This is a genomic window from Halobacillus ihumii (genome assembly GCF_902726645.1).
Taxonomy (GTDB): Bacteria; Bacillota; Bacilli; order Bacillales; family Halobacillaceae; genus Halobacillus_A; species Halobacillus_A ihumii.
Genome location: NZ_CACVAO010000001.1, coordinates 1,554,719 through 2,016,091 on the forward strand (window position 1 = coordinate 1,554,719; position 461,373 = coordinate 2,016,091).

Annotated in this window: 426 protein-coding genes, 1 tRNA gene, 3 pseudogenes and 7 riboswitches (2 of these 437 only partly in view); of the genes and pseudogenes, 164 read left to right on the forward strand and 266 right to left on the reverse strand. The window is 41.4% G+C overall.

Annotated features, from left to right (window positions below; translation table 11 throughout):
- Positions 1-13, forward strand: partial view of an ectoine synthase gene (locus tag G6R08_RS07880; RefSeq protein WP_079528374.1) — the end only. It extends 386 nt beyond the left edge of the window; 13 of the gene's 399 nt are visible here — the last part of the coding sequence; its start codon lies beyond the left edge, outside the window; it ends in the stop codon at positions 11-13.
- 44 nt (positions 14-57) lie between these two features.
- Here the strand turns inward: G6R08_RS07880 and G6R08_RS07885 are convergent, their stop codons facing one another.
- The gene (locus G6R08_RS07885; protein WP_163527478.1) at positions 58-1,482 is read right to left on the reverse strand and encodes an aldehyde dehydrogenase family protein; all 1,425 of its coding nucleotides are present in this window, start codon (positions 1,480-1,482) and stop codon (positions 58-60) included.
- 418 nt (positions 1,483-1,900) lie between these two features.
- Here G6R08_RS07885 and tatA point away from each other — a divergent pair, with 418 nt between their 5' ends.
- Entirely contained in the window at positions 1,901-2,116 is a 216-nt protein-coding gene (gene tatA, locus G6R08_RS07890) for a twin-arginine translocase TatA/TatE family subunit (protein ID WP_079528379.1), read from the forward strand.
- A gap of 69 nt (positions 2,117-2,185) precedes the next feature.
- On the forward strand, positions 2,186-2,908 hold the full coding sequence (gene tatC, locus G6R08_RS07895; protein ID WP_163527479.1) for a twin-arginine translocase subunit TatC: 723 nt from the start codon (positions 2,186-2,188) through the stop codon (positions 2,906-2,908).
- A 252-nt stretch (positions 2,909-3,160) separates the two neighbouring features.
- Here the strand turns inward: tatC and G6R08_RS07900 are convergent, their stop codons facing one another.
- Both G6R08_RS07900 and G6R08_RS07905 read right to left on the reverse strand, forming a co-directional pair.
- Positions 3,161-3,508, reverse strand: coding sequence for a VOC family protein (locus G6R08_RS07900; RefSeq protein ID WP_163527480.1), 348 nt, complete (start codon positions 3,506-3,508; stop codon positions 3,161-3,163).
- A gap of 186 nt (positions 3,509-3,694) precedes the next feature.
- The gene (locus G6R08_RS07905; protein ID WP_163527481.1) at positions 3,695-4,672 is read right to left on the reverse strand and encodes a ring-cleaving dioxygenase; all 978 of its coding nucleotides are present in this window, start codon (positions 4,670-4,672) and stop codon (positions 3,695-3,697) included.
- Positions 4,673-4,900: 228 nt separating this feature from the next.
- Between G6R08_RS07905 and G6R08_RS07910 the strand changes: the two genes are divergently transcribed.
- The gene (locus tag G6R08_RS07910; protein WP_163527482.1) at positions 4,901-5,653 is read left to right on the forward strand and encodes a PRC-barrel domain-containing protein; all 753 of its coding nucleotides are present in this window, start codon (positions 4,901-4,903) and stop codon (positions 5,651-5,653) included.
- 110 nt (positions 5,654-5,763) lie between these two features.
- On the opposite strand, the gene G6R08_RS07915 is transcribed toward G6R08_RS07910, so the two are convergent.
- The 9 genes from G6R08_RS07915 to G6R08_RS07955 form a co-directional block, all read right to left on the reverse strand.
- A complete protein-coding gene (locus G6R08_RS07915) occupies positions 5,764-6,327 on the reverse strand; it encodes a GNAT family N-acetyltransferase (protein WP_163527483.1) in 564 nt (187 codons plus the stop codon).
- A 44-nt stretch (positions 6,328-6,371) separates the two neighbouring features.
- The gene (locus G6R08_RS07920; protein WP_205439405.1) at positions 6,372-7,391 is read right to left on the reverse strand and encodes a serine hydrolase domain-containing protein; all 1,020 of its coding nucleotides are present in this window, start codon (positions 7,389-7,391) and stop codon (positions 6,372-6,374) included.
- Between the two features lie 19 nt (positions 7,392-7,410).
- The gene (locus G6R08_RS07925) at positions 7,411-7,848 is read right to left on the reverse strand and encodes a GNAT family N-acetyltransferase (protein WP_163527484.1); all 438 of its coding nucleotides are present in this window, start codon (positions 7,846-7,848) and stop codon (positions 7,411-7,413) included.
- A 92-nt stretch (positions 7,849-7,940) separates the two neighbouring features.
- Complete coding sequence (locus G6R08_RS07930; protein WP_163527485.1) at positions 7,941-9,929, reverse strand: ABC transporter permease subunit; 1,989 nt, start codon at positions 9,927-9,929, stop codon at positions 7,941-7,943.
- Between the two features lie 122 nt (positions 9,930-10,051).
- Complete coding sequence (locus tag G6R08_RS07935) at positions 10,052-10,552, reverse strand: YwgA family protein (RefSeq protein ID WP_163527486.1); 501 nt, start codon at positions 10,550-10,552, stop codon at positions 10,052-10,054.
- A gap of 14 nt (positions 10,553-10,566) precedes the next feature.
- Positions 10,567-11,862 (reverse strand): HD domain-containing protein, encoded by a 1,296-nt coding sequence (locus G6R08_RS07940; protein ID WP_163527487.1) that lies wholly within the window; start codon positions 11,860-11,862, stop codon positions 10,567-10,569.
- A gap of 169 nt (positions 11,863-12,031) precedes the next feature.
- Entirely contained in the window at positions 12,032-12,874 is an 843-nt protein-coding gene (locus tag G6R08_RS07945; RefSeq protein WP_163527488.1) for a glycerophosphodiester phosphodiesterase, read from the reverse strand.
- Positions 12,875-13,019: 145 nt separating this feature from the next.
- Entirely contained in the window at positions 13,020-14,531 is a 1,512-nt protein-coding gene (locus tag G6R08_RS07950; RefSeq protein ID WP_163527489.1) for an acetyl-CoA hydrolase/transferase family protein, read from the reverse strand.
- A 125-nt stretch (positions 14,532-14,656) separates the two neighbouring features.
- Positions 14,657-15,301 carry a LytTR family DNA-binding domain-containing protein gene (locus tag G6R08_RS07955; RefSeq protein WP_163527490.1) on the reverse strand — a complete coding sequence of 215 codons (645 nt, stop codon included), beginning with the start codon at positions 15,299-15,301 and terminating at the stop codon, positions 14,657-14,659.
- A 137-nt stretch (positions 15,302-15,438) separates the two neighbouring features.
- Here G6R08_RS07955 and G6R08_RS07960 point away from each other — a divergent pair, with 137 nt between their 5' ends.
- Positions 15,439-16,281, forward strand: a complete 843-nt coding sequence (locus G6R08_RS07960; protein ID WP_163527491.1) for a lipoate--protein ligase family protein — start codon at positions 15,439-15,441, stop codon at positions 16,279-16,281.
- Between the two features lie 171 nt (positions 16,282-16,452).
- Here G6R08_RS07960 and pta read toward each other — a convergent pair whose 3' ends face one another.
- The gene (gene pta / locus G6R08_RS07965) at positions 16,453-17,424 is read right to left on the reverse strand and encodes a phosphate acetyltransferase (protein WP_163527492.1); all 972 of its coding nucleotides are present in this window, start codon (positions 17,422-17,424) and stop codon (positions 16,453-16,455) included.
- Positions 17,425-17,651: 227 nt separating this feature from the next.
- Here pta and hemQ point away from each other — a divergent pair, with 227 nt between their 5' ends.
- On the forward strand, positions 17,652-18,389 hold the full coding sequence (hemQ, locus tag G6R08_RS07970) for a hydrogen peroxide-dependent heme synthase (protein WP_163527493.1): 738 nt from the start codon (positions 17,652-17,654) through the stop codon (positions 18,387-18,389).
- Between the two features lie 152 nt (positions 18,390-18,541).
- On the opposite strand, the gene G6R08_RS07975 is transcribed toward hemQ, so the two are convergent.
- From G6R08_RS07975 to G6R08_RS07985, 3 genes are read right to left on the reverse strand one after another with little or no spacing between them, the layout of a single operon-like run.
- Positions 18,542-19,261: an ABC transporter permease gene (locus G6R08_RS07975; protein WP_163527494.1), complete on the reverse strand. Its 720-nt coding sequence runs from the start codon at positions 19,259-19,261 to the stop codon at positions 18,542-18,544.
- Positions 19,261-19,965 (reverse strand): ABC transporter permease, encoded by a 705-nt coding sequence (locus tag G6R08_RS07980; RefSeq protein ID WP_163527495.1) that lies wholly within the window; start codon positions 19,963-19,965, stop codon positions 19,261-19,263. Before G6R08_RS07980 ends, G6R08_RS07975 begins: the two co-directional genes overlap by 1 nt.
- The gene (locus tag G6R08_RS07985; RefSeq protein WP_163527496.1) at positions 19,943-20,878 is read right to left on the reverse strand and encodes an ABC transporter ATP-binding protein; all 936 of its coding nucleotides are present in this window, start codon (positions 20,876-20,878) and stop codon (positions 19,943-19,945) included. The genes G6R08_RS07980 and G6R08_RS07985 overlap by 23 nt, the downstream gene beginning before the upstream one ends.
- A 129-nt stretch (positions 20,879-21,007) precedes the next feature.
- On the opposite strand from G6R08_RS07985, the gene G6R08_RS07990 reads away from it, so the two are divergent.
- Positions 21,008-21,505 (forward strand): DUF1648 domain-containing protein, encoded by a 498-nt coding sequence (locus G6R08_RS07990; RefSeq protein WP_163527497.1) that lies wholly within the window; start codon positions 21,008-21,010, stop codon positions 21,503-21,505.
- Positions 21,506-21,516: 11 nt separating this feature from the next.
- On the opposite strand, the gene G6R08_RS07995 is transcribed toward G6R08_RS07990, so the two are convergent.
- Positions 21,517-22,872 (reverse strand): HAMP domain-containing sensor histidine kinase, encoded by a 1,356-nt coding sequence (locus G6R08_RS07995; RefSeq protein WP_163527498.1) that lies wholly within the window; start codon positions 22,870-22,872, stop codon positions 21,517-21,519.
- Positions 22,869-23,537, reverse strand: a complete 669-nt coding sequence (locus G6R08_RS08000; RefSeq protein WP_163527499.1) for a response regulator transcription factor — start codon at positions 23,535-23,537, stop codon at positions 22,869-22,871. The genes G6R08_RS07995 and G6R08_RS08000 overlap by 4 nt, the downstream gene beginning before the upstream one ends.
- Before the next feature lie 147 nt (positions 23,538-23,684).
- On the opposite strand from G6R08_RS08000, the gene G6R08_RS08005 reads away from it, so the two are divergent.
- The 3 genes from G6R08_RS08005 (at position 23,685) to G6R08_RS08015 (ending at position 25,102) form a co-directional block, all read left to right on the forward strand.
- On the forward strand, positions 23,685-24,107 hold the full coding sequence (locus tag G6R08_RS08005) for a cell wall hydrolase (protein WP_163527500.1): 423 nt from the start codon (positions 23,685-23,687) through the stop codon (positions 24,105-24,107).
- Between the two features lie 19 nt (positions 24,108-24,126).
- Positions 24,127-24,759 carry a spore coat protein GerQ gene (gerQ, locus tag G6R08_RS22440; protein ID WP_420810384.1) on the forward strand — a complete coding sequence of 211 codons (633 nt, stop codon included), beginning with the start codon at positions 24,127-24,129 and terminating at the stop codon, positions 24,757-24,759.
- A gap of 94 nt (positions 24,760-24,853) precedes the next feature.
- Entirely contained in the window at positions 24,854-25,102 is a 249-nt protein-coding gene (locus G6R08_RS08015; RefSeq protein ID WP_079528427.1) for a hypothetical protein, read from the forward strand.
- Here G6R08_RS08015 and G6R08_RS08020 read toward each other — a convergent pair.
- From G6R08_RS08020 to G6R08_RS08030, 3 genes are all read right to left on the reverse strand, one after another.
- Complete coding sequence (locus G6R08_RS08020; protein WP_163527501.1) at positions 25,099-25,467, reverse strand: DUF423 domain-containing protein; 369 nt, start codon at positions 25,465-25,467, stop codon at positions 25,099-25,101. The two genes, G6R08_RS08015 and G6R08_RS08020, sit on opposite strands and share 4 nt — an antisense overlap.
- Positions 25,468-25,479: 12 nt before the next feature.
- On the reverse strand, positions 25,480-25,776 hold the full coding sequence (locus G6R08_RS08025) for a YwdI family protein (protein ID WP_163527502.1): 297 nt from the start codon (positions 25,774-25,776) through the stop codon (positions 25,480-25,482).
- A 128-nt stretch (positions 25,777-25,904) separates the two neighbouring features.
- Positions 25,905-27,242 (reverse strand): sodium-dependent transporter, encoded by a 1,338-nt coding sequence (locus G6R08_RS08030; protein ID WP_163527503.1) that lies wholly within the window; start codon positions 27,240-27,242, stop codon positions 25,905-25,907.
- A gap of 386 nt (positions 27,243-27,628) precedes the next feature.
- Between G6R08_RS08030 and G6R08_RS08035 the strand changes: the two genes are divergently transcribed.
- Both G6R08_RS08035 and G6R08_RS08040 read left to right on the forward strand, forming a co-directional pair.
- Complete coding sequence (locus G6R08_RS08035) at positions 27,629-28,357, forward strand: YwaF family protein (protein ID WP_163527504.1); 729 nt, start codon at positions 27,629-27,631, stop codon at positions 28,355-28,357.
- A 189-nt stretch (positions 28,358-28,546) separates the two neighbouring features.
- Positions 28,547-29,782 carry a GNAT family N-acetyltransferase gene (locus G6R08_RS08040; RefSeq protein WP_163527505.1) on the forward strand — a complete coding sequence of 412 codons (1,236 nt, stop codon included), beginning with the start codon at positions 28,547-28,549 and terminating at the stop codon, positions 29,780-29,782.
- 78 nt (positions 29,783-29,860) lie between these two features.
- Here G6R08_RS08040 and G6R08_RS08045 read toward each other — a convergent pair whose 3' ends face one another.
- From G6R08_RS08045 to G6R08_RS08065, 5 genes are all read right to left on the reverse strand, one after another.
- Entirely contained in the window at positions 29,861-30,439 is a 579-nt protein-coding gene (locus G6R08_RS08045; RefSeq protein ID WP_163527506.1) for a cytochrome c oxidase subunit 3, read from the reverse strand.
- On the reverse strand, positions 30,439-32,346 hold the full coding sequence (gene ctaD, locus G6R08_RS08050; protein WP_163527507.1) for a cytochrome c oxidase subunit I: 1,908 nt from the start codon (positions 32,344-32,346) through the stop codon (positions 30,439-30,441). The genes G6R08_RS08045 and ctaD overlap by 1 nt, the downstream gene beginning before the upstream one ends.
- A gap of 32 nt (positions 32,347-32,378) precedes the next feature.
- Complete coding sequence (coxB, locus tag G6R08_RS08055; protein ID WP_163527508.1) at positions 32,379-33,074, reverse strand: cytochrome c oxidase subunit II; 696 nt, start codon at positions 33,072-33,074, stop codon at positions 32,379-32,381.
- A gap of 244 nt (positions 33,075-33,318) precedes the next feature.
- Complete coding sequence (locus G6R08_RS08060) at positions 33,319-33,606, reverse strand: phasin family protein (RefSeq protein ID WP_163527509.1); 288 nt, start codon at positions 33,604-33,606, stop codon at positions 33,319-33,321.
- Between the two features lie 16 nt (positions 33,607-33,622).
- Positions 33,623-35,269 (reverse strand): ABC1 kinase family protein, encoded by a 1,647-nt coding sequence (locus G6R08_RS08065; protein WP_163527510.1) that lies wholly within the window; start codon positions 35,267-35,269, stop codon positions 33,623-33,625.
- A 256-nt stretch (positions 35,270-35,525) separates the two neighbouring features.
- Here G6R08_RS08065 and G6R08_RS08070 point away from each other — a divergent pair, with 256 nt between their 5' ends.
- Both G6R08_RS08070 and G6R08_RS08075 read left to right on the forward strand, forming a co-directional pair.
- Positions 35,526-37,646, forward strand: a complete 2,121-nt coding sequence (locus G6R08_RS08070) for a M6 family metallopeptidase (protein WP_163527511.1) — start codon at positions 35,526-35,528, stop codon at positions 37,644-37,646.
- Between the two features lie 94 nt (positions 37,647-37,740).
- Positions 37,741-38,634: a GNAT family N-acetyltransferase gene (locus G6R08_RS08075; protein WP_163527512.1), complete on the forward strand. Its 894-nt coding sequence runs from the start codon at positions 37,741-37,743 to the stop codon at positions 38,632-38,634.
- Positions 38,635-38,687: 53 nt separating this feature from the next.
- On the opposite strand, the gene G6R08_RS08080 is transcribed toward G6R08_RS08075, so the two are convergent.
- From G6R08_RS08080 to G6R08_RS08095, 4 genes are all read right to left on the reverse strand, one after another.
- Positions 38,688-40,985, reverse strand: a complete 2,298-nt coding sequence (locus tag G6R08_RS08080; protein ID WP_163527513.1) for a glycoside hydrolase family 65 protein — start codon at positions 40,983-40,985, stop codon at positions 38,688-38,690.
- Positions 40,986-41,009: 24 nt separating this feature from the next.
- Entirely contained in the window at positions 41,010-41,855 is an 846-nt protein-coding gene (locus G6R08_RS08085) for a carbohydrate ABC transporter permease (protein ID WP_163527514.1), read from the reverse strand.
- A gap of 15 nt (positions 41,856-41,870) precedes the next feature.
- Positions 41,871-43,085, reverse strand: coding sequence for a carbohydrate ABC transporter permease (locus tag G6R08_RS08090; RefSeq protein ID WP_420810385.1), 1,215 nt, complete (start codon positions 43,083-43,085; stop codon positions 41,871-41,873).
- Between the two features lie 118 nt (positions 43,086-43,203).
- Positions 43,204-44,481, reverse strand: a complete 1,278-nt coding sequence (locus G6R08_RS08095) for an extracellular solute-binding protein (protein WP_163527515.1) — start codon at positions 44,479-44,481, stop codon at positions 43,204-43,206.
- A gap of 123 nt (positions 44,482-44,604) precedes the next feature.
- Here G6R08_RS08095 and G6R08_RS08100 point away from each other — a divergent pair, with 123 nt between their 5' ends.
- The 3 genes from G6R08_RS08100 to G6R08_RS08110 all read left to right on the forward strand — a co-directional run bounded on the left by G6R08_RS08100 (position 44,605) and on the right by G6R08_RS08110 (position 47,762).
- Entirely contained in the window at positions 44,605-45,357 is a 753-nt protein-coding gene (locus G6R08_RS08100) for an AraC family transcriptional regulator (RefSeq protein WP_205439406.1), read from the forward strand.
- Between the two features lie 60 nt (positions 45,358-45,417).
- On the forward strand, positions 45,418-46,296 hold the full coding sequence (locus G6R08_RS08105) for a fructosamine kinase family protein (RefSeq protein ID WP_163527516.1): 879 nt from the start codon (positions 45,418-45,420) through the stop codon (positions 46,294-46,296).
- Positions 46,297-46,406: 110 nt separating this feature from the next.
- Positions 46,407-47,762: a YjiH family protein gene (locus G6R08_RS08110; RefSeq protein WP_163527517.1), complete on the forward strand. Its 1,356-nt coding sequence runs from the start codon at positions 46,407-46,409 to the stop codon at positions 47,760-47,762.
- Positions 47,763-47,803: 41 nt separating this feature from the next.
- On the opposite strand, the gene G6R08_RS08115 is transcribed toward G6R08_RS08110, so the two are convergent.
- The 7 genes from G6R08_RS08115 to ribD form a co-directional block, all read right to left on the reverse strand.
- The gene (locus tag G6R08_RS08115; RefSeq protein WP_163527518.1) at positions 47,804-48,463 is read right to left on the reverse strand and encodes a type 1 glutamine amidotransferase domain-containing protein; all 660 of its coding nucleotides are present in this window, start codon (positions 48,461-48,463) and stop codon (positions 47,804-47,806) included.
- A gap of 85 nt (positions 48,464-48,548) precedes the next feature.
- Positions 48,549-49,562: an acyltransferase family protein gene (locus G6R08_RS08120; RefSeq protein WP_163527519.1), complete on the reverse strand. Its 1,014-nt coding sequence runs from the start codon at positions 49,560-49,562 to the stop codon at positions 48,549-48,551.
- Positions 49,563-49,792: 230 nt separating this feature from the next.
- A complete protein-coding gene (locus G6R08_RS08125) occupies positions 49,793-51,034 on the reverse strand; it encodes an aminopeptidase (RefSeq protein ID WP_163527520.1) in 1,242 nt (413 codons plus the stop codon).
- A gap of 242 nt (positions 51,035-51,276) precedes the next feature.
- Positions 51,277-51,747: a 6,7-dimethyl-8-ribityllumazine synthase gene (gene ribH, locus G6R08_RS08130; RefSeq protein WP_163527521.1), complete on the reverse strand. Its 471-nt coding sequence runs from the start codon at positions 51,745-51,747 to the stop codon at positions 51,277-51,279.
- Between the two features lie 68 nt (positions 51,748-51,815).
- Positions 51,816-53,009, reverse strand: coding sequence for a bifunctional 3,4-dihydroxy-2-butanone-4-phosphate synthase/GTP cyclohydrolase II (locus G6R08_RS08135; RefSeq protein WP_163527522.1), 1,194 nt, complete (start codon positions 53,007-53,009; stop codon positions 51,816-51,818).
- Positions 53,010-53,025: 16 nt separating this feature from the next.
- The gene (gene ribE / locus G6R08_RS08140; protein ID WP_163527523.1) at positions 53,026-53,673 is read right to left on the reverse strand and encodes a riboflavin synthase; all 648 of its coding nucleotides are present in this window, start codon (positions 53,671-53,673) and stop codon (positions 53,026-53,028) included.
- The gene (ribD, locus tag G6R08_RS08145) at positions 53,673-54,770 is read right to left on the reverse strand and encodes a bifunctional diaminohydroxyphosphoribosylaminopyrimidine deaminase/5-amino-6-(5-phosphoribosylamino)uracil reductase RibD (protein ID WP_163527524.1); all 1,098 of its coding nucleotides are present in this window, start codon (positions 54,768-54,770) and stop codon (positions 53,673-53,675) included. Before ribD ends, ribE begins: the two co-directional genes overlap by 1 nt.
- A gap of 136 nt (positions 54,771-54,906) precedes the next feature.
- Positions 54,907-55,056, reverse strand: a riboswitch (FMN riboswitch).
- 298 nt (positions 55,057-55,354) lie between these two features.
- Here ribD and G6R08_RS08150 point away from each other — a divergent pair.
- The 3 genes from G6R08_RS08150 (at position 55,355) to G6R08_RS08160 (ending at position 57,273) form a co-directional block, all read left to right on the forward strand.
- Positions 55,355-55,852, forward strand: a complete 498-nt coding sequence (locus tag G6R08_RS08150) for a hypothetical protein (protein WP_163527525.1) — start codon at positions 55,355-55,357, stop codon at positions 55,850-55,852.
- A 354-nt stretch (positions 55,853-56,206) separates the two neighbouring features.
- On the forward strand, positions 56,207-56,611 hold the full coding sequence (locus G6R08_RS08155) for a CidA/LrgA family protein (protein ID WP_163527526.1): 405 nt from the start codon (positions 56,207-56,209) through the stop codon (positions 56,609-56,611).
- Complete coding sequence (locus tag G6R08_RS08160) at positions 56,581-57,273, forward strand: LrgB family protein (protein ID WP_163527527.1); 693 nt, start codon at positions 56,581-56,583, stop codon at positions 57,271-57,273. The genes G6R08_RS08155 and G6R08_RS08160 overlap by 31 nt, the downstream gene beginning before the upstream one ends.
- Positions 57,274-57,400: 127 nt before the next feature.
- Here the strand turns inward: G6R08_RS08160 and G6R08_RS08165 are convergent, their stop codons facing one another.
- From G6R08_RS08165 to G6R08_RS08200, 8 genes are all read right to left on the reverse strand, one after another.
- The gene (locus G6R08_RS08165) at positions 57,401-58,096 is read right to left on the reverse strand and encodes a LutC/YkgG family protein (RefSeq protein WP_163527528.1); all 696 of its coding nucleotides are present in this window, start codon (positions 58,094-58,096) and stop codon (positions 57,401-57,403) included.
- Between the two features lie 2 nt (positions 58,097-58,098).
- Complete coding sequence (locus tag G6R08_RS08170) at positions 58,099-59,532, reverse strand: LutB/LldF family L-lactate oxidation iron-sulfur protein (RefSeq protein WP_163527529.1); 1,434 nt, start codon at positions 59,530-59,532, stop codon at positions 58,099-58,101.
- 13 nt (positions 59,533-59,545) lie between these two features.
- Positions 59,546-60,265 (reverse strand): (Fe-S)-binding protein, encoded by a 720-nt coding sequence (locus G6R08_RS08175; RefSeq protein WP_163531205.1) that lies wholly within the window; start codon positions 60,263-60,265, stop codon positions 59,546-59,548.
- 254 nt (positions 60,266-60,519) lie between these two features.
- A complete protein-coding gene (locus G6R08_RS08180) occupies positions 60,520-62,106 on the reverse strand; it encodes an L-lactate permease (RefSeq protein WP_163527530.1) in 1,587 nt (528 codons plus the stop codon).
- Positions 62,107-62,529: 423 nt separating this feature from the next.
- Positions 62,530-63,243, reverse strand: coding sequence for a FadR/GntR family transcriptional regulator (locus G6R08_RS08185; protein WP_163527531.1), 714 nt, complete (start codon positions 63,241-63,243; stop codon positions 62,530-62,532).
- A 163-nt stretch (positions 63,244-63,406) separates the two neighbouring features.
- Positions 63,407-64,873, reverse strand: coding sequence for a potassium/proton antiporter (locus tag G6R08_RS08190; RefSeq protein ID WP_163527532.1), 1,467 nt, complete (start codon positions 64,871-64,873; stop codon positions 63,407-63,409).
- A 136-nt stretch (positions 64,874-65,009) separates the two neighbouring features.
- Positions 65,010-65,834, reverse strand: a complete 825-nt coding sequence (locus tag G6R08_RS08195) for an undecaprenyl-diphosphate phosphatase (RefSeq protein WP_163527533.1) — start codon at positions 65,832-65,834, stop codon at positions 65,010-65,012.
- Between the two features lie 393 nt (positions 65,835-66,227).
- Entirely contained in the window at positions 66,228-66,563 is a 336-nt protein-coding gene (locus tag G6R08_RS08200; protein ID WP_163527534.1) for a hypothetical protein, read from the reverse strand.
- A gap of 194 nt (positions 66,564-66,757) precedes the next feature.
- Between G6R08_RS08200 and G6R08_RS08205 the strand changes: the two genes are divergently transcribed.
- Positions 66,758-68,413, forward strand: a complete 1,656-nt coding sequence (locus G6R08_RS08205) for a glycoside hydrolase family 13 protein (RefSeq protein ID WP_163527535.1) — start codon at positions 66,758-66,760, stop codon at positions 68,411-68,413.
- Positions 68,414-68,415: 2 nt separating this feature from the next.
- Here G6R08_RS08205 and G6R08_RS08210 read toward each other — a convergent pair whose 3' ends face one another.
- Positions 68,416-68,790, reverse strand: coding sequence for a hypothetical protein (locus tag G6R08_RS08210; protein ID WP_163527536.1), 375 nt, complete (start codon positions 68,788-68,790; stop codon positions 68,416-68,418).
- Between the two features lie 62 nt (positions 68,791-68,852).
- Entirely contained in the window at positions 68,853-69,299 is a 447-nt protein-coding gene (locus G6R08_RS08215) for an OsmC family protein (protein ID WP_163527537.1), read from the reverse strand.
- Between the two features lie 139 nt (positions 69,300-69,438).
- On the opposite strand from G6R08_RS08215, the gene G6R08_RS08220 reads away from it, so the two are divergent.
- Positions 69,439-70,359 carry a hypothetical protein gene (locus tag G6R08_RS08220; protein ID WP_163527538.1) on the forward strand — a complete coding sequence of 307 codons (921 nt, stop codon included), beginning with the start codon at positions 69,439-69,441 and terminating at the stop codon, positions 70,357-70,359.
- Between the two features lie 232 nt (positions 70,360-70,591).
- On the opposite strand, the gene G6R08_RS08225 is transcribed toward G6R08_RS08220, so the two are convergent.
- The 3 genes from G6R08_RS08225 to pepT all read right to left on the reverse strand — a co-directional run bounded on the left by G6R08_RS08225 (position 70,592) and on the right by pepT (position 73,144).
- Entirely contained in the window at positions 70,592-70,783 is a 192-nt protein-coding gene (locus G6R08_RS08225) for an SE1561 family protein (RefSeq protein ID WP_079528499.1), read from the reverse strand.
- Between the two features lie 67 nt (positions 70,784-70,850).
- Positions 70,851-71,645, reverse strand: a complete 795-nt coding sequence (locus G6R08_RS08230; protein WP_163527539.1) for a TerC family protein — start codon at positions 71,643-71,645, stop codon at positions 70,851-70,853.
- 266 nt (positions 71,646-71,911) lie between these two features.
- The gene (gene pepT / locus G6R08_RS08235; protein WP_163531207.1) at positions 71,912-73,144 is read right to left on the reverse strand and encodes a peptidase T; all 1,233 of its coding nucleotides are present in this window, start codon (positions 73,142-73,144) and stop codon (positions 71,912-71,914) included.
- A 207-nt stretch (positions 73,145-73,351) separates the two neighbouring features.
- Between pepT and G6R08_RS08240 the strand changes: the two genes are divergently transcribed.
- The gene (locus G6R08_RS08240; protein WP_163527540.1) at positions 73,352-74,419 is read left to right on the forward strand and encodes an AI-2E family transporter; all 1,068 of its coding nucleotides are present in this window, start codon (positions 73,352-73,354) and stop codon (positions 74,417-74,419) included.
- A gap of 49 nt (positions 74,420-74,468) precedes the next feature.
- On the opposite strand, the gene G6R08_RS08245 is transcribed toward G6R08_RS08240, so the two are convergent.
- Entirely contained in the window at positions 74,469-75,326 is an 858-nt protein-coding gene (locus G6R08_RS08245) for a GNAT family N-acetyltransferase (protein ID WP_240339668.1), read from the reverse strand.
- Positions 75,327-75,825: 499 nt separating this feature from the next.
- Here G6R08_RS08245 and G6R08_RS08250 point away from each other — a divergent pair, with 499 nt between their 5' ends.
- Positions 75,826-76,005, forward strand: coding sequence for an SE1832 family protein (locus G6R08_RS08250; protein WP_163527541.1), 180 nt, complete (start codon positions 75,826-75,828; stop codon positions 76,003-76,005).
- 53 nt (positions 76,006-76,058) lie between these two features.
- Here the strand turns inward: G6R08_RS08250 and G6R08_RS08255 are convergent, their stop codons facing one another.
- On the reverse strand, positions 76,059-77,909 hold the full coding sequence (locus tag G6R08_RS08255; protein WP_163527542.1) for a cation:proton antiporter: 1,851 nt from the start codon (positions 77,907-77,909) through the stop codon (positions 76,059-76,061).
- A 273-nt stretch (positions 77,910-78,182) separates the two neighbouring features.
- Between G6R08_RS08255 and brnQ the strand changes: the two genes are divergently transcribed.
- Positions 78,183-79,502 carry a branched-chain amino acid transport system II carrier protein gene (gene brnQ / locus G6R08_RS08260; RefSeq protein WP_163527543.1) on the forward strand — a complete coding sequence of 440 codons (1,320 nt, stop codon included), beginning with the start codon at positions 78,183-78,185 and terminating at the stop codon, positions 79,500-79,502.
- A gap of 107 nt (positions 79,503-79,609) precedes the next feature.
- Here the strand turns inward: brnQ and G6R08_RS08265 are convergent, their stop codons facing one another.
- On the reverse strand, positions 79,610-80,548 hold the full coding sequence (locus G6R08_RS08265) for an NADP-dependent oxidoreductase (RefSeq protein WP_163527544.1): 939 nt from the start codon (positions 80,546-80,548) through the stop codon (positions 79,610-79,612).
- A gap of 106 nt (positions 80,549-80,654) precedes the next feature.
- Here G6R08_RS08265 and recQ point away from each other — a divergent pair, with 106 nt between their 5' ends.
- From recQ to kynB, 3 genes are all read left to right on the forward strand, one after another.
- The gene (recQ, locus tag G6R08_RS08270) at positions 80,655-82,805 is read left to right on the forward strand and encodes a DNA helicase RecQ (RefSeq protein ID WP_163527545.1); all 2,151 of its coding nucleotides are present in this window, start codon (positions 80,655-80,657) and stop codon (positions 82,803-82,805) included.
- A gap of 80 nt (positions 82,806-82,885) precedes the next feature.
- Positions 82,886-84,160 (forward strand): kynureninase, encoded by a 1,275-nt coding sequence (gene kynU / locus G6R08_RS08275; protein WP_163527546.1) that lies wholly within the window; start codon positions 82,886-82,888, stop codon positions 84,158-84,160.
- Positions 84,161-84,172: 12 nt separating this feature from the next.
- Positions 84,173-84,793 (forward strand): arylformamidase, encoded by a 621-nt coding sequence (gene kynB / locus G6R08_RS08280; RefSeq protein ID WP_163527547.1) that lies wholly within the window; start codon positions 84,173-84,175, stop codon positions 84,791-84,793.
- A 42-nt stretch (positions 84,794-84,835) separates the two neighbouring features.
- On the opposite strand, the gene G6R08_RS08285 is transcribed toward kynB, so the two are convergent.
- The 9 genes from G6R08_RS08285 to G6R08_RS08325 all read right to left on the reverse strand — a co-directional run bounded on the left by G6R08_RS08285 (position 84,836) and on the right by G6R08_RS08325 (position 96,482).
- Positions 84,836-86,365 carry a BCCT family transporter gene (locus G6R08_RS08285; protein ID WP_163527548.1) on the reverse strand — a complete coding sequence of 510 codons (1,530 nt, stop codon included), beginning with the start codon at positions 86,363-86,365 and terminating at the stop codon, positions 84,836-84,838.
- Positions 86,366-86,506: 141 nt separating this feature from the next.
- Positions 86,507-86,686, reverse strand: coding sequence for a hypothetical protein (locus tag G6R08_RS08290; RefSeq protein ID WP_079528528.1), 180 nt, complete (start codon positions 86,684-86,686; stop codon positions 86,507-86,509).
- Between the two features lie 357 nt (positions 86,687-87,043).
- A complete protein-coding gene (locus tag G6R08_RS08295; RefSeq protein WP_163527549.1) occupies positions 87,044-88,291 on the reverse strand; it encodes an aminopeptidase in 1,248 nt (415 codons plus the stop codon).
- A gap of 115 nt (positions 88,292-88,406) precedes the next feature.
- The gene (locus G6R08_RS08300) at positions 88,407-89,969 is read right to left on the reverse strand and encodes a mechanosensitive ion channel (protein ID WP_163527550.1); all 1,563 of its coding nucleotides are present in this window, start codon (positions 89,967-89,969) and stop codon (positions 88,407-88,409) included.
- Between the two features lie 114 nt (positions 89,970-90,083).
- Positions 90,084-91,982 carry an ABC-F family ATP-binding cassette domain-containing protein gene (locus G6R08_RS08305; protein WP_163527551.1) on the reverse strand — a complete coding sequence of 633 codons (1,899 nt, stop codon included), beginning with the start codon at positions 91,980-91,982 and terminating at the stop codon, positions 90,084-90,086.
- Between the two features lie 205 nt (positions 91,983-92,187).
- Positions 92,188-93,627 (reverse strand): Na+/H+ antiporter NhaC, encoded by a 1,440-nt coding sequence (nhaC, locus tag G6R08_RS08310; RefSeq protein WP_275897952.1) that lies wholly within the window; start codon positions 93,625-93,627, stop codon positions 92,188-92,190.
- Between the two features lie 242 nt (positions 93,628-93,869).
- The gene (locus G6R08_RS08315; protein ID WP_163527553.1) at positions 93,870-94,391 is read right to left on the reverse strand and encodes an acyl-CoA thioesterase; all 522 of its coding nucleotides are present in this window, start codon (positions 94,389-94,391) and stop codon (positions 93,870-93,872) included.
- On the reverse strand, positions 94,369-95,793 hold the full coding sequence (locus G6R08_RS08320; RefSeq protein WP_163527554.1) for a sensor histidine kinase: 1,425 nt from the start codon (positions 95,791-95,793) through the stop codon (positions 94,369-94,371). Before G6R08_RS08320 ends, G6R08_RS08315 begins: the two co-directional genes overlap by 23 nt.
- Positions 95,790-96,482, reverse strand: a complete 693-nt coding sequence (locus G6R08_RS08325) for a response regulator transcription factor (protein WP_163527555.1) — start codon at positions 96,480-96,482, stop codon at positions 95,790-95,792. The genes G6R08_RS08320 and G6R08_RS08325 overlap by 4 nt, the downstream gene beginning before the upstream one ends.
- A gap of 224 nt (positions 96,483-96,706) precedes the next feature.
- Here G6R08_RS08325 and G6R08_RS08330 point away from each other — a divergent pair, with 224 nt between their 5' ends.
- The gene (locus G6R08_RS08330) at positions 96,707-97,855 is read left to right on the forward strand and encodes a S1C family serine protease (RefSeq protein WP_163527556.1); all 1,149 of its coding nucleotides are present in this window, start codon (positions 96,707-96,709) and stop codon (positions 97,853-97,855) included.
- A 126-nt stretch (positions 97,856-97,981) separates the two neighbouring features.
- Here the strand turns inward: G6R08_RS08330 and cls are convergent, their stop codons facing one another.
- The 3 genes from cls to G6R08_RS08345 form a co-directional block, all read right to left on the reverse strand.
- A complete protein-coding gene (cls, locus tag G6R08_RS08335) occupies positions 97,982-99,424 on the reverse strand; it encodes a cardiolipin synthase (RefSeq protein ID WP_163527557.1) in 1,443 nt (480 codons plus the stop codon).
- A 168-nt stretch (positions 99,425-99,592) separates the two neighbouring features.
- Complete coding sequence (locus tag G6R08_RS08340; RefSeq protein ID WP_163527558.1) at positions 99,593-100,129, reverse strand: transcription repressor NadR; 537 nt, start codon at positions 100,127-100,129, stop codon at positions 99,593-99,595.
- A gap of 71 nt (positions 100,130-100,200) precedes the next feature.
- The gene (locus G6R08_RS08345; protein ID WP_163527559.1) at positions 100,201-100,848 is read right to left on the reverse strand and encodes a TasA family protein; all 648 of its coding nucleotides are present in this window, start codon (positions 100,846-100,848) and stop codon (positions 100,201-100,203) included.
- Positions 100,849-101,078: 230 nt separating this feature from the next.
- Here G6R08_RS08345 and G6R08_RS08350 point away from each other — a divergent pair, with 230 nt between their 5' ends.
- Positions 101,079-101,714 carry a class D sortase gene (locus tag G6R08_RS08350; protein WP_163527560.1) on the forward strand — a complete coding sequence of 212 codons (636 nt, stop codon included), beginning with the start codon at positions 101,079-101,081 and terminating at the stop codon, positions 101,712-101,714.
- A gap of 63 nt (positions 101,715-101,777) precedes the next feature.
- Here the strand turns inward: G6R08_RS08350 and G6R08_RS08355 are convergent, their stop codons facing one another.
- Positions 101,778-103,241 (reverse strand): glycoside hydrolase family 32 protein, encoded by a 1,464-nt coding sequence (locus G6R08_RS08355; RefSeq protein WP_163527561.1) that lies wholly within the window; start codon positions 103,239-103,241, stop codon positions 101,778-101,780.
- A 162-nt stretch (positions 103,242-103,403) separates the two neighbouring features.
- Entirely contained in the window at positions 103,404-103,901 is a 498-nt protein-coding gene (locus tag G6R08_RS08360; protein ID WP_163527562.1) for a PTS sugar transporter subunit IIA, read from the reverse strand.
- 157 nt (positions 103,902-104,058) lie between these two features.
- Between G6R08_RS08360 and G6R08_RS08365 the strand changes: the two genes are divergently transcribed.
- Positions 104,059-105,639 carry an FAD-dependent oxidoreductase gene (locus G6R08_RS08365; protein ID WP_163527563.1) on the forward strand — a complete coding sequence of 527 codons (1,581 nt, stop codon included), beginning with the start codon at positions 104,059-104,061 and terminating at the stop codon, positions 105,637-105,639.
- Positions 105,640-105,753: 114 nt separating this feature from the next.
- Positions 105,754-106,650 carry an EamA family transporter RarD gene (gene rarD, locus G6R08_RS08370; RefSeq protein ID WP_163527564.1) on the forward strand — a complete coding sequence of 299 codons (897 nt, stop codon included), beginning with the start codon at positions 105,754-105,756 and terminating at the stop codon, positions 106,648-106,650.
- A 57-nt stretch (positions 106,651-106,707) separates the two neighbouring features.
- Here rarD and G6R08_RS08375 read toward each other — a convergent pair whose 3' ends face one another.
- Positions 106,708-107,676 carry an NAD(P)/FAD-dependent oxidoreductase gene (locus G6R08_RS08375; RefSeq protein WP_163527565.1) on the reverse strand — a complete coding sequence of 323 codons (969 nt, stop codon included), beginning with the start codon at positions 107,674-107,676 and terminating at the stop codon, positions 106,708-106,710.
- Positions 107,677-107,879: 203 nt separating this feature from the next.
- A complete protein-coding gene (locus G6R08_RS08380; protein WP_163527566.1) occupies positions 107,880-111,050 on the reverse strand; it encodes an efflux RND transporter permease subunit in 3,171 nt (1,056 codons plus the stop codon).
- A 115-nt stretch (positions 111,051-111,165) separates the two neighbouring features.
- On the opposite strand from G6R08_RS08380, the gene G6R08_RS08385 reads away from it, so the two are divergent.
- Positions 111,166-112,011, forward strand: coding sequence for a TetR/AcrR family transcriptional regulator (locus G6R08_RS08385; RefSeq protein WP_163527567.1), 846 nt, complete (start codon positions 111,166-111,168; stop codon positions 112,009-112,011).
- A gap of 16 nt (positions 112,012-112,027) precedes the next feature.
- Here the strand turns inward: G6R08_RS08385 and G6R08_RS08390 are convergent, their stop codons facing one another.
- The 3 genes from G6R08_RS08390 to G6R08_RS08400 all read right to left on the reverse strand — a co-directional run bounded on the left by G6R08_RS08390 (position 112,028) and on the right by G6R08_RS08400 (position 114,171).
- Positions 112,028-112,510, reverse strand: coding sequence for a hypothetical protein (locus G6R08_RS08390; RefSeq protein ID WP_163527568.1), 483 nt, complete (start codon positions 112,508-112,510; stop codon positions 112,028-112,030).
- A 38-nt stretch (positions 112,511-112,548) separates the two neighbouring features.
- On the reverse strand, positions 112,549-113,766 hold the full coding sequence (locus tag G6R08_RS08395; protein ID WP_163527569.1) for an NAD(P)/FAD-dependent oxidoreductase: 1,218 nt from the start codon (positions 113,764-113,766) through the stop codon (positions 112,549-112,551).
- Between the two features lie 201 nt (positions 113,767-113,967).
- On the reverse strand, positions 113,968-114,171 hold the full coding sequence (locus G6R08_RS08400) for a DUF2188 domain-containing protein (protein ID WP_176142486.1): 204 nt from the start codon (positions 114,169-114,171) through the stop codon (positions 113,968-113,970).
- A gap of 202 nt (positions 114,172-114,373) precedes the next feature.
- Positions 114,374-114,488, forward strand: a riboswitch (SAM riboswitch).
- 79 nt (positions 114,489-114,567) lie between these two features.
- Here G6R08_RS08400 and metX point away from each other — a divergent pair.
- Both metX and G6R08_RS08410 read left to right on the forward strand, forming a co-directional pair.
- Positions 114,568-115,641 carry a homoserine O-acetyltransferase MetX gene (gene metX, locus G6R08_RS08405; protein WP_163527570.1) on the forward strand — a complete coding sequence of 358 codons (1,074 nt, stop codon included), beginning with the start codon at positions 114,568-114,570 and terminating at the stop codon, positions 115,639-115,641.
- Complete coding sequence (locus G6R08_RS08410; RefSeq protein ID WP_163527571.1) at positions 115,631-116,602, forward strand: homoserine dehydrogenase; 972 nt, start codon at positions 115,631-115,633, stop codon at positions 116,600-116,602. The genes metX and G6R08_RS08410 overlap by 11 nt, the downstream gene beginning before the upstream one ends.
- A 45-nt stretch (positions 116,603-116,647) precedes the next feature.
- Here the strand turns inward: G6R08_RS08410 and G6R08_RS08415 are convergent, their stop codons facing one another.
- The 10 genes from G6R08_RS08415 to G6R08_RS08460 all read right to left on the reverse strand — a co-directional run bounded on the left by G6R08_RS08415 (position 116,648) and on the right by G6R08_RS08460 (position 126,232).
- On the reverse strand, positions 116,648-117,982 hold the full coding sequence (locus tag G6R08_RS08415; RefSeq protein WP_163527572.1) for a polysaccharide deacetylase family protein: 1,335 nt from the start codon (positions 117,980-117,982) through the stop codon (positions 116,648-116,650).
- Between the two features lie 96 nt (positions 117,983-118,078).
- Positions 118,079-118,912 carry a tryptophan 2,3-dioxygenase gene (gene kynA, locus G6R08_RS08420; protein ID WP_275897929.1) on the reverse strand — a complete coding sequence of 278 codons (834 nt, stop codon included), beginning with the start codon at positions 118,910-118,912 and terminating at the stop codon, positions 118,079-118,081.
- 11 nt (positions 118,913-118,923) lie between these two features.
- Complete coding sequence (locus G6R08_RS08425; protein WP_163527573.1) at positions 118,924-119,568, reverse strand: DUF4166 domain-containing protein; 645 nt, start codon at positions 119,566-119,568, stop codon at positions 118,924-118,926.
- A 63-nt stretch (positions 119,569-119,631) separates the two neighbouring features.
- A complete protein-coding gene (locus G6R08_RS08430) occupies positions 119,632-121,158 on the reverse strand; it encodes an RQC-minor-2 family DNA-binding protein (RefSeq protein ID WP_163527574.1) in 1,527 nt (508 codons plus the stop codon).
- Positions 121,159-121,284: 126 nt separating this feature from the next.
- Positions 121,285-121,986 (reverse strand): ribose 5-phosphate isomerase A, encoded by a 702-nt coding sequence (gene rpiA / locus G6R08_RS08435; RefSeq protein WP_163527575.1) that lies wholly within the window; start codon positions 121,984-121,986, stop codon positions 121,285-121,287.
- 737 nt (positions 121,987-122,723) lie between these two features.
- Entirely contained in the window at positions 122,724-123,356 is a 633-nt protein-coding gene (locus G6R08_RS08440; protein ID WP_163527576.1) for a response regulator transcription factor, read from the reverse strand.
- Positions 123,353-124,393, reverse strand: coding sequence for a sensor histidine kinase (locus G6R08_RS08445; RefSeq protein WP_163527577.1), 1,041 nt, complete (start codon positions 124,391-124,393; stop codon positions 123,353-123,355). Before G6R08_RS08445 ends, G6R08_RS08440 begins: the two co-directional genes overlap by 4 nt.
- Positions 124,390-125,112, reverse strand: coding sequence for a cell wall-active antibiotics response protein LiaF (gene liaF, locus G6R08_RS08450; protein WP_163527578.1), 723 nt, complete (start codon positions 125,110-125,112; stop codon positions 124,390-124,392). The genes G6R08_RS08445 and liaF overlap by 4 nt, the downstream gene beginning before the upstream one ends.
- Before the next feature lie 95 nt (positions 125,113-125,207).
- Positions 125,208-125,849: a PspA/IM30 family protein gene (locus G6R08_RS08455; protein WP_163527579.1), complete on the reverse strand. Its 642-nt coding sequence runs from the start codon at positions 125,847-125,849 to the stop codon at positions 125,208-125,210.
- Positions 125,850-125,878: 29 nt separating this feature from the next.
- A complete protein-coding gene (locus G6R08_RS08460) occupies positions 125,879-126,232 on the reverse strand; it encodes a lmo0954 family membrane protein (protein ID WP_079528603.1) in 354 nt (117 codons plus the stop codon).
- Between the two features lie 178 nt (positions 126,233-126,410).
- On the opposite strand from G6R08_RS08460, the gene G6R08_RS08465 reads away from it, so the two are divergent.
- Positions 126,411-126,542 (forward strand): competence protein, encoded by a 132-nt coding sequence (locus G6R08_RS08465; RefSeq protein WP_139377104.1) that lies wholly within the window; start codon positions 126,411-126,413, stop codon positions 126,540-126,542.
- Between the two features lie 50 nt (positions 126,543-126,592).
- Here the strand turns inward: G6R08_RS08465 and G6R08_RS08470 are convergent, their stop codons facing one another.
- Both G6R08_RS08470 and G6R08_RS08475 read right to left on the reverse strand, forming a co-directional pair.
- Entirely contained in the window at positions 126,593-127,693 is a 1,101-nt protein-coding gene (locus tag G6R08_RS08470) for a M24 family metallopeptidase (RefSeq protein ID WP_163527580.1), read from the reverse strand.
- A 182-nt stretch (positions 127,694-127,875) separates the two neighbouring features.
- Positions 127,876-128,316 (reverse strand): DUF6376 family protein, encoded by a 441-nt coding sequence (locus tag G6R08_RS08475; protein ID WP_163527581.1) that lies wholly within the window; start codon positions 128,314-128,316, stop codon positions 127,876-127,878.
- A 191-nt stretch (positions 128,317-128,507) separates the two neighbouring features.
- Here G6R08_RS08475 and G6R08_RS08480 point away from each other — a divergent pair, with 191 nt between their 5' ends.
- On the forward strand, positions 128,508-128,909 hold the full coding sequence (locus tag G6R08_RS08480; RefSeq protein WP_163527582.1) for a hypothetical protein: 402 nt from the start codon (positions 128,508-128,510) through the stop codon (positions 128,907-128,909).
- 50 nt (positions 128,910-128,959) lie between these two features.
- Here G6R08_RS08480 and G6R08_RS08485 read toward each other — a convergent pair whose 3' ends face one another.
- The gene (locus G6R08_RS08485) at positions 128,960-130,015 is read right to left on the reverse strand and encodes a PQQ-dependent sugar dehydrogenase (protein WP_163527583.1); all 1,056 of its coding nucleotides are present in this window, start codon (positions 130,013-130,015) and stop codon (positions 128,960-128,962) included.
- 61 nt (positions 130,016-130,076) lie between these two features.
- Positions 130,077-130,667, reverse strand: a complete 591-nt coding sequence (locus tag G6R08_RS08490) for a biotin transporter BioY (RefSeq protein ID WP_163527584.1) — start codon at positions 130,665-130,667, stop codon at positions 130,077-130,079.
- 241 nt (positions 130,668-130,908) lie between these two features.
- Between G6R08_RS08490 and G6R08_RS08495 the strand changes: the two genes are divergently transcribed.
- Positions 130,909-132,357 (forward strand): Eco57I restriction-modification methylase domain-containing protein, encoded by a 1,449-nt coding sequence (locus G6R08_RS08495; protein WP_163527585.1) that lies wholly within the window; start codon positions 130,909-130,911, stop codon positions 132,355-132,357.
- A 50-nt stretch (positions 132,358-132,407) separates the two neighbouring features.
- On the opposite strand, the gene G6R08_RS08500 is transcribed toward G6R08_RS08495, so the two are convergent.
- From G6R08_RS08500 to G6R08_RS08520, 5 genes are all read right to left on the reverse strand, one after another.
- Positions 132,408-133,640 (reverse strand): L-lactate MFS transporter, encoded by a 1,233-nt coding sequence (locus G6R08_RS08500; RefSeq protein WP_205439463.1) that lies wholly within the window; start codon positions 133,638-133,640, stop codon positions 132,408-132,410.
- Between the two features lie 135 nt (positions 133,641-133,775).
- Positions 133,776-134,117, reverse strand: a complete 342-nt coding sequence (locus tag G6R08_RS08505; RefSeq protein ID WP_163527587.1) for a VOC family protein — start codon at positions 134,115-134,117, stop codon at positions 133,776-133,778.
- Entirely contained in the window at positions 134,118-135,149 is a 1,032-nt protein-coding gene (locus G6R08_RS08510) for an S-adenosylmethionine:tRNA ribosyltransferase-isomerase (RefSeq protein WP_163527588.1), read from the reverse strand. It lies immediately after the preceding gene.
- Positions 135,142-135,867, reverse strand: a complete 726-nt coding sequence (locus G6R08_RS08515; RefSeq protein ID WP_163527589.1) for an SDR family NAD(P)-dependent oxidoreductase — start codon at positions 135,865-135,867, stop codon at positions 135,142-135,144. Before G6R08_RS08515 ends, G6R08_RS08510 begins: the two co-directional genes overlap by 8 nt.
- A gap of 145 nt (positions 135,868-136,012) precedes the next feature.
- Entirely contained in the window at positions 136,013-138,292 is a 2,280-nt protein-coding gene (locus G6R08_RS08520; RefSeq protein ID WP_163527590.1) for an ATP-dependent DNA helicase, read from the reverse strand.
- 184 nt (positions 138,293-138,476) lie between these two features.
- Between G6R08_RS08520 and G6R08_RS08525 the strand changes: the two genes are divergently transcribed.
- Together G6R08_RS08525 and G6R08_RS08530 are read left to right on the forward strand one after the other, a co-directional pair.
- Positions 138,477-139,394 (forward strand): SGNH/GDSL hydrolase family protein, encoded by a 918-nt coding sequence (locus G6R08_RS08525; protein WP_163527591.1) that lies wholly within the window; start codon positions 138,477-138,479, stop codon positions 139,392-139,394.
- Positions 139,395-139,411: 17 nt separating this feature from the next.
- Positions 139,412-140,053, forward strand: coding sequence for a YpmS family protein (locus G6R08_RS08530; protein ID WP_163527592.1), 642 nt, complete (start codon positions 139,412-139,414; stop codon positions 140,051-140,053).
- Between the two features lie 12 nt (positions 140,054-140,065).
- On the opposite strand, the gene helD is transcribed toward G6R08_RS08530, so the two are convergent.
- Positions 140,066-142,402: an RNA polymerase recycling motor HelD gene (gene helD, locus G6R08_RS08535; RefSeq protein ID WP_163527593.1), complete on the reverse strand. Its 2,337-nt coding sequence runs from the start codon at positions 142,400-142,402 to the stop codon at positions 140,066-140,068.
- 217 nt (positions 142,403-142,619) lie between these two features.
- On the opposite strand from helD, the gene cysK reads away from it, so the two are divergent.
- A complete protein-coding gene (cysK, locus tag G6R08_RS08540; RefSeq protein ID WP_163527594.1) occupies positions 142,620-143,549 on the forward strand; it encodes a cysteine synthase A in 930 nt (309 codons plus the stop codon).
- Between the two features lie 48 nt (positions 143,550-143,597).
- On the opposite strand, the gene G6R08_RS08545 is transcribed toward cysK, so the two are convergent.
- Positions 143,598-144,209, reverse strand: coding sequence for a trimeric intracellular cation channel family protein (locus tag G6R08_RS08545; RefSeq protein WP_163527595.1), 612 nt, complete (start codon positions 144,207-144,209; stop codon positions 143,598-143,600).
- A gap of 283 nt (positions 144,210-144,492) precedes the next feature.
- Between G6R08_RS08545 and G6R08_RS08550 the strand changes: the two genes are divergently transcribed.
- The 3 genes from G6R08_RS08550 (at position 144,493) to G6R08_RS08560 (ending at position 146,382) form a co-directional block, all read left to right on the forward strand.
- Positions 144,493-145,020, forward strand: coding sequence for a helix-turn-helix transcriptional regulator (locus tag G6R08_RS08550; protein ID WP_163527596.1), 528 nt, complete (start codon positions 144,493-144,495; stop codon positions 145,018-145,020).
- 17 nt (positions 145,021-145,037) lie between these two features.
- Positions 145,038-145,193, forward strand: coding sequence for a sporulation histidine kinase inhibitor Sda (gene sda, locus G6R08_RS22445; protein WP_163527597.1), 156 nt, complete (start codon positions 145,038-145,040; stop codon positions 145,191-145,193).
- Positions 145,194-145,428: 235 nt separating this feature from the next.
- Positions 145,429-146,382: a ring-cleaving dioxygenase gene (locus tag G6R08_RS08560; RefSeq protein WP_163527598.1), complete on the forward strand. Its 954-nt coding sequence runs from the start codon at positions 145,429-145,431 to the stop codon at positions 146,380-146,382.
- 94 nt (positions 146,383-146,476) lie between these two features.
- On the opposite strand, the gene G6R08_RS08565 is transcribed toward G6R08_RS08560, so the two are convergent.
- Both G6R08_RS08565 and G6R08_RS08570 read right to left on the reverse strand, forming a co-directional pair.
- Entirely contained in the window at positions 146,477-148,426 is a 1,950-nt protein-coding gene (locus tag G6R08_RS08565) for an aconitate hydratase (RefSeq protein ID WP_163527599.1), read from the reverse strand.
- A gap of 194 nt (positions 148,427-148,620) precedes the next feature.
- Positions 148,621-150,186: a M4 family metallopeptidase gene (locus tag G6R08_RS08570; RefSeq protein WP_163531214.1), complete on the reverse strand. Its 1,566-nt coding sequence runs from the start codon at positions 150,184-150,186 to the stop codon at positions 148,621-148,623.
- A gap of 244 nt (positions 150,187-150,430) precedes the next feature.
- Here G6R08_RS08570 and G6R08_RS08575 point away from each other — a divergent pair, with 244 nt between their 5' ends.
- Positions 150,431-151,717, forward strand: coding sequence for a helix-turn-helix domain-containing protein (locus G6R08_RS08575; protein ID WP_163527600.1), 1,287 nt, complete (start codon positions 150,431-150,433; stop codon positions 151,715-151,717).
- Positions 151,718-151,941: 224 nt separating this feature from the next.
- On the forward strand, positions 151,942-152,595 hold the full coding sequence (locus tag G6R08_RS08580; RefSeq protein ID WP_163527601.1) for a DUF429 domain-containing protein: 654 nt from the start codon (positions 151,942-151,944) through the stop codon (positions 152,593-152,595).
- Between the two features lie 44 nt (positions 152,596-152,639).
- On the opposite strand, the gene G6R08_RS08585 is transcribed toward G6R08_RS08580, so the two are convergent.
- From G6R08_RS08585 to G6R08_RS08610, 6 genes are all read right to left on the reverse strand, one after another.
- Positions 152,640-154,037, reverse strand: a complete 1,398-nt coding sequence (locus G6R08_RS08585; protein WP_163527602.1) for an MBL fold metallo-hydrolase — start codon at positions 154,035-154,037, stop codon at positions 152,640-152,642.
- 115 nt (positions 154,038-154,152) lie between these two features.
- Positions 154,153-154,662 carry a DUF6933 domain-containing protein gene (locus G6R08_RS08590; RefSeq protein WP_163527603.1) on the reverse strand — a complete coding sequence of 170 codons (510 nt, stop codon included), beginning with the start codon at positions 154,660-154,662 and terminating at the stop codon, positions 154,153-154,155.
- Positions 154,663-155,484: 822 nt separating this feature from the next.
- Positions 155,485-156,198: a trehalose operon repressor gene (treR, locus tag G6R08_RS08595; protein ID WP_163527604.1), complete on the reverse strand. Its 714-nt coding sequence runs from the start codon at positions 156,196-156,198 to the stop codon at positions 155,485-155,487.
- A gap of 24 nt (positions 156,199-156,222) precedes the next feature.
- Positions 156,223-157,914, reverse strand: a complete 1,692-nt coding sequence (gene treC, locus G6R08_RS08600) for an alpha,alpha-phosphotrehalase (RefSeq protein WP_163527605.1) — start codon at positions 157,912-157,914, stop codon at positions 156,223-156,225.
- A gap of 30 nt (positions 157,915-157,944) precedes the next feature.
- Positions 157,945-159,354 (reverse strand): PTS system trehalose-specific EIIBC component, encoded by a 1,410-nt coding sequence (gene treP, locus G6R08_RS08605; protein WP_163527606.1) that lies wholly within the window; start codon positions 159,352-159,354, stop codon positions 157,945-157,947.
- 12 nt (positions 159,355-159,366) lie between these two features.
- Positions 159,367-159,855: a PTS sugar transporter subunit IIA gene (locus G6R08_RS08610; RefSeq protein ID WP_163527607.1), complete on the reverse strand. Its 489-nt coding sequence runs from the start codon at positions 159,853-159,855 to the stop codon at positions 159,367-159,369.
- Between the two features lie 282 nt (positions 159,856-160,137).
- Between G6R08_RS08610 and G6R08_RS08615 the strand changes: the two genes are divergently transcribed.
- The 3 genes from G6R08_RS08615 to trhO all read left to right on the forward strand — a co-directional run bounded on the left by G6R08_RS08615 (position 160,138) and on the right by trhO (position 163,158).
- Positions 160,138-161,325, forward strand: coding sequence for an MFS transporter (locus G6R08_RS08615; protein WP_163531216.1), 1,188 nt, complete (start codon positions 160,138-160,140; stop codon positions 161,323-161,325).
- A 157-nt stretch (positions 161,326-161,482) separates the two neighbouring features.
- Entirely contained in the window at positions 161,483-162,025 is a 543-nt protein-coding gene (locus G6R08_RS08620) for a cysteine hydrolase family protein (RefSeq protein ID WP_163531218.1), read from the forward strand.
- A 191-nt stretch (positions 162,026-162,216) separates the two neighbouring features.
- Positions 162,217-163,158, forward strand: a complete 942-nt coding sequence (gene trhO / locus G6R08_RS08625) for an oxygen-dependent tRNA uridine(34) hydroxylase TrhO (protein WP_163527608.1) — start codon at positions 162,217-162,219, stop codon at positions 163,156-163,158.
- A gap of 66 nt (positions 163,159-163,224) precedes the next feature.
- Here the strand turns inward: trhO and G6R08_RS08630 are convergent, their stop codons facing one another.
- Together G6R08_RS08630 and thiD (G6R08_RS08635) are read right to left on the reverse strand one after the other, a co-directional pair.
- Positions 163,225-163,893: a Type 1 glutamine amidotransferase-like domain-containing protein gene (locus G6R08_RS08630; protein ID WP_163527609.1), complete on the reverse strand. Its 669-nt coding sequence runs from the start codon at positions 163,891-163,893 to the stop codon at positions 163,225-163,227.
- 79 nt (positions 163,894-163,972) lie between these two features.
- Positions 163,973-164,779: a bifunctional hydroxymethylpyrimidine kinase/phosphomethylpyrimidine kinase gene (thiD, locus tag G6R08_RS08635; RefSeq protein WP_163527610.1), complete on the reverse strand. Its 807-nt coding sequence runs from the start codon at positions 164,777-164,779 to the stop codon at positions 163,973-163,975.
- Between the two features lie 99 nt (positions 164,780-164,878).
- Between thiD (G6R08_RS08635) and G6R08_RS08640 the strand changes: the two genes are divergently transcribed.
- The 3 genes from G6R08_RS08640 (at position 164,879) to G6R08_RS08650 (ending at position 166,895) form a co-directional block, all read left to right on the forward strand.
- Positions 164,879-165,190, forward strand: a complete 312-nt coding sequence (locus tag G6R08_RS08640) for an MGMT family protein (RefSeq protein ID WP_163527611.1) — start codon at positions 164,879-164,881, stop codon at positions 165,188-165,190.
- Positions 165,191-165,258: 68 nt separating this feature from the next.
- A complete protein-coding gene (locus tag G6R08_RS08645) occupies positions 165,259-166,194 on the forward strand; it encodes a PD-(D/E)XK nuclease family protein (protein ID WP_163527612.1) in 936 nt (311 codons plus the stop codon).
- A gap of 68 nt (positions 166,195-166,262) precedes the next feature.
- On the forward strand, positions 166,263-166,895 hold the full coding sequence (locus tag G6R08_RS08650; RefSeq protein ID WP_163527613.1) for an SDR family oxidoreductase: 633 nt from the start codon (positions 166,263-166,265) through the stop codon (positions 166,893-166,895).
- A 46-nt stretch (positions 166,896-166,941) separates the two neighbouring features.
- Here G6R08_RS08650 and G6R08_RS08655 read toward each other — a convergent pair whose 3' ends face one another.
- A complete protein-coding gene (locus tag G6R08_RS08655; RefSeq protein ID WP_163527614.1) occupies positions 166,942-167,817 on the reverse strand; it encodes a 5'-3' exonuclease in 876 nt (291 codons plus the stop codon).
- 236 nt (positions 167,818-168,053) lie between these two features.
- On the opposite strand from G6R08_RS08655, the gene exaC reads away from it, so the two are divergent.
- Positions 168,054-169,574, forward strand: a complete 1,521-nt coding sequence (gene exaC / locus G6R08_RS08660) for an acetaldehyde dehydrogenase ExaC (protein ID WP_163527615.1) — start codon at positions 168,054-168,056, stop codon at positions 169,572-169,574.
- 21 nt (positions 169,575-169,595) lie between these two features.
- Positions 169,596-169,964 carry a DUF779 domain-containing protein gene (locus G6R08_RS08665; protein WP_163527616.1) on the forward strand — a complete coding sequence of 123 codons (369 nt, stop codon included), beginning with the start codon at positions 169,596-169,598 and terminating at the stop codon, positions 169,962-169,964.
- A 44-nt stretch (positions 169,965-170,008) separates the two neighbouring features.
- Here G6R08_RS08665 and G6R08_RS08670 read toward each other — a convergent pair whose 3' ends face one another.
- From G6R08_RS08670 to G6R08_RS08695, 6 genes are all read right to left on the reverse strand, one after another.
- Entirely contained in the window at positions 170,009-170,788 is a 780-nt protein-coding gene (locus G6R08_RS08670) for an energy-coupling factor transporter transmembrane component T family protein (protein ID WP_163527617.1), read from the reverse strand.
- Positions 170,775-172,430, reverse strand: a complete 1,656-nt coding sequence (locus G6R08_RS08675; RefSeq protein WP_163527618.1) for an ABC transporter ATP-binding protein — start codon at positions 172,428-172,430, stop codon at positions 170,775-170,777. The genes G6R08_RS08670 and G6R08_RS08675 overlap by 14 nt, the downstream gene beginning before the upstream one ends.
- Entirely contained in the window at positions 172,427-173,005 is a 579-nt protein-coding gene (locus G6R08_RS08680) for an ECF transporter S component (protein WP_163531220.1), read from the reverse strand. The genes G6R08_RS08675 and G6R08_RS08680 overlap by 4 nt, the downstream gene beginning before the upstream one ends.
- Before the next feature lie 7 nt (positions 173,006-173,012).
- The gene (locus G6R08_RS08685; RefSeq protein WP_163527619.1) at positions 173,013-173,615 is read right to left on the reverse strand and encodes a YkoF family thiamine/hydroxymethylpyrimidine-binding protein; all 603 of its coding nucleotides are present in this window, start codon (positions 173,613-173,615) and stop codon (positions 173,013-173,015) included.
- A 94-nt stretch (positions 173,616-173,709) separates the two neighbouring features.
- Positions 173,710-173,813, reverse strand: a riboswitch (TPP riboswitch).
- 57 nt (positions 173,814-173,870) lie between these two features.
- On the reverse strand, positions 173,871-174,647 hold the full coding sequence (locus tag G6R08_RS08690) for a nucleotidyltransferase domain-containing protein (RefSeq protein WP_163527620.1): 777 nt from the start codon (positions 174,645-174,647) through the stop codon (positions 173,871-173,873).
- Positions 174,648-174,725: 78 nt separating this feature from the next.
- Positions 174,726-175,469 (reverse strand): hypothetical protein, encoded by a 744-nt coding sequence (locus G6R08_RS08695; protein WP_163527621.1) that lies wholly within the window; start codon positions 175,467-175,469, stop codon positions 174,726-174,728.
- A gap of 109 nt (positions 175,470-175,578) precedes the next feature.
- Here G6R08_RS08695 and G6R08_RS08700 point away from each other — a divergent pair, with 109 nt between their 5' ends.
- Positions 175,579-176,577: an NADP-dependent oxidoreductase gene (locus G6R08_RS08700; RefSeq protein WP_163527622.1), complete on the forward strand. Its 999-nt coding sequence runs from the start codon at positions 175,579-175,581 to the stop codon at positions 176,575-176,577.
- Between the two features lie 120 nt (positions 176,578-176,697).
- Here G6R08_RS08700 and G6R08_RS08705 read toward each other — a convergent pair whose 3' ends face one another.
- Genes G6R08_RS08705 through G6R08_RS08715 form a run of 3 tightly spaced genes read right to left on the reverse strand, consistent with a single transcriptional unit; the run spans position 176,698 to position 179,428 of the window.
- Positions 176,698-177,072, reverse strand: a complete 375-nt coding sequence (locus tag G6R08_RS08705; protein ID WP_240339670.1) for a thiol-disulfide oxidoreductase DCC family protein — start codon at positions 177,070-177,072, stop codon at positions 176,698-176,700.
- Positions 177,069-178,826 (reverse strand): aminodeoxychorismate synthase component I, encoded by a 1,758-nt coding sequence (pabB, locus tag G6R08_RS08710; RefSeq protein ID WP_240339671.1) that lies wholly within the window; start codon positions 178,824-178,826, stop codon positions 177,069-177,071. Before pabB ends, G6R08_RS08705 begins: the two co-directional genes overlap by 4 nt.
- Entirely contained in the window at positions 178,823-179,428 is a 606-nt protein-coding gene (locus G6R08_RS08715) for an anthranilate synthase component II (protein WP_163527623.1), read from the reverse strand. Before G6R08_RS08715 ends, pabB begins: the two co-directional genes overlap by 4 nt.
- 227 nt (positions 179,429-179,655) lie before the next feature.
- On the opposite strand from G6R08_RS08715, the gene G6R08_RS08720 reads away from it, so the two are divergent.
- The 8 genes from G6R08_RS08720 to G6R08_RS08755 all read left to right on the forward strand — a co-directional run bounded on the left by G6R08_RS08720 (position 179,656) and on the right by G6R08_RS08755 (position 186,605).
- The gene (locus G6R08_RS08720) at positions 179,656-181,392 is read left to right on the forward strand and encodes a carbon starvation CstA family protein (protein WP_163527624.1); all 1,737 of its coding nucleotides are present in this window, start codon (positions 179,656-179,658) and stop codon (positions 181,390-181,392) included.
- A gap of 69 nt (positions 181,393-181,461) precedes the next feature.
- Positions 181,462-181,839, forward strand: a complete 378-nt coding sequence (locus G6R08_RS08725) for a hypothetical protein (protein ID WP_163527625.1) — start codon at positions 181,462-181,464, stop codon at positions 181,837-181,839.
- Between the two features lie 16 nt (positions 181,840-181,855).
- The gene (locus tag G6R08_RS08730) at positions 181,856-182,122 is read left to right on the forward strand and encodes a cory-CC-star protein (protein ID WP_163527626.1); all 267 of its coding nucleotides are present in this window, start codon (positions 181,856-181,858) and stop codon (positions 182,120-182,122) included.
- 47 nt (positions 182,123-182,169) lie between these two features.
- The gene (locus tag G6R08_RS08735; RefSeq protein ID WP_163527627.1) at positions 182,170-183,126 is read left to right on the forward strand and encodes an ArsA family ATPase; all 957 of its coding nucleotides are present in this window, start codon (positions 182,170-182,172) and stop codon (positions 183,124-183,126) included.
- The gene (locus G6R08_RS08740) at positions 183,123-184,115 is read left to right on the forward strand and encodes a zinc-binding dehydrogenase (protein WP_163527628.1); all 993 of its coding nucleotides are present in this window, start codon (positions 183,123-183,125) and stop codon (positions 184,113-184,115) included. Before G6R08_RS08735 ends, G6R08_RS08740 begins: the two co-directional genes overlap by 4 nt.
- A gap of 175 nt (positions 184,116-184,290) precedes the next feature.
- The gene (locus tag G6R08_RS08745) at positions 184,291-184,911 is read left to right on the forward strand and encodes a response regulator (RefSeq protein WP_163527629.1); all 621 of its coding nucleotides are present in this window, start codon (positions 184,291-184,293) and stop codon (positions 184,909-184,911) included.
- A gap of 110 nt (positions 184,912-185,021) precedes the next feature.
- Positions 185,022-185,771 carry an alpha/beta hydrolase gene (locus G6R08_RS08750; RefSeq protein WP_163527630.1) on the forward strand — a complete coding sequence of 250 codons (750 nt, stop codon included), beginning with the start codon at positions 185,022-185,024 and terminating at the stop codon, positions 185,769-185,771.
- A 207-nt stretch (positions 185,772-185,978) separates the two neighbouring features.
- Positions 185,979-186,605, forward strand: coding sequence for a hypothetical protein (locus tag G6R08_RS08755; protein ID WP_163527631.1), 627 nt, complete (start codon positions 185,979-185,981; stop codon positions 186,603-186,605).
- 35 nt (positions 186,606-186,640) lie between these two features.
- On the opposite strand, the gene G6R08_RS08760 is transcribed toward G6R08_RS08755, so the two are convergent.
- From G6R08_RS08760 to G6R08_RS08805, 10 genes are all read right to left on the reverse strand, one after another.
- The gene (locus G6R08_RS08760) at positions 186,641-187,930 is read right to left on the reverse strand and encodes a TRAP transporter large permease (protein ID WP_205439407.1); all 1,290 of its coding nucleotides are present in this window, start codon (positions 187,928-187,930) and stop codon (positions 186,641-186,643) included.
- Entirely contained in the window at positions 187,927-188,406 is a 480-nt protein-coding gene (locus G6R08_RS08765; protein ID WP_163527632.1) for a TRAP transporter small permease, read from the reverse strand. The genes G6R08_RS08760 and G6R08_RS08765 overlap by 4 nt, the downstream gene beginning before the upstream one ends.
- A gap of 59 nt (positions 188,407-188,465) precedes the next feature.
- Positions 188,466-189,494 (reverse strand): TRAP transporter substrate-binding protein, encoded by a 1,029-nt coding sequence (locus G6R08_RS08770; RefSeq protein ID WP_163527633.1) that lies wholly within the window; start codon positions 189,492-189,494, stop codon positions 188,466-188,468.
- Positions 189,495-189,678: 184 nt separating this feature from the next.
- Complete coding sequence (gene hxlB / locus G6R08_RS08775; RefSeq protein WP_163527634.1) at positions 189,679-190,233, reverse strand: 6-phospho-3-hexuloisomerase; 555 nt, start codon at positions 190,231-190,233, stop codon at positions 189,679-189,681.
- Positions 190,202-190,855, reverse strand: a complete 654-nt coding sequence (gene hxlA / locus G6R08_RS08780) for a 3-hexulose-6-phosphate synthase (protein WP_163527635.1) — start codon at positions 190,853-190,855, stop codon at positions 190,202-190,204. Before hxlA ends, hxlB begins: the two co-directional genes overlap by 32 nt.
- A gap of 4 nt (positions 190,856-190,859) precedes the next feature.
- Positions 190,860-191,816 (reverse strand): sugar kinase, encoded by a 957-nt coding sequence (locus G6R08_RS08785; RefSeq protein ID WP_163527636.1) that lies wholly within the window; start codon positions 191,814-191,816, stop codon positions 190,860-190,862.
- A gap of 2 nt (positions 191,817-191,818) precedes the next feature.
- Positions 191,819-192,841, reverse strand: coding sequence for a LacI family DNA-binding transcriptional regulator (locus tag G6R08_RS08790; RefSeq protein WP_163527637.1), 1,023 nt, complete (start codon positions 192,839-192,841; stop codon positions 191,819-191,821).
- A gap of 167 nt (positions 192,842-193,008) precedes the next feature.
- Positions 193,009-193,743, reverse strand: a complete 735-nt coding sequence (locus tag G6R08_RS08795) for a CAP domain-containing protein (protein ID WP_240339672.1) — start codon at positions 193,741-193,743, stop codon at positions 193,009-193,011.
- Positions 193,744-193,776: 33 nt separating this feature from the next.
- Complete coding sequence (locus tag G6R08_RS08800) at positions 193,777-194,919, reverse strand: DEAD/DEAH box helicase (protein ID WP_163527639.1); 1,143 nt, start codon at positions 194,917-194,919, stop codon at positions 193,777-193,779.
- Positions 194,920-195,036: 117 nt separating this feature from the next.
- A complete protein-coding gene (locus tag G6R08_RS08805; protein ID WP_163527640.1) occupies positions 195,037-195,480 on the reverse strand; it encodes an SRPBCC family protein in 444 nt (147 codons plus the stop codon).
- 167 nt (positions 195,481-195,647) lie between these two features.
- Between G6R08_RS08805 and G6R08_RS08810 the strand changes: the two genes are divergently transcribed.
- Positions 195,648-196,169, forward strand: a complete 522-nt coding sequence (locus G6R08_RS08810) for a GNAT family N-acetyltransferase (protein WP_163527641.1) — start codon at positions 195,648-195,650, stop codon at positions 196,167-196,169.
- 51 nt (positions 196,170-196,220) lie between these two features.
- Here G6R08_RS08810 and G6R08_RS08815 read toward each other — a convergent pair whose 3' ends face one another.
- Positions 196,221-197,153 carry a DUF4349 domain-containing protein gene (locus tag G6R08_RS08815; RefSeq protein ID WP_163527642.1) on the reverse strand — a complete coding sequence of 311 codons (933 nt, stop codon included), beginning with the start codon at positions 197,151-197,153 and terminating at the stop codon, positions 196,221-196,223.
- Between the two features lie 232 nt (positions 197,154-197,385).
- Positions 197,386-197,949: a GNAT family N-acetyltransferase gene (locus tag G6R08_RS08820; RefSeq protein ID WP_240339673.1), complete on the reverse strand. Its 564-nt coding sequence runs from the start codon at positions 197,947-197,949 to the stop codon at positions 197,386-197,388.
- Between the two features lie 196 nt (positions 197,950-198,145).
- On the opposite strand from G6R08_RS08820, the gene G6R08_RS08825 reads away from it, so the two are divergent.
- Both G6R08_RS08825 and G6R08_RS08830 read left to right on the forward strand, forming a co-directional pair.
- Positions 198,146-198,784 carry an ABC transporter ATP-binding protein gene (locus G6R08_RS08825; RefSeq protein ID WP_163527643.1) on the forward strand — a complete coding sequence of 213 codons (639 nt, stop codon included), beginning with the start codon at positions 198,146-198,148 and terminating at the stop codon, positions 198,782-198,784.
- Positions 198,781-199,578, forward strand: coding sequence for an ABC transporter permease (locus G6R08_RS08830; RefSeq protein ID WP_163527644.1), 798 nt, complete (start codon positions 198,781-198,783; stop codon positions 199,576-199,578). The genes G6R08_RS08825 and G6R08_RS08830 overlap by 4 nt, the downstream gene beginning before the upstream one ends.
- A 120-nt stretch (positions 199,579-199,698) precedes the next feature.
- Here the strand turns inward: G6R08_RS08830 and G6R08_RS08835 are convergent, their stop codons facing one another.
- The 3 genes from G6R08_RS08835 to G6R08_RS08845 form a co-directional block, all read right to left on the reverse strand.
- Positions 199,699-201,072: a VWA domain-containing protein gene (locus tag G6R08_RS08835; protein WP_163527645.1), complete on the reverse strand. Its 1,374-nt coding sequence runs from the start codon at positions 201,070-201,072 to the stop codon at positions 199,699-199,701.
- 238 nt (positions 201,073-201,310) lie between these two features.
- Complete coding sequence (locus tag G6R08_RS08840) at positions 201,311-203,185, reverse strand: Xaa-Pro dipeptidyl-peptidase (RefSeq protein WP_240339674.1); 1,875 nt, start codon at positions 203,183-203,185, stop codon at positions 201,311-201,313.
- A gap of 216 nt (positions 203,186-203,401) precedes the next feature.
- Positions 203,402-203,845 carry an SgcJ/EcaC family oxidoreductase gene (locus G6R08_RS08845; RefSeq protein ID WP_163527647.1) on the reverse strand — a complete coding sequence of 148 codons (444 nt, stop codon included), beginning with the start codon at positions 203,843-203,845 and terminating at the stop codon, positions 203,402-203,404.
- Positions 203,846-204,088: 243 nt separating this feature from the next.
- Here G6R08_RS08845 and G6R08_RS08850 point away from each other — a divergent pair, with 243 nt between their 5' ends.
- The 4 genes from G6R08_RS08850 to G6R08_RS08865 all read left to right on the forward strand — a co-directional run bounded on the left by G6R08_RS08850 (position 204,089) and on the right by G6R08_RS08865 (position 209,418).
- Positions 204,089-205,141: a M14 family metallopeptidase gene (locus tag G6R08_RS08850; protein ID WP_163527648.1), complete on the forward strand. Its 1,053-nt coding sequence runs from the start codon at positions 204,089-204,091 to the stop codon at positions 205,139-205,141.
- Positions 205,142-205,171: 30 nt separating this feature from the next.
- Positions 205,172-206,371, forward strand: a complete 1,200-nt coding sequence (locus G6R08_RS08855; RefSeq protein WP_163527649.1) for a M14 family zinc carboxypeptidase — start codon at positions 205,172-205,174, stop codon at positions 206,369-206,371.
- 341 nt (positions 206,372-206,712) lie between these two features.
- Positions 206,713-207,747 carry a tRNA 2-selenouridine(34) synthase MnmH gene (mnmH, locus tag G6R08_RS08860; RefSeq protein WP_163527650.1) on the forward strand — a complete coding sequence of 345 codons (1,035 nt, stop codon included), beginning with the start codon at positions 206,713-206,715 and terminating at the stop codon, positions 207,745-207,747.
- A 237-nt stretch (positions 207,748-207,984) separates the two neighbouring features.
- On the forward strand, positions 207,985-209,418 hold the full coding sequence (locus G6R08_RS08865) for an alkaline phosphatase PhoX (protein ID WP_163527651.1): 1,434 nt from the start codon (positions 207,985-207,987) through the stop codon (positions 209,416-209,418).
- Between the two features lie 102 nt (positions 209,419-209,520).
- On the opposite strand, the gene G6R08_RS08870 is transcribed toward G6R08_RS08865, so the two are convergent.
- Positions 209,521-209,652: a YpzI family protein gene (locus G6R08_RS08870; protein WP_079528780.1), complete on the reverse strand. Its 132-nt coding sequence runs from the start codon at positions 209,650-209,652 to the stop codon at positions 209,521-209,523.
- Between the two features lie 314 nt (positions 209,653-209,966).
- Here G6R08_RS08870 and G6R08_RS08875 point away from each other — a divergent pair, with 314 nt between their 5' ends.
- Positions 209,967-210,386, forward strand: coding sequence for a VOC family protein (locus G6R08_RS08875; protein WP_163527652.1), 420 nt, complete (start codon positions 209,967-209,969; stop codon positions 210,384-210,386).
- Between the two features lie 187 nt (positions 210,387-210,573).
- Here G6R08_RS08875 and G6R08_RS08880 read toward each other — a convergent pair whose 3' ends face one another.
- The gene (locus tag G6R08_RS08880; protein WP_163527653.1) at positions 210,574-212,424 is read right to left on the reverse strand and encodes an ABC transporter ATP-binding protein; all 1,851 of its coding nucleotides are present in this window, start codon (positions 212,422-212,424) and stop codon (positions 210,574-210,576) included.
- The gene (locus tag G6R08_RS08885; protein WP_163527654.1) at positions 212,421-214,148 is read right to left on the reverse strand and encodes an ABC transporter ATP-binding protein; all 1,728 of its coding nucleotides are present in this window, start codon (positions 214,146-214,148) and stop codon (positions 212,421-212,423) included. The genes G6R08_RS08880 and G6R08_RS08885 overlap by 4 nt, the downstream gene beginning before the upstream one ends.
- A 1,412-nt stretch (positions 214,149-215,560) precedes the next feature.
- Here G6R08_RS08885 and G6R08_RS08890 point away from each other — a divergent pair.
- Positions 215,561-216,988 (forward strand): Na+/H+ antiporter NhaC family protein, encoded by a 1,428-nt coding sequence (locus G6R08_RS08890; protein WP_163527655.1) that lies wholly within the window; start codon positions 215,561-215,563, stop codon positions 216,986-216,988.
- Positions 216,989-217,131: 143 nt separating this feature from the next.
- On the opposite strand, the gene argF is transcribed toward G6R08_RS08890, so the two are convergent.
- The 10 genes from argF to G6R08_RS08940 form a co-directional block, all read right to left on the reverse strand.
- Positions 217,132-218,091, reverse strand: a complete 960-nt coding sequence (gene argF / locus G6R08_RS08895; RefSeq protein WP_163527656.1) for an ornithine carbamoyltransferase — start codon at positions 218,089-218,091, stop codon at positions 217,132-217,134.
- A complete protein-coding gene (locus tag G6R08_RS08900; protein WP_163527657.1) occupies positions 218,088-221,120 on the reverse strand; it encodes a carbamoyl phosphate synthase large subunit in 3,033 nt (1,010 codons plus the stop codon). Before G6R08_RS08900 ends, argF begins: the two co-directional genes overlap by 4 nt.
- Positions 221,113-222,180 carry a carbamoyl phosphate synthase small subunit gene (locus G6R08_RS08905; protein WP_163527658.1) on the reverse strand — a complete coding sequence of 356 codons (1,068 nt, stop codon included), beginning with the start codon at positions 222,178-222,180 and terminating at the stop codon, positions 221,113-221,115. Before G6R08_RS08905 ends, G6R08_RS08900 begins: the two co-directional genes overlap by 8 nt.
- Before the next feature lie 27 nt (positions 222,181-222,207).
- Positions 222,208-223,383, reverse strand: coding sequence for an acetylornithine transaminase (locus tag G6R08_RS08910; protein ID WP_163527659.1), 1,176 nt, complete (start codon positions 223,381-223,383; stop codon positions 222,208-222,210).
- Positions 223,383-224,201, reverse strand: coding sequence for an acetylglutamate kinase (argB, locus tag G6R08_RS08915; protein WP_240339675.1), 819 nt, complete (start codon positions 224,199-224,201; stop codon positions 223,383-223,385). Before argB ends, G6R08_RS08910 begins: the two co-directional genes overlap by 1 nt.
- On the reverse strand, positions 224,164-225,387 hold the full coding sequence (gene argJ, locus G6R08_RS08920) for a bifunctional ornithine acetyltransferase/N-acetylglutamate synthase (protein WP_163527660.1): 1,224 nt from the start codon (positions 225,385-225,387) through the stop codon (positions 224,164-224,166). The genes argB and argJ overlap by 38 nt, the downstream gene beginning before the upstream one ends.
- Before the next feature lie 23 nt (positions 225,388-225,410).
- Positions 225,411-226,445: an N-acetyl-gamma-glutamyl-phosphate reductase gene (argC, locus tag G6R08_RS08925; protein WP_163527661.1), complete on the reverse strand. Its 1,035-nt coding sequence runs from the start codon at positions 226,443-226,445 to the stop codon at positions 225,411-225,413.
- A 270-nt stretch (positions 226,446-226,715) separates the two neighbouring features.
- Entirely contained in the window at positions 226,716-228,026 is a 1,311-nt protein-coding gene (locus G6R08_RS08930; protein ID WP_163527662.1) for a lysine N(6)-hydroxylase/L-ornithine N(5)-oxygenase family protein, read from the reverse strand.
- A gap of 188 nt (positions 228,027-228,214) precedes the next feature.
- A complete protein-coding gene (locus G6R08_RS08935) occupies positions 228,215-228,733 on the reverse strand; it encodes a GNAT family N-acetyltransferase (RefSeq protein WP_163527663.1) in 519 nt (172 codons plus the stop codon).
- Positions 228,734-229,120: 387 nt separating this feature from the next.
- The gene (locus G6R08_RS08940; RefSeq protein ID WP_163527664.1) at positions 229,121-229,294 is read right to left on the reverse strand and encodes a hypothetical protein; all 174 of its coding nucleotides are present in this window, start codon (positions 229,292-229,294) and stop codon (positions 229,121-229,123) included.
- 147 nt (positions 229,295-229,441) lie between these two features.
- Between G6R08_RS08940 and G6R08_RS08945 the strand changes: the two genes are divergently transcribed.
- The 3 genes from G6R08_RS08945 (at position 229,442) to G6R08_RS08955 (ending at position 232,404) form a co-directional block, all read left to right on the forward strand.
- Entirely contained in the window at positions 229,442-229,849 is a 408-nt protein-coding gene (locus G6R08_RS08945) for a hypothetical protein (protein ID WP_163527665.1), read from the forward strand.
- Between the two features lie 14 nt (positions 229,850-229,863).
- Positions 229,864-230,325 carry a GNAT family N-acetyltransferase gene (locus G6R08_RS08950; protein ID WP_163527666.1) on the forward strand — a complete coding sequence of 154 codons (462 nt, stop codon included), beginning with the start codon at positions 229,864-229,866 and terminating at the stop codon, positions 230,323-230,325.
- A gap of 87 nt (positions 230,326-230,412) precedes the next feature.
- Positions 230,413-232,404, forward strand: coding sequence for a hypothetical protein (locus G6R08_RS08955; RefSeq protein ID WP_163527667.1), 1,992 nt, complete (start codon positions 230,413-230,415; stop codon positions 232,402-232,404).
- Between the two features lie 61 nt (positions 232,405-232,465).
- On the opposite strand, the gene G6R08_RS08960 is transcribed toward G6R08_RS08955, so the two are convergent.
- The 3 genes from G6R08_RS08960 to G6R08_RS08970 are packed head-to-tail and all read right to left on the reverse strand — an operon-like array spanning position 232,466 to position 236,006.
- Positions 232,466-233,866 (reverse strand): PTS transporter subunit EIIC, encoded by a 1,401-nt coding sequence (locus tag G6R08_RS08960; protein WP_163527668.1) that lies wholly within the window; start codon positions 233,864-233,866, stop codon positions 232,466-232,468.
- 13 nt (positions 233,867-233,879) lie between these two features.
- Complete coding sequence (gene chbG, locus G6R08_RS08965; protein WP_163527669.1) at positions 233,880-234,617, reverse strand: chitin disaccharide deacetylase; 738 nt, start codon at positions 234,615-234,617, stop codon at positions 233,880-233,882.
- Between the two features lie 18 nt (positions 234,618-234,635).
- The gene (locus G6R08_RS08970) at positions 234,636-236,006 is read right to left on the reverse strand and encodes a 6-phospho-alpha-glucosidase (RefSeq protein WP_163527670.1); all 1,371 of its coding nucleotides are present in this window, start codon (positions 236,004-236,006) and stop codon (positions 234,636-234,638) included.
- 214 nt (positions 236,007-236,220) lie between these two features.
- On the opposite strand from G6R08_RS08970, the gene G6R08_RS08975 reads away from it, so the two are divergent.
- Complete coding sequence (locus G6R08_RS08975; RefSeq protein ID WP_163527671.1) at positions 236,221-236,934, forward strand: GntR family transcriptional regulator; 714 nt, start codon at positions 236,221-236,223, stop codon at positions 236,932-236,934.
- 100 nt (positions 236,935-237,034) lie between these two features.
- On the opposite strand, the gene G6R08_RS08980 is transcribed toward G6R08_RS08975, so the two are convergent.
- Positions 237,035-237,418 carry a carbonic anhydrase gene (locus tag G6R08_RS08980; protein WP_163527672.1) on the reverse strand — a complete coding sequence of 128 codons (384 nt, stop codon included), beginning with the start codon at positions 237,416-237,418 and terminating at the stop codon, positions 237,035-237,037.
- 124 nt (positions 237,419-237,542) lie between these two features.
- Positions 237,543-238,058, reverse strand: coding sequence for a PadR family transcriptional regulator (locus G6R08_RS08985; RefSeq protein ID WP_163527673.1), 516 nt, complete (start codon positions 238,056-238,058; stop codon positions 237,543-237,545).
- Between the two features lie 86 nt (positions 238,059-238,144).
- Between G6R08_RS08985 and G6R08_RS08990 the strand changes: the two genes are divergently transcribed.
- Positions 238,145-238,894: an SDR family NAD(P)-dependent oxidoreductase gene (locus tag G6R08_RS08990; protein WP_163527674.1), complete on the forward strand. Its 750-nt coding sequence runs from the start codon at positions 238,145-238,147 to the stop codon at positions 238,892-238,894.
- Between the two features lie 58 nt (positions 238,895-238,952).
- Here the strand turns inward: G6R08_RS08990 and G6R08_RS08995 are convergent, their stop codons facing one another.
- From G6R08_RS08995 to G6R08_RS09015, 5 genes are all read right to left on the reverse strand, one after another.
- Positions 238,953-239,687, reverse strand: a complete 735-nt coding sequence (locus G6R08_RS08995; protein ID WP_163527675.1) for an SDR family NAD(P)-dependent oxidoreductase — start codon at positions 239,685-239,687, stop codon at positions 238,953-238,955.
- 181 nt (positions 239,688-239,868) lie between these two features.
- Positions 239,869-240,342 carry a thioesterase family protein gene (locus G6R08_RS09000; protein WP_163527676.1) on the reverse strand — a complete coding sequence of 158 codons (474 nt, stop codon included), beginning with the start codon at positions 240,340-240,342 and terminating at the stop codon, positions 239,869-239,871.
- Positions 240,343-240,354: 12 nt separating this feature from the next.
- On the reverse strand, positions 240,355-241,326 hold the full coding sequence (locus tag G6R08_RS09005; protein WP_205439408.1) for a 3-hydroxyacyl-CoA dehydrogenase NAD-binding domain-containing protein: 972 nt from the start codon (positions 241,324-241,326) through the stop codon (positions 240,355-240,357).
- Between the two features lies 1 nt (position 241,327).
- Complete coding sequence (locus G6R08_RS09010) at positions 241,328-242,221, reverse strand: beta-keto acid cleavage family enzyme (RefSeq protein WP_163527677.1); 894 nt, start codon at positions 242,219-242,221, stop codon at positions 241,328-241,330.
- Positions 242,222-242,277: 56 nt separating this feature from the next.
- Positions 242,278-242,829, reverse strand: coding sequence for a GbsR/MarR family transcriptional regulator (locus G6R08_RS09015; RefSeq protein WP_420810388.1), 552 nt, complete (start codon positions 242,827-242,829; stop codon positions 242,278-242,280).
- 280 nt (positions 242,830-243,109) lie between these two features.
- On the opposite strand from G6R08_RS09015, the gene G6R08_RS09020 reads away from it, so the two are divergent.
- The 5 genes from G6R08_RS09020 (at position 243,110) to G6R08_RS09040 (ending at position 248,353) form a co-directional block, all read left to right on the forward strand.
- A complete protein-coding gene (locus G6R08_RS09020; RefSeq protein WP_163527679.1) occupies positions 243,110-244,255 on the forward strand; it encodes a betaine/proline/choline family ABC transporter ATP-binding protein in 1,146 nt (381 codons plus the stop codon).
- Positions 244,256-244,266: 11 nt separating this feature from the next.
- Positions 244,267-244,908, forward strand: a complete 642-nt coding sequence (locus tag G6R08_RS09025) for an ABC transporter permease (protein WP_163527680.1) — start codon at positions 244,267-244,269, stop codon at positions 244,906-244,908.
- A gap of 15 nt (positions 244,909-244,923) precedes the next feature.
- Entirely contained in the window at positions 244,924-245,841 is a 918-nt protein-coding gene (locus G6R08_RS09030; protein ID WP_163527681.1) for an osmoprotectant ABC transporter substrate-binding protein, read from the forward strand.
- A 24-nt stretch (positions 245,842-245,865) separates the two neighbouring features.
- Entirely contained in the window at positions 245,866-246,540 is a 675-nt protein-coding gene (locus G6R08_RS09035) for an ABC transporter permease (RefSeq protein ID WP_163527682.1), read from the forward strand.
- A gap of 64 nt (positions 246,541-246,604) precedes the next feature.
- Positions 246,605-248,353, forward strand: a complete 1,749-nt coding sequence (locus G6R08_RS09040) for a CocE/NonD family hydrolase (protein WP_163527683.1) — start codon at positions 246,605-246,607, stop codon at positions 248,351-248,353.
- A 169-nt stretch (positions 248,354-248,522) separates the two neighbouring features.
- On the opposite strand, the gene G6R08_RS09045 is transcribed toward G6R08_RS09040, so the two are convergent.
- From G6R08_RS09045 to G6R08_RS09105, 13 genes are all read right to left on the reverse strand, one after another.
- Positions 248,523-249,419 (reverse strand): DNA-3-methyladenine glycosylase family protein, encoded by an 897-nt coding sequence (locus tag G6R08_RS09045; protein ID WP_163527684.1) that lies wholly within the window; start codon positions 249,417-249,419, stop codon positions 248,523-248,525.
- Between the two features lie 186 nt (positions 249,420-249,605).
- Positions 249,606-250,064 (reverse strand): cupredoxin domain-containing protein, encoded by a 459-nt coding sequence (locus tag G6R08_RS09050; protein ID WP_420810389.1) that lies wholly within the window; start codon positions 250,062-250,064, stop codon positions 249,606-249,608.
- A 153-nt stretch (positions 250,065-250,217) separates the two neighbouring features.
- A complete protein-coding gene (locus G6R08_RS09055) occupies positions 250,218-251,168 on the reverse strand; it encodes an ATP-grasp domain-containing protein (protein WP_163527685.1) in 951 nt (316 codons plus the stop codon).
- A 145-nt stretch (positions 251,169-251,313) separates the two neighbouring features.
- Positions 251,314-252,300, reverse strand: a complete 987-nt coding sequence (locus G6R08_RS09060) for a Gfo/Idh/MocA family protein (protein WP_163527686.1) — start codon at positions 252,298-252,300, stop codon at positions 251,314-251,316.
- A 21-nt stretch (positions 252,301-252,321) separates the two neighbouring features.
- Positions 252,322-253,200, reverse strand: coding sequence for an alpha/beta fold hydrolase (locus tag G6R08_RS09065; protein WP_163527687.1), 879 nt, complete (start codon positions 253,198-253,200; stop codon positions 252,322-252,324).
- Positions 253,201-253,303: 103 nt separating this feature from the next.
- Positions 253,304-254,014: an SGNH/GDSL hydrolase family protein gene (locus G6R08_RS09070; RefSeq protein ID WP_240339676.1), complete on the reverse strand. Its 711-nt coding sequence runs from the start codon at positions 254,012-254,014 to the stop codon at positions 253,304-253,306.
- 140 nt (positions 254,015-254,154) lie between these two features.
- On the reverse strand, positions 254,155-254,838 hold the full coding sequence (locus G6R08_RS09075) for a CAP domain-containing protein (RefSeq protein ID WP_163527688.1): 684 nt from the start codon (positions 254,836-254,838) through the stop codon (positions 254,155-254,157).
- Positions 254,839-254,975: 137 nt separating this feature from the next.
- Positions 254,976-256,424 carry an aldehyde dehydrogenase family protein gene (locus tag G6R08_RS09080; RefSeq protein WP_163527689.1) on the reverse strand — a complete coding sequence of 483 codons (1,449 nt, stop codon included), beginning with the start codon at positions 256,422-256,424 and terminating at the stop codon, positions 254,976-254,978.
- Between the two features lie 14 nt (positions 256,425-256,438).
- Positions 256,439-257,488: a homoserine dehydrogenase gene (locus G6R08_RS09085; protein WP_163527690.1), complete on the reverse strand. Its 1,050-nt coding sequence runs from the start codon at positions 257,486-257,488 to the stop codon at positions 256,439-256,441.
- Entirely contained in the window at positions 257,488-258,681 is a 1,194-nt protein-coding gene (locus tag G6R08_RS09090) for a M20 metallopeptidase family protein (protein ID WP_163527691.1), read from the reverse strand. The genes G6R08_RS09085 and G6R08_RS09090 overlap by 1 nt, the downstream gene beginning before the upstream one ends.
- Before the next feature lie 12 nt (positions 258,682-258,693).
- Positions 258,694-259,893 carry a cystathionine gamma-synthase family protein gene (locus tag G6R08_RS09095; RefSeq protein ID WP_205439409.1) on the reverse strand — a complete coding sequence of 400 codons (1,200 nt, stop codon included), beginning with the start codon at positions 259,891-259,893 and terminating at the stop codon, positions 258,694-258,696.
- Positions 259,880-260,863: a cyclodeaminase gene (locus tag G6R08_RS09100; RefSeq protein WP_240339677.1), complete on the reverse strand. Its 984-nt coding sequence runs from the start codon at positions 260,861-260,863 to the stop codon at positions 259,880-259,882. The genes G6R08_RS09095 and G6R08_RS09100 overlap by 14 nt, the downstream gene beginning before the upstream one ends.
- A gap of 3 nt (positions 260,864-260,866) precedes the next feature.
- The gene (locus G6R08_RS09105) at positions 260,867-262,078 is read right to left on the reverse strand and encodes a M24 family metallopeptidase (protein WP_163527693.1); all 1,212 of its coding nucleotides are present in this window, start codon (positions 262,076-262,078) and stop codon (positions 260,867-260,869) included.
- A 266-nt stretch (positions 262,079-262,344) separates the two neighbouring features.
- On the opposite strand from G6R08_RS09105, the gene G6R08_RS09110 reads away from it, so the two are divergent.
- The 5 genes from G6R08_RS09110 to qoxD all read left to right on the forward strand — a co-directional run bounded on the left by G6R08_RS09110 (position 262,345) and on the right by qoxD (position 267,232).
- Positions 262,345-263,013, forward strand: coding sequence for a Dph6-related ATP pyrophosphatase (locus tag G6R08_RS09110; protein ID WP_163527694.1), 669 nt, complete (start codon positions 262,345-262,347; stop codon positions 263,011-263,013).
- A 371-nt stretch (positions 263,014-263,384) separates the two neighbouring features.
- Positions 263,385-264,296: a cytochrome aa3 quinol oxidase subunit II gene (gene qoxA, locus G6R08_RS09115; RefSeq protein WP_163531240.1), complete on the forward strand. Its 912-nt coding sequence runs from the start codon at positions 263,385-263,387 to the stop codon at positions 264,294-264,296.
- Positions 264,297-264,320: 24 nt separating this feature from the next.
- Positions 264,321-266,255 carry a cytochrome aa3 quinol oxidase subunit I gene (gene qoxB, locus G6R08_RS09120; RefSeq protein ID WP_163527695.1) on the forward strand — a complete coding sequence of 645 codons (1,935 nt, stop codon included), beginning with the start codon at positions 264,321-264,323 and terminating at the stop codon, positions 266,253-266,255.
- Position 266,256: 1 nt separating this feature from the next.
- Positions 266,257-266,862 carry a cytochrome aa3 quinol oxidase subunit III gene (gene qoxC / locus G6R08_RS09125; RefSeq protein ID WP_163527696.1) on the forward strand — a complete coding sequence of 202 codons (606 nt, stop codon included), beginning with the start codon at positions 266,257-266,259 and terminating at the stop codon, positions 266,860-266,862.
- 1 nt (position 266,863) lies between these two features.
- On the forward strand, positions 266,864-267,232 hold the full coding sequence (qoxD, locus tag G6R08_RS09130) for a cytochrome aa3 quinol oxidase subunit IV (RefSeq protein ID WP_163527697.1): 369 nt from the start codon (positions 266,864-266,866) through the stop codon (positions 267,230-267,232).
- 372 nt (positions 267,233-267,604) lie between these two features.
- On the opposite strand, the gene G6R08_RS09135 is transcribed toward qoxD, so the two are convergent.
- Positions 267,605-267,880 (reverse strand): hypothetical protein, encoded by a 276-nt coding sequence (locus tag G6R08_RS09135; RefSeq protein WP_079528871.1) that lies wholly within the window; start codon positions 267,878-267,880, stop codon positions 267,605-267,607.
- 256 nt (positions 267,881-268,136) lie between these two features.
- Between G6R08_RS09135 and G6R08_RS09140 the strand changes: the two genes are divergently transcribed.
- A complete protein-coding gene (locus G6R08_RS09140; RefSeq protein WP_163527698.1) occupies positions 268,137-268,949 on the forward strand; it encodes an alpha/beta fold hydrolase in 813 nt (270 codons plus the stop codon).
- 256 nt (positions 268,950-269,205) lie between these two features.
- On the opposite strand, the gene thiE is transcribed toward G6R08_RS09140, so the two are convergent.
- The 8 genes from thiE to ku all read right to left on the reverse strand — a co-directional run bounded on the left by thiE (position 269,206) and on the right by ku (position 276,840).
- Entirely contained in the window at positions 269,206-269,823 is a 618-nt protein-coding gene (gene thiE, locus G6R08_RS09145) for a thiamine phosphate synthase (protein ID WP_163527699.1), read from the reverse strand.
- Positions 269,820-270,596 (reverse strand): hydroxyethylthiazole kinase, encoded by a 777-nt coding sequence (gene thiM, locus G6R08_RS09150; protein ID WP_163527700.1) that lies wholly within the window; start codon positions 270,594-270,596, stop codon positions 269,820-269,822. Before thiM ends, thiE begins: the two co-directional genes overlap by 4 nt.
- A complete protein-coding gene (gene thiD, locus G6R08_RS09155) occupies positions 270,587-271,399 on the reverse strand; it encodes a bifunctional hydroxymethylpyrimidine kinase/phosphomethylpyrimidine kinase (protein WP_163527701.1) in 813 nt (270 codons plus the stop codon). The genes thiM and thiD (G6R08_RS09155) overlap by 10 nt, the downstream gene beginning before the upstream one ends.
- Complete coding sequence (tenA, locus tag G6R08_RS09160) at positions 271,396-272,085, reverse strand: thiaminase II (RefSeq protein ID WP_163527702.1); 690 nt, start codon at positions 272,083-272,085, stop codon at positions 271,396-271,398. Before tenA ends, thiD (G6R08_RS09155) begins: the two co-directional genes overlap by 4 nt.
- Positions 272,086-272,128: 43 nt before the next feature.
- A riboswitch (TPP riboswitch) is annotated at positions 272,129-272,232 on the reverse strand.
- Between the two features lie 5 nt (positions 272,233-272,237).
- Positions 272,238-272,732 (reverse strand): energy coupling factor transporter S component ThiW, encoded by a 495-nt coding sequence (gene thiW, locus G6R08_RS09165; RefSeq protein WP_163527703.1) that lies wholly within the window; start codon positions 272,730-272,732, stop codon positions 272,238-272,240.
- 89 nt (positions 272,733-272,821) lie between these two features.
- Positions 272,822-272,933: riboswitch (TPP riboswitch) on the reverse strand.
- A gap of 83 nt (positions 272,934-273,016) precedes the next feature.
- Entirely contained in the window at positions 273,017-274,705 is a 1,689-nt protein-coding gene (locus tag G6R08_RS09170; protein WP_163527704.1) for a PucR family transcriptional regulator, read from the reverse strand.
- Between the two features lie 18 nt (positions 274,706-274,723).
- Positions 274,724-275,692: a hydroxyectoine utilization dehydratase EutB gene (gene eutB, locus G6R08_RS09175; RefSeq protein WP_240339678.1), complete on the reverse strand. Its 969-nt coding sequence runs from the start codon at positions 275,690-275,692 to the stop codon at positions 274,724-274,726.
- 293 nt (positions 275,693-275,985) lie between these two features.
- Positions 275,986-276,840, reverse strand: coding sequence for a non-homologous end joining protein Ku (gene ku, locus G6R08_RS09180; RefSeq protein WP_163527706.1), 855 nt, complete (start codon positions 276,838-276,840; stop codon positions 275,986-275,988).
- 103 nt (positions 276,841-276,943) lie between these two features.
- Between ku and G6R08_RS09185 the strand changes: the two genes are divergently transcribed.
- Together G6R08_RS09185 and ligD are read left to right on the forward strand one after the other, a co-directional pair.
- Complete coding sequence (locus tag G6R08_RS09185) at positions 276,944-277,474, forward strand: ATP-dependent DNA ligase (protein WP_163527707.1); 531 nt, start codon at positions 276,944-276,946, stop codon at positions 277,472-277,474.
- A 12-nt stretch (positions 277,475-277,486) separates the two neighbouring features.
- Positions 277,487-278,719: a DNA ligase D gene (gene ligD, locus G6R08_RS09190; RefSeq protein ID WP_163531242.1), complete on the forward strand. Its 1,233-nt coding sequence runs from the start codon at positions 277,487-277,489 to the stop codon at positions 278,717-278,719.
- A gap of 49 nt (positions 278,720-278,768) precedes the next feature.
- Here the strand turns inward: ligD and G6R08_RS09195 are convergent, their stop codons facing one another.
- From G6R08_RS09195 to G6R08_RS09215, 5 genes are all read right to left on the reverse strand, one after another.
- The gene (locus G6R08_RS09195; RefSeq protein WP_163531244.1) at positions 278,769-280,325 is read right to left on the reverse strand and encodes a fatty acid--CoA ligase; all 1,557 of its coding nucleotides are present in this window, start codon (positions 280,323-280,325) and stop codon (positions 278,769-278,771) included.
- A gap of 43 nt (positions 280,326-280,368) precedes the next feature.
- Complete coding sequence (locus G6R08_RS09200; protein WP_163527708.1) at positions 280,369-281,523, reverse strand: thiolase family protein; 1,155 nt, start codon at positions 281,521-281,523, stop codon at positions 280,369-280,371.
- Positions 281,524-281,546: 23 nt separating this feature from the next.
- Positions 281,547-282,695 (reverse strand): acyl-CoA dehydrogenase family protein, encoded by a 1,149-nt coding sequence (locus G6R08_RS09205; RefSeq protein WP_163527709.1) that lies wholly within the window; start codon positions 282,693-282,695, stop codon positions 281,547-281,549.
- 347 nt (positions 282,696-283,042) lie between these two features.
- On the reverse strand, positions 283,043-283,801 hold the full coding sequence (locus G6R08_RS09210) for a Cof-type HAD-IIB family hydrolase (RefSeq protein ID WP_240339680.1): 759 nt from the start codon (positions 283,799-283,801) through the stop codon (positions 283,043-283,045).
- 104 nt (positions 283,802-283,905) lie between these two features.
- On the reverse strand, positions 283,906-285,825 hold the full coding sequence (locus G6R08_RS09215) for an LTA synthase family protein (protein WP_163527710.1): 1,920 nt from the start codon (positions 285,823-285,825) through the stop codon (positions 283,906-283,908).
- 251 nt (positions 285,826-286,076) lie between these two features.
- Between G6R08_RS09215 and G6R08_RS09220 the strand changes: the two genes are divergently transcribed.
- From G6R08_RS09220 to G6R08_RS09240, 5 genes are all read left to right on the forward strand, one after another.
- Positions 286,077-286,532 carry a DinB family protein gene (locus G6R08_RS09220; protein ID WP_163527711.1) on the forward strand — a complete coding sequence of 152 codons (456 nt, stop codon included), beginning with the start codon at positions 286,077-286,079 and terminating at the stop codon, positions 286,530-286,532.
- 347 nt (positions 286,533-286,879) lie between these two features.
- A complete protein-coding gene (locus tag G6R08_RS09225; RefSeq protein WP_163527712.1) occupies positions 286,880-287,449 on the forward strand; it encodes a biotin transporter BioY in 570 nt (189 codons plus the stop codon).
- A 113-nt stretch (positions 287,450-287,562) separates the two neighbouring features.
- A complete protein-coding gene (locus tag G6R08_RS09230; RefSeq protein ID WP_163527713.1) occupies positions 287,563-288,699 on the forward strand; it encodes a CapA family protein in 1,137 nt (378 codons plus the stop codon).
- A 127-nt stretch (positions 288,700-288,826) separates the two neighbouring features.
- Complete coding sequence (locus tag G6R08_RS09235; protein WP_163527714.1) at positions 288,827-289,159, forward strand: winged helix-turn-helix transcriptional regulator; 333 nt, start codon at positions 288,827-288,829, stop codon at positions 289,157-289,159.
- 120 nt (positions 289,160-289,279) lie between these two features.
- Complete coding sequence (locus G6R08_RS09240) at positions 289,280-289,762, forward strand: DUF4362 domain-containing protein (RefSeq protein ID WP_163527715.1); 483 nt, start codon at positions 289,280-289,282, stop codon at positions 289,760-289,762.
- A gap of 40 nt (positions 289,763-289,802) precedes the next feature.
- Here G6R08_RS09240 and G6R08_RS09245 read toward each other — a convergent pair whose 3' ends face one another.
- A complete protein-coding gene (locus G6R08_RS09245) occupies positions 289,803-290,522 on the reverse strand; it encodes a sulfite exporter TauE/SafE family protein (protein WP_163527716.1) in 720 nt (239 codons plus the stop codon).
- Between the two features lie 222 nt (positions 290,523-290,744).
- On the opposite strand from G6R08_RS09245, the gene G6R08_RS09250 reads away from it, so the two are divergent.
- On the forward strand, positions 290,745-290,990 hold the full coding sequence (locus tag G6R08_RS09250) for a DNA alkylation repair protein (protein ID WP_079528900.1): 246 nt from the start codon (positions 290,745-290,747) through the stop codon (positions 290,988-290,990).
- Positions 290,991-291,095: 105 nt separating this feature from the next.
- Here G6R08_RS09250 and G6R08_RS09255 read toward each other — a convergent pair whose 3' ends face one another.
- From G6R08_RS09255 to G6R08_RS09265, 3 genes are all read right to left on the reverse strand, one after another.
- Positions 291,096-291,695 (reverse strand): hypothetical protein, encoded by a 600-nt coding sequence (locus G6R08_RS09255; RefSeq protein WP_163527717.1) that lies wholly within the window; start codon positions 291,693-291,695, stop codon positions 291,096-291,098.
- Between the two features lie 9 nt (positions 291,696-291,704).
- On the reverse strand, positions 291,705-292,877 hold the full coding sequence (locus G6R08_RS09260; protein WP_163527718.1) for a ParM/StbA family protein: 1,173 nt from the start codon (positions 292,875-292,877) through the stop codon (positions 291,705-291,707).
- 405 nt (positions 292,878-293,282) lie between these two features.
- Complete coding sequence (locus tag G6R08_RS09265) at positions 293,283-294,485, reverse strand: class I SAM-dependent rRNA methyltransferase (protein ID WP_163527719.1); 1,203 nt, start codon at positions 294,483-294,485, stop codon at positions 293,283-293,285.
- Between the two features lie 186 nt (positions 294,486-294,671).
- Between G6R08_RS09265 and G6R08_RS09270 the strand changes: the two genes are divergently transcribed.
- The 4 genes from G6R08_RS09270 to G6R08_RS22270 all read left to right on the forward strand — a co-directional run bounded on the left by G6R08_RS09270 (position 294,672) and on the right by G6R08_RS22270 (position 296,926).
- The gene (locus G6R08_RS09270; protein ID WP_163527720.1) at positions 294,672-295,088 is read left to right on the forward strand and encodes a MarR family winged helix-turn-helix transcriptional regulator; all 417 of its coding nucleotides are present in this window, start codon (positions 294,672-294,674) and stop codon (positions 295,086-295,088) included.
- Positions 295,089-295,098: 10 nt separating this feature from the next.
- Positions 295,099-296,304 carry an MFS transporter gene (locus G6R08_RS09275; RefSeq protein ID WP_163527721.1) on the forward strand — a complete coding sequence of 402 codons (1,206 nt, stop codon included), beginning with the start codon at positions 295,099-295,101 and terminating at the stop codon, positions 296,302-296,304.
- Between the two features lie 113 nt (positions 296,305-296,417).
- Positions 296,418-296,774 (forward strand): DUF488 domain-containing protein, encoded by a 357-nt coding sequence (locus tag G6R08_RS09280; protein ID WP_163527722.1) that lies wholly within the window; start codon positions 296,418-296,420, stop codon positions 296,772-296,774.
- A 17-nt stretch (positions 296,775-296,791) separates the two neighbouring features.
- Positions 296,792-296,926, forward strand: a complete 135-nt coding sequence (locus G6R08_RS22270; RefSeq protein ID WP_275897931.1) for a hypothetical protein — start codon at positions 296,792-296,794, stop codon at positions 296,924-296,926.
- Positions 296,927-296,973: 47 nt separating this feature from the next.
- Here G6R08_RS22270 and G6R08_RS09285 read toward each other — a convergent pair whose 3' ends face one another.
- Positions 296,974-298,323, reverse strand: coding sequence for a dipeptidase (locus tag G6R08_RS09285; RefSeq protein WP_163527723.1), 1,350 nt, complete (start codon positions 298,321-298,323; stop codon positions 296,974-296,976).
- A gap of 144 nt (positions 298,324-298,467) precedes the next feature.
- On the opposite strand from G6R08_RS09285, the gene G6R08_RS09290 reads away from it, so the two are divergent.
- On the forward strand, positions 298,468-300,120 hold the full coding sequence (locus G6R08_RS09290; protein WP_163527724.1) for an SLC13 family permease: 1,653 nt from the start codon (positions 298,468-298,470) through the stop codon (positions 300,118-300,120).
- Between the two features lie 143 nt (positions 300,121-300,263).
- Here G6R08_RS09290 and G6R08_RS09295 read toward each other — a convergent pair whose 3' ends face one another.
- Positions 300,264-301,826, reverse strand: a complete 1,563-nt coding sequence (locus G6R08_RS09295; protein WP_163527725.1) for a BCCT family transporter — start codon at positions 301,824-301,826, stop codon at positions 300,264-300,266.
- A 320-nt stretch (positions 301,827-302,146) separates the two neighbouring features.
- Complete coding sequence (locus G6R08_RS09300) at positions 302,147-303,001, reverse strand: MurR/RpiR family transcriptional regulator (protein ID WP_163527726.1); 855 nt, start codon at positions 302,999-303,001, stop codon at positions 302,147-302,149.
- Between the two features lie 136 nt (positions 303,002-303,137).
- Between G6R08_RS09300 and gnd the strand changes: the two genes are divergently transcribed.
- The 4 genes from gnd (at position 303,138) to G6R08_RS09320 (ending at position 308,763) form a co-directional block, all read left to right on the forward strand.
- Entirely contained in the window at positions 303,138-304,034 is an 897-nt protein-coding gene (gene gnd, locus G6R08_RS09305; protein ID WP_163527727.1) for a phosphogluconate dehydrogenase (NAD(+)-dependent, decarboxylating), read from the forward strand.
- 180 nt (positions 304,035-304,214) lie between these two features.
- The gene (gene gntK, locus G6R08_RS09310) at positions 304,215-305,756 is read left to right on the forward strand and encodes a gluconokinase (RefSeq protein WP_163527728.1); all 1,542 of its coding nucleotides are present in this window, start codon (positions 304,215-304,217) and stop codon (positions 305,754-305,756) included.
- Between the two features lie 150 nt (positions 305,757-305,906).
- A complete protein-coding gene (locus tag G6R08_RS09315) occupies positions 305,907-306,326 on the forward strand; it encodes a hypothetical protein (protein ID WP_163527729.1) in 420 nt (139 codons plus the stop codon).
- A gap of 16 nt (positions 306,327-306,342) precedes the next feature.
- Positions 306,343-308,763: a molybdopterin-dependent oxidoreductase gene (locus G6R08_RS09320; RefSeq protein WP_163527730.1), complete on the forward strand. Its 2,421-nt coding sequence runs from the start codon at positions 306,343-306,345 to the stop codon at positions 308,761-308,763.
- Between the two features lie 68 nt (positions 308,764-308,831).
- Here the strand turns inward: G6R08_RS09320 and G6R08_RS09325 are convergent, their stop codons facing one another.
- The 3 genes from G6R08_RS09325 to gltB all read right to left on the reverse strand — a co-directional run bounded on the left by G6R08_RS09325 (position 308,832) and on the right by gltB (position 317,140).
- On the reverse strand, positions 308,832-310,880 hold the full coding sequence (locus G6R08_RS09325; RefSeq protein WP_163527731.1) for a catalase: 2,049 nt from the start codon (positions 310,878-310,880) through the stop codon (positions 308,832-308,834).
- 155 nt (positions 310,881-311,035) lie between these two features.
- Positions 311,036-312,523: a glutamate synthase subunit beta gene (locus G6R08_RS09330; protein ID WP_163527732.1), complete on the reverse strand. Its 1,488-nt coding sequence runs from the start codon at positions 312,521-312,523 to the stop codon at positions 311,036-311,038.
- Positions 312,524-312,547: 24 nt separating this feature from the next.
- Positions 312,548-317,140 (reverse strand): glutamate synthase large subunit, encoded by a 4,593-nt coding sequence (gene gltB / locus G6R08_RS09335; protein WP_163527733.1) that lies wholly within the window; start codon positions 317,138-317,140, stop codon positions 312,548-312,550.
- 349 nt (positions 317,141-317,489) lie between these two features.
- On the opposite strand from gltB, the gene G6R08_RS09340 reads away from it, so the two are divergent.
- The gene (locus G6R08_RS09340; RefSeq protein ID WP_163527734.1) at positions 317,490-318,551 is read left to right on the forward strand and encodes a DmpA family aminopeptidase; all 1,062 of its coding nucleotides are present in this window, start codon (positions 317,490-317,492) and stop codon (positions 318,549-318,551) included.
- 45 nt (positions 318,552-318,596) lie between these two features.
- On the opposite strand, the gene purU is transcribed toward G6R08_RS09340, so the two are convergent.
- From purU to G6R08_RS09420, 16 genes are all read right to left on the reverse strand, one after another.
- Positions 318,597-319,496, reverse strand: a complete 900-nt coding sequence (purU, locus tag G6R08_RS09345; RefSeq protein ID WP_163527735.1) for a formyltetrahydrofolate deformylase — start codon at positions 319,494-319,496, stop codon at positions 318,597-318,599.
- A gap of 135 nt (positions 319,497-319,631) precedes the next feature.
- Positions 319,632-321,029, reverse strand: a complete 1,398-nt coding sequence (locus tag G6R08_RS09350) for a sigma-54 interaction domain-containing protein (protein WP_240339682.1) — start codon at positions 321,027-321,029, stop codon at positions 319,632-319,634.
- Positions 321,030-321,306: 277 nt separating this feature from the next.
- A complete protein-coding gene (gene cudC / locus G6R08_RS09355) occupies positions 321,307-321,864 on the reverse strand; it encodes a choline uptake/conversion transcriptional regulator CudC (RefSeq protein WP_163527736.1) in 558 nt (185 codons plus the stop codon).
- Positions 321,865-322,093: 229 nt separating this feature from the next.
- Positions 322,094-323,095 carry a S8 family peptidase gene (locus G6R08_RS09360; protein WP_079528927.1) on the reverse strand — a complete coding sequence of 334 codons (1,002 nt, stop codon included), beginning with the start codon at positions 323,093-323,095 and terminating at the stop codon, positions 322,094-322,096.
- Between the two features lie 307 nt (positions 323,096-323,402).
- Positions 323,403-324,110, reverse strand: coding sequence for an ATPase (locus G6R08_RS09365; RefSeq protein WP_163527737.1), 708 nt, complete (start codon positions 324,108-324,110; stop codon positions 323,403-323,405).
- A 4-nt stretch (positions 324,111-324,114) separates the two neighbouring features.
- Complete coding sequence (locus tag G6R08_RS09370) at positions 324,115-324,702, reverse strand: cob(I)yrinic acid a,c-diamide adenosyltransferase (protein WP_163527738.1); 588 nt, start codon at positions 324,700-324,702, stop codon at positions 324,115-324,117.
- Between the two features lie 12 nt (positions 324,703-324,714).
- Positions 324,715-325,122, reverse strand: coding sequence for a bifunctional adenosylcobinamide kinase/adenosylcobinamide-phosphate guanylyltransferase (locus G6R08_RS09375; RefSeq protein ID WP_163527739.1), 408 nt, complete (start codon positions 325,120-325,122; stop codon positions 324,715-324,717).
- Positions 325,083-325,679, reverse strand: coding sequence for a histidine phosphatase family protein (locus G6R08_RS09380; protein WP_163527740.1), 597 nt, complete (start codon positions 325,677-325,679; stop codon positions 325,083-325,085). The genes G6R08_RS09375 and G6R08_RS09380 overlap by 40 nt, the downstream gene beginning before the upstream one ends.
- Positions 325,652-326,428, reverse strand: coding sequence for an adenosylcobinamide-GDP ribazoletransferase (locus tag G6R08_RS09385; RefSeq protein WP_163527741.1), 777 nt, complete (start codon positions 326,426-326,428; stop codon positions 325,652-325,654). Before G6R08_RS09385 ends, G6R08_RS09380 begins: the two co-directional genes overlap by 28 nt.
- Positions 326,425-327,897, reverse strand: coding sequence for a cobyric acid synthase (locus G6R08_RS09390; RefSeq protein WP_163527742.1), 1,473 nt, complete (start codon positions 327,895-327,897; stop codon positions 326,425-326,427). Before G6R08_RS09390 ends, G6R08_RS09385 begins: the two co-directional genes overlap by 4 nt.
- The gene (locus tag G6R08_RS09395) at positions 327,894-328,427 is read right to left on the reverse strand and encodes a bifunctional adenosylcobinamide kinase/adenosylcobinamide-phosphate guanylyltransferase (RefSeq protein WP_163527743.1); all 534 of its coding nucleotides are present in this window, start codon (positions 328,425-328,427) and stop codon (positions 327,894-327,896) included. Before G6R08_RS09395 ends, G6R08_RS09390 begins: the two co-directional genes overlap by 4 nt.
- Positions 328,424-329,491, reverse strand: coding sequence for a threonine-phosphate decarboxylase CobD (gene cobD, locus G6R08_RS09400; protein ID WP_163527744.1), 1,068 nt, complete (start codon positions 329,489-329,491; stop codon positions 328,424-328,426). Before cobD ends, G6R08_RS09395 begins: the two co-directional genes overlap by 4 nt.
- Complete coding sequence (cbiB, locus tag G6R08_RS09405) at positions 329,466-330,425, reverse strand: adenosylcobinamide-phosphate synthase CbiB (protein WP_163531250.1); 960 nt, start codon at positions 330,423-330,425, stop codon at positions 329,466-329,468. Before cbiB ends, cobD begins: the two co-directional genes overlap by 26 nt.
- On the reverse strand, positions 330,425-331,894 hold the full coding sequence (locus G6R08_RS09410) for an adenosylcobinamide amidohydrolase (RefSeq protein WP_163527745.1): 1,470 nt from the start codon (positions 331,892-331,894) through the stop codon (positions 330,425-330,427). Before G6R08_RS09410 ends, cbiB begins: the two co-directional genes overlap by 1 nt.
- Positions 331,891-332,916: a FecCD family ABC transporter permease gene (locus tag G6R08_RS09415; protein ID WP_163527746.1), complete on the reverse strand. Its 1,026-nt coding sequence runs from the start codon at positions 332,914-332,916 to the stop codon at positions 331,891-331,893. Before G6R08_RS09415 ends, G6R08_RS09410 begins: the two co-directional genes overlap by 4 nt.
- Entirely contained in the window at positions 332,909-333,889 is a 981-nt protein-coding gene (locus G6R08_RS09420; protein ID WP_163527747.1) for an ABC transporter substrate-binding protein, read from the reverse strand. The genes G6R08_RS09415 and G6R08_RS09420 overlap by 8 nt, the downstream gene beginning before the upstream one ends.
- Positions 333,890-334,039: 150 nt before the next feature.
- A riboswitch (cobalamin riboswitch) is annotated at positions 334,040-334,222 on the reverse strand.
- 182 nt (positions 334,223-334,404) lie between these two features.
- Here G6R08_RS09420 and G6R08_RS09425 point away from each other — a divergent pair.
- Positions 334,405-335,310: an N-acetylmuramoyl-L-alanine amidase family protein gene (locus G6R08_RS09425; RefSeq protein WP_163527748.1), complete on the forward strand. Its 906-nt coding sequence runs from the start codon at positions 334,405-334,407 to the stop codon at positions 335,308-335,310.
- A 458-nt stretch (positions 335,311-335,768) separates the two neighbouring features.
- Here the strand turns inward: G6R08_RS09425 and G6R08_RS09430 are convergent, their stop codons facing one another.
- Positions 335,769-337,001 (reverse strand): CynX/NimT family MFS transporter, encoded by a 1,233-nt coding sequence (locus G6R08_RS09430; protein ID WP_163527749.1) that lies wholly within the window; start codon positions 336,999-337,001, stop codon positions 335,769-335,771.
- Between the two features lie 199 nt (positions 337,002-337,200).
- Positions 337,201-338,664, reverse strand: coding sequence for an aldehyde dehydrogenase family protein (locus G6R08_RS09435; RefSeq protein WP_163527750.1), 1,464 nt, complete (start codon positions 338,662-338,664; stop codon positions 337,201-337,203).
- A gap of 163 nt (positions 338,665-338,827) precedes the next feature.
- Between G6R08_RS09435 and G6R08_RS09440 the strand changes: the two genes are divergently transcribed.
- The gene (locus G6R08_RS09440) at positions 338,828-339,289 is read left to right on the forward strand and encodes a hypothetical protein (protein ID WP_163527751.1); all 462 of its coding nucleotides are present in this window, start codon (positions 338,828-338,830) and stop codon (positions 339,287-339,289) included.
- A gap of 143 nt (positions 339,290-339,432) precedes the next feature.
- Here G6R08_RS09440 and G6R08_RS09445 read toward each other — a convergent pair whose 3' ends face one another.
- The 11 genes from G6R08_RS09445 to G6R08_RS09495 form a co-directional block, all read right to left on the reverse strand.
- Positions 339,433-340,584 carry a thiolase family protein gene (locus tag G6R08_RS09445; protein WP_163527752.1) on the reverse strand — a complete coding sequence of 384 codons (1,152 nt, stop codon included), beginning with the start codon at positions 340,582-340,584 and terminating at the stop codon, positions 339,433-339,435.
- On the reverse strand, positions 340,585-342,054 hold the full coding sequence (locus G6R08_RS09450) for an AMP-binding protein (RefSeq protein ID WP_163527753.1): 1,470 nt from the start codon (positions 342,052-342,054) through the stop codon (positions 340,585-340,587).
- A gap of 66 nt (positions 342,055-342,120) precedes the next feature.
- The gene (locus tag G6R08_RS09455) at positions 342,121-342,696 is read right to left on the reverse strand and encodes a biotin transporter BioY (RefSeq protein ID WP_163527754.1); all 576 of its coding nucleotides are present in this window, start codon (positions 342,694-342,696) and stop codon (positions 342,121-342,123) included.
- Between the two features lie 160 nt (positions 342,697-342,856).
- A complete protein-coding gene (locus G6R08_RS09460; protein ID WP_163527755.1) occupies positions 342,857-343,231 on the reverse strand; it encodes a PH domain-containing protein in 375 nt (124 codons plus the stop codon).
- 162 nt (positions 343,232-343,393) lie between these two features.
- Positions 343,394-345,313 carry a glycoside hydrolase family 13 protein gene (locus G6R08_RS09465; RefSeq protein WP_163527756.1) on the reverse strand — a complete coding sequence of 640 codons (1,920 nt, stop codon included), beginning with the start codon at positions 345,311-345,313 and terminating at the stop codon, positions 343,394-343,396.
- Positions 345,314-345,335: 22 nt separating this feature from the next.
- A complete protein-coding gene (locus G6R08_RS09470) occupies positions 345,336-347,774 on the reverse strand; it encodes a glycogen/starch/alpha-glucan phosphorylase (RefSeq protein WP_163527757.1) in 2,439 nt (812 codons plus the stop codon).
- Between the two features lie 22 nt (positions 347,775-347,796).
- Positions 347,797-349,233 carry a glycogen synthase GlgA gene (glgA, locus tag G6R08_RS09475; protein ID WP_163527758.1) on the reverse strand — a complete coding sequence of 479 codons (1,437 nt, stop codon included), beginning with the start codon at positions 349,231-349,233 and terminating at the stop codon, positions 347,797-347,799.
- 82 nt (positions 349,234-349,315) lie between these two features.
- The gene (glgD, locus tag G6R08_RS09480; RefSeq protein WP_163527759.1) at positions 349,316-350,422 is read right to left on the reverse strand and encodes a glucose-1-phosphate adenylyltransferase subunit GlgD; all 1,107 of its coding nucleotides are present in this window, start codon (positions 350,420-350,422) and stop codon (positions 349,316-349,318) included.
- 13 nt (positions 350,423-350,435) lie between these two features.
- Positions 350,436-351,596: a glucose-1-phosphate adenylyltransferase gene (locus G6R08_RS09485; protein WP_163527760.1), complete on the reverse strand. Its 1,161-nt coding sequence runs from the start codon at positions 351,594-351,596 to the stop codon at positions 350,436-350,438.
- Positions 351,586-353,505: a 1,4-alpha-glucan branching protein GlgB gene (gene glgB, locus G6R08_RS09490; protein WP_163527761.1), complete on the reverse strand. Its 1,920-nt coding sequence runs from the start codon at positions 353,503-353,505 to the stop codon at positions 351,586-351,588. Before glgB ends, G6R08_RS09485 begins: the two co-directional genes overlap by 11 nt.
- A gap of 191 nt (positions 353,506-353,696) precedes the next feature.
- A complete protein-coding gene (locus tag G6R08_RS09495; protein WP_163527762.1) occupies positions 353,697-354,008 on the reverse strand; it encodes a YrhK family protein in 312 nt (103 codons plus the stop codon).
- 146 nt (positions 354,009-354,154) lie between these two features.
- On the opposite strand from G6R08_RS09495, the gene G6R08_RS09500 reads away from it, so the two are divergent.
- Both G6R08_RS09500 and G6R08_RS09505 read left to right on the forward strand, forming a co-directional pair.
- Positions 354,155-355,183 carry an LLM class flavin-dependent oxidoreductase gene (locus tag G6R08_RS09500; RefSeq protein WP_163527763.1) on the forward strand — a complete coding sequence of 343 codons (1,029 nt, stop codon included), beginning with the start codon at positions 354,155-354,157 and terminating at the stop codon, positions 355,181-355,183.
- Between the two features lie 3 nt (positions 355,184-355,186).
- A complete protein-coding gene (locus tag G6R08_RS09505; protein WP_163527764.1) occupies positions 355,187-355,903 on the forward strand; it encodes a 3-ketoacyl-ACP reductase in 717 nt (238 codons plus the stop codon).
- A 53-nt stretch (positions 355,904-355,956) separates the two neighbouring features.
- Here the strand turns inward: G6R08_RS09505 and G6R08_RS09510 are convergent, their stop codons facing one another.
- From G6R08_RS09510 to G6R08_RS09545, 8 genes are all read right to left on the reverse strand, one after another.
- Entirely contained in the window at positions 355,957-356,775 is an 819-nt protein-coding gene (locus G6R08_RS09510; RefSeq protein ID WP_079529163.1) for a carbohydrate ABC transporter permease, read from the reverse strand.
- 54 nt (positions 356,776-356,829) lie between these two features.
- Positions 356,830-357,723 (reverse strand): carbohydrate ABC transporter permease, encoded by an 894-nt coding sequence (locus tag G6R08_RS09515; RefSeq protein ID WP_079528952.1) that lies wholly within the window; start codon positions 357,721-357,723, stop codon positions 356,830-356,832.
- A gap of 88 nt (positions 357,724-357,811) precedes the next feature.
- Positions 357,812-359,152, reverse strand: coding sequence for an ABC transporter substrate-binding protein (locus G6R08_RS09520; protein WP_163527765.1), 1,341 nt, complete (start codon positions 359,150-359,152; stop codon positions 357,812-357,814).
- 367 nt (positions 359,153-359,519) lie between these two features.
- Complete coding sequence (locus tag G6R08_RS09525) at positions 359,520-360,908, reverse strand: hypothetical protein (protein ID WP_163527766.1); 1,389 nt, start codon at positions 360,906-360,908, stop codon at positions 359,520-359,522.
- The gene (locus G6R08_RS09530) at positions 360,909-361,607 is read right to left on the reverse strand and encodes an ABC transporter ATP-binding protein (RefSeq protein WP_163527767.1); all 699 of its coding nucleotides are present in this window, start codon (positions 361,605-361,607) and stop codon (positions 360,909-360,911) included.
- Positions 361,608-361,738: 131 nt separating this feature from the next.
- A complete protein-coding gene (locus G6R08_RS09535; protein ID WP_163527768.1) occupies positions 361,739-362,362 on the reverse strand; it encodes a class D sortase in 624 nt (207 codons plus the stop codon).
- 25 nt (positions 362,363-362,387) lie between these two features.
- Positions 362,388-363,908 (reverse strand): alkaline phosphatase, encoded by a 1,521-nt coding sequence (locus G6R08_RS09540; protein ID WP_163527769.1) that lies wholly within the window; start codon positions 363,906-363,908, stop codon positions 362,388-362,390.
- A gap of 391 nt (positions 363,909-364,299) precedes the next feature.
- Positions 364,300-365,595: a globin-coupled sensor protein gene (locus G6R08_RS09545; RefSeq protein ID WP_163527770.1), complete on the reverse strand. Its 1,296-nt coding sequence runs from the start codon at positions 365,593-365,595 to the stop codon at positions 364,300-364,302.
- Positions 365,596-365,743: 148 nt separating this feature from the next.
- Between G6R08_RS09545 and G6R08_RS09550 the strand changes: the two genes are divergently transcribed.
- The 5 genes from G6R08_RS09550 to G6R08_RS09570 all read left to right on the forward strand — a co-directional run bounded on the left by G6R08_RS09550 (position 365,744) and on the right by G6R08_RS09570 (position 371,342).
- Positions 365,744-366,412 carry a response regulator transcription factor gene (locus G6R08_RS09550; protein WP_163527771.1) on the forward strand — a complete coding sequence of 223 codons (669 nt, stop codon included), beginning with the start codon at positions 365,744-365,746 and terminating at the stop codon, positions 366,410-366,412.
- Entirely contained in the window at positions 366,409-367,779 is a 1,371-nt protein-coding gene (locus G6R08_RS09555) for a sensor histidine kinase (protein WP_163527772.1), read from the forward strand. The genes G6R08_RS09550 and G6R08_RS09555 overlap by 4 nt, the downstream gene beginning before the upstream one ends.
- 74 nt (positions 367,780-367,853) lie before the next feature.
- Positions 367,854-368,885 carry an ABC transporter permease gene (locus G6R08_RS09560; RefSeq protein ID WP_163527773.1) on the forward strand — a complete coding sequence of 344 codons (1,032 nt, stop codon included), beginning with the start codon at positions 367,854-367,856 and terminating at the stop codon, positions 368,883-368,885.
- 1 nt (position 368,886) lies between these two features.
- Complete coding sequence (locus G6R08_RS09565; protein WP_163527774.1) at positions 368,887-369,537, forward strand: ABC transporter ATP-binding protein; 651 nt, start codon at positions 368,887-368,889, stop codon at positions 369,535-369,537.
- Between the two features lie 431 nt (positions 369,538-369,968).
- Positions 369,969-371,342 carry a M28 family peptidase gene (locus tag G6R08_RS09570; RefSeq protein ID WP_163527775.1) on the forward strand — a complete coding sequence of 458 codons (1,374 nt, stop codon included), beginning with the start codon at positions 369,969-369,971 and terminating at the stop codon, positions 371,340-371,342.
- Between the two features lie 62 nt (positions 371,343-371,404).
- Here the strand turns inward: G6R08_RS09570 and G6R08_RS09575 are convergent, their stop codons facing one another.
- Both G6R08_RS09575 and G6R08_RS09580 read right to left on the reverse strand, forming a co-directional pair.
- The gene (locus G6R08_RS09575; protein ID WP_163527776.1) at positions 371,405-371,866 is read right to left on the reverse strand and encodes a hypothetical protein; all 462 of its coding nucleotides are present in this window, start codon (positions 371,864-371,866) and stop codon (positions 371,405-371,407) included.
- Positions 371,867-372,110: 244 nt separating this feature from the next.
- Positions 372,111-373,148, reverse strand: coding sequence for a TDT family transporter (locus G6R08_RS09580; RefSeq protein ID WP_163527777.1), 1,038 nt, complete (start codon positions 373,146-373,148; stop codon positions 372,111-372,113).
- A 447-nt stretch (positions 373,149-373,595) separates the two neighbouring features.
- On the opposite strand from G6R08_RS09580, the gene G6R08_RS09585 reads away from it, so the two are divergent.
- The 9 genes from G6R08_RS09585 to G6R08_RS09625 all read left to right on the forward strand — a co-directional run bounded on the left by G6R08_RS09585 (position 373,596) and on the right by G6R08_RS09625 (position 382,346).
- Positions 373,596-375,707 (forward strand): BglG family transcription antiterminator, encoded by a 2,112-nt coding sequence (locus tag G6R08_RS09585; protein ID WP_163527778.1) that lies wholly within the window; start codon positions 373,596-373,598, stop codon positions 375,705-375,707.
- Between the two features lie 23 nt (positions 375,708-375,730).
- Positions 375,731-375,997 (forward strand): PTS sugar transporter subunit IIB, encoded by a 267-nt coding sequence (locus G6R08_RS09590; protein WP_079528967.1) that lies wholly within the window; start codon positions 375,731-375,733, stop codon positions 375,995-375,997.
- A 28-nt stretch (positions 375,998-376,025) separates the two neighbouring features.
- The gene (locus G6R08_RS09595) at positions 376,026-377,393 is read left to right on the forward strand and encodes a PTS ascorbate transporter subunit IIC (protein WP_163527779.1); all 1,368 of its coding nucleotides are present in this window, start codon (positions 376,026-376,028) and stop codon (positions 377,391-377,393) included.
- Positions 377,394-377,514: 121 nt separating this feature from the next.
- A complete protein-coding gene (locus tag G6R08_RS09600; RefSeq protein WP_163527780.1) occupies positions 377,515-378,294 on the forward strand; it encodes a TerC family protein in 780 nt (259 codons plus the stop codon).
- A gap of 187 nt (positions 378,295-378,481) precedes the next feature.
- A complete protein-coding gene (gene desA / locus G6R08_RS09605) occupies positions 378,482-379,534 on the forward strand; it encodes a Delta(5) desaturase DesA (RefSeq protein ID WP_163527781.1) in 1,053 nt (350 codons plus the stop codon).
- A 158-nt stretch (positions 379,535-379,692) separates the two neighbouring features.
- The gene (locus G6R08_RS09610; protein ID WP_163527782.1) at positions 379,693-380,826 is read left to right on the forward strand and encodes a sensor histidine kinase; all 1,134 of its coding nucleotides are present in this window, start codon (positions 379,693-379,695) and stop codon (positions 380,824-380,826) included.
- Positions 380,827-381,426 (forward strand): response regulator transcription factor, encoded by a 600-nt coding sequence (locus G6R08_RS09615; protein WP_163527783.1) that lies wholly within the window; start codon positions 380,827-380,829, stop codon positions 381,424-381,426. It begins immediately after the preceding gene.
- 137 nt (positions 381,427-381,563) lie between these two features.
- Positions 381,564-381,758: a hypothetical protein gene (locus tag G6R08_RS09620; protein ID WP_079528973.1), complete on the forward strand. Its 195-nt coding sequence runs from the start codon at positions 381,564-381,566 to the stop codon at positions 381,756-381,758.
- Positions 381,759-381,884: 126 nt separating this feature from the next.
- The gene (locus G6R08_RS09625; RefSeq protein WP_163527784.1) at positions 381,885-382,346 is read left to right on the forward strand and encodes a GNAT family N-acetyltransferase; all 462 of its coding nucleotides are present in this window, start codon (positions 381,885-381,887) and stop codon (positions 382,344-382,346) included.
- Positions 382,347-382,439: 93 nt separating this feature from the next.
- Here the strand turns inward: G6R08_RS09625 and selA are convergent, their stop codons facing one another.
- The 3 genes and pseudogenes from selA to selB all read right to left on the reverse strand — a co-directional run bounded on the left by selA (position 382,440) and on the right by selB (position 386,098).
- On the reverse strand, positions 382,440-383,843 hold the full coding sequence (gene selA, locus G6R08_RS09630; protein WP_163527785.1) for an L-seryl-tRNA(Sec) selenium transferase: 1,404 nt from the start codon (positions 383,841-383,843) through the stop codon (positions 382,440-382,442).
- Positions 383,844-383,933: 90 nt separating this feature from the next.
- Positions 383,934-384,122, reverse strand: a pseudogene (locus G6R08_RS09635) (Rdx family protein); the annotation flags it as partial.
- 74 nt (positions 384,123-384,196) lie between these two features.
- Positions 384,197-386,098, reverse strand: coding sequence for a selenocysteine-specific translation elongation factor (gene selB / locus G6R08_RS09640; protein ID WP_163527787.1), 1,902 nt, complete (start codon positions 386,096-386,098; stop codon positions 384,197-384,199).
- A 152-nt stretch (positions 386,099-386,250) separates the two neighbouring features.
- Here selB and G6R08_RS09645 point away from each other — a divergent pair.
- The 7 genes from G6R08_RS09645 (at position 386,251) to G6R08_RS09675 (ending at position 391,776) form a co-directional block, all read left to right on the forward strand.
- Positions 386,251-386,347 (forward strand) — tRNA-Sec (locus tag G6R08_RS09645).
- A gap of 91 nt (positions 386,348-386,438) precedes the next feature.
- A complete protein-coding gene (locus G6R08_RS09650) occupies positions 386,439-387,437 on the forward strand; it encodes a glycosyltransferase (RefSeq protein WP_240339683.1) in 999 nt (332 codons plus the stop codon).
- A gap of 48 nt (positions 387,438-387,485) precedes the next feature.
- The gene (selD, locus tag G6R08_RS09655) at positions 387,486-388,535 is read left to right on the forward strand and encodes a selenide, water dikinase SelD (RefSeq protein WP_205439411.1); all 1,050 of its coding nucleotides are present in this window, start codon (positions 387,486-387,488) and stop codon (positions 388,533-388,535) included.
- An 81-nt stretch (positions 388,536-388,616) separates the two neighbouring features.
- The gene (gene phnD / locus G6R08_RS09660; RefSeq protein ID WP_163527789.1) at positions 388,617-389,525 is read left to right on the forward strand and encodes a phosphate/phosphite/phosphonate ABC transporter substrate-binding protein; all 909 of its coding nucleotides are present in this window, start codon (positions 388,617-388,619) and stop codon (positions 389,523-389,525) included.
- Positions 389,526-389,536: 11 nt separating this feature from the next.
- The gene (gene phnE, locus G6R08_RS09665; protein WP_163527790.1) at positions 389,537-390,292 is read left to right on the forward strand and encodes a phosphonate ABC transporter, permease protein PhnE; all 756 of its coding nucleotides are present in this window, start codon (positions 389,537-389,539) and stop codon (positions 390,290-390,292) included.
- A 62-nt stretch (positions 390,293-390,354) separates the two neighbouring features.
- A complete protein-coding gene (gene phnC, locus G6R08_RS09670; protein WP_163527791.1) occupies positions 390,355-391,110 on the forward strand; it encodes a phosphonate ABC transporter ATP-binding protein in 756 nt (251 codons plus the stop codon).
- Between the two features lie 69 nt (positions 391,111-391,179).
- Entirely contained in the window at positions 391,180-391,776 is a 597-nt protein-coding gene (locus G6R08_RS09675; RefSeq protein WP_205439412.1) for a polysaccharide deacetylase family protein, read from the forward strand.
- Between the two features lie 64 nt (positions 391,777-391,840).
- Here G6R08_RS09675 and G6R08_RS22095 read toward each other — a convergent pair whose 3' ends face one another.
- Positions 391,841-392,044: a thioredoxin family protein gene (locus tag G6R08_RS22095; RefSeq protein ID WP_275897933.1), complete on the reverse strand. Its 204-nt coding sequence runs from the start codon at positions 392,042-392,044 to the stop codon at positions 391,841-391,843.
- Between the two features lie 314 nt (positions 392,045-392,358).
- Here G6R08_RS22095 and G6R08_RS09685 point away from each other — a divergent pair, with 314 nt between their 5' ends.
- From G6R08_RS09685 to G6R08_RS09705, 5 genes and pseudogenes are all read left to right on the forward strand, one after another.
- Positions 392,359-393,816: a helix-turn-helix domain-containing protein gene (locus G6R08_RS09685; protein WP_163527792.1), complete on the forward strand. Its 1,458-nt coding sequence runs from the start codon at positions 392,359-392,361 to the stop codon at positions 393,814-393,816.
- 282 nt (positions 393,817-394,098) lie between these two features.
- A complete protein-coding gene (hutU, locus tag G6R08_RS09690; protein WP_205439413.1) occupies positions 394,099-395,763 on the forward strand; it encodes a urocanate hydratase in 1,665 nt (554 codons plus the stop codon).
- Positions 395,764-395,782: 19 nt separating this feature from the next.
- On the forward strand, positions 395,783-397,057 hold the full coding sequence (gene hutI, locus G6R08_RS09695; RefSeq protein ID WP_163527793.1) for an imidazolonepropionase: 1,275 nt from the start codon (positions 395,783-395,785) through the stop codon (positions 397,055-397,057).
- Positions 397,054-398,040: an agmatinase family protein gene (locus G6R08_RS09700; RefSeq protein WP_163527794.1), complete on the forward strand. Its 987-nt coding sequence runs from the start codon at positions 397,054-397,056 to the stop codon at positions 398,038-398,040. Before hutI ends, G6R08_RS09700 begins: the two co-directional genes overlap by 4 nt.
- Positions 398,041-398,108: 68 nt before the next feature.
- Positions 398,109-399,437 (forward strand): annotated as a pseudogene (locus G6R08_RS09705) (YjiH family protein).
- 83 nt (positions 399,438-399,520) lie between these two features.
- On the opposite strand, the gene G6R08_RS09710 reads toward G6R08_RS09705, so the two are convergent.
- The 7 genes from G6R08_RS09710 to G6R08_RS09740 all read right to left on the reverse strand — a co-directional run bounded on the left by G6R08_RS09710 (position 399,521) and on the right by G6R08_RS09740 (position 405,933).
- Complete coding sequence (locus tag G6R08_RS09710) at positions 399,521-400,531, reverse strand: C40 family peptidase (RefSeq protein ID WP_240339813.1); 1,011 nt, start codon at positions 400,529-400,531, stop codon at positions 399,521-399,523.
- A gap of 24 nt (positions 400,532-400,555) precedes the next feature.
- Positions 400,556-401,620 (reverse strand): dipeptide epimerase, encoded by a 1,065-nt coding sequence (locus G6R08_RS09715; RefSeq protein ID WP_163527795.1) that lies wholly within the window; start codon positions 401,618-401,620, stop codon positions 400,556-400,558.
- Positions 401,621-401,638: 18 nt separating this feature from the next.
- Positions 401,639-402,805, reverse strand: a complete 1,167-nt coding sequence (locus G6R08_RS09720; protein WP_163527796.1) for a DUF819 family protein — start codon at positions 402,803-402,805, stop codon at positions 401,639-401,641.
- 102 nt (positions 402,806-402,907) lie between these two features.
- A complete protein-coding gene (locus tag G6R08_RS09725; RefSeq protein ID WP_079529166.1) occupies positions 402,908-403,225 on the reverse strand; it encodes a DUF3870 domain-containing protein in 318 nt (105 codons plus the stop codon).
- A 254-nt stretch (positions 403,226-403,479) separates the two neighbouring features.
- Positions 403,480-403,851 carry a YbaN family protein gene (locus G6R08_RS09730; RefSeq protein WP_205439414.1) on the reverse strand — a complete coding sequence of 124 codons (372 nt, stop codon included), beginning with the start codon at positions 403,849-403,851 and terminating at the stop codon, positions 403,480-403,482.
- 356 nt (positions 403,852-404,207) lie between these two features.
- Complete coding sequence (locus G6R08_RS09735) at positions 404,208-405,035, reverse strand: YihY/virulence factor BrkB family protein (protein WP_163527797.1); 828 nt, start codon at positions 405,033-405,035, stop codon at positions 404,208-404,210.
- An 85-nt stretch (positions 405,036-405,120) separates the two neighbouring features.
- Positions 405,121-405,933 carry a hypothetical protein gene (locus G6R08_RS09740; RefSeq protein ID WP_163527798.1) on the reverse strand — a complete coding sequence of 271 codons (813 nt, stop codon included), beginning with the start codon at positions 405,931-405,933 and terminating at the stop codon, positions 405,121-405,123.
- Positions 405,934-406,071: 138 nt separating this feature from the next.
- Between G6R08_RS09740 and G6R08_RS09745 the strand changes: the two genes are divergently transcribed.
- A complete protein-coding gene (locus G6R08_RS09745; RefSeq protein WP_163527799.1) occupies positions 406,072-408,759 on the forward strand; it encodes a DEAD/DEAH box helicase family protein in 2,688 nt (895 codons plus the stop codon).
- Positions 408,760-408,910: 151 nt separating this feature from the next.
- Here the strand turns inward: G6R08_RS09745 and G6R08_RS09750 are convergent, their stop codons facing one another.
- The 9 genes from G6R08_RS09750 to G6R08_RS09790 all read right to left on the reverse strand — a co-directional run bounded on the left by G6R08_RS09750 (position 408,911) and on the right by G6R08_RS09790 (position 417,003).
- On the reverse strand, positions 408,911-409,555 hold the full coding sequence (locus tag G6R08_RS09750) for a hypothetical protein (RefSeq protein ID WP_163527800.1): 645 nt from the start codon (positions 409,553-409,555) through the stop codon (positions 408,911-408,913).
- Between the two features lie 27 nt (positions 409,556-409,582).
- Positions 409,583-411,178, reverse strand: coding sequence for an LXG domain-containing protein (locus G6R08_RS09755; RefSeq protein WP_163527801.1), 1,596 nt, complete (start codon positions 411,176-411,178; stop codon positions 409,583-409,585).
- 63 nt (positions 411,179-411,241) lie between these two features.
- Entirely contained in the window at positions 411,242-411,514 is a 273-nt protein-coding gene (locus tag G6R08_RS09760; protein ID WP_163527802.1) for a DUF5344 family protein, read from the reverse strand.
- Positions 411,515-411,528: 14 nt separating this feature from the next.
- Positions 411,529-411,915: a YwqH-like family protein gene (locus G6R08_RS09765; protein ID WP_163527803.1), complete on the reverse strand. Its 387-nt coding sequence runs from the start codon at positions 411,913-411,915 to the stop codon at positions 411,529-411,531.
- Between the two features lie 917 nt (positions 411,916-412,832).
- The gene (locus G6R08_RS09770) at positions 412,833-413,123 is read right to left on the reverse strand and encodes an AbrB/MazE/SpoVT family DNA-binding domain-containing protein (protein WP_163527804.1); all 291 of its coding nucleotides are present in this window, start codon (positions 413,121-413,123) and stop codon (positions 412,833-412,835) included.
- A 65-nt stretch (positions 413,124-413,188) separates the two neighbouring features.
- On the reverse strand, positions 413,189-414,538 hold the full coding sequence (locus G6R08_RS09775; RefSeq protein ID WP_163527805.1) for an FtsX-like permease family protein: 1,350 nt from the start codon (positions 414,536-414,538) through the stop codon (positions 413,189-413,191).
- Positions 414,539-414,574: 36 nt separating this feature from the next.
- On the reverse strand, positions 414,575-415,312 hold the full coding sequence (locus G6R08_RS09780) for an ABC transporter permease (protein ID WP_163527806.1): 738 nt from the start codon (positions 415,310-415,312) through the stop codon (positions 414,575-414,577).
- A gap of 32 nt (positions 415,313-415,344) precedes the next feature.
- Complete coding sequence (locus G6R08_RS09785; RefSeq protein ID WP_163527807.1) at positions 415,345-416,076, reverse strand: ABC transporter permease; 732 nt, start codon at positions 416,074-416,076, stop codon at positions 415,345-415,347.
- Positions 416,077-417,003, reverse strand: coding sequence for an ABC transporter ATP-binding protein (locus tag G6R08_RS09790; protein ID WP_240339684.1), 927 nt, complete (start codon positions 417,001-417,003; stop codon positions 416,077-416,079).
- A gap of 270 nt (positions 417,004-417,273) precedes the next feature.
- On the opposite strand from G6R08_RS09790, the gene G6R08_RS09795 reads away from it, so the two are divergent.
- From G6R08_RS09795 to fdhD, 12 genes and pseudogenes are all read left to right on the forward strand, one after another.
- A complete protein-coding gene (locus G6R08_RS09795) occupies positions 417,274-417,975 on the forward strand; it encodes a response regulator transcription factor (protein ID WP_163527808.1) in 702 nt (233 codons plus the stop codon).
- Positions 417,972-418,955: a sensor histidine kinase gene (locus G6R08_RS09800; RefSeq protein ID WP_163527809.1), complete on the forward strand. Its 984-nt coding sequence runs from the start codon at positions 417,972-417,974 to the stop codon at positions 418,953-418,955. The genes G6R08_RS09795 and G6R08_RS09800 overlap by 4 nt, the downstream gene beginning before the upstream one ends.
- Before the next feature lie 89 nt (positions 418,956-419,044).
- Positions 419,045-419,812 (forward strand): ABC transporter ATP-binding protein, encoded by a 768-nt coding sequence (locus G6R08_RS09805; protein WP_163527810.1) that lies wholly within the window; start codon positions 419,045-419,047, stop codon positions 419,810-419,812.
- A 359-nt stretch (positions 419,813-420,171) separates the two neighbouring features.
- Entirely contained in the window at positions 420,172-420,303 is a 132-nt protein-coding gene (locus G6R08_RS09810) for a type A2 lanthipeptide (RefSeq protein ID WP_163527811.1), read from the forward strand.
- Between the two features lie 119 nt (positions 420,304-420,422).
- Entirely contained in the window at positions 420,423-423,623 is a 3,201-nt protein-coding gene (locus G6R08_RS09815; protein WP_163527812.1) for a type 2 lanthipeptide synthetase LanM family protein, read from the forward strand.
- Complete coding sequence (locus G6R08_RS09820) at positions 423,620-425,782, forward strand: peptidase domain-containing ABC transporter (protein ID WP_163527813.1); 2,163 nt, start codon at positions 423,620-423,622, stop codon at positions 425,780-425,782. Before G6R08_RS09815 ends, G6R08_RS09820 begins: the two co-directional genes overlap by 4 nt.
- Positions 425,779-426,297: a TlpA family protein disulfide reductase gene (locus tag G6R08_RS09825; RefSeq protein WP_163527814.1), complete on the forward strand. Its 519-nt coding sequence runs from the start codon at positions 425,779-425,781 to the stop codon at positions 426,295-426,297. The genes G6R08_RS09820 and G6R08_RS09825 overlap by 4 nt, the downstream gene beginning before the upstream one ends.
- The gene (locus G6R08_RS22450; protein WP_163527815.1) at positions 426,297-426,716 is read left to right on the forward strand and encodes a vitamin K epoxide reductase family protein; all 420 of its coding nucleotides are present in this window, start codon (positions 426,297-426,299) and stop codon (positions 426,714-426,716) included. Before G6R08_RS09825 ends, G6R08_RS22450 begins: the two co-directional genes overlap by 1 nt.
- 118 nt (positions 426,717-426,834) lie before the next feature.
- Positions 426,835-426,990, forward strand: a pseudogene (locus G6R08_RS22455) (hypothetical protein); the annotation flags it as partial.
- 206 nt (positions 426,991-427,196) lie between these two features.
- Positions 427,197-427,375, forward strand: a riboswitch (Lysine riboswitch).
- A 123-nt stretch (positions 427,376-427,498) separates the two neighbouring features.
- Entirely contained in the window at positions 427,499-428,386 is an 888-nt protein-coding gene (dapA, locus tag G6R08_RS09840) for a 4-hydroxy-tetrahydrodipicolinate synthase (protein WP_163527817.1), read from the forward strand.
- 219 nt (positions 428,387-428,605) lie between these two features.
- On the forward strand, positions 428,606-429,073 hold the full coding sequence (locus G6R08_RS09845) for a divergent PAP2 family protein (RefSeq protein ID WP_240339685.1): 468 nt from the start codon (positions 428,606-428,608) through the stop codon (positions 429,071-429,073).
- A gap of 64 nt (positions 429,074-429,137) precedes the next feature.
- Entirely contained in the window at positions 429,138-429,938 is an 801-nt protein-coding gene (gene fdhD, locus G6R08_RS09850; RefSeq protein ID WP_163527819.1) for a formate dehydrogenase accessory sulfurtransferase FdhD, read from the forward strand.
- Positions 429,939-430,001: 63 nt separating this feature from the next.
- Here the strand turns inward: fdhD and G6R08_RS09855 are convergent, their stop codons facing one another.
- Positions 430,002-430,271: a hypothetical protein gene (locus G6R08_RS09855; RefSeq protein WP_240339686.1), complete on the reverse strand. Its 270-nt coding sequence runs from the start codon at positions 430,269-430,271 to the stop codon at positions 430,002-430,004.
- Positions 430,272-430,453: 182 nt separating this feature from the next.
- Between G6R08_RS09855 and G6R08_RS09860 the strand changes: the two genes are divergently transcribed.
- Positions 430,454-430,948 (forward strand): CarD family transcriptional regulator, encoded by a 495-nt coding sequence (locus G6R08_RS09860; protein WP_163527820.1) that lies wholly within the window; start codon positions 430,454-430,456, stop codon positions 430,946-430,948.
- Between the two features lie 63 nt (positions 430,949-431,011).
- Here G6R08_RS09860 and G6R08_RS09865 read toward each other — a convergent pair whose 3' ends face one another.
- Positions 431,012-431,467, reverse strand: coding sequence for a MarR family winged helix-turn-helix transcriptional regulator (locus G6R08_RS09865; RefSeq protein ID WP_163531262.1), 456 nt, complete (start codon positions 431,465-431,467; stop codon positions 431,012-431,014).
- A 342-nt stretch (positions 431,468-431,809) separates the two neighbouring features.
- Here G6R08_RS09865 and G6R08_RS09870 point away from each other — a divergent pair, with 342 nt between their 5' ends.
- Positions 431,810-432,808: a tRNA dihydrouridine synthase gene (locus G6R08_RS09870; RefSeq protein ID WP_163527821.1), complete on the forward strand. Its 999-nt coding sequence runs from the start codon at positions 431,810-431,812 to the stop codon at positions 432,806-432,808.
- Positions 432,809-433,248: 440 nt separating this feature from the next.
- Here the strand turns inward: G6R08_RS09870 and ltrA are convergent, their stop codons facing one another.
- Positions 433,249-435,063 (reverse strand): group II intron reverse transcriptase/maturase, encoded by a 1,815-nt coding sequence (gene ltrA, locus G6R08_RS09875; RefSeq protein ID WP_205439415.1) that lies wholly within the window; start codon positions 435,061-435,063, stop codon positions 433,249-433,251.
- Positions 435,064-436,023: 960 nt separating this feature from the next.
- Between ltrA and G6R08_RS09880 the strand changes: the two genes are divergently transcribed.
- Together G6R08_RS09880 and G6R08_RS09885 are read left to right on the forward strand one after the other, a co-directional pair.
- Positions 436,024-437,037: a DUF3231 family protein gene (locus G6R08_RS09880; protein WP_163527822.1), complete on the forward strand. Its 1,014-nt coding sequence runs from the start codon at positions 436,024-436,026 to the stop codon at positions 437,035-437,037.
- 97 nt (positions 437,038-437,134) lie between these two features.
- Positions 437,135-437,608: a hypothetical protein gene (locus tag G6R08_RS09885; protein ID WP_163527823.1), complete on the forward strand. Its 474-nt coding sequence runs from the start codon at positions 437,135-437,137 to the stop codon at positions 437,606-437,608.
- A 257-nt stretch (positions 437,609-437,865) separates the two neighbouring features.
- Here G6R08_RS09885 and G6R08_RS09890 read toward each other — a convergent pair whose 3' ends face one another.
- From G6R08_RS09890 to G6R08_RS09925, 8 genes are all read right to left on the reverse strand, one after another.
- Positions 437,866-438,420, reverse strand: coding sequence for a cupin domain-containing protein (locus G6R08_RS09890; RefSeq protein ID WP_163527824.1), 555 nt, complete (start codon positions 438,418-438,420; stop codon positions 437,866-437,868).
- A gap of 843 nt (positions 438,421-439,263) precedes the next feature.
- On the reverse strand, positions 439,264-440,031 hold the full coding sequence (istB, locus tag G6R08_RS09895; RefSeq protein WP_163527243.1) for an IS21-like element helper ATPase IstB: 768 nt from the start codon (positions 440,029-440,031) through the stop codon (positions 439,264-439,266).
- A 1-nt stretch (position 440,032) separates the two neighbouring features.
- A complete protein-coding gene (gene istA, locus G6R08_RS09900; protein WP_163527242.1) occupies positions 440,033-441,586 on the reverse strand; it encodes an IS21 family transposase in 1,554 nt (517 codons plus the stop codon).
- Positions 441,587-442,023: 437 nt separating this feature from the next.
- On the reverse strand, positions 442,024-442,215 hold the full coding sequence (locus G6R08_RS09905) for a DUF6366 family protein (RefSeq protein ID WP_163527825.1): 192 nt from the start codon (positions 442,213-442,215) through the stop codon (positions 442,024-442,026).
- 118 nt (positions 442,216-442,333) lie between these two features.
- Entirely contained in the window at positions 442,334-442,519 is a 186-nt protein-coding gene (locus tag G6R08_RS09910) for a hypothetical protein (protein WP_163527826.1), read from the reverse strand.
- Positions 442,520-442,597: 78 nt separating this feature from the next.
- Entirely contained in the window at positions 442,598-443,047 is a 450-nt protein-coding gene (locus tag G6R08_RS09915; protein WP_163527827.1) for a DinB family protein, read from the reverse strand.
- Between the two features lie 167 nt (positions 443,048-443,214).
- The gene (locus G6R08_RS09920; protein WP_163527828.1) at positions 443,215-444,075 is read right to left on the reverse strand and encodes an alpha/beta fold hydrolase; all 861 of its coding nucleotides are present in this window, start codon (positions 444,073-444,075) and stop codon (positions 443,215-443,217) included.
- Between the two features lie 42 nt (positions 444,076-444,117).
- A complete protein-coding gene (locus G6R08_RS09925; RefSeq protein ID WP_163527829.1) occupies positions 444,118-444,777 on the reverse strand; it encodes a hypothetical protein in 660 nt (219 codons plus the stop codon).
- Between the two features lie 322 nt (positions 444,778-445,099).
- On the opposite strand from G6R08_RS09925, the gene G6R08_RS09930 reads away from it, so the two are divergent.
- On the forward strand, positions 445,100-445,285 hold the full coding sequence (locus G6R08_RS09930; RefSeq protein ID WP_163527830.1) for a recombinase family protein: 186 nt from the start codon (positions 445,100-445,102) through the stop codon (positions 445,283-445,285).
- 852 nt (positions 445,286-446,137) lie between these two features.
- Here G6R08_RS09930 and G6R08_RS09935 read toward each other — a convergent pair.
- On the reverse strand, positions 446,138-446,335 hold the full coding sequence (locus tag G6R08_RS09935) for a hypothetical protein (RefSeq protein WP_163527831.1): 198 nt from the start codon (positions 446,333-446,335) through the stop codon (positions 446,138-446,140).
- Positions 446,336-446,494: 159 nt separating this feature from the next.
- Between G6R08_RS09935 and G6R08_RS09940 the strand changes: the two genes are divergently transcribed.
- The gene (locus tag G6R08_RS09940) at positions 446,495-446,686 is read left to right on the forward strand and encodes a hypothetical protein (protein ID WP_163527832.1); all 192 of its coding nucleotides are present in this window, start codon (positions 446,495-446,497) and stop codon (positions 446,684-446,686) included.
- A 63-nt stretch (positions 446,687-446,749) separates the two neighbouring features.
- Here G6R08_RS09940 and G6R08_RS09945 read toward each other — a convergent pair whose 3' ends face one another.
- The 5 genes from G6R08_RS09945 to G6R08_RS22100 form a co-directional block, all read right to left on the reverse strand.
- Positions 446,750-447,061, reverse strand: a complete 312-nt coding sequence (locus tag G6R08_RS09945; RefSeq protein ID WP_163527833.1) for a DUF3784 domain-containing protein — start codon at positions 447,059-447,061, stop codon at positions 446,750-446,752.
- 347 nt (positions 447,062-447,408) lie between these two features.
- On the reverse strand, positions 447,409-447,609 hold the full coding sequence (locus tag G6R08_RS22365; RefSeq protein ID WP_338035426.1) for an NUDIX domain-containing protein: 201 nt from the start codon (positions 447,607-447,609) through the stop codon (positions 447,409-447,411).
- A 118-nt stretch (positions 447,610-447,727) separates the two neighbouring features.
- On the reverse strand, positions 447,728-448,864 hold the full coding sequence (locus G6R08_RS09955; RefSeq protein WP_163527834.1) for a serine hydrolase: 1,137 nt from the start codon (positions 448,862-448,864) through the stop codon (positions 447,728-447,730).
- Between the two features lie 118 nt (positions 448,865-448,982).
- The gene (locus tag G6R08_RS09960) at positions 448,983-449,216 is read right to left on the reverse strand and encodes an SRPBCC domain-containing protein (RefSeq protein WP_240339687.1); all 234 of its coding nucleotides are present in this window, start codon (positions 449,214-449,216) and stop codon (positions 448,983-448,985) included.
- Positions 449,177-449,323, reverse strand: a complete 147-nt coding sequence (locus G6R08_RS22100) for a hypothetical protein (RefSeq protein WP_240339688.1) — start codon at positions 449,321-449,323, stop codon at positions 449,177-449,179. Before G6R08_RS22100 ends, G6R08_RS09960 begins: the two co-directional genes overlap by 40 nt.
- A gap of 378 nt (positions 449,324-449,701) precedes the next feature.
- On the opposite strand from G6R08_RS22100, the gene G6R08_RS09965 reads away from it, so the two are divergent.
- The 4 genes from G6R08_RS09965 (at position 449,702) to G6R08_RS09980 (ending at position 453,522) form a co-directional block, all read left to right on the forward strand.
- Complete coding sequence (locus tag G6R08_RS09965) at positions 449,702-450,160, forward strand: hypothetical protein (protein ID WP_163527835.1); 459 nt, start codon at positions 449,702-449,704, stop codon at positions 450,158-450,160.
- Between the two features lie 748 nt (positions 450,161-450,908).
- Positions 450,909-451,292: a hypothetical protein gene (locus G6R08_RS09970; protein ID WP_163527836.1), complete on the forward strand. Its 384-nt coding sequence runs from the start codon at positions 450,909-450,911 to the stop codon at positions 451,290-451,292.
- A gap of 380 nt (positions 451,293-451,672) precedes the next feature.
- Positions 451,673-452,908 (forward strand): IS110 family RNA-guided transposase, encoded by a 1,236-nt coding sequence (locus G6R08_RS09975; protein WP_163527837.1) that lies wholly within the window; start codon positions 451,673-451,675, stop codon positions 452,906-452,908.
- Positions 452,909-453,126: 218 nt separating this feature from the next.
- Entirely contained in the window at positions 453,127-453,522 is a 396-nt protein-coding gene (locus tag G6R08_RS09980; protein ID WP_163527838.1) for a hypothetical protein, read from the forward strand.
- A 69-nt stretch (positions 453,523-453,591) separates the two neighbouring features.
- Here the strand turns inward: G6R08_RS09980 and G6R08_RS09985 are convergent, their stop codons facing one another.
- Positions 453,592-453,861 carry a YesK family protein gene (locus tag G6R08_RS09985; RefSeq protein ID WP_163527839.1) on the reverse strand — a complete coding sequence of 90 codons (270 nt, stop codon included), beginning with the start codon at positions 453,859-453,861 and terminating at the stop codon, positions 453,592-453,594.
- A gap of 321 nt (positions 453,862-454,182) precedes the next feature.
- Here G6R08_RS09985 and G6R08_RS09990 point away from each other — a divergent pair, with 321 nt between their 5' ends.
- The 5 genes from G6R08_RS09990 (at position 454,183) to G6R08_RS10010 (ending at position 458,501) form a co-directional block, all read left to right on the forward strand.
- Positions 454,183-454,791, forward strand: coding sequence for a recombinase family protein (locus G6R08_RS09990; RefSeq protein WP_163527840.1), 609 nt, complete (start codon positions 454,183-454,185; stop codon positions 454,789-454,791).
- A gap of 44 nt (positions 454,792-454,835) precedes the next feature.
- On the forward strand, positions 454,836-456,299 hold the full coding sequence (locus G6R08_RS09995; protein WP_163527841.1) for a Mu transposase C-terminal domain-containing protein: 1,464 nt from the start codon (positions 454,836-454,838) through the stop codon (positions 456,297-456,299).
- On the forward strand, positions 456,292-457,098 hold the full coding sequence (locus G6R08_RS10000; protein ID WP_163527842.1) for an AAA family ATPase: 807 nt from the start codon (positions 456,292-456,294) through the stop codon (positions 457,096-457,098). The genes G6R08_RS09995 and G6R08_RS10000 overlap by 8 nt, the downstream gene beginning before the upstream one ends.
- Positions 457,099-457,134: 36 nt before the next feature.
- Complete coding sequence (locus tag G6R08_RS10005; RefSeq protein ID WP_163527843.1) at positions 457,135-457,620, forward strand: recombinase family protein; 486 nt, start codon at positions 457,135-457,137, stop codon at positions 457,618-457,620.
- 146 nt (positions 457,621-457,766) lie between these two features.
- Complete coding sequence (locus tag G6R08_RS10010) at positions 457,767-458,501, forward strand: M48 family metallopeptidase (RefSeq protein ID WP_240339814.1); 735 nt, start codon at positions 457,767-457,769, stop codon at positions 458,499-458,501.
- 49 nt (positions 458,502-458,550) lie between these two features.
- Here the strand turns inward: G6R08_RS10010 and G6R08_RS10015 are convergent, their stop codons facing one another.
- Positions 458,551-461,373 carry the 3' portion of a type I restriction endonuclease subunit R gene (locus tag G6R08_RS10015; protein ID WP_163527844.1) on the reverse strand. The gene runs 126 nt beyond the window's last position, so 2,823 of the gene's 2,949 nt are visible here — the last part of the coding sequence; its start codon lies off the right edge, out of view; the stop codon is at positions 458,551-458,553.

Consider the following 461,373-nt stretch of genomic DNA (forward strand, 5'->3'; position numbering starts at 1 on the left):
TTCTGACGAATAAACCATAAAAAATTCCTCCCTATCAAGTAGGGAGGAATTTTTTAATTATGAAGGGAAACCAAGGATAGCTTTCTTTTCAAGATACTCTTCAATTCCAAAGTCGCCCCACTCTCTTCCTATACCAGACTGCTTATAGCCGCCAAACGGAGCAGAGAAGTCTTTCCCATTATCGTTGATGGTAATCCTTCCTGCACGAATGCTAGTGGAAACTTTACGAAGCAGTTCAGGGTCTTTACCTACTACATACCCTGCAAGGCCATAAACCGTGTCATTGGCAATTTCAATTGCTTCATCCAATGTTTCATAGGTAATAATCGACATCACCGGACCGAAGATCTCTTCACGGGCAATGACCATATCATTATTCACATCTGAAAATACTGTTGGTTTCACGAAATAACCTTTATCAAGTCCCTCTGGCTTACCAGGTCCTCCGGTAAGTAAAGTAGCACCTTCTTCAATTCCTTTTTCAATATAGGATTGAACACGATCCCATTGCTTTTTGGATACGAGCGGTCCCACAACCGATTCTTTCCGCGGATCTCCAACCGGGAACTCTGGAAGTACTCGTTTAACTTCTTCTTCAAAAGAACTTTTTATCGAAGCAGGCACAATGATACGCGTAGCTGCTGAGCACACTTGACCTGTATTCATGGAAATATGGGTTACAGCTGACCTGGCTGCTTGCTCAAGATCGGCATCTTCAAGGACTATGAGCGGCGATTTGCCTCCTAATTCCAGCGCAACGTTCTTAATCGTCTTCGCAGCATTTTCCATTATTTTTTGGCCAACGCCAACCGATCCCGTAAAGGAAACAAAATCAATATCCGGATGCGAGCTGATCCCGTCCCCAATAACATCGCCTGCACCATTAACCAAATTAAAGACACCTTTCGGAACACCTACTTCATCAAAAATCTCCGCTAAGATCATTGCGGCAAATGGAGTCAGTTCAGATGGCTTCAAGACCACTGTACTACCCGCAGCGAAAGCACTGGCAATTTTAGTGGACGTTTGATTTGTAGGGAAATTCCACGGTGTGATCAGACCGCTGACCCCTACAGATTCTTTGACTAATGTATGGTTACCGCGCTGCTCCATAAATGAAAAATCCTTCAGCGATTCAGCAGCCTGGGAAAAGTGAGAATAGCCCATTTTATAATGAACCTTTTCTGAAATAGATAAAGGAGCACCAAGCTCATCTGTCATGACTTCTATGAGGTCATTTTTACGTCTTTCATACTCAGCCGCAATTTTTTCAAGCATCTCAATTCGCTCTTCCTTTGGAGTTTGTGAAAAGGCAGGAAGTGCATCTCTTGCCGCTTGAACGGCTTTATCCAAATCTTCCTTCGTCCCAAAACTGATTTTGCCGATCACTTCCTCTGTGGCCGGGTTAATCACGTCTTCTGTTTCAGAACCAGTTGATTCTATCCATTCCCCATTAATGTAATGCTTCAAGTAGTTACGCATTTCCACCGTCTCCTTCTATAAAAAGATTGTGATCATTACAAGCAAATCATCAGAATTATATTCAGTTTTAGAGACTATATAACCTTAATTCTTCCATTTCAAACAAAAATCAGCTGCCTCTCTTAAGTAAACCATTACCCTCCCTTCCGTCCCTTTTTCATAATCTTAAATGAATTTAAACTTATCTTAATAATACTTTACAGGAGGTTTATTAACTTTTCCAGACCCGGACCTTATACTTTAGATCATAAGTTATTCATCAGGGGGTAGGGAATGGAACAAAAAATGGTCCGTCGTAAGTTTTTAACCTATATGTGAATCGCAGCTTTACGAAGGCACAGCCGATTACAAATCAATTCATTTCCTTTACCAAAAGAATCATCTAATCACAAAACCATAACTTGAAAGGTTGGTTATTATGCTACAAAACATTGGAATACCAGGTTTAATCATCATTCTCGTGATTGCACTAATTATTTTTGGTCCATCTAAATTACCAGAAATGGGACGTGCATTCGGGACCACCCTAAAAGAATTCAAAAAATCCACTCAGGATCTAATGTCCGATGATAAGCAAAGTCAGGAAAACCAAAACAATTCCAGCGAGCAAAAAGAAAAGCAATCAGCTAACTAAACCAAACAATGGAAGGTGTAAGCTATTCACTTCTGCTTACATCTTCTTTTATCTTAAGGAGGTATGATGATGGCAGCGCAAGAAATGAATCTTGTCGGTCATTTAAGTGAACTTCGTAAGCGGCTTATTATCGTTCTGGGCTCATTCATCCTGTTTTTTATAGCAGCATTTGTTTATGTAAAAGAGATCTATAATTGGCTGAGTCAAGATATTGAAATAAAGCTGGCTGTTCTCGGACCAAGTGAAATTCTGTGGGTATATTTAATGCTAGCAAGCGTTGTAGCTATTACTTGTACAATTCCGATCGTTGCTCATCAGATCTGGCTTTTTGTACGCCCAGCCCTGACACCTAAGGAACAAAAAGTAACACTGGCCTATATTCCTTCATTATTTATCCTGTTTCTAATTGGCATTTCATTCGGCTATTTTGTTATTTTTCCTATTGTCTTTGACTTCTTACTTTCCCTCTCAGAGGGCATGTTTTTCACCTTTTTCACAACTGAGAAGTACTTCCGGTTTCTATTACATATGACCTTGCCCTTCGGCTTTCTGTTTGAACTACCTGTGATCATCATGTTCCTGACAAGTCTCGGGGTTCTCAATCCATACAGACTTCAGAAAGTGAGGAAGTATGCCTATTTTGTTCTCGTTTTGATTGCAGTCTTAATCACGCCACCTGACCTCCTATCTGATATACTCGTCGTTATTCCGATGCTGTTTTTATATGAATGCAGTGTGCTGCTTTCCAAGGTGGTGTACAGACGCAAACAAAAGTTGGCCGTCGCAGCTTAAACTTATATTAGTAAATAGTCACAAGAGGGACGAGCTACCTTTTGTGGCTATTTATATATATATTTAGCATTTCCAAATCGTTTTTTAAAATATTTTTTCACATTTTACTTCACAAGGGAACAAATGTTCTGTTACAATAATTATAGAGAAGGAAGGATCAGTGAATTAGAGACCTCCCCTAAACTATCTAATCTGCAAGACTCTTCCTTCTCGATTAGCACCGCCCTAAACATAAGTTAAATCCTTTCGCTTTTAGCCTTGAACAAATCCTAGCTCATTACCGTCCAAATCAACAATGGTAAATTTCCGGCTGCCGTATGCAGTGGAAAATAACTCTTCTACTACTTCTGCTTTATTCTTTAACCGCTCCCATAATGAATCCACATCATCAACATAGAAATTAAAACGACCGGGTGTAGGATAATTTTTATGTTCCATTAGAGCGAACATTGCTCCACTTTCATGTTCGAAATGGACATAATTTGGATTTTCTGGTGGCCAAGAACCACCTACGCTAAATCCTAAAACGTCTTTATACCATTTGATTGCTCTGTCCAATTCCTTAACATTTGCTCTGACGTGTAACAGTTTGGTCCTCATTAAGTTTTACCCCCTGGAGCTATGATTAGCTAAAATGTATTCAATCGCTATCTAAACTTTACTAGAAAATATTCTAATGCCACATTCCTTCCTTTAATTGCATAGATAAATACTTCTACATCAATTTCTGTCACTCCTGCAAAAAAACACCCTTCCTATTAAGAAGAGTGCCAGTCAGGATGATCATCATTCTTTAGTAAAATTTTTTGTACTTCTAACTGTATCAATTGGGCGGACCATTTCCTCGATTTCCTTACGTTTCGGTTCTAAAGCTGGAGGCAAAGATAGCTTCTCGCCAAGCGTTTCATAAGACTCATCGCCCATAAACCCTGGTCCATCTGTAGCAAACTCGAACAGGATTTGCGGAGCGACATTCGCGTAAAGGGACTCAAAGAAATGACGGTTTACATAGCCGGAAGTCCGGAAACCAAAGTCATCCATCCGTTTTATCCATTCTTCAAGCACAGAACGGTCTTCCACTCGAAACGCCGTATGGTGTACCGTGCCAAATCCTTGCCTGGCGTGCGGAAGAACGCTGTTATATTCAACAACTATTGCGGCGCCGTTTCCTCCTTCACCGACTTCAAATAAATGAAAGGACCCTTCTTTATCTATTTCAGTAAATTGCAGAACTTTTTCCAACATGTCTTTAAAGTAATCGATATTATCAACACGCACAAAAATGGGACCCAATCCAGTAATAGCGTATTCTAAAGGAATCGGACCATTTTGCCATGGGGCACCAGCAGACACGCCTTCATTATTTTCATCAGATATTAGTTGATAGTGCTGATCATCGAAATCCACGAAAGATAGCACCTTTTTACCAAATTGCTCCTTAATGCCGCTATGCTTTACCTTTAGCCGATCAAAACGCTTCACCCAATAATCCAAAGCTTCATCACTTGGTACTCGGAAAGAAGTTTTCGAAATCTCATTCGTTCCGTGGACGCCTTTAGGAATACCAGGAAAATCAAAGAATGTCATATCCGTTCCCGGACTTCCTGTATCATCGGCAAAGAACAAATGGTAGGTTTGAATGTCATCTTGATTAACTGTTTTCTTAACTAAACGCATTCCTAGCACGTATGTGAAAAATTCATAATTCTTCTCAGCACTGCTCGTAATCGCTGTTACATGGTGTATGCCTTTTAATCCATTCATATTATTACTCCTCCCTATATGAATCACTTTTATAACTAGACTTTTTATTAAAGTCGTCAATTTATCTTTAATTCAAGATAAATGTACTATGTATTCTTTCTTCTGTCAATCAGACCGTATTATGCTAATCAAAACATAGCTATGGCTCACTACAGTATGACAACCAGTTTATCCTGTTCGAACCTCGGGAACAAATTAGTAAGGTAAATTTACAAGGAGGCAATTCAAATGTTTCATAATGAAAAGAAAATCCACGGCTATCAGATTAATGCAACCGATGATGAATTAGGAAAGGTTGAATCTTTTCTGTTTGATGATGAGAGTTGGACGATTCGCTACCTCGTTGCGGACACCCGAAAGTGGCTTCCAGGACGTACCGTACTAATCTCCCCGATTTCCATCACAGCTGTTAACCACGAAGAAAGTCATGTCACTGTACAATTATCAAAAGAGCAAGTGAAGGACAGTCCGAATATCGATTCAGAAAGCCCAGTATCCCGTGAGCAGGAGTTGAAATTAAACCAATATTACGGTTGGGGCAGTTACTGGGGCGGTCCTGGCGTTTGGGGTGCAAATATGTATCCTAACCACCTGCTGGGAGAACACCTTGTTCAAGATTCCCTTAACACGGAGGAAGAACCTGGAGAGTCCCATATAAGAAGCACCTCGGAAATTGAGAATTACGAAATTCATGCAGAAGATGGCGGGGTCGGTCATGTTGAAAGTTTCCTTTTAGATGACGAAAGCTGGCGAATCCGCTATATAATAGTAGAGACGAAAAATTGGCAATCTGGAAAAAAAGTGCTTGTCGCACCTGCATGGATTACGGAAGTGAAATGGGAGGAAAAGAGAGTTTATGTTTCTCTTAATCAAGAAAAGGTTAAAAATGCGCCTGAATACGACCCTGATTCCCCTATTTCAAATGCATTCGAAGAAAAGCTTCACAATGCTTACGGAAAAGAATTTTCTCACAATAAATAAGTGGTAGCTTCGATTACTCTAAGTAATTATAAATACCCAATTTTTCTCTAGATTCATAGAGAGAAATTGGGTATGAATTAAGAATCTATTTTCAAACTGTCCTCAATGACCTATAGTTTAACCTTTGCATAAACGCATGTGTCCCGAAGTTCTTTCCCATCTGCCGAGCGATCTTCGTTTCTAAGAATTCCTTCAAAATCAAAATTCAATCTCTCGGGTATTGCCTTGCTCTTCACATTATTAGAGTCGCACCTTATCTCAACACGATTAGCCCCCAATTCTTTAAAAGCAAAACCTGTTATCCCTTCTACGGCTTCTGTTGCATAACCATTTCCGCAAAAACGGGTATCGGCCCAGTATCCAATCTCAAACTTAGGAACTTCCCAATCTATACGATGTAGGCCCGAGGAGCAAACTAGCTCTCCCGTTTGTTTGTGAAAGGCAAGCAGTCTTAAGTCTTCTCTTTTCAAGAAATTTATATGTGCTTCCCGAATGTTGATTTCCGTTTCCTCTTCACTTTGATCGTTCTGAGCAAAGGGCATCCACGGCTTAAGTTCATCTATCGAGGTTCTAAGAGACTCATAGACTGCCTTCCCATCCCCTGGTTTTGGGAGCCTGACAAATAAACGCTCGGTTTCAAATTCATGGGGAAAATCAAGCAGTATAGGGTTCATCGAGATCCCTCCTTCATTGTTTCTACTAACCTTCAAATACCGCTCTACATAACAAAAGCTTTTTCTAACTCCTTCATGACATCGCGTGCTCCTGAGCTTTTGTTCGAAAGGACGGCAAGCGTCACTTCTGACTGCGGATAGAAAGCAGCATGAAAACTTACTCCAGGATCGTATCCCATTACGTGGTATTTATAGATAGAATTATGTTTATAGTTGACCCATAACCCATATCCATAGTCAACTTCTTCATTCACATGGGCATATGGAGTCAGGAGCGTGTTTGTCGTTTGTTCATCTAATAACTTATAATCCATCAAAGCCTCCCATAATTTGATCATATCGGATGCAGATACAAAGGCACCGCCATCCGCTCCACCTTTAATCGGAATGGAGTACGCATTTGTCCTCCATGTCCCATCCTGTTGATCGATGTATCCATATGCAGTGTTTCCAGGCAGGCTATCGAGCGAGAAATAACCCGACTGCTCCATTCCGCACCGCTCGAAAATGTTTTTTTCCACATATTCTTGAAAAGAAATACCCGTTTGTTGTTCCACGATTAACCCGAGTACTATGTATCCAGCATTGTTGTAATGAAATTTCTCTCCAGGAGTAAACATCATTTTTCCATGTTGGAACATTGGGAGAAAATCCTTTAGATTCTTTAACAAATACATCGGAGTTTGTTTCCAAACATCTCCAAAGTCATCCATTCGTTCTTCATCAAAATAATCTGCCATCCCCGAACTATGGGTTAACAGGTGGTGGATTGTAACTCTTTCATCAACATACGGAAATTCAATATCTAAACAATCTTTAAGTCGTGTTTGAAAGGACAGCAGGTTATTTTCAACAAGTTGCGCAATGGCTATAGCCGTAAATAATTTGCAGCCAGAGGCAATTCCAAAGCGGGTATTGAGTTCATTCAAGCACTCATCAGCTCGATTAGCATGGCCAGATGCAGATTGAAATAGCACCTCTTTGTGATCTTTCACCAATACTGTCCCAGAAAAGCCATCCTCTCTGATATGATGTTTAGTTGATGTTACACCCTTCTTATCCAATAACCTCACCCTCCTTCATCTATTCGATCACTTTCTTAAACACATAACTTGCCTTGTTATAATCCATTCGTTCCTCATAAAACCGATGGGCATCATTTCGCTGCAACCCTGACGATAAAGCCACTGCTTCAAAGCCATGCTCTTTCGTCCACTCATGGACAAAAGAAAGTAGTTGATCACCATACCCTTTTGAGCGATTCTCCCTGTTTGTCACAAGATCACACACCCATACAAAACGTCCATAATAAAGGGTTATCATTGGTTTAAATCCGGTTACAGCGACAACCTCTCCTTGGTCATATAGAGCAAAAAGCTGATAGCTGTCCTTTTCCCTTGCTTCTGTAACAAGCGCTAAATACGTTTCTTGATCCAAATGGGTACGAAGTTGTCTCATGACTGGAAAAGCTTCTAAAATTTCTGTTTCTGATTGTAACTCTTTAATTTCGACACCGCTCATGAAATCCCTCTTTCTTAACGAATATGATATTTTTCTTTATGTCCCGTCCCGAGAAAGTTTAACATTTTTCACAAAACCGCCCCGATCTTTTCTTAAGAAGAACGACTATGCTCACTATTCATAAACACAAAGTCTTCTTTAGCCGGCTGCTTGGCAGTAGTCTTTTGCGACTTACTTGCAGAGAATAACCTGCGATACCATTGATTGCGTTCAACAGGCACCCCAACACGTTTTTGCTGGACTTCCTTGATGCCTTGGATAACGAACTGCATGGAAACGATGACTACCATGAATGCAACGAGCGGAGGGATAATGTACCACCATCGCCCCGTCATTAAAGCATTCTTAGATGAACCAATCAGACCGGACCATTCGTAAGTAGTCGATTGCGGCGGGTCTGGCATAAATGGGGTATGCGAAACATCTGTCCCTCCGAAAAAGATGCTAAACACCCCCAAATGAATGAAGATTAACAAGGTCTGAATAAACTGTTGACCAAATACAATTCCCATTCGAGCGCTTAAGTGAGGAAGCAAATGTCTCCACAATAAATGAACTGAACTGCCGCCTAACACTTTAGTACTCAGGACAAATTCTTCCTTCATAATTAGTTTCATTTCATTTCCAAATAACGTGATAAGAAGTGGCACAGCCAGAATAGTAAGAACAATCGCCTGATAGACGATCCTCTCCATTTCCGTTGTCGTAAACCCGCCCGGAGGCATCCACAACACAGGCCTTAGCAATAAGTAAGCAATAACCGTTAAGGGTAAGAAATGCATTCCGTCTACCAATTTCTCCAGCACTCGCTGCAGCTTAGGAGGGCAGAAAAAAGCGTAAGGTATAGCAAGGATAAAGCCAATTGCCACCCTTAACAAAGCAATAGCTATGCCAAAGAGAACCGTATACTTCGCTCCAGTAAGCATCTGGTCTAATATGCTGTAGCCAAGCTCATCTGTCCCGAGGAAGACATATTCATGAGAGTGAGGGGCTGCGCTGACTAATATTCCGTTGTCGTCATAAATGTGATAGAACTTTTCAACAAGAGGATCAGCTGTAGCTGTGTAGATCAAGCTGGTTGCAACAATGGCAAAGATAACTCCAAATCCAATCAGGAATTTAACATTTTTGAAATGCACACCCACTTCCCGAATAAACAGTCCAATTAACTTTCCATTTGGCTTGAACGAAATAGATCCGAGGAACCTGTTCATCTTCAAATTGGTCTCTTCTGCAACCCTGTTTTCCTTAAAGATAAACAACTCTGTTCCCTGGTAAAAAATAAAAAACGGCGTGAACAGCATAACGAGGATTAAAAATGTCACAATCGGTCTAAAGTCACTCATAAAAGCTGAAGTAATCCCATGAATGTTGAAAATATACTCGATAATCAGGAGACTCGATAAAGCTCCCCACAGGATAATTTTTGAATGATAAAATATGCTTTTAATAATATTCCTAAGAATATGGACGTTAAGGATAAAGGATTTTACCATCCCTTTACTTTTGGCGAATTGCACATAGGATTTCGTCATTTCTTCGTCCAATTGAATTAATATAATTTTATAAAGGGAAACCATAGGAAGAATGGCTAATGCTGCAATGGGAAGAGCATAAATCCTTTCTTGTCCAACCGTAACAAAATCCATGAACAAGATCTCTGTCTGTTTATACAGCCACACAATAACTAGCTGAGCACTAAAGGCGAGAAGCAGATCGGGTACAGCTTCAACTAAATTAAGCAGCCTCATTACAAGCCTTTTAACAATAGAAGGCAGGAAAAAGGTACCAATAGCAAATAAGAAGGCAAGGACGAACCCTAATGCAATCGCCCCCATGAATATGGTCATAGAGTATCGATAAGGATCCCAGAGATATTCAAATAATGGCACCGGATTCCCTTTGAAAAAATACACCCACTCCGACGGATGGATCACTGTTTGGAACAAATAGGTCAACTCGCTAATATAGGCAGATACATTGAAGAAAGTACCCGTTTTGAATAAGGCCGGTGAAGCACTGATTAAAAGAATGCCAACTAGGCCAAAAATATAATAAAACATAAACTTGATTAACTTCACTCTCAAACCTCCTTTAGGCATTTCAGGTATACCTCTCACCTTTTTTAATTTTAGAAATAGTCAGTCATATATGTATAAAAAAAGATATACTGTTTAACAGTATATCTTTCCTACTACTTATACTAATGAATCCGGCGAAGTTTTTCAATAAAATTCCAACCTTCTGTTATTTCTTCACTAGAATAATTTTGTTTTCCTTTTACGATGTGTACTTTTTCCGTGATTTCATCCTTAGGTAATTGTTCAAAGAAAAGCATAGTGGAAACGAGTTCCAAGAACCGGGAGCTCTGGGCTCCCATTTCTTTGATATGTTCATCAAATGGCGGCAGGTGTACATTTGAATGTTTAAGAAAATCATGGCCCGCCTCCGTCATTCGGTAACGGTATTGATAATAATTCTTTTTCTCTTCTTTTGTTTCACTTATGAAACCTAAGTTGCACATTTCCTCAATCCGTAAAGTCAATTCTTCAGAATATGGACCATAAAAATGAAATTCATAACGTTCCTCAAAAGGAATATCACACTTTTTCAAGATATAAATCATCTTTTGCAGCTTTTTTCGTCCGACGATGTCTTCAGAGCTTGAGAAGAATTGCATTAACTTTGCGTGATTCTCCAACATGACAACTCCACTCCTTATCCAAACAAAATTTCCATAATACGCTGTTTCGTCTTACTCCTGTCCGGCATTTCCTCTAATCGATCAAGCGGGATATATAATTTATGATCTGTACGTTTTTTTCCAGAAATCGATTCAACAATATCTGAGAGACGGGATAACTCCTTAAGTTCTTGGTTGGGCTTTAACAAATGGATAGGAAGCCGCTCCCCTTCTTCGCCAGGACGGTAAAAATCATATGGTAAATCAGAGCTTGAATCGACGACTAAATAATAGTCAGGATTCACCCCTGCTTCCTGGAACAGCCTATACAGCTCCATCCATTCGTTCATCTGTGAATTTGGGTTAAACTCTATGTACTTTAAGAGTCGTCGGTTAACGAATCGATCACAAAGGTCAGACAGTATAGGATCATCTTCTTCCATCCACATTTGAAAATAGTAGAGTGTGATCGACTCATCCAAAGCTAAATACTCCTTTAAATTTGGCTTTTCTGTAAAAAAGGAAAGAAAATGTGTCGGTTCCAGTTTGAAGGTGTACCCTTCCTCATACAGCTCTTTCGCACGGTGAAGAATTTTTGATAAAATCACTTCAGCACTCCGTGTCACAGGGTGAAAATAAACTTGCCAATACATTTGATAACGACTCATAATGTAATCCTCGACTGCATGCATTCCGCTTTCTTTGACAACCACCTGGTCCTCCATCGGACGCATCACTCGAAGAATCCGCTCCATGTCAAAATGGCCGTAACTTACCCCTGTAAAATAGGCATCACGCTGCAGATAATCCATTCGGTCCGCATCAATTTGGCTCGAAATCAGACTGACCACGAGTTTATTTTTATACGTTTTATTAATAACGTCTGCCACTTTTTTCGGAAACCCTTCTTCTACTTTAGAGAGCACTTGATGGATTTTCGTGTCTCCGAGCAGGATTGCCTGCGTGAAATCCTCATGATCGAGCTTGAAGACTTTTTCAAACGAATGAGAAAAGGGGCCGTGTCCGAGATCATGCAGCAGGGCGGCCGCTAAACAAAGCAAGCGTTCCTCTTCGTCCCAATTAGGCCGGTCTTTAAAGTTGCTAATAATTCTACGTACAATTTCGTACACTCCGAGTGAGTGGTTGAAGCGGCTATGCTCAGCTCCATGAAACGTTAAGTAGCTCGTCCCCAACTGTCTAACTCTTCTTAGGCGCTGAAATTCAGGTGTGCCGATCAAGTCCCAGATGACTCGGTCGCGTACATGAATGTAGCGATGTACGGGGTCTTTAAATACTTTTTCTTCACTTAACTTCTCGTCACGATAGGCCATTAGCTTGTCCTTTCTTCACGACATTTTCTACAATTATATACCTTTTCACAGCATAAAAAAACATCTTGACAAAGCAAAGAACCAAGCATTTAAATGCCCGGTTCTCTAATGATAAGGTATGGAGCTTTCTTAGACCTGTTGAAAAAAATGATAAGGCGTCCAGTTGTTCTTATCCTTTACGAGGGTCAACGTAATCTGGAAAGTCAGTAATAATACCATCTACCCCTGCTTCTAAAAGATAGTTTGCAGATTCGCGATCTCTCACAGTATAAGGATGGGTTTTCATGTCATATTCATGGATTCGTTCAACGAGATCTTTCGTAATCATTGCTTTATTAGGGTTAAAGTAATCTGCGTACGATGAGAATTCGGTCAGCTGTTCATTTGACACGCCATTTTCACTATAACCAAGCAGAACCCCTATCGGTACTGATGGCAGGATCGAATGGAATTTCTTCATAGATTCATGGTCAAATGACTGCACAATAATCTTTTCATTTTCCGGCTTATGCATATTGCGGGAAACAAGTGCATCCGCTACCTTTTGTTCAATTCCCGGGTAAAGGGATGGTGATTTCAATTCAATTAATATTCCTGATCTCCCTTTAAACTGATCAAGCACCTGGCCGAGTGTTGGAATTTTTTCACCAGCGAATTCTTCACTGAACCAACTCCCCGCATCAAGCTGCTGCAGCTCTTCATATGTAAAATCTCCCACTTGACCAGAGCCATTTGTCGTACGATCTACTGTTGTATCATGAATCACCACCAGCTTTCCATCCTTACTCATTTGGACATCAAGCTCAAACATTTCTGCCTTCATATCAACTGATTTTTCAAACGCTGCCATCGTATTCTCGGGTGCATAGCCGGAAGCTCCCCTATGTGCGATCGTAATAGTTTGTTGACGGTCCTTGTTCTTAATTTCATTAGCGGAAACATTTGCTGCTGATGTACTGAATACTCCCATAAATAATACCCCCATGATGAGAATGAACAAAAAACGTGACATCTCTTCCTCTCCCTTCCTATCTTTAATTCCACTTTACAAGACTTACATTAATAGAGTATTAGGGAAGCATTAATATAATGTAAGGAAAAACAGGAAAAAAATAACTCCCTCCGTAAGTACTACGAAGAGAGTCCTCTTATCATGGTTATACTTTTTGCAGGATTTGTTTAAGCATTGTGCCTGTCTCATTATAATTCTTATGCCATGAGAACGCTTCTTCAAGAATATGAGGGGTCTGACCGCCTCTGGAAACAGCTTGATTGTAGTAGTCCCAAAGTTGGTCCCGATAAATAGGATGGGCACAGCGCTCGATTATTAACCCGACACGTTCCCTTGGAGCTAATCCGCGTAAGTCTGCATACCCTTGTTCCGTTACAACCACATCTACATCGTGCTCCGTATGATCAATATGAGAAGCAAATGGGACAATGCTGGATATACTTCCATCTTTAGCGATTGATTTTGTTACGAAAATAGCCAGGCGGGCGTTACGAGCAAAATCACCCGAACCGCCAATGCCATTCATCATTTTTGTACCCGCTACATGGGTAGAATTGACATTGCCATAGATATCAAACTCTAAAGCCGTATTAATTGAAATCAAACCTAGGCGGCGGATGATCTCAGGGTGGTTTGAAATTTCCTGTGGTCTCATGATTAATCGATCACGGTACTGTTTAAAGTCGCTAAACACCTGTTCCATTCTTTCCTCGGACAATGTGATCGAACAACAGGAAGCAAAACTGACCTTTCCAGCATCCATTAAATCGAATACAGCATCTTGAAGTACTTCTGAATACACTTCTAAGTTCTTAAATTCTGAGTCAATCAAGCCGTGCAGAACAGCATTAGCCACAGAACCGATGCCGGATTGGATGGGCGCAAGGCTCTTTGTTAAACGTCCGGCATCGACTTCTTCTCGTAAAAAGGAAATCAGATGCTGTGCCATAATGACTGTATCTTGATCCGGCGCTGTTATAGTCGATGGGGAATCCTCTTGATCTGTAAACACAATTCCTTTTACTTTTTCAGGATCAACCGGAATTCCGATCGTACCGATTCGATCATCCACTTTTGTTAACGGGATCGGATCGCGCTCCCCCTGTTTGCCTGGGGCATATAGGTCATGAAGCCCTTCTAGATTAGGTTGTTTCATGTTGATCTCAATTATGATAGATTCTGCATGTTGAGCGAATGCTAATGAATTACCAATGGAAGTTGTCGGGATCACCATGCCATCCTCTGTTATTGATACCGCTTCCAATATTGCGTAATCAATAGTTCCTAGCACATTTCCTCTCACTAATTCAGAAGTGTGAGATAAATGATGATCAACAAATAAATGTTCACCTTTGTTAATTTTGCTCCTCATCATCGGGTCTGCCTGAAACGGAAGCCGTTTATGAATAATGCCAGCTTGGGCAAAAAGTTTGTCTACATCTGATCCTAAGGAAGCCCCAGTAAACACGTTTACTTTAAATTCCTCTGTTTTAGCTCGTTCTACCAGCGAAAATGGCACCGCTTTCACATCACCCGCACGTGTAAAGCCGCTTAACCCTAACGTCATACCATCCTTAATCCATGAGGCGGCTTCTTCTGAAGAAACAACACGATTCTTCAAGCGGGAATCTTGAATTCGTCCGTAATCATTTTCCATTCTATCGCCTTCTTTCATAACTTTTAGAATTATTTTAACTTATTCGCTCAATGATTTGAGGAAAATGAAGGGGAATAGAAAAATGACGGATGGACCAGCATATCTCATGAGTGAAACAGCAATTTTTAAAACCCGAGTAATTTTCTAAAATAGCTGGAGTAAGATTGACTGACAGGGATACTTGCTCCATCGTCCATCGACAGCAAGAATGTCGAATGAGTGTCAGGATAGATCTCCCTGATATGATTCACATTGACGATAAACGATCGATGACAGCGGACAAACGATTCCCTGGGCAACATATATTCAAATTCTTGAAGTGAATTTTTATGTGTCCCGCAGAACTGGTCTGACCATACATACGCCTTACGATCTTTCACTTCTATGTATTTCACTTCTGCAAAAGGAAGCGGCTTCCATCCATCCTGTGTTTTGACAGTGACGACAGATTTTCCATCTGTGAAAGCAGGATGAATCGCCATTACACATCCTTCGAGAGCCCCGTCATGATGGAACGGCACAGCCATTCCGTGGTAAGGAACACCAAACACATCACGATTAATAAATTCGGAGACTTTTTGTTCCGTCAGTAAAGCTTTATGTGCAATCGTCCCTTCTTTAACTGGGTCACCTGTGCAGATTTTCAAATCGATCCGCTTACTCGGGCGATAATAAATATATTCTTCAGTATTCGCTACAGCTATCGATATTTCATCTGAAAACAATTCTCCTATCACATCTAATAGAGAATCTTTCGTAAAACTCTCCATTCTTTTAAACACCTCCCCACGACATCCCATTTCTTCTAGTTTAACGGATCTTTAGAAAGGCAGACAAATTGAACCTGTCTACTCCTACTGTTTCTGTTATAATTACTTTGGTCTATTTATAAAGGAGTAACGTATTCATGAACCATATTCATACCTTATTACATCCCAAAACATATCGCTTCATTGATCAAAGCAGCCTTGGTCCCGGGTTTTCAGCACTTCAATCCTTTGCCACAGACGATGCTCTGGCTATTTCCGTGGGACAAGGCACTTCCTCTACAACAGCCAGACTTTGGGTGCACCATAATACCATCGTTCTCGGCATACCTGATGCCCGCTTACCCTATATATCAGAGGCTGTCGACTATTTAAAATCTGAGGATTACCAGGTTATTGTCCGGAATTCAGGCGGACTTGCGGTTGTGCTCGATGAAGGAGTTCTCAACCTATCTCTTATTTTTCCAGATTCAAAAGATGTCAACATTCATGAAGGCTATGAGGCAATGGTCGTGTTTATTAAACATCTATTTGCAGATCTCACGGATCAAATCGAAGCCTATGAAATCACACAATCTTACTGCCCGGGAACCTATGATTTGAGTATCAACAGACGGAAATTCGCAGGGATTTCCCAGCGACGTGTTAAACATGGATCAGCTGTACAAATTTATTTAGATGTAAGCGGTAATGGCGAAGAGCGGGCTCGACTGCTGAAAAACTTTTACGAAATCGGCAGGCGCGAGGAAGAAACACGTTTCGTTTATCCGGATATTGACCCATCCGTGATGGCGTCGATGAACGAGCTATTGGGTACAAAATTGACTGTTGCAGATGTAAGGGATCGAATCCTGTACCAGTTGAGCGATTTCTCTGAAAAGGTTGTTGTGCAGCAGCTTGAGGGTGAGGAAATGGATACCTTTAATAAACGCTTTGAACAAATGATTGAGCGAAATGCAAAAGCACTCGAGCGGATTGAGTAAAAATCCGGTGTGAATTGCATGAAATCACTAATATTTGCATGTAATTTTGAGTAATTGCATGGGGTCCTCGATAATTGCGGATAAATTCCAATAATTGCACATTTTCCTGATTAATTGCATATTTCACAAAAAACAAGGCCGATAGCTGCACCAGCTATCGGCCTTGTTTTTTTATATAGATTGAGCGGCAGTAATAATGGCTAGTTTGTACACATCGTCTGAATTACATCCGCGTGATAAGTCATTCACAGGCTGGTTCAACCCTTGCAGAATCGGGCCAACTGCGTCAAAGTTTCCTAAGCGCTGGGCGATTTTGTAACCAATGTTCCCTGCTTCAAGACTTGGGAAGATAAACGTGTTGGCTTCTCCTTTTAACGGAGAATCTGGCGCCTTCTTCTCTGCTACAGATGGGACAAAGGCAGCATCAAACTGGAATTCCCCATCAATCAAAAGCTCAGAATTCTGCTCTTTGGCAAGCTTCAAGGCATCTGTTACTTTTTCCGTTTCAGGAGATTTCGCTGACCCTCTTGTTGAGAAGCTTAACATTGCGACTTTAGGATCGATGTCAAACAGCTTGGCGGTATCAGCACTGGCTAGAGCGATTTCAGCTAAGTCCTGGCTGTCCGGTGAAATGTTTATTGCGCAATCAGCGAACACATATTTTTCTTCGTCACGAACCATGATAAACACACCGGACGTTTTTTTGATTCCTGGCTTGGTTTTTATTATTTGCAAAGCGGGACGAACGGTGTCAGCTGTAGAATGAGCCGCCCCACTAACGAGACCCGCTGCCTCGTTCATATAAACGAGCATCGTTCCAAAATAGTTCTCATCTTTAAGAATTTCGCGAGCCTGTTCCTCGGTTGCCTTTCCTTTACGACGTTCAACGAAACTTGCTGCCATCTTATCGAAACCATCGTAACGAGCTGGATCAAGAATGTCCGACGTAGAAATATCAACGCCAATTTCTTTCGCCTTCTGTTCTACTTTTTCTTTTTCCCCAACTAGTACAGGTGTGATCAAACCTTCCGCTCCTAATTTACTGACTGCTGTTAAAATGCGTTCATCTAAACCTTCAGGAAACACGACTTTCTTGCCTTTTCCATCAATTTTGGCTTTCAATGTATCAAAAAGATCACTCATATTGGACCCTCCCATTTTCATTTCTGTACTATATGATAAGACGTTTTGTGTTTAATGAAAAGTAATATGATAGGAATTTTTTCATTAAAACGATTACATCTTCACTGTACCCTACTTTTTTGTTCACAATACGTTCACAGTGCTTGAAATGATGCTTCAAGGGCGATTGTGTTATATTGAAATAGGAAGTATTACTTAAAACTTTAGATAAAAGGAGCGATTTTGCCATGCCAGAAACAGTAAAAACAGCGGATGGTTGGTACGCCCTGCACGATTTCCGCTCAATCGATTGGACTTCATGGAAGTATGCCAGCAATGAAGAACGCGATCAGGCGATCAGCGAATTCCACCAGTTGATTGGAAAATGGGAAGATACCGAAAAAAACAAGCAAGGAAGTCATGCATTATATACGATAGTTGGACAAAAGGCAGATCTCCTGATGATGTTCGTACGTCCTACGATGGAAGAGTTAAATGAACTGGAAACAGCTTTTGAAAAGTCTAAATTAGCTGAGTTCACCTATAAAGCCTACTCTTATGTTTCAGTTGTGGAACTTTCCGATTATATGGGCGAAGTGGATGAAGAAGATCCAAATATTAAGGCGCGGTTGAATCCGATCCTGCCAAAGTGGAATCATATTTGCTTCTATCCGATGGACAAGCGACGTCAAGGTAATGATAACTGGTACGTTCTTGAAAAAGATGACCGCGCCAAGCTTATGTATGCCCACGGTATGACTGGAAGACAGTACGCAGGTAAGATTCGTCAAATCATTACTGGATCAATTGGTTTGGATGACTGGGAATGGGGCGTTACATTGTTTGCTCATGACGTACTGCAATTTAAGAAGCTCGTTTATGACATGCGCTTCGATGAAGTGACCTCTCGCTACGGCGACTTCGGTTCTTTCTATATTGGCAATATACTGAAACCAGAATCTGTAGACCAATTCCTTCACGTATAAACCTAATGAAGACAGCCCCTATCAAAGGAGGCTGTCTTTCATTTTGCAAAGTTACAGTTCACCCTTACATTTACTTCCACCTCAGGTCATCCAGATTCTGGATGACCTGAGGTGGAAGTATTTGGATGATTTATAATTTACTTAGCTGCAGACTAGACTGCTCTTTTTTGGATGTTCAGGCTTCCGATGGTGTAAAAGAGGATAAAGGCTGCGCCGATGGCAACAAGTAGTGACTGCATTGGAACAGAAAACACTTCCCCTTGAGGCATCATCATCACAAACGGCTGCACCCATGGATAAATGGGTCTGAACGTTTCCGAATTCGCAACTAAAATATTCGGTAATGTTAATATCACATTTAATGTAAATGGCGCTGCAAAACTTGACCAAATCATCGCCAGCCATAACGTGAGGGCAATTAACGGCAATGTAGCAACCAACCCACCTGCCGTGCATTTCAAGACAAATTCAGCAGGTACAGTCCCTTCAAGCCCTTTCCCATACCCTACTAACAGATAGATGGCAAAAAACATCAGCTGATTGATAGCAGTCAAACCAAATACAATCAAAAACTTTGCTAAATAAACCTGCTGCCTGCCAACCGGCATACTAAACAATCGCCGCCAGCCTCCATGCTGATGTTCATACCGGCAAATGAACCCAGAAAACACACTGATCATCAGCGGAAGGAGCAGCAATGAATGAGCAGGGGACATGACAATAAAAAAATATTTCCATTCATTAGATATTTCAGGTGGAAGAGAAGCTGTTAAACCTATAATGCCAGCTAAAATAGGGCTGATGAATAGCAGAAGCCATACTTTGGTTTTACGTATTTTCAAAAACTCTGAAGCTACTAATGAACGTACCATCAGGCAATATCCCTCCTTTTGAAATCAAACACACCAACTGTAATAATAAGGAGGCCGACCAATAGCCCTAGTCCTACAAATGGCAAGGGGTCTTTTCCCGGGAACATCAGCGGCCATTTCCAAATCAGCCAGTCCGGAGCTTTATAGGCATACGTTGAAAAAACAGCACCAAATATTCCTATAGCCAGCGGGCCTGCTTGATTTTTTGCCACGATCGACATCCATAGCTGCAGAGCTAAAACTGGCAATCCAGCAAAGAAGGGGTAGAAACTATTTTTCAGGATATCTAGCGTTGGAATGTTCCATCCGAATCCTAATCCGACACCAAGTGCGATCGTACCAATAAATAGTAGAATAGAAGATACCCCGATCATGAAGGCCGTCACGATAAATTTAGAAATAAACACATCTCTTCTTTTAACAGGTAAAGCTAATAATTGTTTCCAAGAAGTCTGTTTATGTTCAATCGAAGCAATTTGTGACGCTAAAATGGTCATTCCTAATAACAGGGCGGGACAAACGAACATATTGACAAACTGAATCAGACTCCCCCACCGATCAGGATACTGCTGCATGATCCATTCATATCGGACACCGTAATTGACCATTTGGAGGGCAATCACCCCAAAAGGCCCTAGAAACACGAGCAGCCAGAACCATTTGCGCTTCACTTTTAATAAATCAGCTTGCAGAATAGGAAGCATTCGCCTCTCCCCCGTCCTTCGTCAAATCCAGGAAAATATCTTCAAGGGACTGACGCTGTTCCTCGATTCGATAAACCGGAATTCGCTGATTGACTAATGTGGCTGCAAGACCAGAAATGTAATCGTCACTGCCTTCTTCCACATAAATGTACTCGTCATCATGTTCAACCACATAACCCGAAGACAGAAGTGTAGATTTAGCTGCACTGCCGTTACCTACTCTCATACGAATCTGCGGCCGAGCCTTGCTTCTTAATTTCTCAATCGAGTCTTCATAAATCATCGTCCCCTTCGAAATAATGCCAACCTTTGAAGCCATTTGGTCAATTTCACTTAACAGGTGACTGGAGATCATAACTGTGATCCCATAATCCACTGGCATCGACTTAATTAGTTCTCGCATCTCATGGATGCCTGATGGATCAAGACCATTCGTCGGTTCATCTAAAATAAGCAGCTCTGGCTCACCAAGTAATGCAGAAGCAATACCTAACCGCTGTTTCATACCAAGGGAGTATTCTTTGACAGCTCTGTCACTATCCTTTGTTAAGCGAACGATCGATAATACGTGGTCAATTCTTGATTTCGGTACCTGCAATAGTTTCCGTAAAGCTTCTAAGTTCTCTCTACCTGTTAAATGTTCATAATAAGACGGTGATTCTACAAGGGATCCGACCCTTTTGAGAATCTCAATCCTATGACTCTTTAAATCTTTATTGAACATCTTGATACTGCCGCCACTTGGTTTCATTAATCCTAACAGCATTCTAATCGTCGTCGTTTTCCCTGCCCCATTCGGTCCGAGGAATCCATAGATTTCCCCTTTTTTTACCGTAATGTCTACTCGATCAACCGCGTTTGCTTTCCTAAATGTTTTTAGCAGTCCTTTTGTTGCAATGATTGTTTCACTCATTCTCATCACCTCTATTTCAAGCATAGACGGTCAGGTTTAAATTCAAGGAACGTTTTCGTTTAAATTTTGTTTAAATTTACGAAACCTTTTGGCGTTGCATCCGTATGTTATAACGAAGGAGATGATTCCATGAAAAACCAGCCCCACATTGATTTGCCCCCCTCTGCTTTTGAGAAATTATCCACTTTTATTTCCTTTCTTGTGATGGTCATTACACTTATTTACTTGGTTGTCATCTGGAACAAGATTCCCGAAACCATTCCTGTTCACTTTAACTTGAGCGGAGAACCTGATAATTATGGCGGTAAGTGGTCCATTATTGTCCTGCCTATTATATCTCTCTTCATTTGGGTGTCCTTTACGATGCTTGAAAAATATCCACACGTGTATAATTACATCGTCACCATCCATGAACGCAACGCGGAAGCCCAATATAAAAATGCTGTGCTTATGCTTAGTGTGTTAAAGCTGGTCATTTGTCTTTTATTCTCTTATTTAACATGGGTCAGTATTCAAATTGGAATGGGGTATCAAAGTGGCTTGGGGGGATGGCAGATGTTGATCACACTTGCCGGAACCTTAGGAGTAGTCATGATTTTCCTTATTCGCTCGATACGATTAAAATAGGACGCCCGCTGCTAAGCCTGGGCGTCCTTTATTATAATATCTATTCTAGTTCCCTTATGGTTGGAGCTAATCCTTAAACGCATCCCCATTTCTCTAACCATTAAATCAACGATCGATAACCCTATGCCTGCCCCTTTCTGCGCCGACTGATCTTTCATGCCTGGCCCGTGATCCTGAAGGGTGATCATTTGTTCTGTGACAAAAATACCTGCGTAATGTCCTTGTGAAGCATAACGAACAAGATTTTGTAAAAGGTTGTCCCATACGCGCTCCATCCACTTCGGGTCCACCTCCCAGTAAACGGACATCTCCGTTGTTTGCAGGTCCACGTCTATCTGTTGTTCCTCTAAAACTGGATACCAATGGGCGGCGGTCTCCCGCATAAACCGATTCATTTCAAGCTGTTCTGGATGATAAGGATACTTTTTTCCGGACAAAAGTGTAAACGACAGCAAATTGTCAATTAGGTTGCTGACATAATCGATTTTATTATGAACCGATTGCAACTTTGCTTTTCCTTGATCACTCGTCACTTCCGGACTGATCCCATTCATGGAAGCTCTGATTGTTGTTAACGGTGTTCGCAAATCATGAGATAAATTCGCGATCAGTTCCCGACGAATCTTCTCTTCCTGCTGCTCTCGCTGACGGCTCTCTTCAAGTTCGTGCACCATCCGGTTAAAGCTTGTCTCCAATTGACCAATTTCATCGTCATAAGACTTCTTAACAGGAAGAGGAATACCTGTTTCCTTCCTAAGTTCCATTGCTTCCTGCAACCGCATCAGCCGCTTATGGAATTTCTTAAAAAACACCCACGACAGGAAGATAAAGATAATCATAATACAGCCAAATGCCACAAAAAAGATGTAATCGTAACGCTCACTCAAATTCGTAATCGGAGGATCAATATATTTACGGTCCAGTTGAACCGCCATAAACCCTTGATCCTCTGTATCCCCTATAAAAGCGACGACTGTAAACGGGTTATTGTCATAGTTGCTTTTCATAAACTGAATCGTATAGGCCGAGGACCACTGTTCAGGCAATGAGCCATCGTAATTCACGATCTCTGAAGTTTCCCCTTGCGCATTCACCCAAAACATAGCAGCAGCTGGGAACTCAGAGTGGAGTTTATGAAGCCTGGAGCTAATTTGCTCCCTTGTGGCTCCATTCAATGAATCCGCCTCTTTATGCCACCTTGCTTCAAATGAATCAAAGTCTCCATAGGGTTCATTTGGCTTTTCAACAGCAATCCCAGGCAAGTAAACAACTATAGATACAAGGGGAACAGAGATCGGAATCATTAAAACAGCAAACAAGATGAGCAGTAGATATTTCGCTTGCAGTGATTTAAGCCATTTCTTCATCCCTTCACCCTATAGCCAATCCCGCGAATTGTCTCGATAATACGTGGATTAGAAGGATCCTTCTCCAGTTTTTCTCTTAAATGTCTAATATGGACCATTAAAGATTTATCTCCTTCTCGGAAAGGTTCCTGCCAAACCCCTTCATAAAGCTGTTCCTTCGTCAAAATCTGATTCAAATGTTTCAGGAAAAACCTGAATATGTAGAATTGCTTTCCTGACAAAATAACCTCTTCTCTCGTTTCTCTATTATGAATGAGTTGGCTCTCCTGATGAATATCTAAATGAGCAATTTTAAGTGTTTGATTTCGTGATCGTTCATACTTTCTGAGCTGCACTTCGATTCTTTTCAACAGCTCCTCTGGATGGAAAGGTTTTGTCAAATAATCATCCGCAAATTCCAATCCTTCTAATTTATCATCAATCGAAGTCCGGGCCGATAACATAATAATTGGAATCGATGCATCCAATCGTTTCAATCGGCGGCCAATTGAGAAACCATCAAGACCTGGAAGCATCACATCCAATATGATGAGATCATAGGAACTTAAGTCAGCTGGCAGGTTGATGCCTGAAGTCAACCAGTTCGTCTCATAGTTATGGTCATTGAGCTTCTGTGTAACCCATTCTCCAATCTCCAAGTCATCCTCCAAATATAAAATGTTCACGGTGCTCCCTCCTTTTCACTGTACCTAACAGTAATCATACAACATCTAAGCCAATTTTCTAATCTTTTAATCATATCTTATGGGTGGTGGCTCATATAGTGGTTAAGAGTCAGCTTTCAGAAGGACATGTAAAAGCGAGGTGACAGTGTGGCTGTCATTCCTAAAACTACAAAAGGTGTAAAGCTGCTTGCTAGATTAATGAGAGCTGAAGCAGAAGGCGACGGCAGACTCGGGATGTTGATGGTGGGAAATACCGGTGTCAACCGTGTAAGAGTGAACTGTCTGGATTTTACAGGAATTGATTCTATTCGAGACATGGTTTTTCAGAGCCCAGGGGGATTTGAGGCTACACAAAAGGGATACTTCTACCAACGGGCACGTGAAAAGGACATTAATCTTGCACGCAAAGTGATCAAAGGTAACAGATATCATCCCGCTTCCAATTCTCTCTGGTTTTTTAGACCGCCAGGGGGTTGCCCTGCCCAGTGGTACGGCCAGCAGAATGCAGGAAGGTATAAGTCCCATTGCTTCTATAATCCTCTTAGTTCCGAATGTCCAAAAGCTTATTAATAGGTAAGGAGTGATGATCATGGATAAACATCAACAAGGACCACAAGATGAACAAGGAGGTGGCAAGAAACAGAATCCGGCCCCTTATTATCCTTCAGTAAACTACTACCCAGGTATGCCTTATAGACAAGGTGGCGGCTCGCAGACAGGGGCCCAAGGCGGGGGAATGCCAGGTATGCAGGGCGGCGGTATGCCAGGTATGCCGGGCATGCAGAACAATGGTATGCCAGGCGGTGGTATGCCAGGCGGTGGTATGCCGGGAATGCAAGGAGGTGGTATGCAAGGTATGCAAGGCGGCGGCATGCAAGGAATGCCAGGTATGCAAGGCGGCCTTCAGGTTCCTCAAATGCCTCAGACGCAACAGACAGGGGCTTACAACCCTCAAGGTATGCTGCCTATGCAAGAATCGTACATTGAAAACATCTTACGATTAAACGAAGGAAAAAGAGCCACGGTTTACATGACTTTTGAGAGCAATGAACAGTGGAATGCACAAATATTTAGAGGAATTATAGAAGCTGCTGGACGCGATCACATTATTTTAAGTGATCCGGAAACGGGCAAACGTTATTTATTGTTAATGATCTATTTAGATTACATCACATTCCCTGAAGAAATAAACTATAGCTATCCATACGGCAGTTCTCAATGAATGAGCTAATACTCACCACGTTAATAACATGTAGAGAGCCCACTATGACATAGTGGGCTTCCTGCATCATTCTAATTCAAAGAGGGTAATGATTATGAAACACCCCTATGAACAGTACTACAAATTGCAACTAGCTACATTGCTGGCAGCTGTTATCCTTGCCATTGTTGCCCTTTTCAACTTAGGCCACCAATGGATTGTGCTGCTCATGTTTTACATTTTAGCTGTCAGCCTGGCTATTGAAGCTTTCATTGAGTTAAAAAAGCAGCAACTGGTCTCCTGTATAAGCCAGCTGCTGCGTGCAGTCATTTTGTTTATTTTTGTTACGATTCTTTATTTTTAAAGATGTTTAAGAACAGCATATCCAAGCAAGATCCAGCCGATCAAAAACGACAACCCGCCAAGCGGTGTAATCATAGCAAATGTTTTAATACCGGTAGGTGCATAAATATAGAGACTTCCTGAGAACAACAGGATTCCAATGAAAAAGAACCATCCTGCACTTGTCATCATCCCGGTCTGGATTTTGCTCATTAGTAATCCCGTTACGAGTAATGCCATCGTATGGAACATTTGATAGTCCACTGCTTTTCCCCATTGACCTAATGCTTTCTCAGAAACCTTCCCCTCTAATCCGTGTGCACCAAATGCACCCAGTACTACGGCAAAAAAACCGTTTATAATCCCCAGTATTAGGAATAACTTCATGATCTTCACTCCCTAAAAATCAAAGATTGACTTTCCATTTGCCTCATCATGGTTCAGGCTCGATTTATCCTCGGACCTTTCTGGGACAGGTTTATCAGACCCCATCATCTGACGAATCTCCTCAACAGTAGGCTCATGTATAGACTCAGACGAATGTGTGGACTCTGACCCTTCTTCCAATACAAGATCAGAAAGCAATTTTACAGCACGGATATGTTCACGAACTTTTTGATCATCCCCATGATTCAACATTGCTTCCTGAATTTCACTAGACATCTTTTTTAAAATGGTTTGATTCGTTATAGCCATTTCTTACTGCTCCTTTTGAGTGATATTCCATACCACATGTTCTACGTTTATCATCTTAACATGCCGTTGATCTTTATGTCTCACAAGAACAAAGGGAATCCCGAAGTGGAATTCCCTCACAATGTTTATTAAATGATACCAAGTGCTTGCAAGAAGATAAGAATAATAACAATGGGCGCAATATATTTGACGATCTTATACCAAATCCCGCCTACCATTGAATTCTCCATATCGGCACCCTGCAAAGCCTGCTCTTTGGTAAAATACCATCCTACAAACAAGGCCATCGAAAGGCCTCCCAATGGCAGAAGGATGTTAGAGGCGATAAAGTCCATGGAATCTAAAATGTTGTTATTGCCTATTGGGGTTACCCCAGACCATACCCCAAAGCCTAGAGATACAGCAATTCCAATCACAAACATTGTGATCCCGACTAGTATAGTCGTAAACTTACGCGACCAATTAAAGATCCGCATAAAGTATGCGGTAGGAACCTCAAGCATGGAAACTGACGAAGTTAAGGAAGCAATTATAATAGCAAAGAAAAATACAATTCCTATTATTCCGCCAAGAGGCATGTGTTGAAAGATTCCTGGCAGCGTTATAAAGACAAGCTTCGGTCCAGATGCTGGATCAATGCCAAAAGCAAATACGGCAGGGAAAATTACCACACCCGAAATAACGGCAAAACTGGTGCCTACGAGGCCGATTCCGAGAGTTGCCCCAGGCAATTTATTTTCTTCTGAAAGATAACTGCCATATGTCAGCATCGCCCCCATTCCAAGACTGAGAGAGAAGAATGCCTGCCCCAGTGCTGCTAAATAGATCGATGGATCACGAAGAGAGGACCAGTCCGGATAGAATAAGAACTTCAGCCCTTCCACCGCCCCATCTAATGACACACTATAAACCGCAAGGACAATTAGGATGATTGCTAGAATAGGCATAAATAGTTTATTAATAAATTCGATACCTTTGTTCACTCCGCCTAACACAACAAAGATTGTAAAAGCCATAAACACGGCCGTCCAGAAGACAGGGTGCCAGGCATGTGTCGTAAACTCTCCAAATGCCCCAGCATAGCCTGCAGCTGGCTGAGTGAAAAATTCACCGGTTAGATACTTCCAGAAATAATAAATGGACCAACCTGCGACAACACTATAGAATCCTAAAATTAGAAATGCACTAATCACACCGAAAAATCCGGATAGAAACCACGGGGTTCCAGGAGCAAGCTTTTTAAAAGAACCGACTACATCGCTCTGTGCTTTTCGACCAATACTAACTTCCGTTAATAAGAGAGGCACGCCAATTAATAAGACGAATACAAGATACAGAAGTAAAAAGGCGCCTCCTCCATTATTTCCCGCTACGAAAGCGAATCGCCAAATATTTCCCAGCCCTACAGCTGAACCTAAGGCGGCAAGCATAAAGCCCAGTCTCGTTCCCCATTTTTCCCTTGCCATAGTCTCTTCATCTCCTTTCATTCTATTTAAATATTCCTCAGCATATCATATATTCAAGGCATGCACGACAGACAACAGACAATTGCAATTTATTTACAGCCTGATATCAATTGTAGAAGTTGTTGAAGTCTTTGACGGAGTAGGGTCTTTGACTTTCCATTCAAATTGCATGCAACTTATTCCCGTTGTTCTTAAAATGAAGTCTGACGGCATCTCTTTTCCTTTAAACCCATAAGCTTTGCATCCTCGCGGGAATTTCGGGTTCCAGGTAGAAAAGAAATGCTTACACTTAAAACAATTGACCTTATCCATGCTACCCCTCTTTCTAGACAGTTATATGATAGAATCATAGCACAGCAAAACTAGATTCACTAGGATGTGTAATCATGCAAAAATGGTTCGGACCTTGGATCAATCAGCCGTTCCAGCTCTTTGGAACATCTCACCTTATCATGCTCATCGTATTTTTGTTGGGGATGATAGTCTTATATCTGTTTTCCGCAAATATTAGAAAAGGAACACGTACACATCAAGTTATAAGGTGGGGGTTATTCTCCCTGCTCATAAGTTGTGAAATAAGCTATCAAATATGGACGGTTACAAATGATGTGTTCTCTCCAGCAGAGCATCTGCCCTTGCACTTATGCGGTGTTGCTTCTCTTATTGCCATGATCGGATTACTCACTTATCAGAAGAAATTGATCCAAATCAATTATTTTATTGGCATTATTCCTGCCATGCTGGCTCTCATTACGCCGGACATCCCCCATGGATACGAGCACTTTCGATTCTGGAAGTTCTTTTTACACCATATGGCAATCCCATGGGCAAGCTTCTTCTTAATCTTAACCTCCTCTGTCTCTATTAATAGGCGGGTTATGTTCGAAACGTACAGTTACCTTATCCTATATGCGGTTATAATCAGTTGTATGAATCAACTGATCGACTCAAATTATCTTTACCTTAGCGGACCACCGGCTGCAAACACTCCTCTGAATTACTTAGGGGAAGGATTATGGTACTACTTGAACTTATCGCTGCTTGCTCTGGCAGTCTTTTCATTTATGCTGTGGATTTATCGGGGAGGTCGTTTTATGTTCGGTATAAAAAAGTGAATGTAATTGGAATAAGACGATTCGCGGATATATCTGCATTTTAGCTGTTATATTTTAATTATCGCGGAAAAAAGGAATTTATCGCGAATAAACACATTTTCATGGATTTCACATAACTATATTTACTTTTCTTTCCTCCACTAGTAGATTACTATTAGAAATAGAAAAGTTATGGAAGGGAGAAATGTTATGGAAATCAAACCGCTTGCAGATTTCGCGTCATTCACCACTATTCAAAGCCGCTGTTACCCCGGGATGGGACTCACAACAGTGGAGGATAAACGAAAAGCAACTGAACACCGCGAGAAGATGGACCAATACGATCGTGTACACCATATCGGAGTCTATGAGGATAACCAGCTTGTAGGCGGGTATATCGACTATTCTCTGCCCATGAATGTTTATGGCCAAACGATACCGACTAAAGGTATTGGTACCCTGGCGGTTGACCTCCCTTATAAGAAGCAGGGCATCGCGAAACGTTTAGTCAAACATACCATCGAACAAGCGAAGCAAGATGGTAATCCTCTTGTACACCTTTATCCATTCCGGCCTGACTTTTATCGAAAAATGGGATTCGGATTTGGACCGCAATTAAGCCTGTATCAGTTCTCACCTGGTCAGCTTCCCTACTTCGATGATACACCTGCAGCGACCCGGATCGAGGACCAAGAAGAAGTTATGGATTTCTACAATGATTGGGCTGAACAAACACATGGTGCCTGCCATAAAGCTGATTATGAATTTCGACACATCCCCATGGAGCATACGGACGTGATCGGTTGTCGTATCAACGATAAACTCGAAGGTTACATGATCTTTGAATGTAGACGGAAGCAGAATGATACATTCCTGAAGCATGATTTACATATTACTGACTGGTTTACTCAATCGGATGAAGCCTTTCAATCACTCATTAATTTTCTTCATAATCAAAAGGATCAAGTGCGGTCCATCGTGTTTCCCACATATGATGATTCTTTGGCCTTTTTACTGGATGATCCGAGGAATGTTACAGAGGATCTGATCTTCCGTATGTATCATGAAACACACAAGCGAGGAACGGGAGTCATGTATCGCATTGTCGACTTGCCGCTGTTCATGAACTACATAAGTGACCACTCCTTTGGCCTTGAGAGTATGACCGTACATTTCGAAGTGGAAGATACGCTAATGAAGACCGAACAAACAACTTACTCTTATCGCTTTGAGGAGGGAAAACCAAAAGTATGTGATAGTCGTGATGACGGGATACAGCTCACTATAGATATTGCTGATTTATCTTCCTTGCTAATGGGGTGTGTCCAGCTATCAACGCTTGTACGATTTAAAAGGGCTGAGGTCCATGGGCCGGACAACATGAGGTCACAGGTTAAACGACTTTTTGACTCTCCCAAGAAACCAGAGAACTGGTCATCTTTTTAATTTGCCGTAATAAAGACTAGCCAGGTGTTACAGGTATCCTTCGCAAGGTACACGTTACACTTGGCTAGTCGTTTTTGGTTAAAATACATAAGGTGAATAGACAAAGATGATAATCATCACCCAGATAAAATCAACAAAATGCCAATAATAATTGAATATTTTTTGCTTTTCATTAAACAAAGCTGATGGAAGGTTTCTTTTTAATTGAAACATCAGCAGCACCATCCAGCAAAGGCCAAAGGCAACGTGAGACGCATGCAGTCCAACTAGCGTATAAAACGAAGCCATGAAATTATTCATCGATATCGTGTATCCCTCGTGGACTGCATATTTATAGAATTCATGCACCTCGAGCCCCAGGAACACAGCACCGAGCACAAACGTTGTGATCAGGCCAATCCACACTTTCACTCGGCTTCCGTCCTTTAGCCCTTTTTCCGCGATCAGCAAAGTTGCACTACTAGGCAGCAAGAATACAGAGGCCATGATCACAGATCGCAGGTCAAACGCTTCTGTTGGGGTAACCCCTTTTGAAGGAGGAGTAAAAATAATGTACGTAGCAAATAAAGTTGCAAACATAACGGCCTCTACCCCTAAATAAATATAAAAGCCTAAGCGCTTATCACCGAATAACTCACGTGACACCGACTGATTCATTATGACCTCTCCTCCTCTCGATATGCCTGTCTGCGCTCATCGGTTAACGATCGGATAACCAGGAAGGATAGCACACCCGCTCCTAAAATAACCTGCAGCCAAACCCAGTGATAGATAAAAGCAATGCTTAAGGCCATCATAACACCTGCCAGTATAATGGGCTGATAGGTTTCAACGGAAATCGGAGAAGGCCTGGGGTCATCGGCATATTCAAGGCCCTTATTGTTGACTTTCCTATACCAGAACTCATCCATACGTTTCACCTTAGGCATCGGATTAAAAGGATGCTCGGGTGCTGGTGAGGCAACAGACCAATCCAGTGTCCTTCCATCCCAGGGATCTCCGTTTGCTTTTTTGCCGTATCGATGAGTCTTGTAAAGGTTCCAGATCACACACAGCATACTAATTCCCATCAAGTAGGCGCCGACTGTACTTATCGCATTAAAAATAAATACATTATCCGCCCATGTGTACGTGTAGACCCGGCGCGGCATTCCGTTTAATCCAGCAAAATGCTGAGGCAGGAATGTAAGGTGAAAGCCAATCAAAAACAACCAGAAATGCCAGCGTCCCAGCTTATCATCAAGTACTTTTCCTGTCATTTTCGGATACCAATAATAGATGCCCGCAAAAGCACCTAAAATTGTTCCACCCACCATAGTGTAATGAAAGTGAGCTACAACGAAATATGAATCGTGGTACTGGTAATCCGCCGCTGCTACAGCAAGCATAACCCCTGTAACTCCACCCATAACAAACGTTGGGATAAAGCCTAAGGCAAATAACATTGGAGTTTTCATCCGGATGACTCCGCCCCGCATAGTAAATAACCAGTTAAATACTTTGACCCCAGTAGGGATGGCGATCAACATGGTTGTAATGGCAAAAACGGAATTCGCCAATGGCCCCATTCCAACTGTAAACATGTGGTGAGCCCATACCATGAAACCTAGCAGCCCGATCAAAGCCAGCGCAATCACCATAGAAGTGTACCCATACACCCTTTTTCTGGAAAAGTTCGAAATAACATCAGAAAATATTCCAAAAGCAGGCAATATAAGAATATAAACTTCCGGATGGCCGAAAATCCAAAACAGGTGCTGCCAGTAGACTGGTGAGCCTATTTCTCCAGTGAAGAAAGATGTCCCGTAAAACCGGTCAAACATTAACAGAACTAAAGCTATCGTTAAAACCGGGAAAGCGACCAGAATCAGAGATGAAGTAACAAGGGTAGACCATGGAAACAGCGGCATCCTTGATAGCTTCAGTCCTGGAGCTCGCAGCCGAATGATCGTTACAATCATGTTGATGGCTGTGAAGATTGTCCCAAGCCCCGAAACCTGTAACCCCAATATGTAATAATTAATATTAGGTCCCGGTGTATAAGTATCCGTCGATAGCGGTGCATAAGCTGTCCAACCTGCATTAGGAGCCGAATTCATAAAAAACGACATGTTAAAGATCAGCCCGCCCGCTAGAAAAAACCAAAAACTAATCGCATTTAGATATGGAAAAGCTAAATCATTCGCACCGATTTGCAGCGGTACAGCGACATTCATTAGACCGATTAATAATGGCATCGCTACAAAAAAGATCATGATCGTTCCATGGGTAGTAAACACTTCGTTGTACTTGTCGCCCTGAAATACCCAAAAGTCGTTGTTTGGCACAGCGAGTTGTGTGCGAATCAACATAGCATCCATACCTGCTCTAAAGAAAAAGATAATAGCAAATAAAATGTACATGGTACCTATTTTACGGTGGTGTGTTGTCCTCATATATTCGAATACAACAGGCCATTTTTTTAATTTCGTCAGCCACACAAGCAAAACAATCCCCACTATTATTGTAAATATCCAAGCTGCTACAACATCAGAAGGGATTTGACCGATTGATGGTAAATTCATAGTTTGTCCACCTGCCTAACTTTTTTGGAGTATCATTCTGATGCTAACCAGTCCTCAAATTCATCCTGGGTCACAACTTTTGTTTCAAATCGCATGTTTGCATGACCAGCGCCACAGAACTCAGCGCATTTTCCTTGAAAGGTGCCTGTAACTTCAGGTACAAAGGATAGTCTATTTTCTTTATTTGGCCTCACGTCCATTTTTCCAGCTAATCTGGGAACCCAAAAAGAATGAATGACATCATTAGAACTTAGTCGAAGAGTAACCTTTTGATCCTTAGGTAAAACGAGTTCGTCCATCGTCTGTTTGCCGTTCTCATAAGTGAATTTCCAGCGAAACTGTTCTGCTTTGACCTTCACCACTACGGCTTCCTCCGATACCTCATCACCTGGACCAGAAATCTTAGAAGTGATATCATATGTAGCTTTAACTGTAGGCACAGCTAGAATCGCTATCAAAATAATAGGGATAACGGTCCAAGTTACCTCTAAAAGTTTGTTTTCCTTCTTTTCTTTAGGAATCTTATCAGAAGTTTCTGGTCTTTCTTTATACTTTCTAATAAATAAGGCAAATAAAATAAACACGACCGCCAGCACGAGCATCATAATAGCAAAGCTGAGGTATATTAGGTCTGTTATTTTTTCCGCTGAATCACTTACAGGATTCAGTGTTCTTAGACTACATCCACTCAGCAAAACTAGAGTGAATAAGGGCAATAGTTTTTTCATATCACTCCAACCTTTACATTAAATTAGTAAACCCCGTGACCTGCTTTTATTTAAGGTATTACAAGTACATATCCTATTACTTGACACTTGAAACGTACTGAAACTTGCTTAAAACTTGCTTATTTCTATCTGATCAAAAAGAATGGTGTACTTTCGTTCATCTTCCCTGTAAGTTCAAGCTGCACTCAATAAAAAAAGCCCCCTCCTAACATCAGCTAAAAAGGGGCTGTAATTTATATGTGTTTTACTGGTTCTCTAACATTTTAATCCTTTCCTCTAACCTCTCATATTCCTCTCTGGTGACAAAACCCAGCTTCTTTAACTGCTCTTTTGCTTTAGCCTGTGAACGATCATTCCACTCGCCATTCACCTGCTCTCCTTTTGACACCCAGGTATTCAGCATATCCTTCGCCTCATCCGGAGACATATCCCCTCTTGCAGCCATATCATTAACAATTGATTCGAATTTTTCCTTTCCGCTCACAGCGGCACCCAGCCCAAGATAAAAACCTTGTCTTAACAATTCCCTCATTTTTGAAAACCTCCTTTTAATATTTAGTCTTCTTAATCATACGAAAATGACTAATCGCCACTATAAGCATCCCGAATATTCCTATACCGCCAACCACTATACCTGCCATTAGTAAAAGGCTGGAGCTCCCGACTACGGCATAAACAACCATTCCTGAACCTGCTGCCATGACTAAAAAGGTGAACAGACCGTACAACAAGTAAAACTGATGAAAGAATTTCTTCTGGAGTTTAGAGCGCTGCCATTCTCTTTGTTTATTGCCATCCTCCAAATATTGTATGATAGCGCGCGGCAATGAGAGAAGCGGCTTTGCTGATTCTCTTATGATTTCTTTATAAAAAGATGCATGAGAACCTGTACCTGACATCCACCGTTTAAGGACAGGTCTGCCCCAATCAATTAAGTCAACTTGAGGATAAATCGTTGTTAATACTCCTACGACAATCGATGTTGCCCTTCCTAAAAAGGCATAGTCAGCTGGGAGTTGAATCGGCTGCTCCTTAATAAAGCCCTGTAATTCATCCATGATGTCATTCATTTTGTTAGCATCTAATTTACCGAAACCACCATCTAAATATAAATCTGTGGTTTGTTTAATGATTTTCTTGACACGATCAATGTCCGCTTCGGCTAATAAAAAGTCCATTTCAATTAGTGCTCCAACGACACGGTCATAATCCTCCAGTATAAATCCCTGAACCATGGAACGTATTGAATCTGCGTCTGTTTGCTTCACCTCGCCGACCATTCCAAAGTCAATCACAACCAATGTGCCATCAGGACGTATCAACAAGTTTCCTGAGTGGGGATCCGAATGAAACATGCCGGAAAACAAAAATTGTTCCACACATAAATCAAATAACGTTTTAGCTACTTTTTCAGGCTGAATACCGTGTTTTTTCATGAACACCTTATCGGTAATCTTAGCCCCTTCAATCCACTCCATGGTAAGCACACGTTCAGTAGACATCTCTTGATAGTAATAAGGAGTATAGACAGACGGAAAGTCTTTAAATCTTCTTTTAAACTGATTACCGTTCTCAAGTTCCAATCTAAAATCAAGTTCATTTGTAATTACAGTAACTACCTCTTTATACAATGCTGGTAAATCAGCCTTTTCCCCATACCTTGTACACTTTCCTATGATAAAAAACACAATTCTCAGAGCCCTGAAATCAACGTTAAAGATCTCTCTCACACGATAGCGCTGTACTTTGATAGCCACCGATGTTCCATCATGCAGTGTTGCACGATACACATCACCTATTGACGCCGAAGCAACAGGAGATTCATGAAGCGATTGGAGCAGCTGATCAATCGAGCAGCCCCACTCTTCTTCCAAGATATTTTTGGAATAGTGAAAGGGCACAGGCTCCACCTGATCAACTAACCCCTCCAGTTCTTTTATAAAAGAGCGTGGGAGCAGGTCGGCTCTTGAACTGAGAAACTGTCCAAATTTAATTAATAATCCGCCAAGACGTATAGCCGTACCCCGGTATTCCCGAGCCTGTTTTGTAAGCAACTCTTCCCATTTGCGTTTCGTCACTTGATCCCAAATTCGGTGTTTCTTTTGAAACCAGAAGATTTGCAACAAAAACTTCACAGCCATCCAGACGATAACAATGATTCGATAAATAGATATGTATTTAAGTCGGCTGCGCATTTCCCTCCCCCTCCTATGGAATTCTCACTAACCGTTACCCTAAATGCTATAACACGAATCTAAATTGACAAACTAATCATTCGACACAAAGAAACAAAACTCGGCTCAATCAAGTACTTTTGGAGTATATTATCGACATCATTGTCGAAAAAATACTTCAAAATGACCATTCTAAATTTTTTGAATATTACTAATTCCACCTTTATAATAGATAGTGTTTCAAAGGGGACAAATTTATTTGGGGAGGTACTTCTACATGAAGAACAAAATGACAGCATTACTGTCAGTCGGTGCGTTAACACTATCTTTGCTTGCTCCAGCAGCATCAAATGTAAGTGCTCAATCTGAGTCCAGTACAGATTACAGCAACTGGAACGTAGAGCGATATGGGGATCGCATTGATATCGACGGAAAGCTTGAGCGGAAATCTCAAAGTGAAGAATTTCAAAAGCGAGCGGCTGAAAAAATTAAAGAAGCGGCCAAAGAGGTCAATTTTAACGAAACTCAAGCCTCTAGTGAAGGGAATTCCAAAACTGTATCCGTAGAGGGAGAAACAAAGCAATTTCTAAATCGTAACCTCGAATTCCAAGAATTCACTTTACGCAGCGTTGGAGAGCATGTTGAAGTATGGGTAGCTAATGATTTAAGCTTCCCTGAAGGCGACCCGCGTCCAGCGCCTGTAGTTACACAAGAACAGGTGGACAAGCTTGCGGCGGAATTTGATAATAATATTTATCCAGTAGCTACCGAATTCTTTGGCATGCCAGACTCCCATGATGGAACAGACGCGTTATTAGGGCCTGCAAATGGTATTCCAGAAGGGTACTATGAGGGTGCTGGTGATAAAGTGATGATTCATGTCAGCAATATTCCTGATGATAACTTTACTAACCCTGACTATCCTTTCTTTGTGGCTGGATTCTATTGGTCCACGCTTGAAATGTACATGGACCGGAATATCATTTCTATTGACACGAACAACTGGGAAGAGCGGTTAGAAAACACCTTTTTCGGTACAACGATCCATGAGTTTCAACACCTGATTCATGACGACAATGACAGTGATGAAACCACATGGTTAAATGAAGGTATGTCTACATTCTCCGAGTATCTTGGAGGGTACGGTTTAGATTCAGGATCCATCAACTTCCTGCTGGATCACCCTGAAAACTCATTAACGAACTGGGATGAGCACGTTAATGCTGCTACGGGACCTGAGACTATTGCTGATTACGGCTTAGTGCAGCTGTTTACCCTTTATAACTATGAAAGGTTTGGACAAGAGTTCATTCGCCACGTAGCTACGGATGGCACTAACAGCATCTCCAGTTTCGAACAAGCCTATAAAGATTTTGGTCTAGATGTTACATTTAATGAAGTCTATCAGGACTTCTCCACTGCCCTTGTCGTAGACGATGACAAATGGAAAGGTGGAAAATATGGCTTTGAGAACATTGATCTTCGCAAAATGCCGGTAGAAGACGGCAGTGAGCGCGGCTTTACAGTGAATTTTGAAAAAGCTAAAACCTATGAAAAAGACGGTGTACCTGCATGGGGTACAGATTTCAAAGAATTTAACTTTGCACCTAATCAAAATGTAGAAAACTTCACATTTAATGGCGTTGACTTCCTTCCATTACAATGGGAAACTGTTCAGGATCCACTCGGCAGTGACGACCAAGTATATTGGGCTGGCAAAGGTGATGAGCTCGATAACAAATTAATCTTTAATGCTGACCTTACTAGTGTCGATGAAGCTACATTAACATTTGATAACTACATTGATATTGAAGAACAATGGGATTTCGGTGTCGTACAAGTGTCTACAGATGGCGGCGAAACTTGGACTTCCCTTGCTAACGAAAATACTCGTTCAGATGTAGTTGATCAGGGGTACCCGACTATTAAGGAAAACCTGCCTGGTTTCACAGGAACATATGAGAATTATAAGGAAGAAACATTTGATCTTTCAGAATATGCAGGTGAAGAAGTGCTGATTTCCTTCCGTTACTTAACGGACTGGGGTAGCAATAATTCAGGCTGGTTCATCGATGATATCGCCATTCCTGAAATTGGTTTAAACTTTGATGGCACAAGTACAGAAGCCTTCATGTCAGAAGCTCAATTAAAAGAAAAATATGTGAACTATGGCGTGACATTCATTAAAGAGAAAAATAACGGCAAATACCAAGTCATTGAAGTCGATCCGTTCAACGTTACGGACGAGGAAGCATTAGAACTTCAACAAGCCTTCAGAAAAGGCAAAACATATATGACGACGTATTATGCTGCACCACAGGACAGCACGATCCCTGTTCCGTTTGAATACGAAGTTGAATTTAAAGAAAACAATGGAAAAGGGCCTAAGAATAAATAACACGACTCATCCATAAACCAACCAGTAATCATGCTGGTTGGTTTTTATATATTTTTATGGCATGATTTGAGTAAACAGGAATTAAGGTGATCGTATGCAGATTCGAGAACTAGAAGTTAAAGAATTACATACTGTTGCACGATGGCTGCACTCAATGAACGAGCAAGATAAACATTATGTAGCATGGCTTGCTTCAGAACCCAATGAAATTTTTGAACAAATTTGGACGTTGACTCAATTTGAAGAACCCCTTGCCTATGTTGCTTGGGACCAGAACCAAATTATCGGGTTTATAGGGATCCTTCCCTTTTTCGATCAGAAACTGGCCCGTCTACTTGGACCTTTCTCCACTCAGGAAGACTCTGAGGTAATTGAACGGCTGTGGGAAAAGACTACCCTCACCCTCCAACTGCATTTTGATGTCGTAAAAGTGGCGTGTTTTAAAACAAACGATCCCTTAGTTTCCTTTGCGGAACGGCATGATTTTTCACTTTATAACATAGAAAGAACGTTGGCCCTGCACCAGTCACATTTTTCTCCTTCAAATGAAAGGAATCCAAATATTTTTGAACTGACAGGCGAGCATCTTCATTCGCTTCAGGACCTGCATCCAGCGGGGGCTTACTACACAACGGAGGAAATGGTCGAACTGGCTAAGCGAGAGGAGAATAAACTCTTTGGCTATATCGAAGATGGCAAGCTGCTCAGCTACCTTTATTATGAGACCATTACAGCTGATGAGGGAGAGATTTGTTTTGTAAATGTCCAGCCGAATGACCGCGGTAAAGGGATTGGAACTTTGTTAATACAGCACGCCTTACAGTATGCTTTCTACGTATATGGAGTCAAAGCGGTGACACTCTCAGTCCGCAACCAAAACACACAGGCCGAACAACTTTATCAACAGTTAGGTTTTCGCGAAATCAACACGGTCTATGCCTTTGAAAAGAATCTTAGTGACTTGAATTCCCCTCCCCTCTTCCATTAATTCATGAAAAGATCCAGAGGAGCTAGAATAAGCTGTTCTGGATCTTTTCATGCTTAATCTGCCAGGAAAACTTTTAACGTTTCATCTGGTTTTATCTTGTAGTGTAATCCATTCACATGCACCTCAACGGGGCAGTCAGCATCGACCAATTTCAATCTCATATATTGTGACGTAACACAGGCTGAAATGAGCTGACCTTGTCCATGAACATGAAACGAGTAGTCACTCCACTGATCGGGAAGTTTCGGTGAAAAATGTAATCCATTCTCTTTAACTCGTAACCCGGCAAATCCGAATAAAATGGCCATAAAGCTCCCCGCCATATTAGCCATATGCAGCCCATCCTTCGTATTGCCATGCAAGTTATCCAAGTCCAGGCGTGCAGAGTCTCCAAAATAATAAAAGGCTTTTTCAAGATCACCGAGTTTAGCTGCCATGATACTGAACACACACGTGGAAAGGGATGAATCATGTGTGGTGATATTTTCATAGTAGTTATAGGAATTTCGTATGGTGTCAAAGTCCTGTTCATCTTCAAGTAAAAAATGGGCCAGCACAGTGTCGGCCTGTTTACATACTTGATAACGATAAAGAGTAAGCGGATGATAATGAAGCAGTAAAGGGAATTGGTCTGCTGACGTACCTCCTATATCCCACACGGCCTTATTTAGAAAGGTGTCATCTTGTGGGTTGATTCCAAATTGTTTGTCATAAGGTAAATACATGACCGCAGCAGCTTGCTTAAATTGCTCAAGTTCTTCCTTAGTAAGGGATAGGGACTCAGCGAGATCCGTCACCCTTTTTGAATCTCGCTTTCTGGCAATTCGGTATGCTTTTACTGCCCATACTAAATTATGCTTAGCCATCACGTTCGTATAATAATTATTATTTACGATTGCCGTGTATTCATCCGGGCCTGTGACATTATCGATCGAGAATCCATTTTTATTAAAGTGACCAACATCCATCCACAGTCTGGCTGTTTCTACTAACAACTCGACACCATAATCTAACAAAAAGTCTGTATCCCCAGTAGCATGATAATATTGAATATAACTATAAGCAATGTCCGCACTTATATGGTACTGTGCCGTTCCTGCCGGGAAGTAAGAGGAACACTCCTTACCGCTGATCGTTCTCCATGGGAACAGAGCTCCTTGTTGATGTCCCATTTCAACAGCCCGGTCCTTCGCATGGTTCAGAATGGAATAGCGATAGATTAATAGTCTCTTTGCTAAATCAGGAGCAATCATAAGAAAGACTGGGAACATGTAAATTTCCGTATCCCAGAAGTAATGACCCTCATAGCCTTCCCCTGATAATCCCTTAGCCGAAATATTGCTGTATGAATCTCTCCCTACTGATTGCAGAAGATGAAAAAGGTTAAACCGCAATCCTTCTTGAAGTCTGTGGTCACCGCTGACACGAACATCTCCATGCTGCCAGAACTTCTGCATATATTCTCTTTGCTCGTGGAAAATTTCATCATCCGACCATTCATCAAGAGAATGCTGAAGCCCAATAGCCGCCTCGTATAAATCTTCTTCATGCCTTAAGGAATCTACAAAAACAGTACGCTTAGTAAGAGAGAGAGGAACAGACTTTTCCGCATCCCACACATAATTAAACAGCAGCTGTTTGGAATGATCATCTTCTAAGACTGTTACATCTGCAGAATCTGTATAATGCCTTGTCACACACCCTGTTCGTAAGCGGGATACCTCGGCTTGACTTTCTATATAGCCGTCCCCTTCATTCAGTAGTAACTTGCTAAGGTGAAGCCGCTTTGCCTCCCCCGCAGCCACGCGTGGATCCTCTTTATTTGCGTAGTTTTCCACATCCCCATTAATGCTAGAAACAACCTTCAGCTTGCCTGAAAAATTAACAGGTATCAGATTCAACTTGATCATAAATAGTTCGCGATGAACAAAAGAAACAAGCCGTTCAAAACGGATATTTAACTCTTTCCCGAGCGGGGATTTCCAATGAATCTCCCGAATGGTGCATCCTTCATCCAATAATAGCTTTCTGGAATAATCAAGAACCTGACCCTGATCGAGTGCATATAACTCTTCTTCCTCACCTACATAGATTTGTATCGATTGAGTATCATGAACATTTAACATTTTTTGCTGCGTGTCCGGAAACCCATACAACTTCTCTCCATAAGGAATGTCAATAATATCGTGAAACGCATTGATATACGTCCCCCTGATTGTCGGGAAACCCTCAGGATAGCCTTCTTCAAAGTTGCCTCTAACACCAAGATAGCCATTACCCAGGAAGAACAAGCTCTCCTCATTTATTAATTCTTCAACCCTCAACCTGTTACGTTTAATGTGCCAGCCCATAAATTAACCTCCTTTTATATGCGTTTATTCTTTTACACCGCCGCTCGTCAGCCCAGAGACAATCTGCTTCTGGAAAAACAGGACGATTAATAGTGTAGGTATCGTAACGATGATTGTAGCAGCAGCTACCTGCCCCCAAAGAATTTCGAATTGTGTCCGCAAGAACGAGATGGCCACAGGTACAGTATGGTAAGCCGCATCCGAGTTAATCGTTATCGCAAGCACAAATTCATTCCAGGCTGTTATAAACACAATGATGGCTGTTGTAAAAACTCCCGGCGCCGCCAATGGAAATACAATTTTGAATAATGTTTGGAAGCGATTGGCGCCATCCATTTTCGCAGATTCTTCTAGAGCAATGGGAATTTGGTTAAAGTGCGTCACTAAGATCCATACGGCCATCGGAAGAGTGATCGAAGAGTAAGGTAATGTAATCCAATAGCTATTCGTCCAGCCCAGATCCACAAATAAATTATAAATCGGGCCAATCACGATCATTTGGGGAAACATAGATACCGCAAGGACTACACCCAATAATAAGTTTTTCCCGAAAAATTCAAACCTTGAAATAGCATAGGAGGCCAGTGTCGCAACAAACACGATATAAATGGTCGTAACACCTGAAACGACTAGACTATTCCAAACCGCATTCAGAATACCCTTCTCAAGTATCACATTGGCATAATGCTCAATGGTCGGATTCTCTGGAATAATTCGAAAAGGATGATTGCCAAAAATTTCACCTGTACTCTTAAAGGAGGTGATTAGAATCCATAGAAAGGGAAATACGACAACAACGAGGTAAAAACAAAGAATTAATACGAAAACCAGTTTCTTCTTAGATGATGTCGAGCCAGAACGGTTTGCCATGTTCATTAACCTCCCTTAATTTTTTTCCATCACATTTGCACCAAGAATTTTCACATAGATGGTTGCAATAATAGCCACGCAAACGAACATAATCATGACGATCACGGACCCGTAGCCAAAGTTTGTCTGGGCAAACATAACTTTATAGGAATAGATGGATAGAGTTTCAGTAGAACCGCCTGGACCGCCCCCGGTTAATACGTAAATGAGATCAAACACACGAAATGCATCGAGAGTTCTAAATAAAAGAGCTACAAGAATAGCCGGTTTTAATAGCGGCAGTGTAATTCTAAAGAATTGTTGTCCTTTATCGGCCCCATCAATGGACCCCGCTTCATATAGCGAGTTCGGAATCGTCTGTAAGCCAGCAAGTAATAACAATGCCATATAGGGCGTCGTTTTCCACACGTCGGCTAATATCGCTGCCGTCATGGCTCCTCCTGAAGTAAGTAAAAGATCTGTCGGTTCGTTAATCAATCCTATAGAAGCAAACATTTGAGCTACAATGCCAGCTGTGCCGTCATATAAATAACTCCACATAAGGGCAGCAACAGCTGTTGGGATGGCCCATGGTATGAGGGATGAAGTTCGGATAAATCCCTGACCCCTCATTGATTTATTCATAATCAGGGCCATTCCAAGACCAAGTACCAGCTCAAGAGCCACTGAGGAAAATGTAAAAATCAGTGTATTTTTTAAAGCAACCCAAACGAAGTCATCCTGAAAAGCTTTTTTATAATTCGCAAGACCCACAAAATTGGACTCAATCATGCTTCGGTCTATGTCATTGACGATTTTGGGAAGATTTTTTTCATTTTGTAATTCATACTTTTCGCTCAGGGAAGCTACTAGCTCTTTGGCATCCTCATAAAACGATTCAACTTTATTTTTTACTTCCTCATTAATATTCACTACACCGGACTTGCCTTCAAATTCAGTATCAAGCTGGTCAAGTCTTGACAGCAGCTCCTTAACTTCCGCTGCATCCTCTGAGTCTGTAATATTTGGCATATCACGCTCAAGGAATAAGTTTACATAGGTCGATGATTCATTGTATAATTCAACATTAAAACGTTCATTTAAGTACAGCCCGGATTTTGTACGATCGTTTAATTGATAATCAAAAAACGTGTACGTAAAAGATTGAACAACCGGCCATACAGAAAAGACAGCAATCAGTATAAGAATGGGTATGATGAAAAATGACCCGCGAAAGCCCATCTTCTTCAACGCAATCTCCCCCTTTATCAGGTATTGAACTTCTTTGTCGGCATAAAGATAGACCATGCTGAACGAGTTGCCAGCATGGCCTGACGAATCAGAGCCCGTTCCTCATAAGTGAAAAGCTCTATTCTCCTATTGCATTATCCACACTCCGAACAGCTTCTTCCAATCCTTCGCCTGAGCTCAAGTATTTGTGTACAGCTACTTGGATCTCATTTGATGCCTTAGAATACTCTGCGGAAACAGGTCTGGCAATCGTTCCTTTAAGGGCCTCCTGAAAACCTGGGTACGTTAGCAATTCATTGGAATCAAGAACTTCTTCATTCTCAAGTAATGGTTGATAACCAGGTAAATATCCGCCCTGGGTAGACATGATTTTCTGTCCCTCTTCACCAGATAAGAATTTTACAAATTTCCATGCCCCTTCTTTATTTTCTGAATTTGACGTTACACCGAGCAGCCATCCGCCGACTGCGCCGCCATTAGGCAATGGCGCTATGCCAACTTGGTCTGCCTTTACAGTAGCACCGCTTTCTTCAGGATTTTTCAAACGTCCAAACATGTAAGGCCAGTTACGAGCAAACACAGAATTTCCCGTTTCAAAAGCTGTATGAGTTTCAGCTTCCGTATAATTTAAAATATCTTCAGGTACAAACTTTGAGGTTGTAAATTCGTACATGGTCTCAAGTCCGCCTTGAATATCTTCAAACTGATTCGTAAATTCTGTAGCATTTACTGTTAAGCCTTCGTATTGCTTAGACTGATAAACGAAGCCATTTTCAGTTCCGCTTTCGTTCATGTACTTCTCTGCCATCGCTGCTAAATCATCGTACATGTAATCGCCGGATATAAGCTTTTGCTGATCTTCTTCTGAAACGATGTCACTTCGGAAATACAAGAGACCTACATCAGGAAAATAAGGAAGGGTGTATTGTTTCCCTTTAAAATTTCCTGACGTCATGGAGCCAGTATTATAGTTCTCATAACTTAATCCATCTTCCTCCATCCAAATATCAATTGGTTCAATATAGCCGGCGCCTGCAAATTCTCCAGCCCACACTACGTCCATGGAAATCACATCATATTCACTGGAACCGCTTGAAAGTGTTGTTAATAATTGATCATGCATTTGAGCGGAATCATTTGTCATTTGCGTCCATTCCACTGTATATTTGTCTGATTGTTCGTTAAAAGCATCAATCACAGCTTGGGTTGCCGGAGTACTATCACTCTGTGCAGCGAAATGAATAACTGTTTTCTCCCCGCTTGCCTTTTCTTCACCTGACTGTTCTGTTTCAGTGCCAGTATCTCCACTAGAGCTGTCACTTTCCCCACTACTACATCCAATCATTAAAATCGAAAGCATTGAAACGAAGAATAAAAATAAAAGCCATTTCTTCATGGGTCAGTTGACCTCCTTCGTATATTTTTCTATCTAGTACTTTTATATTATTATGAAATCGCTTACAATTATATTAAGATCTTTACATTTGTATTAAAAAATTACACACTTTGGGGGTTGATCATGAATAGTACAATCACACATTATATGATTGACCAATTCAAACAAATTCGCATGAACAATAGACGTAATGAATATTTACACCCCTCCTTCTTAATGGAACAACAGTTAATGGAAGCCATTACTAAACTCGATAAACATACCGCCTTCACATTGTTAAAAAATATCAATAAGGACCAACGTCCCAGGCTGGCTCATACTCCATTGCGCTCTTTAAAAAATTCTCTCATTTGTTCCTGCACCCTATTTACGCGAGCCGTTATTCGGTCCGGAGTTGATCCTGAGACCTCTTTTAATCTAAGTGACGCTTACATCCTGGAGATCGAACGTAAAACATCCTCAGAAGAATTAGATACCCTGGAATTTCAAATGCTCGGACACTTCATCCAAATGGTCGAAGATGTCAAGGAGATGCCTTACTCCAATATCATCAACCGTGCGGTTACACACATTCATGAACATATTCTTGATGACCTGAAACTGAAACAGCTCGCTAAAGCCTGTTTTGTAAGTCCCAGTTACTTATCACACCTTTTTAAAAAGGAAGTGGGGATTTCAGTTGTTCAGTTTATTAACGAAAAACGTGTGGAGGAATCTAAATATTTCCTCATGCATACCACAACTTCAATTTCCGATATTGCAGCCTTATTTAAATTCTGTAATCAAAGTTACTACACATCCACCTTCAAAAAACACTTTAAGCTCACCCCTAAACAGTATCGCGACCAGCAAACCAAACGTATGACAATCAGTTGAAATTATTCCACTATTTCAACTTTTGAATTTTTAGGTTATTGTTAATGATAGGGGGATTATATGAAGCAAGTTATTCAAACATCACTTCAGCGATTAGGTGATCAAAGCGCTATTCAAGCTATCAGTAAAGTTAGCGGAGGAGATATTAACGAAGCATTTTATGTACGCACAGATCGCGATGAATATTTTGTTAAAGGAAATAACAATGTTCCGCCTCATTTCTTTAAAATCGAGGCACTCGGTTTAGAACGAATCGCACAAACCAACACCATACATGTTCCAAAAGTATATGATTATAATCAACCTAGGGTAGGCGAAACGGGATTCCTCGTTATGGAGTGGATCAAAGGAGATGAAGCCGGGCCATCCCACACAGCCGAACAGCTTGGGGCAAATCTTGCGAATATGCACAAACATACAGCTGAATATTTCGGGTTTGATCAGCCGACTTTTATCGGAGAATTAACCCAGGATAATCATTGGCGGGAAAGCTGGGTTGAGTATTTTCGAGATGATAGGTTACAGCCGCAACTGCAACTGGGGATTGAACATAAGACCTTGCCACCAAAAAGGCAGGAACGACTTGAGCAGCTGATAGATCAATTAGACCAATTACTCTCACATTATCCTTCACCTTCCCTTCTGCATGGCGATTTGTGGGGAGGAAACTATTTAGTTGGACGTAGAGGCATCCCCTACCTTATCGACCCCTCCATATTGTATGGAGATCATGCATTTGAACTAGCTTTTACGGAATTATTCGGTGGATTCTCGCCGGCTTTTTATGCAGCTTATCAGGAAGTCATGCCGCTGCCTCATGAATACGAAGATATGAAACCGCTTTATCAGCTTTATTATCTTCTCGTTCATCTAAATATGTTTGGTGAAAGCTACGGTTCTTCCGTGGACCGTATTTTAGCAAGGTACACGAAAAACTAGGAATTTAAGAACGCTGATAAAAATTTTTATTGGCAACTGCATATTTTTGTATTAAAATTTATTTTGTTGCATATTTATTCTTATCACAATTTGTCAGGAGCGATACTTTAATGAAAGCAAGCGACTTCAAGATTTCATCACATTTAAAATTTATAGTGCCATCATTACTTGGTATATTTTTATTTATTGTACCGTTTTATAATGCAGAGGATCAGAGTGTTACGATTATTATCGCCATTCTGGCCACGTGGATTCAAGAAGCGCTGGCTGACTCTCTATCTCTGATCATGATGCTGATTATTTCAATTACAGCGATCGGGACCCTCATAGTTAAATTAATGGGGCCGGATAAACTAAATAAAACCCCCTTCTTCAAGCAATTGTTCAATGTGCCATGGGTATGGGTTGTTACCCGTGTATTAGGGATGATTTTTTCAATAATGGTTTATTTTCAAATTGGACCAAATGCCATTATTTCTGATGTGACAGGTGGATTGTTATTAGATTCCTTGCTTCATGTACTATTTGCGGTCTTCTTATTTGCCGGACTGTTTCTTCCACTGCTGCTCAATTTTGGGCTTCTGGAACTTTTTGGTGTACTATTAACAAAAATTATGCGCCCTGTTTTTAAATTGCCAGGACGTTCTTCCATCGACTGTTTAGCCTCGTGGTTAGGAGATGGCACAATTGGTGTACTCTTAACGAGTAAGCAGTATGAGGAAGGTTATTATACGAAGAGAGAAGCTGCTGTTATTGGAACCACCTTCTCTGTTGTATCCATTACCTTCAGTTTAGTTGTGATTCAGCAAGTCGGCTTGGCTGATATGTTTATTCCATTTTATTTAACTGTTGGGTTCGCAGGACTTGTGGCGGCATTAATCATGCCGAGGATTCCACCTCTTTCGCGTAAAGCGAACACTTATGTTACTGAGGAAGCCGATGACATAAGTGAAGAGATCCCTCAACATCACAATGCTTTTACTTACGGATATGCACAGGCTGTCGAACGAGGCAGCAAATCCAGCGGAGTTAAAGAGTTTTTTAAACAGGGCGGTCAGAACATTTTAGATATGTGGATGGGTGTAGCCCCAATTGTCATGGCATTAGGTACCATTGCACTGATTATCGCAGAGTTCACGCCAGTGTTCGCTTGGCTTGGCGTACCATTTATTCCGATTCTGGAACTGTTGCAAATCCCTTATGCGCAAGCTGCATCTGAAACGATATTAGTTGGGTTTGCCGACATGTTCCTGCCAGCCATCATCGGGGCTTCTATTGAAAGTGAATTGACTCGCTTTGTGATTGCGGCATTATCCGTTACACAGCTGATTTATATGTCAGAGGTCGGCGGTTTGTTATTAGGTTCTAAAGTACCTGTAAACCTTAAAGATCTCTTTATCATTTTCTTGTTAAGAACCATCATTACGCTTCCAATCATTGCGTTAATCGCACATCTAATTTTTTAAATAAATTAGAGGCTGGTGACAAATATGTCCCAGCCTCTAATTTATCTGATTTGCTTAATAAAGGCTTCTGCTGTAGCGAGGCTGGATTGCGAGTTCTGTCCTGTTACTAGCTTGCCATCTACTTCAACGTGCTCCTTAAAGGGCTCAGAGGTCTGAAATTCAGCTCCTTCAGCTGACAATTTGTCTTGCAGTAAAAAAGGCATTTTATCAGTCAGACCTGCTTTCTCCTCCTCCTTATTTGTAAAGCCTGTTATCGTTTTTCCTTTAATAAAAGAATCTCCATTTGCATCCTTCACACCAACAAAAGCAGCCGGTCCATGACAAACTGCCCCAATTACTTTGTCGTGTTCGATAAAGTGCTGCAAAGCCGATTGAATAACGCTTTGATTAGGAAAATCGAACATCGTCCCATGCCCGCCCGTGAAGAATATGCCTGCATAATCATTTAGATCAATGTTTTCAAGTTTATCTGTATTATGGATCGGTTCCATGACTCCATCCCAGACTCGGGGAAGTTCATTACTATAGCTGTTTGGATCAATGGGAATTCTACCGCCTTTAAGGCTTACCCCCGTTACTTCAAATCCTGCTTGTTTACATTCTGTTGCAGGCTCCACAAACTCTTGCAGCCACAATCCCGTTTCGTTCCCGCCTTCGATGGCATCGATATTTGTTGCCACAAATAAGATCTTTTTTTCCATGAAAAATACCTCCCTCAGGATCTATATCACTAGTCTTTCACTAGAGTACACATTTCAATCCTAAGAGAGGTATGATTTCTTTTATTTAATTTATCGTGTAATCTTTCTTAGCTAGCTTATGCCACCATTTCTTGATTAATTGGGCTCTGCCTTCAATAACAGGTTGAGTCAATGTTTGGATGGACGTACTTGATAATAAGAATACAATACTTGCTGCTACGATTGCTAAACCTGCAAAGTCAATCATGTTGTCGACCTCAAACCAGCCGGCTTCGCGAAAGAATTGGATAAAGAATCCATGAAGCAAGTAAACGTATAACGTTCTCCTTCCTAACACAGTAAAACGATACGATTTACTAGGAATCCAAGCAAGGACGCCCATCGTCATGATTGCACCGACAATGTAACCGCCAAACCGTATTAAGCCGCCAAATTCCAAACCTCCGAGATCACTGTATGATTTTGAGCCTAACAGCCAGCCTGAGTCAAATTCAGGGAAAATAGCAATTAATCCAACAAGTGTTGTCATGAATAGGAGTGTGGCTTCACGCACTTGAGAAGTTCGCCATTTTTTGACATGGTCTTTTGTTAACCAATAGCCAGCCAGAAAGAATGGGAAGAAGACAAACGTTCTGGAAAGGCTGAACATATGGCCAATATCATTAAAGTATCCTACAACGAGTCCTAAGCCTACAGAAACCAAAATCCCCGTCAGTGCAGGAACTTTCTTAAACCAATAGAGCATAATATGCCAGCAGAATAAACTGAATAAGAACCACAATGACCAGTGCGGATAAAATGGTCCGTTCAGCCAGCCATCTTTTCCTATAAAGAAAAAGTAGCCTGAATAAGCAAGCTGAAAAATCATATAAGGCAAGATTAATTTTTTCGCTAAATTAACGACATAGTCTTTATGCCCAGATCCTTTTGCAAAAAAACCAGACAAAAAGATAAACGCAGGCATATGAAACGTGTAAATCCACATGTAGATGGTGTACATAGTATGTGAACCATCGGTAAACGGTTGAATAAGATGACCAAATACAACGAAGAAAATCAATAAAAGTTTTGCATTGTCAAAAGTTGCTTCCCGCTTCATAGTCCTTCACCCTCTTTAATTCTGTGGTTGTGTATTAGATCTAATTCTTAAATGTAAAAACAATGTCTATTCCTTTTTACCACAAAACATATAGGTTGAAGTTGAATTTTATTGCTTTTTAAATAAACTGTAATCGTAATGTCAAAAATGTAACCACATCATTAAACTATAAAAGAAAATCAAAGAAAAAAGCCAGCAAACTGAATTTACAGGCTTTTTTCCTAAATTAATTATTCAAAATCAATGACCCACGACCCTTTTCGAAAGATAGGTTCATAACTGCCATCTTTTGTCTCGCCATCAATGTCAATTTCACTAGAACCCATCATGAAGTCTTCATGCACGAGACTGTCGTTGACCCCATGCTTTTCCATCTCCTCTTTAGACATCGATGGACCATTTTCAATATTAGTCGGATACGCCTTGCCTAATGCCAGGTGACAGGAGGCATTCTCATCATATAAAGTATTATAGAAAATGTGTCCCGACTTGGAAATCGGTGATTCATCAGGGACGAGAGCTACTTCACCTAATCGCTTAGCGCCATCATCTGATTCCAATAAATGTTTCAACGTTTCTTCCCCAGACTCTGCAGAATAATCGACGACTTTTCCATCTTTAAAGGTCAATGAAAAGTTCTCGATCAGGTTTCCTCCATAACTGAGCGGTTTGGTACTACTGACTTTGCCTTGTACACCATATTTGTGAGGCATTGTAAACACTTCTTCTGTCGGCATGTTCGGATTAAATTCCACACCTTTTTCAGAAGTAGCCGAACCTCCATGCCAAATATGGTTTTCCGGCAATTCCACACTCAAATCTGTACCTGCCGCTTTATAATGAAGCTTCTTATACTGCTTCTTATTTAAATACTCTCTTGCCTGGCGCAGGCGTTCATTGTGCTCCTCCCAAGCTTGAATTGGATCATCTTGATCTACCCGGGTTATTTTGAAAATTTGCTCCCAAAGCTTACTTTGTGCTGCTTCCTCTTTCAGGCCAGGGAAGACCTTTTCTGCCCAAGCAGCCTGTGCATAAGCGACAATTGACCATGTGGTTTTATCATTCATAATGTAGTCGCGATATCCAGTCAGCGCTTCCGCACTCGCCTTATTCGCTTTAGCAATTCGTTCAGAGTCGACTCCCTTGAGCAGATCAGGATTAGGACCGTACACGGTTAATAGGGAATACCCATCCTTTACCATCTCCTCAAGACCCTCCGCCTTCCACTTAGGGAATGTCTCGAGTACCTTCATAGGTGCATTCTTCATTTTCATATAACTTAAAAGTTCATCGCTCCACTCCACGTGAACATTTTTGGCACCTCTTCCGTAAGCTTTAGCTGAAATGGTTCTGACAAGATCAGCCGCCTCTATAGGAGCATTTATGATCAGCCCCTGACCGCTCTGTAGGTTAACACCTTTTTTTAATGCTAGTTCTGCATACTTCTCAAGCCGTTTTTGATGTGTAGTCAAATGAATACCTCCAACTCTTTATTGATCTATTCGTATTATTTCATAACTTTGAAAAAAATCCCACTAGATTGGATGAAGACGTGAAGGAAACCCTTATTGATAGACCTTCCCAAGTGTCTCATTATTCTACCCCAAAACTTTGAAATTCTTCCCCGCTAAAGGATTCAGCCTCTTTCAACCAAAAAGTTGATTTTTACACATTAAAAAATCGCGGGAAAACCTCTGCTCCCCGCGATTTTGTCTTATGCTTCAAATTGTCGGTTTAAATTAGCCATTTCAATAGCACCAGTTGCCGCTTCCCAACCTTTGTTGCCGGCTTTCGTTCCTGCCCGCTCAATAGCCTGCTCTATCGTATCTGTAGTTATGACTCCAAAGATAACAGGGACTCCACTTTGTACGCTGGCCTGGGAAACTCCCTTAGCAGCTTCTCCACAAACATAATCAAAGTGCGGCGTTGAGCCGCGGATTACAGCACCAAGTGTGATCACAGCATCGTATTTTCCTGAGTTCGCCATCTTTCCAGCAACAAGAGGAATTTCGAAGGCGCCTGGCACCCAGGCAGCTTCCACATCATCCGTGTTTACGCCATGGCGCTTCAATCCATCAAGCGCTCCATCATATAGACGTCCCGTAATGAAATCATTAAACCGCCCTACAACAATACCTATTTTCAATCCGCTTCCTACAAGGTTTCCTTCTAATGTTTTAACCATCCTGATCTCTCCTTTAGCTACTGCCTATTAGCAAAATTCACACCTTGATCCCTCAAGTTATTTTTTAATTAGTAATGAAATAAGTGCCCCATCTTCGACTGCTTGGTCTTTAAATATAGTTCGTTCTCTTTTCTTGAATCCATTTGAATAGGGACTCGTTCTACTACTTCCATGCCATAACCGCCAAGACCGGAAATCTTCTTCGGATTATTGGTTAACAGCTTCAGTTTAGAAATTCCGAGTTCACGTAAAATCTGTGCTCCTACACCATAATCACGTAAGTCCGGACCAAATCCTAGCTTTTCATTAGCTTCAACAGTATCCAGGCCTTCTTCCTGAAGCTTATAGGCATACAACTTATTCAATAAGCCGATTCCTCTGCCTTCCTGCCTCATATAAAGCAGGATCCCGCTGCCGTTTTCTGAAATTTGACGAAGTGCGTTGTGAAGCTGCGGTCCGCAGTCACAGCGATAGGAACCAAAGACATCACCTGTTAAACATTCGGAATGGACCCTGACTAATGTTGGCTCACTTGGATCGATATCCCCTTTGATAAGGGCAATATGGTCTTTATAATCAATATCATTCGTATAAGCAACCGCACGGAAATCACCATATTCAGTCGGCAGCTGTACCTCGACTTCGCGTATGACATGATCTTCAACTCGATAACGATATTGAATTAAATCCGCAATCGTAATCATCGGAATATTAAACTCATCGGCCATTTTGCGAAGATCAGGTACTCTTGCCATCGTCCCATCTTCTTTAATAATTTCACAAATAACCCCGGCTGGTTTGGCTCCAGCTAATTCGGCTAAATCCACCGCAGCTTCTGTATGACCTGCACGGCGCAATACCCCGCCTTCTTTCGCAATTAACGGGAAAATATGGCCCGGCCTTTGGAAATCATCCGCTTGGCTTAATGGGTTAAGCATTTCACGAATCGTCAGTGCCCGCTCATCCGCAGAGATGCCGGTCGTCGTATGCTTATGATCAATGCTCACTGTAAAAGCAGTTTTATTAGGATCAGTGCTGTTATCCACCATCGGGTTCAACTCAAGCTGATCAGCTAATTGACTCGTGACAGGTGAACAAACAAGCCCTTTGCCATGAGTAATCATAAAATTGATCATCTCAGGCGTTGCATATTCAGCTAAACCTATTAAATCACCTTCATTTTCTCGATCCTCATCATCACAGACGATGACCATTTTTCCCTGTTTTAATTCTGAAATTGCCCGTTCAATTGAATCAAACATCTTCCCACCCTCTTCTTTATGCGAATCCATTTTCATCTAAGAAATCCTTCGTTAGCTTTGACTGACTGCTCTCTGGTTCTTTTCCTAAAAAATGGGCCACGTATTTACCAATCATGTCGCATTCAATATTCACCTGATCACCCGGTTCTTTATCACCGAGCACCGTATGGTCCATCGTGTGCGGAATAAGTGAGATCGTGACACGGTTCTCCTCCACGCCAAACACGGTCAAACTCGTTCCATCAACCGTAATTGATCCTTTATACACAAAATAATGGATCAGTTCATCCGGAAGTTCAATCTCATAATAAACGGCATTTGATTCTGATTTCTTCGCCACAATCTCACCCGTTCCATCGATATGACCCGAAACTAAGTGACCACCAAAACGGCCGCCTGCTGCCATAGCCCGTTCGAGATTGACTGTACTTCCTTGTTTCAACTGGTGTAAATTCGTTGCCCTAAAGGTTTCAGGCATCACATCAAATTCTATACTTTGATCAGAATAACTCGTCACGGTAAGGCACACTCCGTTTATCGAAATGCTGTCCCCTAAATCTATATCCGACAAAATTTCCTTCGCTATAATACTTAATTCAAGCGCTTCTGATTTACTTTTAATATTTTTGACTGAACCCATTTCCTCTATAATCCCTGTAAACATTACAAATCCCCCCTTTTGACTGAAACAAGCTTGATGTCTTCTCCTAGCTGTTCAGAGCTAAAAAATGCAAAATTATCAAGTTGGGCCAGGCTACTGATTCCTTCGCCCGCTACAGGGGTCATGGCCTGCCTGCCGCCAATTAATTTAGGTGCTATATACGTAATGGTTTCGTTCACTTTCCCAGCCCGAACAAAAGCATCCGCAATCGTTCCGCCGCCTTCAATCAGCAATGAGGTAAGTTTTTGTTCACCTAAATAGTCCAGAACAGCTTCCACTTGAACGGTTTCCGTTGCCAGGCGGATCACCTCAACATGGGAAAAGTCTTGAAAGCGGGTCATTTCATCCTTTCCGACGGATTTTCCTGTAAAGATCCAAGTCGGGGCTTCTCTATTTTGAATCACCTGAGAGGTAGAAGGAGTCCGCAAATGGGTATCAAGAACAATTCTCACCGGGCTGTTGCCGCCTCCTGCTATTCGAGTCGTCAGCTTAGGATTATCCATTAGAACCGTATTAATGCCTGCTAAGATGGCAGCAGATCGATGACGATAGGAGTGGCCATCCTTCCTTGCTGACTCACCAGTAATCCACTGGCTTTCACCTGTTGCGGTAGCAATCTTTCCATCAAGGCTCATCGCTGATTTCAATCGAACATAGGGCTGCTTTGTTTTTATAAAATGAAAGAATGCGCGATTGAGCTCATCTGCTTCACCTGTTAAGACCCCTGTCCTTACCTCAAGACCGGCTTTTTCCATCAACTCTATCCCGCGGCCGCTCACTTTTGGATTAGGGTCGTGAGAAGCGATAATCACACGTTTAATTCCAGCATCAACCACCGCCTGGGCACAGGGTGGAGTTTGCCCGAAATGACTACAAGGCTCAAGTGTTACATAAATTTCTGCACCCAGAGCCTTTTCACCAGCCATTCTAAGTGCATGGACTTCAGCATGAGGCTCCCCGGCCTTGACGTGCACTCCCAGACCAACTACTTGATTATTTTTCACAACAACTGCTGCAACCGAAGGGTTTGGATTCGTTTGTCCTATCGTTTCTTTCGCCATCTGAATAGCCATGGCCATGTATCGTTCGTCGCGCTGCATCCTTCTCACCTCCCAATATTTTTAAATCAAAAAAGCCCCGAAGAAGACGAACTTCTCCAGGGCTTTACTGTATTGAAATATAAGTATAGCGAATAGAAGGTACAACTACAGAATGTTTGCACCTTATTTTCTACGCTCGCTCCTTCTCCCATCCAGACTTTAACTGTCGGCTTTGGAATCTACACCAAATCAGGGGGAAGAAATAAGACTCCTTCCCCGTCGCGGGCTTTGAACGTTGTGGTCCATCACCGCCGGCCGGGATTTTCACCCTGCCCCGAAGGATTGTTTATTCAATTGTCTTATATTAAATATAAATGAATTTTACTAAGATCGCAATTAGTTAGCACTATTCGTACTCTTATAAATTAAATAAAACGTAGAGTTAGCTTTTTAGCTATAATCGGGGCTTTGACTTTATGAGACACTACGATTCCAACAAGTGCCCCAAAAATTGCAGGGAGTATTCACCCCACTCCTGCTTGATAAAGGAAATATAACTCACATAATCGTTCGAATGTCCCTGTTTTCAGCTTGAAGGAATTGGGAATACTACTTACAAATAAAGCCAATAAGGAGGATTCTCTGTGAAACGATTACATGCTGTCAGTTTGATTCTAATCCTCGGTATAGTCTTGGGAGCCTGTGGAACAGCCGAGAACCAAGATAACACTAGCTCTCAAGAAGAAACCAATCAACAAGAAAGTGAGCCAGCCAATGGTGAGAAATCAACGGAGTCTTCCGAAGGGAATCAATCTAGTGGCGAGAGCAAAGATATGAATTTAGCATCTGAAGTTGATCACGTGATCAAATCCGTAAATCAGTTGAACAGCAGCTTAGAAGATTCAGCAAATGATGTCAAAACAATTAATGGTCACGGGAAAACTCTTGAAGAGAATTGGGACAGTATTGAGAAGCAAGTAGAAGAACAATTCCCAGACCAGTACAAGAAAATAGAAGAAAGCCTTTATCCTCTAATCGGTGAAGCTAAACAAGAGGATCCTAAAATTGACAAAATGAAAGAATGGGCACAGACAACCGTGGACAGTTTGAATGAATTGAAACAAAAAATAAAAAATCAATAACTTTAGAGTAAAGAAGGGCTGTACGATCAGGCCCTTCTTTTTTGTATATGACAAAATCTCTTTACTTCAGCATGTTGAAAATCAAAATAGACATTACCTGTTTTTGAATAATCATAATTTCTGAAAAAATTGAATTGAACCTATTTCTCTGCACCGATAACCTATAAGAGTGTAGTTTCTGTAAAACTTCAATGATTGCATGCCGATGTGGCAAGGAGTAAAATGGGAGGAGTAAATTCATCAGATGAACTGATCTACCTGAAACCAAGGGCCCTTATTCTGCCTAACGTGTAAATTGAATCCTATCATAAGGAGGGCTGGCGTCACTTAAATTTAAAAATACGCCGAACATCTATGAAAATCTTTAAAATCATCATACAGATCGCCTTATTATATATCTTTTATATGGTCGGTAATTGGATCTCCGCCCAGCTGCATTTGCCGATACCAGGCAGCATTGTCGGAGTGGTGCTCCTGTTAGCGGCTTTAATTATTGGCATTTGCCCGGTTCATTGGGTGGAAACAGGCTCAGGATTTCTGTTGGCCTATTTACCTCTGCTGTTTATTCCAGCCACAGTCGGCGTCATGAATTATTTCCATCTATTTGCCGGCAGCGGTATTCTGCTAATTGTTATCATCGTTGTCAGCACACTCTTCACCATGATTACAGCTGGGCATACGAGCCAATTTTTGGCCAATAGATCGGCTGAAAGAAAGGAGAAAAAGCAGTGCTCGAAGTACTTATCGCAATCATCATAATTGTAATTACCATATTGATGTACTTAGCGCTGGATCGGCTGTACCGCTGGGTTCGTTGGCCAATATTAATCCCAGCCTTAACAACGACATTTGTGCTCATTGTCATCCTTCTTTGTTTCCGTATCCCCTATCAAACTTACATGATCGGAGGACAGTGGATTAATCATTTATTAGGACCAGCTGTAGTAGCACTGGCATTACCTTTGTATAAGCAAAGAAAAATATTACTCAAGCATCTGTATCCAGTCATCGGGGGCGTCCTGATTGGATCCATTATGGGGATTACCAGCGGAATTCTTTTAGCCCAGTCACTTGGATTTGCGGAAGAGCTTATTTTTTCCCTTGTGCCGAAATCAGTCACCACTCCTGTTGCGATGCAGATTGCTTCAGAACTAGGCGGGGTCCCTTCTCTAGCCGCTGTATTTGTCATGATCGCCGGGTTCACCGGTGTTGTTCTCGGGCCAGCAACCTTGAAATGGTTCAGGGTTAACCGTTCTTTGGGCCAAGGGATCGCCTTTGGCAGCGCCTCCCATGCGATTGGCACGTCTAAGGCTTTTGAATACGGAGAGCAGACTGTCTCCATGAGCTCCGTTGCCATGACTCTAAGCGCCATCACTGGCTCAATATTTGGCCCGCTGCTTGTATTGATCTTTTATGCATAGACCTGGAACTTTTTGGCCCTTATCTAAAGCAAACCCTGCACAAGATTTTCACTCGTACAGGGTTTGGAATTAGGGAAAATTATGCTCTCGAAATTCATTTAAGACCAGTTGTGTTGATTTCCGTTCCTTATTCAACTACCACATATACTGCATTGACTGGACCGTGCACACCTACTACGATGTCCATTTCGATGTCGGCACTGTTGCTGGGGCCGGAAATAAAATTGATGCAGGTTGCAATGTCCTTACCCGACTCCACTTGTTTATGAACTTCGTGTGTAGCTTGCGTCATCCGTGGAACAATCGATGATTTTGGTATGATTGCAATGTACGTAATTGGCAGTAGACTGACGGAACGCGCGATATCCTTATCATTGAATTGGACAATCGTTCCTGACTCAGCAAGGGCGATATCACCGAAGAAAACGCCGATATTAGCTGCATTTGCTTTTTCAATATTTTCAGCGCCAAGTGCCGTATCCCATCGATGTGTATGATCGGTATCAAGGACATCCGTAATCCCGTATTCAGTAAATCGGTCATCGTTCGTTGTAACAATAGACCCGCCACCATACTCCTCGACAACTGTTTGCAGCGTTTCCGCAAGCTTTGTTTGGTCTGTTTCTACTACCTTCGCATCTTTAGCTTGACTCCTTTGCCGAAAGGTAGCCAATAAATCATCTGGGGTATCATCTTTGTAGACTTCCCATTGCGGCTGATGCTGCCACTCTGGCAAGGAAACATCTTTCCTGCGTTCACGTCCAAGCTTCCCGGCGATTTCACTTAAAAAAACATCCTTATTATGAATAGTCCCTTTAGCCATGACTATTTTCTCCCCCTTTTGTGTTCCTTAAACCAGGTTCTAAAGTTATCATTTCCCGGCGCGGGAAGTTCGCGGATCGATGTCCACGGTTTCATTGGACCCGGACCATTTGAAATACTTCCATCTTTTACAAATGGTTTCAAAAACGTTGGTGCACCTTTAACAGCCATCTGAAAAAGAGATGGTGTACTTGCTCCTACGCCAAATGCTTTCATCGCCATCTTTTCGCTTGTTTTAGGTTTCCCCTGTTCGGCTACATAATTTTCCCGATGTCGGATCAATTGTTCATGAAGTGGAATTTTAACCGGACATGCTTCTGTACAGGCAGCACAAAGACTCGATGCATAAGGCAGTTCCCCGTATTCCTCATAGCCACCAAGAATCGGGGACAGAACTGCACCAATTGGTCCTTGATAAATCGAACCATATGCATGCCCGCCAATTTGTCTGTAAACTGGGCAAACATTTACACATGCCGCACACCGGATGCAATGAAGCGCTGATTGAAATTCAGTGCCTAATGCATTCGAACGTCCTGCATCCAGAATCACAAGGTGAAATTCTTTTGGCGCGTCCACACAATCTTCCTCCACACCCGGAGTCAAATTCGTCACGTACGTGGTTATGTTTTGACCAACAGAACTTCTGCTTAACAAATTAATTAGGACGTCAAGTTCATCCCATGTTGGCACAAGTCGCTCCATACCCATCACAGTGATCTGTGTATCAGGGTAAGAAGTGACCATGTTTGCATTTCCTTCATTCGTCGCCAGTGAAATCGAACCGGACTCGGCAACCGCGAAGTTGCATCCTGTTATCCCAATATCAGCCTCAAGAAATACATCGCGCAGCTGGCTTCTGGCAAAGGCCGTTAGTTCTCTCGGTTCCTCCGTCCCCGTATAGCCCGCTTTCTCCTGAAAGGTGTCGCGAATTTGTTCTTTATTTTGATGTAACGAAGGAACTACAATGTGGGAAGGTCGATCATTACCACCCACCTGCAAAATATATTCCGCAAGATCGGTCTCAGCAACGCGACATCCGACATCCTCAAGTGCCTCGTTCAGTCCGATTTCCTCGGTAACCATTGATTTCGATTTCGTCACACGTTTCGCGTCTTTTTTCTTGGCTACTTCCTGAATATAGCGATTCGCGTCTTCTGCTGTTTTGGCAAAGTATACATGCCCGCCTTTCGCAGCAAATTTTTCGCTCAATTGATCTAAATAATAATCAAGGTTTTCTAACGTGTGCCGACGAATTTCCTCACCGGCACTTCGCCATTCTTCCCAATCACCAATCTGGTCATCCCGTTCTGTGGCATCGAGTTTTTTATCACGTAACCTGTCCTGAGCGGAAGCCATCGCGTTTCGCATAAAATCATCTTCCAAGGCATCATCCACCCTGTCGAAAAATGGCTTATCTCCAATTTTCATTCCCATGTAAAATACCTCCTTAAGCACGTGAATTTAATATTTGGGCTATATGCTTCACTTCAATAGGTTTCCCTTTGCGATCAATCCGTCCCTTGATGTTCATAAGACAGCCACCATCCGCTGCGATCAATATATCAGCCGTAGTTTCCTCCACATGCCTGACTTTTTCATCGACCATTTGCTCAGAAATCGGAACCATTTTTACGGCAAATGTGCCCCCGAATCCACAGCAATCATAGCTATTCTCAAGCGGAAGCAATTCAAGCCCCTTTACATTTCCCAAAAGTTTAAATGGCGCCTCATTCTCCTTAAGCAGCCGCATCATGTGGCATGAGGTATGGTACGTAGCTCGTGCTGAATAGGCTGCCCCGACATCCTCAACACCCAAAACGTTGACAATAAACTGTGTAAACTCATATGTTTTATCCGCGACAGCCTGGGCTCTGTCCCGCCATTCTTTATCCTCCTCAAACAAACCAGGATACTCCTTGAACATTCCCGCACAAGAACCGGATGGAGTAACAATATATTCCGAGTCCTCAAAAGCTGCAACCATCTGTTTCGCTGCCTTTTGCGCATCCTTGCGATACCCGCTATTGTATGCAGGCTGGCCACAACATATCTGCCCGTGCGGAAAATCAATTTCACAGCCAAGCCGCTCCAGAACCTCCACAACATCCTTCGCCACATCTTGATAAAACAATTCCGCAAGACACGTAACAAACAAAGATACCTTCATCATAAATCTCCCTTTCCTAGCAGGAACATTGGTAAGGATTCTCCGACCCTATATTCCATATTTAAATAACAGGTCATCATATCTTTAGTTTAAAAAATATTACTATATAACCCCTTTATTCTCATTAACCTGCTCCATGTATAACACTGGCCATCCTTTACTTTGATTATAATAATAGTCTACTAGTTTCGTATTGATTCAACCATAATATATGTGACACTGCTCATTGAATTGATTAACTGTACCCCATCCCACTACATAATTGTGAGTAAGATAAACCCTCCAATACCGGCTAATAACCCATACAATAGGGCTGGGATTAATGTTTTTCGAATAATAGATCCTTCTTCTCCAGATAACCCCACAACTGCGGATGCTGCAACAACGTTGTGAACACAAATCATATTCCCGGCAGCTCCACCGATAACTTGCAGCGCCAAAATGATGTTTGTATCCATTCCGGTCTGGTTAGCAACACTGTATTGAATGGGTGAAAATGTCAATGTCGACACTGTTGCACTTCCCGTTATAAACGCTCCAAGCTCACCTAAAAATGGTGCGACGAAAATCCACATAGAACCGAATGTGCTCGCAAGTACCTGCGCGATATACTGTGGCATACTTATCAGATCATGAACATTCATACCAGAGTTGGTGAATACTTGCACCAAAGCCAGTGTAGATACTAATGTCAAACCGGCAGTGATAATCGAGAGCAGTGACTCTTTCGATGCCTTGGCAAAATTGGAAAATGACTTACGCTGGATGATGACTGCAAGAATCGCAGCAATAATTAATACTGTACCCGGTGAATATAAGATTTCCCATTTTGATGTAATTCCTTCCACCCCAAGGATGCTGCTCCAGGTAAAATCAATAGCTGTCAACGCGAATTCTTTTATTTCCGGGATGATGCGGGTAATCAGTAACAGTCCAACTACCACAACATAAGGAGACCATGCTGTAATCAGCCCCATATCTGAATTTTCCTTTTTTAATTCAAATCCTTCTTGCAAGGCATCTGTCCACTCTGTTTTCGGCAAGAGCCATCCTTTTTTGGCAGTCCATGCAGCAACGACCAAACCTGTGAGTGATCCCAAAATTGCGACAAACCCGGGACCAAATAATACAGCATAAAGGAGTGCTGAAGCTGTATATGTAATTCCGACTACTAAAGTCCATGGCAACAATGGAAATGCATCCTTAATCCCCTTTCCTTTTCCGAAAAAAAGTGTCAGGAGGACAACGAGCACAAATGGGATAAATGTACCCGCAATCAAATCGATTGTTGCTATATGTACTCCAACTTCCTGAAAAAGTGACGGGCCCGCCCCCGGAATATTACTTAAACCAACCTGAATGGGCGTCCCCACTGCTCCATAAGAAACAGCTGAACTATCAGCGACTAAGGCCAAGACTGCTGCAGCCATTGGATTGAATCCAAGTGCGACCATCAGTGGACCTGTCACAGCAGCTGGCGTCCCAAAACCAGCGGCCCCTTCAATTAGGGAACCAAATAAAAAGGCAACCAGCACAACCTGTACACGCATATCACCCGAGATGTTTTGAAATCCTTGGTTTATACGATCAACAGCGCCAGTATGCTTTAGTGTGTTTAATAGGACAATCGCTCCGAACAAGATTAATAGAATGGTAAGCGCCTTATGTGTACCTTGTAAAATAGATGCCAGCACAATATTGCCTTCCATTCCCCAGACTAAAGATGCCAGCGCAATGACAATAATCGCACTAAAAAACATTCCTTTTAACGCAGTCATCCTGAGTATCACCAAAAAAATGAATGGTGCAATGATTGCGCTCAATGCCACAAGCAATAACATAGCTATTCAACTCTCCCTACCGTAATTTCTTTTATAAAATAAAGCGTTTTCATTACTAACAACAACCGACAACAATTCAACAGGTCATCAGATGACATGACTTAAAATTATTTGAAATTTTTCACCACATCAAGATAACAGGGGGACAGATTTTTTGTCTCGCAACAGGGGATTTGTTTTCAAATTACAACAGAAAATGAGCTTGAATGCAGTCAGCGCAATAAATCCAATTTTTCATAATTGGCCTCTTATAGATATGGTCATCAGATGACCTGCTGGTTATTATTCATTATAATATAAAGCGTTTTCAATACGCAAGGATAGAATTGAGTTTGTTTGAAAACACAGATGCCATATGTACTTTTGCTGAATGACATACAAAAAAGGCTCTTTACCATTTTAAGAGCCTTCCGTTGCGTTGTATCACTGATAATATTTTAAAAGGGTTTGTTCAACTTCTGTTAAGTGGTTTAACATAAGCTCTTGCGCCTTAACTGAATCTCTGGACTCAATGGCTTCAAAAATTTGCTTATGCTGTTGATAGATTTTTGAAAGCGTCCTTTGTTGAGAAAACAACCAGATACGTCTAGTTTCAAACATCGCTTCAACCATCGTTTCCGATACATTATTCATTAAGTCGATTAGAAAACGATTGTGGGAAGCTTCGGCAATCGCCATATGAAACTGCAAATCCGCCTTCTCACCAAGCTGTTCATCCCCATTAGCATCCTGCATATCGGCAAGAGCTTTACTGATTGCCTGAATATCTGATTCTTGTGCGTTTTCTACTGCAGAGTTGATACTGCCCAATTCCAATATTTTTCTGATTTCTAATAAATCACGGATATCCTTTTTACCCATTAATAGCGTCGAGCTTGCTATCGATGATGTCAGTACTTTTGGATCAAATTGACGGACAAACGTCCCTTCACCTTGTCTCATTTCGACAATTCCTTTTGCACGCAAAGCACTTAGCGCTTCCCTTATAGCCGACCTGCCGACACTAAAATCTTCAGCTAGCTGCTGAACAGAATTAAGTTTATCACCTGGATTTAAATCACCTGTTTTAATCATATTTAATAACTCATCAGCAACTTCTTCATATATTTTACGGGGCTTTATTTGTTTATAAGCCATGGATACACCTCTGTCTTCATTGATAACTTCATTTTAACGAAAGGGCAGAAAACCGACAACTTTTTATGAATTTTAAAAGCACCTCAAGAGGGGCATGACGTGTACACTTCCTACTCACACAACCCATTTGAGGTGCTTATTTAAGCATGAATGAATCCTTGAATCAGGACGTCTTTGCTTTTTCCGTTCCTTTTGAAGTCAATAACTTTCTGACTTCCTTACGTTCATCTTTTTTCGTTAATACATATACCGTATCAAAAGCCTGCATTACTGAATTACCTGTTGGAGTAATAACTTCATCTCCGCGGGCAATCGTAACGATAATCGTATCCTTTGGAAAGTCAATATCGTTTAGTTCTCGTCCCGTGATTGGCGAGTCCTCTCCTAAGGTAACTTCAACAATTTCTGTTTCTGTTTTTCCTAAATTAATTAATTCAAGTTCGCCAATGGAGCGGTTTCTCGCATCTCCTGCTAATTTCAAGTAAGATCCAACACCAGACAATGTACTGCCTTGAATCAAGGCGGAGATGATAACAACGAAGAATACAGCGTTGAAAATAATATCACTGTTTTCTACACCTGCTAGAAGCGGATAGGTCGCCAGAACAATAGGGACAGCTCCTTTTAATCCCGCCCAGGAAATAAAGGTCTTTTCTTTAAGATCATAGTTCATTCCGATCATACTTATAAAGACTCCAATTGGTCGGGCAATGAACATTAATATAATCGATAGAAGAATACCTTTCCAGGCTACACTGAGGAGTTGGCTGGGAAATGCTAGTAGTCCAAGCATCATGAACATGAGGATCTGCATCATCCATCCGAAGCCTTCATTGAAACGAAGAATGGAGAAGCGATACATGAGGTCGCTATTTCCTACATATACTGCCATCACATACACGGCTAGTAATCCGCTCCCTCCAATCAGGGCGGTAAAGGAGTAGGAAAATATAGCAAACGATAGAGCAAGTACTGGATAGAGACCCGATGAATCCAGGTCAATTTTGTTGATCACCCACACTGTAAGTTTTCCTAGCAAGAATCCGGTAATTAAACCTAAGCCCATTTCTACGAAGAAACTTCCTACCGCACCCCAAATGGATGTATCCGGGACTTGGATTAAATCGATAAAGATAATTGTTAGAAAAACAGCCATCGGGTCATTTGTTCCGGATTCTGCTTCAAGTGTTGACGTAATCTTTTTCTTAATATTTTTGTTCCCTAAAATGGAAAATACTGCAGCTGCATCCGTAGAGCCGACAATGGCTCCAAGCAGCAGACCCTCAAGCCAGGAGAATCCAAAGATATAGACGGCGGCCGCTCCCGTTACAAAGGAAGTAATCAAAACCCCTGCCGTCGCCAAGGACCCTGCAGCACCGGCAATTGGCTTAATATCTTTCCACTTCGTCTGAGTACCCCCATCAAACAGAATAATGATTAACGCGAATATTCCAATTAATTGGGCAAGCCCAGCATTCTCAAAATAGATGTAGTTATTTAATAGTAATCCTGCACCTAAGAATAAGATAAGTGAAGGCATTCCTAATCGAATAGAAAATTTCGTGGCCAGAACGCCTGTTAATAGCATAATGGATAGTACTAGTATAGTCGTATCTACATTTATTTCCATATAACCCACCTTTTGCCTCAATTAAATACTTCATCATGTGTTACATAAATTAAAGCTACTATTATTAGATTAATATATTTTCTTGTAATAATCTAATAAAAACCTTTGTAACAGCCGTATTTCACAGGTGATCCCATTAAAAATAAATCACATAAACAGCAAGAGCCAGAACGATTCGATAAATGGCAAAAGGCATGAGTTTCACTCTTCCAATAATTTTCAAGAAAAAGCGAATGCACACGTAGGCAAATAAGAACGCACTGATAAATCCCGCAGTAAAGAAAGGAAGTACATCCAGTGTAAAGTACTTCCAATTACTTAACAGCGAAAGAAAGCTTGCTCCTGCCATAATGGGCACGGCCATAATAAAGGTGAAATCAGCCGCAGCCCGGTAATTCAGGCCAAGCAATACACCTCCAGAGATCGTAGAGCCCGATCTTGAAAAACCAGGCCAAAGTGAAAAGCACTGAATCAGGCCAATTATCAACGCTTGTTTATGGGTGATCTGATCAAGAGTACGCTTGTGCTGATAATTTGTACTGTATAAGTCGGCTGCTATCATCAGACAAGCACCGACTACAAGACCAATTAATACGGTTGAAGTCGAGAACAAATGCTCATCTATATAATCTTCAAACAACAGACCGAGTACAACTGCAGGCAATAATCCAACTAAGATGTGGGTTAATTTTAAGTGAGGACGGCGGTGGACCTTAATGTGTTTCCCCATCCCAAGCAAATCAATAAACCGATCTTTAAAGATGATCACTACTGCTAGTATTGAGCCAAGCTGAATGACAACTTTAAATGTATTGGCAACAGGTTCGGTTAAAAATTGCTCTGATTTCAGCCATAAATCATCAACGATAATCATATGTCCTGTCGAAGATACTGGCGCGAATTCAGTCAGTCCTTCAACCAGCCCTAAAATAATTGCTTTTAGTAATTCTATAAATTCCATTAGCTATCTCCCCTGCTAGTAATCTGTGAAATCATGCGTAACTATAGTACGTGCTCACCACTTCACTTATTCCATCTACGTGACGAGGCTGGAAGAGGGAAATAACCCCTACTTCCAGAGCCCGCCCCAGGAGAAATTCGGAAAGTATGCTGCCCAATCTGTCCCTGTCATTCCGCCAGCTAACACAATAGTACCGAAAAACAACAGCAGTACAATAACCGACATAACCTAATATTCGAACCGTTCTTTCTTACCTGATTTAATTTTAGATGTCATATACAAATCTCCTTTAGTCTGGCTTCAAGTCAAAATAAGCTTCCTCTTTCTCGAAAGCTTGGTCACAATTATTTAATGTGTGAATAAAAGTGGTTTGTGAAAGAATTTGTATATGACTTATACGAGATAATTAGATTGATATTTCATTACATCGATACCCCTTATTGAATCTGATATGTACAGCCTTTTAAAGCTGAATTTATCCGGGATCGACATTTGCTTGGGGGCTGGGTTAACAACTAAAGCGGGCAAGAGAGCTCTGCTTTTACAGATCGGTACCACGGTTGACTGTGTGGACGGGATTGCTTTCATTTCAGTATCTACATAGGCCATCAATTCCACTGGTTCATCCGCAGATTGTGCTGCATAGCTCTCAAGTTCAGCAGCTGGCTGCAGCCAGACCATAAAAAGCAGTATAATAAACCCTAACCCTGCCAGCAAACCTTTTCTCACATTAACCCCTCCCCTCTTCCAGTGCATTTCAAGTCTTATTATACCAAGTGATTTAGATAATAAAAATAACCTTATTTTCATTATCTGAATCAGTACTTGAATGACATTATTTCTGTTGTCAAACCCCACAAAATCATATAAGATATGACATAGTTTAGGAAAACGTTTGCACAAGTTGCACAGGAGGCAAAGTAATGGAAAAAACTTGGTGGAAAGAGGCAGTTGGATATCAAGTATATCCGAGAAGCTTTCAAGATTCAGACGGAGATGGAATTGGTGACTTGCAAGGCATCATCAGTCGGCTTGATTACCTTGAAAATCTAGGAATAGACTTTATTTGGATTTGTCCTATGTACAAATCGCCCAAAGATGACAACGGGTATGATATATCCGATTACAAAGACATCCTTGATGAGTTTGGAACAATGGCTGACTTTGACGAACTATTAGATGAAGTTCACAAGCGAGGAATGAAGCTGATCATTGATCTTGTCTTAAATCACACAAGTGATGAGCACCCATGGTTTATTGAATCTCGTTCTTCTTTGGATCACCCTAAGCGGGATTGGTATATTTGGCGGGACGGCCAGGGGGATAAAGAGCCCAACAATTGGGAGAGCATTTTTGAAGGGTCGGCATGGGAATATGATGAAGAGACCAATCAATATTACTTGCATTTGTTCTCAACGAAACAGCCTGATTTGAACTGGGAAAACCCTGAGGTCCGTGAAGAACTCTATAATACTGTAAACTGGTGGCTGGAAAAAGGTATTGATGGTTTTCGAATTGATGCCATTAGCCATATTAAAAAGCAGCCAGGTCTGCCTGATATGCCTAATCCTGACAACAAACGATATGTGTCCTCTTTTGATAAACATATGAATCAGGAAGGCATCCAAACATTCTTGCAAGAGTTTAAAGATCGCACGTATAGGAATTATGACGTTATGACTGTTGGCGAAGCGAATGGTGTAAGTATAGAAGACGCCCATCTTTGGGTAGGCGCACAAGGGAAAATGGATATGGTATTTCAATTTGAGCATCTCGATCTTTGGGATTATGAGGCCGAGCAGCAGCTTGATGTCGTGGGACTTAAACAAGTACTAACCCGCTGGCAGAAAGGACTCGAAAATGACGGCTGGAACGCGTTATTTACTGAAAATCATGACAAGGCACGATCTGTTTCTACATGGGGAAATGACCAAGAATACTGGCGTGAGAGCGCAACATCTATAGCTACGATGTATTTCCTCATGCAAGGAACTCCATTTATTTATCAAGGTCAAGAAATAGGGATGACAAATGTCGCGTATGAATCCATTGAAGAATATGATGACGTCGCGGCCAAGAACCTTTATAAAAATAAACGTGATGATGGCTGGTCACATGAAGAAATTATGCCCATCCTCTGGAACACCTCCCGCGACAACAGCCGAACACCTATGCAATGGACAGCTGGTGATCAGGCTGGCTTCACTACGGGTAAGCCGTGGATGAAGATTAATCCTAATTTTGAAAGGATCAATGTCGCTCATCAAGAACAGGATGAACAGTCTGTCCTTACTCATTACAAACAGTTGATCCGATTGAAAAAAGACCATGACCTGTTCACTTATGGCACCTATAACCTGCTGGACCCTGATGACCCTCAAGTGTATGCCTACACACGGACATATGAAGGTCAGACGGCCCTTATCATTGCGAATTTAACAGGGAAAGAAGCCCAGTTTGAAAGTGACTACACTTTAACGAGAGATGCTTTACTTCTCACCAACCAACTGGAAGCTCACGATCATCACACAAAAGAATTACATCTGGCTCCGTATGAAGCACACGTTTATTTATTTTAACTTTAAGAGGCTGGGCTGTCTTGTCCATTCCTCTTCTTTTTCATTCTAATTGCACAAAACAACATGAAACCAATACTTGTTAGAATTGAAAACACGAATAATACAAGGAAAGGAACTGGTCCTGCATTAAATAGGAGCAACAGACCTGAACCATATACGATACCAGCTAAACCCGCCATCGGCAGAACCGGCTTAATCCTTGCTTTGATCAATAAATCGACAATAGCGCAGCCTATCCATGTTACGAAAAATCCATACACCATCTGTGTTAGAAAAATTTCAGTCCAAACATCTCCGTCAGTCTTTAAATAGGAAGCGCCGAACAAAGCAAGAAAGTAATACATGTATGTAATGATAAAACCTAACGTGAAATTCATATCCTGAATATCCTTTCAAATAAAGCCTTTGTCACTTCACGACAAAGGCTTTCCTTACGATCTTATTCAATACCGAGATCTGCTTCCATTTCAAGCTCCACATTTCCTTGAATTGCTCTAGAAATCATACAGCTTTTCTCCGCTTTATCAACCAGTCTTTTTAAACTGGTTAATTGTTTCTCAGTTGCCTCTGTCTTCAAGATAACTCTTGGTCTGTGAATGATCTTCTTATACGTAAAAACACCGTCCGTCACATCGACAATCCCTTCAGATTCCATGTCCATCTCCTTTAATGGAAGATGAGCCCGCTCGATCATGGCCGCTAAACTAATAATGTAACAAGTAGCTGCTGCTCCTAACAGCATTTCATCAGGGTTCGTGCCAACATCCGGTCCGTCCATTTCTTTTGGAATAGAAATTTTTGTTTTTAATTTATCAGCCTCAATCGACCCGACTTCATTACGGCCGCCTGGCCAGTCTGCTTTAAGATGAAAGTGGTGAAATGCCATCGTTTTTGCTCCTTTTCAAATCATTCTATATTTTTATTGTAAACGAGTATGTATTCATCAATGAAATCATTTGCTTATTTTTGAAAAAGGATTTCTGTCCATTTATAGCGAAACTAAGCAATAGAAAGGGGCTGATTGAATGCAGAAATTATCAGAACATGGTTATAAACGTGCAGCAAACTGGATCATGAAGCATGGGAGAGAGCTGGAAAAGGCGAGAATGAAACAATTGATGAAGGGCGGCCATGCACAAGACATAGTCACAGCTCTAACTGCATTTCAAAATGAAGATGGCGGGTTTGGAAATGGCTTGGAGGCTGACATCAGGCTGCCGCATTCCTCACCGATCGCTACGTCTGTAGCTATGCAATTGTTAGTACAACTCGATGACAATCCGCAAGCTAATCAAATGATCCAATCAGCGCTTGGTTATTTGGAAAATCAGTTTGATACCAAGAGACAGGGATGGTATGCTGTGCCGCCAGAAGTTAATCAATACCCGCATGCCTTCTGGTGGACTGTTCATGAGGACGGTATGTCATGGATTGATCATCACTGGGGGAATCCAAGCGCGGAAATCATCGGCTACCTGCTTCGTTACCGTAATACCGTAACAGGACTTGATGTAGATCAACTGGTCAAACAGTGCATGGACTATTTTATGAAATTAACTGTATTTGAGTCTGAGCATGAAATCTACTGTTATCAGCGTCTTTTTCAGTTACACCCTGACTTGCTGACGCCAGAGGCATCTGATCAATTACATAAAGCTGTTCAATCCCTCGTCGTTTTAGGTCAGGAAAAGTGGCAGGATTATGTGCCTTCCCCTTTGAAATTTGTACCCGGACCAAATCATTCACGGTTAGGAATACCGACTATAGAAATCACTAAAAACCTGCAGTTTGTGATGGAACAATTAGAAAATCACCCATTTATCGAGCCTCCATGGGAATGGAATGATTACATGGATAGCTGGGAGCAAGCGAAGCAAGACTGGCGTGGTGTCCTTACCTATGAAGCTCTTCAATGGCTGATCAACTATGAAAAAGCCGTGACCTGAACTTGGTCACGACTTTTCCATTTTAACGAACTCATATATACTTCCGTTCGTAGGCTGCTGAAAGGATTTCACAACTACAAAGCCTGCTCGCTCATAAACTTTAATCGCCCTTTGGTTAAAAACAGCAACAGCCAATGTGATTTTCAAAGGGGCATAATTTTGATAAACAAACTGCAGCCCCTTTTTTCTGCCTCATCTTGTGTGATGGGCTCAAATTGTATTGTCATAGACTCTACTCCTTTTCCCAATCCTTCTTAAAACGCTGCATTTTCAACTGAAGTTGTTCAATCATATCCAGAACCCGTAAGAAATCTTCATGCTCCACCTGTTCAGGGTCCATCGTTTCAACGACTTGGTGCAGCATTTGAATACGGTTTTTCACATATCTGAATTGCTCAGATTGAGTCTCGGCAGCCTTCCCCATGATTTTCCCCCCTAAAATATGTAGGTATAAAATGGGAGCCTTTTGAAAAAAGACTCCCTTATATTTATTAACCGGTTTGATCTTGCTTTTCTGGTTCTTTTTTCTTACCTGATAAAAACCATCCTCCAACCGCAATCAATACGAGGACAGAGTAGAAGAAAAGCTTCCATGTTGTTGAATGGGCAAAATGCTCATCCAACACTTGAATACTAGGGTGGGCTAGTGTGGAGACAGCCAGTTTCACCCCTACCCAGCCGACTATAATAAAGGCAGCCACCTCAAGGCCTGGTCGGGATTTAAGGAGTTTCACGAAATAGTTAGCCGCGAAACGCATAATAATGATTCCGATCATACCGCCGGTCAAGATAACAGCAAACTGTCCGCCATCCAGGCTCCCAACTGGTGGTAACGGCGTTTCCGGCAATGCTACGGCCAGCGCAACAGCAGCTAAAATGGAATCGACAGCGAAGGCCAAATCAGCCAGTTCAACTTTTAAAACAGTCATCCAGAAGCCTTTTCCTTTACCCTCTGTATCTACCTCTACTTCATCAGGATCTGGTTCATTCCTGCCTTTATCTTTCCATTTATCATACAAGTGTTTACCAGATATAAACAGCAAGTAGGCGGCCCCAAGCGCCTGGACTTGCCAGACATCAACGAGAAACGAAATGACAAATAACGAACCAAAGCGTAGAAGAAAGGCACCTAATAACCCGTAAAATAATGCCTTTTTCCTTTTTTCTGGTGGCAAGTGTTTTACCATAATAGCTAGAACTAGAGCGTTATCAGCAGCTAGAATACCTTCTAACCCAACAAGAACAAGTAATACCCAGCCATATTCAATCAGTAATTGAGCATCCATATTTTGATTTACTCTCCTTTTTTTATAAAAAAATGATCCCACCACAAAGGTAAGGATCATAAAAAAAACAGACCTCTACCTCTGTGGGTAAAGGTCTCGCTAACAACGTTCGTTGCCAGTAAAGCCGGGGATATATTCCCGAAATGACGACTTTACTTTGCAGCTACTCCCCTTTTAGGGAAACTTATTCTAATATCATCATAGCAGGATTGCATCAATTGTCAACAGATATATGTCCTGTCTATTGAACATTCACAGCCTAATGCCTAATTTCGCGTTCCCTCAGAAAAAAGGCGGCAAATTTCTACAATCACTTGAGTGGACTTCACCATATTATCTAATGAAACGTACTCATATTTACCATGAAAATTTTCACCGCCAGTAAACAGGTTCGGCGTAGGCAGCCCCATGTAGGAAAGCTGTGAACCGTCAGTGCCCCCTCTAATCGGCTGGACAATCGGTTCAATAGAAAGATTTGTCATCGCCTGGTGCGCCACATCCACAATCTCTTTTTTGGGTTCAATTTTATCGCCCATATTATAATATTGATCATGAACCTTTAAATTGACACGATGCTCTCCATATTTGTCACTGATTTGTGCAGCAATCGAATCCAGTTTTTGCTTCTTCGCTTCAAATTTTTGTTTATTAAAATCCCGAACTAAATAGTATAACTGAGCTTTCTCAACATCTCCCTCAAAAGAAACAAGGTGATAAAAGCCTTCATATTCAGCGGTAAACTCAGGGGCGTCTTGCTTCGGGAGCTGTTCAACAAACTCCATCGCAAGCTTCGAAGCATTCACCATTTTGCCTTTTGCCGTCCCTGGATGAACACTGTTGCCATAAAAAGTGATCCTCGCATCAGCTGCGTTAAAACTTTCATACTGCAGTTCACCTAATGGCCCGCCGTCTACGGTATACGCAAACTCTGCACCAAATCGTTTTACATCAAATAAATGAGGTCCTCTTCCAATTTCCTCGTCAGGAGTAAAAGCAACCCGTATCTTACCATGTTTCACTTCAGGATGATTGATAAGATACTGCATCGCTGTCATTATCTCCGCCACACCAGCTTTGTTGTCCGCACCTAGCAAAGTAGTACCATCTGTCGTCACTAAAGTATGTCCTTTGTATGTAAGAAGTTCTTCAAAATCTACAGGGGATAGCACTACTTCCTCATTTAACTGAATATCACCGCCATCATAATTCTCAACGATTTGAGGGCGGACGTCTTTCCCAGTAAAATCTCTTGCTGTATCTACATGCGCTAAAAAACCAATAACAGGGAGGTCTTTGTCAACGTTAGCAGGAAGTGTAGCCATTACATACCCATTTTCATCGATGGTGACCTCATCCATTCCAATCTCCTTGAGTTCCTCTACCAATTGATTAGCAAGCACTAGCTGCCCCTCCGTAGAAGGACACTGCTCATTGGATTCATTTGATTGTGTGTCGATCTTCACGTAACTTGTAAACCGCTTCAACAATTGCTCCTTCATCATTTTCACCCTCATCAATATAATTGGATTCGTTTTATCTTCTCTACCATATAATCCTCTGGACATATTTTCAATGCTATAGGAATAGTGATAACCTTATAGCATATTTATTTTCCCTCGTGAACACTTTCCAGTTTTAAGCAGGAATTTCATAATCGAGGAAGAATTACTTATAGACAGTCATTTCATACATAAAGGTGTGTCTTCATGATCCATAAACGATGGTTTCAAACTTTGATCGCAGGTATTCTAGCTTCATTATTTATTTTACTCATACATGAGATTCAATTTTTCTTTGCCCCTATATTCACTTATTTAGCAGCGATAGCCATTCCGTTCATCGGCGGAGGAATCTTATTTTATATTTCAAGACCCGTAATGCTTTTCCTCGAAAAGTACAAAGTACCAAGATTACTTGCTATTTTATCCGTCTTTTTGCTTTTTATTTTCATTGGATACTTAATCACCCGCTTTATCGCCCCTATCGCTCAGGAGCAATTTTCAAAGTTAATTGAAACTTTTCCTACTATGGTGGAGATGGTTAGTGATACCATCAATTACTGGCAGCAGAATCAGGCTATCATCCCAGATCAGTTCAATAGTGCGATTAACAATGTGATCCAAAATCTAGAATCCTACTTGAAACAAGCATCTACGATCATGATTGATGTGGTCAGTCAGTTTATCGGCTTTGTTTTTGCACTGATCTTAGTCCCGTTGTTTTTGTTCTTTATGTTGAAAGATGGTGACAAGCTTGTTCCTTTTTTACGCCAATTCATGAATGATCGAATTGGCAAGAGCTTCGAAAAACTGGCAAAATCTATGGATCATACCCTGAACTCGTTCATTATCGGACAGCTTACGGTCAGTGTGTTCGTCGGAATGATTCTGCTTGTCGGCTACTTAGTGATTGGACTACATTATTCTTTAACCTTGGCACTATTCGCCATGATGATGAACGTCATCCCTTTCGTTGGACCTTTCTTAGCGGTGATCCCTGCTATTCTGGTCGCTCTATTTCAAAACCCGATTTTGGTTTTGTACGTGGCCATCATCATGGTCGTTGCTCAGCAAATTGAAGGAAACCTTGTCTCTCCTAACGTGATGGGGAAAGCTCTTAATATCCATCCGTTAACGGTCATTACAGTCATCCTTGCTGCAGGCAGTCTGGCAGGCTTCCTCGGTCTTTTGTTTGCCATACCAACCTATGCACTGGTAAAAACAATAATTACCCATTTCTATCATGAATGGCTGGAAAATAGAGCAGAGCATTAAAAGATCCCCGCGCGTATAAATCTGTAAGTTTTATACGCGCGGGGATGGCTTATGATGAGGGTGCAAAATGATATACGAGCGATTGGCCAATAAGATTGTAGCCAATTTTTTTATAAATGGTATTCGAGGTCGCGTTAGCCAAGTCAGTGTATAAAGCACAGAACTCATATCCTTCCGCTAACAATGTTTTGGTTAGAGAAGCGACAGCCTGAGTGGCATAACCTTTGCGTTTATATTCATCAGGGGTGAAAACAGCATTCACTGTGGCTCCATTAGGGGTAGTCCTAGCCCGGCAAACCATCGATACGATGGTGCCATTCACCTGCCAAAAGTGCATTCTTTGATCAGAGATCATATCGCCTGCTAGTTGAGCAGCTCGTTCCTTATGAAAACTCTCCCCTGTTTCATATCCATACTTTGTAAGCCATTTTACTAACAGAGGGTAATCCTTTTGCTCCGCTACGATTAGCTCCCCATCGTTTTTTAAAACAGGTTTGAGGTGATCTAATCGATAAATGCCCTGCTTCATATGCAGAACCCCTGATTGACCGCTGCATTGCTCCCACGCCTCCACAAACCATCGCACCGCATCAGACTCTCCAAGTACGCCCGGCACTTCATATTCATTCTCATAAAGGAAATAGGCTAAATGAGTCAAACTCTCTTGATTAATGGTTGATATAGCTGGCAAAATCCACAAATGCGGTGGAGTTCGAAGTGTTATGTAAACAGGCTCTTCACCTTTGTAAATGGTGAGCATAGAGGCAGAAGAACCCTTTTCCGATCCATGCTTCCAACGCTCGATAATGCCGAGAGGAAGGTTATTCTCAGCTTCTTTCTGTAACAATAATGGTTCAGCCTGCCGGGCAAAACCAGCTGCGTCTGCAGTTTCTTCAATTCTCATCATGACAATTCCCCCTTTAATATCCCTTCTAGTCTGTTTTCTAAAGATAGTCGTTATGACGTAAGAAGCAAAAACTATGACTTAACATACCTGCTTCGGAAATACACTACTTAGTATGGCGGTTGATTGAAGCGTAGGGCAGTTGACTCCTGCGGAAAGCAACAGAAGAAGTTCGACTAAGTTCGGCACGTCCTGTTCCAGCGTCGAGCGAGGCCAGGATAGCAAAACTTCTCAAGTAAAAAGACGAACGAGGTGCTATTTAGCGGAGAAAATATACGTAGACTCCTGCGGGAGGAAAGGCCTAGGTGAGACCCGTAGTGCGCCAGCACAAGGAGGCTCAACAGCCGCCCGCGGAAAACAACTGCCCGAAGTGGAAATCAACCTTGCTGCTGTAACGAAGTTTTTACCAAATCCAAGGATTAACGGAATTAATCTTTAGAAAATTTACACTATTATACCCTCTTGACACAACATCTACAATAGTAAATAAAGGGGTGATCGTATGACGAGGAAAGAAATTGAGGATGAAATCGCTGCTCTCAAGTCTGATTATATACGGATACAAGGTGATCTGGATAAGCTTGAAGCAGCTGGAGCTAACGTGCGGAACGCTGAATTACAGCTGGCACGTATGGAGGATCAGTTAAAGGAACTGAAACAAAAATTAGCTGAAGCGAAATAACATACAAAAAAGCGGCATGCGATCAGACCGCACGCCGCTTTTCCTGCTTTTGGTTACTTTTCCTTTTCTTTTCGCTGCTTTTCTAACTTCTCTTGAATCTTTTCGAATTCTTTTTTCGGAGGAGTCAAGGAAACTACGATATCTCCTTGTTCTACTCTCGTTTCAACTTCTTCACTAAAGAATTCCACTTTCTTACTTGGCTTTTTAACGAAGATTTGAATAGCTTGATCATCAATATTATTTAAATAATCCCTATACGTGTATTGCTCCGTAATATTTGTTCTTCTAAACACATATCCATGTTCAACCATTTGGTTCAGTTCTTCCCAAGAAGCTCCGACATTGGAGAGCACACGGCCGCCGATCGTATGAACGAGGCCTTCAAGTTTGTCGCCTTCACGATTACTTAAACTTAACTGAAATAAGTTATTGCGGCCAAATTCAGGTACGAACGTCGTACACACTAAGGCGTTATACGAATCAAATTCAGTAGCTGCAAGCATGTACTCATAAGGTGTCATATCCACTTTATATTCCGTCTGTTCTGATAAAATTTCGCCGTGATAGGATTTCACACCCTCTGCGCGTGCTGATGACAGTCTCTCCCATGAAGAATCACTTATAACGACAGGAACTTTTACATCTTGTAATGCTTTAGCAAGCTTCGTGGTGAATTTACTACCGCCAACAAGCAGCACACCAGGCGGTCCTTCCATGGAGAGGCCGAGTTTTTTCGATAACCACCCAATCGAAAAGCCATGGGCAATTACAGTCGTAAATACGAGTGCAAAGGTAAGGGATGTTAAGATTGAGGCATCCTCAAAGCCTGCATCCAATAACACACTTGCAAAGTAACCAGATACGGTTAAAGCAACAATTCCTCGAGGTGCGATCCACCCAACCAGTATCTTCTCAGACCTGGACAGGTCTGTCCCCCATGTGGAAAGAAAAATCGATAACGGACGGACGATAAACAACATCAAGAGAACAAATCCAATGATCTCGATATTAAAAATCTGCATCAATGTTTCACGTGTTAGAGAAGCCGTTAAAAGTACAAAGATGGTGGAGGTTAGCACAAGTGAAATACTTTCCTTAAAATGCCGCATGTCTGCTATCGATGATATATGCATATTGGCAAGCGTCATCCCCATTGCTGTAACGGATAACAGTCCTGTTTCGTGTGTCACTTCATCAGCTATCGTAAAACACGCTATTACCACCATGAGGACGACAGGAGATTTTAAATATTCTGGAACATAGCCGGTTTCAAACATCCAGCCTACTCCTTTACCGCAAGCATACCCGAGCATTACCGCGAAAATGGCGGCCAGGAAGAACGATAACAAAGCCGTTGGAGATTGATTCGTTCCTACAATAAATTCTGTTATTTCAAAGGCAAAAACAGCAAGCAGTGCCCCAATCGGATCGACGATAATTCCTTCCCATTTTAAAATCTTTGCCGGCCTGGGCTTCAGTTTAGACTGCCTTAATAAAGGCAAGATAACCGTCGGTCCTGTCACAATAAATAAAGCTGCAATCACGAAGGCAACTGCCCATGATAAACCAGCCATGTAGTGTGCGGCCAGTAACCCAAGTATCCAGCTGATAAAGGCACCGAATGTTACTACACGGAATACTGGCCTGCCCAGTCCTCTTACTTCTTTAAAATCTAAGTTGAGACTGCCCTCAAATAAGATCACTGCAACGGCGAGTGAAATAATAGGGCTATATAATTCACCAAAGTCCTGTTCAGGATTCATTAGCCCTAGAACAGGCCCTGCGAGTAAACCAACAATTGACATAACAACAATGGCCGGCAATCGAAAACGCCATGAGACCCATTGGGAACCAATTCCAAGTGCGCCAACTAACATGACTTCAAATAACAGTGAATCGATCATATATAATAACTCCTTATCTTCAAAAGGATATGTATCGAGACTTATTTTATATGGCTACCATACATCTGTAAACTACTTTGAATCAAAAAGAAATGATGATAAATATGAAAACGCTGCCTTTACCGATAAATTAACATAAAAAAACATTGACATAATTTTTTGACATTGATAATATTACTGCGGTGATAAATACTGATAAAAGAAGATTGATGCTTCTCCATGAGAAGCTCTTTTTACGTTAGATAGGATGACATCATAGAGGAGGAAAACGTCATGAAACAAAAAGATATCCTGTTTATTGGCTTTACACTTTTCGCTTTATTTTTTGGAGCCGGAAACTTAATTTACCCCGTTTCACTTGGTATCGAATCTGGTACCTCTTACTTACCAGCTATAATTGGATTTACATTAACTGGAGTAGGAATACCTATCATAACCGTTGTTGCTATTTCACTTGTAAGAGGAGGGGCTATACAACTTGCAGGCCGAGTCCACCCTCTATTTGGAATTATATTCATTTCTGTTGTTTATTTAACGATCGGGCCGCTTTTCGCAATTCCAAGAGCAACGAGTGTAGCTTTTGAATCTGGACTAGCTCCATGGCTTGGTGAGTCCTCTACATTGGGATTGTTTTTATTTACCGCTATTTTTCTTGGACTAGTCTTTTTCGTAAGTTTAAATCCTTCCAAACTTGTGGATCGAATTGGTCAGATGTTAACACCTGCTTTATTTATATCTATTATTGGATTAGTCGTAGGTGCCTTCTTTTTGTTAGATGGGGAGATTCAGCCGCCTGGCGAAAAATATAGTTCACAGCCGTTTTTTACTGGTTTTGTAGAGGGATACCTGACTATGGACGCCATAGCTGCGTTGGCTTTTGGAATCATCACAGTTACCACTTTTCGTGAACGGGGAATATCTGACAGCAAGATGCTCACACTTCGCACCTTCCAGGCTGGAAGCGTTGCAGCCATCGGCTTAACTAGTGTGTATGTATCCATAGGCTGGATCGGTGCAAAAATGGCTACAGAAGGGACATATGAGAACGGTAGTGCGATTCTCGCAGGAGCTGCCAACATCATGTACGGAAACATAGGCACCCTTCTCTTCGGAATCATTGTAGCGCTGGCATGTTTTACAACTTGTGTTGGATTAGTAGTTGCCTGTGGTCAGTTTTTCAGCAGCCGATTCAAAGGTCTAACTTATAAAGGTGTCGCCTTAGTGGTAACCATTATCAGTCTGGCTATTGCAAACATGGGATTGAATCAAATCGTTGCCTATTCTGTTCCTGTGCTGGTTTTTGTTTACCCGATTACTATCGTTTTGATTATTCTTACCTTTACAGGAGGAATCATTCACCATTCGCCCTATGTGTACAGAGGAGCCATTCTGTTCACAAGTGTCATAAGTTTATACGATGGGCTCGTAGCTGCTGGATTTCCACTTAAGTCTGTAACCCCCTATATTCAGGCCCTGCCGTTTTCAGAAATAAATTTGAGCTGGATTCTGCCAGCGTTTGTCGGGGCCATTATTGGGGCTATTATTCACTGGATTGTCACTACGACAACATCCAAGGTTGTCACAAACAAATAATAAGTCAGGGCAGTTCTCAACAGCATAGTGAGAACTGCCCTGTTTATCTTACTGATCCCTTCGGCTATAAAAAGCCTCAGGTCCTTAAAAATGACCTGAGGCGATTTTTATGATGTAATAGAAATAACAATTTTACCTTTAGCGTGATGCGTTTCACTCAGCTCGTGGGCTTCCTTCAACCCCGCTTCATCAAAGTCAAATTGATGGCCAATGACGGGCCGTATTTTTCCTTCTACCATTAGGTCTGCTAGCCCGCTCAATTTGTCTCCATCTGGCTCAAGCCACACGAACCCGGCTTTTACTCCATAATTACTGGCTGTGTCCTCATTCGGTGGTTGTACGATGGATGGCATGCGGCCGCCTTCTTTCAACACTTCATAGCTCTTCTCTTGTATTTCTCCGCCCATTGTATCGAGGACAATATCAACGTCACTAAGGACTTCAGAAAAATCCTCATCCTTATAATTAATAAATCGATCTACACCAAGTTTCTCTACCCACTCCTGGTTCTTTCCACTAGCCGTAGCCGAAACAGTAGCTCCAAATGCTTTCGCAATTTGAATAGCAAAATGTCCTACACCGCCGGAACCAGCGTGAATGAGAACATGATCACCTTCCGCTACGTCGGAAAAGTCAACGAGACATTGCCAAGCCGTTAAACCTGCAAGCGGAACGGCTGCCGCTTCCTCAAAGGAAATCGATTCTGGAAGATGGGATAGTAAATATTCATCAACTGCGACATACTCGGCATACGTACCGTTTCTCGTTGTTTCAGGACGTGCAAACACACGGTCGCCGACGTTAAAGTTCTGCACAGCACTTCCTGTTTTTTTAATAACACCAGCTGCATCCCAACCTAATATAATGGGAAAGTCAAAATCTAATTTTTCCTTTAAATATCCTTCTCTTAATTTCCAATCGATCGGATTGATTGATGTGGCGTGAAGTTCAACCAAAACTTGATCTTGCTTTATTTCTGGTTCAGGTACATCTTTTTCTAACAGCTGATCCTTCCCGCCATACTTCTCTATTACAATCGCCTTCATTCCATTACCCTCCGTTCATAAATCATTTTGTATCTGATTTTTTCCCGTTTCAACTAAATCAAAACATGATACGATAGACAAAGAATTTGCAAAGGATGATCTTAATATGATCGAACAGGCTAGAAAATATCTACAAGAATATTATGGATTCACCTCGTTTCGCCCTGGCCAGGAAGAAGCCATCCAGCGTGTATTGACTCATCAAAACACACTGGCTGTCATGCCGACTGGCGGAGGAAAATCGCTGTGTTATCAAATTCCCGGTCTTACTTTAGAGGGAACGGCTATCATTATTTCACCACTCATATCGCTTATGAAAGACCAAGTTGACGCCCTAACCTCTTATGGTATTGCGGCTACCTATATAAACAGTTCGCTATCCTTCGAAGAACAGCGAAGCCGTATTTCTGATATGCAGCAGGGGCGCTATCAGTTTGTCTATGTTGCTCCGGAACGATTCGATTCTCAGTCATTTTTTTCAACGATTAAAAGAATTAAATTATCACTAATCGCTTTTGATGAAGCACATTGTATCTCACAATGGGGCCATGACTTCAGACCAAGCTATCGTTCAATTGTACAAACTCTTTATCAAATTCCTAACCTTCCCGTTATTATGGGATTAACAGCAACAGCTACACAAGAAGTGATACAGGATATAAAGCAGCTTATCGACGTCACAGATGACTCAGTCGTTAACACCGGGTTTGCACGAAGCAATTTATCTTTTCGACTCGTTAAAGGACGCGACAAGCGTGACTTTATTCTTGAGTACCTGGAACAACGGCCACATGATTCAGGAATCATCTATACCGCCACTAGAAAAGATGCCGATCACCTGCAAAATTTCCTGGCTAAGAAAGGTTTTTCTATCGGGAAATATCATGCAGGGATGACTGAGAACCAACGTAAGCAAGTACAAAGTGATTTTGTTCAAGATGAAACAACTACGATTGTAGCCACCAATGCCTTTGGTATGGGGATTGACAAATCAAACGTTCGATACGTGATTCATTACTCGATGCCGATGAATATTGAATCCTATTACCAGGAAGCTGGACGTGCCGGACGTGACGGGGAGCCAGGTGATTGTGTACTGCTATTCTCCGGCCAGGATATCCACTTACAACGCTTTCTTATCGACCAATCAATGATGGGTGATGACAAGAAAAAGGATGAATACCAGAAGCTGCAGTCAATGGTCAACTATTGCCACACCCATGTGTGTCTCCAACAGTATATATTAGACTATTTTGCTGATCCTCATCCTCATGAGCCTTGTGGAAAGTGTTCCAACTGTTTATACGAAGGCGAAGAACAGGATATGACTCGAGAAGCTCAAATGGTGCTATCGTGTGTGAAACGGATGGGAGAACGGTTTGGAGCAGGTTTAACAGCCAAAGTCCTGCGTGGGTCCTCTGATCAAAAGGTGTTACAATTTAAGTTTCATAAGCTGTCCACGTATGGAATTCTATCCCGGTATACGGAGAGAGGACTTACACAGTTTATTAACTTTTTAACAGCCGAAGGTTTATTAAGTCCAGGAGAAGGAAGATATCCGACCTTACAACTCACTTCAGAGTCCGTTTCTGTTCTTAAAGGGGAAAGACCCGTAAAAATGTTAGTCGAAACTACTACTTCTGATCAGGATATCAACTATGATGTAGAAAAGTTTGAAGCTCTGCGCATTCTGCGAAAAGAGCTGGCAGATGAAGCCAACTTGCCGCCGTATGTAATCTTTTCAGATGCTACGATTAAAGAATTGACTATCTACCTTCCTATAAATAAAAGGGAAATGTTAAAAATTAAAGGGGTTGGAGAGCAGAAGTTCGAACAATATGGGGAGCTTTTTCTAGAAAAGATTCGTCCCTGGGCTGAAGAAACAGAATCACGGCCTAAACATCGGGCTACCGAATCTCTAAGGCCATCCATGCAGAAAAAGGATCCGACTGACCCAAGGGCGAGCTATGAAATTACGTATGACATGTGGACAGGTGAGGAGAAAACCATCGATGACATTGCTGGAGAACGAGGTATGAGTGCGCAGACCATAGAGAATCACCTTTTCCGTTCGGCAGGAGAAGGCAAAACGATCAATTGGGAGCTTTGGTTCAATGATGAACAAGAAGAGAACGTCCTCATGGCTTACAGCAAAGTGGATGAGAAAAAGCTAAAACCCTTAAAAGATGCCCTGCCTGAAGAATTCACATACCGATTAATAAAAGCAGTCCTTATTAAACACGGTTATATGAAATAATCAAAAGGAGCTGTCTATCATGACAGTTCTTTTGTTATGGTAGTAGAAAGAGTTTTTTTAAAAGAAGGGTGGAATTGTTTATGGAAAGGCTTACAAAGGATCTGGCTGCTAATCTAGACCATCACGATTCGTTACAATCATTCAAGACTGAATTTTATTTACCTAAAAATACATTCTATATGGATGGAAATTCTCTCGGCCTCCTTTCTAAGAGAGCTGAACAAGCTTTACTAACTTCTCTTCAGGATTGGAAGCAGTTTGGCATCAATGGATGGACAGAGGGGAAACAGCCCTGGTTTTACCTGTCCGAAAAACTCGGAGCTATGACAGCTCCATTGCTTGGGGCTAAACCTGAGGAAGTCATTAATACAGGTTCTATCACGACTAACATTCATCAACTGTTGGCAACGTTTTATAAACCATCAGGAAAGAAGACTAAAATTTTGGCGGATGCACTAAACTTTCCTTCTGACATTTATGCCTTAAAAAGTCAGCTTGAGCTGCATGGATATGATCCAGAGGAACATTTGGTACAGGTAGAGAGTTCGGATGGACGAACATTATCTGAAGATCGGATCATTAATGCTATGACAGAGGATATGGCTCTAATTCTTCTGCCATCGGTTCTTTATCGAAGCGGCCAGCTGCTCGACATCCCTATGATCACGAAAGCTGCTCATGAGCGTGGAATCACCATTGGATTCGACTTAGCCCACTCCATAGGCGCCCTTCCCCATCAGCTCCATGACTGGGGAATCGATTTCGCTGTCTGGTGTACATATAAATACTTGAATAGCGGCCCAGGAGGAGTTGGCGGCCTGTTTGTACATGAGAAACACCTTGGAAAGAAACCAGGGCTGGCCGGCTGGTTTAGTTCCAATAAAGATAAACAGTTTGATATGGATCATAACCTCACTCAGGCTGAAAGCGCGGGAGCTTTTCAAATCGGAACACCACATATTTTAAGCTCTGCTCCTCTCGTAGGTTCACTGGAAATTTTCCAGGAAGCAGGAATAGAACGGATTCGTGAAAAATCCTTAAAACAAACTCGTTTTTTAATAAATTTTATTAAAGAAGAGTTGAGCGAATTTGGGTTTACGATTGCTAACCCGGAGGAAGATGAACGAAGAGGCGGACATGTCAGCATAATTCATGAAGAAGCAGCTAGTATTTGCAAAGCATTAAAAGCCAAGCAAATCATTCCTGATTTCAGGGCGCCTAATGTGATCCGTCTGGCACCCATCGCCCTTTATACTTCCTATTCTGACCTTTATCAAGTTATGATGACGCTAAAGTACCTTGTACAAAGTGGAAAATATAAACAATTCAAAAATGAGCGCGACACTATTGCTTAGGGAGGAAATTTAATGAAACTAATTGACATTTCAATGACACTCAATGATTCAACACCGCCTTGGCCAGGAGATGAGCCTTTCCGATACGAACTAACCGCATCCATGGAAGAAACAGGAGCTGTTAATGTCGGAAGTCACAAGGGGAGCAATCATATCGGCACACATGTCGATGCCCCTTTCCATTATGATTCTAATGGACTGAAAATGGCTGAGATTCCTGTCGAACGTTTTATGGGAGAAGCTCTTGTTCTTAATATGGAGGGGAAAGAGACGATCACGAAAGAGGATTTAGAAGCGTTTGAATTTGAAGGGGTCAGTAAGGTGCTTTTCCGGTCAACCAGCTGGAAAGACCGCACCAAATTTCCAGAGAGTTATACTGTGATTGGTGAAGATGTCGGTCCTTTTTTAAAAGAACAAGGCATTGAATTGATAGGTGTCGACACCCCATCTGTCGACGCTGAAACAAGTAAGAACCTACCCGCTCACCATTCCCTTTATGACAACGATGTGTTTATCTTAGAAAGTATTGTGCTTGATCATGTTGCCCCAGGCCGATACGAACTTATGGCATTTCCGCTTAAAATGGACCAGGCTGATGGCAGTCCTGTCCGTGCGGTTTTGCGGCAAATATAATAAAAGAGCTCTTGCGCCAATATACGCGCAAGAGCTCTTTTATTATTTCTTTATATTTTGTTCAATAGCCATTTGTTTGGCAACGCGCGGCGCCAGCCAAATCATTGGCAATAATAACAGAGATACAGGGACTGCTGTAACAACAATAAAGTTCTGCAACTGTGTAATTCCACTATCTCCTGTAATTAGAAGGATCGCTGCAATAGCCCCCATAATTACAGACCAGAAAACACGAAGCCATACTTTCGGGTTCCCTTCACCCGTGACAGCCATCGCAATCGTATATGCCATTGAATCACTTGTCGTTACGACAAACAAAATCGTTAGTAGTAAGAACAAAGGAGAAATAATGGCTGCCCATGGAAGTTGCTCAGTAATAGCAAACATTGCTGCGGGTTTGCCTGCCGCATTCAATGCCTCAGAGACTGATCCCGGATTTTGCAGTTCAAAAAATATACCCGATCCGCCAAGAATCGTAAACCAGAAAGTAGAGATGACTGGTGCAAAAATGGAAATGGCTACGATAATTTCACGAATCGTACGGCCTCGGGAGATACGGCTTACCAGAATGGCCATCATAGGACCATAGCCAATAAACCATCCCCAGAAAAATACGGTCCATAGCGATAACCAATCCGAATCACCACGGAATGTGCTCATTGGTATGAACTGATCTATATAGACCCCAAATGACGAAACGAAATGATCAATGATAAATCCTCCTGGACCAAAAATCACAATAAAAATCATCAGACCTAGTGCAAGGCGAACATTAAAGCTGCTTAAAAACTGAATCCCTTTATACAGACCCGTTACAGCTGATATTGTCGAAATTAAAACCACGGCAATGATAATTAAAACTTGAGTCCCAAATTCGTTAGGGATGCCAAATATTTCTTGAAGCCCATAACTTGCTTGCAATCCAAGAAAGCCAATTGGACCGATCGTTCCCGCTGCCACAGCAATGATAGAAAAAGCATCGACAAGTGTTCCGAACCAATTGTGGCGGATGTTTTCTCCAAAAATAGGGTAAAGAAGCGTTCTTGGCTTCATTGGCATACCTTTGTGATAATGACCATACATCATCACGACTGCACTAATCGTTCCTAATATCGCCCAAGCTAAAAATCCCCAATGCATAAAGCTTTGCGCCAGTGCTGGATTTATAGCGGCTTTTGTTCCAGCCTCAATTCCTGATTGTGACAGATATGGAGGAACCGTAAGAAAATGATAAAGAGGCTCTGCAGCGGCCCAAAACACACCTCCTCCGGCTAATAAAGTAGCCATAATAATCGATAACCACTTGTATAAACTTATTTCGGGTTTGTCGATTCCGCCCATTTTAATTTTTCCATATTTAGAAAATGCCAGCCAGATACCAACAAAGAAAGTGGCTAGCATCAATAGCTGCCAGAATGCTCCAAAGTAAGTAACTGACCAGGCAAAGGTTCTACTGACAAAGGTTTCAATCCATGTAATATTAATAAGTGCTAAAATAACAAAGAGCAGTAAAGCACCGCCGCTAATTATAAAAACGGGCCAGTCTACTCTTCCGGTTTGTTTATCATTCATACAGAACTCCTTTATTCATTAATCTTGTTTTTTTGCGCACATTGCAACACTCTACCACCTATTATTGTATTATGTAAAGAAAAGTCTGCTTTCACCCAAAAAAAGACTGCAGTTTTCACTTCACTGCAGTCTTTTTCATTCTTATTTATCCTTTTCTTCATCTAACACATGATCTTTGTCACGATGGCGCTTTTGGCAATCTTTACACATCGTTATTTTGGCTTCTTGTTTTGTTCGTAACATCTTACCACAGCTGCTGCACTTGCCAAGCGTATTTGGGTTTGACTGAAATCCAGGAAGTTCACTTTCGATATCAACCATGAAAAAGCCTCCTTTTATTCTCTGTACGTGTGTTATACCCTACTTTTTATTTTTTCAATCCCCCTATTCATCATTATATGGGAATTATAAGGATTCATGAAAAAGCCGCTGGACACCGCTTCTTCACTTTCCTCAGTCTCCTCGCACTTATTTTTTGAAATAAAAACTATTCGCGGTTATATTCAAATTATCGCTGATATATTTTAATTATCGCGGTAATATAAGATTTTTCGCAGATAAACATCCTTGTCCATATCATCACTGCCTTTATCCCTGGAAAAACATTAGACTTTCTCGACAGACTTAAAAAGACGCTGATTTCAGCGTCTTTTCTCAGGAAGGCTATTTCATAGTAATTTACTCAAAAGAGATGGCCCAGCTTCCCTTCCTCATCACTGGTTCCGTAGTTCCGTCTTCAAGGACACCATCAATGTCCAATTCATCTGAACCCATCATGAAATCCACATGACTTAAGCTGTGGTTAACACCACTTTGATCAAGTTGTTCTTCACTCATGTCAGATCCGCCTTCAACGTTGTTCGGATAAGCTTTCCCTAATGCCAAATGGCAGGAGGCATTTTCATCATACAGCGTATTATAGAAGATTAAACCGGATTGAGAAATCGGTGATTCATGCGGGACAAGAGCGAGTTCCCCAAGTCTGGTGGAGCCTTCATCAGTATCCAGCAAATGCTGCAGCGTTTCTTCTCCTTCTTCTGCTTTAAAATCTACTACTTTACCATCTTTAAAAGTGAGTGTGAAATTATCGATCACATTGCCTCCATAATTAAGAGGTTTTGTACTTGAAACTTGACCGTTTACTCCGTATTTATGCGGTGCAGTAAACACCTCTTCTGTTGGCATATTGGGATTGAAAGGTACGTTACTTTCAACGGTTTGGGAAGCTCCACCCTTCCAGATATGGTTGTTTGGCAGTTCCACTTCAAGATCAGTCCCAGGAGCCTTGTAAATAAGTTTGCTATATTTTTTCTTGTTGAGGAATTGCTTTGCTTTGATCAACGTCTGGTTATGATCTTCCCAGGCAGCCACAGGGTCTTCCCTGTCAACTCTCACAATACTGAATATCTGCTCCCACAATTTTTCTACAGCTTTTTCTTCAGACTCACCTGGGAATATCTTTTGCGCCCAGGCCGGGATAGGGATGCTGACGATTGACCACTGAATACGATCATTCATTGTAAAATCTCTGAATTTCGTCATCGCTTCGGATCGAGCTTTAGTTGCAGCTGCTACCTTTCCAGCATCAATTCCTTTTAACAGATCTGGATCTGTAGACCTGATGGAAAGGATAGCTGCCCCTTTTTCCCCGAAGTAACTAAACATGTCCCTTTGCCAGTCAGGCACTTCCTTTAACGTTTCCACATCGGCATACTCATAACGAAGGCGTGTAAGTTCGTCATCCGCCCAGACAATATGCACATCTTCAGCGCCCATTTCATAGGCTTTTCTAGCTACAATTCTAGTAAATGGTGCACCTTCTACTGTTGAATTAATCATGAGCTTCTGGTCTTTCTGTAAGTTCACCCCTGTACGCAGGGCAAGCTCTGCATACTTTTCTAATTGTTCTTGACTAGGTAATAACATCGGTTTTCCTCCCCTTGGTTGTTATGTATCCGTATACATTATTTCACAATTCCTATCCTCATACAAAAAAGAAGACCCAACCACAGGAATGCCTGTGATTGGATCATATTAAAGATTAAAAGTGATCATTTGAATAGTCATCATTTGGGGAGTCTTGTTGTTGAGAGTGGTCCACTTTTACTTTACTAAGTTTCCTGTCCATTTTATCTAAATATTTGGAAGCGTGCTCGCGTCCTCCTAAACCAAAGGATAAGCCAAATGCTAAAGCGACTCCTCCCAGAATCAGGATAAAGGCTGCATTAATAATAGAATCTGCAATCCCCAGCTGATCAAGGGCCATAAAGAAGGCGAAAACAATAATCGCATACTTGGCGATCAGGTTTAGTACGTGGGGAGAGCCTGATGAATTTCGAAGCAGACCTCCTAATAACTTGGCCGTCAAATTCGCTAACCATAATCCGAAGCCAAGAATAAGGATCGCTGCTAGTACAGAAGGTAAATAGGCAGCTACGCCTGTAGCTAGATCAACCATAAATTCAAGGTTGAGTATTTGCATTGCTTCCACAACGAATAAGAAAACAATTAAAATCTGAACAATATAACCAACAAACTCAGAAAGGGATGGCACTTGATCATTATCATCCAGGCGCCCAAGCCCCATTCGGTTCATTAATCCGTTAAATCCAACGCGATTCAGAATGGAAACGACAATATCTTTCAACACTTTACCGATCATTATACCTGCCAAGATGAATACAATCGCTGTTGCAATTTCAGGCAGCATTGTCAGAATATCATTTAACATACTAATTGCTGGTTCAGATATGCCTCTAATATCAAGAGTTTCAAGGGCTGAAATGGTTACTGGTATCATAATTAAGACAAACGCAATGGTTCCAATTACATCAGAAACCGTTGTTCCTTGAAATACACGGTTCAATTTGAGCTTCTCCGTCAGTTTTTCAGTACCAATACTCTTCAGGAAATTACTTAGGATATTACTGACTAGACGAGCAATCACCCATCCGATCAGAACGATTAATGCCGCAGCAAAAAGCTTAGGTATAAATGATAGAATACTATTTAACATGCCAGCGAACGGTTCGCTGATACCTTCCATGTCTAGAGCACCAAGTACTGCTGGTAAAAAGATAAGCAAGATTAAATAAAAGACGACTTGACCAGCTGTATCAATTGCTTTGTTTCCTGCTTCTTCATGATCAACAGCTTTTGTTTTAACTAGCATTTTGTTCGCATTTACTTTGCGTCCGCCAGATTCAATTAACCTCTTCACTACAGTAGCTACCAACCAGGCAACTAATAAAATGATACCTGCTTTGATTATATTAGGAATAGCACCTGTAATGGATGAGAGCATAGAGACGAGTGGTTCCGCCAGCAGATTTAAGCTAAGAATGTTGAAGAACCATACAAAAGCAAAGATCATAATGATCCAGAACGCAATTTTACTTATGATCGTTTCACTTGAGCTATTTGCACTTCTCTTTTCTCCCTCACCAAAAAGCTTATCATCCCATTTTGTTTTCTGGAGACCCTTTCTAACTGCTCCTTCAACAGCCTTAGCGATGATATAGCCAAGAAGCAATACCACCAAAGCAAGAATCAATTCAGGTAATTTACTAGTCATATTCATAAATTCCTCTTGCATTGAGCTCATGTTCACTCACCTTCCTCTGTAAACATTATTTTTACTTCACAGAACCATTCCCCTTTATTCAACAAAAAAACACAAAAGTCCCTATTATTATAAAAATAGGGACTTTTGCGCATGTCATTCTGTTGCATCTTCTATAATTAAGGAAAGCTCCTCCCAACGATTCATTTTCGTTTCCAGTTTATCCTCTAAGTCCTGCTTGGTTTGATATAATTCCTCAACTTTATTATAGTCACTTGCTGCATCAGCAATTTTTCCGTCAATAGCCTCGATTTCTTCTTCGATGGCTGTAATGTCATCTTCAATTGTCTCCCACTCTTGTTTCTCCCGGTAGGACAATTTACGCTTACGGTTCGATCTGCGGGTTTGTTCCTGGACAGAGGGTTCACTTTTCTCTGACTTCGTTTCTTCCTTTTTCGAGACCTGTCTTTGTTCAATAAGTTCTGAATAATTTCCATAGAAGGATTCAATGACCCCTTCTCCTTCAAATACCAACAGTTTATCAACGACTCGATCTAAGAAATAGCGATCGTGCGAAACGGTAATGACTACACCAGGGAATTGTTCCAAATATCCTTCAAGAACGCTTAAGGTTTCGGTATCAAGATCATTCGTAGGCTCATCGAGAAAGAGAACGTTCGGCTCGCTCATCAATACACGCAGTAAATAAAGCCTGCGTCGTTCCCCGCCGGAAAGACGTTTAATATAGGTCCACTGTTGTGGTCTTGGAAAAAGGAACCGTTCGAGCATCTGCTCGGCCGTGATTTGCTCACCGTCCGCTGTAGAAATTACTTCAGCAACTTCTTTTATATATTCAATGACCTTTAATGATTCGTCCATCTCCTCATGATCCTGTGTATAATAGCCAATTTTAACCGTAGAACCAATCGTAAGCTCTCCATGGTCAGGATTAATACGCCTCGCCATTATATTTAATAAAGTTGTTTTACCTGAACCATTCGGACCGATGATCCCTAACCTCTCTTCAGGAACCACTAAATAATCAAACTGATTAATAATTTGCTTTTCCGCGAAGGAATGGGAGATGTCTTTTAACTCGATAACCTGCTTTCCCAGCCGGGTAGAGCCAATAGCCATATCAACATCTTGTTTATCATTGTTGAATGTTTGTTCCTGCATAGCTTCTACACGCTGTTTCCTCGCCTTCTGCTTAGTTGAACGGGCTTTAGCTCCCCGCTTAAGCCAGGCAAGTTCTCTCCTTAACGTGTTTTGATGCTTCTGTTCAGCTTGACGTTCCCGCTCTTCACGCTCCGCCTTTTTCTCGAGGAACGTTTGGTAATTCCCCTCGTAAGTGTACAACGTGCCATTGTCGAGCTCATAAATAAGATTCGTTACCCGATTTAGGAAATAACGGTCGTGGGTAACAACCATTAATGAACCCTTATATTGAGCCAGGTATTCCTCTAGCCATTCAATAGTCTGATTATCTAAGTGGTTCGTAGGTTCATCAAGCAGCAAAAGATCAGCCGGCTGAATTAATGCCTTAGCCAAGGCTACTCTTTTGCGCTGACCTCCAGAAAGTTCCTGAATCGCCTTATTAAAATCAACTATTCCAAGCTTCGTCAAAATCGTCTTCGCCCTCGTATTTGCCTCCCACGCACCTGTCTCATCCATACGCTGTTGATAGGTTAACAACTGATTCTGTACGTGCTGATCTTCAGGATTGTCTTGAAGACGCTGCAACACGCGTTCATATTCCCTAATCGCAACCATGATCTCAGAGTCACCAAAATAGATTTGCTCTAACACCGTTTTGTCTGCATCTAACTCTGGATCCTGAGGCAAATATTCTACGGTAAAACCTTTCGCATGCTGTGTTGTTCCTGTATCCGCCGATTCTATCCCTGCGATCGACTTTAGCAGCGTAGATTTCCCTGTACCGTTAACACCAATTAAACCAATGCGCTGCTGGTTTGAAATGGTAAACGATAGATCGGTAAACAGCTGTTTATCGCCATAACTTTTACTGTATTGCTCAACAGATAAAATGCTCATATTTCGCTCACCCTTTATCTAACAAACTAACCCCCATTTTATCATACAAGAAAAACGGAAGCGCCTGATATACACCATTTAAAAAGCCCCAGGACGTTTTAAAAACGTTTCTGAGGCTCATTTGGATAAAAAGTTTTTTTCACTTGGTTGATCTGCGCCAAACTTTCATTCCCTTGACGCCTGGAAATAACCCATATATTCACGTTTATTTCGCTTCACCTTTTTCGCTGTTATACCATATGAATTTCCCGGTATAGCCATAAATAACCGTTATAATAATAGATATGAAGCTTAACCACATAAAGGGCAAGTACGATAGCGTTGACACGCCTAGGACAGCTGACATATATATGCCATTATCTGACCACGGTACCATTCCGGACGTCAACGTACTCCCAGACTCCGTATTTCGCGAAAGTACTGTACGGTCAATGTCTAAATCATCATAACGATTCTCAACAACCTTAGGTGTTAAAATTAAGGAAACGTACATCGCACAACCAATGAGATTTCCTAAAAAGCCTACGAATACAGTAGAAGCGGTCAACCTTCCTGCGTTCGTCATAAACTTCTCAAATCGATTAACAATAACTTGGAGGGCGCCAATATGGTTTAACATTCCGCCAAAACCAAGTCCGAGCACAATAAGCAAGACAATATCTAGCATACTTGTAATTCCGCCGCGATTTAGGAGGTTATCAATAAAGTCAACGCCTGAGTCCACACTAAACCCTGCATAGGCCGTATTAATGGCTGTCACAGGAGCCATCCCTTGGAAAATGATTGCCCAAATAATACCGAATAAGGCTCCAAGCGAAATCGTAGGAATAGAAGGCTTCTTCATAACAAGCAATCCAATGACTACAAATGCAGGAACTAGAATGTACCAAGCTATATTAAAATTAGCTTTTAAAGCATTCATCACATTCTCAGTTTGGCTTAGATCAGCATTTCCATCTACATACATAAATCCAGCCAATGTAAATAACACGGCAGTAATGATAAACGTTGGAACGCTGACATACATCATCGAACGAATATGTGAGATGACATTCACTTTTGCCATTGATGCAGCCAATACCGTACTGTCTGATAACGGTGACAATTTATCCCCGAAATAAGAACCGGATAAAACTGCACCAGCAACCATTGGTAACGGAATGCCAAGTGCGTTCCCGATGCCCATCATGGCAATCCCTGCGGTTCCGGCAGTCCCCCATGAAGTACCCGTAGCCAGGGACGTAATGGCGCAAATGATTAATGTGGCAAGGAGAAAAATACTTGGGTGAATAACTTCCAGTCCGTAATAAATAAGGCTTGGCACAACCCCTCCAGCAATCCATGAGCCAATTAACGCCCCGACTGAAATAAGAATCAATACAGCCTCTAGACCATTGTAAATTCCATTTGTAATGGCACCTTGTAAATCATCGTATGTATGGCCAAGTTTTAATCCAAATCCGATAATAATAAACCATGAGATAAAAAGAGCCAGCTGAATAGGTAGTTCAAAAAACATTATAAATGAAAATATAATCGCTAAAAAGATAACGAAAAATAATGCGACTTCAGTCAACTTTGGAAGTCTGGCTTGTGAAGACATATGCTTCCTCCTGTTTTTATTATTGTCCGAACATTTGTTGATTGTACGTAATTTGATCTCCTTTCGTAAACGCTCCGATGATGAAGTTAACACTTACAAAAGAAATAAAACTATGTACAGATAAATTGATTGAAAATAGAAAAAACGCTTTTTGCGCATGAACAAGTATAGCATGAGAGGAAATATAGTCAAATCACCTTTTTTAAACGTCAAAACGTTACAAAACACCAATAAAACCATGGTGAACTCACCATGGTTTACAAATGGATATAACGTTTTTCCAGTTACTCTTCCTTCTTCCAAGGTAATCCTGTTCCAAATAGTTCAGCCAGTTCCTTGGATTCTTTTCTTCTTAAATTCCGCTGTTCACGGCGTTTAGCTGCGCCTTCATGGAGCCATTTTTCTTCCTTTGATTCCGGATATACAGGCGGGACCGGAGTCGGCTGATTATGTTCATCAACAGCAACCATTGAAAGAAACGCTGTCGTACATACTTTTCTTTCACCGGTCAGTAAATTTTCCGTAATCGCTTTAACAAACACTTCCATAGAGGTGTTGTGCGTCCAAGTTACAAAGGCTTCTAAACAAATCGTATCCCCTTCAAATACAGGTTGTAGAAAGTCTACTGAATCGGTAGATGCTGTTACAACCGGCTTGCGGCAATGACGGACAGAGGCAATCGCTGCCACATCATCGATATAAGCCATCAGTTTTCCTCCAAATAAAGTGCCATGGCTATTTGTATCTGGTGGGAGTACGTGTGAATTCTTTACGGCTAATGAATCAATGCAAGGTTTCGCTTCCATTGTCATCCCTCTCTTTCTTTCTGGAATCGTTCCCTTCCTCTATTATATCACTTCTCAATGATGACATCCTTTTTGTTAATTTCATTTCAAAGGTTGCCCCGTTTTGCTCCTTATTATTATAGGCATGGATTGTTCCACCGCTGCGCTGGACAATCGCCCGGGAAATGGCCAATCCTAGCCCCGTTTCCCCTTGTTTCCCTTTAATAAACCGTTCAAACAGTTGCGGCAGAAGCTCTTCTGGTATACCATCTCCATCATCCGTCACCAGAATTCGCAGTACATCTCCTTCAACGTATGAACGCAGAATAACTTCATGATTGGCATGACGAATTCCGTTTCCAATCATATTAATTAAGGCCTGAAGAATGCGTTCTCTGTCCACAAACGTATGAAATGCCTCATCTGATTCGAGGCGTAATTCGATATCCCTTTCCTTTGCAAGGGGGACTAAGCGATCCTTCGCTTGCGTAATGACATCAATCACATTTGTTGCTTGCGGGTGATACACATCTTCATCGCTATCAAGTTTCGCTAACAAGATCATTTCATTTACAATCTTTTTTAGACGTTCTGTCTCACTTACAATAACCGTCAGCCCTTTATCAGCTGCATCCTTTTCAAAAACTCCGTCACGTATCCCTTCCGCATATCCTTGAATGGACATCAACGGGGTTTTTAATTCATGGGAAGCGTTTTGGAAAAACTGCTTTTGTGAGGTAATATAACGTTCCAATTCATGAGCCATTTGACGAACGCTCTGTTCAACCTCTTTTATTTCACCACTCGATTTTACCGGCTGAACTTGAGAAAACTGCCGCTTCTCAATTTTCTTCACTTCTTGCTTCAAACGCGTAAGCGGAGTTACGAGTTTTTTAGTTAAAAAGTAACCCATAATGATGGCAAGCATCAATCCTATAAAGAAGACACCAATCATTCGCCCTGCAAATATAGTTTGTACAACTTGCAAATCATCCAGCGGAGTCGCAATCACTAAGATCATCCCGCTCCTGCTAGGCGCAAAACCTAAATCATATACAACATAACTTTCACCTTGATGACCTTCCCACACTTCTTCCTCAATGAGATCGCCGTCATAATTTTCAACCCATTTTTGAGCGGTTTCAGCTGGAAGTGTACTGAATAAGACTTCTTCTCCGTAACGATCAAATAACACTATAGGAAAATTACTGTCCTGAATAAATTGCGACAGTTGTGCCACTCGCTCTGACGGATTCTGCTCATTGGCAATATTTCTTAGTACTTCAGCGCGCCCTTCCAGCTGTCTTAATTCATCCTGCACAAGCAAGTCCATTAACAAAGAATAGATGAAGAAAGCCGTAAGCGACATTATGATAATTATAATCGCAGTAAATGCTGCATTGAGCTGATAAAGGAGCCTCATGATGACCCCCTATTTGATCTTAATCGATAGCCATGTCCCCAGACCGTTTCTAATGGAAGGTCTTTCATTTTTTTACGAAGCCGCTTGACCAAATCATCGACGGCCCGGTCACTGCCGAAGTAATCATCGCCCCAAACCTGAACAAGTAGTTCCTCCCTGCTAAAAGCACGGTTTTCCTGTTCTGCCAGGATCTTTAACATTTCAAACTCCTTTGTCGTCACCTCAATTTCCACCCCTTGAAAGTAAGCACTTCGCTCGGCGTCATTTAAGGTAAGCTCATGAGCTTGAATAAGTTCAGATGAACCTTCCTCCTCTGGTTTCATAACTTCCCATCGTTTCAAATGCCGCTTTACTCGTGCAACCAATTCCCTCGGGCTGAAAGGTTTCGTTAAATAATCATCGCCGCCTAACTCAAGGCCTAGAATTTTATCAACCTCTTCATCCTTCGCTGAAATAATGACAATCGGCACCTCTGATGTCTGTCTTACTTTTTTACAAAATTCATAGCCATCCATACCGGGAAGCATTAGATCAAGCACCCATAAGTCAGGCGGCTCCTCTTCAAACAGTTCCCATGCTGCTTCCGCTGTTTCCAGTGCCTTGACTTTAAACCCTTCTTTCATTAAGTAGCCTGTGACAATGTCGCGGATATTGGCATCATCTTCGACTAAGCCAATTGATTGATCCATATTATTTTCACTCCTTACGATCAAGGCTTTTCTACATTTTCGCATACTTTTACGAAGAGAACCTCTTTTACACACTTTTTCCACATTTACTCCAAAGTCATGCCATAACTCATCCGTAGAATAAAAGTTGCAAGAGGGAATCAGTTCGTTATCTAAATTCATCGCTACAGTAATTCCATACTCTACTCTCTCTTATTTTTCCTAAGAAAGGGGTCATTAGAAACATGAATGATGAGAACAATAAAAAAACCAAACAGCACTACAAACGATCCGGTTTAGCTTATGGAGTATTAGGAGCTATTATAGCCGTGTTTTTTATAACAACTGTATTCCAATGGCAGGGGATCTCGATAAACATCAATACGAGTAAACCTACTGCCCAGGCTGATGAGTTACAGCTAGGTAAAACTCAGGAAGCCGTAACGCAGGCTGTCGATGAAACAGAAGAGTCTGTTGTAGCTGTAAGCAATATTCAGGAAAGTCCCCGCGGTTTACAAAAAGCCGGCACTGGATCTGGGGTCATATACAAGAAAGACGGCGATCAAGCTTATATTGTGACCAACCATCATGTGGTAGCCAATGCTTCTGAAATTGAAGTGATTTTAAGTGATGGTACAAAAGTAAAAGCCGAATTGAAAGGCAGTGACCCACTAACAGACCTAGCCGTTTTACAAATAGATAGCGAACATGTTGAAGGGGTTGCAGAACTAGGGTCATCCGAAGACGTAGAGGTTGGCCAAACAGCCATAGCAATCGGTAACCCGCTTGGCATGGAATTCGCTGGTTCAGTCACTAAAGGAATTGTCAGTGGTCTTAACCGTGATATTCCAGTAGATATTAACGGAGACCAACAGCCAGACTGGCAAACCGAAGTGATTCAAACCGATGCTGCTATTAACCCAGGAAATAGCGGCGGGGCACTGGTTAATCTTCAAGGTGAAGTCATAGGAATTAATTCTATGAAGATCGCTAAAAAAGAAGTAGAAGGCATCGGCTTCGCTATTCCGATGAGTGTGGTCAAACCAGTAATTAAAGACCTAGAATCTCAAGGAAGCGTGCAGCGACCTTACATGGGTGTATCCCTGAAGGATGTAAGTGAAGTTCCGAGTCCCATTCTTGAAAGAGAATTGAACTTGCCAGGCAGCGTCCAGCATGGTGTTATTGTTGCCGGTGTAGAGCAGGGGACTCCTGCAGCTGATGCTAATCTACAAAAGTATGACGTGATTACAAAGATTGACGACGAGAAAGTAAAATCGCTCATGAGTTTACGCCAATACCTATATAAGGAAGCTAAGATTGGCGAACAGGTAGAAATGACCGTTTACCGAAATGGTGAACCAATGAAAGTTTCACTCGAACTTTCCTCCCGATAAAATATAAATTTAACCTCTCTCTAGAAAAGGACCTGTGACTAGAAGCACAGGTCCTTTTTTTATGTTCTGATTATCAGCTCAGAACTTTAAAGTATTCGTTTTTCACCTTGATCGACAGCTGCGCCTCTATAGAATAGGAGATAACAGTCTTGCTATCGCTTCTTTAAATTTAACCCACGTTGAGCGATTCTTATATAATTTAAAGGTCAATTCAGTTGAATCGGTAATATCTTCATGAAAACGGTCTGCTAACACATGTGCAATTTTTGGATGATATAAAAAGGCATTTACTTCAAAATTTAACCGGAAACTGCGTACATCGATGTTGGCTGTACCCACTGAAGCGATATTGCCGTCCACTACAAGGGTTTTCGCATGCAAGAAGCCCTTTTGATAAATGTAAACAGTAGCTCCAGCCTTTAACAATTCACCAATGTTGGAATATGTGGCCCAATAAACAAAAGGGTGGTCTGGTTTATTAGGAATCATAATGCGCACATCAACACCTGATAAAACTGCAATTCTCATGGCATCCAGCAAACTATCATCAGGAATGAAATAAGGTGTCTGGATATAGACATATTCTTTAGCAGACATAATCATTTTAATATATCCATTCTTGATCTGTTCCCAGTCTGAATCTGGACCGCTTGAGATGATTTGGACACCCACATCGCCTTCACCATCTGCTTGAAAATAGCGTTCATCGTAGAAAATGTCATCCCTTGAGGCATGGTTCCAGTCTAAAATAAATCGAGTCTGCATATTATTAACAGCCCCGCCTACCAGACGAACGTGCGTATCTCGCCAGTATCCAAACCGTTTACTATACCCTAAATATTCATCACCTATATTAAACCCGCCGATATAACCAATCTTCCCATCGATAATGGCCAGCTTACGGTGATTTCGGTAATTTATTTTCATATTCAGTTTAGGAATCAGCGGCGGGAAGAAGGACTCCACCATCCCCCCTGCTTCCTCAATTCTTCTAATATATTTACGTCCTAATTTCCTCGAGCCCATATCATCATACAACAGCTTCACTTCTACATTTTGTTCTGCTTTTCTAACAAGGACATCGGCCAGCCGCTGCCCTAACTGATCATCACGGACAATGTAGTAAAGAAGATGGATGTGTTCCTGTGCTTGTTCAAGATCTTCAAGTAATGCATGGAATTTTTTCTGCCCATCGGTAAAAATCTCAACCTCATTATTTTGGGTGAGCAATGCATCATTATTTTTCAATTGCATATAGATTAAATCTTCATATGGAACGATATCCTCATGATAAACTTTTAACGTATGATCCTTAATAGAACGGAGCTGGTCCTGGACCGCTGTCAAAAGCCCTAGACGACTCTTCTTATCCCAAGTAAAGATTTCTTTTTTACTTAATTTTCTTCCAAATACTAAATACAGAAAAAATCCTGCAATTGGAATAAAGAGGAGAACCATCAACCAGGCCCAAGTTGAGCTTGCATCCCGGCGTTCAAGGAAGATAATAGCCAGTGCCAAAAGCACGTTCAATATGAGGATTACACTTAACACGTAAGGGAGAAAAATCACCTCATCCCCACCTTCCTGATAACACTATTGAATATTAACTATAGCACATTTCAGTATATGACCTAAACAAGAAAAGCGGAAGGAAGCTAACAAGAATGACACTCTCTTCACGCCTCCACAAAATAAGAGGCATAACTCATGACGAGTCAGCCTCTATTGTACGCCTATTCATTTTCCTAATAAAATCCCCTTCTCAGCAAGTTCCTGTTCTGCTTCATCTAACGCTTCGATATGGTCTGCCGAGATAGTATGTGTATGAATTCCGCCTGTCAATTCAAGTAAAAATGCTGCATTTGTGGAGCCGACCTGCTCTATAAAGCGTTGAACATCACGGCGATTTGAAATGTTTAATCGAGCTGTTAGATCACCATAAACCGGATGCTCTACGACTACATCTTCTATCTTCACCCCGTGATCAACCATGATCGTCAATTCTTCTTCGGTTTGATCAGCAGAGTGACAGCAAACAATTGTACGCTTATACGCGGGAGCTGGATTCATTTTTGTTAAATAAACATACCCTTGACTTGTGGCTACAATGGGCTCGCCACTAGCTTTTAACAGGGAAACATCCCCCACAATCACCTGCCTCGTCACGTTCATTTCTTTGGCAATGGAACTTCCTGTAAGAGGTTCATCCTGTTCCTTTAATAAAGTTAATATATGATCTCTGCGTTCATTTGCTTTCAGCTTAGATTCACTCATGTTAACGACTCCCTCGTACATATATCTTATCTCCATTTTATCACAATTACCTATATGGAGAGAGGGGAATCTTACTCTGTTCTATGATTTCTCACATAATGAACGACATATAAACCAGACCCCATCAAGACCATGACCAAACCAAGCAGAAGGATATTATATAGCGGCGTGGCTGTATCCGGAAGTCCGATTCCAGAAAACCCAACCGGCGGCTGGTCCGCCTTCTCCGGATTTTGTGCTCCTGCAAGGTTATCAGCTCCGTCTGCGGAAAACCTGATCTCAAACCTTCCTGCGAGCCCTTGATAGTCATTTCCTAACTCAAAAGGCATCTTCACTGTAAGAGTCAATTGGTCCTCCCCGGAAACTTTCAAGGATCTTTTATCCAGTTCAGATAATTCCATTACTGAGCCAGCATATACTTGCATACCAGTTTGATCCGTAACCTTTAATCGTAGTGCTCGGAGTAATTTTTCTGATCCTCCTGTAAATTCAGATATTGTGCTATAGGTAAAGTCCCTAGTTCCTAAATTCGAGATCTTCACTTCTCTCGTCATCGTATCTCCCGGTTTTAGATTACTTACCTCAAACAAAATTGTTTCTGGGGATGTACCGATATTTATTTCTTTTTCTTCTTCAGCAGCTTGCACGGCATCAGAAAAAACAAGTAGACACATAATCGAAAAACAAACAGCACAGACACGCCTCCAGGTTTTTACCATTCGCGATTCATACCCTCCTTCCTTCTGTCTTATCGTTCGTAATAAAGAACTTTAGATTATTATATAAGGTATTAACAAAATATAAAACAGTCAAAAAATAGCTTTTATTCGTTTTAAAGAACATCATTCTTCTATTTACTATGTATATCATCGTTTCACACTAAATTACACAACTTTCATTAAAAGTCTTTGTTCTCTATAATGAAACAAATGAGAAGGGGGAAGGATTTATGTTTAAAAAACTAGCCTTACTTTTATTGCTGGCTGGACTTTCTATAATCATTTATGCCGGTAACTCCCTGTATCAATCATCACTGCTGCAGTCCAATGCACTTGAAGAAGCCCAGCTGCTCGTTAATCAGAACTCCAATGCAGCAACCAGCTCTTCATCAGACAAAGGACAATCTGATGGTTCTTCACCTTCTATCCAGAATAAAAGCTTAGATAACCAGCGAACCGAGCGCCTTCCCTCAAATCAATCAATTGGTGTTTTGAAAATACCTGCCTTAAAGGCGGTCCTCCCCATCATTTCTGGAGCAGATGAGGATTCTCTTGAAAAAGGAGTAGGCCATGTCTCATCTACCAGTCTCCCTGGTCATAATGACCAAATTGTGCTCTCAGGTCATCGGGACACTGTTTTTCGCCGCTTTGGTCAACTCGAAGCAGGCGATGACTTTATTATCAAAATGGCGGATGGTACGTACACTTATCAAATGAGTCACTCAAGGATTGTACCTGCTGAAGATCGAACAGTCATTCACTCCACCTATCCAGAAGAAACCTTAGTCCTCACAACCTGCTATCCCTTCAGCTTCATCGGAAACGCTCCCAAACGCTATATTATATACGCAAAAAAAATGTCTTAATAACACCTCAGGTCATCCAAAATTTGGATGACCTGAGGTGGAAGTTATACCCATATTAGGCTATTAAGAATACGTATATCCGTTTAGCTTCCATTGTTCTATGGAGAATGTGCTGGCACCTAATGAGGTGAAGAGGACAGCGTCATTCCCTTTCTGAGGGAAGATTCTTGATGTAAACACCTCTTCTCCTCCATTGACAAAAATCTCAAGTGTGGAATGGTCAATGAATAGCCAAAGCTGATTTAATTCACCGTTAAGTTTAACCCGTCGAAATTCTGTTTTACTTTTATCCTCCAGGTGAGGTCGTGATAATGTTAGAATTCCTTCTATTTTCTGGTAGCTGAAAGCTGCATAATGAAACAGTTCCAGAGCGAACTGCTCTTCAATATGTTCAAATTCAAGTTGAATTTCTACCGCATTCCCTCCAACACCACGCACACCTTTCTGGTCATTCTCAATGGTAATATCAGAATGCAGTAAAACGGATTCCCGCATTTCCTTAAGCTCTTCCAATGGCTTCTGGACCACCTGACTTCCATCCCACTGCAGCTCCCGAGGAATGGTTAAACAATGAATCCAGTGGTGGTCAATCGTAGGATGTGCTTCTTCGTATTGATCAGGAACGCCCATCCATCCAAAAAGAATTCGCCGGCCCTTCTCATCAATAGTTGTTTGAGGCGCATAAAATTCAAAGCCGTGATCCAGTTCCTTAAAATCAGCATGTTTAAAATCGCCACGTTCATAGTCCAGCGTGCCTGTAAAATAACCACTCTGATAACGATTATTATATTCCATCCCAGCAGCTTGCAAGCCTTGAGGAGAAACCATAAGTACCTCTTGACCATCTAATTCGAAAAAGTCCGGGCATTCCCACATGTAGCCGAAATCCCCAAGCTTATGTTGATAGGAACCAGTAATATTTCCAACCAAAACCCAATTTGTTAAATCTTCTGACCTAAACAGGACTGCCTTACCCTGACTCTCCTTATTTTGTGCACCAATCACCATGTACCAGATGCCCTCTTTTTTCCATACTTTCGGATCCCGGAAATTAGCCGTATATCCTTCGGGGAGATGGATGACAGGCCCCTTTTTATCAAAATGAATGCCATCTTCTGATACAGCCATACATTGATAGGATTCTCGTTTGCCCTGTTCATTCACTACATTTCCCGTATAAAAGAGATACAATTTATCCTCATGAACCACTGCACTGCCAGAATAACAGCCATCTTTATCGAACGAATCAGAAGGTGCCAGTGCAAGTGGCTGTTGTTTCCAATTCACAAAATCCTTTGATGTATAATGCCCCCAGAACTTCTCACCGTGTCCTGTATGAAAAGGCATCCATTGATAAAACAAATGAAAAACACCGTCCCATTGAACTAAACCATTTGGGTCGTTTAGTAAACCAACTGGCGGCATATGGTGGTAACTTAGTCTATAGTGGTCCTGATTGACCCGTTCCTCCTTCTCTTCGATAGCCGCTGCAGCTTTATTTCGTAATTCCCTATCTTTAGTGTTCATGTTATTCCTCCAAGCCTTCTAAGTATTTGGGGTGATCAAATCCGTCCTAAGCTTTTCTGCATTTGCAGATTAAATTATTTTTTCCGTTATGACAAGCCTATCAGGATCCGCTTGAAACAGAAAGAAGCCTAGGGGCTCCCCTAGACTGTCTTCATCACTCGTTTATTTTGTTTTCACTGTCATGATGCCTGTTTCTCCAGCAGTTGCTGTTTCATTATACGACGGTTCAAAATGTTCGACCACTTCATCAAAATTAGTAATAATAACCGGTGTTGTTGTACTTTTAGCTTTCTCATTAACAAGATCCATATCAAACGTGATTAAGGGGTCTCCCGGCCGGACACGATCACCAGCGCTGACATGCCCTTCAAAACCTTCTCCTTCCATCGAGACTGTTTCAAGCCCAATATGAACGAGCACTTCTACGCCGGACTTCGTTTTAATGCCCACGGCGTGTTTCGTTGGAAATACTTGAACCACCTCTCCAGCTATCGGGCTGACTACTTTTCCATCTGTAGGTTCAACAGCTACACCGTTGCCCATCATTCGCTGACTGAAAACTGGATCTGGTACATCATCCAAAGAAACCACTTTTCCTGTTAAGGGAGCTACAAATTGTTCTTCTACACTTTTATTTCCACCAAATAGTTTTTTGAACATATCATCAAAACCTTTCTGTAATTAAAAAAAGCTATCTATACTTTTCCCTTGATTGCAATCTGTAAACGTGAGCTTAAACATAGAGACCCACCAGATCTTTTACATGAAAAAGATAGGATAGGACAAACTGATACAAAAGCCATCAAGGAGGATCTACATGCATTGGACAAAACCTGAACCTATGTGGAGAGAAGATACAAAGCTTCCCACATTTGAACCACTAAAGCAATCCACCTCCACGCCGATTACTATCGTGGGGGGCGGAATCACTGGAATAACAACAGCCTACATGCTGGCTAAGGAAGGAAAAAAAGTTACCCTGCTGGAAGCTGACGAGCTGTTCAACGGGACAACCGGCCATACTACCGCAAAAGTAACGGCCCAACATGGGCTTATCTATCACGAACTCATCGAACACTTTGGTGAAGAAGGGGCTGCGCTCTATTATCAAGCCCAGGAAGACGCGATCGCATGGATTGAGAAACATATAAACGATCATTCCATTAAGTGTGATTGGACACGTGAAGATGCCTATATTTTCGCTACCACAGAAAAAGGTGCTAAAAAAATCAAAAAAGAACAGCAGGCCTACGAACGACTTGATATAGCGGGTGAACATTTGAACGAACTTCCTTTTGATACAGAAACATCGGGAGTTCTGAGTATGCGTAATCAGGCTCAATTTCATCCTTTGCATTATTTGTCCCATTTAGTGGATGAGATTGTGGCGATGGGCGGTAAGATTTATGAACATACGAAAGCAGTCCAAGTAAAAGAAGGAGATAATATTGAGATCGAAACAGGAAATGGAGCTACCGTGACCAGCGAATACCTTATTTCCTGTAGCCATTTTCCTTTTAATGATAAAAAAGGTATGTATTTTAGCAGAATGTATGCAGAGCGCTCTTATGCGATCGCTATCGAGCCTGAAAAAGAATGGGACAACGGTATGTATTTATCCATTGATGACCCTAAACGTTCAATACGATCTGCAACATTCGACGACAAAAACATTTTGCTGATCGGTGGTGAAAGTCATCGTACTGGAGAGGGAGCCGATATGTCTTCACACTATAAAGCTCTTGAAGAGTATGCGGCTCGTACATTTGGGATCAAGAATAAATTATTCCAATGGTCTGCACAGGACTTAATTACGTTAGATAAGGTCCCATACATTGGACCTGTCACGATGAATGATAGACGGGTTTTCTTAGCCACAGGCTTTAGAAAATGGGGAATGACAAACAGTACGGTGGCAGGAAAATTGATTACCGATTACATTATGGAACGTGAATCGGAGTATCATTCCGTCTTTACTCCTTCTCGGTTCAAGGGCGACCCAAGTTTGAAACGATTTCTTTCCAACAATTTAAATGTCGCAGCTCATTTAGTTGAGGGTAAGGTTGAATTAGTGGATAAGGAACCACGGGATTTGAAAAAAGGCGAAGGAGCTGTTATCCAATTTGAAGGCAAACGAGCGGGAGCCTTTAAAGATGAGGAAGGTGAGCTTCATCTATTGGATACGACCTGTACTCACTTGGGCTGTGAAGTAGAGTGGAACAGTGGTGAACACACATGGGATTGTCCTTGTCACGGATCACGTTTTTCTTATGATGGTGCGGTCATGGAAGGACCGGCCAAACACCCCCTCGAAAAACTATCCCTTGAAAACACTAGAGAAACTTATATTATCCCTGATGATCCAGAAGCATTTGAAGAATCAACTGATCATCATTAGAAAGAGCGCTTAGCAGGCGCTCTTTTTTTGTGGAAACCTTTTTCTTTCCAATTATTATTAAATTAGCTTAAAATGACTTCATCACATATTGTTCACCATGAAAGGATTATGCTTATGGCAGATGATAGTAAACTGGGTATTCTTTACACGGCAGGCGCTTATATTATTTGGGGATTCCTTCCAATCTATTGGAAACTACTTCAGCAGCTCCCCGCGTTTGAAATTTTAGCTAACCGAATCGTCTGGTCTTTTGTGTTTATGCTTGCTGTCGTCACCACTCTTAATAAATGGAAACCGCTTATTGCTGAATCGAAACGAGTTTGGGCGAATAAACGGAGTCTGATTGGGATAACACTCGCTTCATTCACTATCAGTCTCAACTGGCTTACCTACATATGGGCCGTCAACAATAACCACGTAGTGGAAGCGAGTCTTGGCTATTATATCAATCCGTTAGTAAGCATTCTGCTCGGTATGATCGTACTGAAAGAGACTTTTTCTAAACCGCAGTGGATCGCATTTATTTTAGCGGCTAGCGGTGTGCTCTACATGACTCTCCATTTTGGTTCAGTTCCTTGGGTGGCCTTGTTACTTGCCTTAAGCTTTGGTTCTTATGGTTTGCTTAAAAAGCTTGTGCCTTTAAATGCTATGTTCGGACTAACCATAGAAACAATGATCGTTACTCCTATTGCGTTCATTTACCTTATTGATAATCAAGGTTCTCCCCCTGACATTGAGTGGGTGTCTGTAACGTCACTACTTATTTTAGGATCGGGGATTGCAACCGCCATTCCGTTATTGCTGTTTGCTGCAGGTGCTAAGCGAATCCCTTTGTCTATGGTTGGCTTCTTACAGTACTTTGCGCCAACTATAATGCTGTTTCTCGGCGTTTTTCTTTATAATGAACCTTTTACGAGTGTTCATCTAGTATCCTTTGCCTTAATCTGGGCGGGTCTTGCCGTCTACACGGTTTCCAGGATGAAACGGCTTCGAAAATATGAAGCAGCTTGATTGATTATCAGCCCTGGCAATAGTCAGCCGGGGCTATAAGGCGTCCATTTCTGAACATTAACTGTCACTTAATATGTGATTAGCCGCATCATGTCCGGATAAGAAGGCACTTTCAAAACGTGTCTTCCCCGCCTGATCACCTGGGCGAAGAAAAGCATCACCTGCCACTAACAACTTACCTCGATTATCTATTTCCAGGAAAGAGTGAGGACAAGTGGTGACCGCTTGCGCATAGGGCCAGATTTCTAGCTGCTCAGATATCAACTTTCGAAAATCTAAATAAGGAGAGGTTTTATTTTTGATCATTTTAAGAGTGGATTCACTACTTTCATGTGATACTGACCAATCAGCCGTCATATAGACACTCATCAAAGGAGTTTTTGAGATCCCTTTCTTTTGGTGGTCAACTATCCGTTCTACATCTGCAGGAAGCTGTTTATCTATATGACCGCTTTCCGGAGTGTAAGGAGACCTCTCCAACTGAAAAACTCCAACATAGGTGGGTTGAAACTGAATTTCTTTTAATTTTTGATAAGCTTCGACCTTCAAACCAAGTGAACTTTTTCCTATCAAGTTGACTGTTAAAGGAGCAGGCAGTGTACATACTACCCGCTTGCATTTATACAAACTTCCGCTTGAGTCATGCAATACGATGTGGGAGTCCTGAGCGTTAACAGCAGTAATCATTGTGGAGGTCACACAATCCATCCCCTCCGCTAAGCGACAAGCGAGTGAACTCATTCCATCAACTGACGTATAACGTGGATAATCTTCCCCGAACCAACGCTTCACCCACCCCTTTTCCAGCCATCCCTCAACTTCTTGCTGTAATTCTTCTGTTCGGACTGTGAAAAATTGCGCTCCAATGTCGGCTTTTCCTTCAGCTGTAATTGAAGTCGCCAGCCTCCCTCCTACAGTCTGCTCCTTTTCCAGCAACAGCACACTGGCTCCTGCTTGTTTCAACTTCCGTGCTGCCACAATCCCAGATAACCCTGCACCGATTATCGCGACATCATACTTTTGCAAAATGGGCACCCCTTCCATAAGAAAATCAGGACATGTCTAGCCATACCCGATTCTTCGATTGTTCTACCTCTTCTATTCTTATGAACTGCTTATCGAAAACCTGACGCTTCGTTCTGAGTTTGTTTTTAGCCTATTGGATTATTGCTTCTATGCGCCGATAAAAATGCACCTCCACAAAGTGGGAGGTGCGTTTTTCATAACCATTATGCTTTAGTCTTTTTCTTACGGAACTTACTTAATACTTCATACGCAAGCGGTACAATGAGAAGTGTCAACAATGTGGAGCTGGTTAACCCGCCGATTACGGTGATCCCCAGTCCTTTACTAATAATTGATCCACCTTCAAGTCCTAACGCGAGAGGCAGCAAGGCACCAATAGTAGCCAGTGCTGTCATCAAAATAGGGCGCAGACGTGTCATGCCGGCATCCAGTAATGCCTCTCTTGTTGTAAAGCCTTCTTTTTCCTTATGAATAACTCGGTCAATTAAAACAATGGCATTTGTTACGACAATTCCGATGAGCATAAGAGCACCGATCATCGCAGAAATGCTGATGGTTTCCCCACTGATAAGCAATCCTACCACTGCTCCAATAATCGTAAATGGCAAGGAGAACAGGATCGCCAATGGTGCCAGGGCTCCGCCAAAGAAGATGACGAGTACGAGGTAGACGATCGCAATTGCAGCAAGCATGGCTAAACCGAGCTGTGTAAATGACTCTTGAATATCCTCGGTAACTCCGCCCATCGTCACTTCCATGCCGGACGGAAGATCAAGCTCGTCAATTTCACTTTGAACTTCAGATGATACCGACCCAATATCGTCAGTGGTGATTTTCGCGCTGACGCTTGCATACACCTGGCCATTCTTCCGACTAATGGTATCAGCAGTTGTACCTTCTTCCACTTCTACCACTTCACTAATGGCAACAGATTGACCCGTAGGTGATTGGATTTCACGGTCCGTGATATCACTGATGTCTTCATAGTTTTCCTTTTCTACTTCTACGTAGACATCCAGTTTTTCGCCATCCTGTTTAATGGTGGTAACGACTGGCTGCTCGCCACTTTGGTTCAACTCCATACCTAACTGAGCTGCTGTTAACCCAAGTTCGCTCAATTTTTCATGATTAGCCACAAGCGTGTACTCTTCATACGACTCAGATAAGCTGGAGTCAATTCCAGTCAAATTGTCTTGTTCAGATAACATGGACTGGACATTTTTTACTACAGGTTCAATTTCATCAATCGAATCTCCATATACGAGGAGCTCGAGTGTACTGCTTGATCCCGTTGATGAGAAGTCTTGTGAAGACCATTCACCTTGTTCAGTCGCACCCTGTAAATCATCAATTACTGTTTGGCTTTCCGATGAGAAGTTTTCTGTCTCACTATTGTATTCTACAAAGAAAACAGCTTGATTCGATGCTCCAGGATTCATCGGATTTTCTCCACCCACCGAATACTGGATAGTTTCTGTACCATCTCTTCCTTCAAAATACTCTTGTGCTTCCATGGCGATGCTTTCGACATCTTCCAATGTTTGCCCTGGTTCTGGATTATAAGTGGCGATGACCATTTTCTGTTCCTGAGCCGGCAGGAAACTGACGCCTACAAACGGTACTAACGCTACACTTCCTGCCAAAATAACAAAGGCAATGATCGTTGAAATAACTTTGTGATTAAGGGTTCGGTTCAGCAGAGAACGATATGCTCTTGCTAGTCGGCCGCCTTGATCATCATGATCAACTTTTTTCATTTTACCTGGTTTTAACAAAGAATGGGACATCATTGGCACAATTGTGACCGCCACAAGCAGTGACGCCAGCAGCGCAAATACAACGGTTAAGGCAAACGGTAAAAAGATTTGCCCTACTGTCCCTTCTACTAACCCTAAAGGTAAAAACACAGCAATAGTTACAATCGTTGAAGATAATATCGGCATAAACATTTCTCGTGTGGCGGACCGAACTAAATCTTTGCCCCTGAGTTTTTCCCCCGGAAGCGACATACGCCGGTATATATTTTCAACGACGACAATGGAATCGTCCACTACCCTTCCAATCGCTACAGTCATTGCACCCAATGTCATGATATTTAAAGTAATATCCATCTGTTTAAGGGCTAGAACGGCAATGAGCAAGGAAAGCGGGATCGATATGACAGAGATGAGTGTCGTCCTGAAATTTCGCAGAAACAGAAGAATCACGATTACAGCAAATAACCCGCCAAACAAGGCTTTATTCAGCATCGTGCTGACTGATTCTTCAATCGGCTCACCTTGGTCAAAAGAATAGACAAACTCTGTTCCGTCGAGTTCACTTTTCAATTCCTTTGTCTGCTCTTTAACTGCATTTACAACATCAACTGTATTCGCCTCTTGCGATTTAATCACTTGAAGCGAAATTGAATCTTCTCCATTGGTGCGAGAAATGGACTCAGCTTGCCCTACAACTTCGATTTCAGCAAGCTCTTCCAGTGGCACAGTAGGGATACCGGATTGTGCTGCCTGCTCAGCTGTCATCGCAACTGCAGAGGACTGACCTTGAGCTTGTGTTTGCCCGGCTGGGGGGCCTTGTGCAGATGACTGTCCCTGAGATGGCGTCTGCGCTGCCGATTGCCCTTGGGATGAAGGGATCGCCGGGATTTCCAAGTTTCTTAGGTCTTCCACCGTCGTTAATTCTCCATCGATGACAACAGACTTTTGAGTGTCGTCAAACGTGTATAAGCCCAATGGGAAGGAAACATCGGAACCTTGGATTAATTGCGTAACTGTCTCGCTATTCATTCCACGCTCTTCTAGAGCAGCTTCGTCATAATTAATTCGAACCTCCTGTACCTGCTGACCGGAGACTTGAACATCTGCTACGCCTTCAATTCCTTCTAGTGCCGGCACAATTTGGTCTTCTACCGTAGTCGTCATCTTTTCTAATGATTGACCTTCATTGATGACACTTAAACTGACTACAGGGAATGCGCTAAAACTCAGCCGACTGACTGAAGGTTCCTGGGCTGACTCAGGCAGTGCTACCTTCGCAACTGCATCTTTTAATTCATCCTCAGCTTCATCTAAATTTTTATCGAAGGAATACTCCAATTGAAGAGAAGAAGCATTTTGATATGATGTAGAACTGACCGTCTTCACTCCACTTAACTGGCTTACTTGCTGTTCAATGGGCTCTGAAATCTGTTCAGCAACCTCTTCTGGTGTAGCTCCCGGATAAACAGTAGACACCGTAATAATAGGTGGTTCAATATCCGGAATCGTTTCTAGTTTCATATTTAAACCTGAATATAAACCTGCTATGGTTATAATAATAGTCATTAACCAGATCGCAAATTTATTGTTCATAGAAAAGTTAATGATTTGTTTCATACAAACTCCTCCCCTGATTTGACCAGTTAGTCACAACAAACTATAATATAAATGACTACACGGTCATAAGTCAAGAGGGGAACTTGTTTGAATTAACCTAAGGAGTCATTAAAATATGGAAGATAAAAGCATTTTCATCATTGAACACGCTATTAAATTAATTGCCAACAAAGGATTCAGCGCCACATCTGTACAGGAAATCGCTAATGAGTGCGGCATTTCAAAAGGAGCCTTTTATTTACATTTCAAATCAAAGGATGCACTGTTATTAGAGGTTTTTTATTACTATTCTAGAAAAATACAGCTTAACATTGATGAAATTGAGGCAGAAGATTTACAGCCGCGTGAGAAATTTATTCAGAAACTCTCTGTTACGTTTGAAGAAATCATCGCCCACCGTGAATTTATTATTATGCAAATACGAGAGCAGGCCATTCCTTTCAATCAAGATATTGAGGAATTTTTACGTCATATGAGGTTTAATTCTTACCATTTTTACAAAAAGAACCTGATTGATATCTACGGGGATAGGATCAAGGACTTCGCATGGGAACTCACTCTTATCTTACAGGGGATATTTAAAACTTATATTGACTTAATTATTATTGAGAATGTGAAATTTGATATTAGACGGCTTTGTGAGGAAATGCTAAAACGTGCGGATTCCCTTGTTAACGGGTTCGAGCATAATAATGACCACCCAGTCATTACCGATGAACTCATGAGTCAAATCATTCCTGATAACTATTATTCTAGTCAGTTAGAGCTGATGAGAGATGCATTAGAGGAGAAACAAGCAGCTGCCCCGCAAGACATTCAAGACACTATAGCCGTACTGCTAGAAGAGCTTAACAGAGCAGAGCCTCGTTCCGCTGTGATTAAAGGTATGCTGACCAATCTTGAAGAAGAAGGTGAATTCCAGCAAATAGTCGGGCAAATTCGTTCCTATTTTCATGTATAACAACCACGACCAGGCATCATTTTGGTTCGTGGTTGTTCTCCCCTTCCATTTGCTCGGCTTCAGTGATTTCATCAAGTATAGGATATACGGATTCCACACCTTTTTGCGCGACAAGGCATGCGACACCCAGTGTTGTTGACCAAAAAGAGTCAGGGATGTAAGGGTTCTTTAAACCAGCAGGCTGAAATAGTGCACGGTAAATCCTGTTGATATGCTGCTCTGTCGTTTGTGGATCTATTTCGCGTTCGCCTCGTGCCAACAGAAACACATAACGCATTGACTGAAATAAGTTATCGCCAGGCATGAACGTGTACTCTTTAAAAAACTTCAACTGTTTTTCTGCTTCTTGCTTTAAGCCTGAACCCACAGCAAGATCATCCAAATGTTCGTGCAAATGCCGATACACTTGTTGAAAAATTCGGCGCTTCTCTTCCTGCATTACCTTATCTGTATAAATGCTTTGCAGCTTTTCAAAGGCCGTTTCTTTTGTCCAAGTCATTAAGATCACCTCTCATTACTTATTCGATAAGAGAACTTTCATTCCTCCCTAAGGCCAAAGTTCTTAGCCTCCCATTCGATCGAACCATAAAGCTCGGGAATAGCCGTCGAGTGTTCCTGTAATAAAGCAGGAAGATGTGGAACGATTTTATTCCATACCATCGGATTAGCTGCCATAGCCTGAAAGAGAGCCTGCTCATTTCGTGACCATGGTCTCATAGATTGAATGTAATCGAGGGTTAATCGATAGCCTGGCTGCAATTGTTCATCCCGCTTCTGCTTGAATTCAGCCATAAGATGCTCCCAAGATTCCCCGGAGTCCTGTCTCTCTATCGCCTCAGCCAATAAGAAGGACTGCATGAACGCATCGTTGATTCCAAGACCAGTACTTGGGTCTTTACTATGGGCGGCATCTCCAATCAAAGCCCAACCTTCTCCAGCTGGTTCTCTGAAGAAATTCGGCACCCCTGGCGTGCCAGTAATTTTCCCTTGTAGTGAAGCGTTCCGTAACCGCTTCTCCATCCCATAGAATGATTGATAAATCTCTTCAAATCTATGAGGATTTTTTACAATTTCTTTAAATTCATCTGAATGAACTTCCAGCCCTAAGCAGTCAATCCCTGGCTCCATCGGAAAGAGAAACCCGATTCTCCCTTCATTAAGGAAAATTTCTGTAGTAGGTTCCGTTAATGGTTTAATTCCATGATAATAGCCGTAAAACACCGGCCGCAGGGGAGAGTGAAATCCGTATTTTTCTGCTTGAACACATTCAGCCATATACGAATGTCTGCCATCTGCTCCTACTACGAGCGAAGCGTGAATCCGCATTGTCTGCCCTGTTTTATTCACGGTTTCCACACCAATCACACGCTGATTATTCCTTATTACACCCTTGACTGTACAATTTTCCAGCAGCTCAACTCCTTCATTACTGCACGCTTTCGACAGCAGGACGTCATCTAAATGACTCCGTTTAGGTATGATCGTATAGTTATCCCTTGGCCCTTCTACAAAGCTATCACCAATGTATGTACGCATTCTATTAATCTTTCGCAATCCGGTTGATTCCACATCTTCCTGTACACCGAGCTTATCTAAATAATGCATATGGGATAAATGGTGTGTAGATAACGTATCACTTGGAAAGGAGGCCTTATCAATCAGAAGAACTCTTTTCCCCATTTGCCCAAGTAAAATGGCAAGACTCGCACCAGCGACCCTTGCTCCTACGATCACAATATCCACACGTTGTTCCATAACCCAAGCACCTCATTCTCACTCTATTTCTTCTAGCGTAACGTTTTTTTACGAAAACAGCTAGTTATTGAGATTGCCCAGAGTAAATCTCATAAAACACCCGTTTATTGCACCTCGTTTCTGTTATTTGCCTATAAAGCTACGTAATTACATAGTTCGTGTTTTCAACGTAAAAAGACTCCCGCTAAAGGGAGCCTCTCCTTACTTGAAATTCCATTCATTTTCTACGTTGTGATCTTGATCCATCACCTGCAGACGACTTGGCTTATTATTCTCGGCCATCTCCGTTGCTTTTTCTACAGCTGTATCACGTTCATCATATAAGTCAGTCGGAGCTACGTCCTCTATTTTCACGAACCAGCCTGTCACATCTTTATTCGGTACAACACTATATTCCTTCACCATAATCTCTCCTCTCATCAATGTTCTATTAGATCTTTTCCCGGCATAGTTTCCCGTTAAACATATCCTCTTTGCAAAAATAGTTTGACAATAGTCACTTCTGCTTTTATAATTCGAAACATACATTTTAAAAAAAGCATTCCAGGATGGCTGCAGCTGATGTGGCTTATATACTTGAGATTCTTAAAGTAAAACAACTTAATATCTCTTATCGAGAGTGGCAGAGGGACTAGGCCCTGTGACGCCCGGCAACCTTCAAGCATTCGGCTTGAAAAGGTGCTAATTCCTACAGATCGAAGGATAGATCTGACAGATAAGAGGAGGAACATATACATACACCCTCTTCTTATTAAAGAAGAGGGTTTTTATATGGAATTTTACAATAAGGAGGGATGATGCATGTCATTGCAAAACCCTGTCGAACAGAAACAGACTGTTGCAAAGATTTCAATCGAAGACTTCACATTTGAATCTGGTGAGACACTTCCCCAGATTGAACTAGCATATGAACACTCCGGTCCTAAAGGTGCACCGGTAATTCTGCTTTGTCACGCCTTAACCGGAAACCAGTACGCTGTCGGTTCTGGTGAAAGTCCCGGATGGTGGGCAGGATTGGTTGGAGAGGAATGCCCAATTGATACTACCCAGTATCAAGTCATCACGTTTAATGTGCTGGGAGGTTGTCACGGTTCGACCGGACCAGCAAGTATAAATCCTGAAACTGGTGACATTTATCGTCTTGATTTTCCTGAAGTAACGATTCGTGATATGGTTCACGCCCAATATAGAGCATTAAAACAGTTAGGGATTTACGAGCTCCATGCCGTGGCAGGCGGCTCTCTCGGAGGAATGCAGACACTCGAATGGGGCTTGCTCTACCCTGACTTTATGAAACAGCTCTTCGTATTAGCTGCAACGCCTTATTTAAGTGATTATGGAATCGCCTTTAACCATATTGGGGCAAGAGCCATAAAGGACGATCCAGCCTTTATGGAGGGATATTATTCATCTAACGATACACTTCAAGGCTTTGAAATTGCCCGTATGGCCGGCATGGTTACCTATAGAAGCGCCCCCCTATTCCAAAAAAGATTCGCGAGAGAACAAGAGGATGCTCTTTATTCCATCCAATCCTATTTGAATTATCAAGGGGAAAAAATAAAAGATCGTTTTGATGCCAACAGCTACCTGTATTTGTTAGAAGCTATGAACAATCACGACATCAGGAAAGGACGCGGCAGCTTACAGGATACAGCCGGATCGTTTAAACCGGCCCTTTTTACAGTAAGCTTTGAGCACGACCTTCTCTATCCAAAAGAACTGATTCAACCATTCTCCCATCATGCGCCAAATGGGCAACATTATCATGTTAAAACAGACTATGGACATGATGGATTTCTTGTGGAATTTGGAGAATGGGGAACATGGATAAGTGAGAAATTGAACGAGGAGGGGACAGAATTTGACTATTAAAGCAGCCATATTAGGATTCGGAACAGTCGGACAGGGAGTGTATCAAATCCTGCAAACGAAACGGGATCATTTAGCCAAATTAGCAGGAGCCCCTATCGAACTAAGCGGCATCCTTGTAGAAAATTTATCGAAAGAACGCGAACTTCCCCATTCTGTTTTCGTTACTGATCAATACGAGCAGATTCTTGCACTGCAGCCCGATGTGATCTTTGAAGCTATCGTCGGTGAAGAGCCAGGTTTTTCATATCTAACAAAAGCTATCGATCAGCACATTCATATCATTACAGCGAACAAAGTGATGTTTGCCAATCATGGAAACCATTTATTGACACAAGCTGGGGAACGTGTAGGAATTGGCTATGAAGCGACGACAGCGGCCGGAACGCCTATACTCGGGACTATCACTAGACTTCTGCAGGTAAATTCTATCACCAAAGTTGAAGCAATTTTAAATGGTACGAGTAACTATATCCTCTCATCCATTCAGAGTGAAGGAAAGAGCTTTCAGGATGCGTTAGAGGAAGCTCAGAAACGAGGGTTTGCCGAAGCTGATCCGACAAATGACATTAAGGGGTATGATGCTTTCTACAAATTGATGATCTTGAGTCAGCTTATCTATCACAAACAGCCAAGCTGGGAGACAGTTCCTTGTGAAGGGATTGATCAGATAACAGCAGATCAATTCATTGAAGCCCAACAACAGGGAAGTAAAATTCGCCACATTGCTTCAATTGAGGAGATAAATGGTGAACTTAACGCCAGTGTAAAACCGCAAGTGCTGCCGCCTTCGCACGGACTTTATCCGATAGATGGTGTAGATAATGCCATTCACCTTATTGGGGATTTGGTCGGTCCTTTGACGCTCAGAGGGGCAGGTGCGGGTCAATTACCGACAGCGAGCGCAATGGTAGAAGACTTTCTTTATATTTTACAGTCTTACCCAGTCAAACAGCATGTATAATAAAAAAAGAGCCATAGACGGAGTTTCGTCTATGGCTCTTTTTTGTTATTTTTGTAAAGTACTTACCGGTACAAAACTATACCCTTGCGCCGTTAACTCATCAAGAATAATGTCTAATGCTTCTGGTGTAACAGAATGAAGACTGCTTAACACAATTATGGATCCATCCTCCACATTGGAAATTACTGCATTGGCAATTTCTGAAGCGTTCGTTAAGTTCCAGTCTTCGGTAGTATTAATAGTCCATGGTACCACCTCATACCGATCTCTAAAAGCTTCTGGAAGCTTTCCTTCAAACGGCAAACGCACAAGATTTGTATTCACACCCATGACCTCCTGAATCAAATCCCGGGTCTTATCCAACTGGGCTTTCTGCTGGCTATCAGAAAGACGTTCAAACCCTGGATGAGTCCATGTGTGGTTACCTACCATATGCCCCTGTTTCACTACTTCTCTAGCCGTTTCAGGGAAGTGTTTGACCCGTTTTCCAATCATGAAAAAGGTTGCATTTGCGTCATACTTCTCTAAAACGTCTAAAATAAGAGGTGTTCTTTTTGGATGAGGACCATTGTCAAAGGTGAGTGCTACTTTCTTTCCTTCCACACGTTCAGGTGATTGATCCGATTTTTCAATCTTAGGAAAAGAAGCTTCAGCCTTATTCTCTTCTTGAGTTTGTACAACTACTTGGGCGTATTCAGGCACTAAAATGTCTTTCAACACTTGCTTATCTATAGACACTTTCGAAGTGCTTGTGTTCCATCTCTTCTGTTCTTCTCCCGTTAAGTACACAAGAAGAGAATCTCCTGATAGTGCTATATTTTCAAAGCTGATAGACGAGTCTGTCTCGCTTTGCTTGCCAAGCTTTTCTTTAGTTTCCTGAAGCAATGCTTTTTTATAATTTGTACCTTTTTTAAATAGGTTCTTCAAGTCAAGTCTCTTGCCGCTTGATTTATCAAAATTCATAACCGTACGGCTTACATCAGCCTGCTTCTGGCCGATGTCTGTCGTTTCAATAAACTCAACGACAAATACCTTTTCATCCTGATACACGATATCATAATCAATATGCAATTCATGTACCGATTGCTCTTCACTGTTAAGAACTACTTTATAACTTCTCTTTTTGAAAACATCCTTCTTCTGATTCACGTAATCTATGATCACTTGATCGATTTGGTCATTAGGAGTCTGCGGATAATGAATAGTGATATGATATTTTTCGAATTCTTCTATATCACTTTTCATAGATACATCATAGTGGCTCGCAGGATCTGAAGTCACCTTAAGCGAACCTTCATTTGCATCTGCTATAAAAATAGAACAAGCCGTCAAAATCAACAATAGACTAAGGAGTGCTACATAAATATTTAGTCGTCTCATAACCTTCCCTCTTCACCGTAATAAACTCACACCTTAGTGTAACATAAATGTAATAATAAAATAATATCTTTGTTATGTTCCGGCTTTTCTGTTAATTTAGAGGGTCGTTCGAATATCCCATAGTTCTGGAAAGAAACGGTGGTCCAATACTTTCTTTAAATACCCTACACCAGAGGAGCCTCCAGTTCCTGTTTTGTGGCCAATAATTCGCTCAACTGTCTTCATATGCCTGAAACGCCACTGCTGGAACCAATCTTCAATATCCACTAATTTTTCTGCCAACTGATAAAGATCCCAGTACGTTTCGACATCCTTGTACACTTTTTCCCAAGCTTTTTCCACAGTAGCATCAGACTGATAAATGGTTGTATAGTCCCGATTTATGAGATCAGGATTAATTTTGAATCCAGCTTCAACCAGTCTTTCAATAGCTGCATCATATATACCTGGAGCTTCATAAGCACTTTTTAGTTCTTTATGGAGTTCAGGATCCTTTTCATAAATCTTTAATACGTGTGGTGTTTTATATCCTAATGCAAATTCAACCATACGGTATTGATAAGACTGGAAACCAGATGCCTGCCCTAAATCATCCCGAAACTGGATATACTCGGCAGGGGTTAGTGTAGAGAGCACATCCCAGGCATGGATAATTTGAGTTTGTATCTTAGATACCCTTGACAACATCTTCAGTGCTTCTTGGATCTCCCCCTCTCTAATCAGATCAATGGCCGCTCTCAACTCATGTAAGATTTGCTTCATCCATAATTCACTCACCTGATGTATGACTATGAACAGCATTTCATCATGATGTTCAGAAAGTCGATTTTGGGAAGAAAGTAGCCGATCTAAGTTTAAATACTCACCATAAGTCATGCGCTCTTTAAAATCTGTATGTACATTTTCGTTCGATTTCGAATCACCGTTCACCTTAATCCCCCCTATGTTAAAATCCCTCGATCTGGAATATGATTGACTGTAATGGGTAAAAACTCCGTATGAACTATTCCTTCGTACATGAGTAAAGTGCCTAATAAAGGGTGATCCACATGTACGTGAACCTGAAATGCTCTCTGCTTTTCATCATAATGCTCATACAAGGATGTCCTCGGACCATTGAACGAGAATTTTCCTGCTACGCTCATTTCCCGGGAATGCATAAGTAATCCACCTTCGCTGGTAACATCAAGCTCCATCTTTGTCGATAAGCATCCAGACTTTCCTAGATCATCTACTAATGACTGCTTTTCATTGTCGTAAGACATCACGGCATCAAAGCCGCGAATAGCATACGGGAAGAAAAAGCGACGAATGTAACTAATTGATTCACGACCCCGCTCATCCACATAAGCATAGTTTTCCATGGTAAAAGGGACCTCTTTCCCTCGCTCAGCAAAAATGAGATGATCTTTTGATCCGATGTTTAAAAAAGGACGAAGAAAAAGAGGAGTCCCCCGGATTTCTGTCATACGCCCTTGACCAAGGACCATTAATTTTTGATCACTCGTTAAACCAAATTTCTTTTGCAATTCAGGGTGCAGTTGATCGAACTTTTCTCCTAACGCTTGATGATAAATGGATTTCAAGTGAATCTTCCTCCTTATTTAAGGTTGTATGTAAGTGGGCTTTACTAAGCAGCCCACATTAAATCACATGACTTCTTCAGCAAAATCACTGATTGAGTAGCCTTTTCGTTGTTTCATCAGCCACCCTTGCTTCTCTAATTGACTGAACAACCGCTGGATATGTTTTGGCGGCCACTTATTCAACAGGCCAAACCAGCGGGTTTCGTGAAGCTTGAGGCGCCGCAGCTTGTTTGTAGATTTACCCGCAAGCACTTGCACGAGTGTATGAGCAGGATGTTCTGTTCCATAATAGTGAACCAGATCAAGAACTTGCTGAACATCTGAATAGTTTAATTCACGTCCTTTGATCGTAATAATAACGTCTTCCTCCGTGTATTCCGCTTCATCAAGCTGGACCTGCAGCTGATGAAGCAGAGCCACAGCCTTTGCATTCACCTGATCATCGATATGACTCCGCCAGGCAAACAGTCGTTTGAACAGGCTCACATCACTTAGTTCTACCCTTGAGAGCCATAGTAAAAGTGACTCCGATCCCCTTTGAGGAAGTGCTGAGCTGGAGAGCTTATGATGCATTTCAAGCAGAGGATACGCATCAACGACGGCTGAATCCTCCTGATATCTTTCAATTTGTCTGGCTACAGATAGTGCCGCATCTAAAGTATGCTGCACAGGACGAAGTTTCCCTTTCATGTTGATCAACTCTTGAATTTGACGAGTGAGACCTTTGTTTTGTAATGCAATTTCATTAAATTGGCGCTCGATGGTTTCGATTCGCTTGTGGGCACGCTCCACATGATATTCTTCCTGTAACGAGACCTGATCACTGTCAAGATGATAGTAAACTGTATAGTCACAGTAATCACATCTACAGCCGACAGTCCTTTCAATGGAATAGAACTGCAATTGCTTATCATGGCTGCACATCTCCATACGTCCTGTAAACCATTGCTTTGGAAAAGTTCGAAATGGTCTCATCACAATAGTAACACGGTCTCGCCATCTGGCTACATCTTCCGGATATTTGAGTTGGGAAAGTAATGCGGATTGATTCATTTGCTCGACAGCTTCTATGACGTCACGCTTGCTCTGAGTCAATTGAACGAGCGGATGCTTATCAAAGCTTGCAGCTATTTTTTCTAACCAATAGTTTCGTGAATACTCTGCTATTTCAGCTACAAACAGATGGTCATTAAGAACTTGAATTAAGTGTTGTTCCAATTTTTCCGATGATAATTGCGTAACATCTGTGTCGTAAAGAAACCGCTTATCGAAAGGCAGACCAGCCTTTCTGGAAAGTTCAGTCCAAAGAAATAATTCCGGTCTAATTAGATAAGGGTTTAACGTATCATCTTTAATAAAAGAGACAGGTAAAACGGTGTTCCCCTCAACTGATAAATAACGCTGCAGCCGATCTAATGGTAAATCTCTATACTTTACCTGATCAGCGATCACTTCATTAATTCGCGATAACAATCCTCGTTCGAACTTATGACCGATCGAGCGTATTTGTTTGTTCATGTTTCCAATAGGAGTAAGAATAATGTACGGGTAGCGATCGTTCTTGTAAGTCATACTTTCTGGCAGTCCCATAATGATTTCCCCTTTTAGAATTGAAGGATATACTACTATTATAGAAAAAGTATGTAAACTTACCAATAAATATTGTAATTTTGGGCTTAATCATGCGTCTTCCTTAATTTTATCATCAGAAATGATTTAAGTGGACAAAATTTCGACGGGATAATCCAGAAACAGACCAGATTCAATCACCCCGGGGAGAGCGCTGATCTCTTGTTCCATTGTTGAGGTGATTTCTTCAAACTTAACATCTAACAACACGTTTCCTGCTTCTGTTATAACAGGCCCATCCTTTGACACTGCCATCCTCAAATTTACAGATTCAGGACTTAAAGCATCGTACAGTTTCGTTTCCACTAAATGGATTGCCCTGGGATCTACTTCAATAGGCACAGCAAAAGCAGCCCCGAGCTCCGATACAAACTTACTTTCATCTACGAGAATGAACGTTTTTTGGGCGCTAGCCATCACAAGCTTCTCAGCGAACAATGCTCCGCCGCGTCCTTTAATCAGCCTTTTCATGCCATCGACTTCATCTGCCCCATCAAATCCCCAATCAGGTCTCGCTGCAGTTAACGTCGTTACAGGGATTCCGAGAACTGTACAGTTGAGAGCCGCTTCTTTAGAGGTAGGAATTGCACGAACGTTCATCCGCTCTTTTTTCACCCGCTCAGCGATAGCTTGTAATGCTAGAAAGGCTGTAGAGCCGGATCCTACTCCTATCACGTCTCCATCTTTCACAAAATCACCCACCCGCTCCGCTACCTGCATTTTGTCCGATTGATTAGAGATTTCTCCTGACCAATTCAGTATGTTAGCTAATGAGTTATTCCACGTCATTTCTATCACCTCGTCTTTTTTGTTATTCCCCAATTTCTTGTAAAAAAACAGGCTCAATTTCTTCATGTGAATGAGTAATTCTCATATATTGCACGGCAAGGAGTTTGGCAAGTAAAAAAGGAAGCATCTCCCAAGTCTAGGCAAGTAGAAATTTTGAAATAAATATTATTAAATTCAGCCGTTCCATCATCTAAATTAGTAGAAGGTGGGAGGGGAAATAGCTCGCTTTCCGTGGGCGTACGGTGAGTCTCCTCGGCTTCGCCTGCGGGGCCTCACCCTGTACTATAATCCCACAGGAGTCTCGCATATCCCCTCCCACCTTTCTTTTAAAGGAGGAAGGAACGACTCCATCGCTGTAGACTCCATGACCATTGGTGGATGAGGATATCCGTTGAAGCAACTATTACCCAGCATTTTACAACCCGATTTTATTAAGATGGTTCCGTTTCTCCCATTCGCCTATAAAGAATACGGAACCTTACTCAGATTCAACAAAATTGTGGAGCAACACGAATAGAAAGTGTCTGGCAATCTTATTTTTGTAAAAGAACCATTATGAAATGGACTCATGTATCAGGCAATGAATGAATACCTTAAACATAATATAAGAGAAAACATCATGAGGAGGGAATCTCATGAGAAACGCCTACATCAAATTCACCATATTTTGTCTTTTTTTATTGCTGGCCTTACTTTATGTAATGTTAAGGTAATAGCCCCACCTGCCGGTGAGGCTATTACTCTGCAAGGTCATGTTTAAAAGCATAAATGACCGCCTGAGTACGGTCCTGTACCCCAAGCTTACCTAAAATGTTACTAACATGGACCTTGACTGTTTTTAAAGCGATAAACAGCTGCTCAGAAATTTCCTGGTTCGTTTTTCCTTCGGTCATGAGCAGCAGGATTTCCATTTCCCTGGATGTCAGCTGTTCATGAAGGTCTGTAGTCTGGGGCGTCCGCATTTTTGTCATAATCTTACCGGTAACCTCTGGCTCGAGAATTGACTGCCCGCCATATGTTGCCCGAATGGCATCAGCAATTTCACCTGCCTTAGACGTTTTCAACATATAACTCGTAGCTCCAGCCTCAAGAGCAGGATAAACTTTTTCATCATCAAGAAAACTCGTGACGATAATAATTTTAGCTTCCGGCCATTGATGAATAATTTGTTTCGTTGCTTCGATCCCGTCCATTTCTTCCATAACAAGATCCATCAAAATAATGTCCGGGCGTTGTGCTAAAGCCAGATCGACGGCCTCTTTTCCATCATTTGCTTCAGCGACTACCTCGATATCTGATTGCGCTGATAAATAAGCGGAAACACCGATACGGACCATTTCATGATCATCAGCGAATAATACAGTAATCAAGATGGCTCTCCCCCTTTTACAAAATGAGGTACTTTCACTTCAAGTCTTGTTCCTTGTTCGGATAAGCTGACAACCTTTAACGTACCACCGACTTCCAAGGCTCGCTCCTGCATATTTTGCAGCCCATAAGAGCTTGTTTTAGCCTCTTCTACATCAAATCCAATGCCATCATCCACTATTCTTAAGATAATATGATCATCTCTTTCAATCAGCATTACTGTCAGCGTATTGGCTTTAGCATGCCGCAGTGTGTTGGAGACAGCTTCTTGCAATATCCGAAATAGCTGGTCCTCGATTCCTTTTTCAAGCGACAACGGCTCAACGGTCCATTCAATGTTCATAGGCACTTTCTGTGTCAATTCATGTAAGAGCTCGTTACACCCTTCAGACAGTGATTTATCCTTGAGGGCGACTGGTCGCAAATGGAGAAGCAATGCCCTCATCTCAAGCTGTGACTGATGAATCATTTTCTCCACCATAGCCATCTGTCTGTCTCGAGGTTCAGTATCTGTTGACTTATTTTCATTGATCGCTGACATCATCATGGACGCCGCAAATAATTGCTGACTCACAGAATCATGAAGCTCACGCGCTAAACGGTTCCTTTCCTGATGGACAACTTCCTGGAGACTTTTCTCCCGCTCTTTAGCACGTTCAGAAGCTAATCGCTGCGCTGTTTCTGTCTGTTTCTTAAATCGGGCTTCTATTTGCTTCATTTTTTCCTCTATCTTCTGAAGATCGCCTCGATCCACATCATCGTACAAAACAGGATTTCCCTTGCCGATTTCATCAAGTTGATGCTCTACATATTGAAACTTCCTCTTTAAAGCATAGCCCTGGGTAATTCCAATGCCTAATCCGCCAGTGACTGACAACGCTAGTGCAAGAAGAATATAAGGTAAATCAAGCACTTCCCTCGCCCATAGATCTGACCAATCTTTTAGGGGGAAGGCCGAAAAGGTAAACAGCAAGATAACCAGTGCAAAGAGAACAAACGATAATAGGCCGGCCAGGACTTGCTTCTGCCATCCATTCATATCCGTTTCACCTCGATGTCTCCCGAAACGATCGAGGTAATAATTTTAACTCGAGGCTTGGTTGTAACGTACTCAGGTGTACGGTAGGATACCATCTGATTAAATAACTTCGTTTTACGATATTGAAAAATAGCAGCCCGTCCAAGGATTGCACTATGGTGTACCGCTACTTCAAATTCATAAGGTACATATATTTGCACATTACCAACTAAATGGCGGATCGAAATGACCGCCTCATCTTCAGGGAAAACGGCATGACTAAGATCAATAACACGATCACCAAACCCGCCATGGACATTGATATCCCGCCATTTATAAGACGTTCTGGCTGTCGTTTGATCACCGAATAACTTTTGCTTCACCAGCGGTTCAGTCCCCGCGTCAAAAGGAACATCATCCGCTTGTAAGTTTAAATGAATTCGCTCTGGTTCTTTTTTTGTTCGAAAGTAATGACGTATGAAAAGAACGATGACGACAATAATTAGAAAACGAACGGCTATCATGTTTAAAATCGTCAAGGTTAGGCTGATTAATCCAATCCAGAATAGGATTTTCCCCCATACTTTTCGATACTTTTTCCAACCGATATAGAGGAACAATCCTGAGAAAAGCACAGAAAAGATGAGACCGCCGTTAAAGAAGGTGATCTCAAGAAACAGGAGAATTACCCCTATGATTAAAATGGTGTTAATGGTACTCGTCGACATATGCTTAAACATAAAGGTAACCTCCTTCGTCCGAGGGACCGGCTTTTAATGCTACTTATAGCACCAAAAAGACGCAGTGTCCTGCGCCTTTCATGATACCATGATTCTTACTGTACCGTAACGTCCTCTGTATTCTTCATATCTTTTTCAAGCTGTGCAACTTTACTATCAAACGTATTACGGTAATAGGCACTATTTACTTTGTACTCTAAGTCTTCAATATAACGATCCATTTCGGAGAACCTGGCATACGGCTTGTCCGCTGTATCTTCCAAAACTTGATTCATACGGTGATGAGCGCGGGCGATGTTTTCACGACCCATCAGCTCCATCCGCTTCACATGCATGTCCTTTAACTTGTGCTTCATTTCTTCATATTTCTGTTCAAGTGTTTCGAGCTGCTTGACCGCTTCTTCATAAGAACCCTTCAACCGTTTGGATCGCTCTTCATAGGCTTCACGTTCCTTAACTGCGAATTCATACATCGTCTCTTCTCCAGCTTTTTGAGCTACTTCCGCCTGGTGCTTACGCTTGTCCACCATTTCTTCAGCCCTTTGCTGTTCACGTGAGAACTCGTCCTTTAATCGGTATTGGCGTTCAACCAGCTTGCGAACTTTTTCGGTTTCCTTTTCACTCTCGCGTAAGTATTGGTTCAACATCGCAATCGGATTCTTCTGTTCTTTCTGGTCCAAAGCATCATGCAAATCAGCCGTAATCGTATCCTTCAAACGTGTAAATAAATTAGCCATCGCTAGTCTCTCCTTTTTTCATAATATGATTATTTGTTTAACTCAGCCCATTGTCTTTCAAAGTTCGTAAACGGGTCTGAAGTACTGCTTGATTCTATGATTGAATCGTCCTTACGCTTTGTCATTTTCTTATAAATGACGTAAAGCACGTAGGCCGCAGCTAGTCCAATGACAGCAAAGATATTGGAGACAGCTATACTCAGAATCACTAATCCAAGCACAATCCAGGCAATTTTGCCAAAGGTTGAGTCAGACTTCATGAATTGCTTAAATACTACATATAGCAGCCAGACGCTGACTCCCAATAAGACCATTGGACCAAGGTTAGCCAGCAGAACGCCCAGCGCCACAAGCCCTGCAATAAACAGCAAAAACTTTTTCATCGGTATTTCCCTCCTCGCTTATTTCTTATCTTCATGATACGAGGAATGGATGTTTTCCGTAATGAGCCAGGGATATATTTTCAACTAGGACCAGGGGCGTATCTTTTTACATAAATTATATGATTTACGCTGAAAATACACTTGTAAGGTTACTTTTTTGTGAGGAGTGAATTGATCTATGGGCAAACGATCAAAGTCTAAACGGACTATTCAAAAAGGAAGAGATGCCGTTCAACCGGCCACAGGGGAAGAGAGAATCACCATATCAAAATCGGGTAAGGAATTAGGAGATAAAAAAGAGCAGGATTAATTTAAGAATGAAAAAGCCTGAAATCCAGCGAGGATTTCAGGCTTTTATGATTATTCAATTATACGAAGTTCCTTTGGAGTTTTCGTTAATGTTTCATAACCATTCTCTGTAACGAGGACATCATCTTCTAAGCGTACTCCTCCGATTGCCGGATCATAGATCCCAGGTTCAATCGTATAAGTCATTCCTTCTTTTAATACCCCGTCATTCAAATGACTCATGGAAGGAAATTCGTGAACATTGATGCCTAGACCATGTCCAATCCGATGTGGGAAAAGTTCACCATATCCAGCCTCTGTAATCAGGTCTCTTGCAGTTTGGTCAAGGTCCCCGATCCGGGTGCCAGGTTTACTGATTGAAAGAGAGGCTTCAAGTGCTTCTTTCACTTTTCCATAAATAGCTTTCTGTTCATCTGAAGCAGACTTATATGCAAAGGTACGAGTAATATCAGATGTGTACCCTTTCCAGACAACGCCTAAGTCAAATAGGACGAAATCTCCTGCTTTTAGCTTGCGGTCACCAGGGTTTCCGTGAGGCTGGCCAGACTTCTCACCGAATAATACCATGGTGGAGAAGGACATTTCAGCAACACCTTTTTTCTTGAGTTCATACTCAATTGTTGCAAGAACTTCCATTTCAGTAATGCCTTCCTCAAGAGCTTCTGTCCCAACTTTGACCCCGTAGTCAGCAAGTTCTGCTGCTTCACGCATAATGCTGATTTCGTTTTCATCTTTTACTAAACGCATCTCGTTAAGCTGGCCTTCCACGTCAACAACGGTCACATCGTCAAACAGAGACAGCAGCGATTCACTGCGTCCATACGAGAGCACTTGTTTCTCAAATCCAACGGTGTTCACCTGAGAAATTCCATTCTGCTTCATTTTATCTGCCATCATCATCCAAGGGTCCTCATGATCTGCATAGCCAATTACTTCGTGAGTCCAGCCAGCATCGCGAATTTGACCCGCTTCCATGCCAGGAAGTACAACGATCGGATCTGCTTCTGCGAAAACGAGCAGTCCCAACAAACGCTCATGCGGATCTGTATGAAAACCTGTTAGATAGAAGACGTTCTCTGTAGAATTTAAAAACGCAACATCAATATGATTCTCTTTTAAGTAATTTGAAAAACTAGTCAATCTATGTTCCATAAGATCATCCCTTCTCTATTACATTACCCTCTCCATCATATCTCAAAAAACCATTCACTCCAAATATGACAGAAATGCCATAACACCAATTATTCCCACCTCAGGTCATCCAGAATATGGATGACCTGAGGTGGGAGTTTATTCCATAAAAAAAACGAGCACTATTCCGTGCTCGCTGCTTTTTATTCACCTAGCTGGTTTAGGTTTTGTTGGATTTGCTGAATATCCCTTATGGCTTGAAACAGAGCTGAATTCTCCACCGCCTCGATATTGATCACTTGTTCTTGAGCGGCCTGAATCATCTCCTCTACGCCTGATTCGAGTTGCTCTGTGTACTCCATGAGGTCATTGTGAATACTCTCCGCGAGTTCTGGAGGATTCAGTGCCTGTACTTCTTCTATTTCAGTTTGAAACTCTTGAAGACGTTGTTCTACATCAGAGAAAGCAGTAACATCATTTTGAGCCTGCTCGATTAACTGGGGCAAGTCGTTAGAAAACTCCTCCGCATCAGCAATAAATTGCGTCACATCTTCCGTATATTGCAATCCATTCGTTGCATCCTCAATCAAGCTGCAGCCACTCAATGCGACTAATAACAATGGAAGTATAAACAGTTTTTTCATTCGATCTCCTCCTCTTCCATGATTACCTACCATACGAATAGAAAAGAGAAAGGTTCCAATAAAATTAATCTTAAGTCAAAAATCACTACTGTTTTTGAACCTTTTGCAACAACTCGTCCGTTCTCATTTCATTTAAAAGGTACCTTCGATATAATAGCAGAGGATTCTAATTGTAAAATGGAGGGATTTCCATGGACCGTACTCGATTTTTCATACGAGTTTCAGCCATTTACGCTTTGATCGGCGCTTTCATGGGCTCACACATGGCTGGTGGGGGCGGCTATCAACTTACTGCAGTCCACGCACACATTCTCGTTGTCGGATGGTTGTCTTTGTTTGCTTTTGGTATGTATTATAAAATGTTTTCCATCCCGAAGAACTCTAAATTATCCAAAGTACATGTGTGGACTTCTTTCTTCGGAGTACTTGGTCTCACTACAGGCATGTGGTTATACTTCACGAAGCCTTTTGGAGGCGGAATGGAAACATTCAACACCGTATTCTTTATTGTAGGCGGGACGATTTTATTAATTGCATTTGTTGTTTTCGCTATCATGGCATTTGTACATGGTAAATTCATTTCTGAAGACTAGAAAAATCCAAGGCAGACCTTTTTTAAGGATACTGCCCTGGATTTTTTAGATTACGGTTCCAGACGCATCAGCCGATCATCTTCTTCATCTGGATTTCCTCGGCCATCCGTATTATTTGTTATAAAATAGAGCGATTCTCCGATCTGCTCAACATCTCGGACCCTTCCATATCCATCCACAGTCACGGCAGGGTTTTCTCCATTAAGAGAAAGCGTACGCAAAGCCGTCCCTCTTAATGTTGCGATATATAATTTTTCATTAAACACCACAATCCCTGAAGGTGCCCATGTGTTCTGACCTGTTTGGTATAGAGGTGGCTGCATCCCTTCAACCTCTTCATCTCCAACGCTCCGGGGCCAACCATAGTTATCTCCGGGATTGATCACATTTACTTCATCATGGTTGTCGGGTCCATGTTCTGAGGCATATAACTGTCCGCTCTTATCCCATACCAGCCCCTGCGGATTTCGATGCCCATAACTATAAACATAGGAACCTTCGAAGGGGTTATCTTCCGGAACTGATCCATCCAAGTTTATACGCAATATTTTACCGGCTAAGCTGCCTCTGTCCTGAGCAAGCTCACCGTTCAAGGAATCTCCCGTTGTAACATAAAGTTTTTGATCCGGCCCTATTTCGATCCGGCCTCCATTATGAAAATTAGCCCCTGGTATATCTTCTAAAATGACATCCGTTTCCAACCATTGATCATTCTTATATGTAAGTACAATGATCCGATTTTTAATTTGACCGTTTTCTTCATAGGTATGATAAGCAAATGCTTGACGGTTCTCACCGAAATCAGGATCAAGCGTAAAGCCAAGCAATCCCCCTTCACCGATCTGAGCAATATCTTCTTTCGTTTCAACCTTCATCCTCTTCAAGCCTTGCTCCTCTGTCCATGAAACGATTCTTCCTTCTCGTTCGGTTATGAAAATGGTGTCTTGATGTGCTTCAATATCCCATGGCGATTGCAGGTCTGTTACGACTTCCTCAATCCCGACTGTGCCTCCAGTCTGCTTCTCTACTTGTTCCGACTGCTCATCTTCCGGCTGACATCCTATTATAAACAAGAGAATCAAAAGACATGATAGAAGAATTCTCATACTTACCTCCGTACTGAGTCGTTTCTTCTAGTATAGCAAGACTGTTATAACATCTCACGCGTTAAGCTGCTCGGCGTAGAGGGGTACGATGAAGCACGCCTTTCTCCAAACGGTAGGCAAAAACCGCCGCTAATACTGCTAACGCTGAATCTTTGACTAAGAATGGAGTCATGCTTGTCCAAGCAATTGCATACCCAATCCCTGAACCTTCACCCACCCAGAGATGAAGAGCTGTGTACATCCAGTTTACTCCCACTAAATAATTAAGAACTAAACCTACAATAGCCGCAATAATATAGACGGAAAAACTCCTGCGATTCTCAACCATTTTCCCCACGGCAAAAGCTAACACCATAAAAGAAAGAATAAAGCCAAATGTAGGCATGAACAAACTCCCTATACCACCTTTAAATCCTGCAAAAACAGGTGCACCTATTAGACCGAGAACGGTATATACAAACATAGAAAAGAAACCTAACCGACTTCCCAGTATAATACCAGCTAATATTGCGATAAAGGTTTGTAAGGTGAGCGGTACGTTCATAATAGACAAAAAAGGCGCAAAAGCAGTTATATTTGAACCAATTGCCATCAGTGCTACAAATAGAGCACCGATCGTTATTTCATAAGCTGTTGAACTTGAATGCTGCAATCTATTTTCCTCCTATCCCTTACCTGTTACTAACATAGCTGAGAATCAGGAATATTGTCAACCATATAATTATAAAAGTTAACAAATATTTGTTTCATTAATTTACTAAACCTTTAATCACCATTTTTTTCTTAATAAGGAATTTAACTGAATGATTTGAACTAATTATCCTCTTGCGATATATAGTGACTTTTTACTCACTTTGGTGTAGAGTATATTAAAAAATTACGGAGGCGTTTCCATGCTATCCTACCAGCGCTCCATGGGAAAATACGAAACACCCTTATCGACTGTCGAATACATGGTGAAGACTGTACTCCAGGAAACCAAGCAAACACCACAGCCACCCCATATATTAGATCCTTCTACAGGTGATGGTGTTTTTGTCAGGGCGCTTATGGAGACAGGGGCCAACCCTTCCTATATTCATGCTTATGATATCGATCCAAACGTTTCCCTCGATGTACCCGACGTCCAATTTATTCATCAAGACTTCCTAACATCAAAGCCACAGCAAGCTTTCGATGCGATTATAGGAAACCCACCCTACAAATCAATTCGTCAGAGTGATTATTTTAAAAAAAATAAACAGGATCTCGAAGAAAACTTTAAAGAGATCGGTGTTCATAATATGTACACTCTCTTTATTTATAAGGGACTTCAGTTATTGAAAGAAGGTGGAGTTTTATGCATGATCGTTCAAGACTCTTTTTTAACGAATGTGCATTATACCAAGTTTCGTCAATACTTAATAGATCACACAGAAATAATTGAAATCATACTTGCTCCCAGGAAATTGTTTCACGCTGGCAAAGCTGATGTGCGAACAGCTATTATAACGATAAGAAAAGGTGCTCCTAAATCTGATCATTTGATGAGATTAGTAGACCGTTTGGCAACAGAAGAATATAATTCACCTCCAGCAGAGCGAGTCCAATATTTACGGCAATCCTATTTTCGAATGATGCCTGGTTTCAACTTTGCTATTAATGTCCCTGAGGAAATTCTCTCCTTATTTATAAAGCCAGAATTCATCCTGGCCGATAAAGTACAAGGAGGAACAGGGATTTCAACTGGAAATGATAAACAATTTCTATTCAGGCCCTGGGAAGTCAATGTAGATCATGAGGAGTGGATTCCTTTTTATAAAAATGGAGGAATTCGTGATAGGTGGTATTATGAACCGAAGTATTATATTCATAAGAATTGGAAGAAGTATAGCCGGGCTGTCCCTAAATTTACTGTTCGAAACCAGAAATTCTTTTTTCGTGAAGGGATTACCTGCTCTTCTATGGGGATTGACTTTCAAGCATCATACCTGCCTAAGGGCAGTTTGTTTGGGGTGAACACAAACCTCTTCACTGAAAATGAAGAAGAGCTTTATTACCTTCTAGGTCTTCTGAATAGCAATTTGACTACCTACATGCTGCGTAAAGTGTTAAACCGCACAAATATGATTACTTCCGGATATGTTAAAAAGCTGCCTTATATTGAACCAGAACCTTCATTGAAAAGCTGCATTTCCCAGCAAGTGAAGCACATCGTATCTGAGAAGAAGAAAAACTTATCCTATGATTCCACCATTCAGCAGCAAAATATAAATAATAGTATTTTTGATGTTTATCACATCTCACCAAGCAATCGAGTTCATGTTAATAGTTTTTGTGAACAGCTTATTGAACTGTTATAAGAAAGAAAGCTCAAGCTGACGATGGGCTTGAGCTTTACGCTATATTAAAGCTATGCAGCTTTCAGACTTTTTCTTTTCTTCCTAATGTCCCCCTTAGTCAATATAGACATAATTAAGGCCACAATGAAGAGTCCAGCAAAGAAGATTAAACTACTTTCATAACTGCCCGTTGTATCATTCATATAAGCTGCAAATTGCGGTCCGGCAAGACCCGCTGCGGCCCAAGCTGTCAAAATATATCCATGAATGGCACCTAACTCTTTCGTACCAAACAAATCCCCAATAAATGCCGGGATCGTTGAAAAGCCTCCACCATAACACGTGTAGATAATACCAATTAAAATAACAAATAAAGCTACAGAACTTGTATAAGAAAGAACAACAAACAGAACGATTTGAATAATAAAAAATGCTACATAGGTATTGGATCTCCCAATATAATCCGAAGCACTGGCCCATCCAATTCGACCTAATCCATTAAAAAGTCCCATCACTCCTACAAGAGTTGCGGCAGCACTGGTGCTTAGGCCAACACTATTTTCTGCCAGTGGTTTTGCCGCAGATATAACAGCGATGCCGCATGTTACGTTTATAAACAACATGATCCATAAATAATAAAACCGTTTCGTTTTCAAAGATTCTTTTGCCCGGAGATTGGCTAAATCTTTGTGTCTTTCTGTATTTTCCTCAGCTTCATCATACCCCTTAGGTTTCCAGCCTTTAGGCGGCTTGGATAAATACAAGGAAGATAGAATCATGACTACAAAATAACTCGCCCCCAGGATATAAAAAGTAGCTGCGATCCCAACCGAACCAATTAACCAATCCATAATCGGACTAGAAATTGCCGCCGCAAATCCAAACCCCATAATTGCCATTCCTGTTGCAAGACCACGCCTGTCAGGGAACCATTTAACGAGCGTGGATACCGGGGCAATGTAACCTACTCCCAGACCAATCCCCCCTAGAACTCCATAAAAGAAATAAAGCGCCCATAACGAGCCTAGATTAACAGCAAGTCCTGAACCAAAAACGCCAACCCCAAAGAAAACAGCAGCTGTGATCCCCGCGACCCTTGGTCCATACTTTTCAACAAACCATCCCAAAAATGCCGCAGATAAACCTAGAAACAAAATAGCCAGGCTGAATGTTAGTTGTACCTGTTGGGAGTTCCAGCCAAATTCACTTCTTAGGGGTGAGGTGAAATTACTCCAAGCATACACAGACCCGATGGATATATGTATTCCAACTGCACATAGCGCTATCAGCCAGCGGTTTTTCACTCTGTTCCCTTCCATTTTATCCCTCCTAATTATTGACACCATTGCTATAACCTAATTTTACTGTTGTTAAACTCAAAATTTTCTGAATATAAAAAGGATGCTTGTATACCATGGTAAGTACAAGCACCCAAATTATTATGAACGTTGGACAAACTCAATAATTTCTTTGTTAAACCCCTGGTAGTAGACCACCTCAAGTCCTGCCATACTGTATGGTCCTTCATAAATAGACAAACCCCTGTTGCTCAGTTCCCGGATTTTAGCCGGCAGGTCAAGTACCTCTATCGCAAAATGTACCCCCTGAGGCTGTCGATCTTTGGGCTGGACTAATTCAATCGTACAGTCTTCATTTGTTAAAAAAACGATACGTTCATCTGGGAATTCCAGCCTCCTATCAACCGTAAATCCCAACTGGCAGCAATAAAACCTCTCCGCCTGCTCAACATCTAACACTTCAACCCCGACATGATGAAACATTTACAGTCTGCCAGGGACAATTAGATTCATGTCCCCAAATTCATGCCAAAGATAACCCTGTTCAATGGCTTCATTATAAGCTCCTATTAATATCTCATGGTCAACAAACGCTGTGAGCAAGTCTAGATGGCTGGCTTCTGGTTCATGGAAGCCAGTTAAGAGGGCATCCACTATTCTTAAGGAATGCTTCTGGTTAATATACAAATAGGTAAGGACAGAAGCCTGCGGAGTTAAGCGATCCTTCCGAACAGCTGATTCCAGCGCACGTACAACGGTTGTGCCAACAGCTGTCACACGACGCCCTTCCTGTTTGGCTTTATTGATAACTGCTGCTGTTTCCTGCGGGATTGTGTAAAGTTCGGGATGACTGGACGGTGACGGCCATTTATCATCCTCGTAATAGCTCAAAGAAGTATGGAGTGTAACATAACATATTTTCACCCCTTTTTCTTCTAACGCCGCAATGATTTCCCAAGTAAATGCGCGTCCGGCTGAGGCCATCTCAATAGAGCCAGGTACAGAACTATAGACGGTTTGATAGTCATTCAGCGGCCAAGGGTTTTCCACATACTCATAGTATATCGGGGATCCATAGTCATAAATATACTCCATCAGCGAAATCCCGCCAAACTGGAATTTTAATACTTGCAGAGGGTGTTCACTTCCCCTCCCTTCAACTGTTGCCAAAAGACCGTTTTGAAAGTAAATGTTTTCTCCATCTCTGTATTGATTTCCTACTAACAACACTTCGAATCGATCATGATCTACTTTCCTGGCTAACCGAACTTCAACATCACCATTTGCTCCGCCAGCTTGCAAACTTGAAGGGATCGTTCTCGATCGATTGAGGACGATCACATCACCCGCTTGAAAAGTTTCGATGATATTACGGAAGTGTGTATGCTTCCTTTTTCCGGACAGTGGGTCAAGCACCATCATTCTGACTTGATCACGCTCAAGACCTCTTCGTTCTATAGGTGATGATGCATGAAGATGACTAGGAATCTCAAACGAGGTTAACAGATTACTCATGTACCAGCGCCTCCTTTGAGAAACCTTCCGCTTCAAAACGTTCCCCGTTATGGTTTCTCGATTCATCAGAAGCTAAATAGAAGAAAACGTCTAATCTGTCTTCCGGCCTCCCCAGCTGGTAATCACAATCAGGAACGGCTCGATCGTGCATTTCGGTATCCATTTCCCCCGGATCAACCATATTCATTCTTATACTATAATTGGCAATTTCGTCTGCCCATGTTTGTGTCAATCCCTCCACAGCAAACTTTGAGATCCCATAAGCTCCCCACTCGGCAAAACCAGTATGCCCCGCTTCTGATGTCAAGTTAATAATTGACCCCGACCGGTTTGCTATCATTCCTGGAAGCACTCTTTTTGTCACGAGAAACGGATTCATACTATTGACTTTTAATACGTGAAGAAACTGTTCATGGTCATAATCAAGAAGCTGTTTCGGGCCAGGGCCAAATACAGAAGCATTATTAATTAACACATCCACACTTCCGAAATGATCCTCTACTACAGAAACGAACTTTTCGATATCATAGGCGTTTGAAACATCCGCTTGGAGAGCAATCACCTCTGCACCTAATTCCTCGATCTCTTTCTGTACAGCATTTAACTCCTGCTCACCCCTTGCACAAATAGCAATACGATGATTCTGTTTAGCAAATCCTAGGGCTAACGCTTTCCCAAGACCCTTTGAGCCACCTGTTATCATAATGGTTTTATTCATAAAAATGCTCCTTTCCCTATCTAAGTATCCTTAGTATAGAAAAAGGAGCAAAACAAAGCATGAGTCACCCAAAGTATCTTAGTCTCAAACATTCGATGCAGGAGTATTTACGACTTTTGTCGTAAACTATTTCCCGGGAAATAGATTAATAAATTATTTTGTAGTTTTTCCATTCTTCCGGTAGAAGATTGACGTATTTATTATTCAAAAATCGATCATCAATTAATTGGATAACCCCGTAGTCTTCTTCTGAACGAATAAGCCGCCCCCCGGCCTGTAATACTTTATTCATCCCTGGGAATACATAGGCGTAGTCATATCCATTGCGGCCACGATTAGAAAAATAAGACTTAATTAATTCGCGTTCGAAATTGCGCGGTGCTAATCCAATTCCTATGACGGCCACACCATTTAAACGGTCCCCCCTCAAATCAACACCTTCTGAAAAGACTCCTCCCAGTACAGCGAAACCTGCTAAGTGTCCCCCTTCAACAAACTGAGCGAGGAAATCATCCCTGCGTTCCTCAGTCATCCCCTGTTCCTGTGACACAGCATTTAGATCATACGATTGAAAATGTTCATAAACTAACCGCATATACTTATAGGAAGGAAAAAAGAATAAATGATTGCCAGGCTGATTTTTTACCTGATTATACAATAGTTCAGCCAGACGATTCGCAGTCTGTTCTCTATTTTTAAACCTTGTTGATAATGACACCAGGCTTACATCAATTTGGCCTGGGTCATATGGGGAAGGAAGTCTGAGGATATAGTCATGATCCTGCCCGCCAAGCATATCCTTGTAATAACCAAACGGTGATAAAGTAGCAGAGAAAAAGATATTGGAACGAAATGCCTTCGAAGCTTGCTGCAGTACGTGGGAAGGATCGATGCAATAAAGCTTTATGCTTATATGCTCGTTAAGGCTGTTGCCAATATAGACATAATGTTCATCAACCATACCCAGTATTTTCAGGAAGTTTTGGGTTGCAAAATAACATTCAAGTAACAATTCATCTCTTGCTTCCTCCTCGTTCTGATCACGAAGCTGACGTTCAGCTTGGTTTATAAACCTTTCCAAATTCTCTTCTAACTGACCCGGGATATCATCAAGCTGATACTCTATTGCTGACTCCCTTTCGTCCACAGCGTTCATATCTTTCATAACACTTGCGGCCGCTTCAACTAATTCATTATTTGCTCCTCTATACTGTCTGTTAATCTCCTCATATGAACCGCCATTAATTTCAGCCGAGTACATTTCACGGGCACGCTCCACCAAGTTATGTGCTTCATCGATGAGTAATGTTGTTTTCTTCTTTTGCTCCGGCATTAGTCTTTTAAGTGATACGCGCGGATCAAAAATATAATTGTAATCCCCGATCACAACATCAACGACATCCGTTAAATCCAGCGAAAACTCAAAGGGACATACCCGGTGTTTTCTTGCATATTCTTCGATAACGTTACGGGTAATTTGCGTCTCATTTATTAGCACGTCAACGACAGCTCCATTAATTCGATCATAATAGCCATCTGCAAACTCACAATAATCAGGCTGGCAAATCGTTTCTTCCTGAAAACAGATTTTGTCCTTAGCTGTCAGTGTCACAGAACGTAACATTAAGCCGGTTTCTTCCATCAAACGAAGCGCTTCCTCAGCTGTCGAACGAGTAACCGTTTTTGCTGTTAAATAAAATAACCGTTCATGCTTTCCTTGTTCCATGGCCTTTATCGCCGGAAATAACGTTGAGATTGTTTTGCCGATACCCGTAGGCGCCTGAGCAAACAGGGTTCGTTGTTCCTGAACTGTACGATACACACTCCCTGCGAGCTGACGCTGCCCCGATCGATAGTTTGAAAAAGGAAACGTTAATTCGGGAATCGTCTTTTGTTTTTGTTCCCGAATATGCAAAAGAATTCTGGCATAAGACATGTATTCTTCAATAGTTTGCTGGATAAAGGATTTCAGTTCAGCTAATGTGTATGTGTAAACAAAGCGTTTCTTTTCCTTTGTTTGTTTTTGAACATAGGTTAGTTGAACATCTATCGCGTCCAATCCCTCTTGCTCCGCATATATAAAGGCATACCCCTTAGCTTGAGCCCAATAGACCGGAAAGCTATTTTCAGTGAGTTCTTCAAGCTCAAGAGCAGTTGATTTTATTTCGTCGATTTTCGGGCCGTTTATTGTGGTAAGAACCCCGTCACATCTCCCATGAATATGCAGCTTGATCTCCTCGTAAGCGTATACGTATTCAAGGGGGACTTCCTTCTCTTCGCCTTCGTTATATTCCTTCTGAACAGCTTTATGGATAGCTGTCCCTTCTTGCAGCGCCGTATTGGATCGAAATCGATTATCGATACTGCCTTCACGAAACACATATTCAACTAATGCACGCACTGAAATACTTAACTCCTGATCCACTAAAAGCCCTCCTATCTAGAAACAAGTGATAAAACACCGTCATTTTTTACTATCGATTTTCGAATGTCTACTGAATAAGCTAACATGTTATAATAATAGGTAAACCTTATATATTTCTCAAAAATTGATTTCAACATATAATAATGATAAGCGAATTTACTCAGAAACTACAGGTGATTGCATTATGAAAAAAATAAAGTGGTTGGCCATTGTTATCCTTTCACTAATCTTTCTGACTTTGATTCTCGCCTCTTTTATCAATCAACCTGAAAGTTCGTCTATTCCAAACAAAAGTCAAACACCCAACGAAGAGAAACAAACAGAAAAAGAAAAGCCTGTTCCTAAAGAAAAAGAACACGATCAAAAGCCTACCGAAGAAGAAGGGACTTTAAGCGAAGGGTTACGCGAAGTTTTTTCCAGTGTGATCGAAGGAGCTAAACACCTTTTTGTGGAAGAAGACCTAAAAATCGTTGCAATAGGTGATTCACTAACACAGGGGGTTGGCGACCGCACAGATAACGGCGGATATGTAGGTATATTGGAAGAGACACTTAACAGTAACATAGAAGGCGAAGATATTAATATTGAAAATTACGGTAAGCGCGGTAACCGTACCGATCAGCTGCTCAAGAGGATGGAAAAAGAGGAAATGGCTTCTTCTATTAAAGAAGCTGACATTGTATTAATTACAATTGGCGCCAATGATATGATGAAAGTCGTAAAAAACAACTTCACAAGCTTGAACTACGAGGATTTTGCAGCAGAGCAAGCTGGATACGAAAAACGTCTTCATGAAATTATGCAGCGTATTGAAGAATTGAATCCTGATGTTCCCTATTACCTTATTGGACTTTATAATCCTTTCTCTAAATATTTTGAGAACATCCCCGAACTTACGCAAATCATTAATGAGTGGAATCGTATTGGTAAAGAGGTGGTTTCAGAATATGATCAGGCTGTCTTTATTCCAATTAAGGATATCTTTGTCGGTAATCTAGAGGAATACTTATGGAAACAAGACCATTTTCATCCCAATGAAAAAGGTTACAAACAGATAGCTAAACGGGTTCTCGAAGTCATCAAACCCGAAATTGAGAAATAACACAGGTGGAATGCAGAATGTTAAAAAGATGGTTTCTTAAAAATAAATGGAGGTCCTCATTCTTCATATTAGCTGTCATCAACTTGGGCATAGTTGTTTGGATATTATCTTTAATTTTTCTTCCCACCTCATATACGCTTGTTAATGTTCAGCCGGAGGAAGAGACTTCAGATGCAGAATTTACAATTGTTTCGACTAAACAAAACCTGGAGCAGTTAGCCAACGAGTATTTAAGTGAACTATCGACACAAACAGTATTTGATTATTCAATTTCTTTGGACCGAAACGTTACGCTCGTAGGGAACATTAAAGCATTCGAACAGACTATCCCTATTAAAATGGAACTAACTCCTGTCGTTCAAGAAAACGGGGACCTCATCCTGGAGCAGGAAAAAATTTCACTTGGGAAACTCCCCCTGCCAAATAAAAAAGTCCTGGAGTTTGTCGCCGACAATTATAAACTGCCGGAATGGGTAAGAGTTCACCCCAATGAAGAAAGTATATATCTGGCGGTTACACAAATGGATACAGCCTCAAACTTCAATGTTGCAGTAGATCGCTTTAACTTAAGTGCTAATCAACTAGCCTTTCGGATTTCCGTTCCACGCGAGACCTTCGACATAGCCCAAGTTATCGCCGAACAAAAGCTGCAGCAATAACCGCCGCTCTTCTTAAAGAGCAGCGGTTTCTTTTTTTATATAAAGCTCCTTGGGAATTTCTGAAAGAATCGGACAATCATTTTTATAAAAAACATCCAGTTCATGCATAGCTCTTGTGCAAGCCGTATATAACATTAAATGCCCGCCTTCGACTTGATAACCTGGATTTGCAGCATTGTAAACGACCACTCCATCGAACTCAATTCCTTTGGCTAAATAAACTGGCAGAATAAGCACACCTTCTTGAAAGGATTGTGTTTCTTTATAAATTAACGATGCACCTAGTTCTTCTCCTACTAACTCATACGCTGATTTGCTTTCCTCCAGCGAATAACAAAGTATAGCAATCGTTTTATGGCCTTCTTTTTGCCGATTAATTACAACCTCAATGATCGCCTTTTTAATTTCCGGCTGCTTTTCGATCTTCCAGAGCCTCGGCAGCTGCCCATCTCGATTAAAGGCTTCAATCTTCGCGCCATCTTGCAATAACCATTTCGTAAAATCAACAATAGGTTTTGTTGAACGATAACTCCTGGACAACTCCATTTTTGTTGCTCCTCCATCATGTACCTGCTCATCCAAAGTGGTTTTTTGCCCATGGTTATGAGAATATATGGCCTGATGTTTGTCGCCTAAAAGTGTGAACTGTGCCTGTGGGAACAGCTCTTTAATATAATGAAACTGAAAGATCGTGTAATCTTGGGCTTCATCCATAAACACATAACGGATCGACGTATTAACTTTTTTCCCTTCCAGCTGGTCTTTTAAGTATAAATATGGAGTTTGATCTTCAACAGGGAGATAGCGCTGCTGCAAGTTTCGTATGGTACGCTCACATATTGTCTCCCAGCATTTAGGAAGCTTATAATTTTGATTAGAAAAGTCACGGAACAGTCCGCTGTAAATCTTCCTCACATGAATAAACTGGTAGTTTGCAATCTGTTTTCTTAAAGAATCAACCCTGCGTTTGACCACCCATTTTCTAAGCAGCATTTCCTCTTTTTCAAAATCATCGAAGGTCTCCTCATTAAAGTTATGAACGTGGTCAAGCTGTTGAAAGGCTTGGTGGTATTCTTCTTTACTAAGCAGCCCGGCCTCTTCCTCTGCCCAATCCTTCATTTGCTCTTCTTTCTCTAACTTTTTCAGTTTGCTCAACAGCCAACCTTTTACGAGGTCTACTCTGTTGGCCATCTTCATTGAAGGATCCAACTGATAAAAATACTCTTTAATATCCTCAGCGGTGATCCGAAGCTCTCCTCGAAACTTGAGATTTCTAAATTTCATGCCGTGTGCAGATAGCTCCGTCAAGTAATGATCGATCATTTCTTTATAGCCAACACTTGATTTAAAATCCACAGCCTCTTGATCATTTGGCACGGAGCCACCAGCCTTTGTAACTAAAGATTCTTCAAGTTGTTTGAAAGGCGCCTGTAAAGTAAATTCACTATCCAGACGTTTGGAAACATACTCCTGAAATGTTGACTGCTGCATGGGTTCTTCACCTAGTTCTGGCAGCACTGCAGCCACGTAACTGGAAAACATTTGGTTCGGAGAAAACAGTAAGATTTGATCTGCATTGATCTGCTTGCGATATCGATACAGTAAATAAGCCACCCTTTGCATGGCTGCTGATGTTTTCCCGCTCCCGGCCACCCCTTGAACAAGCAAGAGCCGGCTGCTTTCATTTCTAATAATCGCATTCTGTTCTTTCTGTATCGTAGCGACGATACTTTTCATTTGAGAACTGGCCTTGTCTCCGAGAACTTTTTGCAGCAATGAGTCCCCAATGGTAATCCCGGTATTAAACATGCCTGTTAACTGACCGTTCTCTATTACATACTGTCTCTTTAATTCGATTTCACCTTTAACAGTGCCGGAGGGGGTAAGGTAATGAGCCGGACCAGGTTCAAAGTCGTAGTACATACTTGAAACAGGCGCACGCCAGTCATAAACAAGAAAAAATTCTTCTTTCTCATCCATGAGTGAAGAAACTCCTATATAGATCTTTTCTTGTCCCTCCCCATTCTCATTAAAATCAATTCGTCCGAAATACGGAGTTTCCTCCATACGTTCCAAAAGCTGCTTGTTTTTATGATAGTGACCATGGCTTCGTTCCCTTTCTGACAAAAGCTCCGATTGCTGTTTAATGCTTGCATAGGTTTCTACAGCATCATCAACCTCATCAAAATTGATTGTCACATCATCCCAGAATTTCTTTCGAAGGTCTATAATATCTTCTTTTAGTGATGTTGTATTTTGCAATAATTGTTCTTTCTTAGAATCGATCACCTCAAGCACATCGGCAAGTCTTTTTCGCTCGATACCCCAATCGTTACCATCACGAGTCATAATATTATCTTCCTTCCGCAAAAAAAGTTGACAAACCTTCTAGAATCATTTAAAATATAAAGTGGATAATTATATATAATTACTTAAATAACAAACTTAATAATACCATATTTTTCAATGAAAAACAATCTCTTAGACACCGGTGTGTGTCTTTTTTTATGCTATTTATTAATACTGTGATATTATTTTTCTATAACTAAAGATAAGGAGTGACAGCATGCAAGTTGTTCATAATATTGCTGATTTAATCGGAAATACTCCGCTTGTAAAACTTAACCGTATAGTTCCAGAGGATGGGGCATCTATTTACCTAAAATTAGAAATGCAAAACCCCAGCGGCAGTGTAAAAGACAGAGCTGCTTACAATATGATCATTCAGGCTGAGGAAGATGGCCACCTAAAAGAAGGGTCCACCATTATTGAACCAACCAGCGGCAATACGGGAATTGGAATTGCCATGAACGCCGCCGCACGTGGATATCGTTCCATTTTAGTCATGCCCGATACGATGACTCAGGAGCGTATCAACTTATTAAAAGCTTATGGGGCAGAAATCTTTTTAACACCGGGTGACGAAAAAATGCCTGGAGCAATCGCTAAGGCTAAAGAGCTTGTTGAAGAAATTGACGGCGCTTTTATGCCAATGCAGTTTGAAAACGAAGCAAACCCCGATGCCCACAGAAATTCGACAGCAACGGAGATCATTGAGGCCATGAATGAAATTGGCAAGCCCCTTACTGCATTTGTCTCGACAGCAGGAACTGGCGGAACGATAACCGGTACAGGCGAAGAGTTAAAACAACACTATAGCGGCTTGACGATTCACGCTGCGGAGCCTTCAGGTTCCCCTGTACTATCGGGCGGAGAACCGGGTAAACATAAACTTGTCGGGACAAGCCCCGGTTTCATCCCTGACATCTTGAACGTGAACATCATGGATGAGATTTTCCAGGTAACAGATGAAGATGCTTATGACGTTACCCGGCGGCTGGCGCGTGAAGAAGGGCTGCTCCTAGGAACTTCAAGCGGTGCAGCTTGCTGGGCAGCACTGGAAGTTGCTAAAAGGAAAAACCCTGAAGATGTAATCGTAGTTATCGCACCTGATACAGGTGAACGATACTTATCAGGTGACCTTTTCCGTTATTAAACCATGAAAGAGAGCCACTATTTTAAGGGGAGGCTCTCTTTTTTTATACTATAAGCGATATAAATCACGAAACCGTAAATGCCAGCCCGAGTGATAGGAAAGAATGCGGCAGCCAAATACCATCCCGAATAAAGTATATTTCTGCCACACGTTCCCAAGATCCACTAATTCCAGTCCAACGATAAGGCCAACCGCCATTGCCCATACAGCATAAATCTCCTGATGAAGCACCATGGGTCTTCTTTGGGCAAGCACATCTCTCGTCATTCCTCCCCCAACCCCAGTTATGATCGCTGCAAAGATGATACCTCCAAGCGGAAAGTTCTGCTCAATGGCGAAAGCCGCACCTTGCAAGGCAAAAGCCGATAACCCTATTGCATCCAGATAAACGTTCCAGCGGTCCCAGAACATCACCCAGCCTTTTGGAAAAAAGTAGACTACTACAATCGTGAAAAAGGCGACATAAAACAGATAACCCTGCTCCCAAACATGAACAACCGGAATATCCATGGCTATATTTCTAATAATCCCTCCCGCAAAAGGAGTGGCAATACCTAACATAAACGTACCAAATATATCATACCGCTCACTCAAAGCCACAATGGCTCCGCTAAAAGCAAACGCGCTGACAGCTATAATCGTTAATATTTCAAAAGACACACTCCCTCCCCCTCTCTCAACGTACTTTTTTAACCAACACGCCATACTGATCCGGTCAAGATTACTTTATTCCAGTTCAGGGTAAAAACTAATAGCTTGTTACTTAATCAAAAAGCTGGACAAATAGTAATTAGATCGCTATATAATAGATACCTGCTAAAAGGCATCCTGCTTTCTTGAAATATTTTAAATGACGGACTAATTTGTTGCAAACTGCCACAAGGACTTTCAGAACAACACTCGAATTAATATATAAATATGGAGATAGTAGGTGTGGAAAATCATGAGAAATTGGCTGGTTCAACTAAGGAAAGAAAGAAATCTAACACAACAACAAGTAGCTAAAGGGGCTTATATAGACAGGGCTTATTATGCACAAATTGAGACAGGGTCCAGGAACCCCAGTATCGCAGTTGCTTCACAAATTGCAAGTTTTCTTCATGTGAATCCGTCTTTATTTTTCTCTGAACATTTAAGCGAACCATTTAAACTGGCACTTCTTCATTCCCCTATTATCGTGGCACATTGTGACCTTGAATTGAAATATACTTGGATGTTTAATCCCAACCCAGACTTTGACACAAGGACCATTATTGGAAAAAGAGATGATTATAATGGAACAAACAAAGGGATTGCCGAGCTTATGCAGTTTAAGCGTAACATAATAAAAACAAAAGACACGCTTCGCAGGCGCATTCATTTCCCTGTATCTGATGACATTGTAGAATATTATGTTTTCGGCCAGCCCTTATATGATAGCGAAGGACGGATACTTGGCGCAGCAACAACTTCTACTGCACTATTACCTTAAGGCAAGGGGGTACTACCTTGAATTTAGAGCAGTTACCTATACGTATACTTAAAGTAACCCATAAGAGAGCCATTGAACTAGAGTTAGATGAAGAATTCATCAATCTTATTGAGAGTGAATTATCTAAAAGAGAGTTCGAACGAAAAGTACGTCTTGATAGCATTAAACCGTAGCTAAACTCTCGACGACTATTACTTCGCGTGGCTGCTTCCAGAGGAAAAGTCATTTAAGAGAGGTGCTTTCATAATGCCCAAAGTCAAAGATGATTATATAAAGAACTAAACAAGTGAAAGCTCTTTCCTTTGCAATTCTGTTCCATATTAACCTTATTGACAAATATGATACAACATAGTATCATTTATCTTGAATTCGAGATAAATACGAATACTTATTCAGGAGGTGGTTGATGTGAATATTAAAGGAATTCATCATGTATCAGCCATTACAGCCAACGCTAAGAAAAATTACGATTTCTATACAAATGTTTTAGGCATGCGACTCATTAAAAAAACAGTAAATCAGGACGACAACTCTATGTATCACTTGTTTTACGCTGATGAAAAGGGGAATCCCGGTACAGACTTAACCTTTTTTGAGTTACCACGAGCTGGAACGACTTACCCTGGTACTCATAGTATTTCTACTACTTCATTAAGGGTGAAAGATGACAGGGCTTTAGATTATTGGAAGGAGCGCTTTGACCAATACGGAGTAGAATACAGTCCGATCAAAGAACTCATGAACAGGAAGACCTTGCCCTTCCGTGATCCCGAAGGCCAGCGGCTAACACTCGTCTCAGATGAAAATAATGAAGGGGTGGCGCCTGGAGTGGCTTGGGACCAATCTCCAGTACCACAGCAAGTAGGAATTAACGGACTTGGCCCTGTCCATCTAACCGTTGCCGATGCTGCTCCTACAGCAAAAGTCCTGACTGATATCCTCGGATTCCGTAAAGTTGGAACCATTGATAATCGCCTCGTGTTTGAAACAGGGGAAGGCGGTGCGGGAGCTGAAGTCCATATCGAGGTTAATTCTGAATTGCCTCGTGAACGCCCTGGTAGAGGCAGCGTGCATCATGTTGCTTTCCGTGTCGAGGACGAAGCAGAGCTCGCTAAATGGGAAGATAAAATCAAACGTGCCGGTTTCCCTAATTCAGGACTAGTGGACCGTTTTTATTTTAAATCTCTATATTTCAGGGAGCCAAACCACATTCTATTCGAGCTGGCAACAGATGGCCCGGGATTTACTACAGATGAAGATGAGAAGCATTTAGGTGAAAGCTTAGCTCTTCCTCCTTTTCTTGAGCATAAACGTGAGGATATCGAATCAAAATTAGTTCCTCTCGATACTTTAAATCAATAAAAACTGACATCGATTAAAAGCCTGCGACCAAAAATTATAGGTCACAGGCTTTTACAATTTACAAGCATTGAGAAAGACAGGTACATCCCTCGCTTTATGCGTTTAAACGATCTTTTACCCAGTTGACTAATCCACCTGATTCCATCATTTCAAGTTGACGTTTAGAAAGAGCATGTTCAGCTTTAATGATCTTATCTTTGCCTTTTACGGCCACATCGACCTCATTTCCTTTGTGGATCGCATTTCGAAGGTCTTTAAAGATTAATACATCTCCTTGCTCAAGACCTTCATGATCTTTTTCATTAACAAAGGTCAGCGGAAGAATACCAAAGTTAACTAAGTTCTGCCAGTGAATACGAGCAAAATCTTTTACAATAGCCACTCTCAACCCGAGATACCTCGGAGCTAACGCAGCATGTTCACGACTTGAGCCCTGACCATAGTTAGTTCCACCAACAATGACATGGCCTCCTTCTTCCCGCTGCTTCATTGCTCTGTCATAATACGTTTCATCTACAATTTCAAAGGTGAATTTGCTAATCTCAGGCAGATTACTCCTAAATGGAAGCACTCTGGCTCCTCCTGCTAAAATTTCATCTGTTGAAATGTCATCCCCTACTTTAAGTAAGATCGGTAATTCCAGCTCATTCGGAAGTTCATCCATCTTAGGTATAGAAGCAATATTCGGTCCCTTCACAAGCTCTTCTTTGGCAGATTGTTCCGGTGTTAACGGCTTATCGAGGAGCTGTGTATCAATGGTAGGTTTATCAAGTTCCTGTACTTTCGGAAATTCAAATCCAGCATTTCGAGGATCTGTTATTTTTCCTTTTAATGCAGATACAGCAGCCGTTTCCGGACTACATAAGAATACACTATCTTCTTTTGTGCCGGAACGCCCTGGAAAGTTCCTAGGTGTCGTTCTTAAGCTATTTCTTCCGGTTGCCGGCGCCTGCCCCATACCGATACATCCATTACATCCAGCCTGATGTAAGCGAGCTCCTGCCTGCAGAAAGTTTGCGATATGGCCTTGCTCAGACAAATCAATCAGCATCTGTCTAGAAGTAGGGTTTAAATCAAATGACAACCCATCTGCAATATGTTTACCTTCAACGATTTTTGAGACAATGGCAAAATCACGGTAGCCCGGATTAGCTGATGACCCAATATAAGATTGGTAAATCGGTTCACCTTCTACCTCCCTTACAGTAACCACATTACCAGGGCTGGAAGGTTTCGCAATCATAGGCTCGAGTTCTGAAAGATTAATTTCATCCTGAACATCGTACTTCGCATCATCATCAGCTTTTAGCTCAATCCAATCGTCTTCACGGCCTTGCAGCTTCATATAGCGCTTCGTTTCATCATCAGAAGGAAAAACAGTTCCTGTTGCTCCTAGCTCTGCCCCCATATTGGCAATAACGTGACGATCCATTGCGGTTAAATTCTTAAGTCCTGGACCATAATATTCAAACACATGATTGACTCCGCCTTTTACTCCGTGGCGTCTCAGCATTTCTAAAATTGCATCCTTAGCACTTACCCAATCCGGGAATTCTCCGGTAACTTTCACACCCCAGACTTTAGGCATTTTTACATAAAAAGGTTCACCTGCAATTGCCATGGCTACATCAATACCACCTGCACCCATCGCAAGCATCCCCATACAGCCGTTCGCACATGTATGACTGTCCGAGCCAAGCAGTGTTTGGCCCGGCTTGGCTAGACGCTGCATATGGACTGGGTGACTTACCCCGTTTCCCGGGCGGCTAAAGTGCAGGCCGAATTTTTTTGCAGCACTTTCTAAGAACAGGTGATCGTCAGGGTTTTTACTATCTTCCTGAATTAGGTTATGGTCAACATATTGAGCGGAAGCCTCTGTTTTCGCACGATCAATTCCCATTGCCTCCAACTCCAGCATAACCATGGTTCCTGTAGCATCCTGTGTTAAGGTCTGATCAATTTTCAAACCAATTTCTGCCCCTGGTTTCATTTCACCTTCAACTAAATGATCTTTAATTAACTTTTGTGTGACATTATACCCCACTCAGCACTCCTCCTTATTTTTACGTTTCCCTATAATTAATTTCCTATGTTTTTTATACCCTTTTCATCCTTAATTTACTCACTATTTCCATTTTATATCTTAATAAATACATGAAATCAGCATAAAAAAAGGATGAGATCAAAGATCTCATCCGCCATCGATATATTTTAAGGGGGAGGATTAGTAAATTTAAATCAATAAACTCCTACATTATTCCATGCTTGGGTAACTGCATTGGCAGCCTGTGCTCCATAAAGATCTTGGGCAGATTGTTCTAAAGCTGCTTTTGTATAGGAGAAGTCACTGCTTGGAGTAAGGTAAACCGTTAACGCTCGATAATAAATTTGCTCGGATTGAGAAATACCTAAGCTATTAATGGTATAATATGCAGCTTTGTTCGGAATTCCACTATTAATATGGACTCCGCCCCAATCACCTTCACGCGTATTCGGTAAATCTTGATATTCATTCATATGATCAGGTTGATTATAAGCGTTTGGATTAGAAAGAGAACGCAATGCATCACCAGAGCGACCAGGCGTATATACATCTTCACCCATCAACCAATCTTCGGAGTCTACAAAGTACCCGAATACATCAGAAAATGATTCATTCAGAGCACCCGATTGATTTTCATAAATCAATCCGGCCGTGGTATCTGTCACAGCATGAGTCAACTCATGGGCTACCACGTCATCGGCACCAGATAGATACGTAAATGTTGTACCATCTCCATCACCATAAATCATTTGATTGCCTGTCCAGGCTGCATTATTGTAATTTGAACCATAATGTACAGTTGAACGGATATCTGCACCCTGGTTGTCATAACTTACACGCCCGAACTTGTTATAGTAATAGTCAAATACTTCTCCTGCATAATAGTGGGCATCGACAGCCGCTTTTTGCTGTTCACTAAAAAAGTTGTTTCCAGCATCCGTTACATAATTCCCAGGCAAGTATTGTCCCTGGTTAGCCGTAAATGTTTCAATTACACCATTCATTGGTTTGGTAATATCGAATAAATAATATGTGCTGTTTGTATAATATGTGTTTAAAGATTTAGTATCACCAAGAACACCGGTGCCCGTCCCAGTTGCTTCCTTTACGACGTTGGCAGCTTTAATCACATCCCCAGACTCTGCGTTAACATACAGTTGCCAGTTCGCAGGATATGGCTGAGAGAATTGCAGCTCTACGTGATAAGCCAATTGATAGTCACCATCTTCATGATAGACGACTAGATTACTAGTCTCCGTTAAAGTCTCAAACGTTTCTCCTTTTGCCGTTTGCTTTACTTTGTCAGCTGTATCTTTTTCTACATCAATATGTTCCCAGGCTATTTCAATAGAGTCTTTCTTTTTCACTTGACGATCCTGTTTAATCTTCTCCGGGGCATCTTTATGAAATTCACCATTCACTGATGTTACTGTTCCAGACTCGTCCGTATGTACAATGACTTCGGAATTAGCAACAGGAATATTTTCTACCATTGGCTGGTATGTATAGTGTGTCATGCCCAGCTCGTCTTTCTTCGCCTCAATAAACTTCAAGTCTTTATTCGGGTTGACCCCAAATTTCTCAGAATTCTCTTTAAAGAATTGCTTGACAGCTTTTTCAGACACGACCTTAGATGCATCAAAGTTCTTCTTCACAAAATGGGGGGCATTGACCTTTGCTTCCTGCACTGCAGAATCAGTTTCCGCACTTACAAACGTCCCACCCGACACTAAACTAGAACCTATGACAACAGATGCCATTAATGACTTCCACTTCATCAAATTCCTCCTTTTTCTCGAGTACATTGCCAATATAACACAATTTTCTGTCATTATGTCTGTGAAAGTTAGTGCGATATACCCCACTTAAAGGCATGAAATTTGAACGACTTGGGAAACCTATCAATATAGTTGAAATATACTAATCGAACGTGTATTCTGAAAATAGATTTGAAAGAGCAAACCTCCTGACAAATCTTTAGTTGATCAACTAGGTGTGTGGAAAATGGAATATGGTAAAGTGCTTCGTTTTCACCGGGTTAAACAAGGTTTAACTCAAAACCAGCTAGCTGAGGGCATCATTTCATCAGCCTACCTCTCGAAGATTGAGAACGATCAAACAGTTCCGGCTGTCGAGGTTCTCGAACTGCTTTACGAAAGACTTGGGCTAGACTTTTCAGATTCTTCCTATAGTCATCCTTCTAAAGAGAAGCTAAAGGAATGGTATGAATCGATTGTGTTCAAGCGTAGAGAAGATGCAGAGCTGCTCATGAATGAATTGCTCCAGCAGAAAGAAACGCTAGCTAACCATCATTTATATATTTTTTTCGAGCTATACCGCATTCGATACCTTTTGTTGGAAAATGAGGTGGAGAAGGCTTATGAGGCTTGGGAAAATATCCGTCAGCATAAAGATACTTTTGATGACGAAATGAATTTCTATTTCCATTTGGTTTCGGGACTTATGAAGTATTATAAGAGTAAGTTCGAAGATTCCTATCAAGATTTAATGGAAGCCAAAAATTATAGTTCATCTTTGGAATTAGAAGATTGGCAGTACAGCGACCTTTACTATTTGCTTGCATTAAGCACAGGTCAAGCCAATTACATATCGGCCTCTATTTTTTATACAAGTCTTGCTCTGGAAATCTATCAAAGTCATTATGATTTAACAAAAAGTGCCGATTGCCATATTATTCAAGGGATAAATTTCAGTCGTTTAAGAAACTATTCGAAGTCCCTAGAAAATTTCGATCTTGCCCGAAAGATTGCCACTCAAACCAATAATCGTGTTCAACTCAAACTTGTTTACATTAATATAGGAGTTTTAGAATCCAGGCTTGAAAATCACATGGCATCCATTTCTAGTTACAAGAAGAGTTTAGAATTTGTCGATGAAATAAATACTGCATTAGACACCTTTGAATTTTTAAATATTATTCATGGGTTAATTACCCAACATTATAAATTAAATGATGAAAATGGATGCATAGAATGGATAAATGAGGGAGAAAGACAACTCATTTCCTACCCTTCAAAACCCCATGAGTTACACTTTAAAGTTTATAAATATATCATGACTGAAAATGAAGATATACAGGAGCTATTAGAAAATGAAGTAATTCCATACTTTCAGGAGAGCAGAGATCATACATATGCTATTAGATATGCAATGTTCTTAGCTGACCTCCTTGAAAAGCAAAGAATGTATAAAAAGTCTTCATCTTACCTTAGGTTAGCAATTCAATTGTTAAATAAACACTCTCATTTGGGAGGAGGGATAAGTTTATGAAAAAGTTATTAGCAGTTATAGCGCTAACTGGCTTATTAGTATCAGTTTCTGCTCCAGTACTTCATGATAGTGCTGTAGAAACTTTTCCAAGGCCTATTGTAGCGGAACAAGTTTAGTATTTTTCATGTAGTTATTTTATTTAATGAACACCCCTAATCCTATACCTATATATTGACCCTCTATCCAATGGTAGAGGGTATTTTTTACGAAAGGAGTCTCTTGAAATGATTATCGTCGGAATCGACCTGTCTGGTCCTGCCAACCACAAAGATACAGCCGTGACTGTTTTTAAAAGTGATGAACACTTTTTACAGTTTGATCAGTTGCTGACCTCCGCTTCTGACGACGACATCCTTTCACTCATTACCTGCCTGTCTGAAAAAAATCAGGTTCTTGTAGGGATTGATGCTCCGCTTTCTTATCAAGATGGCGGCGGGGATCGCGAACTCGACAAAGAGCTGCGTGAATTCGCAAAAGAACTTGGAATGAAACCTGGTTCAATTATGCCCCCCACCCTGACAAAAATGATCTACCTTACTGCTAGGGGGATGAAACTGGCTTCTATGTTAACTAGTTTTACAAACGTGGAAGTTATTGAAGTACATCCAGGTGCGACCCTTGCCTCCAGAATTCCTAAGGATCAAGGAAGAGAGCACATCCTTTTCTATAAACACTCACCTGATAGCTTGAAGTGGATAGTGGACTGGATGGTTTCTTTTGGTCTGCAAGGAATACAGACAGATTTTCTAACAACCAGTCATTTAGTTGATGCGTGTGCTGCTGCTATTGCAGCTTGGGATTATGGACATCCTAACCGTCATTCATATTGGGTGTATGATTCTCTCCCCCCTCACCATCCGTATCCCTTTTCATGTTAAAAAGAGCTTTGTCCAATAATTTGAACAAAGCTCTTGATGAGAAGTTATGCTTTTGCCGTTTGTTTATGTTTGATCCAGGCATCATATCCTCCTGAAACATTGATCACTTTATTAAATCCATTCGCCTGGAGAATACTTGCGGCGATTGCTGAGCGTGCTCCGGACTTGCAATGCACGATAGGAACCTTACCTGATGGGATTTCATCCAGTCGGTGCGGCAATGTCCCGAGCATAATGTGAATAGCGCCATCAATGTGGCCTTCATCCCATTCGGACTGATTGCGGACATCAATTACCACATACTCTTCACTACCGCGCTTGTCTTCAAATTCCCCAACTGTAACAGTTTCATACCTTTCTAGATCTGTTAACTTATCCACTTTTTCAGTTGGCAGATAACCTGTTAAGCTATCAAATCCAATAGATTGAAGCGTCCTTCTTATTTCAAGTGCTTCATCCTTATTCGCAATGACCACCGCATCTTGGTGATATGGAAGCAGCCACCCTGCCCAGTTGACAAAGGACTTGTTAAAAGGGATATTGATCGACCCTTGCAGATGTCCTTCAGCAAATTCCTCTTTAGAGCGAGTGTCCACAATGGAACCTTTAAATCGGCTTATTTCCTCCAGTCTTATCTCTTGGAGTTCTTGATCTTCAGCTAGCAAGGCTGGCCCTTCCTTATTCAGTTTTTTCATAATAGGAAAATAAGCAGGGGGTTCAGGTTGACCAGCTATTAACATGTTAACGAACTCATCTTCTTTTTCCACATTCAGCGCCCAATTTGTCTGCTTTTCATAGCCTATAGTAGAAGAAGGAACAGCCCCGAGTGATTTTCCACAGGCACTGCCGGCGCCATGACCTGGCCACACTTGAACGAAGTCCGGTAATTTCTTGAAGCGATTGAGGGATTGATACATTGCTCTTGCTCCAAGTTTCGCTGTCCCTGCAGCTCCTATTGACTTCTCAAGTAAATCCGGACGACCTACATCCCCTACAAACACAAAATCCCCCGTGAAGATTCCCATGGGAACAGATGCTCCTCCGCCTTCATCCGTTAATATAAACGAAAGGCTTTCTGGTGTATGTCCAGGTGTGTGAAGCACATCTAAACGAACCCCTCCTACGTACAATTGATCTCCATCCTTAAGCCATTCGTGACTTTCCTTTTTTCCAAAATTGTACTTCCACTCGTCATTTCCTTCATTTGAAAGGAACAAAGAGGCACCCGTTTCATGTATTAATTCCCTAGAGCCAGAGAGAAAATCTGCATGGATATGAGTTTCCGTTACCTTGGTTATGTGCAAAGCGTTTTTACGAGCTGTTTCTAGATAAGGTTGAACATTTCTAGCCGGGTCAATCACAATGGCTTCCCCTGTTTTCTGACACCCTGCCATATACGAGTTTTGCGCTAAATTTTCGTCAAAAAAGGTTTGAATAAACATATTTATTCCTCCGTTCATGCACTAGTACATCTTACTATTATGATTACACGTTTTGGGTTCAAAGTCCTGCTTGAAATGAAAAGAACCACACCTTAATATAATGTGGTGTGGATCCTTATGATTCTTTAAAATAAGCCTTCAGTGTTTCAACAGGTGTATGAGCTTCCAGCGGGCCATAAATCAATTCGGCGTTAGTAATATAATTAATCTCCTCTGCATCGATCGCTTCATACTCTAAGCCATTGGCGGCCTCTTCCACCATGACCTTCACTTGATTCATCATTCCTAAAACTTGGCGGCTTGTCGTCTTTGTGTAAACAAACTGTTCAGCGGCTTCTAACATATGGTCGGCAATTTCTCTCTCTATTTTCAGAAGTTGAAATAATTGATTCAAGGACCCTTTTATAACATTCTCTATATTATCAAATTGCTGTTTTCTTAGACCAAACAGTGTCAAATTTATCCCTGTTCTATTATTCATTAACATCAGGCATTTACGTTTATTTATGGTCATTACATTCGCATGCCACTGGTAAATATCAGAGATCTCTTGATATTGTTCGGGATCTTCCAACTCCTTATTTATCTCTTTTACCAGCTTCTGTGTTGCTCCAATGACAAACATATTCATCCCACCTCAACTCTATTCTGTCTCTAGTGTAACAGCTTAATACAAACCACACTATTCATATCCTTTCATCGATATGAATTGCCCGTAATTTACATTTAATCAAAAATGGTTTGATAACTGAGTTAATTTAATAATAGCTCTTTTACAAAAATAAAGACTAATAGATCACTTTCTATTCATGTTGCTCTACAATTTTGTTAAATCTGAGTAAGGCTCCGTATTTTTAATAGGAGAATGAGGGGGGAACCACTCGCTTTCCACGGCGGCCCCACAGGACATGGGGTCGTTCGGTGTTGGCACATGCCCCACACGATGTGGGGTAGTTCGGCGTTGAAACAGGACGTTTCGATTTTAGCCGAACTTCCTCTTTCCCCGTTTTTAACCGAACATCCTTTGACTGGCAAGTCTCCTCGGCCTCTGGCCTCCGGGGTCTCGCTAGCCTTTCCTTTCCCGTAGGAGTCCCGCAGTTTCCCCGCCCTCATGGAACCATCATAATAAAAATCGGGGTTGTTGAGGGCTGGGGAATAGTGCTTCAACGGATATCCTCATCCATCAATGGTCATGGAGTCTACAGCGATGGAGAGCCGTTCCTTCCCTCTTTTATAGAAAGGTGGGAGGGAAAATGGCGAGACTCCTGTGGGATTATAGTACAGGGTGAGGCCCCACAGGCGAAGCCGAGGAGACTCACCGTACGCCCACGGAAAGCGAGTTATTTGCCCTCCCACCTTCTTCTTATTCAGTTGATGGAACGGCTGCGATCAATTGCTGGTTTAATAAAAACCGTAACCTCTTAAACAGGTTACGGTTTCGGTACGTTTATTTTGTTCGGCGCGCGAAGTCAACAAACTGAAATTTATCAGGTCTGTGTCTCGATTCAGTATATTGAAATAATGTGGCATCAGCCAAATAAACATAGCTTCGAATCACAACAACCTGGGCATGTCCTTCCAGATCTAAATGCTGCTCATCTTCTTCCGTTACACCTTCGACCACAATTTCTTTTTTGGCAAAACTAATATCCAGTTCTAACGTATTTTCGATATAATCATAAATCGAATGCTCCGCGATCGACTTTGTCAGCTCAGGTACAATGTCTTCAAGAATATAATCCTTATCTAAGATTATGCGCTCCCCATCGATCTCTCTTGTTCGGGAAATCTTCCAAATCCTCTTTTCGCTGGTACAATTCAGCCTCGACCGCAATTGATTATTCGCTGTTTCTAAAATTAATTCATGGACATGAGTTTTAACGGTCTGACCAAGCTGATTGGATAACTCTTTAAAACTTGTTAGTCCTGAAACGGGGAATTCAAATTTACTATGATCGAGAATTACAGAGCCCTTCCCTCTCACTTTTTGAATATAGCCATTTTGGGACAGTAAATTTAAAGCTTTTCGGATCGTTTCCCTTGAAGTGGAAAACCTTAGGGCTAATTCATTTTCTGAGGGGAGTGTGTCACCTGCTGTGAACTCTCCTTGACGAATTGCCTGCACTAATTCGTTGTATATAACAATAAATTTGTTTTTCATTTGCTATCACCGCTCTTTATCATATCAATTCGAGCGAATATGGTAAACGATCGACTCGTAAGGCCGCAATTCGATGTGATGGTAGTGCTCTTGTGAGTCCGTGTAGTTACTAATTAACTGATTGCAATCTCCTTGCAGCTCTACATGGTCCGGAAGCTTGAATGATGCTATTTTATCATAGAAGTTGTTTACCACAAGCAAGCTCTCGTTATTCCAGTTTCTTAGATAGGCAAATACTTGATCATCGTCAGGCAGCAGCAGCTGATAATCTCCATGCGTGATGATTGGATAGTTTTTTCTAAGTTTAATCAGCTTCTGGTAATGATCGAAAATGGATGCCTCTTCGTTCATGACTGCTTCTGCGTTTATGCGCGGATAGTTAGCAGCAACAGGAATCCATGGTGTGCCTTCGGTAAATCCTGCATGTTGCTCATCATTCCACTGAACAGGTGTACGAGAATTATCACGGGATTTCTGTTTCAAAATCTCCATAATCTCCTGTTCGTTCACACCTTTCTCCTTAAGCATGTCATATGCATTTAACGATTCTACATCACGATATTGCTTGATAGACTCGAAACCAGGATTCGTCATGCCAAACTCTTCGCCTTGATAAATATAGGGAGTACCCTGCATCATGTGAATCGTTGTGGCTAGCATTTTCCCAGATTCGTCAGGATAGTTTTCGTCATCTCCGAACCTTGATAGTACACGGGGCTGGTCATGATTACACCAAAACAATGCATTCCAGCCATTGCCTTCATTCATTTTCTCCTGCCACGTGGAGAGAATTTGTTTTAATTCGATAAAGTCAAACGGTGCTTTAGTCCACTTTTCGCCATTTGGATAATCGACTTTTAAATGGTGAAAATTAAACGTCATACTAAGCTCTTCTCTCTCAGGTGCTGTATAACGAATGCAATGATCGATAGTTGTCGACGACATTTCCCCTACCGTCATAAGGTCATACGGAGCGAAAACTTCTTGATGCATCTCATGCATAAATTCATGAGCTCTAGGTCCATCTGTATAAAATTTGCGGCCATCGCCAGGCGCGACACTTCCATCATCATTTGGGAAATGTTGATCTTTTGAAATCAGGTTGATGACATCCAATCGAAAGCCATCGATACCCTTTTCACCCCAAAAACGCATCATTTCATAGATTTTTTCACGGACTTCAGGGTTCTCCCAGTTTAAGTCAGCCTGTGTTACATCAAATAAATGCAGATAATATTGACCTGTTTGTTCATCATATTCCCATGCATTTCCGCCAAACTTAGACTGCCAATTAGTTGGAGGGCCCCCGTTAACAGGATCTTTCCAAATGTAATAATCACGGTATGGGTTTTCTTTTGATTTCTTCGACTCCTGGAACCACTTATGCTCTGTTGACGTATGATTCACAACGATGTCCATGATCAACTTCATTCCACGTTTGTGGGTTTCTTCAAGTAAACGCTCAAAGTCAGCCATGGTGCCGTATTCTTCGTGAATACTGTAGTAATCGCTAATATCATAGCCGTTATCGTTCTGCGGTGATTTGTACATTGGGGTCAGCCATAGGACGTCGACCCCGAGTGTATTTAAATAATCCAGCTTTTCGATAATACCTTGAATGTCGCCTACTCCATTTCCCGTCGTATCGTTGAAGCTCTTAGGATAAATTTGATAGACGACGGCTTTTTTCCACCAAGGTTGTTGTTCTTGTATCATATGAGCACCACCGTTCTTGTAAAAATGTTCTTATACGTCGCGTTTACGTTTGGCGTATAGGAATGTTCCCACGAATGGAAGAACAATCACGATCACCATTCCAATTGCAAATTCAAGCCAATATTGGGCGACAATGGAGAATATTCCAGGAATACCACCGACACCTATTGAGCTTGCCACAACTCCGGCTGCTGAGATATAAAGACCAGCAATAGCAGAAGATGTGATAGCTATGATGAATGGATATTTAAAGCGTAAGTTCACACCGAATAAGGCAGGTTCTGTTATTCCGAGATAGGCTGAAACCCCTGAAGAAAGTCCAAGACCTTTTAACTTCTCGTCCTTAGAAGCTGCCATAATTGCTAAAGCAGCTGAACCTTGTGCAATGTTGGACAGCGCAAGCATTGGCCATAAGAAAGTTGTTCCTGTACTTCCGATCAGTTGAATATCAACAGCTAAGAAAGTGTGGTGCATTCCGGTAATAACCATTACCCCATATAAAGCACCATAAATGAGTCCGCCCAGTGCGGCAAAATGATCAAATATAGACACTAATCCATCAGTAATTCCATTTCCGATAGCGAATGTAATAGGACCGATAATAATAAAGGTTAAGAAACCAGTTACAAGTAACGCTACAGGTCCGACAACCAACAGTTGAATACTTTCTGGAACCCGTTTACGCAAGAATAATTCAATTTTCGTTAAGACATATGAAGCTACAAGTACGGGCAGAACCTGGCCTTGATAGCCAATTTTTTCAACAGTTAAGCCAAACAAATCCCAAGTGGGAACGGTACCTTCTTTAACTGCTTGTCCATATGACCATGCATTCAATAATTCCGGATTTACGAGGACAAGACCCATAACTATACCGAGAATCGGACTTCCTCCGAATTTCTTAACAGCGGACCATCCAATCAGTCCAGGTAAGAAAGCAAAGGCCGTGTTGGCTATGACGATAATCATGTTCGCGATACCCGACCACTGCGGGTAGACATCGATAATGGATTGGTTATCAAAGAAAATTCCTGGAGCAGTCAGGATGTTATTAATACCAAGAAGCAGACCAGCGGTTACAATTGCCGGTAAGATTGGGATGAAAATGTCTGCCAGCGTTTTAACAGCACGCTGAAGCCAGTTCATGTTTCCCTTTGAAGCTTCTTTCACTTCGTCTTTTGAGGCTTCACCAATATCAGCTAATTGGATTAACTCTTTATATACCTTATCTACGGTGCCTTGCCCGACAACGATTTGAAACTGACCGTTCGTTGAAAAAGAGCCCTTAACCGCGTCTAACTGATTCAATCTTTCCTTATCAACAATATCTTCATCATGCAGAGCTAAACGAAGACGCGTCACACAGTGTGTCCCAGCCGACAGGTTCTCTTTGCCGCCGATAGCTTCTAGTATTTGCTCGGCCTGCTGTTTGTGATTCATATGATTCCCCTCCTATTTGTTATTAACTGTCAACAGTTCAGTCTCTCCTGCTGAAGCTTGGCTTTCGGATGTCAATTCAACATCAAATTCATCACTATTGGTCACAATAATAGGTGTGACTATACTCTTCGCTTTTTCTTCCACTAAACTCTTATCAAAAGTAATTAGGCGGTCTCCCACTTTTACTTTATCCCCTTGTTTAACAAAGGATTCAAAACCTTCCCCTTCCATACTTACCGTTTCTAATCCGATATGGATAAGGATTTCTGCACCTGTTTTCGTCTTTAGCCCCACAGCGTGCTTCGTCGGGAAAAGCTGAACGATTTCACCTTCCACCGGGCTTACAACCGTCCCCTCAACAGGTTCAACAGCTATTCCCTCGCCCATCATCTTTTCTGCGAACACAGGATCCGGTACATCTTCAAGCGCAACTACCTTCCCATTTATAGGAGCAACCACAACGACCGATTGCTCTTTATTTCCAAAAAGTTTTTTGAACATATAGTGCCCCTCCTTAAACGCTTACATTAAAATAATACAGACATGTATATACATAATTCGACTTTATTATAAGTTGTATATACATGTTTTGCAACCGTTTTATTTTGTTCTAGTTATTTCCATTCTTTACATGTTTCTTTCTACTCCTTCTATACGGAGTGTTATTTCTTTATATATGGAAGTTTTTATGCTATAAAAATATTTAGGGTATCGAAATATTTGGGGAAGAAGGGATCCGCTATCCTAACACAGGAACAACGTGCAAAACGTAACTTATGGATCATGTGGTTCGCCAACTTTTTCATAGCTGGCAGTATAACGATGGTTTTACCGTTCTTATCTTTATACATTGATGAACTAGGCGATTTCTCCAGCTCATTCGTACAAACGTGGTCAGGACTTGTGTTCGGGATCACCTTTGTTACAGCCTTTATCTTTTCACCTATTTGGGGACGAATCGGAGATAGGTATGGCAGGCGCAACATCTTGATCATCTCCGCAACAGGGCTTGCTTTGTCCGTTCTATTAATGGGGTTCGCAACAACGGTGTGGCAATTGTTCCTACTCCGGCTGTTTATGGGGATTTTTACTGGATTTATACCGATGTCACAAGCATTAATTGCTACACAAACACCGAAGCGTATTGCGGGGCAGGTACTTGGCACGCTGCAAACCGGGAGTATTACCGGGAGCTTGCTTGGCCCGCTGCTTGGGGGCTTTATTGCAGACTCCGTCGGATATGGTACAACTTTTCAATTTGTATCGATAACCGTTTTCCTATCTGCCTTCATTGTGTTCTTTGGGATTCATGAACAAAAGGTGGAGAAGGAAGATGAGGAAGAAAAGTCGAGCTATTCTTCTCGTGAGGTTATCCAGCATATCGTGAAGCAGCCAGTACTGTTAATGGTGATGATTATTTCGATGTTTGTACAGATCGCCCATTTCAGCATTCAACCGATTCTATCGCTATACGTTGGAGAATTGCATGGACCTGCAAACTTGGCCCTATTTTCCGGAATTGCCTTTTCGGCAGCTGGTCTTGGAAATTTGTTAATGGCGAGGCGATGGGGTCGGCTTGCAGATCGGAAGGGGTACGTGAAAATTCTTGTTTTTCTATTATTTATGGCAGGGATTGTCTATATCCCCGCAGCGTTCGTGACGAATATTTGGCAACTGGTAGCGTTACGCTTCTTGCTTGGTGTTTCGATTGGCGGTATCATTCCTGTTCGAACAGCATATATTCGCCAAGAGGCTCCTGTGGCTATGCAGGGGGAAGTGCTCGGTTACAATACGAGTCTTCGCTTTTTAGGAAATATTATTGGTCCAGCGATGGGTGGAATGTTATCAGGACTTTATGGATTTTCAGCTGTCTTTTTTGTGACGAGCGGACTCCTTATCTTGTGTGGGGCCGTTATGTTCATGACAATGTACAAAAATCCTCAGTCGGTCCGACACGCTCATTCTGTTTAGGTGCAAGACCGGGTGTCCAGCCGATCTTTTATACCTTGCGGCTGACCAGTATTGTCCGAGGAAAGGATCGCTCACTTGCATTTTAAAAAGTGGATCATTGATCATTCTTTTCTTATGTTAATATATGTGTATATACATCAGGGAGGCGATTAAAATGATGAATCGTGCACTTATTGTGATCGATTATACGGTTGATTTTGTCGCAAAAGAAGGTGCCCTTACTTGTGGAAAACCTGGCAGGGACATTGAGGACTCTCTCGTAAGCCTAACTGAGAAGTTCATAAAGAATAAAGATTATGTTGTGCTGGGGGTAGATGTGCATGAGGAAAGCGATCCGTATCACCCAGAGACAGACTTATTTCCGCCGCACAATATTCGCGGGACGGAGGGAAGGCATTTATATGGTGAGCTGATGTCTTTATTTGATGAAAACCGTTCTGCCATTTATTTTATGGATAAAACACGGTATAGTGCCTTCCATGCTACAGCTCTGGATATGAAACTCCGGGAGCGTGGCATCAGCGAAATCCACTTAATTGGAGTTTGTACAGATATTTGCGTCCTCCATACAGCGGTAGACGCTTATAATTTAGGATATCAAATCGTCGTACACAAGGATGCGGTAGCTAGCTTCAATCAGCCAGGTCATGAGTGGGCTTTGAAACACTTTGAGCAGGTCCTGGGGGCAAAAGTCGTGTAACAATAGACGTACGATTAGAAGCACCTTCTTGAGCTAAGGTGCTCTTTTTAATGAAAATCTGCAAAGTTATTTACCATAGTACATGATGAGAAACGGTAATTTGAATTTCTGGCTGAAATCGAATATGATGGAGTATGGATATTTTATGTTTTTTATTATAATGCTTGATCTATATATAGGAGGAATCACCAATGAGCTCACAAGATTATCGAGTTCTATTATATTACAAGTATGTTGACCTGCCTGACTATGAGGAATATTGTGCAAACCATTTAAAGTTTTGCAAAGACCTGGGTCTGCGAGGCCGAATCATTGTTGCTCCCGAAGGAATCAATGGAACGGTTTCTGGTACAGTGGAGCAAGTAGAACAGTATATGGACTATGTACGCTCAGACGAACGTTTTGCAGATATGCATTTTAAAATAGACGAACATGAAGGACATGCCTTCAAGAAAATGCACTGCCGCGTTAAGCCTGAACTGGTCAACTGGAGTATTGAAAATGATGATATTGACCCTAAGGAGATCGGCGGCAAACATTTAAAGCCGAAGGAATTTTATAAAATGCTTCAAGATGAAGACACGGTTGTTATTGACGGCCGTAATGAATATGAATATCGCATCGGCCATTTTCGTAATGCGATTCAGCCTGATGTGGAGCACTCTCGTGAATTTCCAGAGTGGATTGCTGAGAACGCCGGCCAATGGAAGGATAAAAAGGTTCTCACGTACTGCACCGGCGGGATTCGCTGTGAGAAATTAACAGGTATTCTAATGAAAAATGGTGTTGAAGACGTCTATCAGCTTGAAGGCGGCATCAACACGTATGGTAAAGATCCAGAGGTTAAGGGACAGCTTTTTGACGGAAAAATGTATGTATTTGACGAGCGTATTTCCGTGCCTGTTAATCAGGTTGAAGAAAAGGTAGTTGCGGAGTGCGAACATTGCGGTAAAACTGAAGACCGTATGATTAATTGTAGTAACCCTGTATGTAACCGTCAGTATGTTTGCTGTGCTGAGTGTGAAGAGAAATATCACGCTGCTTGTACAACTGAGTGTAAAGAGCACCCTGAAAACCGCTGGGATGCTGTACGTAAGAAACAAATTGATAAATATGATCGTATTGAAAACTAATTGTGGTTGCGACTAACAATGGCCTTTGCACATTTAAGCAAAGGCTTTTTGTTTTCTCTTTTTCCATCATCCATATTTTGGATGACCTGAGGTGGAATAATTTTCTATATGAAGATATCCTTCTATTGTGGTTAGCCTCTGGTTCTTAAAGTAGATTCCGGAATCATCTGCAATGCCGTAGCCGACCTGGACTTGGGTATGAGCAACGATCTTTTTCAATTGATCTTGCTCTTCCCACTTCAGGTAATGAGCTGAAATGACAGCATCCATGAGTAATCCCAGTCCTTGTTGGTATAAAGTTACCTCTTTAGGATTATCTTTCGGTGAGATCACACAATTCTCTGGAGAAATCAGTGCGCCCGCTGAAAACCCAGCAATCGATGTTCCTTTCTGAAATTGACATTGAATGATCTCAGCTATCTCAGTCTCCACAATGTAGTTACGGTAGGCTAATGTATCTCCCCCGCCAATTATAATCCCATCGGAGGCTCTCAATTGGTCGAGTTGTTTCTCTGTATAAGAGGTTCCTAATGCCAGATAGAAAATGCTCAGCTCTGGTGCATGACTGTGTAATGAAAGAGTATATCTTGGAAGATACTCTTCAGCACCTTCCCGTTCTATGTATAACACCGCGATAGATCCTCTTTTATTTCCTAAGGTTTCAACAAACCGACCAGCTATTTTATCAGGCATAGGCGGACTCCCGCCAAACAAAAACAAGTGTGTATCCTTCACTTCAAACACCCTCCTCCATTTATTCCCACCTTAGGTCATCCAGATTCTGGATGACCTAAGGTGGGAAATTGTACCGTGCTTACTTTTTTTCGTATTTGCGATGGGCGGCGTGGTTTGTTGAGCCGATTCCTCGGTTAAATGATAGGGCATGCCGAATGGCGCTGGTCACATACGACTTGGCTGTATGAACAGCTTCCACGACTGTTTTCCCTTTCGCAAGCTCTGCAGTAATAGCTGCTGAATAAGTGCATCCTGCTCCGCTTGTATGAATTGTATCGATGCGCTCGGATTCGTATCGCCTCATGGTATCTCCGTCAAATAGAAAATCAACGGCTGAATGGTTGGTTAGAGACCCGCCTTTGAGTAGTACATAATTCGGGCCAAGCTTATGAAGTCTCCGGGCGGCCTCTTCCATTTCTTCCGGGGACTCCGATGCAGGTTCATCTAGTATTCGTGCCGCCTCTTGCAGGTTAGGTGTGATAATTGTTGCGAGGGGCAGCAGATGCTCGATCAGCGTTTCAATGGCCTCATCCTGGAGCAACTGGGATCCCATTTTCCCAATCATGACCGGGTCGACCACAATCTCTTTTACAGAAGAAGCAGCTATCAGCTCACTTGTCCGTTTGATAATCGGTTCGGTAAAAAGCATCCCCGTCTTCAGCGCATTGGGACCGACGTGTTCCATAGCAGCATAAATTTGTGCTTCTATGGCTTCGAGCGGCTGTGTGAAAATTCCTTGTTCCGTTGTGGAATTGTTGGCAACGATAGCCGTGATTGCGCTCATGCCATAAACGTCTAGTTCTTGAAAGGTTTTAAGGTCAGCTTGGATGCCGGCACTTCCTTGGGCTGCTGATCCTGCAATTGTAAGTGTTCGTGGTATACTCATAGTTAGGCCTCCACATGTTCAATTCGTCTATTTGAATTGTAACAAACTCTTGACAGGTGAGGCTATGATTTGGATGGTTTTAGGAGATGAATGGTATCGATGAAACCTTTTACAGAAAAAGTGATCAAGATTATCATGGAGATTCCGGAGGGACAGGTGATGACTTACGGCCAGATTGCTCGTGCTGCAGGAAGTCCACGTGCAGCGAGACAGGTGGTACGCGTGCTTCATTCAATGAGCAGAAAATATCAGCTGCCGTGGCACCGAGTCATCAATTCCAAAGGAGAAATAGCCATCAATGATGAGGAAGCAGCAATGGAGCAGCAGCTTTCGCTTGAAAGCGAGGGGATTGTTGTTATTAATAAACAAATCGACTTAGGTACATATCAATATATTATTGGAAGGAAATGATTGGAAGACCTGGGGTGGGAATTTATGTAATGAATAGGAATGAATGGATGACCTGAGGAGGGTTTGGAATGAGGCGTTTTCCGGAGTTGTCGTGGTCGCTTTCTCGTCATAAGACTATGCTGACGTGTCTGCGTAAGTATGCCTATGATTATTATGTTTCTCATAATGGTTGGCTTGCTAGTGGGGAATCGTTGTCCCAACAGGCTTATCGTCTAAAGAAGATTACGAATCTTGAGATGCATTTTGGCAGTATTGTCCATGATTTAATCTACCAAATAATTCAAGATGTGCTGCATGATAAAGAGATTCCTAGTGAGGAAGCTGTGGTGGATGAGATTCGCCATCATTTAAACAAAGGATTTATTGAATCGACTCGTAAAGAGCATCTATGGCAGACCAGGCCGAAACATTATACGATGCTGCATGAAATTTATTATAGCCAGACAAATACACTTCCTGAATCCAAAACTAAGAAAATTACGGACCGCCTTCATACTACAGTAAAAAACTTTTTTGCCAGTCAGTCATTCGCTGACGTCCTCAACAAAGAGAATATGAGGTTTATAGAATCAGAGAAATTTAGATATATGAAAGTAGATGGGATTAAGATCTTCGTCGTAATGGATTTAGTTTACAAGGATTTACAACAAGGAAAATGGGTGATTGTCGATTGGAAAACAGGGAAATCATCGGAGGAAGACCGAAACCAGCTGGCACTATATGCTCTTTACTTACAACAAAAATATAATATTGAATCATTAGATGATATCGTTATTCGAAATGAATATTTATTAGAGGGAACTAATGTGGAGCACCAGTTAACATCCCATGACCTTGTAAATGTTCAACGTCTCTACCAAATCAGTATGGAGCAAATGCAAAATTACCTGCTGGATTCCAATCAAAACCAGCCTTTGCCGATTGAACAATTCCCGATGCAGGACAACCCGCGTATTTGCGCCCATTGTAACTATCAAGAACTATGTTTCCCTTCTGGCTCCTAAATGTTTGAACAAAACTGAGAACGGATAAACTTAATGTAGCATTAAAGAGAAGGAGATGTTCAGAAGTTATGAAAGTACTCGTAGCAGGAGCAAATGGTACGACAGGACGTTTACTTATACAATATCTAAAGGAAGACGGCCATGAGCCGTACGGCGTGGTTCGTAAAGAAGAACAAAAAGCAACAATTGAGGAATTAGGCGGTACACCTGTTCTCGCCGATTTAACAAAAGATGTAGGTCATGCTGTCAAAGGAATGGATGCTGTGATGTTCGCGGCTGGTTCGGGCTCAAGCACAGGTTCAGAGCAAACGACAGCGGTCGACCGTGATGGAGCCATCAATCTGATTAAGGCAACAGAAAATCTGGGGATTAAAAAATTCGTTATGCTTAGCGCCATCTCTGCAGATGATCCAAGCCAGGGATCCGGCCCTATGGAGCATTACTTGAGAATGAAGCTTGAAGCTGATGAATACTTGGAAGGCACGGAACTTGATTATACGATCGTTCGCCCAGGCGGTCTGACCAACGAAGATAGCACCAGCAAAATTAAAGTTGGTAAGAAGGTGGAGCGCGACTCCATTACGAGAGCAGATGTGGCTAAGACGATGATTGCTGCTCTGGAAGAAGCAAATGCGTATCATAAAACCTTTGAGATGGTTCAAGGTGAAACGCAAATCGAAGACGCCTTGAAAAATCTATAAAACAATAAAACAGCCGTTCCCACCGAGATGGGAGCGGCTGTTTTATTTACATTCCTACAAGATTTTTCTGCCAATTTCTAAACTCGAGTTCATCAAATTTTTGCCCCATTTTTTCATCATCAATGAAAAACAGAGCCTCTTCCAATGAACAATTCACATCAGCTTCACAATGAATCTGCGCGAGCTTTCTTGAGAGATGAAGCATCTCAAGGTCCTGCTCAATTTTTGTCCGTTGTGCTTTCGTTAATTGATCGATATTTTCAAGAATCCCCTCTATCGTTTTATGCTGAATTAATAGTTTAAGGGCTGTTTTTTCGCCAATTCCCCGCACGCCTGGGTAATTATCACTGCTGTCGCCCATCAAAGCCTTTAAATCTACCATTTGGGCTGGTGTGATCCCCTTTTCTTCATAGAAAGAATCCTCACGGTATTCAGCATAATTTCCATACCCTTTCTTCAATAAAACGACAGAAACATTCGGCTTGAGCAGCTGAAGCATATCCTGATCCCCTGTAAGAATAAACACCTGCGAATCTTTACAATATCCATCACTCAGCGTTCCCATACAGTCATCCGCTTCAAAGCCAATCTTCCCTATATTGGGAATATCCAATGATTCCATAACTTCCTTGGCTAACTCAAACTGAGGGATTAATTCTTCCGGGGCTTCCCCGCGGTTTGCTTTATATTCGGAAAAAAGCTCGTTACGGAATGTTTTACTTCCCATATCCCAGCAGCATACAACGTGTGTAGGCTGGTAAGTGTCGATTGCTGCAAAAAGATGCTTTACCATTCCGTAAACAGCATTTGTAGGCATACCTTTACTATTTATCATGAAATAATTGCTCATTGCTGTGGCGTAGAACGCGCGAAAAAGCAAGGCCATTCCGTCAACAAGCAAAACCCGATTAGTTGTCATCATCTTCGAACCCCTTCATTTCGATAAGTTGATTCTATTATAACAAAATTGCGGCAAGCATGCGGGTGAAATAGCTGAAACAACACCTAGAAACTACCTCTTCAAGTTGAAACAATAATATTACCTAATAATTGACAAAATTCTGATATCGTGGTACTTTCAAATTAAGTGCAACCTATTTACATACTTTTATTGTAAGCGCTTGCACATTACTAGATTAATAATGGGAGGCATGGAGAATGGTATACGCATTTCCTAATACCGAAGGATCAATCGTTCAGTACAAAGAACGTTATGACAATTTTATTGGGGGTAAATGGACTCCGCCAGTTAAGGGACAATACTTTGATAACGTTACACCTGTAACTGGTAAAACCTTTTGTCAGGTACCTCGTTCTACAGAAGAAGACATTGAACTTGCCGTTGATGCAGCCTATGAAGCAAAGGAGTCCTGGGGGAAAACCTCAGTCACAGAACGCTCACTTGTTCTAAACCGTATTGCTGATCGTATGGAAGAGAACCTTGAGAAACTGGCTGTCGCTGAAACATGGGAAAATGGGAAAGCTGTCAGAGAAACACTTAATGCTGACATACCTTTAGCTATTGACCACTTCCGCTACTTTGCCTCTGTTATTCGTGCCCAAGAGGGATCAATTGGGGAAATCGACAACGACACAGTTGCCTATCATTTTCACGAACCGCTTGGAGTAGTAGGACAAATCATACCTTGGAACTTTCCGATCCTTATGGCTACATGGAAAATCGCCCCTGCACTTGCTGCTGGTAATGCCATTGTGCTTAAGCCAGCGGAGCAGACTCCAGCCTCCTTGCTGCTTTTACTAGAGATGATAGAGGATTTACTTCCTGCTGGTGTATTAAATGTCGTGAATGGTTATGGCCTTGAGGCGGGTAAACCACTTGCTCAAAATCCGCGCATTAACAAGGTTGCCTTCACCGGGGAGACAACAACCGGTCGCATGATTATGCAATATGCTTCACAAAATATAATCCCTGTCACACTTGAGCTTGGTGGAAAATCACCAAATATATTCTTTGAAGATGTGATGAGTAAAGATGATGATTTCCTTGATAAGGCGATTGAAGGGATGGTTATGTTTGCCTTAAACCAGGGAGAAGTATGTACCTGTCCTTCACGTGCGCTCGTGCAGGAGTCAATTTACGAACAATTTATGGAACGAGTCATCGAACGCGTCAAAGCCATTAAAGTCGGAAACCCGCTTGATCCAGAGGTAATGATGGGAGCTCAAGCGTCTTCTGAACAGCTTGAAAAAATTCTTTCCTATCTTAATATTGGAAAAGAAGAAGGTGCAGAATGTCTCATTGGCGGTGAACGGAATCAACTGGAGGGCGATTTTTCCGACGGCTATTATGTTCAGCCAACGATGTTCAAAGGTAACAATAGTATGAGGATTTTCCAAGAGGAAATCTTCGGTCCTGTTCTTGCGGTTACTACCTTTAAAGATCCAGAAGAAGCAATGGAAATTGCTAATGATACTCTTTATGGTCTCGGTGCCGGGGTCTGGTCCAGAGATATTAATACTGCCTATCGCTTCGGGCGCGGCATTGAAGCTGGCCGTGTATGGACGAATTGCTACCACGCTTATCCTGCCCATGCAGCATTTGGCGGCTACAAGATGTCTGGAGTCGGCCGTGAGAATCACAAAATGATGCTCAGCCACTATCAGCAGACAAAAAACCTGCTTGTCAGCTATAGTGGACAGAAGTTAGGATTCTTTTAATCTTACAAAGGAGGTGACGGAATGGTTGAACGCGTAACAGCTACCGATGAAGCCCTCCAGTTGATTGAAGCACTTAAAGAGAAACACGGCCCGTTGATGTTCCACCAATCCGGCGGCTGCTGTGACGGAAGCTCTCCGATGTGTTATCCGGAAGGCGATCTGATCACAGGCACACAGGACGTATTGCTCGGGAAAATTGGGGAAACTCCCTTTTATATCCACAAGAAGCAATATGATTACTGGAAGCATACCCAGCTCATTATTGATGTTGTGGATGGCCGCGGTGGAATGTTTTCATTAGAAGGTGTAGAAGGAAAACGATTCTTAACCCGCTCTCGTGCCTTTTCCGATGAAGAGTTCAACGAACTTAAAACAGCTGGAATTCTTTAAACATCTCCCCCTGCCTTGCTTTCTATGGCAGGGGAATGCTTTATTTAGAATTGGCCGTTGTACCAGCTGAAATAACCTAACAAATGAGAAACATAAGCGATCGCGATTAACGAAGCAAGCGTAACAATTAGAAATATCCAATCTGTACGCTTTACTGTAAATCTACGATAGAAATGTCGATCCTTCTCACCAGTAAACCCCTTTGATTCCATCGCAACAGCTGTTCTTTCTGCCTTGCGTATCGCTCCCGCCAGTAACGGGATCATAAAACGCCGGTACTGCTTAATAGACTCTTTTACTTTTTTCGTGCGTTTAACTCCTCTTACCTGATGGGCCTCCTGGATTTGATTAAATTCATCCTTCATTAAGGGAAGAAAACGATAGCCCGCCAGCACCCCGTATGCCAGCTTTGGCGGTAATTTACACTGTTGCATTAGACTTAAAATAAAGTGAACCATGTCTGTTGTAAAAATGAACAGTAAGGACAGGGTGGCAAAGGCGAACATTCTAAACACAAGAGACAAGGCCGCAACAATATCCTCCTCCGGAATTTCCCAAAGCAGCAAATGAACCGTTTGAGCGGGATGTTCCGGTGGCTCAGCAAATGCTATCGTTGTCCACAGCATTCCTAAAGAAATAACCATGAAAGGCAGTAAAAATAAAAGGTAGTATTTTATCTTTACTTTTCCAAACAGAAAAGTAAACGTTATCGTCCATATACTGAATAGCAGCGGGGTGATAGGATCAAAAATAAGCGCTAGTCCGATAACTGCGACGATTATCGTTAAGGCTTTGATGCTTGGATTAAGCTTATGAAGAAACATACAGCCCCTCCCTTTCCACCTGATGCTGCAATTGAATTCGAACAGGATAATCAAGCTGCCATTTAGCTAAATCATGATCACGCCATAATTTATGAGGATGTTCATCTGCGACAATTTCCCCTTCATTTACGACCAGCACCCGATCAGCATATTGATCTACAAGCTCCATATCATGCGTCACCATGACAATTGTAGCGCCTTTTTTCTGGCGTTGAGCCAACAAATTCATTAATTGTTTTGTTGACTGGGCATCCTGGCCAAACGTTGGTTCATCCAGTATTAACAGTTCCTGATGGTCTACTATCATCGTCGCCACACTAAGCCTGCGCTTTTGTCCCTGGCTTAATGTGTACGGATGACGTTCTTCCACTCCATTCAACTGACACATATCTAGAACTTCCTGCACCTGTTGATCGATTTTATATTCATCGATACCTTGAATCCTCAGACTAAACGCTATCTCCTCATAAACCGTATCTGTAATCAACTGATGCTCAGGGTTTTGAAAAACGTAGCCGATATGCAACCGTAAGTCTATTTCTTTCCAGGATGAGAGTGGTTTTCCGTGAAAAGAAATATCGCCTTTAGTCGGCTTTTGCAGGCCTGCCATGACCCTGGAAAGAGAAGTTTTCCCGCTTCCATTCCCACCAACCATTGCTATGAACTCCCCTTTTCTGATTTGCAGGGATACGTCTGAGATAATCCTGCTGTTTCTTTTCATCCACAAAATTGATGATAATTGAAGAATCGTTGAGGTAGAATGACTTTCCCTTGGCTCAGGAGGAAACGTGATCTGTTCTTTTGAACCCCTCCATCCAGTAATAACATCAGAAACAGTCAGTGGAAAATGGCTGCATTGATCCAGCCATTCTTTCTCCATAGCTAACTGAGTTACCGCCGGCATCGATATCCCCTGACACTGTAATGCACTTTTATGCCTGTTCATCCCATCTCTTATAGGGCCATCATAAACTAGCTCGCCGCTTCGATTCATCATCACTCCTCGTTCAATAAAAGATACCCACCCATCTAGTTGATGTTCAATAACAAGAAGCGCAAAGCCTTTTTCTTTTTGAAGTGCTTGGATAGTTCGGATAAAATCACGTGTGGCGATCGGGTCCAAATTGGCCGTCGGTTCATCCAAAATTAACAACTCGGGCTCCATCGCGAGAACACAGGCTAAAGCAAGCTTTTGTTTTTGCCCGCCTGATAATGTTTGTATCGATCGCTGTCTTGCTCCTTCTAATCCTACAAGCTTTAGAACATGATCAATACAGTCAGATATCCGCTCAACTGGTGTATGGATGTTTTCCAGGCCAAACGCTATTTCATCTTCCACTGTAATCATACAGAACTGACTTTCAGGATCCTGAAACACGACTCCAACATGTTGACTCATTTCTCCTGGAGCATAGCTAGACACAGAATTACCTCTGAACTGGATATCACCTGTTATCGTTCCGTCTAGTTCACGAGGATAAATGCCATTTATACCATACGTCAGCGTACTTTTCCCGCAACCGCTCGGTCCTAATAATAGTAAACGCTCCCCTTGGTCTATTGAAAAACTAACATCTGATAACACTTGGTCATTTCCTTCTTCAAATTGGAGATGAAGTTGACGGACATCAAGTAACTTCATGCTGTTTTCTTCCTTCGCTGTTCTTTACCAAGAGCAAAACCAGTTAATACTCCCGTTTTTGCCAGAGCATCACTAATGGCCTTCCCTAACACACCAGAAATCAAGGCACCACTTATCATCCGAACGATAAGCATACTAAGAATGTATCCTGTTCCAAATACAGCGTACCCGGAACGAAAGTACCCCCATACAAAACTAAAGACAGCCGCTCCGACACCAGCCAGCATTAATACAGCTAGATTGTATGATTTATATCTGGTTACAGCAAAAGCAGCCTCAGCCCCGAGCCCTTGGATAATCCCTGTGAGAATTAAAATCGGACCCATTGCATTTCCAAGCAGCATTTCTACTGTAGCTGCAATCGTTTCAGATAAAAACGCCGCTCCCTTTTTACGAATAATATAAGCCGCTACAATCGAAACGATAAACCAAATTCCGAAAATCAGGTCATATCCAATTGGGCCAAATAGTCCTGCCAGCAGCTTTCCAACAGGCAAAAAGGCTAAATAAACAACGGCAAATACTACGGAAAGCACGGACATCACAACAATTTCTTTCAGTTTCCAGTTTTGCAGTCCCATTTCACTTTCCTCCTTTTACAGACGGACTGTTTGCAGAAATCGTAACCGTCATGACCGTATGAGGAGATCCTTGCTCTTCAGTCTGTTGAAATACTTGCTCTAACCCATTAAACACTCTGTTTCCATCCCCGTCCAAACGTGTCGAGTAATGAGCCTCACTCACCTCAACTCCTTGTTTCTTCATGTCTTCAATCTGACTATAAATAACATCCATATAGTTCCCGCCGCCCATAGGGTATAAGGAAAACTTGGCGGCAGCCTCTTGATCAATCAGACCACTTTTGGATGCATTTTGTGCTAGATTGTCCTCTGCCATGTACACATCGCCAGCCGAATCTCCCGGGCATCCTATTGAATAAGTCGCTTGAAATACTACATGTTCTCCTGTTTTTGCCGCTTGTAAAAATATTGCTTTCGTTACATCAAACACATGAATCATCTGCCCTCTAGCTGTGGTGGTGACATCATCTGTCTTCATCCAAACTTTCGATGTGTCCACTTCATTTAGCGAGGACTTAATAATCTCCACAAAACGATCAGACATCGGGTAAATTGAGAATGAACTTCCTGCAATTCGATTAGCAGATCCACAAACTTCACTCATGTTTATACTTCCTCCTTTTTTAATAAACACAAAAAAACTGCACCCCGTGGGAGTGCAGCTACGAACGTATGTATATATGTGTACCATTATCATTCTACGATCGACTCCACTTCCCCACGCTAGTATTATCTAGTTCGGGTTCTAAGGGTCAGAAACAGTTTCCTCTCAGCCGCGTACGCAGCTCCCCTAGTGTTTTTAACGGTATGCAATTTTTTCACACTTCTATCGTAATCAATGATTATACATTTGTAAAGCCTATTCTTTATCCCTGACAAGCTCCTGAACTTCTTGCACTAACTGCTCAAGTTCGTGCAATCCCTGGTCAGGGCTTGAGAAAAATACCCGTTCCATTCTCTTAGTAATATCTGTTGGTTTAATATTCATTAAGTCTAAGGTCTGCTGCTGCCATTTGAAATCAGGATGATGAACATACATGCAATTTAATCCAAATAAGATCCCCATCAAATGATGCTGCATCACCGTCATAACCGAATAAAATATCAGCCAGTCTTCTCGTTCCAGCAAAGCTTGCCGATTCTTCCACTGATTTCCGAAATCAGAGTAAGCATCAATCATCACATGCCCCAGTTGTTCAGGGTACACTTGTACTTTGGCCTTGAAACCATCCATCAACTCAGCGCCAGCTACAGGAACTCCGTAGTGAATCGAGGAAATCAAACATTGGCCTTCTAAACTAATGTCAAATTCTTTTGTTACCCGGTGGATTACTTCACGAATCGTTGCAGTGAGAAAACTGCTTATTTCAAATTTAACACCCTCAAGCTTAAAGGTTTCAGACCATTCATCATCTTCAAATCCATAGAAATCTATTAACTCGCCATTTAACTGGTCAATTACTGATAACCGGTCTTGATCTGTCGGCCCCTCGGACCATAGGACGTTCAACTCAATATCAGAGAAATCATCTTCCCATCCACGTGCAACAGAACCGGCAATATAAACAGCTTCCACCTTAGTATTTTGCGCATATACCTTCGCTGCTTTTCTTGCTAATTCTTCAAAATTTATCACTCAACCCCACCGCCTTTTACTCACTTCCCTCAACGGGTCTTAAAAAGATGCATCCATCCTAATTATAAACACAGTTATCTATCTCATTTTTCTTTCATATAAGTTACTCCGGGCTACTTCTTGACACCCATTGTAATCAAATACTTTTAGCATTGGCTGATTTCGGTAACTCGTAGAGCCCATATAATAATCAGCTCTGAACTCATCCCGTAGAACGGATAAGGCTTGCCGGTGCAAAGCCTTGCTTTTCCCTTTCCCCCGCTCCTCAGGAATAAGGCCGAAATAAAAAAACCGCCCTTCTCCTGTTGTTCCAGGTTCAATATGCGGCATCACTACTCCTATGGGCTTAGCACCTTCATAGACCATTTGACATGTATGCCTATAGTTAGGACCGAGTTCTTTTTCGACACTGCTAAACTGTTCATCCATCGTTAAACTCGAAGAAGCATTTAATGAACCTTCCCTAGATTGAGACCATACCTGTTTAAAAGACTCTTCCATTCCTTCTTCTAATACTCGTAAAGTAAACGGTTCTTCTGTTCGACTTATGTCTGATAGGTCTCTTTTCACAGAAACCGTGATATCATGCAGTGTAAACCCCTTTTTTGCCAGCTGCTCTTCTACTTCTACTGAAGGAGAGGGCAACAAAATAGAGAGGGTGGCAGCTTTTTTATAATGATCATCATGAATAAGGTACTCTAACAAGGTAAAGAGCTGCTTTTGTGATAAATGAGTGAGGTTCTCTACTATTGTAAAATTCTCTCCCTCAACAAATTTTACTTTTTTATATAGATTCGATCTATCTAAGGTATTTTCCTTCATAGTATCCTCCTCAATAATCAGAATTATTATGGAAGCCAAGCCTATCCTTTTCATCACCCTTGTTGGATACGATACAATAGGATTGTAAATAATGGAAAGGATGAGGAAAATGAACAGGGAAATACAACTGATTCAAAGACCGCACGCGACCCCCGCCCATGAGCACTTTCATATTGTTGAGGCTGATGCACAGCAGCCCGGAAATGACGAGGTACTAGTTCAACTGCTGTATGTATCGGTTGATCCTTATATGAGAGGCCGCATGAATGATGCGAAGTCGTATGTTGCCCCATTTCAATTACATGAACCTATCGAAGGCGGCGTTGTTGCACAAGTCGTCGAATCAAACACAGAAGCATTTTCTGCGGGTGACATTGTTACAGGTTCGCTTCCGTGGAGAGAAGTGACCGTAGCCTCTGCTGACTCAATTAGAAAAGTGGACCCCTCTCTAGGTTCTGTAACTACTTCCTTAGGAATTCTAGGAATGCCTGGTCTTACGGCTTACTTTGGCCTCATTGATATCGGGCAGCCAAAAGAAGGAGAAACCCTTGTCGTTTCTGGAGCTGCCGGAGCCGTCGGTTCTACTGTTGTTCAAATCGGGAAAATTCTCGGCTGCCACGTAGTCGGAATTGCAGGCAGTGATGACAAAACAAGCTATATTGTAAATGAATTAGGAGCAGATGCAGCAATCAATTATAAAGCAGAAGATGTGGCTGATTCGCTCCAGCAATTCTGCCCTAATGGTGTAGACATTTACTTTGATAACGTCGGAGGACAGATATCTGATCACGTCTATCCTTTGTTAAATAAATTTGCACGTATTACACAATGTGGTGCAATTGCTTCTTATAATGTTCCTAATGATCAAGGGCCGCGCATTCAAATGCACCTGATCAAATCCAGTGCTACGATTAAAGGGTTCGTAGTTGGAGATTATCGGAACCGTTTTAAAGAAGGATTTGAGCACCTTTCCACTTGGCTGAACCAGGGAAAATTGACTTATGAAGAAACAATTCATGAAGGATTTGACAACATTCCTGACGCCTTCTTTGGCCTCTTTGAAGGAAACAATACAGGTAAACAACTGGTTAAAGTTGCTTCATCCTAGGTAAAGCTGACTGTTAATTTGCTGTAGTAGATTAAAACGCAAGTGCTGAATATAGAAGCACTTGCGTTTTTTTGCAATTCCATATTTCTGAAGGATCCTGTTGCCTATGCCCCCGTAGTATTATTGGTAACGCGGCTGGTCGTATTGACCAAACCATTGATAACGATGGCTGGAGAACCATTTATAAAGCGGAGAACCAAGCCGGTCCATTCCTGGAAGGTATAAAATCAAACCTATCCAAGAAATCGGGGGTAATAGTAATAATAACTTGCGAATTGTACCAAATCCTGCCTTTAACTCACCTTGTTTCGTAAGCATATGAATTTCATCCCGTGTATTGCGCCCGCTTAAGTAAGGATACTTTCCATTCTCCTTTTCAACCTCCTGAACAGAAACCCATTTCAGCTGATTCAACCAGTCAAACTTACGCAAAATCCGTTTAACATTAAAACAAAAAGGACACGCTGCATCATAAAAAACGATATGTTTCATCATTTATCCTCCTCGAATCGGACTTTTATCCAGCCTCTTACTCCATTGACCATCCATACCTCTTCGAATGAGGCGAGATCATCCTTATAAATAACTTGTTCTTTAACCCGGCCCCGAGCTAGCAATTCCTCTCTATACGTCCCTGCCAGCAGACCACTTGAAATTGGCGGGGTAATGTACGCCCCTTTGTGCTTCACTACCAGATTTGCTGTGGTAAACTCAGTCAGCTCCCCACGTTCGTTCCATAACAGCACTGCGTAACTCCCCTTAGCTGCTTCATCCTGATGCTGCTCATAGATTTTCCGGTGGGTTGTTTTATGAAAAAGAAACGGATCGCTATGGTCTATTGGCCTGTGAGCCACCGTACATAAAACCTCTTCAGGAGAAACATTAATGGCATTAGTTTCAAGCTCAATATCCCCCTGTTGGTTACTGAGCATTCGCACTTTATATAATCCTTGAGTGTGATTTTGTGCGAGCTGTTGCAGTCTACAGGAAGCATACTTTTCATCAAAAGAATAATTAAAGTAACGTGCCGAGTGGTTAATCCGGTTCAAGTGACGGTTCAAGAGTGGATAAGTTCCATCTTTAAGCTGCATCGTCTCAAGAAGATTAAACGATGGTCTTCCTTCTGTTAACAACCTGGCTTTCGTGTGAAGTTCTTCATATTCTCCCTCTGTCGTTGAGTCCCACGTGATTCCTCCCCCAGCTCCATATACTGCCCTTCCTTTGTTAAACAAAACGGTTCTAATCGGAACATTAAAAACGGCTTCTCCATGCGGCGTCATAAAACCAACAGCCCCACAATAGATATCTCTTGGAGAGGATTCAAGAGATGCAATGTATTCCATTGTACTAATCTTTGGTGCACCTGTTATCGAACCACAAGGAAACAAAGCCTCGAAGATTTGATACATGGTTGTACCTTCAGGCAACTCCCCTTCTACTGTTGAGGTCATCTGATGGAGTGTGGGGTAGGTTTCAATATCGAATAACCTCGGTACTTGAACAGTGCCTGGTAAAGCCAGTCTTCCCACATCATTTCGCAATAAATCAACGATCATCAAGTTCTCTGACTGATCTTTACCGGAAACATTCAATTCCCGCTTGCTGGCTTCATCTTCTTCCAGCGTTCGCCCTCTCTTAGCCGTACCTTTCATTGGCTTCGTGATCAAATGTTGACCATTTTTACGAAAAAACAGTTCTGGCGAAGCTGATAAAATCTTCCGGTGACCATCAAGAGACAAATAAGCGCTATAAGAAGATTGTTGATTATCGGCTAAATGTTTATAGAAACTAAAAGCATCACCATCAAAAGCCGCCTCAAGCCTTGTCGTATAGTTGACTTGATAGGTGTCCCCTCGTTCGATGGCTTCTTTAATGTTCTCAACTCCCCCTTGATACTCCTCAAAAGTTGTATCCATTTTCCACGATGAAACTGAAAATTCCTGTGATGGAAGAGCGGGTGTTTCAAATTCCGGCTCAGTAAACACTCCAAACCAAATTAGCGGCCAATCCCCTTTTGTTTTCACCTTTAAGGCCTTATCAAAGGCAGGCGCTGCTTCATAGGAAACACACCCTGCCACATAAAAGCCTTCTGCTAAAGCAGCTTCCGCCTGGAGGAAAGCATTTTGGACTTCTTCTAATGAGTTCGCTTTTATAATGTGATGAGGGTTCGTGAACAGCATAGGCTGGTTTACTCCCTCCCCATCAGCAAATTCAAAGAACAGATGAGGATCATTCATATTCATACTCATACTGTCACTTCCTCTTCCTCTGTTTTTTGAAACAATAGGGCCCGATCATAAGCGTTGCTTAACATTTGAAAACCATGTTCTGTCAAAATAGACTCCGGATGAAACTGAATTCCTTCAACAGGATGAGTATGATGTCGAACTGCCATGACTACTGAATCTTCTGACATAGCGCTAATTTCTAATGACAACGGAAGATCTTCAGCCGGGGTTTGAAGCGAATGATACCTGGTTGCCTGTACCACACATGGAACACCATGAAAAATAGACTTTCCATCGTGCGTCATCATGGTTACTTTCCCGTGCATCGGACGCTTTCCTTTCGCAACCTTTCCTCCAAAAAAATCAACAATAATCTGGTGACCTAAGCAAATCCCGAGAATTGGTATTGTTCTATAAAAATGGTTCAACACCTCATAACAAATTCCTGATTCAGTAGGATGTCCCGGACCTGGTGAAATCACAAGCAAGTCTGGAGCTAAATGCTCTATTTTCTTAATGGTAGCTTGGTCATTTCTATAAACGACTACATCTTCGTCCAGAAGTCGAAAATATTGAGACAAATTATAGGTAAATGAATCATAGTTATCAATCATTACAATCATAGTAATCTCCTTTTACGAATGAATACCTCTCTTACTATTGTACCTCTTAGCCACTATAAATTCACGAAACAACTGTGAAGCCTATGAATCTATAAAAAGAATGATTGATTAAATTTTTAGATAAGTCTGTCAACTAAATTGAAATTGACTGAAAATTTATAGTATAATACTTATAAAGTGTAAGCGTATACATGTAGAATAACGCCTACAACTTAAGGAGGGATTTTATGAGTGGTATTTGGCTTGCCATTGCTGGAATTATCATCTTTGCATTAGGTTATAAGTACTATTCAAAGTTCATTGCTGAAAAGATTTACCGTTTGGATCCAAACTATGTAACTCCTGCTCATAAGTACGAGGATGGGGTCGATTTTGTTCCTACTAATAAATTTGTTTTATGGGGCCATCACTTTACATCTGTAGCTGGAGCGGCTCCTATCGTCGGACCAGCTATAGCTGTTTATTGGGGTTGGCTGCCAGCGATCCTTTGGGTACTGCTCGGAACTGTTTTTGCAGCTGGTGTTCACGACTTTGGAACACTGGTTTTATCTGTCCGAAACAAAGGTCAATCCATGGGTACATTGGCAAGCAAGCTTATTGGCGAACGAGCAAAGAAATTATTTTTATTCATAATTTTATTATTAGTACTGATGGTTAACGCTGTTTTTGCCTGGGTCATTGCGAACTTATTCATCTCGTTCCCAGCGAGTGTCGTATCTGTCTTTATTCAAATTCCACTTGCTATTTGGATTGGATACAGTGTTTATAAGAAAAAAGGCAGTATGTTACTCCCATCGGTCGTTGCCCTTGCCGTGATGTACTTAGCTGCCATTGTGGCCAGCTATGTTCCCGTTTTACAAATTGATTTAGTTAAATATTTCGGCGGGGAAGGCGCCACTACATTCATGGGGGCAAGTGCCACGTCCATGGCCTTCTTCGTATGGATTATTGTGTTAATGGTTTACGTGTATATCGCTTCAACTTTACCTGTTTGGAAGCTCTTGCAGCCGCGAGACTACATTAATTCTCACCAGCTATTGGTCGGTTTAGGATTACTTTATCTCGGCTTGCTGTTTACAAACCCGCAAGTAACAGCACCCGTGAGCAATGCGCAAGCAGACATTTCCTGGTTCCCGCTCTTATTTATAACCATTGCCTGCGGAGCCATTTCTGGTTTTCACGGATTAGTATCATCCGGAACGACCTCCAAGCAGTTGAACAATGAGAAAGAAGCACGTTTCGTAGGGTACCTGGGTGCTGTCGGTGAAGGCGCCTTGGCTTTAATAGCGATCATTGCTGTAATTACCTTCTTCCCTACAGCTGGAGAATTTTCAGCCACATACAGCAGCTTTACAGAAGCAAGCGGAGCAGGTCTGACTGTGTTTATCCAAGGAGCGGCCCAATTAGCTACAGGTCTTGGTATCCCATCTGTTGTAGCATCAACTATTGTATCTGTTATCATCGTTAGTTTTGCTGCTACTACCCTGGATTCTTCTGTCCGACTTATGCGCTATATTATTTCAGAATTAGGAACCGAATATAATTTTAAACCTTTAACAAAAGCACATGTTGCTACAACGGCTGCCGTTGTATCGAGTGCGGCCTTAACATTGATCCCGCAAGGACCGAAAGGCTTTGGATCCGGGGGCTATCTCCTATGGCCGCTGTTTGGGACATCGAACCAGCTGCTGGCAGGGATTAGTTTGCTGCTGATCTCTATCTGGTTAAAGCGACTTGGCAGGAATTATTGGCCGACCCTCATTCCGATGCTGTTCATCATGTTTATGACACTATGGGCCATGATTGACCAGGTGATCACAGAATGGGCGCCATGGGCAGCAGGAAGTGATTGGCTTCTGTTCAGCTTTGGTGCGATCATTCTAGTCTTCACCATTTGGATTCTCTTAACGGCAGCCTCGGCCCTTCTTAATGGAAAAGATAATAATATCGAAAAAAGTGCTTAGAAAATGAAATAAAAAGAAGGTCGCACTTCTCATTTTGTGCGGCTTTCTCTTATTTTAGGAGGCAGACAAATGATTAACCTCATGATTATACGTGCTGAAAAAGAAATAGGAATGGGCTGCTGCGGAGGAATATGCGGAGATGGATTCATCAAAATGACTGATGAGTTTAAACACCATGACCAAGACCGTCTGCTTATGGGGAAGTTTTACCGGAACATGAAGCAAACATATGGAGAGAATATTTCGATTACCTTTCTTGATCCGAGAAATATTCTTGCTATTGGAGTGTATTTTCTGCAACAAGTGAAAGATCGCCACATTACTGCTATGGAAGCAGTGAAACATTTCACCCTTCACATTAAGTACAATGCGGTCTTCATCAATGGTAAGTTGACGGAAAACTTAGAAAGCTGTGATACACTAATAGATGAGATGCAGCATTCATAAGGAGGCAAACAAATCTATGAGTAACAAAAAGCTATCCTTAAAAAAACTAGTACAATTTTATGATGAAGTCTTGAGCCTCCCCCACAAAAATGAAATTGCCAGAGAGCTTAGAGATGAAGATGACTTGTTTCTTTTGCTCGTCTATTCTGATATGCTCGGTATCCCAAATCCCGCCTTTTATTACACCCTTGAATTATATCCTTACATTATTGAGAAGTTCCACGACTGGCACTTAAGAATGGGAATGGACAAATCACCGCTGGATGGAATCCGCTGCTGCTAAAAAACCAGCACATCAAACTTATTGATTGTAAAGGGGTCTTACTTAAGATGAATGATTTACACCAAAACAAAATCCTATTTGTCGGTGGGAAAGGTGGAGTTGGAAAGTCAACCTCCTCCGCTGCAATCGCCGTTGCCTTTGCTCGCGCTGGTCATAAAACACTAGTTGTATCAACCGATCCCGCTCACAATCTAGGAGATATTTTCCATAAAAAGATCAAGCATGAGAAAACCACACTTGAAGAAAATTTATGGGGAATTGAAGTTGATCCGAACCGTGAATCTAAACGTTACATTGAAGGTGTGAAAGATAATTTGCAAGGGTTAGTCAAATCAAAAATGGTTGAAGAGGTTCATCGGCAAATTGATATGGCCAGCGCTTCTCCTGGTGCAGACGAGGCCGCTTTATTTGATCGGCTGATTTCCATCATTCTAGAAGAAGCAGACGAGTTTGATAAAATCATATTTGATACGGCCCCGACTGGGCACACGATCAGATTGTTAACCTTGCCAGAGTTAATGAGCGTCTGGATAGACGGAATGCTTGAACGTAGAAAGAAAATCAATGACAATTATACTGAACTTCTTAATGACGGCGAGCCCATTGACGATCCGATTTATGAGATTTTGCAGAAGCGAAAAGAGAAATTTTCAGCTGTACGAAAAATTATATTGGATGAAAAGCAGACCGGATTTGTTTTTGTTATCATTCCTGAACGGCTTCCGATTTTGGAAACACAACAGGCCATCAAACAGCTAGATAAACACCATCTTCACATTAAAACCTTGATCGTCAACAAAGTATTGCCTGATCATGCAGATGGAGAATTTTTACAAAAACGAAGGAAACAGGAGCAGGACTACTTAAACCAAATTAAAGAGAGTTTTTCAAACCAGCAAACGGTTAACGTACCATTGTTCGAAGAAGATGTAGCAGATATGGACAAACTGTCTATTTTTGCTTCTCATTTGCAACCATTGACTAAGGAGGAAACGCACAAATGAAAGCTATTGTACATGCAGAACAGGAAGGATTAAAAGGACTATCATTGCAGGACATAGACGCACCGGCTGTCCAAAAAGGGATGGTTCAAGTGAAGCTCAAAACGGCGGGGATGAACCGTAGAGACATTGCTGTCACTTCAAGACACAAAACGGATCAGCCGCCCTTGGTGCTCGGTTCAGACGGAGCTGGGATCATTGAGGAAATGGGTGAAAACGTTCAAGGGTTCACTGTAGGGGATGAAGTAATCATCAATCCAGGGCTAGGCTGGAAGCATACTAGTGATGCACCACCTGAAGGATTTGACATCCTGGGCCTGCCTGACAACGGCACCTTTGGTGAGTATATCTCTGTACCTGCCGACAATATTGTTCCAAAGCCTGAACATCTATCATGGGAAGAGGCGGGAGTTCTGCCCCTTGCAGCATTAACAGCTTATCGTGTCCTGTTCACCCGAGGGAAGATTAAATCAGGAGACACAGTCATGCTTCCTGGGATCGGAAGTGGTGTACTCACTTTTGCATTGAAATTTGCGAAAGCTGTTGAAGCAAGAGTGATCGTTACATCCAGACATGAAGAGAAGCTAAAGAAAGCAAAAGAACTGGGAGCTGACATCGCCATCCCGACCAACTCAGACTGGAACGAAGAATTAAAGAATGAGAAGGTGGATTTGCTAGTAGAAAGCGTGGGGCGCGCAACGTTTGAACAGTCCCTTTCAATCATTCGAAAAGGTGGAACAATTGTAACCTTTGGAGCCACTACAGAGGACGAAGTCACGATTAATATTCGTAAGTTTTTCTATGGTCAATTCAATCTGCTGGGCTCAACGATGGGAAGTGCCGAGGAATTCGCCGACATGCTTTCTTTTATTGAACAGCACGGCATTAAGCCTGAACTCGATCGTATGTTCAGCTTATCTCAATATAAAGAAGCCTTTGAATACCTCCAGGAAACGAAAAATTTCGGAAAAATAGGTTTTTCAATAGGATGAAGAAGCAGCCCTGCGGTAATCTCCGTGGGGCTGTTTACGTTTGACTTTTCTTTCCTTCCAAACCCATTCCATTTAATCATTGCGATAAAAGCCGCTAAATTATACTATTAATAGTATTAATACTTCAACGTAAAAAAGAAGGGCATTTATCATTTTCTGAGAGAGGGGTGAAGATATGAAAGTCTTAATTGTGGACGATGATCAATCGCTTAACACATTTCTAAAGGATTTATGTGAAAAAGACGGTCTCGAGGCAGCCACTGCATCAAATGGACGTGAAGGACTTAATGAACTAAGTAAGCATGACTATGATATTATCATCGCGGATTACCATATGCCTGCTATCAATGGATTAGAATTAGTTCAGAAAGTACGTCTTGAGAATCAGCAGATTCCGATCCTTATCTTAACGGAAGATAACAGTAAAGAAACTGCCGAATCATTTAAGAAGGCTGGCGCTACAGATTTTGCCTTGAAACCTGTGAAGGAACTCGATATTATCTCCCGAATTCATTTACATGCCCAGATTGCAAATATGAGGAAACAGCTGGAAACTGATGAAGATGTATATAGTGCCAAAGGAATTAGTAAAGGAACACTGGATTCCGTCGCCGATTTTTTAAAAGACCATCATGGGGCGAACTCGGTCGACACCATTTCAAAAGGAATTGGACTAGCGTATCCTACCGTCTACCGCTACCTCATGTATTTATTAAAGGAAGGGAAAGTTAAACAAATCATTGACCACCAAAAGATTGGCAGACCAAAGAAACTATATAGATGGTACACCAATTAGCGGAAGCCTGCCCCAGTGACTTCCGCTTCATTGTGTATTATGGTAATATTTGGATGACCTGAGGTGGAATTTAAAGGGAATTTCTTTTATTGGGAAAGGGGGACTGCTAGATGCAGAGGGTTACTTTTTCTAACAGCAGGGGGCTGACTTTAGTTGGTGATTTGTATAGGAATGAAGGGACTCAGATCGTTATTATGTGTCACGGATTTCTTTCTAATCGTTCCTCTCGTGGTCGCTTTGATTTATTTGCGTCTACTTTTCACAAGCTCGGTTATAGTGTACTGCGCTTTGACTTTGGCGGGTGCGGGGAAAGTGACGATACTCCCCTGACATTGTCTAATGAGGCAGATGATCTCACGTCGGCTATTAACTATGCTAGTAAGGCAGGTTTCACTGAAATGGTCCTTTACGGGCACAGCTTAGGGGCGAGGGTATGTCTAGAGGTTTACCACCCCAAATACGTTAAAACTATGATCTTAACAGGGGCAGGAACAGGGCCTGTACATTATCATTGGCCAGACCACTTTACGGAGGAGGAACTCGCCGAACTACATAGAACTGGATACTTTTCAGTAAAAGTCGTTGACCCTTATCGTGAGGAAATGATGATATCGAAAGAAATGCTGCTTGATTTTGAGCAGTGCAATCAAAAACAAATGCTTTCGCGGATCTCTTGCCCGATTCTTCTTATCCATGGAAACCAGGGCGAGGAGGAAATTTTAATGCCTATAACAAAACAGGGAATGAAGTGGCTTCCTGAGAACTCCAAACTAAAAGTAATTGACGGTTCTGAACATCATTTCATGAACCACCTTGAAACAGTGCAAGAAATGCTTTCAGAGTGGTTGAGTACATACTGACTTGTTCTGAAAAAAATAGATTGTCGATATTATGATTTTGTTGTCTATGCGTGAATTTTATCGCCGTGTTGACTTTTCTTAGAAGAAAATTACTTTATTTTCCTATGTTAAATCACTTAAAAGTTGACAAACTAATTGATATCCTTTTGAGGTTTAATAAATGCTAGCAAGGGAAATAAATTTGCAACACTCCAAGGAGATGATGGCGTGCAACAAACCGCAATTTTCCGCCCCGGAAAAATTCTGGCTGTATTACTTGCCGTTTTGTTTGTAGTTGGCATTCTAACGATTAACAGTTTGTTCGTCTATCCCGTATTAAACACATCACGAAGTTTATTGGCCTTTCTTTTTGCTCCGCTTGGCATTTTATACGCCAACCAACATAACTTGTGGTTTCGCAGTTCCCTGCGGATTTTTCTAAAGGGAAGTCACAGGTTACTTATAAGTATGACTGTATTCTTTCTCGGTGTATTGCTCAGCTATGAAGTATTGCTTACGCTTCCTGACAATTTGGGAGTTGCTCTTCACATCATCATTCTGGGAATCTGCTCTATTATTTATTGGGGTCCGCTGCTTATAGACTGTTCATTCCATAAACCAATAACTTACTCTAGCAAATTCGCTTACTTTACTGGCACCACACTACTCTTCTTCACCTATCATCAACTATCATTTGTCTACTATCACTCTGCTCCGACGCTCGGATTTATGTGGTCAGGACTCGCAACGATGCTTATTACACTTATGGTCCTCTTTCACCAATGGTTCAGGGCTGATAAGAAAACCGACCGCAGAAGAGTTGAGGGGTATGTCCGTCCTCTTAAAAAAATTTAGCAGACAAGGGTTCACTTTACCCCTGTCTGCTTCCATTAAAATAAATCAGGACTTATTAATTCAGGTACATAGAAGGCTACTCCTGGTACGAATGCCACCACGAGGAGCACCACAACAACGATTGTAATATAAGGAATAACGGCTTTAAAGGACCGTTCAATCGGCAGCTTCCCTATTTTTGCAGCCAGTAATAAACATAATCCGTACGGTGGTGTAACTAGTCCCACCGCCAAAGTCATAATAGTGATAATTCCCAGTAAGGTTGGACTAACATCAAAGCTAATCGCTACAGGTAAAATAACTGGTATGAACAAAATCATCGCTGGAATGGCGTCCATAAATGTGCCTATAAAGAGGAAGAACGCAATAATGATTAACAAGAAGAGCCATCTGCTATCGATATTATTGGCAAAGAACTGTTCGGCCCAAGTCGATAGTCTATAATAGCTCATCAGTTCACCTAAAGCACTCGCTGCCGCCAAGGCAAATAAGGATAATGAACTAAGTGTCAGTGTATCGACTAGTATCTTCGGAAAGTCCTTTAACTTAAGGGTCTTATAATAAAACATCCCCACAAGCACAGTGTAAATGGAAGCAAAGGCAGCTGCTTCAGTTGCTGTGAAAATCCCTGCAATGATTCCTCCAATTAAAATAACAGGCGTCATTAAGGCTGGGATAGTATCAAGAAACTTTTTAATAAAGTTCTTCATTGATGCTCGCTGATAGGTCGGATATTGATTTTTCAACGATAGAAAATAAACAAGTACCATCATTCCAACTCCTACAAGGATCCCTGGAATAATGCCTACTAAAAATAATGCCCCCACCGAAACATTCGTTAGCCCTGCGAAAATGATCATTGGTATACTTGGAGGAATGATTACACCAATTGTAGAGGAAGCTGCAGTAACACCAACCGCCGTTTCCGTATCATATCCTTGCTTTTTCATGTTGGGAATTAGAATCTTTCCAACTCCGGCTGTATCCGCCTGAGCTGCTCCCGATACCCCGGCGAACAACATGGATACTAAGATATTAGCATGAGCTAATCCCCCACGAATGTGACCTACAATCGAAAGAGAAAAATCGATCAACTTTTGGGAAATTTGACCACTGTTCATTAAGTTTGCGGCTAAAATAAATAAAGGTACAGCCAGCAGAACAAATGAATCAAGGCCGTTGAGCATTTTTACAGGAACCATAGCCTCAGGGATATAAGGGATATTCATAAATCCGAGCAGTGATACAATTCCTATAACAAACGCGATAGGGATTCCTATCACCATTAAAAAGATAAATAAGCCAACTAACACGATACCAATCATTCGATGACCTCCCTTTTTGAGAAGTTTCTAACATTTCGTATCATATGGGCCAGTGTATAGATCACCATCGTTCCTCCCATGATCGGCACTGATATCCATACATATCCCATCTTCATTTGTGGTAAAGAAACCCACGTAAAATTCCAGAAGCTTTCAGTGACGATGATGCCAAAGTAAAATAATGCAAAGGTAAACACCAATAAAATGAGATCATTTATAAGATAAAGAGTTTTTTTACTTTTTCCTTGTAACTTGTTCAATAGCAGATCAAATTTAAAATGTTCCCGTTTATTGAGCATAACTGAGGCCCCCATAAATACGGACCAAATAAAGGAATACGTGGCTACTTCTCCTGTCCAAATCGCAGAAACACCTATATAACGCGTAACCACTTGGATAATAATCGTGATGAAAAAGACTAAAAGAAACAACACACCGATCGTTAATTGAATTTTCTCCAGCCATTTAATAAACATATTCTCTCTACTCTCCCTCATATAAAGGGTTAAAGGGAAGGATCACCTTGCCTCCTCCTTTAGCCTTCTTTTTTCAACTCCCTAATCTTTTTCAATAAGTCCATTACACCTATTTCCTTTGCTCGCTCGTTTTGAATAGGCTTCGCCAGTTCTATGAATGGCTCACGGTCAATTTGGTTTACTTTTGCCCCGTCCTCAATAGCTTTCTGCTTGTATTCCTTTTCCTGCTTCTTGACGACTTCCCGCTCTTTTTCCACAGACGCTTTAGCCGCCTTCAGAACAGCTTCTTGTTGGTCCTTTGTATAGGAGTCAAATTTATTCCCATTGATGAGCAAGAAGCGGGTCGTATAATCATGACCTGTCTCAGTAATATATTTACCATTTTCAGTTTTATGGTGATTCTGTTGAACAAAGTAAGGGTAGGAGTTCTCAGAAGCATCCACCACTCCTTGCTGTAACGCCTGGTACAGTTCTCCCCAGGCCACAGAGGTTGGCACGGCGCCTGTTGCTTCCCAGTATTTCGCAATAACCCCAGATGTTTGAGTGCGATACTTCATGCCATCGATGTCTTCAATCGATTCAAGGGGTTTCCTGCCATAATAATGGCGGACTCCGGCACTCCAATAACCTAGCAGTTTAAAATCATTGTCGGATTTTTCATTGATAATTTCAGCCATTCGTTCTCCGACCTCGCCATCAACCACTCGCTCCCAATGATCGTAATTCTTAAAAACATACGGCATGGCAAACAGGTCAATTTCCTTTATGCCTGTTTTTGACATAAATCCAGGTGAGACAAGGACAACATCCGCTCCACCCAGTTTAAGCTTTTGTACGAGTTCGGATTCACTGGTACCGAGCGTTCCCGCATGGACCTCTACCTCAATACTTTCATTCTTTTCAGCTACCCTTTCAAATTCTTTCATGCCATATTGATAGGGATTCTCCGGTGAGGTTTGATTATGAGCAGCAATGATTTTTATATCTCCATCATCTTCTGCTCCACCTGCAACACGATCTCCACATCCAGTCAATGAAAGAAGTAACAGAATCATAGCAGGCAGCAAGATCAATAGTGTTTTCCTCATAAAAAGTCCCCTCCTTTAACTTGGTTTCGGCTGAATACGCTTACATAAAATGGTTAATTAGACTTCTGATAATAGTTCAACCTACTGATTTGCCAACGCAGATAAACCATCATAATCAGTCTTACGAATAACCGGGAGAATTCTTGCTTCCAGTATCTTCTGAAATGCATTCATTCCTCCATCCCTATTCAAGATTTGCATGCCGTTTTGTCATTTCTTCATTATCCGTCTTCTTTGACTGTTCAATCGTATAAATAATGATGGCATCAAGCAGTAAATGTAATGATTGATCAAATTGGTTGCCTAACGGCTGAATCGTCGCAGGTTCCTCTTCACGTCTTTTTTTAGTTGCAGCTGGAATAATAAGCATCTCATCACTCATGTCTGCGAGGTTTGAATTTACGTCGGTAGTAACGGCTGTTACCTTTGCTCCCTGCTCTTTCGCTTTTTTTGCGAACTGACAGATTGAATCTGTGGAGCCTGAACCAGAAATGGCAAGCAGCAGATCATTATCCTGGATATTAGGTGTAATCGTTTCCCCCGTTACATAAACGTGGTAGCCGGCATGCATTAATCTCATGGCAAAAGCTTTACCCATTAGTCCCGATCTACCCTCACCTGCGACGAAGATCCGCTTTGCTCTCATTAATGATCGTGATAATTGAATCGCTTGATCCTCGCTAATATTGGCAAGAACCTGGCTGATTTCATAAGCGACGGTGTGAATGGTTTGCTTCATAGTTGTTCATGACCTCCTTGATTTTTGCAGCAGACTGCTTATGATGTTCCTGTTTCGTAATCGCACCTCCAACAATTAACGTGTCAGGCTGGTGCGGGAGAATCCCTGGTAATGTTTCAAGATTAATTCCTCCAGCCACCGCTACCTCAAGGTCTGGATAATGACTGACCAAATCAAACAACTGACTGTCCATGCTGCCGTTTTGCTGCATATCTTTGCCAAAATGAAGACTAACGATGTTTACACCTAATTGGCGAAGTTGTTGAACTCGTGATGGATCGCGAACTCCTAACAAATCCACCATCACTCTGCTACTATAAGTTTTTGCAACGTCCAGCATATCTGCAATCGTCTGGTCAGCTGAAAAAGCCATTACTGTCGTAATATCAGCCCCAGCTTCAAAAGCTTGAATCGCTTCGTGCTTACCTGCATCACACGTTTTCATATCTGTTACAATCACCTTATTTGGATAGGCTTCCCTTATGGTCCTGACAATCGCCAGACCATACTCTTTTATGACACCTGTCCCAACTTCAATCCAGTCGAGCGAGTCATTCGTATTAGCTAAAATATCCAGACACTCTCGCTCTGTCAGTCTATCTAATGCCAGTTGAAGATTCATTGTTTCACCTCTCGATAAACTCTCGTTCTCCAAGCTTCACCAAAACATCCTCAAGCTCAGGTAATCCTTCATTATCTCCGTAAACACTTACAACCATCGAACCGATAATATTGGCAAATTGGACTGTTCGTTTCAACGGCCATCCTTTTAACAAACCGTAAACGAATCCTGCATCAAAGCCATCTCCTGCGCCTACTGTATCCACGACTTTTTCAGGAGATAAGGCTTCAACTTGAATCCTTTCACCCTGCTGAAAGGCAACCGCGCCTTTATCGCTCATTTTAATCGCAACAGTTGAAATTCCGTAAGGCTTACAGGAGTGAACAAGTTCATCTGGATCATGAGTATCAAACAACAGGTCAGCTTCCTCCTCGCCTATTAACAAAACATCTACATAGGGAAGAAGTTCTCTTAATCCCTTTTTCGCCTGCTTTTGACTCCACAATTTGAGCCGGATATTAGGATCAAGCGAAATAGCTGCACCATGATCCTTCGCAATCGTGATCGCCCGTTTCAACAGCGGGATATTTTTACCAGGGTCAATGGCGGCAAACACACCTGTGACATGGAGCAGTTTACAATGTCTTAACGGCTCCTCATCAAGGGTTGCTTCCGATAATGCTTCGGTTGGCGAGCGATCGCGATAATAGAAAGTTCGTCCACTTCCATCTTCTCGAATCTCTTTAAAGTTGAGCGAGGTAGAATAGTCATCCAGCAATTGTACACGTGACACATCCACCCCTTCCCCTCTAGCAAAATTACGAATGAACTTTCCAAACTCATCATTGCCTAACCTGCTGATCCATCCCGTTGATAAGCCAAGCCTTGCACAGCCTATCGCAAAGTTGAATTCTGCTCCTCCTGCCTTCCTTTCAAACGAGGAGGCAAACCTCATTGGTCCATTGTGTGAAGGATCAAAAGTGATCATTGCATCCCCAATTGTGACTACATCTTTCTTCATGGCTAGTCCTCCTTGTGATCCTTAACAGATTCTCTGACCATCAATGTTGGTTCAAAGTGATAATCCGGTCGTTTATCAACCGTAGATTTTTTGTTTATTTTGTCCAGCAAAAGTTCTCCTGCCACTTTTCCCATTTTAAATGTTGGCTGAGCTATCGTAGTGATAGCCGGAGAGTAAAAGCTGGCATAAGGTACATCATCAATCCCAATTACCGAGAGGTCCTCGCCAATCTTGAAACGGTGGAGTTTAGAAAATGTCAGCACTTCTTTTAAAATAAGATCGTTTCCGGCTAGGATCGCTTGCGGAGGCTGGCCTAGAGCTAGCATTCCCTCAAGAATTTCCTCCACCTGCTCAGGATCGATGCTTCGAATATAATCCTCCCTTACCTCTAATCCATGTGACTGCAGAGCACGTTTATAACCTTCCATCCGCTCAACACGAGAGGAAACATTTTCATTCATCGGTGTAGTAATCATCGCGATTCGTTCGTGTCCCTTTTTGGCTAGATAATCAACTGCAATCTCTGAAGCCTTTTCATTCTCAAGCATAATAGAGGAAATAGGGATATCAGGAACTGACCGATCAACAAAAACAACGGGATAATTTTGATCGAGCATTTTCCTATAAAGGTCTCGGTTATTTCCAGTTGGAAATATAATTAATCCATCTACTTGTTTGGCCCTCAGCATTTCGATATACTTTTTTTCTTTATCCGGATCATCATCTGCGTTGCATATGATCGTATGGAAATCTGCCCTATGGCAAGCGTCTTCTATTGCTCTGCTAACTTCAGTCGAGAAGTTGTGCAGAATATTGGCAACAATCACTCCAATTGTTCTCGTTGACTTCTGCTTTAAACTTCTGGCGACGATGTTAGGCTGGTAGCCAAGTTCTTTAATGGCCTGTTCAATTCTTGCCTTTGTCTTCTCTCCCATATAGTCATAGCGTTTATTTAAATATTGCGACACTGTACTTTTCGATACATTGGCTTGCTTTGCAACATCAGCCATAGTTACTGTTTTCATGATAAATCTCCATCTTCTGCAAATTTGGTAAACCGGTTTAGTAAACCGGTTTAGTTAAGTATAGGATCCTTGTAAGCGTTTTACAACCCTTTTTTCAAAATTTATAGATTCTTTCTCCCATAAAAAAAGACAGACCCTCATTCATAGGAGTCTGTCTCTTCATTTTCTTATCTAGGATTCATAAATAATTGTGTCCAATACGTACCATATGAACCGCCTTCCACATATCCTACACCGATATGGGTGAAGTGTTCATTCAATATGTTGGCACGGTGGCCTGGGGAATTCATCCAGCCTTCTACTACCTCTTGTGGGGTTCGCTGCCCAGCAGCAATATTCTCCCCCGCAGCTGAATAGCTGAAGTCATATTGCTTCATCATATCGAAAGGGGAGCCATAAGTAGGCGACGTATGACTGAAGTATCCTTTATCTGCCATGTCCCGTGACTTCATACGCGCAAGGTCACTAAGACGGTTATGCATGGTAAGAGGGTCTAGACCTTCCTTGGTCCGTTCCTCATTTACCAACTGAACTACTTTTTCTTCATAATTGGACGTAGCCCCGTTTTCTACTTTTGCAGTAGCTTGTGATGAATCTTGAGACTCTTGTCGTGACTGCGGAGCTTCAGCCTCAGACTGTTCCGTTTCTGACTGTTGCGGCTGCTGATTCTCAGGGATTTGTTCAGGATTAAAGAGAATGTTAAAGTTTTGCTCAAACCGCTCCTTACTAAATTCAAAATTCTGCTCTGACAGCCACTCCTGTATTTGGTTCGTCCATTCCTCAAAAGACTGTGCACCAATCTGCTCTATCTTCCAGGAATTCTGCTCCGAAGCAAAAGCAGGAGTAGTCAAGGTAACTAAAGCTAAAACCGTAACTAAAATGATAGAGAATCTCTTAAGCAAACCTTTCACTCCTTAGTATTAAAATCAGGATTGTTATTTACAATCTATTAACTTTCCTTTATACATTTCTCTTTTCTCCAAACGAAGGTTAAAATCCCTTGCATATTTTTTCAGGCGTTTCTCTTCTACAGGGTTTACAAGCGAGACTACTACCCCTGATTTTGAGCCTAACCTTGCCGTACGTCCAGCTCTATGAATGTAATCAGAAGGAGATTTAGGTACATTTAAGTTTATAATATGAGTGATATCTTTAATATCCAGCCCGCGAGCAGCTACATCCGTTGCCAGCAAAAGTGAAATATCCCCTTTACGGAACTTTTTCAAAGCTTTAGCTCGTTCTTCTTTTTTTGCATCGCTATGAAGGATTTCCAGGGAAAGTCCTTTGTATCTTATTTTTTCAGCATAAACACTTAGATTGCCAATATCCCCCACAAAAGCCAGCCCTTTAAACGATTCCATTCGTGCCAACTTCCTAATAATTTCCAATTTATCTCTATCCTGTGTAGAAATATAAGCGTGTACGGCATCTGGTCTTAACGCTTCCTTCTCGATACGAATAACTTCAGGTTCTTTCATAAATTCCTGAGCAGTATTTTCAACTTCATTTGGTAAAGTAGCTGAAAAAAGGAGAATTTGTCGTTCTTTAAGGGTAGCCTTTACAATGTTTTGTACAGTCTCCATATGCTCAGGGACGAGAAGTTGATCTGCCTCATCCAATACAAGCGTCTTAATTTCATGTGCTTTCAATTTCTTTTGTTTCATTAATTCATATACCCTGCCTGGAGTGCCGATAACCATTTGTGGTTTTTTCTTAAGCTTTTCAATTTGTCGTTTCACATTCGCGCCGCCAATTAGAGTGGCACTGGTTACCCCACTGTTCTTTGACCATGTTTGGACCTCCTGATGAATTTGCATCACTAGTTCATGGGAAGAGGCTAGGACAAGAAATTGCGTATGCTTCTTCGCAGGATCAATTTGTTCGAGGAGCGGCCATAAATAAGCCAGCGTCTTTCCGCTCCCTGTCGGCGCCTCTGCTATCACGTCTTTGCCCGATTTTATAAGTGGGATGGTATTCTGCTGAACAGAAGTTGGCTGTTCAAAATTTGACAGCTCCCACGCTTCCTTTAAAAAAGGAGCCATGTTTTGAAACCAGCTTGATTTACTCGATTCACTCATAATTGCTTGTCTCTCCTTGTAAGTACCGCATTATTTTTCACTCATAAAAAAACAGGTCTCTGTTGTCGAAAAGAGACCTTCTTGCGTACTGCATCTAATTTGATTTATTATATCATATCAAGATGGGTTCTTTTCTAACCATGCTTTCATTTTATCTAAATGATCGGCATCCTCTTTTTTAATGATCATTTTAATGAGTGGCTTCATAAGAGTATTACGTAAACCTTTCGTATCCAATTCACCTATAAATTCTACTCTCGTCCCTTCCGCCGTTTCCACAAATGTGTAGTGATAACGTAAATCAATCCCATGTTGATCGCTTCGAACAGCATAACTTTCATTGGGCTCATACTCAGTTACTTCAATAATTGATGCCGCTTTTCGTCCGCGTATTTCACGCACTTCCTTAAATTGATATCCCTTTCGGACCGGTCCATCAGTGATAGGCTTTGCCTCCACAACGGTTGCCATTATTTCCGGACTGTTTGAAAAGTCTGTTGCTGCAGCAAAAACTTCTTTAGTCGGCTTATTTATAAGAACACTACGCTTTAAAAATGCCATGTATATCCCTCCAAAACATCAATATCTCTTGAATAATTCTTTCAACATAACGCCGTAACCACCCTTCCTTAACCCCCGTATGCACAATCACGGTTCGTGACTTCCTCTGTTAGAAAAAGTACACTATGAAAAAGACTAACTACATAAAAAAGGAAGAGGATAGGCCTATGATTGAGCTTCGTTATTTTTCAGAAAAAGATTTCTCTCAACTAATCAATTGGATTACATCACCAGAATTCTTACTCCAATGGGGCGGACCTATGTTTCATTATCCACTGAATCATGCACAATTAAAAGACTATATGACAGATTCAAACATTGACTTTGCGAGTCAGTTTATTTATAGAGCGGTGGACACACAAACGGACACAACAATCGGTCACATTGCACTAAGAAATATAGACAGAACAAATCGGTCAGCTCGGATCGGAAAAGTCATCGTAGGCGACGAAGTCCGTGGAAAAGGATTTGGAGAAATGATGATGCAGGAAATACTGAAAGTGGCCTTTAATCAGCTGAAACTGCACAAGGTCAGTCTCGGTGTGTTCGATTTTAATCATTCTGCCATTCGCTGTTATGAAAAAGCAGGGTTTAAAAAGGATGGTCTTCTCCGTGATCACAGGAAAATCACCGACGATTACTGGAGCTTGTACGAAATGAGCCTATTGGAATCTGAATGGCACAAGTAAACGATAAAAATTAGGGCCACATACTGCGGCCCTAATTTGCTGGTTCATCAACTATGATCCTTTTTGCGACCGTTTCTTTCTTACCCTTTTCATAATCAGAAATACAGCTAGACCGATGATGCCCAGGAAAATTAAAACGGGCAAACTGCCGACTACAAATACAATCAAACCAGAAAAAATCGTAATGAGGAAGTTAATACTTTTTAAAAACTGCTGCTTCGTTTGATCCCATGTATTTAATTCATCGCTGTTTACCCCGGAGATTTGGACATTATTTTCCTGAATATGAATACTCACGGTCGCCAGGTCGGTTTTATTCTGCAAGTAATTCATACGCCCCTGGATATCTTCAATTTCTCCCTGAACCTTAGCCAGATTCTCAGAAATTTTCAACAAGTCCTCCGTTTTCTCAGCTTGTTCCATAAACGAAAGCAGCCGCTTTTCCACTACCTGCTTGGATTTCAAACGTGATTCAAGATCTACATATTCTTCTGTCACGTCTTGACCGGATATGGAGCTTTCATGAACTTTACTGCTGCCCTCTTCAACGACCTTAATAAATTCACGAAACTTATTCTGAGGGATGCGTGCAGTGACAAATCCGTTAATTGACCCTTCTCCAGATTCGCCGGACATATTTGACTCCACAATATAGCCTCCCCGTTCAGCTACTTGTGATTGAATGCTCGTGATGGTTTGCTGGTAATCCTTCACCTCGATCCTTAGGTTGGCAGTATAAATCACTTTCCGGTCAGATTGGTTAATTTTCGCTATTTCGGTTGATGCCTGTTTTTCTTGATTTACATCATTTTGCTGCGCTTTTTTCTCTGACGCTGGAGCAAATTTGCCACTTTCTTCAGGATGGAGTTCCGTTGTCAAAGCAGCTTCGTTCCCCGACTCACTGCTGCTTTGTGAATCACCGCTGCAACCTGAGACAAGTACACTTAAGCTGAGTACCAACACAACATATAGCCTGTTTTTCATGTTTGACCCCCAATGTTTTTTAGTTCTATGTTATGTATAGACGTCAAGCGCCAGAAAAGGTTTCTTTCATTTTCCAAATACATAAGAAACACACATTCTTAAAACGATAGGATAAGATGAATAAGTGCGGTAAAATATCTATTAACCTGACTAGTTGATCGGGAAAGGTCTATTCCTCAAGAATAGCTGATCCCCTGGGGGAATCATTATCCAACGGGTCGCAGTAGCAGCCTTACTGTTTCACAAACTCTTCCTTCAAAACACCCATTAATATCGAGTCATGATACTCCCCGTCATAATAAAGATCATCCCGAATGACTCCTTCTCGTTTAAATCCCAGCTTTTGATAAGATTTCATGGCTCTTTCATTATATGAAAAGACATCCAGTCCAACTCGATGTAAATTTAAATGATTAAATCCGAATTCTAACAGCAACGACATAGACTCTGTGCCATACCCTTGACCCCAGTAATTTTTATCAAATATGGAAATCCGTACAACGGCCTTTCGGTTTTGATGATCAATTTCCAGCATAGCTAAATCTCCGATCATCTGATGGTTCGTCTGCAGGCAAATCACCAAATCAATTCTGCTGCTATCCGTCGAATTCCTATCAAACCAGTTTTGAACACCTGCACGGCTAAATACAGCTTGTGTTCCTGTCAGTCTTCTTCCCTCTTTATCCCATAAGGCTTTTTTATAAAAAAGGTCCAAATCTTCCTGCTCGATCGGCCTCAGATAGAGTCTGTCTCCCTCTAAGAATTTAATATGATCAGCTTGTTCCATTCTGCTCATCGTTTCGCCTCCTCCAAAAAGTGTTCTCTGCCTTTATCTTACTTCAACTCCATCTCATTCTCTACTTCATGTGATAATTTACAGACATTTGTGGGAAGTTAGGATATACCGTATTAGTTTCTCTAGCGCTGTATTTAGGATAAAATTTGGTATATATCACCTTTTAAATTGTGTATGTATAAGGAGTGTTTCTATATTGTTCACCTTTGAGAACGTTACATATCTTGATATATTACATGTATCTTCATTAACCATTCATGAACATCAGAAGACCTGCATTGTTGGGGAAAGCGGCAGCGGGAAATCTACATTTTTAAAGCTGTTGAACCATATGATTTCCCCTAATCAAGGTCAGATTCTTTTTCGCGGGAAAAATATCGCCGAACGTGACCCCATTGCTCATCGAAGGGAAGTGACGATGCTTACCCAACATCCTGTATTGTTTGGTGAAAGCGTCAAAGATAACCTTCTAGCTGGTGTTCGTTTCGCTGAGCAAGAAGAGCCTGATGAGAATGCCTGTAAACAAGCCATTGAACGTTTCCGTTTATACAAGAGTCTTGACGATGAGGCCGAAAACTTATCGGGCGGAGAGCAGCAGCGGTTAGCTTTAGCTCGAATCACGTTAATGGACAGTCCTGTATATTTGCTAGATGAACCTACCTCTTCGCTTGATGAAGAGCTGGAGCATGAAGTGATGGAGAACTTCATGGCCTTTGCAGAAGAGCAAAAGAAAACAGTAATATTTGTGACGCATTCCCGCTCCATTGCAGAAAACTTCTCCGACGAAACCATTGATTTTCATAAGTACACACTAAAAGGAGAGGGGTCCTCATGAGAGAAGAAATGATCAATCTGACTCTTTGGCAGCTGGGAGCGGCTTACGTATTTATTTTGATTTTATTAGCCATCGTTCGCTGGCGTAAGATTCCCAGAGAAAAACAAATCTTAATTGCGACAATACGAATGACACTGCAGCTTCTCATCGTCGGTTATATTTTAATGCTGTTATTTGATAATCCTCATCCGTTACTAACGGTCCTAGTTGTTGCCATTATGGTAGCATTCTCAGTACGTAATATTTCCAGCAGAGTACGAGGAGAGTTAAATAAACCGCTCAAACGTGCAATATTAATCTCTATGGTTGCTGGTTCTGTAGTCAGCTTACTTTACTTCAATTTTATCGTAATCCAGTTGACACCGTGGTATGACCCTCAGTACTTCATTCCAATCGCTGGGATGATTATCGGCAATTCCATGACAGGTGTAACGCTTGGTGTACAAACTCTGCTTGATGGCATGAATGATCAGCGTCAGAAAGTTGAAGCCGCCTTAATGCTTGGTGCAAGCCCCCAAGCGGCCACTAAAAAGTGGGTGAATCGTGCCTTTGACTCTGCAATTTTGCCGACGATTAATAAAATGGTCGGAATGGGGATTGTGTTTTTACCTGGGATGATGACAGGTCAGATTTTAGCTGGAGCAAGCCCATTTATCGCGGTTGAATATCAAATTGCCATTTTATTAGGTATTATTGGAGCAGTATCCTTGACGGTAATTTTATTTGTTAATTTGGCTTATAAAGTATTTTTCAATGAGCGCAGTCAGCTGCTTCATAACACGGGGAAAAGCTGAGAGGCAGCTAAATAAAGCAGAAAAGAGCGGCGCAAGATGGATCCTTCTCGCGCCGCTCCCATTTCACGGATTGTTTTAGTTTTAGACGGTTCAAACTTAAAAGAATAGGGACCATTCTGATCAGTTATCGTATTTTTCCTTCATTTGGTCGCCCTTTTCATTAATTTTCTCTTTCAATTCATCACCTTCCCTCTCAACGGTCTCCAGCAATGAATTGAATTTTTCCTCAAAGGAAGCTAGGATTTCCTGACGCTGTTCAATCATACTAATGACTTCTTCACTTACTTGATCGCTGATCTGTTCATTCCCCTCTAAATAATAAACAGCCTCTTTTAAGTTACTTTCTTCGTCATAAGTAAGATTCATAAAATCCGTGCGTTTCCCGTACAGTTCATTCTTTTTATCTGTTTGTTCACCCGAAACCTCATTATAATTGTCGGCATTCCACGAACTCCACTCATTGTATAGACGGACACGTTCATCCTCCCATACCTCTTTAAAGTCATCTTCAGATTCGACAGTTTTGAATTCTCCGCCGCCTGCTTCCGCCACTTTCAGCAATTGTTCCTGTCCTTTGCTGTCAACGTCAAAGCCGATTATATTAACAACTGCCTCAATATTAGAATCATGAAGTTTTTTCGCCGCTGCAACTGGATCCCCGTCACACGTCTCCACACCGTCACTTACAATATAAATAATGTTCTGGCTGCCGCCGTCCGTGTTCTCAAAGTCTTTCTTCGCTTCCGTAATGGATTTCGCAATCGGTGTCCAACCGGTTGGCTCGAATTTATCCAAAGCTTCCTCAAATTCACCTTTATCATAAGGCTTTAAATCATAGACCAATTCCGTACTATCACAGGAAATCTCCTTATCACTATCAGCGTTGCTTCCCTTATGCCCATAAATCCTTAAACCGACATTAGCCTCTTTTGGCATGGAAGCAACAAAATCGTTAATCGCTGCTTTGGCCAGCTCCATCTTGGTTTTTCCGCCAACCTTTTGGGCCATACTGCCGCTTGCATCAAGCAGGATGGCGATATTGGCTGTGCTGTTAACATTTTCCCCATTATCCAATTTCATTCCACCTGGGGTGTCGGAAATCGCCGTCTCTATATGTGGATTAAATTCTTCGGCAAAATTATAATATTCCTTGTATTGACCTGATTCACTCATCAAACTTAATAAATTCGCATACACCTGGAAGCTGTCCTTATCCTGAAAACTTGATTCATCCAACGCACGATGCACCACGGCCTCATTATATGCATTCCCAGCATATTCCCCAGATTTTTGCTCAATAATTTCCTCTATCGTCGTGGCTACTTCAAATTCTTTTTCAATACTTTCTTTATCTGAAGCAGCCTGTTCCTCTGTTTTTTCTGATTCTTTGTTTTCTGTCTTTTCACCTTTTGTGGATGCCTCTTCATCAGATCCGCAAGCAGCAAGCAGACTACACAATAAAAATAACAATACCAACCGTGATAACTTTTTCATGCAAACTCCCCCTACTTTTCCTAACTTTTTTGCAAAAATTTAAATTGGAAATTTATTCTTCCATCTTATACTACTAAAACAGGAATAAATTACAACTATGCCCAAGCCTTTTTTCGTTTGAAGACAAGGCTAAATTGCTGAAATTCGCTGTTAAGAATTTAGAAGCTCAAAAAAATGCCTCCCGGTTAGAAGTCCGGGAGGCATCATGGCTATTGGTATAATATTTCGATGTAATCACTTAGTTCGAAAAAGTAACGGTTTGCTTTCCACCTACGATAGGCAGCACAACTTTACTACGCTTAGGATCCACTGTAATCTTTGTACCTGCTTCCGGTCGAATCGTATAGTTATGGTCAGAAGCAAGCAGAACCACACCTACTTGATGACCTTCTTTAAAGATATAATCATCGGGCTGCATTCCCCAAGTAAACTTATACTCTTTGCCAGGCACAAGAGAGTGGGATTTAGAAATTGAATGACGATTTTGCGGGTCCATCCATCCTCTAGTGACAATTTCAAAGGACCCATCTGGAGCATAATCCACTAGCAGTGCTGTGAGATTAGCGGCACGGGCATCGATGCTTGCTCGAATAGAAACTTCGGGAGTTCCGCTAATCCGCAATGATGAATCGAGCTTCGGTGTTTGATAAACGAGGCGATTCTCATGCTCACTGTTCGGATTCTCTGCCAGCGTTCTGGCTGTTATAGCCGGATTGTCTATGAACGTAGCTGTAGTTTTGTTTTTTCCTGACATCGGCTTCGGATCAAGACTAGTCTCTTCCTGCTGGAAGTACAATGATACGCCATTTGCATCTTTCGCAGGCCATGACTGATACGTTTTCCAATTTCCATCTTCTCGCTGAATATCAACCATCGGCTCTTCCATAATGTTGTTGTCGATATCATATAGCCAATGATCAAACCATTTATTTAGTGTATCCAGCCATTCTTCGTTACGAAGGTAATAGGGGTTGGCATGTCCGCTCTGATGAAGCCAAAGTTTACGCTCTACATTGTTTTCACCAAGAGCATTCCACCATTGAGAAAGATGCTTCATCTTAACGTTCCAGTCATTTAGACCATGTACGGCAAACACACTGGCTTTCACTTTGTTAGCATCTTTTACATAATTCCGTTCATCCCAATACTCATTGTAGTCGCCTGTTTCGCGATCCTGTAACCTTTCTAGTTTCTTCAGTACATCGTTACATTCCCCAGCATCCGCTCGTGTCGTAACTGCCTGGGCCAGTACGTCTGTGTCTTCCCCTTGATAACCTCCTGGGGCTACTACAGCGCCATTCGCACGATAATAATCATACCAGCTGCTAATTGCAGCGATTGGAACAATCGTTTCTAACCCTTCTACACCCGTTGTGGAGACAGCATTCGGCAATGTTCCATTGTAGGAGATTCCGATCATCCCTGTACTGCCTGTTGACCAATCTGCTTTAACTAGGTTTCCTTCACTGTCGTAAGCTTTGGTGCGGCCATTTAACCAATCAATTACAGCTTTTGTTCCAAGTGTTTCGTTTTTGCCGCCAGAGGTTGCACAACCATTAGAAAGTCCGCTCCCTAAACTTTCAGCCAGTACTACTGCATACCCCCGCGGAACAAAATAATCATCATAGTAGCCAGGGAAAGAGGGTTGAGCCGGACCGGCCGCTGTTGCGCTGGCCGCCCCTTGATTTTCAGCAAGGCTTACCTTCCCTTGCTCCCCCTTTCCTTTTTTCGCGGGCTTCCTATGATCAACTGGATTTAAAGGCACATCAACATCGTGAAAATTGATCGGGTTAAGCCCAGCACGATATGGGCTCATTTCATAAATAACTGGGACTTTTAAACCCTGTTCCGTTTCTTTCGGCCGAATAATATCAGCATGAACGCGATCAAGTTCGCCGTCTCCATCACTGTCGACTGAGGTTTCAATATAAACGGTTTCCCTGATGGCCTCCTCATGGGAATAAACCGGCTGAGTTTTTCCATCTTCCACTTTAACTTGCTGAACATTCGGGGACTCTGAGTTCCCTTCTTCAGCGCTGACTGATTGAACAGTGAGCACGGTAGACAATATCAATAATAATAGCGTAGTATGTAACGAAACTTTTTTCCTCACACATACCCCTCCCTGTTTTATTCCATAAATACACATTCGAGGGGATTCTATGTAACACCTTTTTCAGATCATAAATAATTGAAAATAATAAGAAGGACGCAAGACCTATGAACCATATCATATGAATGGATCATCGACCGAGAATGATGTCCAGAAAACAGAAGAGCTAACGCTAGAATTCTCCTAGCATCAGCTCCTCTGGTCTATTAATTTCGGCTATTTTTTTAATTCCTCTGTCATTTCTTCTACCAAATCCGGCCTGCCATGATACTGTGCCGGAGTATTTTGAAAAAGTTCAACTTTCCACTGATGATCTATTTTCACTGCCGTAAGTGTTTGATGCGCATTAAGTTCTGGATCGAGTTCTGTTTTACCAGGTGGGACCATTCCTGCGATAGCTCGCAGTATAGCACTTTCTTCTCCTAACAGCCGGACATCCTTTACTTTACTTGTAAAAGGCGGGGTAGGATGCTTGGCAAAAATTTCACCTAGATGCGTGGATATCTCATTGGGTCCTGTCAGCAAACTCCCATCAAATCCAATTTGCTCCCCTGTTTCCGTATATAGTTCAGTCATTTCCTCTGCATTACGATCATTCCAAGCATGAATTAACTTTTGATAAAGTTCAATCACTTCTGCTTTAATTGTAGTTTGATCCATCCTATCTGCCTCCTCTTCTAGTTAGTTTAAATGGTATCATAACTGCCCTTAGAAAACTTCTAAACGACCGCTTTCCCGCATCCTGGCTTCTGAAAGCAAGGAATTTATATCCACTTCAATAGACCTCTTCTAAAATGCTGTGCTTAAAAACCGTAGGTATACGGAATTATTTTCCTTTTATTAAAAGGTATTATCTTCATTCTGACAGAAATAGTTTGTAAATTACTCTTGAGGAGGATCTCTATGAAAAACAAAATTTTAACCGTTATGGTAAGCGGAGCCCTGTTGTTATCAGGGACATTTTTGACAGGAACAAGCACAGTTTTTGCCGGGGATAACGTCCCCAATGGACCGAACTACGGCGGAAATGAAACGATTAAGAATGAGCGTCTCCACTCCTATGAAGAAATGGTGGATTTCTTAAAAAAAGCTGATAAGCGTTCGGAGGCATTAGAGCTTGAAGTGTACGGCCAGTCTGTCCAAGGAAGGGATTTATACTTGGCCAATTTCGGTATCGATGAAGACAACCCCACCATATTATTTCTGACCCAGCAGCATGGAAATGAAACACTCACGACAGAAGGCGCCCTTCAAGTCATCAAACACTTAACATCAAATGGAAAACAAGTACAGGAAATCCTCAATAATGTGAATGTCCTTATCGCTCCCCGGCTAAATGTTGACGGAGCTGAAGGTGATGTCAATTTCTCCTTAGAGGATTATGTTGCCGGCACTCACACCCGTTACAACGCAAATGGTGTTGACCTAAATCGTGATCATGTTGATCGTAATCAACCTGAAACGAAAGCGCTGCATCAGAATATTCTACAGAAATATAAGCCTGATTATATGATTGACCTGCATCACCAAGGGACTCAAACGACATTAGGGGATACAGGAGAGCTCGTATCCGGATCCATCCTCTATCCAACAAATGAAAATGTAGATCCAGAAGTACGGGAACAATCAAAACAGCTAGGTGCAGTTGTGTATAATGCCATTGACTCAAAAGGGTATGGTCTTCTATCTAAATATCCAGGCAGTAACAAACCAACGATCAGCCGTAACGGACTAGCCCTTGAGTATGGAATTTCTACCTTACTGCTGGAGGTACGTGGAATGGCAGACCATTGGTACGAGGATTACGTTCTGGGACAAAAGAGTAACGGGTACCTCATTAAACAGGTGGTAACAGCAATGGAAGCGAGCTTGAAGGCGCTTGCTGACGGCTCTATCCAATCCGCTGATACTTCATTCTGGGAAACCTTGCCAGAAAGTAATTACTCAGGTGAATAATTACTAGAATAATTTAAGGAGTTGGAGAATTTGAAGAAAATAAAACTGCTAACTGTCCTGAGCACGATTGTACTTTCTGCAAGTATTGTCATCCCAGCTTCCGCAGCGGGGAGCCATCCTGGAACTCCTGATCAGCAGACCTATAATAGTTCCGGTTTCACGAACTATGCTCAATTAGGAAAAAAGCTTGAAAAAATTGAGCGGACCAGTAACGGAAAAGTCGATGTTAGTATAGCGGGACACTCTAATAACGGTAGAAATATCTATCAGGCAAGAGTCGGCAATGGTGACCGTGTTATTATGATTGAAAGTGAGATTCACGGGAATGAAAAAACAGGCACAGAGGCTCTATTAAACATTTTGCAATACCTGGGTTCCAGTAATTCTCCTCAGGCTCAAAAAATTCGTGAAGAAATTACCTTAGTCGCTTTGCCGAAAATGAACCCGGATGCCTCTGAGTTGGATCGAAGAGGGAACAACATGACCTGGGCGGAGGTTGTAGAAGATTTTCCTCAGTTGGCCAATGCTGATGGCCCTACGTGGAACTATTACACAGGGACTTTACAAGGTGATCATTATACTGATCGACCTGGCTTCGACGTTAACCGTGATTTTAATCCGAATCTTGATTATGTACCACAAGCTGAAGATATTCCAGGGGCATCAGATGATCCAGGCTGGTATCTCACACCTGAGGCCCAGACTGTTCGCGATGTTTACAAAGGATTAAAACAAGAATTCGGCAAGGTGGATGTTTTTGTGGACCTGCATCACCAAGGGCTTTATTATGTCGACGGAACCGATGAACCCGTCACCCTTTCCCTATCAGGTCAATTTGTCCCCCATCCATCAAGTGAAAAGGGGCAAGAATACGCAGAATATGCGGATACTTACAACTATGAATTTTCAAAGCAGCTTAATGTAGCAGCCTATGATGCTCTTCAATCCATGGGCAATTCACCTTTTGATAATATTACTTTATATAGTCAGGGGCTGGATCTTCCGGGTACAGCGTTAGGTTCTTTTGCCTTAAATGGAAGCGGGACAGTGCTTTTTGAAGTTACGGGACAAACCCACAGCATGGGGCAAAAGAAAAAGGGAATGCTTGTTAAGGCTGTAGAAACAGGCTTAACCGGCATCATCGAAGGGGTTGCTGAAGGAGCGGTACAGAACCTTGATGCAGACCGATATCATGAGATACCAGAAACTTCTTATTCGCCAGGCATATAAAATATAGAAACGGTACAATACTTATATTCTTCACCAATAGAAATTGAAAGATAAAATTCCCTATCTAATTTTCAAACTAATCCCCGATATCCAGTCCATGAGCATTTTTATGATATACTAGAATAGTAAATGACTCATTAAGGGGTTATGAGCGTCACTATTCATCTACTATGGTGTTGCTTTAGTACAATTCCTGTGCGCGATGCCTGCAGATGAATCCTAATATCTCAAGTACTATATTTCTAAATATGCCAATCTTGTAATTATAACCCCTTCAGTGTTTTATATCGGCACTGAGGGGGTTTTTTATTTAGAAGCTATTGCGAAAGGCGGATATACGAATGTTTCAAGATGTTACGCTAAAAGAATTATCGACGTTAAAGAAAAATGAGGAGATTACCTTAATTGATGTCCGTTCCCCCTCAGAATATAACGATGCCACAATTCCTGGCAGCCTAAATATACCTATATTTAATAACGACGAAAGAGCCGAAGTGGGAACACTTTATAAGCAAGTCAGCACAAATGCTGCAAAAGAACGCGGGCTTGAAATCTTTTCTGCTAAACTCCCTGACTTTATTAAGAAATTCAGTAAGATTAGTACGCAGAAAGCTGTATTTTGCTGGCGAGGCGGAATGCGTAGTGAGACTGCGGCAACCGTCCTTGATTTAATGGGAATTCACGTTTATCGATTAAAAGGGGGAATACGCAGTTATCGCCAGTGGGTCGTACAAACATTAGAACAGATGGAATTCCAACCGCGATCTTATGTTCTTAACGGTTATACAGGCTCCGGAAAAACGGCTATTTTGCAACACCTTCAAAAAGATGGCTACCCCATCCTCGATTTAGAAAAAATGGCTAATCATAGGGGGTCAATTTTTGGCCAAATTGGTCTAGAACCCAATAATCAAAGGGAGTTTGAGTCGCTTCTAGTTCAAGATTTGCTGCGGTTACAACAATCACCATATGTACTGCTTGAAGGGGAGAGCAAGCGAATCGGTAAAGCCGTTATGCCTGACTTCCTATTTGATAAAAAGGAACAAGGCACACAGCTGTTTATTGATTTACCTTTAAACGAGAGAATACTCAATATATTGGATGATTATCAACCCTGGGAACATCAAGAGCAATACATGGAAGCTTTTCGAATTATTAAGAAGCGAATCCATACACCGATTGCTAACAAAATAGAGAGCAACCTCGAAAACGGTGAGTTTTACTCAGCTGTTCAATTGCTGCTCGAGTATTATTACGATCCTCTCTATGATCATACGGCCGAGCAATATCCGAACAAAATTACAATTCAAGCAAATAACAACACCGAAGCTATTAAAAGTGTTCAAAATATCGTCAATGAAATACAAGTAGGATAAGTAATACCCCCCTGGACAGGTTCCCCTAAGATTAACGGAGCCTGTCCAACTATTTATGAAGTGATTCTACTCGGTTTGAACCTCGATAATTCCAACTGAATCCTCCCTCTTCATTTTAGAAAACCTCTTAATTAACAGGAACTTCACAATTATTAAACATCTCATTAAAAGTGGTCTGCTAGTTTATTAATAGATTACCTTATGGTTATTTTTAAATGATTTAAGGAGGCATCTTTAATGACAGGCAATTCTAATATGAACAGACGTGACTTTTTCAAAGTTAGCGGAATGAGTACAGCAGCGATAGCACTCGGTACATCAGGAATTCTCTCCTTTGGCAGCAAAAGCGTTTCAGCAGCACCCGGGAAGCCAAAATCACTAGGTGGTTACGGACCTTTAGTCAAAGATCCTGGCGGTATCCTTGATCTCCCTCAAGGGTTTCAATACCGTATTATTTCAGAGGAAGGCGGTAAGCTTTCGGATGGCCGCCCTATACCGGAGAACTTTGATGGTATGGCTGCTTTCAATGGACCGCACAATTCTACGATTCTCGTTCGCAACCATGAACTGAGCGGCAACCCAAAATACCCAGTCATAGGTAAAAACCCGTACCATAAAGACAATACCGGCGGCACTACATCTCTAGTTGTTGGGGCTAATCGCAAGGTGAGCAAGGAGTACGTGTCATCTGCAGGGACCATTCGAAATTGCGCTGGCGGGGCTACCCCGTGGGGAACATGGCTGACCTGTGAAGAAACACTTGAAGAAGGACACGGTTATGTGTTCGAAGTCGACCCTCAAGAACCGGAAAATAAAATGTCTAAAACTCCAATCAGAGAGATGGGCGCCTTTTCACACGAAGCGACTGCTATCGATCCTGCTACAGGGATTGTGTATCTGACGGAAGATGGCGGTCCGAGTTACCTTTATCGCTTCCTCCCAAATGATCGCAGTCAAAAAGCTGGTTCCTTGCAAAAAGGCGGTACATTACAGGCTGCTGCTATGGAAGAAATGAGTTCAGATAGCGCAAGTGATTTTTATACAGGACATGCATTCGGAATTGTCTGGAAAGATGTTGATCCGGAAAAGCCTACATACGATGCTGGGCAAAAAGGCTGCATTGCATTCAGCCGTCTGGAAGGGGCTTATTTTGAAGGTGGTGTGTTTTGGTTCGACGATACATCTGCAGGGGATAAAAATTTAGGGCGTGTATATCGTTATATCCCTGCTACTAATACGTTGGAACTTTTTTACGAATCAACGGCTGCTAATGATTTGGAAATGCCAGATAACATCTGCATTACCCCATGGGGAGATTTATGGATTTCCGAAGATGGCGGCGGGGTTGACCGAATCATCGGCATAACTCCTGAGGGAGAATCCTATATCTTTGCTGAAAATAAGATCAACAATTCAGAATTGGCCGGTCCTACATTCTCTACAAGAGGAGACACATTCTTTGTGAATATTCAAAACCCTGGCCTGACTTTTGCAATTTGGGGCCCGTTTGCACGTAAAAGTGCCGGACGCAGAAGACAAATGGGGCACGCGGCTCCACCTTCTCAGTATGCACCAAAAGTTTCGGACAAACTTTCTGCATTTGCCGAAGTGCAAGGAATGACTGATTTAGAAGCTGCAGCCTTCTCGCGTCACGGCATGCCAATTGCATAAGAAAATAAGCATTTTCGTTCAAAACAATACGAGAAGTTAGAAGACCTTGAGAAAGATGTGAGCAGGAATTACCCCCTCACATCTTTTTTTATCCAACTTCCTTTACTTGTTCCGTTTACGTGCTTCTTCAGCATCTTCAAGCTGAGTAGCGCCAGGGAAGTCTAAACTTTGATCACGGTCAGATTCTACCCTTTCTGACTTCTTAAGCTTCTTCTCTTGTCGGTCTTTGCCCATTATCTACCCTCCTTTCTTTGTTATTATGAAGGAGAAGATAAAGTTTCATACTTCAAGTATTTCCACGGTTTCTTTAATGTACATTTGTGGTTAGGGCAGAATAATTGGTCGTTAGGGAAGAATAATTTGGAGCTTGGGCCGAATTCCCGGCACTTAGGGGAGAATACCTAGGGGTTGGGGCCGAACTCCCGGTACTTAGGGGAGAATAATTATGGCCTTGAGCCGAACTCCCGGCACTTGGGGAGAATTCCGGGATTTAACTTCTACATGACTATGATAAAATAGTGGAAAATTGAACGAGGAGAGTAGGAAAGATGAAAAAAAAGTTAGACCATATCGGTGTTGCTGTCAGACAGCTTGAGGAAAGCATTGACTTTTATAAAAACATCTTAGGAGCTGCTATGATTGATCGCTATCGCAGCGAAGCTCCTGGAGTTGAGAGCGAAATCGCCATAATGGAGATCGACGGAGATCGAACAGAACTATTGTGTCCGACAAACAATACTACCTCTCCGATTGCTCGTTTTATCAAGCAAAAGGGAAAAGGCGTTCACCATGTAGCTTACCAGGTTGATGACCTGGATGAGGCTATTGCGTCATTGAAAAGGGACAACCTCCGGGTTATGGAAGATACAAGGAGAACAAACAAACACGGACGACGTCTGATTTATTTAAATCCGGCAGACACCGAAGGAACGATCATTGAGTTTTGTGACTATCCTAACGAACAGTAAGAACTAGTGGAGGCCGGAGGCGGGTGATGGCATTATAAGTGCTTCCAGCTATGCTTTCGGCTGTCCGAATGTCAACCTTAACCCGTACTTAATGAAGTCGAACTCATTGCTTATACACCGGATCCTGAGCGATACTGCACATGTCCTATGCTTTTCCCCGCTGTTCTAAAAATTTGTGTATTATACGTTATGATGTGATTTTTTCAGAGGTTTCGTTTGCAAACTGACTGTTGTAAAGCTCAGCATAGAAACCGTCTTTCGCTAACAGTTCATCATGCGCTCCTTGCTCGATCACACTGCCTTTATCCATAACGAGAATTGTATCTGCGTCCTTAATCGTGGAAAGTCTGTGAGCAATGATGAAGCTTGTTCTACCTTCCATTAATTCACTCATGGCCTGCTGAATATGGCTTTCTGTTCTTGTATCCACACTGCTGGTAGCTTCATCTAACACAAGGATTGCAGGGTCCGTAATGATCGCACGAGCAATAGTAAGCAATTGCTTCTGACCTTGTGATATATTGGATGCTTCTTCATTAAGAACCGTATCGTAACCTTCAGGGAGTGTCCGAATAAAGTAATCAGCATGTGCGGCTTCAGCTGCTTGAATAACCTCGCCTTCAGTGGCATTTTCGCGGCCGTAGGCTATATTGTCTCGTATCGTCCCATTGAAGAGCCACGTATCCTGGAGAACCATGCCAAATAAGCTGCGCAACTTGCCGCGTTTTACATCACGAATGTCTACACCATCAATTGTAATTTTGCCTTTGTCTATTTCATAAAAACGCATCAATAGATTGATCAGTGTTGTCTTCCCAGCTCCAGTCGGCCCTACAATCGCTACTTTTTGGCCTTGCTCTACGTTTACCGTCATCTCTTTAATAAGCGGGGCATCCTTTTGATAGCCAAAATCAACACTTTGAAAACTAACAGAGCCTTTTGCAGATGGCATCGTCTTAACATTCGCCGATACCCATTCTTCCTCATCATCAAGAATTTCAAAGACACGTTCAGCTGATGCAACCGTTGATTGAATGACATTTGCTATGCTGGAAACTTGAGTAATCGGTTGGGAAAACTGTCTAATATACTGGATAAATGCTTGGATTCCGCCGACTCCGATCGCTCCTCTTGTAACTAACAGAGCACCAATTACACAAATGAATACATAAACAATATTATTTACAAATTTTAAAATTGGCTTAATCAGACCGGAAATAAATTGTGCTTTCCAGCCTGTTTGATAAAGGCTCTCGTTCATTTTCTTAAATCGGTCAATAGACTGATCCTCACGACCGAACGCCTTGATCACCTGATGCCCTGAATACATTTCCTCTACATGGCCGTTCAATTGTCCAAGGGCTTTTCGCTGGCCTATGAAATAGTTCTGTGAACGTACAGCCACTTTCTTTGTTATGATAAAACTTATCGGTAAGGTTATAAAAACAATCACAGTCATTAACGGACTAATGGTAAGCATCATCACCGCAACACCAACTAATGTTACGATGGATGTAATGAACTGTGTAAGACTTTTTTGCAGTGTGCTGCTGATATTCTCCAGGTCATTAACAGCACGACTTAATAGGTCGCCATGTGTTCGTGAATCAAAATATTGAAGCGGGAGACGGGAGAGCTTTTCGTTTACTTCTTCTCGGATGGTATAGACGGTCTTTTGCGCAACGCTCGCCATAATATACTGTTGAATGTAGCTGAATAGGACACTCAAAAGGTATAGCACACCTAAAATAATCAAAGCTGCCTGAATAAACTCAAAGTCAACCCTGGCATTTTGAATGCCGTACCTCTTCATCACCGTGGATTGAAATAAACCCGTTGTAATCATTCCAATGATTTTAGGGCTGAGAATGGCAAAAATTGTGCTGAGGACAGCCGTTACAAGCACGTTCAGCAATGGTACTCTATGAGGTTTCAGGTAGCCGATCAGTCTTTTTAATGTTCCTTTAAAATCTCTGATCTTTTGCTCTTGCTTACCTTTACGACGGTTTCTTTGCTGTTTTTGACGCTTTTCGCTCATGCCGTTTCCCCCTCTGAAAACTGCGATGATACAATCTCCTGGTAGACTTCACAGTTTTCCATTAACTCTCGGTGTGTTCCAACGCCTGCCATTTCTCCATGATCTAAAACAATAATCTGGTCTGCATCCATAACTGTACTGATCCTTTGAGCAACAATGAATACGGTGGCCTCAGATGTCTCCTCTTGAAGGGATGCACGCAGCTTAGCATCGGTTTTAAAGTCAAGTGCTGAAAAACTATCATCAAATATATAGATATTAGCTTCTCTTATTAGAGCGCGGGCGATGGAAAGACGCTGTTTCTGTCCACCCGAGACGTTTGCCCCTTTTTGAGCGATAACAGAGTCAAAGCCGTTCTTCGTCTCTAAAATAAAGTCTGATACTAGGGCGTCATCCGCTGCCTTCCTTACCTCTTCATCTGTCGCGTTTTTCTTTCCATAGCGAATATTATCTGCAATAGTCCCAGAGAAAAGAACTGCTTTTTGAGGGACTAAACTGATGTTATTTCTCAAATTACTCTGCAATATGTCACGTGTATCGACACCATCTATCTTGATGCTGCCCCGATCCACATCATAGAATCTTGGGAGCAGGTTAATAAGTGTCGATTTTCCAGCTCCAGTGCCCCCTACAATAGCTGTTACCTGGCCAGGCTTGGCAGAGAATGAAAGGTTTGAAAGGACAGGCTCTTCAGCTCCCGGATAACTGAACGTTACATGATCAAATTCCACAACTCCCTCTAGCAAGTGTTCATCTTTATCACCAACCGGATCCTTCACATCAGGAACTTTATCGAGTACCTCGTTAATCCTGGCGGCTGAGACCGAGGCGCGGGGGATCATGATGAGCATCATCGATGACATAATTAAGGAAAACATGATTTGCATGGCATACTGAATAAAGGCCATTAATTCACCGACTTGAAGGTTTTCATTACTGATTCGAATACTGCCGAACCATATAATCGCAATGATTGAAAAGTTAAGAACAAACATCATGACCGGTGTTAACGTTGCCATAATCTTGTTAACTTTAATTGCCGTGTTGGCAAAATCTAAGTTTGCTTCTTTAAAACGATTCTGTTCATGATCAGTGCGATTAAAAGAACGAATAACCCTAATGCCGTTCAACCCTTCCCGAAGTACGAGATTCATTCGATCCAACTTCTTCTGCAACGATTTAAAAAGCGGGAGTCCTTTTTTGGCCACAACGATAATTGCAGCAACTATGATAGGAATAACCGCGATAATAATCAATGACATAGCCGCGTCTGTAGCAATAGCTATAAGGATTCCCCCAATAAACATCATCGGAGCCATAATCAAGACCTTCAGCATCATTGTCAGCACTTGCTGAACTTGCATAATATCATTGGTCGTCCTAGTAATAAGCGAGGAAGACCCAACATTATCAAATCCTTGCAGAGAGAAATTTTCAATATGTGTAAACATTCTTTCACGAACAACTTTTCCAAATCCCATGGACACTTTCGAAGAATAGAATCCTGCCAAGATCGAAACAACCACACCCCCTGCAGCCACCAACAACATGAGGCCGCCTATCTTAACAATATAGGAAATGTTACCATTCACGATCCCTTTATCCACAATATTCGCCATTAAGGCAGGAAGAAAGAGCTGAGATAAGGCTTGAAAAAGTGTTAGCACCAAAATAACTATGATAGGAATGCGATAGGGCTTTAAATATTTGAACAATTTCATCATGTTTCATCACCTCCATCCATCTTGAATTGAGCCAAAATTAATGTGATTTATAGATCCTGTTTTATACGAAAAAAGCCGAGGTGAAGTGATTCACCCCGGAGTGTTAACAAGTCTATACTGCCTCACTATTTCAAGGCATGTATTAAAGTAAGCTATCAAGGTCCAAGTCAACATTGCCAGAATCGTTCACGCTTCCGTTAGCAATATCGCTTAAGATTTGTGTTACGTCTAACATGATGTCACCTCCCATGGCTTATTAATTTCTTGTTCATTACGAGTATGCCTTATAGCAAATCGCTGATGTCTAAATCAACATTGCCAGAGTCATTGACACTGCCGTTACCGATGTCGCTCAAAATCTGTGTTACGTCTAACATGATGTCACCTCCCATGGCTTTTTATTTCTTATTCATTACGAATATGCCTTATAGCAAATCGCTGATGTCTGCATCAACATTGCCAGAGTCATTGACACTGCCGTTTAGAATGTCGCTTAAAATTTGGGTTGAATCAAACATGGTGTCACCTCCAATGGCACAAGTTTTTGTTCTCAAAAGGAACAACAGTATACTGTTCCTAAGATAAAATTAATTATAAACATATACCTTTTTCATGATTTCATAGGTAAGTGTTATAGCAAGTCGCTGATATCCACACCAATATTTCCGGAATCGTTGACACTGCCGTTTAGAATGTCGCTTAGAATTTGCGTAATATCTTGCACAGTCTCACCTCCCTTATCTTTTTACATATAGCTATCGAATCAAATAGACAATTGGATCACTTTTTTTATAGATTTTTTTAAAAAAATCTATGGATCGATCCGAATCTACCTTTAGAGAAGAGCCATGATTCCTTTTATGGCGGGGAAAATTGCATCTTCAAAAGATTAAAAAGTTAACTAATGAAATCTTGTGAAAAGTTTTTGTAGAGTGGGGAGAGGCATTTATTAAGACTGGATAAGAAATATATTAAATACGCGGTAATAGTATATAGTAGTACGAACAAAGTTCTTTGCTTTCATCGTACGAAAGCAATTTCTTCCCTTGAAAAATAGATTAAGTTCAAGAATTTAACTTTGCGCTTGCCCATATCTCAGTGACAAAAAAGCTGTTCTGTTTAGGGTAACATGTCCATTTCTTCTACAATATCTTTAATACTTACCGAAGTTGACATCTAAATCCCGCCTTTAAATGATTTTTTCGCCTTGACCCTAGCAAATACGATTTATTCATACTTGTCAATAACTCTTCGTTCTCGTGTTTTTCTATCCCACCTAACTTAACTGACAAAACACTATTATGGCTTTTGAATCAACTTCCTTTTTCCTTAATTACTCAATTCTCATGCATATAAACCACTTTCTTCACCCATGCTAAAAAAATGATCTATCAACGGAAAGAGGTGCCACAATGGGTTGGTTATCAATTATCCCCTTCATTGTCGTAATTATTGCGGCAATTTGGACAAAGCAGGTGGTTCCGAGCTTACTATTTGCCGTGATTGTTGCCGGATATTTAGCAGAACCCCACTGGTTAAATGGAATGCTCACTGCTGTCCAGTTCATCATTCAAGGCCTTCAAGATGAAAATAATTTAAAAATCATTATCTTCTTATATGGTTTTTCAGCCATGATCGGACTCGTCCGCATGTCTGGGGGAATTAAAGGATTTGTTAAGGCAGCTACAGAAAAGGTAGAGAACAAGCGAGGAGCATTTATATTATCATGGTTGTCTGCCGTTGGAACGTTTAGCACGCCGAGTTTTCGTATCGTAACGATCGCCCCAGTTATGAAGGCGATGCGCAGGAAAATTCCAATGTCTAAACAGGAGATCGGGTTCGTAATTGAAACAACAGCCTCACCTCTCGTAGCTGTTATACCTGTGGCGACAGCGTTTGTGGGGTACATGACCTCGGTCGTCGAGCTCTCTATTCATCAGGCCGGTACATCTGGAGACCCTTATACCCTCTTCTTACAAAGTATTCCCTTTAACTTCTTCGCCTTTGCTATGCTGCTGCTCGGATTTTATTTAAGTTTTTTTCATCGTTCGAAGAAAAAGGCAACAGATGCAGAGAAGAAAAATAACCAAGGTGACAATGCGAAGGACGATCAGCAGGATGATGACAAGTGGGAGGATTGTCATCCCGCTGTAAAAAAAGATCTTCCGGCTAATCCATGGAACCTAATTATTCCTCTCGCTAGTGTCATTATCCTTACGTTTGCCTTCATGTATGCGATTGGAGTCGAAAAGGGCAAATCTGGATTCCAGGCGTTGATTAATGACAATGTGCTCGGTGCTATGGTGTTAGCGGTCCTCTTAACACTGATTTGGTTCGTCGTGTACTTGAAATTTTCTAAAGAACCGCTTCGTAAACAAATGAAAGAGTTGATTGAGGGCGGCAATGAGATGATGGGGGTTATCTTGTTGCTCGCGATGGTGTGGGGGCTGAGTAAAGGAACTGAAGCGCTTGGCTTTGCGGATACGATCTCCACTTGGTTCAATTGGATTCCATCCGGATATGTAGCCGTAGTTATTTTCGTTCTCGGCTGCGGTCTTGCCTATTTCATTGGTTCAGCATGGGGAGCATGGGGGATTTTGATGCCTGTTGCACTTTCAATTGCCGTTACTGCTGGCAGCTCACTTCCCATTGTAATTGGTGCTGTATTTGCCAGTGGAACGTTCGGTGCTTTCGCTTCTCCGCTTAGCGACGACACAAATACGACAGCTGGTATTTTGAATTTAAATACGATTGAATACGCAAAATTCAAACTGAAGCCAGGTTTAATGGCAGCAGGTGTGGCAGCTTTAGGATACTTAGCACTGGCAATATTTTTATAATAAAATCCTCACCCTGGTTGGTGAGGATTTTATTTGAGCGTTTTTACAAATTCCGGAGCGCTTTTTAATCATTTATGAGCTAATCGGTCACATTGTGATCGTTTTTCACAAATTGCGAGCGCCTCAAAACTGAAACGGAGCGATCACGAAATATCACCAATTACAGCCTGAAGAATCGCCTTTTGTACATGTAAACGGTTCTCGGCTTGCTGAAAGACCACGGATCGAGGGCCATCAATGACGCTTGCTGTCACTTCTTCTTCTCTATGAGCCGGCAGACAATGCAGGAAGTGAACATCATCTTTAGCTGCCCCAAGCAGCTGTTGATTGACCTGAAATCCCTCAAAGGCTTTCATGCGTTCTTCTGCTTCTTCCTCTTGCCCCATACTCGCCCAAACGTCTGTATAAACGACATCAGCGCCTTTTACTGCCTGTATGGGATCATGCTCAACTATAACAGAGCCGTTGTTTTCTACAGCTGTTTGCTTAGCTTTTGCTAAAATCTCCGGATCAGGTTCATACCCTGCCGGCGAAGCAATCACAATCTCCATGCCCATCATTGCGCCAAGAATCATGAAAGAATGAGCCACATTATTGCCATCTCCGATATAAACAGCTTTAATCCCAGCTAGCCTTCCTTTTAACTCAAGGATTGTAAAAATGTCTGCCAGGGCCTGACAAGGATGGTATCGATCACAGAGACCATTAATAACAGGAATAGAAGCATGTTGGGCAAGTTCCTGTAATTTCTCATGTGATGTCGTTCGATACATAATGACATCCACATACCCCGATAGTACCTTTGCTGTGTCTGAAATACTTTCACCGCGGCCAACTTGAATGTCCCGCGTGTTTAAATAGAGGGCATGGCCGCCCATTTGAATCATCCCTACCTCAAAGGAGACACGAGTACGAGTGGATGACTTTTCAAAGATCATGCCTAGTGTTTTTCCTGCCAATATATTGTTATGAGGGTTTTCCTTTAAATGTTGGGCTTGAGCAAGCAATCCTGATACATCGGACTGTGAGAAATCGAGCCAAGTGCTGACATTTCTCCCTTTCAGTGAATGTGTGTGGCTGACCATTTGGTGCATTAAGTTCATCCTAATTTCACTCCTTCATTTAAACTCCCGGGCAGCGGGGCTGGAAGATATGGACTTACATGCAGCGAAGCGAGGTAAGCTTCAAACGTCTCTTTTTGACTAAAGACGGTGACACCATATTTCAAAGCTTGAATTCTTCTTTCCATATCTTCAGTAGTTTGCTGATCATTCACATAAATACTTGCTTGCTTAGTCTGTATCCATTCTGAAAAAGAAAGCTGACTTGGTGAATCCATATGAGCATAACCATCTTCCACAAAGCTTACATGTTCTTCGTAAAAATGAGGCAGATGCTCGAAAACCTTGGCCAGAGCTTCCTGGACTGTTCCTCCCAGACACATGCCTTCGCCTGTTGATTTCATGTTGGCATTAAGCTTATGATCAAGCTCCGGTAAAGCGTGGGATGAAAACAACGGATACTTTACCGCTACATGTTCAAACTCAGGTGGCTGCACGTGATCTAAATGACAAGAAACATCTCCCGCTAGAACGCGTGTTGCCAGATCAATCAGAGATCGATTCGACACCTTACTCACGATCGGAACTGTTCGGCTCGCTCGTGGGTTCACTTCAAGCACATAGACCGCATCCTCTGTCAGTAGAAATTGAATGTTCATAATCCCTTTATAATCTGTATGCTGAACTATTTTGCTCGCATATTCCTTAATCGTCGCCTTCACATCTTCATTTAAAGTAGAAGGAAAAATTGCCATACTATCGCCAGAGTGAATCCCGGCGGGTTCTACATGCTCCATGATTTCCGGAATAAAAATATGCTCCCCGTCAGCGACGAGATCAACCTCTGCCTCCTGACCTGTTATAAATTCATCAAGCACAATAGGATAATGACGGGCATCTGTGCCTGCAAGTGCATCCTTCAGTTCATGTTCATTGTTAACTTTCACCATTCCCTGGCCGCCAATCACATAAGAAGGGCGGCACAAGAGTGGATACGTATAGGAACTTGCTGCGCGCATCGCTTCGTCGAAGGTATGGCAGACTGCTCCTGGAATGTGCGGAATATCCAGGCTTTTTAACATCGAGTAAAATTGTTCACGGTCTTCAAGTTGAGCGATCGTATCAACCGAAACACCCGCCAGTGGTATGCCTGCCTCTTCTAGTTGAGCAGCAAGGTTGATAGCAGTCTGACCGCCAAACTGTGTGTAGACCTGGTCTATTTGCTCGTGTTCTACGATGGCCTCGATGATTTCTTTGCTGATCGGTTCAAAGTATAGACGATCGGCTGTTTCGTAATCGGTACTGACGGTTTCCGGATTATTGTTAATCATGATCGTCGACCATCCCAGTTCCTTCAATGTTTCGATAGCCTTGACAGCACTATAATCGAATTCGACACCTTGACCGATCCGAATCGGTCCCGCCCCAACAATCAATGCTTTCTTAGTTGACGGAAGCGGGTCAATTTCGTTCACACCAGAATAGGTTGCATAGACATAGTTTGTAGCCGCTTCAAATTCAGCTGCACATGTGTCGACCATTTTATAGCTTGGATAAAGGTGATAACCTAATCTCTGCTGGGTGATGGCTGATTCTGAGCTTTGCACCAGTTTTGCAATGCTTGCGTCTGTAAACCCGTAGACTTTGGCTAGATGAAGCAACGGCTCAGGCAGCGTTTCAGTCGTACAGTCTCGAAGTTTGTTCTCGATCTCTACAAGGTTCTGTAAAATGCTTAGGAAAAATAGATCGATGGCTGTTTCTTTATGGATTTGTTCGATCTTCTCTCCCTGGCGCAGTAAATCCAGAATTGCAAAATAGCGTAAATCTGTCGGCTGCGTCAGATGTGTGTTTAACTGCGCAGGGTCCAGTTCGGGAATAGATTGGTCCAGTGACGCTACAGCTTTTTGAAAAGCACCTTCAAGTGTGCGGTCAATGGCCATCACTTCACCGGTTGCTTTCATTTTCGTCCCCAGCTTACGGTCGGCTTCTGAAAATTTATCGAATGGCCATCTTGGAAATTTAACGACTACATAATCCAGGGCTGGTTCAAAACTCGCATATGTCGTACCTGTAAGCGGGTTTTTTAATTCATCAAGTGTACAGCCCAGGGCCAGTTTGGTCGCCATTTTAGCTATAGGATAGCCGGTCGCCTTCGATGCAAGGGCAGATGAACGGCTCACTCTTGGATTGACTTCAATCACATAATATTGATTGCTGAGTGGGTCAAGCGCGAACTGAACGTTACAGCCCCCCACAACTTCCAGCTCAGAAATGATCGTAAAGGCAGCTGTACGAAGCATTTGGTATTCTTGATCTGTCAGAGTTTGCGACGGTGCAACAACGATGGAATCGCCGGTATGGACGCCCACAGGATCGAAGTTCTCCATGTTACATACAGAAATACATGTGCCGTTGTGGTCACGCATGACTTCATATTCAACTTCTTTAAACCCGGCAATACTTTTTTCTAAAATCACCTGACCAATTGGGCTGGCCTTTAAGCCGTTGTGGATCAGTTCCTCAAGTTCCGACTCATGATCGACAATACCGCCGCCACGTCCGCCAAGAGTGTAGGCTGGACGACTAATGACGGGATAGCCAACTTTCCGCGCAAAAGCTTTTGCACCTTGCACAGTTTCGATCACTTCACTCTCGGGGACTGGCTGACTAAGTTCACTCATTAGTTCACGAAATAATTCACGGTCTTCCCCTTTTTGTATCGATGTGACACTCGTTCCTAACAGTTCTATATTATATTTCGATAATATTCCTTGTTTGTCGAGTTCAACAGCCAAATTCAGAGCTGTTTGACCGCCAAGTCCGGCCAGCAGGGCATCTGGTTGCTCCTTCTTAATGATGGCTTCGATACTGTTCACCGTAAGCGGTTCACAATAAACGGTGTCGGCCATCGTCGTATCTGTCATAATGGTCGCCGGGTTATTATTAACGAGGACGACATTAAAACCTTCTTCCTTCAGGGCAAGACAGCCTTGCGTCCCGGAGTAATCGAATTCTGCAGCCTGACCGATCAAGATCGGTCCGGACCCTATGATGAGAATCTTCTTAGACATAGGCTTTCTCCCCCTTCATTGCAGTAATCAGTTTGAAAAAATCATCGAATAACCAATAAGCATCCTCAGGTCCAGGGTTGGCCTCTGGATGAAATTGCGCGGATAAAATAGGTAACTTGTCATGCTTCAGCCCTTCCAACGACTGGTCATTTACATGAATTAGGTAAGTGTGCAATCCTGTTTCCGCCAGACTTTCTTCATCGACAACGTAATTATGGTTTTGCGAAGTAAGGAATACTCTCCCTGTCTCAAGATCCTTCACCGGATGATTCGCGCCGCGATGCCCAAAAGAAAGCTTCTTCGTATCCCCTCCAAATGCCAGTGCAATCACTTGATGGCCGAGGCAAATTCCGAGTGATGGGAAGGATTCCAGTACGTGTTTTATTTTTGATAAATATGGTGCCACATCCTTTGGATCTCCAGGGCCATTGGAAAGGACTACTCCATCCGGCTTGAGTTCATCTATGGCATGGAGTTCAGTAAAAGGAACAACTGTCACGCGAAGACCTTTTTCCAAAAGATGATGTAAAATGGAATGCTTGGATCCGAAGTCAATTAAAACAATATGGTCGTCCCCGTCAGAGTGTGTCGTCAGTTTCGTACCCTTAACCTGATAAATTTGATTCGTCATTTGAGTACTCGTCGGCTTCATTGGTCTGTCTGCCAGTGCAGCCTGGCGTGTACCTCCTGTTCGGATCGCTTTCGTTACTTCACGGGTATCTACATTGGTTAAAAAAGGGACTCCTTTATCGTGAAGGTAGTCCTTTAGTGATGTCGTGGCTTTATAGTGCGAAGCTGTCTCAGCACAATGCAGCATCACAACACCTTTCACTTGTGGGTGCTCACTTTCGAAATCATCTTCGTTGATTCCATAATTTCCAATGAGCGGATATGTGAAAACAACGATTTGACCCTGATAGGAAGGATCGGTGATTACTTCCTGATAACCGGTCATCCCGGTGAAAAAGACAATTTCGCCTTCGATGGGGTGCGCCCAATCCTCAGACGCTTCCCCTTTAAATTGTTGACCATCTTGTAAGGTAAGATATCCTTGTTGCATGCCTAACACCTCGCTGTATGAAATAAATTATCGGTTTGAGCTCAATTCCTCTTCGTTTGCTGCTTTGTTTTGTTTGAGCACGTTCTCCAGCTGCTGGACTGCAGTCTGTAATTCATCATAAGAAACATTCAGGGGCGGGAGCAGACGCAGTACTTGGGCTCCTGCAGGAACTGCCAGTAAGCCTTGATCCCTTAATTCTTCAATAATTGAGGGAACAGAGCCCTTCACTTCTATTCCAATCATTAATCCCTGTCCGCGCACTTCCTGAACGTTTGATAGAGGAAGCAGGCGCAATTGTAATTCCTCTTGAAAAAAAGCACCCTTCTCTTTTACTTCCTGTAAAAAATGGTAGTTAAAAATGGTCTCAAGTGTCGCTTTTACAGCAGCCATAGCTAACGGATTTCCTCCAAATGTTGTCCCGTGTGATCCTGGGGTAAAGGACTCTGCCAGGGTTGCTTTACCGATCATGGCTCCGACTGGAAAGCCGCTTCCCAATCCCTTGGCTGCTGTCACAATATCGGGGTCAAGTTCAGCTTGCTGAAAGGCAAAAGGGGCACCAGTGCGTCCAATGCCTGTTTGCACTTCATCAATAATGAGCAGGGCCCCGAGTTTCCGGCATTTTTCCTGAACAGCTTCAAGAAAGGATGCTGTTCCTTCAACAAGCCCCCCTTCTCCTTGAATGACCTCAACCATAATGGCTGCTATATCTTCACCCTGGAGATCTTTTAGAGCTTCCATTTCGTTATATGGGAGATATTCGAACGTAGGCAGCATAGTTCCATACCCTTCTTGAACCTTCTCCTGTCCAGTTGCGCTCATAGTTGCGAACGTTCGGCCATGGAATGAATTCGTAAACGTGATAATTTTTTCCCTGCCTGTATGTTTTCTCGCCAGCTTGATCGCTGCTTCATTAGCTTCTGCTCCACTATTACAAAAGAAGACGCAGTCGAGATTAGTAACGTTTGTCAAAAACTCCGCAGCTTCTTGCTGCAGTGGTATTTGATACAAGTTCGATACATGCCATAGCTTATCGAGCTGTTCCTCAACGGCTTGCTGTACTGCAGGGGGGCGATGGCCCAAATTGCATACAGCTATACCTGAAACAAAATCCAAGTATTCGTTTCCTTGATCATCGACAACCGTTGTACCTTTTCCTGACTCAATCGTTAATGGAAATCGTTTATAGGTTGGAAATAAACTCATTAGACTTCTTCCTTTCGTCTCGCTCGGATCCTTGTTCCTTTCATCTGATTGTGTTCGATCAATGGATGTTCACCACTTACAATCATGACTTCCTGCAGCTGACCTGATAAAGCCTCTACCGCTGCATTCACTTTTGGGACCATACCGCCATGAATCAAGCCTGTTTGTATAAGGGACTCAATGTCCTCTGGTGTAGTATCTTCAATAACAGCTCCCTCTCGTATAATGCCGGGAACATCTGTTACAAATAATAATTTCTCTGCACTCAAGGCCTTCGCCACTGCCGCGGCAGCCACATCAGCGTTGATATTAACCGTTTGCCCTTCAGACGTTTTGCCTAGCGGGGCAATGACAGGCATGTAACCAGCATCTAGGCAACGAAGGAGCAAGTCTGTTTCTACATGTTCTATAGTTCCTACATAACCCCATTTCTCCTGGTCGATGAGCTTCGCTGTCAGCATCATCGCATCAGAACCTTTTAATCCAATTGCCCGTATGGATTGTTGAGCAAGATCAGCCGTTATTTGCGCGTTCACCTTTCCACTCAAAGCCATCTCCACAACTTCAAGTGTTTCTTTTGTTGTCTTTCGGAAGCCCTCGTAGAATTCGCTTTCTATATTCAAACGGTCCAGCATCAAGGTAATAGCCGGTCCACCGCCATGGACAATGACACAATGGTAATGCTTACGAAGCTCCGCAAAGCTCTGGTAAAAATCTTCCGATAACTGATCCAGCATGCTTCCACCAAGCTTTACTACCACAACAGGCTTCTGCTCAAGGTCACGTTCGATAGCTAGCGTTGATTTTGACATAATCATACGTCAAATCGCACCCCCAAGCCGTTCCAGTTCCGCTCCCTTCATAAAGCTCAATGTCTATCGTCACTTCCTCTTTACTCAAGTCTTGTTTCGCTTGCTCCTCTGAAAAAGTACAGGGCGTGCCATCGCTGAATACCAGTTGGCCTTCAATAGAAATACTGCAGCTATCCGCATTAACCTTAGCCTGGCTGTAGCCAATCGCACCGACGATCCGGCCCCAGTTAGCATCCGCTCCATAGATCGCTGTCTTGACAAGGTTTGAACCGACGACGTTCTTAGCAATGATTCTCGCCTCTTCATTCGATACAGCCCCCGTAACGTTGACTTCGATTAACTTAGTAGCCCCTTCCCCATCTTTAGCAATTTGTTTGGCTAAATCCTCACATACTTGCTGAAGAGCTTGCTGAAAGGCTGGCCATTCGGAATGCTGCGGCGTAAGCGTTTGATGATTTATACGGCCATTGGCAAGCGCAAGTACCATGTCATTGGTGGATGTTTCACCATCAACGGTGATTTGATTAAAAGATTTTTCAATCGAAACACTTAATGCTGATTGGAGATGCTGCGATGAAATGGAGGCATCTGTTGTAATAAAACCGAGCATCGTGGCCATGTTTGGATGAATCATCCCTGAACCTTTGGCCGCGCCCGCAATCGTTACCGTTTTCCCATCAATATCCACCTGGTAACACGCTTTCTTTTCACAAGTATCAGTGGTTAAGATCGCTTGCTGAAAATCACTGGCTCCATTCTTTGTTGCTTGCACATGTTGAGTGCCGTGCTCGATTTTATCCATTTGGAGCTGTTCTCCGATTACCCCTGTTGAGGCAACGGCAATGTAGCTTTTTGAAATAGAGAGTTGTTGTGATAGAAGCTCCCTCATTTTATAGGCGTTTGCTAACCCTTGTTCACCTGTACAGGCATTAGCAATAGCACTGTTGACGACAACCGCCTGAATTTGGCCTGATTCTTCAATGCTTTCCTTTGTGACTTGAAGCGGAGGAGCTTGAAAATGACTTTGCGTATAAACAGCTGCGACGGAGGCAGGCTGGTCACTCATCAGTAATCCGAAATCTTTCTTGGCACGCCTGAGGCCACTGTGTATTCCTCCTGCACTAAACCCGACAGGTGTAGAAATCGTTCCTTCTTCAATTCTCTCAATCTTGTATGCCTCCGTACTCTGCATCAAATTCTCCTCCCTTTCATTCCTTATGGATAAACAGGAATATGAAGTAGCCCCGTCGTTTCTTCGATCCCTGCTGCTAGATTCATATTTTGGACAGCCTGACTCGCTGCCCCTTTCATCAAATTGTCAATGACAGATACAATCGTCACCCGTTGAGTCCGATCATCGACCGTTACGCCGATATCGCAGTAGTTCGAGGCATAAACGTCCTTTGTACTCGGCAAGTGACCCGGCTTACGCACTCTTATAAACGGCTGATCTCTGTAAGAGGCTGTCAAACAATCGTGCAACTGCTCAGTTGAATGAGAACTTTTCAATTCACCATACATCGTCGTCATAATCCCCCTGGTCATTGGGATTAAGTGGGTAGAAAACGATACGGGCTCCATTGATTTCTCCCAGACAGTAAGCTGCTGCTCTATTTCCGGAATATGTTGATGTTGATTAACCTTATAAATCTGGACGTTTTCCTGAGTATGAGCAAAATGGGTCAAGGGATTCGGATTTTTCCCTGCTCCTGATACACCGGTTTTGGCATCAATAACGATTCGGCTCGGGTCCAGCAGCTTCTCTTTTATTAATGGTCCTAAACCAAGCAGTGCCGCTGTCGGAAAACAACCCGGATTAGCAATCAGTTCCGCCGACTGTATAGATTCCTTATTCCATTCAGGTAAACCATAGACAGCTTGCTGAAGGACCGATTGAGGTGCTGCCTCCTTCTTATACCACTTTGTATAGACCTCCTGATCCGAAAGACGAAGATCTCCAGATAAGTCAATCACCCTAGCTTTTCCGCCGAGGAGATCCGGTGTGAGCTTACTGGACACTCCTGCTGGTGTGGCTAAAAAGATAACGTCAAGATCAGCCTTCATAGCAGCTGGTTCCAATGGCTGCAGTTGATCTTGTGCTGTATTCAAATGACTGTATGATTCACTTATCCCTTCCCCCGACTGAGTGGAGGAATATAATGTGATCGATTCAATATGCGCATGAGAGGATAGCAGTCGATATAATTCAACACCGCCATATCCGGTAGCTCCAACGATTCCTGCCTTCAATCTTTTTGCTCCTTTCGTATATAAATGTATAATTATTAATTAAACCGTATAATTATGCTATTATTACTTTTAATATGGAAATTGTCAATAGGTTGAGGAGAAGTTTCTGAATTTTTCCTTACTGGTCATTAGGGATCTTAACCGAGGAATAGTCGTCTATGAACTGATTTGTGCAATAAATCGCCATTTCGTGCAAATGCCCCTGAAGTTCCACACATCTCCTTTCATCATGAAAAAAAGGCCAGCAGCATGCTGACCTTTTTGCGAAGATTATAATCCAAAGTTCTGGAAGATATTATTTTCAGGTAACGAGTAAACTTTCCGCCCCATTAAATGATTAATAATCACTTTATTTCGATGAACAGAGAGGCCTAGATTCGTTGAGCCAACACCATGTGTATGGGAAATGCCGCTGTGCACATAAATTTCATTGCTGGACTCAGCTGCTTTCTGCAGCCGATAATCGTGCTCAACTTTATAGCGTCCCTCTTCATCCCACTCGAGGAAATCACCAAGGTGATGGACGAAATCCGGCACGTTCGGTTTATACCCGGTTGCCGTAATTACTACCTCACTTTCATGAGTGAATTCTTCTTTCTTTTGCGTATGATAGCAGGTGATTTCGTATCCGCTGCCTGACGGTTTCGGTGTAATATCCTTCACTTCACTAAGTACTTGAAGGCCGACATCAAGCTCATCCCCGCCTATCGAATGCTCATATAAAAGATTATAGATATCATTAATCGTGTGATTGCTGATTCCTTTATAATACAAGCCCTGGTTAGCAAAAATCTCGTCTTTTTGCTTCTGTGGTAATTGGTAAAAATAGTTCACATAATCAGGTGAAAAATGCTCAAGACTCAGTTTAGACTCTTCCATTGAAGCGAACCCTGGTGAGCGGGTGATCCAGTCGATACGGTAGCCGTAATCTTTCTGTTCTTTTAAAAGTTCTCGAAACGTTTCGGCGGCGCTCTGTCCTGAGCCAACGACAGTGATCGAATTAGCGTTTCGACAGCGATCCTGATTAGGGAGGAAATCTGCGGTGTGGAACACGTCTGCGTCAGGTAAATTCCTCAACGATTTCGGCATAACAGGAACAGTCCCCGTACCCATAACGAGGTGCCGTGCCTTAAATTCGCTCGTCTGGTTGGTGGCAAGATTGAGGACTTCGACTTGAAAGTATTCCTCGTTATCCTGGATATGACGCACGTCAGTGACACGTTGGCCAAATTGACAGCTTGGAAGTCTTTTTGAGACCCATTGGCAGTATTCGTTATATTCACGGCGCGGTATGTCGAGTCGTTGTAAAAAATAAAATTGATACATGCGGTCGTTTTGGCTAATGTAGTTGAGAAAGCTATGTTTGTTGGTTGGATCGGCCATCGTGACGAGGTCTGCGAGGAAAGGCACCTGCATTTTCGTACCTTCAATGAGCATGCCCGGATGCCAGTCAAAGTGATCGTTCTGTTCGAAGAAAACACTAGTAATATCTTCTATTTCGTCGAGAAGTGCAGCCAGGCTTAGGTTAAAGGGGCCCACTCCTACCCCGATGAGATCATACATTTTGTCTTGTTGTTCCATTTTCACTACTCCTTTTTCTGAAAAAATTCCATTTCAGAACACTACTACCATGGTACCATAATGGCAGGAAAACGGTAACATGGGGGAAGGGGGCTTACCGGGTAATATCCTTCGTCAGTATAGAGACTATCCTTACTAGGTTTACAATTTCATACATCTTTATGCACAAGTCATTGTTTAAGGAAACATCAGGAATACCGTAGCTCTTTCCCCATCACTAGTAATGGTGGAACTTCAGGTATGACAACTGCATGTTCTTTCACCACTTGCCATCCACTCTGTCTATACAATTCAATCGCCGGGACATTATCTATAGAGGTCGTAAGTATGGAGGTGGTATGGTTGACAGTCTGCAATAATTCATCATGCAACAGTCGGCCAATACCTTTTTTTCTACTGGCAGGTTCAACAGCTAACTCTACAAGCTCAAAGCAGTCAGTAAGCCATTGTTGAATTTCCTTATCAGTCAACTGTGCTGCTATTTTTTCACGGTAATATTGCCCGGGGAATGACGTATAACCATATGCAAATCCCAGGGCACCCCCATTTTCGTCCACATATTTCACACCGGAAAAACCTTTATATGTAACATGTTTTGTTATCATTTCTAAGACTTGTTCTGGTTTTGTGTCTTCAAATGAATTGCTGTAAATGTCAATCATTTCATTTACATCCTCATCTATTTCACCCCAGAATTTCACTCCCATATTCATCTCTCCTCGTACTAAAATTCATGGACTACTATTTATTACTCTGCCTGAAAATGTAGAAGGGGCAGAAAAAGTGTATTAACGGAAATGTTTAATTTATCAATGGACTGAAATTGGTTTTCGGGGGGAGAGCATGGGCGATAAAAGTGATGATGCAGTAGACAGGGCCTAATATTTTCCACCAATGGATTGAATAGTATGGTGAAAATAACGCTCACGGCATACTGGCAGAGTTTGCATCTATTCAATGTGAAAAGGCTGGACCAGCTTTTTCAGGGATTTCAAGAAGGGCGCTTGTACAATCTACCGTTCTAAAGGGCGCACAGAAACCACAACAGACTTTTCGAAAAATGTGAGGTAAGTTAGAAGATCGAGTGAAAATGGTCACTCCATTTGCTGATCTTTCATCTTCATCAATCCCGAGATGAGCAACAATACAGCCCCTATCCCTACTAGCACAGAGTCAATATCAACAAAAGGAAAGTTTACATCTGCTATCCAAAAGCATGCGCCAATAATGAACAACAACCATCCTGCCACGGAGACCTTCTTTTGCATCACACATACTCCTTCCCTGTCCTTTTAGATTATTCTAACATTTTTGAAACCAACTTCCTCATTATTCGTATAGTTAAGACAATGATTTTTCAGAAAAAGTAGGCTTCTTACTCAATTATATGCTGCAGAAAGGAAAGGTTGATTGACGTGGAGCATCAGTTTTCTATGAACTTTTCAGATCAAAAGCTTCTAGGTTTGGCATGGCTGGCAGTCGCTGCAATAAATATCGTGTTAATCTGCTTCGATATTTATTTGGCAGAGACTCTACTTTTTGTCTTCATCCTTCATATTATTACATCCGGAATTAGTATTTATTTAGCCATATCCTTTATGAACATTCACAAATTATCGTACGTTAGAATTGACGAAGACATACTATTTATTCGCCCTGGCATTTATCCTTACGAGAAAGAAATTCCTTTGGTTTCTCTAAATAAATGGGTCGAAAAAGAGGGCTATCTCCACATTTATTATGGTGATGGAAAAAGTGCTAAAATTCATCGTCATCAACTAAGTCATTATGATTTCGTGCAGCTTAGAGAAAAGCTGTCTTAGTTAAGGAGGTTTCTATGGAAAATTCAATCACACTGACACTTGTTCAAAAGAGACAAGACTTTTTACCGTATCTTCTGCTAGCAGATGAGACAGAGGAGATTATTAATGAGTATATCGACGAAGGGGAAATGTACGCAATTAAGTATGAGAAACAAACGATAGGGGTCTGCCTATTTATTTTCCCCTCCCCACACACTGTTGAAGTGAAAAACATTGCTATTCGCCCTGAGAATCAGGGACAAGGGTTCGGAAAACGAGTTTTGGACAGTGCTTTCCAAATGTATAAAGAAAAGGGATTCCACAATATGGTTGTCGGCACGTCTAATTCAAGCCTTGCCAATCTCGCCTTCTATCAAAAAGCAGGTTTTCGGATGGATGGAATAATCAAGGATTTCTTCACCCGCTATCCTGAGCCGATATACGAGAACGGTATTCAGGCGCTTGACATGGTTCGATTCAGTAAAAGACTTATCTGAATGATAGAAAAAAGAGTCTACCTAAAAAAGGAAAGCTTGGTCTATTAAGATATAACGTTCTGTCATTTTTCTACTGGTGGTGTACAGATGAAATTCATTGCTAAATTGGTTAGCCAATACCTTCTAGGAGTTATTGGGATCATTTTAATCAGTTCTATCCCTGCACTTTTTCAAAAAAGGTATAATTTTGACCCTTTCACTTATTTTCAAAGTGTAGGGGAGGTTGTCTACAAGATTTTCACCCCATCAGAATGGTCCTTTAGGCTATATTTAAATTATGATTACGTTGAAAGACCTTTATTTGCGTATGTTTACGACCACTATACTTATTCCATGACCATTCTTTTCTCTGCCCTGTTCATTGCCTTGATCGTAAGTTTTTTACTAGCATTATCTACCTTTCACCTTCCTTCCAAACCAAGGAAAGTAATCCACCGCTTGTTAAACGGTTTAGAAGCATTTCCTGATATTCTGTTTATTTTTATGCTGCAAATGTTAGTCGTATGGTTTTACAAATACTCTGGGATTCTTCTATTTGAATTTGTTTATTTGGGAGAGGAAAAAATTTATTTATCACCCATTCTTTCTCTCTGTATACTGCCAACCGTTTTATTCTATAAAGTCATCTTGTTGTTATTCGAAGAAGAATGGAGCAAGGACTATGTACAGCTAGCCAAAAGCAGGGGATTCAGCAGCATGTATATTCTCCTTCAACATTGTGTACGTAATATAAAAAGAAATCTTGTGATTCAATCAAAGCCTATTATTTGGGCCACCTTGTCCAGCTTATTAGTCGTAGAATACTTACACAATTTCTACGGAATTGTTCGGCTCATCTTTTTTGACAGCAGGCCATTTACGATTACAGTAGCGCTCGTCATGATCTTTACACCTTTTTATATAATCTTTCAATTTCTCGAGTGGAGTCTTAAAATGAACCAATCCTCCCCATTCGAGAATAACGAAAGATTATTGAGAGGAAAAAAATTATTCTCGGGAATATCTTTCTCAAGACGCGTGACTATCGATAAGGTAAGCTCCCAGATATATTCTTTCTGGGAAGGATGGTTAAAACTACTTCGAAAACCTAAGTTTGTCTTAGGGATGCTTTACATTGGAGGATTAGCTGCAGCCAGTCTGGTATATAGTTACTTCAAAGATCCTAACGTAGAGAGAGTGGGTGTCTTTCAAGATGAAAGCGGTGCCTATCATGCTCCACCTCATCCCCCAGGGGTTCTATTTCTGGGGTCGGACACCTATGGTTATCCTATTTTTGAAATGCTGGCCAGCGGGGCCAAATATACGATTCTGTTTTCACTTTTAATTGCCTTGTTAAGGGTTCTTTTCGGTTATATACTAACGATTCCATATATGTTTTGGCTGGGAGAGCGTTCAAGAAATGCTATAAGTAAAATAGCTGACGGAATGCAATTCTTACCTCTTTCCCTTATTGCCTATGTATTATTAGTAAATGTCGTTCTTTTCGATGAAGATAGAAGGGCTATGGCTGAGTCTTTAATCATCCCGAATGTCATATTGGAAGTTATCGTGCTTGTTGTATTTGTGATTCCTGTAACGCTTAACACCATTGGCAGGGAGTCAAACGCTCTTCTGAAAAGTGAGTATATCCAATCTTCCTTACTATTAGGAGCAAGTAAAACTAGAATATTCTTTAGCCATATTTCCATTTCGCTATTGCCAAAAATCGTCTATTTATTGGGTCAGCAAATGATTCAGGTGCTGCAAGTATTTGTCCATTTGGGGGTTTTCGGCATTTTCTTAGGTGGCGGATTGAAAGGACAGCCGGATCAATCTTTGATCTATGAATGGACAGCGCTGTTCGAAAATATGAGAATTGGTATTATGACGGGACAATATTGGTTAATTATTCCTGTCCTTACTCTTTACATCTTACTAATTTTATCTATTCAAGCAATCACCAGGAGTGTAATAGAAGTACAACAGCGTAAGATCGGCATCGTTTCAGAAAGACCAAAGAAATGGAAGAAGAACAGTGCAGGATCGGATGGCCGCCCCTCTGAAGATATAACCAATAAAACACACTTCACCTTTTTATAAAGGAATTTTACCCCACCTCAGGTCATCCATTATTTGGATGACCTGAGGTGGGGTTATTTGGTTATTCTCCCAGATACTTATCTAATTCACTTTTTACAGTTGTTGCTTCTGAGCCAATAACAATTTGTATATTTTGTTTATCGATTTTTACTACACCATGGGCACCAGTTTGTTTGATTCGCTTTTCATCAACCACATCTGTGTCCTTTAATTCCAGCCGCAAACGTGTCATGCAATGATCATTCGTTATGACATTTTCTTTTCCACCAATAGACTGAAGAATCTTCTTAGCCATATATTCATGGTTTGAGTGGGATAATTCTAAATCCTCTTCCTTACTAGAAGCTACTTCATCAAATTCGAGGTCGTGTTCTCTTCCAATTAACGGTATATCCTTCTTAACGATAATCGTATAGAAGGTGAAATAATAAAGAGCAGAGAAAACAAGCCCTATGGGGATAATCCACAACCCTCCATCTGATAGATTAAGATTCAAGAAGTAGTCAATTGCTCCTGCTCCCCAAGAGAACCCATGCCTGATGTGAAGCAGGTAAAGAACAGCTCCTGCTAAACCAGTGTAAATGGAATGCAGAAAGTATAATAATGGTGAGGTAAAAAGAAAAGTAAATTCAATAGGTTCGGTAATCCCCGTTACAACCGACGTAGCTGCACCTGAAGACATCAGAGATTTCGTCTCCTGTTTCCTTTTTCTTGCAGCCTTCGTAATGGCTAGCGCGATGGCAGGAATACCGAACATCATGGTAATGAAAAATCCGCCAATAAAGTACCCTGCAGTTGGGTCACCACTGAGAAATCGTGTAATTTCACCAGTTACGACCTCACCGGAAGCGGTTTCATATTCACCTAAACCAAAGTAAACGTACGTATTAATCACATGATGCAAGCCAAATGGCAGTAAAAATCGATTTAAGAATCCAAATATAAATACTCCCAGTGCTCCAAGCCCCATCAAAGTTTGACTGAAGGCATCAATTCCAGCTTGAGCATAAGGCCAAATCAAGGCCATAACTCCAGCTACCGGAATCATCGTGAAAATAATCATCGTAATCGGGAACTTTTCACCACTGAAAAAAGCAAACATACTAGGAAGCTTTGTATCTTTAAATTTATTATAAATATAAGCTGCTATTAAACCCGCTAGGACCCCGCCAAAAACGCTCATATTCAGCTCAGGGTCCATAATCTTGAGCCCTTCTTCTAAAACGATAATAGCCAGGAAGCCTGTAAGTGCCGGTATCCCCTTATCCTTTGCCTTTGCTAAGCCCATAGCAATACCAATGGCAATTAGTGCATCCATTTGCGCTAAAATAACCCCAGAAGCCTGAAACAAAGGGATATCAAGCATATCTTCAGCTGTGATTCGCAGCAGCAACCCAGCAATAGGCAAAGCAACAATGGGAATTAATAACGACTTTCCAAACTTTTGCAAAAAGCTTTTCATTTTTCGTTCCTCCTCATATGATCGGCTTTAAAAGTCCCTTAAACGTGGTCAATTGAATATCTGTCCGCCCCTGAATCAAGCCCAAAATTCCTGGATCTGTTAAAAACTCCACTTCATCCACCCTTGGATAGGTGAAGGAAGACGTCGAGAGCAGCGGTTTATCTAAATAAGCTGGATGGGACATGACTTCGACTGTATCATGTTCCCTAAATAACTCATTAAGGGCCTGCTCATCTTTTAAAGCGCTTTCAATTAAATAAGCAAAAAAATCTGTTGTTTTCACTTCTTTCTGCTCCATATTATTACGAACAGGCAAGTTATACTCTTTAGCTAGCTGCAGAAACACCTGAGATATGTCACCAAATGAGTTGATATGATGATGACTATCTAAATGAGTTGGTTGTAAACCATAGGAGAGGAATTTTTCAATTTGCGACTTCCATTCGAAATACACTTCATCATAATCAATCGTAAAAGCCCCCTTGTAAAAGGCTAGCTTTCTGAAGTCCCCTTTTGAATCAACGATCGTTCGATGATTAGCCAATAGAGGTCTCCCACAAGTTAAAACGAGGTGCACTCCTACTCCAAGCCCTGGGTTTTGCTTGGCCAGTTCAGCCGCGTGGTCTGCCCCTGGCATGTTTGACATAAAAGTTGTCGAAGTTAGCACACCATACTGATAAGAATCAATGATTCCGTAATTCACCCCTCTTGAATAGCCAAAATCATCTGCATTAATAATAAGCTTTTTCATGATATCCCCTTCTCTTTTCTAATTATTACTATCAGATGTTGTCTGAAAAAATGATTCCGTATTTTTCTTAATTTCCGGCCAGTATTTTTCATTGGCAGCGATCAAATCATCGACAATCTCCTTAGCCTTAGAAACATTGACTACTGTGCGGTTTAATGTAAGTGCCTGAACAAGCTTTTGATAACTTCTTTCAAAATAGGCGTCAACAACTAGCTGTTCATAAGCTAACTGACCTTCAATAAGCCCCTTATAAAAAATAGGAATCTCACCAACAGAAAATGGCTTAGGTCCCTGGCTTGTCAAAAGAGCTGGTACTTCAACCATAGCCTCCACTGGCAAATTAGGAATAACACCATTGTTTTCCACCATAACTATGAATCGTTTATTTAAATTATAGGCCAGAGATTCAGCTGCCCTAACCATAAAGACACCATGAATATCAACATCTAAATCTTCTCCTTCGGCTGTCTCTTTCATGATGATACGATCACATAGATCATGAACGTGCTTCTGGCGCCCTTCTATGACTTGTCGTGCCCGCGTGCGGCTGGGGTCCTCTTTTTCTACCATGGCTTCGGGGTATAAGTAATATTGCAAGTACGTATTAGGTAGAAATTCCGGAAAATCAATCAGCATTTGGCGTGCCTGTTCAAATGTCTTCTGCCAGGAGATATCATGAGCAATTGCCTCATCCTCTGGGGTGAAGCCTGTTTCAATAATAAGTCTTTTTAAACGCTCTGTATGGTCATTGCCTTCTTTGTCATAAATTTTTGTGAACCAGCCAAAGTGATTTAACCCAAAGTATTCCGGTACAATGTCCCATACATTGAGATCAAGAATCTTAGCGTAACTGATCATAATGGCAATTGGCATATCACAAATATTGAGGATGCGATGATCATTAGGAAATTCCCTGTTAAGTGCCTCCGCTACGATTGCGGCTGGATTTGTATAATTTAAAATCCAAGCATTGGGTGAATAGGCACGAACGTCATTTACAAGTTCAATCATATCTCCAATTGACCTCAGCCCATAAGCCATTCCCCCAGGACCGCATGTTTCCTGACCTACTACCCCGTGTTTTAGGGAAATCTGTTCATCCTGCTCTCGCATGGCTAAGCCACCAGTACGGATTTGCACAAATACAAAGTCCGCCTGTTTAAAAGCTGTTTCTTTGTCCGTCGTACAGGAGAAAGATTCTAATTCAGGATAGCGTTCTTTAAATAAAATTTCAGTTGCTCTTGCATTTCGCTCCTGGCGTTGTTCATCAATATCGTAGAATATGATTTCTTTTAAGGGGAACCGTTCTTTTTCTTCAATTAAGCTCATCATCATACCCATTGTATAAGTGCTTCCACTGCCTACTACAACTAAGCGCTGTTTTTTCATAAAATGCCCCTTCCTATTCATCTCTTACACTATTTATATCATTATAATAATACTAATTCAATACCAAATATGCATTAAACTTGTATTAATTTATATACTAAATAGGAATAAAAATGATTTTACAACATAGAAGGATGAAAATAATTTCATATTCGTTTATAGTTGTATTAGTGATTAATACAACTACAAACACATAACCTTGGTGGTGACATAAATGAATTCAAATACACCGTTATATAAACAAGTAGCAAGTAAGATAAAAAAAGAGATCATTACCGCAAAGCTTAATAAAGATGAAGCTATTCCTTCGGAGAAAAAACTAGCTGAAAAATATCAGGTCAGCAGAGTAACAATTCGTCAATCCATTCAACAACTAGTAAATGAAGACATACTTTATAAGGTTCGCGGAAGCGGTACATATGTAAAAAACCAGAAAATCGAACACGATATATACAGGTTGCAAAGCTTTACTGAAGAAATGACCCATTTAAATCAAACACCAACAAACCAAGTGCTTGATTTTCACATGCAAGAACCTAGTGATCAGGTAAGAGAAACTTTAGAACTTAACCAAGGGGAAAAGGTCTTTTTTATTCGGAGACTGCGTTGTGTGGATGACGAACCGATGATTTTGGAGGAAACATACATGCCAGTTTCCCTATTTCCAGATTTGTCAGTAGAAGTGATGACTCGTTCTAAATACGAATACGTGGAAAACAAAGGCTATATCATTAAAGAACGTCAAGGAGAGATTCTACCGTTATCCCCTAATGAAGAATTGAAGAGAATTCTCCTGTTAGAAGGTGACGCGTCAATTCTAACCATGAATTTATGGGCATATTTGGATGATGATACAATTTTTGAATATACTCGTCTCTATTTCAGAAGTGAGAAGTATACATTTAAATTTACATCTAAACGGTTTTGATATAATAAGGAGCTGGGCAAATCAATTGCCCAGCTCCTTATTGGTTCAATCAATTGTAACTAAAAAAGAAGCCCAATGGACTTCTTCTTTTCACTTTCAACTATTCCTTTACAACTTCTACTTCCCAATTTTCATTCACATAAAGCCCAAGAACCTTGACTTCCAGTCCCCAGTTTTTAATTTTCTCCACAGACTTTTCAATCTGCCCAAACAATTCATCTTTCGGAACCGGGTTCCCTGCACAGCCATAATGCCCTACAATCGCCACTACCTCTGAGCCATGGGCTTCATAAGAAACTTGAACTCTGGACTGTATGGATTCAACCTCTCGCTCTGTTCCTTCTAACAGCACTTTGTTCGGACCAGCCTCAGTAATCATATCTATGTACTCAACTGAAAACTGTTCTTTCATCCACTCAAATACCGGCTGTTGAACTCTTCCATCCATGCAATTAATGGCTGTCGCAAATTTTGAATCTGACATAACTTTTAGCCTCCTGTAATAGTCATTTTATAGCTTTATATAATGTAACGATATTTCTATCATATCAATTCATTGATTTTATGTCGCCTCTCTGCAACTATCACTTTCCCCTAAAAAAAAATAATTAATCTGAAATCCGCTCCCTTATTATATCTTGTACATTCTTTAGCCATTTCAGATGAAAGTTTAACATTCCGTAGTAATGACTGTGAATGGCAGCTGCCAATTCAGAACCTGAAGGCGGATTGTCGTCTAATACACGTTCAAGGTTCACGATCCATGAAGTAATAAGCTCCGATACTTTGTCTAAGTTTACGTAATCAACAAATAGCAGCGCCGGATAGAGCGACCGCCCATCCATTTTCTGAGTTTCAAAAACCTCATAAATTAAGTTGATCAAATGGTTATGCCCTTCCGAAGTAATTGAATAGATCGTACGATTAGGCCGCTTCTCCACCTTCTCTGTTTTTATGGACTGAATATAATTCTTTTTTTTAAGACTTTCTATGGAATAATATAGGTTTCCATCTGTCATATCGAAAAATTGGTCCCACTTGTTCTCTTTTATAATTTTTTTAATTTCATAAGGATGCTGATCGTTCGATTTTAACAACCCTAGAATGACGATTTGTATTGACATAGCTGTCACCCTTTCTCGATAAACTAATTACTTTGCGCAGAGTATATAAGGATATATAATGTAAATAAACTGACAGGAGTGATTCCATGCAATTAGATAATAAAGTCGCAATTATAACAGGTGGTGCAGGAGGTATAGGGAAAGGTATTGCCAAAGCCTTGCTGAAGGAAGGCGCAAACGTAGTCATTGTAGATATTAATAAGGATGCTGGTCAATCTACAATGAAGGTGTTGAAAGAATTTGGCAAAGTCCATTTCATTTTAAAAGATATTTCTATCGCTGAACATGCAGCAGAAATTGTTCAGGAAACCATCGATACGTTCGGCAAGCTCGATATTCTCATCAATAATGCCCATGCTTCCAGACAAAAGCCATTTACAAATACAATGCGTGATGATTTTGATTTATCCTTTAACACTGGATTTTACCCTACTGTGAATTTAATGCAAGCAAGTTATGAACAATTGAAAGGAAACCAAGGATTTGTCATCAACTTCGCCTCAGGTGCAGGGATTTCCTGCCAGCCAAATCAAGCCTCTTATGCAGCAGCCAAAGAGGCAATTCGAGGATTAACACGTACGGTGGCAAATGAATGGGCCAGAGATCAAATTAATGTGAACTTAATTTCACCGATCGCCCATACTGCTGGTGTAGAAGGATGGAGACAGCAGCACCCTGAACAGTATCAATCCATGATATCTGGAATTCCACTAGGGAGGCTGGGGGATCCAGAGCAGGACATCGGAAAAGCCGCTGTCTTTCTAAGCAGTGAAAATAGCTCATATATTACGGGTCAAACGATCATGGTGGATGGAGGCACAGTTAAATTAACATAAGTAAAAAAATGCACCCTTTTACGAAAAGGGTGCACTTTCTATAAAGAACCAGTCATGTTTATTGAGCTGAAAAACCACCATCAATGACTAGTTCAGCTCCTGTAACATAGGCTGCATTGTCGGATGCCAAATATAAAACAGCCTGTGCTACGTCCTCTGTCGTACCAAGTCTTTGTAATGGAGTAGCACGAATAAGGCTCTTAAGTGTCTCACCAGATTCTTTTAGCCCATCCGTCATTGGCGTTTGAATAACTCCAGGGAATACGGCATTCACCCGTACACCATACGGACCGTATTGAGTAGCTGCTGCTTTTGAAATAGCACGTACCGCTCCTTTTGATGCCGAATAGTTATTCAAGCCCATTCCAATTTGAGCTGTATAACTAGAAATATTAACGATTGCACCAGACTTTTGTTCCATCATATAAGGAATAACATGTTTCATTCCTGCAAATGGGCCGAAACTGTTAATTCGCATCATCGTATCCCAATCCTCAATGGTTATATCCTGAACCGTTTTTTCGCTTGAAATTCCCGCGTTGTTAATAAGGATATCAATTTTTCCATAGGTGTCGATCACTTGTTTAGTGAGGCTGATCCAATTATCCTCAGAAGAAACATTAAGGTACAGACCTTCCACGCCTTCTATATTGTCAACTTCTTGTAAACTATCTCTGTTAATATCAGCTGCAATCACTAAAGCTCCTTCTTCACTGAATAGTTCAACCATACGACGTCCCATGCCAGAAGCACCGCCAGTTATAATAGCCACTTTATTATCAAATTTCCCCATTTTGAATTCCTCCTTTAAGGATATACAACTATTTTATCACCCAATATACTTTGTGCAAAGTATATTGGGTTGAAGTATTACTTTAAGGAGGTTAGAGTTACTGCTGATGGGAAAAACTTAAAACACGAGCATGAGGTGTATAGCCTCATGCTCGTGCTTAAATTTCATAGTTATAAAGGCATTATCTTTTCTTTTTAATCCCGATGACTCTTCCCGCTTCTTTCGGTTTTGTTTCAACAGAAAACTGGTCTGCCAATGATTGCAGCTTTGAAGAAACCTCATCCGGAAACGGACCAGGCCGGCCAGATTCCTGGTCCATGCCCATGAGCATTTGTTCGCTCGTAGCCGCCCGTTTACCTTCCGCTCCATATAACTCGAGAAAAAGGTGGACGCGCTTCGCGTCATAGTCAAGTACGGTTGCATGGACTTCCAATGACTCTTCAAAATTCATTTCTGCTAAGTAACAGACGTGATTTTCAAGGGTGAACATGGTGTACTGTTCTTTTTCACGAAAAGCATCAGTTACACCCATTTCCCTCACGAAACCATCAACCGCCCAGCTGAATGCCCGGACGTAATCAGCATCATTCATATGGCCGTTGTAATCAATCCATTCTTTTCTAACATGATCTTTTAAAACGACTAACGAGTTCATTCATTTGCTCCTTTATAATCTGCCATTCAAATTAGCGGCTGGCCAATATTTTTCCAACAGCTCCTGCAGCTCGATTAAAAATTGATCACGGCGTTTTTCGAGCTCTGCCATATCGCTTCCCTCTGTTTGGGCTTCACAACCAGTGATTACCTTTTCAGCCAGCTCATCCGTAAGCTCTGGCGCTTCAAGTTTCGTCCACGGCAGCTTCAAGGCTGGTCCGAATTGGTGAAGCAAATGTCTCATTCCTTGTTTGCCTCCACCCATATGCAAAGTCAGGAATGGCCCCATTAAAGCCCAACGCAAACCTGGGCCATACACAATCGATGCATCAACTTCTTCCGTTGTAGCAACCCCATCATTTACGATGTGCAGCGCTTCTCTCCAGATCGCTTCCATCAATCTGTCTGCAACATGGCCTTCGACTTCTTTTTGGACAACTAGTGGCTTCATATTAAGCTCTTCATAAAACTTACGCGCTTTTTCTATGAATGCCTGATTTGTTTTCCCGCCGCCAACAACTTCCACAAGCGGAACTAAATAAACCGGGTTAAAGGGATGTGCAACCATGACACGCTCGGGATGCGCTGTACAATCCTTTTGCAGAACACTCGGAACAATTCCAGATGTGCTTGAGGCAATGATTGCCTCTGCTTTAGCGTATCCATCGATTTCAGCAATAACCTGCCGTTTCAGTTCTTCCCGTTCTGGCACATTCTCCTGGATAAAGTCGGCTTCAGCCACCGCTGTCTTCAGATCCTTTTCAAAAGAAAGGTTATCCAGTGAAGCGCCTTGGCTAAGTCCGTATTTTTCCATGGCTGGCCAGGCATTCTTCACCGCCGCATGCATGTTGGATTCTGCTTCTGGTGCAGGGTCTGTAGCCGTTACTTTGTACCCGTTCGCCAGAAAGCGAGTAATCCATCCATTGCCAATCACACCGGTTCCGACTACAGTTATGTGTTTTACCATTGTTGTTTGCTGTTCCATATTATTGTTCCTTTCCGTGTGGGTTTCGCAGATTCAGCATCTCTCGTGCTTCTGCTGGAGTCATAATGTCAGAACCCAGGCTTTGTGTTATGCCGACAGCTTTGTCGACCAGTTGTTCATTCGATGCCAGCACACCTTTTTTCAAGTAAATGTTGTCTTCAAGGCCTACACGGATGTTACCGCCTTGTAAGACGGACTGCGCCACAACGGGCATTTGCATCCTGCCGATACCAAAGGCTGCCCAGCGCCCATTTTCTGGAATGCGGCTCTTCATATATGCAATGGTCTCTGCATCTGCAGCAGCTCCCCATGGTATTCCCAGGCAAAATTGGAATAGTGGGTCGCCGTCAATCAGCCCTTCTTTCACCAATTGGTTAGCAAAACGAATATGACCCGTATCAAAACACTCAAGTTCCGCCCTTACACCGCTTTGCTGGATGAGGCTGGCCTGTTTTCTCAGCCAGTCTGTTGGACTGATGTACACTTGATTCCCGAAATTGACACTTCCACAATCCAATGTACAGATTTCAGGAAGCAGTTCACCTACTGGCTCATGACGTTCCTCAGGTGTTTGCATATCTGTGCCTGCCCCGCCTCTCGTTGGATCTTCGTCACTCGGAATCCAGTCACCGCCGCCACCGGCAGTGATATTTAAAATAACATCCGTATCAGCTTCACGGACGCGCTCAACAACTTCCCTGAATAAATTCACATCATGACTCAATTGTCCTGTCTCTGGATCACGAACATGAATGTGTGCAATGGTAGCACCTGCTTTCGCAGCTTTAATGGAAGCATCTGCGATTTCCTTAGGTGTTACAGGAACATCAGGGTTTTTAGAAACAGTATCGCCTGCACCAGTCACAGCGCAAGATAAAATCACTTTCTTCTGCATAGTATTTCCTCCTAGCATTTTTCTCATTTGTATAGTTTGGTCTTAGGTCCAATCAATTATTTATCCCTATCCTGTCGAACGGGTACATGTTTAAAGATTTCGCCACTTTCGAAAAACTCCGTTACCCGGCTAATCCAATCATAGTAATCCAGCCAGATTCTCGTTTCCTTAAGTAATTCATTGATTTTCTGTTCAGTCTCTTCATCCACAGCTGCTTCTTTTTCAATTTCAGCAAGTTCACGTTGAAGCTTTTGCTCGAACATTTTACTTTTGCTTATCGCTTTACGCCAATTGGAGGTAAACAGCGATACGAAAGTTTGGTAATAATCACGCTCAACGTTGTATAAGTCTTTGCGGACGCCTTTTTTAAAGACTTTCTCCGCTATATTGAGATCTACCATTTCACGAACAACCTGGCTCATTCGGGTTTTGCTCATCCCGACGCTCTCCGACAACTCATCGAGTGTCATCGGCTCCCTATTCATATAAATAGTCCCCAGAACGCGTCCGACAGTTGTCGATATTCCGAATGTATTCATATTGTCAGCAATTTTTTCTATAAACTGTTCTTCAATTTCTTTTGTTTTGTCGAACGGTTTTTCTTCCACATGCTTCATCCTTTCGACTTTCGGTTTTATATAAGCCAATTTAACATACCGGACAAGAAATGGAAAACGAGCAAATCAAAGCATTTTTAACTAAGAAAGGGGAATTTTAAGTAAGATCGCCATAAACTTTATACAATAAAAAGTTTACAAACTTTATGTATTATATGTGCAATAAATAAATTTTGTTCTTCATAAAAACTATTTTATACTTAATTAGCGAATCATTCATAGTTTTGTCGAAAAGAAACTATATAAAATTTATTTTGGAGGTGGCTTTCACTTGCTTAAATTCGATCACGTAACAAAAGTGTACGAAGGTAATAATAAAGCGGTTGATAATATGAACCTTGAGGTAGAAAAAGGTGAATTCGTTGTATTTATCGGTCCAAGTGGCTGTGGTAAAACGACAACAATGAAAATGATTAACCGACTTATCGAGCCTTCGGATGGAAGCATTTATATTGAGGAGGAAAATATTTTAGAAAAAGATCTGGTGCAGCTCAGGCGCGAAATTGGTTATGTTATTCAGCAAATCGGACTATTTCCGCATATGACGATTCAGGAAAACATTTCAATTGTACCGAAGCTGTTAAAGTGGCCAGAGGAAAAGAGGAAAAGCCGAGCAGCAGAATTGCTGCAGCTTGTCGACATGGAATCTGAATACTTAAACCGCTATCCACATGAATTAAGCGGAGGTCAGCAACAGCGTATCGGTGTACTGCGGGCACTTGCTGCAGATCCTCCCCTTATTTTAATGGATGAGCCTTTCGGTGCTCTTGATCCGATTACAAGGGATGCTCTGCAGGAAGAGTTTAAGAAGCTGCAGCAGTCACTTGGAAAAACGATCGTTTTTGTCACGCACGATATGGATGAAGCCCTTAAACTGGCTGACCGAATTGTGATTATGCGCGATGGTCAACTGGTGCAAGTTGGCACACCCGATGAAATTCTAAGAAACCCAACAGATCAATTTGTCGAAGAGTTTATCGGCAAAGAGCGTTTAGTACAAGCCCGCCCTAGTATTCAGACAGTTGAACAGATCATGGGGTCTGATCCTGCAACAATAACTGAAGATAAAACATTGACTGATGCTATTCAGATCATGAAAGAGCGCAGGGTTGATTCGTTGCTAGTTGTTGACGAAGAACAAGTGTTAAAAGGTTTTATCGATATTGAGATGATTGATCAAAATCGCAAAAAGGCAACCCGTGTCGGGGATGTGTTAGAAACGGAGCTTTATACCGTGAATGAGGGAACATTACTGCGCGATACCATCCACAAAATATTGCGAAGAGGCATGAAATATGTACCTGTTGTTGATGATAATCAGCGTCTCCGTGGTCTTGTGACAAGGGCAAGTCTTGCAGATGTAGTATACGACTCCATTTGGGGCGAAGAAGATCAACTCGCCACGACAGAAGTATAGGAGGGGATAAGATGGATCAATTGTTAGAGTTTTTGGCGAATAACGGGAATCAATTGCTCATGAAAACGTGGGAACACTTTTACATTTCACTGCTCGCTGTTCTCCTTGGTGTTATTGTTGCAATCCCGCTTGGAGTAGCACTCACACGTGTCCCTAAGCTAGCAGGATTTGTAATTGGGACAGTTGGAGTTGTTCAAACGTTCCCAAGTCTTGCGATCCTCGCCTTCTTTATCCCGATACTCGGCGTTGGTAAAATTCCTGCAATTGCAGCATTGTTTTTCTACTCCATGCTGCCTATGTTGAGAAACACGTATATCGGAGTTAAGGAAGTAAATAAAAGCTTATTAGAAGCTGGAAGAGGAATGGGCATGAGCGGCTGGCAGCGCATTCGTGATGTGGAACTGCCGCTCGCCGTACCAGTAATTATGGCTGGTGTCCGGGTATCGACTGTCTACCTGATTGGCTGGGCAACCCTTGCTTCATTTATCGGTGCCGGCGGATTAGGTGATTATATCTTTAATGGTCTAAACCTCTACCGTCCTGACCTGATTATTGCCGGAGCTGTGCCTGTTACTCTATTGGCCTTAGCTACCGACTTGATACTAGGACGTCTTGAAAAACGTGCGACCCCTAAAGGGATAAGGACTGCTTAGAAAGGAGGAGCATACATGGTGTTCAAAATAATTAAGAAACCCTTCATAGCATTGATGCTAGTTACAACACTGCTTAGCGGCTGTTCATTGCCAGGGCTGAGCGGACCTGCTGAAAAGACCGTCACCATAGGTACATTAGGAACAGCGGAATCAGCTATCATGGGCAACATGGTTCGACTCATGATACAACATTACACAGATCTCCAAACAGAAATGATAACTAATCTTGGGTCCTCTACTGTGCAGCATGAAGCTATGATGTCTGGCGAAGTAGATATTACGGCTACAAGATATACAGGAACGGATTTGGTCGGTGCCCTTGGAATGGAACCTATTACAGATCCGGACAAAGCTATGAAAGTTGTAAAAAGAGAATTCCAGGAACAATTTAATCAAACTTGGTTCGATTCTTATGGTTTTGCCAATTCGTATGCTTTTACAGTAAAGAGTGAACTGGCTGAAAAAGAAAACTTAGAAACTGTTTCAGACTTGGAATCCATTGCTGCTGATTTGAGCCTAGGAGTGGACAGTGCTTGGATTAGACGTCCGGCCGTAGGATACGACTCGTTCATAAAAGAATACGGATTTGAATTCGGACGCGTATTTCCGATGTCGATTGGCTTAGTTTATAAAGCTGTAGAGAGCGGAGAAATGGATGTTGTGCTGGCCTATACTACAGACGGACGTTTAGAAGCCTTCGATCTCGTGACCTTAAAGGATAATAAACATCTTTTCCCTCCGTATGATGCTTCACCGGTTGCCCGTGACGAAGTCCTCGAGAAACATCCGGAACTTCGCGATGTTCTGCAAAAGTTAGCCGGTACGATTGATACGGAACAAATGAGAAAGATGAATCATAAAGCCAACGTAAAAATGAAAGAACCGAAGCTTGTAGCTAAAGAGTTTTTAGAAAAACATAATTACTTCGAATAAAGATCACCAGGAGGTGAAGATACTTTGGAAACACTTACGGATTTAGGACTGTATTATTCACAAAATATGGGTTATGTGTGGGAACAATTTTTTCGGCACTTTCTAATGTCTGCCTACGGTGTTTTATTTGCAGCTATGGTTGCTATTCCAGTAGGGATTTTAATTGCACGTCATGCTAGATTAAGTGCCTGGGTGATTTCCTTGACGAACATTATTCAAACGGTGCCAGCCCTGGCTATGCTGGCTGTCCTCATGCTAGCTATGGGACTCGGAGCCAATACAGTTGTCTTTGCGTTATTTCTCTATTCCCTTTTACCGATTCTTAGAAACACATACACAGGTATTCGCAGTGTCGACCGAGCACTGATCGAATCGGGAAAAGGTATGGGAATGACAAAGTTTCAACTATTAAGAATGGTAGAGTTACCTCTCGCACTGTCTGTTATTATGGCAGGGCTGAGGACTGCTCTGGTTATTGCTATCGGTATTGCCACGATTGGAACATTTATCGGGGCCGGTGGATTAGGTGATATTATTATCCGTGGAACAAATGCGACAAATGGAACAGCTATTATTCTAGCCGGAGCTATTCCAACAGCAGTAATGGCGGTTGTTGCTGACGTCGTCATGGGTTGGTTTGAGAAGCTGCTTTCACCAGTCAAAGGGAAAAAGACGGATAAAATGGAAAAAACAGCTTAACAGCAGGGGCTGCTCCCTGCTGTTTTCATATATCTTAAATTCGTATAAAAAGGAGGCACTCTCCATGGAGATTTTAGTAGAAAAAAATGTGCCCTGCACAATGCGCGACGGAACAGTATTATACTCTGACATATATCGCCCTCATCTAGAAGGTAAATTTCCTATATTATTGACTCGCCTTCCCTACAGCAAAGATCTGCCCTTTTATTCTCATCGTTATCTGGATACGAACCGCCTTGTTGAAAATGGCTACATTGTAATTGTTCAAGATGTACGGGGAAGGTTCCAATCTGAAGGAGAATTCGAGCCATTTATTTACGAAGCTGAAGATGGTTACGATACGGTTGAGTGGGCGGCGTCACTACCTTACTCATCAGGGAAAGTAGGCATGTTCGGTCTTTCCTACTACGGTTTCACACAACTACTAGCTGCAGCGGAACGTCCTCCCAGCTTACGAGCCATCTTTCCTGCTCAAACGTTAAGCGACCAAAGAAAAGGCAATTTTTACTATGATGGTGCTTATGGGTTGGGATTATCGGAAACTTGGGTTCTCGAGTCCATAGCACCTGATCTTGTAAAAAGAAAATACACAGATTCAGAAACATATAACTCAGTAATGGGCAAATGGGCCAAGAGTGTAGATCGTATAGAAGAATGGTATCGTCATGCTCCGATAAAATGTTGGCCGCCGCTCAAAGAACTAGGTGTTGCGGAGTATTTCTTCGAACAAATGGAGCGTGAATTAAATGATGAGAGCTGGGACAAGTCAAGCATCGCAAATCAATATGATCAGATGAATGTTCCCGCCTATCACCTTGGCGGATGGTACGATAGCCTTCTAGGATCCACCATAGACAATTACACCGAAATGAAAGCGAAGGCGGACGGTCGCAATGTAAGGGAACAGCAGAAATTAATGATCGGCCCCTGGGCCCATGGGGATTTTGGCTCTTTAATTGGAGATCGAAAATTTGGCCTTCATGCCTCAGAAGATTGGATTGACTTTAAGGAAAGTCTGACAGACCTTCATGTTCGCTGGTTTGACTATTGGTTAAAAGGTGAAAATACACACATTCGAGAAGAATCCCCCGTTAAGCTATTTGTCATGGGGATCAATCAATGGCGCGATGAACAAGAATGGCCGCTCGCACGTACAAATTATACTCGTTACTATTTGCACAGCCAGGGTCAAGCCAACTCACGTTCTGGGGATGGAAAGCTTTCAGAAATGACACCTGGGCAGGAGCCAGCCGATCAGTTTGCATACAACCCCGAAGAACCTGTTCCATCAAACGGAGGAGGCACGCTGTATGATGGCGTAAATACTACAGGGCCACGTGATCAAAGAACTATAGAGGATCGAGATGATATGTTAGTCTACACGACTGCACCATTAAAAGAGCCAGTTGAAGTGACAGGTCCTATTAAATTCCACCTTTGGGCTTCCACTGATGCAAAAGATACTGATTTCACAGCTAAACTAGTAGATGTGACACCAGATGGTACGGCTTATAATTTAACGGATGGCATCGTCCGGGCACGGTATCGAAATGGGTATGAACCGGAACCAGAGTTAAAAGGTGAGATCGTTGAATACGAGATAGATTTATGGGCAACGAGCAATGTATTTCTAACTGATCACCAAATCAGAGTTGAAATCTCCTCCAGTAATTTTCCGCGCTTTGCCGCTAACTTAAATACTGGAGAAACCATGTTCGACAGCAGTGAAAGTAAGATCGCGCATCAAACGATCTATCACAGTGAAAAGTATCCATCGCACATTTTGCTTCCGCTCATTCCAACAGATCAATAAGGTTGGATAATGACGAATTTTTCTATGTAGACATACAAAGTCCCGTTTTTCTTTTTGAATAACGGGGCTTTACGTTTATTAAGAGGAATTTGGACGTTTAAAGATATCCACGCCTTCTTGATCAATCTGCCTCTTAACGTCGTTAAGTATGAGTTTGCACCCTGTTCATCTATTCCAACTGAGACCTCCACAAGTAAAAAGCTGCATATGCTCGCCAGTCTCTCCATTTCTTTGACAATTCCTCAGCATAGTTAGTCGTCGGTTTCTGATCTAATTCCAGCTGCTTTCGAAGGGCATGATGAATTCCAATATCCGCTGAGGGAAAAGCTTGGGGTTGAAGCAGGCATCGCAGCATAACATAATCGGCTGTCCATGCGCCGACACCTCTAAGTTTCATTAAGCTGTTTTTCATCCCTTCATAATCCATTTGTAAAAGTGCTTCCTTCGTTATTTCCCGGGAAACTATTGACTTGGCGATCCCGATAACATACTCTGCTTTACGTGTTGTGAATTGCAGCTTTTTAAGGTGGCTAACATCAAGGGAGGCAATTTGGTGACAATCAGGATACAACCAGTAGAGCTGCCCCTGATATTCAAATTTTTCACCAAAATGTTCTACAAATCGTTTCTTTAATGTATAAGCAAATGTGAGATTGATTTGCTGCCCAATGACTGCCCACGTTAATGCTTCAAACAAATCAGGGATGCCGACAATTCGTAACCCGCGGTGTTTAGATACAATGTTAGTTAAGATGCAGTCATTTTGGGCCATTGAATAAAAGTCAGTCATATCTCTATTTAGATCAAACCATTCGTGAATATAGTTAGTAATCAGATTGCATGTCTCCTTATTTGGTTTACCCAACGGAAACTCAGCGATGATCGCACTTTCTTTACTTCTCAGCTTTAGGAAAACTAAGGAATGATTCACATTGAGGAGTTTGATAACTGATTCTCCCCCAGTGGTGTGCAGAACTTCTTGAGAAGAGCGATTGAGGTAAACTAAGCATTCATTAAAACTAAAGTCAGAGGGCGTAGGTACTCTAAGATAATGATCATTGCTCATTTTTAGACTCCTATCTTCTAGTCAATATGTATGGTTATAGTAACATATGAGCCTAGACTTTATGTACTCGTCAAATGCCGCTAACTCTTCTTCTAGTACAGGGCTTTGTCAGTCCACCCAAGAAAAAAAGACCTCCTAATTACTTCATGCTGAGTGAGGTCTTTATATTATCTATACGGAAAAGCCTTAATCGACAACGATATAGGCAATCATCGGCCCGTTAGATTGGATATCTGAATGGGTGGTGCAAATAAGTCTATAAACCCCTTCTTCATCAAATTTTAAATCAACGATCGTCTCTTTCCCTTTTTTAACGACGCCTTTGACATCAGTTCCCTCAATATGAAATGGATGCTCTTTTCCATTCACACCGTATATATTCAATCGAAATGGTTCACCCTTTTCTACATAGATGGTCCCCGGATCCCAACGATAAGCTTCTATTTCTTCTCCATCAGCCGTCTCGGATTTGAATTCCCCTGTCACGAGATGAATAACGCGTGTATCTGCGCTTGCTGGTTTGGAAAGAGTAGGGACAGCCTCACTCCCCCATAATGAAGTTCCAATGAAAAATGCTACAGCCATTGCTACCAGGATACCGAAAAACACACCTATTTTCTTTTTAGTAATAAATAAAATTCTCACAAGTAATTCCTCCCATGGCTTGTTTACTTATACATATGCAAGCAAACCACGAGAACTTGTCTAATTTTTCATTGGCAAAAAGAAAAATCAGCCTCCTTCATTAAAGAGACTGATTCAAAGGTTTAATTCTGCACTAGAGTATGTTCCCACACCTTATGCTTTTTGAAGAGTTTGAAGCTGTTCACCCAAATACTTTGCGAGCGCAAGCATTCCGTAAACATCCGCACTCGCTTCAGCATCAGAATTGTAGTTGGTGTTCGTGTTCACATCATACGTGTAAAGCTGCCCATCTTGGTCCTGAATCGCTTCAATTGCGGCAACTTGAATATTATTCTCCTGGAGAAATTTCTCATATTGCTCCAAGATCGGATGATGATAACCTTCAAGAATCTCGAACTTAGGTCCGCCTGTCTCTTTCTCTTGTTCCCCAGTAGGACAATACATATCATCAATCGAGCAAGCGTCCGCCGGGCACAATTCAAAACCTTCAGAGGTATCCACTTTGACGGCATATAGAAACTTCCCGCCTACAAATTCATGTCGTACGATATAAGGCTCCGGGGCTTCTACGTACTGTTGGATGAGGGTAACACCATCTACCGGCTCTTCAAAGGAGGCTCCATAAACATACTCTTTTAACGCTTCAATAGAATGAAAAAGCTGCACGCCCTGACCTTTTCCAGCACGGTTATGCTTCGTAATAAAAGGTACTAAGTCCAGCTTTTTGGCGGACTCAATGATCTGGTCTTTTCCTACAGCAGCGATTGTTTTCGGAGATTTGACCCCTGCACTGTTCAATGCCATATACTGATTCACTTTGCTTACTTCAAGACGCAGTGCTCGACTTCCATTTATAACAGTTCGACCATGTCGCTCAAGCCAAGCAAGCACTGCTTCTGTAAACTCAGGAGCAAAGCGATGGTCTCTTGTATGTGAAGAGGCACTTATCCGATTGTAAAAAACACCTTCCGGAGGCTCATTAGTTAAGTCTATATTCCCTTGATCCAGATGCCATAATTCAAAAGGTAACTGCAATTCCTTTAATCGCTTCGTCAAATGATCCGTCCATTCATCATTTTCATGCAATACATAAATTTTTCTCACGGACCAAACTCCTTTCCTGGATACTACAAGTATCAACTGTATTTCAAATATAACATATTATTCCGACCCTTTTACCATGTTATGCTCATACAGTATTTGGAGGAGTTCACATAATAACAGTTACAATTTCCAGGGCTTTCTCTTGTTATTCATCATCGGCAGGGTACTTAATCCCCATTTGCCTTCTGGCCTCTTGCAGAAATTGCGTAGCAATCAGCGTATTTTTGTGGGAATTGACAGTGGACTGTATTTCACCCTTTTGGACTAGATTAACAAACTCCATAAGTTCATAATACATCGGCGGGTAAGTATCCCGCTTCCCTAAGTGATCAACTGTCCCGTCATTATAGCGGATCTCAATGTTTTCCGGCTCTGAAATATTAGGAATAATCATTACACCTTCTTCTCCTTGAATTTCAGAAGGAGCATAAGAATGATTGATTTTCGAATGAGTAATGACAGCCTCCATCCCTTCATATTCAGCTAGAATACTACCTTCTCCATCAACACCCGAAGCAAGCCTCACTCCATTTGCCTTAATCGATTCCGGTTCTCCGAAGAGCACTACTAGAGGGTAAACTCCATACACACCTAGATCCATCAAAGAGCCATTCGAGAAAACAGGATTAAATGCATTAAGGACCTTCCCTTCCCGGTAAGCGTTATAACGTGAAGAATACTTGCAGAAGTTCCCTGTGAAACGGCGCACCTTACCAATTTTATGTAAATGCGTTTGTAAACTGACAAAACCTGGCATCAATGTTGATTTAACAGCTTCCATCAGAAGTACTTGATTGGCTCTCGCCACCTCAATCATACGTGCTGCTTCTCGTTGGTTGGAGGCCATAGGTTTTTCACATAACACATGTTTCCCGTGCTCCATTGCTGTGATTGCTTGTCTAGCGTGAAATGAATTCGGACTGGCCACATATATGGCATCGACCTCTTCCGAACTACACATTTCCTCAACGGAGGTAAAAATGAGTTCCGCTCCGAATTGCTCTGCAAATTCCTTGGCTCGTTCCTCTGTTCTTGAATAAACGGCTTTCAATTCAAATTGTTCAACATACCGACCTGCTTCAATCATAGATTCAGTTATAAAGTTCGTTCCTATAATGCCAAAACGTATCATACAGCTAACTACTCCTTTTTCTCATAGTGTACCAAATTTACCCTGACTACTTTCCCTTTGATTATGGATAAATGTTGAGATGGCACGCTTAAATTTCGCTTCTTCCTCCAGGAAAGGATAATGGTTACTATGCGTAAATACTACTAACTTCGAGTTCGGAATAAGCTCCTTCATTTCAAGGGAATACTCTAATGGGCACTGGACATCATGCTCGCCGCATATGATCAGCACAGGAGACTTAATGAAAGGTAACTTTCTGCTAACATCAAAAATGGGAAGCTCTCTGACAAAATAATTCATTCGAATGGCAGCCATATTCTTCTGAATACTCTTGCAAAACAACTCCTCATAACGATCAGGTTTATGCAGAGACAGCTTAGTCCTTTCTTTAGATAACTTGCTGCGATTGCTCTCCGATAATTCACTCCTTTTTAATTCTTCTATAAGGTCTTGCATACGTTGAAATTGGGGGTGATTAACATTATAGATACACTTCTCAGAGAACGTCATATACTCCCTTGCAGCTGCCCCTGCAATTATAAGGAAATTCAAGCGTTCAGAAAATTGAATGCCATATACAATCCCAAGCATCCCCCCAGTTGAATGCCCAGCAAAGCCCCATTTTTCTATACTCATCCCTTCCCGAATGGCTTCCAGATCAAAAACAGTCTCAAGCATACTTAATTGGTAAGGTTCTTCCGCCTTCGCTGAATCCCCTGTCTCACGTAAGTTTACGATGTAAACACTGTTTGTATCCGTGAACGTTTCCGCAAAATAATCACCTGATTCGTTAAATTCCGAATAGAGATGGGTGACACATAAAGGCGGTCCGCTTCCTTTTGAAAACACTTCGAATACCCCTCGATTTGTGGTAATTAAATTCTTCTTCCAACTATTCACATGCCATCCCTCTTTCTTCTATTCTCCCCTAACCCTAATTATTTCGGTAACCTCGTTATAAAAACCTCCCCAAACTAAAAAGCCCACACATCTTGTGCAGGCTTTATTTTTCAATAAGCTTCAGTCCTAATTCTGCTAACACGATCTGCCCTTGCCTCGTAGGGTGAACATCACCCTTTATAATATACTCTGGATGTCCTTTAAAAGCTTTATAAGCATTCGCCATCTCTACATTAGTGAAGCGGCTTAATAGCTCTATCAGAGAGCTGTATTGTGCATTAATATAGCTTAGCGGGGCCTCCAGCTTGTCACCCGCTTCAGGATAAGGGTTGTAGATGTTATAAACAATGATGTCACCCTTTGTCAATCGTTCTAGCTCGACGACAGTTGAATAAACATTAAAGATTAAATCGCGGACTACAAGAGCTACTTCCTCCATTTTTATCCCTTTGAGACCTTTATTTTCTTTCAAGAGGTTTAAAAGGTCATTCCCCCCAATACTTACAACAATATAGTCAGCATGTTTGATCGTATTACGAAACTTATCGTTTGTACGTACAGCTTTTAGCAGCTCAGAAGAAGTCATTCCTGGTATCCCAAGGTTGGTTACCTCTAAACCGGCTTTCTCACCCATGATGTAAGGAAATGCTTCTCCCGCTGGCAAGGTGTTATCTTTCGTTAGGTTATAGCCATAAGGAATCGAGTCCCCGATTGCGACAAGCTGTTCTGACTCCCTTGCATAGATGGGGTGTGGAGCGAGCACAGCTCCAAGAAAAAGACAAACTATGCAAAAAAGGGTCGATAACTTTTTCAAACAATCACCCCTTCATCGCGGATTAATATATAATCCTGCTTACTGCTCAGTATTCCAGAAATACATAAATTCACTCATGTAAAAATCATCCTTTATTTTCGATGAAAAAAGGCGCCAAACTTATTTCGGCGCCTCCATGGTTATTTACTTATAAAAAGTTGGGTCCAGTGCTGGCCCTCTTCCGTGTAGCCGACTCCAATTTGGGTTACTTGCTCATTCATAATATTTTTACGGTGTCCCGGACTGGCTAACCAGTCTTGTACCACCTCATTGGGAGTCTGCTGTCCGACTGCAATATTTTCTGCAGCATAGTTGAACTCTATCCCAAACTGTTTCAACATTTGAATAGGACTGCCATAAGTGGGAGATATGTGAGCAAAGTAATTATTTTCTGCCATGTCAGTTGATTTTTTCTTGGCAATCTTAGATAATTCACTATTAATTTTAAGAGGCTTTAACCCATTCTTTTTGCGTGCCTGGTTGGTTAATTGAACCACTTGTTCCTGGAAAGCACCTGTTACTTCATCAACACGTTGGTTATTTGTACCAGCCTTACCGCCGTCTGCCTCGAAGCGATCAGAATTCGGTGTGTCGCTATTATGGTTTTCCATAGGCAGACCCGGATCTGTACCTTCAAAAGGAATATTTGGACTAAAGCGATTTTGCTCTCGTTCCAGTTCAACTTGCTCACGCTGTTCTGGACCATATTCTACCTGGTTGTAATTATAGGATTCGCGTTCCGCAGCTCCCTCATCACCTGTACCACACGCTGTAAGAACTGATATGAGCAGGACTGTGAAAAGGAATAATAATGACTTTCTCATCTTCCATCCTCCTTAAGGAATTGATCATCATTACTATTTGCAACGGTGAAAAAATTATCCCTAAAAGTCTGAAGGAGAAAGTCAGGAAAAAATGCCATAGAAAAATCCTGATGCTGCGAGAGCATCAGGATCCAGTTCTACAACATATTTTCCTGAAGACGGAAACATACCACTTTGGATTCAGTCATCGATTCCATGGCGTAACGCACGCCTTCACGACCGACTCCGGAGCCTTTAGTTCCGCCAAACGGCATTGCGTCAATCCGATAATCACTGCTATCATTAATCATAATGCCACCAACATTCATATGCTTGATGGTGTAAAAAGCATGATGAATGTTACTTGTAAAGATACCTGCCTGCAGTCCATAATCCACATCATTAGCTAGTTCTACTGCATCGTTCAAGTCGGCGACGGGCTGAATAATCACAACAGGCCCGAAAATCTCCTCTTTAGCTATTTTGGCTGATTCAGGAACATTCGTTAGCACGGTTGGATAATAATACGCCCCTTCACGCTTTCCGCCAACTTCTACTGTCGCTCCAGAAGTTACTGCTTCATTCACCCATAACTCTACACGCTCCGCTTCTTTCTCTTCAATCATTGGCCCAACATCTGTCAATTCATCCATTTTATCGCCAACCATTAACTCTGCTGTGCGAGTAACAAACGTGTCCAGAAATTGGGAGTAAATGTCCTTTTCCACGTAAATTCGCTGAACCCCAATGCAATTTTGCCCCACTGCCGAAAAAGCACCCGATACAGAAGATTGCACAGCATCGTGAAGGTCAGCGTCACTTAGCACAATAACCGGAGAATTGGACCCTAACTCCATGCTGACTTTTTTAGTTCCTGCCTTTTGCGTGATCCTGTTTCCTGCATTCGGACCACCCGTGAACGATATCATTTGCACTGCCGGATGTGTAACAAGTGTATCTCCAAGTTCCCGGCCTGATCCTGTAACAACTGATAAGAACCCTTCCGGAAGACCTGCTTCCACAAAAGCCTCTGCTAACTTTAGCGCACTGAGTGGTGTTACGGAAGCAGGCTTCACAACAATGGCGTTTCCAGCGGCAATGGCCGGGCCAATTTTGTGAGCTACCAAATTTAAAGGATCATTAAAAGGTGTAATTGCTCCAACTACGCCTACAGGAAATCGATAGTGATATCCTACACGATTTTCACTTCCCTCATTTTGGTCAAAATTAATGGTTTCTCCATTCATCCTTCTTGCCTCTTCCGCACTAATTTTAATGGTTTGTGTGGCTCGCTTTACCTCTCCTCGTGCTTCATTAATCGTTTTACTTCCTTCAGAAGCAATAATATGTGCAAATTCTTCAGCATGCTCTTTCATGAAAGAAACGACTCGATCCAAAATGGTAATTCGTTCATGCGTCGGCCAAACTTGCGTATTTCGATAAGTCCGCTCCGCTTTATCAATAGCGAGAGACATATCCTGTTTTGAAGCAAGGGGGACACGCGCGATTACTTGGCTGCTTTGAGGGTTGCGCACTTCAAATGTCTTTTCACCACTGACCCACTTCCCGCCGATTAACATTTTCATCTCCTTTACCTTTGTGTGCATTACTATCCCCTCCTTTATATTTTCGCCGGTTGTCTCTCCTTTTGATAATGAATTAAATCAATCAGCAGTGAAAATCCGGTTTCTTTTAATCCTGCGCCAGCTCCAGTCAACAAGATAGGTCCAGCTAAATCGCATTCATAGACGATTGCGTTTGTAGCTCCTGTCACTCCTGATAACGGATCATCGGCATCGATGCGTTCAGGCTTAACACTGGCTTTGACTGTTCCTTCTTCATTTCTCACCCGAGCGAGCAATCGTAATTTTTTCCCTTCCCGAAGTGCCTCCTGTACTTGATCAACAGTTACTCCAGAAATTCCTTCACATTCAACTTCCGTATGGGAGAGAGACTCACCCATTAAATAATTCGCTAAAATGGCCGCTTTATAACGAGCGTCGTAACCTTCCACATCGCTAGTAGGATCTGCTTCAGCATAGCCAAGCTGCTGTGCTTTTTCTAAAGACTCCTCGTAAGAAAAGCCCTTTTCCATTTCTGTTAGAATAAAGTTAGTCGTTCCATTGAGAATCCCTTTGATTTCAGTTATCTTATTGCCTGCCAGTGTTTCAACAGGCATTCTAAGTGCCGGGGTACCGCTCATTACTGTTCCTTCAAATCCAAAGAATACACCCTGCTCCTCAGCAAGCTTCGCTAACTCTTTATAAGCTAAAGCTACTGGACCTTTATTGGTCGTCACTACACTTTTCCTGTTTTCAAAAGCTGTACGACAGTGAGAAATAGCCGGTTCTCCCGTTTTAACATCTGTAAAGGTAACTTCTACAATCACGTCAGCGTTTGAATGAATAATAGTATCCATACTGCTCCAGCCTTTTTTTGCTTGAGGCCCTCCAGAAATACCATCCACCGTTCCTTCAGTTCGAACAGTTTGCAGAAGCTGCCCCACATCGAGTCCTTCCGGGTCATAGATTGATCCTTTCATCATATCGGCAACCGCTACAACCCTCGTATCGAGGCCATATGAACTACTCAAATTCTCTTTTCGCTCGATTAAAATTTCTGCAAGAGCCTGCCCAACGCCGCCAAAGCCAATAAATGCTATATTCACCATTACAATTCCCCTCCTTCACGTTGTAGAAGCTGATACACACATTTCAGAAAAATTTCTACACCATCTGTTAGTGCTTCTTCGTTAATATCAAAACCCGGATGATGCAAGCCCCGCTCTTCGTAAATCCCGCATCCGAGGAAAAACATCGCCCCAGGTTTACGTGCTGTCATATGACTGAAATCTTCACTCCCCATTCCAAATGGTTCGTTTATGACTTTCATATCAGCCGCCGCATCGCGAATGACTTTATTTACCGTTGGATCGTTAACTAAAGCCGGTTCACCGCGATGAACTGTCAAGTCAAAATCCCCGCCTAATGCAGTAACTACTCGTGCAGCTCCCTCTATCTCTTTTATAAGCAACTTACGTACCTCTTTTTTATAAGAGCGGATCGTTCCCTGAATTTCAACCAATCCAGGAATCACGTTATTAGCTTCTCCTGCATGTATCTGGCCCACACTAATGGTCCCGACGTCCAGGGGATTTACTTTACGCCCGTTAATACTGTATAGAGCCTGCAGCAAGTAAGTCGACATCCATACAGGATCTTTTGTGTGATGAGGATACCCGCCGTGCCCGCCAATGCCTTTAACGATTAAATAAAAATCATCATTATTTGCCATACTGGGACCATCATGGATTTGAATTTCGCCTTTTTTCCGCCACGGACACATATGAAGAGCGAGGACGGCATCCACATCATCCAGGACACCGCATTGGAGCATTTTCACAGCTCCTGTCTCCCCTAACACATCGCTATCTTCTTCAGCTGGCTGAAAAATCAGCTTCACACTTCCTTTGAAAAGCCCTTTATTTGCGTCTTCCGCTAGTAACTTTGCTGCACCCAGAAGGATTGAAATATGGGCGTCATGGCCACAAGCGTGCATCACACCCGGATGTTTAGAACTATACGAGAGACCCGTTTGCTCATAGATCGGCAAAGCATCCATGTCTGCCCGAAGTGCTATCACAGGTCCATCCCCAGTTGTAAGGGTTGCTACTATTCCGTAACCTCCAATGTTCTTCTCAATAGAATAAGCTCCAAACGAATCCAAAATTTGTGCAATTTTTTCACTCGTGGCCTTTTCTTGAAAGCTAAGTTCCGGAAACTGGTGAAAATGGCGCCTCCATTTAATGACTTCTGGGAGAATATCTAATGATCTTTCAACTAAGTTCGGCAATTTTGTTGTCACAGGGTCACCCCCCTAATTTTTGATCATGATATCTGAAGGCAAAGCCTTAAATGCCTGTTCTAAATCCTGCTTCAAATCATCTATATCTTCAATTCCTGCAGAGTAGCGAATCAACCCTTCTGGAATGCCCATCGCTGCTCGCTCTTCAGGTGTGCATTCAACATGGCTCGTTGTTCTAGATGGTCCCACAACCGTTTCTACTGAACCGAGGTTTGCTGCACGATTTGCGAACTTTAGTTTGGGCAGTAAATGACGAACTGTTTCTACACCGCCTTTGACAGAAAAACTAAGCATGCCGCCAAAACCGTTCATTTGTTCTTTAGCAATATCATGGTTAGGGTGAGTTTCCAACCCAGGATAAAACACCTCTTCTACTAGCTCTATAATTTTTAGGAATTCTGCGATTTCCTGAGCATTTTTATTTTGTTGATCAATTCTGAGCTTCAGCGTCTTCATACCACGGAGCAGCAGGTAAGCGGCCATCGGATCTAGCGTTGCCCCATTTATTTCACGGTAGTGATAGACAGCTTCGACGAGCTCTTTGCTTCCACAGACAGATCCGCCCAGCGCATCAGCATGACCGCCCAAGAACTTTGTAGCACTATGAATGACCAAATCTGCCCCTAACTCCAATGGGTTTTGGTTAACTGGCGTAGCAAAGGTATTATCTACTACTACGATAGCTCCAGCCGCTTTACCCGCGCTCGCCATTCGTTTTATATCTGTAATTTTGACGGTTGGATTTGTCGGACTCTCTAAATAAAGAACTTTGCAGCCTCTTTCAATTTCTTGCTCAATAGCGTCATGATCGCCAGTGTCGCAAAGCACAACATCTATTTGCTGTTTTGGTAAAAATTCCGTGAAAATTTTGTTTGTACCGCCATACGTGTCTTTTATCGAAACGATTCTGTCTCCTGGAAATAGCAAAGTTCCTAGAGTATTACTAATCGCAGCCATTCCCGTTGAGAAACTTGTCGCCGCCTCTGCCCCTTCCAAAATTCTGATCTTCTCTTCAAATGCTTGAACGGTTGGATTTGTATTACGACCATAAATATGTCCTTCCTTTTTACCTACCGCTACTTCATACCATTCATCCATGTCGTCATACCCGAAAGACACGCTATGAACCACAGGTACTTGCGTTGCACCAAATGCTAGTTGATCCTTCTCACCAGCCCAAATAGATTTCGTACCAAATTTAGCCTTTTCCATTACAATCATCCTCCTTTGAATTCAATAACTTCCAGGCGTAGCGGGCAATTTGCGTATCTTGCACCCCTGTGCCTGTTAAGTCACAAACAGAAAGTTGTTGATCATTTGTTCGACCTGGTTTCTGCCCGCTGGTTATTTCTCCTAACTCATGGACTTGGTCCAGTATTTCCTCATTTGGAATGGTTCTAAGTTCTCCCAGCATCATCGATTGCTCCTTAACATCACACACAACTAAGTCCGCATTTTTGATGACGTCATTCTCAAGTTCCTGCTTATGCGGAGCATCTGACCCCATGGCTGTGATGTGCTGACCTGCGTGGAGCCACTCCGCTTTAAGAACGGGCTCTGTAGCCGGGGTGGTTGTAATGATTACATCGCTGTTTCTGACAGCTTCGGATGGAGTCTCTTTAACGTCTACTTGCACATTAAGTTTTTTTTCAACGAAAGATTTATATTGTTGTGCTCGTTCTGAATTACGCCCATAGACAAAGACTTGAGTGATTGGTCTGACTTTTGATAAGGCTTCTAACTGGTATTTAGCTTGTGAACCGGTCCCTATAATGGCGACGGTGCGACTGTCTTCCCGGGTTAAATGCTTCGCAGCAACAGCTCCTGCTGCAGCTGTACGTATATCTGTAAGCAAACCATTATCTACTAGGATCGCCTTAGGTTCACCCGTCGTTGTGTCTATCAGAATCATCATTCCATTAGCGCTGGGTAAGCCAAGTTTCGGATTGTCAAAGAATCCCGATGAAAGTTTGACAGCAAAACTGTCGTACCCTTCGATATAAGCAGATTTAATGTCGACTTCCCCATTGCTAGACGGTATATTTATACTCATAATAGGCGGCATGGTAACTTTTTTCGTCTGCAATGCTGTGAATGCGTTTTCAATCTCGCTGATAACGGTACCGTTAAGTTTTATCACTTGTTGAATATCTTTTTTTGAATAAAGGCGCAAAACGTACACCTCCTAACTGATTTGACCATTTGAATTAATGTTGTAAGGATCACGTCGTACAATTAATTCCTGCGGATAAGTGGTAAACCGTTCAGTCCCTGTCTCCGTAACTCGGAACGTCTCGCTAATCTCGATTCCATCGTGATCGAACCAGAGCCCTGGGATAAGATGAAACGTCATATTTGGCTGCAGAACAGTCGTATCACCTCTGCGAATACTTGCTGTATGCTCACCCCAATCTGGAGGATAATTCAAGCCTACGGAGTATCCGAGTCTTGATTCTTTCTCAAACCCATGCTTTTGAATACTCTTACGCCAGATTTCTTCCAAATCGCTGCAGGTCATACCAGGTTTAGCTGTTTGCAACACATTTTGTATTCCTTCCGTCACAACAGCTGCCAAATGGTTTAACTTTTCACTCGGCTCTCCAACCGAAACCGTTCGAGCCAGCGGTACATGATAACGTTTATAACACCCTGCCAGTTCAACGATTACGGCGCTATTTTCCAGAAAAGGTCTGTCTGTCCAAGTCAGATGAGGAATCGACGTATGGTCACCCGAAGGAAGCAATGGCACAATGGCTGGATATTCACCACCAAATTCAGGTGTACCGCGTACCATGTGATAATAGATCTCAGCAGCCGTATCACACTCTCTCCCGCCAGCACGAATGCTTTCTACCCCTTTAGTCATGGCTAGATCAGCGATTGTGGCAGCTCGCTTCATGTATTCAATTTCCTGATCCGATTTAATCATCCGAACTCGATTGACGAGAACTGATGCATCATGGAATTTCGCATTAGGCATTCCCCGCTTTAATCGATCAAGTGACATTGCTGTAAAATAATAATGATCCATTTCAACACCTATATGACGATTCCCCTGCCCAATTTGAGTTAAGATTTCTGAGATAAAATCCATTGGATGATAAACACTGGAATGTACATAATAATCTGGGTATGAGATGATATTTTCATCGTAGATCCACGTCTTGACCCGAGCCCCGTTTGCATCCTGAAAACGCCCAATCCATATAGGCTGCGGTTCATCAATGATGATGACAAGCATTTGATGAACGTAAAACGACCACGCATCATAACCAGATAAATAATTCATATTAGCTGGATCAGTAATCAGCAGGACCTCAATCCCTTTCTCATCCATGCGATCCTTTGTTTCCTTAAGACGGTTTTGATATTCCAAAATATCAAATGGAAGCAACATGTTTTTCCCTCCCACCATTGTCTGAATATTTGAATGACTATTACATTTATTGTATTCAATAGGCTTTTTTTATGTAATGTAAAAAATGTATGAAAATTCAAGATTCCAAATTGTACAATTTAGGAAAGTTGCAGGAAGAACATTTGTCCAGCACTTTGAAAAGCTGTATGATTTGAGGTAGAGATTAATATAGGAACTTCGTAATGAAATAGTGCAATTAAATCGGTGTAACATGGCACTATCTTATTAAGAAGGGGGTGTCTTGGATGGAGAATGTCATTGTTTCCTGGAGTGGGGGAAAAGACAGTACGTTAGCACTCTATAATCTTATGGAAAATAGTAATTATTGCATTAAAGGACTGTTATCAACCACCTCTCAAGCGAGTGGCAGACTGCCCATACATGAAGTGCGAAGAGAGCTCATTCAGGCCCAAGCTGATTCAATTGGTCTTCCTTTGTATGACGTGCCATTACCTGCAATGGCGGACAACAATACTTATGAACAGACACTTCAGCAAAAGTTTGATCAGTTTAAGTCAGAGGGCATCTTTACAATCGTTTACGCGGATTTATTTCTCGAAGATATAAAAGAATACCGGGACCGCCTACTCGCTAAGTCAGGAATGTCAGGGCTTTATCCCTTGTGGGGAAGAGCTTCCACTACCATTGCAAAGGAGTTTATCTCAGCGGGTTTTAAAGCTATCGTTTCGACCGTTAATACAGAAAAACTCCCCGCTGATCAGGCAGGATGTAAAGTTGATAACAACTTCCTCAGTTCACTGCCGCCAGATGTAGATCCTTGTGGTGAAAATGGGGAATTCCATACATTTGTAGTAGACGGGCCGATCTTTCATTCTCCTGTCTCTGTACAGCCTGGTATTCAATTTGAGACAAACGATGGAAAGTTTGCCCACGTTGAATTAATAGAAGTATAGATGAAAGCTAACCATACCTGAATTATTCTCATCCCCATGACTTTTGAGGGAAACACTATTTCGGTACCTTCTTAAATGGGCGCTATCGCGTCCATTTTCCATTTTAGGTAATAGATCGAAGCTATTATGGCTACAACAATATGGAGTAGTCTGTGCAATTTCCCTAAGTTTGAATAATTTGTGTCAAAATTGAATAGAAATCGTGATTTTTATATGACAATTTTTTTAACTAGGTCTCGATTTAAGCTTTATTTGCTATACTAACCCCAGTAATTCATAAATTGGAACAACCATCCCTTTTAATATATTTGTGAGAAGGAGTGTATTGCCAAGTGGAACGCAACAAACGGCATATTAAAAAATGGCTGGCTATGCTGCCACTCAGCCTGGTTCTATTATTAAGCGGCTGCAGTCAACTGACTGTCCTTGATCCAAAGGGTCCTGTCGCAGAAAGTCAAAAAGACCTGATTATGTATTCAATCTGGTTTATGCTCGTGATTGTAGTGGTTGTCTTTGCCCTATTTACTTATATGGTCATTAAATACCGCGACCGTCCTGGGCGGGGTGATAAAGACTACGACCCGCACCTTCACGGAAACACAATGATTGAGGTCATCTGGACGGTGATTCCGATTCTCATCGTAACAGCTTTATCAGTACCGACTGTACAAACATTATTTGATCTCGAAAAACCGCCCGAATCAACAGCTTCAGCAGCAGCTGACAAAGAACCACTCGTCATTCATGCAACATCGGCCGACTGGAAATGGTTCTTCAGTTATCCGGAACAAAACATAGAAACAGTCAATTATCTTCATATTCCTACTGATCGCCCAATCGAATTCAAAATAGCTTCTGCCGACTCAATGTCCTCCCTCTGGATTCCAGCTTTAGGTGGGCAAAAATACGGTATGGCAGGGATGCAGAATACGCTTTTCCTACAAGCAGATGAACAAGGAGTGTATGATGGGCGAAACGCAAACTTCACGGGGGAAGGCTTTGCAGCTCAGACATTTGAAGTTTACGCAGAAAGCAGTGAGGAATTTTCCAGCTGGGTAGAACAAGCACAAAATTCCCCTGAGCTTACGCAGGATCAATATAATAAGCTCCTTAAACCTGGATTAACAGACCGGAAGACCTTTTCTTCCACCCACTTACAATGGGTTAATCATGGTACGATGGCCGGAATGGACTACGCTATCGAACTTCATGGGGAAGCTTATGAGAAAGAATTACATTTAAAAAGCGGGGATATTGAAATTGATGCTACAGATGAAGAGTGATAGAAAGAAAGCAGGTGAGGAATTATGCAACTAGATGAATTTTTTGTCACGGGGGAACCACTCATTTACGCTGGAATGGTTTCCATCGTGCTCGTTACAGCCGCTATTATCTTTGTTCTAACTTACTTTAAAAGATGGGGATGGTTGTGGCGTGAGTGGTTGACTACTGTTGACCATAAAAAGATAGGTATTATGTATATTCTCAGTGCTCTAGCGATGTTGTTCAGAGGTGGGATGGACGCCTTAATGATGCGTGTCCAACTTGCATTTCCCGGGATGGACTTCTTAGGCTCGCAACACTATAACGAAATTTTTACGACGCACGGAACAGTTATGATCATTTTTATGGCTATGCCATTCTTGATCGGCTTAATGAACGTGATCGTACCATTGCAAATCGGGGCCAGGGACGTTGCTTTCCCGGCACTGAATGCCTTGAGTTTCTGGTCCTTTCTTTTTGGGGCCTTGCTGTTTAATATTTCTTTCGTAATCGGCGGTTCTCCAGATGCCGGTTGGACTAGTTACACACCACTTGCCGGTGCAGCCATGAGCCCTGGTCCCGGACAGAACTTTTATTTGATGGGACTTCAGTTATCAGGTATTGGAACACTGGCAACAGGGATAAACTTTATGGTTACCATCATTAAAATGCGTGCTCCTGGGATGAAAATGTTCCAAATGCCCATTTTCACTTGGTCAACACTCGTTACGGCGTTCATTATTGTTTTTGCCTTCCCTATCCTAACAGTGGCATTAGCTTTAATGACGATCGACCGAGTTTTTGGTTCTCAGTTCTTCACACTGACCGGAGAAGGCTTACCAATGATGTGGGCCAACCTGTTCTGGATGTGGGGACACCCTGAAGTTTATATTGTTATATTGCCTGCCTTTGGTATTTTCTCAGAGGTTATTGCAACATTTGCCCGTAAGCAATTGTTCGGCTATAAAGCCATGGTTTGGTCAATGATCCTCATCGCAGGGTTAAGTTTCCTTGTTTGGGTTCACCACTTCTTTACGATGGGTGCCGGTGCATTTGTTAACTCAGTATTTTCTGTTTCAACAATGTTAATCGCCGTTCCCACGGGTGTTAAAATATTCAACTGGCTTGCTACTCTGTACAAATCAAAAATACAATTTACAACAGCCAACATGTGGGCGCTTGCCTTTATCCCCAGTTTCGTACTCGGCGGGGTTACGGGTGTCATGCTGGGTATGGCTCCAGCCGATTACCAGTTCCACAACTCATATTTCCTAGTGGCACACTTCCACTATGTGCTTATAGCAGGGACCGTATTTGCCTGCTTTGCAGGTCTTGTGTACTGGTATCCGAAAATGTTCGGACACAAACTTAATGAAAAACTTGGCAAGATTAGCTTTTGGTTCTTCGTTATCGGCTTTCATGTTTGTTTCTTCCCACAATACTTCGTGGGACTGGATGGTATGCCGCGTCGAGTCTTTACCATCATTCCTGAATGGATGCCGCTTAACGTCATTTCGACTGTAGGGGCTTTCGGTATGGGACTCGGCTTTGCCATCTTTGTTTACAACATTTACTATAGTTATCGTTACAGCGAGCGTGAAAAAACCGGAGATTCTTGGGATGGACGCACACTGGAATGGGCTACTCCAACTCCAGTACCGTTTTACAATTTCGCGACGGTTCCTCACGTAAACTCACATGATGCCTTTATAGAAATGAAGGAAAAAGGTGAAACAACATTCGATGAAGAAAAAGTGGAGCCAATTCACATGCCAAGCAATACCGGTAAGCCGATTATCATGATGGGAATTGCAGCTATAGCAAGTTTTGGACTTGTGTTTGAATGGATGTGGATGGCTATTGCCGGTTTAATCGGGCTAATAGTTATGATGGGAATCCGCTCCTTTGACTATGACGATGGGTTCCATGTTGAAGTAGACGAAATCAAGCGTACCGAACGCAAAGCAAGGGGGTTGTAAAATGAGTTCACATGAATTAAAAACCGGCCCGCTGGAATACCGCACACAGCAAGGTCAAATGAATATTCTCGGATTTTGGATATTCCTCGGTGCTGAAATAGTTCTATTCTCAACACTCTTTGCTACCTATGCTGTATTATTCGGGCGGACAGCAGATGCTCCGTTGCCAGGGGAATTGTTTGAACCTGGCTCCGTGCTCATTATGACCTTTTTATTGCTGACAAGTAGTTTCACATGTGGTATAGCAATTCATGAAATGCGACGGGGTTCTAAGAAAGGACTTATCACGTGGATGATCATTACACTAGCTCTAGGCCTTGGATTCATTGGTTTAGAGGTTGAAGAATTCATTCACTATGCGCACGAAGGCGCCACTTTACAATCCAGTGCGTATTGGTCCAGCTTCTTTATATTAGCTGGTACCCACGGGCTGCACGTAACTGTGGGAATTGGCTGGGCAATTCTGTTATTGATCCAAATAGCAAAACGCGGCTTAACACCTGTTACCAGCAGAAAATTCTTCATTATCAGCTTGTATTGGCACTTCCTTGATGTCGTTTGGATTTTCCTCTTTACAAGCATCTATTTGATCGGGATGGTGGTTTAACATGGCAGAACACAATAAACGTATTCCTGTTCAGCACATTGTTGGCTTCGTCTTGTCTTTAGTCTTAACATTACTGGCAGCCTGGGCTGCTCTCAGATCAGATTTATCAACGTTTTGGATTATCACATCGATTATGATTTTAGCCGTCATACAGGCTGGTATCCAGTTATTTATGTTCATGCACATGACTGAATCCGAAAGCCATAATGGTCATGTACCATGGAATATGATGTTTCACGGTTTTGTCCTCGCAGCAATTGTTGTGGCTGGGTCACTATTTACCATGTCATTTGGCCATAATCATGACCCGCAACATAACGGAGAACACGAACAGCACCAACAGCAGGAGGAACATTCTGGCGGTCATTAACTCATTAGTCCGGAATTGATCGCTCCTGATTATAGAATTAAGCCTTACAGTATCGCAACATCAAAAGACCACGGTGGTGATTAGATTGGAAAAAAACAAACAACTCTACAATGAATATAATCAGGATTCAGGCAGTTTCCCTTGGAAGCATGTAGTAAGCTTTACCTTATGTATTATCCTAGCTGCCTTCACACTCTGGGGAACCCTGTATTCAGATTATAGTTTCAAACCATTATTAGCCATCATATCGGGCGTTGCTTTCTTACAGGCATTACTTCAACTGTTTTATGTGCAACCTCGACAATAGCCTTAATATAGACTCTAAAAAAGCCCTCTTTTCTATTTTTAGAAAAGAGGGCTTTTAGTATAATATTAATATCTTACTGCTTCACGAGGTTTTTCATGTGTATTGGCCACATGGATAATAAACATAACCCAAGCTACTTCAGCAACAATCAGGCTCAAGTAAAACATTGACCAAGTAATCGAAAATGCTGAAGGAGCTGAAATGAACATCGTCTCAAAAAAGTAGACCCACATGCCCACGAGCAGAATGGTTTGAGTGATAGCTAACTTTGTCCTTTTCAAATGAATAAATACAAATGGGGCAACCGTTGCAATTAACAAAAACATAAGCACAATACCCATTATATCCATCTCCTTAATTTAATGATCCCATGTAATCGTATTCATATTCTAATTGTAACAAATTATTCTCAAAAAGGACACAAATTATTCACATTTAACTGTTGATTTTTTTGACTTTTTTTAATGAAGTACTTATTTTGGCTCTATGGAAGGATTCCCGTAGAACAAATTGAAATTGTTAGAGTGCCATTATTTCATCACTAGCCAGACATGTTTACCAATCATTATTGATAAAATATACAAGGAGGCGATCGAAATGCCAATTGTAAAATTAAATGATGGAGCCGAGTTATATTATGAAGTATCTGGAGAAGGAAAACCTGTTTTATTTTTGCATGGAGTTTGGATGAGTAGCCGTTTTTTTCAAAAACAAGTTCCCTATTTTCGTGAAGGATATCAAACGATCACATTGGATTTCAGAGGACACGGACAGTCTTCAGCAATAGATTCAGGTCACACAGTCGCCAACTATGCTCGTGATGTAAAACAATTTATCCAGCACCTAGGTCTTAAAGATGTGACCCTGTTAGGTTGGTCTATGGGAGCATTCGTAATTTGGGAATATATTAGCCAATTCGGCGAAGACAATATTAAGGCTACAGTAATTGTCGATGAACTGGCCTCTGATTTCAAATGGGAGGATTTTGAGATTGGAGCATTTGATCTGCCGACGTTAACGAGTATGATGCGTGATCTCCAAACAGACCAAAAAAGCCTGCTAGCCGGATTCATTCCTTTGATGTTTAAAGAAGAAGTGTCGGGACACAATATGGAGTGGATGCTCGCAGAAACAACACGACTTCCCGCAACAACGGCCAGCGCCATTTTATTTGACCAGTCACTCATTGACTGCAGGCCTTATTTGTCATTAATCACAGTTCCTACTTTACTTTGTTTCGGCAAGGAAGAAAAACTCATTCCAGTTGCCGCCGGAGAGCACTTACACAGGGAAATCGGCCATTCACGCTTAGAGCTATTTGAAAATAGCTGTCATTGCCCTTTTTTAGAAGAACCAGATCAATTTAATCATAAAGTTGATTCCTTTTTAAAATCACTGGATGGATCCTGATCCTCATTAAACATATAAAGCCGGGGCCACTTAGGTCCCGGCTTGATTTTATCGGCGCTTTCTCCGATTTTATCGGCGCTTTCTCCGATTTTATCGGCGCTTTCTCCGATTTTATCGGCGCTTTCTCCGATTTTATCGGCGCTTTCTCCGATTTTATCGGCGCTTTCTCCGATTTTATCGGCGCTTTCTCCGATTTTATCGGCGCTTTCTCCGATTTTATCGGCGCTAACCGCCGGGACAAGCCGGCGGTTAGCGCCTAGAGTCTACTTACAACTTCACGAACATCTTCAGCATACGTAACAGCGGAAATCACGCATATCCCATCAGCTCCTGCTTCAAGCACCGAACCGGTATTTTGAACGGTTATTCCCCCGATCCCCACTAACGGAATATCAGGATACATCCATCGCACTCTTTCGATCCATTCAACACCAACTGGCGCTTTCGCATCAACTTTTGTGGATGTCCCAAATACCGGACCCGCACCCAAGTAATCAACGACACCGACTGAGCTTTTCCTCAATTCGACTTCATTAGATACTGATAAGCCGATAATTTTATTAGGAAAAGCCGAACGTAGCTTCTCAACGCTCACATCGTCCTGCCCTACATGAATTCCGTCCGCTTCCAAAGGTTCCACCAAAACGCTGTCGTCATTTACTATAAACAACACATCATGCTTCCGGCAAAGCTGGCGCAGTTTCAGGCCGAGAGCCAGTTTCTTCTCACCCTTAAGCGATCCTGGTCCTTTTTCACGAAATTGGAAAGCTGTAATACCGCCTGCGATGGCCTCTTCTAAAACCTTCACTGGGTCGCGTTGGCAATTCTGACTGCCCATAATGAGATATTTCCTTAATCTCTTCCGAAGGTTCATGAAGAAACACCCTCAAGTTGTGATAATTCCAAAGCCAGCGCATCAATAAAGTGGGCAGCAAAAGTCCCAGGGCCTACAACGCTCGACTTTGAAGCAGCCCATTCTGCAGCTAGCCCATAAAATTTAACGGTGGTATAAGCCTGTTGCAGGGGAGTACCATTAGTTGACAGACAAGCCGTTACGATCGAGCCCAGCAAACATCCCGCCCCTGTTACCTTAGATAATAACGAATGTCCTGTTTCATTGGATATTGTCTCTTCCCCATCTGAGATCACATCAACTTCACCCGTGACTATAGCTAACGACTTAAATTCATTTGCGACTTTGACAGCAATCTCTTCAGGATTTCCTGAATCAACTGAATCTACCCCTTTTGTTTCTAAAGAAATGCCGACGATGTGAGCGAGCTCGCCTGCGTTTCCTTTAATAGCAGCAGGCTCAACCTCTGCTATGATCCGATTAAAGGCTTGCGTACGAAAGGGAGTGGCTGCTACACCTACAGGATCAATCACTACTGGGATCCCCTTCTCATTTGCAGCTTTTCCAGCTAGTATCATGGCTTGGATCTGAGGCTCTGTCAACGTTCCCATATTGATTAACACACCATCGGATAAGTTTGCTATATCAGCTGCGTCCTCCTTTGCCATCGCCATGATGGGCGACCCGCCAAAGGCTAGTAAACCATTGGCACTAAAGTTCATGACCACTTGATTCGTTAAATTATGAATCAGCGGCTGCTTCATACGAACGTTTGAAATCACATTTACAGCCATTTGTTAAAAACCTCCTCCCGTGTTGCGAAGTGGTTGGTTGGACCGCTTCCCTGCCCAAGTTCAAACGAATGACGGATCGCTTCCGTAACAAAGTACTTACCCTGTTCAACAGCCTCGACAAGCGATGAGCCATGACTTAAATGAGCAGTGATGGCAGCAGAATACGTACATCCTGTTCCATGAGTATTTTTTGTATCAATTCGTTCACTTGAAAAAGTATGAATTTCCGAGCCATCAAATAGAACATCTATGGCCTGACCTTTCATATGGCCGCCTTTTACCAAAGCCGCACCTGCTCCAAATTTAGTCACAATCTGTGCGGCCGCTTCTTTCATATCATCAATGACCTCAATTGACCCACCTGTAATATCCTCTGCTTCAGGTATGTTCGGTGTGACGAGCGATGTGTACGGCAGTAAATTATCACGAAGCCACAAACGCGATTCTTCTTTGATCAAGGGATCGCCGCTTTGTGCTACCATTACAGGATCCATAACATATGGAGCTGCTATTTCTGGCAGCCATTCTGCGATGGCTTTCATCATGTCTTTACTTGCGATCATCCCTGTTTTAAACGCATGAATAGGCATATCTGAAGAAACGGCTTCTAATTGTTTCCTTAGCATATCAACAGACAAGTCGTGTATATCCTTAACCCCTGTTGTATTTTGAGCGACTACCGAAGTAATGACGCTCATGCCATAAGTCTTTAACTCTTGAAATGTTTTTAAATCAGCTTGAATGCCCGCCCCCCCGCTCGGATCAGTCCCGCCAATCTTTAATGCGCAAGCCGCTTGTTTCATTTAGACGTCACCGCCTCTCCAGTCGGCCATTCCTCACAAGTTAAAGCCATTTCCCAGAAATTCAACTCCAGCTGACAGCTCTTGCGAAAGGCCTCCTTCATCCGTTTCAATTCACTCTCTGAAGCCTCTTCGGCCAGCTCATTAAGGCGTTCACGCATGGCCATGGATAGCGTATCAAATTCCTCATTCGCGTAGAAATCTATCCACGGGTAGAACGTATGATTCGGTGATGGCTGATATTTTTTCACCAAATGGTTGCCGATTTCGAGATAAGTCCATGGGCAAGGAAGCAGGGCAGCGAGAATTTCTCCGAGCCCTCCCATTTGAGCGTGATACATCATGTGTTTGACATAATGATCGGCTGTTGGCGGAAGCGGGTAGCCTTGCAATTCGTCATAACCTGCACCGATGACATCACAGAAATTGTGATGAGGATGGGTTTCACTATTTAGAACAAATCCGACTTGTTCACTAAAATAGCCCATGTCACGTCGTTCTGTAGATTTTGATATGGCAACACCGTAAACATGCATAAAGGCGTTCAAGTACTCATAATCGGCCTTAATGTAATGGGCTAATGCTTCGTGCGGTACTTCACCCTTGCCAATTCCATCGACAAATGGATGGTTAAAAATTGCTTCAAACAATTCATTATTTTCTTTTCTTAATGTTTCGGTAAATGTCATAAAATGTTGCCTCCTTAGTTTATAGGAAGCCACTGAAAGGTGATTTGAGATGAGGCTACTTTCCTTTACGCTGGTATTACCCAGATCAGGTCCAAAGGGATTAAGGAAAATCCTTATCTCAGCGTGCTCGCACCCCTAGTAGATTCCGAAGATTATAGATTTGTTTGAGGTAATGCATGAGTTTGTCGCATTTTTGAAACTACAAACCAGCCAATCAATGCACCAGTTGTACTGCTGATAAGAAAGGACGGCAAGAAGGCTAATGCTCCCGCTGAACTCCCCATTAAAATGTTGGCAAAGGGCACGGAGAGCATGGCACCGATTAACCCAGTGCCAATCATTTCACCTGCTGCAGCAGTCCATGTTTTTCTAGACCATTTGTAAAAGTAACCCGCCAGTAAAGCCCCAATCATGCCTCCTGGAAACGCAAGCAATGTTCCAAGCCCAAGCAAGTTACGCAGCAGGCCGATCATAAAGGCAATCGCAACCGCCGGAATGGGTCCAAGCGTGACAGCGGCCATAACATTAACTGCGTGTTGAACAGGATAAGCCTTAGCTATTCCAGCAGGAAACCAGAGCATTTGCGAACCAAGCGTTCCGATTGCTACAAATACAGCCATGGTCGTTAATAAGCGAGTTCGATTCATATTTCTCCTCCTCTCATAAAAAGGGAGTGAACATGAAAAAAACCAGATCCTGAGGGAGGACCTGGCTTCGAATGGATAAAGTCATAAGACATTTCTTCTGACTACTTCCCTCCGCTGGTCTTAACCAGATCAGGTTCATAAGAGTCGAAAAGCTGTTTTGCTTTTCTCTCAGCCCGTATCAGGGCCCCCCTAGTAGTTATTGTGTAATACTATTCGCTTGGCTGCTTTCATCATAACAGAGAAGATTTGGATTGTCATCACGAATCAATTATAAAGCGGACTGCCTATTCTTCTTCTACCTTCTTCAGCTTCCATAACCTTACACTAAGTTCCAATAAAAACATATCGTCAGCATTTAACAGCGACAAGCCCGTTAAATGTTCAATATTGCGCAATCTATGGAGTAATGATTGACGGTGTAACATCAGCGCTCTCGCGGTTTGACTGACATTACTATTGTATTTATTGTAAACGATAAACGTATGAATAAGATCCGCCTGACGTTTCTGATCATACATAATCAGCGGTTCCAATGTATCTTTTACAATATTTTCAATTTCTTTTTCATGGGATAGTGCCATAAGCAGCCTGTTCATACGAGTATCACTAAAAAAAGTTCGATTTCCATCCTCATGCTGCTGCTTGCCAATATTTAAAGCGGTCACGGCTTGATCATATCCTTGATGAAATACGAAGACCCCATCCTTAGGAAAAGATATTCCCCAGGAAATATTAATGCCAGCAAGCAACTCATTTAATCTGCGTTCGATAAGGTCGAGAAATTGGTTACTCGTTTCCATATAAGGGTGGTCATCTGCCTCTAAGTATACAATGACTTCTCCATCCTCGAACGTCGTCATGGTCCGGCGATTTAAGACATCGCCAGCATGAGTGACCTCTTTCTGAATATAATAGTTTCGACTATTCATCGAGGAAGAAAGAACCGATTGATCCCCGGCCCGCTCGACGTGATTATTTTTTTTCTTAAAGCGGATTGCTCCTACAAGGCAAATATAGGGCAGCGTTAATTCATAGCCGAGCAGTTGAGCCTTTGACTGCATCTGTTTATCTACTTCGACTTCGCTTTTTGCTAAATCTAGTAAAAAATGATCTCTAAGCCGGATTTCGGTCATTTCGATAGCATTTTCCTTAACAAAATAAAGAGCACAGGCCGTCAGCGCATGTTCTAATATATTTAAGACAGGCCAGGTTAACTCTTCGTTATCTCTTGGCTGAAACAGCAGGTAGCCTTGCTTTTTATAATTGGATAGAATGGTAAGCTGATAACAGTACTGCTCCCCAATTTTATATTCTTCAATGTAATGGTAAAGGGGGTGATCGCGAAACGGGGTCTCCTGGGTCGGAATAAGTTCATAGTCCCCTTCCTCTACCCCGTTCAGCACGTCAATCATCCGCTGATCAAATTCGTAATTTGCCCTCACGATCTTGTTATGATCACTAATGGCCACAGGAATTTTTGAATGCTGAAAGAGAATGGTCATGATCTCTTGTAGACCTTTGCCATTTAACACACAGTTAATGAGTTCCTGCCGAACGCCCTCCGCCTGTTTCTGCTCCAATTCTTTTTCCTTGCTTATTTCAGCTAAAACATCTTGCAAAATATCACCAAATCGCACATTCCACGGGATTTCAATAATGATAAAATTTTGCTCAAGAGCGAGCTGTTGGATGCGGTCAGGAATTTTAAAAATATACCGTCCAGTAGCAATGGCAAGTGCCGAAGCGCCTGAATGAATAACATCCTTCACATAAACTTCTAAACAGTCAGGGTCATCGCCACATCCGACACCGGTACTGAGCACAAATTCATTTTTACGCACAAAGTTTTCGACAGGTGTTTCTATAACTGAAATCCATTCCACCTCACTGGTTTCAATACGCTCATTCCCGACATGGACTTTTGCCGGTTTCATGACGGATAACTGTAAGACATCCTTAACGGTTATACCCATTTACCACACCCCGCAAGCTTATCTAGTTTTAAGCAACTCACTAACTGTTTCATGATCAATGTTATTACCACTCACAACAGCTGCCACTACACGACCATCACCTTGCTTCTCTGACAGTAACTTCCCAATTGCTGCCCCAGCCGCTCCTTCTACTGCCATTTTATGATGCTCAAGCAGAAACAATACTCCTTCTGCAATCGCCTTCTCAGAAATAAGCACGCTTTCGTCCATATACTGCTTAGTCAATTGAAAAGTGTACTGATTATCCGGCCCGATCCCCCCTAACAAACTGTCTGCCAGCGTTGGCGATTCAGCAATTTTGATCGGATGGCCTTGTTTTAAACTTTTATGCATGACTGCTGAGTTCTCCATTGATACACCAGTTACTTGAATGGAAGGGTCATTCGACTTCAAGGTATAGCCAATTCCCGAAAGCAAGCCTCCCCCTGAGAGAGGAACTAATATTTCATCTATGTCAGGGCACTGATCCAGCACTTCTAACCCTATCGTGCCCTGCCCGGCAATGACATCAAGGTCATCGAATGGTTTGATAACAGAGACACCTTGCTCCTTCTCTAATCGATAGCAGTAATCTTCCGCATCATCTTGATTTTCACCTACGATCACTACTTCAGCCCCAAGCTCCTTCAGACGATTCACTTTCCCTTTTGGCACCCGTGAAGAAATGCATACAATAGAATCAATCCCGAGCTGCTTGGCGACATAGGCGACCGCAATACCGTGGTTTCCTGTTGAAAATGTCGCCACACCTTTTTTTTGGTCGTCGATGGAGAGGGAAAGGATCTTGTTAGCAGCACCTCTTAATTTAAATGCTCCTGTAGGCTGGTGATTTTCAAGTTTTAAATACACTTGATTTCCCGTGAAATTTGATAAGGCATTCGAATAGATAAGCGGTGTTTGTATAACTAATCCTGCAATCCTCTGCCTCGCCTTCCAAATCTCTCTTAAAGATATGAATTCGCTCACAATTATTCTCCTCTCTTTATACATATGCCAGGATGGTTCAGATTTTTCAGATATTATTGAACAAAAAAAGAGAGCATACTATGGAACGTTGTATGAACTCTTCATTATTTCATTAATGATTATTGGAGCACTTCTTCTGGGAAGCTTCTGAAGATTTCATCATATCTTCTGCTTTTCTACGGACCAAACGGCCATTCATATACCATTCGACTATGTGTTTCTATACTTAATTATACAACATTTCGGTGTTAAAATACAGATAATCGTTCGACAAAAACTTGCTATTAGAGGGGTTATGACGACTTTTTCTTTGTTGATGATTTCTTGGACGTTTTCTTTTTAGGAGCTGCCTTTTTAGGAGCAACTTTCTTTTTATTTTTCGATTCGTCCAGTGACTTTTCTAAGGCTTCCATAAGGTCTGTCACATTGTCAGGACGTTTTTTCTCTTTAGCTGTTGTCACTTCTTCATTATTTCGTTTGGCTTCAATAAGTTCCAGAAGAGCTGTGCGGTATTCATCCGTGTACTTCTCTGGTTCAAACTCGGCTGTGAGTTCGTCAATCAGCGCAACAGCCGTCTTCATTTCCTTCTTACTTAAATCAGTTTGCTCAGGAACGTTTGGTACCTCGCCAACATCTCGCACCTCATCCGGATAATGGATGGTTTCCATAAGCAATGTATTTTTATACACTCGCAAAATAGCCAATTGTTCTTTTGAACGAATAATAATCTTGGCAATTCCGATTTTCCCCGTATCTTCAAGGGCTTCCCTTAATAAGCCGTAAGCTTTATTTCCACCGCTGTTCGGTGAAATAAAATAGCTGCGCTCAAAATAAATAGGGTCAATTTCTTCAAGTTTGACAAAATCAAGGATTTCCACCGCTTTGTCTTCTTGTTCTTTCTTTAAGTTCTTTAAATCCTCTTCATCAAGCACTACAAATTTATTTTTAGCATACTCGTAAGCTTTGACGATCTCCTCATTTTTCACTTCTTCTTCGCAAACCGGGCATCTTTTCTTATACTCAATCGGGGAATTACATTTTCCATGTAATTGACGCAACTTAATATCTTTGTTCTCAGTAGCAGCATGAAGTTTGATCGGTATATTCACAAGACCAAAACTAATCGATCCCTTCCACATTGTATGCATGGACTATTTCACTCCTTTTTGATTAGCTTTTACCCTCCGAGAAAAAATATGACTAAAAGCTATATACTCGATCAAAATAAGGATAGAAAAGAAGGTGAGTGAGTTGGATAAACCTATGCTTCCGACATTGTCTGAAGAAATACCGACGGGAAATGAATGGGTATATGAAGTAAAATATGACGGATTTCGGGCATTTCTTAAGTGGACAGAAAGCGGGATTTCGCTCATAAGTAGAAACGGCCAGGATTTGTCAGACCGATTTCCTGAAATCATTGAAGCGGCAAGGAAAGGGGATCCTCCTGATCCACTGCCTGTTTTACTCGATGGCGAAATCGTGATTCTCAACACCCCTTATCAGGCCAATTTCCCCCTTCTCCAAAAACGGGGACGGATGAGGAATAAAACGTCTATTGGAAATGTAGCTCGAGAGAGGCCTGCTACATTTATGGCATTTGATATTCTTGAAGCCGGAAAAAATTTAACCTCATTTGTTTTTACAGAAAGAAAAGAACGACTTCGTAAAATGATGAACCATATCGACTTTCCATCTATTCAAATGGTTGAGGTTTTCGAAGATGAAGCAGACATCCATAACCTTCTCCACCTTCATTTAGGCGAAGGCATTGTAGCATAGCGCAAACAAAGCATTTACCAAAAAGGGGTTCGGACGAGGCAATGGCTCAAAGTGAAACAATGGCGCTCTGTATCTGGCTTTCTAACCTCATTCGATCCAGGGAACGATTATTATAAAATGGAGATTTGGCACGGGGATAAACGTGTACCGTTAGGCAGTTTTAAGCATGGATTAACCTCAGAGCAGGCTCATACACTTGAAACTTTTTTTAAAGAGAATGGGACTAATTGGAGACTTAATCCAAGTGTTTGCGCCGCCATTAACTGCTTAATGGCCGAAGGTGGGGAAATGCGCGAGCCTGTCTTTCACCAGTTTAGATTTGATTTGGAGCACGACGATTGTACCGTGTCTAAACGAGATTGGGACCTGCTTTTGTTTCCCGAAGACGTAGAGATCACTCATCCTGAAAAAATATTATGGCCAAAAAGGCAATGGAGTAAGAAAGATTACCTGATGTACATCAGGGCGATCGCTCCTTATATGATTCCCTTTATAAAAAATAAAAAGTTGACGCTAATTCGATATCCTCATGGTGTGGGCGACGAATCTTTCTTTCAAAAACATCGAGCTGAACATTCACCAAATTATGTAGGGGCGTGGAAGGAGAATGATGAGACCTTCATCGTTAGCAATGAGCTTTCAAGTTTAATTTGGCTAAGCAATCAAGGAGCACTAGAGTTTCATATTCCGTTTCAAAAAGCAGCAGCCAAGGACCCGGATGAGATCGTGTTTGACCTTGATCCACCTGATCGTGACGAATTTCATTTATCCATCATAGCTGCCAAGCTATTGAAACATTTGCTTGATCAACTCAACGTACATGGTTTTATAAAAACATCCGGAAATAAAGGAATGCAGCTCCATATCCCTATTACAGAGGGGAGCATGAGTTATGAAGAAACGAGGAAATTTACAAAGAGTTTAGTCGATCTTCTTGTAAAAGAAAGTCCAGATTTATTTACAATTGAGCGATTAAAGAAAAATCGCGGACAAAGACTTTACCTGGACTATGTCCAGCATGCAGAAGGAAAAACCATTATATCTCCTTATTCAGCCAGAGCCACTTCAGAAGGAACTGTAGCCACACCGCTTTTTTGGCATGAAATCACAGAAGATCTAAATCCAGAAGACTTTACCATCAAGAATGTTATGCAGCGAGTCCAGGAATTTGGCTGTCCTTTTCAAGATTATCATAAAGTGCGAGAGTCCCAGCCCATTGATGTCATGAAACAACTAGGAGGATAAAGTACTGAACAAATAGAGCCTCGACATGATAGTTCGAGGCTCATCTATTCTATTCTGTTACTTGTTTTGTCTGCTCTCGGAGTTTAAATTTTTGCAGCTTTCCACTGGCATTTCGAGGAAGTTCGGACACAAACTCATAACGACGCGGCCGCTTGTATCGAGCGAGTCTGTTACCTGATATGCAAAATTCATCAAGTTCGTCAGGTGCTACATCGCCTTTTTTCACTATATAAGCAACAACTCGTTCGCCCCACACTTCATCAGGTTCCCCTACTACTGCAGCATCCACAACAGCTGGGTGGTCAAACAGGGCATCCTCCACTTCGCGGGAATAAATATTTTCACCGCCTGAAACAATCATGTCTTTCACCCTGTCGCTAACCCAGAGATAGCCATCTTCATCGAAATAACCAATATCTCCAGAATGATACCACCCTTTATATAAAGCTTCTGACGTCTCTTTAGAACGATTGTAATATTCAGGCATCATACTTGGCCCGCGCACAATAATTTCTCCTAATTCGCCTGGGCTGCAGATGTCAGCGGGATCTGCAGGTCCTTCCTCCCGTGTACGTACGACGAGTACTTCATGATTTACTAGTGCCCGGCCTGCAGAGCCTGCTTTAGACAGCTGTTCGTCTTCGAGAAGAACGGTAATAGCCGGCCCCATTTCAGTCATTCCATATGCCTGGATCAATTGGACTCCTAAAGCTTGATGAAGCCGCTTCGTTAGGGCCGGAGCCATAGGTGCCCCACCATAAAGCCCTGTCCTCAATGAATGGAAGTCCTTCTTACTGAATTTCTCTTGTATGATCATATTCCACATCGTTGGAGCTGCAAACAATGTAGAGATTTCTTCTTCACGCGTTATTTGAATCATTTCCTGAGCATCGAAGTGATGGAGAATTACCGTTGTTGCCCCAACCATCACCCTTGGAAAAAATGAACAATGGAGTTCAGCACAATGGAACATCGGAGCTGCCGTTAGACCGCGGTCGTGGTGGGTGAGATGTAAAGTATGGGCTAGTATGAGTGCTTGGTCAATCATATCCCTGTGGGTATGCAGGACCCCTTTAGGTAATCCCGTCGTACCTGAAGTGTACATGATCGCGTAGTAATCGTCCTCGTCGATTTCGCAAACCGGCGGTGTACGATCCGCCCCTTCCAGCACATCATAATAATGGCGAGATAATACAACCTCCTGCTGCTCATCTATGGACCAGAAATGGATGTGGGTTCTTTCATTCGCAATTTCTTTAAGCTGCGGTGCTGTTGCCCGTTCGAATAATACTACTTTAGGTTTAGCATCCTTAATAATAAAGCTGATTTCCTGCGATGTCAGCCTGAAATTTATGGGATTAAAAATAGCACCGATTTTCATACAAGCAAATAATGTAACTGCAAATTCAGCCGTATTATAAAGTACTGTAGAAACCTTTTCCCCTTTTGTAACCCCTGCATCAGACAATGCATTAGCCAAGTAATTTGCTTCTTCATCCCATTGTCGATAAGTCCACCTTTTTCCTAACCTTACATCTACTAACGCCTCTTTATTAGGAAACTTCACCGCCGTTTGCTCAAACATACTTTTAAGTGTTGGACCCATCATTATCCACTCCTTTAAACTTGTTTGAAAACTAGTAGCTCCATTAGTCTGACAAACGCTCAATAATCGTTGCGTTAGCCATACCCAATCCTTCACAAACAGTCTGAAGACCATATCGTCCTTCCGACCTTTCGAGTTCATGCATAAGAGTTGTCATCAGCTTAGTGCCTGTCGCTCCAAGTGGGTGCCCAAGCGCTATCGCACCGCCATTGACGTTCAACTTCTCAATAGCGGCCCCTGTTTCCTTCAGCCAAAACAGAGGGACTGAAGCAAAAGCTTCGTTAACTTCAAATAGATCAATGTCTTTAAGACTAAGTCCAGCCTGTTGTAAAACTTTCTGAGTAGCTGGAACAGGCCCGGTAAGCATAAAAGTCGGGTCAGATCCCACAACGGAACGAGCTACAATGCGAAAGCGCGGTCTTAAACCAAGAGACTCAGCTTTCTGACGTGACATAAGCAAAATAGCCGAAGCACCATCGCTAATTTGACTGGCATTACCTGCTGTAATCACCCCACCTTCTTTAAATGCCGGATTTAGAGGCTCCAAGCTGCTTATAGTTGTTCCAGGACGCGGTCCTTCATCATCCTTCATTGTAATCGGCAGCCCCTTACGATCTTTTGCTTCAACAGGCATAATTTCCCTTTCAAATCGCCCTTCTTCGATTGCAGATAATGCCTTTTCATGACTTCTTACCGCAAATCTATTTAACTCTTCCTTACTCAACCCCCAATGTTCGGCAATTTGTTCCGCCGATAAACCTTGATTAATCATTCTATATTGACTAGTAAGCTTTTCGCTATACTCTGTTCCCTGCCTATTTGAAAACATCGGCACACGAGACATTGATTCTACTCCGCCAGCAATCACTACATCCATATCTCCACTTGCAATCGCTTGTGAAGCAAAATGAACAGCTTGCTGACTTGACCCGCATTGCCGGTCAATTGTGACACCAGGTACCTCTTTGGGAAAACCAGCCATAAGAGCAGCAATTCTGGCTACGTCACCAGACTGCTCCCCAACTTGCGAAACACAGCCCGCAATGACATCATTTACCTCAGCTGGGTCTAGGTCAACTCTGCAAGTCAATTCTTTTAACACTTTCGCCAGTAATTCGTCTGGCCTGATATCTTTCAGCAAACCATTTTTTCTACCAACCGGAGTTCGGAAAGCTTCGACAATAACAACTTCATTCATCCTGCATCCCCCATTTATCCTGGCTAGTTGAGCCCCATTTTTTTGGCAATGATAGATTTCATAATTTCATTCGATCCTGCATAAATAGCTGCTACCGGGGCATCTCTGAATCGCCTTGCAATCTCGTACTCCTCCATGTAGCCATAACCTCCATGAAATTGCATACACGTGGAGGCTGTCTTTTTAACTAAATCCGTAATCCACCACTTTGCCATCGATACTTCTTTAACCACCTCATCTCCATTCATGTGTGCTTCTATAGTTCGGTCCAGAAAAGCCCTGCCTATTTCCACCTCTGTCTGTAATTCAGCTAAGCTAAACTGTATATGTTGAAAGGAAGCAATCGACTTGCCAAATGCGTGTCTCTGCTTGACATAATCAATGGTTAGTTCCAGCATCCGTTCACATGCCGTAATCCCTCCGATAGCAACAATAAGTCTTTCCTGCTGTAACTTATCCATAAGATAATAAAACCCTTTTCCTTCCTCACCAAGGAGGTTTCCTTTAGGCACTTTGGCATCTTCAAAAATTAGTTCAGCTGTATCCTGACTGTGCAGTCCTACTTTATGTAATTGCTTCCCCCGAGAAAAACCATCCGTGTTACGTTCAACAATGATTAAACTAATCCCCTTATGAGGCGGCTTCGTCTGTGTATCCGTTTTGCACACTACGAGAATAAGATCTGCCTGAATGCCATTTGTGATAAACGTTTTTTCCCCGTTTATTATATAATGATCTTCTTGCAATGCTGCAGATGTACGTATATGAGCTAAATCTGAACCTGCACCTGGCTCTGTCATGGCAATGGCTGTTATAATTCCACCTGATGCACATTTAGGCAGCCACTTTTTCTTCTGTTCAACCGTTCCATATTCAGCAAGATAAGGAACGACAATATCATTGTGAAGTCCAATTCCGATTAAGCCTGTACCGACCTTTTCCAACTCTTCATTAATCAAAACTGAATAAGCAAAGTCTGCTCCGACCCCACCGAATTCTTCATTAAGCCAAGGACAAAGGTAACCCTGCTCTCCAAGCTGTTTCCAGAATGACCTTGGAATGCAGCCCTGACTCTCCCATTGCTCAAAGTGTGGAAAAGCTTCTTTTGCAAGAAACTTTCTCAACGATTCCCTTACTATTCTGTGTTCATAATTTATATAACCAGCCTCCATAGGGACCTCCTAATGGTTAGAATATTCAGTCATATCATTTTAAAAAAACTTGTCCTTTATTATATTCTGACTTGCCTGCTCATTTTCCTGCTGTATATAAAATGCACATATATATACGGATTCATTGAAGGTTACAATAGAGAAAAGTTAAAAATAAAAAAATAGGCACCGCTATTCATAGTGAGTAACGATGCTTTATCCTATACCTATACCATAGACATACGTTGTTCTTTTTCTACTTAGCCTTTTACATTCGTCTACGCACTTCTTTAACAGGGAGGAGACTTTGGGATAGGGTTACTATTATTTTATGATCGGATTGCTTAAATATGTCTTGAATTGATACGTCACAAAATCCTTTCAATCGCGTGGGCTACACCATCATTTTCATTGGTCTTCGTTACCCAGTCTGCTTCTTCCTTAACAATCTCCTGTGCATTACCCATCGCTACGCCAAAGCCAGCTTCACGAATCATGGCCAGGTCATTCATACTGTCTCCAATCGACATCACCTGACTCATTTTCATGTCTAACTTATTACAAACTTTTAACAATGCAGCCGCTTTATTTACTCCAACAGGATTGATCTCTATATTCGTCGGACTTGAGTTTGTAATTTCTAGACCCTCGTTATTACGCAACTCATCTAAGATAACCTGACGTACTTCATCATCTTCAATATCAAAGCCGAATTTAAGCCAATCATAATCAACGACTTCCTTATCAAAGGGCTGTTGGCTGCTAAACTGCCCTTGAACCGTTGAGGTCCAGAAATGAATCCCATGACCGTTCCTTAGTTCCCATAACCTTTCAACATGTTTAGGATCTAGGAGATTTTGTTCTACAAGCTTAAAATCTTTATCATATATCTCCCCGCCATTGATTGTCACCATGTAAGATGAACGTCCAAGAGACTCTGCGATTTCCTGACACGTCGCCAAGGATCTGCCAGTGCTGAGAACAACATGAATCCCCTTATTTTTAGCTTTTTGAATAGCGTCATGGTTTCTTTTGGATACTTGCAGATCTTCGTTTAATAACGTTCCGTCCATATCTAGCGCAATTAGTTTGATGTCCTTTTCCATACGTTGCTCACGTCCTCTCATTTGCTCCTTCTTATTTTAGTACACTTTAGAGGAATGATACAGCAGAGTGATTATTACACATATATTTGATCAAAAAACCCCCACCGCAATGGTGAGGGTGTAAGTTAATTTTCTTGTTTCTGCTTCTCTTGTTCATCTATTGGTTCGACCACTTTTGTTTCATCGAGATACCTTAGAAGGTCTCCATAAATAACCGAATCTGACATGGTCAGCTCTTCTTTAGCTTGCTTAAAGAAAGGCTCACATTTTTCTGATTCGATTTTTTCACCAGTCTGTCTGTCATAGCAGGAACCTTGAATACCCACATATTTTTCACTGGCAAAATCTCCATCACGAGTAATCATCAGTTGACGACGCTCTTCACTTAATAAATCGTGTCCAAACTGAATAGGATTATTGTCTTCAATTCCTAACATGTTCATTAAGGTAGGACGCAAGTCAACTTGGCCTCCTACTGTGTGGTTCTCTTGAGGTTCAATACCTTTTCCATAAAACAGCAACGGTACTTGCTGAAGCTGGAACTGTTCAAATTCATTGATATCTTTACCTAGATACTCACCCATAGCTTTCTGATGGTTTTCTGAAATACCAAAGTGATCCCCATAGATCATTAGTATCGTATTATCATAGAGTTCCGATTGCTTAAACGCTTCTACAAATTGTTTTAATGCCTGGTCTTGATAACGAATCGTTTGGAAATAGCGGTTTAGTGTAGCACTAGACGTGTTTCCTTCTTCAATTAACTTCTTATCTTCTGGCAAGGTAAACGGATAATGGTTCGTTAGTGTGATCATCCTCGTATAAAAAGGTTCCTCTAACTTCTTCATTTTTTCCAGTGATTGAGCGAAGAAATTTTCGTCTAACAATCCCCATCCATAAGAATTCTCTTCCGTTACTTTATAGTCCTGTTTCGAGTAAAATTCATCGATACCTAGAGAATCATACATGACATTCCTGTTCCAGAACGTTTTGTCATTAGCATGCATAACACTCGTAGAATATCCGTTATTACCTAGAACTTCCGGCATGGCCTCATACTCATTACTAGAATGAGTGAAAAATACAGCTCCGCGGTTTAATGGATACATAGAATTCGCTAAAAGAAACTCAGAGTCTGACGTACGACCTTGTTTCACTTGATGGTAGAAGTTATCAAAATAAATCCCCTCTTCCTTCAAGTCATTAAAGTAAGGCGTAAGTTCCTGGCCATGAAGTTCTTTGCCCACAACAAATTCTTGTGTACTCTCTAAGGAAATGGCAATCACATTTTTTCCTTCAATGATGCCTTCATACTTATCACTCGAAGGAGTGCTTGTTTCATTCAAATAGTTAATAACAGGGACAAGCTCGTTACTATCCGCTAATGTCCGCTGCATCTCAGTCCTCCCTTGAAGAACTGCGTCATAAACGTGATAGTTGATAAGACCGATAAATTTAACCAGCTTATTACGGTCAAATGTCCGCTCAAGCAGATCAGTACGCTCTGTTTCTGCCCATGCAAGGTTAACTAGAAATAGCGGAATGGCCACAATAGCAAGAATTAAACCCTCTCTGCGCTTTGGTAAAAACAGCTGCAAGCGTTCTGGCTTTAGATAGAATAATAGAAAAGCTGCGATGAGAACGTCAATAAATAAGAATGCATCAGTCGGAGCCATGATATTTGTAATACTGCTTCCCATTCCGGCTAGGTTAGCAACTTGCTCAAGCATCGGAATCGTAATAAAGTCGCTGTATTCCCGGTAAAAAAGAATGTTTGCATACATAATTAAAGAGCCGAGAATATAAGAAACTAACATTCCTTTCCGGCCAGCTAATAAAATCCCCAGCCCAAAGATAAGCAAGATACTGCTTAACGGGTTGAAAGCCAGAATTAAAGCTTGGTTTGTATTTTCTACACCCAAATCAAAAATGCTAGTCTGAATATAGGACATCTTGATCCAAAACATTCCGATCACAATAGCATAGACAAGTAATTTCATTTTTGTATTTTTATTAAAATTAAAATATTTTTTTCCTTTAAACATTTTGTAAAACCTCCGTTAAAATTACACTTACCCATTTTACAATAATTTTACTCTCTTTTGAACCTTTAACCACCTTCTTTTAACTAAATGAAATATTGTAACACTATATACAACACATTGTTACGTAAAAATAGTCATAAAATACCATTTAGTTGTTGTCCATATAATTTAGACGTTTTTAATTGACTGTTGGTTACAAGAAATATAACTTTTATTATGAAGAGTAAGTATATTATAGGAGGGGCAGCATTATGAGTAAAAGCGCACAATTAATTGATTATCTGATGTCACATCGAGAAGTAACGAATGAACTGGCAGCGAAGATCGAACCTAAAGATTATACGTTCAAGCCTACCCCTACATCCATGGAAGCTCAAAAACTTGTCCAACACATTCTTGAATCTACTTATACTTTTGCCAGGTTGGCTAATAAACAGGAACCTGAGAAGCTTTTTGAAGAAAATGAAGCTGCAGACTTAACTGAAAGTTCCCATGTCTATACAGAGGCAACCATAAAATTGCTTAGCAAATTATCAGATGAGGATTTTGAACAAACAATTGATGTCAGCCATATCTTCGGTAGAGAGATGACTGCCGGTCAGCTGTTGAATATGGCTATCGACCATGAGATAAACCATAAGGGAAATTTATTTGTTTACGTCAGGGAGATGGGACATACAGACCTCCCAATGTATGTGAAAGCATAATAGAAAAAGGCTGCAAAAGGCGCAATACCAGCATATTACGGTTAGGCCGCTATAAAAAGAATCAACATATTGACTTAAGGAGCGGACTGCAGAGGGTGCAGCCGCTCCTTTTTTTAATAAACTTTTATGAAATGGAAATGAAAGGATGACCTGAGGTGGTCTCTGCATGATTGTAATCTGCGATATTTGCATATAAACTTCATTTGTTGATCCTCATTTTATGATTAGTGGCTTTAAAGAACAGAAATAATACGAATATATGCCTATCTTTCGCTCCTACCAAGTTACCCCCACTTATGTTAACGTCATTTATATAAAGTTAACATAAGTGAAAGGAGTGATTAATCGTGAATGAGCAAAGCAAAAAACTAAGAGCTCTTCTTAATTGTTCTATTTTTGCAGCCATCACCGCTATTCTGGCACAATTCGAAATCCCCCTCCCTCTTGTCCCTATTAGCGGACAAACTTTGGCCGTAGGTATTACAGCTACGATTCTTGGCAGTCGGCAAGGTGCAGCAGCAATGGTATGTTATGCAGCGATTGGAGCAATTGGTTTTCCGGTTTTCACTGGATTTAGCGGAGGTGTTCAAGTTCTGGCTGGCCCTACCGGAGGTTACATCTTTGGGTTTATTGCAGCTGCCTACATAACTGGTTTTGTTCTGGAGAAATCAACCTTCACCATCCCCCTGGCTTTAGTTGCCAATACTCTCGGAATGATTGTCATCTTGATTTTCGGAGCATTACAATTAAAATTTGTAGCAGGATTAGGATGGGAGGGAGCTCTCAATGCAGGTGTTTACCCCTTCATTGCCGTAGGTTTGATCAAAGCTTTCTTAGCTTCATGGATAGGCATAACCCTTAGAAAACGACTGCTTCAGGCTAGTCTCATTCCCATACCAGACAAAAAGCCAGCATAGCATTGCATAACCTGACCACCGGGGTCAGGTTTTTTTCTGTTATAATGGATGACAAAGTTCGCCTTTATTCGATTTATACGTTTACTACTTAATAAAAAGGACTGTGATCATCTATGCGGTTATACCCAATATTCTTTCTTCTCCTTATCGTTTTTTTATTAAGCGCTTGTGAAGGGAATACTCCTCCAAAAGAATCTCATCCTACACCCTCTTCACAAATTTCTCTTAAGCAAAAATCAACTCCCGATCGCCCTTCCTCTATAAGTATTTCAGCGGTTGGCGATGTGCTAATTCATGATCGTGTGTACAATGATGCTAAAGTGAAGAACGGCGGCTATAACTTTATGCCCATGCTTAAACAAGTAAAGCCATACTTAGAAGATACTACGATTACAATGGCTAATCAGGAAACAATGATTGGCGGAGAAGAGCTAGGCTTATCCGGTTATCCAGCGTTTAACAGCCCTAAAGAAATTGGAAACAATTTGAAAGAATTAGGGATAGATGTTGTTACCCTGGCGAACAACCACAGTCTGGATCAAGGAGAAAGCGGCATTCGCAATGCCATCCGCCATTGGAATAGTCTAGGTATGATGTATACAGGGGTTTACAAAAATAAAAAAGATCGAGAACGTATCCGCGTTTATGAAACCAAAGAAGGGATAGACGTATCCTTTCTGAGCTACACATACGGGACTAATGGGATCCCCGTTCCAGAAGACAAACCTTACCTTGTAAACTTAATTGACAAGGGAAAAATGAAACGGGATATCAGTAAGGCGAAGAAAGTGAGTGATGCAGTCATACTGAGCCTTCACTTTGGAAAACAATACAAACCCCTTCCCTCACAACGGCAAAAAGACCTTGTTCAATTCGCTGCTGATCAAGGGGTCCACGCTGTAATCGGCCACCATCCTCATGTGCTTCAGCCAATAGAATGGGTTGAGGGACAGCAAGGGAACAAAATGCTTGCCGTTTATTCCCTGGGAAATTTCTTTTCAGGGCAAGACGCTTTCCCAAAACGAGTAGGGGGAATTATAAAATTCAATTTTGTGAAGGACCATGGAAAGGTGAGGGTTGAGCGTCCACGATTTGTTTTGACGTATGTTACCTCCTCTGGGCCACACAATTACGAAGTGATTCCTATGCATCAATTGACTTCTGACCAGTTATCAAACTATAAGCAAGTCATAAAAGAAAAGAAACAGCACCTTTCGCAGTGGATGCCTGCCCTTTCCTTCATTGAATAATAGTAAAAAATTACGTTTATTACTATTAGTAAGTTAGTTAACTAAAGTTAGTTATTTTACTTAACTAAATAAATATGATTTAATAACCCCATTTTCCGTGGTATAATGAATAAAGGAGTGATGAGACATGAATAAATCAATATGTCCTCGTTTTGAAAAAGCAATCGGCCTCCTTAGCCAACGCTGGACAGGTTTAATAATTTATCAGCTGTTAGAAGGAAAACAACGTTTTTGTACCATAGAATCTTCAATTGGTATAAGCGGGAAAGTCCTCTCTGACCGATTGAAAGACATGGAGAAGAGCGGATTAGTTAAACGAGACGTGTTCCCTGAAACGCCAGTTCGTATTGAATATTCTTTAACTGATAAAGGTCTATCTTTACAGCCAATAATGGATGATATAGAGAAATGGGCACATGATTGGATTGAGCTCGGAGAAGAGGAATCAATAACTAAATAATCATAGGATAAGGCTCTGCTGTGGCAGGGCCTTTTTTATGTAGATCTTTAGAAATATAATTGAATTCTTTGAGGGATAAACATATAATACTATTAATTGGAAAAGGATAAGGGGGATTTAATGAAAAGTTTAACGTTTTTATTTTTATGCCTCACAACACTTACTGCTTGCTTTAACGATGCAGACTCCGAAGAAGCTTACACAGTAGAGGATGCAAAGAAAGATGGACATGTCATTACAGAACATTTGGTTGATAACTTTGACCAGATCACTCAAGGTGCCGTAGACAATCAAAATGTAGATAAAATCCTCTCTTTTCTAGAAAGTGTGGATCAAAAAGAAAAGGACAGTGTTGATATCTCAATCTTCACGAAAAATGGGACACACTTCAATAACACTATTTCGTATGACGGGGATTCCATTGTTTTTGAAAACAACTTTGACGGCTACTACAAAACCCCAGTTGGTAAATATTCTTGTGAGTTTATTTCTAAACGTGGACCGATCGTTTATTTAGATGCCTGTAAAGCAGAAGATGGAACAAAACATTCTTCAATGATTGGATTTATAGGTACAAAAGAAGCTTTTAATAATGTTAAATAGCAGCTATATCGCCAGGCGATACAGGCTGTCTTTTTTTATTTTAAAAAGTACTTTCTATCAGTAAATAACATCCAGTAAACAGTAGAATAATGTACGTGATAACTTTAAAATTAGATGGACTCACCCATTTAAAAAGCTTTTGTCCCAAAAATAACCCTATGATTACTAAAGGCAGTGCGATCCCGCTCGATACCCAAACAGTTCGGTCCGTACCTGCAACTATCATCTGCGTAACTAGACTTGCCGAATAAATAAACAAATAAAAAGCTAAAGTAGTTGCCCGAAGTTTTTCCTTTTCTGTTTCAGTTCCCGCGAAGTAAAGCAATAAAGGCGGGCCAGGCATCCCAATACTCGTTGTTAAAGCTCCAGATATACCACCAGTAAAAACGTCTCTTCTCCTCGTCTGTTTCATACGGAAAGATAGCATTAAAAGAAGGGTAAGCAACAAGATTACTATGCTTACTGCTAACTTCAATTGAACTGTATTAACCTTTAAGAAAATCCCGATTCCTACTACTAACCCGAACGCACTCCCCTTGATTAACCTTTTCAATATAGGCACATCAATATCACTACGAATTTTTCGGATTAAGGCCAAAGAAATGATCAAGGATAATACTAAGTTAATTTGAATTGCCTCTCTTGGGTCAAACAGCAATAACAAAAAAGGTGTGGCCATAATGGAAAAACCAAACCCTGTACTTGTCTGTAAAATAGAAGCAGCTACAATAATTCCCATGAACAAAATTACGACATCCATCTCTACATCTACCTTTCATAACTGAAAAACCCATGCTTATTACCAAACTGCTTTTTAACAAAGTAAATTGTTTACCCTTATGTATTGTTCTCATACTTTGTAAGAATTCGTCGATATTTCCCGGGAAATGTCCGCCAATATTTTTATCTTTCTAAGTTTATCTGCTATTTTTTGTATAATCAGACAATAGTTGTACAAAATATAATCCTGGAGGTGATCTATATGAATCCTTATTTATGTCCAAACTGCAAGACAAATCGCTCAAGGTTTAATAAAATCAAACAACTTTCTACGGCTGTTCAACTTGATCCAAGAACTGGGGAAGTATTAACGGAATGTGGCAGCGGGCAATTAGCTTCTTTCCATATGGATTATAGAGGTCCAGAGTATAAAGTGCAATGTGGGGTATGTGGGTTGATTGAAGATGAAAGAACTTTTCTTGCTTTCGCAGAACATAATCCATTATAGAGAACTGTAATTATAAAGCAGTTCTCTATTGGCTCATCCCGTTATTTTGTATATGTTAGTCCGCGAATTTGAAAAACCAAAAGCTGCGATAGCTTTTGGTTGATTTCATCTATTCATACTCGAGAGAAAGTCATCCAGCATGCCTTCTTCTTCCTCTTCTTCATGTTCTTCCGACTTTCCTTGATGTAGTTCATCCCGGAGGCTGTCCAAGTTTAAATCACCCAAGTCGTTGTCATCATACTCGACCACTTTTTCTTCTTTCTCTTCCATACTCTCTTCTTGAAATTCTATTTCTTTTGCACTTCCATCTGACGTTGTCGCAGCCGTTTCTTCTTGTAGAAATAGTGCCTCGTTGATGTCTAGTGAATTGCTATTTAAGGAAGCCAGCAGACTCATGGCCCTTGTTGGATCTATCATAAGCTGATAAATAATGCTTCCCATGAGCGCTTCTGAGTGTTCATGTTTGATCCAGTTTCGTTGTTCTTTTGTAAGTTTTCTAGGCAAAGGGATTGTGACGGTTTCCTTATCCTTAGAGATCGTTGAACTGACACCGTCCATAACATATTGGGCAATCTTACTGGAAAAATTCCTCCGCTCTTTTTCTTTTAGATCAGAAAGACTTTTCAATATATGATCGGGCGTGTCAGAAGGGACACGAAATGTAATGGATTGTCCCCTCTCCACGCTTTTTTTGGCATTACTCATTCAATCACCTTACTTTGATGATGAGGCAGTTTCGGTTTTCTTATCGACTTTCTCAGATTTACGCACAAAGTCAGAAATGAGTTTGTAATACGCATTGGCCATCATCCAAATGCTTTCATCTTCATCTTCAAAAAAGTCAATGTTGAAGCCATCCAGCTTGTTGTTGAGGGTCTTGATGTAGTCTTTAAGTACTGCAGAACCTCCGCCGACAAAATAGCAAATCTCGGACTGAGAATTCTTCTGCCAAACATTTCTTAAAAAGCGGTACTGTTTCTTAGCGAGTTCGAGCAGAATACGGTCTGTAATATCATGAACACTTGTCCGACTACCTTTAACCATTATGTGATGACGATCATTTTTTCGGGTAATAATATCTACCACATCACGACGACTATCCAACTCTACTCCATGTTTTGTTAGAATTTCATCCCTTATCTGTTCTAGTGATTCAGATACTCCCAAGTTATAGCCTTGAGCCTTATCATCATCAACATTTCTATTTCTGATGACCGCAATATCTGTTGATAGACCACCAATGTCTTGTATGAGAATTTGTTTATCAATAAGGTCCTTATTGATGATCTTTAAGTCATTATCCATAACAAGATTAACAAACGCAGCGAACCCTTCTGGATAAACCTTAACTTCATCAAATTTAATGTTTACTTTCATCCCCTGATATTGGGGCGTTACTAGAAATTCTACTTGGTGAACGGAACCGAGCAGCTGGGAACGATAACCTACATCCTTTCCTTCTTTGACTTCTCGTAATGGTAACCCTGTACCCAATGTATAGTTTGCATCTACTACGTTATTCTTGGAGGATTTAGCATCCTTATTTGATACAGCGTCTAACGCTAGAGAAGCAAACAGCATAACTAATGTCTGATCTTCTTCCGATTTACTGCTCCCTGGATCTAGTTCGGTAGAATTATCACTTTTAGCAGCCAGATTTCCTACACGATAAATAGCGTTATTCTCATCTAGAGCAGGTGAGTGCACTCTGATATGTATATTATCAAGTGGGTCTTTATCATCTAATTCTTCAATCCCGATAACAGGGCGGTCTTCCAAGTCTCTAGCCATTACGTTAGGGATGTATAACTCAGATTCCAGTTTCCCGAAGTTTGCTTTTACTGCATCATTCCCTACATCAACAGCAGCAATTCTTGATTTTGTCATTTAAATCTCTCCTTTTATTCAAATGGCAGGTTACTAGAAATAACCTAACTCTATTATCAAACATATTAAAGTTATTCTTAATAGTCAATGCGCCATTTTATGCATTCTTTTACACACACTTGCAATCATAATTGTTTTCATGCAATCTATTTTGTACACACGTTGTCATAAAGGTATGCGTTCTGTTTTGTGTGCTTGCAAACAATTTTGCAATCATATTGTGTTCATAATGTTTTCTTGTGTACTTTTTTGCGTGCACATCATATTAGCACATAAATAATCCGAACTAATTTCAAAAGAAATTGTTCGGATTATTAGATACTTAATTCAGTATTGTTCCAGACTTACTCCAAAAGTCGATGTGAAAAACAAATTGATTTATGAAGGGGGCGATATAAAGAGTACTCATTTACCCTCCTGCTTCTGAATAAAGAGAACTTTAAGGTAATTACCTTCTTTAAATTGCGATATAGTTTTGAAATCCTCTGGGAGGGAGTATTCTTCAATTAATTTATAGTTTATTGCGGATTCCTTAAAGGCTTGGTCAACAAAGGACTTGAATTTCTTCATATTAAATTTACTGCAATTCGTCGAAGCAACGATTACACCCCTGTTTTCAGTTATTGAGATTGTTTCTTTGAGAAGGCTGGGATAGTCCTTCTCTGCACGAAATGTGAATTTTTTGGAGCGTGCAAAGCTAGGCGGATCAAGGATAACGAGATCAAATGATTTATTTTTTTTATTCGCATATTTAAAATACTTGAAGACGTCATCTACAATAATATCGTGTGCCTCATAATCAATACCATTTAAACTAAAATTCTCAATCGTCTTTGCATAGCTTCGATTAGCTAAATCAACACTTGTTGTTTGGGAAGCACCGCCTAATGCAGCAAATACTGAAAACGCACCGGTATAGGAAAAGGTGTTAAGGACATTTTTCCCGTAGGCATATTGATCCCTTATGGTGCGTCTAACCTCCCGTTGGTCAAGAAACACCCCCACCATGGCTCCTTCATTTAAATAGACTGCGAAATTCACGCCATTTTCCTTCACTATAATAGGAAAGTCGCCGCGCTCCCCTTTTACAAATTCATCTTCCTCAATATATTGACCTTGCTTACCAAAGCGTTTCTTTTGATAGATGGCTTTAAATTCAACGTTATGCTCTAAAGAACTAATCACATGATCGCTAAACGAAAATATTCCTTCACTATACCAGTTAATTAAGTAATAACCATCAAAATAATCAATGGTAAATCCGCCAATGCCATCGCCTTCCCCATTAAAGACTCGGAATGCAGTTGTTTCGTCATCCTGGTATAGTTTACTGCGATTTTTGACTGCCTTTTTCAATTTCCTCACAAAAAAACTGGCATCAATGGTGTCTGATTCATTGTGGCTGATTACCCAGCCATAGCCTTTGTTTTGTTTGCCATAATAAGCTTTCCCAATAAATTGCCCTTTCTCATCTATAAGCCTCATTATAGTGCCTTCTACTAGCAATGTTTTCGGAAGCACCACTGCTTCCTTGAGAATCAGTGGATAACATTTTCTATATTTATCTGCATATTTATTGCGAACCGTTATGTTTATTTCGTTAGACATTCCATTTTCCTGCCCCTTCGTGTGTGGAATTATACCATCTAACATATCACAAAATCGTATGACGACCTAATGGATGGAGAAACATTCCCTTATCTCTGATCCAAAATTCTTTACAAAGCCACCAATTTCTTATAGGATAGCCATTATGCACATTACTTACCTAGGTAAATAATTGGAGTGAAACATATGAATTCTTCTAATCATAATCTGGTACACCTATTAAACCAGCAAGTTCGTTTACTAAATAAACAGATTAATGAAAAGTTAAATGAATTTGGTTTATACACATCTCAGTGGTCTATTCTTTATTGTTTATACAAAAATGGTCCAATGACCCAAACAGCCATCTGCCAATATTTAAACGTTGAAGCCCCTACTGTTACTCGTACTATAACCCGTTTGGAGGAAAAAGACTGGATTAATAGAAAGCCCGGTTTGGATAAGCGAGCACGTATCATCCAGATCAACGAGTCTACATTCGGTCACGTAGCAGACTTGGCTGATATCATCAGAACATACGAAGATGAAGAACTTCTTGGGTTAACGAAAGAGGAAGAACACCAATTAAGAACGCTTTTAAACAAACTTGGAACCAAGGAGTGAATAAACAACTATGACAAACAAAAAAAACCCGATTTGGACTAAAAGTTTTGTAAGTATTTCTTTAACCCAGTTCGTGGTATTTATCACATTTTATACATTACTTACCACATTACCTATTTACGTTATAAATAACATGGGGGGAAATGAAGCACAGGGCGGGTTACTGGCAACAATCATGCTTGTGGCCGCCATTCTTATCCGTCCATTTTCCGGAAAAATTCTTGAAAGAACAGGTAAAAAGAACGCCCTTTTGATGTCGGTTTTCGTATTTGCTGTCACCACCTTTTTATATATGTGGATTGATCAGTATGAGGCATTACTGGCTTTAAGATTTTTCCATGGGCTATCCTTTGGGGTACTAACTACGGCTACAGGAGCTATTGCAGCGGATGTAATTCCGCCTGAACGGCGTGGTGAAGGACTTGGATATTTTGCTATGGCTATGAATATCGCAGTTGTTGTTGGCCCATTTATCGGTTTATCCCTGTTGCAATTTGCAACATTCCAAACTGTTTTTCTTACCTTAAGCTTATCTATGGTACTTGGCGTCGTCTGTTCTTGGCTTGTATATGTACCGCAGCAAGCAGAAGAATTCCCTGCTCCTGTTAGAAAAAAGTTATCGTTACACGATCTATTTGAAGTTAAAGCACTGCCCATTGCCGCCATAAGTGGTTTAACTGGTTTTGCCTACTCAGGCATCTTGTCGTTTATCTCTTTATACGCTAATTCCCTGGGCTTAGCGTATATTTCCAGTTATTTCTTTGTTGTATTTGCCTTATTAATGGTCTTATCTCGTCCATATCTTGGGCGTGCCTTTGACGTGAAGGGGCCAAGCTTTGTCATTCTACCCTGTTTAATGGTTTTCGCCATTGGACTCGTAAGCTTGAGTTTCACACAATCTGCGTGGGGCTTATTAATTTCAGCTGGATTAATCGGCCTTGGTTATGGCTCCTTATTGCCAAGCTTTCAGACGATGGCTATCCAATCGGCATCAAAACATCGAAGCGGACATGCTACGGCTACATTTTTCACACTATATGACTCAGGGATAGCTGTCGGATCTTATGTGTTAGGTCTGCTAATCACCTTTACTAGTTTCTCAGCTCTTTATGTCATGAGTGCTGTTATTGTATTACTGACAGCCGGATTATTCCATCTCTATCAATCTAAGCGTCGCCAGAGTCAACAAGAGGCACGCACTACTTTAAATGCATAGCTGATCAACTAAGGCGGCTTTTTTACATTAAGAGTTTAAAAGGTTTTTTTCACAATGAAAAAAGGGTATAACCTTACTAATGGAGTCTTATTATAATAGAGAAGGTGATTCTGATGTCAATCGTACTGCAACGAATTTACGATGAAGAAAAGCGTACAGGAGGTCATCGAATCCTCATCGATCGTGTGTGGCCGAGAGGAGTATCTAAAGAGGAAGCCGATCTTGATCAATGGATGAAGGAAATAGCGCCAAGCTCTTCTTTAAGAAAATGGTTTGCTCACGACCCCGATAAATTTGATGAATTTAAGCAGTCCTATAAGCAAGAGATTGAGAAAAGTTCTGAACGGCAGGATAAGCTGTCCGAGCTTAAGGAGATGGCAACGAATGAACGGCTTGTTCTCCTGTTCGCTGCTAAGGAAACGAAATATAATCATGCTGTTGTTCTTAAAGAATTGATTGAGAATCAATAATAGAGGATGGTGCGATCATGAAAGAACATGTAGGCAAATGTTCCCTATGCGAGAAGGAAATCTATTGCCTAGATGGATTTCTAGATGGTGTAGTATCAGAAGATAGGGTCCTTTATTGTTTTGAATGCGCAGCCAAACAAGAAGAATCGTAATGTAATGAGGCAGCCTCTCGTAAAAAGAGTGGCTGCCTCACTTTTCGTTAAAGCGAATTTAAGTACTCACAAACGGTCTCGATACCTTTTGTGAAGTTATCGATGTGAAAATGTTCGTTTGGAGCATGAAGGTTTTCAGACGGAAGTCCAAATCCCATTAGTACGACAGGAGTGTCGAGAACTCTTGCAAACACTTCAACGATTGGAATCGATCCTCCCTCTTTCGGGAACAGCGGACGAACACCATATACTTTTTCATAGGCCTCAGCTGCCTTTTGAAGCATAGCTTCTTGGGAATTCAGAGAAACAGGTTTAGCCTGTATCATCGATTTCGTTATAACATGGCTTCCCTCTTGCTTATGTTTTTCTAAATGCTGTTTAATCAGATTATAGATCTTCTGAGGGTCCTGCGCTCCTACCAGTCGACAGCTTATCTTCGCGCTAGCCTCACCAGGCACAATCGTTTTAATACCCTCCCCTTGAAATCCTCCCGTAATTCCATTGATTTCAAGAGTTGGACGAATCCCTGTTCGTTCTTGAAATGTAAACCCTTCTTCTCCGTATAAACTGTCTAACCCTAATTCAGCTTTTGTTGTTTCGGCATTAAAAGGAATGGCTGCAACTTCTTCTCTAAGTTGCTCTGTTACGGTCGGAACCCCTTCGTAAAAACTCTCTACAGCGATCCTTCCGCTTTCATCGTGAAGGGAATCAAGGAGACGTACAAGAGAATGAATCGCATTAGGCACACCGCCGCCGTAGGAACCAGAATGTAAATCAGTATTCGCTGTCCAAACGTTAACCTTCATGGCTAGTGCCCCTCTTAGTGAAGTACAAATGGCCGGCTGCCCTTTTTCAATAAAGGAAGTATCCGATATGAGTACAGCGTCCGCAGAGAGCTTCTCCACATTTTCATGTATAAAAGGCGGCAGATTCGGACTTGCTATTTCTTCCTCCCCTTCAATGCAAAATTTCACGTTAACAGGAAGTGATCCATGCTCCGCCATTAGAAGTTCTAACGCTTTTAAATGAATAAACAATTGCCCTTTATCATCCGTAGCCCCTCGAGCATAGATTTTATGATCTCTAATAGTCGGACTAAAAGGCTCTGATTCCCAAAGTTCGAATGGGTCAGCAGGCTGGACATCATAATGGCCGTAAACAAGGACTGTCGGTTTACCTTTAGCATGCAGCCAGTCTCCATAAACTATCGGATGACCCTCAGTTTCTATAACCTCAACGTTTTCCATCTCTATTTCCTTAAGAGCAGCAGCTACCCAATCTGCCCCTTTATGAACATCTTGTTCATGATCCGATAAGGAAGAAATACTCGGAATCCTCAAGAAGTCTTTTAACTCTTCTAAAAATCTATCTTTGTGCAGATAAATATTTTCTCTCATATTAAAACCTCCGAAAAGTTTATTCATCTGTATTATAATTGAGTTTCACAATGATTTACAAAATTTCACTAGTGTAAATGGCTTGAAATTCAGTCAATTTCGTAATAGTTTTAAAGTTCAAACACTTATAAAGGAGGACATCCCATGAAATATGCAATTTCTCATTGGTGGAATGATATGTGGAAACTTCACCAGCAAGCGAAAGATTTATTAAGTTTTTTTGCAAGCGGAAACACAAAAGCTACAAGAGCTTCTGGGGATAAAGAGAATTCTCAACGCGAAAATAATGGTGACGATGGTGAGCCGCCTGTAAACTACAAATCCAGTCAAAAAATTGGTCTATGGCTTGGTCCGCTATTATTTGTTCTTACACTAATCTTCTTCAATCCTGATTCTTTATCAAGTGAAGGACAAGCCATCCTGGCGTCAACTATATGGATTGCAACCTGGTGGATTAGCGAGGCTATTCCTATTCCTGTTACTTCGCTATTGCCTATCGTCTTGTTCCCGGTCACTGGTGGCTTGGACCTCGATACCACCACCTCATCCTATGGTTCTGATACTATATTTTTATTTATGGGTGGATTTATTATTGCTTTAGCGATGGAACGCTGGAACCTACATAAACGTATCGCACTCAGTATCATTGCTGCAATTGGAACAAATACGGAGCGTATCATCCTAGGTTTCATGGTTGCTACTGGTTTTTTATCCATGTGGATCTCCAATACAGCTACGGCCATGATGATGGTCCCAATTGGCCTCGCGATTATTTATCAAGTGGCTGACTCGTTAAAAAACGATTCAATAGACACCTCTAAGGAAAACTTTAATTTTGGTAAGGCTCTTATGCTAGGAATTGCCTATTCTGCATCCATTGGCGGGCTCGGTACTTTAATCGGTACCCCTCCGAACACAATTTTTGCAGGTATTATTGATGAACTTTATGGGATAGATATTTCCTTTGCACGCTGGATGTTATTTGGTGTCCCCATTGCCGTGGTATTATTGGCTATAGCTTGGGTCTACCTTGTTAAGGTAGCCTATCCAATGAAGTTAAAGGAAATTCCTGGAGGACGCAAAGTAATTTCACAAGAAAGAAGAGCGTTAGGAAAGATGAGTTATGAGGAGAAGGCTGTAATGACCGTATTCGTTATTACTGCATTAGCCTGGATTCTGCGCTCGTTTGTTCTTTCTTCTCTTATTCCTGGAATTGACGATGCAATTATTGCCATTGCTGCATCAATTGTCTTATTTATCATTCCAGCTCGAAATAAGAAAGCAAAGGCTTTAATGAACTGGGATACTGCCAAGGAACTGCCATGGGGAATCCTCTTATTGTTCGGTGGTGGGTTAGCTATTGCAGCTGGCTTTAGAGACTCTGGATTGGCACAATGGATTGGTGAGCAACTAACCATATTAGATGGTGTATCATTCTTCATTATTTTATTAGCGGTAATTACTTTGGTTATTTTCTTGACAGAGATCACCTCAAATACGGCAACAGCAACCATGATGTTCCCAATTATGGCATCGCTAGCTGCAGCGATTAATGTACACCCATACAGTCTGATGATTGCAGCCGGCGTAGCAGCATCATGTGCGTTTATGCTTCCTGTGGCTACACCCCCTAATGCGGTGGTATTCGGCTCAGGTTATCTCAGAATCCCTGATATGGCGAAAGCAGGATTCTGGCTAAACATTATCTCCATATTCATACTAGCCATAGCTGTATATTTCTTAATTCCACTAGTATGGGGAATTACCTTAACCGAATTCCCTAGTAATATGCGCTAACACAAATAACCTTGAGGAATACATTAGTTTTTATTACAAATTAAACCACCTCAGGTCATCCATAATATGGATGACCTGAGGTGGAACATTTTTACATCATTCCATCAACAACCCCTGATTCTGCTGAATCAGGGGTTGTTAACTTATGATTTAGTTCCTTTTCGTCTTTTTAAGGAAGCAACTTTAAATTTGTCTTTATTAAATTTCATCTTTGGGCGGCGTTCAGTGTGCTTCACTTCATTTTTCGCTACTTTATAAAAGGAAGCACCCATCAACAAAATGACAAATGAGAATGGAAGTGCTGCTATAATCAAGACATTTTGTAAACCAGCTGTTCCACCAAAATATACAACTACCCCAGCCATGGCTGACTGGGCAAGTCCCCAGATAATCTTTACATTACTTGGAGGATTCAAGGCACCTTTAGTACTCAGCATTCCAAGGACAAAGGTTGCTGAATCAGCTGAAGTAATAAAGAAAATGGCTACGACAAATACCGTAATCAACGACATAAGCTCCCCAAGCGGGTATTGTTCAAGCACCCCAAATGTAGCCGTTTCTAAAGAGAACTCAGAAATCATAGCAATCCCATTTTGTTCAAGGTGTAAGGCAGATACCCCAAATACTGTAAAGAAAATGAAACACACAAGCGCAGGCACGATAAGAACACCAAGCATAAATTCCTTTATCGTACGCCCTTTTGAAATCCGTGCAATAAAGATTCCTACAAAAGGAGCCCATGAAATCCACCATGCCCAGTAAAAGATTGTCCAGCTGTTAATCCATGTCCGATTCCCTTGATCCAATGGTTCAAGATGAAAACTCATTTCAAAAAAATTCGCTAAGTAACCGCCAATCGTACTTGTAAACATGTTTAACATATAGAGAGTCGGTCCAACAATAAACAACATGAGTAACAATACAAAAGCTAATCCCATGTTAATGTTACTAAGGTATTTAATCCCCTTCCCTATTCCTGACCAAGCTGAACCAATAAATAAAACCGTTGAAACAGCAAGAATCACGATTTGGAACCAGAAGGTATCTGGTGCGTTAAAGAGAAAAACCAGTCCTTCTTTAATTTGCGCAGAACCAAAGCCTAAAGTTGAGGCTACTCCCACAACGGTGGCCACAACAGCTAGTGTATCAATAAGCTTCCCCGGAATCCCGCTCATACTCTTTTCGCCGAAAATCGGTACAAGCGTAGCACTTACTAAACCAGGTGCTCCTCTATGAAATTTGAAATAAGCCAGCACGAGAGCCACTATTCCATAGACAGCCCAGGCATGGACACCCCAATGGAAAAATGAATATTGTAAAGCTTGCTTAATTGCAGCATCAGTTCCTAACTCTCCACTCGGAGAACTCTTAAAAGCATGTGATATCGGCTCCGCCGTAGTCCAAAAAACAAGCCCCATTCCCATCCCTGCACTAAATAACATGGCGAACCAGGTAGGCAGGCTAAATTCCGGCTTATCATTCTCTTTGCCAAGTTTTATTTTTCCGATTTTTGAAAAAATTAAATATACACAAAAAGCTAAAAAGATCATAATGATCAATAAATAATACCAGCCAAAGTAAGTAGAGAAAAAACCTGTAACCTCTGCTGTTACCTGCTTCAGGTGGTCAGGAGCTATGCTTCCCCATACCACTACTGCAAGACAGACAGCTAGTGCATTCCAAAATACAATGGTAACGTTCTTCAATCATTCCACTCCTTATAAATTTTTATATATGTATAAAAGACATCAGCAACTATAAATACCCCTAAAACAAAATGATAAAACCCCGCCTTTGCTAGGCGGGGTCGGCGGGCAAACGGATTAAAACAGTGAAATTATAAAGCCTATAACTACGATTAGCCCGATAATCATTAGAATAGTCCGTAACATAAGAACACCCTCTTTTCGTAGTAATCTTAGTTTACCTATTCCTTATTATGCCCATTATGAAACAATTACGCCGAAAATTCGTACCTTATTCCTGTTTTTCGTTGTTTTTCCCTACTAAACATTCTACCCTTTTTCTATAATCGTTTTAATGCCATAGCCTTACGCATATTCTGCAAAGCTTGATTCCCGCTCTGTTCCTTAGCCATCATCACATTTGTGTACAAGGCATCGATAATACTTAATTGGGCAATTCGCGAGGAGAAAGCTTCTGAACGAAAATCGGTCTCCTCAGCTACCGTATATAGGGGGATATCCGAGGCTTTCGTCAGTGGCGATTTCGCAAAGTTAGTAATACTAATCGTTTTCACTTGATTATCTTTCAACACTCGAAGTACGTCCAAAGTATCTTTCGTTGTACCAGAATGCGAAATCACGACAGCCACATCCTCTTTAGTCAGCTGTGAAGCAGCCATCAGCTGCATATGCGACTCTAATTGAGCATTCACTACAAGTCCGCTGCGAATAAATTTATGATAAGCATCTAATGCTACAACAGCAGACCCGCCGCATCCAAAAAAGTCAATTTTGCGTGCTTTTAAGATAACATTTACTGCTTCCGTGATCGTTGTGCCATCAACAATTTGCATCGTACTTTCCAAAGTTTTTATGTTTGACCTGAATACCTTTTCCGAAACGGTTGAAAAGCTATCTCCATCATCAATCTTGTCGTGAATGTCTTTCATAGGGGTAACAATTTCCGCAGCAAGCGCTATCTTTAATGCTTGATAACCCTTAAACCCAATTCGTTTACAAAAACGAAATACTGTTGATTCTGCTACGCCTAGCTCGTCCGAAACTTGGTTAATAGTATGGTGAATGATTGTTTCAGGGCTGTTCAGAATGTAATCGGCTATTTTCTTTTCTTTATCACTGAATTTTCCATAGCTGCTTCGTATTCTTGCTAATCCATGCTGTGTTTCATTCTCCATTGCTCGATCTCCTCGTTTCATGATACTGGTTTTATTATATAAGAAAAGAACTAACATTAATATATTGAATACGGAAAAATTTTTGATATAATTACAAACATACGGAAAATATTTTTTCCATCAAGGAGGAACATATATGAAAATCGGCATGGTAGGTCTAGGCAAAATGGGCCTGAACTTAACATTAAATTTACTGGATCATGAACATGAAGTAGTAGGGTACGATACAGATTTAACTGTTCAAGACAGTGTTTCACACGAAAAGTTCTCTTACCAGGACTCGCTAGCGAAACTTGTCAGCGAACTTCCAACTCCCCGTGTCGTCTGGATGATGGTTCCTGCAGGGAAGATCACTGATTCCGTTATTGATGAGCTGTCAAATCATTTAGAAACAGGAGATATGCTCATTGATGGCGGAAACTCCAATTACAAAGAAACATTAAAACACGCAGAAACTCTTGAAGAAAAAGGGATCTACTTATTTGACTGCGGTACAAGCGGCGGTACGGATGGAGCTAGAAATGGTGCATGCACGATGGTAGGCGGACACCCTGATAAATTTAAGCATATTGAACCTCTTTTCGAAGCCGTTTCCATTGAGAATGGCTATCTATATACAGGTAAAACGGGCAGCGGTCACTTTTTAAAAATGATTCACAACGGAATCGAATACGGAATGATGCAGTCCATTGCTGAAGGCTTTGATATTCTTAACAAAAGTGAGTTTGATTATGATTACGAGAAAGTTGCTAAAGTATGGAATCACGGTTCCGTTATTCGATCATGGTTAATGGAGCTTACAGAGCAGGCCTTTTCAAAAGATGCAAACCTGGATGAAATCAAAGGGGTCATGAATTCCTCAGGTGAAGGAAAATGGACGGTAGAAACAGCACTCGATCATCAAGTTGCCGCTCCTGTTATCGCTTTATCCTTAATGATGCGTTACCGCTCATTGGAAGATGATACGTTTACGGGCAAGGTTGTTGCCGCTCTGCGTAATGAATTTGGCGGTCATGCTGTTGTTAAGAAATAAGATAGGATTCGCAGCTGGGACATGACTAAACTTTTAAAGTAAAAAGACGAACTATGTGCTTTATTTTCGCAGCCGGGTTACATGCACAAATAATTTCTACTTAGTTCGGATTTTCATTTGGTAAAAATACTTTTATCCCAGCCTCTTTTTCCAGGAATGATAATCACGAGGAGGTCCACCATGAACGAACAGTATTATTTAGGCGTCGATATCGGCACTACGAGTACAAAGGCGGTTCTTTTTAATAAAAAAGGAGACATCAAAACCCAACATACGGTCAATTACCCTCTTCATACCCCGAACCCGCTAGTAGCCGAACAAGACCCTGCTGAAATCTTTGAAGCGGTACTCGACACTATTCGCGAAGCCATCAACAAAGGTGGAATTTCGCGAAGTCAGCTTCAATTTATTTCATTCAGTTCAGCTATGCACAGTTTGATTGCAGTGGATAAAGATGGGGCGTTATTAACGAACAGTATTACTTGGGCAGATACGAGAAGTGCAGCACACGCAAGAGACATTAAAGAAAATCGTAATGGCCACGAGATTTACTTGCGGACAGGCACCCCAGTTCACGCCATGTCTCCTTTATCAAAATTAGTCTGGCTAAAATCTGAGAAGCCAGATGTATTTGCTAAAGCAGCTAAATTTATTTCGATTAAGGAGTATGTGTTTTATCAGCTGTTTGAACAATATGTAATCGATCACTCGATCGCTTCAGCCACCGGCATGTTTAATTTAAAAGAGCTGGATTGGGATCAGGAGGCTTTATCATTAGCGGAGATCACTCCTGACCATCTCTCTTCTCTTGTACCGACTACCCATTCATTAACAGGTTTAAAGGAAGAATATCAGCAAATTCTTGGGCTTTCAGAACAAACTCCATTTATCATTGGCGCTAGTGACGGCGTGCTTTCAAATCTTGGTGTAAATGCTATTGATCCTGGGGTAATTGCAGTTACGATTGGAACAAGCGGTGCGATCCGTACAGTATCTCATGAGCCTCGAACCGATCCAAAAGGCCGAATCTTCTGTTATGCGCTAACCGAGGAGCACTGGATTATCGGCGGCCCCGTCAATAACGGTGGAATGGTACTGAGGTGGCTTCGTGATGAGTTTGCTGCAGCCGAAGTAGAAACCGCTGAACGCCTAGGTATCGACCCTTACGATGTATTAACACGAATCGCGTCCACGATTAAACCCGGTTCGGATGGACTGCTTTTTCATCCATTCCTTACAGGTGAGCGAGCTCCACTATGGAACTCAAGTGCACGAGGGTCATTTTTCGGCTTAAGCATTCACCATAAGAAACAGCACATGGTAAGGGCAGTGTTAGAAGGAATCATTTATAACTTGTATACGGTTCTGTTAGCCCTTGAAGAATTAACTGGGGAGCCTAAGCGTATCCAAGCTACCGGCGGATTTGCCAGGTCTGAGATATGGAGACAGCTGATGACAGATATTTTCGATAAACCTGTTGTCGTACCTGAAAGTTATGAAAGCTCCTGTCTGGGGGCGGTGGTTCTTGGCATGTATGCTACTGGGGAAATTGAAGACTTTAGTGTAGTGTCGGATATGATTGGCCAGACTCATACCCATCAGCCCGACAAGGAAACCACAGCTGTTTATCGAGAACTTCTCCCTATCTACATTCGCTTATCCAGATTATTTGAAGAAGAATACGAATCTATTTCAGAGTTTCAGCGCAAGCATATTAAATGAATCACTTACACTACCGCCCCTTCACATCAATTGTGAGGGGGTTTTTTCTTACTTATTCTAAGGTTTAAGCTTCTGGTCGAGGGAAGTGTCCTATTACCATCCGTTTTGTTAAAAAAAGGTGTCTAGCCAATAGCTTAGAAGGAGGTCTTTATGATAAAAGGATATCATCATCTTTCAAACGCCTATCGGACGACTAATTACCTACTTAACATACCGCTTGTCAACGACAATTCGCTTGAGCAGCGGTTTCGAATTACCCTTAAAAATAAGCAATTAAGCCTTTCTCAAGTGTTAGCTATGATTGATAAAGAAGATCTCACCAGGGAAAAATTCCACACACTATCCTTTGAAATTTACCATGCAGATGAAGTGGGAAATTTACTCTTCGGAGCCTGGAAACGTACTACTAAGTGGAACGGTCTGCAAGGTGAGGATACTGTGGAGGAAATGAGCAGATACACAAGCCAAATTAAAAGAGATCTCCAACTCGCCGTCCCCTTTCTGAAAGAAACTTTAGGAGAGGACATTAAATACGCAGTACCAGCTTTATATCGTTCTAAAAACAGGTAGAAGGAAGGAGTTCATTATGAAAGAATGGGGACCAATAAAAAATGATCAACATATTAAAGAGCAGCAAGACGTAGACAAATGGATCCATAGCACTTGCAATCTTTGTTCTATAGGGTGTGGTTGTGAGATTGCTGTTAAGGACAATAGGCTAATTGGTGTGAGGGGCATGAAAGACCACCAAATGAATCTCGGCCGACTCGATCCTAAAGCCAAAGACCAATGGATTGCGAATAATAGTCCAGACCGCTTACTTCATCCTTTAATTCGAAACCAAGAAGGCAAACTCAAGAAGGCAACTTGGGATGAGGCAATGAATAGGATTGTGGACAAAGCGAAAGAAGTGATTGATGAGAAAGGACCAAATGGTGCAGCTATATATAGTACAGGACAGGGATTTCTTGAAGACTATTACACCATTGCTAAAATTGGACGTGCCGGGATCGGCACACATTTATTAGATGCGAATACTAGATTATGTACGGCAACAACAGAATACTGCTTGATCCAATCTTTTGGTTCAGATGGTGTACCTGCTTCTTTTGAAGATTTAGACCATACAGATACAGTCATGTTCTTTGGCCACAACCCTGCTGAAACAGGCTCCGTCCTATTTGAGAGAGTAATGACCCGTAAAAAGGAAACTGGTAAACCTTATATCATAGTGGTAGATCCACGCGAAACATTAACAGCAAAATCTGCTGACTTACACTTATCCTTAAAAACAGGGTCGAATCTTGCTTTATTAAATGGGTTGATAGGAGAAATGATCCGCAGAAATTACGTGAATGACTCTTTTATTCGGAAACATACGGTTCACTTTGATGAAATGAAAAAGACAGCTGCAGAATGGTCCTTAGAACAAACCAAACAATATACTGGTATTACCCTTGAAAAGTTAGAAGAGGCTGTGGAACAACTTGGCCGCACTAACAGTCTTGTGAGTACAACGCTTCAAGGGGTCTATCAAGCTGCTGATGCTACGGCAACGTGTGTGGCCATTAATAATTTGCATCTAATGAGGAGTCTAATTGGAAAAGAAGGCTCTGGGCCATTACATATGGCCGGGCAGCCAAGCTCCTCAGGGAACCGGACCGTGGGAGGAGTCGGAACATACCCAGGTAACCGCAATCCGCTTAATCCCAAACACTTAAAAGAAATGGCTGAACTATGGAATGTTAAAGAAGATAAATTAGAAGTGGGACCTGAGAAAGGGATTATTAAACAAATTGAGATGATGGAAAACGATCAAATTGGATTCTTCTGGAATATCCACACAAACCCGTTGGTTTCTTTGCCTAACCGTCAGCGTGCAAGGGAGGCATTAGAGAATACCTTTGTGGTTGTACAGGACCCATTCTTAACAGAAACGACAGAAATAGCTGATGTGGTTCTTCCTCCTGCCATGTGGGGAGAAAAAGAAGGCACAATGGAAAATGCGGATCGAACTATAAATCTACTTAGGAAAGCTGTTGAGCCACCCAATGGAGTAAAGGCAGACTTTGATATTTTGCTTGATTTTGCAGAAAGAATGGGCTTTCAAAATAAAGACGGGGATCCTCTTATCCAGTTTGAAACCCCTGAGGAGGCCTTTGAAGAATGGAAAGTGATTTCTAAAGGAAGGCCAAGCGACATGACAGCTATGAGTTATCAAAGCCTCGAGGAAAATAAGGGGATGCAATGGCCTGCAAGTGAAGAAACTCCCGAAGGTACAACTAGACTGTATGAAGACTTTCAGTTCAATACCGAAGTGGACTATGCCCAAAGCTATGGAAAAGATATCATCACAGGAAGACCGCTTTCCAGAAGTGAGTATAAAGAAAAGAGTGAAGCAGGGAAAGCAATCTTTTATTCAACTCCCTACTTCCCGCCTTCTGAGCAGCCAAATGAGAGTTATCCATTTTGGTTTAATTCAGGCAGACTGGTCTGGCATTGGCATACAAGGACGAAAACAAGCCGTTCCCCTTCCTTGGAGCAAGCAGCCAAAGAAGCCTATGTAGATATCCATCAACATGATGCTGAACGAATGGGTATCCTTCCAGGAGAAGAAGTGGAAGTGGTCTCACCCCGAGGAACGATTAAGGTTCCAAGTAGATTATCAGATTCTGTGAAAAAAGGAACTGTATTCGTCCCGTTTCACTTCGGAAATTTTGAAAAGGAACCCTCAGCTAATGAATTAACGATTGACGTGGTGGATCCCATATCCCATCAACCTCTCTATAAAAATTCAGTATGCCGGATAGAGAAAAATAGGGGGTCGCATAAAGTAAAAATAGGGGAAACAATCACTAGCATTGCAGCGAACTATCATTTAACCGTACAACAACTAGAAAGAGCAAATCGTTTAACAGGCAACCCGATAAAAGAGGGAGCTACTCTGGAAATCCCCTTACGGATTCGGAAAGTTGAGGTTAAGGATTACCCGATTCCATTCGATTAATCAATGACACTAAGAAGCCTGATGACCACCTTTGAGGTAGTCATCAGGCTTCTTATTTTGATAAACATTTATACTAATTGACGGTCCCAAAAACGGTGTGAAGCAATTGCTTCGCTAAAGTCTTTAGCAAATTCACTTGGGTCATCTCCAAGTACAACCCCTTTGCTAGTTGCGAGATCCGCTTTTTTCAACCATTTTTTCCCGTCATGAGTAGCTCCAATCGGTTTAAAGTGTTTGAAAGCTTCATCAATAAAGTACATAGCATCTTGATGGAACTTTTCGCTAACCTTGCTGCCACCGACAGCATAGACAGCATCAAACAACACTGAATCAACGGTTAAAAAAGTATGATCCACTTCGAACTCTGCATTGTTTGAGCCCTTCACGGTACCCAGCTTTTCGCTGATAATTTCAGGAATCACTCCTTCAACCTTTAAGGCAGCTAATACGGAAGAAACTTCTGCCCCGTCAAAACCTTCAGCAACAAGGACAGCTGCTTTTCTCGTTGATGGTTTTTTCTTAGTATTTTCCTGACTTAAGGCAGGTGATGATTTTGTAACATCAGAACCTCCGCTTTGAGGCTGATCTACACCAATGTTATCTGCGACGGCTTTGGCCAAATCCAGACTGACGTTCGCGAACATATCCACATTTTGCTGCTGCACAGATTTGCTCCCTACCTTACCAAGTTCAAAACTAAAAGCAGAAATGATGTGTTCTTTTTCAGGTTCACTCATACTGTTCCAAAATAGTGTGGCCTGGGAGAAATGGTCCTTAAAGCTTTCGCTGCGCTTTCTCACCTTACGTCCTTCCACTTTCTCCTGATAATGGACATAGCCGCCCTCTTCCTCACTAGAAGTGGCAGGCGTATTGTCAGCGAGGGAGTTATTGTGATAACTCACTGGACCTTTGTTTATGGTCATACGACCGTAACCATCACGCTGGTTATTATGATAAGGGCACACAGGCCTGTTGATCGGCAGTTCATGGAAGTTCGGACCGCCTAGACGGATTAATTGTGTATCTGTATAGGAAAACAAACGCCCTTGCAGAAGCGGATCATTCGAAAAATCGATTCCCGGTACAACATTTCCTGGGTGAAAGGCAACTTGTTCCGTTTCAGCAAATACATTATCAACATTCCGATTCAGTGTCATTTTTCCAATGAGTTTAACTGGAACATCCTCTTCCGGCCATAGCTTCGTAGGGTCAAGGATGTCGAAATCGAAGTTGAATTCCTCCTCCTCTTTAATGATTTGAACCCCTAGCTCGTATTCAGGAAAATCTCCATCCTCGATAGACTGATATAAATCACCGCGATGAAAGTCCGGGTTCTTCCCGTTTATCTTCTGAGCTTCATCCCACACGAGTGAATGGGTTCCTAAAACGGGTTTCCAGTGGAATTTCACAAAGTGCGCCTCTCCTCGCTCATTTACAAGACGGAATGTATGGACACCGAACCCTTCCATCATACGAAAGCTTCTAGGAATTGCTCTGTCTGACATTGCCCACATGACCATATGCGCCGCTTCCTGGTTATTGGCAACAAAATCCCAGAACGTATCATGGGCTGTAGCAGCCTGCGGCATCTCATTATGAGGCTCCGGCTTTAGAGCATGGACTAAATCAGGAAATTTAATTGCATCTTGAATAAAGAAAACAGGGATATTATTACCGACTAAATCGTAGTTCCCTTCCTCCGTGTAAAACTTAGTAGCAAAGCCTCTGGCATCACGAGCCGTTTCTCCTGAACCCTTTGATCCGGCAACCGTTGAAAACCGTACAAATACAGGTGTCTTTATGGAAGGATCCTGCAGAAAACCAGCCTTCGTATATTCTTTCATAGATTCATAGACTTGGAATTCTCCATGTGCGGCAAAACCACGGGCATGGACAGCTCTTTCGGGAATTCGCTCATGGTCAAAGTGTGTCATCTTTTCGCGGAAATGGAAATCCTCCATCAGCGTAGGTCCGCGCTCTCCCGCTTTTAAAGAAAATTCATCTTCTGAGACTTTAACTCCTTGGTCTGTGGTCATTTTCTTCCCAGTATCATCAGACCTAAATTCTTCTAATTGCTTATTCTTTTTATTCTTTTTCTCATGAGATGCGTCACTCATCTATAACTCCTCCTTATGGATGAATATGGAATGGTTATTTTCTTTGGTATCATTACCCGTCACTCAGTAATTTAAACTCATTCCAATCTATCCATAAGATAGAAAAACACCTGCTCGCATCCTCAAGCAGGTGTTTAGCATGACACATAAAATTCTTATGGCAAAACCGTTTCGCCCATTAAATAGCGATCACATTCACGGGCAGCTTCTCTTCCCTCATTAATCGCCCAAACGATCAAGCTTTGTCCGCGGCGCATATCGCCAGCTGAGAAAATCCCTTCCTCATTAGTCGAGTAATCTCCGTATTCCGCCTTCACATTCGAGCGATTGTCTGTTTCAATTTCAAGTTTTTCAATAAGATCTTGTTCAGGGCCGCTGAAGCCTATTGCTAACAGTACAAGGTCAGCCTTCCATACTTTTTCTGTACCTGGAATCTCCCTTCGTTGACGATTACCGTCTTCATCAAAGACTAATTCCACATTAATTGTGTGGACTTCTTTAACGTAACCATCCTCATCCCCGACGAACTTCTTTGTCATCACTGAATAAGCCCTTGGGTCACGGCCAAATACAGCTCCTGCTTCCTTCTGGCCATACTCGACACGGTGGACAATTGGATATTGAGGCCATGGGTTTGTCAAGTCATCACGAGACTCCATTTTCTTATCGTAAATATCGAATTGAGTCAGACTCTTACAGTTATGACGGACAGAGGTTGAGATACAGTCAGTCCCTGTGTCTCCTCCTCCGATCACAATAACGTCTCTCCCTTCAGCTGAAATATAATTTTCATCCTCGTGGTTTGAATCTAGTAAGCTCTTTGTGTTGGCATGAAGGAAATCCATTGCATAATGGATACCTTTCAATCCTCTTCCTTCAGCTTCAATATTACGCGGGATCGTTGCCCCGCCACATAGAATAATAGAGTCAAACTCCTCACGCAGGCGTGAGACTGGATAATTTCGCCCCACCTCTGTATTTGTGACAAACTTAATTCCTTCCTGTTCTAACAAGGAAACTCGGCGTTCCACAACGGAATAAGGGAGCTTCATTTCCGGAATCCCGTACGTAAGCAATCCCCCAACACGGTCATTACGCTCAAAAACAGTCACCGTATGCCCCGCTTTATTCAACTGGGCGGCTGCAGCAAGCCCTGCTGGTCCTGAGCCCACTACAGCCACTTTTTTACCGGTACGGTTTTCCGGAGGCTCTGGTACTACCCAGCCCTCGTCAAACCCTTTCTCTATGATGGAGCGTTCCACTGTTCGAATAGCTACCGGTGGTTCATTAATCCCCAGTACACAAGCTCCTTCACATGGAGCCGGACAAGCGAATCCAGTAAATTCCGGGAAATTATTCATTTCGTGTTCTTTTTCCAGGGCTTCCTTCCATTGGCCCCTATAAACAAGGTCGTTCCATTCTGGAATTAAATGATAGACGGGACATCCTGTCGTTGACCCGTTGATCTCCATTCCTGTATGACACGTTGGGACACCGCAATCCATGCAGCGTGCTCCCTGTCTCTGAACCTCTTCATCTGACATTGGTATCGTATAGTCCTGCCAATCTTTCGTACGCGTTACCGGGTCTCGCTCGTCTTGAGTCTGACGTTGGTATTCCATAAATCCAGTCGGCTTTCCCATCGTATCCCCTCCTTATCGATCTGATTAAGCTTCTACAGGTTTTTTCTCTTGTTTACTTTCTTCAAAAGCCTGCATTTCTGCATCAAAATTATTTAATCCCTGGTCTTTCAATGTTTTGATTCTATTTTGCACTTCAAGGTAAGCTTTCGGAATAACACGTTTAAACCTTGGTACCATTTCCTCCCAATCTTCAAGGATTCGCTGCCCTTTTGGACTGTGAGTGTAATTCACATGTTTTCGCACTAGTTCTTGCAATTCATCAATTTCCTGTTGGTCAGTAAGCTGTTGTACATGTACGAGTTCCTGGTTACATTTATTCTCAAATGACACCTTTGAATCATCCAGTACATAAGCGACCCCGCCAGACATACCAGCTGCAAAGTTACGGCCTGTACCGCCGAGTACAACTACTTTGCCACCCGTCATATACTCACATCCATGGTCTCCTACGCCTTCTACAACAACCTCAGCCCCGCTGTTTCTGACACAGAAGCGCTCACCAGCCAATCCATTAATGTACGCTTCACCAGCTGAAGCTCCATAAAGTGAAACATTACCGATAATTGTATTCTCTTCAGGTATAAAGGTTGATTTTCTTGATGGATTGACGATAATTTTCCCTCCGGATAAACCTTTTCCAACGTAATCATTGGCATCCCCGACAAGTCTAAGGGTCATTCCTCGAGGAATAAATGCACCAAAGCTTTGCCCGGCAGAGCCTTTAAAAGTCAGTTGGATCGTATCCTCTGCTAAACCAGCTGCACCATAACGTCGAGTAATTTCACTGCCCAGCGTAGTTCCTGTTACACGGTGAATGTTCCTAATCGAACCTGTACCGCGAACCGGCTCCTGATGATCAAGTGCTTTTTTGCATAATGGAATGAGTTCTTCATGGTCCAGTGTTTTATCTAACCCATGATCCTGTTTATTCATGGCATAATGCCCTACGCTTGGATCGACCTCCGGCTGATAAAGCAAGGCCGATAAATCTACACCTTTGGCTTTCCAATGATCAACCGCTTCATTGGTTCGAAGGACATCAGTTCGCCCGATCATTTCATTAACCGTTCTAAAACCAAGCTCAGCCATTAGTTCTCTGGCTTCCTGAGCAATAAACCGCATAAAGTTGGCCACATGTTCAGGATCACCGCCGAATTTCTTTCTTAGCTCAGGGTTTTGCGTGGCCACACCTACAGGACACGTGTCGAGGTGGCATACGCGCATCATCACACAGCCTAAAACGACTAGTGGCGCTGTAGAAAATCCATACTCCTCCGCTCCGAGTAAAGTGGCTACTATAATATCTCTTCCTGTCATCATTTTTCCATCTGTTTCAACAACGATCCGATCACGCAAGCGGTTAAGCATCAACGTTTGATGGGTCTCAGCTAAGCCGATTTCCCATGGCAGTCCTGTATGCTTGATACTTGTTCTAGGTGCAGCACCAGTTCCACCATCATAACCACTGATTAAGACAAGATCTGCGCGTCCTTTGGCGACACCAGCGGCGATAGTCCCCACACCAACAGCGGAAACAAGCTTCACACTGACACGTGCCCTCGGGTTCGCGTTTTTTAAGTTGTGAATCAGTTCAGCTAAATCCTCAATTGAATAAATATCGTGATGAGGCGGCGGTGAAATCAGTTCAACACCGGGAGTTGATCCACGTACTTCTGCAATCCATGGGTAAACCTTCTTGCCAGGAAGGTGCCCACCTTCGCCAGGTTTCGCCCCTTGAGCAATCTTAATTTGAATTTCGTCAGCATTTACAAGGTAATCGCTCGTCACCCCGAAGCGGCCTGAAGCGACCTGTTTAATAGAGCTTCGGCGTGAATCACCATTTTCATCCGGGGTAAAGCGATCAGGATCCTCTCCACCTTCACCGGTATTACTGCGACCCCCTACACGGTTCATCGCAACGGCCAGTGCTTCATGGGCTTCCTGACTAATCGATCCGTAGGACATAGCCCCCGTTTTAAATCTTCTCGTAATATCCTCCACAGATTCTACCTCTTCAATCGGGATAGATCCACGCTGCTTAAACGAGATCAATCCTCTCAACGACTGTAAATTATTCGTTTCATCAGTTAGAAGCTTTGAATACTTTTTGAAGAGCTGGTAGTCATTCGTACGGCATGCATGCTGCAGGGTATGAATGGTTTTTGGATTATATTGATGATCTTCACCATTTCCCCGATACTGGAACTCATCACCTGCATCAAGCTTCCGCCCGCTAGTTCTATGGTCGCCGAAACCGCGGTCGTGCCGTATACGCACCTCTTTTTCAATAATATTCAGACCAATTCCGCCTAAACGTGAAGCTGTTCGCGTGAAATACTTATCGATCACTTCAGGATGCACCCCTACAGCTTCAAAAATTTGTGCTCCACGGTAACTTTGGATTGTTGAGATACCCATTTTAGAAAGAACTTTGATAACCCCGTCTGAAACAGAATGAATGTAACGGTCAACGGCTTCCTCCAGAGAAGGGACGTTTATATCTCCCTTGTCAATAAGGGCACCAAGTGATTCGTAGGCTAAATACGGATTAATTCCTTCTGCGCCATAACCAAGGAGTGTTGCGAAGTGATGAACTTCTCGCGGCTCGCCGGATTCAACTAGCAAGCTGACCTTTGTTCTAGTGCCTTGGCGAATTAAGTGGTGATGCAATCCTGAAACAGCTAGTAATGCAGGAATTGCCGCATGATTTTCGTCGATGCCACGGTCTGACAATATCAACAGTGTCTTGCCATTCCCTATAGCTTGATCAGCCTGTGTAAATAGAGACTCAAGAGTCTGTTCCATTTGATCAGATTCACCTGTTGTATCAAATAAAATCGAAAGGGTTTCGGCCTCAAAGCCTTCAATCTTCTGCTGACGAAGCTTTTCCAATTCCACATTTGTTAATATAGGCGTTTGCAGCCTGATTTTTCGACAACTGTCCGGCTGTGGGTCTACGAGATTCCCTTCCGCTCCAATTGTCGTTTCAACCATTGTGATGATTTTTTCACGGATGGCATCTATCGGTGGATTCGTTACCTGAGCAAAAAGCTGTTTAAAGTAGCTATATAAAAGTTGAGGTTTTTTCGATAGCACGGCGAGCGGAGAATCGTAGCCCATTGAACCAACTGGGTCTTTCCCATCTGAAACGAGTGGAATCAATATTTTATTTAATTCCTCAGTTGTATATCCAAAAGCCAATTGATGATCAATCAAATTCTCAACCTGTGAAGTCGGCTGATGGGAAGGTTCTGGCAAATCTGCTAAATCCCATTTATACTCATCCAGCCATTCTCGATATGGTTGTTCACCGGCAATTTGCATTTTAATGTCTTCATCCGGAATAATTTTGCCTTTTTCTAAATCAACTAGCAGCATTTTTCCTGGATGTAACCGATCTTTATATTCAATATCATCAGCAAAAATGTCTAAGGCTCCTACTTCAGAACCAAGTACAATCATGCCGCCTTTTGTGACGTAGTATCGTGCTGGTCTCAATCCATTACGATCTAAACAGGCACCAATTTGTTTTCCATCTGTATAAGCCAGTGCTGCCGGCCCATCCCACGGTTCCATGAGACAGCTATGGTACTCATAGAAGTCTTTCTTCTGTTCATTGATAGACTCATCGTTTGACCACGGTTCTGGTACCATCATCATAGCTGTATGAGCTAGGGATCGCCCTGACAAGTAAAGAAATTCAAATGCATTGTCAAACATCGAGGAATCACTGCCATCATCATCAATAATCGGCAGCAGTTTATCGAGATCCTCTTTACTGAAATGTTCCGACTCACAAAGTTGCTGGCGAGCCCTCATCCAGTTCACATTCCCTCTAAGAGTATTAAACTCACCGTTATGAATGGTGTAACGGTTAGGGTGGGAACGTTTCCAGCTCGGGAACGTATTTGTACTAAAGCGTGAATGCACTAAAGCAAGAGCAGTCTTAAAATCAGGATGATTTAAATCAATATAAAATGAATCCATTTGTTCGGGTACGAGCATCCCTTTATAGACAATGGTGCTTGTTGATAGGCTCGACAAATAAAAGTCATCGTAACCATCCATCTTGGCAATAGTCGTTTCAGCACGTTTACGAATAATATATAACCTGCGTTCGAAGTCCATTCGATTTTTTACACTTTTATTAGGAGCAATGAAGGCTTGCCGAATAAATGGTTTAGTCTTTTTAGCATCTTTGCCGACAAAGGAATCGTTAACTGGTACTGTGCGCCAGCCAAGGAAGGTCTGCCCCTCATCTTCGACAATCTGCTCAAACATTTCCTTACACTTCATACGTTTATCATGATTATAAGGAAGGAATAACATCCCTACACCGTATTCGCCTTCAGCCGGAAGTTCAATATCTTCTTTTTCACACTGTTTCTCGAAAAAATAATGAGGGATTTGCGTTAATATTCCCGCTCCATCCCCTGTACTTATGTCGGCAGCCTGGCCGCCACGGTGTTCCAAGTTACAAAGAATCGTTACGGCATTTTCAACAATGCTATGTGATTTTGTCCCATCTATATTTGCAATCATACCTATACCGCAGGCCTCATGTTCAAAGTCTGGATGATATAATCCTTGTGCTATAGGATAGCCATTCTTCTGCATTCCAGGTCCCCCTCATCTACGTTTTCATTGTAGTGTTAAAATTCTGTCTTTTGCAGTTTTTTACTAGTATAGCATGAAAATAATCCTTCTTCACGCGTCAAAGACGGATTTTCCTGAGTCTTAACCATAATTTTCGGAAAATACAAACTATTTTAAATTCCATTAAACTACTGAATTCATTGACTTCAAATAAATTGCTCAAAAAATGTAAGCGTATCCATTCTTGTTCAAAAAAAATTTAAATTTTTCTTTAACTATTAGGAATTTACCCTGAATTTAATTTAAAAAAAGGACTATTGGTAAAGAAGTTGAATGAGTCAAATAGGAAGTTGAAAGAAGGTGATCTGGAATGCATGGTCAAAATAGAATTCGGGATTATGGTGTTACGGTCGGAAAATTACCTATAGGATACTATAATTCAATTACTGATGTAGACGGAGTCACAGTTGGCCACGTCACTTTAAGCCAGGGAGAAATGCAAACCGGCGTAACTGCTATCCTCCCCCACCAAGGAAACTTATTTAAAGAAAAGCTAATTGCCTCATGTCATATTTTGAATGGGTTTGGCAAAACAATGGGAACAATTCAAATGAAGGAACTAGGAACTCTTGAAACACCAATCCTATTAACCAACACGTTAAACACCGGTACTGCCTTCTTAGCCCTGACAAAGTATATGATGGCGGACAACCCTGAAATTGGACGAACAACAGGAACACTTAACCCGGTGGTAGGGGAATGTAATGATATGTATCTCAATGATATCCGCGCCCAGTTTGTAGAAGAGCACCATGTTCTCTCAGCGTTGACTCAAACCTCTGCTGAATTTCATGAAGGAGCTGTCGGTGCTGGAACAGGAATGGTCAGTTATTCGTTGAAAGGTGGAGTTGGAACAGCTTCCAGGGAAATGAATCTAGAACATGGCAGCTACACACTCGGAGTGTTAGTGCTCGCAAATTTTGGAATGCTGAGCGATTTAAAGATTAATGGACGAGCAGTTGGACAGGAGTTAAAAAAGGCAATTGTTCCACCCTCTGAGGAAGAAGATAAAGGGTCAATTATGGTAATCATCGCTACAGATCTACCCGTATCCGAAAGGCAGTTAAATCGAATTATCAAACGATCTGTAACAGGTTTATCCCGGACTGGATCAACCATTTCGAATGGAAGCGGTGATATCATTATAGGGTTTTCTACGGCCGCAAAAATCCCCCATGAACGGCCGTCTCAATGCCTCACTACATCGATGATTCATGAACAAGACATCGACACAGCGTTCAGGGCTGCGGGAGAAGCAACGGAAGAAGCTATACTGAATGCTTTGATTACAGCCACCCATAAAACTGGACGAGATGGGAATGAAAGACCGATTTTATCAGACTTACTTACAAAGTATAATATTACGTTCTAAACATAAAGAGAGCGCCCCAATATAGGACGCTCTCCTCATAATTTCTTACAGCACAATTGTCTTGTTTTCGTAAACGATGAGACGATCTTCCAACGCCCATTTCACACCGCGGGCCAACACACTGCGCTCAACGGAACGCCCTTTCTTTTTCAGGTCCTCTACATTATCACGATGGTTAACACGTATAATATCCTGTTCAATAATCGGACCTTCGTCCAAATCATTCGTCACGTAATGGGCTGTAGCTCCAATCAGTTTTACACCCCGTTCAAAAGCACGTTTATGTGGGTTAGCTCCAATAAAGGCCGGCAAGAAGGAATGGTGGATATTAATAATTTGTGCCTTATGTGCTGCTACAAACTCTGGCGTTAGAATTTGCATATAACGGGCAAGCACAATCAATTCAACATCATAGTCCCTCAACAACTGGAGCTGCTTTTCCTCGACCTCTTTGCGAATATCCTTGTTGGCAGGGATGTAATAGAAGGGAATATTGAAGGATTCTACAATCTCACGGCATTCCTCATGATTACTAATCACAACGACAATATCCGTCATCAGATCCCCGCTTTGCCATTCCAGCAAAAGTTCACGTAAGCAATGAAGTTCTTTGGATACAAAAATAGCGGTTTTTTTGACATCATGGAGGAAATGAATTTCCCAATCCATTGAAAATTTGTCAGCAATATCCTCGAATTGTTCTTTTAGTACTTGTCCTTTTTCTTGCAAATCTGGACATTCAAATTCCATCCGAATGAAAAATGTTCCGCCTTCATGGTCCGTTGTAAATTGATTAGATTCGATGATGTTAGCACCATTTTTCTTTAAAAATAGTGACATGGCCGATACAATCCCGGGTTGGTCAGGACATTTAATGAGCAGTCTACCCTTATTTTGGTTTTTTTCTAGAAAATCATCAATGTGCTCTTGAATATATGATTTCATATTATAATCACCCTTCTTATATTTACTGTACTAAGTATAATCGTTTAACGGCAACATGACATCACCTAATATTGGTAATCTCAATGGGAGAAGCTTTATAAACAGAGTGTCAGGGCTGTTCAAATGGATCGATATTTAGATTTGGAATTTTTTTAGTTTTTCATAAAAGCTCGATTTACCTAAACCTAATCGACGAGCAGCTTCCAGCTTATTCCCGCTAGTTTGCTCTAGCGTATTTTCAATTGCCTTTCGTTCGGTATTTTCTAATATTTCCTTCAACGTTACACCTCCGACTGCAGATAGAGGAGGAGATTGCAGATATCCTGGTAAATCATTCATCGTAATAGTAGAGGAATGACACAAATGTACAGCAGCCTCGACTACATTCTCAAGTTCCCGCACATTTCCCTGCCATTTGTACTGCTGAAATCGCTCCAGAACTTCTGAGGTGAATGCCGTCACTCTTTTCCCAGTCCGATTCGTAACTTTCCGGAGAAAGAAATCGGCCAGCATCAAGATATCCTCAGGTCTTTCTCTTAAAGGAGGGATATCGATTTGAATCACATTAATCCGATAAAATAAATCCTCTCGGAACCGCTTTTCCTCCACTAGCTTCTCAAGGGATTTATTAGTAGCCGCTACAATTCTTATATCTATTTTTTGAGGATGAACTGCACCCACTGCTTCGACCTCTTTCTCCTGCAAAACTCTCAACAGCTTCACTTGGACATTAAGAGGCATATCTCCTATTTCATCGAGAAAAAGTGTCCCTCCATCTGCAAGCTGAAACTTTCCTAACTTCCCGCCTTTTTTCGCTCCAGTAAAAGCTCCCTCTTTGTACCCGAATAATTCTGACTCTATTAAATTCTCCGGAATTGCGGCACAATTCACCTTAACAAACGGCTTCGTGTGGCGTTCGCTCAGCAGATGAATGCTATGAGCAAACAATTCTTTTCCTGTACCACTTTCCCCATTTAATAGGACGGACACATCACCAGGCGCAATTTGTTTAATCGTTTCCTTTAGCTGTATCATTTTAGGGGAATTAGCTTCAATGTCATGAAGCGAGTACACTGTACCATGATGGCCCCTCATTTGTTCACGATAGAACTCCAGCTCTAACAATAAGTCTTTGATGTGACTATTTAACATCATCCACTCTTTTGTATCCCGGAACAATACAGTTCCTACTGCTCCAACTACTTCCTTCCCTGACATCACAGGAATCCGGTTGGCAATCATGTGATTACCACGAATGAACTGGAGGTCTGCAATTTCTTCCTTTCCAGTACTTGCGACAATGTGCATGCGAGTGTTTTCGATCACATCTGTTACATGTTTGCCAATCACTTCAGATTCACTGACCTCCAGAAATCTGCAGTACGTTTTGTTCATATATGTCACGACACCCTTGCGATCCACTACTACAAAACAATGATAGGCATTCTCCAGAATAGTTTCAAAAAGCTCGTCTTTATATTCACCTTTTACACTTAACACACCTGGCAACCTCCACATAATAAAATAGTTCATTTCCTGTGTTTCCTATAACGGTAAGCGCTCTCAGTAATGGAGAATAAAAAAACTTTAACCCACCTATACCTTCCCTACTTATAATATTGTCTGACTTTTCCCCCTTTTTCAAGTAAAGAAGGCAAGATCATTATTTCCCACAAAAACCCACCTCAGGTCATCCAAAATTTGGATGACCTGAGGTGGGTTTTTGTGGGGTTGTTTGAATATTATGTATTTTATACAATGCGGGCCTCTCCCCTAATAAACATTGTTATTCTGGAGAGGCGTTATTCTTTTATTCGTCGTCTTTATCAATGGGAATCATTTCGAACAATTCCCCGCTCTCAATGGAATCAACCAGCTTTTGAAGCCAATGATAGTAAGGCTTGGAATCTTCCAACTTCATATAGGTGTGTTCTGCTTCCTGCCTTAAGCCTTCGTCCAAATCTTTATCCTCGAGAAGATGGCCGAGTTTTTGTTGTGCTTGCTTAATAGCATCCAAATTAACTTTAGCTTCTCTCAACAACTTATTTGTAAAAAAGTTCGAGAAGAATTGAAAGAAATCCTTTTCTGCCACAAAAGTCTGCCTGCGTGTTCCTTTACGAAATGTTTGTTTGACAATGTTGTACTCCTGCAGCTTTTTCACGCCTGTACTCATGCTGGGTTTACTCATGCCAAGTTTCTCACGCATCTCATCTAATGTCATATCCTCTTCAAAATACATCGTTCCGTATAAATTACCGGCACTTCGTGTCACACCATATAAATCCATGGTCTCCGCAAGCGAGTCGATCACATAAGCCTTCGCCTCTTCAATAGAAGTACGAGCTTGATCATTATTTACGTTCGACATTTACAACCTCCTCAAACGACAATAATTAATTATATTAAATTTTTTCTTTACAAACTTATCTTAACGAATAATCTCAGGTTGTCAAATCGTAGAAGGTTATGAATGGTTTTATACACGCTGTTTTAACGAAGTATAAGCAATGTTTGATCCTAATAGAGGTTAGGGGCAGTTCAGAAAAACCTCTCCATACAAAAAAGACCTCCGTGAAAGAGGTCTTTTGTGCATTAAGTTATTTAGTAGAATAGGATGGAGCTGATCTCGCAGGTTTCCTATTATGAGTACTAAATAAACTATCTAATTTATCTTGTAGTGCTAATGATAACAGGCCATTTCCCTCTGCTACCTTGGAATGGCCCAGAGACACTGTTCTTTTTACTAATTGTGAAAAGATCTCAGCCTCTGTCATACGACGCTGAAATTGCTCTTCTGCTAAACTAATAATTAAGGCCAAAGCACCAGATACATGAGGGGTTGCCATGGAAGTTCCTGATAACTTAGCATACTTTCCTTCGAGATAAGTTGATAGAATTTCTACACCAGGCGCTACGAGGTCAATCTCATTATTTGTATTGGTAAACTCCGCCAGGTTGCGTTCAAAGTCAACAGCCCCCACTTGAATCACTTCATTATAAGCCCCAGGGTAACCGTATTCTGGTGTGTCTCCGCGTCCATCACCTGAATTGCCAGCAGCGCAAACAACTGAAATGTCATGTTTCAGCACAGCATCCTTAATGACTGTGTGAAGTTCGGGAATGTCCTTAGGGCCTCCCAGAGACATTGACATCACTCTTACTTTCTCACCGTTTGGCCCAGTCCAGTTTGCTGCATACTCAATGGCATCAATGATCCATTGCATCTTACCGCTGCCCTCACCAGTGAGCACCTTTAAAATAAGAAGATTTGCCTGAGGAGCTGCACCGACTACTCCGCTTCCATTTTCAATAGCAGCCACAGTTCCTGATACATGAGTTCCATGTCCATTGTTGTCGCTGAAATTCGTTTCGTCCCCATCATAATCCGTGGTGAAGTTTTTCCCACCGATGATACGACCTTTAAGGTCAGGGTGATCTGTCTGGCAGCCTGTATCAATAACAGCAATGACATTCCCCTTGCCTTGTTCGGTACGCTCCCAAAGTGCAGGAGCTTCAATCATCTCAATTCCCTTCGGTACTTCTGAGGTCGTTTCCAGCACTTCTTCCGTACGGTACGGAATCAAACTCACTTCACTCATGATTTTCCCTCCTAGAATTGGATTGTAGTACTTTCAGGTTGTGCGCACTTGCTAGATTACCAAGGTATATATTGGAAATCTTACACACTATTATATCATTCGATTAAAGTCAGAATAATATGTCAATGTACTCAAAATATTCTATTCCTCTAGTACTAGAATCGTAAGTGCGTTTATCTCGAAAGGCTATCATTTAATTTGACTGTTTTCTAAAGGGTTGCTGTTTTAGCGCAAGAACTATCACTGTTAGGGACAAAAGTTTAGGTCAACCAACCATAAACTGAAGGTTTTCCTGTTATGACTTCATTTATTCAATAGAAAGCTTGTATTTACCAGCTAAATGAACTAGTTCATCCTTATATTGCTTATCAAAGGTAATCATAAAACTAGTCGATGGTCCGCCAGAAGCTTTTTCATCAAAAGGAATGTCTAAACCCCTATTTTTCCAGCCATTTCTTTGTTTCAATTCCTGGATACTTTGCTGGATGCCCTTTGAACCAACAGGTAAAATCTCATATACCCATTTTTGCTTACTCACTTCTACAAACAATTCAAGCGGAGCAATTTTCTCAGGGTGTGCTAGTACCTCTTCCCCAACAAGCGGTTTCCCAATGAGCGCCACACCGCTCATTTCCGGGGAAATACCGATTCTCTTTTCACTAGTTTCAACCCACCCCAATATAGATAAGCTGATCGCCGACTGACTCAGTGCCATATTCGATTCAGTACTTCCGGTAATATCCAGAGTGTACCCAAGTGAATGACCAAGGTTTCTAACGGTTTGTTCAAGCTCATCCCATACTTCGTCGCCAACAAAATTACTGATAGTGACAGCAAACGGAGCTGCCCCTACTGCTAAACAATCCATAAACGATACACGAAATAAAGACTCTGCCACGGTTTCATAAGGAACGTGAACAATATCATCGGTTTTTGAACCGATCCCCCCTGCGTTATCAGTGGCAATGACTAGCTCACGTTCCTTATCAACTGAGATAAACAAAGGCTGTCCCATTGGATTACTCTTCACCTTTTGATTTTTTCTTCACAGACCGAAAAACTTTTGCACTGCGAATGTACTCCACATCCTTCGTTTCAAGGACCATGTTCACATAACGTGCTAATGCGAAGAAATAATCAGAAAGCCGATTTAAATAAGTTAAGCAGACAGGATGAATAGTTTCAATTTTTTGCAGAGAAACGACAAGACGCTCGGCACGTCTGGTAACCGTGCGGGCAATGTGTAGTGTTGATGCTGCAGGGGATCCCCCCGGCAAAATAAATCGTTCCAACTCAGGAGACTGTTTTATGTAATCATCCATGCGCTGCTCGAGCCACTCAACGCTTTCCTCCTGAAGCTTGAAAGGCCTGTTTGATTTTTTATTTGCCAAATCACTGCCACAGTCGAATAGTTCATGCTGTACTTTCTCAAGCTCCTCTTGAACATCCGCAAAACGGGGATCGCTCAACTCTGAACGAGCTTTCCCGACAAAACTATTCGCCTCATCAACTGTTCCATAAGCTTCTACACGTACATCATCTTTATCTACTCGTCCGCCAATCACACTCGTTTGTCCTTTGTCACCTGTTTTTGTATATAATCTCATATGGATTTCCTCCTATTTTAATTGTTCAGAAATGCCAAACCACAATCGAAAGACCCGCTTGGCATCATTTGTGATTTGCTGATAAATAAATCCTGTTCTATCTCTCCATAAACGGTCACGCTGCTGCACCGGAACAATCCCTCCTGTGATATCTGTTCCAATCATCACTAGCTGGCGGGCAGGATCAGTTCGTTCCCATCCCATCAATGAATAATAAAATGCCTCCCAGAGTCGATCTGCTGCTTCTTCCGGCTTCGTGCAATCCTTTTGAATCATTTCCTCCAGATTATTAACGATCAGCAAGGAAGTTCCCACTGTTGCAGGTATCTGTCCCTCTTTCAAAATTGTGTAATCGCTGTCATAGTCCTCTATGACCCAATCTAGCTTGCCGTTATATGCTCCACCTGTGACAAAATCCATTGATCTCCCTCCTTCTCCAGCAGCACTTTATACGCTTCCCCAGGTGCTATCGGCCAGTCCCACATCGATCCTGAATGCTTCGACCAGTGGTGAAGCATCGTTCGAATCACTCCTCCATGAGTCACAACCGCAATAGGCTCGTCAGTATGGCTATGATCATTCAGTATTTCAGAAAAAAAGTACATGATGCGATCTTTAAACTGAGGAAGACTTTCTCCTCCTGGAGGGGTGACCTTTTCCATATTATTGAGCCATTGCTGATAGCCAGTTTGGGTCTTCAATTCTTCGTATGTACGCCCATCAAAATCACCAAAATGGTATTCTCTCAACTTCTTAGTTGTTCCAGTTGATCCAGAAAGGATGGCTGCTGTTTCTACACATCGGCCAAGATCACTTGCGTACACTTTTTTAAATAGAGGAAGACGTGACTTGATCCTGTTCACTTGGCTGAGTCCTTGCTGTGACATGTGCTCATTTCGCCACCCTATATAGCGCCCCTGTCCATTTGATGGCGTCTCTCCGTGACGAATCAAATACATAACAACACGATAAACCATAAGTAAGTCTCCATTCCTTCTAGAGTAGCACCGCAAACATCTCCGGTTATTCCGCCAAATGATCGTATAGCCCAAACTCTGATTCCCCATAAAGCAACTAACGATGCCAACAGAATAACTAAGCTAATAGCAAAGTAACTGGTTGAAAGAAGGGACACGGCAGCACATGTCATGAACATGAGTCCCGTGACCGCGAACGTTACCTTGTATGTATAATGGCTTTGAAAAAAGTGACTTAACCCGCTGTTTCTAGCTGATAGTGTGTGTCCTAACAGCAGAATCATCACACCTCTTGAGAAAAGTGGAATGATGATCATAAAACCGATCACTAAAAAATCAGTAAGAAACGCTTCATATATAAATACAAAACGTAAAATGACCGCCGCCAACAAGACAAGTACCCCAAACGCCCCTGTACGTGGGTCCTGCATCACCTCTAAACGTCTGGGCTTGTCCCGATAGGAAAAGAAAGCATCCCCTGTATCCATCAATCCATCAAGATGAAGACCTCCACTGCAAATAGCAGGAACCATGATTGCGAAAACAACTAAACTCAATAGACTCCAGGTGGTAGAGGATTCTAACCCGTAGAAAACAAGCGCATTTAACGATCCAATGATGAAGCCTAGAACGGGCAGCCATATAAGACACGAACGCACGACAGACGGGATTGGTTCAATATTTCTCCTTACTGGGAAAACAGAAAAAAACTGCAGGGCAAGCAACCCTCCTTGGCTTACGTTTTTCATAGGCCATTCCCCTCTATCATTTCAAGGACTTTATCCATGTTAAGGTACGTTTCCAAATGATCAGCCAAATTGTTGTAACGCTCCTCACGCTTCCCTGAGCGAACTATCGGCTGTTCAGGCAGGTTGGCACGGAGTCGCAGCCGGTTTAACCATTCTGTACGCCATGCATCGTTGTAAAAGCAGTCATGTAGATAAGTACCTACTAAACGTCCTTGATCAAGGCTGATTCCTTCAGGTCCATCATTTAATTGAAGAAACGGATGTGTAATCGACCCAGCCGTTCGACCAAGGTGGATCTCATAACCAGACATAGGAACTGGGGAATAGCCGCTTGCCTCATGAATGTGTCCGTTCACTCGGATGGTCTGTTTGTTTTTCACAAAAGTTGTAAAGAGAGGAAATACACCAATTCCCTTCACCCCCTGTGTATCTGCTTCATCGCGGTACATGACATCAGATAGGATCTGATAACCGCCGCAAATTCCAATGATCACTCCTCCTTGCTCTGCATAATCCTTAATGGCTGCAGTCAGTCCGTTTTCCTGACAAGCAAGATAGTCTTCAATCGTGCTACGCGTTCCTGGCAAAATAAGCGCATCTGGTTCACCCAGCTGATAGCCGGATCGTACATAACGGATCGACACGTCCTCCTCTTGAGTGAGTGGGGTTATGTCAGTTTCATTTGATAGATAGGGCCAGTGAATCACAGCGATATCTAAAAACGATTCTCTTTTGGCCGAGGTAGATTGAACCGTTAATGAATCTTCTCCCTCGATTCCATGATCTTCTAAATAAGGCAGCACACCCAACACAGGAATGCCTGTATAGTTTTCAAGCCAATCTACCCCATTTTCAAACAAAGAGCGTTCTCCTCGAAACTTGTTAACGATTAATCCCTTTACACGCTGCCGATGCTTCTCAGGCAATAACGCCAGTGTCCCGGCAATGCTGGCAAACACCCCGCCCCGGTCTATATCCGCAACTAAAATAACGGGCACGTCAATCTGATCTGCAACCGACATATTCACCAACTCACGGTCATTCAGATTAATTTCAACGGGGCTTCCGGCTCCTTCAATCACTAAAACATCATAGTGATCTTCCAAATGTTGTACAGACTGCTGAATAGCCAGCTTGCCTTTATCATACCAGTGGCTTCGGTAGTCTGACCCCGACCAAGAAGCTTGACTGACTCCATGGATTATTACTTCAGCACGCTGATCATTTGTAGGTTTAAGTAAAATGGGATTCATATCAACGGTTGCTTCAACCCGGGCTGCTTCAGCCTGAACACCTTGTGCGCGTCCAATTTCTTGGCTATTTACAGTGACATAAGAATTGTTAGACATATTCTGTGATTTGAAGGGAGCAACCCGTATGCCCCGATTTACGAGTGCTCGGCATAACCCTGTAGCAATCCAACTTTTTCCTACATTAGAAGCCGTTCCTTGAATCATTACACCCTTCATGCCTCTCCCCCCTTGTGGTAAACAGGCCGGCCAAATACCATCTCGATAGCTTGATCGGACTGCTTAACAACATATTTATGTATCGAACCAAGAATGTAAAGGTAGTCGCGTACCATTTCGTTGTCAGAAAGAAAGTCACGGCTAAGATCGTTTGAAATCATATAGACTTCTCCAGCAGCGGTAATAAGTCGATCAAGCTGTTCAATTAAAAAACTAATCATATCATCCGGCTCCTTGTCCTCCTGCTCCAGCATTTCATTCATGACCCATGTAGTAAGGCAGTCAATCAATATCGCGTCATCTCCCGTAAACGAAAGCTTGCCGATAGCCGTCGGTTGTTCCCATGTCTTCCACGACCGAAGACTTTGACGACGGTCTTTTTGATGGCGGGTTACCCGCTCATGCATCTCAGAATCTGTTACTACTCCCGTAGCCAAGTAATGGAGATAGGGCAGCTTTGACTCCAGTGTACGCTTCTCGGCGTAACTTGTTTTTCCACTCCTTACACCTCCACAGATAAAGGCCATCATGTTCGCACCCACCTTTCAAGAAGATCCAGCAAGTAGTCATTCTCCTGTTGCGTGCGGACCGCTATTCGCACGTAATCCCCATCTAAGCCCGGGAAATTATGTGTGTGCCGGGCCGCCACTCGGTTTTTCAATAAAAAAGGGAGCAACGTGTCACTCAAGGACGGAAATCCTCCTAATAAATAGTAGTTCACCTCAGTATTTGATACAGTAAAAGCCAGGTTCTGAAGCCGAGGGAAAATCCGTTCTTTCTCGCTATGTATGAGCTCTCTCGTCTCCTGCCGGTAAGTATCATCGTTGAGACATAGCATAGCCACCTGCTGCGCCAGGGCGTTAACGCTCCACGTCGGTTGGTGGGCCGCGAACCTTTCAACCATCTTCTCAGAGCCAGCAAGGTAGCCGATTCTTATCCCCGGAATACAGTACATCTTTGTCAGTGAACGCAAAATAATTAGGTTAGAGAATTTGTTCACATCCTGAATAAGTGATGGTTCGTTGTGAACAAAATCATAAAATGCTTCATCGATTAACAGTGAAATCTCTCTTTTTTCCAACTCACCCAGCAAGTCAACCAATCCACTTTGTTTGTAAGCGATGCCTGTAGGATTATTGGGATTGCAAATCATCACGAGGTCTGCGTCACGAAGCTTCGATTTGATCCGTTCTACAGGCAATTCCCACCCTTCTGACTCTGTTAGAAAAATAGAATCGATGGTACATTGATTCGCCTTTGCAATCGTTCGGTATTCTGAAAAAGTCGGTTCAACAATCAATAGCTTTTTGCCAGCAAACACTCGCCCAATTAAGCTAAGCAATTCAGATGCACCGTTCCCAACTAGGACTTGCTTCGCCGAAACCCCCTCCTTCCGTGCAATGGTCTGACGTAAGTCTTCGTTATGAGGGTCCGGATAATCTGTTATGAGCTCGAAAAAATCACTCCATTTTTCCTGCAGCCACGGGGGAGGCCCTAGTGGATTCACGTTCACGCTAAAATCATGGGTAACTTTTGGGAGCCGTAATGGGTCTGTTAAATAGTGCGGATTAGCTCCATGTGACGGCCAGTTCAATGGCGGCACCTCCTATCCATAGTAATGTCAAAATATAAAGAGCAGCTCGCATCATATAGTTTTGAGCGGCTTTAATATGTTCAGCCCCCATCTTCTTATAAGGGATGCCAATCGTAGGTCTAAACGATGCTTCGCCAAAATAACGATTTTCCCCGCCAAGTTGAATGCCTAATAAAATAGCAAATACTGCTTCGCCCCAGCCGCTATTCGGACTGGGATGACGCTTGGAATGAAGGAACAATAACGTCATAGCTTCTTTCTTCGTTTGAAAATGAGTTTTCTCTACTAATAAAAGCAACACCGATGTCAGCCGGGCTGGAATCAAATTCAACACATCGTCCAATCGAGCTGAAGCCCAGCCAAAAAGGTAAAATCGATCGTGCCGGTACCCGACCATTGAGTCACATGTGTTCACGGCACGATACAGCATAGCAAACGGTGCACCCCCAAGAAAGGCAAACAGAAGTGGTGCTGTTATACCGTCACTTGTGTTTTCAGCCACTGTCTCAACTGTACCTCTCGCTATTTCGGATTCATCTAGATGTTCGGTATCTCTGCCAACAATCATCGATAATTTATGGCGCGCACGGGTAAAGTTGGACTCCATTAGCGGCTCATACACCTCCTGTGATGCTTCTTTCAAACCTCTTAATGCGATCGTTGTCCAAATCAATAGAGACTCTATGGCTGCACCGAGCACGACATGAACATGATAGCTGAGTGTCATAACAAGCCATGTCATGACATAGACTGCACCACATACGATTAGAACCATAACCATCCCTTTAAAGCGTCGAAACTTTCCTTTATTCCATCGATTTTCAAAAAATTGGATCAAATTTCCTATCATCCGGACAGGATGTGGCAGCCACCGCGGGTCACCCAGCCAGATATCCAGTAAAAATGCGCAGCTTAAAGCAATAAGATGTGTGATCATGAACGACTCATTCTTTCCAAATAACGTTCAATGGCTTCTTTTGTTGCTTCATAACTCATCCGCCCAATTTTGCTTCCTAATAAAGTGATTGGACCGGCATATTCCAGACTCTTTCCAGTTTGAGTACTTGCTATCATCATGCTGTCGGTGGAAGTTCCTGTTGCTCCTGTATTAGTCAGTGGATCTTTAATTCCACAATCTGAAATAGCCTTCGTTTTCGCTTCCGTCGCTGTTACGATACCCTGAATAAATGCTTGTTCAGACAGATTGCCCTCAACGAAGATCCATGTGTTTATAGTCCCCGGATTGTTCGTCTCCACATGCTTCTCCCCGTAAACAACATCTACTGCATTACCTAGTCCAGCTGTAACTACAATCAATATTGAAACACCGTCTCCCTTGAAAAACAGCTCTGAATAATCAGGCAGGTAAGCTGCTGTCATCATCGCTAAAGTATCCTGCTCAGCCAGGCCCCATTGTTGACACCTTCCTACTAGGAATTGGTCAGGAGAACCACAAGTAAAACTTTTATCTACATGACAGTTCACGAAATTCCGATACCAGCCAAATCCTCCCCCCATGAGAGCAGAGGAAAAGGTTTTAAGCGGCTTGCATGTACTTACGATAACCTTTTCCTCCGTGGCTTTCACAAGTTCAGGTGTTATGGTAGTTCTTTTGTCATCTGAAGCATAACTTGGAAGCAAGTTCATTTGCGGGCTTGATACCGTCGGATTGGCGTGAACGGCAATGGAAGAATGATAGACTTGCTCAAGTAAAGACTTTTGAATGACTTCCTCTGGTTTACCTAGATGAATCACCTTTCCATGATCCATCAATAACAATCGATCACAATAAAGACCAGCAGTATTTAAATCGTGGAAAATGGAGACAACTGTCAACTGATCCGATAAAGACAGCTGTTTCATTTCATCCAACAGCTGCTTTTGATAACTAAAGTCAAGGTGGTTCGTGGGTTCATCTAACAGCAGAATATCCGGTTCCTGAGCCAGGGCTTGAGCCAAATAAGCACGCTGTTTTTCTCCTCCACTTAATTGATGGAGAGGAAGCGAACTCATTTCCGTTAGTCCCGTTTGTTCGAGCACATTCCGGACGACTTCCTTATCCCGTTCCGCAGGCTGTTTTAAGAAACCAGATTGATAAGCATAACGCCCCATCATCACGGTTTCAAAAACATTATAGGAAAAGAAGCTCTGTTGAATCTGGGGCAGGGTTGCTATTTTCCTGGCCAGCTGTTTACGGCCATAGTGTTCAAGTGGCTGCTGGTCAACCATCACTTCTCCTTTCCACAATGGAAGAATTCCACTCATCAATTTAAATAAGGTTGTTTTTCCACTTCCATTAGGACCAACCACGCCAAAAAACTCACCACGGTTGACTTGAAAGTCGACATCATTAACAATCGGCTGCGCGTCATATCCCCCTGTCATGTTCGTTACCTGAATCATACACTCGCCCCCTTTTTCCTCTGTTGATAAAGAATAAAAGCAAAAATTGGCGCTCCTATAAGAGAAGTAATCACCCCGATTGGCAGCTCAGCAGGGGCAATTATTGTTCGGGATATAAGGTCCGCCAGTATTAAGAAGGTCGCTCCATTAATCAAGGACAACGGAATAAGATGCCGATGGTCCGTACCGAAAAGCCGCCGGCAAATATGAGGGACGACTAGACCAACAAAACCAATGGTTCCAGATACCGCAACTGCTGCCCCCGTTAGGATCGAAGCAGCTAATAATATTAGTGTTTTCCTCTTTTCCGTAGGAACACCAAGCTGTCTGGCCCGTTCTTCCCCTAAGGACATAGCATTTAATTCCTGTCCCTGAGTCAACAGAAGCAACACCCCAACCGCAAAAAAGGGGAACAGTAACCCAACATGATTCCATCCCCGCATCGCAACACTTCCGAGGAGCCAGCCGACAATTTGCCGAAGTTCTTCTCCAGTCAAGGCAATCATGAGTGAAATAACCGAGCCAAGGAAAGAACCCATGACAATCCCTGTCAGTATCAACGTCTCAATAGAAAGCGTGCGATCAAGCATGCGTGCAAAAACAATAACAAAAAGCAGAGTAAGGACTGCCGTACTGATACTGACAATAGGAAGCGTAAAAGCTGAGAAAACCGGGAAAGAAAAGCCTACAAATAACACCAACACCGCCCCAACTGAGGCACCTGAAGATACACCTAGTGTATAAGGGTCCGCTAATGGATTTTGCAGCAGCCCTTGGAAGGATGCTCCAGCTATAGCTAGGGAGGCACCCACTAATCCAGCTAACACGACACGCGGAAGGCGAACATCTACAATAATACTGATGTTTATAGGGTCAATGGTTGATTGATAAGGACTAACCGCTTCTGCTATAGCCCCGATAATGACAGGGAGCGGAATAGGCACACTGCCAACGGCCACGCCGGCCAGCCAAGCGCCTATTAAAATCATAAAACTCCCTATATAAGCCAACGGTTTATTCATCACCGAACGTTTCCGGATAAACGGCTTCGGCTAACCGCTCTACACCCTCTATTAAACGTGGGCCCGCACGTGTAACAATGTCAGAATGAACATCAAATACCTGTTCATTTTTAATAGCCGGTACTTGTTCCCATCCTTCTCGACTGAGAACTTTTTCGACAGGGTTCTTTGTATAATAGCCATAGGTAGTAATGATGACGTCAGGCTGCAAACTAATAATGGCCTCTTCATTCATTTTCACCCAACCTTCTTGGCTGGCAGCAGCATTCTTCGCATTAATCGCCTCAAGCATTTGGTTCATGAATGTGCCCGTTCCAGTCGTATAAATTTCCGGTGCCGGGGATACTTCAACAAAAACACTTTTAGGGTCTTCGATCGTAGATGCTTTTTCCTTAATTTTCTTTAACTTATCCTTCATTCCAGCTACAATGCTGTTCGCTTTCTCCTGCTCATTTACTAATTTACCAATCGATTGAATCGTTTCGTATACGCCCTTAAAATCAGTTGCGTTCTTAACTACATAAACCGGAATCCCTGCATTGCGGATCTGCTTAATGGCTGCTTGTGAATTATGAGCATTGGACCCATGTGCAAGCACGAGGTCAGGCTTTAATGACAAGACTTTCTCCGTGTTAATTTGCATGCCGCCAATCTTGTCAATTTCATTCACCTGCTCGGGATAGTTGTCATGCTTTGACACGCCGACAACCTGTTCACCTGCACCGACGGCAAACGTTATTTCTGTGTTACTGGGAATCAATGAGACAATTCGTTCAGGGTCTTCCTCCAGTACGACCTCATTACCCGCTGAATCCTTTACCGTAAGAGGGTATGCACCTTGGGTTTCTTCTGTATTTGCAGCGTCTTCTTTCTGGCTTTCCTCTGATTGACCAGAGTTCTCATTGCTTGAACAGCCTGCCAGCAAACTGATCGTCATTAGAAGCATGAGTATGTAATTCAATAAACGTTTCAAATTAACCTCTCCCCTGTAATGAATCTATTTTTGAGCATAAAAAAAACACATCTCGCAATGAAGATGTGTACATTCAAGGATTTGCAATTCCACTGAATGGACATATAAGCAGAACTCCTTTTTTACTAAACACCTCCTATCCGCGTAGGTTATTGGTGAGAAAAACAGGTAGGTCTCCTGGCTTATGGTCATGGCTTTCTGCTCCTTCCCATGCTTATGACACAGTGGAATCGTGCAGATTGCTCGCAAGTACAGTGGCGGGACCGCGTTGGATTTGAACCAACTTCCCTTTTAAGTGATGAGTGACATCACGCCTGTTTTCTTCGCCTATTCAATTAACTACTATTCTACTAAAGATTATGAAAAAATGCTTGCATTTTAGAGTTTTTTGTCAAATATTCTCCTGGTAGCGTGTTACTGAATATATCATTTAAAACTTGTCCAAGATTAATAGTATGATCCACTACCTTTCATAGAATAAAAGTTGCACTATTAATAGCCAGGAGGAGTTATGTATGAATTTGAACATGCGTTCGATCAAGGTAATTCTATTGTTTGTCCTGACAGTTACATCTACGCTGGTGATCACCACGCCAGTAAAAGCTGCACAAACAGGCGAAGTTGACACCCAATTGTCCTTAAATGTTCGGGAAGCACCTAGTTTGAATGCTACGGTGATCGGAAGTCTTTTACCAGGGGAACAAGTTGAGTATATTGATCTTGAGAATGGCTGGGGGCAAATCACTTATCAAGGACGTCTAGGTTTTGTAAGCACCGATTTTCTGTCAGAAGGTGCTTGGGAGCGCGTTGAGGAAGAAAAACGAATCGAAGAGAAGCGTGTGAGAAAACCAGACGAGGCCAGGGAGGAAAAACCTTATCAATCTGAGAGACAGGAGATCGAACGCATTATTCTCGATCCTGGTCATGGAGGTAAAGATCCCGGAGCCATCGGAAATTCTCTTCAGGAAAAAGACGTTATTCTAGAAATCGCTAAGCTCGTTGAATTTACACTGCGTGCAAAAGGTTATGATGTTTTAATGACGCGAACAGATGATACCTTTGTTACCCTTGAAGATCGTGTAAAGATGGCCAATACCTGGGAAGGCGACCTTTTTGTCAGTATTCATGCCAACGGATACTATGACTCTAGCGCTAAAGGCATCGAAACCTTTTATAGTGCAGGGAGCTCAGATGCAAGAGATCTTGCAGATTTAGTCCAGGAACACGTTATCTCTGAAACTAATAACCTGAGTCGCGGGGTGTTTAAAGCGGATTATTATGTTTTGCGTCATACTGATATGCCAGCAATTCTTGTAGAAACGGGGTTTGTCTCGAATAAAAAAGACGCGGAATTGTTAAAAAGCGAAGATTACCGCGAGCAAGTGGCAAAAGGCATTGTCAAAGGCATAGAGAAGTATTAGTTTTTTAAGGTAATTGTTGTGCATGGTTTTTTTCTGATTCTTACTATCCTAGTAAGTGGATATATGATCCCCCATATAACATTAAAGGCAGGAACATAAGTAAAAGCAATGATGTCAAAAAACGAACGATAAAAAATGACTTAAAACGCAGATAATTAGCGTAGTTAAAATGCGAAGACTCCTGCGGGAACAGCACGACCCAAAGATCCCACAGGAAAGCGTCCTTTGCTTTCCGAGGAAGCTCGACTTTTTAGAGGATGTTCGGTTAAGTTCGGCACGTCGTGTGCCAACACCGAACGACCCCACGTCCTGTGGGGCCGCGGAAAGCGAAGTATTTTTACGAAGCGATGGTAGTAATCTTTCCAAGTGTACAACCCGAACTGATATTAATAGAATGATATGCTTTTTTAAGTTATGTCCGAGCCTAGCTTATAACGTGAGTGTTATGCTTCTGTCTATTACCGAAGAGGTTCTTTGCTCTGTTGAAAAACCGTCTGATTCCTTCCTGCTCCTAAACCAGCTGTTACCATTACAACTATAATGGCGATGAACAATAGTATTGGAACTGTCACCGATGCGGTAATATCCAGCAGTATACCGATTAATACCGGCCCCACAGCAGCAAGTGAATATCCAATCGATTGAGACATCCCAGACAGTGCAGCACTTTGCCGAGCATTAGCTGCCCGAAGCCCAAGCAAGGTAAGCGCCAGACTGATAGATGAAGCTTGGCCAATCCCGATCAGCATGACACTCAGAACCAATAAGGGAATGCCTTCTGCGAACAATACTCCTAACAAGCCTGTTGTATAAAGGCAGCCGATCATTCCAACAATTCCTCTTTGATTATTAAACCGGGAAGCCAGCACCGGAGTCAGGAAGGTCATCGGCAACCCCGTTAACTGCATGACAGATACCATCCACCCTGCTGTTGAGATACTAACCCCTCTGCCATTGAGGATTTCAGGCAGCCACGCAATCATAGAATAAAATAAAAACGATTGTAATCCCATAAAAATGGTAACTTGCCAGGCAATTTTCGAACGCCATATCGAACCGTTCTGCAGTGCAGGTGTCTTTACATCATCTGCTTTAGCCGGTTTTCGTAGTTGAGGCACCCAGATTATTGCAGCCGGAATAGCTAACACGACCCAGCATACGAGTGCTTTTTCCCATCCAAGCCCAAATCCTTCAGCTAAAGGAATACTAAGCCCTGTGCCAACCGCTGAAAAGACAGACATGCAAGTGGTATAAACGGCTGTTACCAGGCCCACCTTTTGAGGATATTTTTCCTTTACAATCCCGGGTAACAGTACATTGGATATGGCAATACCAATACCTATTAAAGCGGTTCCTGCAAATAAGGTGAATGTCATTGAAATAAACCGAATCAAAATCCCCGCTATTAAAGTCAGTAAACCTGCAAATACTACCCGTTCTAATCCAAAGCGTTGACCAAACTTTGGTGCAAGAAAAGAAAAGATCGCAAATGCTAACAAAGGCAGTGTTGTAATAAACCCTGCAGCAGCATTGGACAGGCCTATATCTGCCTTGATTGAACTGATGAGTGGTCCAACTGATGTAATGGCTGGACGTAAGTTAAAGGCAACAAAGATGATGCCAATAATGGATAATACTTTTTTCATATCTATACGTTTGTCTTGAAATCTCTCCTGTGAATTAGTTCTCATTCCGTACGACTCCTTATCCCGCTTAGCTCATTTAATCATCTAGCAGCTGAAAAGATATCTTTACAACATCCTTCTTTCTATATAACGTACCAAAGTACCTTCTTTCCTCCCTCCATATTTAATTCTCAGTCATATGAAATCATAGAAAAAGAACAAATACATCATTAAGGAATAATGCTGTACTTGTCCTTTTAATTTTTTAAAAAGGGAATTCTCTATATTCTTCTTGTACCGAAATCCATTTCAATTTAGTAAATTCCTCTATGACCCACGGATTCCCAAATCGTCCTAAGCCACTTTGTTTATTTCCGCCAAACGGAACATTCGCCGCATCGTTTACCGTTTGGTCATTGACATGTGTCATGCCACTATCAATCTTCAAGCCGTATGCTTCTCCTTTTTCTAAGTCAGATGTAAATATCGCAGAGGTCAGTCCATAAATCGTATCATTCGCTAATTCAATGGCATGATCATCAGAATCTGCCCTGATCAAGGAGACAACAGGTGAAAACAATTCTGTCTGTGCGATGTCATCCGTGTTTTTTACATCGATAAAAACATGCGGTGTGAGCAAATTTCCTTCCCTTTTTCCCTTCAAGGCAACATTCCCCCCATCTTTTTCAGCCTTTTCAATGATGTTCATTACCTCTTCTGCCTGCTTTTTATTGATTAGCGGCCCAATTACTGTATCAGGGTCAGTTTGATCGCCATAAGGTAGTCGGGAAGCACGTTCAACAAATTTTTCCGTAAATTGTTGATATAAATCTTTATGGACAATAATCCTATTAATACACATACATATTTGTCCCTGGTGCATAAATTTACCAAATATTGCTGCATCGACAGTCTTTTCAATATCAGCATCTCGTAATACGAGAAAAGGGTTATTCCCTCCAAGCTCCAATGCTACCCGTTTTAGGTTTTTACCAGCAATTTCCCCAATGTGTTTCCCAAAGCCTGTAGAGCCAGTAAATGCAACTAGTTGCACCACGGGGTTTTCCAGCATCTCGTCACCAATTTCATCCGGAGTTGTCAGAATAGACTGAAATACACCGTCTGGCAATCCAGCGTAATCGAACGCACGTGCTAGAATTGATCCACCAGTTAAACCTACTTGTAAATCTGCTTTATGGACAACTGTGTTTCCTAATGCAAGCGCAGGCGCGATCGATCGCATCGATAAATTCATCGGAAAATTAAATGGAGAGATAGATGAAATCACACCTAATGGCTGCCGGTAAATTTTATTTCTTTTCCCATCAATCGAAGCAGGAACCTCTTTTATATCGTCTATGCTATCTATATAATTGAACGTCTCTTTCAAAACATCAATCGTCAGGTTTAATTCCAATTCGACCTTTAGCAACGTACCACCTGTTTCTAGATTAGCAATACGAATAATTTCCTCACGATTGTTTTCCAAAAATTCGGCTGCTTTGCGAAGGACTTCCTTTCTGTTTTTAACAGAAGAATGTGCCCAATCTTTTTGTCTATCCTCAGCAATTTCATATGCCTGTTTCAGTTGTAGTAATGAAGCTAACTGCACCGTTGTGATCACGGACTCGTCGTATGGATTTAAAATGTCATAATTTTTCCCTGTGTCGCCATTTACCCATTGGCCATTGATAAAACTTTTATTGTACTCATCTTTAAAGTTTTCCATATTCAATATACACCCCTTCCAAACATTAATTTATTGTTTCACAACTACCAAATTCTATTTATAACCACCATCTAATTTCCAAAAAAAGTAATTCGAGTGAATATACTTGGGACCTTTAGAAATAATACATAGAAAGGATCTTTACTGTATTGGAGAGTTTTAAATGATGGTAAACGTTTTGTTGTATGCTTCTTTATTTCTACCATGGCTCACACTATTCTTTGCTTCCAAGGAAACCATTAGAAGGTATATGCCTGTTACAATCTTTACTGCATTTTTAATGACCATCATCTTTCAAATTGCCTACACCTATAAGTGGTGGACCATCCATGAATACATAGTACCCTGGGGTTATATGATTGACGTTAGTTTTGCCTATGGGATTTTTTCAGTCGGGACATTCTGGATTTTCAAGCTAACATCCAATAAGTTTCTACTGTATATTGTGGTAAATTTTATACTTGATTTCATTATGTGTTTTATCGCTCTGCCTACACTAAAAAAATTGGGTATATCAGAGTATAACCAGATCTCTTCCTGGCAATATTTACTCGTTACTTTTGGACTCTCGTTCGTTATCTATGTTTACCATAAATGGCAAGAAAAGATTTTTATATCGGATTAATCTGTTTTAGCCATTAAAAAAAATATGCTGCCACTCCCTGAGTCCTGTAGGGATATGGCAGCATAGCATATGATTGGTTGGGTACCGCTTTTCATTTGCATTTCTAAGTACTGTTTTAGTGTCTTCGATATCAAAAAACCTTGCTATACTATGTCTTCCATTGATTCGAATAAAGTCGCAAGCCCCATTCCACCGCCAATACCGAGCGTAGCGAGTCCTCGACTTACCTTGCTCCCCCTGGCTATCTCAGACATTAACCGTGTCACGAGTATGGATCCTGACGCCCCATAAGGATGCCCTAAAGCCAGTGCGCCACCGGATTGATTCACTTTTTCGTATGGAATTTCCAGGCTATTTAATGAAGCTATAACCTGAGAAGCGAATGCCTCATTGAATTCCACAAGGTCAATATCCTTTGAGCATAATCCCTGGCGCTTCCACAATTTTTTCACAGCAGGAATCGGGCCAATACCAAGCAAGTGAGGATCTACCCCCGCTGTCGTACTATCAACAAACCGAGCTATTGGCTTTAGACCTAGCTCGCGGCATTTCTCCCGAGACATCACCAGGACGGCAGCCGCCCCATCATTCATTGGGCAAGCATTTCCTGCGGTTACCGTGCCACCATGCTTAAAAACGGGTGCAAGAGTAGATAATTTTGCAAGGGACGTATTTGGACGTGGACCCTCATCTTGATGTACTCCATCTATTGCAATGACCTCCTCCTCAAATCTGTTTTCATGTTGGGCCTCAACAGCCTTCATATGACTTAGATAAGCCCATTCATCTTGTTCTTTACGTGTGACACCATAATGTTCAGCCACATTTTCAGCCGCTTCTCCCATCTCAGGATCTCCTATTGATTCAGGGGAGAAACGTGCTCGCGTATAGAGTTCAGGCCCTCTTGGGTCATGAATAGAGACAGGTTTCTTCACTTTCCATGGTGCCAGACTCGTACTCTCAACCCCTCCAGCGATAAAAATGGCTCCAGCACCTGACTGAACTAAACGTGCTGCTAGATTAATCGCTTCTAGACCGGATCCACACTGCCTGTCTATCGTTACACCAGGAATAGTCACGGGTAAGCCGGCTTCTAACGAGGACAGCCGTGCGATATTCCCTCCAGGCCCTACAACATTCCCCAGGATCACATCATCGATTTCAGCAGGATTGATCCCCTCTATTAAACTTTTGAGAACTGGTTTAATGAGCTTTTCAGGTGGAAGGTGGGAGAGTATTCCTCCAACCTTTCCTATCGGTGTCCGCTTCGCCTTGACTATGACTGCATCCTTCATCTAACTGCTCCTTTTAGGGATTTGAAGTTTCTTCCTGGCTATTTTTCCGCTTCCTGTATAAGGGAACTTTTGTAACTGGATCCATTCTTTTGGGCATTTATATTTAGGCAAAACCTTAGCTATGTAAGCATTCACCTCGTCCATAACTAATTTCCTTCCTTCTGCAAGAGTCACAAAAGCCACCACCTTCTGACCCCAATACTCATCCTCCACACCCAGCACAGCAGCTTCTTGAATAGCCGAATGTCTTTGGATCACCTGTTCCACCTCTTCAGGGTAAATATTAAGGCCACCGCTAATGATCATATTCTGTTTCCGACCTTTTAGGATGATATGACCTTCTTCATTAACAAATGCCAGATCATTAACCGTGGCCCAATCACCATGAAAAACCTTTGCCGTTTCCTCAGGTCGATTTACATATCCATTGAACACCCATGGACTCTTCACAAACAGAGTACCAACTTCCCCTTGGGGTACAGGTTGTCCGCTGTCCGAGAGAATTGAAATCTCTACACTCGGGAAAGGCTTCCCGAGCGAACCTTCAGGCAGAGTGTCGTCATTCACCTTACGAAAGCTAACGAAACTTAATTCAGAAGCCCCGTAAAATTCATAAACAGATGCATGCGGAAACACTGCACTAACTTTTTCCTTAGAATGACCTCTCCACTTTGCCCCAGAAGAGATTAATGTAGTTAAATGATTGCTCACCTTACTGCCCCTTATCCTAGTCAATGCTTCAAACATAGTCGGAACCATATACATTACCGTAATGGATCTTGTATGAAGAAGTTCCCAAACTTCGTCCGCAGAGAAAGAGGAACACAGATGTAAGGTGGACCCTATATGTAAACACTGCATAGCAGCATACAGAAAATGTGAATGAACAAGGGGGCCAGGACATAGTATCTTATCTTCTTCTGTTAAGGAAAAAACCTGACGTCCCAGGGAGAAACAATCCGCCCAGGATGCATGACTTCTTATAAAACCCTTCGGCTGTCCTGTAGTACCTGATGTATATCCTATATAAAATGGGTCCTGACCGGAAAAATCACTCACCACCTCACCAGTTGGAGAAAGCAGCTCTAAAGCTTCTAACGTAAAGGTTTTAACTGTATTTATACCTTCAAATTGATGAGCAAAAGCCTGATCATAGACCACTAGATCTGGTTCAGCATCTTTTATAACCTCGGATAACTGGAGTGGACTCCATTTAGGGTCGAATGGAATTGCAATCCCTCCCATTGAACTGATGGCTATAAATAGTTTTATCCATTTTGGTTCATTAGGAAGCAAGTACCCAATCTTTTTTCCCTTGCCTTTAGGAAATAAAAATGTGAGTTTACGCTGAAGGAGTTGAGTAGACTGATAGAACTCCTTATAACTGATTTGCTCCCTCCACGTTTCTATAGCTATCCGCTCAGGATATCTCTCAGCTACTTCTCTTATGCTCGTACCGATAACAGACACTCTGCACACCTCTCTCTACTTTTATGTCTTAAAAAAGGTTTGCCCCGAATAAGGCAAACCTTCTTCTTAGGCCGCTTTAGATGTTTTATGAATACGTCTGTCCATTTCAATTAATGGATAAACCCGATTAATTTGTTTAGCTAGTAAGGAGGCTGCAACAACCTTTACAAGGTCACCTGGGATAAAAACCAATGCCGCCCATGCCGCCTTAGCCCAAGGCGTTTCTGTCATGATGGAAAGGTAGGTCACCCCAAACGCGTAAACTAAGATAATTCCCCCCACCACATTAATAGCTATATAGAGGCCTATATTGAGCTTTTTCCAGAAAAGTTCTACAAAAGCCCCAATGAAAAAAGCTGCAATTGGCCAAGCCATAATATAGCCGCCGGAAGGACCGAAAAGCACCCCGAGTCCTCCTCGACCTCCTGAGAGCAATGGTACACCGATTGAAACGAGTAAAACAAAGACTAATAGACTTAACCCGCCCCGTTTGGCACCTAATATAGAGCCTGCCAGCATTACTCCTAGAGTTTGCGCCGTTATAGGTACTGGCGTAAAAGGTGTGACAATAGGCGGCAGCAAACCTAGCGCCCCGATTATTGCCGCAAATAAAGATGCATAAACCATTGTTTTGAGCTTCACTATCAACACCTGCTTTTCAATATGTATGTAGTGAAGATATCTTATTCATAACAAATTGTCAACTTGATTATATTTACGGTTAACCTATAGTTGGCGATTCTAAAGTTAACAATAAAAAGTCAGCTTTTCCTATACTACTGGAAAAGCTGAACTTTAAAATTTATAACACATACTCAGCAAGGCTTCTTTGTACTTCTTGAATTGGGCTGTCTTTCTTAAACGTTTTCCCAATTGGTTCACTGCTTCCAGACAACCATATTTTCAGCTCCGACTCTAAGTCAAAGCCACCAGCAGTTTCTACACTAAAATGGGTAACACTCTTGTAAGGAATCGAATGATACTCTACTTTCTTCCCTGTCATTCCTTGCTTATCAATTAAGATTAAACGTTTATTTGTGAAGATAAAAGAATCTCTTAATACCTTATAACCACTTTGAAAATCTTCGCCGTCTACAAGTACTTCTTCAAGCTCTTTGGCAATTTCCTCGCGATCAACTTCACTTGCGTTTCCCATTAAACCATCTAGAAACCCCATTATTATCGCTCCTTCGTTTAAGAAATTCACTAGTTTATAGACAAGTATAGCATGCGTGGTTTCAAAAATTCCAAGCTTCACCATGTGGTAGTTATATAAAATTGTGGGTAAAAGAAATAGGGTATTGCCAACTTGGTTCACATCTCACTTTTAACATTCTGCCTAATTCAAACGCCTTAGCAGTAAACTTTCACAAGGTTCAAGTGTGATCGTCAATTCATTTTGTTTCACGTGGAACATTTGGTTTTTGTTAATCAAGTGCTGCCATTTTCCTTTTCGTGCTGGCAAGGTCACTTGTCTTTCCTGACTAACATTACGATTCATTATATATAATAAATGCTCGTCGGCTGAGGGATCCCCAAAATGATCAACCCCGTGTTCAATTAAACGTTCATAGCCATAGACATCTTCGTGTGGAGTGAGCGAGTTCCAACTCCCTGTTCTAAGTGATGGATGTTTCTTTCTTATGTTTCCGATCGTTTTATACCACGAAATCAGATGCTGATCTTCCCTGCCCCATGGGTAAGGTTTACGATTATCAGGGTCTTCTCCCCCAGTTAAACCAGCTTCATCTCCATAATATAAAGAGGGGACGCCAGGGAAGGTATAGAGCCAGAGGCTTAGCGCCTGTATCTGTTTACGAACTAATTCAGCTCTCTTATTACTATCCAAATCCTCTGGCAAAAATTCGGCTAGCAGTGTTTTAATTCGCTCAACATCATGAGTGGACAACATATTCATGAGAGAATAAAAGAATTGTTTGGGATAATGCTCACTTAGAGTCAGAAGACGACGATCAAGGTAATAAGCATCTACCTCGCCTTTTATAAAACCAAGCATTACATCACGTAAAGGATAATTCATGACAGAATCCAACACTCCGCCTAAGAAATAGTCCCTTCGTTTTCCATAGGCTGTTTTATTGGATGCATCCTCCCATACTTCACCTAATAGTACACTCGACGAATCGTACTCCTTAAGCTGACAATTGATCTGCTTAATCAAATCATCCGTCAGTTCATCTGCCACATCTAGACGCCAATGCTTCACACCGGATCGTTGCCACGTCTTTATCACACTGCTATCTTCGTGAATCAGGAAATTCCGATAGCTTTCATCCTCTTTATTTAAGGTCGGCAGCGTCCCAATTCCCCACCATGCCTGATAATTGTCAGGATAATCATAAAAGTTGTACCACGAATAATAGGGAGATTTCATAGATTGATAGGCTCCAACTGTTTCATACTGACCTCTCTGGTTAAAGTATTTGCTATTACTCCCTGTATGACTAAATACACCATCAAGCATGATTTCAATCCCCAGATCGGCTGCCTTTGTCATTAGCTGCTCGAACTCTTCTTTCGTACCTAGAAGAGGATCTATCTTGTGGTAATCACCTGTGTCATAGCGATGATTGCTTTCAGCCTCAAAGACAGGATTCAAATAAATGACCGTAACTCCTAGCGATTGTATATAGTCAAGTTTTTTAATAATTCCATTTATATTCCCGCCGAAAAAATCCCAACGAACCACTTCTTCTTGATCGTTTCGAATATAAAAGGGATCGTTATCCCAATGAGTATGCATTAAACTTGACTTAGGGGCGTCTTCAAGCTGTACTTTTCCTGAAGCATAGAATCGATCAGGGAAAATTTGGTACATTGTTGCATGCTTCCACCATGAGGGAGTCTCATAACTAGGATCGTACACTGTAATCTGCCAGGAGGGGGGAACCTCTTTATGAATTTCTCCTTCCCCGCTTTCCTCATTATTCAATCGACCATAATAAAGAACTTCCTCCTCTATTTTCACCTCAAAGAAATACCAAACGAGCTGAGGTTCCTCTGGCATGATTATACTAGCTTCAAAGGAACTGCTCGGGTGCTTCTCACTCACTCGATCCATTTCGATTGTTTCTTCTCGATCTGTTTTATCGTAAATATAATGCAGGATCACATATGAAACAGGATGTCGGTGATTAATATCGATCGTTAACGTAACAGAAGAGCCATTTGGAGCTGCACCAAATGGTTCTCGGTACGTAAGGTCAAAACTATTATGATAAATATCCTGAGGCTTCACAATAGACGCTCCCTTCCCAGTTTTACCTTAATATTTTCACAGGCTGTATATTCCATATTTGTGATGCATATTTTTGTATGGTAAGGTCACTGGAAAACTTCCCGGAATAAGCAATGTTTTTTAAGCTCTTCACATTCCAGTCTCGTTTTTGATGATAGTCATAACCAATTCTCTGCTGAGCAGCTATATAACTAGCAAAATCTTTAAGAACAAAATATTCATCATTGTGCGTGAGCAGCGAATCATAAAGATCCTGAAATTCTGTTTCACCTCCTGAAAATGGACTATAGCTTACAAGTTGATCTATTGTCCTGCGAACACGTTCATCGGTCTCATACACTTCTCTGGAAGAATAACCATCACGGTGTGCATAATGAAGCACCTCTTCTGAACTAAGTCCAAACGTATAAATCGCGTTATCTCCAACTAATTCATGAATCTCAACATTGGCTCCATCCATTGTGCCCAGTGTCAAAGCCCCGTTCATCATTAGTTTCATATTTCCTGTCCCGGATGCCTCTTTACTCGCCGTTGAAATTTGTTCACTAACATCCGTCGCCGGGATAATTCGTTCAGCCAGAGACACTGAATAATTTGGCAGAAAGACTACTTTCATTAGCCCTTGTACGTCCGGATCATTGTTCACCACATCTGCAATCGTCGTAATGAGTTTGATTACCTTCTTAGCAAAGTGATAGCTAGGAGCTGCTTTTGCAGCAAAAATAAAGGTTCGAGGTGTCATCTCAAAGGATGGATTTGATTTCAATTCATGATAAAGGTACATAATGTGAAGGGCATTTAGCAGTTGGCGTTTATAGCCATGGAGCCGTTTGATATGAACATCAAACAGAGACTGCGGGTCGACGGTAATATCGGTAACATCCTTAATAAATGCAGCCAGCTTGTTTTTATTTTGCTGTTTAACCTTTCCTAATTGATCTAAAAAAGCTGTGTCCTCTTTCTTTGCAAGTAAATCCAATAACCGTTCGGGTTGAGCAACCCAACGGTTTCCAATCGCTTCCGTAATATGGTCCGCCAGCGATTGATTAGCGTGCATAAGCCAGCGCCGGTGAGTAATACCGTTTGTTTTATTATTAAATCGCTCAGGAAAAACATCATAGAACTTCTTCATTTCTCGCTTTTTTAAAATTTCCGTGTGCAGTTTTGCAACTCCGTTCACACTGTGGCTCCCCACGATCGCCAGGTGAGCCATCTTTACCTGACCGTCAGCAATGATTGCAAGCTGTGCAATTCTTTCAAAGTCACCCGGGTCCTGCGTCCAAACTTTTTGGCAAAATCGCTCGTTAATTTCTTCAATAATCATATAGAGCCTTGGAAACAGCTCGCGTACTAAGTCAATCGGCCACGTCTCCAGCGCTTCACGTAGTGTAGTATGGTTCGTATAAGACACGGACGATTGTGTGATCTCCCACGCGTCCTCCCAAGTCAATCCTTTTTCATCAATGAGAACGCGCATCAATTCAGGAATAACGAGAACAGGATGAGTATCATTAATATGAAGAGCGGTTTTTTCCGGAAAAGAAGAAAGCGGAAGCCCTAAACGCTCAAATGAACGAAGCACACTTTGCACACCAGCTGAAACGAGGAAGTACTCCTGCTTCAATCGCAGCCTCTTACCCTCTTCATGGGAATCGTCGGGATAGAGAAAATCAGAAATTTCCTCTAAAGATCGCTTTTGTGTAAGAAAGTTACCAAATTTAGTTTGCTTAGAAGCTTGGGCTAGTGTGTCCTCATGTGTCGCCTCAGCTGACCATAACCGTAGTGTATGAACGGTCTCATTCTGATAGCCGATGACAGGCACGTCATATGGAACAGCTCTCACTTGCTCATAGTCTTTGTGCTCAAAAGTCAAAAGACCTTCAGAAGTTATATCTGTATCTACATAACCGCCAAATCGAACTTCAACAGCTTCTTCGGGACGGCGCACTTCCCAGATATACGAATCAGTAAGCCATGGATCTGGCAGTTCAACTTGATAGCCATCGATCAATTTTTGATCAAACATACCATATTTGTACCGGATTCCATACCCATGACCAGGCAGCCCCATAGATGCTAAGGAGTCCAAAAAGCAAGCGGCTAACCTGCCGAGTCCGCCGTTGCCGAGTCCTGCATCATTTTCTTCCTCTTCAAGATCCGCCAGGGAAAAGCCTAAATCCGTCAAACCTTCCCTTACTAGTGACAGCACCTGTAAATTCAACAAATTGTTGCTTAACAGACGCCCCATTAAAAATTCCATCGAAAAGTAATAGACTTGCTTAGGTTGTTTTTTCTCATATTGCTGCTTCGTCTGCAGCCAATATTTATTGATATGATCTTTAACTAACGCACCGAGGGATCGATACGCATCTTGTTCTGTCGCTGTTTTTACTTCTTTCCCGAGTGTAGTTCTCAGCTTTTCAGAAAAGGCCTGTATGAATTCCTCTTTGCTGTTAAACATACCGTCTCCTCCATTCATTCGTTCACTGCTTTTGAAGCGTCGATTGGTAGACCTCACCATATCGACGCGCAGAATACTTCCACGGGAATTGAGTTTTCACCATATTTTTTACAAGCTTTTTCCACACATCTTCTTCGTGGTAAAGCTCAAGCGCACGGCGGATCGTAAACAACATGTCGTGAGCATTATAATTTGCAAAGGTGAACCCATTCCCCTCCTCTGTTTGTTCATTAAACGGCTTGACTGTGTCTTTGAGCCCGCCTGTTTCCCTGACGATAGGTACAGCTAAATAGCGCAATGCGATCAACTGGCCAATCCCGCACGGCTCAAAACGGGAAGGCATAAGGAACATATCACTCGCTGCATACACCTGCCTGGATAGCGATTCACTAAACATAATATTCGCGGATACCTTCTCTGGATACTTTACCTGGGCCCACTCAAACATTTTCTCGTAATCGTATTCACCTGTACCTAGAAGCACCAACTGAATATCCTCGTGATATAAAAGCTCGTCCATAACTCTGGCAATAAGGTCAAATCCCTTTTGCTCAACAAGCCTGGAAACAATCCCAATCATAGGAACATCTCTCCGCACAGGCAACTGCAGCTTTTCTTGTAACCACATTTTATTTTGAACTTTTTTCGATAATGAACTTCGAAATGGGAATGCCAGAGATTCATCACTTAGTGGATTGTAATCTTTTGTATTAATCCCATTTACAATCCCGGCTAACCACTCCGATTGTTTTCTAAGTACTCCGTCTAAGTTTTCCCCATAATAAGGGGTTTGAATCTCTTTTGCATAAGTTTCACTTACTGTTGTGATCGCATCCGCATAATTTAAGGCGCCCTTCATAAAATTGATATCTCCGAAAAACTCTAACCGATCCTCTGTCATCATCTTTTCGTCCAAATCCATCAGGTCGTGCAGGACTGAATCGGCAAAGACCCCCTGATACTTCAAATTATGAATCGTAAACAATGTTTTCATACCATTTAATTTTTCATCATTTTGATAGTGAGTATGCAGGAATACAGGTATTAGGCCAGTCTGCCAATCGTGACAATGCAGAATATCAGGACTCCAGTCAAGTGCTCGTACCATCTCAAGTACTGCCTTATTAAAAAATACAAATCGTTCCGCTTCATCCTCATACCCATATAAATTGGAGCGTTTAAAATAATACTCATTATCGATAAAATAGACAGGGATTCCGTCATACTCCAGATACTCCACTCCCGCATACTGGTTCCTCCAGCCAATCTGTATATTCAGTTTATGTAACAATGTCAGCTGACTCTTCCACTCCTCCTCCATTTCTTCATACTTAGGCAGCACAACCCGAACTTGATGTCCCTGCTCCACTAGCGCTTGAGGTAAAGACCCAAGCACGTCTGCCAGACCACCCGTTTTAATAAAAGGCGTACACTCTGATCCAACCATTAATACGTTCATCTATGACCCACTCCTCAGCTTTCGTTATTATGTAAAAGGGAACTGCCGGAATCGTAGCTTCAGACAGTTCCCTTCTGGAAATCTACATGGTTTTACGTTTCGCTAACACAAAGGGTTTTTCTGGTGCACCAATTAACGTACGTCCTTGCGATATTTTACAATCCTTATCCAAAATGACATTTTCAAGCACTGCTCCACTGCCAATTTCGCAGCGCTGCATGATGATCGAATTTTTTACAACAGCCCCTTCTCCTATCTTGACTCCACGAAATAGAATACTGTCTTCTACCTCGCCATCCACTGTACATCCATTCGCCACAAGCGTATTTGTGACGTTTGAATTCGGGGAATACTTCGATGGTGCTTCGTTTTTTACTTTTGTAAAAATAGGGGATTCTTCTTTGAATAGTTCATTATGCTGGGCGTCATTAAGCAGGTTCGCACTATGGCGATAGTAACTTTCCACTGAATTTATCAGGGCATGGACACCTTTATACTCATAGGCATGAATGTGAATATCCGGAAGCCTACCTTTGATTCCATCCAGAAAAAAGTGTGAGCTTCCATGAGCAATCCCCTCTTCTATCAATTCGTGCAGAAAGTTTTTATCAATAACATACATATCCATATACACATTAGAACTCTGTTTGTCATTATGAATTGCTGTAACTCTTTGATTCCCATCAAGACTGAGTTTATGAGCCAGGTTATGTTCTGGATATATTTCTTCCACCTTTTTGTATATAACCGTAACTTCTGCGTTCGATTCCTTGTGCGCTTCAAGAACGTCTTGATAGTTGATATTACAAATGTTTTGAGAGCCAGACACAAGAATATAGTCAGCATACGTACGATGAATAAAGTCAATGTTATTATGAAAATGCTGAAGGTCACCCCGGGAAATATCAGTCGGGTCGTTCCAATCGGGGGGTAAAATAAACAATCCGCCGCGCTTCCGATCTAATTCCCATGCCTTCCCCTGCTCCAGATGGTCCATTAGAGAACGATATTTGCGACGAGTGAATACGGCTACCGATTCAATCCGTGAATTCGTCATATTCGAAATCGCAAAGTCAATCATTCGGTAACGGCCCGCAAAGGGAACCGCTGCTCCGCACCTGAAATAAGTGAGTTCATCTAGTACATCCTGTTCATGATCTAAGTTTATAATGCCGGCCATACGATCCATGAGATTCTCCTCCTTAATGATTGGCTGCATAACTGGTTGCCATGACACTCCCTTCATCTGCAATTAATGTGATATCACTCTCAGGGGATGGGTTGCCGATTACAGCATTGTCCTCAATCACACTACCTTCCGCAATAATAGACCGATAGATTCTTACATTTTTACCTATTTTCACATTAGGCATAATCACTGAATCTTTCACAATCGACCCTTCATTCACATGTACTCCGTAAAATATGATCGACATTTCCACCTGGCCATAAATACGACACCCTTCATTGATCAGAGCTCCGCGTACGGTAGCTGCAGGAGAAATATACTGGGCAGGCTGGTTTGGATTCTTTGAGTATATTCTCCACGTTTGGTCATTCAGATTGAGATCAGGTTCTGCTTTCAGAAGATCCATATTGGCCTGCCACAAGCTTTCGACTGTACCGACATCTTTCCAATAGCCTTCAAAGGTGTAGGCCATCAGTTTCTTCTGATCAGCAAGCAAGGCAGGGATAATATCCTTTCCAAAATCATGAGAAGAATGACCTTTTTCTTCATCCTCGATCAGATACTTTTTCAAAACGTCCCAGCGAAAAATGTACACTCCCATGGAAGCGAGGTTGCTCATTGGATATTCTGGCTTCTCATCAAATTCTGTAATCCGTCCCTGGCCATCTGTGTTCATAATGCCGAAGCGGCTGGCTTCGTTCCAGGGTACTTCAATAACAGAGATGGTCGCATCCGCTCCACTGCCACGGTGGTAATCTAGCATTTCTCCATAATCCATTTTATAAATATGATCCCCGGACAGGATCAGGACGTGTTCAGGTTCATATTGGTTTAAAAAATCGATATTTCGATAGATTGCGTTGGCTGTTCCTGTGTACCAGCCGCCTCCCTCTGACTGCATATAGGGGGGAAGAACCGACACCCCGCCGTATTTACGATCTAAATCCCAGGAAGAGCCAATGCCAATATAATTATTTAATATTAGCGGTTCATATTGAGTCAGAACCCCCACGGTATCGATTCCAGAATTGGTGCAGTTGCTTAACGGAAAATCGATAATTCGATACTTTCCACCGAAGTATACGGCAGGTTTAGCGATCTTCTTAGTGAGTGATTTTAACCTTGTACCTTGACCACCAGCTAGAAGCATAGCGACGCATTCTTTACCTTTCATGGGACTCCTCCTTTGATTTCGATATACACTTCAGAAAACTTACCGCTAAGGGCGGAATCGTCATGTGAATATGGTGATCCTGTCCTTGCCAAGACTGCTTAGTCGTTTCTAGTTTGAGGCCATTCGTTTGGCCTGATCCTCCAAAATGAACCGCATCACTAGTAAAAACCTCTTTATATGTACCGTTTTCAGGTACACCGACCTTATAATCGCGATACACTTCCGGAGTAAAATTACAAACAACCACAAGCTGATCATTAGGTGATCGACTATTTCGCACAAAGGATATAATGCTTTGTTCAGCATTGTGCGGATCTATCCAGGAGAATCCCTCCTGCTCATGATCAAGCTCCCAAAGAGCAGGCATATCCTGATACAACTGATGCAGCTGCTGCATATAATTAAAGATTGACTTATGGGACTCATAATCCAAAAGTTCCCAGTCCAGGTCATCCATATCCTTCCATTCATCAAATTGTCCGTATTCACTTCCCATGAACAGGAGCTTTTTGCCTGGATGGGCATACATATAAGCGAGAAATAATCGTAGGTTTGCAAACTTTTGCCAATAATCACCGGGCATTTTATTGAGCAGCGACTTCTTTCCATGAACTACCTCATCATGGGAGATCGGGAGCACAAAGTTCTCAGAAAAAGCGTAATAAAGTGAGAAGGTCATTAAATGATGATGATGCTTTCGGTGAATCGGATCCAACTGCATATATTGGAGCATGTCATTCATCCATCCCATATTCCACTTATAATTGAACCCAAGTCCCCCTGTGTATGTAGGTGCACTAACAAGCGGCCACGATGTAGACTCCTCCGCCATCATCAACACATGGGGAACCTCCTCAAAGATGGCTTCGTTCATTTTCTTCAGGAAATCGACCGCTTCTATATTCTCTCTTCCTCCGTACTCATTGACGTCCCATTCGCCGCCTTCTTTCCCAAAATCCAGGTACAACATGCTCGCCACTGCGTCGACTCTCAGACCTTCCAGATGAAACTCTTTCAGCCAATAAATAGCGTTTGAGATGAGAAAACTCTGAACCTCATTTCTAGCAAAATCAAATGTTAGTGTTCCCCATTGAGGTTTTTCTGCCTTTTTCGTATCGGCATATTCGTACAAAGCTTCGCCGTCGAAGCGCCTTAGCCCGTGTTGGTCTTTACAAAAATGTCCAGGAACCCAGTCGAGGATCACCCCAATTCCATGTTCATGACACTGATCCACGAAATACCGGAAATCGTCCGGCGTTCCATATCTCGATGTGACAGCATAGTAACCAGTGGCCTGGTAGCCCCAGGAGCGGTCAAATGGATGCTCTGTCAAAGGTAAAAGTTCAATGTGTGTGTATCCAAGCTCTTTCACATAAGGAATCACCATCTCTGCATAGTCACGATAATTGTAGTAAACTTCCGTCTCAATATTCTTCCATGATCCTAAATGAAGTTCATAAATAGACAAGGGAGATTCATAGATATTCATCCCCTCACGCCGCTTCATCCAGTGCGCGTCGTTCCAATGATAATCATCAAGAGGATGCACAACCGAAGCTGTATGAGGACGAAGCTCACTTGCAAAGGCATAAGGGTCTGCCTTTAACTGCAAATGCCCATCAGCTGTCAAAATCTCATACTTATACAAGGTGCCTCTGGCTAATTCCGGAATAAACAAACACCATAATCCGTTATCGTTCAGCTTCTCCATAGGGTGGCGTCGGCCATCCCAATCATTAAACATCCCTACAACACTTACCTTTTCAGCATTCGGGGCCCACACTATAAAACGAACACCCGCTCTTCCACCAACTGTCATCAGATGTGCACCGAGGAGCTGATAGCTATAACGAAGATTTCCCTGATGAAACAAAAAAATATCATGATCTATAGCTGTTTCGTCTACCACATCTTCACTCCCCTATTCATATGCTAGAATTTCGATAACATAACTTTTTTATGTGTACTATAAGCATAAAAGGTTCTCAGGCCTATTACAATTAAAATTTTCTGAAAACTTTGTCACCTTATGATGGATTTTGCCGGTAATAAAAAAGTGAGGAAAAAGTCTTTGACTTTCCCCTCACTTACACATAATCATTATTGCTTTTCCTCATATTCTTTTTCATAGTGTTTCCTAAGTTGAAAGCGATGGAATAAACGAATGGTGGGGCGAATTAACATTTGCAAACTTCCTAATACAAATAGTGTCACTCCCCAGTCCTTTAAATGTTCAAAATAAAAGAACACACTGCCGATTAAGAACCATATGCCCAACAAAAAATCATTAAGCGTGTACAAACCGTCGTAGCCCTTTTTCACGAACAGATCGTGATCACCCATTTTGATATCTACATAATCCTGCTTGCTGTCCGTTTTGGCGTTAGCAGTTTGTTCCTTACGTGTTGGCATGAAGATCGCTCCTTTTTTGACATCTGTGTTGTATTTTTCCTAATCCATAGCATTATAAACTTTTTAAAAGCAGGATATTTTGAGACACGAATGAACATTGGTAAGATGAAGCTGTATTTAAGTCTGAGAAGAAGGAAGATGAGAACATGTCGGATAAACACGCACAAAATCAAATAAAAAATACACCGTTTTCCGTGCTCGATCTGGCTCCCATCACTGTTGGAAATACAGCATCTGATGCCTATAAAAATACGATCGATCTAGCACAGCATGTTGAACAATGGGGATATAACAGATATTGGCTGGCTGAGCATCATAACATGCCGTTTATCGCCAGTTCTGCTACCTCTGTTATTATTGGTCACGTTGCCGCCCATACAAAAGCGATGCGTATAGGCTCTGGGGGCATTATGCTGCCAAACCATGCTCCTCTCGTTATTGCAGAGCAATTCGGTACACTAGAATCCTTATTCCCAGGAAGAATTGATCTTGGCCTTGGACGTGCACCTGGAACAGATCCCGTTACCATCAGGGCTTTAAGAAGGGATTCGAGAAGTGATGGCAATGATTTTCCTCAACAGCTGCAGGAATTGCGTGCTTATTTTGATCCTGAATTGCGATCTGAACATAATCATGTGAGGGCCGTTCCTGGCGATGGCCTGGATCTGCCGATTTGGTTGTTAGGTTCAAGCGGCTTCAGTGCACAGCTGTCAGGCCAGCTAGGCTTGCCATTCTCATTTGCCAGCCACTTTTCACCAAATAATACAATGGCTGCCCTGGATTTATATCGTCGCAGTTTCAAACCATCAAAGGCACTTGAGGCCCCTTATGCGATGTTAGGTGTTAATGTTGTCGCAGCAGATACAGATGAGGAAGCTGAGTATTTAGCCACTACTCTTCAACAACAATTTTTAAATATCATCCGAAATCGCGAAACACCGCTGCAGCCGCCCGTTGAAAACATGGATGAGATTTGGACGGAGTATGAAAAGGCTTCTCTACAGCAACAATTAGGAGCTACTATCATCGGCAGCAAAGAAACCGTAAAGCGAAAGTTACAGTCGTTCATTGAGGAAACAACAGCAGATGAATTGATGATCACTTCTCAAATCTACGATCACCAGAAACGACTGCGCTCCTATGAAATTTTGTCCGAGATTAAGGAGGAATCGTAACATATGCAATCACTACAAGGAAAAGTTGCTTTAATTACCGGAGCCGGCCGTGGAATCGGCCGAGCTACCGCCATAGCGTTAGCAGAAGAAGGTGTACATGTTGGACTTGTCGGATTAACGGAAGCGAATATAGAAAACGTTTCAGCCGAACTTGAACATACCGGAGTAAAAAGGTCCATCGCTCAAGGGGATGTGTCCGATATTGAATCCGTAAATCAAGCCGTTAGAAAAGTGTCAAGTGAATTAGGACCCGTCGATATCCTGATAAATAATGCAGGAATCGGTAAATATGGTGGTTTCATGGACTTAAACCCTGAAGAATGGGAAAAAGTCATTCAAGTCAACCTGATGGGAACGTATTATGTTACACGAGCTGTTCTGCCAAGTATGGTAGAAAGAAAAAGCGGAGACATCGTCAATATATCGTCTACCTCAGGTCTAAGAGGCACTCCTACTTCAAGTGCCTATAGTGCTTCGAAATTTGGTGTGCTTGGCTTATCTGAATCGTTAATGCAGGAAGTCAGAAAGCACAACATTCGTGTAAATGCAATAACGCCAAGCCGGGTAGTTACTAACTTTTCTGGTCAATATCAAGAAAATGATGACACAGACCACCTTATGCAGCCAGAGGATTTAGCTGAATATATCGTTTCACAACTCAAACTGAACCCTAGAACTTTTGTTAAATCTGCCAGCTTGTGGGCCACGAACCCTTTTTAACAGAAAAAACTCCCTCCATGGGGCAATAAAGCCGCCTGAGGGAGTTTTTTTATTTACCCTTTGATCGCCCCTTCTGTCATCCCTTTAGCAATCCGCTGTTGGAAGATCGCGTATAGAATAATAACGGGAACGATAGCAATCGTTAAACTAGCAAAAAGAGTGCCCCATGCATTCGTATACTGGGCTTCACTGCTTATGAAATCAATCGCCAGTGCTAACGTGTAATTTTCTTCTGTTTGAAGAAAGATGAGTGCCATGAAATATTCATTCCAAAATTGAATCGCATTCATAATCGTAACGGTTATAATCCCTGACATGGAAAGAGGCGTAATGATTTTTAACAGAACCCCATAGGGTGAAAGCCCGTCTATAGCCGCCGATTCCTCCAGCGACTTCGGAATGGTACTCATAAAACTCGTTAATACAAAGATCGTAAAAGGAAGTTGACTGACAGCGTAGACAATGGCAAGCCCATATATATTATCGAGCATGTTAAAACGAGCAAGTAAGAAGAATAATGGAATCCATCCTAACACCATTGGAATCATCATAGCTGAAACATACAACGTAAACAGTAACTGACTGCCGCGAAACCGCAGACGTTCGATAGCGTAGGCGGTAGGGATCGCTAGGAATAGCGTTAACAGAGCGCCTACTACGGTTACAATTAAACTATTAAAAACACTTGTGTCAATATTGTATTCTGTCCAGGCTGTAGTGAAATTTTCCAGATTAAAAGATTTGGGCAGCCCCCAAGGATTAGCATAAATTTCTCCGTTCGATTTAAAAGACCCAATAAACATCCATATGATCGGATAAAGTACAGCAAGCGACCATAGAACCAATGGGATGCGAATTCCCGTTCTTGTCATGATGTGCCCAACACTATTGCGTTTCACATTCTCCCCTCCTTCGGTTCAATCCTCCTAGTATTCTACTCGCTCACGACGCATAAAGAATTGCAGGATCAATACTGTAATTAGTGACAGGATTAAGATCATAACCCCAATCGTTGCGCCATAGCCAAAGTTATATTGCACAAAGGCCTGTTCATATAAATAAGACCCCATGACGTGAGTGGAATTGTTAGGTCCCCCGCCCGTCATAATCTGAACGATAATAAACGACCCATTTAACGTAGTAATTACGATGTAAAGAATAGAGATTTTGATTTGCGGCCAGACAAGCGGCAAGGTAACTTTCCAAAACTGCTGCCATTCATTGGCTCCGTCTATTTCGGCTGCTTCATAATAACTCTTTGAAACATTCGCAATCCCGCCCATAAGCATTAGCATGAATAAACCAATCCCAGCCCAGACAGATGGCAGTACCAAACTGGGAAGGGCCCACTTTTCGCTCCCTAACCATGGCCGCGCCCAGTCTTCTAATCCGACAAACTGCAGCCCGGAATTAATCAGTCCCAAGCTTGGATTGTAAATGAACGTCCAAAGAATACCAATGACAACAACTGACATGATATTAGGAAAGAAGAAAACGATACGGTAAAATGGCGCTTCTTTTATCTTTAATTGGGTCAAGGCGACAGCAAAGAAAAGAGCCAGCACCATAATCCCCAGCACTTTTGCTGCAACGAGAAAATAGTCATGAACAATGGTCATAGGAATGATCTCATCATTTATTAATTGTATGTAGTTGCTAAACCCAATAAATTCCTTGTCCTGTGAAGCACCAGACCATTCAAAAAAAGAATAGTATAAACCACTGAACAATGGATATAGCGTAAAAATAGAAAACATCACAAAAGTTGGAATTAAACAAAAGGCTAAAAACAGATACTTTTGTTTTTTAGACTGTACCATCTTATCCCCTCTTTCTTTGGAGATATAAAGAAGTATGGAATATAAAGACATCAGCCTCTATATTCCATACCGTAAACATCTCACTTGCTTACTTGCTGTTTCGATACTCAGCAGCAGCTTCTTCTGCCTGCTGACAAAATTCTTCTGCTGTAATATTGCCCAGCATTAATGAGACTAACGCGTTACTAATCGGTGTTTCCAAATCGGCACTCATTGGGTGCGGCTTTTGATAGATTTGAACTTGTTCTGGATCGTTAATCATCGCATTCGCTTCGATTAAGTAATTCGGAACATTTTCGTTCTCGGACAAATCCACACCATTGATGTTCATAATCGCTCCTGTGTGTTCAGAGAATAAAGTAGCATATTCCTTCGTGAAGACAAAGTCTACAAAGGCTTTGGCAGCTTCAGGATTATCTGCTTCTTCAGCAATCGCAAGCGGACGCAAGTCAGGAACTACAGCGAAAGGTTCACCTGCATCCTGCATAGGGGAAGGAATAAATCCATACTTAAAGTCTTCTGGCTTATCTTTCTCCATTTCATTTGGCAGCCAGAACCCTACAGGAATAAAAGCATTCTTATGAAGAAGGAAGTTCATTTGCGATTGGGTATGGTTCAAGGCCCCAAATCCTTTATCAATATAGCCCTCTTTCTGCATTTGTTCCACTTTTTTCATAACTTCAAGAACGGGTTCACTTGTCCAGGCGCCTTCTTTCCCTGTAATCACGTCCTCAAGGAGTTGATCCCCGCCGGCAGCTCCAAAGGCTGGGTATAACATCCCGCGTAAGAAGTAATAAGGGTGTTTTCCAGTTGTCACAAACGGTGCAATATCTTCGCCTTCTTTAATCTCTCCCATAGTGCTCATAAAGCTTTCAAAGTCAGTTGGTACTTTATAGCCTTCTTCTTCAAACCAAGCTTCATCATACCAGGTTCCCCACGTATCAAAGACTAGCGGTAACGAGTAGATTTCCCCATCATATTTAGCCGGGTCTACAATAAAACTTTCTAAAATAGGTTTACCGTCGACTTCAACATCCTTCACCCAGTCGGTGAGATTCATCAGCTGTCCATCCTCAACCATCTGCGTTTCGCTGGAGCCAGCTCCATCAATATAAACAACGTCAGGTGGATCACCTGAAACCCAGCGCGATCTCATCTCTTGGTTAATATTAGGGCCCGCATGCTCCGTTACAGTTACATCAGGATACTCCTCTTTAAAGTCGGCAATGACTTCTTTCCACCATGAGTCCCCATACCCGCCAACAAAATACTGAATTTCAAGCTCGCCATTTACTTTTCCATCGTTCATAAGCTCACTGTTATCCCCTTCAGAAGACGCTTCTTCATCCGAGGAGCAGCCCACAACTAGAATTAAGCTAAGTATCGCTATCCACCCGAACAAAACAGGACCTTTGAGTACCTTCTTCAAGTTGCTTCCCCCTTTGATTTATTAAATATATGAAACGCATTAACCCTTGATGTCGCGGTTAATGTTGTTTCTAAACAACAACATAAATATTCATTCACTGCAGATTCAGTCGTCTACTGCTCAGAGAGGAACTAATTTATCACAGCCAATTTATGAAGCGCTTTCATAGTATTTTAAAAAATTTAAGTTGCTCTAATCATAGTCTTAGTGAACTATTTTGTCAATAAAATGACTGATAATTAGAAATTTTATTTCAATATAGTTTATTATACATAGTTCGATTTTATTACTGGGAGAAGAAAACATGAGCAATTAGAATAAAAAGCTTCTGTGTACCCCCCCATCTTTAATAGTAATGGGACTTACCTCAGAAGCTTTTATATTTTCCTATCCAGGGCAGTAAAAGAATAGCTAGCATAAACGGTGCAAAATAGATTCCCAAGCCTAAAACTGTATAACCAGCAAGTTGAAGGAGTTCATTTTTTCGATAATTGATCCGTTGTACTTTGTACATTCGCTCCCTGATTTGTCCGTGAAGTTCATGCACAGCCAGATACATCAACCCAATAACTTGAATGCATAGGCCTATGTTCAGACCAGCAAGCAGCCAACCGGTGATGAAAAAAGTGAGAACGAGTAAAATTACTCCTGTCACCGCCCATTTAAAATATGTCGCCCTCCAGCCCTTTTCTTCAATTGGGAGAATACGGAGAATCGGCTCCTGATGAAATTGTTCTTCAAAAAGACTCGCAGCAACTTCAATATAAATAAACAAAGCGATTGGCGTCGTAACGAGTAACATCCATTCGACTTGCCCCGGTAGAACCGTGAGAATTACGATACAAGTTACAATAGTGGTCCCAATATATTTAAACTGAGACTGCAAGTGGTTTCTCCAAAGCCTGTGATAGAGGGAATAAATGTTTGTGAATCGCTGCTTTGCTCGACGACTCCGCAGGTATGTTTGCAAGATACCGTAACGCTTCGGCGGTTTAATTTCTATTCTCGTTACTTGACTGATTAGTCTAATGTTCCAGACCCTCGCATCGTTAGCGCCAACCACTTTAGCCCAATCGACATGATGTAATACACGCGGCAGCAAATAGAAGTTAACTCCCACCATAACTATACATAGCGCAAAGCCCATAACGAGACCGCTCCAACCTGCCATTAAAATCAAATAACGTGAAAACCCAACGACAGCAAAAATCAACAACATGGTGAGAAATTTTTTCCACCGCGAAACAGAGTACATCTTCCAATGAATGAGTAGGCTAAGCCAGAAAAATAGAGTGTATATGGCCGCAACTTTTAGTAGAAACAGGAATGAAAATGGTGTGATGATTCCTATTAAACTACTTGCTGTAAACGCCACCGTGCAATGAACCAGTCCGCGTTCTGCTACCATGAGCCAGAACAACCGATTTCTTGAATGAGGAAGCACACTCAATTTTAATTCAGAAGAGGTAAAGCATATTCCCGGATGAAAAAAGGATTGACTGCACGCCCGTATTAATACTGCGAAAGGTAGTAACCATAGCCAGGAGGCGCTGGTAGTTTGCCAGGATTCGAACATGGGTATGAAATCTTGCAGCCACTCAAACATTATCAGCAGCATAACACCGGTATAAATAGCTAAATAAAAGGCGAGTGTCCAATCAAAGTTTAAGCTAAACGCTTGCTTATACAGATTGCGCTTCTTTCTAGCTCGCTCCTTCCTGACCCATCTGTACACAGACCAAGTTGAGGATTCCATTTATGTATGCCTCCGATCGAGCTCATGAAATTGCTCAACAGCTCCTGAAGAAGATACGGCACCTTCTTTTAACATCACAAATTCATCAGCCAGCTCACGCACCTTGTCCAACTGGTGAGTGGTTAACAAAATGCTCGTTCCGTCATTCTTTCGGTCTACTAGTAATCTCTCAAGATAAGCGCCCGCATAAACATCAAGCCCCATAAATGGTTCATCAATTAAAAGTAATGGAACTTCAGGCAGCAAAGCACAGATTGTTTGCGCCTTCTGTCTCATCCCTTTTGATAATGACTCAGGGTATTCATCCAGTTTATCGGTTAACTCAAATGCTTCTGTATATTGATTGACCCTTTGTTTGAATGAGTCATCAGGTATGTTGTAACTCTTTTGATAAAGTTGAAAATGTTGATAGACGGTTAATTCGCTCATTAACAATGGCTCTTCTGGAATATAACTGAATTGCCGCTTATAAAATGAAAATTGATCATCTTGATCGATTCCCGCAACCGATATTCTTCCAGCCGACTTTTCCTGTGAGCCAATAATCGCTTTCATCAGAGTGGACTTACCAGCTCCATTATGTCCGACTAATGCGGTAATGGTTCCCCGCGGAGTTCGAAAAGATACATCAGTTAGTATGTGATGATCCCGTATATAAACATCACAATTGTCAATAGACAGCACGTCTAATTCATTCATCCTTCTCCTCCTCCTACTGCCATTATCTTTTTATTATATACGAGTAGAGGCGTGCTTGGTTTCATTGCAACGGTAAATTCTGGTTGCAAAAAAGCCAGCCGCTTCCCGTAAAAGGAGACGGCTGGTCTGTTTCACTCTTTATCCACTTTTGACTTACCTATCAAGGCAGCTTGAACAATATATCGATCAGGGGCCGATCCAATATAATCAAACGGGTAACATGTCGTAAGCGTTAAAGTTGGAGTTTGCTTCGTAACAATCACCGATCGGTCATCAGCATTTGTTATCCACGTTTTCCTAATCTGATATTCGTATTTCACATTATCTACCTTTAAATAAATCCGGTCTCCTTCAAATAATTGATCCAAGTGACGAAAGGTCGTATCTCGGTGGCCTGCAAGAGCAGTATGCTGCTTGGATGCTGGAACATTCGTAAAGGCGGTATCGTAAATTCCGACTCCCTTTTTTAACGTATCGGCATCCGTTCCAAAGAAAACTGGATACACTGTTCCTAACCTAGGAATTACAAACTTCCCCACCTTCTCACCACGTTCATAGGCAGGCCTAGTCTGGTGAACTTCCACATTCTTCACTTGTAAAGTCGGTTGTTCAGTTGTTTGGGACCATTCTTGATCTACGGACTGAGCCAGCGAAGTATTATGAGTTACCACTGATGTTTGCTGCCACCACTGATAACCATTCCACAGCACTAACCCAAGTCCGAAAATACTCATCAAGACCCCGATCTTTTTCATAGTAAGATCACCTTTTTACTGAAAATTAGCGTACAGACCTTTTTCGGAAAAGAAGAACACCGCCTGCACCTAAGAGAAGTGCTCCAAAGAGTATGCCAGCAGGATAATTTGTCGCTGTATCAGCTAGTTCCCCACCTTCACTGCCTGAAGGATTTGCTCCCAATATTTTGAAAATATTTTCCGCTTGTTTCGTATTATCAATGCGCCCTGCAAACATCTCTGATCCAGGCCCAAACGCATAAACGGGAACATCCACACCTGTATGGCCGCTAGTTGTCCAGCCAGTCCCAGATCGCTCATTAAAAATGTTCTCGATGGCGTTATCTACTTCAAGCAATCGATCTTCTTCAGAGGAAGTTTCCAAGGCTTCTTTAACAGCTTGAATTTCCTCTTGTTTTAAGTCAAAATCAATGTTCTCGTTCAATGTGGCCTCAACTTCCGCTCCTTCTTCTACGATTTGTTGAGCCATGTAATCAGGAGTATGTTGTGCTGCTTGGATAACATCAGTATTCCACTTGTACACTCCCCCTTCTCCGATAGAAAAGCCACCAGTAGAATGGTCAGCAGTAGCCACAACTAAAGTATGTTTGTCCTTTTTAGCAAACTCAATCGCTTCCTGGAACGCTTTTTCAAAATCCTCCATTTCACTCATAGCAGCCACCACATCATTATCATGGCCCGCCCAATCGATTTGGCTTCCTTCTACCATTAAGAAGAAACCATCCTCATCTTGACTCAACGTTTCCAATGCCTCTGAGGTCATTTGCTGCAGAGAAGGCTGCTTTTCAGGTCGATCAATTGCTTTATCAAGGCCGACAGGGGCAAATAATCCTAACAACTGATCACTCTCGTTGCTCATTAATTCCTCAGTAGAAGTTACATAGTTATAACCATCCCCTTGAAATTCTTTCGCAAGGTTACGGTCATCACGAACGAAATAGTCGGTACCGCCCCCAAGGAGAACGTCTACTTTATGCTTTCCATTAATTAAATCATCATAATAATCATCTGCAATTTTATTATAACTTTGACGAGAGTTTTCATGTGAACCAAAGGCTGCTGGTGTAGCGTGTGTAATTTGTGAAGTTGCAACAAGCCCGGTAGCCTTACCTTTCTTCTTTGCTACCTCAAGCACTGTTTGGGTATTTTCCTGTTGTAAGTCCACGGCTATTGCACCATTATATGTTTTCACTCCGGAAGACATAGAGGTTGCCGTAGCAGCAGAGTCAGGGATATTCTCTTTTTCATCGTCAGGACCGCCATCAAAGTGAGGATCATATGAATAAGTTGATTGCATGCCTACCAAATGTGGATCGAAAGCGGTCGGCTCCATTTTCTTCGTGTCTGGGTCATCTTTTAAGTATCGATAAGCTGTCGTATAGGCTGGACCCATACCATCCCCAATTAAAAAAATAACGTTCTTAATCTCAGGGCTCTGTCCTTCTTCTGCCTTTACTGGCTCAACAGACATCCCAGTGGTTGTCCCAAAGATCATCGATGATAACACTGTCACCGACAATACCTTTCTCCAAATGCTTTTTTTCATCGTTTCTCCCTCCCAAATGATATGATCTAACCACATCTAACGTATCACTCATTTGTAAACTGGAGAATAAGAAAAAGTTAAAAATTTACTAATCGTTATTTTGTTACGGTATAATTGTTACAATATTCAGTTAAACGAAATCATTATCTAGGAAGATTGGCCCAACTATTATATAATTCCTAGAGGAATCAATTTCATAATAGCTTCCATTAAAAATCAAATATTTGGAGGATTTCAGGTATTTTTCTAAAAGCTTCTTGCTATAAACGCAGTTGAAATACACTTCGCTTTCAACAGCCACACGCGTTGTGAGGCAGCGGAAAGCGAAGTATAATTTCGTAGCGGTTTATATGCACTTAGTTCGGATTTTTAGCTGATAAAAACACTCATGTTATTCAGTTAGTTCTGTTAACTGTTGAGAGGAGGCAGCCACTTGTGATACCGCATCATTTATTTCCTGAATCACTTGAGAGAAACTTTCGAGCTCCTGTTCTATGCCTGAATTATATTGCTTGTTTTTAGCCATCGCCTCTACAATTTCAGTGAAAAAGTGGTTGGTTTGATCCATTTTATCAGTACCATCTGTAATTAATTGATCGATATCAAGCACATTGTGGGAAACATTATGAATCTGGCCATTTGTTGATTGAATAAGCTTAGAAACCTCGGATACAGAGGACTTTGTTTGCTCTGATAATTTTCTCACTTCATTCGCAACCACTGTGAATCCTGCCCCATGTTCTCCTGCGCGGGCTGCTTCGATTGAGGCATTTAGGGAAAGCAAGTTTGTTTGTTCAGCAATGGAAGAAACAATGGTGACGATTTTGCTAATCTCCTCCGCAACACCTTTTAAAGATTCCATCTCGGTTGAAATGTTCTTGATGCTTTCTTTGATATGGTTCATTTGCTGTTGCTGCAATTCAAGCTGTTTCTTTCCCTCAGAGGATTGATGTTCAACGTTTTGTGCAACCTCTGTTCCTTTTTTTGAATCGGCTAAAATTTTCTCCGATTGACCGGTTAATTGTTCCGTAGATGCACTGGCCTGCTGGGAGATCGCCGCTAACTCCTGAGACATTTGCTCAATTCTGCGGTAAGACCGCTCTTTCTCTTCCGCATCCTGAGCTCTCAAGCGCAAGTTCTCTTCTTCGAATAATTCCAGTACGATTTGCTGTTCCAAATTCAGAATCTTCGTTGTCGCACGGACTGCTTTACTAAATTGTACCTGATCCGTTATCTCTGTCTCAAAAATTCCGATTAACGACAGCAGCAAATCTTGAAATGCACACATATACCATTTCGGCTGCAGACCAATATGAACATGAACCGCAGCAATACGCTTTCTTTTTTCCACAAATTGAGTATTAATAGCACCATTAAACATTTCTTGAATATGTACCGTTAATGTCTGCTTCAGCCTCTCCACTGAACTATGCTCGTTAATGATCGTCATGAGCGACCCCTGATATTCGAGGTTTTTATAAAATTGCCCGACGATGGTATGAATATTTTCTGAAACAAACGGCTGCAGGGCTTTCAGTATGGCCAAATCATTGTTCGTTAAATCAACCATCTTAAGCTGTTTCTCCAGATCAGAGCCTCTCTCAAGCTGAATCGATCCTTTAACGTTCTCATCAAAAGAAAAAGATGGCTGCTTCGGTTTCGTTTTTATGGCGAAAAGTTGGAACATGTTCATCCTCCTATTGTATCTATGTTATCTCTTATATCGGCCAAAGTCCCTATCTATTTAATGAGTCAATAAAAGGAAAAGTGAAACGGCATGACAAGCTCTGATATAATCTACATAACAGCTGACCTTTAAGGATTGAGGTGATTCGATGATCAAAATACTCGTCGTTGACGACGACCCGCATTTGCGTAAACTTGTACGCGTACATTTAGAACAGAATGGATACAACGTTCTTGAAGCGGCTGATGGAGCATATGCCTCCTCCAAGCTCGAAAACCATACGATCGATTTAGCCATCGTTGATTTGATGATGCCGAATAAAGACGGCTTTCAACTGTCAAAAGAGATCAGAGAGGTTTATGATATTCCGATCATTATTTTAACAGCGAAAGACAGTCTTGTTGATAAAGCAAAAAGCTATAAAGCAGGGACAGATGATTATATGGTGAAACCATTTGAAGAGGATGAGCTGCTGTTTCGTGTACAAGCTATTCTTAGAAGATTTAACCGTGTCAGTTCGCAATTGATTGAGCTGAACCAGACAAAGCTTGATAAACGTTCCTATGAGGTGAAACAAGGTTCAAAGATTACCGTCCTCCCCTTGAAAGAGTTTGAACTCCTTTATCAACTCGCAAGCTTTCCGAATCGAACCTTTACAAGGGAAGAGCTCATCGAAAAGGTTTGGGGGCTTGAATTTGCAGGAGACGATCGGACCGTTGATGTCCACATCAAACGACTGCGTCAAAGGTTCAAAGACTCTGATGACTTTTCGATCAAAACGGTTCGTGGAGTTGGCTATAAGTTGGAGGAAACATGAAGACATTATACTTACGAATTGTCGTTGTTACGTTAGTCATTATGGTGGTAAGCAGTGTGATTGCCTTTATCGGGGCAAACATTTACTACCAGCAAATTCTCAAGCCTGCCAATGACGCTAAAAACACTGAAATTGCAAAAGACATTGTTCAGCTTTACAACGATACTAATTTGGGACCAGATACCTTTTTCAAACAAACCGCTGAACTCAGCTACCAATTTTATTTAACGGATGGAGAAGGGAGCGGCACCTTTTACGGAGCTCCTTTTCGTGATCAATCGCTATCTGCGCAAGCTGTTAACAAAGTTCTCAGCGGGGAAACGTACCACGGGATGGAGAATTATCCTGGCCAGACCTTTGTTACTGGATTTTTTTCAAACGAATTAACGAACAGCATTGGGGTGCCGGTCGAGATCAATGGTGAGAGGCATGCTTTATTTATGAGACCGGACATTGAGCAGCAGTTCAATGAAATTCACATATTGCTTGCCGTGCTGCTCGTATTTACGATTCTGTTGAGTATGATTCTTGTGTTGTTCAGTACCCGCTACATTGTTCGTCCTATGAAAAACTTAACGGAGGCGACGGAGAAGATTGCAAATGGACAGTATTCAATTCAATTAAAGCAAAACCGTAAAGATGAGATTGGAACTCTTGCAAAATCGTTTAACTCTATGAGCCGCAAGTTAAAACGTGTGGAAAATATGCGTCAGGAGTTTGTCTCAAATGTTTCGCATGAGATCCGCACGCCCCTTTCATCCATGAAAGGCTATGCGAAATTATTACGCTCGTCCTCCCTCTCAGCGGAAGACCGAGATCATTACTTGCAGATCATCGAGTCGGAAAGCACACGGCTGTCGAAGTTGAGCAGACAGCTGCTCACAATGGCAACTCTTGATAAAGATACGGGTATCGATCAGCACGAACCTTTCAAGGCAGCTCCATTATTGCAGCAACTACTAAAGCAAACGCGCTGGCTGTGGGAATCCAAAGGTATCGCCGTCAATATTGAGGCTGACGATGTGTCTTACAATGGGAACGAAGAATTGCTTTACCAGGCCTTCGAAAACCTTTTCACAAACAGTATCAAGTACACGTCAGAAGCAGGCGAAATAACGATGACCTTAACCAAGTATAAAGAAGGGCTTCAATTTACCATTGAAGATAACGGCATCGGGATCTCGCCTGAAGATCAAGAGAAAATGTTTGATCGCTTTTATAAAGCTGATGCATCACGCAGCCAGGAAAAAGACAGCAGTGGACTCGGCCTGTCCATTGTGAAACAAATTATCACCCTACATGATGGTGACATTACAGTCAAAAGCCAGCTTCATAAAGGAACGATTATTACTGTGACCCTTCCTTAATGACTTGTTCATCTTCCGTTCATACTTCCCTTTTATGATAAAAGAGAAGTTATGAAAAGGAAGGTGACTTTTTTATGTTTCTAGCATGGAAAGAAATGCGCTATGCGAAACTCAGATATGTATTAATTATCGGCATTATTACGCTTATTACAGCCCTTGTTCTCTCAATCTCAGGACTTGCCAATGGCCTGGCTGTCGACAATGCCTCAGCCATAAAAAATATGCCAGCTGAGACTTATGTGGTTGAGGCTGCTGACAAACATCAACTGGAACGATCACAACTGACCGAAGCGGAGGTTGAAACCATTCAAGGTGGTTCCCCGCTCGGCATGCAGATGGTCGAAATTACGCACAATAGTGAACCTTTGAACATCAGCTTATTTGCCTTCGATCAATCGAGTAAATTCATGCCCGCATCCAACGATATTGCTCATTTAGAACCCTACGAAGTGCTGGCAGACCCCAGCCTCAAGCAACAGGGATTAACGATAGGTGATTCATTCCGTTACAACGAAACAACCTGGACGGTGAAAGGCTTTACGGATCAACGATACAGCTACGGACATACACCCGCACTGATCACCGGATTAAACACCTGGCATTCGATAACCGACACGTATCAGGCAGTCTTGTTTTCAGAAAAGGATACAGCCATCGATCCTCCCTCATCACTCGACGTCGTCCAAAAAGGAGATATCCTTTCTAATGTCCCTGGCTACTCAGCTGAACAAGGATCATTGACGATGATGGTAACATTTTTACTCATCATTGCAGCTATCGTCCTTGCCACCTTTTTCTATGTGATGACCTTGCAGAAGCTTCATCAATACGGTGTGCTGAAAGCGATCGGAACTAAAGTACGGATCCTGCTTGGTGCACTTTTTGCTCAAATATCTTTATTGTCAGTGCTTGGAATTGCTGCAGGTGTCGCTCTTACCTATGGGCTGACCGTAGTTATCCCAGGCGGCGTGCCGTTTGAGTTGTCGGTTGGAATGATTCTATTCAATAGTGGACTCATTTTAATAATGGCTTGGATTGGATCTCTTTTATCCTTTAGAAGCATCGTTTCCGTTGATCCGCTAGAAGCTATCGGGAGTGTGAAATAATATGAAGAACATCTTAGAACTGGAGAATATAACTAAGAAATATGAACAGGGAAGCGAAACCATTACAGTATTGGACGATGTGTCTATGCGTGTGAAGCCGGGTGAATTCGGGGCCATTTTAGGACCGTCGGGATCAGGTAAAAGTACACTGTTGTCGATCATAGGAGCGTTAACAAACCCCACAGCCGGCGAAGTGAGATTAAACGGGCGAAATGTCCATCACCTTTCAAAAAAAGAACAAACCAATTTGCGCCTTGAGGAGATTGGCTTTATTTTTCAAGGTGCAAACTTAGTTCCTTTCTTAACCGTGGAAGAGCAGCTGCAGCTCATCGGCAAACTTATTCACCAGAAAAATCAAATCATAAAGTATGCAGAAGACTTGCTGGCACACCTCGGATTAACCGAACGCAGCAGTCATTACCCTGAACAGCTATCAGGGGGAGAACAACAGCGAGTCGCTATTGCTCGTGCTTTGATGAACCAGCCAAACCTTATTCTGGCAGATGAACCAACTGCAAGCCTTGACCGTGAGCGAGGAAAGTCAGTGGTTAACTTGCTTGCCAATGAAACGAGAAAACGTAACATCGCTGCCATTATGGTGACCCATGATGAAGCCATGATCGAGAATTGTGATTGGGTGTTCCATATGTAAAGTTTCTTCTTGCAGGAGGGAAATTCAAAGAGGATGGGGCATAACTAAACCGCTTAAGTTAAAGGCGAACGATGTGCTTGTTTTAGCGAAGTATATTTTCGTAGCGGTTTATATTCACCATTTATAGTTTTTAATTAGTTCGGCTTTCATTCGATAAAAACACTTTTGTCCCAACTCCTTTTTCTCAACTGTCCTTAGTCCACAAAAATGATTCATAAGTAACATCATCTTCATTCGCCCTTCTATCATGTAAAGTTTTCCAAATCTATTGTCTCATCCATTCGACATATCCCTATGAACCTCTACATCCAGATTTAGGAAAAAGGGCACAAATTCAGTTTGAACTCTCTCTATTCACTGATTTGCCAAATTTTGAAAAAATGGAATAATGACAATAATAGATGTTCCATTACATAAAGGAGGAATGAACGATGTCACGAAAAATACTTACGTTTGTATTAGCTGCCGGGCTAGTAGTAAGCTCAGTACCTTTATCAGCAACTGCTGATAATCACACACCCAACGAGAATGCTGATCACGCTTTTGACAACAAAGTGATTAAGAAAATTGATGCGGACCGAATGTACAACCACATTGCCTTACTTTCGGAGAATCCACGCGAAGCAGGAACACAGGGAGAGTATGAAGCTGTTCAATACATTAAGAATGAATTCGAGAGTTATGGATACGATACGGAATTACAGCCTTTTACATTCCAAGAATGGGATGGCGGCACTTCCGCACTCTCATTTAACCAACAGTCATTTTCAGGTGATCCTCATACTTTCAATGGTTCTGTAAATGCCAGTGTACAAGCCCCTCTTGAGTATGCAGGTTTAGGGTCTTCTGAAGAAGTGGGAAGCAATGTCGATGGGAAAATAGCGTTAATCGAAAGAGGATCTTATACTTTTTATGACAAAGTACAAAATGTAATGGATAAAGGTGCTGTCGGTGTCATCATGTTTAATGGTGAGAACCAATCAGGGAACCACTTCGGCTATACTTATGATGGACAAGACATCCCAGCTGTCGCGATTACCCGGGAAGCAGGTCTCAAACTTGTCGAACGGTTGAAAACGGAACAGGTAACCACAACCTTAACTGTTAAAAATGCAGGAACGATTGATAAAACCTCATATAATGTGATTGCAACGAAAGAACCTCATAAGAAAAAAGATAACGGCCAGATTGTGATGATCGGGTCACACCATGACTCTGTAGCAGGCGGTCCGGGAGCCAATGATGATGCATCAGGTGTATCCGCCGTTTTAGAACTTGCCAAAATTATGGCTAAAACGCCAACAGACACAGAACTTCGTTTCATGACATTTGGAGCGGAGGAAAAGGGCCTTGTCGGTTCTTATCACTATGCGAATTCTCTTAGTCAAGAAGAAGTCGATCGCACGGTAGCCCAGTTCCAAATGGACATGGTGGGAAGCCGTGATGCAGGCGAGTTAATCATGTTTACACCTGATGGAGAGAAAAACCTTGTTACAGACTTAGGCGCTGCAGCCGGAGCCAGAGTAGCAGAAGTCGTTGAATACGGCCAGCTCGGACGAAGCGACCATGTTCCATTCTTCCAGCGTGGAATTCCAGCAGCTCTATTCATTCATGCACCACTTGAACCATGGTATCATTCTCCACAAGATACTTTAGATAAAATTAGTAAAGAAAAACTTAAAGAAACAACGGAAATTGTCGGCGCCGCTGTTTATCAAATTGCTCGGCCAAATACACCCGCACTGGAAAATGCCGAGGTAGCACCTGGTCCCGTTCATTATGAATTCGATGACCGGCCACTATAACAATCAACGAGCCAATCTTCCTGCCAGGGAGATTGGCTTTTTACATGACAAAAGGGTGGATATTATTCAGTACCCACCCACTTCCTCACTATTATTTTTATTAGGAACCCGATTGCCACGCCAGGAATCACAGATAGGATGGGCAGCCAAATCGGCCCCCACACCACGCCCAGAACCCTCGTTCCCGAAAACATAATCCCAACCGTAACAAAGTAAGCTGCAAATACAAAAGGGAAAAATGCAAAAGGAGTTCTACCCCCTCCCGCATCTTTATAGGCATCCCACATTGCAAAAAAGTATAAACACGGATAGAACATCAACCAGCCATAATTAGCCTGATCAACCGCCTGTTGAATCTCGCCGCGAAAGCTTAACAGAATAATTTGATTAAAATTAGCTTGAACATTAATGATAAACTCAAGGGCTATTAGGAGAATGCCCTTCACATATTTTCCATTTAGCAGTTGGCCAAACCCAGGCAGAGCAATACTCCAGAATAGTTTTTCAATAGAATTTTTCCCCATTCATAAGCATCCTCCCTCGTCATTCATTCCTCTTCTTATAGTCCCCCTCCATTCCATATCTTATAACTCGTTCCACAACTGTAAGTATGTTTACATTTAAACTCCCGTTACTATACCCTCACCATACTGACTATATAATTCAAAGATATTATATAGTCTGCTGCAACCTAGAAAGGTTTATTCTCAGATTTAAACCATAATAAAAGGCCCTTGTATAAGGACCTTGAGTCAAGCAATTGGAAGTTTAAATAGCCTTTTCTTTTATTTTTTCATTAAAAATATCCCACTTTGAATCAACCCAGAGGACCATCTCTAAGATGAGAGCAATTAAGACAATCCATGCCCAAATGGCTAAAAATGACTCGTGGAAATTATACATAGCATTCATATAATGGGGATTATCATGCATCGTCATAGAAAACGCGTAGAACATGCCAAATGTAAAGTTTCTGGACCATTGACTAATATTGTACGTAAACAAACCTTTTTTCCAGCCTAATCGGCGAATTCGCTTTACCGCCCGTATTATTTCCACCGACTCCACAACAATAAGAAGGAGAAACACAACTAACCAAAAGAGCATCAAAAACATGGAAGTCCCAATATTAGCAGAAACAAGCGCCAGGCCTGTAATGGACAGGGCCCCATGAATGATACAATTCGTATTCGTCCAATGATCAGCTAACGTCCATTCGACTTCATTTCCATAGCGAACAATAATTAATACCACACCGCACATATAAAAGATAAACCCAAGTCCAATTACTACACTAATTAAGGACTGCGGCATAAAAGGATACAAATTAATCCAGGCAATAACAACAGACTGGGTAGCCACTGTTGATAATAGCACAACACCATGAATAGCATGCTTCGTAGGACGAGCCATTAATTCTTTAAAATTTATGGCGCAGCTTAGGAGAAAAACGACCCATAGCAGGGTGTTCACAGCCGCGATCGTTTGCACGACAAGGATCGTTGCGGGGTAATACTTCTCAATCACATTACATAGCACTGATACCCCTGCGATCCACGTTCCCATCGTAAAAGAGTTTATCGGGTTCCTCAAAAAAGGCAGCAAAAAATTCCGATCAAAAAACTGCCTTGTCAGGCCCTGATAAATGGTAACCCCTACTACTCCAAGTGCTGCCGCAAGTATCCCTCCAAGCACCTGATGTAAAAAAGGAAAAGCATTAATGGGGGCAAACAAGAAGATTCCGACCGCCATGATAATTGCCCCGGATGCCGGATTTATTGTTTTAAAATTATTTCTGCGAACCATGACCACTACACCCGCTTCTGTCTTTAATCCATTTCTATATTATACGCCTTTTTTCACAAGGAAAAAAGCCATGCTATATCCCCTGGTTTTAACGCGAGCCTAGCTCTTGTATTTATCGGCGCTCACTCTTCGAAAAGGCCAAATTGGCCTTTTCTTCACCGTTTGCCCTACCTTCCACAATAGGAGTCTCTACGAACAAACCACATGGCTCATACAAAAGATATATCCATCAAACAAGATTTGGCGTATCTTTCTATGAATCGATATCCTAAATTGATTCACGAGTTCACTTTTGCAAATTTATTATATACAAATTTTGAACAATGAAACCACTTACATATTTAAGATAAAAGCATTAAACTTAGATCAAATGATGATCATCAACTTATTTATAGTATATTTTTGCAAATTTAGGCATTTAACTTACCGGTAAAGGGGGAGCACCCTATGGTCCTGGATAAAAGGCGTGCACACTTGTTATCCATCATTCGACAATCCACGACTCCCATTCCAACTAAAAAATTGGTTGATAAACTGAAAGTGTCTCAAAGAACCATTTATTATGATCTTGATCATATAAATAGCTGGCTTGATGATCAGGGATTGGAGCAAATTGAAAATAAGCATGGCAAGGGAGTTTTTCTACCTGAAACCTCCAGAAACAAAATTATCATTTCTAACGAAGAAAGTTTTGACGTTTGGCAATACCAACTATCCAAGCCTGAACGCGAACTACTCATTAAAGCGAAAATTTTATTAGAAGAACACAATGCTTCCATGAAAACATTCATGGAAATTACAGGGATGAGTCGGGGAACTGTAGCTAAAGCTCTCCGGGTTATCAAACAAGAGTTTAAGCAGCATGGGTTGATTCTGCATTATAAAAAAGGCGAGGGCTATCACCTTACTGGAGCAGAGGAAGTAAAGAGGAAAATACTTTCAGATCTCTTGTCGACCATATTTTCGAATGAAGAGTGGCATAATGCCCGTCATGAGATTTATAACATGGTTCAGCCCGATTCTAACGACTCTTCTCAAAAAATAGACCGAAGAGACAATGTAAAGAGCCTTCTGTATGAGGCAGAAAAAGAAATGGGTCTAACACTCACAGATGAGATGGTTGAGATGTTGTCTCTCCAAATATTGATTATCACTCGACGAATTCAGTCAGAAAGTTTTATCCAGGTAGACCCAGAGGAAAAAGGAATCCTGAAGCAAACAGAAGCCTACCAAGCTTCTTTGCTTATCACTCAAAAACTTGAAGATTTATGGGGCATTTTATTCCCGGACGATGAAGTTTGTTTCATTACAATGAACCTTCTTGGGTCAAAAGTGCAACATGATGATTTTAGTCGATATACCAAACAAGAAATGACAGGACTAAGACATGTCGTCCAACGCATGGTTTCTGACTTTCAAACCTATTCTTGTGTCATTTTTGACGATAGGAAAGGACTTGAAGAGAATCTGATTTCACATATTAAACCGACTTTCTATCGTTTGAAATATGGCGTACAGATTGCAAATGAACTATCAGATAGTATTCAGGAGAACTATCAGGATATTTATCATTTAACGAAGCGTGTCATGATGCATTTAGAATATTATGTCGGGCAGTCAATTCCAGACGAAGAAGTCGCCTATATCACCCTGCACTTTGGCGGCTGGCTTACAAAAGAAAAGAAGAAAGTAGAAACGAAATTCAAAGCCATTATAGTCTGTGAAAATGGGATAGGCACTTCTAACATGCTGAAATCGCAATTAGAAAATTTAATTGCAGGACTGGATGTAACAGCCACGCTTTCGATGAGGGAGTATCAGTCAGGCCACTATCAGTCGGATATTATATTTTCTACAAATTTTATTAAACCGAAGGATACCCCTGTTATACATGTTCCAGCTATTTTGACGAATCTTGAAAAGGAGCATGTCATGCAGCGGATGAATGAGCTTTTCTATTCTAAAGGTCTCCCTAAAAATCCAACTGACCATTTAATGGATGTTATAGAACTTCATGCAACTGTACATGAAAAAGATGGACTTAGGAGAGCTTTAAACCAGTTATTGGATAACAAAACCCCCGGGACAAAGGAGTTACGAAAACCAATGCTCAACGAATTATTAACAGACCAGACCATTCAATTTAAAGACTCTGTGGCGAGTTGGGAAGAAGCAATCACCTTTGCTGCTCAACCATTGATTGATCAGCATTCTATACACTCCCATTACGTTGATGCAATGATTGAAAATGTAAAGGAGTTAGGACCTTATATCGTAATTGCTCCACGAATTGCGATTCCACATGCTCGCCCGGAAACAGGTGTGGAACGTTTAGGGATGAGCTTACTTCGGCTAAAAGAACCCGTCTATTTTTCCGAGAAAGAAAAACATCGCGCACAATTGATTATTGTACTGGCAGCGATTGATAATCAAACTCACCTGAAAGCACTAGCACAACTCACAGAAGTTTTATCAAATGACGCAAATGTCGATCATTTAATTGCAGCAAATGACAGCGATAGTGTAATTCAGTTAATCAATCAATATGTTCAAGCGTAAAAAATAAAAGGAGGACGATGAAAATGAAAAAAGTATTAGTTGTATGCGGAAATGGATTAGGAAGCAGCATGATCGTTGAAATGAACGTAAAGGCAGCACTACAAGACATGGGTAAGGAGGCTGATGTATCTCATACTGACCTCACAACAGCCAAAACGGAACAAGCTGACTTATTTTTAGGTTCTGAGGACATTGTTGAAAGCCTTGAAGATGGAAACAAAAATGTGGTCAAGCTGAAAAACTTAATGGATAAGAACGAGCTCCGCGAAGCATTAGAAAACAATTTGTAATTAAATTTGAACTAAAGGGGCGCTATAAATGGTTGATTTAATCATGAAAGATATCTTAGGTACTCCCGCCATCCTTGTCGGTCTATTCGCATTAATAGGACTGCTTGTTCAACGCAAGAACTCAGGAGATGTCGTTTCAGGAACTCTTAAAACAGTGATGGGTTTCGTCATTCTTAATGCAGGTGCTAATGTACTCGTTCAATCCTTGGGTCAATTCAGCAGTATGTTTGATGAAGCATTCGCTGTCGAAGGCGTTATTCCAAATAATGAGGCAATTGTCGCCCTAGCTCAAGAAAACTTTGGAACAGAGACGGCAATGATTATGCTCTTCGGTATGATTGTTAATATTCTCTTAGCGCGATTCAGTCCTTTCAAATATATCTTCCTAACGGGACATCATACAATGTTTATGGCATGTCTAATTGCCGTTATCTTAACGACGGGCGGATTTTCCGGAGCCTCTATAATCATTCTGGGCTCCATTATATTAGGAGCTTTAATGGTGCTTTCACCAGCTATGCTTCAGCCTTTCACACGTAAGGTGACGGGTTCTGATGATTTTGCAGTTGGACATTTCGGCTCTATTGGATATTTTGTATCAGCAGTTGTTGGAAAATCAGTTGGAAAAGGCTCTAAATCTACAGAGGAAATTAAGGTTCCAAAGTCGTTAGGATTCTTACGTGATACATCAGTATCGGTATCCTTAACAATGGTTATCTTATTTTTCGTAGTTGCAGGGTTTGCAGGGCCTTCATTCGTAGAAACAGAATTAAGTGGAGGGCAAAACTTCCTTGTGTTTGCCTTTATGCAAGGCCTTACTTTCGCAGCAGGGGTGTACATTATTCTAGCTGGTGTTCGTATGCTATTAGGAGAAATTGTACCGGCCTTTAAGGGAATTGCTGATAAAGTTGTTCCTAATGCTAAACCTGCTCTTGATGCCCCGGCTATCTTTCCCTTTGCAGGAAACGCTGTGATTATTGGGTTTCTTTGCAGCTTTATTGCAGGACTTATTAGTATGCTATTCCTCCCACTATTAGGGTTAAGTGTAATTGTTCCAGGGCTGGTTCCTCACTTTTTCACAGGTGCTGCAGCGGGAGTCTTCGGAAATGCAACGGGAGGGCGACGAGGAGCTATTTTTGGTTCCATGGCGAATGGTATCATGATTAGTTTCTTACCAGCATTATTACTCCCTGTACTTGGTTCCCTCGGTTTCCAAGGAACAACCTTTGGTGATGCTGACTTTGGTGTCGTGGGTATTATACTTGGCAATATCATTCGTTTAATTGAGTCAAACTTGATTGTTGGTATCGCTATACTAGGATTACTTGTCCTCCTATTCTTATTAGGTTGGAAAACCAAAGCAAATGATAATAAGAATGACGTCAATGCAGCTTAGATATAATTGAGGAGATTACGGATCCTGCCCATGATTCGTAATCTCCTTTTTTATAGTGTGTTTATACCATTTTCCAGTAGGGAAAAGACCATCATGTCTAAAAGTAGAAAGGTGGCTTCCGATGGAATTATGGCTTGAATACGGATGGGCCCTCCTCGTAATCATTGCTCTCGAAGGGCTGCTGTCCGCTGATAATGCCCTTGTCATGGGGGTACTCGTTAAGAACCTTCCGGAGAAAAAACGAAAAAAAGCATTATTCTATGGAATCTTCGGGGCGTATATTTTTAGATTCGCGGCCTTATTTGCTATCTCCTTTGTGGTAAATATATGGCAAATCCAAGCAATTGGAGCGGCTTACTTAATATATTTAGGTGTCAAAAATGTGGTACAGAAGAAGAAAGAGGATCAAGAGAATTCCAAATCCAATTCACAATTCGATAGCAATCAGAGTCTGTGGAAGGTTATTGCTAAAGTAGAGTTTACAGATATCGCTTTTGCTATCGATTCGATTCTTGCAGCCGTAGCTATCGCTGTGGCCCTGCCTAACACACCGCTTCCAGGCTTCGGAGGTATGGATGGCGGGAAGTTCTTAGTTGTTTTCATCGGGATGGCTATTGGACTGGCTTTCATTCGTTTCGCTGCAAACCACGTCGTTAAATATATGAAGAAATATCCCGTGTTAGAAAAAGCCGCTTTCATTATTGTGGCATGGGTAGGAGTGAAACTTGCCATTCATACTCTGGCTCACCCTGATGTTCAATGGGGATTGATACCAGAAGGATTCACCCATCACACATGGTGGAAAATCACGTTTTGGGGTGTTATGGCTCTAATTGTCATTATTGCAATTATATTTTCCAAAAAAGGATCGAATAAAGAGGAAGAGGCTAGTACTTCCTAGTTATCATTTAAATCAAACAAGTTTACAAAGTGTCTGCCCTCCTATTAGGGGCAGACACTTTTTCTTTATACATGACATTTGTCATATATCTTACCTGACGTTTATGTCTTACAATACTCCTTTGTTTTTTCTATGATAAATGGAGATAAATATAATTAAAAAGTTTGTACCACTAAGGAGTAATCCCATGAGTATGCAAAAACAGAAAGAGTTAAAAAAGAATGTAGCCTCTTTTGCTAAACCAGATACGATAGCCGGAGTCCGTCAATTGATTAACACCCTCCTGCCTTTTTTCTTACTCTGGTTTCTTGCCTATCAGAGTTTGGCCGTCTCCCTTTGGCTAGCGATCCCGATTGCCATGATAGCGGGAGGATTCGTCATTAGAATCTTTATCATTTTTCATGATTGTACACACCAGTCATTTTTTAAAAATAAAAAAGCCAATCGCGTGATTGGCACCATTACCGGAATCCTTACTCTGTTCCCTTTCGAGAAATGGAAACGAGATCATTCCATTCACCACGCAACGAGTAGTAACTTAGATAAACGCGGTACGGGTGATGTGTGGGTAATGACAGTAGACGAATATGTTGCCGCAACGTTCTGGGGTCGACTGGCCTATCGTCTCTACCGCAATCCAATTGTAATGTTTGGGTTAGGACCGATCTATCTGTTCTTGATCTCAAACCGCTTTAATCGTAAAGGAGCGAAACGTAGGGAACGATTGAACACGTACGTAACGAATGCATCAGTTGCTATCCTTTACAGCCTTATAATTTGGGCAATTGGCTGGCAGGCGTTTCTAATCATCCAAATTCCGATCCTTTATGTATCAGGTACACTTGGAATTTGGCTGTTCTATGTTCAGCATCAATTCGAAGATTCTTATTTTGAAGAAGAAGACCAATGGGATTTTGTTAAAGCAGCTGTTGACGGAAGCTCCTACTACAAGCTTCCGAAAATCCTGCAATGGGTGTCAGGGAGTATCGGATTCCACCATGTTCACCATTTAAGTCCTAGAGTTCCTAATTATAAATTGGAAGAGGCCCATGAAGCCACGCCTCCTCTTCAAAAAGCTACAACGATTACACTTCTTTCTAGTTTGAAGTCGATTCGGTTTCGTCTATATGATACAGACAACAAAACGTTTATCAGCTTTAAAGAGGTTAAACCTCTTCTGCGAAACCCAAAGTCAGGTAATCCGCTGCCAAATAAGCAACCTAGTTTGCAAGAAAAATAAGATTCATGCGAAAATCCCATCCCCCACGTACTGGATGGGATTTTTCCTTGTTTATATAATGGCTCACTATGTAGTAATATGGGAATAATAGATTGAGCAGCACTGATATACTAACCTTATGGAAAGACCTTCTACTGAAAACACTGGAGGAGACAATTATGCAGCATTGGTATCACATCATCCCGAAAAACACGGGGTTAAGTTCGTATATTTGGATTATTTTCTGCGGACTGCCTTTCTTTTTCATTTTCCGATCATCATCCATAATTGAATTTATTTTTGGTATTTTTATGATCCTATTATTTTTCCTTTCCTATCGTCTATCTTTTATTTCAAATAGTGGAATTGTTTATTTGTGGGTTAGTATTGAAATGGCCATAAGTATGATTATGACGATGTTTTTCGGCTACATTTACTTTTCATTGTTTATTGCCTTTTTTATTGGAAACATCAAAAGTAAAGCCGGCTTTCTTACGTTATACGTCATTCATCTTGTCACTACAATTGCAGTAACTACACTTGTCTTTTTTACAAAAAGCACATTACTATTTACGCAATTACCTTTTATCATCATTAGCGTAATCGGTGTGATCCTGCTTCCTTTCACGATATACAACCGCAACAAGCGCTTAAAGCTAGAAGGTCAATTAGAGGATGCTAATAAGCGTATTTCCCAATTAAGGGTCATTGAGGAAAGAGAGCGCATTGCTCGGGACTTGCATGATACTTTAGGCCAGAAACTTTCCCTTATAGGATTAAAAAGTGATTTGGCAGGAAAGTTAGTGGAGGCCAAACCTGACGCAGCAAAAAATGAAATTCACGATATCCACCAGACAGCACGGACAGCGCTAAAAGAAGTACGAGAGATGGTTTCCAACATGAAGGGGGCCAAACTTGAAGATGAAATGATCCGTGTGCAACAGATTTTAGAAGCTGCCCAAATAGAGTTCCATATTGAAGGGGATCCAGAGCTTACCCACACCCCTTTATTAGTTGAAAACGTGCTGAGTATGAGTCTGAAGGAAGCTGTAACCAACGTGGTTAAACATAGTAAGGCTACCTCCTGCAGCGTGATAGTTACACAAACCCCTAAAGAAACGGTGATTGCTGTAAAAGACAATGGCGTAGGGGTTTCAACTAAGAAAGGCGGTTCTAAAGGGCATGGACTTCAAGGTATGAAAGAGCGCCTGGAATTCGTAAATGGCAGCCTGGAATTGTCATCATCAAATGGAACAACGCTTCATATTCGGGTTCCTAACGTTATTAAACAAACTAAACAGGAGGGGTTGTAATTGATTCGCATTGTTATTGCCGAAGACCAGCAAATGCTGTTAGGGGCTCTAGGCTCTCTTCTGGATCTAGAAGAAAATATGCAAATTGTAGGAATGGCCAAAAACGGTGAGGAAGCATGTACTCTAGTAAAAAAACACAACCCCGATATCTGTATTATGGACATAGAAATGCCATTAAAGAGCGGCCTTGATGCCGCAGAAGAACTGAAAGATCACCCTTGTAAAGTCATCATTTTAACCACCTTTGCCCGTGCAGGATATTTTTCCCGAGCTCGGCAGGCCGGTGTCAGCGGATATCTATTAAAAGACAGCCCTAGTGAGGAACTGGCAAATTCTATTCGCATTATAATGGAAGGTCAGCGTATTTTTGCCCCAGAGCTGGTTGATATGGCCTTTGGTGATGAAAATCCGTTAACTGAACGGGAAAAGCAAGTCATTCAACTGATGGCTGATGGGAAAAATACAAAGGAAATTTCGAGTCAGCTTTATATTACACCTGGTACTGTACGGAATTATATTTCGGTCATTCTTGATAAGCTTGAGGTAAGTAATCGAATTGAAGCCATTTCTCGTTTTAAGGAAAAGGGATGGTTTAAATAATTTTTCTGAGAAAACTTCAGAGTTCATTAGCTCTTTAGCTGTACACTAATTCACACATATTTGGAATGTTTGCTTTGCTTTAGTGGAGGGAAGGTAACAATTTAAGAGAAATTTGCTATGCACTGGAGGATTTCATCATGATTGTTTCAGGTACCATTCGTTACAACCATAATCATGTAGATTTTGAGGTAAAGCTCCCTCATGAAGAGGTGAGTAATGAATCTAACCCTGACCCTGAATCTAAAAAAGCCATTATCGACGCAGTTAATCGAAAGTACCGGGTGAAATATCCCTCTACAAGTACGTTAGATTCTTTGCGTATCAGAAATTAAAGGTTCCTGTTTATAAGCCTGTTTGGTGTTTCGATTGAAGCACTTCAAACAGGCATTTTTCTTGTCCATTCCCCTCAAAAATGAGTAGATAATAGAAAATACATATCTGAAAAGGAGCGAGTAAAAGTGAAGGAAATCATTGAAGCAAAATCAGAGGATGCACGAGAGATCCTGCGCATACAGCAGCAGGCATACAGAAGTGAAGCTGAACTTTATAACGACTTTGATATCCAACCATTACAACAAACTCTATCAAGTGTCGAACAAGATTTTGAGAACAATTTCATTTTAAAATATGTACTCGATGGCAAAATTGTTGGTTCAGTCAGGGCTTTGGAGGAAAATGGAACGTGTCACATCGGCAAGTTAATGGTCGATCCAGAGTTTCAGGGGAGAGGAATTGCTAAAGAGTTGATGCATGAAATTGAAGGCTTTTATAGAAATGTTCGCTTTGAGCTGTTTACAGGAAGTAAAAGCACCAAAAATATAACTTTATATGAAAGATTGGGTTACACAGGTTATAAAACCGAGCAATTACCACGTGAAGACACCGTATTTCTGTTTATGGAAAAAACTCCGGTAAAATAAAATGGAACCCCCCTTCCACCTCAGGTCATCCAGTTTCTGGATGACCTGAGGTGGAAATAAAGTGGAAATGAATAGAATGTGCAAAATTTAGGTTTATTTCTCTATAGCAGCGAATCCTTCGATAAGCTCTGACATTTCTTCTTCTACGATGGTTCGAAAGTCAACACATACTCGTTCATTTTGAATTCGAGTAACGATGACAGGTGTATGTGCTCTTAATTTAGCCGCCAGTTCTTGAGCTGAAAAAGATTCATGCTGGACAGCGGCAATAAAGGTAGAGAGATGGACACCAGGCATTGTTCCCCCTCCTACTTGGGACGTGCTTTCTCGAATATCTACTTGATAGGAGGATGTTCGTGCCTGCAGCTCATTTGAAAAAACCTCTGCTTGTCTTTTTATATCTTCAGCTTTTCTTGTGACATCCCGCACGGTCGGGAGTTCATTGGTCGCCGAATTTCCTGATACATAGGCCTTTAACGTTTGCTCTAATGCAGCAAACGTCATTTTATCTACCCGCAAAACCCTCGCTAATTGGTGTTTTTTCAACTTTTGAATGATGTCTTTCTTTCCTGCGATAATTCCTGCTTGTGGTCCACCTAACAATTTATCGCCACTAAAAGAAATCACATCAACACCCGAGTTCATCACTTCTTTCACAACAGGTTCATCGCCTATTCCGTGCTGTTTAAAGTCAAAAAGAGAGCCACTCCCTAAATCTTCATAAAAAACTACGTCTCTCTCATTTTTTAAAGCAACCAGATCTTCTGTGGCTACTGCTTCTGTAAAACCAACTGTCATAAAATTACTCGTATGAACTTTCATTATCATAGCCGTTTCTTCATTTATGGCTTCTTTATAATCGAACAAATGGGTTTTATTCGTTGTGCCTACTTCTACCAAGCGAGCCCCGCTCTCTTCCATAATCGATGAGACACGAAATGATCCGCCGATTTCCACGAGCTGGCCGCGGGAAACAATGACCTCCCGTTCTTTAGCTAACGCACTTAATACAAGGAACACGGCAGCAGCATTGTTATTCACTACCATGGCTGCCTCTGCCCCCGTTACCTCTTTGAGCAAATCTTCAATAATATCATGCCGGGATCCTCGCTTGCCTTCCTCTACTTGGTATTCGAGGTTAGAATAATTACGAGCTACGTCCGCAACCTGCTGCACAGCCTTTTCACTCAATCGGGATCGACCTAAGTTCGTATGTAACACTGTACCCGTGCCATTGATAACCCGTGTTAAACGGTCCTTCGTCCATTGAGCTGATCTTTTTTCGACTTTACGAAAAATAACGTTCTCCATGTCCCCATTGAAGAGTTCTTCTGTTAATTGTCCGTCTAGTACCTTTTTTCTTATGTCATTAATTTCTTGTTGAATAAATGCGGTCAGTTGGTCCTTCGTTATGGCAAAAGAAGATAGGATGTTTTCAAATCGTTCATTCTTTTGCAATTCATGAACAGGCGGCAACTTCCTTAAATAGTGCTTCATATTTTTCAGGCCTCCATTACACATCCCTGAGAACTAACATCTAAAAAAAAGATGCCTCAAACTAGTCTTCATGAGGCACCTTGTTGACGGTTATGCTTGCTTCTCCATCACTTCTATCATTTGATTGACTTCAGGATATTCTTTCGTTTCAAGCTTTGAATGAATCTTTTCGCCATTAACGGTAATTTCAAAAGCTCCCCCCGAACTTGGGATCAGCTCCATTGAAGTAATGTCAGTGCGAAAATGAGTAAACAATTGTTCCGCAAAACTTGCGGCTTTTGGTGAGTAGTTTCACTGCATGCAAAATTCTATCGTAACTTTGTAACTCATGATTTTGTCCCTCCATCCAATTTTTACTTTTTATCCATCCATTTTCGTTCATTATCTTGGCGCTTTGTTATTTTCAACTGATCAAGCAGTTCTAAAAATGGGATTAAATATTTTCTCGATACATCAAGAGTATCTTTTGCTTCTTTTAAATCGAAAGTCTCGCCCGTCTGACTCTTCAATTTCGATAGAGCCGCGTCGAGTGCTGATCGATGGATAAGCCTATCATCCATAATTCGAAAAGCTTGTTTGGTTTGCACAAGATATACAGCTAACTCATCGGCCTCATGTTTTGATAGCGGAGTGGCAGTTAGATAATCCTCCCACTTCTTTACGGTCAGCCCATCTCTTTCAAGGCTGTAGATCACCTCAAGCATCCTTTGTTTCCACTGTTTAGGTAAATGCGGATGAAACTCCGATAAGGAAACAAATTGGTCTTCCTTTTCCAGGTTACCCTTTTTAACTAATTGATTCAAACTATACTCAACCAACACCTTTGAGTACATTCCGCTTAACATCTGGAGAATCTCTGCCTTACTAATGCCTAATCTCATAGGGTGCTCCTGATGATAGTTTTCAAGACGAAATATGATTTCGTCTTTAACCTTATTAAATGTTTTCGTTACCCCATATTTTTGCCTATTTACTTCGATTAGATACCCTGCTTCTATCCCCTCAGCAACCACACGATTCACAATATGTTCGTCTAGCGATGTATGCTGGATCAGCTGTTTAACATCTAGTAATGTATGCTTGCTTAGTACATCTTCAATTAAATCTTTAGGGGTGCTTTGCTTCTTATTTTGCAGCATATCAATGGTTACTTGACCAAAACGGTATTTGCCGCCCTCAGGCTGAATAACCCAGCCTCCACCAATTGTTTCTACAGGAGTCGGCCGTCTCAAAATGAAACGATCGCCGCGTCGGACAACCACTTCTTCATCAAGTTGAATTTGGCAGAGAACTTCTTCATCCGCCTGTTTCACTTCATTTCTGTCAAAAAAAACAATTCTCCCCATAACCTCTGAGGTTCCCACATGAATTTTGACTGGCATGCGTTGCTTAACCGGGGCACGCAATGCTTCTACAAACTGAAGAGCCACGTCAATCGCTTGGGTTACGAGGAAATGGTCTGAGGCAACTAGTACATCGCCGCGATGAACGTCCTCTTTATCCACTCCGCCAAGGTTGATTGCCGTTCTCTGTCCAGCTCGCGCCACGTCCTGTTCTTCATGATGAACCTGTATTTGCCGAGCTCTTACTTTGTGATCTTTGGGGAGCAGTCTTAACTGACTTCCCTGTTGAACAATCCCTTCATAGATCGTCCCCCTGACAATTGTACCTTGTCCCTGTACGGTAAAGACTTGGTCAACGGGCAGCCGAAATGAGCCGTAAGCATCCCGGCTCTCCACCAATTTTAATTCACTGATAATCGTTTGATTCAGGTTGTCTATCCCTTTACCTGATATACCATCCACATAAACAAAAGGAGCATCGTGAAAAATTGTCCCTGCAAGCCCATCTTTGATGTCTTCAGTGACGAACTCCAACATCTCATCATCCACACGATCCACTTTTGAAATGGCCACAATACAATGCTCTATTCCAAGGAACTCCAGTATTTCTAAATGCTCTGTTGTCTGCGGCATAACCCCCTCATCTGCTGCAATCACGAGTACGACTAGATCAATACCAGCAACACCCGCAATCATTTGCCGGATAAACCGCTCGTGTCCCGGAACATCAACGATTGAAATGTTTATCCCCTCTTCAATTCGTAAGGGAGCATAGCCAAGTTCGATCGAAATACTCCGTTCCTTTTCTTCCTTTAAACGGTCTGTGTCTATGTGACTTAATGCTTTGGTCAATGTCGTTTTTCCATGGTCAATATGCCCTGCCATGCCAATCGTAAAATACGTGTCACTCATTTGCGTCACCCGTTTCTGTATTTACCTAATAATTCTATCTTAATAAGGAACGCCCACAGGTTCAAGTTCTTCGATTTGTGTTACCAATTCCTGCACCCTCAGACCATTTTCTTGAATTCTAAAGGGATCTCTATGTATAATGTGGTTGATATGGGGTTGGATGGGTGACTGGTGTTCCCCTGGGTCTTCAAAACCCTGAGGGAGGCGCGTGCCGTCTCCGGTGGGTTCGATTCCCACACAGTCCCGCCATACATAACAAAATGGATCGTCACGCAGGCGATCTTTTTTTATGATCTAAGGATAGATAAAATAGGACTGATTTTCTTCAAAAGACTAAAGGATGATTCACTTGAAAATCTTGCTGGCATCGCCAAATTTTCATCAACCCCGGGGCAACACCGTAACCGTTCAGAGAATTGCCAACAGTTTAGAGAAACTAGCCATTGATACAGAGATCATTTCAACAACCGAGAAGGAATGGACAACCCTCCCGCCAGCTGACCTGGTCCACGGCTTCCACGCTTATCATTTTTACAAATTTATGAAAAAACTAGATCAAAAACCGGGTCCGTATATGGTGACGATTACGGGAACTGATCTCAATCATGATTTGTTTGATGAAAAAAAGCGGAAGGACGTGTTCGCATCATTAAGAGGGGCAGAGGCCATCCACGTATTTGATCACAAAGCAAAAAGCATTATCATTAATGAATTACCAGAAATAGAGGATAAAATTTTCACCATTGCCCAAGGAAACAGTGATTTCTCAGAAGAGATCCCACCTGTCGAAAAAGAAGCAGACACATTTTTATTTGTGCTGCCAGCAGGAATCAGGAAAGTTAAAAATGTTCCTGCGGCTATTGATATGATGCAAAAGCTTCATGATAAGTTTCCGAGAGTACGTCTTTGGTTAGTTGGACCGATAATTGAAGCAGAAGAAGGGAAAACTGTACAAGAACTCGTTCGACAATATGATTGGGTTCAATACTTGGGGCAAGTACCTCATTCAACCATGGGTTCTATTTATCAACGAGCAGATGTTGTGCTCAACACTTCCCATTCAGAAGGCCAGCCCTCTTCACTTATAGAAGCCATGGGATATAGTCTTCCTGTTTTAGTCTCGAACAACCCGGGGAATCAAAGTATTGTCACACATCAAAAAACCGGTTTTGTTTATAACAACCCAAACGAATTTCTTGATTATGGCGAGCAAATCATTAATAATAACGAGATGATACAAAGGATTGGGCAGCAAGCTAAACAGTATATTATCAAACATCATTCAAACACAAATGAAGCTAACGCTTTCGTGAAAATTTATAAAAATATTATCGAATAGAGCAACATGCCCATCTTTGTTCACTTATATGGGAAAGGAGCGTGTACAATGGCTGGACAAGAAAACGTAAAACTAACTTCTTTATCTAGTAAAGGTGGTTGAGGCTGCAAAATTGGTCCTGAAGACCTGACGCAAGTTTTGCGTCACTTACCAAAATCTGTAGCTGATCCTAATTTACTTGTTGGACTTGAAACATCCGATGACGCAGGAGTCTATAAAATAAATGAGGAAACGGCTTTAGTTCAAACTTTAGACTATTTCACACCCATAGTAGATGACCCCTATATGTTTGGCCAAATTGGAGCAGCTAATGCGCTTAGTGATGTTTACGCAATGGGCGGAAAGCCGATCACTGTCATGAACATCGTCGGATTTCCTATCAACACGTTAGATAAAAGTATTTTAGCTGATATCCTGGCTGGTGCTGCTGACAAAGTCAGTGAATCTGGAGCCGTCTTAGTCGGCGGACACTCCATAGACGATCAGGAGCCAAAGTTTGGTCTATCCGTTACCGGAACCGTTCATCCAGAACGTGTACGGGCCAATGCTGGGGCTCAGCCAGGTGACCGTCTGATTTTAACCAAGCCGATCGGTGTAGGGATTTTAACTACTGCCATAAAGAAAGATTTGTTGAACAATGATGAATTGAATGAAGTGATGAACGTCATGGCAGAGTTAAACAAAAAAGCTGCCGAGAGCATGGAAGGCTATACTGTACATGCTTGTACCGATGTTACTGGTTTTGGACTGCTCGGCCACACGCTTGAAATCGCCAAAGGAAGCCAAGTTGGAGTCACGGTCTCAAGCAAGGATGTTCCCGTTTTGTCCAAGACAAGAGAGCTTGCTGAACAAAATATTATCCCCGGCGGTACTCGTAAGAATCATCAATGGCTTGCTGAGAATATTGATTATGAGCCATCTGTCAGTGAAATCGATCAACTGATTCTCTGTGATGCCGTAACTTCCGGCGGCCTCCTTATTTCCGTCCCTGAAGCCGAAGCTGAATCATTACAACAAGAACTAAAAGATAATCACGTCCAGTCCGCCATTATTGGTGAAGTGACTAGTGAAAATAAAGGACGAATCCATGTTATTTAAAATAAGGACTCAACTCGAGTCCTTATTTTTAAAATGCAGAATCTCAATCAGAACTTATTTCTATCTAATGAGGTGAACAGAATGAAAAAATGGATTATGGTAGTCTTCGCATTTACTCTAGTGCTGTTCATAACCGCATGTGGTGAGGGCAGTGACCAATCCAGCCAAGATCAATCTGAAGAAAGCCAATCTGGAAAGAACTTTACGATCGGTGTTATTCCTGCTCAGACAGAAGGCGCGATGGATAATGCGATGAATAAGCTTCAATCTCTGCTAAATGAGAAATTGAATCGTCAAGTAAATATTGAAGTCTACCCAGACTATAACGGTGTTGTGGAAGCCATGAACTACGATAAAATTGATATGGCTTATCTAGGGCCGCTAACGTATGTCATTGCCCATGAAAAGAGCGGTGCGAAGGCCATTATTACTCAACTAATTGACGGAGAGCCTTTTTACCATTCCTATATCATCACACATAGCGACCATCCATGGAATTCCTTAGATGAAATGCTGCAAAATCCTGAAGAAGTTGCCTTTGCCTTTGGTGACCCAAATTCAACATCTGGCTCCTTAATCCCATCTATTGAATTAGAGCAGCGAGAGGTTTACCAAAGCATGGAAAAAAACCAATTTAAATCAGTTCGTTACACTGGCTCGCATGATGCATCCGCTTTAGCTGTCCAAAATAAGCAAGTGGACGCTGCTGCTATAGATAGCGCCATTTTCCATCAGTTGGTTGAATCAGGGAAAATAGATGATAAACAGCTCCGGGTCATTTGGGAATCCGACAAGATTTTTCAATACCCTTGGGCTGTCCACAAAGATACAGATCAAGAGACCATCCAGAAGCTTCAAGAAGCTTTTCTCTCCATAGAGGATCAAGAGATTCTTGACGCATTCGGTGCCACTGGTTTTACAAAAGCAAGCAATGACGATTATAAGAACATCAGGCAAGCTGCCCTTAAACAAGGAATTATTGAAGAGTAGAGTTGATCATAATGTGGTTTAAAAAACGCAACATCCTAACCATTATACTTCTTAGTATATTTATTTATTTCAGTATGAAGCTGACAGAATTTGATGTAACTAAATTTAAAGACTTCCGTAATATGATTGATTTCATGTCACAATGGTTTCCGATTAACTTTTCGAACCTATCAGGAATAGTCAGGGATACATTGCAAACCTTAGCTATGGCATTTCTAGGAAGTTTATTGGGTTTATTAATTGCCTTGCCTATAAGCTTTATAGCTGCGCGAAACACAGCACCCTCCCCTATTATTTATCACTTTTGGCGGGTATTCTTAAGTTTCATCCGGTCTATACCTGAAATTGTGTTTGGACTAATTTTATTGACAGCGCTAGGGCTCGGTCCTTTCCCTGCCGTCATCGCTATCATGCTTCATAACATCGGTGTATTAGGGAAACTCATTTCAGAATTAATCGAAGCCGCTGATCCTGGTCCCCAAGAAGCTATGAAGGCCGTGGGAGCAAAGGGGTGGATTGTTTCACTCTTCAGCATCTTGCCGCAAATTTGGCCTAATGTGTTATCCCATTATTTCTACCGATTTGAAGTCGCGATCCGCACGTCACTCATTTTAGGGTTTATTGGCGGTGGAGGGATTGGTCAACGTTTATTTAACGATTTTAAGACCTTTCAATACCAATCCGTTTCCCTTGATGTGCTGATCATTATGATTATGGTGATCATCGTTGATTTCTTTGGAGGGTATATTAGAAACAAGGTTATTTAAAGAATTACCTGCTCATTATGATAGTTAGATGGGTACGGTCTATTTAGAGAGGAGGCCGGCTAATGATTGAGATGAATAACGTTTCCGTCCGCTATCCAGGAGCTAAGCATGATGCACTTTCAGATATTGATCTAACCTTTGAAAAAGGAGACTTTATCTGCATCCTTGGTAAGAGCGGCGCTGGGAAGTCTACGTTCATTCGTTGCATAAATGGATTACAGCAGCTAACACAGGGTGAAGTTAAGTTAGATGGAAAGCAGATATCCAATATGAGTGAAGAACAATTGCGTCAGGTAAGGTTGGAAATGGGGATGGTTTTTCAACATTTTAACCTGATCCCGCGCATGAGCGTCATCCAAAATGTCTTAACCGGAATCTTTGGATACCGCAGTAATGTTAAGAACCTGCTCGGGCTATTTTCAGCTGACGAACTAGAACAAGCTAAACGTGTCATTTCCGAAGTCGGACTCTCTGACATGATGGACCGCAGGGTAGAACGATTAAGCGGGGGTCAGAAACAAAGGGTCGGTATTGCTCGTGCGATCGTGCAGCGGCCAAGGATTCTACTAGGTGATGAACCTGTAGCCAGTCTGGATCCTGGCACATCTAATCATATTTTCATATTGCTGAAAGAGATGCATCAACGGCTTGGCTTACTCACCATCATAAACGTACATGATATTGGCCTGGCCAAGCGGTATGCGACAAGGCTTTTAGCACTTAAAGATGGGAAGCTTATTTTCGATGGCAATCCTGAGGAATTCACTGAGAGTTACTATGAGGAAACATACGAATCATCAGATCATCTTTTAACTTGATAACGATTTATACAAAAGGAGGACCAATCTATGATTAAAAGTCCATGAGTAGTCGACTGTTCAAGGGTCGTGTACGACTCTCAAGATACAGATGTTATCACTTCTGTCCAAAGTAAAGCTGAAAAGTCAGTGGTGTTAACCTTTGATGATGGGCCAAGCAAAGTATTGACACAAATACTTGATATCCTAGAGGCCGAAGACGTGCCAGCAATTTTCTTCTGGCAATCTCGTCTCCTTTATTCAGAAAGGCCCTGGAAACGAGTGTTACAGGAAGGACATATCATTGGCTCACATACTACAAAGCACCCTAATTTGGTTAAGCTCCCTTATGAAAAGCAATTTGAGGAAATTCAAAACAGTATAACAAAGATTGAGCGGATTACAGGGAGTAAAATCGAGTATTTTCGCCCGCCGTTCGGCCAATATAACGCTGATACGATTGAAGCCGCCAAGCAGTTGAACGTAACACCTGTGATGTGGAGGATTGCATCGATCGATTGGGAACTAAAAGAAGACCCTCAGCAAATCATGACAAACGTCATCGATCATCTCGAAGACGGAGCAGTTCTTCTTATGCATGAGCTAAAACAAACGGTTGAAGTTTTACCGGAATTGATCAAGGCGATAAGAGAAAAGGGATACCGCTTTACCTTGCTAGATCACTGAAAGGAACTAATTGAAAAAGCAGGCACCCCCAAGTAGGAATGGGGGTGTCTGCTTTTTACCTTTATTAAGAATGAGCGAACTCTTTTACCTGTTCTTCCGGGGCAAAGCCGACAGAACGATCCACTTCTTCTCCATCTTTAATCAATATTAAGGTTGGAATACTTTGTACTCCAAACTGTCCAGCTAGATCTGATGCTTGATCTACATCCACGTAGTAAAAGTCAACATCATCGAGCTGTTCAGATACGCTTGAGACCACCGGCCCCAATTGACGACAGCCTGGTCACCAATCCGCACCAAATTCAAGTACAATCGGTTGACTCATGTTTTTAGTGAGTTCTGCATACTCTTCGGCATTAATTGCTTTAGCCATTAATAAAACCTCCTTAGTAGTATTATTCCATTTTAGTTCAATCCATATCCTGCTATCAAGCTTATCGATTTATGCTGATCTTTGGATAATACTTCCACCTCAGGTCATCCAAATTCTGGATGACCTGAGGTGGAAGTTTTATCCATGTGTGTGAATGTGGTTGTAGTGCGTTAAAATGGGGGTAGTAGATTGGAAAGGCGGCGTTGTCTATGTACAAACTGCTCATTGCGGATCGAGACAAGCAGGAGCTTGTTGGGTTAGAGTGGCTGATTACTAAATATTCTTTCCCTATCACTGATACTAGATTAGCAGATCAGCTGGTGGATGTATTAAACACTTTAGAGAATCAACAACCCGATATATTTTGCCTGGAGCTTGATATGATTCCAGAGGATAAGTGGGAAATAGTCAAGGTATTTATCGAACGTTATGCGGGAAGGGTCATTGCTGTAACTGCCGAACCCACTTTTGAACGAGCCATGCAGGCAATGGAGATCGCTGCTGAAGACTTGTGGGTAAAACCGTTGTCTCCCTCACGAGTCAAGCACACGCTACAACAAGCTCTCCGTAACCTGTCCAGACCCAACTCACAATCGTATGATACGGATTTAAGACAGGCTGTACGTTACGAATCATTATTCATTGATGAAAATCTTCCTTTTCATCACCCTGTGTATTTAATCAAACCAGAGTACATATCTGATTTAGCTGGCTTACGTATATTTATTGAGCAGTTTGACTTTTATTATGAACCATTAGTGTTCTCAACGAGTGAACAGGTTGCACTCGTTTTCCAAGAAATGTTACCAGAACCTATTGAGCAGGCTCAACGCTTTTTACGAGAATGGGAGCGTTTCGCTGGCAGGCCATTAGTTATCGCTGTCCACGCAGAACAAGGCTCAGAATCCCTTCATCAAGTCTATATGAAGCTACGCAAAATCATGGAAACTACCTTTTTCACAGGCTACCAACAAGTATTAAGTTCCTTCCACCATGATTGGCGAGATATGGACCCTTTCCTAACCATGGAAGAGCAGCGCAATTGGGTATATATGCTTGACGAAGGAAACAGGGATGACATCAAGGAATGGATGTACGATCAATTCTTTGGTATGGAACCGCCTTTCCCTGATCCTGGACTGCTGCGGACTCGTTTAACAAGCATTCTCGCTCAAGTACGCCGCTTTATGATCCGAAAAGGAATTACGGACTCTGTCAGCGAGGAAAAATACAGACAAGTGTTTGATATTATTTTGTACAGTCCGGTCCTTTATCGAATTGTTCAAGATATGATCTTATTTATAAATGATTTAATACAATCTATCTCAGACAAATCGTTAACGGCAAATGTGGATGTTGTTGAAGAAGCGATTAATTATATGGAAGATCACTTTGAAAATCCATCCCTTTCTCTTACAGAGGTTGCGAAGCACGTTCATCGCAGTCCTTCTTATTTCAGCCATATTTTATCGAGCAAGTACGGGCGATCTTTCCGAGAGATATTAAGCTATATTCGTATACAAAAAGCGAAAGAATTGCTGGCTTCCTCAGACGATTCTATTCAGCACATTGCTCGGGAAACGGGGTTTACTAATCCAAATTATTTTAGTCGAGTATTTAAATCAACTACGGGTCAGACACCGCGTGAGTATCGAAGAATGCATTAAATGGCTTCCTCAACATACATAACTTGCTTTGACAAAGACTCCTCAGCCCCGAGGGGTCTTTGTTTTGCATTTTATATGGGTAACGTAAAGCAGCTCCCTTTACTCAAATCTAATATTTATATAGATTCAAAAATATTTTTCATTAAATGAAAGCGTTTTAAATAATATCTTTACAATTATCGAATATTTATACACTAATTCAAAAGGCAGCCACCTATTTTCATATGCAAACTGTTGGTACCATAAAATTATCAGAAAACTCAAATCGAAAGGATGAAAATTATGTCTGAAACGAAATCAGGAAAGGTACAACAATATAGCGGAACAGAATTACACACAAAGGGGTGGATACAGGAGGCGGCTTTACGCATGCTGAGCAACAACCTGCATCCAGATGTAGCGGAAAAACCAGAAGACCTCGTTGTCTACGGCGGGATTGGCAAAGCAGCTCGAAATTGGGAGTCTTTTGAAGCCATTGTAGACTCTTTGAAGAAGCTTGAGGAAGATGAGACCTTACTGATTCAATCAGGGAAACCGGTAGCTGTCTTTCGCTCTCACAAGGATGCTCCGAAAGTGTTGATTGCGAACTCTAATCTAGTCCCTGCCTGGGCAAATTGGGATCATTTTCACGAACTTGACCAAAAAGGGTTAATGATGTACGGCCAAATGACAGCAGGAAGTTGGATTTACATCGGTAGTCAGGGCATCTTACAAGGTACGTATGAAACCTTTGCAGAATGTGCCAGACAACACTTCAATGGCAGTTTGCAAGGCACCATAACGTTAACAGCTGGTCTTGGCGGCATGGGCGGAGCACAGCCATTAGCGGTTACGTTAAATGGAGGTGTATGTATTGCGATTGAAATCGATCAGCATCGAATCCAACGACGTTTAGATACAAAATACTTGGATACGTCCACTGATAATCTTGATGAAGCAATCAAACTAGCTGAAGAAGCTCGCGATCAGGGTAAGGCCCTATCCATCGGTCTGCTAGGTAATGCAGCAGAGCTTTTGCCTGAAATGATTGCCAAAGGATTCATTCCAGATGCCTTAACAGACCAAACCTCAGCCCACGATCCATTGAACGGCTATGTTCCGGTGGATATGAGCCTTTCAGCGGCTGATGAACTGCGTGCCGCTGACACTGCGGAATATATTAAACTGTCAAAACGTAGTATTGCTGCGCATGTTAAGGCGATGCTCGACATGCAGAAACAAGGAGCCATTACGTTTGACTATGGCAACAACATCCGTCAAGTGGCTAAGGATGAAGGTGTAGAAAACGCCTTTGATTTCCCAGGTTTCGTCCCAGCTTACATTCGTCCACAATTCTGTGAAGGAAAAGGACCTTTCCGATGGGTAGCCTTATCTGGTGACCCGGAGGATATCTATAAAACAGATGAAGTCATTTTACGAGAATTTAGTGACAATGAACATTTATGTAATTGGATTCGGATGGCACGTGAGAAAATCAGCTTCCAGGGACTGCCTTCCCGAATTTGCTGGCTCGGCTACGGGGAACGTGCTAGATTTGGAAAAATTATCAATGACATGGTAGCGAGTGGTGAGTTAAGTGCACCGATTGTAATCGGCCGCGACCACCTTGACTCTGGCTCTGTTGCTTCCCCGAACAGGGAAACAGAAGCCATGAAAGACGGCAGTGATGCAGTAGCTGATTGGCCTATTTTAAATGCAATGATTAATAGTGTAGGCGGAGCCAGCTGGGTTAGCGTCCACCATGGCGGTGGTGTTGGTATGGGCTATTCCCTTCACGCCGGAATGGTCATTGTTGCTGATGGAACGAAGGATGCCGAGCAGCGTCTGGAACGTGTTTTAACAACAGATCCAGGGATGGGGGTCGTGCGGCACGTAGATGCTGGCTACGAGCTGGCTGAACAGACCGCTAAAGAAAAAGGCATTCAAGTACCGATGCTGAAGAAATAATCGAAGGGAGATTTTTTATATGACACAAAAGTTGCTTATAACGAATGCTGCACAATTAATAACCATGGCTGGACACTCCGAACAGCCGGCAAGGAAAGAAGCCATGTCTCAGCTAGAGGTGATTGAAAACGGCGCCCTTTATATGGAAGATGGGGTAGTTGTAGAAGCAGGGTCCACCGAGGAAATACACGATAAATATCAGAACTCTGTAAATCCTGATCAACATATTGATGCAACAGGAAAAGTCGTCACACCAGGTTTGATTGATCCTCATACACATCTTGTCCACGCTGGAACAAGGGAAAATGAATATGCTATGCGCTTAAAAGGAAAGACCTACATGGAAATCATGGAGTCTGGCGGCGGCATTCATGCAACAACTCGCGCTACGCAGGCAGCTAGCCATGAAGAATTGTATGAACAATCGCGAAAACGACTTGATCAATTTTTGCTGCACGGAGTTACCACAGTGGAGGCAAAAAGCGGCTATGGACTGACGCTTGAACATGAAATGAAACAGCTTGAAGTGGCTCAACAGCTTGCTGAGAGCCACCCAATGGACATCGTTTCAACATTTATGGGAGCCCATGCGATTCCAATGGATGAAAAAGCAAACCCAGAACCATTTGTCGATCGCGTTATCAATGAAATGATTCCTGAAGTTGCTAAAAAGAACCTCGCCACCTTTAATGATGTCTTTTGTGAACGAGGAGTTTTTACTCCAGAACAATCTAGACGTATTTTAGAGGCAGGCAAAGAATACGGGCTGACTCCTAAAATTCATGCGGACGAAATTGAACCATATGGCGGGGCGGAATTGGCTGCATCCGTCGGGGCAATCTCAGCCGATCATCTTTTGAAAGCGTCTGAAAAAGGGATTAAAGAGATGGCGGAAGCAGGAGTCGTCGGTGTGCTGCTTCCAGGTACAGCCTTTTTCTTAATGGCAGAATTTGCTCAGGCAAGAAAAATGATTGATGCAGGAGTTGCTGTCGCTCTTTCAACAGATGCAAACCCTGGTTCATCACCAACCATTTCCCTGCCTTTCATCATGAACCTGGGCTGCTTGAAAATGGGCATGACACCGGAAGAGGTGTTAGCGGCAACAACGATTAATGCAGCACATGCGATCGGTTGTGCTGACGAGTCAGGAAGTTTAGAAAAAGGGAAAAAGGCAGATGTAACAATCTTTAATGTACCAAACTACCTTACCCTTTCTTATCAATACGGCATGAATCACGTGGACACAGTCATTAAAGCTGGTAAGCCCCTTGTCGTGGGAGGCCAGTTGCAATGACGGACTACCCTTATCCACTGTTAGACCGGCCCAGCATGATCTGGACGAAGCAAACAGATAAAACAGCAGATCTGAAAGTACATGAATGGATTGAAACAGTTGGGGACTCCCTCCCCAACTGGCAGGATTACGATGTGACAATTCTGGGCGTACCGCTGTCAAAATCATCAATCAGTACATCTGCTGCCAGTGATAACCCCGATGCCATGCGTCAAGCATGGAAGTCATTCGGTACGTATAACCTTGATGAGGATGTTGATTTAGCCACATTGAGAACGATTGACCTCGGAGATGTGAAACAGCACGCAACAGATATTGCTTATACTCACCAGCAAATCGGGCAGGCAATGACTGCTATGAGGAAACATCACCCACATACATTGCCTGTTGTGATGGGTGGGGACCATTCAATTACAGCGATGTTGATTAAAGGTTGGAAGCAAGCCCACGCAGAAGAAAAAGTTGGTATTTTACAGCTTGATACCCATTTTGATTTACGTGACTTGAATGTATTTGGTCCAGCAAATGGCACACCGATCCGCAACTTGATCGAAAGTGGTACCGTCGAAGGCCAGCACGTTCACAATATTGGTTTGCATGGATTTTTTAATGCCAAAGAATTGAAAGATTACGCAGATGAGACAGGAGTTCATTATACAACGATGAAACAAACACGGAAAAAAGGAATAGACACAGTTATCAAACAAACGTTAGAGCAGTTGAACGAGGTAGTCGACACGATTTACTTAACAGTCGACATGGATGTTTTGGACATCACTCATAATCCCGCTGCTCCTGCAGCAACTCCTGGAGGGATGTACACAGAGGAGTTATTTGAAGCGGTGCAAATTGCCGGGGAACATCCAAAGGTTAAGGCAATGGATATGGTCTGCCTTGACCCGCGTAAAGACATGGGAGAAATGGCCGTTAAAAGTGCTGTGCATACGATGCTGTCATTTTTGACAGGCTATTGCAAGCGCTGAAGGCGAAGGTGACTTCGCCTTTTTTTAACATCATTTATCAGAATAATTAAATAATAGGAGGCGGAAGAATGGAGTCTTTACAAAAAGATTTTCACAGCGAATCATCAGGTCCTTCGAAGGCTCATGTCATTAAGTTTTTTGTATTCAGCCTGATTGGTATTTTCACCTTTTTCATTCCCATTACAATCAATGGTACTTCTTCTATTCCACTTGACCATATAGTCACATATATTCAGAGCACCTTTACGTCCCTCGTCCCTTTTTATGCATTCATCGTCATTATTCTCGGGGCTGTCTACCCTTTTATCAATCGTACGTGGAATAAAGACGCTGTTACGATCGTTCTATCTTTATTTAAAGTGTTCGGTGTTGCTGTGGCTGCCATGCTGATTTTCAATTTTGGCCCGGCCTGGTTATTCACCCCTAACATGGGCCCGTTCCTTTTTGAAAAGCTAGTTATTCCAGTCGGACTGCTCGTTCCAATCGGTGCCGTCTTCCTCGCTTTGCTTGTGGGATATGGGCTGCTGGAATTTATCGGTGTCCTGCTCCAGCCCGTCATGCGTCCAATTTGGAAAACGCCGGGACGCTCAGCGATTGATGCTGTGGCTTCGTTCGTTGGAAGTTATTCGATTGGTCTTCTGATCACCAATCGTGTTTTCAAGTAAGGCAAATACACGGTGAAAGAAGCAACGATTATTGCAACTGGATTCTCAACCGTTTCGGCTACTTTCATGATTGTCGTAGCCAAAACTCTTGGGCTGATGGACCTCTGGAATACCTATTTCTGGGTCACTCTTTTTGTCACTTTTTTAGTGACCGCCATAACAGTACGCATTTGGCCTTTAAATAAAATAAGCGATGAATATTTTGACGGAGAAGGACAGCCAGAGAAAGTCATCAAGAAAAATCGTTTTCAAGCAGCCTGGGCACAAGCCATGGAGGCAGCTGAGCAATCCCCTTCCTTTGGCAAAAATATATGGATGAACTTAAAAGATGGTTTTATCATGACGATGGCCATCCTGCCATCTATCCTCTCCGTTGGTTTATTAGGGTTAATCCTTGCTGAATTCACACCAGTATTTGATATCCTGGGCTATATCTTTTATCCGTTTACTTGGATCATGCAAGTACCCGAACCTATGCTGGCTGCCAAAGCATCAGCCATTGAAATCGCTGAAATGTTTCTGCCTGCCTTATTAGTAGCAGATGCTCCATTAATCACAAAATTTGTCATTGCTACCGTATCCGTTTCAGCGATCCTGTTCTTTTCAGCCCTTATTCCCTGCATCTTATCAACAGACATCCCAGTAAGCATTCCAAAACTGCTTGTTATTTGGATCGAACGCACCATCCTCACCATCATTATCGTAACACCCATCGCTTACCTATTACTCTAACTTACAAATAAACCAATTACCCCCACCTCAGGTCATCCAGTATTTGGATGACCTGAGGTGGGGGTTTTTTCCATTCTATAAGATTAGTCTATATATCTTCTGGCTCCGGAGAATTCAGAAGAGTAGTAGTCTGATTCAAAAACTTCAATGATCTCAACTGTACTGCTGGAGTTCGGAGAATGAATCATTTCTCCATCGCCGATATACATCCCGACATGGTGCACGGATCCCTCTCCTTCATTATAAGCAAAGAACAATAGATCACCTTTTTGTAAGTCCTCTTTAGCTACAGGCGTTCCGTGTGTTGCCTGTACAGAGGAATCACGTGGAATCGTTATACCGTTTGCCTTATAGATCGTATGGGTGAAACCGGAACAATCAAAACCAAATCCTGATGCTCCCGCCCATAAGTATGGCAATCCTAAAAACTGCTTCCCTGTCTCTACTAGATCCTGCCCTGTTGGATCAGGAATATCTTGCTGTGAATCATAAACAGAAACAGAGTCTGAAGCAACCCACTTCATGCCATCACTCGGTGTTGCGACAAGAGTCATCTCCCCTACTTCTGCCACAACTGGAAGTTTCGTATTAAAGCTGATTTCCTTAAACTTACCTTGGCGTTGTTTGTCATCATAAAGCCATGCGGTCGTATCTGTAACAAGTGCAAATGATTTAGTCTCTTTTAATGCAGCAAAATGGTTTTCATCTGCCAGCTGAACTTTTGGCATCCACGCAGGGTAGCCTAGTTCGTTCTTCGGTGTCGGCTGACCGTGAACAGCAACTTTAACCCAATCACCGCTTTCCTCAAGGATCGTGACTTCCTGCCCGTATAAGGCTTGTGTTTGCAAATTACCGACCAACCAAAGCTTTTGGTCCAGAGTCATATTTTCCGTCCACTTCCACATGTCTACTGGATTTCCTACAGACGGCTCATCAACTGGACGGGTAATATCAGGCTCAGACCACAGGGTTGCTACGGAAACATCGACATAAGCCGTTTCACCCTTTACAGCTTCCTCTGCCTGTGATGTTAATGGGGCAGACAAGCAGGACACGAGAATAAGAGCTAACAAGAACATAGTCCATTTCTTAATCAAGATAAAGCACCTCCAAATTTTTTAGTTAAAACCAATCCCAGGGGCATCTGATAAGTGAATCTTATTTCCTTCGAATTGCATACCTCCCTTCATGTTTTCATCAGTCATCCATATAGGAGCATCTAAATCATAATAGGTAATGTTTGGATGTGCAGCTGCCAGATGGCTTGCTGCTGTTACAGAAACCATCGATTCCATCATGCTCCCGATCATGCATTGAATGCCTGCCGCTTCACACATATCAGCGATCTGCCAGGCACGGCGAATTCCGCCACACTTCATTAACTTAATATTTATGAGATCCACTGCCCCAAGCTGGACGAGTCGTGATGCATCTCTTGGGGTAAAGACACTTTCGTCCGCCATAATCGGAGTTGAAACGTGGTCCCTGACGAATTTCAATCCTTCCAGGTCATTGGCAGGGACAGGCTGCTCTACAAGCTCAATCCCCCACTTCTCCCGTTCCATAAATTGAATGATATGAACAGCTTGCTTGCTAATCCAGCCTTGATTTGCGTCCAGTCGCAGCAAGACATCATCACCCGCTGCTTCTCGTACTTTTTCAATACGAAGGAGATCTAGTCTCTCATCATTGCCGACCTTAATTTTTAATACATTAAATCCTTCCGCCACTTTTTCCCTTGCAGATTGATACATCACACGGGGATCATCGATGCTGACAGTCATATCTGTTTCCAGCTGGTTTGTATAACCTCCAAGCAGCGCATAAAGCGGCAAGTTAAACAGTTTGCAATAGGCATCATGTAAAGCGATATCCACTGCCGCTTTAGCACTGGTATTGCCCGCACAGCTTTTCTCTAGATCCATAATCACTTTGTTAAGGAAAAGAATCTCTTTATTCATTACAGCCTGCTTGAGCGGACCGTTAACAGCAGTCATGATCCCTTCCAATGATTCACCAGTAATTTGCCAAGTAGAAGCAGCTGATCCCAATCCGGATACGCCATTCTCCAATTCAATATGCACATCTACTACATCAATCTCTGTCACGCTTCTTAGGGATGTTTTAAATGGCTGTTTCAGTTTAACTGATCGCTTCTTACAGCCTAGATTAATAATCTTCACAACGATATCTCCTCTTTACTACAAGAATGATAGAATTTTTGCTACAAGTAATCCGTAATAGGTACCAAGGAATGAACCAGCGAGAGCCATTAACACCCCGATAGGAATTAAAGACCTGTGATAGGTCCCTGCAAGTAATGGTGCTGAAGCCATACCGCCAATATTCGCAAGGCTCGACACACCTAACGTGAAGAGATCCATCTTAAACAACTTAGCTACCAGCATAAGGACCAATCCATGAATCGCTAAAATGACGAAGCCAGATACGATATAGATTGGCGCTTGGAACAACTGGGTGAAGTCAGCTCGGGAAGCAATTAAGGCGATCACAATATAAAGCAATACATTTGCTATATCCATTGAACCAGGGACCTTTGAAATTCGAGTCATGGCAAGCAATACCCCGACAATAGACACAATGAAAATCGTCCACGTTGTTGCATTGACTACTGTTCCGAATTCAGGAAGCAGCTCCCCAAATTTAGCAGCTACGGCTGAAGTAAAAATGGCGATAGAGATCAAACCCATTATGTGCACAAATGAAATGGACTTTTGCTGTTTTTCCTCGTGTTCTTCCTTCAAATCAGCTGTAATTTCATCAAGATGAGATGTATCGGCCTTTGCCCATTTATTGAAAACCGTCGCAAAAGGAACAAGCCAGAACATAATCATGACCCATGTTGAATAATTGACCGTATCCATGATCAAAGCATAACCGAATATGTTCTCAGGCACATCGAGGATCCCCTGAATAATCACCATATTCGCTGATCCGCCCGTCCAGCTTCCTGCCAGCGCTCCGAAAGCCTGCCAAGTTTCAGGTGCATATAACCCCTGGAACATTAAAAAGGTGAGCACGAAACCGAGGATGATACTAAATGAGGCCGCCACGTAGCCAATTAACATTTTAGGTCCAAGTTTAACTAGCTTTCTTAAGTCACAGTTCAATAACATTAATAAAATTAACATCGGTAATAAAGCATCTCTTACTGAACCATACGTCGAATCAATCGACTCCGTCTCTCCGATAATGCCGCTTGTTTTCAAGATTGCGCCGCTAAAATAAATCAATACAATACCTGGCACATACTTAAAGAACTTGCTCTTGGTGCTCGATTCGAAGTAGGCGATCAAACCCGCCAGGCCAACGACCACACCAAGGTACAAAAATCCTCCTTCAATCATGTTCATTCCCCCTATTTTAATTTAAATATAAAAAACCCAGCTGCAAGAATCGTATTCTTGTCAGCTGGGTTTTATCAACGAGAAGTTAGATAAAGCAGCTCTCTACTTATTTAGTGCTTCTTTATATTTATAATAGGCTTGTTTAAAAGCTACAATTAATGCTTTTTGAGAAGAGCCAAAATAGCGTGCCTGTACCTCTTTAGCAGCCCCGTCATAATCCAATATACTCCGCCCTGCAAAAAGACTTTGCACAAACTTAACGGTAATTCCCATCATGGCAGTGCACTCCACATCCACAATGAGATCTGTTTCTGGATCAATAACGAACCCTATGAAAAAACCATCATACTTTTTCGTGATAGGGTTATTACCTGGGGATTTTGCCTCCCCGACTACATAACAAGTTCCACTGGCATACACTTTATTCACTCTCCAGATCAATCCGGCATCTTCCGTACGGATTACCTGTTCGATAGGGAACGGGCAGCCGCTACGAAATGTAGATGTTCTCGGAGGTAGTTTTGAAAAAATAGTACCATGAAATGAATCCGCTTTCAAATAATTGTTGAAAATTATTGAAAAATGTTACTTTCTACTTATCCCAAGGAAGGAATTAATTAACTATGACCACGACACAGCGCAAATGGCATAGACTGCCGAGGGATTATAAGTCATCATCTCAGTGTCTTTTGAGACAGAATGAACCACGTAAAGTAGGCCGCCACTAACATCATGATGATTCGTACGAACACTAACGGTACAATAAAAAAAGCAGAATAGATAATGGAAATCCACAACGTGGCAACTCCGAGCACCTTCGCTTTTAAGGGAATTCCCTTTCCTGAACGAAAGTTTTGAATATAGCTCCCGAACCACTTATTATGGATAAGCCATTGGTAAAGTCTATTCGAGCTTCGTACAAAACATGCAGCTGAAAGTAATAAAAATGGTGTAGTCGGTATTAAAGGCAGCACAATCCCTATTATACCTAGGGCTAGAGACAGGCTGCCAATAATAATTAAGCTAACTTGTATCACTAATTTCATAGTCAAGCCCTTCGTTTCTTTAGAAATAGCTGGTTTTGTCATAAAGAGGCTGAGAGAATCTAAACTTCTTAAGTAAAAAGACGAACAATGTACTTTATAGCGGAGAAAATATACGGAGACTCCTACGGGAGGAAAGGCCTAGATGAGACCCCGCAGTGCGTCAGCACAAGGAGGCTCAACAAGGAAGTTCGGTTAAAACCGGCACGTCCTGTGCCAACACCGAACGACCCCACTACGCGCGAGGGCCGCGGAAAGCGAAGTATATTTTCGTAGCGGATTATAGGCACCCTTTGTAATTTTTACTTAGTTCGGACTTTTACTTGGTAAAAACACTTTTGTCCAACCCATTTTTACTTTTACTTCACGTTCGCCTTTTTCCTACGATGATGGACCACGTTGATCTCTGCGCCAATCATTAGGATAATACCCGTAATAAAGAACCAAAGCATTAAAATAATGATCCCTCCCAGACTGCCATACGTCGCCGAATAATTACCAAAATTGCTGACATAAAAGGAAAAGGCAAGGGAAATAAGCTGCCAGAGAACTGCCGTAATTATTGCTCCAGGCAAAATCTCTTTAAAGGGTAACGTTTTGTTTGGTGCAATATGATATAACGCCATTAATACTACACTCATCACAACTATACTAATTACCCAGCGCAGTACTTGAAATAAGATCACTGTGGTCTCGGGCAGTCCTAAGAATGCTTGCAAGAAATTAATAAGCACATCACCAAAAATTGGCAAAGTAAGAGTGACGACAATCGCTACAATCATACCTAGTGTAAGCAAGATGGATAGTAATCTGATCTTAATAAACGATCTCGTCTCTTCTACATTATAAGCCATATTCGATGATTGTATAAATGCGTTAACACCGCTTGAGGCTGACCATAATGTACCAATAATACCAATGGTCAGCAGCCCGCCTTTAGGCTGCGCGACAAGGTTGACAATATTCTCACGATACGTCTCCACCGTTCCTCCTGGCGCCACATTTTGCAAGAAATCTATAGCTGTTTCAGGATCAATATTTAAATAAGGCAGGATAGATAATAGCAGGATAAGCATAGGAACAATCGCAAGTAAGTAATAATATGCTTGTGCCGCACCTAATATCGGAACATTATCTTTCTGGAATTCATCCAGAATCTCTTTAGAATAACTAATCACTTTCTTCATAAAAGGCCTCCTCAAACTAGTTACATAAATACTTCCCTGTTTTTCCTAGTCGATAACCTTAAAATGATAGAAAGACTGCTTTCCCCTACCTTTTCTCGACCTTGTTCAAGTTATGAAAGAACTCCAGCAAGGTATTCTCTATCTTATGGAAGTATTCCCCTGCTTCAACAGGATGGATAAAAATTTCATGGTTGTTCACCTGTTCATAATCAATATGCCAGATTAGTCCCTCCCCTGGTAATAAGAAAACAATTTGATCAAACTTGGACTGATCCTCAACAAAATTGGAAACCATGAAAGCTAGATTATCTAACTCCTGTTCGTTATGTAAGAAATCCTTTAAAAAACTTCGCAAGGAAGCATCTACTTCTTCATCCTGAATCATTCTCTCCAATACTACCGTTTCTGCAGCATGTAAACCATCAAACATATCATCTGACAACTGGATGGTTTGTAAATCACTGCTGCCATGATCAGTACTAGCTAAACCATAGTGGCTGCGCAAAATGGACTCAAACCCCTCATTGTTTTTATGAACCCAGAACGTATGCTCATGGCTATGGATTTCCTGTATTAGCGAATGCTCTTGATTTATAGAATGAATAAGCGCAACACGTTCTCTTTCTATATTTACACATCGTACTTTTTTCGTTGATTGAACTAGCAAGTGCAGCAAATCTTCTAATCCACTAGCAATATTGCTTGGCTTTTCATCATCCCAGTACCCCTTTTGTCTTAAAGATGTTTCTGCTTGATATACAAAACGGTCAAACTCTGCCTCGTTTTGAATTAACTTATGATCATTGAGAATCTGACTAGCAACTTGTTCGTAACCGCACAGCACTAATGCTGACACTAACTCATTTACAGTTAGCTTGATTGTCCCTTTATCGATCATGCAATCCCTCCTTAACTATACTCCATACTATACATGAAATTTCCTCAATTTTTCCACTTTCAATTACGCTAGCTTGTGCAAATATTGTTATACTATATATACCATTGTACATAGAATTTTGAAGAAGGAGGAGAGAAAATGGAGGCATTTCCGGATGAGATATCTTTTTGCTATGACTGGCGTTCCTACCAAGCAAAAGCCCTCGATCAGTTAGACAAACATTTGAAAGATAAGCATTTTCATCTGGTAGCTCCGCCTGGTTCCGGTAAAACTGTGTTAGGTTTAGAAGTCATGCTTCGACTGAATCAACCTACATTCATTGTTGCACCGACTATTGCCATTCGTAATCAATGGGCTGATAGATTTCAAGAGTTATTCTTGCAAACTAAAACAAGACCTGATTGGATTTCCACTGATATCCGTCAGCCGGCATTTTTAACCATAACCACCTATCAATCCTTACATAGCCTTTATCGAGGAGAACAAGAGAAGGACGAGGAAGAAGAACTGGATGAACCTGCTGATTCAGCGACAGATGAATCAGCAGAAAGTCAAAATGATGTGGAACTGGCTATGGACCATTTACATAAGATTGGGTTTAAGACCTTCATATTAGACGAAGCCCACCATTTAAGAACAGCCTGGTGGCAGAGTACGATTGACTTTCGCGACAGCCTTGGACATCCGGCGATCGTTGCTTTAACGGCTACCCCGCCTTATGACACCAGCATGTCGGAGTGGAAGAAGTATGTGGATTTATGCGGACACATAGATGCCGAAATTAGTGTCCCTGAACTTGTGAGGGAAGCAGAATTATGCCCCCATCAAGATTATGTCTATGCTTCAGCTCCCTCCCATGAAGAATCTGAGCCGATTTATGCCTTCAAGGAGAAGGTAAGGGCATTTCAAAAAGAAATCATACATAACGAAGCATTTAAAACATTAATTGAACAGCATCCTTGGATCGCTTCTTCCAAAGATCATGTAGAAAATATTCTATCATCACCTTCCTATTTCTCGAGCCTTATCATTTACTTGAAGAAATCAGGCAGTACGGCATGGAAGAAAGCTATTAAAACTATTGAAGCTAATGAAAAGGATATTCCTGATTTTGATTTGGAATGGCTTGAAGAAATGCTTACAGGTGTGCTGTTTAAAGATGATTACTTTGCACCTAGAGAAGCGATTATTAAAGACATTCATAAACACCTTTCACAGATAGGTGCTGTCGAAAGAAGAAAAGTGATGCTGCAGTCTACCGATATGATTAACCGAACATTAGTAAATAGTGTTTCAAAACTCTCAAGCATCAGCCAGATTGTTTCATTTGAGGAAAAAGAATTAGGCAAAGATTTACGATTGGTTATCCTTGCCGATTATATCAGAATGAAAGATATGCCAAATAAAACAGGCGATGAAAAACCACTTGTTCGTCTCGGGGTAATTCCGATCTTTGAAAAGATCCGCAGAGAATTAGGAACTCAAGTGAAAATAGGTGTGTTAACCGGATCGATTGTCATTATTCCAAGTTCAGCGCTTCCGCTTTTGCAAACATGTGCGGACGAACAACATTTAGAATTCCAATCCAGTCCCCTTGCTTATGACGAAGCATATATCCGTGTAGAGATGAAAGCAGCTTCACGCCAAAAGATGGTAAGTGTTATGACAGAAGTGTTTTCATTAGGCGGGATTCAAGTATTAGTGGGGACAACTGCATTGCTAGGGGAAGGGTGGGATGCACCGAGTATTAACTCCTTGATACTCGCCTCCTACGTGGGAACATTCATGCTGTCCAATCAAATGCGCGGTCGAGCAATCCGGACAGAAACTGGTAATCCTATGAAAACAGCCAATATATGGCACCTTGTTTGTTTTGACCCTGATCAACGAGATGGAGGCCATGATTTTAACTCGCTCACCAGAAGATTCCGTTCGTTAATAGGAATCGCGGTCCAAAGAGAAACTATTGAAACCGGCATCGAACGAATGAATTTACAGCAGCCTCCTTATTCTCAGGAGAAAATCCATACCGCAAACAAGAAAATGTTTGAAAGAGCAAGTGCTCGCAAGGAACTTTTCGATCGTTGGAAAAAGGCTGTAGAACAGGATGGAGAAATTACGGAAGAGATCATTTCGGATAAACGAGCAGTTCCTCGTCCTTTTATTTTCAGAAATACACTTAAGGCCATGTTTATCTTTGCCATTATTAATGGTGTGCAACTCTTTTTTGGAGCTCTGGATTCAAACACAGCTTACGCTGAGAATGATTTCAATCTTGCTTTTTTATTTGTGGTAGCTCTCATCGCGATCCTTTCTGCATTGCCATTGTTAAAAGCAATCAAAACTTCCTTGCGCCATTCCTCGATTGAATCCAGTATGGTTCATGTTGGAGAGGTGGTCTACAACACATTACATTATATGAACCTAATCCAAACGAATCTTGAACACAATCAAATTCATGCTGAAAAAAACGAACTCGGTTTTGTTACATGCTGGATGGAAAAAGGAACTACCCATGAAAAAACGGTCTTCCTCAAAGCGATGGAAGAACTTGTCGACCCTATTGAAAACCCAAGGTATATTTTGTTTAGAAAATCAAGCTTATTCTTCATACCACGCTATGATTACCATGCTATACCACAAGAAATTGGACGCAGGAAAGAAAATGCGGAATTTTTCACAAAGGAGTGGGAAAAACGTGTAGGAAAAGTAGAACTTATTTACACAAGGACTCCTGAAGGGCGTAACAAATTGTTAACGGCAAGAATGAAATCCATGTCGGCAGCATTTGTTCCTAAATCAGAACGGATAAGTGCCTGGAGATAATAAAGGTCAAGGCCCAACAGAAGTAATACGTTGGTGAGCCTTGGCTTTTTATGCTATTTAGTCAAAAATACCGCCAACCGGAAACTTTGGTTCTCGTTTCATCTTCTTTCTATCGTTGACAGCTATCCATCTTACTATTGCCGGTTACTACCTATTGCTCAAAAACATTAATAAGTACTGCGCTTTGCCACAATAAGAAAAAGACAAATACTATTGCAATTAATTTATTTAAGATTAGCGGTAACCTCATTAAAATAATTTGAATATGATAATTGATTCCTGAGAAAAGAACAGCTATAAACTTAAATGTGTAATCCATGACACTTTCTGCTTCTCCATATACATTCGATTCATACAAAGCTATTGCTGGTTTATGGAAAATAATTGAATATAAAGCCACCATGACGTTTGTGAAGATAGTTAAAAGAACAAGTGTGCTTGGATAAGGAATATGAATGCCTGTGAATATTAACGACATCAACGAAAATAAAATAGTTGCTATACCTAAGCCGAGCCACTCATTTTTTTGCGGCATGCTGAATTTCCTGTTCCTTGTCGTTGGCTTTACACAAGCTGTTACGCCTATCAGGATAAGGAAAAGCTCAAGGGTAAAGATGAACATACCTAAAGCAGATCCACCTGTACCTCTCCACACTCCATAATTGATTACGAACAACAACAAAATAAAAATCATTAGAAGGTTAGCCTTTAGAAAGAATTTGAAGCCACTTTTGAGAGAGAACTTTTTTGGCTCTTGAATGATCTCACCTTGTTTATCCAGAGATGAATTGCTCATTGTATCTCCCCATTTCTGTTTATATGGTTAATTGAAAAAGTTTGAGATGAACTTTCCAGAACCTGAGATAAGATCATCTATCCCCTCTTCTAACTTTTTCCCTGTCTCCTCTCCCCATTCTATAGCTCCTTCTACTTGCTCATCCAGCCATCTTCCGGCATCCTCGCCCCAGTCTTTCACAGTATCCTCAACGATCCAGGACCCAATAATACCAACTCCAGCTCCCACTGCTCCGCCAATAATGGTTCCTACACCTGGACAAATCATCGTACCAATGGCAGCTCCACCGGTTGTCAGACCTGCAACCCCGACATCTAATCCGAGACCTGCAGCAAACCGACCCGTTTTTTCCAATCCTGACTTATGCTTATTGGTATCACTGTAAAATTCCCCGGAATTAGTCATAACAGAGAACCCTATCCCCACATAAGGGATACGCTTGGCAAACTTAGAAATAGTCTTAGCATCCGAGAATTGTTTTGTCGTTGCTTTCATATCAACATCCCATTTGTACTTTTTAAGCATATTTTCGTCGAGAACTAACACATTCGTGTATTTGTTCGCAACTTTGCCGAAACTAATCCGAGTCGTTCCCCCTTCTAGATTAATCATTTCCCTGAGTACCCCGCTTGGAGCGTTGTTATATTTCCCTAAGTATTTATTAAGTACTGGGTTGGCAGACTTGTTTCCTGTCTTTAATAGTTTGTGAAGATTGCTAGCTAAGTTGGATCCATATTTCTTATTGATATCTTGCTTCCACGCTGAAGAAGCCGCCACAATAAAATTGCCTTTTCTATCCTGGGTCAATTTCAGCATTCCACTGCTTAGCACACTTGCTGCAATGATGCCTTTCGCAACATTATAGGCACCGTTTAATTTTCCTAAATCGGAAAGCCATTGGGCTACATCACCTTTAGGGGTAGAATCTCCTTGTTCTACAGATAGCTTCATAGCACTATCAATCATATCCTGAATGGTGTTCGATTCTCCAAAATAATTCTCCACTTGATTGATTTGAGCCTCAGTCAGAAATACCCCATTTTTCGTCCACGATGTTAGTTTCGAAACAAATTGTTGAATCTGATCTATGGATTGCTCAGGAGACTCCAGTTGTGAAGAACTTGTTTCATCAAGCTCTCTTAAACCATTAACAGTCTCCGCGTTTTGCCGTCTTGCCTGAAAGATGGACTGGTCAAGACGAGAAGTAGATAGACTCATAGGGTTAATTAAATCCCCTACTGAGTCATAATGGTTCCTTATATCATTCACAATATCGTGGGTTATGTTCTCTAATCGATTCAATCCGTTTTCAATATCACTTTCAATAAAGCCTTCCCTTACTAACCCATCTTGGCTTTCATATTCGCCAATAGCACGCTGGATCTCTTTGAGCACATCTATATATTGTTGCTGGAATTGATTGAACAGGATAATAGCCGGAAAGTGCAAGGTAATGAAATGTTCCTTTATAGCTTCCCCGCCTTCCCCTTTAAGGGCATCACCTAAACCAATTACTTTATTCATTTCATCTCTTAGAGTAAGAACTTGTTCCTTTTCCTGCTCCTTTTTTTGAATGATTTCATCTATCCCCTGAATCACTTCGGATACATTCAATACCTTCATCCGTCCGACTCCTTACCTATATCTGATTAACGATTAATTATGAATTCCAAAGAACCTTTATCTCTATTTTTTCATCTGCTCTGACAATCTTTGTTCAGTCTGAATAAAAGAATCAATATTGGAACTGATATCGTCTTCCACTCTTATAAGTGCTGTCTTATACGTGTCTAACGTTTGGTAATATTTCTCTTCGATGGTGTGTATTCTTTCGATGAGGTTAAGTGTAGATGTTGGAAATTGAGGGCGAGGGTTAGTTGTATTCAACTCTGTAGTTCGTTCCTTTAAACTTTTAAAAACGGGTTCCACTTCATTGGGTCTAATATTTATTTCTGACATTTTTCATCACCCCGCTACTTGCTTTTTATAGCATTCATATGATTTTCTTTTGATTCTACCGATTGGGACAAACTTGAATTAAGATTCTGTAACCGAGTTATTTCACTTGTTATTCTTTCAAGCAGAGATTCTACCTTTTGGTTCGAGATAGTTGTATAAGCCTGCTCTATGTCGCTTCTTATATTTAGAAATTCTGCGGCATGCTTGCCTGCCCAAGAATCAGTTGACAACTCCGGGTCAAAAACGAGCTTTTTTTGCACCGCCAGTTCCTCTTGTTCCTTTAAAATGTTGGTCTTAGCTTGTTCTAATCTGTTGATATCTTCTGCATTGGATTGGATCCTATTAGTAAGCGACCAAATGTCGTTTGTTAAAGACCTAATCATGTACTCACTTTCTATCACTTTATTCACCCCTCTTGGTCATAAAGTACTGCATCCGAAAACATTATTTGGAAAATTACCCATATGAATATTGATTATACTGCAGATGATATCACCAGTAAATTGCCTCCCGTTAATTCGCCACCTTTTACCTAGGTATTTCATAAGTAGACAGCTAAAAAATCGTAATAAGAGGCGACAACAGGAAATACGAACTATGATTTTATGCTCTGCTACAATCCTGGCTTTTGTAAGAGAACGTGTATAACTTATCTTCATAATTAACGACGAAAAGTTACTTTTAAGCTAAATCTGCCTATAACAGGAATGGTTTGGGGTTACTCTGAGATATGTATAACATCTACATTGTATATGGTAAAAAAATTAAAATGCTATTGTATCAGTGGTTTTAGGATGTCCAGTAATATATATTTATCGGACATCCTATCCCTTAGTTCAGCTTTTTAATGTCCGATAAGGTGCAAAATAAGAGGTAATTTCTATGTTCACTATGTTCAAACAAAGGTTTCCCATAATTCGGAATGGTTTTGGAATGGTTAATGTACTTTTACAGGTATCTCGGACTTACACCAATCTATGTTCATCTTTTCAATATATGGGAATGTTCCAAGCTTATCATGTCCCCTTCCATGTTCTGGGTATAAATTCCATTTCCCAGAACGTTTATATCACTTATTTCTAGAACTCACATTAAGAGGGGGAAAACACAAAAAAACCCATGTGGAAATGAGCTTCTTTGTTCTTTCTTTTATGGCGGTGAGGTACTGCAGTGAAAGAAGTGAGCGCTTTGGTCTTGTGGTGTCTCGGAATAAACAGGTCGTGGAGTGTTGATACCTTTTGCGATCCGAGACAATACGTTCCACATTATGCGACGACTGCCAGGATGAAAGACCATGATGTTTCTGACAACTTTGTTTCTAATCAAAATTATTGTTTATGTAATTATGTAAGTCCTCTATTACTGTTTTGGCAGCTTTTGGACTCAATATTACTTTGTCATTTGCAAGGACCAAATTGTTTGTTGATATTTCACCTGTTACCTGACAAGTCTCTTCATTTGGTGCATAATTTTTTATGATTATTTGGTCATCGTCTACGTATATTTCCATGGGGGCTTTTATATTAATTCCAAAGGATCTTCTGAGTTCTATTGGTAAAACAATTCTCCCCAATTCATCAACTTTGCGCACAATGCCCGTAGCCTTCATGATATTACCTCCTTCTGTTAGATTAAATTTTATCCGTATTCTTATAGAGTTTTTGCATTGCTAGATTAACGTTTTACACTGTTCTTTTTTACGTTTAATACACTTTTGATTTTTGTGAGATATTGAAATCTTATTAAAATGAAATAGATTATTTGTAATAGTATAAAGCTGCCTATGACCGAAATGGATTCTTTTATAAGTGAATAACTAAACATGTTTTGCATGGCAATAAGGGATATGATGCCATGAATGGTGGCAACGAATAATGGAATAAAAAAGAGGACGCCTAATTTAGTCGTAATGATGGTTGATAACTCTTTTTCCGTTACCCCAAATTTTGTAAGCATTTCATACTCGCGTTTGTCCTCCTTCATATCGGTATAAAGTCGAAAATATAATAGACTTGCGGAAGATATGAAAAATACTGCCCCTATAAAAAACCCAATAAACAAGACAATATCAATACCTTGTTGAGTAATTTTCGTTGATTCAAGAAGCATGGTTCGAATACCAACGATGGTTCCGATCGCTGAAAAGGTTATGGTAAGGACAATCGTTACCATGAATAAAATTTGAGCGTTATCACGTAAACGATAAATTAGGTTCGATACAATGATGATATTCACTTTATGTCGATAGATTTTCTTATGTTTTCTTATGCGTTGAAGAATATAGACGCTAAGCTGCGTATAAAAGAAGTAGGTTCCAATTATGACGATAATGGTCACTGGTATCATGGCGAAGAAAACCATAGCTTCTTGTACGAGCAACGCGATAGCATAGCCTCCTCCTAAAAGAAAAACAGATAAAGTGGATAAAGCAAGAGATGCTTTGGGTGCACGTTTCGGTTTTGTATTTCCTGTAAAGAGATCAATTAATTGACTACCCTGGACAAAAGAAGTCGTAAAGAATGAAATGATCAAAAACAGCACACCAAATGAAATGGAAGTTAAGAGAATGGCTTCCCAGGGCCAATAAAAAGGGAGCTCATTTGACATTCCTAAGGCATATTCGCTAATTAGAAGCAATAGTTTTGCAAACAGCAGTCCAATACATATTCCTGAAATTATGGCTGCGGATCCCATGAGCATATTTTCCAAAAAAATCAGGTTACGCAATTGTTTATCCGACATCCCATTGATTGCGAAAATACCAAATTCTTTTTTTCGGGCTTTCAAAAATAAACTCATCGAATAAAGCACGAAGAGAAAAGAAAACACATAAACAATTGCTTCTGCGAAATGCATACCCACAGAGACATATCCGCCAATTATCTCTGTAGTGAAAGCAGGGTGGAATGCAAAAAGAGCATAAATAAAGAAAACAGAAACCGAGAATACACTGCTAAGAAAGTAGGCTAAATAAACTTGGTTGTTTCTCACTACGTTAATGAATGCTAATCTTGGAAAAGTCATAATCGCCTCCTTACTGGTGAGTTAATGTTAGGTTAGTTAGGCTTCTTGTTTTCGAAAGAACCTATATCCTATTACCATAATGCAGCTAAAGGCTACTAAGGATAGAGTGAGTGAATAGGGGATAGTAAGATTTCTCATCCCTTCTGAATTTGGGTTTAAAGTCAGTGAGGGGAGAGACCAGAAATAATACTTTCCATAGGCGCTGTTTGTAATAACAACACTTGTAATCGATGCTGCTAAACTTATTCCAATGGGGATTCCGATATTCGGGAATTTTATACTTAGAATCATCTGTAAAGCAAGGATCGGGAGACAAGTTATCCAACATATTAGGACATTAACGGCCATCGTACCATAGGGGATATTCCCTACACCCACAATAATCGCCGCTCCTATAGTTCCAATATAAAGGATGACCATGGATAAACCGATGAGTCCAATAGGAATAATTGTTTTAGTGATATAAATAGATTTCAAATTTACTGGCATAGTAAATAGGTATTTCCAATTATTTTCTGAATGTTCAATTCTAGCAAGCCAAACGGCCATCACTGCGATCGATAACGGAAGAAGTAAAAGGCCGTAAAATGTTACGATTTGTCCTAGAAGTTTCTCCCAGGGAACCGCATTCCCTTGTAGGAAAACATCCTGATAACGGACAAAGTTATAAGCCCCAAACGTCACCATTAATAGTGGAGCAATACACATTAATAGCCAAACATAAGAGCGTCTTAACTTCATTAACTCCATCATTAATACTTTACCAAACGTCATACTCTATTCACCTTCGTTTCTGTTTCATATATTTAAATATCTCGGTTGGCAAATTCACGATACCCTATGATTAAACATAGGAGACCCACCACCACGGACTGCCCCATATACCAGATAATATTAATTCCTTCATTTAACCGAATAGGAAGTACCAAATAAGGATATACCCAAGGCAGCCATCGTGTCAGGGCTGATTGTAATAGAAATATGGCTGCTACCGTTCCACAGATAGAGACGGCTAAAGGAATACCTGGATTATCGAATTTAATACTAAGCCAAAATTGAATGGTTAACACAGCAAAAGTGCCAATCAATGCAGCACTAAGCGTTTGTATTAGTCGACCATACGGGACGTCGCCAGGTAAGTGGAGTATCGATGCACTACCTAAAATCCCAATGCCAAGCAAAATGGAGCTTACCAGTAAAAAGAAGATGACTAACGTAATTTTTGCAAAATACACATCTCTACGTTTAATCGGAAGAGCCAAAAAATACTTCCAGTTATTATCTGAATTCTCGCTCATTATAAGCATGCTCGATAACACGGCTGCTAGGATTGGAAGTATAAGTACGGCCCAGATCACTGCATGTTGTTCAATAAAAATGGTCCAAGGTACATCCCCATCTTTCACGACACTTGTATACCGAATTTTAAAATTGGCGTATTGTAATAGCAAAATTAGAATCGGAGCTAAAATGACTGGAAAAACAATCCGATTGTTGCGAAGCTTTGCCCATTCAGCTGAAAGAACCTTATGAAACATTTAGATGGCCCCCTCTTTTCCTGTTAAATCCAAGAAGATTTCCTCTAGAGATTTGACGCTCTCTACCAAATGGGAGACTTCGAATCCATTGTTAACAAGTTTTCTATTTATTGCTGAAACCGAGTCAGTTGGTTGATCGACCAGTAGCATATCTTCCATAATTCTTGCTTGAACATCTTGCTGGCGTAGTAGATCTTTAGCACTCATCAAATTATTGACCTTGATTTCAACTCGAGGTTTTTGATCTCTCTTCAACTCTTCCATTGTGCCATGAAACTTTAATTTTCCAGACTGAATGATGCCTACGTGGGAAGCGACCATTTCGATTTCGGCAAGATTGTGACTAGAAATTAACACTGTTATACCAAAGTCTTCGGGCATTCGTTTAATCAGTTGCCGAATTTCGTGGATGCCACTTGGATCAAGCCCGTTTGTAGGTTCATCTAATATTAATAGTTCTGGAGAACCAAGCAGAGCGAGGGCTATTCCTAGTCTTTGCTTCATTCCCAGAGAATACTGCTTTACTGGCTGGTGGGAAACGTCAGATAATCGAACAATTCCAAGCACTTCTTCGATTCGGGCGTTAGAAGACCCTAATATTTTACTAGAGAGTTTTAAATTTTCGAATCCTGTTAAGTTTCGATAATAAGAAGGCGCTTCGACAAGAGCCCCTACTCGTCGAAGAATATCAATTCGATTTTTATGAAACGTTTGACCAAATAGCCTTACTTCACCTTCTGTTGGCTTCATTAGTCCGAGTAGCATACGGATTGAAGTGGTTTTCCCTGCACCATTTGGGCCAAGAAAGCCAAAAATTTGACCGCGTTTAATTTCTAGATTCACATGATCAACTGAATATTGATCTCCAAATTTTTTTGTTAAATTTTTTGTAGCGACTAATGTTTCTTCAACATCCTTATTCATCATTATCCCTACCTTTATGTACTGTCAAAGACTCTGGTACTCGCTTTGTTCGATGCAAGGTGTCTCTGAGCAAATTGTCTATAGTTGTACTATATGCGTAATGCAATTTGACTACCATTGTTTAACCTTTCATTACCTTACGATATTGTAAGATAAAGAAGGTGAATCCGTTTAACGATTTAACCCTATTTATAGATGGTGGAAATATATGCTAAAATTAACTGTTTGCTATAAGGGTAGTAAAATTGGAAAATCATTGAAGGAGTGGAATCTATGTTTCGTGTTTTAATTGTCGAAGATGATGAGAAGTTGGTCTCTCTCCTACAAGACTATTTTCAGAAGTATGAATTTGAAACAAGCGTCGTTCGAAGATTTGGAAGTGTGGTTGAAGAGTTTAAAGCTTTCTCTCCACACCTTGTTTTATTGGATATCAATTTACCAAAATTCGATGGTTACTACTGGTGCAGACAAATACGGCAATTCTCTACTTGTCCCATTTTATTTATTTCAGCTCGTGACGAAAAGATGGAACAGGTGATGGCTATGGAAAATGGTGGTGATGATTTTATTACAAAACCCTTCGATTATGAGATTGTACTTGCAAAAATAAGAAGTCAATTACGGCGGTCTTATGGTGATTATGCAACGAACCAACTAAGTAGGACGATAAACCTTGAGGGAGTTTCCCTTGATGTGGACCGCATGGTTATAAGTTTTGGTGCCGATATGGTTGAACTAAGTCATACGGAGACAAGAATGCTAAGTGAATTTTTAAGCAAGCCTGAAGCAGTCATTAGTCGTGACCGATTGCTTGAAAAAATTTGGGATGAGGAAGCATTTGTAGATGATAATACACTTAACGTTAATATTAACCGTGTGCGAAAAAAGCTTCAAAATCTCCACATTGAAAATGCCATCCTGACAGTAAGGGGAAAAGGATATCGTCTCATTCCTAATTGGGGGAGAGGAGAATGAAGCTATTTCTCCGTGATCATGTTTCTTTTTGCTGTTTGTATGTCGGACAATTATTGCTCATATTGCTGATTTTTTGGCTTGATGGCTATCGAAATGGATCTACAGCTTTGTATGCATCGATTTTAAGCCTCTTACTCTTTGGTTGTTATTTAGTCGTTCGCTACATACGAAACCAGACATTTTATAAACGACTTTCAACTCCTTTAACGTCATTGAATGATTACAGCATGGAACGTCAATCTTCTCCACTACCATACTATTTAGATCAGTTTCACGATGAACTACGCCAGTACTATCTAAAAGAAATGGAAAGTTCCACATTCAAATTTGACCGTCACATTCAATTTTTAAATCAATGGGTCCATCAAATGAAAACGCCTCTCTCTGTTATGCACCTCATGGCGCAAGAACGAGATGATGAATTTTCTTTGTCTCTTAACGATGAGATTGAGAGGATGAAAAACGGATTGGATATCGTTTTATATACTTCGCGACTGGATTCTTTTGAGAATGACTTTTATCTGGAATCCTTGAGTCTCTATTCTTTGATTAGAAAAACAACTTCTGTTCAGAAACGATTATTCATAAGGAATCATATCTATCCGGAAAATATGATCGATCCAGAACTTCACATCTATTCAGATGAAAAATGGCTATCTTTTGTTTTCACACAACTCATCACTAATGCCATCAAATACACAGTGGACAGTGGACAGAAAATCAAATTTGAGGCGAAACAACTAAAAGATGCAATTGTTTTTACGGTTCGTGATTATGGCGTTGGGATATCTAAAAGTGATTTACCTCGTGTTTTTGACCCTTACTTTACTGGTGAAAATGGACGATCGTTTCATGAGTCTACAGGAATGGGGCTTTTTCTGGTTAAACAAATTCTTGATGAATTAGGACATCGTATCGAGATAGAATCTAATCTCAATCAAGGCACGATCGTTCAGGTTTATTTTAAACAAGTAACGTGAATTACAAGTTTGTAAGTGAATTGTAAGGTTAATCAATTCCTCAACCATTGTGCTAGCGTTACACTATGCTTACTTAGGAGGGGAGCTATATGCAAATTGTAGATGTAAAGGGATTGAGTAAAGTATATAGAGGAAGGGTTTCTCATTGCGCTCTGGATCGCATCAATTTTTCAATTGATGAAGGAGAATTTGTTGGAATTATGGGTCCCTCTGGTAGTGGGAAGACGACGTTACTAAATTTATTAGCCACAATTGATATGCCATCTCATGGTACAATTTCGATCAACGGGAGTAATCCACATGCTATGACTCATAAAGATAAAGCTATTTTTCGAAGGAATGAACTTGGTTTTGTTTTTCAGCAATTTAACCTTCTTGACACACTGACAGTGGAAGAAAATATCTTATTGCCTTTAGCTTTAAACGGGGTGAAATCTCAAGAAATAGACAAAGAAATTGCGCGTATTTCTCAACAACTGGGTATAGAATCTCTTTTACATAATAGAACCTATGAAATTTCAGGTGGACAAACGCAACGAACTGCTATCGCTCGAGCGATTATTCATAAACCCTCGTTACTTTTAGCAGATGAACCTACTGGAAACCTTGATTCAAATTCATCCAAAGCTGTCATGGAAACACTTACTGAAATTAACCACAGTGAAAACACCACCACTCTTATGGTAACGCATGATCCAGTCGTAGCAAGCTATTGCAAACGAGTCATTTTCATCAAAGATGGTAAGCTTTATAACGAGATTTATAAAGGAGATAGTCGCACCGATTTTTTCCAAAAAATCATTGATGTTCTGGGTCATTTGGGTGGTGATAGCTATAATTTGATTGTACCTAATTGATCATCATACCTTCCATTTTGCACAAATTAAACAAAAAACTGAGAGTAAAAAGCTCTCGGTTTTTTTATTGATTTTCTTCTGAATTTTCCTTTCACAATAATCGTTACGTGTTAAAACATTCTAAATAAAGGTAATACATGTAATTTATCTCAATCTAAAGACACCTCTTTATCAAAATAAAGAAATTCGAGGCAAAATAACCAGGTCTAAGGAGCTTATTAAAATACCATTTTTATCCTTTATTGGTGTAATTGGTACGAAATTACAAAAAACGTATATATTTAACAAAAATGTATGTATATAATTTCAATTGTTAGGCGCCATGGTTGCCAAAACATAATCAGAGGAGGAATTTTAAAATGGAAGATTTGAAAAATGTAGTAGTCACTTTATCTGATGAGGAATTACAAGAAGCTTCAGGTGCAGCTGGTTGTGGATGGTCTTGCACAATCACTGATGACTGTCCTAATAGCGTATTTGTTTGTTGCTAATAACTAAAAGTTAAATCAATTAAGACAAGGGGGAATCTTCTCCTTGTCTTAATTGTATGTTGGAAATATTTTTAAAGTTACATTTGGTTGATCCAAAACTGTTGTGATCAGGGGGAATAATGATGCCGTATCAATTAGCTTTTACAGATACTGATTTCCAGAATTTGAATCGTGGCCTTTACTTACATGAACGCTTACTCGGAGAAAAGATGGAAGTTAAGGAAGGACAGATGGAAGACTGGTTTCAGAAAACCGGGCTACAGCATGATCAGGGAAAGCGTCGTTTAGCCGAAGCTGGTTTAACACCAGACGATTTCAAATCCCTTTTAGCTGGAAAAGATACGCCGATTGCAAAGGGAAATGTTAACTGGGTTCAAGGCCTATCTGCTATTTTTAATGGACCTCATCTTTTACAGGAGGATATTGAATTTGAGAATGAAGACGTACATAACCAGGAATTCATAACGTTTGTTCAACCTTTTCTAAAGTTTATTAGCTTTGAAATTTCAACTACATACAAAGAGTGGAAGAAGCAATTTAAGGATGTATCTTTCGAAGAAGCTGTCATTCAAAAAAGTTTGTTAACAGCTACTAGGGACAGCTTATTAACCCTTTCTATGCGTGTTCTTGTCTACGAATTAAATCTTATGCGAATTAAAGGTTGTTTGGATGGAGAGACGTCAGAAGATCGATTCAATAATTTTATTGAATCCTATATCTCGAATGAAAAAGATATTTATCTCCTACTAAACAAATATCCTGTACTAGCGAGACTAATGGTAGAAACGACAAATCGTTGGAAGGTTGCTATATGGGAATCTATTGAACGCTTATTTAAAGATATTCCTAAGATTAGAGACGAGTTTAACGGGGATTTTTCAAAATTAAATCATATTCAGACTGGTAGTGGAGATTTACACAGAGATGGGCGAAGTGTACTAATTATGTTATTTGACTCGGGGAAACGTCTAGTTTATAAGCCTCGAACAATGTCTATCGATTTTCATTTTAATCAATTATTGAAATGGGTGAATGAAAAAGGGTATGCGCCAACGTTTCAACCTGTAAAGGTTATTGATCGTGGCCTATATGGTTGGCAAGAATACGCAAGTCATGAAGAATGTGATAATAAAAGTCAGCTTGAGCATTTTTACAAGCGTCTTGGTGGTTATATAGGGATTTTTCATACGCTACATGCTACTGATATTCATATGGAAAATATGGTTGCTTCAGGGGAGCACCCTCAATTTATTGATCTCGAATCTCTATTTCAAAATTTTAACCCTATTGATGCAAAGGATTTAACTGCACTACAAAAAACATCTGAAGAGCTAACACAATCTGTTCTTAGAACAGCAATTTTACCAGCTTCACTATTCAAATCAGGTTCTTTCCGTTCCATAGAAGTGAGTGGGATCGGAGGTCATGCAGGTCAGAAACTTCCACGACCGATTTATAAATTTGCAAATGAAAAGACAGATAAAATGAGAATGTCTAAAGTTGTTGGCTATCATAAGGGCGCAAGTAACCGTCCTTCTTTAAATGGGGAAGAGATCTTACCGGAAAATTACGTTGAGGAAATGGTAAAAGGCTTTGAAAATATATATCTACTACTTGAGAAAAATAAAGATGAGCTGCTGTCCGAGAATGGTCCCATTGTGGTATTCAAGGAGGATAACGTTCGTTCAATCCTTCGCCATACTCAATCTTATTCTACTATGCTGGAGGCATCGCTTCACCCCGATAATTTAAGAAATGGTTTAGACCGTGTACAACTGTTCGATTATCTTTGGCGTATTATTGACCTAAATGAAAAGCTTGGGAAAATCATCCCTTCTGAAACAAAAGACTTATTAAATGGTGATATTCCGTATTTTTCTTCAAAAGTGAGTTCTACTTCTGTTTGGGATAGTCGCGGCAAAGAAACATCAGGGTTTTATGATTTTTCGGCACTAGATCATACGTTAGCTCGCATAAAAGCATTTAGTAAAGAAGATTGTCACAAACAAACTAGATATATTCGTACTTCAATGGCAACGATGCTAAAACGATGGGATTTTAAAGAATACCGTAGTCATGCCGCAAAACAAGTACCAGAAACCCTTGCAACACGAGAAGACTTTTTGCAACAAGCAAAGATGATTGGCGATCAGTTAATGAAATCAGCTTTTTGGGGTGACAGTAAAGAAGATGTTAGTTGGATTGGAATAGGTGCCTCTCTATATAACCGATGGTTATTCACCCCATTAGATGCCACTATGTATGATGGAGTGCTGGGTGTCGCACTTTTCTATGCTTATCTTGCAGAAGTTTCTGAAGAAGAGCAATACCAGGACGTAGCTCGAGCAGCAGTAAAATCAGCATATGATTTTTTAGATCGATATGATGGACTTGGTTCTTTATCTGCATTCCATGGCTATGCTTCCGTAGCTTACGTATTTAGTCATCTGGGTGTACTGTGGAAAGACCAAACTTACTTAGACGAGGCCATAAATGCATTGCTTAAATGTGAGAAATGGATCGGTAGAGATGACATGTTTGATTTGATAGGAGGAGTATCTGGCACATTACTAGTTGCGTTGAGACTTTATAAATTAACTGGATCAGAACAAGCTCGTTCAATCGCAGTGCAATGTGGTAATCATCTAATTCAACATGCTACTAAAAGAGACCAAGGCTATGGATGGGTTTCTTCTATGGATGGTGAAACTGCTTTAGTAGGTTTATCTCATGGTGCAGCTGGAATAGGATGGGCTCTAGCAGAACTTTACTCTTGTACAAAAGACGAAAAGTACCTTGAATACAGTAAGCAAGCTATCTTATATGAACGAAGTCGTTATATTGAAGACGAAGGAAATTGGGCAGATTTACGTTATCGCGATGAACGAAAGCGACTCGGAATTACGACACCGGTTCAATGGTGTCACGGAGCAGCTGGAATCGCTCTAGGTCGCCTAATGACAATAAACCATTGGGAAGATAGTTCTATGATGGAAGAAATAGAAGTGGCGATAAATACGACCATTAGAGAAGGATTTGGTGGAAGTCACTGTCAGTGCCATGGTGATTTTGGTAACTTAGAAGTGCTTCTTATTGCTTCCAAACAATTAAGAGATTCGTCCTTAAAAACTAAGGCGCTTCAAATTGCTTCCTCAATTCTTGAAGAATCGCAGAGTGAAGGATGGTTTTGTGGAATACCTCAAAATGAAGAAACGCCAGGTTTTATGCTTGGATTAGCTGGTGTTGGGTTTGGATTGTTGCGTTTTATTGATCCAGATTTAGTTCCTTCTGTTGTAGTACTAGGTGGACCAGTGGAATGATCTCCACTCGTCTTCGTGTTCCTTTTGTAGAGCAAATGGAACAATCAGAATGTGGCCTCTGTTGTTTGTCCATGATTCTTTCCTATTACAAAAGTGAGTATACCTTATGGGAGTTGCGCAATAGATGGGGAGGCGGACGAGAAGGAATCAACCTTCTTATTATTAAGAAAATCGCTGAGTCCCTTCATTTAACAGCCGTGGCTCAAAAAGTACCTCTTCAACACTTAGATGAGCTTTCATTCCCTGCGATTGTTCATTGGCAGGGTAATCATTTTGTTGTGATTGAGAAGGTAAGGAAAAATAAAGTGTATATATTAGATCCTGCAATCGGTCGAAGAGTTCTCTCTTTTGAAGAATTGGAGGACGTTCATTCTTTCGTATGTTTGTCACTAAAACCTACACCTGAGCTCAAAAAGCGAAAGGTTAAAAAGGTATGGAAAGAATACCTTCGGTTTTTGTGGAAAGAGCCACGTCTAGTCATAGCAATCATCACGTTTTCATTGTTTGTTCAGCTTTTAGCTGTAGCGACCCCAATGTTTGTTCAATTTATCGTTGATAATGTGATTGTCGCTAAAAACAGGACTTATATAGACTTTCTTTTTATTCCAGTCCTCCTCTTGATAATAATACAGTTTGTTTTTTCATTATTACGGACAAGGACATTAGTTCGACTTCAAAATCGGTTGGATTGGAATTTGATGACGGTATTTTTTACTCGCTTATTAAAACTCCCGTATCATTTTTTTCAAATGCGAACGAGTGGGGATCTAATTCTTAGAGCAAATAGCAATATGATCATACGTGAAATATTGTCTACTCGATCAGTAACCATGTTGTTAGATGGAGGTTTGGTTTTCAGTTTTTTAGCTTATATGTTATATAGTTCAGCCTATTTATCTATTTATGTTATTGCTATCGCTATCCTTCAAATCGTATTAACCATGATCGGTAATTACTATACCGGGCGATTGTCTCAGGAGGAAATACTGCGTCAAACACAGGCTTCCAGCTACTTGGCAGAAGTTTTGCGTGGAATTCTAGTTGTTAAAGGAGAAGGGGTAGAGTCTAGCGTCTATAAACAGTGGTCTAGGTTGTTTTGGGAACAAATTAAATCTGCTCAAAAAAGAGGTTTTTTCTCTTCCTATATCGAGAGTTCCATGCAAACTTTACGTATTGCAGCTCCTTTGATTATTTTAATACTAGGAACAAAGCAGGTAATGGATGGTGAGATGAGCTTAGGTGCTATGCTTGCATTTTATACCTTGGCCATTAGCTTTTTCACACCTTTGACCTCTTTGGTTACCACTACAAATCAAATGGTCTTGATGGGTACTTACTTTCGTCGCATATTAGATATTTTAGAAGCTGAACCTGAACAAAATGATGAAACAGTTCTAGATCCCCCACTCCTGAGTGGGGAAATTAAGCTAGAAGATGTTGGTTTTAGATATAACCAATACGGACCTTTTGTTATTAAAAAGGTTTCTACTGTTATTTCACCTGGTGAATTCGTAGCCATAGTAGGCACAACAGGTTCAGGAAAAAGCACCTTAGCATCGTTACTTATGGGACTTTATCAACCTACAGAAGGTCGGGTCCTATTTGATGGTTGTGATATCAATAAACTTGATAAACCACGTTTTCGACATCAAATTGGTGTAGTTACGCAGCAGGTCCATTTGTTTAACTCGTCCATTTTTCAGAATGTATCCTTTCATAACTCGAATATTACACAAGAAGAGGTTATTAGGGCTGCAAAACTTGCAGAAATTCATGATGATGTCATGAAGCTACCAATGAATTATCAAACGATCCTTTCGGAAGAAGGAAATAACCTTTCAGGAGGACAGCGACAACGACTTGCCTTAGCAAGAGCCCTTGTCCATCGCCCGTCTATAATGCTTTTAGATGAAGCAAGCAGTGCACTTGATACGGTTACGGAAGAGCGCATCCACAAAAATTTAGAAAATTTAGAAAGCACCCGTATTATCATTGCACATCGCTTAAGTACTATCCAAAACGCAGATAGGATTCTCGTAGTAGATGAAGGGGAAATCGTGGAAGCTGGTACACATACTGAGTTACTTTCAACAGGTGCTGTGTATCCTGAATTGTATCGAAAACAATTTGAGAAAGAGACAATGGAGGGTATCAAATGAAGAAATTCTTTCTGATTTTTGGAATTAGTTTTGTTGTTATTATCCTTGGGGTCGGAATTTGGGCTTACAATAATCCTCAACCCGCAATTGAACTTGTGTTTGATATGGGGGGTATAGAAGAAGAAGAAGATATGCCGATGGTAAGTGGAAGGGAAGTAGAGGGTGGAACAGCTTCTATAGACGAATATCTAGGAAGTAAGTTTGTAGTAATGATTGGTCGTGTTGATTGTGATGTCTGCAAGGAATCATATCAAACTCTTGAAAAGTTAGATAAGAACTTTCCTGAAACACCCTTTGTGATGATCGGTGAAGGCGAACAGACTGAATATGCTAAAGTCAAAAAGAATCACAACTTTACCTTTCCAATCATTTCTGCCAGCGAAGATATCAAAGAAGAACTGAATTTCAAGACTTTCCCAGTATTCTATTTAGTTGATGAAGATGGAAAGGTGGCTCAAAGACTCAACGGTTATGATGAAAAACAGCTAGAGGATCTTTTAGGTGATGCTTCTTGATGTTAAAAAGAAGTGTAAGCGTGTTTTTATTGCAAACTATTTCAATCATCGGTTTATTGGTTTCTATGTATCTTTTGTTAGCTCATTTGTCGAGCAGTTTTTTCTGTCCCATCGGAGACTGTGTAAAAGTAAATGATAGTCAGTATGCAAGTATAGCAGGGATACCATTACCGATTCTAGGATTAGTTTTTTACACAACGTTATTTATTTCAACGTTCTTAATACGGTATAGCCACCTTATCATTATTCCTAAAATTGTTTTGATATCAGGTTTGCTCTTTTCTATCTACCTCACATATCTTGAGGTTTTTATTATACAGGCGCTTTGTTTTTGGTGTGTTATCTCTTTTCTGTTAGTGATTATTGCCACTATTATCATTTTTCGGCAGCAGACTTCATCAATCGCTGGAGGGGCATAATCTGCGATCAAATGGGATGAATGAAGGTTTTTCAACTCAGTTCAAAAGTGAATTTCAATTGTTTTTATTTTCATTAAGTCAGGACTGATGAAAATTATCGGGTGTAGGTTTAGGAAATTATTTCGTCAATTTGGGCATTCCCAGACCCATCACAGTTATGTACGCGGTCGCCACTGTTGAAATTGTCTTCGGGGTCCTGCTAGCAGCAAACAGGTATGTGACGTATGCGATCATATCAATTATTTTGGTCGTGGAGAAGTGGTGTACAAAATAAAGAGTAATTCTAATACAACGATATCTAACCTGGCCTCAAAGAAAAGCTGGAGGACTCCTTCATGTAAAATGGGGCAACGCACCTACCATAATTAAATGCAGCCTTCACCCTTTTTTATAAAAAAATTTCTGTATATCCTTGTAGTCAAAAGCAAATTTTGTTATAGTACATTCAATTAAATATTTTCTTATTTCAATATCATTTGAAGTAAGGATAGAGGTGCAAAGACCATTAGTATGCAATGTGAGGGGCATGAGACCCTAGGAAGGTTGTGGAAAGGGGAATTTGCCGAAGCGGAAGGAATCTCATGTTCAGGAAGCTGGTTCTGTTATTTAATAAATGCAGGACTGTCATATAGGAAACTATATGGAGGGCTATCTTACGCAGGAACGACTTTTCTAAATGTGTTTCTACGGCAACAGCGAACCCTCGTTGTTGTTTTTTTGTGTTTACGACCAAATGGCCCAACACCACAATATTTCTAAATTTATAAAAAGGGTGTGACAGTATGAATTTTGGCCAAGTACTAACCGCTATGGTTACCCCATTTGACCAAAACGGGGAAATTGATTTTAACGCAACGAGAGCTTTAGTAAACCATCTACTAACGAATGGATCTGACGGATTAGTGATAGCAGGTACAACTGGTGAGTCTCCTACTTTAACAACAGAAGAGAAGTTGAGCTTATTTAAATTTGTTGTTCAGGTGGTCGATGGGAGAGCTCCCGTCATCGCCGGAACGGGATCAAATAACACAAATGCTTCGATCCGTTTAACAAAACAAGCGGAGGAAACAGGAGTCGATGGCATTATGCTTGTGACCCCTTATTACAACAAGCCATCACAGGAAGGTTTGTTCCAGCACTTCCAGGCTATTGCTCAATCTACTTCGTTACCTATTATGCTTTATAACATTCCAGGGAGAAGTGTTGTAAACATGGCTTCTGAGACGATCGTTCGCCTAAGCAAAATTGACAATATTGTATCAGTTAAAGAGTCAAGCGGTGATTTAGATGCCGTTTCAGAGATCATTAGTCATGCTTCCGATGATTTTTCGGTATACAGCGGTGATGATGGCATGACATTACCTGTTTTATCCATCGGCGGAGCAGGAATTGTGTCAGTTGCTTCTCATATTATTGGCAATGAAATGCAGGGTATGGTGACAAACTTCTTTAACGGCCATGTAAAAGATGCAGCTGCGACTCACCGCAACCTGCTGCCCGTTATGAACGCATTATTTGCAGCACCTAGTCCATCCCCAGTAAAAGCCGCTTTATCTATAAGAGGGATTAATGTGGGTGATGTACGTTTACCAATGCTACCATTAACCAAGGAAGAAAGAGATACTCTTCAAAGAATAATGCCGCCTAACAAAATTGAAGCCGTTGGCTGACACGGCAAAAGGTTCACATTAGGATAATCTTAATGTGAACTTTTTTCTACTGCCAAGTTTTAAAGTATTCTACTCACCACTTACTTTTGGCATGTCATAGTCCTAGATGAAGATTAACGAACTTGAATTTTTCAAGAGGTAGAATAAAATCTGCTCATAAGGGTATGAATCATAGTAGAGTAGTAACGTAATCGAAAAAGCAAACGGAGGAGATCTGTGGTGAACCGTGGAATTGTAACAGCTTTATCAGCAATTGGGATCGCACAAGGGCTCAAAATACTTACACATAAAAGCGTAACGGGGAAGTGGGAGTGGAAACCGATCTTTCAAACCGGCGGCATGCCAAGTTCCCACTCTGCAGGGGTTGCCTCACTCGCTACTTATGTAGCTGCCAATCGCGGAACGAGACATATCGAAACCGCCTTAGCAGTTGTGTTCGGATCAATCGTCATGTATGATGCCCAGGGAATTAGACGCCATACTGGTGAGATTGCGCAGCTTGTAAACGACCTCGAAGATCACTTCGAAGCCATTTCTGGTGATTTTCCCAGCTTAGAATATGTAAAGCAGGAACATGAATTAAAAGAAGTTCTAGGGCATCAGCCGGCCGAAGTTCTAGCAGGTGGATTGTTTGGTATCCTGCTTGGATTAATGTCAGCAAAAGTAGAAGACAAAAGAGGAGAATAGCTATCACAACTTTGATGATAGTTTTTGATCCTGAACGAATGACGATAAATAGGATGTGAATAATATGGTTCAACATATGAGCCAAAAACGAACCATCGTTACATATAAAAATGGGCAGTTACAAGAGGTAGAGGATGAGATTGTAACTGAATTTCCCTTTACCATTCATATTAACGGTGAGGAGTTTGCCACGATGGTTTGCACGCCAACTCATCTGGAAGAACTTATTATTGGCTTTTTAGCGTCTGAAGGAGCCATCTTATTTAGAGATGACGTTACAGACCTCATGATTGATGAGAGCAGTGGCTTTGCCTATGTCACTTTGAAATCTAAAATTAAGACGGACCAGCAGCATTCAAAACGTTTCATTGGCTCCTGTTGCGGGAAAAGCAGACAATTTTATTTTCAAAATGATGTTCGAACTGCAAAAACATCAATGGCTAAGACTAGACTCAAACCCGAAGATTGCTTGAATCTCATGAGGATGATGCAGAAAAATAGTCTTGTTTTTAAAAATACCGGCGGTGTACATAATGCCGCCCTTTGTACCCCTTCTGAGATCTTAGCAGGGCGTGCTGATATCGGAAGACATAATGCAATTGATAAATTATACGGGTATAGTCTTCTGAACAAAATACCAGTCAGGGATAAAGTAATTGTCTTCAGTGGAAGGATCTCATCAGAAATCCTCATAAAGGCAGCTAAAATTGGAGTAGGTGTTGTTTTATCAAAATCTGCTCCAACTGATCTTGCCATTCAACTCGCGGATGACCTCAATATTACAACGGTCGGTTTTATCCGCGGGGAATCATTTAACGTGTATTCTCACCCGGAGAGAATATCAGATTATAGTGTTGCTGAATAGAAGTAAAGAAGCCATCCATGTTTGTACAATGGATGGCTCCTTTATTATCACTTCTGGTTAATTCTACACCCTGTTATGAAGATGATCGGGGTTCTTCACTATAGATTTCCCCTCAACTTTTATAGGATCTGGGAGTTTCATGAATAAAGACAGTACAATATTAATCACTGCCAATAATAAACTTATTTTAAACACCAAAGAAGATCCCATCGCCGCTGCTTGTGTTGGTTCGTTTGCAACGGTTGCCAGGTAGCTATTTTGTTTTGCGGCTAACATAGAGACCATTACCGCAATACCAATGGCTCCAGCAACTTGTTGGACCGTTTGAGTCAAAGCAATTCCATCTGGATAATACTGTTTTGGAAGAGAATTCAGTGTGTTCGTTTGGACAGATGCAAGGACCGCTCCTCTGTTTACTATATCAATTAAAATCCTAAAAAGTCAACTTAGTTGACAAAATTTAAAGATTAAGATATTATAAACTTAGTTGACAATATGGATTGGGAGCGAATATAATGTTTAACATTGGAGATTTGGTCATCTATTCCACACACGGTATTTGCAAAGTTGATAATATTTGTGACAAAACTTTTTCTGGAATTACTAGAACATATTACGTTTTACATCCTATGGAAGATCATCACCAATTAACCATAAGTACTCCAGTTAACAACAATAAAGTACTGATGCTTGAACTTATTAACAAAGAGGAAGCCCATGATATTCTTGAATCATTTAAGGATCCAGGGATAAAATGGTACGATCACTCTAATATCCGCCTCAATTTATATACCGAGATTGTAAATACAGGAGATCGAAAAGAAATTGCCAAAGTAGTCAACACATTGATGCGAAAGAAATTGGAATTGCAACTTCTCGACCGTAAATTTTATGAACGAGATCAACGACTTTTGAACACAACAGTCAATATATTATTTAAAGAATTAGCTATTTCATTAGAGACTACGTTTGAAGACATCCATGAAATAGTGATGGGAGCCATAAAGTAAAATAAATAGGGTCCTTCTTTTTTATCTACTAAAAAAGAAGGACCCTATTAAAATCCAGATTGACTATTCTATTCCCCACTCTGACTTCAATAGATCTTTAAGGATTTTTACTTGCTCAGTGCCGATTTTTTCTGCAATTTCATTCTCAAGTTTCGCTTTAAGGTTCTCATTTTTTTCATAGCATTCCTCGCCCAAAGCCGTTAACTCGATGCACTTCTCTTTCTTATTGTTTTCAACATTTTTTACTTCTACTAATCCTTTTGCAGAAAGGTTTTTAATAAACTTATGTATCGCCTGTCGAGAGATATCCACTCTTTTTGTAACATACGAAATGGTTGGTTTCTTTTTATAAATCCTCGCCATGATATACCATTCTGAGTTTGAAATATAAATCTCACTGTTATCGTTCCATCTTTTCTCGGAAATTCCGCGGACTAAACCATGACGCTCACTTAATAAATCTATTAAATCCAAATTTTGAAATTCAGAGTTAGAATTCAAATGATTCACTCCTATCATAGGCTTCGTCATATACTATACAAAACCCGCTATAGGGTGTCAATTTGATTGAGCTTGTTGCTTTGTAAATTATCCGGCGGCCTATAAGCCATTCTTTTTTTATAAAAAAAAGACTTCACTTATCCTGATTTTGGTTAGTCTTCTACATAAGAATATTAAACTCCGATAAAAACCAGGATTCCCCTCAAAAACAAGACCACTCGTTCTCTTGCACTTTTCGTTTGATGCTATTAAAGTATATAATGGTTGAAATCCAGTCTAACTAGGAATAGATAACAACAACATTTTCACTTTTTAATTTTGGGAACATGCTTTCCCATAAGGAAAGGGTTCAGATATACTATGAAAGAAAATTTTTGGCATGAGCTTCCACGGCCGTTTTTTGTTCTGGCACCAATGGAAGCTGTGACAGATATCGTTTTTCGTCATGTCGTGAGTGAAGCAGCGAGACCTGACGTGTTTTTTACAGAGTTTACGAATACTGAAAGCTACTGCCACCCGAAAGGAAAAGACAGCATTCGTGGGCGTTTGACGTTCACAGAAGATGAACAGCCGATCGTTGCCCACATCTGGGGAGACAAGCCCGAACACTTTCGGGAAATGAGTATCGGCATGGCGGAAATGGGCTATCGGGGCGTAGACATCAACATGGGATGTCCTGCACCGAATGTCGCACCGAAAGGGAAAGGATGCGGCCTGATCCGTCGCCCGGATGTGGCAGCGGAAATCATCCAGGAGGCTAAAGCGGGAGGTCTGCCCGTCAGTGTGAAGACCCGTCTTGGGTATACGAAAGTAGAGGAATGGCGCCATTGGCTGAAGCACCTCCTGGAACAGGATATTGCCAATCTTTCCATCCATCTCCGTACGAAAAAAGAAATGAGTAACGTCGATGCTCACTGGGAGCTGATTCCAGAGATTAAGAAACTTCGTGATGAAGTAGCCCCTGAAACACTTCTGACAATCAATGGAGACATCCCTGACCGTCAGAAGGGACTTGAACTTGCAGAAAAATACGGCGTGGACGGAGTGATGATCGGACGGGGGATTTTCCATAACCCGTTCGCTTTCGAAACAGAGAAGAAAGAACATACAAGCGAAGAACTGCTCAATCTCCTGCGCCTGCAGCTCGACCTTCATGATAAATATTCCGAAGAACTGGAGCCACGGATCTTCAAACCGCTCCGCCGTTTTTTCAAGATTTATGTCCGTGGATTCCGGGGAGCGAGTGAGTTAAGAAATCAGCTGATGAGCACCCAATCCACCGAAGAGGTGCGTGCGCTGCTTGATGAGTTCACAGATAAAGATGGAGTGAAGGAAGAGGAGGGTTTTTCTATTTCTTAAGTCGTTTTGTTTGAACCGAATTATTCTTATAGAGGTAGCGTCAGGAAAATGCGGATTTACAACGTTAAGCAAATAAAAGCATAGAAAAATCGGTCCCTTACAACGTTTAGGAACCGATTTCTTTTATTTGGCTTGTTAAGCTAAAGCCCCTTATAGTTTAAGTGTAGTGTTTCACAAACTTACCCAAAATTACAGTAAATCTTTACTCACACATATAAGGGGTCTCGCCAACATTTTGAAAAAATCCTACGCTAGAAACTAAAGAGCCTAATTTTTCAATGTTGTAATCGAGAAATTAAGCTTTTATTACTTCACAATCGTTAGCAATAGGTAAGCGTTTGAAGTTATCTCCGGCTTTTCCCCTGCTCCGCACCGAACGTGCTAGTTTCCCAGCATTCGGCGTTCCATCTAATGATATGTATTAAATTATAAGTTCCTTGTTACTCTTCGAGACTGGATCGCTCGATCCCTTCCATCCCACATACCTTACGGTATTGGTTAATTTTATCTAAAATTCGTTGGTTTTGTGGAATCTTTTCAAGATAAACTTTGATTCGCTCGATATCTCTAATGTGAATGAGCCGGTGAACATCTTTATGGAGAATGCGGAGATTTTGAAACTTATCCGTCCCTCCAAGACTCTTGGGTACGTAATGATGACAATGAACATCTGAAGCATGTAAGTACTCGCCTGTAATTTCACATTTGCCCATCTTCATACTGTACCGACTTATTCGATTATCAAGATATTCTATACTCCGATTCTGTAGAGAAGCTTTCATTAAATAACCGACTTCTTGTTGTATATCCGGTCGTAACTTTTTATAAATTTGTTCTCTACCTTTCTTTGTGTAAAGCGAAAGCTTTGGACTGAAGTTCATCGTATGGAATGTTTTAACATTACCAATAGGAAAAAGGTACATCCCTCTAATGTTGATAGTCTTCGTTCCTAAGCTAAAGTTCTTCTTATAAAAAGGTGGTGGCTGAAAAGGATGTTCTAGTTTTCCAACCGGTCGAAGACGGTTCACTAGAAATGGTTTAAGATCGAAAGCAAGACGTGAGAACGCAAGGCTTACATGAGTCGCTCGCTTGAAGTAATGATGAATACCCAAAACGAAACTATTATAACGTTGAATATTTCCAGCAGAAGGGGAAGCTTTTATTCTTCGAATGAGCTTCTTAGCTTCCTGTTTGATTTTCCTTCTTTTTGAGGAAATGACCCCTGTATGGGCCACTCGTTTCTTCCCCTTTTTATTCGCACGAATGGTGAAACCTAAGAACTCTGATTCTCGTTTTCTCAAGTTTACAATTTGAGATTTCTCTGGAGAGATGTCCAACTTTAAACGCTCTTTGAGGTAAAGACGTACCGCATGGTACCACCGTTGAGCTGTCTTTCCATCTCGGCATAGAATTTTAAAATCATCGGCGTACCTAATCAAGTATCCTTGCTTCAAGTTTGTTTGTTTTCTAGCTCGCCTTTTAGCATCATCTGAACTGTAGGTTTTTGTGAGAGGAAAGAACTCCCATTGTCCTGCAACCCATTGATCTAAGTCATTTAGAACGACATTGGAGAGTAAAGGGGATAGAATACCACCTTGTGGTGATCCTTTCACAGGCACTCCTTCTCCATCGATTTCAGACTTGATCATTTTAGCTATACAAGCGAGAACCTTTCGGTCTCGAATGCCCATATTCCAAAGCTGTTTATTTAGTAATGAGTGATTCACATTATCAAAGAAACTTTTAATATCTACATCGACGACAAAATGAAATTGCGCTTGGTTAATTAAATATTGTATCCTTGCCATAGCATGGTGGGCAGACCGAAGAGGTCTGAACCCGTAGCTATGTTTGAAGAATTGAGATTCAACAATTGGTTCGAGTACTTGTTTGAAGCTCTGTTGGATGATTCTATCTAAAATACATGGAATCCCAAGAGGTCTCCATTTACCGTTCTCTTTTTCAATCCATTCTCTTCGAACTTTCTTCGGGTGGTAGTTTCTTAGTTTGGTTCTTAGTTCGTTTACGAGATCGTTTTCCGATAGCTCTTTCATGTCATCGATGGTTTTTCCATCGGTACCTGGCGTTTTGGACCCTTTGTTGGTTTTAATCATGCGAAAAGCGAGCAGGATGTTTTCTCTCGAAATGATCGCGTCATAAAGATGAGAAAACTTGTATCCTTGACTCGCTTTTTCATGTAGGTCTGTAAACGTCTCCGTCATGCGATAATAATCCCAGTTTCGCAGCGTTGGCACTGTGGCACCCCTCCTTACGGAATGATGTTCCCACGTTCCTACCCGATCGGTGCCATTCACGTTAGGAAAATAATTGTTTCATTCATTAGACTTGGGGCTGTTCTTCCACTCCCATTACAGGAGATTCATCAGTCATTCCCCTACCCTCACAAGGACAAATGCTTTTCAGCATAAACTTTATAGCAACCGTTTCGGGTGACAGCCCTTGTTTCAACGTCCCTTGCTTTCCAAGTACCTTACAACGTAGCTTTTCATACTAAACATAGGTGCTTCCTGTAAGCCTGTGAGCTGGATACCGCCATGGTTCGGTATAGCGTATTTCAGAGGGCGCAGTTTTACTCCACACCACTCACCCCATCGTGAGATGGGACATAAGTTTCCTTATGTTCGAATCTTTAGACCCTTACATTCGGAAGTTTGTCAGTTCCTATCTCAAAGAACGATTCTCACCATATCTAGTTTTTCAGCCGCGCGGCATATCCGTTGGCATACCTTTTCTTATTGAATGGCTTCAGCCTTCGTTCTGCCGAATCTACCTGTGCTTCATACCCTATAACCTGTCAGTCATAACGCATGCAGGAGTATTGACGGGATGGTTTCAGGAAACATGGTTCCGTCATTCCCATCCTCCGTTGTAAAGTTGAATTTCTAAATGCTTAAAATTCCTGTATTTTCACGCTGAAATGCGCTTATAACAGAACTTGTCGCGCGCGCCCGTTTCCTGAAGACTTGATTTCAAGATAACCTTAAAAGACAAAATACTGTTCTCCCATTATTGAGCCCTTATGTTTAACAAGCAGAGAGCTTCTATTAGCTGGTATTGCTTAACTATTGAATGGGAATAAAAACTTCCGTTGTAAACGAAAAATGACATCTTGGAATCACCTACATGGGAAATACCTAATAAAAAGGAACTAAACGTGCATAATAAAATAAAACATTTTGATATGGAGGTCTAACATGACTAGCAACATCCCTTTATCGTCTACAGAATTAGGAAATCTTTGGCAAGCATATCAGGAGAAGTCAATGAAGTTGCGTATAGTGGAACGCTTTATTAAAAACTCTGACGACGAAGAAACTCGAACTGTATTACAATCTGCCCAAAGTATAGAAACGAAAAATATAAATGCTATTAAAGCGATTTTTCAAAACGAGGGCGTTGCCATTCCTGTAGCCTTTACAGAAAAAGATATTGACCATCAGGCCCCTCGTTTATTTGACGATCAGTTTTATTTAATGTATTTTCGTTTGCTGAGTAAGATTTTGATTGGTCTTTATGCATTGCATTCGGGGATGTCTTATCGGGAAGACATTTGTAATTTATACAATGATTTTACTTCAGATAGTCAAACGATTTACAACAAATGCACCAAATCCCTACTAAAAAAAGGTGTTTTAGCACGTCCTCCCAGTGTACCTATGCCGAACGAGGTTGAATTCGTCGAGGACACCAGTTTTACAAGCGGCTTGAGCCCCTTTGGAAAGAAACGCGTGCTTAATACAGTTGAAATTGGTTTAGTGCACCAAGCGCTAGAGGCAAACATTACGGGGGCGCAATTGATGACTGGTTTTGCACAAGTTGCTGATAATCCAGAAGTCAAACAGTATTTTCAACGAGGAAAAAAACTTGCGGAAAAAGTAGTTTCCACCATGGGGGACCTTTTATTAGAGAGTGATGTACAAGCATCTTCTACGTGGACAGGAATCGTAACTAACTCCACTATCTCACCGTTTTCAGACAAATTTATGATGTATATCACAAATCTGTTATCGATGTTTGGTATGGGAAGTAACTCAGTTGGAGCAGCGTTTAGCTTTCGCAGTGACCTGCTTTTAAAAATGGGTCAAATGATGACTAACACCTTCGATTTTGCCAAAGACGGAGGGAAAATCATCATCAAACACGGTTGGATGGAAGAGCCTCCCCAAGCAGTGGACAGAACAAAATTATCAAAAGGACAAGGCAAATAAAGACCGGTCAACACGGAATTTTAGCGTTTCGAGCATCACACGAAAATTAGTATAGGAAAAATATGAAAAAACATTTACAATAACTTGGATGGATCATATGAAACAAAACCATAAATATGAAAAACTTTTTTGGAGTATTGCGTTACCAGGATTTGGGCAAATTTTAAACGGTAAGTTCTTAAAAGGCATGCTTTTCATTGGATTGGAATTTTTAATTAACGTTCAGTCAAATTTTAATAAGGTAATTCTTCTAAGTTTCCACGGGGATATAAAAACCGCAATTCAGCAAACCAATTATGGCTGGTTGATGTTCTATCCTTGTTTGTATTTCTTTGCGATGTGGGATGCTTATAAAGATGCAGGGGGTGGGGGAAAACCTTTCTCGTTTATGCCATTTGCATTTTCTGCCTACTCCGTAACCATTGGACTTATCTATTCTCCAGATTTAAGAATAATGGGTATATTATTAGGTCCCATTTGGCTACCCATTTTGTCCTTGATACCCGGGGTAGTAACCGGTTTACTTTTAAAGAAAATTATAAAACTAAAGTCCCGCCAATCCAATTCTTAACAGGTAGCTTCCTACATCCGAAAAGTCAATACATTTTCTGATGCTGTACTTGCTCTCTAAGGACTAGCAAAAATAAGTGATCACTCCTTTTTATTCCAATTTAAGTGTGTTATATTACACCTTTCATGTGGTTAACCCTTTCCGCACATACCACATAACATAAAAAAACAAATATTAGACAAAAAGACCCTATTTTGGAAGGGTCTTTTTATCTTGACTTGTAAATTTTAGCTGGTATTCTAGAAGACCATAGGTTCCTAACCTTCTGGAGCCTCAGCATCTGCCTTTGTTCTATGAACAGTGCCGAATGGATGCTCGGGCGGTGCATAGATTGTGTAGAGTTTTAACGGGATATTGCCTGTATTCGTTAAATTATGCCACATGCCAGCAGGGACCATGATAGCAGAGTCCTCATATACATGCCTTACAAAGTTTAACTGATCTCTACTCTCGCCCATTTGTACAAATCCTTGACCTTCCTCAATACGTAAAAATTGATCTACGTCAGGATGAACCTCTAGACCAATATCTTCTCCGACGTTGATACTCATCAAGGTCACTTGTAGATTATCTCCAGTCCATATAGCAGTTCGGAATGTGTTGTTTTGCCTAGCTGCTTGATTAATATTCACTACAAAAGGTTCTTTTCCATGGTCATTTAATATGGGACTAGTACATCCCTGAGTGTTTGGATATGGCCAATATTGATTTGCATAGCCCATACCATATGACATATTTCCATGATTACACATTGGCTCATTACTATAATAAGTGTTCGAATAATAAGGATCCATATAAAAAGGTTTATTCATTGAAACATTCCTCCAAAGACATATGATTATAAACCCATCATATGCCCCACGTACTTAGGAGGTCATTTCTAATTCTTATTCCGTTATCTGGCCCTAAAATGTAAAAAGGACGCGTTATTCGATAAACGCGCCCGTTTCTTTAGTAGCTCTTATTAGCTGGTATAACTGAAGATTAATGTAATAGGTCAAAACACCATCATTACTAAAGCTAAATCTTTAGCCAAAATAGTAATTCTCCTTCCCTTGAAGAAGGTGCTAATTAGTTTCAAAATTCTTTATTAACCTAATTATCCAGTATAAGACAATCCAAGGAAGTATAAATTTTGTTAACCATTCAACTACACCCATAAAAACTAGCATTAAAGAAAAAGTGTCAACCCCGAGGTAGGGTAATATAAAAACAAGAATAATAACAAATAAAGAACCAAGTATGATATCTTTCCGTGGTATTTCACTCAACCTCTTTTTCATTCTTTATCATCCCACAAACACTATGCATTTAGTCTATCTATATTATAGTTATTCAACAACTCTGCCAACTTGAGTATGTAACGGACGATTGACTTATACAGCAATCGCGCTCCATTTCTTTATTAGGATTAAAAGAAAATGATTGATCCAAAATAAATAAAGCTCATAACAAAAAACACAGTCAGAAAAGTAGTTAATCCATTAGGTAACTTTTCGTAAAAATAAATTAAAGCCAAGCCTATAATTAAATGAAAGACCAGAAACAATGTAACACTCATTTTATTCATTCCTCAAATACACTAAATTTGGAGTACACAAATGCTGATAATCCCTTATTGTAACCGTCAAGTAGTTTTGAACACTTTTTGCTCATTAATTTTGAACACTTTTCGATTGGAATACAGACTTTCTGTACTTGATTCGATGACTAGACCCATTTAAATGAATGACTTCAGCCCGGTGAAGGAGCCTATCTAGGATCGCTGTGGTAATTCCCTGATCGCCCATTAATTCTCCCCACTCCTCTGGGCCTTTGTTGGACGTCAGTATTATAGAACTTCGTTCATACAAATGATTCACTAACTGGAAAAACAGGTTGGCCTCTTGTTGGTCCATTGCCATATACATGAGGTCATCGATGATGACCAGATCGGCGTCCCTAATACGTTTAAGGCGCAACTGTGCTTTTCGGATGTACTCCTCAGTCTTTAAAAGAGGCACCAGCTCTCCCATGGAGATGAAGACCACACGTTGGCCTTGTTGGATGGCCTCCAATCCAAGGCCTATCGCCAGATGCGTTTTCCCTACCCCTGGCGGACCAAGGAATATTAAATTAAATGCGTGATCTAGCCAAGAGAGTTCCCGCAGCTGTTTGAGCTGCCGTGTACTTAGAGATGGTTGCTCTCCCAAATCAAACTCATCAAGGTGCTTCTCATATGGGAACTTGGCCCATTTCAGGTGCTTTTCTATCATCTTCTCCTCGCGGCGCTTCTCTTCGTACGTGAGGAGTTCATGCAGAAATTCCTGGTATGTCCAAGAGCTAACCTCTGCCTTCCTTAAAAAAGAGGGCAGCTCCTTAGACGTCTCTGACATTCTAAACTGATGGAATTGAGCCTGTAAATTTTCTACTGTTCCAACCAACTTACACACCTCCCAAGATTTTGATATAGCCATCTATATCGCGTAATGCGGCCTTTTGTTTCAATAGTTCCGTAGGAACATCGACTCCTGAAAGTTCATCTTCAGGAACTTGCTCCTGAAGCCCCTGAATCTTGGAGAAGTGCTTTACCACATCGTAAAAGTCATTCGCACTCCACAATCCCTTCTGAAGACAAGTATCTAGGGCCTCCTGAATGAATGGCTTATAATGTTTAACGGCTTTCTGAAGAATCTGCAGCTGATCCCGTATGTACCGGGGATAACGCTGATGCAGCTCGTCGAGGAAGACCTGAATCTTTTCTTCTTCATGGAATGATGTTCTGATGGTATCCATGTAAGCAGCTATTCCTTTTGACCTGTCTCTGGAATGGTGGGTATTTTTAATAAGTTTCCCTTTGTTAGTAGAGAGTCTATGGGTAGCTAGAAGGATGCCGTCGGGCGAAGCCTTAATGAAAAGCTTTTCTCCCTCCACCTGTATGTAGACCGTGTTCTCGCCGTTTGGCTGATATGTACCCAACGGGACGGAATAACGATTCGATTTGTATTTGATGACATTGTCCTTATGAACCATCCTTGTTATACTGTAACTAAGATTGCTCTCGAAAGAGAGTGGTAAGGAGACTTTTCGTAAGTGTGGCTTTTCCAGGGCGAACACTTCGACAGGTCTCTTTTTTATGGTGTTGTGGACTTGATAATTTCCCTTCCTTTCCAGCCAGGCCAGACATTGTTCATTCCATGTTTCAATTTGATGGAACACACGATTCTTTCCAAAGTTGTATTTTACAAACTTTACAACGTTCTCTATCTTTCCTTTAGATTCAGGGTCTGCTTTCCTGCATAGGAATACACGAAAATTCCTATTTTGTTTATAGGCCTGAAATTCCTCTGTAAATATGAGATCCCCTCCATTCTCACTGACCGTCATCAATTTATCCTGGTCATAGACAATTTCTTCTGTGATCCCTCCGTAAAATTCAAAGGCATTTTCATGACACCGTAACACGTCCCTTGTCGTGAAAGGCTTCTCCTGCCACTCCACATACTTATATCGGGAGTGTGAAAGGACAAAGGCTATCACATAAATTTTAATGGTTTTCCCATCAGTGGTCTTTACTTTTAACTCTCCAAAATCCACCTGCATCTGTTTACCTCTCGGTAACTCCTGTAATGCCTCAAAGTGACGTTTATTCAAGACTTTGGGGATATGATATTTCTCCCGAAGTTCCTTTACGTAAGTTCTCACGGTACTCTCCCCAATCTCTCGGAAATTACATCGTTCTTCCAGCCAGTCTGATATCTGGGAGGCCGAAAGGTCTGGGTGTTCCCGAAGCCAATCTAATATGACCTCCTGATAAATATCCAGCTTTCTTTTTCTGGCTCTTAGCGTTTCCACCCATTCCACTGCAGCTTCGAAGTCTCTTCCCAGATAAGTATATACAGTGTTTCGGGACACCCCGCATTTTCGTGCTATTGCTGATACATTAAAACCATCCCTCTTCAATTGATGTGCTAAAACGATTTTCTCCAACTTCTTCATCTACTCCTTACTCCCTCCAAACCAGGTCGTTAACATACTTGTTAAGTTTACATGGTTGGAGGGGATTAGTGGTGAAAAAGTGTTCAATTCTATCAAGCAAAAACTGTTAAGTCTAATCTAGCAGTTACACTTATCCCTCTTTGTACCTCACATATCTTTATTTTCTACCTTTAAAAGTAACAAAGACATAAAAGGAAAAAAGTACAAATAAAACAACACCAACATTAATCAGTACATTAATAATCAATTCCATAAAAAGTCACCCTAACTATTCCTGGTTAATATACAATAATTTCATTATTCCTTTTTTCAACTCTTCTACCCTATAGCTTATTAACAATTATTTCAAACTTCACTCATTGGAACAATACGTTATTCCAGAATATGGCCCATTGATGCAAAAAAGCGCAAATCCTTTATTCCGGAAATGCGCCCCTTTAACGGAAGAAAATGGCATATATTATAACAGCAAATATTAGTACAAGAATAAGTATTCCAGTACCTTTCCATCCTAAACCACCGACTAAATCAGAAAGAATGCTCCCGTGTACACTACTGGAAGGATTGTTTAGTTCTTTTTGTCTTAGCCTCTCTCTTCTTTCCTCAGGTGTTTCGTTATCTCTGCTCATTTTATCACCCCTAAGGTTTTATGTTTTATTCCGCAAAATGGTCATAAACAGAAGGGCGCCTTGTTCGACAAGCGCGCCCGTATCTTGAGTAATTTAAAAATAAGTCAGGCCAAAAGAATCATTCTCCTCTTTCTGATACCCTTCCGACAATAAATAGAACCGCCACAAAAATTAGAGCAGCTATAACTAAAATATTTATCGTATCAAAATGATTATGTAAGGCTGGACCAAGAATAATAACAATGGCCAAAAGAATAAAAGAAGCGCTTTGTTGATTCTTCTTTTTTTGTGTTAATTTCCCCATTATTTACAAGCCTCTCTTTCATTAAAGGGCCCGTTGCGTAAGATCGATGAGCATAAATATTGGCTGCCTCTATAACTTCTACCATGTATCTCCACCTGTAGGAGGTGGCCACTGATTCAGAAAGCGTCTGATAATCACAACCTGCCCAGAATGATAACTATTGTGAGAAATTAACGAAAGAAGGTGCTCCACTTGACCATTTGAAACGCCATGCTCGTTTTCTGCAAATCGAATAACTTCATTTAAACTATCTGTAAATTTGTTTACAGCCAAATCCCAATCCTTTTTCGCAGGTGGTTTTACTTCTGTTGGCCATGTCTCTGAAGCATGTTTTGGCGGTGCTGTCTCTTCTCCCTTCAAAAGGCGTAAAATATATTCCTGCCAGTAGATCATATGATTTAGAATTTGCCAAATTGAATGCTGGTTAAGAACCACATCACCTGCTTGCTCGATGCCTAATCCATCGAAAACCGTCAATGTGTTAACGTGAGCATTTTCTCCGTATAATCCTTTGGATAAATAGTTCATAGCTTAGCCACCTCTATGTATAAAACTACTGAAACATTCCATCATTATTAAATTCTTGCGCCCCTTTTCAAGAAGAAGACTTTGTTTCAAGATAATGTTAATAACGATCGCCCGTTTTTGCCCCCTATTTTGGAGTAAGCAAAAGTTAATCCTTTTGTAAGTTATTGCTAATCCAAATTACTAATCATTTTACTCACATGGACAGGTTGTTCCCAATACAACTCATGTGAAGACTCATTTACGTCCACCACCCGAGTTGTTAAGTGATGTAGTAATCGTTTTGTTTCTCTTTGCCTGTAAACATTTAATTGCTCTGGTAAAGTGCTTCTCATAAGTAAAACTGGGATTTTTATTCCAGATAAAATATTCTCAGTGGGTTCATGAAAGGTATTTTTTATAATGAACTTTGCGACCTCAGCATTCACTTTCAGCTTTATAACTCCACATTCTTCTTTCATGCTCTTCTTAGACATCTCGATTAATTCATTATTAAACCCATTGCTTTTTAAGTTTTCTTCGTAATCTTCCCAAGATGAAAAGCAATAATTTTTACAATGCTGCTCAGTCATCTCCATTTCATCTTTCAGGGTATTATCTGGTAAACTGCTACCTCTTAGATAACCGCCATCCAGCAGAACTAACGATTTTATGAGGCTTCCGTATTTATTAGCAAAGTATATTCCTATATTCCCACCAACAGAATGCCCTACAATATGGAAACCAGTAATATTAAAATACTCAACTACATCCTTAACCCAGTTAGCTAACGAGTCCATAGAAAAAAATTGTTCATTATGTATATATGATGAATTTCCGTGGCCTGGTAAATCTAAAGAAATTACTCGGAAATCGAAACTTAACAACCTCGCAAGTTCATCAAAACTATATCCTGTACTGCCTAGTCCGTGCAAGAGAATTACGGTCGGTTTCTCTTCTGTGCCTAAAGAGTAAACCTGTACTCTCAGATGACTATCTAGCGTAATAATTTCACTTTGCATATTTTCCTCCAAAACATTTAATATTTCCATTTATACTACTAAAACCCCCTCCCCTCAAGTTCTTTAAAACCTTTAATCATCCCATCCACTAAGTAATCTCTCTTCACGGTGAATTTCTAATGCCATGTCAGCTGCGTAGTCACCCCAGTAATCTTCGTGTGTTTCTTCAAACCTTGCTTCTTCTAATGATTCATTTAAATCTTGTAAATGTTTCTCTAGAAACTCTACTCCTACCTCATAGCAACTTTTCATTTTTTCAATGAGTGTTTGAAGTTCTTCCTCACTAATAATTAATTCGTAGTGTTGTAACTTATTTCTCATTTCTATTAGGTACTCTATTGCTCCTTTTAATTCACTATTTATCTCATAATCACAAAGTAATTCAAGCCTTCTTAATGCCTCACTTAGTCCTACAGTATTTAAGTTAGATCTCACTTCAAATATATTAGACTTACCCTGTTGCTGCATAGCTACTTTAGCTTTCATAAAAGCATCAATGTTAGTAAATATTAAATACTCACTTTCATGTTTTAAAATATACTTAAAAAGAGTTTCGAAGGCATGATTCAATGCTAATATAGAGTCTTTAACATTGTGTTCTACGCCTTCCTTTAATTCGCTGATTTTTTCTATGCATATGTAAGATTGCTTTAACGAATCTACACCATTTGTAAATAAATCATACTGGATAACAATCACCTCTAAATTTATTATATTCCAAAGTTCTACCATGCTCGTTTGTACCAATTATTTCAAAAATCCCTCAATTACTCAATTCAACTAAGACAAGTTTTCTATTCAATATCTCGAAGTCAAGTCTTCCAGAATCTGGCCCGTTTGTTGAATAGTCCCCTTTCAATCATAAAATCAATATCATTATCAATAACGTTCGTTTTTGATATCTAGTAAACTTCACAAAATGCAAAAACGAAAACCCCATAAATTCAACCTTCCTTTAGTTTCAAAACTCGTATCAAAAATAAAGTATTAATATGTACAACAAATAACCTTTTTGATAACATAAAGGCAACGAAATTCAAGGGAGTTACAAAATATGTTATTTGGGTATGCTCGGGTCAGTACAAAAGATCAAAATTTACATATGCAATTTGATGCGTTAAAGCAGTATGGAGTAGAAAAGAAAAATATTTACTCAGAAAAAATCACGGGAACGAAAAAAGATCGTCCGGCATTTTCAGAAATGATTAAATATCTACGTGTGAACTTCAGTGATAAATGACGCATTAATTTGAGAGCTATTTGTCATAAGAAGCTTATCCCTAAACGAATTTGGTTGTTATATAAAAACACCATACGAATTTTTCGTACGGTGTTAAAAGATTTTTTATGATTAGACGTTCAACACAGGGTTTCTATCTTTTGCAATCGCTATTTAATAAGTGAAGAGCTCCTATTAGCTGATATTAAGCAATTACTTTAGTTGCGGTACAAAATAAATCTAAAATCCCCCACCGCCCATTGGAGGACCACCTCTCCGAGACTTCTCTTTTGCAATGGCCCTTTCAACTTCTTTTTCTTGCTCTGTCTTCTCACGATAAGGGGTGTGGAATTTCCTTTTTTGCTTTCGTTTATCAAGGTAAACCATGAAAATTATAAATAAAACTAAAAACAATCCCCATAAAATGTTAGAAAGCAATGTACACTCACCTTTCAATAATTCCTAAATCAAGCTATTAGCGAATCGCGCTCGTTTAAGTAAGATAAGCTTTTAGTGTCAAGAGTAGTCACGATCTTGAAATCGCTTAGAATTACTACGAGAAGACGGGATACCAAGCAAGACACGTAGAACCCCTATAAGAATAAAGGTGATCACTATTCCTAAAGCAATTCCCATAAAATTATGACCTCCCACTTATGCCTTTTAGTGTACTATCTGGAAGTTTTTTGTTCACAAAATTTTTTTTAAGTTAATAACAATTATTTCAAATATCCATAACTTTCACAAGGAGTTATTCCATTATATGGTCCTATACATAAAGAATGAGCACAATTCATTATTTCAGAGTCGCGTCCGATTATTGAAGACTCTAGAGTGAGATAAATTAGAAGAATTAACGCGTTCTATACTTGATTACTTACTCTTTTTATCTACATATACTCCTATTAGAAAATACAACAATATATAAACCATAATTGTGGGTGTTGCCACAATTATTACGTTATAATCATCAAATACTGTTGTTGAAAGCATAGATACAAGAACCAAATAAATAACTGCAAACCCTTGCTGCCACCTTTTCTTTTTAGGTAACTCATCAGGGTTCCTCAATCAACTTCCTCCTATATAATAGCCATAAATTCTCCTTGCAGACCCGTTTCTATAAAGACTCAGCTTCGAGATGGATCCACTAAAAACAAATATCTTGCTCCATTTTGTTTTACTTAGTAAGCATAAGGTAACTAAGTATTGTAGAAAGGAGCCATTCTTATGGAAATACTAGCTGTCGTTTTAGTGGCTATCGGCATAATAGCTGTCCGAGTAATCAGTTTTTTCTATCCTAGTTGGAAAGAGATAAAAGGGGAGCATTTATCGGAACGTAAACGCTTTGGCTATGGTGTATTAGGAATCGGTATTTTATTGCTAATGTTTATACTAAGCCAATTCATCATCAGAATTTAGGCCCATTACTTTATTAAGCAATCGCTCTCCGATTATTGAATAGTCCCATGACCAATCAACATTTTATTTTTTGAATCTATTCCATGAATTTGTATAAATAAGCATAAATACAAAAATTACAATGAATAGGATAATCCCAACAATTAATAACCACCTTATTTCAAGTGCTTCACTAAGCACTAAGAACAACAAACTAAATGATAAAGCAAACATCACTTTCCCCATAAACTTACTCAAGGTGATTTCATCATATTTTTCTTTTTCTTCCTCTGACATCGAATTAAAGCCTGCAATTAAGAAAGCTCCCTTTCCACTTGAAAATATAATACCACATATAAGAAATACGACTAATATCACAATAATTGCCCCAGCCATTTATCTCTCCCCTTGAATCATAATGATTTTTATTATCTTTTGGCATTTACACCAATTATTTCAAGTCTTCTATAATTACACAAGAAGTTATTCCATTAAATGGCCCTATTCATGCAAAAAGGCGCAAATCCTTTATTTCGGAAATGCGCCCTTTAGTTGAAGATGGATTGTATTTTATAAACAACTTCTTTGGGCTTAACGTCAAGATGTGAAAGATTTTCTATATCTACCCACATCCGCAAGTAAGTACCTCTATTTCTGTTTTCATCAGTGTACTCTTCACCTTGCCCAGTACCGAAAGTTCCTTCGATGATTTCAGCTAAGAAAAAGTATTGTGTTCCATTAAACTAAGTCTTTTCAAGGCACTCTTTAACTTTGACTGTTACACCTAATTCCTCAAATGCTTCTCTTTTTGCCCCTGTTTCCGGATTTTCACCCACTTCTATTCCTCCGCCGGAGAAAACATAGTAAACGGAACCATTCCTAGTTCTTTTAATCAGTCCAACTTTCTTATTATCTATAAGCACAACAGAACCTCTATCTCTCACAAATCTTCCCCCTAATTAACCCTGCGTTTCAATAAGTCATATTCCGTTAAATGGGCCCAAAAAAGAAAACGCGTTTTTCGATAAACGCGCTCCTTTTATTGAATAACTTTGGGAAAGCTCAACCATCAAGAAAGGCTTTTAATTTCTCTTCCCAGCCAGAGCTTCCTGTAAGCATGGCTAATTGAAAAGCGGAGGAACTATTTGAAAGCTTAACTGTTTCGTAGCCATAGATGTCGTTAAAAAAGACTGCTAACTCCGTTTTATTTCCTTGCTTATCTTCTGCATAGAAAGCATATGTGAGAATGTAAGCCGTTGAACCTCCCTTGCCGCCTAAATTTTTAAATCTTTTTTGATTTTTCTGTCCGTTCATTGGCCACTCCATAATTGGCTGCAAGTGCTCCCAAATACGCGATGGAAAATACAACCCTTCGTTCATTCTCCGTACAATTGAAACATATTCTGAAGTCGTGGAACGAACAAATCGTTTGGACGCTAGCCTATCAAATGCGATATTGTGCCATGCCTTTATGTTCACCTTGTTTTTATAGTCACCATTTATATCTTGAATGAGTTTATCGTGAATTTTAATGGACTCTTCAATATAAGCTGCTTGCGACATATCCTTAATGTATGCCGCTATCTTTTTTGCATCCTTTTTATTATGTATATTAAGCTTCTTTTGATGTGCAATCTCATATGGAATAAAAAGGGCTGATACAAAGGGGTAAATTTGCTCGTGCCTCGACAACTGTAGCTTTTCGGGATTAGCATTTATTTTGTCGAGTCCCAGCCGCATCATCAAGAATTCTGTGTTAGCGTTTGAGCTATGGGATATCATTCCTTTTGCAATCTCCACCAGTGAGACAGTGCCGTCTTGCAAAAGTCCCTGCTCTTTCATTGTTTTCAACCATACTTCATGAGCGCCGCCATCTGTCCCAGGTATATAAAAACGTGCTAAATCATCTGTTTTAATTCTTTCAGCTGGATCAATTTCAGTATGTGCTGCTTGTTGAGAATATTCAATAGCTATAATAATCTTCACTGTGCTTGCCAATGATAGCAATCGATCAGATTGAACGTTGGCAAGACTTTTTCCGTTTTTTATAATAGACAACGAAGCTCTTTCTGGATTTTTAGCAATAAAATTTAAAACATAATCTGCATCAGGTTTTTTCATCCAATGACTTAACCAAAAGAATCCCATTACTAACAAAAGAACAAAAAAACCGATGAAAATAAAGATGTATAAAAACAATGGAATCTACCTTTCAGACAATAATAACGTTGTTAAAATTTTATCCATTAAGCCCATAACGAGTACAATTCTTATTCCTGATATGCGCCCCGATTGATTAAGACGTTGTTACAGCTTGTCATTCAGTGAAGCTAGCAAGATTCTCTAGTGTGGACTTCAAACCTTCGTCGTGATCCTTCTTCCGTATTCCTTCAGGTACATTTTCACAAACGATAGTAACCTTTGTGCCTTCTGAAATGGCTTCCAAAAGCCATTTCTGTCTCATCTCACCCGAGAACGCTGGATCATCGGAATCGAATATTACTGATTGCACTATTCGCTTGTCTGGAACCAACTCCAAAAACTTCCCCACGAGGCCAACGCCTCCGAGTTTAAGAATGCCTGATAGATGGTTTGCGGTGATGCCATAATCACTCTTGACGCAGAATCTGTTCTCTTATTGCTTGACCAATTCGCCATGATAAAACCCTCCTTATTGAGGTTCTCACTGAGTCAATATTTTTAAGTTTATCACATATGAATGCTAAAAACTTCTTTTCGATTGCTCAACAATCTGGCCCTTATATGTAAGATTGGCGCTTACCTTTATTCAAGATAAGCGCCCCGATAACAGAATACTTGATTTCAAGATAATATTAATAACGATCTTTCGCTTTTGCCACCGTTTTTTTAATAAACACAGAACTCCTATTAGCTGGTATTGTGGCATAATCAAATCAAGGTTCTTAATCTGGCGCAACCACTAATTGAATATATAACAACATACCAAAAAGAACGGTTGAATAACTTCGATGAAGTATCACACTCTAAGATAAAAGCTTTGGAGGGTGATCTTTTATGGCTAGTTTTTTTAGGATAGTAAACGCAATAATTTTGTGGACTATTGTAATATTATTCCTCCCAAAATACGCCTTTAAAAAATATTTACCAGTTACATTATTTTGCTCCTGTTTCTTTTTAATACAATCACTTCTAAACTCAATTTTCAAATGGTGGGAAGTAAAAGGAGGATTAAAGTACAGAATATTTGATGATTTAGCATTTATATTTGGGCCGTTTTTTACAATCAATTTATGGGTTTTTCATTTAACATTTGGAAAATTATCCATTTACGCATTTTGTAATTTACTGATGGATCTTATTTATGCTTATCCCCTAAATGCACTTTTTCAAAAAATAGGTCATTATAAATTAAAAAGGGAAACCTCTACAGCACTTTTTATCAAAACTTATTTTCTAGCTCTTTTGAATTATCTCTTTCAAAAGTTCTTCAAAAAACCAAATTCTTCAAAGTAATCTAACCATAAATCAAGTGATTAAACTGGGCTTTTGTTAAAGACAGTCTTTAAACTGTTTGTAAAGAGTATTATACTCTTATTAACTCCTCAACAATGCCCTTTAAATCTAAAAAGATCACTACCCTTATTCAATTCAAGGATAGCGCCCTTTAATTGAACAAGGATGTAATGAAGAGTGGAATCTACTTATTTATTACTTCTTAAATTAATAAAATAATAAATCGTTACAGCGCCAATACCAGATATTAATGGAAAAACTATATTGGTGACATTTTCATTTTTAATGAAAGAGTCTGTTACCAAGGTTACAAAAAACACTACAACAAATCCAACGAGTAAGATTGTGCCTATTTCTTTTATAATAAACACTCCTATAAACAACACCAGTGACAGTTTAGTTTTCTAACGTCCATTCACTATGATGGATTTAACACTATTCACAATTATATTTTAACACAAAATGGAAAAATGCTTATTCTACAAACTGGCTCTATACAGAAGGACGCGTTATTCGATAAACGCGCCCCGTTTACGGAAAACTTTACTTCAAGACAATCTCAGGATACATATCTAAGATACTAGAAATTATCAATCCTTGGGAAATAAAGATAAGTTTAAACCACCGGATTTCATCATTTGTATCTTATCTTTAAGACTGGTAATGGCCCTTAGATGCCTTTTAGGATTCTTAATTATATATCGGGACATACTATGTACTAACTACTCTAAGAAAGTGAGGAACTAACATGAAAAGAATTGGATTTTTATTAATCAGTTCATCGCTCTTAATAATGTTCACCTATTCTATAGGTACCGGATTAAATAAACAAGTAAGCGCAGAAAACAATACTGAGATTATCAAGTCTGATATAAAATATCAAAAGAATATAGATGAAGCTTTGAAAGAAGTGGGATATAAATTATATAAAGAAGGTTACTCATTTGGGATGGAATATGACATCCTGCCCAACAAAAATGTTGAAATAGAAATAAAAACAGCAGATCAAAAAGCTACTGAAAACGTTAAGAATGAGATGAAGCAAATAGCCATGGGGGTTATAAAGGAATCTAAGTATGAACCTAAATTGTTTGAAATTAACGTAACAGATCATAGTAGACAGGAAAATTAAATCTTTCTTTTTTAAGTTAATCGCCTTAATCTGTATTAAGGCGATTTTTTAATGTATGTGCTCATTTAATTTAATGGCCTTATGAATGAAAAATAAGCGCTGATCTTTATTAAAGAAAAGCGCCCCGTTCGTAATATAAGGTTAGCCAGATTTTTTACTGGTTGACCTTTTTTAATATGGTCTTATTATTAACGGTAGTCGGGGTAGAACGTAGCGCCCGTGGGGCTAAGATCCCGTCCGCAAAACTGTTCACCCCCTACTTGTATAAACGTGTTTCAGGCTGGTTGGGACAATGATCCCGTTTAACAAGCGAACCTACGACGTTACAAGAAGCCTTAGGGGATACCGACATTACGTACATTTAAAGGAGGAGAAATCGTATGAATCCAGTCATTGGTCTGGATGTTGCCAAAGGGGAAAGTCAGATTCAAGCGTTTTTAGATAAGGGAGAGCCTTATCGTAAAAGTTTTAGTATCCTGCATAATGTTAAAGAGCTTAATAAATTTCTTGACTTCTTAAAGGAGATTGAGTCTCTAGCTGGGGGAAAACCTTCGGTTATTTTGGAATCGACTGGACACTACCATACTCCTATTATTCAATTTTTAGAGGAACAACAATATATGTATATTATTGTTAATCCATTGATTGCACATCGAGCGAAAAGTTCAAGTTTGCGAAAGGTGAAAACAGATGCCATAGATGCCTACAACCTGTGTGAGCTTTATTATAAAGAGGAACTGGAACCTAGTAAGAAAAGAGGGATCCGCCTCTTAAACCTTCGTAATCTAACAAGACAGCACGAAACTATTTCAAGTGTAGCAGCACAAACCAAACTACAACTTCAATCGATATTGGACCAAGTATTTCCTGAATATAGAGGAGTATTTGGGAACCTGTATTCAAAAGTTTCTTTACAGGTACTTTTAATATTTCCAACATCGAAATCAGTTTTAAGTGTCACTGGACCTGTCTTAGCAGATAAAATAGCTTCACTATGTAAGAGTCGTTCAGATAAATGGGCTAAGGAAAAGGCAAAAAAGCTACGAGATGCAGCAATTCGTAACCCATTTCAAAATAACTTGTATCAAAGTCATATTATTAACCTAGAAATAATGATAAATATTGTTCTTCAATACCAAGAGCATCTATCAAAGTTAGCTGCTGAAATAGATGCCCTTGCCAAAGAAGTTGAAGAATATGAATTAATCCAATCTATCCCAGGTATCGGAGAAAAAATTGCGGCAACGATAATTTCTGAAATTGGTGAGATAGAAAGGTTTAATCATCCCAAAAAGCTCGTTGCATTCACTGGAGTCGATCCTAGTGTGTACTCCTCTGGTAAGTTTACAGCTTCCGTAAACCGTATTACCAAAAGAGGATCTAGCAGATTAAGACAAGCTCTATTTATGGCTGTTCAATGCGGAATACGAGACGCTCGTAAAAAGAAAACAAGCGTGGAAATCATTCCACGTAATAAAAGATTAAGAGAATTTTACGATAAGAAACGCGATGAAGGTAAACCTTTTAGAGTAGCGATCATCGCTTGTGTTAATAAGCTTTTACATTGGATTTTTGCAATGCTTAAAAGTAATACAACTTTCCTAGATATAGCTTAAAAACTATATTAATCAATTTAAATACAAAATCTTCCAACCAGAGCATAACGGAAGGTTATTTGGCATGTTCATTTTTAGTATAGCATGGAAAACTTAAGATTTTTAATGAAAAATGTTGACAACTATTAGCTGGTTTTATGGAATACTGAACTCTTTCCTACATAGGTTATAACTCCCTTTTCTATGAATAATCTATTTTCAAAGGGGAGGATTAAAAGATGCAACTTAAAATAAACTCTAAAATATTTCTTAGACTTGCAATTCTTCTAGGAATAATCGGTTCATTTATTGGTGCCTACTACTGGTGGAATTTCCATATTCCAGACTTTTGGATGCCGAACGAAAGAGAAAATCTTCTTAAAAACCTTTACAGAGAGACTTCTTATAGACAATATGAAATGGCGTACTTACTATTATTTTTTGTCCCTTCTTGCCTTGGAATTATAGGTGCAGTTTTCAAAAAAGCACATTTTTTATATTTGGCTTTCTTGCTGAGCTTGCCTGTAGGAGAGTATATTGGATTTAAAGCTCATTCCATTAACTTCGTTCATTTTCCACTGTACTTCTATTTAGCTTCAGCCATTCTTTTTTCAATGATAAAAAAACAAAAATAAAATTGCGACGTAAAGGTTTAAGGGGACGCCTTGTTCCACAAGCGCGTCCCAAGTCTTGAACAAGCTGCACTACCCATCAACGGATGGTTTTTTATTTGCTATAACAAAAGACACTATTGCAAAACCAATTAAAGAGAAAGCTAAAATTCCGTATGCCGCCCCTTCGAACCCCCTGATGTTTACGAAACCAATGTAAAACAAGATAATTGCAGCAATTACGGTTAGAATACTTGGTACAATTCGTACAAATAAAGAAAAGTTTAATTTTCTAAACCACCAAGTAATTAACAATACTAATACTCCTGGGACAATAGCTACGAGAAATGGCCCTCCAATCATTGGTCGCTCACTCCCCTTTTTTAAAAAGAATTATGAAAAGTTATTTTCATTTTAACACAAAATGGAAACCAAGAATTCCTCTGTCTTTTATAATCCTTATTCAACAATATGGCCCTTTTCCGAAATAGTGTTTTATTAGTGTTTGTAAAAGTAAACCTTTTCGAACAGTTTAGTTTTACATCTACTAGTGATCTATTTACGTTCGAAAATAACCGAAAACCATTTTGTGAACGTCCGCGGTTTCGTCTATACATTTACGAACGATTTGATGTATAATTAAGAATATAAAAATAACTCTTATAGAAAGGTGCATCCTAGAATATGGAAAGTAGACGAATGGGGTACATAAGGGTAAGTAGCAAAGACCAAAATGAAGAACGACAAATGGCGGCTATGAAAGAACATGGAATTAACGAACGAGATATTTTCATCGATAAAGTTAGTGGCAAAGATTTTAAGCGCGAAAACTATCAACTCCTCAAACGTGTTCTTCGTCCAGGTGATATTTTATACATTCATGCGCTTGACCGTTTCGGAAGAAACAAAAACGAAATTGTCGAAGAGTGGAATGATATCACAAAAAATATTCAGGCAGATATAGTTGTCTTGGACATGCCCTTGTTGGACACCACCCAATACAAAGACAGCATGGGGACCTTTATTGCTGACCTCGTCTTACAAATTCTATCTTGGATGGCGCAAGAAGAAAGAGATCGCATTCGAAAACGGCAACGGGAAGGTATTGATGCCGCATTAAAACAAGGGAAAGCCCTTGGAAGACCGAAAGCTAATATAACAGAAGCCTTCCGAGAAGCCTATGTGGAATGGAAAGAAGGAAAAATCACGGCCACTCGGGCTATGCAGAAAGCCCAGGTTAAGAAAACGACCTTTTATAAGCTCGTGAAACAGATGGAGGAGAATCCGACATAATCATTACCTATTTATACCTGAAGTATAAGAAAGGGGAAAAAAACATGTCGCCTCATAATAATTCCGTCCTGACCTCTTACACTGAAGAACAAAGAGCCAAAGCCATGGAAAGGTTCCGTCTTATTCGCCCTTACTTAGAAGGCGAAACGTCTTTATCGACCATTGCTTTAGACACTCCTGTTTCATTACGTACTTTGCAAAGGTGGGTCCAATATTATCGCAAAAGGGGATTGCAAGCACTGGTGGCCAAGGAACGCTTCGATCGAGGCAGCCGAAAAATATCACCTGAAATCGTTAAAGTGATTGAAGGGCTTGCTTTAAAAAAAGCACCTCCTAGTATGGCTTCCATCCATCGAAAAGTTGAAAGGATTGCGATGGAGCATGGATGGACGGTTCCGAGCTATGGAACTGTCTACAATATTATCGAATCCCTTCCTTCTTCGTTAAAAACATTAGGGAATGAAGGATCAGTTATATACAAGGAAAACTTTGATTTAATTCATCGACGAGAAGCCCAACAGCCCAATGAGATATGGCAAGCCGATCATACCTTATTGGATATTTGGATTTGGAATGAAAAAGAAAAACCAGCTCGCCCTTGGCTAACCATTATTATGGATGACTATAGCCGTGCCGTAGCTGGTTACTTTTTAAGTTTTGATGCTCCTTCGGCTATTCAAACGTCTCTCGCATTACATCAAGCCATTTGGTCAAAGGAAGACAGCCGATGGAGGGTTTGTGGTATTCCGAGTATTTTCTATACCGATCATGGCAGTGATTTTACTTCGGACCATCTGGAACAGGTTGGTGCTGATCTACGTATGCAACTCATTTTCTCCACTGTTGGGGTCCCTAGAGGACGAGGGAAAATTGAGCGTTTTTTCCAAACCATCAACCAGTTATTTTTACAGGAGCAACCCGGTTACATCTCCCATTCACGACCTTCTCTATCTCCATCTATGACTTTACCCGAACTTGATCGTCAGTTACGAGAATTTCTGATTGAAACGTATCATTTTCGTGTTCATGGAACAACAGGTTTCCCACCTGTGACACGCTGGGAAGCCGAAGGTTTCCTTCCTCAACTCCCCAATTCTCTCGAGGATTTGGATTTACTATTATTGAATGTTGCTACATCTCGCCGTATCCATCCGGATGGCATACGATTTCAAGGTTTTCGCTATGAATCAACGACATTAGCTCCTTATATCGGAGAAGATGTGACCATTCGATATAACCCTCGTGATTTAGCTGAAATAAGGGTCTTTTTCCATCGCCAGTTTTTATGCCGGGCGATTTGTCCGGAATTAGCTGGGTATGAAGTTGATATCAAAGATATTATAGCTGCACGAAGTCATCGGAAAAGAAATGCCACCCGTCAAATCAAGACACGTAATGCGGTTTTTGAAGAGTTGGTACAAGATTCCCTTAAAAGGTCCAAAACAACAGAAACTGACGAAACTCCGACATCATCTAACACAAAATTAAAGAGGTATAAGTATGAGTGATCAGTCAACCTTTTTAGAAACGAAGGAATATCGCCGTTTTGTGGAATTTTGTGAAGCTTGCCGGAAGTACCAATATATTGGTGTATGTTATGGGGAGGCTGGTGTCGGCAAGACAATGGCTGCAAAACACCTCACCCGGTGGGACCTATTATCGCCATGGCTTGATCTTCCAAGAATAGAAGACGATCAACAAGTCCCATTAGAAGTCCTCGATGAACATACTCTTTATTATACAGCTCCTGTTGTTAAACCGGCTCAGATTGGAAGGGATTTATCTGTCTTGAATCTTCGCTTAGCCATGCTGCATGAAAAAGCGCATTATCAAAAAGATGGCATACAGAGACGAATCCCAGATTTTTATGGCAGTACCGAACTTGTACTCGTTGACGAAGCTGATCGCCTTAAATTAGTGGGGTTGGAATTAATCCGAGACATGTACGATCAACATCCAATGGGAGTCGTACTTATTGGTATGCCTGGTTTTGAGCGCCAATTAATGCGCTATCCGCAGTTATATTCCCGTATTGGCTTTGCGCATGAATATAAAACATTAAAAAGAGATGAAATGACCTTCATATTAAAAAATAAATGGAAGGAACTCGGTTTGAACATTAACCTTGAAGATTTTGTGGATTACGAGGCCTTTACGGCTGTCGTACGTATGACTGGTGGGAATTTTCGGCTTATTCAGCGCCTGTTCACACAAGTTGAACGAGTCATGGCCATCAATCAGATCGAGACCATATCAAAAGAAGTGGTTGATGCGGCCAGGGAAAGTCTTGTAATTGGTCATAAATAGGAAGCTGTTGTTGATCATTTTATCAAAAAGATTTGAATGAAACATTATGGGTTACGTACGCCATTTAAAGATGAAAAAATCTCGCCATTTATCTCTGAAGTTCACAATCTACGTGAAGGAGATACGGTAGTCGTTTATAAGCTCGATCGAATTGGCCGGAGCACAAAACACTTGGTAGATCTAATCAATGACTTCCAGGATAAAGGCATTAACTTTGTTTCTATTAATGAAAATATAGATACGACAACGGCGATGGGGAAACTCGTGTTTACGATCTTCAGTGGTCTGGCTCAGTTTGAGCGTGACATTATTTCAGAGAGGACGAAATCAGGGCTAGATGCTGCCAGATCTCGAGGACGAAAAGGTGGTCGACCAAAAAAAGACCAATCCAAGTTGGATATGGCCTTTCGCATGTATGATAGTAAGGAATACAGGATTCAAGAGATATTGGATGCTACCAGCTTAAGTAGAGCTACTTTCTACAGATACTTAGGAGAACGGAATAATAATTCTTACGGGTAACTAAATAACGCTAACTCCAAAGGGCCGTAAACAAATGTATATAATACGCTCGGATAAGAATTCGGTATATATAAGGTGGATTTTCACTCTCCATTTTCCTAACCAAGTGATATTATGGGGAAAGATAATAAAGAAGAAAGTTCGTGATGATATTGCCTCTACTCACATATGGAACAACAGATATTAATTACGTTCTATATTCACAAAACCGTAAGGACATTAAAATATCGGTAGATTTAGTCAATGGGGTTGAGGTTTACACCCCTGAAAACCTAGAAGGTGCTAAAGTTAAGGAATTGATCAAAAAGAAATCCCCTTGGATCCTAACCAAGCTTAGAGAACTAAATGAAGTTCAGATATCGGTTCAACCGAAGGAATTTGTCAGTGGTGAAAAATTTCCTTACTTAGGTCGTCATTATCGCTTAAAAGTTCACAAGGAACCTATCGAAAAAGCCAAGCTCCAATTTAAGCAAGGAAAGTTTATTGCTGTTGTTCTCCAAAATTGGTCTCAAGAACAAACTAACCATTTTTTAGAAGGTGAGTTCATACAATGGTACCGAACCCATGGGACGAGTAAAATCAAAGAACGTGCTGATAAATACCAAGCCATACTTGGCGTTCAGTCGAATTCGATTAGCTTACGAACGCAACATAAACGCTGGGGCACTTGTACTCCCAGTGGTGACATCTATATCAACTGGCGTCTCGTCATGGCACCTGTCAAAGTGATGGATTATGTCATTGTACATGAATTGGTCCACTTGCTTGTAGCCGAACACAATGAGCATTTTTGGAAAACCGTTCAGTCGATTCTACCGGACTATCAACAACGAAAAGAATGGCTTCGCGTCCATGGAATGGAATTGCATAACATCGGGTGATCAATAGGGCATGCATGATGCCGTATCTGTGGTTCATGCCCTTCGTGTGTCAATATCCGATCTGTTTATAGTGAACTTCCGCCAGGTTCATCAATTGTAAGGCCAGATTTTCGACTTGCTTATTAGCACAATTACTAGCTCGCAGCTGTCGCTTGATCTTCTTGCGCATCTCTCTTTTCACATCATCTTTTTCCACCCAATCAATCACAGCATGATCGACAATAATCTCCGTGATGATGTGAGTCAATTCCTTCAAACTCTCTTCCTCATTGGAAGCTAGTTCCTTTTCTAGCAATTGAAAAAAGGGATATTGTTTTGGCTCAAATCCATGCTCTTTACTTTCTTCGGCATTATTCCGCATCTCATGAATCATATCACGGTATTCTTCAAGCAATTCCTCAATCGTCATTTGCCGCTCTTTCCGACGCTCGATCAATTCCTCTAAACGTTCTTTTAAAGATGTATATAAAACAGGATTCTCTTCCAGTTTGATACGAATTTCATGCTTCAAAGCATGTTCCATTTCTGCTGCTTTCGATTCCGGTGTCTTGATTTCATCTAATTTTTCCTCAAACCGATTGGATAAAATATCAATTGGTTCGAACAAGACTTCAGGAGTCGTGGCGTAGACGTGTTCTTCAATCAGTTGCCGCACTTTTTCACCACAGTCGGATATATCCATGCCTTCTTCAATGTGGTACCTGGACTTGGCCAACTTCCGGACCTTCCCTAGCCAGCGCAAATCCTCCAAATACGGCTTCGCTTTCGGATTGGGCATCACCATGTCCATACTTTCAGAAAACTGCTTGAACGCCGTATCGAACTCATTTCGAATATCTTCGGGCTCAAGAATAGCAAGACACCCATCCAAGTCCTCCCGATTTTGATAGTCGAAAAAGCGCATTGCTTTACGGTGCCTGGTTTGTAATTTCGGAATCTCTGCATCAATATCACTAAGTGCCCCTTTGATGTCTTCCTCATGGAAGACACCTAACGCTTCTTCTAAAAATCTTGAGACACCAAAGTAATCAACAATCAATCCATATGTCTTTTTATTATACGTACGGTTTGTTCTGGCAATGGCCTGCAGCAAGTTGTGCTCTTTCAATGGTTTATCCAAATACATCACTTGTTCGATGGGGGCATCGAAACCCGTCAGTAACTTATCACAAACGATTAAGAAACTTAGCTCATCTTCATGCATCGGCTTTTTAAATCTTTGGATAACCTGCTTCTCTTCTTGTTTGGATAAGTGGTGTTCCTGTAGATGTTTTTCATCATTATGGCCAGCTGACATAATTACTTTAGATTGGTAATTACTCAATTCATCCAACATCTGTTTATACATCACAGCTGCCTCACGGGATACAGCGACAATTTGTGCTTTGAATCCGTTCGGCTGAATATGTTGCTCAAAGTGTTCAATAATATCAAGTACAATATTTCGCACCCGTTTAGGAGAAGCCGTTATCGCTTCTTCTGTGACGTATTTCTGTTTGATTCGTTCCCGGTCCTCTTCTGAGTACTCCCTGAAGAAGCGATCAAACAACTGATCGATCGTTTCTCCTTGAACATGCAAATCAACAAGTCGAGATTCATAGAAAATCGGCACCGTTGCCCCATCTTCTACTGCCTGTTCGATCGGATACTTATCGATGTAATCTCCAAACGTGCGTCGTGTACTCTTATCTTTTTTATCAATAGGTGTTCCTGTAAATCCAATGTACGTGGCATTCGGGAGAGCCATCCGCATATTGAGAGCCAGGGAACTATACTGACTGCGGTGGCTTTCATCCACTAACACAATGACATTTTCAGATGTGGTCTGTTCCGGAAAGTTCTCTTCATCTTCGGATTCCTGAAACTTTTGCACGAGCGTCATAATCGTCGCCCCAGGACCTTGGTTCAAATAATCTCGTAGTTCGGTTACAGAACCCGCCTGTTGAGGATTCGGAAAACCACAGCGACGGAATGTATTGGTAATTTGTTGGTCCAAATCCTGTCGGTCGGTGACTACGACAATCGTCGGGTTCTTCCATTCAGCGATTCGTCTTAACTTCGTCGCTAAAAAGACCATGGACAGTGACTTTCCCGATCCTTGCGTCGCCCAGACTACCCCACCACGTTCTTGAGGTTTATCCGCATGTAAAATCCGATGAACAGCACGATTAACCGCTCGGTACTGCTGGTAGCGTCCTAGCTTTTTAATCACACGTCCATCCTCTGGTTCGTAAACGATGAAATTTCGGATTAAATCAAATAACCGTTCTTTGACGAGCATACCGGTCACAAGGATGTCTTGAGAAGAAGGATTATCCCCAATTTCAGATATGGTTCTTGGATAGGGATCCTTCCACTCGGTATAATGTTGAAGCTTCGATCCAATCGTTCCCACTTTAGCTCGGTCATTGCTCGTCGAGATCATGAATTGATTGTAATAGAATAACGATTCATTCTCTCGTTGATAGCGCGACAGCTGCTTTACCCCTTGAGGGATCTGTTCATCTGGTGGCAACGTCGGACTCTTGCACTCAATGACCACGAGAGGGAAGCCATTAACGAACACCATGACATCTGGACGAATCGTTCCCTGAGCATTCGTGATCGAAAATTGATCGACGACAAGGAACTCATTATTTTCAATGTTGTCAAAATCAACCAATTCTACCGTTTGACTCTTCCGTCCCTTCCCGACATCCTGCTGAACGGAAAGCTTATTAATCAAAACCTCATGGAAATGCTGATTCGCTTCCATGAGGCTGGTAAAGTCTAAGTGCGTCATAGAACGGACGACTTTATTGAGGTTATTCTCATTGATCCAAGGATTTAATCGTTGAACAGCTTGAGTGAAGCGTTTCTTGAGTACGATTTC

Excerpts from the sequence above, each read along its gene's own strand:
- ribE (WP_163527523.1), bottom strand. The coding sequence starts at position 53,673 with ATGTTTACAGGGATTATAGAGGAAATGGGTTCAGTCAAAAATATTAAA.
- G6R08_RS08025 (WP_163527502.1), bottom strand. The coding sequence starts at position 25,776 with ATGGCTATAACGAATCAAACCATTTTAAAAAAGATGTCTAGTGAAATT.
- glgA (WP_163527758.1), bottom strand. The coding sequence starts at position 349,233 with ATGAACGTATTAATGGTTGGATCAGAGTGTACGCCTTTTATTAAAACG.
- G6R08_RS08505 (WP_163527587.1), bottom strand. The coding sequence starts at position 134,117 with ATGTTTCATCATGTCGGGGTTGAAGTGTTAGATGTTGAGCAGGCGGAG.
- G6R08_RS08115 (WP_163527518.1), bottom strand. The coding sequence starts at position 48,463 with ATGGAAAAAAAGATCTTATTTGTGGCAACAAATATCGATGCCATCGAA.
- G6R08_RS09095 (WP_205439409.1), bottom strand. The coding sequence starts at position 259,893 with ATGGAAAAGGCTAAATTTGGTACGAAATCTATTTGGGCTGGTGAGAAG.
- G6R08_RS08995 (WP_163527675.1), bottom strand. The coding sequence starts at position 239,687 with ATGGGGAAATTTGATAATAAAGTGGCTATTATAACTGGCGGTGCTTCT.
- G6R08_RS08935 (WP_163527663.1), bottom strand. The coding sequence starts at position 228,733 with ATGGGAGTGAAATTCTGGGGTGAAATAGATGAGGATGTAAATGAAATG.
- G6R08_RS08730 (WP_163527626.1), top strand. The coding sequence starts at position 181,856 with ATGAGTAACAAAAAGCTATCCTTAAAAAAACTAGTACAATTTTATGAT.
- G6R08_RS07905 (WP_163527481.1), bottom strand. The coding sequence starts at position 4,672 with ATGAATGGATTAAAAGGCATACACCATGTAACAGCGATTACGAGCAGT.
- G6R08_RS09000 (WP_163527676.1), bottom strand. The coding sequence starts at position 240,342 with ATGAACTCGTTAGTCGTTTTAAAAGATCATGTTAGAAAAGAATGGATT.
- pta (WP_163527492.1), bottom strand. The coding sequence starts at position 17,424 with ATGAGTGATCTTTTTGATACATTGAAAGCCAAAATTGATGGAAAAGGC.
- gnd (WP_163527727.1), top strand. The coding sequence starts at position 303,138 with ATGAAAATCGGCATGGTAGGTCTAGGCAAAATGGGCCTGAACTTAACA.
- G6R08_RS07995 (WP_163527498.1), bottom strand. The coding sequence starts at position 22,872 with ATGAAGAAATGGCTTAAATCACTGCAAGCGAAATATCTACTGCTCATC.
- G6R08_RS09530 (WP_163527767.1), bottom strand. The coding sequence starts at position 361,607 with ATGAATGAATTAGACGTGCTGTCTATTGACAATTGTGATGTTTATATA.
- G6R08_RS08035 (WP_163527504.1), top strand. The coding sequence starts at position 27,629 with ATGCAAAAATGGTTCGGACCTTGGATCAATCAGCCGTTCCAGCTCTTT.
- G6R08_RS08740 (WP_163527628.1), top strand. The coding sequence starts at position 183,123 with ATGAAAGCTATTGTACATGCAGAACAGGAAGGATTAAAAGGACTATCA.
- G6R08_RS08815 (WP_163527642.1), bottom strand. The coding sequence starts at position 197,153 with ATGAAAAACAGGCTATATGTTGTGTTGGTACTCAGCTTAAGTGTACTT.
- G6R08_RS08570 (WP_163531214.1), bottom strand. The coding sequence starts at position 150,186 with ATGGCATCTGTTGTCATAGGTTCTAGTTTAGTGTCGGGTGGGACGTTT.
- G6R08_RS08100 (WP_205439406.1), top strand. The coding sequence starts at position 44,605 with ATGAATAGTACAATCACACATTATATGATTGACCAATTCAAACAAATT.
- G6R08_RS08865 (WP_163527651.1), top strand. The coding sequence starts at position 207,985 with ATGACAGGCAATTCTAATATGAACAGACGTGACTTTTTCAAAGTTAGC.
- G6R08_RS09060 (WP_163527686.1), bottom strand. The coding sequence starts at position 252,300 with ATGATACGTTTTGGCATTATAGGAACGAACTTTATAACTGAATCTATG.
- G6R08_RS08400 (WP_176142486.1), bottom strand. The coding sequence starts at position 114,171 with ATGGTGAAGGAATATAGTGTTGTACCGAATAAAGATGTGACAGGCTGG.
- G6R08_RS08210 (WP_163527536.1), bottom strand. The coding sequence starts at position 68,790 with ATGAATTTCACGTTAGGTTTTATCATTACATACATGTATTACTTTCTT.
- G6R08_RS09435 (WP_163527750.1), bottom strand. The coding sequence starts at position 338,664 with ATGGAAAACTTTAAAGATGAGTACAATAAAAGTTTTATCAATGGCCAA.
- G6R08_RS09755 (WP_163527801.1), bottom strand. The coding sequence starts at position 411,178 with ATGAAGGTATTGAATGTATCCGAAGTGATTCAGGGGATAGATGAAATC.
- purU (WP_163527735.1), bottom strand. The coding sequence starts at position 319,496 with ATGAAATCATATATTCAAGAGCACATTGATGATTTTCTAGAAAAAAAC.
- G6R08_RS08890 (WP_163527655.1), top strand. The coding sequence starts at position 215,561 with ATGGGTTGGTTATCAATTATCCCCTTCATTGTCGTAATTATTGCGGCA.
- G6R08_RS08940 (WP_163527664.1), bottom strand. The coding sequence starts at position 229,294 with ATGCAAAAGAAGGTCTCCGTGGCAGGATGGTTGTTGTTCATTATTGGC.
- hxlB (WP_163527634.1), bottom strand. The coding sequence starts at position 190,233 with ATGAAGCAAACCATTCACACCGTCGCTTATGAAATCAGCCAGGTTCTT.
- G6R08_RS09720 (WP_163527796.1), bottom strand. The coding sequence starts at position 402,805 with ATGATTGAAGGAGGATTTTTGTACCTTGGTGTGGTCGTTGGCCTGGCG.
- G6R08_RS09360 (WP_079528927.1), bottom strand. The coding sequence starts at position 323,095 with ATGAGTGAAGTGAGTTTGATTCCGTACCGTACGGAAGAAGTGCTGGAA.
- G6R08_RS09365 (WP_163527737.1), bottom strand. The coding sequence starts at position 324,110 with ATGGGACAGCCTTTGTTTATCTCAGTTGATAAGGAACGTGAGCTAGTC.
- G6R08_RS08850 (WP_163527648.1), top strand. The coding sequence starts at position 204,089 with ATGAAAAACAAAATTTTAACCGTTATGGTAAGCGGAGCCCTGTTGTTA.
- G6R08_RS09590 (WP_079528967.1), top strand. The coding sequence starts at position 375,731 with ATGAAAAAAGTATTAGTTGTATGCGGAAATGGATTAGGAAGCAGCATG.
- G6R08_RS08340 (WP_163527558.1), bottom strand. The coding sequence starts at position 100,129 with ATGAGTGAATCTAAGCTGAAAGCAAATGAACGCAGAGATCATATATTA.
- phnE (WP_163527790.1), top strand. The coding sequence starts at position 389,537 with ATGTGGTTTAAAAAACGCAACATCCTAACCATTATACTTCTTAGTATA.
- G6R08_RS07985 (WP_163527496.1), bottom strand. The coding sequence starts at position 20,878 with ATGAGTGAAACAATCATTGCAACAAAAGGACTGCTAAAAACATTTAGG.
- hemQ (WP_163527493.1), top strand. The coding sequence starts at position 17,652 with ATGCCAGAAACAGTAAAAACAGCGGATGGTTGGTACGCCCTGCACGAT.
- selA (WP_163527785.1), bottom strand. The coding sequence starts at position 383,843 with ATGAAGCACTATTTAAGGAAGTTGCCGCCTGTTCATGAATTGCAAAAG.
- G6R08_RS09795 (WP_163527808.1), top strand. The coding sequence starts at position 417,274 with ATGTTTCGTGTTTTAATTGTCGAAGATGATGAGAAGTTGGTCTCTCTC.
- qoxB (WP_163527695.1), top strand. The coding sequence starts at position 264,321 with ATGCAACTAGATGAATTTTTTGTCACGGGGGAACCACTCATTTACGCT.
- metX (WP_163527570.1), top strand. The coding sequence starts at position 114,568 with ATGTCATTGCAAAACCCTGTCGAACAGAAACAGACTGTTGCAAAGATT.
- G6R08_RS08070 (WP_163527511.1), top strand. The coding sequence starts at position 35,526 with ATGAAGAACAAAATGACAGCATTACTGTCAGTCGGTGCGTTAACACTA.
- G6R08_RS08715 (WP_163527623.1), bottom strand. The coding sequence starts at position 179,428 with ATGATTGTAATGATTGATAACTATGATTCATTTACCTATAATTTGTCT.
- G6R08_RS09495 (WP_163527762.1), bottom strand. The coding sequence starts at position 354,008 with ATGCCAACACGTAAGGAACAAACTGCTAACGCCAAAACGGACAGCAAG.
- G6R08_RS08350 (WP_163527560.1), top strand. The coding sequence starts at position 101,079 with ATGTTTAAAAAACTAGCCTTACTTTTATTGCTGGCTGGACTTTCTATA.
- G6R08_RS08705 (WP_240339670.1), bottom strand. The coding sequence starts at position 177,072 with ATGATGAAACATATCGTTTTTTATGATGCAGCGTGTCCTTTTTGTTTT.
- G6R08_RS09535 (WP_163527768.1), bottom strand. The coding sequence starts at position 362,362 with ATGAAAAAGATCGGGGTCTTGATGAGTATTTTCGGACTTGGGTTAGTG.
- G6R08_RS08765 (WP_163527632.1), bottom strand. The coding sequence starts at position 188,406 with ATGTTTATTAAATGGCTGGAGAAAATTCAATTAACGATCGGTGTGTTG.
- G6R08_RS08655 (WP_163527614.1), bottom strand. The coding sequence starts at position 167,817 with ATGATGACAACTAATCGGGTTTTGCTTGTTGACGGAATGGCCTTGCTT.
- G6R08_RS08205 (WP_163527535.1), top strand. The coding sequence starts at position 66,758 with ATGGAAAAAACTTGGTGGAAAGAGGCAGTTGGATATCAAGTATATCCG.
- G6R08_RS08980 (WP_163527672.1), bottom strand. The coding sequence starts at position 237,418 with ATGTCAGATTCAAAATTTGCGACAGCCATTAATTGCATGGATGGAAGA.
- G6R08_RS08620 (WP_163531218.1), top strand. The coding sequence starts at position 161,483 with ATGAATCGTGCACTTATTGTGATCGATTATACGGTTGATTTTGTCGCA.
- G6R08_RS08870 (WP_079528780.1), bottom strand. The coding sequence starts at position 209,652 with ATGGGCAAAGACCGACAAGAGAAGAAGCTTAAGAAGTCAGAAAGGGTA.
- ku (WP_163527706.1), bottom strand. The coding sequence starts at position 276,840 with ATGCATACAATGTGGAAGGGATCGATTAGTTTTGGTCTTGTGAATATA.
- G6R08_RS08065 (WP_163527510.1), bottom strand. The coding sequence starts at position 35,269 with ATGCGCAGCCGACTTAAATACATATCTATTTATCGAATCATTGTTATC.
- G6R08_RS08445 (WP_163527577.1), bottom strand. The coding sequence starts at position 124,393 with ATGAATGGATGGCAGAAGCAAGTCCTGGCCGGCCTATTATCGTTTGTT.
- G6R08_RS09235 (WP_163527714.1), top strand. The coding sequence starts at position 288,827 with ATGAATAAATCAATATGTCCTCGTTTTGAAAAAGCAATCGGCCTCCTT.
- G6R08_RS07925 (WP_163527484.1), bottom strand. The coding sequence starts at position 7,848 with ATGAGCGGTGTCGAAATTAAAGAGTTACAATCAGAAACAGAAATTTTA.
- G6R08_RS07950 (WP_163527489.1), bottom strand. The coding sequence starts at position 14,531 with ATGGAAAATGATTACGGACGAATTCAAGATTCCCGCTTGAAGAATCGT.
- thiD (WP_163527701.1), bottom strand. The coding sequence starts at position 271,399 with ATGAAACAAGCGGCTTGCGCATTAAAGATTGGCGGGACTGATCCGAGC.
- G6R08_RS09700 (WP_163527794.1), top strand. The coding sequence starts at position 397,054 with ATGACGGACTACCCTTATCCACTGTTAGACCGGCCCAGCATGATCTGG.
- cysK (WP_163527594.1), top strand. The coding sequence starts at position 142,620 with ATGCAAGTTGTTCATAATATTGCTGATTTAATCGGAAATACTCCGCTT.
- G6R08_RS09860 (WP_163527820.1), top strand. The coding sequence starts at position 430,454 with ATGTTTAACATTGGAGATTTGGTCATCTATTCCACACACGGTATTTGC.
- G6R08_RS08530 (WP_163527592.1), top strand. The coding sequence starts at position 139,412 with ATGTTAAAAAGATGGTTTCTTAAAAATAAATGGAGGTCCTCATTCTTC.
- G6R08_RS09570 (WP_163527775.1), top strand. The coding sequence starts at position 369,969 with ATGTCACGAAAAATACTTACGTTTGTATTAGCTGCCGGGCTAGTAGTA.
- G6R08_RS09515 (WP_079528952.1), bottom strand. The coding sequence starts at position 357,723 with ATGGTACAGTCTAAAAAACAAAAGTATCTGTTTTTAGCCTTTTGTTTA.
- G6R08_RS22270 (WP_275897931.1), top strand. The coding sequence starts at position 296,792 with ATGAAAGAACATGTAGGCAAATGTTCCCTATGCGAGAAGGAAATCTAT.
- treR (WP_163527604.1), bottom strand. The coding sequence starts at position 156,198 with ATGAAAAACAAATTTATTGTTATATACAACGAATTAGTGCAGGCAATT.
- G6R08_RS08155 (WP_163527526.1), top strand. The coding sequence starts at position 56,207 with ATGAAAATCTTTAAAATCATCATACAGATCGCCTTATTATATATCTTT.
- G6R08_RS09470 (WP_163527757.1), bottom strand. The coding sequence starts at position 347,774 with ATGTTTAACAGCAAAGAGGAATTCATACAGGCCTTTTCTGAAAAGCTG.
- G6R08_RS09870 (WP_163527821.1), top strand. The coding sequence starts at position 431,810 with ATGAAAGAAAATTTTTGGCATGAGCTTCCACGGCCGTTTTTTGTTCTG.
- G6R08_RS08225 (WP_079528499.1), bottom strand. The coding sequence starts at position 70,783 with ATGGGGAAGGCTGCCGAGACTCAATCTGAGCAATTCAGATATGTGAAA.
- G6R08_RS09170 (WP_163527704.1), bottom strand. The coding sequence starts at position 274,705 with ATGGGTATAACCGTTAAGGATGTCTTACAGTTATCCGTCATGAAACCG.
- G6R08_RS09580 (WP_163527777.1), bottom strand. The coding sequence starts at position 373,148 with ATGGTTCGCAGAAATAATTTTAAAACAATAAATCCGGCATCCGGGGCA.
- gerQ (WP_420810384.1), top strand. The coding sequence starts at position 24,127 with ATGGATAAACATCAACAAGGACCACAAGATGAACAAGGAGGTGGCAAG.
- argF (WP_163527656.1), bottom strand. The coding sequence starts at position 218,091 with ATGAACTTAATGCACCAAATGGTCAGCCACACACATTCACTGAAAGGG.
- G6R08_RS08830 (WP_163527644.1), top strand. The coding sequence starts at position 198,781 with ATGAGAGAAGAAATGATCAATCTGACTCTTTGGCAGCTGGGAGCGGCT.
- G6R08_RS08120 (WP_163527519.1), bottom strand. The coding sequence starts at position 49,562 with ATGAAGCGGGAAGCAACTTTTGACAATGCAAAACTTTTATTGATTTTC.
- G6R08_RS09600 (WP_163527780.1), top strand. The coding sequence starts at position 377,515 with ATGGAATTATGGCTTGAATACGGATGGGCCCTCCTCGTAATCATTGCT.
- G6R08_RS08750 (WP_163527630.1), top strand. The coding sequence starts at position 185,022 with ATGCAGAGGGTTACTTTTTCTAACAGCAGGGGGCTGACTTTAGTTGGT.
- G6R08_RS08695 (WP_163527621.1), bottom strand. The coding sequence starts at position 175,469 with ATGAAGGAAAATACCTTAGATAGATCGAATCTATATAAAAAAGTAAAA.
- G6R08_RS09620 (WP_079528973.1), top strand. The coding sequence starts at position 381,564 with ATGATTGTTTCAGGTACCATTCGTTACAACCATAATCATGTAGATTTT.
- G6R08_RS08875 (WP_163527652.1), top strand. The coding sequence starts at position 209,967 with ATGAAAAAAAAGTTAGACCATATCGGTGTTGCTGTCAGACAGCTTGAG.
- phnC (WP_163527791.1), top strand. The coding sequence starts at position 390,355 with ATGATTGAGATGAATAACGTTTCCGTCCGCTATCCAGGAGCTAAGCAT.
- G6R08_RS08285 (WP_163527548.1), bottom strand. The coding sequence starts at position 86,365 with ATGAATGATAAACAAACCGGAAGAGTAGACTGGCCCGTTTTTATAATT.
- G6R08_RS09975 (WP_163527837.1), top strand. The coding sequence starts at position 451,673 with ATGAATCCAGTCATTGGTCTGGATGTTGCCAAAGGGGAAAGTCAGATT.
- G6R08_RS22100 (WP_240339688.1), bottom strand. The coding sequence starts at position 449,323 with ATGGCGAATTGGTCAAGCAATAAGAGAACAGATTCTGCGTCAAGAGTG.
- G6R08_RS09230 (WP_163527713.1), top strand. The coding sequence starts at position 287,563 with ATGCGGTTATACCCAATATTCTTTCTTCTCCTTATCGTTTTTTTATTA.
- G6R08_RS09045 (WP_163527684.1), bottom strand. The coding sequence starts at position 249,419 with ATGAGCAATGATCATTATCTTAGAGTACCTACGCCCTCTGACTTTAGT.
- argB (WP_240339675.1), bottom strand. The coding sequence starts at position 224,201 with ATGATTATGTCAAAATCAACGCTAGCTATCGAACGTGACCTTGAGCAG.
- G6R08_RS08395 (WP_163527569.1), bottom strand. The coding sequence starts at position 113,766 with ATGGAACAACGTGTGGATATTGTGATCGTAGGAGCAAGGGTCGCTGGT.
- G6R08_RS09315 (WP_163527729.1), top strand. The coding sequence starts at position 305,907 with ATGATAAAAGGATATCATCATCTTTCAAACGCCTATCGGACGACTAAT.
- G6R08_RS08220 (WP_163527538.1), top strand. The coding sequence starts at position 69,439 with ATGCAGAAATTATCAGAACATGGTTATAAACGTGCAGCAAACTGGATC.
- hxlA (WP_163527635.1), bottom strand. The coding sequence starts at position 190,855 with ATGAATCTTCAACTGGCATTAGATAGACTGACAGAGCGAGAGTGTCTG.
- G6R08_RS09790 (WP_240339684.1), bottom strand. The coding sequence starts at position 417,003 with ATGATGAATAAGGATGTTGAAGAAACATTAGTCGCTACAAAAAATTTA.
- G6R08_RS09775 (WP_163527805.1), bottom strand. The coding sequence starts at position 414,538 with ATGACTTTTCCAAGATTAGCATTCATTAACGTAGTGAGAAACAACCAA.
- G6R08_RS08525 (WP_163527591.1), top strand. The coding sequence starts at position 138,477 with ATGAAAAAAATAAAGTGGTTGGCCATTGTTATCCTTTCACTAATCTTT.
- G6R08_RS08745 (WP_163527629.1), top strand. The coding sequence starts at position 184,291 with ATGAAAGTCTTAATTGTGGACGATGATCAATCGCTTAACACATTTCTA.
- G6R08_RS08135 (WP_163527522.1), bottom strand. The coding sequence starts at position 53,009 with ATGTTTGATTCAATTGAACGGGCAATTTCAGAATTAAAACAGGGAAAA.
- G6R08_RS09425 (WP_163527748.1), top strand. The coding sequence starts at position 334,405 with ATGAATTTGAACATGCGTTCGATCAAGGTAATTCTATTGTTTGTCCTG.
- G6R08_RS08380 (WP_163527566.1), bottom strand. The coding sequence starts at position 111,050 with ATGAAACAAATCATTAACTTTTCTATGAACAATAAATTTGCGATCTGG.
- G6R08_RS10005 (WP_163527843.1), top strand. The coding sequence starts at position 457,135 with ATGAAACATTATGGGTTACGTACGCCATTTAAAGATGAAAAAATCTCG.
- G6R08_RS09440 (WP_163527751.1), top strand. The coding sequence starts at position 338,828 with ATGATGGTAAACGTTTTGTTGTATGCTTCTTTATTTCTACCATGGCTC.
- gltB (WP_163527733.1), bottom strand. The coding sequence starts at position 317,140 with ATGCAGAAGAATGGCTATCCTATAGCACAAGGATTATATCATCCAGAC.
- G6R08_RS08770 (WP_163527633.1), bottom strand. The coding sequence starts at position 189,494 with ATGAGGAAAACACTATTGATCTTGCTGCCTGCTATGATTCTGTTACTT.
- G6R08_RS09410 (WP_163527745.1), bottom strand. The coding sequence starts at position 331,894 with ATGATTCAGGTAACGAACATGACAGGGGGATATGACGCGCAGCCGATT.
- G6R08_RS09380 (WP_163527740.1), bottom strand. The coding sequence starts at position 325,679 with ATGGTTTATCGTGTTGTTATGTATTTGATTCGTCACGGAGAGACGCCA.
- G6R08_RS08040 (WP_163527505.1), top strand. The coding sequence starts at position 28,547 with ATGGAAATCAAACCGCTTGCAGATTTCGCGTCATTCACCACTATTCAA.
- G6R08_RS09740 (WP_163527798.1), bottom strand. The coding sequence starts at position 405,933 with ATGATCGATAAAGGGACAATCAAGCTAACTGTAAATGAGTTAGTGTCA.
- G6R08_RS08585 (WP_163527602.1), bottom strand. The coding sequence starts at position 154,037 with ATGTTTATTCAAACCTTTTTTGACGAAAATTTAGCGCAAAACTCGTAT.
- G6R08_RS09220 (WP_163527711.1), top strand. The coding sequence starts at position 286,077 with ATGAGTAAAAGCGCACAATTAATTGATTATCTGATGTCACATCGAGAA.
- G6R08_RS08820 (WP_240339673.1), bottom strand. The coding sequence starts at position 197,949 with ATGAGCAGAATGGAACAAGCTGATCATATTAAATTCTTAGAGGGAGAC.
- G6R08_RS08480 (WP_163527582.1), top strand. The coding sequence starts at position 128,508 with ATGGACCGTACTCGATTTTTCATACGAGTTTCAGCCATTTACGCTTTG.
- G6R08_RS09885 (WP_163527823.1), top strand. The coding sequence starts at position 437,135 with ATGAAACAAAACCATAAATATGAAAAACTTTTTTGGAGTATTGCGTTA.
- G6R08_RS09565 (WP_163527774.1), top strand. The coding sequence starts at position 368,887 with ATGAAGAACATCTTAGAACTGGAGAATATAACTAAGAAATATGAACAG.
- G6R08_RS08975 (WP_163527671.1), top strand. The coding sequence starts at position 236,221 with ATGAATTCAAATACACCGTTATATAAACAAGTAGCAAGTAAGATAAAA.
- G6R08_RS08240 (WP_163527540.1), top strand. The coding sequence starts at position 73,352 with ATGATCCATAAACGATGGTTTCAAACTTTGATCGCAGGTATTCTAGCT.
- trhO (WP_163527608.1), top strand. The coding sequence starts at position 162,217 with ATGAGCTCACAAGATTATCGAGTTCTATTATATTACAAGTATGTTGAC.
- G6R08_RS09375 (WP_163527739.1), bottom strand. The coding sequence starts at position 325,122 with ATGGATTTTGTCACAGGTGGAGCATATAACGGCAAGCTAGATTGGGTC.
- G6R08_RS09370 (WP_163527738.1), bottom strand. The coding sequence starts at position 324,702 with ATGAGATTATATACAAAAACAGGTGACAAAGGACAAACGAGTGTGATT.
- G6R08_RS07975 (WP_163527494.1), bottom strand. The coding sequence starts at position 19,261 with ATGGTACGTTCATTAGTAGCTTCAGAGTTTTTGAAAATACGTAAAACC.
- G6R08_RS09010 (WP_163527677.1), bottom strand. The coding sequence starts at position 242,221 with ATGCAGAAGAAAGTGATTTTATCTTGCGCTGTGACTGGTGCAGGCGAT.
- thiM (WP_163527700.1), bottom strand. The coding sequence starts at position 270,596 with ATGGCTGTAAATGTGATTTCAAACGTTCGTATGAAGCAGCCGCTGATT.
- G6R08_RS08845 (WP_163527647.1), bottom strand. The coding sequence starts at position 203,845 with ATGGATCAAACTACAATTAAAGCAGAAGTGATTGAACTTTATCAAAAG.
- G6R08_RS08760 (WP_205439407.1), bottom strand. The coding sequence starts at position 187,930 with ATGATTGGTATCGTGTTAGTTGGCTTATTTATCTTTTTAATGGTGATA.
- G6R08_RS08175 (WP_163531205.1), bottom strand. The coding sequence starts at position 60,265 with ATGAAGGTATCTTTGTTTGTTACGTGTCTTGCGGAATTGTTTTATCAA.
- G6R08_RS08475 (WP_163527581.1), bottom strand. The coding sequence starts at position 128,316 with ATGAAAAAACTGTTTATACTTCCATTGTTATTAGTCGCATTGAGTGGC.
- G6R08_RS07910 (WP_163527482.1), top strand. The coding sequence starts at position 4,901 with ATGTTTCATAATGAAAAGAAAATCCACGGCTATCAGATTAATGCAACC.
- G6R08_RS08305 (WP_163527551.1), bottom strand. The coding sequence starts at position 91,982 with ATGAGCATTTTATCTGTTGAGCAATACAGTAAAAGTTATGGCGATAAA.
- G6R08_RS08990 (WP_163527674.1), top strand. The coding sequence starts at position 238,145 with ATGCAATTAGATAATAAAGTCGCAATTATAACAGGTGGTGCAGGAGGT.
- G6R08_RS09350 (WP_240339682.1), bottom strand. The coding sequence starts at position 321,029 with ATGAACTATTTTATTATGTGGAGGTTGCCAGGTGTGTTAAGTGTAAAA.
- G6R08_RS08485 (WP_163527583.1), bottom strand. The coding sequence starts at position 130,015 with ATGAGAATTCTTCTATCATGTCTTTTGATTCTCTTGTTTATAATAGGA.
- G6R08_RS10000 (WP_163527842.1), top strand. The coding sequence starts at position 456,292 with ATGAGTGATCAGTCAACCTTTTTAGAAACGAAGGAATATCGCCGTTTT.
- G6R08_RS08455 (WP_163527579.1), bottom strand. The coding sequence starts at position 125,849 with ATGGCTAATTTATTTACACGTTTGAAGGATACGATTACGGCTGATTTG.
- G6R08_RS09545 (WP_163527770.1), bottom strand. The coding sequence starts at position 365,595 with ATGTTCCAACTTTTCGCCATAAAAACGAAACCGAAGCAGCCATCTTTT.
- rpiA (WP_163527575.1), bottom strand. The coding sequence starts at position 121,986 with ATGACGTGGAATAACTCATTAGCTAACATACTGAATTGGTCAGGAGAA.
- G6R08_RS08985 (WP_163527673.1), bottom strand. The coding sequence starts at position 238,058 with ATGTCAATACAAATCGTCATTCTAGGGTTGTTAAAATCGAACGATCAG.
- G6R08_RS09210 (WP_240339680.1), bottom strand. The coding sequence starts at position 283,801 with ATGAGAGGACGTGAGCAACGTATGGAAAAGGACATCAAACTAATTGCG.
- G6R08_RS09575 (WP_163527776.1), bottom strand. The coding sequence starts at position 371,866 with ATGGGGAAAAATTCTATTGAAAAACTATTCTGGAGTATTGCTCTGCCT.
- G6R08_RS09105 (WP_163527693.1), bottom strand. The coding sequence starts at position 262,078 with ATGTTGCTTCCATTTGATATTTTGGAATATCAAAACCGTCTTAAGGAA.
- G6R08_RS08095 (WP_163527515.1), bottom strand. The coding sequence starts at position 44,481 with ATGAAGAAATGGCTTTTATTTTTATTCTTCGTTTCAATGCTTTCGATT.
- G6R08_RS08215 (WP_163527537.1), bottom strand. The coding sequence starts at position 69,299 with ATGGCATTTCACCACTTTCATCTTAAAGCAGACTGGCCAGGCGGCCGT.
- G6R08_RS08550 (WP_163527596.1), top strand. The coding sequence starts at position 144,493 with ATGAGAAATTGGCTGGTTCAACTAAGGAAAGAAAGAAATCTAACACAA.
- G6R08_RS08645 (WP_163527612.1), top strand. The coding sequence starts at position 165,259 with ATGAGGCGTTTTCCGGAGTTGTCGTGGTCGCTTTCTCGTCATAAGACT.
- treP (WP_163527606.1), bottom strand. The coding sequence starts at position 159,354 with ATGAATCACAAACAGCAGGCCGAGCAAATACTAGAAGCTATCGGCGGC.
- thiE (WP_163527699.1), bottom strand. The coding sequence starts at position 269,823 with ATGAACCTTCGGAAGAGATTAAGGAAATATCTCATTATGGGCAGTCAG.
- G6R08_RS09325 (WP_163527731.1), bottom strand. The coding sequence starts at position 310,880 with ATGAGTGACGCATCTCATGAGAAAAAGAATAAAAAGAATAAGCAATTA.
- G6R08_RS09215 (WP_163527710.1), bottom strand. The coding sequence starts at position 285,825 with ATGTTTAAAGGAAAAAAATATTTTAATTTTAATAAAAATACAAAAATG.
- qoxC (WP_163527696.1), top strand. The coding sequence starts at position 266,257 with ATGAGTTCACATGAATTAAAAACCGGCCCGCTGGAATACCGCACACAG.
- G6R08_RS08460 (WP_079528603.1), bottom strand. The coding sequence starts at position 126,232 with ATGAAAAAGTTTTTGCTGTTTATTGCAGGGCTTGTGGCGCTGGGCGTT.
- G6R08_RS08675 (WP_163527618.1), bottom strand. The coding sequence starts at position 172,430 with ATGAAGTTACTTGATGTCCGTCAACTTCATCTCCAATTTGAAGAAGGA.
- G6R08_RS08800 (WP_163527639.1), bottom strand. The coding sequence starts at position 194,919 with ATGAGTGAATCGAGTAAATCAAGCTGGTTTCAAAACATGGCTCCTTTT.
- G6R08_RS09805 (WP_163527810.1), top strand. The coding sequence starts at position 419,045 with ATGCAAATTGTAGATGTAAAGGGATTGAGTAAAGTATATAGAGGAAGG.
- G6R08_RS09245 (WP_163527716.1), bottom strand. The coding sequence starts at position 290,522 with ATGGATGTCGTAATTTTGTTCATGGGAATTATTGTAGCTGCTTCTATT.
- G6R08_RS08290 (WP_079528528.1), bottom strand. The coding sequence starts at position 86,686 with ATGGTTGATATCGAAAGTGAACTTCCTGGATTTCAGTCAAACCCAAAT.
- G6R08_RS08330 (WP_163527556.1), top strand. The coding sequence starts at position 96,707 with ATGAATGATGAGAACAATAAAAAAACCAAACAGCACTACAAACGATCC.
- G6R08_RS22450 (WP_163527815.1), top strand. The coding sequence starts at position 426,297 with ATGTTAAAAAGAAGTGTAAGCGTGTTTTTATTGCAAACTATTTCAATC.
- G6R08_RS09300 (WP_163527726.1), bottom strand. The coding sequence starts at position 303,001 with ATGGAGAATGAAACACAGCATGGATTAGCAAGAATACGAAGCAGCTAT.
- ribH (WP_163527521.1), bottom strand. The coding sequence starts at position 51,747 with ATGGTTAAAACATTAGAAGGAAACCTTGTAGGAAGCGGATTGAAAATA.
- helD (WP_163527593.1), bottom strand. The coding sequence starts at position 142,402 with ATGACTCGTGATGGTAACGATTGGGGTATCGAGCGAAAAAGACTTGCC.
- G6R08_RS08650 (WP_163527613.1), top strand. The coding sequence starts at position 166,263 with ATGAAAGTACTCGTAGCAGGAGCAAATGGTACGACAGGACGTTTACTT.
- G6R08_RS08265 (WP_163527544.1), bottom strand. The coding sequence starts at position 80,548 with ATGAAGGCGATTGTAATAGAGAAGTATGGCGGGAAGGATCAGCTGTTA.
- G6R08_RS08950 (WP_163527666.1), top strand. The coding sequence starts at position 229,864 with ATGGAAAATTCAATCACACTGACACTTGTTCAAAAGAGACAAGACTTT.
- dapA (WP_163527817.1), top strand. The coding sequence starts at position 427,499 with ATGAATTTTGGCCAAGTACTAACCGCTATGGTTACCCCATTTGACCAA.
- G6R08_RS09760 (WP_163527802.1), bottom strand. The coding sequence starts at position 411,514 with ATGTCAGAAATAAATATTAGACCCAATGAAGTGGAACCCGTTTTTAAA.
- G6R08_RS09800 (WP_163527809.1), top strand. The coding sequence starts at position 417,972 with ATGAAGCTATTTCTCCGTGATCATGTTTCTTTTTGCTGTTTGTATGTC.
- G6R08_RS08930 (WP_163527662.1), bottom strand. The coding sequence starts at position 228,026 with ATGGAACAACAAGACAAAATGTATGATCTCATCGGGGTAGGAGTGGGC.
- phnD (WP_163527789.1), top strand. The coding sequence starts at position 388,617 with ATGAAAAAATGGATTATGGTAGTCTTCGCATTTACTCTAGTGCTGTTC.
- G6R08_RS09925 (WP_163527829.1), bottom strand. The coding sequence starts at position 444,777 with ATGGTAGAACTTTGGAATATAATAAATTTAGAGGTGATTGTTATCCAG.
- G6R08_RS09730 (WP_205439414.1), bottom strand. The coding sequence starts at position 403,851 with ATGAAATTAGTGATACAAGTTAGCTTAATTATTATTGGCAGCCTGTCT.
- coxB (WP_163527508.1), bottom strand. The coding sequence starts at position 33,074 with ATGAAAAAACTATTGCCCTTATTCACTCTAGTTTTGCTGAGTGGATGT.
- G6R08_RS09585 (WP_163527778.1), top strand. The coding sequence starts at position 373,596 with ATGGTCCTGGATAAAAGGCGTGCACACTTGTTATCCATCATTCGACAA.
- qoxD (WP_163527697.1), top strand. The coding sequence starts at position 266,864 with ATGGCAGAACACAATAAACGTATTCCTGTTCAGCACATTGTTGGCTTC.
- kynB (WP_163527547.1), top strand. The coding sequence starts at position 84,173 with ATGAAACTAATTGACATTTCAATGACACTCAATGATTCAACACCGCCT.
- G6R08_RS09735 (WP_163527797.1), bottom strand. The coding sequence starts at position 405,035 with ATGAAGAAAGTGATTAGTTATTCTAAAGAGATTCTGGATGAATTCCAG.
- G6R08_RS09550 (WP_163527771.1), top strand. The coding sequence starts at position 365,744 with ATGATCAAAATACTCGTCGTTGACGACGACCCGCATTTGCGTAAACTT.
- G6R08_RS09030 (WP_163527681.1), top strand. The coding sequence starts at position 244,924 with ATGGTGTTCAAAATAATTAAGAAACCCTTCATAGCATTGATGCTAGTT.
- G6R08_RS09920 (WP_163527828.1), bottom strand. The coding sequence starts at position 444,075 with ATGGAAATATTAAATGTTTTGGAGGAAAATATGCAAAGTGAAATTATT.
- G6R08_RS08580 (WP_163527601.1), top strand. The coding sequence starts at position 151,942 with ATGATTATCGTCGGAATCGACCTGTCTGGTCCTGCCAACCACAAAGAT.
- G6R08_RS08385 (WP_163527567.1), top strand. The coding sequence starts at position 111,166 with ATGGAAGATAAAAGCATTTTCATCATTGAACACGCTATTAAATTAATT.
- ctaD (WP_163527507.1), bottom strand. The coding sequence starts at position 32,346 with ATGAATTTACCATCAATCGGTCAAATCCCTTCTGATGTTGTAGCAGCT.
- treC (WP_163527605.1), bottom strand. The coding sequence starts at position 157,914 with ATGATACAAGAACAACAACCTTGGTGGAAAAAAGCCGTCGTCTATCAA.
- G6R08_RS08110 (WP_163527517.1), top strand. The coding sequence starts at position 46,407 with ATGAAAGCAAGCGACTTCAAGATTTCATCACATTTAAAATTTATAGTG.
- G6R08_RS09940 (WP_163527832.1), top strand. The coding sequence starts at position 446,495 with ATGGAAATACTAGCTGTCGTTTTAGTGGCTATCGGCATAATAGCTGTC.
- G6R08_RS09510 (WP_079529163.1), bottom strand. The coding sequence starts at position 356,775 with ATGACAAGAACGGGAATTCGCATCCCATTGGTTCTATGGTCGCTTGCT.
- G6R08_RS08910 (WP_163527659.1), bottom strand. The coding sequence starts at position 223,383 with ATGAGTTTATTTCCAACCTATAAACGATTTCCATTAACGATTGAGTCA.
- hutU (WP_205439413.1), top strand. The coding sequence starts at position 394,099 with ATGTCTGAAACGAAATCAGGAAAGGTACAACAATATAGCGGAACAGAA.
- chbG (WP_163527669.1), bottom strand. The coding sequence starts at position 234,617 with ATGAAAAAGCTTATTATTAATGCAGATGATTTTGGCTATTCAAGAGGG.
- G6R08_RS09320 (WP_163527730.1), top strand. The coding sequence starts at position 306,343 with ATGAAAGAATGGGGACCAATAAAAAATGATCAACATATTAAAGAGCAG.
- G6R08_RS09595 (WP_163527779.1), top strand. The coding sequence starts at position 376,026 with ATGGTTGATTTAATCATGAAAGATATCTTAGGTACTCCCGCCATCCTT.
- G6R08_RS08495 (WP_163527585.1), top strand. The coding sequence starts at position 130,909 with ATGCTATCCTACCAGCGCTCCATGGGAAAATACGAAACACCCTTATCG.
- G6R08_RS07885 (WP_163527478.1), bottom strand. The coding sequence starts at position 1,482 with ATGCGTAACTACTTGAAGCATTACATTAATGGGGAATGGATAGAATCA.
- G6R08_RS09135 (WP_079528871.1), bottom strand. The coding sequence starts at position 267,880 with ATGGGTATTGTGCTTATGTTTTTGTTAATTGCAACGGTTGCCCCATTT.
- G6R08_RS08685 (WP_163527619.1), bottom strand. The coding sequence starts at position 173,615 with ATGAGTGAAGTTTGTGGATCTGCTAATCGAATTGCAGGAAGTTCATTC.
- G6R08_RS09085 (WP_163527690.1), bottom strand. The coding sequence starts at position 257,488 with ATGGTGAATATAGCATTTATTGGCTTTGGCGGCGTTGGGCAGGCTCTT.
- G6R08_RS09290 (WP_163527724.1), top strand. The coding sequence starts at position 298,468 with ATGAAATATGCAATTTCTCATTGGTGGAATGATATGTGGAAACTTCAC.
- G6R08_RS08295 (WP_163527549.1), bottom strand. The coding sequence starts at position 88,291 with ATGTTATTACCTAGTCAAGAACAATTAGAAAAGTATGCAGAGCTTGCC.
- G6R08_RS09390 (WP_163527742.1), bottom strand. The coding sequence starts at position 327,897 with ATGAAGGGTGTAATGATTCAAGGAACGGCTTCTAATGTAGGAAAAAGT.
- G6R08_RS08735 (WP_163527627.1), top strand. The coding sequence starts at position 182,170 with ATGAATGATTTACACCAAAACAAAATCCTATTTGTCGGTGGGAAAGGT.
- G6R08_RS09770 (WP_163527804.1), bottom strand. The coding sequence starts at position 413,123 with ATGAAGGCTACGGGCATTGTGCGCAAAGTTGATGAATTGGGGAGAATT.
- G6R08_RS07955 (WP_163527490.1), bottom strand. The coding sequence starts at position 15,301 with ATGGAGAGTTTTACGAAAGATTCTCTATTAGATGTGATAGGAGAATTG.
- G6R08_RS08700 (WP_163527622.1), top strand. The coding sequence starts at position 175,579 with ATGAACAGGGAAATACAACTGATTCAAAGACCGCACGCGACCCCCGCC.
- rarD (WP_163527564.1), top strand. The coding sequence starts at position 105,754 with ATGGCAGATGATAGTAAACTGGGTATTCTTTACACGGCAGGCGCTTAT.
- G6R08_RS09890 (WP_163527824.1), bottom strand. The coding sequence starts at position 438,420 with ATGAATAAACCTTTTTATATGGATCCTTATTATTCGAACACTTATTAT.
- G6R08_RS09200 (WP_163527708.1), bottom strand. The coding sequence starts at position 281,523 with ATGAATGAAGTTGTTATTGTCGAAGCTTTCCGAACTCCGGTTGGTAGA.
- G6R08_RS09505 (WP_163527764.1), top strand. The coding sequence starts at position 355,187 with ATGCAATCACTACAAGGAAAAGTTGCTTTAATTACCGGAGCCGGCCGT.
- G6R08_RS09815 (WP_163527812.1), top strand. The coding sequence starts at position 420,423 with ATGATGCCGTATCAATTAGCTTTTACAGATACTGATTTCCAGAATTTG.
- G6R08_RS09385 (WP_163527741.1), bottom strand. The coding sequence starts at position 326,428 with ATGAAAAACGTAAGCCAAGGAGGGTTGCTTGCCCTGCAGTTTTTTTCT.
- thiW (WP_163527703.1), bottom strand. The coding sequence starts at position 272,732 with ATGAATCGAACTCGCTTATTAACGACCATGGCTGTATTTGTAGCAATC.
- G6R08_RS08810 (WP_163527641.1), top strand. The coding sequence starts at position 195,648 with ATGATTGAGCTTCGTTATTTTTCAGAAAAAGATTTCTCTCAACTAATC.
- exaC (WP_163527615.1), top strand. The coding sequence starts at position 168,054 with ATGGTATACGCATTTCCTAATACCGAAGGATCAATCGTTCAGTACAAA.
- G6R08_RS08470 (WP_163527580.1), bottom strand. The coding sequence starts at position 127,693 with ATGGAACATAGATTGACTAGTTTTTCAAATTACTTAAAAGAGAATCAT.
- kynU (WP_163527546.1), top strand. The coding sequence starts at position 82,886 with ATGGAAAGGCTTACAAAGGATCTGGCTGCTAATCTAGACCATCACGAT.
- G6R08_RS08165 (WP_163527528.1), bottom strand. The coding sequence starts at position 58,096 with ATGGCTAAAGGGACTATTCATAATAAGGATGTTTTTTTAAGTGAAATC.
- G6R08_RS08015 (WP_079528427.1), top strand. The coding sequence starts at position 24,854 with ATGAAACACCCCTATGAACAGTACTACAAATTGCAACTAGCTACATTG.
- glgD (WP_163527759.1), bottom strand. The coding sequence starts at position 350,422 with ATGGATCGTATGGCCGGCATTATAAACTTAGATCATGAACAGGATGTA.
- G6R08_RS09780 (WP_163527806.1), bottom strand. The coding sequence starts at position 415,312 with ATGACGTTTGGTAAAGTATTAATGATGGAGTTAATGAAGTTAAGACGC.
- G6R08_RS09525 (WP_163527766.1), bottom strand. The coding sequence starts at position 360,908 with ATGGAATCCTCAACTTGGTCTGTGTACAGATGGGTCAGGAAGGAGCGA.
- G6R08_RS08360 (WP_163527562.1), bottom strand. The coding sequence starts at position 103,901 with ATGTTCAAAAAACTATTTGGTGGAAATAAAAGTGTAGAAGAACAATTT.
- brnQ (WP_163527543.1), top strand. The coding sequence starts at position 78,183 with ATGAAACAAAAAGATATCCTGTTTATTGGCTTTACACTTTTCGCTTTA.
- G6R08_RS09005 (WP_205439408.1), bottom strand. The coding sequence starts at position 241,326 with ATGGAACAGCAAACAACAATGGTAAAACACATAACTGTAGTCGGAACC.
- G6R08_RS09810 (WP_163527811.1), top strand. The coding sequence starts at position 420,172 with ATGGAAGATTTGAAAAATGTAGTAGTCACTTTATCTGATGAGGAATTA.
- G6R08_RS09500 (WP_163527763.1), top strand. The coding sequence starts at position 354,155 with ATGTCGGATAAACACGCACAAAATCAAATAAAAAATACACCGTTTTCC.
- thiD (WP_163527610.1), bottom strand. The coding sequence starts at position 164,779 with ATGAGTATACCACGAACACTTACAATTGCAGGATCAGCAGCCCAAGGA.
- G6R08_RS08255 (WP_163527542.1), bottom strand. The coding sequence starts at position 77,909 with ATGATCGATTCACTGTTATTTGAAGTCATGTTAGTTGGCGCACTTGGA.
- G6R08_RS07980 (WP_163527495.1), bottom strand. The coding sequence starts at position 19,965 with ATGCTTCCTATTCTGCAAGCTGATTTATTAAAAGTGAAGCGCAAATGG.
- G6R08_RS08365 (WP_163527563.1), top strand. The coding sequence starts at position 104,059 with ATGCATTGGACAAAACCTGAACCTATGTGGAGAGAAGATACAAAGCTT.
- G6R08_RS08020 (WP_163527501.1), bottom strand. The coding sequence starts at position 25,467 with ATGAAGTTATTCCTAATACTGGGGATTATAAACGGTTTTTTTGCCGTA.
- G6R08_RS08785 (WP_163527636.1), bottom strand. The coding sequence starts at position 191,816 with ATGAAGAAAGATGTAGTCACAATTGGGGATGCAATGATCACTTTTGAT.
- G6R08_RS08665 (WP_163527616.1), top strand. The coding sequence starts at position 169,596 with ATGGTTGAACGCGTAACAGCTACCGATGAAGCCCTCCAGTTGATTGAA.
- G6R08_RS07960 (WP_163527491.1), top strand. The coding sequence starts at position 15,439 with ATGAACCATATTCATACCTTATTACATCCCAAAACATATCGCTTCATT.
- G6R08_RS07945 (WP_163527488.1), bottom strand. The coding sequence starts at position 12,874 with ATGTCACGTTTTTTGTTCATTCTCATCATGGGGGTATTATTTATGGGA.
- G6R08_RS09265 (WP_163527719.1), bottom strand. The coding sequence starts at position 294,485 with ATGTCTAACGAAATAAACATAACGGTTCGCAATAAATATGCAGATAAA.
- G6R08_RS09610 (WP_163527782.1), top strand. The coding sequence starts at position 379,693 with ATGCAGCATTGGTATCACATCATCCCGAAAAACACGGGGTTAAGTTCG.
- G6R08_RS09745 (WP_163527799.1), top strand. The coding sequence starts at position 406,072 with ATGGAGGCATTTCCGGATGAGATATCTTTTTGCTATGACTGGCGTTCC.
- G6R08_RS08190 (WP_163527532.1), bottom strand. The coding sequence starts at position 64,873 with ATGGAAATAAATGTAGATACGACTATACTAGTACTATCCATTATGCTA.
- hutI (WP_163527793.1), top strand. The coding sequence starts at position 395,783 with ATGACACAAAAGTTGCTTATAACGAATGCTGCACAATTAATAACCATG.
- pepT (WP_163531207.1), bottom strand. The coding sequence starts at position 73,144 with ATGAAGGAGCAATTGTTGAAGCGGTTTACAAGTTACGTGAAGATCGAC.
- desA (WP_163527781.1), top strand. The coding sequence starts at position 378,482 with ATGAGTATGCAAAAACAGAAAGAGTTAAAAAAGAATGTAGCCTCTTTT.
- G6R08_RS07990 (WP_163527497.1), top strand. The coding sequence starts at position 21,008 with ATGAAAAACCAGCCCCACATTGATTTGCCCCCCTCTGCTTTTGAGAAA.
- selB (WP_163527787.1), bottom strand. The coding sequence starts at position 386,098 with ATGAGTGACACGTATTTTACGATTGGCATGGCAGGGCATATTGACCAT.
- G6R08_RS09110 (WP_163527694.1), top strand. The coding sequence starts at position 262,345 with ATGGAGAATGTCATTGTTTCCTGGAGTGGGGGAAAAGACAGTACGTTA.
- G6R08_RS08575 (WP_163527600.1), top strand. The coding sequence starts at position 150,431 with ATGGAATATGGTAAAGTGCTTCGTTTTCACCGGGTTAAACAAGGTTTA.
- G6R08_RS08510 (WP_163527588.1), bottom strand. The coding sequence starts at position 135,149 with ATGAGTAATCTGTTAACCTCGTTTGAGATTCCTAGTCATCTTCATGCA.
- G6R08_RS09865 (WP_163531262.1), bottom strand. The coding sequence starts at position 431,467 with ATGATAGGAGTGAATCATTTGAATTCTAACTCTGAATTTCAAAATTTG.
- G6R08_RS09905 (WP_163527825.1), bottom strand. The coding sequence starts at position 442,215 with ATGAGCAGAGATAACGAAACACCTGAGGAAAGAAGAGAGAGGCTAAGA.
- G6R08_RS08315 (WP_163527553.1), bottom strand. The coding sequence starts at position 94,391 with ATGGAAGCGAAACCTTGCATTGATTCATTAGCCGTAAAGAATTCACAC.
- G6R08_RS09980 (WP_163527838.1), top strand. The coding sequence starts at position 453,127 with ATGCAACTTAAAATAAACTCTAAAATATTTCTTAGACTTGCAATTCTT.
- G6R08_RS09945 (WP_163527833.1), bottom strand. The coding sequence starts at position 447,061 with ATGGCTGGGGCAATTATTGTGATATTAGTCGTATTTCTTATATGTGGT.
- G6R08_RS08900 (WP_163527657.1), bottom strand. The coding sequence starts at position 221,120 with ATGTCTAAGAAGATTCTCATCATAGGGTCCGGACCGATCTTGATCGGT.
- G6R08_RS09330 (WP_163527732.1), bottom strand. The coding sequence starts at position 312,523 with ATGGGAAAGCCGACTGGATTTATGGAATACCAACGTCAGACTCAAGAC.
- G6R08_RS08725 (WP_163527625.1), top strand. The coding sequence starts at position 181,462 with ATGATTAACCTCATGATTATACGTGCTGAAAAAGAAATAGGAATGGGC.
- G6R08_RS08390 (WP_163527568.1), bottom strand. The coding sequence starts at position 112,510 with ATGACTTGGACAAAAGAAACGGCCTTTGAAAAGCTGCAAAGCATTTAT.
- G6R08_RS08415 (WP_163527572.1), bottom strand. The coding sequence starts at position 117,982 with ATGAGACGACTAAATATTTATGTAGCACTCCTTAGTCTATTGTTGATT.
- istA (WP_163527242.1), bottom strand. The coding sequence starts at position 441,586 with ATGAAGAAGTTGGAGAAAATCGTTTTAGCACATCAATTGAAGAGGGAT.
- G6R08_RS09205 (WP_163527709.1), bottom strand. The coding sequence starts at position 282,695 with ATGGAGGCTGGTTATATAAATTATGAACACAGAATAGTAAGGGAATCG.
- G6R08_RS09195 (WP_163531244.1), bottom strand. The coding sequence starts at position 280,325 with ATGGGTCCAACACTTAAAAGTATGTTTGAGCAAACGGCGGTGAAGTTT.
- fdhD (WP_163527819.1), top strand. The coding sequence starts at position 429,138 with ATGGTTCAACATATGAGCCAAAAACGAACCATCGTTACATATAAAAAT.
- G6R08_RS08345 (WP_163527559.1), bottom strand. The coding sequence starts at position 100,848 with ATGGTAAAAACCTGGAGGCGTGTCTGTGCTGTTTGTTTTTCGATTATG.
- G6R08_RS08905 (WP_163527658.1), bottom strand. The coding sequence starts at position 222,180 with ATGCAACAAGGATATCTTACCTTACAAGATGGTCAACAATTTAAAGGG.
- G6R08_RS09140 (WP_163527698.1), top strand. The coding sequence starts at position 268,137 with ATGCCAATTGTAAAATTAAATGATGGAGCCGAGTTATATTATGAAGTA.
- G6R08_RS09820 (WP_163527813.1), top strand. The coding sequence starts at position 423,620 with ATGATCTCCACTCGTCTTCGTGTTCCTTTTGTAGAGCAAATGGAACAA.
- G6R08_RS08245 (WP_240339668.1), bottom strand. The coding sequence starts at position 75,326 with ATGATGAGAATTGAAGAAACTGCAGACGCAGCTGGTTTTGCCCGGCAG.
- recQ (WP_163527545.1), top strand. The coding sequence starts at position 80,655 with ATGATCGAACAGGCTAGAAAATATCTACAAGAATATTATGGATTCACC.
- G6R08_RS08790 (WP_163527637.1), bottom strand. The coding sequence starts at position 192,841 with ATGAAAACAGTAACTATGGCTGATGTTGCAAAGCAAGCCAATGTATCG.
- G6R08_RS09750 (WP_163527800.1), bottom strand. The coding sequence starts at position 409,555 with ATGAGCAATTCATCTCTGGATAAACAAGGTGAGATCATTCAAGAGCCA.
- G6R08_RS09415 (WP_163527746.1), bottom strand. The coding sequence starts at position 332,916 with ATGAATAAACCGTTGGCTTATATAGGGAGTTTTATGATTTTAATAGGC.
- G6R08_RS09915 (WP_163527827.1), bottom strand. The coding sequence starts at position 443,047 with ATGAACTATTTATCCAAAGGATTATACGGAGAAAATGCTCACGTTAAC.
- G6R08_RS08250 (WP_163527541.1), top strand. The coding sequence starts at position 75,826 with ATGACGAGGAAAGAAATTGAGGATGAAATCGCTGCTCTCAAGTCTGAT.
- G6R08_RS09285 (WP_163527723.1), bottom strand. The coding sequence starts at position 298,323 with ATGAGAGAAAATATTTATCTGCACAAAGATAGATTTTTAGAAGAGTTA.
- G6R08_RS08180 (WP_163527530.1), bottom strand. The coding sequence starts at position 62,106 with ATGTTATTGCTTGTGGCATTGAGCGCAATCATTGCACCATTCATTTTT.
- G6R08_RS08515 (WP_163527589.1), bottom strand. The coding sequence starts at position 135,867 with ATGAATAAAACCATTATGATAACAGGTGGCTCAAAGGGTCTTGGGAAA.
- G6R08_RS08185 (WP_163527531.1), bottom strand. The coding sequence starts at position 63,243 with ATGGCTTATAAACAAATAAAGCCCCGTAAAATATATGAAGAAGTTGCT.
- G6R08_RS09970 (WP_163527836.1), top strand. The coding sequence starts at position 450,909 with ATGAAAAGAATTGGATTTTTATTAATCAGTTCATCGCTCTTAATAATG.
- G6R08_RS08080 (WP_163527513.1), bottom strand. The coding sequence starts at position 40,985 with ATGGGCTGGCACATTAAACGTAACAGGTTGAGGGTTGAAGAATTAATA.
- G6R08_RS08075 (WP_163527512.1), top strand. The coding sequence starts at position 37,741 with ATGCAGATTCGAGAACTAGAAGTTAAAGAATTACATACTGTTGCACGA.
- G6R08_RS08105 (WP_163527516.1), top strand. The coding sequence starts at position 45,418 with ATGAAGCAAGTTATTCAAACATCACTTCAGCGATTAGGTGATCAAAGC.
- G6R08_RS09985 (WP_163527839.1), bottom strand. The coding sequence starts at position 453,861 with ATGATTGGAGGGCCATTTCTCGTAGCTATTGTCCCAGGAGTATTAGTA.
- G6R08_RS08085 (WP_163527514.1), bottom strand. The coding sequence starts at position 41,855 with ATGGCAAACCGTTCTGGCTCGACATCATCTAAGAAGAAACTGGTTTTC.
- G6R08_RS08030 (WP_163527503.1), bottom strand. The coding sequence starts at position 27,242 with ATGGCAAGGGAAAAATGGGGAACGAGACTGGGCTTTATGCTTGCCGCC.
- G6R08_RS09930 (WP_163527830.1), top strand. The coding sequence starts at position 445,100 with ATGTTATTTGGGTATGCTCGGGTCAGTACAAAAGATCAAAATTTACAT.
- tatC (WP_163527479.1), top strand. The coding sequence starts at position 2,186 with ATGGCAGCGCAAGAAATGAATCTTGTCGGTCATTTAAGTGAACTTCGT.
- G6R08_RS09910 (WP_163527826.1), bottom strand. The coding sequence starts at position 442,519 with ATGGGGAAATTAACACAAAAAAAGAAGAATCAACAAAGCGCTTCTTTT.
- G6R08_RS07935 (WP_163527486.1), bottom strand. The coding sequence starts at position 10,552 with ATGTTGGAGAATCACGCAAAGTTAATGCAATTCTTCTCAAGCTCTGAA.
- G6R08_RS08170 (WP_163527529.1), bottom strand. The coding sequence starts at position 59,532 with ATGGGAATGAAAATTGGAGATAAGCCATTTTTCGACAGGGTGGATGAT.
- G6R08_RS09825 (WP_163527814.1), top strand. The coding sequence starts at position 425,779 with ATGAAGAAATTCTTTCTGATTTTTGGAATTAGTTTTGTTGTTATTATC.
- G6R08_RS08720 (WP_163527624.1), top strand. The coding sequence starts at position 179,656 with ATGAGTGGTATTTGGCTTGCCATTGCTGGAATTATCATCTTTGCATTA.
- tatA (WP_079528379.1), top strand. The coding sequence starts at position 1,901 with ATGCTACAAAACATTGGAATACCAGGTTTAATCATCATTCTCGTGATT.
- G6R08_RS09240 (WP_163527715.1), top strand. The coding sequence starts at position 289,280 with ATGAAAAGTTTAACGTTTTTATTTTTATGCCTCACAACACTTACTGCT.
- cudC (WP_163527736.1), bottom strand. The coding sequence starts at position 321,864 with ATGTCGAACGTAAATAATGATCAAGCTCGTACTTCTATTGAAGAGGCG.
- G6R08_RS09555 (WP_163527772.1), top strand. The coding sequence starts at position 366,409 with ATGAAGACATTATACTTACGAATTGTCGTTGTTACGTTAGTCATTATG.
- G6R08_RS08325 (WP_163527555.1), bottom strand. The coding sequence starts at position 96,482 with ATGGATCAATCAATTGGCTTAGTCGAAGATGATGCCAATATCCGCGAC.
- mnmH (WP_163527650.1), top strand. The coding sequence starts at position 206,713 with ATGTTTCAAGATGTTACGCTAAAAGAATTATCGACGTTAAAGAAAAAT.
- tenA (WP_163527702.1), bottom strand. The coding sequence starts at position 272,085 with ATGACATTTACCGAAACATTAAGAAAAGAAAATAATGAATTGTTTGAA.
- G6R08_RS09995 (WP_163527841.1), top strand. The coding sequence starts at position 454,836 with ATGTCGCCTCATAATAATTCCGTCCTGACCTCTTACACTGAAGAACAA.
- G6R08_RS09040 (WP_163527683.1), top strand. The coding sequence starts at position 246,605 with ATGGAGATTTTAGTAGAAAAAAATGTGCCCTGCACAATGCGCGACGGA.
- G6R08_RS09485 (WP_163527760.1), bottom strand. The coding sequence starts at position 351,596 with ATGAAAGGTAAAGAATGCGTCGCTATGCTTCTAGCTGGTGGTCAAGGT.
- G6R08_RS10010 (WP_240339814.1), top strand. The coding sequence starts at position 457,767 with ATGATATTGCCTCTACTCACATATGGAACAACAGATATTAATTACGTT.
- G6R08_RS08230 (WP_163527539.1), bottom strand. The coding sequence starts at position 71,645 with ATGGATGCTCAATTACTGATTGAATATGGCTGGGTATTACTTGTTCTT.
- G6R08_RS08060 (WP_163527509.1), bottom strand. The coding sequence starts at position 33,606 with ATGAGGGAATTGTTAAGACAAGGTTTTTATCTTGGGCTGGGTGCCGCT.
- G6R08_RS09880 (WP_163527822.1), top strand. The coding sequence starts at position 436,024 with ATGACTAGCAACATCCCTTTATCGTCTACAGAATTAGGAAATCTTTGG.
- G6R08_RS09965 (WP_163527835.1), top strand. The coding sequence starts at position 449,702 with ATGGCTAGTTTTTTTAGGATAGTAAACGCAATAATTTTGTGGACTATT.
- G6R08_RS09460 (WP_163527755.1), bottom strand. The coding sequence starts at position 343,231 with ATGGGGTTTCTAGATGGTTTAATGGGAAACGCAAGTGAAGTTGATCGC.
- G6R08_RS08430 (WP_163527574.1), bottom strand. The coding sequence starts at position 121,158 with ATGGGACTGCCAGAAAGTATGACTTACAAGAACGATCGCTACCCGTAC.
- G6R08_RS08590 (WP_163527603.1), bottom strand. The coding sequence starts at position 154,662 with ATGTTTGTCATTGGAGCAACACAGAAGCTGGTAAAAGAGATAAATAAG.
- G6R08_RS09445 (WP_163527752.1), bottom strand. The coding sequence starts at position 340,584 with ATGAAGGATGCAGTCATAGTCAAGGCGAAGCGGACACCGATAGGAAAG.
- G6R08_RS07940 (WP_163527487.1), bottom strand. The coding sequence starts at position 11,862 with ATGGCCTATCGTGACGAGAAGTTAAGTGAAGAAAAAGTATTTAAAGAC.
- G6R08_RS09990 (WP_163527840.1), top strand. The coding sequence starts at position 454,183 with ATGGAAAGTAGACGAATGGGGTACATAAGGGTAAGTAGCAAAGACCAA.
- G6R08_RS09340 (WP_163527734.1), top strand. The coding sequence starts at position 317,490 with ATGCATGGTCAAAATAGAATTCGGGATTATGGTGTTACGGTCGGAAAA.
- G6R08_RS09395 (WP_163527743.1), bottom strand. The coding sequence starts at position 328,427 with ATGATGGCCTTTATCTGTGGAGGTGTAAGGAGTGGAAAAACAAGTTAC.
- G6R08_RS08045 (WP_163527506.1), bottom strand. The coding sequence starts at position 30,439 with ATGAATCAGTCGGTGTCACGTGAGTTATTCGGTGATAAGCGCTTAGGC.
- G6R08_RS09250 (WP_079528900.1), top strand. The coding sequence starts at position 290,745 with ATGAATCCTTATTTATGTCCAAACTGCAAGACAAATCGCTCAAGGTTT.
- G6R08_RS09025 (WP_163527680.1), top strand. The coding sequence starts at position 244,267 with ATGGATCAATTGTTAGAGTTTTTGGCGAATAACGGGAATCAATTGCTC.
- G6R08_RS08970 (WP_163527670.1), bottom strand. The coding sequence starts at position 236,006 with ATGAAAAAACAGCGCTTAGTTGTAGTAGGCAGTGGAAGCACTTATACA.
- G6R08_RS08195 (WP_163527533.1), bottom strand. The coding sequence starts at position 65,834 with ATGGAATTTATAGAATTACTAAAAGCAATTATTTTAGGGCTGGTTGAA.
- G6R08_RS09270 (WP_163527720.1), top strand. The coding sequence starts at position 294,672 with ATGAATTCTTCTAATCATAATCTGGTACACCTATTAAACCAGCAAGTT.
- G6R08_RS09685 (WP_163527792.1), top strand. The coding sequence starts at position 392,359 with ATGTACAAACTGCTCATTGCGGATCGAGACAAGCAGGAGCTTGTTGGG.
- G6R08_RS08640 (WP_163527611.1), top strand. The coding sequence starts at position 164,879 with ATGAAACCTTTTACAGAAAAAGTGATCAAGATTATCATGGAGATTCCG.
- G6R08_RS09080 (WP_163527689.1), bottom strand. The coding sequence starts at position 256,424 with ATGCACACAAAGGTAAAGGAGATGAAAATGTTAATCGGCGGGAAGTGG.
- G6R08_RS08320 (WP_163527554.1), bottom strand. The coding sequence starts at position 95,793 with ATGAGGCTCCTTTATCAGCTCAATGCAGCATTTACTGCGATTATAATT.
- liaF (WP_163527578.1), bottom strand. The coding sequence starts at position 125,112 with ATGTTTAAGCATATGTCGACGAGTACCATTAACACCATTTTAATCATA.
- argJ (WP_163527660.1), bottom strand. The coding sequence starts at position 225,387 with ATGCAGAGTACGGAGGCATACAAGATTGAGAGAATTGAAGAAGGAACG.
- G6R08_RS09560 (WP_163527773.1), top strand. The coding sequence starts at position 367,854 with ATGTTTCTAGCATGGAAAGAAATGCGCTATGCGAAACTCAGATATGTA.
- G6R08_RS08805 (WP_163527640.1), bottom strand. The coding sequence starts at position 195,480 with ATGGCATTTTTAAAGCGTAGTGTTCTTATAAATAAGCCGACTAAAGAA.
- G6R08_RS07915 (WP_163527483.1), bottom strand. The coding sequence starts at position 6,327 with ATGAACCCTATACTGCTTGATTTTCCCCATGAATTTGAAACCGAGCGT.
- G6R08_RS09275 (WP_163527721.1), top strand. The coding sequence starts at position 295,099 with ATGACAAACAAAAAAAACCCGATTTGGACTAAAAGTTTTGTAAGTATT.
- G6R08_RS08885 (WP_163527654.1), bottom strand. The coding sequence starts at position 214,148 with ATGATGAAATTGTTCAAATATTTAAAGCCCTATCGCATTCCTATCATA.
- pabB (WP_240339671.1), bottom strand. The coding sequence starts at position 178,826 with ATGAGTATGAATATGAATGATCCTCATCTGTTCTTTGAATTTGCTGAT.
- G6R08_RS09430 (WP_163527749.1), bottom strand. The coding sequence starts at position 337,001 with ATGAGAACTAATTCACAGGAGAGATTTCAAGACAAACGTATAGATATG.
- G6R08_RS08960 (WP_163527668.1), bottom strand. The coding sequence starts at position 233,866 with ATGAAAAGCTTTTTGCAAAAGTTTGGAAAGTCGTTATTAATTCCCATT.
- G6R08_RS09260 (WP_163527718.1), bottom strand. The coding sequence starts at position 292,877 with ATGACAAAATCAAGAATTGCTGCTGTTGATGTAGGGAATGATGCAGTA.
- G6R08_RS09650 (WP_240339683.1), top strand. The coding sequence starts at position 386,439 with ATGATTCACTTGAAAATCTTGCTGGCATCGCCAAATTTTCATCAACCC.
- G6R08_RS09280 (WP_163527722.1), top strand. The coding sequence starts at position 296,418 with ATGTCAATCGTACTGCAACGAATTTACGATGAAGAAAAGCGTACAGGA.
- G6R08_RS08355 (WP_163527561.1), bottom strand. The coding sequence starts at position 103,241 with ATGAACACTAAAGATAGGGAATTACGAAATAAAGCTGCAGCGGCTATC.
- G6R08_RS07900 (WP_163527480.1), bottom strand. The coding sequence starts at position 3,508 with ATGAGGACCAAACTGTTACACGTCAGAGCAAATGTTAAGGAATTGGAC.
- gntK (WP_163527728.1), top strand. The coding sequence starts at position 304,215 with ATGAACGAACAGTATTATTTAGGCGTCGATATCGGCACTACGAGTACA.
- G6R08_RS08465 (WP_139377104.1), top strand. The coding sequence starts at position 126,411 with ATGGGCAAACGATCAAAGTCTAAACGGACTATTCAAAAAGGAAGAGAT.
- qoxA (WP_163531240.1), top strand. The coding sequence starts at position 263,385 with ATGCTGCCACTCAGCCTGGTTCTATTATTAAGCGGCTGCAGTCAACTG.
- G6R08_RS09075 (WP_163527688.1), bottom strand. The coding sequence starts at position 254,838 with ATGAGAAAGTCATTATTATTCCTTTTCACAGTCCTGCTCATATCAGTT.
- G6R08_RS09255 (WP_163527717.1), bottom strand. The coding sequence starts at position 291,695 with ATGAGTAATGCCAAAAAAAGCGTGGAGAGGGGACAATCCATTACATTT.
- G6R08_RS08610 (WP_163527607.1), bottom strand. The coding sequence starts at position 159,855 with ATGTTCAAAAAACTTTTTGGAAATAAAGAGCAATCGGTCGTTGTGGTT.
- G6R08_RS08955 (WP_163527667.1), top strand. The coding sequence starts at position 230,413 with ATGAAATTCATTGCTAAATTGGTTAGCCAATACCTTCTAGGAGTTATT.
- ribD (WP_163527524.1), bottom strand. The coding sequence starts at position 54,770 with ATGCAGCGCGACGAACGATACATGGCCATGGCTATTCAGATGGCGAAA.
- G6R08_RS08615 (WP_163531216.1), top strand. The coding sequence starts at position 160,138 with ATGTGGTTCGCCAACTTTTTCATAGCTGGCAGTATAACGATGGTTTTA.
- G6R08_RS08670 (WP_163527617.1), bottom strand. The coding sequence starts at position 170,788 with ATGTTTCTTCATAAGCTTAATCCAAGCATCAAAGCCTTAACGATAATC.
- G6R08_RS09540 (WP_163527769.1), bottom strand. The coding sequence starts at position 363,908 with ATGAAAAAAAGCATTTGGAGAAAGGTATTGTCGGTGACAGTGTTATCA.
- G6R08_RS08880 (WP_163527653.1), bottom strand. The coding sequence starts at position 212,424 with ATGAGCGAAAAGCGTCAAAAACAGCAAAGAAACCGTCGTAAAGGTAAG.
- G6R08_RS08835 (WP_163527645.1), bottom strand. The coding sequence starts at position 201,072 with ATGAAAAAGTTATCACGGTTGGTATTGTTATTTTTATTGTGTAGTCTG.
- G6R08_RS08300 (WP_163527550.1), bottom strand. The coding sequence starts at position 89,969 with ATGAGCTCAATGCAAGAGGAATTTATGAATATGACTAGTAAATTACCT.
- G6R08_RS09785 (WP_163527807.1), bottom strand. The coding sequence starts at position 416,076 with ATGTTTCATAAGGTTCTTTCAGCTGAATGGGCAAAGCTTCGCAACAAT.